This window comes from Pseudomonas sp. Emmai, from assembly GCF_055179735.1.
The window spans coordinates 2,956,657-3,409,114 of sequence record NZ_CM143685.1; the positions used below are offsets into that span (position 1 = coordinate 2,956,657).

420 protein-coding genes and 13 pseudogenes (2 of these 433 running past the window's edge) are annotated in these 452,458 nt (G+C 59.9%); 192 read left to right on the top strand and 241 right to left on the bottom strand.

Features of this window, described 5'->3' with window-relative positions:
• The 13 genes in view from ACY4LX_RS13570 to ACY4LX_RS13630 are tightly spaced (at most 22 nt apart) and all read right to left on the bottom strand, a layout consistent with a single transcriptional unit that may run on beyond the window.
• Positions 1-178, bottom strand: the 5' end (the start) of a protein-coding gene (locus ACY4LX_RS13570; RefSeq protein ID WP_463260195.1) for a hypothetical protein. 1,742 nt of this gene lie to the left of the window's left edge; 178 of the gene's 1,920 nt are visible here — the first part of the coding sequence; it begins with the start codon at positions 176-178; its stop codon lies beyond the left edge, outside the window.
• Positions 175-1,479, bottom strand: a complete 1,305-nt coding sequence (locus ACY4LX_RS13575; protein ID WP_463260196.1) for a lipopolysaccharide biosynthesis protein — start codon at positions 1,477-1,479, stop codon at positions 175-177. Before ACY4LX_RS13575 ends, ACY4LX_RS13570 begins: the two co-directional genes overlap by 4 nt.
• Complete coding sequence (locus ACY4LX_RS13580; RefSeq protein WP_463260197.1) at positions 1,476-2,477, bottom strand: polysaccharide deacetylase family protein; 1,002 nt, start codon at positions 2,475-2,477, stop codon at positions 1,476-1,478. The genes ACY4LX_RS13575 and ACY4LX_RS13580 overlap by 4 nt, the downstream gene beginning before the upstream one ends.
• Positions 2,478-2,489: 12 nt before the next feature.
• Positions 2,490-3,626 carry a glycosyltransferase gene (locus ACY4LX_RS13585; RefSeq protein ID WP_463260198.1) on the bottom strand — a complete coding sequence of 379 codons (1,137 nt, stop codon included), beginning with the start codon at positions 3,624-3,626 and terminating at the stop codon, positions 2,490-2,492.
• On the bottom strand, positions 3,619-4,587 hold the full coding sequence (locus ACY4LX_RS13590) for a glycosyltransferase family 2 protein (protein WP_463260199.1): 969 nt from the start codon (positions 4,585-4,587) through the stop codon (positions 3,619-3,621). The genes ACY4LX_RS13585 and ACY4LX_RS13590 overlap by 8 nt, the downstream gene beginning before the upstream one ends.
• On the bottom strand, positions 4,584-5,951 hold the full coding sequence (locus tag ACY4LX_RS13595; RefSeq protein ID WP_463260200.1) for an O-antigen ligase family protein: 1,368 nt from the start codon (positions 5,949-5,951) through the stop codon (positions 4,584-4,586). The genes ACY4LX_RS13590 and ACY4LX_RS13595 overlap by 4 nt, the downstream gene beginning before the upstream one ends.
• The gene (locus ACY4LX_RS13600) at positions 5,948-7,042 is read right to left on the bottom strand and encodes a glycosyltransferase family 4 protein (RefSeq protein ID WP_463260201.1); all 1,095 of its coding nucleotides are present in this window, start codon (positions 7,040-7,042) and stop codon (positions 5,948-5,950) included. The genes ACY4LX_RS13595 and ACY4LX_RS13600 overlap by 4 nt, the downstream gene beginning before the upstream one ends.
• Positions 7,039-8,631, bottom strand: a complete 1,593-nt coding sequence (locus ACY4LX_RS13605; RefSeq protein ID WP_463260202.1) for a GumC family protein — start codon at positions 8,629-8,631, stop codon at positions 7,039-7,041. Before ACY4LX_RS13605 ends, ACY4LX_RS13600 begins: the two co-directional genes overlap by 4 nt.
• 17 nt (positions 8,632-8,648) lie before the next feature.
• A complete protein-coding gene (locus ACY4LX_RS13610; protein ID WP_463260203.1) occupies positions 8,649-9,674 on the bottom strand; it encodes a polysaccharide biosynthesis/export family protein in 1,026 nt (341 codons plus the stop codon).
• Positions 9,675-9,696: 22 nt separating this feature from the next.
• Complete coding sequence (locus tag ACY4LX_RS13615; protein WP_149658673.1) at positions 9,697-10,344, bottom strand: CpsD/CapB family tyrosine-protein kinase; 648 nt, start codon at positions 10,342-10,344, stop codon at positions 9,697-9,699.
• Positions 10,345-11,091, bottom strand: a complete 747-nt coding sequence (locus tag ACY4LX_RS13620; protein WP_149658672.1) for a sugar transferase — start codon at positions 11,089-11,091, stop codon at positions 10,345-10,347.
• A 21-nt stretch (positions 11,092-11,112) separates the two neighbouring features.
• The gene (locus tag ACY4LX_RS13625; protein WP_463260204.1) at positions 11,113-12,159 is read right to left on the bottom strand and encodes an NAD-dependent epimerase; all 1,047 of its coding nucleotides are present in this window, start codon (positions 12,157-12,159) and stop codon (positions 11,113-11,115) included.
• Positions 12,156-13,508 carry a UDP-glucose dehydrogenase family protein gene (locus ACY4LX_RS13630; protein WP_463260205.1) on the bottom strand — a complete coding sequence of 451 codons (1,353 nt, stop codon included), beginning with the start codon at positions 13,506-13,508 and terminating at the stop codon, positions 12,156-12,158. The genes ACY4LX_RS13625 and ACY4LX_RS13630 overlap by 4 nt, the downstream gene beginning before the upstream one ends.
• Positions 13,509-13,897: 389 nt before the next feature.
• Here ACY4LX_RS13630 and ACY4LX_RS13635 point away from each other — a divergent pair, with 389 nt between their 5' ends.
• Entirely contained in the window at positions 13,898-15,595 is a 1,698-nt protein-coding gene (locus ACY4LX_RS13635) for a sulfatase-like hydrolase/transferase (RefSeq protein WP_463260206.1), read from the top strand.
• An 82-nt stretch (positions 15,596-15,677) separates the two neighbouring features.
• On the opposite strand, the gene ACY4LX_RS13640 is transcribed toward ACY4LX_RS13635, so the two are convergent.
• Positions 15,678-17,633, bottom strand: coding sequence for an acyltransferase family protein (locus tag ACY4LX_RS13640; protein WP_463260207.1), 1,956 nt, complete (start codon positions 17,631-17,633; stop codon positions 15,678-15,680).
• Positions 17,634-17,828: 195 nt separating this feature from the next.
• Here ACY4LX_RS13640 and ACY4LX_RS13645 point away from each other — a divergent pair, with 195 nt between their 5' ends.
• From ACY4LX_RS13645 to ACY4LX_RS13670, 6 genes are all read left to right on the top strand, one after another.
• Positions 17,829-18,497, top strand: coding sequence for an ABC transporter ATP-binding protein (locus tag ACY4LX_RS13645; RefSeq protein ID WP_463260208.1), 669 nt, complete (start codon positions 17,829-17,831; stop codon positions 18,495-18,497).
• A 1-nt stretch (position 18,498) separates the two neighbouring features.
• Positions 18,499-20,970: an ABC transporter permease gene (locus tag ACY4LX_RS13650; protein WP_463260591.1), complete on the top strand. Its 2,472-nt coding sequence runs from the start codon at positions 18,499-18,501 to the stop codon at positions 20,968-20,970.
• On the top strand, positions 20,960-22,015 hold the full coding sequence (locus ACY4LX_RS13655) for a lipocalin-like domain-containing protein (protein ID WP_463260209.1): 1,056 nt from the start codon (positions 20,960-20,962) through the stop codon (positions 22,013-22,015). The genes ACY4LX_RS13650 and ACY4LX_RS13655 overlap by 11 nt, the downstream gene beginning before the upstream one ends.
• A 62-nt stretch (positions 22,016-22,077) precedes the next feature.
• Positions 22,078-22,320 (top strand): hypothetical protein, encoded by a 243-nt coding sequence (locus tag ACY4LX_RS13660; protein ID WP_149658665.1) that lies wholly within the window; start codon positions 22,078-22,080, stop codon positions 22,318-22,320.
• 10 nt (positions 22,321-22,330) lie between these two features.
• Complete coding sequence (locus tag ACY4LX_RS13665; RefSeq protein WP_166655970.1) at positions 22,331-22,498, top strand: hypothetical protein; 168 nt, start codon at positions 22,331-22,333, stop codon at positions 22,496-22,498.
• Between the two features lie 418 nt (positions 22,499-22,916).
• Complete coding sequence (locus tag ACY4LX_RS13670; protein ID WP_149658664.1) at positions 22,917-23,741, top strand: VanW family protein; 825 nt, start codon at positions 22,917-22,919, stop codon at positions 23,739-23,741.
• Positions 23,742-23,792: 51 nt separating this feature from the next.
• On the opposite strand, the gene ACY4LX_RS13675 is transcribed toward ACY4LX_RS13670, so the two are convergent.
• The gene (locus ACY4LX_RS13675) at positions 23,793-24,818 is read right to left on the bottom strand and encodes a hypothetical protein (protein ID WP_463260210.1); all 1,026 of its coding nucleotides are present in this window, start codon (positions 24,816-24,818) and stop codon (positions 23,793-23,795) included.
• A gap of 44 nt (positions 24,819-24,862) precedes the next feature.
• On the opposite strand from ACY4LX_RS13675, the pseudogene ACY4LX_RS13680 reads away from it, so the two are divergent.
• Positions 24,863-25,066 (top strand): annotated as a pseudogene (locus tag ACY4LX_RS13680) (hypothetical protein); the annotation flags it as partial.
• 118 nt (positions 25,067-25,184) lie between these two features.
• Complete coding sequence (locus ACY4LX_RS13685; protein ID WP_463260211.1) at positions 25,185-25,601, top strand: hypothetical protein; 417 nt, start codon at positions 25,185-25,187, stop codon at positions 25,599-25,601.
• Positions 25,602-25,647: 46 nt separating this feature from the next.
• Here the strand turns inward: ACY4LX_RS13685 and ACY4LX_RS13690 are convergent, their stop codons facing one another.
• The 22 genes and pseudogenes from ACY4LX_RS13690 to ACY4LX_RS13795 form a co-directional block, all read right to left on the bottom strand.
• A complete protein-coding gene (locus ACY4LX_RS13690) occupies positions 25,648-27,510 on the bottom strand; it encodes a hypothetical protein (RefSeq protein WP_463260212.1) in 1,863 nt (620 codons plus the stop codon).
• A 121-nt stretch (positions 27,511-27,631) separates the two neighbouring features.
• Positions 27,632-28,318, bottom strand: a complete 687-nt coding sequence (locus tag ACY4LX_RS13695) for a hypothetical protein (protein ID WP_463260213.1) — start codon at positions 28,316-28,318, stop codon at positions 27,632-27,634.
• A gap of 95 nt (positions 28,319-28,413) precedes the next feature.
• Positions 28,414-29,043: a hypothetical protein gene (locus ACY4LX_RS13700; protein WP_463260592.1), complete on the bottom strand. Its 630-nt coding sequence runs from the start codon at positions 29,041-29,043 to the stop codon at positions 28,414-28,416.
• Between the two features lie 1,068 nt (positions 29,044-30,111).
• Complete coding sequence (locus tag ACY4LX_RS13705; RefSeq protein ID WP_463260214.1) at positions 30,112-31,242, bottom strand: hypothetical protein; 1,131 nt, start codon at positions 31,240-31,242, stop codon at positions 30,112-30,114.
• Positions 31,243-31,374: 132 nt separating this feature from the next.
• Positions 31,375-32,170, bottom strand: a pseudogene (locus ACY4LX_RS13710) (hypothetical protein).
• Between the two features lie 419 nt (positions 32,171-32,589).
• Positions 32,590-33,312 carry a hypothetical protein gene (locus ACY4LX_RS13715; RefSeq protein ID WP_463260215.1) on the bottom strand — a complete coding sequence of 241 codons (723 nt, stop codon included), beginning with the start codon at positions 33,310-33,312 and terminating at the stop codon, positions 32,590-32,592.
• Positions 33,313-33,463: 151 nt separating this feature from the next.
• The gene (locus tag ACY4LX_RS13720; RefSeq protein ID WP_463260216.1) at positions 33,464-34,525 is read right to left on the bottom strand and encodes a hypothetical protein; all 1,062 of its coding nucleotides are present in this window, start codon (positions 34,523-34,525) and stop codon (positions 33,464-33,466) included.
• A gap of 216 nt (positions 34,526-34,741) precedes the next feature.
• Entirely contained in the window at positions 34,742-35,623 is an 882-nt protein-coding gene (locus tag ACY4LX_RS13725; RefSeq protein ID WP_463260593.1) for a hypothetical protein, read from the bottom strand.
• 505 nt (positions 35,624-36,128) lie between these two features.
• A complete protein-coding gene (locus ACY4LX_RS13730; protein WP_463260217.1) occupies positions 36,129-36,830 on the bottom strand; it encodes a hypothetical protein in 702 nt (233 codons plus the stop codon).
• Between the two features lie 116 nt (positions 36,831-36,946).
• Entirely contained in the window at positions 36,947-37,678 is a 732-nt protein-coding gene (locus ACY4LX_RS13735; protein WP_463260218.1) for a permease, read from the bottom strand.
• A gap of 169 nt (positions 37,679-37,847) precedes the next feature.
• Complete coding sequence (locus ACY4LX_RS13740; RefSeq protein WP_463260219.1) at positions 37,848-38,594, bottom strand: hypothetical protein; 747 nt, start codon at positions 38,592-38,594, stop codon at positions 37,848-37,850.
• A 248-nt stretch (positions 38,595-38,842) separates the two neighbouring features.
• On the bottom strand, positions 38,843-39,472 hold the full coding sequence (locus ACY4LX_RS13745) for a hypothetical protein (protein WP_463260594.1): 630 nt from the start codon (positions 39,470-39,472) through the stop codon (positions 38,843-38,845).
• A gap of 596 nt (positions 39,473-40,068) precedes the next feature.
• Positions 40,069-43,341 carry a hypothetical protein gene (locus tag ACY4LX_RS13750; RefSeq protein WP_463260220.1) on the bottom strand — a complete coding sequence of 1,091 codons (3,273 nt, stop codon included), beginning with the start codon at positions 43,339-43,341 and terminating at the stop codon, positions 40,069-40,071.
• Positions 43,338-44,033 (bottom strand): annotated as a pseudogene (locus ACY4LX_RS13755) (bacteriophage T4 gp5 trimerisation domain-containing protein); the annotation flags it as partial. The gene ACY4LX_RS13750 and the pseudogene ACY4LX_RS13755, both read right to left, overlap by 4 nt.
• On the bottom strand, positions 44,020-44,958 hold the full coding sequence (locus ACY4LX_RS13760; protein ID WP_463260221.1) for a DUF6708 domain-containing protein: 939 nt from the start codon (positions 44,956-44,958) through the stop codon (positions 44,020-44,022). The pseudogene ACY4LX_RS13755 and the gene ACY4LX_RS13760, both read right to left, overlap by 14 nt.
• A gap of 43 nt (positions 44,959-45,001) precedes the next feature.
• Positions 45,002-45,919 carry a DUF6708 domain-containing protein gene (locus tag ACY4LX_RS13765; protein ID WP_463260222.1) on the bottom strand — a complete coding sequence of 306 codons (918 nt, stop codon included), beginning with the start codon at positions 45,917-45,919 and terminating at the stop codon, positions 45,002-45,004.
• The gene (locus ACY4LX_RS13770) at positions 45,916-49,179 is read right to left on the bottom strand and encodes a toxin VasX (RefSeq protein ID WP_463260223.1); all 3,264 of its coding nucleotides are present in this window, start codon (positions 49,177-49,179) and stop codon (positions 45,916-45,918) included. Before ACY4LX_RS13770 ends, ACY4LX_RS13765 begins: the two co-directional genes overlap by 4 nt.
• Complete coding sequence (locus ACY4LX_RS13775; protein WP_463260224.1) at positions 49,176-50,039, bottom strand: DUF4123 domain-containing protein; 864 nt, start codon at positions 50,037-50,039, stop codon at positions 49,176-49,178. Before ACY4LX_RS13775 ends, ACY4LX_RS13770 begins: the two co-directional genes overlap by 4 nt.
• Before the next feature lie 59 nt (positions 50,040-50,098).
• A pseudogene (locus ACY4LX_RS13780) lies at positions 50,099-51,892 on the bottom strand (type VI secretion system Vgr family protein); the annotation flags it as partial.
• 131 nt (positions 51,893-52,023) lie between these two features.
• A complete protein-coding gene (locus ACY4LX_RS13785) occupies positions 52,024-52,539 on the bottom strand; it encodes an Hcp family type VI secretion system effector (protein ID WP_054051032.1) in 516 nt (171 codons plus the stop codon).
• A gap of 313 nt (positions 52,540-52,852) precedes the next feature.
• A complete protein-coding gene (locus tag ACY4LX_RS13790) occupies positions 52,853-53,158 on the bottom strand; it encodes an ArsR/SmtB family transcription factor (protein WP_463260225.1) in 306 nt (101 codons plus the stop codon).
• A gap of 97 nt (positions 53,159-53,255) precedes the next feature.
• Positions 53,256-54,386: an alkene reductase gene (locus tag ACY4LX_RS13795; protein ID WP_463260226.1), complete on the bottom strand. Its 1,131-nt coding sequence runs from the start codon at positions 54,384-54,386 to the stop codon at positions 53,256-53,258.
• A gap of 240 nt (positions 54,387-54,626) precedes the next feature.
• On the opposite strand from ACY4LX_RS13795, the gene ACY4LX_RS13800 reads away from it, so the two are divergent.
• Positions 54,627-55,304, top strand: a complete 678-nt coding sequence (locus ACY4LX_RS13800) for a type 1 glutamine amidotransferase domain-containing protein (protein WP_463260227.1) — start codon at positions 54,627-54,629, stop codon at positions 55,302-55,304.
• Positions 55,305-55,442: 138 nt separating this feature from the next.
• Here ACY4LX_RS13800 and hglS read toward each other — a convergent pair whose 3' ends face one another.
• The 6 genes from hglS to ACY4LX_RS13830 form a co-directional block, all read right to left on the bottom strand.
• Complete coding sequence (gene hglS / locus ACY4LX_RS13805; RefSeq protein WP_463260228.1) at positions 55,443-56,834, bottom strand: 2-oxoadipate dioxygenase/decarboxylase HglS; 1,392 nt, start codon at positions 56,832-56,834, stop codon at positions 55,443-55,445.
• An 88-nt stretch (positions 56,835-56,922) separates the two neighbouring features.
• Positions 56,923-58,143, bottom strand: a complete 1,221-nt coding sequence (gene glcF, locus ACY4LX_RS13810; RefSeq protein ID WP_463260229.1) for a glycolate oxidase subunit GlcF — start codon at positions 58,141-58,143, stop codon at positions 56,923-56,925.
• A 1-nt stretch (position 58,144) separates the two neighbouring features.
• Complete coding sequence (gene glcE, locus ACY4LX_RS13815) at positions 58,145-59,194, bottom strand: glycolate oxidase subunit GlcE (RefSeq protein ID WP_463260230.1); 1,050 nt, start codon at positions 59,192-59,194, stop codon at positions 58,145-58,147.
• Entirely contained in the window at positions 59,194-60,693 is a 1,500-nt protein-coding gene (gene glcD / locus ACY4LX_RS13820; RefSeq protein ID WP_463260231.1) for a glycolate oxidase subunit GlcD, read from the bottom strand. Before glcD ends, glcE begins: the two co-directional genes overlap by 1 nt.
• A gap of 85 nt (positions 60,694-60,778) precedes the next feature.
• A complete protein-coding gene (locus ACY4LX_RS13825; protein ID WP_149658640.1) occupies positions 60,779-61,705 on the bottom strand; it encodes an alpha/beta fold hydrolase in 927 nt (308 codons plus the stop codon).
• A 23-nt stretch (positions 61,706-61,728) separates the two neighbouring features.
• Complete coding sequence (locus ACY4LX_RS13830) at positions 61,729-63,183, bottom strand: flavin-containing monooxygenase (protein ID WP_463260232.1); 1,455 nt, start codon at positions 63,181-63,183, stop codon at positions 61,729-61,731.
• 353 nt (positions 63,184-63,536) lie between these two features.
• Between ACY4LX_RS13830 and ACY4LX_RS13835 the strand changes: the two genes are divergently transcribed.
• Both ACY4LX_RS13835 and ACY4LX_RS13840 read left to right on the top strand, forming a co-directional pair.
• Entirely contained in the window at positions 63,537-64,610 is a 1,074-nt protein-coding gene (locus ACY4LX_RS13835; RefSeq protein WP_463260233.1) for a diguanylate cyclase, read from the top strand.
• Positions 64,611-64,618: 8 nt separating this feature from the next.
• Positions 64,619-65,247, top strand: a pseudogene (locus ACY4LX_RS13840) (M20/M25/M40 family metallo-hydrolase); the annotation flags it as partial.
• Positions 65,248-65,677: 430 nt separating this feature from the next.
• Here the strand turns inward: ACY4LX_RS13840 and ACY4LX_RS13845 are convergent.
• The 8 genes from ACY4LX_RS13845 to ACY4LX_RS13880 all read right to left on the bottom strand — a co-directional run bounded on the left by ACY4LX_RS13845 (position 65,678) and on the right by ACY4LX_RS13880 (position 74,125).
• Positions 65,678-66,547 carry an isocitrate lyase/PEP mutase family protein gene (locus ACY4LX_RS13845; protein ID WP_123513478.1) on the bottom strand — a complete coding sequence of 290 codons (870 nt, stop codon included), beginning with the start codon at positions 66,545-66,547 and terminating at the stop codon, positions 65,678-65,680.
• Positions 66,548-66,899: 352 nt separating this feature from the next.
• Positions 66,900-67,934 (bottom strand): arginine N-succinyltransferase, encoded by a 1,035-nt coding sequence (gene astA, locus ACY4LX_RS13850; protein WP_463260234.1) that lies wholly within the window; start codon positions 67,932-67,934, stop codon positions 66,900-66,902.
• A 61-nt stretch (positions 67,935-67,995) separates the two neighbouring features.
• Entirely contained in the window at positions 67,996-69,012 is a 1,017-nt protein-coding gene (locus ACY4LX_RS13855; RefSeq protein WP_463260235.1) for an arginine N-succinyltransferase, read from the bottom strand.
• A gap of 121 nt (positions 69,013-69,133) precedes the next feature.
• Positions 69,134-70,483 carry an APC family permease gene (locus tag ACY4LX_RS13860; RefSeq protein ID WP_463260236.1) on the bottom strand — a complete coding sequence of 450 codons (1,350 nt, stop codon included), beginning with the start codon at positions 70,481-70,483 and terminating at the stop codon, positions 69,134-69,136.
• Positions 70,484-70,559: 76 nt separating this feature from the next.
• The gene (locus ACY4LX_RS13865; protein WP_463260237.1) at positions 70,560-71,312 is read right to left on the bottom strand and encodes an N-formylglutamate amidohydrolase; all 753 of its coding nucleotides are present in this window, start codon (positions 71,310-71,312) and stop codon (positions 70,560-70,562) included.
• A complete protein-coding gene (locus tag ACY4LX_RS13870) occupies positions 71,296-72,627 on the bottom strand; it encodes a type I glutamate--ammonia ligase (RefSeq protein WP_463260238.1) in 1,332 nt (443 codons plus the stop codon). Before ACY4LX_RS13870 ends, ACY4LX_RS13865 begins: the two co-directional genes overlap by 17 nt.
• The gene (locus tag ACY4LX_RS13875; protein ID WP_463260239.1) at positions 72,624-73,268 is read right to left on the bottom strand and encodes a cysteine hydrolase family protein; all 645 of its coding nucleotides are present in this window, start codon (positions 73,266-73,268) and stop codon (positions 72,624-72,626) included. The genes ACY4LX_RS13870 and ACY4LX_RS13875 overlap by 4 nt, the downstream gene beginning before the upstream one ends.
• A 2-nt stretch (positions 73,269-73,270) precedes the next feature.
• Positions 73,271-74,125: a MurR/RpiR family transcriptional regulator gene (locus ACY4LX_RS13880; RefSeq protein WP_463260240.1), complete on the bottom strand. Its 855-nt coding sequence runs from the start codon at positions 74,123-74,125 to the stop codon at positions 73,271-73,273.
• A gap of 464 nt (positions 74,126-74,589) precedes the next feature.
• Between ACY4LX_RS13880 and ACY4LX_RS13885 the strand changes: the two genes are divergently transcribed.
• A complete protein-coding gene (locus ACY4LX_RS13885) occupies positions 74,590-75,162 on the top strand; it encodes a histidine phosphatase family protein (RefSeq protein ID WP_463260241.1) in 573 nt (190 codons plus the stop codon).
• Positions 75,162-75,926, top strand: a complete 765-nt coding sequence (cobF, locus tag ACY4LX_RS13890; protein WP_463260242.1) for a precorrin-6A synthase (deacetylating) — start codon at positions 75,162-75,164, stop codon at positions 75,924-75,926. The genes ACY4LX_RS13885 and cobF overlap by 1 nt, the downstream gene beginning before the upstream one ends.
• Before the next feature lie 132 nt (positions 75,927-76,058).
• Here the strand turns inward: cobF and ftrA are convergent, their stop codons facing one another.
• Positions 76,059-77,027, bottom strand: a complete 969-nt coding sequence (gene ftrA / locus ACY4LX_RS13895; RefSeq protein WP_463260243.1) for a transcriptional regulator FtrA — start codon at positions 77,025-77,027, stop codon at positions 76,059-76,061.
• Positions 77,028-77,128: 101 nt separating this feature from the next.
• Here ftrA and ACY4LX_RS13900 point away from each other — a divergent pair, with 101 nt between their 5' ends.
• Complete coding sequence (locus ACY4LX_RS13900) at positions 77,129-77,554, top strand: rhodanese-like domain-containing protein (protein WP_149658627.1); 426 nt, start codon at positions 77,129-77,131, stop codon at positions 77,552-77,554.
• Between the two features lie 84 nt (positions 77,555-77,638).
• Here the strand turns inward: ACY4LX_RS13900 and ACY4LX_RS13905 are convergent, their stop codons facing one another.
• Positions 77,639-78,277: a type 1 glutamine amidotransferase gene (locus ACY4LX_RS13905; protein WP_463260244.1), complete on the bottom strand. Its 639-nt coding sequence runs from the start codon at positions 78,275-78,277 to the stop codon at positions 77,639-77,641.
• A 342-nt stretch (positions 78,278-78,619) separates the two neighbouring features.
• On the opposite strand from ACY4LX_RS13905, the gene ACY4LX_RS13910 reads away from it, so the two are divergent.
• From ACY4LX_RS13910 to ACY4LX_RS13920, 3 genes are all read left to right on the top strand, one after another.
• Positions 78,620-79,399 carry an ABC transporter substrate-binding protein gene (locus ACY4LX_RS13910; protein ID WP_149658625.1) on the top strand — a complete coding sequence of 260 codons (780 nt, stop codon included), beginning with the start codon at positions 78,620-78,622 and terminating at the stop codon, positions 79,397-79,399.
• A gap of 112 nt (positions 79,400-79,511) precedes the next feature.
• Positions 79,512-80,624, top strand: a complete 1,113-nt coding sequence (locus tag ACY4LX_RS13915) for a M14 family metallopeptidase (protein WP_463260245.1) — start codon at positions 79,512-79,514, stop codon at positions 80,622-80,624.
• A 172-nt stretch (positions 80,625-80,796) separates the two neighbouring features.
• Entirely contained in the window at positions 80,797-81,513 is a 717-nt protein-coding gene (locus tag ACY4LX_RS13920) for an alpha/beta hydrolase (protein ID WP_463260246.1), read from the top strand.
• Between the two features lie 11 nt (positions 81,514-81,524).
• Here the strand turns inward: ACY4LX_RS13920 and ACY4LX_RS13925 are convergent, their stop codons facing one another.
• Complete coding sequence (locus tag ACY4LX_RS13925) at positions 81,525-82,091, bottom strand: DcrB/PsbP domain-containing protein (RefSeq protein WP_463260247.1); 567 nt, start codon at positions 82,089-82,091, stop codon at positions 81,525-81,527.
• A gap of 105 nt (positions 82,092-82,196) precedes the next feature.
• Complete coding sequence (locus ACY4LX_RS13930) at positions 82,197-82,982, bottom strand: hypothetical protein (protein ID WP_463260248.1); 786 nt, start codon at positions 82,980-82,982, stop codon at positions 82,197-82,199.
• Between the two features lie 165 nt (positions 82,983-83,147).
• Between ACY4LX_RS13930 and ACY4LX_RS13935 the strand changes: the two genes are divergently transcribed.
• The 3 genes from ACY4LX_RS13935 to ACY4LX_RS13945 all read left to right on the top strand — a co-directional run bounded on the left by ACY4LX_RS13935 (position 83,148) and on the right by ACY4LX_RS13945 (position 85,617).
• Entirely contained in the window at positions 83,148-83,681 is a 534-nt protein-coding gene (locus ACY4LX_RS13935) for a chalcone isomerase family protein (protein WP_463260249.1), read from the top strand.
• 10 nt (positions 83,682-83,691) lie between these two features.
• Positions 83,692-84,222, top strand: a complete 531-nt coding sequence (locus ACY4LX_RS13940) for a DUF3833 domain-containing protein (protein ID WP_463260250.1) — start codon at positions 83,692-83,694, stop codon at positions 84,220-84,222.
• A gap of 72 nt (positions 84,223-84,294) precedes the next feature.
• On the top strand, positions 84,295-85,617 hold the full coding sequence (locus ACY4LX_RS13945) for an Nramp family divalent metal transporter (protein ID WP_463260251.1): 1,323 nt from the start codon (positions 84,295-84,297) through the stop codon (positions 85,615-85,617).
• 37 nt (positions 85,618-85,654) lie between these two features.
• Here the strand turns inward: ACY4LX_RS13945 and ACY4LX_RS13950 are convergent, their stop codons facing one another.
• Entirely contained in the window at positions 85,655-86,548 is an 894-nt protein-coding gene (locus ACY4LX_RS13950; RefSeq protein ID WP_463260252.1) for a LysR family transcriptional regulator, read from the bottom strand.
• Between the two features lie 113 nt (positions 86,549-86,661).
• On the opposite strand from ACY4LX_RS13950, the gene ACY4LX_RS13955 reads away from it, so the two are divergent.
• Positions 86,662-87,264, top strand: coding sequence for an NADPH-dependent F420 reductase (locus tag ACY4LX_RS13955; protein ID WP_463260253.1), 603 nt, complete (start codon positions 86,662-86,664; stop codon positions 87,262-87,264).
• 127 nt (positions 87,265-87,391) lie between these two features.
• On the opposite strand, the gene ACY4LX_RS13960 is transcribed toward ACY4LX_RS13955, so the two are convergent.
• Genes ACY4LX_RS13960 through ACY4LX_RS13970 form a run of 3 tightly spaced genes read right to left on the bottom strand, consistent with a single transcriptional unit; the run spans position 87,392 to position 89,986 of the window.
• The gene (locus ACY4LX_RS13960; RefSeq protein ID WP_463260254.1) at positions 87,392-88,573 is read right to left on the bottom strand and encodes an acetyl-CoA C-acetyltransferase; all 1,182 of its coding nucleotides are present in this window, start codon (positions 88,571-88,573) and stop codon (positions 87,392-87,394) included.
• Between the two features lie 11 nt (positions 88,574-88,584).
• Positions 88,585-89,250 carry a CoA transferase subunit B gene (locus ACY4LX_RS13965; RefSeq protein WP_149658614.1) on the bottom strand — a complete coding sequence of 222 codons (666 nt, stop codon included), beginning with the start codon at positions 89,248-89,250 and terminating at the stop codon, positions 88,585-88,587.
• Between the two features lie 37 nt (positions 89,251-89,287).
• Positions 89,288-89,986: a CoA transferase subunit A gene (locus ACY4LX_RS13970; RefSeq protein ID WP_149658613.1), complete on the bottom strand. Its 699-nt coding sequence runs from the start codon at positions 89,984-89,986 to the stop codon at positions 89,288-89,290.
• Positions 89,987-90,228: 242 nt separating this feature from the next.
• Between ACY4LX_RS13970 and ACY4LX_RS13975 the strand changes: the two genes are divergently transcribed.
• Complete coding sequence (locus ACY4LX_RS13975) at positions 90,229-91,128, top strand: LysR family transcriptional regulator (protein ID WP_149658612.1); 900 nt, start codon at positions 90,229-90,231, stop codon at positions 91,126-91,128.
• A 132-nt stretch (positions 91,129-91,260) separates the two neighbouring features.
• Here the strand turns inward: ACY4LX_RS13975 and ACY4LX_RS13980 are convergent, their stop codons facing one another.
• Both ACY4LX_RS13980 and ACY4LX_RS13985 read right to left on the bottom strand, forming a co-directional pair.
• Entirely contained in the window at positions 91,261-92,103 is an 843-nt protein-coding gene (locus tag ACY4LX_RS13980; RefSeq protein WP_463260255.1) for an NAD-dependent protein deacetylase, read from the bottom strand.
• Positions 92,104-92,228: 125 nt separating this feature from the next.
• Positions 92,229-93,275: a class I SAM-dependent methyltransferase gene (locus ACY4LX_RS13985; RefSeq protein WP_133835896.1), complete on the bottom strand. Its 1,047-nt coding sequence runs from the start codon at positions 93,273-93,275 to the stop codon at positions 92,229-92,231.
• 420 nt (positions 93,276-93,695) lie between these two features.
• On the opposite strand from ACY4LX_RS13985, the gene ACY4LX_RS13990 reads away from it, so the two are divergent.
• Entirely contained in the window at positions 93,696-94,535 is an 840-nt protein-coding gene (locus tag ACY4LX_RS13990; RefSeq protein ID WP_463260256.1) for an HvfB family MNIO-type RiPP peptide maturase, read from the top strand.
• Complete coding sequence (locus ACY4LX_RS13995; RefSeq protein ID WP_463260257.1) at positions 94,528-95,277, top strand: HvfC family RiPP maturation protein; 750 nt, start codon at positions 94,528-94,530, stop codon at positions 95,275-95,277. The genes ACY4LX_RS13990 and ACY4LX_RS13995 overlap by 8 nt, the downstream gene beginning before the upstream one ends.
• Positions 95,278-95,522: 245 nt before the next feature.
• Here the strand turns inward: ACY4LX_RS13995 and ACY4LX_RS14000 are convergent, their stop codons facing one another.
• Complete coding sequence (locus ACY4LX_RS14000) at positions 95,523-96,821, bottom strand: ATP-binding protein (protein WP_463260258.1); 1,299 nt, start codon at positions 96,819-96,821, stop codon at positions 95,523-95,525.
• Positions 96,818-97,558, bottom strand: a complete 741-nt coding sequence (locus ACY4LX_RS14005; RefSeq protein WP_463260259.1) for a response regulator — start codon at positions 97,556-97,558, stop codon at positions 96,818-96,820. Before ACY4LX_RS14005 ends, ACY4LX_RS14000 begins: the two co-directional genes overlap by 4 nt.
• A 296-nt stretch (positions 97,559-97,854) precedes the next feature.
• Here ACY4LX_RS14005 and ACY4LX_RS14010 point away from each other — a divergent pair, with 296 nt between their 5' ends.
• From ACY4LX_RS14010 to ACY4LX_RS14020, 3 genes are all read left to right on the top strand, one after another.
• Entirely contained in the window at positions 97,855-98,118 is a 264-nt protein-coding gene (locus ACY4LX_RS14010; RefSeq protein ID WP_463260260.1) for a DUF2790 domain-containing protein, read from the top strand.
• A 39-nt stretch (positions 98,119-98,157) separates the two neighbouring features.
• A complete protein-coding gene (locus tag ACY4LX_RS14015) occupies positions 98,158-98,364 on the top strand; it encodes a hypothetical protein (protein WP_463260261.1) in 207 nt (68 codons plus the stop codon).
• Positions 98,365-98,528: 164 nt separating this feature from the next.
• Complete coding sequence (locus ACY4LX_RS14020) at positions 98,529-99,740, top strand: cytochrome c biogenesis protein DipZ (RefSeq protein ID WP_463260262.1); 1,212 nt, start codon at positions 98,529-98,531, stop codon at positions 99,738-99,740.
• A 17-nt stretch (positions 99,741-99,757) separates the two neighbouring features.
• Here ACY4LX_RS14020 and ACY4LX_RS14025 read toward each other — a convergent pair whose 3' ends face one another.
• Complete coding sequence (locus ACY4LX_RS14025) at positions 99,758-100,216, bottom strand: GNAT family N-acetyltransferase (RefSeq protein ID WP_463260263.1); 459 nt, start codon at positions 100,214-100,216, stop codon at positions 99,758-99,760.
• Positions 100,217-100,257: 41 nt separating this feature from the next.
• The gene (locus tag ACY4LX_RS14030; protein WP_463260264.1) at positions 100,258-101,247 is read right to left on the bottom strand and encodes an AraC family transcriptional regulator; all 990 of its coding nucleotides are present in this window, start codon (positions 101,245-101,247) and stop codon (positions 100,258-100,260) included.
• A gap of 182 nt (positions 101,248-101,429) precedes the next feature.
• On the opposite strand from ACY4LX_RS14030, the gene ACY4LX_RS14035 reads away from it, so the two are divergent.
• Together ACY4LX_RS14035 and ACY4LX_RS14040 are read left to right on the top strand one after the other, a co-directional pair.
• A complete protein-coding gene (locus tag ACY4LX_RS14035; protein ID WP_149662162.1) occupies positions 101,430-101,699 on the top strand; it encodes a DUF4242 domain-containing protein in 270 nt (89 codons plus the stop codon).
• A gap of 51 nt (positions 101,700-101,750) precedes the next feature.
• Entirely contained in the window at positions 101,751-102,563 is an 813-nt protein-coding gene (locus ACY4LX_RS14040; RefSeq protein WP_463260265.1) for a class I SAM-dependent methyltransferase, read from the top strand.
• A gap of 102 nt (positions 102,564-102,665) precedes the next feature.
• Here the strand turns inward: ACY4LX_RS14040 and ACY4LX_RS14045 are convergent, their stop codons facing one another.
• The 5 genes from ACY4LX_RS14045 to ACY4LX_RS14065 form a co-directional block, all read right to left on the bottom strand.
• The gene (locus ACY4LX_RS14045) at positions 102,666-103,118 is read right to left on the bottom strand and encodes a GNAT family acetyltransferase (RefSeq protein ID WP_463260266.1); all 453 of its coding nucleotides are present in this window, start codon (positions 103,116-103,118) and stop codon (positions 102,666-102,668) included.
• A gap of 167 nt (positions 103,119-103,285) precedes the next feature.
• On the bottom strand, positions 103,286-103,672 hold the full coding sequence (locus tag ACY4LX_RS14050) for a DUF488 domain-containing protein (RefSeq protein ID WP_149662165.1): 387 nt from the start codon (positions 103,670-103,672) through the stop codon (positions 103,286-103,288).
• A 6-nt stretch (positions 103,673-103,678) separates the two neighbouring features.
• The gene (pcsA, locus tag ACY4LX_RS14055; RefSeq protein WP_133835912.1) at positions 103,679-104,401 is read right to left on the bottom strand and encodes a phosphatidylcholine synthase; all 723 of its coding nucleotides are present in this window, start codon (positions 104,399-104,401) and stop codon (positions 103,679-103,681) included.
• A 308-nt stretch (positions 104,402-104,709) separates the two neighbouring features.
• Positions 104,710-105,135, bottom strand: coding sequence for a GNAT family N-acetyltransferase (locus ACY4LX_RS14060; protein ID WP_149662166.1), 426 nt, complete (start codon positions 105,133-105,135; stop codon positions 104,710-104,712).
• A 27-nt stretch (positions 105,136-105,162) separates the two neighbouring features.
• Entirely contained in the window at positions 105,163-105,528 is a 366-nt protein-coding gene (locus tag ACY4LX_RS14065) for a VOC family protein (RefSeq protein WP_463260267.1), read from the bottom strand.
• A 175-nt stretch (positions 105,529-105,703) separates the two neighbouring features.
• Between ACY4LX_RS14065 and ACY4LX_RS14070 the strand changes: the two genes are divergently transcribed.
• From ACY4LX_RS14070 to ACY4LX_RS14080, 3 genes are all read left to right on the top strand, one after another.
• Positions 105,704-106,438, top strand: a complete 735-nt coding sequence (locus tag ACY4LX_RS14070; RefSeq protein ID WP_463260268.1) for a tellurite resistance TerB family protein — start codon at positions 105,704-105,706, stop codon at positions 106,436-106,438.
• Positions 106,439-106,660: 222 nt separating this feature from the next.
• Positions 106,661-107,788 carry a saccharopine dehydrogenase family protein gene (locus tag ACY4LX_RS14075; RefSeq protein WP_463260269.1) on the top strand — a complete coding sequence of 376 codons (1,128 nt, stop codon included), beginning with the start codon at positions 106,661-106,663 and terminating at the stop codon, positions 107,786-107,788.
• 2 nt (positions 107,789-107,790) lie between these two features.
• Positions 107,791-108,282: a DUF2269 family protein gene (locus ACY4LX_RS14080; RefSeq protein ID WP_463260270.1), complete on the top strand. Its 492-nt coding sequence runs from the start codon at positions 107,791-107,793 to the stop codon at positions 108,280-108,282.
• 61 nt (positions 108,283-108,343) lie between these two features.
• On the opposite strand, the gene ACY4LX_RS14085 is transcribed toward ACY4LX_RS14080, so the two are convergent.
• From ACY4LX_RS14085 to ACY4LX_RS14100, 4 genes are all read right to left on the bottom strand, one after another.
• Positions 108,344-108,475 carry a hypothetical protein gene (locus tag ACY4LX_RS14085; protein ID WP_463260674.1) on the bottom strand — a complete coding sequence of 44 codons (132 nt, stop codon included), beginning with the start codon at positions 108,473-108,475 and terminating at the stop codon, positions 108,344-108,346.
• A gap of 135 nt (positions 108,476-108,610) precedes the next feature.
• On the bottom strand, positions 108,611-109,285 hold the full coding sequence (locus ACY4LX_RS14090) for a DUF3313 domain-containing protein (RefSeq protein WP_149662172.1): 675 nt from the start codon (positions 109,283-109,285) through the stop codon (positions 108,611-108,613).
• Positions 109,286-109,382: 97 nt separating this feature from the next.
• Positions 109,383-109,784, bottom strand: coding sequence for a hypothetical protein (locus ACY4LX_RS14095; protein WP_149662173.1), 402 nt, complete (start codon positions 109,782-109,784; stop codon positions 109,383-109,385).
• Between the two features lie 112 nt (positions 109,785-109,896).
• Entirely contained in the window at positions 109,897-110,211 is a 315-nt protein-coding gene (locus ACY4LX_RS14100; RefSeq protein ID WP_149662174.1) for a DUF2388 domain-containing protein, read from the bottom strand.
• Between the two features lie 225 nt (positions 110,212-110,436).
• Between ACY4LX_RS14100 and ACY4LX_RS14105 the strand changes: the two are divergent.
• From ACY4LX_RS14105 to ACY4LX_RS14115, 3 genes and pseudogenes are all read left to right on the top strand, one after another.
• Positions 110,437-111,192 (top strand): annotated as a pseudogene (locus ACY4LX_RS14105) (HAMP domain-containing protein); the annotation flags it as partial.
• A gap of 132 nt (positions 111,193-111,324) precedes the next feature.
• The gene (locus ACY4LX_RS14110) at positions 111,325-112,050 is read left to right on the top strand and encodes a methyl-accepting chemotaxis protein (RefSeq protein ID WP_463260595.1); all 726 of its coding nucleotides are present in this window, start codon (positions 111,325-111,327) and stop codon (positions 112,048-112,050) included.
• A gap of 65 nt (positions 112,051-112,115) precedes the next feature.
• Complete coding sequence (locus ACY4LX_RS14115; protein WP_463260271.1) at positions 112,116-112,781, top strand: polysaccharide lyase family 7 protein; 666 nt, start codon at positions 112,116-112,118, stop codon at positions 112,779-112,781.
• A gap of 60 nt (positions 112,782-112,841) precedes the next feature.
• Here ACY4LX_RS14115 and ACY4LX_RS14120 read toward each other — a convergent pair whose 3' ends face one another.
• On the bottom strand, positions 112,842-113,273 hold the full coding sequence (locus ACY4LX_RS14120; protein ID WP_463260272.1) for a nuclear transport factor 2 family protein: 432 nt from the start codon (positions 113,271-113,273) through the stop codon (positions 112,842-112,844).
• Between the two features lie 182 nt (positions 113,274-113,455).
• Between ACY4LX_RS14120 and ACY4LX_RS14125 the strand changes: the two genes are divergently transcribed.
• The 3 genes from ACY4LX_RS14125 to ACY4LX_RS14135 are packed head-to-tail and all read left to right on the top strand — an operon-like array spanning position 113,456 to position 114,827.
• On the top strand, positions 113,456-113,677 hold the full coding sequence (locus tag ACY4LX_RS14125; RefSeq protein WP_463260273.1) for a hypothetical protein: 222 nt from the start codon (positions 113,456-113,458) through the stop codon (positions 113,675-113,677).
• Positions 113,677-114,108, top strand: coding sequence for a DNA methylase (locus ACY4LX_RS14130; RefSeq protein ID WP_463260274.1), 432 nt, complete (start codon positions 113,677-113,679; stop codon positions 114,106-114,108). Before ACY4LX_RS14125 ends, ACY4LX_RS14130 begins: the two co-directional genes overlap by 1 nt.
• On the top strand, positions 114,105-114,827 hold the full coding sequence (locus ACY4LX_RS14135) for a DUF72 domain-containing protein (protein ID WP_463260275.1): 723 nt from the start codon (positions 114,105-114,107) through the stop codon (positions 114,825-114,827). Before ACY4LX_RS14130 ends, ACY4LX_RS14135 begins: the two co-directional genes overlap by 4 nt.
• Before the next feature lie 32 nt (positions 114,828-114,859).
• On the opposite strand, the gene ACY4LX_RS14140 is transcribed toward ACY4LX_RS14135, so the two are convergent.
• Complete coding sequence (locus tag ACY4LX_RS14140; RefSeq protein ID WP_463260276.1) at positions 114,860-115,291, bottom strand: lysozyme inhibitor LprI family protein; 432 nt, start codon at positions 115,289-115,291, stop codon at positions 114,860-114,862.
• 464 nt (positions 115,292-115,755) lie between these two features.
• Between ACY4LX_RS14140 and mqo the strand changes: the two genes are divergently transcribed.
• The 3 genes from mqo to ACY4LX_RS14155 all read left to right on the top strand — a co-directional run bounded on the left by mqo (position 115,756) and on the right by ACY4LX_RS14155 (position 119,314).
• Positions 115,756-117,402 carry a malate dehydrogenase (quinone) gene (mqo, locus tag ACY4LX_RS14145; RefSeq protein WP_463260277.1) on the top strand — a complete coding sequence of 549 codons (1,647 nt, stop codon included), beginning with the start codon at positions 115,756-115,758 and terminating at the stop codon, positions 117,400-117,402.
• A 42-nt stretch (positions 117,403-117,444) separates the two neighbouring features.
• Positions 117,445-118,590: a hypothetical protein gene (locus tag ACY4LX_RS14150; RefSeq protein WP_463260278.1), complete on the top strand. Its 1,146-nt coding sequence runs from the start codon at positions 117,445-117,447 to the stop codon at positions 118,588-118,590.
• A gap of 127 nt (positions 118,591-118,717) precedes the next feature.
• Positions 118,718-119,314, top strand: a complete 597-nt coding sequence (locus ACY4LX_RS14155; protein WP_463260279.1) for a hypothetical protein — start codon at positions 118,718-118,720, stop codon at positions 119,312-119,314.
• Between the two features lie 318 nt (positions 119,315-119,632).
• On the opposite strand, the gene ACY4LX_RS14160 is transcribed toward ACY4LX_RS14155, so the two are convergent.
• Together ACY4LX_RS14160 and ACY4LX_RS14165 are read right to left on the bottom strand one after the other, a co-directional pair.
• A complete protein-coding gene (locus ACY4LX_RS14160) occupies positions 119,633-120,019 on the bottom strand; it encodes a hypothetical protein (protein WP_463260280.1) in 387 nt (128 codons plus the stop codon).
• Between the two features lie 96 nt (positions 120,020-120,115).
• On the bottom strand, positions 120,116-121,147 hold the full coding sequence (locus ACY4LX_RS14165) for a hypothetical protein (protein WP_463260281.1): 1,032 nt from the start codon (positions 121,145-121,147) through the stop codon (positions 120,116-120,118).
• Between the two features lie 430 nt (positions 121,148-121,577).
• On the opposite strand from ACY4LX_RS14165, the gene ACY4LX_RS14170 reads away from it, so the two are divergent.
• Entirely contained in the window at positions 121,578-121,889 is a 312-nt protein-coding gene (locus tag ACY4LX_RS14170; RefSeq protein ID WP_463260282.1) for a DUF6124 family protein, read from the top strand.
• Between the two features lie 116 nt (positions 121,890-122,005).
• On the opposite strand, the gene exaC is transcribed toward ACY4LX_RS14170, so the two are convergent.
• The 8 genes from exaC to phnD all read right to left on the bottom strand — a co-directional run bounded on the left by exaC (position 122,006) and on the right by phnD (position 130,575).
• A complete protein-coding gene (exaC, locus tag ACY4LX_RS14175; RefSeq protein ID WP_463260283.1) occupies positions 122,006-123,526 on the bottom strand; it encodes an acetaldehyde dehydrogenase ExaC in 1,521 nt (506 codons plus the stop codon).
• 74 nt (positions 123,527-123,600) lie between these two features.
• The gene (gene phnX, locus ACY4LX_RS14180; protein ID WP_169370325.1) at positions 123,601-124,428 is read right to left on the bottom strand and encodes a phosphonoacetaldehyde hydrolase; all 828 of its coding nucleotides are present in this window, start codon (positions 124,426-124,428) and stop codon (positions 123,601-123,603) included.
• An 86-nt stretch (positions 124,429-124,514) separates the two neighbouring features.
• The gene (locus ACY4LX_RS14185) at positions 124,515-125,387 is read right to left on the bottom strand and encodes a LysR substrate-binding domain-containing protein (protein WP_463260284.1); all 873 of its coding nucleotides are present in this window, start codon (positions 125,385-125,387) and stop codon (positions 124,515-124,517) included.
• Positions 125,388-125,441: 54 nt separating this feature from the next.
• Positions 125,442-126,737, bottom strand: coding sequence for an MFS transporter (locus ACY4LX_RS14190; RefSeq protein WP_169370323.1), 1,296 nt, complete (start codon positions 126,735-126,737; stop codon positions 125,442-125,444).
• Between the two features lie 125 nt (positions 126,738-126,862).
• Positions 126,863-127,954, bottom strand: a complete 1,092-nt coding sequence (gene psrA, locus ACY4LX_RS14195; protein ID WP_169370322.1) for an iron-containing alcohol dehydrogenase PsrA — start codon at positions 127,952-127,954, stop codon at positions 126,863-126,865.
• A gap of 136 nt (positions 127,955-128,090) precedes the next feature.
• Positions 128,091-128,909 (bottom strand): phosphonate ABC transporter, permease protein PhnE, encoded by an 819-nt coding sequence (gene phnE, locus ACY4LX_RS14200; protein ID WP_169370321.1) that lies wholly within the window; start codon positions 128,907-128,909, stop codon positions 128,091-128,093.
• A gap of 2 nt (positions 128,910-128,911) precedes the next feature.
• Positions 128,912-129,709: a phosphonate ABC transporter ATP-binding protein gene (phnC, locus tag ACY4LX_RS14205; protein ID WP_463260285.1), complete on the bottom strand. Its 798-nt coding sequence runs from the start codon at positions 129,707-129,709 to the stop codon at positions 128,912-128,914.
• On the bottom strand, positions 129,706-130,575 hold the full coding sequence (phnD, locus tag ACY4LX_RS14210; RefSeq protein WP_169370319.1) for a phosphonate ABC transporter substrate-binding protein: 870 nt from the start codon (positions 130,573-130,575) through the stop codon (positions 129,706-129,708). Before phnD ends, phnC begins: the two co-directional genes overlap by 4 nt.
• Before the next feature lie 109 nt (positions 130,576-130,684).
• On the opposite strand from phnD, the gene ACY4LX_RS14215 reads away from it, so the two are divergent.
• Positions 130,685-131,563 carry a LysR substrate-binding domain-containing protein gene (locus ACY4LX_RS14215; protein ID WP_463260286.1) on the top strand — a complete coding sequence of 293 codons (879 nt, stop codon included), beginning with the start codon at positions 130,685-130,687 and terminating at the stop codon, positions 131,561-131,563.
• Positions 131,564-131,601: 38 nt separating this feature from the next.
• Here ACY4LX_RS14215 and ACY4LX_RS14220 read toward each other — a convergent pair whose 3' ends face one another.
• Genes ACY4LX_RS14220 through ACY4LX_RS14230 form a run of 3 tightly spaced genes read right to left on the bottom strand, consistent with a single transcriptional unit; the run spans position 131,602 to position 133,190 of the window.
• Positions 131,602-131,979, bottom strand: coding sequence for a hypothetical protein (locus ACY4LX_RS14220; protein ID WP_237150732.1), 378 nt, complete (start codon positions 131,977-131,979; stop codon positions 131,602-131,604).
• Between the two features lie 42 nt (positions 131,980-132,021).
• Positions 132,022-132,444 carry a DUF4952 domain-containing protein gene (locus ACY4LX_RS14225; RefSeq protein ID WP_463260287.1) on the bottom strand — a complete coding sequence of 141 codons (423 nt, stop codon included), beginning with the start codon at positions 132,442-132,444 and terminating at the stop codon, positions 132,022-132,024.
• Positions 132,441-133,190, bottom strand: coding sequence for a hypothetical protein (locus tag ACY4LX_RS14230; RefSeq protein ID WP_463260288.1), 750 nt, complete (start codon positions 133,188-133,190; stop codon positions 132,441-132,443). Before ACY4LX_RS14230 ends, ACY4LX_RS14225 begins: the two co-directional genes overlap by 4 nt.
• Positions 133,191-133,480: 290 nt before the next feature.
• On the opposite strand from ACY4LX_RS14230, the gene ACY4LX_RS14235 reads away from it, so the two are divergent.
• Together ACY4LX_RS14235 and katG are read left to right on the top strand one after the other, a co-directional pair.
• Positions 133,481-134,548 carry an NAD(P)-dependent alcohol dehydrogenase gene (locus ACY4LX_RS14235; RefSeq protein WP_463260289.1) on the top strand — a complete coding sequence of 356 codons (1,068 nt, stop codon included), beginning with the start codon at positions 133,481-133,483 and terminating at the stop codon, positions 134,546-134,548.
• Between the two features lie 357 nt (positions 134,549-134,905).
• Positions 134,906-137,161, top strand: coding sequence for a catalase/peroxidase HPI (katG, locus tag ACY4LX_RS14240; RefSeq protein ID WP_463260290.1), 2,256 nt, complete (start codon positions 134,906-134,908; stop codon positions 137,159-137,161).
• Positions 137,162-137,623: 462 nt separating this feature from the next.
• Here katG and ACY4LX_RS14245 read toward each other — a convergent pair whose 3' ends face one another.
• The 4 genes from ACY4LX_RS14245 to ACY4LX_RS14260 form a co-directional block, all read right to left on the bottom strand.
• A complete protein-coding gene (locus ACY4LX_RS14245; RefSeq protein ID WP_463260291.1) occupies positions 137,624-138,238 on the bottom strand; it encodes a hypothetical protein in 615 nt (204 codons plus the stop codon).
• 92 nt (positions 138,239-138,330) lie between these two features.
• On the bottom strand, positions 138,331-138,537 hold the full coding sequence (locus ACY4LX_RS14250) for a hypothetical protein (RefSeq protein WP_463260292.1): 207 nt from the start codon (positions 138,535-138,537) through the stop codon (positions 138,331-138,333).
• A gap of 60 nt (positions 138,538-138,597) precedes the next feature.
• A complete protein-coding gene (locus ACY4LX_RS14255; protein ID WP_463260293.1) occupies positions 138,598-139,620 on the bottom strand; it encodes an AbrB family transcriptional regulator in 1,023 nt (340 codons plus the stop codon).
• Positions 139,621-139,901: 281 nt separating this feature from the next.
• Positions 139,902-140,660, bottom strand: a complete 759-nt coding sequence (locus ACY4LX_RS14260; protein WP_463260596.1) for a DUF899 domain-containing protein — start codon at positions 140,658-140,660, stop codon at positions 139,902-139,904.
• A 90-nt stretch (positions 140,661-140,750) separates the two neighbouring features.
• Between ACY4LX_RS14260 and ACY4LX_RS14265 the strand changes: the two genes are divergently transcribed.
• The 3 genes from ACY4LX_RS14265 (at position 140,751) to ACY4LX_RS14275 (ending at position 143,144) form a co-directional block, all read left to right on the top strand.
• Positions 140,751-141,962: a helix-turn-helix domain-containing protein gene (locus tag ACY4LX_RS14265; RefSeq protein WP_463260294.1), complete on the top strand. Its 1,212-nt coding sequence runs from the start codon at positions 140,751-140,753 to the stop codon at positions 141,960-141,962.
• Positions 141,963-141,997: 35 nt separating this feature from the next.
• Positions 141,998-142,627, top strand: coding sequence for a Vgb family protein (locus ACY4LX_RS14270; protein ID WP_463260295.1), 630 nt, complete (start codon positions 141,998-142,000; stop codon positions 142,625-142,627).
• A gap of 154 nt (positions 142,628-142,781) precedes the next feature.
• Positions 142,782-143,144 carry a hypothetical protein gene (locus tag ACY4LX_RS14275; RefSeq protein ID WP_463260296.1) on the top strand — a complete coding sequence of 121 codons (363 nt, stop codon included), beginning with the start codon at positions 142,782-142,784 and terminating at the stop codon, positions 143,142-143,144.
• Here ACY4LX_RS14275 and ACY4LX_RS14280 read toward each other — a convergent pair.
• Genes ACY4LX_RS14280 through ACY4LX_RS14290 form a run of 3 tightly spaced genes read right to left on the bottom strand, consistent with a single transcriptional unit; the run spans position 143,139 to position 145,406 of the window.
• Entirely contained in the window at positions 143,139-143,927 is a 789-nt protein-coding gene (locus ACY4LX_RS14280; RefSeq protein WP_463260297.1) for an alpha/beta hydrolase, read from the bottom strand. The genes ACY4LX_RS14275 and ACY4LX_RS14280 overlap by 6 nt on opposite strands.
• Positions 143,928-143,987: 60 nt before the next feature.
• Complete coding sequence (yghX, locus tag ACY4LX_RS14285; RefSeq protein WP_463260298.1) at positions 143,988-144,881, bottom strand: YghX family hydrolase; 894 nt, start codon at positions 144,879-144,881, stop codon at positions 143,988-143,990.
• Between the two features lie 24 nt (positions 144,882-144,905).
• Positions 144,906-145,406 carry a transporter suffix domain-containing protein gene (locus tag ACY4LX_RS14290; protein ID WP_463260299.1) on the bottom strand — a complete coding sequence of 167 codons (501 nt, stop codon included), beginning with the start codon at positions 145,404-145,406 and terminating at the stop codon, positions 144,906-144,908.
• A 179-nt stretch (positions 145,407-145,585) separates the two neighbouring features.
• On the opposite strand from ACY4LX_RS14290, the gene ACY4LX_RS14295 reads away from it, so the two are divergent.
• From ACY4LX_RS14295 to ACY4LX_RS14305, 3 genes are read left to right on the top strand one after another with little or no spacing between them, the layout of a single operon-like run.
• Positions 145,586-147,103, top strand: a complete 1,518-nt coding sequence (locus tag ACY4LX_RS14295; RefSeq protein WP_463260597.1) for an efflux transporter outer membrane subunit — start codon at positions 145,586-145,588, stop codon at positions 147,101-147,103.
• Positions 147,096-148,235 carry an HlyD family secretion protein gene (locus tag ACY4LX_RS14300; protein ID WP_463260300.1) on the top strand — a complete coding sequence of 380 codons (1,140 nt, stop codon included), beginning with the start codon at positions 147,096-147,098 and terminating at the stop codon, positions 148,233-148,235. The genes ACY4LX_RS14295 and ACY4LX_RS14300 overlap by 8 nt, the downstream gene beginning before the upstream one ends.
• Complete coding sequence (locus tag ACY4LX_RS14305) at positions 148,225-149,238, top strand: DUF2955 domain-containing protein (protein ID WP_463260301.1); 1,014 nt, start codon at positions 148,225-148,227, stop codon at positions 149,236-149,238. Before ACY4LX_RS14300 ends, ACY4LX_RS14305 begins: the two co-directional genes overlap by 11 nt.
• A gap of 182 nt (positions 149,239-149,420) precedes the next feature.
• Here ACY4LX_RS14305 and ACY4LX_RS14310 read toward each other — a convergent pair whose 3' ends face one another.
• Complete coding sequence (locus tag ACY4LX_RS14310; RefSeq protein WP_463260302.1) at positions 149,421-153,557, bottom strand: CheR family methyltransferase; 4,137 nt, start codon at positions 153,555-153,557, stop codon at positions 149,421-149,423.
• 511 nt (positions 153,558-154,068) lie between these two features.
• A complete protein-coding gene (locus tag ACY4LX_RS14315) occupies positions 154,069-155,832 on the bottom strand; it encodes an L-lactate permease (protein WP_463260303.1) in 1,764 nt (587 codons plus the stop codon).
• A gap of 156 nt (positions 155,833-155,988) precedes the next feature.
• Here ACY4LX_RS14315 and ACY4LX_RS14320 point away from each other — a divergent pair, with 156 nt between their 5' ends.
• Positions 155,989-156,225, top strand: a complete 237-nt coding sequence (locus ACY4LX_RS14320; RefSeq protein WP_463260304.1) for a hypothetical protein — start codon at positions 155,989-155,991, stop codon at positions 156,223-156,225.
• A gap of 20 nt (positions 156,226-156,245) precedes the next feature.
• On the opposite strand, the gene ACY4LX_RS14325 is transcribed toward ACY4LX_RS14320, so the two are convergent.
• Entirely contained in the window at positions 156,246-157,232 is a 987-nt protein-coding gene (locus tag ACY4LX_RS14325) for a hypothetical protein (RefSeq protein ID WP_463260305.1), read from the bottom strand.
• A gap of 272 nt (positions 157,233-157,504) precedes the next feature.
• Here ACY4LX_RS14325 and ACY4LX_RS14330 point away from each other — a divergent pair, with 272 nt between their 5' ends.
• Both ACY4LX_RS14330 and ACY4LX_RS14335 read left to right on the top strand, forming a co-directional pair.
• On the top strand, positions 157,505-157,759 hold the full coding sequence (locus ACY4LX_RS14330; protein ID WP_429514412.1) for a hypothetical protein: 255 nt from the start codon (positions 157,505-157,507) through the stop codon (positions 157,757-157,759).
• A 75-nt stretch (positions 157,760-157,834) separates the two neighbouring features.
• Positions 157,835-158,836 carry a hypothetical protein gene (locus tag ACY4LX_RS14335; RefSeq protein ID WP_463260306.1) on the top strand — a complete coding sequence of 334 codons (1,002 nt, stop codon included), beginning with the start codon at positions 157,835-157,837 and terminating at the stop codon, positions 158,834-158,836.
• Here ACY4LX_RS14335 and ACY4LX_RS14340 read toward each other — a convergent pair.
• A complete protein-coding gene (locus tag ACY4LX_RS14340) occupies positions 158,833-159,102 on the bottom strand; it encodes a hypothetical protein (RefSeq protein ID WP_463260307.1) in 270 nt (89 codons plus the stop codon). The genes ACY4LX_RS14335 and ACY4LX_RS14340 overlap by 4 nt on opposite strands.
• Positions 159,099-159,413, bottom strand: a complete 315-nt coding sequence (locus ACY4LX_RS14345; protein ID WP_463260308.1) for a hypothetical protein — start codon at positions 159,411-159,413, stop codon at positions 159,099-159,101. Before ACY4LX_RS14345 ends, ACY4LX_RS14340 begins: the two co-directional genes overlap by 4 nt.
• 80 nt (positions 159,414-159,493) lie before the next feature.
• Here ACY4LX_RS14345 and ACY4LX_RS14350 point away from each other — a divergent pair, with 80 nt between their 5' ends.
• Together ACY4LX_RS14350 and ACY4LX_RS14355 are read left to right on the top strand one after the other, a co-directional pair.
• The gene (locus ACY4LX_RS14350) at positions 159,494-160,561 is read left to right on the top strand and encodes a hypothetical protein (RefSeq protein ID WP_463260309.1); all 1,068 of its coding nucleotides are present in this window, start codon (positions 159,494-159,496) and stop codon (positions 160,559-160,561) included.
• A 222-nt stretch (positions 160,562-160,783) separates the two neighbouring features.
• The gene (locus ACY4LX_RS14355; RefSeq protein ID WP_149658489.1) at positions 160,784-161,137 is read left to right on the top strand and encodes a DUF1428 domain-containing protein; all 354 of its coding nucleotides are present in this window, start codon (positions 160,784-160,786) and stop codon (positions 161,135-161,137) included.
• Positions 161,138-161,151: 14 nt separating this feature from the next.
• Here the strand turns inward: ACY4LX_RS14355 and ACY4LX_RS14360 are convergent, their stop codons facing one another.
• A complete protein-coding gene (locus ACY4LX_RS14360; RefSeq protein WP_123409727.1) occupies positions 161,152-161,346 on the bottom strand; it encodes a hypothetical protein in 195 nt (64 codons plus the stop codon).
• A 60-nt stretch (positions 161,347-161,406) separates the two neighbouring features.
• On the opposite strand from ACY4LX_RS14360, the gene thpR reads away from it, so the two are divergent.
• Positions 161,407-161,973, top strand: a complete 567-nt coding sequence (thpR, locus tag ACY4LX_RS14365; protein ID WP_463260310.1) for an RNA 2',3'-cyclic phosphodiesterase — start codon at positions 161,407-161,409, stop codon at positions 161,971-161,973.
• Between the two features lie 226 nt (positions 161,974-162,199).
• Here the strand turns inward: thpR and ACY4LX_RS14370 are convergent, their stop codons facing one another.
• The 5 genes from ACY4LX_RS14370 to ACY4LX_RS14390 form a co-directional block, all read right to left on the bottom strand.
• On the bottom strand, positions 162,200-163,297 hold the full coding sequence (locus ACY4LX_RS14370; protein ID WP_463260311.1) for a polyamine ABC transporter substrate-binding protein: 1,098 nt from the start codon (positions 163,295-163,297) through the stop codon (positions 162,200-162,202).
• 226 nt (positions 163,298-163,523) lie between these two features.
• Positions 163,524-164,414, bottom strand: coding sequence for an ABC transporter permease subunit (locus ACY4LX_RS14375; RefSeq protein WP_149658485.1), 891 nt, complete (start codon positions 164,412-164,414; stop codon positions 163,524-163,526).
• Positions 164,411-165,325 carry an ABC transporter permease subunit gene (locus ACY4LX_RS14380; RefSeq protein ID WP_123409723.1) on the bottom strand — a complete coding sequence of 305 codons (915 nt, stop codon included), beginning with the start codon at positions 165,323-165,325 and terminating at the stop codon, positions 164,411-164,413. The genes ACY4LX_RS14375 and ACY4LX_RS14380 overlap by 4 nt, the downstream gene beginning before the upstream one ends.
• Positions 165,322-166,464 carry a polyamine ABC transporter ATP-binding protein gene (potA, locus tag ACY4LX_RS14385; protein WP_133835963.1) on the bottom strand — a complete coding sequence of 381 codons (1,143 nt, stop codon included), beginning with the start codon at positions 166,462-166,464 and terminating at the stop codon, positions 165,322-165,324. Before potA ends, ACY4LX_RS14380 begins: the two co-directional genes overlap by 4 nt.
• A gap of 376 nt (positions 166,465-166,840) precedes the next feature.
• Complete coding sequence (locus ACY4LX_RS14390; RefSeq protein ID WP_463260312.1) at positions 166,841-167,602, bottom strand: gamma-glutamyl-gamma-aminobutyrate hydrolase family protein; 762 nt, start codon at positions 167,600-167,602, stop codon at positions 166,841-166,843.
• Between the two features lie 280 nt (positions 167,603-167,882).
• Between ACY4LX_RS14390 and ACY4LX_RS14395 the strand changes: the two genes are divergently transcribed.
• From ACY4LX_RS14395 to ACY4LX_RS14420, 6 genes are all read left to right on the top strand, one after another.
• Positions 167,883-169,259: a glutamine synthetase family protein gene (locus ACY4LX_RS14395; RefSeq protein ID WP_133835965.1), complete on the top strand. Its 1,377-nt coding sequence runs from the start codon at positions 167,883-167,885 to the stop codon at positions 169,257-169,259.
• A 214-nt stretch (positions 169,260-169,473) separates the two neighbouring features.
• A complete protein-coding gene (locus ACY4LX_RS14400) occupies positions 169,474-170,964 on the top strand; it encodes an aldehyde dehydrogenase (RefSeq protein ID WP_463260313.1) in 1,491 nt (496 codons plus the stop codon).
• 51 nt (positions 170,965-171,015) lie between these two features.
• Positions 171,016-172,302 carry an NAD(P)/FAD-dependent oxidoreductase gene (locus ACY4LX_RS14405; protein ID WP_463260314.1) on the top strand — a complete coding sequence of 429 codons (1,287 nt, stop codon included), beginning with the start codon at positions 171,016-171,018 and terminating at the stop codon, positions 172,300-172,302.
• A 393-nt stretch (positions 172,303-172,695) separates the two neighbouring features.
• Positions 172,696-173,244: a cupin domain-containing protein gene (locus ACY4LX_RS14410; RefSeq protein WP_007895886.1), complete on the top strand. Its 549-nt coding sequence runs from the start codon at positions 172,696-172,698 to the stop codon at positions 173,242-173,244.
• Between the two features lie 78 nt (positions 173,245-173,322).
• The gene (locus tag ACY4LX_RS14415) at positions 173,323-173,769 is read left to right on the top strand and encodes an NUDIX hydrolase (RefSeq protein WP_149658480.1); all 447 of its coding nucleotides are present in this window, start codon (positions 173,323-173,325) and stop codon (positions 173,767-173,769) included.
• Between the two features lie 230 nt (positions 173,770-173,999).
• Positions 174,000-174,638, top strand: a complete 639-nt coding sequence (locus ACY4LX_RS14420; protein ID WP_463260315.1) for a hypothetical protein — start codon at positions 174,000-174,002, stop codon at positions 174,636-174,638.
• A gap of 121 nt (positions 174,639-174,759) precedes the next feature.
• Here the strand turns inward: ACY4LX_RS14420 and ACY4LX_RS14425 are convergent, their stop codons facing one another.
• From ACY4LX_RS14425 to ACY4LX_RS14465, 9 genes are all read right to left on the bottom strand, one after another.
• Positions 174,760-175,185, bottom strand: a complete 426-nt coding sequence (locus ACY4LX_RS14425) for a hypothetical protein (protein WP_463260316.1) — start codon at positions 175,183-175,185, stop codon at positions 174,760-174,762.
• 154 nt (positions 175,186-175,339) lie between these two features.
• A complete protein-coding gene (locus ACY4LX_RS14430; protein ID WP_463260317.1) occupies positions 175,340-175,867 on the bottom strand; it encodes a hypothetical protein in 528 nt (175 codons plus the stop codon).
• Between the two features lie 224 nt (positions 175,868-176,091).
• Complete coding sequence (locus ACY4LX_RS14435; protein WP_463260318.1) at positions 176,092-176,385, bottom strand: fructose-bisphosphate aldolase; 294 nt, start codon at positions 176,383-176,385, stop codon at positions 176,092-176,094.
• A 675-nt stretch (positions 176,386-177,060) separates the two neighbouring features.
• Positions 177,061-177,261 carry a PLDc N-terminal domain-containing protein gene (locus ACY4LX_RS14440; protein WP_149658475.1) on the bottom strand — a complete coding sequence of 67 codons (201 nt, stop codon included), beginning with the start codon at positions 177,259-177,261 and terminating at the stop codon, positions 177,061-177,063.
• Between the two features lie 244 nt (positions 177,262-177,505).
• Complete coding sequence (locus tag ACY4LX_RS14445) at positions 177,506-179,212, bottom strand: amidase (protein ID WP_463260319.1); 1,707 nt, start codon at positions 179,210-179,212, stop codon at positions 177,506-177,508.
• Positions 179,213-179,318: 106 nt separating this feature from the next.
• Positions 179,319-179,777: a metallophosphoesterase family protein gene (locus ACY4LX_RS14450; RefSeq protein WP_149658473.1), complete on the bottom strand. Its 459-nt coding sequence runs from the start codon at positions 179,775-179,777 to the stop codon at positions 179,319-179,321.
• Positions 179,774-180,268, bottom strand: coding sequence for a PaaI family thioesterase (locus ACY4LX_RS14455; protein ID WP_463260320.1), 495 nt, complete (start codon positions 180,266-180,268; stop codon positions 179,774-179,776). The genes ACY4LX_RS14450 and ACY4LX_RS14455 overlap by 4 nt, the downstream gene beginning before the upstream one ends.
• A 43-nt stretch (positions 180,269-180,311) precedes the next feature.
• A complete protein-coding gene (locus ACY4LX_RS14460; protein ID WP_463260321.1) occupies positions 180,312-181,499 on the bottom strand; it encodes a GGDEF domain-containing protein in 1,188 nt (395 codons plus the stop codon).
• Between the two features lie 78 nt (positions 181,500-181,577).
• A complete protein-coding gene (locus tag ACY4LX_RS14465) occupies positions 181,578-181,811 on the bottom strand; it encodes a hypothetical protein (RefSeq protein WP_149658470.1) in 234 nt (77 codons plus the stop codon).
• Positions 181,812-182,031: 220 nt separating this feature from the next.
• On the opposite strand from ACY4LX_RS14465, the gene ACY4LX_RS14470 reads away from it, so the two are divergent.
• Entirely contained in the window at positions 182,032-182,652 is a 621-nt protein-coding gene (locus tag ACY4LX_RS14470) for a fimbrial protein (RefSeq protein ID WP_463260322.1), read from the top strand.
• A 132-nt stretch (positions 182,653-182,784) separates the two neighbouring features.
• On the opposite strand, the gene ACY4LX_RS14475 is transcribed toward ACY4LX_RS14470, so the two are convergent.
• On the bottom strand, positions 182,785-183,033 hold the full coding sequence (locus tag ACY4LX_RS14475; RefSeq protein ID WP_463260323.1) for a hypothetical protein: 249 nt from the start codon (positions 183,031-183,033) through the stop codon (positions 182,785-182,787).
• A gap of 218 nt (positions 183,034-183,251) precedes the next feature.
• On the opposite strand from ACY4LX_RS14475, the gene ACY4LX_RS14480 reads away from it, so the two are divergent.
• The gene (locus ACY4LX_RS14480) at positions 183,252-185,171 is read left to right on the top strand and encodes a tyrosine-protein phosphatase (protein WP_463260324.1); all 1,920 of its coding nucleotides are present in this window, start codon (positions 183,252-183,254) and stop codon (positions 185,169-185,171) included.
• A gap of 134 nt (positions 185,172-185,305) precedes the next feature.
• Here ACY4LX_RS14480 and ACY4LX_RS14485 read toward each other — a convergent pair whose 3' ends face one another.
• The gene (locus ACY4LX_RS14485; protein WP_463260325.1) at positions 185,306-186,241 is read right to left on the bottom strand and encodes a helix-turn-helix transcriptional regulator; all 936 of its coding nucleotides are present in this window, start codon (positions 186,239-186,241) and stop codon (positions 185,306-185,308) included.
• Between the two features lie 181 nt (positions 186,242-186,422).
• Between ACY4LX_RS14485 and ACY4LX_RS14490 the strand changes: the two genes are divergently transcribed.
• Positions 186,423-186,815 carry a GFA family protein gene (locus tag ACY4LX_RS14490; RefSeq protein ID WP_463260326.1) on the top strand — a complete coding sequence of 131 codons (393 nt, stop codon included), beginning with the start codon at positions 186,423-186,425 and terminating at the stop codon, positions 186,813-186,815.
• A 14-nt stretch (positions 186,816-186,829) separates the two neighbouring features.
• Here ACY4LX_RS14490 and ACY4LX_RS14495 read toward each other — a convergent pair whose 3' ends face one another.
• From ACY4LX_RS14495 to ACY4LX_RS14510, 4 genes and pseudogenes are all read right to left on the bottom strand, one after another.
• Positions 186,830-187,513 (bottom strand): hypothetical protein, encoded by a 684-nt coding sequence (locus tag ACY4LX_RS14495; RefSeq protein ID WP_463260327.1) that lies wholly within the window; start codon positions 187,511-187,513, stop codon positions 186,830-186,832.
• A gap of 14 nt (positions 187,514-187,527) precedes the next feature.
• The gene (locus ACY4LX_RS14500) at positions 187,528-188,352 is read right to left on the bottom strand and encodes a suppressor of fused domain protein (protein ID WP_463260328.1); all 825 of its coding nucleotides are present in this window, start codon (positions 188,350-188,352) and stop codon (positions 187,528-187,530) included.
• Between the two features lie 176 nt (positions 188,353-188,528).
• Positions 188,529-190,207: pseudogene (locus ACY4LX_RS14505) on the bottom strand (thiamine pyrophosphate-binding protein).
• Between the two features lie 188 nt (positions 190,208-190,395).
• Positions 190,396-191,238 carry an NAD(P)H-binding protein gene (locus tag ACY4LX_RS14510; RefSeq protein ID WP_463260329.1) on the bottom strand — a complete coding sequence of 281 codons (843 nt, stop codon included), beginning with the start codon at positions 191,236-191,238 and terminating at the stop codon, positions 190,396-190,398.
• Between the two features lie 158 nt (positions 191,239-191,396).
• Between ACY4LX_RS14510 and ACY4LX_RS14515 the strand changes: the two genes are divergently transcribed.
• Positions 191,397-192,110, top strand: coding sequence for a TetR/AcrR family transcriptional regulator (locus ACY4LX_RS14515; protein WP_463260330.1), 714 nt, complete (start codon positions 191,397-191,399; stop codon positions 192,108-192,110).
• Here ACY4LX_RS14515 and yghU read toward each other — a convergent pair.
• From yghU to ACY4LX_RS14530, 3 genes are all read right to left on the bottom strand, one after another.
• Positions 192,107-192,946, bottom strand: a complete 840-nt coding sequence (yghU, locus tag ACY4LX_RS14520) for a glutathione-dependent disulfide-bond oxidoreductase (protein WP_463260331.1) — start codon at positions 192,944-192,946, stop codon at positions 192,107-192,109. The genes ACY4LX_RS14515 and yghU overlap by 4 nt on opposite strands.
• A gap of 69 nt (positions 192,947-193,015) precedes the next feature.
• A complete protein-coding gene (locus tag ACY4LX_RS14525; RefSeq protein WP_463260332.1) occupies positions 193,016-193,687 on the bottom strand; it encodes a class I SAM-dependent methyltransferase in 672 nt (223 codons plus the stop codon).
• A 95-nt stretch (positions 193,688-193,782) separates the two neighbouring features.
• Positions 193,783-195,198 (bottom strand): purine-cytosine permease family protein, encoded by a 1,416-nt coding sequence (locus tag ACY4LX_RS14530; protein WP_463260333.1) that lies wholly within the window; start codon positions 195,196-195,198, stop codon positions 193,783-193,785.
• 322 nt (positions 195,199-195,520) lie between these two features.
• Between ACY4LX_RS14530 and ACY4LX_RS14535 the strand changes: the two genes are divergently transcribed.
• The gene (locus tag ACY4LX_RS14535; protein WP_149658456.1) at positions 195,521-196,432 is read left to right on the top strand and encodes a LysR family transcriptional regulator; all 912 of its coding nucleotides are present in this window, start codon (positions 195,521-195,523) and stop codon (positions 196,430-196,432) included.
• A gap of 16 nt (positions 196,433-196,448) precedes the next feature.
• Here ACY4LX_RS14535 and argE read toward each other — a convergent pair whose 3' ends face one another.
• The 4 genes from argE to ACY4LX_RS14555 form a co-directional block, all read right to left on the bottom strand.
• A complete protein-coding gene (gene argE, locus ACY4LX_RS14540) occupies positions 196,449-197,597 on the bottom strand; it encodes an acetylornithine deacetylase (protein ID WP_463260334.1) in 1,149 nt (382 codons plus the stop codon).
• The gene (locus ACY4LX_RS14545; protein ID WP_149658454.1) at positions 197,594-198,271 is read right to left on the bottom strand and encodes a DUF1028 domain-containing protein; all 678 of its coding nucleotides are present in this window, start codon (positions 198,269-198,271) and stop codon (positions 197,594-197,596) included. Before ACY4LX_RS14545 ends, argE begins: the two co-directional genes overlap by 4 nt.
• Positions 198,272-198,413: 142 nt before the next feature.
• Entirely contained in the window at positions 198,414-198,830 is a 417-nt protein-coding gene (locus tag ACY4LX_RS14550) for a RidA family protein (protein WP_140667693.1), read from the bottom strand.
• Positions 198,831-198,850: 20 nt separating this feature from the next.
• Positions 198,851-200,197 carry a flavin-containing monooxygenase gene (locus ACY4LX_RS14555; protein WP_463260598.1) on the bottom strand — a complete coding sequence of 449 codons (1,347 nt, stop codon included), beginning with the start codon at positions 200,195-200,197 and terminating at the stop codon, positions 198,851-198,853.
• A 138-nt stretch (positions 200,198-200,335) separates the two neighbouring features.
• Here ACY4LX_RS14555 and ACY4LX_RS14560 point away from each other — a divergent pair, with 138 nt between their 5' ends.
• Positions 200,336-200,725 (top strand): ester cyclase, encoded by a 390-nt coding sequence (locus ACY4LX_RS14560; RefSeq protein ID WP_149658452.1) that lies wholly within the window; start codon positions 200,336-200,338, stop codon positions 200,723-200,725.
• Between the two features lie 135 nt (positions 200,726-200,860).
• On the opposite strand, the gene ACY4LX_RS14565 is transcribed toward ACY4LX_RS14560, so the two are convergent.
• Together ACY4LX_RS14565 and ACY4LX_RS14570 are read right to left on the bottom strand one after the other, a co-directional pair.
• Positions 200,861-201,289, bottom strand: a complete 429-nt coding sequence (locus ACY4LX_RS14565) for a nuclear transport factor 2 family protein (RefSeq protein ID WP_149658451.1) — start codon at positions 201,287-201,289, stop codon at positions 200,861-200,863.
• Positions 201,290-201,299: 10 nt separating this feature from the next.
• On the bottom strand, positions 201,300-201,479 hold the full coding sequence (locus ACY4LX_RS14570; protein ID WP_463260335.1) for a hypothetical protein: 180 nt from the start codon (positions 201,477-201,479) through the stop codon (positions 201,300-201,302).
• Positions 201,480-201,646: 167 nt separating this feature from the next.
• On the opposite strand from ACY4LX_RS14570, the gene ACY4LX_RS14575 reads away from it, so the two are divergent.
• The 3 genes from ACY4LX_RS14575 to ACY4LX_RS14585 are packed head-to-tail and all read left to right on the top strand — an operon-like array spanning position 201,647 to position 204,139.
• Positions 201,647-203,272 (top strand): sensor domain-containing diguanylate cyclase, encoded by a 1,626-nt coding sequence (locus ACY4LX_RS14575; protein ID WP_463260336.1) that lies wholly within the window; start codon positions 201,647-201,649, stop codon positions 203,270-203,272.
• A 48-nt stretch (positions 203,273-203,320) separates the two neighbouring features.
• The gene (locus tag ACY4LX_RS14580; RefSeq protein WP_463260337.1) at positions 203,321-203,701 is read left to right on the top strand and encodes a hypothetical protein; all 381 of its coding nucleotides are present in this window, start codon (positions 203,321-203,323) and stop codon (positions 203,699-203,701) included.
• 15 nt (positions 203,702-203,716) lie between these two features.
• Positions 203,717-204,139 carry an HD domain-containing protein gene (locus ACY4LX_RS14585; RefSeq protein ID WP_463260338.1) on the top strand — a complete coding sequence of 141 codons (423 nt, stop codon included), beginning with the start codon at positions 203,717-203,719 and terminating at the stop codon, positions 204,137-204,139.
• A gap of 32 nt (positions 204,140-204,171) precedes the next feature.
• On the opposite strand, the gene ACY4LX_RS14590 is transcribed toward ACY4LX_RS14585, so the two are convergent.
• On the bottom strand, positions 204,172-204,510 hold the full coding sequence (locus ACY4LX_RS14590) for a TetR family transcriptional regulator C-terminal domain-containing protein (RefSeq protein ID WP_463260339.1): 339 nt from the start codon (positions 204,508-204,510) through the stop codon (positions 204,172-204,174).
• On the opposite strand from ACY4LX_RS14590, the pseudogene ACY4LX_RS14595 reads away from it, so the two are divergent.
• Positions 204,440-205,030: pseudogene (locus ACY4LX_RS14595) on the top strand (MFS transporter); the annotation flags it as partial. The gene ACY4LX_RS14590 and the pseudogene ACY4LX_RS14595 overlap by 71 nt on opposite strands.
• 27 nt (positions 205,031-205,057) lie before the next feature.
• Here ACY4LX_RS14595 and arsH read toward each other — a convergent pair.
• The 3 genes from arsH to ACY4LX_RS14610 are packed head-to-tail and all read right to left on the bottom strand — an operon-like array spanning position 205,058 to position 206,598.
• On the bottom strand, positions 205,058-205,747 hold the full coding sequence (gene arsH, locus ACY4LX_RS14600; RefSeq protein ID WP_149658447.1) for an arsenical resistance protein ArsH: 690 nt from the start codon (positions 205,745-205,747) through the stop codon (positions 205,058-205,060).
• Positions 205,748-205,759: 12 nt separating this feature from the next.
• On the bottom strand, positions 205,760-206,230 hold the full coding sequence (locus ACY4LX_RS14605) for an arsenate reductase ArsC (RefSeq protein WP_463260340.1): 471 nt from the start codon (positions 206,228-206,230) through the stop codon (positions 205,760-205,762).
• 20 nt (positions 206,231-206,250) lie between these two features.
• Positions 206,251-206,598 carry a metalloregulator ArsR/SmtB family transcription factor gene (locus tag ACY4LX_RS14610; protein ID WP_133836008.1) on the bottom strand — a complete coding sequence of 116 codons (348 nt, stop codon included), beginning with the start codon at positions 206,596-206,598 and terminating at the stop codon, positions 206,251-206,253.
• Positions 206,599-206,779: 181 nt separating this feature from the next.
• Between ACY4LX_RS14610 and ACY4LX_RS14615 the strand changes: the two genes are divergently transcribed.
• From ACY4LX_RS14615 to ACY4LX_RS14640, 6 genes are all read left to right on the top strand, one after another.
• Complete coding sequence (locus ACY4LX_RS14615; RefSeq protein ID WP_463260341.1) at positions 206,780-207,901, top strand: AAA family ATPase; 1,122 nt, start codon at positions 206,780-206,782, stop codon at positions 207,899-207,901.
• 11 nt (positions 207,902-207,912) lie between these two features.
• Complete coding sequence (locus ACY4LX_RS14620) at positions 207,913-208,332, top strand: bpX5 domain-containing protein (RefSeq protein WP_463260342.1); 420 nt, start codon at positions 207,913-207,915, stop codon at positions 208,330-208,332.
• Positions 208,332-210,167, top strand: a complete 1,836-nt coding sequence (locus ACY4LX_RS14625; RefSeq protein ID WP_463260343.1) for a hypothetical protein — start codon at positions 208,332-208,334, stop codon at positions 210,165-210,167. The genes ACY4LX_RS14620 and ACY4LX_RS14625 overlap by 1 nt, the downstream gene beginning before the upstream one ends.
• Positions 210,160-213,072: a bpX6 domain-containing protein gene (locus tag ACY4LX_RS14630; RefSeq protein WP_463260344.1), complete on the top strand. Its 2,913-nt coding sequence runs from the start codon at positions 210,160-210,162 to the stop codon at positions 213,070-213,072. The genes ACY4LX_RS14625 and ACY4LX_RS14630 overlap by 8 nt, the downstream gene beginning before the upstream one ends.
• 105 nt (positions 213,073-213,177) lie before the next feature.
• Positions 213,178-213,846, top strand: coding sequence for an ATPase (locus ACY4LX_RS14635; RefSeq protein WP_463260345.1), 669 nt, complete (start codon positions 213,178-213,180; stop codon positions 213,844-213,846).
• A 327-nt stretch (positions 213,847-214,173) separates the two neighbouring features.
• Positions 214,174-214,959 carry a DeoR/GlpR family DNA-binding transcription regulator gene (locus ACY4LX_RS14640; protein WP_463260346.1) on the top strand — a complete coding sequence of 262 codons (786 nt, stop codon included), beginning with the start codon at positions 214,174-214,176 and terminating at the stop codon, positions 214,957-214,959.
• Positions 214,960-214,962: 3 nt separating this feature from the next.
• Here the strand turns inward: ACY4LX_RS14640 and chrA are convergent, their stop codons facing one another.
• Together chrA and ACY4LX_RS14650 are read right to left on the bottom strand one after the other, a co-directional pair.
• Entirely contained in the window at positions 214,963-216,297 is a 1,335-nt protein-coding gene (gene chrA, locus ACY4LX_RS14645) for a chromate efflux transporter (RefSeq protein WP_463260347.1), read from the bottom strand.
• A 218-nt stretch (positions 216,298-216,515) separates the two neighbouring features.
• The gene (locus ACY4LX_RS14650; protein WP_149658442.1) at positions 216,516-217,367 is read right to left on the bottom strand and encodes a CAP domain-containing protein; all 852 of its coding nucleotides are present in this window, start codon (positions 217,365-217,367) and stop codon (positions 216,516-216,518) included.
• Between the two features lie 131 nt (positions 217,368-217,498).
• Between ACY4LX_RS14650 and ACY4LX_RS14655 the strand changes: the two genes are divergently transcribed.
• The gene (locus ACY4LX_RS14655) at positions 217,499-218,122 is read left to right on the top strand and encodes a cell wall hydrolase (protein WP_463260348.1); all 624 of its coding nucleotides are present in this window, start codon (positions 217,499-217,501) and stop codon (positions 218,120-218,122) included.
• Positions 218,123-218,467: 345 nt separating this feature from the next.
• Here the strand turns inward: ACY4LX_RS14655 and ACY4LX_RS14660 are convergent, their stop codons facing one another.
• The 6 genes from ACY4LX_RS14660 to ACY4LX_RS14685 all read right to left on the bottom strand — a co-directional run bounded on the left by ACY4LX_RS14660 (position 218,468) and on the right by ACY4LX_RS14685 (position 222,277).
• On the bottom strand, positions 218,468-218,680 hold the full coding sequence (locus ACY4LX_RS14660; RefSeq protein ID WP_149658440.1) for a YXWGXW repeat-containing protein: 213 nt from the start codon (positions 218,678-218,680) through the stop codon (positions 218,468-218,470).
• Between the two features lie 67 nt (positions 218,681-218,747).
• Complete coding sequence (locus tag ACY4LX_RS14665) at positions 218,748-219,068, bottom strand: YXWGXW repeat-containing protein (RefSeq protein ID WP_149658439.1); 321 nt, start codon at positions 219,066-219,068, stop codon at positions 218,748-218,750.
• Positions 219,069-219,528: 460 nt separating this feature from the next.
• Positions 219,529-220,227: a dienelactone hydrolase family protein gene (locus ACY4LX_RS14670; protein WP_149658438.1), complete on the bottom strand. Its 699-nt coding sequence runs from the start codon at positions 220,225-220,227 to the stop codon at positions 219,529-219,531.
• A gap of 33 nt (positions 220,228-220,260) precedes the next feature.
• Positions 220,261-220,884 carry a glutathione S-transferase family protein gene (locus tag ACY4LX_RS14675; protein ID WP_463260349.1) on the bottom strand — a complete coding sequence of 208 codons (624 nt, stop codon included), beginning with the start codon at positions 220,882-220,884 and terminating at the stop codon, positions 220,261-220,263.
• 51 nt (positions 220,885-220,935) lie between these two features.
• Positions 220,936-221,451, bottom strand: coding sequence for an HvfX family Cu-binding RiPP maturation protein (locus ACY4LX_RS14680; RefSeq protein ID WP_463260350.1), 516 nt, complete (start codon positions 221,449-221,451; stop codon positions 220,936-220,938).
• Positions 221,452-221,653: 202 nt separating this feature from the next.
• Positions 221,654-222,277, bottom strand: a complete 624-nt coding sequence (locus ACY4LX_RS14685; RefSeq protein ID WP_463260351.1) for a ferric reductase-like transmembrane domain-containing protein — start codon at positions 222,275-222,277, stop codon at positions 221,654-221,656.
• A 209-nt stretch (positions 222,278-222,486) separates the two neighbouring features.
• Between ACY4LX_RS14685 and glsB the strand changes: the two genes are divergently transcribed.
• The 3 genes from glsB to ACY4LX_RS14700 all read left to right on the top strand — a co-directional run bounded on the left by glsB (position 222,487) and on the right by ACY4LX_RS14700 (position 225,370).
• Positions 222,487-223,395 carry a glutaminase B gene (gene glsB / locus ACY4LX_RS14690; RefSeq protein WP_149658434.1) on the top strand — a complete coding sequence of 303 codons (909 nt, stop codon included), beginning with the start codon at positions 222,487-222,489 and terminating at the stop codon, positions 223,393-223,395.
• Positions 223,396-223,472: 77 nt separating this feature from the next.
• On the top strand, positions 223,473-224,975 hold the full coding sequence (locus ACY4LX_RS14695) for an aldehyde dehydrogenase family protein (RefSeq protein WP_463260352.1): 1,503 nt from the start codon (positions 223,473-223,475) through the stop codon (positions 224,973-224,975).
• 62 nt (positions 224,976-225,037) lie between these two features.
• A complete protein-coding gene (locus ACY4LX_RS14700) occupies positions 225,038-225,370 on the top strand; it encodes a BON domain-containing protein (RefSeq protein ID WP_463260353.1) in 333 nt (110 codons plus the stop codon).
• A 60-nt stretch (positions 225,371-225,430) separates the two neighbouring features.
• On the opposite strand, the gene ACY4LX_RS14705 is transcribed toward ACY4LX_RS14700, so the two are convergent.
• The 3 genes from ACY4LX_RS14705 to cynS all read right to left on the bottom strand — a co-directional run bounded on the left by ACY4LX_RS14705 (position 225,431) and on the right by cynS (position 226,912).
• Entirely contained in the window at positions 225,431-226,093 is a 663-nt protein-coding gene (locus ACY4LX_RS14705) for a carbonic anhydrase (protein WP_149658432.1), read from the bottom strand.
• A 34-nt stretch (positions 226,094-226,127) separates the two neighbouring features.
• A complete protein-coding gene (locus tag ACY4LX_RS14710; protein ID WP_463260354.1) occupies positions 226,128-226,364 on the bottom strand; it encodes a DUF2790 domain-containing protein in 237 nt (78 codons plus the stop codon).
• 80 nt (positions 226,365-226,444) lie between these two features.
• Positions 226,445-226,912, bottom strand: coding sequence for a cyanase (gene cynS, locus ACY4LX_RS14715; protein ID WP_133836027.1), 468 nt, complete (start codon positions 226,910-226,912; stop codon positions 226,445-226,447).
• A 125-nt stretch (positions 226,913-227,037) separates the two neighbouring features.
• Between cynS and cynR the strand changes: the two genes are divergently transcribed.
• Complete coding sequence (gene cynR, locus ACY4LX_RS14720; RefSeq protein WP_463260355.1) at positions 227,038-227,919, top strand: transcriptional regulator CynR; 882 nt, start codon at positions 227,038-227,040, stop codon at positions 227,917-227,919.
• A gap of 68 nt (positions 227,920-227,987) precedes the next feature.
• On the opposite strand, the gene ACY4LX_RS14725 is transcribed toward cynR, so the two are convergent.
• Positions 227,988-228,317: a hypothetical protein gene (locus ACY4LX_RS14725; protein WP_133836029.1), complete on the bottom strand. Its 330-nt coding sequence runs from the start codon at positions 228,315-228,317 to the stop codon at positions 227,988-227,990.
• A gap of 243 nt (positions 228,318-228,560) precedes the next feature.
• Here ACY4LX_RS14725 and ACY4LX_RS14730 point away from each other — a divergent pair, with 243 nt between their 5' ends.
• Complete coding sequence (locus ACY4LX_RS14730; RefSeq protein WP_149658429.1) at positions 228,561-228,830, top strand: hypothetical protein; 270 nt, start codon at positions 228,561-228,563, stop codon at positions 228,828-228,830.
• Here the strand turns inward: ACY4LX_RS14730 and ACY4LX_RS14735 are convergent.
• Both ACY4LX_RS14735 and ACY4LX_RS14740 read right to left on the bottom strand, forming a co-directional pair.
• The gene (locus tag ACY4LX_RS14735; RefSeq protein ID WP_463260356.1) at positions 228,813-229,331 is read right to left on the bottom strand and encodes a GNAT family N-acetyltransferase; all 519 of its coding nucleotides are present in this window, start codon (positions 229,329-229,331) and stop codon (positions 228,813-228,815) included. The genes ACY4LX_RS14730 and ACY4LX_RS14735 overlap by 18 nt on opposite strands.
• Positions 229,332-229,347: 16 nt before the next feature.
• Positions 229,348-229,977 carry a glutathione S-transferase family protein gene (locus ACY4LX_RS14740; protein WP_149658427.1) on the bottom strand — a complete coding sequence of 210 codons (630 nt, stop codon included), beginning with the start codon at positions 229,975-229,977 and terminating at the stop codon, positions 229,348-229,350.
• A gap of 349 nt (positions 229,978-230,326) precedes the next feature.
• Between ACY4LX_RS14740 and ACY4LX_RS14745 the strand changes: the two genes are divergently transcribed.
• The 4 genes from ACY4LX_RS14745 (at position 230,327) to ACY4LX_RS14760 (ending at position 238,804) form a co-directional block, all read left to right on the top strand.
• The gene (locus ACY4LX_RS14745; RefSeq protein WP_463260357.1) at positions 230,327-231,451 is read left to right on the top strand and encodes an HDOD domain-containing protein; all 1,125 of its coding nucleotides are present in this window, start codon (positions 230,327-230,329) and stop codon (positions 231,449-231,451) included.
• An 87-nt stretch (positions 231,452-231,538) separates the two neighbouring features.
• Complete coding sequence (locus tag ACY4LX_RS14750) at positions 231,539-233,248, top strand: two-component system response regulator (protein WP_463260358.1); 1,710 nt, start codon at positions 231,539-231,541, stop codon at positions 233,246-233,248.
• A 70-nt stretch (positions 233,249-233,318) separates the two neighbouring features.
• Positions 233,319-237,857, top strand: a complete 4,539-nt coding sequence (locus tag ACY4LX_RS14755; RefSeq protein ID WP_463260599.1) for a PAS domain-containing hybrid sensor histidine kinase/response regulator — start codon at positions 233,319-233,321, stop codon at positions 237,855-237,857.
• Positions 237,857-238,804 (top strand): diguanylate cyclase, encoded by a 948-nt coding sequence (locus ACY4LX_RS14760; RefSeq protein WP_463260359.1) that lies wholly within the window; start codon positions 237,857-237,859, stop codon positions 238,802-238,804. The genes ACY4LX_RS14755 and ACY4LX_RS14760 overlap by 1 nt, the downstream gene beginning before the upstream one ends.
• Before the next feature lie 90 nt (positions 238,805-238,894).
• On the opposite strand, the gene ACY4LX_RS14765 is transcribed toward ACY4LX_RS14760, so the two are convergent.
• Positions 238,895-240,844 (bottom strand): DNA topoisomerase III, encoded by a 1,950-nt coding sequence (locus ACY4LX_RS14765; protein ID WP_463260360.1) that lies wholly within the window; start codon positions 240,842-240,844, stop codon positions 238,895-238,897.
• Between the two features lie 173 nt (positions 240,845-241,017).
• Between ACY4LX_RS14765 and ACY4LX_RS14770 the strand changes: the two genes are divergently transcribed.
• The 4 genes from ACY4LX_RS14770 to ACY4LX_RS14785 all read left to right on the top strand — a co-directional run bounded on the left by ACY4LX_RS14770 (position 241,018) and on the right by ACY4LX_RS14785 (position 246,472).
• Positions 241,018-241,686, top strand: a complete 669-nt coding sequence (locus ACY4LX_RS14770; RefSeq protein WP_463260361.1) for a LysR substrate-binding domain-containing protein — start codon at positions 241,018-241,020, stop codon at positions 241,684-241,686.
• Positions 241,687-241,787: 101 nt separating this feature from the next.
• Positions 241,788-244,352, top strand: coding sequence for an S-type pyocin domain-containing protein (locus ACY4LX_RS14775; RefSeq protein ID WP_463260362.1), 2,565 nt, complete (start codon positions 241,788-241,790; stop codon positions 244,350-244,352).
• Positions 244,352-244,831: a DUF6392 family protein gene (locus tag ACY4LX_RS14780; RefSeq protein WP_463260363.1), complete on the top strand. Its 480-nt coding sequence runs from the start codon at positions 244,352-244,354 to the stop codon at positions 244,829-244,831. Before ACY4LX_RS14775 ends, ACY4LX_RS14780 begins: the two co-directional genes overlap by 1 nt.
• A gap of 102 nt (positions 244,832-244,933) precedes the next feature.
• Positions 244,934-246,472, top strand: a complete 1,539-nt coding sequence (locus ACY4LX_RS14785; protein ID WP_463260364.1) for a bacteriocin immunity protein — start codon at positions 244,934-244,936, stop codon at positions 246,470-246,472.
• Positions 246,473-246,544: 72 nt separating this feature from the next.
• Here the strand turns inward: ACY4LX_RS14785 and ACY4LX_RS14790 are convergent, their stop codons facing one another.
• Entirely contained in the window at positions 246,545-246,874 is a 330-nt protein-coding gene (locus ACY4LX_RS14790; RefSeq protein ID WP_149658420.1) for a DHCW motif cupin fold protein, read from the bottom strand.
• A gap of 54 nt (positions 246,875-246,928) precedes the next feature.
• Positions 246,929-247,870, bottom strand: a complete 942-nt coding sequence (locus ACY4LX_RS14795) for an AraC family transcriptional regulator (protein ID WP_463260365.1) — start codon at positions 247,868-247,870, stop codon at positions 246,929-246,931.
• Between the two features lie 158 nt (positions 247,871-248,028).
• Between ACY4LX_RS14795 and ACY4LX_RS14800 the strand changes: the two genes are divergently transcribed.
• The 3 genes from ACY4LX_RS14800 to ACY4LX_RS14810 all read left to right on the top strand — a co-directional run bounded on the left by ACY4LX_RS14800 (position 248,029) and on the right by ACY4LX_RS14810 (position 251,082).
• Positions 248,029-248,862 (top strand): oxidoreductase, encoded by an 834-nt coding sequence (locus ACY4LX_RS14800; RefSeq protein WP_463260366.1) that lies wholly within the window; start codon positions 248,029-248,031, stop codon positions 248,860-248,862.
• 148 nt (positions 248,863-249,010) lie between these two features.
• Positions 249,011-250,420, top strand: a complete 1,410-nt coding sequence (locus tag ACY4LX_RS14805) for a serralysin family metalloprotease (protein ID WP_463260367.1) — start codon at positions 249,011-249,013, stop codon at positions 250,418-250,420.
• 293 nt (positions 250,421-250,713) lie between these two features.
• Positions 250,714-251,082 (top strand): DUF427 domain-containing protein, encoded by a 369-nt coding sequence (locus ACY4LX_RS14810; protein ID WP_149658416.1) that lies wholly within the window; start codon positions 250,714-250,716, stop codon positions 251,080-251,082.
• 8 nt (positions 251,083-251,090) lie between these two features.
• On the opposite strand, the gene ACY4LX_RS14815 is transcribed toward ACY4LX_RS14810, so the two are convergent.
• From ACY4LX_RS14815 to ACY4LX_RS14835, 5 genes are all read right to left on the bottom strand, one after another.
• Entirely contained in the window at positions 251,091-252,350 is a 1,260-nt protein-coding gene (locus tag ACY4LX_RS14815) for an NAD(P)/FAD-dependent oxidoreductase (protein ID WP_463260368.1), read from the bottom strand.
• A complete protein-coding gene (locus tag ACY4LX_RS14820) occupies positions 252,343-253,920 on the bottom strand; it encodes an aldehyde dehydrogenase (NADP(+)) (protein WP_463260369.1) in 1,578 nt (525 codons plus the stop codon). Before ACY4LX_RS14820 ends, ACY4LX_RS14815 begins: the two co-directional genes overlap by 8 nt.
• Positions 253,921-253,998: 78 nt before the next feature.
• Complete coding sequence (locus ACY4LX_RS14825) at positions 253,999-254,946, bottom strand: dihydrodipicolinate synthase family protein (protein ID WP_463260370.1); 948 nt, start codon at positions 254,944-254,946, stop codon at positions 253,999-254,001.
• A gap of 51 nt (positions 254,947-254,997) precedes the next feature.
• A complete protein-coding gene (locus ACY4LX_RS14830; RefSeq protein WP_463260371.1) occupies positions 254,998-255,924 on the bottom strand; it encodes a 4-hydroxyproline epimerase in 927 nt (308 codons plus the stop codon).
• An 11-nt stretch (positions 255,925-255,935) separates the two neighbouring features.
• Positions 255,936-257,567 carry an APC family permease gene (locus ACY4LX_RS14835; RefSeq protein ID WP_149658411.1) on the bottom strand — a complete coding sequence of 544 codons (1,632 nt, stop codon included), beginning with the start codon at positions 257,565-257,567 and terminating at the stop codon, positions 255,936-255,938.
• A 199-nt stretch (positions 257,568-257,766) separates the two neighbouring features.
• On the opposite strand from ACY4LX_RS14835, the gene ACY4LX_RS14840 reads away from it, so the two are divergent.
• On the top strand, positions 257,767-258,531 hold the full coding sequence (locus ACY4LX_RS14840; RefSeq protein ID WP_149658410.1) for an AraC family transcriptional regulator: 765 nt from the start codon (positions 257,767-257,769) through the stop codon (positions 258,529-258,531).
• A 102-nt stretch (positions 258,532-258,633) separates the two neighbouring features.
• Here ACY4LX_RS14840 and lldD read toward each other — a convergent pair whose 3' ends face one another.
• The 7 genes from lldD to ACY4LX_RS14875 all read right to left on the bottom strand — a co-directional run bounded on the left by lldD (position 258,634) and on the right by ACY4LX_RS14875 (position 270,661).
• Positions 258,634-259,779, bottom strand: coding sequence for an FMN-dependent L-lactate dehydrogenase LldD (gene lldD / locus ACY4LX_RS14845; protein WP_463260372.1), 1,146 nt, complete (start codon positions 259,777-259,779; stop codon positions 258,634-258,636).
• Positions 259,780-260,915: 1,136 nt separating this feature from the next.
• On the bottom strand, positions 260,916-263,159 hold the full coding sequence (locus ACY4LX_RS14850; RefSeq protein ID WP_463260373.1) for a lipase family protein: 2,244 nt from the start codon (positions 263,157-263,159) through the stop codon (positions 260,916-260,918).
• Positions 263,156-263,956 carry a hypothetical protein gene (locus ACY4LX_RS14855; RefSeq protein ID WP_463260374.1) on the bottom strand — a complete coding sequence of 267 codons (801 nt, stop codon included), beginning with the start codon at positions 263,954-263,956 and terminating at the stop codon, positions 263,156-263,158. The genes ACY4LX_RS14850 and ACY4LX_RS14855 overlap by 4 nt, the downstream gene beginning before the upstream one ends.
• The gene (locus tag ACY4LX_RS14860; protein ID WP_463260375.1) at positions 263,953-264,801 is read right to left on the bottom strand and encodes a DUF4123 domain-containing protein; all 849 of its coding nucleotides are present in this window, start codon (positions 264,799-264,801) and stop codon (positions 263,953-263,955) included. Before ACY4LX_RS14860 ends, ACY4LX_RS14855 begins: the two co-directional genes overlap by 4 nt.
• On the bottom strand, positions 264,798-266,837 hold the full coding sequence (locus ACY4LX_RS14865; RefSeq protein ID WP_463260376.1) for a type VI secretion system Vgr family protein: 2,040 nt from the start codon (positions 266,835-266,837) through the stop codon (positions 264,798-264,800). The genes ACY4LX_RS14860 and ACY4LX_RS14865 overlap by 4 nt, the downstream gene beginning before the upstream one ends.
• A 352-nt stretch (positions 266,838-267,189) precedes the next feature.
• Positions 267,190-268,812 carry an MFS transporter gene (locus ACY4LX_RS14870; protein WP_463260377.1) on the bottom strand — a complete coding sequence of 541 codons (1,623 nt, stop codon included), beginning with the start codon at positions 268,810-268,812 and terminating at the stop codon, positions 267,190-267,192.
• A gap of 202 nt (positions 268,813-269,014) precedes the next feature.
• Entirely contained in the window at positions 269,015-270,661 is a 1,647-nt protein-coding gene (locus ACY4LX_RS14875) for a GMC family oxidoreductase (RefSeq protein ID WP_463260378.1), read from the bottom strand.
• A gap of 121 nt (positions 270,662-270,782) precedes the next feature.
• Here ACY4LX_RS14875 and ACY4LX_RS14880 point away from each other — a divergent pair, with 121 nt between their 5' ends.
• From ACY4LX_RS14880 to ACY4LX_RS14895, 4 genes are all read left to right on the top strand, one after another.
• Positions 270,783-271,679 carry a LysR family transcriptional regulator gene (locus ACY4LX_RS14880; RefSeq protein ID WP_463260379.1) on the top strand — a complete coding sequence of 299 codons (897 nt, stop codon included), beginning with the start codon at positions 270,783-270,785 and terminating at the stop codon, positions 271,677-271,679.
• A gap of 148 nt (positions 271,680-271,827) precedes the next feature.
• Positions 271,828-272,043: a DUF4287 domain-containing protein gene (locus tag ACY4LX_RS14885; RefSeq protein ID WP_463260380.1), complete on the top strand. Its 216-nt coding sequence runs from the start codon at positions 271,828-271,830 to the stop codon at positions 272,041-272,043.
• Positions 272,044-272,223: 180 nt separating this feature from the next.
• Positions 272,224-272,622 carry a hypothetical protein gene (locus ACY4LX_RS14890; RefSeq protein WP_463260381.1) on the top strand — a complete coding sequence of 133 codons (399 nt, stop codon included), beginning with the start codon at positions 272,224-272,226 and terminating at the stop codon, positions 272,620-272,622.
• 34 nt (positions 272,623-272,656) lie between these two features.
• A complete protein-coding gene (locus ACY4LX_RS14895) occupies positions 272,657-273,052 on the top strand; it encodes a hypothetical protein (protein ID WP_463260382.1) in 396 nt (131 codons plus the stop codon).
• A 230-nt stretch (positions 273,053-273,282) separates the two neighbouring features.
• Here ACY4LX_RS14895 and ACY4LX_RS14900 read toward each other — a convergent pair whose 3' ends face one another.
• Genes ACY4LX_RS14900 through ACY4LX_RS14930 form a run of 7 tightly spaced genes read right to left on the bottom strand, consistent with a single transcriptional unit; the run spans position 273,283 to position 279,625 of the window.
• Positions 273,283-274,698, bottom strand: coding sequence for a sensor histidine kinase (locus ACY4LX_RS14900; protein WP_463260383.1), 1,416 nt, complete (start codon positions 274,696-274,698; stop codon positions 273,283-273,285).
• Positions 274,695-275,357 (bottom strand): response regulator, encoded by a 663-nt coding sequence (locus ACY4LX_RS14905; protein WP_149658401.1) that lies wholly within the window; start codon positions 275,355-275,357, stop codon positions 274,695-274,697. The genes ACY4LX_RS14900 and ACY4LX_RS14905 overlap by 4 nt, the downstream gene beginning before the upstream one ends.
• An 11-nt stretch (positions 275,358-275,368) precedes the next feature.
• The gene (locus ACY4LX_RS14910; RefSeq protein WP_149658400.1) at positions 275,369-276,013 is read right to left on the bottom strand and encodes a tetratricopeptide repeat protein; all 645 of its coding nucleotides are present in this window, start codon (positions 276,011-276,013) and stop codon (positions 275,369-275,371) included.
• Positions 276,010-276,819 carry an SDR family oxidoreductase gene (locus ACY4LX_RS14915; protein WP_149658399.1) on the bottom strand — a complete coding sequence of 270 codons (810 nt, stop codon included), beginning with the start codon at positions 276,817-276,819 and terminating at the stop codon, positions 276,010-276,012. The genes ACY4LX_RS14910 and ACY4LX_RS14915 overlap by 4 nt, the downstream gene beginning before the upstream one ends.
• The gene (locus tag ACY4LX_RS14920; protein ID WP_149658398.1) at positions 276,806-277,480 is read right to left on the bottom strand and encodes a TenA family transcriptional regulator; all 675 of its coding nucleotides are present in this window, start codon (positions 277,478-277,480) and stop codon (positions 276,806-276,808) included. Before ACY4LX_RS14920 ends, ACY4LX_RS14915 begins: the two co-directional genes overlap by 14 nt.
• Positions 277,477-278,958 carry an AMP-binding protein gene (locus tag ACY4LX_RS14925; RefSeq protein WP_463260384.1) on the bottom strand — a complete coding sequence of 494 codons (1,482 nt, stop codon included), beginning with the start codon at positions 278,956-278,958 and terminating at the stop codon, positions 277,477-277,479. The genes ACY4LX_RS14920 and ACY4LX_RS14925 overlap by 4 nt, the downstream gene beginning before the upstream one ends.
• Entirely contained in the window at positions 278,948-279,625 is a 678-nt protein-coding gene (locus ACY4LX_RS14930; RefSeq protein WP_149658396.1) for a thermostable hemolysin, read from the bottom strand. The genes ACY4LX_RS14925 and ACY4LX_RS14930 overlap by 11 nt, the downstream gene beginning before the upstream one ends.
• Positions 279,626-279,812: 187 nt before the next feature.
• Between ACY4LX_RS14930 and ACY4LX_RS14935 the strand changes: the two genes are divergently transcribed.
• Positions 279,813-280,373, top strand: a complete 561-nt coding sequence (locus ACY4LX_RS14935) for a cytochrome b (RefSeq protein WP_463260385.1) — start codon at positions 279,813-279,815, stop codon at positions 280,371-280,373.
• Between the two features lie 321 nt (positions 280,374-280,694).
• Here ACY4LX_RS14935 and ACY4LX_RS14940 read toward each other — a convergent pair whose 3' ends face one another.
• The 3 genes from ACY4LX_RS14940 to ACY4LX_RS14950 form a co-directional block, all read right to left on the bottom strand.
• The gene (locus ACY4LX_RS14940; protein WP_463260386.1) at positions 280,695-281,798 is read right to left on the bottom strand and encodes a DNA alkylation repair protein; all 1,104 of its coding nucleotides are present in this window, start codon (positions 281,796-281,798) and stop codon (positions 280,695-280,697) included.
• 25 nt (positions 281,799-281,823) lie between these two features.
• A complete protein-coding gene (locus ACY4LX_RS14945) occupies positions 281,824-282,435 on the bottom strand; it encodes a glutathione S-transferase (RefSeq protein WP_463260387.1) in 612 nt (203 codons plus the stop codon).
• 83 nt (positions 282,436-282,518) lie between these two features.
• Complete coding sequence (locus tag ACY4LX_RS14950; RefSeq protein WP_463260388.1) at positions 282,519-283,439, bottom strand: MurR/RpiR family transcriptional regulator; 921 nt, start codon at positions 283,437-283,439, stop codon at positions 282,519-282,521.
• Between the two features lie 311 nt (positions 283,440-283,750).
• Between ACY4LX_RS14950 and ACY4LX_RS14955 the strand changes: the two genes are divergently transcribed.
• The 14 genes and pseudogenes from ACY4LX_RS14955 to ACY4LX_RS15020 all read left to right on the top strand — a co-directional run bounded on the left by ACY4LX_RS14955 (position 283,751) and on the right by ACY4LX_RS15020 (position 300,688).
• Positions 283,751-285,688 carry a bifunctional 5-dehydro-2-deoxygluconokinase/5-dehydro-2-deoxyphosphogluconate aldolase gene (locus ACY4LX_RS14955; RefSeq protein ID WP_463260389.1) on the top strand — a complete coding sequence of 646 codons (1,938 nt, stop codon included), beginning with the start codon at positions 283,751-283,753 and terminating at the stop codon, positions 285,686-285,688.
• Between the two features lie 183 nt (positions 285,689-285,871).
• Positions 285,872-286,765, top strand: coding sequence for a myo-inosose-2 dehydratase (gene iolE, locus ACY4LX_RS14960; protein WP_463260390.1), 894 nt, complete (start codon positions 285,872-285,874; stop codon positions 286,763-286,765).
• Positions 286,762-287,571: a 5-deoxy-glucuronate isomerase gene (iolB, locus tag ACY4LX_RS14965; RefSeq protein ID WP_463260391.1), complete on the top strand. Its 810-nt coding sequence runs from the start codon at positions 286,762-286,764 to the stop codon at positions 287,569-287,571. Before iolE ends, iolB begins: the two co-directional genes overlap by 4 nt.
• A gap of 29 nt (positions 287,572-287,600) precedes the next feature.
• Positions 287,601-289,103 carry a CoA-acylating methylmalonate-semialdehyde dehydrogenase gene (locus tag ACY4LX_RS14970; protein WP_463260392.1) on the top strand — a complete coding sequence of 501 codons (1,503 nt, stop codon included), beginning with the start codon at positions 287,601-287,603 and terminating at the stop codon, positions 289,101-289,103.
• A gap of 23 nt (positions 289,104-289,126) precedes the next feature.
• Positions 289,127-289,948, top strand: coding sequence for a TIM barrel protein (locus tag ACY4LX_RS14975; RefSeq protein ID WP_463260393.1), 822 nt, complete (start codon positions 289,127-289,129; stop codon positions 289,946-289,948).
• A gap of 11 nt (positions 289,949-289,959) precedes the next feature.
• On the top strand, positions 289,960-291,891 hold the full coding sequence (iolD, locus tag ACY4LX_RS14980) for a 3D-(3,5/4)-trihydroxycyclohexane-1,2-dione acylhydrolase (decyclizing) (protein WP_463260394.1): 1,932 nt from the start codon (positions 289,960-289,962) through the stop codon (positions 291,889-291,891).
• Positions 291,892-291,932: 41 nt separating this feature from the next.
• Complete coding sequence (gene iolG / locus ACY4LX_RS14985) at positions 291,933-292,943, top strand: bifunctional inositol 2-dehydrogenase/D-chiro-inositol 1-dehydrogenase (RefSeq protein ID WP_463260395.1); 1,011 nt, start codon at positions 291,933-291,935, stop codon at positions 292,941-292,943.
• Between the two features lie 138 nt (positions 292,944-293,081).
• Positions 293,082-293,150: pseudogene (locus ACY4LX_RS14990) on the top strand (AP endonuclease); the annotation flags it as partial.
• Positions 293,151-293,310: 160 nt separating this feature from the next.
• Positions 293,311-294,363 (top strand): Gfo/Idh/MocA family protein, encoded by a 1,053-nt coding sequence (locus ACY4LX_RS14995; RefSeq protein ID WP_463260396.1) that lies wholly within the window; start codon positions 293,311-293,313, stop codon positions 294,361-294,363.
• A 146-nt stretch (positions 294,364-294,509) separates the two neighbouring features.
• A complete protein-coding gene (locus ACY4LX_RS15000; RefSeq protein WP_149658384.1) occupies positions 294,510-295,436 on the top strand; it encodes a sugar ABC transporter substrate-binding protein in 927 nt (308 codons plus the stop codon).
• A gap of 70 nt (positions 295,437-295,506) precedes the next feature.
• Positions 295,507-297,075 carry a sugar ABC transporter ATP-binding protein gene (locus tag ACY4LX_RS15005; protein ID WP_463260397.1) on the top strand — a complete coding sequence of 523 codons (1,569 nt, stop codon included), beginning with the start codon at positions 295,507-295,509 and terminating at the stop codon, positions 297,073-297,075.
• 57 nt (positions 297,076-297,132) lie between these two features.
• Positions 297,133-298,155: an ABC transporter permease gene (locus tag ACY4LX_RS15010; RefSeq protein ID WP_054052830.1), complete on the top strand. Its 1,023-nt coding sequence runs from the start codon at positions 297,133-297,135 to the stop codon at positions 298,153-298,155.
• 327 nt (positions 298,156-298,482) lie between these two features.
• Positions 298,483-298,887 carry a TraR/DksA family transcriptional regulator gene (locus ACY4LX_RS15015; protein WP_007907888.1) on the top strand — a complete coding sequence of 135 codons (405 nt, stop codon included), beginning with the start codon at positions 298,483-298,485 and terminating at the stop codon, positions 298,885-298,887.
• Positions 298,888-299,464: 577 nt separating this feature from the next.
• Complete coding sequence (locus ACY4LX_RS15020; RefSeq protein WP_463260600.1) at positions 299,465-300,688, top strand: methyl-accepting chemotaxis protein; 1,224 nt, start codon at positions 299,465-299,467, stop codon at positions 300,686-300,688.
• 205 nt (positions 300,689-300,893) lie between these two features.
• Here the strand turns inward: ACY4LX_RS15020 and ACY4LX_RS15025 are convergent, their stop codons facing one another.
• From ACY4LX_RS15025 to ACY4LX_RS15035, 3 genes are all read right to left on the bottom strand, one after another.
• Positions 300,894-301,133, bottom strand: coding sequence for a DUF2789 domain-containing protein (locus ACY4LX_RS15025; RefSeq protein WP_054052826.1), 240 nt, complete (start codon positions 301,131-301,133; stop codon positions 300,894-300,896).
• A 130-nt stretch (positions 301,134-301,263) separates the two neighbouring features.
• Positions 301,264-301,494 (bottom strand): hypothetical protein, encoded by a 231-nt coding sequence (locus ACY4LX_RS15030; RefSeq protein ID WP_149658380.1) that lies wholly within the window; start codon positions 301,492-301,494, stop codon positions 301,264-301,266.
• A gap of 159 nt (positions 301,495-301,653) precedes the next feature.
• Positions 301,654-301,902 (bottom strand): hypothetical protein, encoded by a 249-nt coding sequence (locus ACY4LX_RS15035; protein WP_463260398.1) that lies wholly within the window; start codon positions 301,900-301,902, stop codon positions 301,654-301,656.
• Between the two features lie 407 nt (positions 301,903-302,309).
• Between ACY4LX_RS15035 and ACY4LX_RS15040 the strand changes: the two genes are divergently transcribed.
• The 3 genes from ACY4LX_RS15040 to ACY4LX_RS15050 all read left to right on the top strand — a co-directional run bounded on the left by ACY4LX_RS15040 (position 302,310) and on the right by ACY4LX_RS15050 (position 304,128).
• Positions 302,310-302,780 (top strand): hypothetical protein, encoded by a 471-nt coding sequence (locus ACY4LX_RS15040; protein WP_149658378.1) that lies wholly within the window; start codon positions 302,310-302,312, stop codon positions 302,778-302,780.
• A complete protein-coding gene (locus ACY4LX_RS15045) occupies positions 302,780-302,983 on the top strand; it encodes a hypothetical protein (protein ID WP_149658377.1) in 204 nt (67 codons plus the stop codon). The genes ACY4LX_RS15040 and ACY4LX_RS15045 overlap by 1 nt, the downstream gene beginning before the upstream one ends.
• A gap of 128 nt (positions 302,984-303,111) precedes the next feature.
• Positions 303,112-304,128 (top strand): ABC transporter substrate-binding protein, encoded by a 1,017-nt coding sequence (locus ACY4LX_RS15050; protein WP_463260399.1) that lies wholly within the window; start codon positions 303,112-303,114, stop codon positions 304,126-304,128.
• Between the two features lie 88 nt (positions 304,129-304,216).
• On the opposite strand, the gene ACY4LX_RS15055 is transcribed toward ACY4LX_RS15050, so the two are convergent.
• Positions 304,217-306,349 (bottom strand): TonB-dependent receptor, encoded by a 2,133-nt coding sequence (locus tag ACY4LX_RS15055; protein WP_463260400.1) that lies wholly within the window; start codon positions 306,347-306,349, stop codon positions 304,217-304,219.
• Between the two features lie 88 nt (positions 306,350-306,437).
• A complete protein-coding gene (locus tag ACY4LX_RS15060) occupies positions 306,438-306,824 on the bottom strand; it encodes a DUF2946 domain-containing protein (protein ID WP_463260401.1) in 387 nt (128 codons plus the stop codon).
• Between the two features lie 95 nt (positions 306,825-306,919).
• Between ACY4LX_RS15060 and ACY4LX_RS15065 the strand changes: the two genes are divergently transcribed.
• Complete coding sequence (locus ACY4LX_RS15065) at positions 306,920-307,357, top strand: DUF3995 domain-containing protein (RefSeq protein ID WP_149658373.1); 438 nt, start codon at positions 306,920-306,922, stop codon at positions 307,355-307,357.
• A 114-nt stretch (positions 307,358-307,471) separates the two neighbouring features.
• Here the strand turns inward: ACY4LX_RS15065 and ACY4LX_RS15070 are convergent, their stop codons facing one another.
• Genes ACY4LX_RS15070 through ACY4LX_RS15095 form a run of 6 tightly spaced genes read right to left on the bottom strand, consistent with a single transcriptional unit; the run spans position 307,472 to position 313,553 of the window.
• Positions 307,472-307,834 (bottom strand): Na+/H+ antiporter subunit G, encoded by a 363-nt coding sequence (locus tag ACY4LX_RS15070; RefSeq protein ID WP_463260402.1) that lies wholly within the window; start codon positions 307,832-307,834, stop codon positions 307,472-307,474.
• Positions 307,831-308,109 (bottom strand): K+/H+ antiporter subunit F, encoded by a 279-nt coding sequence (locus tag ACY4LX_RS15075; RefSeq protein WP_133836076.1) that lies wholly within the window; start codon positions 308,107-308,109, stop codon positions 307,831-307,833. The genes ACY4LX_RS15070 and ACY4LX_RS15075 overlap by 4 nt, the downstream gene beginning before the upstream one ends.
• Positions 308,106-308,594 carry a Na+/H+ antiporter subunit E gene (locus tag ACY4LX_RS15080; RefSeq protein ID WP_463260403.1) on the bottom strand — a complete coding sequence of 163 codons (489 nt, stop codon included), beginning with the start codon at positions 308,592-308,594 and terminating at the stop codon, positions 308,106-308,108. The genes ACY4LX_RS15075 and ACY4LX_RS15080 overlap by 4 nt, the downstream gene beginning before the upstream one ends.
• Complete coding sequence (locus ACY4LX_RS15085) at positions 308,591-310,276, bottom strand: monovalent cation/H+ antiporter subunit D (protein ID WP_149658370.1); 1,686 nt, start codon at positions 310,274-310,276, stop codon at positions 308,591-308,593. The genes ACY4LX_RS15080 and ACY4LX_RS15085 overlap by 4 nt, the downstream gene beginning before the upstream one ends.
• Positions 310,273-310,617 (bottom strand): Na+/H+ antiporter subunit C, encoded by a 345-nt coding sequence (locus ACY4LX_RS15090; RefSeq protein ID WP_007986256.1) that lies wholly within the window; start codon positions 310,615-310,617, stop codon positions 310,273-310,275. Before ACY4LX_RS15090 ends, ACY4LX_RS15085 begins: the two co-directional genes overlap by 4 nt.
• On the bottom strand, positions 310,617-313,553 hold the full coding sequence (locus ACY4LX_RS15095) for a monovalent cation/H+ antiporter subunit A (RefSeq protein WP_463260404.1): 2,937 nt from the start codon (positions 313,551-313,553) through the stop codon (positions 310,617-310,619). Before ACY4LX_RS15095 ends, ACY4LX_RS15090 begins: the two co-directional genes overlap by 1 nt.
• Positions 313,554-313,834: 281 nt before the next feature.
• On the opposite strand from ACY4LX_RS15095, the gene ACY4LX_RS15100 reads away from it, so the two are divergent.
• Positions 313,835-314,242, top strand: coding sequence for a hypothetical protein (locus ACY4LX_RS15100; RefSeq protein ID WP_463260405.1), 408 nt, complete (start codon positions 313,835-313,837; stop codon positions 314,240-314,242).
• A 31-nt stretch (positions 314,243-314,273) separates the two neighbouring features.
• On the opposite strand, the pseudogene ACY4LX_RS15105 reads toward ACY4LX_RS15100, so the two are convergent.
• Positions 314,274-315,297: pseudogene (locus ACY4LX_RS15105) on the bottom strand (DMT family transporter).
• Between ACY4LX_RS15105 and ACY4LX_RS15110 the strand changes: the two are divergent.
• The 12 genes from ACY4LX_RS15110 to ACY4LX_RS15165 all read left to right on the top strand — a co-directional run bounded on the left by ACY4LX_RS15110 (position 315,292) and on the right by ACY4LX_RS15165 (position 327,024).
• Positions 315,292-315,855 (top strand): helix-turn-helix domain-containing protein, encoded by a 564-nt coding sequence (locus tag ACY4LX_RS15110; RefSeq protein WP_463260406.1) that lies wholly within the window; start codon positions 315,292-315,294, stop codon positions 315,853-315,855. The pseudogene ACY4LX_RS15105 and the gene ACY4LX_RS15110 sit on opposite strands and share 6 nt — an antisense overlap.
• Positions 315,856-316,025: 170 nt before the next feature.
• Positions 316,026-316,352: a hypothetical protein gene (locus ACY4LX_RS15115; protein ID WP_463260407.1), complete on the top strand. Its 327-nt coding sequence runs from the start codon at positions 316,026-316,028 to the stop codon at positions 316,350-316,352.
• A gap of 259 nt (positions 316,353-316,611) precedes the next feature.
• Entirely contained in the window at positions 316,612-317,805 is a 1,194-nt protein-coding gene (locus tag ACY4LX_RS15120; RefSeq protein ID WP_463260408.1) for an SfnB family sulfur acquisition oxidoreductase, read from the top strand.
• Positions 317,806-317,815: 10 nt separating this feature from the next.
• A complete protein-coding gene (locus ACY4LX_RS15125) occupies positions 317,816-318,253 on the top strand; it encodes an acyl-CoA dehydrogenase (protein ID WP_463260409.1) in 438 nt (145 codons plus the stop codon).
• A complete protein-coding gene (locus ACY4LX_RS15130; RefSeq protein WP_463260410.1) occupies positions 318,253-319,656 on the top strand; it encodes an LLM class flavin-dependent oxidoreductase in 1,404 nt (467 codons plus the stop codon). The genes ACY4LX_RS15125 and ACY4LX_RS15130 overlap by 1 nt, the downstream gene beginning before the upstream one ends.
• Positions 319,657-319,832: 176 nt before the next feature.
• Positions 319,833-320,738, top strand: coding sequence for an AMP-binding protein (locus ACY4LX_RS15135; RefSeq protein ID WP_149658363.1), 906 nt, complete (start codon positions 319,833-319,835; stop codon positions 320,736-320,738).
• Positions 320,735-321,511: an ABC transporter ATP-binding protein gene (locus tag ACY4LX_RS15140; RefSeq protein WP_463260411.1), complete on the top strand. Its 777-nt coding sequence runs from the start codon at positions 320,735-320,737 to the stop codon at positions 321,509-321,511. The genes ACY4LX_RS15135 and ACY4LX_RS15140 overlap by 4 nt, the downstream gene beginning before the upstream one ends.
• Positions 321,511-322,392, top strand: coding sequence for a branched-chain amino acid ABC transporter permease (locus tag ACY4LX_RS15145; RefSeq protein ID WP_463260412.1), 882 nt, complete (start codon positions 321,511-321,513; stop codon positions 322,390-322,392). The genes ACY4LX_RS15140 and ACY4LX_RS15145 overlap by 1 nt, the downstream gene beginning before the upstream one ends.
• A 4-nt stretch (positions 322,393-322,396) precedes the next feature.
• Positions 322,397-323,446, top strand: a complete 1,050-nt coding sequence (locus ACY4LX_RS15150) for a branched-chain amino acid ABC transporter permease (RefSeq protein ID WP_149658361.1) — start codon at positions 322,397-322,399, stop codon at positions 323,444-323,446.
• Positions 323,447-323,471: 25 nt separating this feature from the next.
• On the top strand, positions 323,472-324,812 hold the full coding sequence (locus ACY4LX_RS15155; RefSeq protein ID WP_463260413.1) for an ABC transporter substrate-binding protein: 1,341 nt from the start codon (positions 323,472-323,474) through the stop codon (positions 324,810-324,812).
• Positions 324,813-324,815: 3 nt separating this feature from the next.
• Positions 324,816-325,583 (top strand): ABC transporter ATP-binding protein, encoded by a 768-nt coding sequence (locus ACY4LX_RS15160; RefSeq protein WP_463260414.1) that lies wholly within the window; start codon positions 324,816-324,818, stop codon positions 325,581-325,583.
• Positions 325,584-325,596: 13 nt separating this feature from the next.
• The gene (locus ACY4LX_RS15165) at positions 325,597-327,024 is read left to right on the top strand and encodes an FAD/NAD(P)-binding protein (protein WP_463260415.1); all 1,428 of its coding nucleotides are present in this window, start codon (positions 325,597-325,599) and stop codon (positions 327,022-327,024) included.
• A gap of 163 nt (positions 327,025-327,187) precedes the next feature.
• On the opposite strand, the gene ACY4LX_RS15170 is transcribed toward ACY4LX_RS15165, so the two are convergent.
• From ACY4LX_RS15170 to ACY4LX_RS15180, 3 genes are all read right to left on the bottom strand, one after another.
• Entirely contained in the window at positions 327,188-327,433 is a 246-nt protein-coding gene (locus ACY4LX_RS15170) for a hypothetical protein (RefSeq protein ID WP_149658357.1), read from the bottom strand.
• Between the two features lie 147 nt (positions 327,434-327,580).
• Entirely contained in the window at positions 327,581-327,880 is a 300-nt protein-coding gene (locus tag ACY4LX_RS15175) for a phage infection protein (RefSeq protein ID WP_463260416.1), read from the bottom strand.
• 173 nt (positions 327,881-328,053) lie between these two features.
• Positions 328,054-328,794, bottom strand: coding sequence for a response regulator (locus tag ACY4LX_RS15180; protein ID WP_463260417.1), 741 nt, complete (start codon positions 328,792-328,794; stop codon positions 328,054-328,056).
• Between the two features lie 226 nt (positions 328,795-329,020).
• On the opposite strand from ACY4LX_RS15180, the gene ACY4LX_RS15185 reads away from it, so the two are divergent.
• Entirely contained in the window at positions 329,021-330,043 is a 1,023-nt protein-coding gene (locus tag ACY4LX_RS15185) for an alpha/beta fold hydrolase (RefSeq protein WP_463260418.1), read from the top strand.
• A 138-nt stretch (positions 330,044-330,181) separates the two neighbouring features.
• On the opposite strand, the gene ppnN is transcribed toward ACY4LX_RS15185, so the two are convergent.
• Positions 330,182-331,555, bottom strand: coding sequence for a nucleotide 5'-monophosphate nucleosidase PpnN (ppnN, locus tag ACY4LX_RS15190; protein WP_123409584.1), 1,374 nt, complete (start codon positions 331,553-331,555; stop codon positions 330,182-330,184).
• Between the two features lie 217 nt (positions 331,556-331,772).
• Between ppnN and ACY4LX_RS15195 the strand changes: the two genes are divergently transcribed.
• Together ACY4LX_RS15195 and ACY4LX_RS15200 are read left to right on the top strand one after the other, a co-directional pair.
• The gene (locus tag ACY4LX_RS15195; protein ID WP_149658352.1) at positions 331,773-332,300 is read left to right on the top strand and encodes a DUF3087 domain-containing protein; all 528 of its coding nucleotides are present in this window, start codon (positions 331,773-331,775) and stop codon (positions 332,298-332,300) included.
• A gap of 61 nt (positions 332,301-332,361) precedes the next feature.
• Positions 332,362-333,939 carry a sensor domain-containing diguanylate cyclase gene (locus tag ACY4LX_RS15200; protein WP_463260419.1) on the top strand — a complete coding sequence of 526 codons (1,578 nt, stop codon included), beginning with the start codon at positions 332,362-332,364 and terminating at the stop codon, positions 333,937-333,939.
• 133 nt (positions 333,940-334,072) lie between these two features.
• Here ACY4LX_RS15200 and ACY4LX_RS15205 read toward each other — a convergent pair whose 3' ends face one another.
• A complete protein-coding gene (locus ACY4LX_RS15205) occupies positions 334,073-334,447 on the bottom strand; it encodes a DUF2784 domain-containing protein (protein ID WP_149658350.1) in 375 nt (124 codons plus the stop codon).
• Positions 334,448-334,608: 161 nt separating this feature from the next.
• On the opposite strand from ACY4LX_RS15205, the gene ACY4LX_RS15210 reads away from it, so the two are divergent.
• The 3 genes from ACY4LX_RS15210 (at position 334,609) to ACY4LX_RS15220 (ending at position 335,838) form a co-directional block, all read left to right on the top strand.
• Positions 334,609-335,307, top strand: coding sequence for an AzlC family ABC transporter permease (locus ACY4LX_RS15210; RefSeq protein ID WP_133836102.1), 699 nt, complete (start codon positions 334,609-334,611; stop codon positions 335,305-335,307).
• The gene (locus ACY4LX_RS15215) at positions 335,307-335,618 is read left to right on the top strand and encodes an AzlD domain-containing protein (RefSeq protein ID WP_463260601.1); all 312 of its coding nucleotides are present in this window, start codon (positions 335,307-335,309) and stop codon (positions 335,616-335,618) included. Before ACY4LX_RS15210 ends, ACY4LX_RS15215 begins: the two co-directional genes overlap by 1 nt.
• Positions 335,619-335,679: 61 nt before the next feature.
• Positions 335,680-335,838: a hypothetical protein gene (locus ACY4LX_RS15220; RefSeq protein WP_178129064.1), complete on the top strand. Its 159-nt coding sequence runs from the start codon at positions 335,680-335,682 to the stop codon at positions 335,836-335,838.
• An 85-nt stretch (positions 335,839-335,923) separates the two neighbouring features.
• On the opposite strand, the gene ACY4LX_RS15225 is transcribed toward ACY4LX_RS15220, so the two are convergent.
• From ACY4LX_RS15225 to ACY4LX_RS15250, 6 genes are all read right to left on the bottom strand, one after another.
• Positions 335,924-336,151, bottom strand: coding sequence for a DUF6555 family protein (locus ACY4LX_RS15225; RefSeq protein ID WP_149658347.1), 228 nt, complete (start codon positions 336,149-336,151; stop codon positions 335,924-335,926).
• Between the two features lie 190 nt (positions 336,152-336,341).
• On the bottom strand, positions 336,342-336,614 hold the full coding sequence (locus ACY4LX_RS15230) for a hypothetical protein (RefSeq protein WP_149658346.1): 273 nt from the start codon (positions 336,612-336,614) through the stop codon (positions 336,342-336,344).
• 274 nt (positions 336,615-336,888) lie between these two features.
• Positions 336,889-337,569 carry an SOS response-associated peptidase family protein gene (locus ACY4LX_RS15235; protein WP_463260420.1) on the bottom strand — a complete coding sequence of 227 codons (681 nt, stop codon included), beginning with the start codon at positions 337,567-337,569 and terminating at the stop codon, positions 336,889-336,891.
• Positions 337,570-337,598: 29 nt separating this feature from the next.
• On the bottom strand, positions 337,599-338,312 hold the full coding sequence (locus ACY4LX_RS15240) for an ABC transporter ATP-binding protein (RefSeq protein WP_463260421.1): 714 nt from the start codon (positions 338,310-338,312) through the stop codon (positions 337,599-337,601).
• A 3-nt stretch (positions 338,313-338,315) separates the two neighbouring features.
• Positions 338,316-339,152, bottom strand: coding sequence for an ABC transporter permease (locus ACY4LX_RS15245; RefSeq protein WP_463260422.1), 837 nt, complete (start codon positions 339,150-339,152; stop codon positions 338,316-338,318).
• A gap of 116 nt (positions 339,153-339,268) precedes the next feature.
• Positions 339,269-340,249 (bottom strand): aliphatic sulfonate ABC transporter substrate-binding protein, encoded by a 981-nt coding sequence (locus tag ACY4LX_RS15250; protein ID WP_463260423.1) that lies wholly within the window; start codon positions 340,247-340,249, stop codon positions 339,269-339,271.
• A gap of 214 nt (positions 340,250-340,463) precedes the next feature.
• Here ACY4LX_RS15250 and ACY4LX_RS15255 point away from each other — a divergent pair.
• From ACY4LX_RS15255 to ACY4LX_RS15265, 3 genes and pseudogenes are all read left to right on the top strand, one after another.
• A pseudogene (locus ACY4LX_RS15255) lies at positions 340,464-340,633 on the top strand (ABC transporter substrate-binding protein); the annotation flags it as partial.
• Between the two features lie 140 nt (positions 340,634-340,773).
• Positions 340,774-341,673, top strand: coding sequence for a polysaccharide deacetylase family protein (locus ACY4LX_RS15260; protein WP_463260424.1), 900 nt, complete (start codon positions 340,774-340,776; stop codon positions 341,671-341,673).
• Between the two features lie 119 nt (positions 341,674-341,792).
• Entirely contained in the window at positions 341,793-342,035 is a 243-nt protein-coding gene (locus ACY4LX_RS15265) for a DUF1652 domain-containing protein (protein WP_149658340.1), read from the top strand.
• A gap of 65 nt (positions 342,036-342,100) precedes the next feature.
• Here ACY4LX_RS15265 and ACY4LX_RS15270 read toward each other — a convergent pair whose 3' ends face one another.
• Complete coding sequence (locus ACY4LX_RS15270) at positions 342,101-342,985, bottom strand: LysR family transcriptional regulator (RefSeq protein WP_149658339.1); 885 nt, start codon at positions 342,983-342,985, stop codon at positions 342,101-342,103.
• A gap of 127 nt (positions 342,986-343,112) precedes the next feature.
• Between ACY4LX_RS15270 and ACY4LX_RS15275 the strand changes: the two genes are divergently transcribed.
• The 8 genes from ACY4LX_RS15275 to ACY4LX_RS15310 all read left to right on the top strand — a co-directional run bounded on the left by ACY4LX_RS15275 (position 343,113) and on the right by ACY4LX_RS15310 (position 350,639).
• A complete protein-coding gene (locus ACY4LX_RS15275; protein ID WP_149658338.1) occupies positions 343,113-344,261 on the top strand; it encodes a muconate cycloisomerase family protein in 1,149 nt (382 codons plus the stop codon).
• A gap of 10 nt (positions 344,262-344,271) precedes the next feature.
• Positions 344,272-344,562, top strand: a complete 291-nt coding sequence (gene catC, locus ACY4LX_RS15280) for a muconolactone Delta-isomerase (RefSeq protein ID WP_463260425.1) — start codon at positions 344,272-344,274, stop codon at positions 344,560-344,562.
• 51 nt (positions 344,563-344,613) lie between these two features.
• Positions 344,614-345,543: a catechol 1,2-dioxygenase gene (catA, locus tag ACY4LX_RS15285; RefSeq protein WP_463260426.1), complete on the top strand. Its 930-nt coding sequence runs from the start codon at positions 344,614-344,616 to the stop codon at positions 345,541-345,543.
• A 121-nt stretch (positions 345,544-345,664) separates the two neighbouring features.
• Complete coding sequence (locus ACY4LX_RS15290; RefSeq protein ID WP_463260427.1) at positions 345,665-346,624, top strand: AraC family transcriptional regulator; 960 nt, start codon at positions 345,665-345,667, stop codon at positions 346,622-346,624.
• 234 nt (positions 346,625-346,858) lie between these two features.
• Positions 346,859-348,223, top strand: a complete 1,365-nt coding sequence (benA, locus tag ACY4LX_RS15295; protein ID WP_149658334.1) for a benzoate 1,2-dioxygenase large subunit — start codon at positions 346,859-346,861, stop codon at positions 348,221-348,223.
• Positions 348,220-348,708, top strand: coding sequence for a benzoate 1,2-dioxygenase small subunit (gene benB / locus ACY4LX_RS15300; protein ID WP_149658333.1), 489 nt, complete (start codon positions 348,220-348,222; stop codon positions 348,706-348,708). The genes benA and benB overlap by 4 nt, the downstream gene beginning before the upstream one ends.
• Positions 348,709-348,718: 10 nt before the next feature.
• Positions 348,719-349,732, top strand: a complete 1,014-nt coding sequence (gene benC, locus ACY4LX_RS15305) for a benzoate 1,2-dioxygenase electron transfer component BenC (protein WP_463260428.1) — start codon at positions 348,719-348,721, stop codon at positions 349,730-349,732.
• Between the two features lie 133 nt (positions 349,733-349,865).
• A complete protein-coding gene (locus ACY4LX_RS15310; protein WP_463260429.1) occupies positions 349,866-350,639 on the top strand; it encodes a 1,6-dihydroxycyclohexa-2,4-diene-1-carboxylate dehydrogenase in 774 nt (257 codons plus the stop codon).
• An 8-nt stretch (positions 350,640-350,647) separates the two neighbouring features.
• On the opposite strand, the gene ACY4LX_RS15315 is transcribed toward ACY4LX_RS15310, so the two are convergent.
• A complete protein-coding gene (locus ACY4LX_RS15315; protein WP_463260430.1) occupies positions 350,648-351,010 on the bottom strand; it encodes an NUDIX hydrolase in 363 nt (120 codons plus the stop codon).
• Between the two features lie 212 nt (positions 351,011-351,222).
• Here ACY4LX_RS15315 and ACY4LX_RS15320 point away from each other — a divergent pair, with 212 nt between their 5' ends.
• Positions 351,223-351,414: a DUF2188 domain-containing protein gene (locus ACY4LX_RS15320; protein ID WP_149658329.1), complete on the top strand. Its 192-nt coding sequence runs from the start codon at positions 351,223-351,225 to the stop codon at positions 351,412-351,414.
• Between the two features lie 52 nt (positions 351,415-351,466).
• Here ACY4LX_RS15320 and osmE read toward each other — a convergent pair whose 3' ends face one another.
• Positions 351,467-351,838, bottom strand: coding sequence for an osmotically-inducible lipoprotein OsmE (gene osmE, locus ACY4LX_RS15325; RefSeq protein ID WP_149658328.1), 372 nt, complete (start codon positions 351,836-351,838; stop codon positions 351,467-351,469).
• Between the two features lie 22 nt (positions 351,839-351,860).
• Positions 351,861-352,091 carry a hypothetical protein gene (locus ACY4LX_RS15330; RefSeq protein WP_149658599.1) on the bottom strand — a complete coding sequence of 77 codons (231 nt, stop codon included), beginning with the start codon at positions 352,089-352,091 and terminating at the stop codon, positions 351,861-351,863.
• A 164-nt stretch (positions 352,092-352,255) separates the two neighbouring features.
• On the opposite strand from ACY4LX_RS15330, the gene ACY4LX_RS15335 reads away from it, so the two are divergent.
• Entirely contained in the window at positions 352,256-352,591 is a 336-nt protein-coding gene (locus tag ACY4LX_RS15335) for a hypothetical protein (protein WP_149658327.1), read from the top strand.
• 68 nt (positions 352,592-352,659) lie between these two features.
• Here ACY4LX_RS15335 and ACY4LX_RS15340 read toward each other — a convergent pair whose 3' ends face one another.
• Positions 352,660-353,217 (bottom strand): RrF2 family transcriptional regulator, encoded by a 558-nt coding sequence (locus tag ACY4LX_RS15340; RefSeq protein ID WP_149658326.1) that lies wholly within the window; start codon positions 353,215-353,217, stop codon positions 352,660-352,662.
• A 277-nt stretch (positions 353,218-353,494) separates the two neighbouring features.
• On the opposite strand from ACY4LX_RS15340, the gene ACY4LX_RS15345 reads away from it, so the two are divergent.
• A complete protein-coding gene (locus tag ACY4LX_RS15345) occupies positions 353,495-354,697 on the top strand; it encodes an NAD(P)/FAD-dependent oxidoreductase (protein WP_463260431.1) in 1,203 nt (400 codons plus the stop codon).
• Between the two features lie 196 nt (positions 354,698-354,893).
• On the opposite strand, the gene ACY4LX_RS15350 is transcribed toward ACY4LX_RS15345, so the two are convergent.
• The 4 genes and pseudogenes from ACY4LX_RS15350 to ACY4LX_RS15365 form a co-directional block, all read right to left on the bottom strand.
• Positions 354,894-357,371 (bottom strand): TonB-dependent receptor plug domain-containing protein, encoded by a 2,478-nt coding sequence (locus ACY4LX_RS15350; RefSeq protein WP_463260432.1) that lies wholly within the window; start codon positions 357,369-357,371, stop codon positions 354,894-354,896.
• Between the two features lie 36 nt (positions 357,372-357,407).
• Positions 357,408-357,905 carry a RidA family protein gene (locus ACY4LX_RS15355; RefSeq protein WP_463260433.1) on the bottom strand — a complete coding sequence of 166 codons (498 nt, stop codon included), beginning with the start codon at positions 357,903-357,905 and terminating at the stop codon, positions 357,408-357,410.
• Positions 357,906-357,930: 25 nt separating this feature from the next.
• Positions 357,931-359,505, bottom strand: coding sequence for a flavin monoamine oxidase family protein (locus tag ACY4LX_RS15360; protein ID WP_463260434.1), 1,575 nt, complete (start codon positions 359,503-359,505; stop codon positions 357,931-357,933).
• A gap of 72 nt (positions 359,506-359,577) precedes the next feature.
• A pseudogene (locus ACY4LX_RS15365) lies at positions 359,578-360,529 on the bottom strand (TonB-dependent receptor domain-containing protein).
• Positions 360,530-360,912: 383 nt separating this feature from the next.
• On the opposite strand from ACY4LX_RS15365, the gene ACY4LX_RS15370 reads away from it, so the two are divergent.
• The 3 genes from ACY4LX_RS15370 to ACY4LX_RS15380 all read left to right on the top strand — a co-directional run bounded on the left by ACY4LX_RS15370 (position 360,913) and on the right by ACY4LX_RS15380 (position 364,107).
• On the top strand, positions 360,913-361,797 hold the full coding sequence (locus tag ACY4LX_RS15370) for a LysR substrate-binding domain-containing protein (RefSeq protein ID WP_463260435.1): 885 nt from the start codon (positions 360,913-360,915) through the stop codon (positions 361,795-361,797).
• A gap of 100 nt (positions 361,798-361,897) precedes the next feature.
• A complete protein-coding gene (aguA, locus tag ACY4LX_RS15375) occupies positions 361,898-363,007 on the top strand; it encodes an agmatine deiminase (protein ID WP_463260436.1) in 1,110 nt (369 codons plus the stop codon).
• Positions 363,008-363,009: 2 nt separating this feature from the next.
• Positions 363,010-364,107, top strand: coding sequence for an extracellular solute-binding protein (locus ACY4LX_RS15380; protein ID WP_463260437.1), 1,098 nt, complete (start codon positions 363,010-363,012; stop codon positions 364,105-364,107).
• An 80-nt stretch (positions 364,108-364,187) separates the two neighbouring features.
• Here ACY4LX_RS15380 and ACY4LX_RS15385 read toward each other — a convergent pair whose 3' ends face one another.
• The 4 genes from ACY4LX_RS15385 to ACY4LX_RS15400 all read right to left on the bottom strand — a co-directional run bounded on the left by ACY4LX_RS15385 (position 364,188) and on the right by ACY4LX_RS15400 (position 367,680).
• A complete protein-coding gene (locus ACY4LX_RS15385) occupies positions 364,188-364,805 on the bottom strand; it encodes a DNA-3-methyladenine glycosylase family protein (protein WP_463260438.1) in 618 nt (205 codons plus the stop codon).
• Between the two features lie 5 nt (positions 364,806-364,810).
• Positions 364,811-365,614 (bottom strand): isocitrate lyase/PEP mutase family protein, encoded by an 804-nt coding sequence (locus ACY4LX_RS15390; RefSeq protein ID WP_463260439.1) that lies wholly within the window; start codon positions 365,612-365,614, stop codon positions 364,811-364,813.
• Between the two features lie 24 nt (positions 365,615-365,638).
• Complete coding sequence (locus tag ACY4LX_RS15395) at positions 365,639-366,721, bottom strand: bifunctional transcriptional activator/DNA repair enzyme AdaA (RefSeq protein ID WP_463260440.1); 1,083 nt, start codon at positions 366,719-366,721, stop codon at positions 365,639-365,641.
• A 338-nt stretch (positions 366,722-367,059) separates the two neighbouring features.
• A complete protein-coding gene (locus tag ACY4LX_RS15400) occupies positions 367,060-367,680 on the bottom strand; it encodes a LysE family translocator (RefSeq protein ID WP_463260441.1) in 621 nt (206 codons plus the stop codon).
• Positions 367,681-367,968: 288 nt separating this feature from the next.
• Between ACY4LX_RS15400 and ACY4LX_RS15405 the strand changes: the two genes are divergently transcribed.
• Entirely contained in the window at positions 367,969-368,556 is a 588-nt protein-coding gene (locus tag ACY4LX_RS15405; protein ID WP_463260442.1) for a LysE family translocator, read from the top strand.
• Positions 368,557-368,612: 56 nt separating this feature from the next.
• Here the strand turns inward: ACY4LX_RS15405 and ACY4LX_RS15410 are convergent, their stop codons facing one another.
• A complete protein-coding gene (locus ACY4LX_RS15410) occupies positions 368,613-372,245 on the bottom strand; it encodes a hypothetical protein (RefSeq protein WP_463260443.1) in 3,633 nt (1,210 codons plus the stop codon).
• A 234-nt stretch (positions 372,246-372,479) separates the two neighbouring features.
• Entirely contained in the window at positions 372,480-373,313 is an 834-nt protein-coding gene (locus tag ACY4LX_RS15415; protein ID WP_149658311.1) for a helix-turn-helix transcriptional regulator, read from the bottom strand.
• A gap of 156 nt (positions 373,314-373,469) precedes the next feature.
• Between ACY4LX_RS15415 and ACY4LX_RS15420 the strand changes: the two genes are divergently transcribed.
• From ACY4LX_RS15420 to ACY4LX_RS15455, 8 genes and pseudogenes are all read left to right on the top strand, one after another.
• Complete coding sequence (locus ACY4LX_RS15420) at positions 373,470-374,828, top strand: XAC2610-related protein (RefSeq protein ID WP_463260444.1); 1,359 nt, start codon at positions 373,470-373,472, stop codon at positions 374,826-374,828.
• 334 nt (positions 374,829-375,162) lie between these two features.
• On the top strand, positions 375,163-375,411 hold the full coding sequence (locus ACY4LX_RS15425; protein ID WP_149658309.1) for a transmembrane sensor/regulator PpyR: 249 nt from the start codon (positions 375,163-375,165) through the stop codon (positions 375,409-375,411).
• On the top strand, positions 375,411-376,586 hold the full coding sequence (locus ACY4LX_RS15430; protein WP_463260445.1) for an NnrS family protein: 1,176 nt from the start codon (positions 375,411-375,413) through the stop codon (positions 376,584-376,586). Before ACY4LX_RS15425 ends, ACY4LX_RS15430 begins: the two co-directional genes overlap by 1 nt.
• 11 nt (positions 376,587-376,597) lie before the next feature.
• A pseudogene (locus tag ACY4LX_RS15435) lies at positions 376,598-376,768 on the top strand (SDR family NAD(P)-dependent oxidoreductase); the annotation flags it as partial.
• Between the two features lie 295 nt (positions 376,769-377,063).
• Complete coding sequence (locus ACY4LX_RS15440) at positions 377,064-377,519, top strand: (2Fe-2S)-binding protein (protein WP_133836151.1); 456 nt, start codon at positions 377,064-377,066, stop codon at positions 377,517-377,519.
• Between the two features lie 25 nt (positions 377,520-377,544).
• Entirely contained in the window at positions 377,545-379,713 is a 2,169-nt protein-coding gene (locus ACY4LX_RS15445) for a xanthine dehydrogenase family protein molybdopterin-binding subunit (RefSeq protein ID WP_463260446.1), read from the top strand.
• Position 379,714: 1 nt separating this feature from the next.
• Positions 379,715-380,296, top strand: coding sequence for a hypothetical protein (locus ACY4LX_RS15450; protein ID WP_149658305.1), 582 nt, complete (start codon positions 379,715-379,717; stop codon positions 380,294-380,296).
• 73 nt (positions 380,297-380,369) lie between these two features.
• Positions 380,370-380,978, top strand: coding sequence for a GGDEF domain-containing protein (locus tag ACY4LX_RS15455; RefSeq protein ID WP_149658304.1), 609 nt, complete (start codon positions 380,370-380,372; stop codon positions 380,976-380,978).
• Here ACY4LX_RS15455 and ACY4LX_RS15460 read toward each other — a convergent pair.
• Positions 380,925-382,211, bottom strand: coding sequence for an amidase (locus ACY4LX_RS15460; protein ID WP_463260447.1), 1,287 nt, complete (start codon positions 382,209-382,211; stop codon positions 380,925-380,927). The genes ACY4LX_RS15455 and ACY4LX_RS15460 overlap by 54 nt on opposite strands.
• Entirely contained in the window at positions 382,208-382,633 is a 426-nt protein-coding gene (locus ACY4LX_RS15465; protein ID WP_149658302.1) for a VOC family protein, read from the bottom strand. Before ACY4LX_RS15465 ends, ACY4LX_RS15460 begins: the two co-directional genes overlap by 4 nt.
• Positions 382,634-382,746: 113 nt before the next feature.
• Here ACY4LX_RS15465 and ACY4LX_RS15470 point away from each other — a divergent pair, with 113 nt between their 5' ends.
• Positions 382,747-383,601 carry a LysR family transcriptional regulator gene (locus tag ACY4LX_RS15470; protein ID WP_463260448.1) on the top strand — a complete coding sequence of 285 codons (855 nt, stop codon included), beginning with the start codon at positions 382,747-382,749 and terminating at the stop codon, positions 383,599-383,601.
• A 56-nt stretch (positions 383,602-383,657) separates the two neighbouring features.
• Here ACY4LX_RS15470 and fabI read toward each other — a convergent pair whose 3' ends face one another.
• From fabI to gloB, 8 genes are all read right to left on the bottom strand, one after another.
• A complete protein-coding gene (gene fabI / locus ACY4LX_RS15475; RefSeq protein ID WP_133836158.1) occupies positions 383,658-384,452 on the bottom strand; it encodes an enoyl-ACP reductase FabI in 795 nt (264 codons plus the stop codon).
• 21 nt (positions 384,453-384,473) lie between these two features.
• Positions 384,474-386,084, bottom strand: a complete 1,611-nt coding sequence (locus tag ACY4LX_RS15480; RefSeq protein WP_463260449.1) for an ABC transporter ATP-binding protein — start codon at positions 386,082-386,084, stop codon at positions 384,474-384,476.
• A gap of 1 nt (position 386,085) precedes the next feature.
• Positions 386,086-387,105, bottom strand: a complete 1,020-nt coding sequence (locus ACY4LX_RS15485) for an ABC transporter permease (protein WP_463260450.1) — start codon at positions 387,103-387,105, stop codon at positions 386,086-386,088.
• A 1-nt stretch (position 387,106) separates the two neighbouring features.
• Positions 387,107-388,180 carry a microcin C ABC transporter permease YejB gene (locus tag ACY4LX_RS15490; RefSeq protein WP_149658298.1) on the bottom strand — a complete coding sequence of 358 codons (1,074 nt, stop codon included), beginning with the start codon at positions 388,178-388,180 and terminating at the stop codon, positions 387,107-387,109.
• 4 nt (positions 388,181-388,184) lie between these two features.
• Positions 388,185-390,026: an extracellular solute-binding protein gene (locus tag ACY4LX_RS15495; RefSeq protein WP_463260451.1), complete on the bottom strand. Its 1,842-nt coding sequence runs from the start codon at positions 390,024-390,026 to the stop codon at positions 388,185-388,187.
• Complete coding sequence (locus ACY4LX_RS15500; protein WP_149658296.1) at positions 390,023-391,855, bottom strand: extracellular solute-binding protein; 1,833 nt, start codon at positions 391,853-391,855, stop codon at positions 390,023-390,025. The genes ACY4LX_RS15495 and ACY4LX_RS15500 overlap by 4 nt, the downstream gene beginning before the upstream one ends.
• Before the next feature lie 313 nt (positions 391,856-392,168).
• Positions 392,169-393,623, bottom strand: a complete 1,455-nt coding sequence (locus tag ACY4LX_RS15505; protein ID WP_463260452.1) for a transglycosylase SLT domain-containing protein — start codon at positions 393,621-393,623, stop codon at positions 392,169-392,171.
• Positions 393,624-393,722: 99 nt separating this feature from the next.
• A complete protein-coding gene (gene gloB, locus ACY4LX_RS15510; RefSeq protein WP_463260453.1) occupies positions 393,723-394,490 on the bottom strand; it encodes a hydroxyacylglutathione hydrolase in 768 nt (255 codons plus the stop codon).
• Positions 394,491-394,555: 65 nt separating this feature from the next.
• On the opposite strand from gloB, the gene ACY4LX_RS15515 reads away from it, so the two are divergent.
• From ACY4LX_RS15515 to ACY4LX_RS15535, 5 genes are all read left to right on the top strand, one after another.
• Positions 394,556-395,314 carry a methyltransferase domain-containing protein gene (locus tag ACY4LX_RS15515; protein ID WP_149658294.1) on the top strand — a complete coding sequence of 253 codons (759 nt, stop codon included), beginning with the start codon at positions 394,556-394,558 and terminating at the stop codon, positions 395,312-395,314.
• A gap of 91 nt (positions 395,315-395,405) precedes the next feature.
• A complete protein-coding gene (rnhA, locus tag ACY4LX_RS15520; protein WP_054047533.1) occupies positions 395,406-395,858 on the top strand; it encodes a ribonuclease HI in 453 nt (150 codons plus the stop codon).
• Between the two features lie 210 nt (positions 395,859-396,068).
• Positions 396,069-396,827, top strand: a complete 759-nt coding sequence (gene dnaQ / locus ACY4LX_RS15525) for a DNA polymerase III subunit epsilon (protein ID WP_429515138.1) — start codon at positions 396,069-396,071, stop codon at positions 396,825-396,827.
• A gap of 340 nt (positions 396,828-397,167) precedes the next feature.
• The gene (locus ACY4LX_RS15530; protein WP_463260454.1) at positions 397,168-399,423 is read left to right on the top strand and encodes an Orn/Lys/Arg family decarboxylase; all 2,256 of its coding nucleotides are present in this window, start codon (positions 397,168-397,170) and stop codon (positions 399,421-399,423) included.
• A 14-nt stretch (positions 399,424-399,437) separates the two neighbouring features.
• On the top strand, positions 399,438-400,052 hold the full coding sequence (locus ACY4LX_RS15535) for a GNAT family N-acetyltransferase (protein WP_149658290.1): 615 nt from the start codon (positions 399,438-399,440) through the stop codon (positions 400,050-400,052).
• Here ACY4LX_RS15535 and ACY4LX_RS15540 read toward each other — a convergent pair.
• Both ACY4LX_RS15540 and ACY4LX_RS15545 read right to left on the bottom strand, forming a co-directional pair.
• Entirely contained in the window at positions 400,018-400,911 is an 894-nt protein-coding gene (locus tag ACY4LX_RS15540; RefSeq protein WP_463260455.1) for a LysR substrate-binding domain-containing protein, read from the bottom strand. The two genes, ACY4LX_RS15535 and ACY4LX_RS15540, sit on opposite strands and share 35 nt — an antisense overlap.
• 88 nt (positions 400,912-400,999) lie before the next feature.
• Complete coding sequence (locus tag ACY4LX_RS15545; protein ID WP_149658288.1) at positions 401,000-401,260, bottom strand: hypothetical protein; 261 nt, start codon at positions 401,258-401,260, stop codon at positions 401,000-401,002.
• A 175-nt stretch (positions 401,261-401,435) separates the two neighbouring features.
• Here ACY4LX_RS15545 and ACY4LX_RS15550 point away from each other — a divergent pair, with 175 nt between their 5' ends.
• Together ACY4LX_RS15550 and ACY4LX_RS15555 are read left to right on the top strand one after the other, a co-directional pair.
• On the top strand, positions 401,436-401,996 hold the full coding sequence (locus ACY4LX_RS15550) for an NADPH-dependent FMN reductase (protein WP_149658287.1): 561 nt from the start codon (positions 401,436-401,438) through the stop codon (positions 401,994-401,996).
• 209 nt (positions 401,997-402,205) lie between these two features.
• The gene (locus ACY4LX_RS15555; RefSeq protein ID WP_149658286.1) at positions 402,206-403,489 is read left to right on the top strand and encodes an arsenic transporter; all 1,284 of its coding nucleotides are present in this window, start codon (positions 402,206-402,208) and stop codon (positions 403,487-403,489) included.
• A 106-nt stretch (positions 403,490-403,595) separates the two neighbouring features.
• Here the strand turns inward: ACY4LX_RS15555 and ACY4LX_RS15560 are convergent, their stop codons facing one another.
• Complete coding sequence (locus ACY4LX_RS15560; RefSeq protein ID WP_463260456.1) at positions 403,596-404,546, bottom strand: DUF1853 family protein; 951 nt, start codon at positions 404,544-404,546, stop codon at positions 403,596-403,598.
• A 105-nt stretch (positions 404,547-404,651) separates the two neighbouring features.
• On the opposite strand from ACY4LX_RS15560, the gene ACY4LX_RS15565 reads away from it, so the two are divergent.
• From ACY4LX_RS15565 to ACY4LX_RS15610, 10 genes are all read left to right on the top strand, one after another.
• On the top strand, positions 404,652-405,542 hold the full coding sequence (locus ACY4LX_RS15565) for an NAD(+) kinase (protein ID WP_010459816.1): 891 nt from the start codon (positions 404,652-404,654) through the stop codon (positions 405,540-405,542).
• Positions 405,539-406,513: a metallophosphoesterase gene (locus ACY4LX_RS15570; protein WP_463260602.1), complete on the top strand. Its 975-nt coding sequence runs from the start codon at positions 405,539-405,541 to the stop codon at positions 406,511-406,513. The genes ACY4LX_RS15565 and ACY4LX_RS15570 overlap by 4 nt, the downstream gene beginning before the upstream one ends.
• A 57-nt stretch (positions 406,514-406,570) precedes the next feature.
• Positions 406,571-407,920 (top strand): ATP-binding protein, encoded by a 1,350-nt coding sequence (locus ACY4LX_RS15575; protein ID WP_463260457.1) that lies wholly within the window; start codon positions 406,571-406,573, stop codon positions 407,918-407,920.
• Positions 407,920-408,405 carry a hypothetical protein gene (locus ACY4LX_RS15580; protein WP_463260458.1) on the top strand — a complete coding sequence of 162 codons (486 nt, stop codon included), beginning with the start codon at positions 407,920-407,922 and terminating at the stop codon, positions 408,403-408,405. The genes ACY4LX_RS15575 and ACY4LX_RS15580 overlap by 1 nt, the downstream gene beginning before the upstream one ends.
• Positions 408,405-409,328, top strand: a complete 924-nt coding sequence (locus tag ACY4LX_RS15585; RefSeq protein ID WP_463260459.1) for a tetratricopeptide repeat protein — start codon at positions 408,405-408,407, stop codon at positions 409,326-409,328. Before ACY4LX_RS15580 ends, ACY4LX_RS15585 begins: the two co-directional genes overlap by 1 nt.
• A 106-nt stretch (positions 409,329-409,434) precedes the next feature.
• Positions 409,435-409,695: a YeaC family protein gene (locus ACY4LX_RS15590; RefSeq protein ID WP_463260460.1), complete on the top strand. Its 261-nt coding sequence runs from the start codon at positions 409,435-409,437 to the stop codon at positions 409,693-409,695.
• Complete coding sequence (locus ACY4LX_RS15595) at positions 409,692-410,522, top strand: DUF2797 domain-containing protein (protein WP_149658282.1); 831 nt, start codon at positions 409,692-409,694, stop codon at positions 410,520-410,522. The genes ACY4LX_RS15590 and ACY4LX_RS15595 overlap by 4 nt, the downstream gene beginning before the upstream one ends.
• Positions 410,523-410,532: 10 nt before the next feature.
• On the top strand, positions 410,533-413,190 hold the full coding sequence (gene pepN / locus ACY4LX_RS15600; protein ID WP_463260461.1) for an aminopeptidase N: 2,658 nt from the start codon (positions 410,533-410,535) through the stop codon (positions 413,188-413,190).
• A gap of 1,873 nt (positions 413,191-415,063) precedes the next feature.
• Positions 415,064-416,116, top strand: coding sequence for a WD40/YVTN/BNR-like repeat-containing protein (locus tag ACY4LX_RS15605; RefSeq protein ID WP_149658279.1), 1,053 nt, complete (start codon positions 415,064-415,066; stop codon positions 416,114-416,116).
• A 39-nt stretch (positions 416,117-416,155) separates the two neighbouring features.
• The gene (locus ACY4LX_RS15610) at positions 416,156-418,531 is read left to right on the top strand and encodes an efflux RND transporter permease subunit (RefSeq protein ID WP_149658278.1); all 2,376 of its coding nucleotides are present in this window, start codon (positions 416,156-416,158) and stop codon (positions 418,529-418,531) included.
• Between the two features lie 66 nt (positions 418,532-418,597).
• On the opposite strand, the gene ACY4LX_RS15615 is transcribed toward ACY4LX_RS15610, so the two are convergent.
• The 3 genes from ACY4LX_RS15615 to ACY4LX_RS15625 all read right to left on the bottom strand — a co-directional run bounded on the left by ACY4LX_RS15615 (position 418,598) and on the right by ACY4LX_RS15625 (position 426,044).
• On the bottom strand, positions 418,598-423,307 hold the full coding sequence (locus tag ACY4LX_RS15615) for a dermonecrotic toxin domain-containing protein (RefSeq protein WP_463260462.1): 4,710 nt from the start codon (positions 423,305-423,307) through the stop codon (positions 418,598-418,600).
• Positions 423,308-423,404: 97 nt separating this feature from the next.
• Positions 423,405-424,133, bottom strand: coding sequence for a FadR/GntR family transcriptional regulator (locus tag ACY4LX_RS15620; protein WP_149658276.1), 729 nt, complete (start codon positions 424,131-424,133; stop codon positions 423,405-423,407).
• A 174-nt stretch (positions 424,134-424,307) separates the two neighbouring features.
• Entirely contained in the window at positions 424,308-426,044 is a 1,737-nt protein-coding gene (locus tag ACY4LX_RS15625; protein WP_463260463.1) for an IlvD/Edd family dehydratase, read from the bottom strand.
• A gap of 194 nt (positions 426,045-426,238) precedes the next feature.
• Here ACY4LX_RS15625 and ACY4LX_RS15630 point away from each other — a divergent pair, with 194 nt between their 5' ends.
• The 8 genes from ACY4LX_RS15630 to ACY4LX_RS15665 all read left to right on the top strand — a co-directional run bounded on the left by ACY4LX_RS15630 (position 426,239) and on the right by ACY4LX_RS15665 (position 432,991).
• Positions 426,239-427,549 (top strand): MFS transporter, encoded by a 1,311-nt coding sequence (locus ACY4LX_RS15630; protein ID WP_149658274.1) that lies wholly within the window; start codon positions 426,239-426,241, stop codon positions 427,547-427,549.
• Positions 427,550-427,679: 130 nt separating this feature from the next.
• Entirely contained in the window at positions 427,680-428,672 is a 993-nt protein-coding gene (gene araD1 / locus ACY4LX_RS15635; protein WP_463260464.1) for an AraD1 family protein, read from the top strand.
• A gap of 10 nt (positions 428,673-428,682) precedes the next feature.
• The gene (locus ACY4LX_RS15640) at positions 428,683-430,263 is read left to right on the top strand and encodes an aldehyde dehydrogenase (NADP(+)) (protein WP_463260465.1); all 1,581 of its coding nucleotides are present in this window, start codon (positions 428,683-428,685) and stop codon (positions 430,261-430,263) included.
• A 209-nt stretch (positions 430,264-430,472) separates the two neighbouring features.
• Positions 430,473-430,772 (top strand): DUF5629 family protein, encoded by a 300-nt coding sequence (locus tag ACY4LX_RS15645; RefSeq protein ID WP_463260466.1) that lies wholly within the window; start codon positions 430,473-430,475, stop codon positions 430,770-430,772.
• Positions 430,759-431,934, top strand: coding sequence for a lactonase family protein (locus ACY4LX_RS15650; protein WP_463260467.1), 1,176 nt, complete (start codon positions 430,759-430,761; stop codon positions 431,932-431,934). The genes ACY4LX_RS15645 and ACY4LX_RS15650 overlap by 14 nt, the downstream gene beginning before the upstream one ends.
• A gap of 156 nt (positions 431,935-432,090) precedes the next feature.
• Positions 432,091-432,270 (top strand): hypothetical protein, encoded by a 180-nt coding sequence (locus ACY4LX_RS15655; RefSeq protein ID WP_054047590.1) that lies wholly within the window; start codon positions 432,091-432,093, stop codon positions 432,268-432,270.
• A 254-nt stretch (positions 432,271-432,524) separates the two neighbouring features.
• Positions 432,525-432,737, top strand: coding sequence for a hypothetical protein (locus tag ACY4LX_RS15660; protein WP_463260468.1), 213 nt, complete (start codon positions 432,525-432,527; stop codon positions 432,735-432,737).
• Positions 432,734-432,991: a hypothetical protein gene (locus ACY4LX_RS15665; RefSeq protein ID WP_463260469.1), complete on the top strand. Its 258-nt coding sequence runs from the start codon at positions 432,734-432,736 to the stop codon at positions 432,989-432,991. The genes ACY4LX_RS15660 and ACY4LX_RS15665 overlap by 4 nt, the downstream gene beginning before the upstream one ends.
• A 127-nt stretch (positions 432,992-433,118) precedes the next feature.
• Here ACY4LX_RS15665 and ACY4LX_RS15670 read toward each other — a convergent pair whose 3' ends face one another.
• From ACY4LX_RS15670 to ACY4LX_RS15730, 13 genes are all read right to left on the bottom strand, one after another.
• Positions 433,119-433,715, bottom strand: coding sequence for a glutathione S-transferase (locus ACY4LX_RS15670; protein WP_463260470.1), 597 nt, complete (start codon positions 433,713-433,715; stop codon positions 433,119-433,121).
• Positions 433,712-437,353 carry an AAA family ATPase gene (locus tag ACY4LX_RS15675; RefSeq protein WP_463260471.1) on the bottom strand — a complete coding sequence of 1,214 codons (3,642 nt, stop codon included), beginning with the start codon at positions 437,351-437,353 and terminating at the stop codon, positions 433,712-433,714. The genes ACY4LX_RS15670 and ACY4LX_RS15675 overlap by 4 nt, the downstream gene beginning before the upstream one ends.
• A complete protein-coding gene (locus ACY4LX_RS15680; protein ID WP_463260472.1) occupies positions 437,350-438,594 on the bottom strand; it encodes an exonuclease SbcCD subunit D C-terminal domain-containing protein in 1,245 nt (414 codons plus the stop codon). The genes ACY4LX_RS15675 and ACY4LX_RS15680 overlap by 4 nt, the downstream gene beginning before the upstream one ends.
• A 124-nt stretch (positions 438,595-438,718) precedes the next feature.
• On the bottom strand, positions 438,719-439,849 hold the full coding sequence (locus tag ACY4LX_RS15685) for a hypothetical protein (protein WP_463260473.1): 1,131 nt from the start codon (positions 439,847-439,849) through the stop codon (positions 438,719-438,721).
• A complete protein-coding gene (locus ACY4LX_RS15690) occupies positions 439,833-443,465 on the bottom strand; it encodes a toxin VasX (RefSeq protein WP_463260474.1) in 3,633 nt (1,210 codons plus the stop codon). Before ACY4LX_RS15690 ends, ACY4LX_RS15685 begins: the two co-directional genes overlap by 17 nt.
• Positions 443,462-444,328 carry a DUF4123 domain-containing protein gene (locus ACY4LX_RS15695; RefSeq protein ID WP_463260475.1) on the bottom strand — a complete coding sequence of 289 codons (867 nt, stop codon included), beginning with the start codon at positions 444,326-444,328 and terminating at the stop codon, positions 443,462-443,464. Before ACY4LX_RS15695 ends, ACY4LX_RS15690 begins: the two co-directional genes overlap by 4 nt.
• On the bottom strand, positions 444,325-446,328 hold the full coding sequence (locus ACY4LX_RS15700) for a type VI secretion system Vgr family protein (RefSeq protein WP_463260476.1): 2,004 nt from the start codon (positions 446,326-446,328) through the stop codon (positions 444,325-444,327). The genes ACY4LX_RS15695 and ACY4LX_RS15700 overlap by 4 nt, the downstream gene beginning before the upstream one ends.
• Positions 446,329-446,465: 137 nt before the next feature.
• On the bottom strand, positions 446,466-448,100 hold the full coding sequence (locus ACY4LX_RS15705) for a BatD family protein (protein WP_149658260.1): 1,635 nt from the start codon (positions 448,098-448,100) through the stop codon (positions 446,466-446,468).
• Positions 448,097-449,836 (bottom strand): vWA domain-containing protein, encoded by a 1,740-nt coding sequence (locus ACY4LX_RS15710; protein ID WP_463260477.1) that lies wholly within the window; start codon positions 449,834-449,836, stop codon positions 448,097-448,099. The genes ACY4LX_RS15705 and ACY4LX_RS15710 overlap by 4 nt, the downstream gene beginning before the upstream one ends.
• A complete protein-coding gene (locus ACY4LX_RS15715) occupies positions 449,833-450,912 on the bottom strand; it encodes a vWA domain-containing protein (RefSeq protein ID WP_463260478.1) in 1,080 nt (359 codons plus the stop codon). Before ACY4LX_RS15715 ends, ACY4LX_RS15710 begins: the two co-directional genes overlap by 4 nt.
• Entirely contained in the window at positions 450,905-451,399 is a 495-nt protein-coding gene (locus ACY4LX_RS15720) for a DUF4381 domain-containing protein (RefSeq protein ID WP_463260479.1), read from the bottom strand. The genes ACY4LX_RS15715 and ACY4LX_RS15720 overlap by 8 nt, the downstream gene beginning before the upstream one ends.
• Positions 451,396-452,340 carry a DUF58 domain-containing protein gene (locus ACY4LX_RS15725; protein WP_149658256.1) on the bottom strand — a complete coding sequence of 315 codons (945 nt, stop codon included), beginning with the start codon at positions 452,338-452,340 and terminating at the stop codon, positions 451,396-451,398. The genes ACY4LX_RS15720 and ACY4LX_RS15725 overlap by 4 nt, the downstream gene beginning before the upstream one ends.
• Before the next feature lie 5 nt (positions 452,341-452,345).
• On the bottom strand, positions 452,346-452,458 hold the 3' portion of the coding sequence (locus ACY4LX_RS15730; RefSeq protein WP_003218556.1) for an AAA family ATPase. Its footprint extends 847 nt past the window's final position; only the last 113 of its 960 coding nucleotides appear in the window; the start codon falls outside the window, past its right edge; its stop codon occupies positions 452,346-452,348.

The window sequence follows — 452,458 nt, forward strand, 5'->3', positions numbered from 1 at the left end:
GATAGATCTGTTCTTCATTGGCATCCGCCTGCCACGCCGGGGTCCAGCGCACGGTCACGGTGTCGGGACGATCCGTTTGCAGGTACAGGCTGCCGTCGCGAATGTCGGCCCAACGCATCGGCGCCGCCTGAGCTTCGTGCACAAGGCCCAATCCCAACAGCAGCGCCAGGCGTTTCATGCCGACTTCCTCTGCAGCATCAGTAGCATCGGCGCGATGTCGCTGGGCAGGATGATCAGGGTTTGCCACACCGGTACGCCGCTCAACCGGCAATACAACACCAGCAGCGCGAGGGTCACCGCGAGGTAGGCGATGGACGAGGCCGCCGCCGCGCCGACGATGCCGTAAGTCGGGATCAGCAACAGGTTCAGCGCCAGGTTGAGCAAGGCACTCATGCCCATCAGCAGTGAAATCGTGCCGGGGCGATTTTTGCCCAGCAGGTCTAGACGCAGGATGCTTGCGTAGCACAGGCCAAACAGCCCGGGCAGCAACGCGAGCAAGGCTGGATAAGCCGGCTGATAGGCTGCGCCAAACAGCGTAACGATCAACCATTCGCCGATCACCGCCATGGTCAGGCACGCGCCGAGCATCACCGTGGCGGTCAGGCGCAGGGCCAGCGGCGTGAGTTTTTCGATGCCTTCTTCCTGTTGCAGCAGGCGTTTCATCAGGGGCGTGGTCACCGCCTCCGGGACGATCAGCAACAACTCGGCGGCCGCACTGGCCATGGCGTAATGTCCCAGCGCGGTGCTGCCGAGCAGGGCGCCGATAAACAGGTAATCGGAACGCAGGATCACTTGCTGGAACAACAAATCAGGATGGCTGCGGGCGCTGTAGCGCAGCAGTTCATTTTGACTGGCGCGGTCCCATTGCAGGGTCAGCGGCTGATTGCGCTTGAGCCAGACCCAACCCGCCAATACCACCAGGCTGATGCCCGCCAGCCAACTGATCAGCGCCGCTTCGAGGGCGGCGGTTTTCCACATCCAGAACAGCGCGAGAAACAGCAACAGCGGCGCCAGGGATTCCACCAGCCGCAAGGCATTGAACGCCACCACGCCGCCCGAGGCGTTGTGCAAGGTCAGCAAGCCACTTTTGAGTACGGTCAGCGGCACCGCCAGCAACAGCAGCCAGGCGAGCAAACCGAGTTGCGTGGTGATGTCCAGTTCGCTGCCGAATTCCCGGGTCAGCGTCACCACCACCAAGGTCAGTAGCAGCGCCAGCAAACAGCCGAACACCAACACCTGACTGAGCAGCAAACCCATCGGCCGTTGCTTGGCCGCCTGATAACCCACCGCCGAATTCAAGCCGCCGCTGGTGGCGGCACTGATCAAGTCGGGGAGGGTGCTGAGCAGCGCAAACAAGCCGCGTTCGCTCGGCCCGAGAATCCGCGCGAGCAACACGTTGCGCAGCAAACGCAAGCCGATCATCGCCAGTTTGGTGCCCATGCTCAGGGCCAGGTGCTTGAGGTAATGGCTGCGGCTCATGGCCGTGCTCCGCGGTAGATGCGCCAGGACAGCAACTCCGGATTACGCGCGGTGCGCTGGCTGACGCCGAAGCGTGGCAAGGCCAAGGGCTCACCACCGCCGCGATAAATCCCGGTGCCGGTGCCGAGGGCGAACGGGAAGTCGTGCTCGGCCACCTGTTGCCGAACCCGTGCATCGTGGTCGCCGTTGGGGTAGCAGTAGACCGGTAGCGGTCGGTTGCAGCCGTTCAACAGCGCATCGCGGCTACGGCTGAGTTCTTCGTGCAAGCGTTGATCGTCGAGGCTGGTGAGGATCGCGTGGCTGGCGCCATGGGGGCCGAAGCGCACCAGCCCGCAGGCTTCCAGCGAGCGCACTTGCTGCCAGTCCAGGGCCTGGGGTTGCGACTCTTCGGGGCATTCATCGGTCAGCCGGCTCAAGTCATCCGGCGCCAGGGTTTTCAGGCTTTGCAGGTAGTGCAGCAAACTCAGGCTGCGGCGCTGCACGTCCACGTCGTCCATCAGCACCGGCAGCGGGCGACCGACTTGTTGCAGGCATTCGATCAAGTGCATCCGTGGTTGCTCGCCGTGGCTGCCCCACAGGGTTTCGCCGAGGCTTTCCCACCAGAAGCGCTGGCGGCTGCCGATGAAATCGGTGGAGAGAAAAATGCTCGCCGGCACTTGGTACTTTTGCAGCAGCGGGAAGGCATTCACTGCGTTGTCTCGCCAGCCGTCGTCGAAGGTGAGGGTGACTTTCGGCCGTTCCGAGCGCTGAGTGCCGGGGTGCAGGATGTCCATCAGCGGCACGCAGTCGAAGTGTTTTTTCAGCCAGACCAGCAAGTGCTCGAACGCCTTGGGTCCGACGCACAGTTCATTGCGATGGGGCAGCTCGGCGGCGCGGTCATTGGCCAGCACCCGGTGCAACATCAGGATCACCCCGGCGCCGTGCAGCTGATTGCGCCCCACGGGGGAGTTGAGGTAGAGCCAGCCACTGGTGCGTTTTAATAATTGTTTGATCGCCATGGCACGCGCCTCTCATCGATTTTGCTCGGGGTTCCACTGGCTGTACCGCTGGCCACGCAGGAACTGCCACAGACCGATACTCATCCCGGCAAGGGTCACCAGAAGGAACGCGGCGAGGCGAAAGGGTTTGGGCAAGCGGTGTTGCACATCCAGCAGACCGGCTATGGCCACCGCGTAACCGAGCAGTTGCGCCACCAGGCACATTTGATAGAAGCCGTGGTCGTTCCACAGCCAGAAATTGCTCAGGAATAACGGCACCAACAGGATCGGTGCCAGACGCCGGATCAGCTTGTGACTGATCAGCGCCAGCGAATACAACCCATACTTCAGCGGATTGAGCAGCACGCTGCGCTGGGCCAGGCTTTGCAGGCCACCGACGGTGACGCGCTGGCGACGACGGAACTGTTTGTCGGCTTCATCGACGCCGTGGTCGATCACCTGGGCCTCGGGCACATAGACGATGCGTTTGAACGCCACCGGCGCGCAGGTGCTGATAAAGAAATCATCGTTGACCTCCGCCGGCACGTTCTCGAACAACTCGCGGCGCAGGGCGAGCAGGGCGCCATCGGCGGAAACCATACACCCGGTGCGATTTTCCACCCGGCGCAACCAGCCTTCGTAGTGTCGATAGAGGCTGTCGCCAACGCTCAGGCCACCACCGGTGACCGGGATCACCATGTGCCCGGCGCAGGCCCCGACCTTTGGATCGGCCAGGGGCGCGAGCAAGTGGCCGAGGGTGTTGCGGGACCATTGGTTGTCGGCATCGGTGAACACCAGAATGTCGCCGGTGCTCAGCGCCACGCCGGCATTCAAGGTTGCAGCCTTGCCCTGGCGAGGCAGGTCGAGCACGGTAATGCGCGGATCGATGACCTTGTGTGCACAGGCCACGGTGTCATCAGTCGAACCGTCGCTGACCAGGATGATTTCCAGCATCGCCGGCTGATAATCCTGGGCGAGCAAGGTGCGCAACTTGTGTTCGATGTGTCGCGCCTCGTTGTGTGCAGCGATCACAATGCTGACGTTCAGCGGTGGCGCCGTATCGTGGCGCCGCGCCGCAAACAACGGCGCCAGCAGCGTCAGCAACAGCGGATAGCCAACGTAGGCGTAAACCGGCAGCAACAGGCACAACCAGAAAATGAATTCAGCCACGGGCGGGTCTCCTGGCATTCCAATGACACAGGCTGAGGATGAACGCGGCGCCGGCCAGGTGCAGGCGCACCCAATGCAGGCCCCAGAGTTGCAGGGTGAGGCGGATGTCACGGTGCTTGAAGCTTTGGCGCAGGCTCAGGACCAGACCGGGCAGCGAGGTGATTGCCACCATGATCGCCGCATGGTGCGGGAAGCCATTGAACAGTGCGGAGATCGCCATGAAATCCAGCAGCCACACCGCCAGCGACAGCAGCGGAAAGCGCAGCAGACGCAGGCTGAACCCGTGGGTGCGCAGCAGTTGCAAATGACTGCCCTGGCGCCACATTTCCTTGCCCATCCACTCGCGCCAACGGGTCTCGTAGCCCCAATGCAACGCGACACTTTGATTGACCGCCAGCAAACGCGCGCCGGCCTCCTTGAGGCGCATGGTCAGGTCTTTGTCTTCGCCGGTGCGCAGGTTTTCGTCGAAGCCGCCGACCTGATCGAACCAGGTGCGCCGCATCAGCAGATTGGCCGTGGGCAGCCACTGCATCGAGTGCAGGGTCTGGCTGGTGGGGCGCAGGGTGCGACGCTGCCAGGCATCGGCGTACCACGGCGCTTGGGCCGGGGTGTGCAAGTCCAGGCCGAAGACATCGGCCTGGGCGCCGGATTCGAGTTCGAACAGCAGATTCAACCAGTCTTCGGGCATCTCGATGTCAGCATCGATAAAGGCCAGCCATTTCCCGGTAGCCACCGCCGCACCGCGATTGCGCAGGGCTCCGATCAGCAAGCCAGGAAGGACCAGCACCTGGGCGCCGAACTGTCGGGCTATCTGCGGGCCGTGATCTTCAGAGCCGTTATCGACCACGATCAACTCGCATTCCACACCGGCGGCATCCGCCGCTTTTTGCACGCTGAGCAGCGTTCGGCCGATATGCCGGGCCTCGTTGAACATCGGGACCACAATGCTGATTCGGTTCATGCCTTGGCCTCCGTCAATGGCGCTTGTTCGGCTTTGAGGCGTAGCACGCTGGTCAGCGCGAGCATGATCCACACGTACTTTTGGTTGGGTGCGCTGAGGAACATCAGGAACAGCGTCAGCGACAGGAAACTCATGCCCAGGTGGGTCATGAAATCGGCCTCCGGCCAGTTGCGCCGCAGCATCCAGGCGCGGCGGGCGCGAATCAGGTTGTATACGCCCAGCGCCATCATGCCGACGAACAACAGGCCGGCGGGAATCCCCAGTTCGCTGAAGATTTCCAGGTAGGTGTTGTGGGCGCGGCGATAGAGGTCGCCGACTTTGCGGTTGGCCGAAAAGGCCTTGGCGTAACCGGTGGTGGCGTAGTGCAGCGGAAAGGTCCCGGGGCCGCTGCCCAGCAGCGGGTTCTCGCGGATCATCTGGCCGCCGACGACGATGTAGGAGGCGCGACGGCCGAGGGATTCGTCCTGGCTCTTGGCGCCCGCGCTCAGAATGCTCAAGGACTGAATCCGGGCGACATAACCAGGGGGCATCGCGTAGAGCGCCAGCGGAATCGCGATCGCCAGGCCGAGCATGGCAAACCCTAAATGCCGTGGCCGGATGCGCGTCAATTCTGCGCGATAGTGCCAGGCACCGATCATCAGGCTGAGGAACAGCACCACCAGCCCGGAACGGGATTCGGTCTTGGTCATGCCGCCCAACAACGCCAGGCAGCACACGCCCCAGAACATGCGGTGCAACAGGTTCGGGCTGCGGATCACCAGCAACAGGCCCATGGGGACCGCGAAGGCGATCAACATGGCAAAGGCGTTCGCGTCTTCCAGCAGGCCGGAGGCGCGGCCCTGGTCTTGATACTTGGTGGAAAACATCGTCAACAGACACGTGATCGTGACGCTGAGGGTGATCAGTTTGGTGAACATGTCCAGATTCAGTTCGCGACCGACCAGCAAGGTGATCACAAACAGAATCAGGCCGACGCTCAGTTCCCGCAGGTGACCCATCGACATGCCCATGTCATCGGTATTGAGCGTGCTCAGCAGGTACAACACCATGAACCAGATCAGGAAACGCCAGATGTTGCTGCGCAGGCGTTCGGACGGAATCTGGTGCAGGGCCAGTTGCAACATCAGGATCAACGCCAGCGAGGCGCCGACGAATTTGGTCCCCGACAGCGCGCTGTCCTTGAAGAAGCCCTCGAACGGCACCAGCGCGACGATGCCCAGCAAACCCCAGCCGGGCTTGCGATAGAGCACCGCCACACCCACCAGGCCGAGCACGGCGCCGGGGGCCAGGAACGGATAAGGGCTGGCCAGCAAACCGAGGCAGACCAGGCCGAGCAGACTGATGATCGAGAGCGGAAAGATCACGCGCGTGCCTCCCGTGCAGTACGGATATAAAGCTGCGACCAGCGTTCGGCGAGGGCCTTGAGGTCGTAGCGATCCAGTTGTGTACGTTTTGCGTTGCTACTCAATTCGCCGGCCAGTTTCGGTTCCGCCAGCAAGGTGCCGATCTGCCGGGCGAGGGCGGCGCTGTCGGTCGGCGTGGCGAGCAAGCCGTTGTGCCGGTCTTCCAGGACATCGGGAATACCGCCGACGCCAAAGGCCGCCACCGGCACACCGGCCTGCATGGCTTCGAGCAAAATCATCGGCGTGCCTTCGGTGCGCGAGCTGATCACCAGCGCATCGAGGCGGCGCCACCACACCGACATGTCGGTCTGATAACCCGGCAGGGTGATGCGGTCCTGCAAACCCGCATCGCTGATCCGTGCCAGCAGGGTGTCCCGTTCCGGGCCGTCGCCGAGCATCACGGCGTCCAGTCGCGGGTGCTGCTGACACAGCGGAATCAGCGCATCGAGAAACAGGTCCGGGCCTTTTTCACTGCTCAGCCGCCCGACGTAACCGGCCAGCCAGCGCTGGCGATTGACGCGGTGCGGCAACAAGCCCTTGGTGGCCGGCAAGCCATTGGGGATCACTTGCAATTTCTCCGCCCGGACACTGGCCTGACGGCACAGGGTCGCGATGCTTTCGGCGACGCAGACCACGCGATTGACCGAGGCAGTGCGGCACAGTTGCAGGCTCAGCCAGGTGTAGAACTTCTGCTTGCGACTGCGCGGCGTGAAGCCGTGCTGGGTAATCACCAGCGGCAAACGCAACAGCGTCGCGCCGACCCAGCCGAACAGCAGACCCTTGAAGTTGTGCGTATTGATCAGCGGCTGTTCCGCCCGACGCTGACGCAAATGCCCAAGCAACGCCCCCAGCCCCGTGCAGCCCTGGCAATCCACCCCGGCTTCGCGGAAGCGTTCGATCAGGTCTGGCGGCGCATCGAGAAACAGCACCTGGTGCTGTCCCGGCGTCGCCAGGCAGTGATCCAACAGCATCCGCTCAGCTCCATAGAAGCCGCCGCTGCTGAGCAAATGAATGATCGGCAGGGCGCTGGAGGGAGTGAGCGGCGCGTTCAATTGCGCACCCAATGCACGAAGCTCGGCACGGTCCAGTTCTTGTGCGGATTGTTTGGCAGCGTGTTCTGGTCGTTGATCACCAGCAGTACCGGCAGGCCCAGTTCGTGGGTGATTTGCGCCGGATGCTTGAAGCGGTGATCGAAGAACTCACGCACGTAGACCAGGGCAATCGCCAGCAACAGACCGGTAAACAAGCCGAACGGAATGATCAGGAACGGCTTGGGAAACGCAGCTGTCGTCGGTTCATACGGTGGGCTGAGCACCCGGGCGTTGGACAGGTCGTTGTCCAGCGAACGGACCGAGCTGCTTTCGGCAAAGCGTTGGGCGTAGGTGCCGAACGCCGCATGCAGGGCGTTGATCTCGGTGTCCAGCTGCCGCAGCTTGCTCTGGGTTTCCTGCAACTGATGGATGCGGTTCTTGAACTCGGCGATGCGCGCGGTTTTCTGGTCGATCACCGAGCCGACAATCGCCAAGTCACTGGTGCGCTCCTGAATCCGGTTGCTCACCACTTTCAGGAACTGCTGGCGGGTGCGGGCAATTTGCTCGCGGGTCAGCAACATCGGTTCGCTGCTCGGCTGGAAAATCGCCAGGTCGTTCATATAGCGGCTGACTTGCGTGGTCAGTGCCTCGCCCATCTGTTTGATCTCGCGATCTTCAAAGGCGACGTTGTCCACGGTGGTGGTGAAGGTGTAGGGGAACGTGTAGTCGTTGAGCTTCGACGCACTGGCCGCGGCCAGGCTGGTTTTCAAGTATTCGAGCCAGCGTTGGCTTTGCAGACGGCGGTCCTGGTACAGATTGAGTGCTTGCTCCTCGGTGTTGATGGCGTTGAGGCGGAAGGTGATTTCCTCCTTGGGATCAGACGAGCCGATGGCTTCGAGCAACTTCAGGCGGTTGCCTTCCAGACCGTCGAGACGCACTTCGTATTGCTGCTTCTTGGTTTCATAGAAGCTTTGCGGCAGGTCGATGGATTGCAATTCCTGACGGCTGATCAGGTAGTTTTGCAGCAACGCCGCGACAAACTGGGTGCCCTGGTGCGGATCGCCAAAGCTGTAGGTGATGGAGATCACGTTGGAGCCTGGCAGGGTCTCGACCTTGAGCTTGTCGATGGCCTCCTGGGTCAGCCCGTCCAGTACCGTGTCGCGCACCGGATCGGTCTCCATCCCGAGGGCGGCTTTCGCCGGGTTGATCACGTACTCGCGCAGAGGTGTGGTGACATAGCGTTTGAGCGGCTCGGACACCAGTTTGCTGAGCATGCCGGGGGCGGGGTTGTACTCGCCCTTGTCCCGCAGTTCGCTGATGGTCTGGCGAATCAGGGCCGGCGAACGCAGGATGTTGCTTTCAGTTTCCATGTCCGCCAGTGACGGCGGAATGAAACTGGCGTTTTCCTGATTCAGCGACGTGGTCGCGTCGCCCTGGGAGAGTTTTTTCGACTGGACGATCACTTGCGCGGTGATGTCGAAGCTTTGCTTGAGCACCAGGGGCAAGATCAACGCGATGACTGCAAAGACCAGGAAGACGCGCTTCACCAACTGCTTATTGGCGAAGAAGATCCTGAAGAACTCGTGCAGGTAGTTTTCCTTTGGATTCATGTCTGGTCACCTGGGAGTCAGTTGTTGTTATTGCTGCCTTTGTTGTCGACGCGGTAGCCGAAGCTGAAGCCCACGCCCTGGAACAGCACCACATCCGCCAATTGCCGCGCGAGCTCACCGGCGCTGGCCAGTTTGGTCTTGGGCACGTAAAGCATGTCGTCCGGTTGCAGGTAGGCAATCTGCGACGCATCACCGGACAAGGCTTTTTCCACGTCATAGCGCACGGCCTTAACCTGATTGCCGTTGCGGCGCATGATCACCACCGAATCGAGCCGCGCCTTGACGTTGGCGCCACGGGCGAGGGTCAGTGCTTCGAGCACCGAGACCGGCCGGCGAATGGGGTAGGAACCCGGTTGGCCGACTTCACCCAGTACGTAGATTTCGTTGCCCGCCGTGGATTTGAGCAGCACGTCGACGGTCATCCGCCCCGGCAGGGTGGCGTAACGTTTGTTGAGGAAGGTTTCCAGTTGGTTGACGGTCATGCCTTGCAGCGGCACCGAGCCGATTTCCGGGAAACTCGCATAACCGTCCGTGCCCACAGTGATCTCCCGGCTCATGCCGGTGCCGGGGTGGTTCAGCGAGCTCTTGAGGTTGGACTCATTGCTCAGCGGGCTGACGATTTGTACGGTCAACTGATTGCGGTTGGGCTGGAACAGCTGTTTACGCTGGTAGGCGCGCTGGATTTCGGTCTTGGCTTCCTCGGCCGTGAGCCCTTCGATTTTCACCGCGGTGTTGGCCCCCGGCAGTTCGATGGTGCCATCAGGCAGCACCAGTTGATTGCCGTTGAGCTGGCTGGCGGCGGTGAAGTTCAGGCCAATCGTGTCACCGGACTGCACGCGATAGGCGTCCGAGCCGCTGGTGCTGATGTGGAAGATCACGTCCAGCACATCCTGGGGCCGCAGGGTCTGTTCGACCTTGGGCATGTCGGTGGCCTGGGCGTTGGCCGGCGAGGCCGTGAGGATCTGCACCGGTATGTTGGTTTCGGGCTGGCTGGAGCAACCTGCAAGCGGCAGCAACAGCAGGACAAGCATTCTGGCGTTCATGGCGTCATCCTTTTCTGATTGCTTACAGGTTTTTGTAAAGCCATTTGGGCATGTAGTACTTGCGTCGGTTGAACACGCTGCCGACCAGTTTCGCCCCGGCCTGCGTCAGGCGCTGGACCGCAGCCTGGGCCACTTCCCAACGGGTGTCCTCGGAACGTACGACCATGATCACGCCGTCCACCTGGGTGCTGATGACCAGGGTGTCGGCGGCCGAATACACCGCGTCGCCGTCGATCACCACAAAGCGGTAGCGGCTGCCGAGCTGGTCGAGCAACGGGCTCAGGCGTTCGGCGGTCAGGTGTTCGTTGCCGCGAAGGTGCCGGCCGTTGGGCAGCACATCGAACGGCAGGCTGGAGACCTGCAACAGGCAATCCTGCAGCAGCGGCGGGGCGCCGGTGCTGAACAGCAGGTCGCGGAAGCCGCGCTCCTTTTGCAGACTGAGCTGGGCCGTGAGGTTGGTCGCCGACTGGCTGGCGTCGACCAGCAGCACTTGACCGCTGCTCATCTGCGCCAGTTGGCTGGCCAGCACCAGGGCGCTGGTGGTGGTGCCTGCGCCGGGGTTGGCGGCGGTCAGGAATAGGATCCGCAGATCTTGATCGAGCACGGTCGAAGTCAGGTTGGACTCGCTCGGGTTGGCGATGCTTAGGGCTTTATTCGATGAACCGTCCATTTAACTCGCTCCGTGGCCGCTGAATACTTTGAAGGGGGTTTTCAACAGGATCTTCAGATCAAGCAAGAGGCTCTGCTCGGCGATATAGCTGAGGTCCAACTCAACGCGCTGGTCGAAGTCGATATTGCTGCGTCCGGAGATCTGCCACAGGCCGGTCATGCCGGGGTAGATGCTCAGGCGTGCAAGGTGGTTATCCTTGTAGCGGTAGGCGTTGAACGAGGTCGGCCGAGGGCCCACCAGGCGCATGTCGCCGGTAAAGACATTGATCAGGTTGGGCAGCTCGTCGAGGCTGCTGCGCCGCAGGAACCCACCGATGCGGGTGATGCGCGGGTCCTTGTCGATCTTGAAATCGATGGCGTCGGCCCCGTGCTTGTTCAGGTGGCGCAGGGACTCTTTAAGCTCTTCGGCGTTGGCCACCATGGTGCGAAATTTGTACATGCCGAACACGCGACCGCGATAGCCGGTGCGTTTTTGCACGAACATGATCGGGCCCGGGCTGCTGAACTTGATCGCCAGGGCCAGGCCCAGCAACAGCGGCGAAATCAGGATCAGGATCAGCAGGGCACCGAAGCAGGCGACAACCCGGTTGGTGCGCGACAAGGTCCAGGGCCGGCCACCGTCGCGACCGGTCATCCAGCCGCGACCCTGCATGTGGATCGCGGTGTCGAGGCGCATTCGGTGCTCGGGGTCCAGGCGCTTGTCACGGCGCATATTCTGAAGTGGCACACCTTTTTCATGTCCAGTCATAGACTCCTCCGCTTGGAGTTCTCAGCCCTGTAGCTCAGCCGCAAGCGGCGCGTGGGCGTGCAATGGGTAGTAATCGCGGAACCAGGCGACGAACCGGCGAAGGCCCTCGTCGAGTTCGATGCGCGGTTGAAAACCGGTGTCCCGTTCCAGATCGTGAACATCGGCACAGGTGTTGAGCACATCGCCCGGTTGCAGCGGCAACAGCTCGACATTGGCTTTACGGCCCAGGTGCTTTTCCATCAGGGCCAGGTAATCCTTGAGTTCCACCGGGCGTTCGCCACCAATGTTGTAGATCCGCCACGGCGCCATGCTGCTGGCGGCGTCCGGTTGTTCACGGTCCCAATCCGGCGCGGTGCTCGGTGGTTGATCGACCAGGCGGGCGATGCTTTCGACGATGTCGTCGATGTAGGTGAAGTCCCGTTGATGCTGACCGTAATTGAACAGCTTCAACGGGCTGCCCTTGACAATCGCCTGGGCGAAACGGATCGGCGACATGTCTGGCCGACCCCAGGGGCCGTAAACGGTGAAGAAGCGCAGCCCGGTGCTGGGAATGCCGAACAGGTGGCTGTAGCTGTGGGCCATCAGCTCATTGGCTTTCTTGGTGGCCGCGTACAACGACAGCGGGTGATTGACCCCGTCATGGGTCGAGTACGGCGTGTGTTGATTGGCGCCGTACACCGAACTGGACGAGGCGTAGATCAGGTGTTTCACCGGATGGTGCCGGCAGCTTTCGAGAATGTTCAGAAACCCGCTGAGGTTGCTGTCCAGATAAGCCTTGGGATTATCCAGCGAGTAGCGCACCCCGGCCTGGGCCGCCAGGTGAAGCACCACTTCCGGTTGCTCTTGCGCAAACAAGGCTTCGATGGCCGGGGCGTCGGCCAGGTCAATCTGCGCCAGGGGGAAATCGCCGACGTGCTCCTGCACCCAGCGCACGCGATCGTGCTTGAGTTGCGGGTCGTAGTAGTCGTTGAAATTATCCAGCCCGCAGACCCGATGCCCGTCGCGCATCAACCGCAACACACAATGGGCCCCGATGAATCCGGCCGCTCCCGTCACCAGAATATTCATGGGCGCGGACCCTCCGGCGCGATGTGCCGCAGGCCGATGCCGCTGTAATGCAAACCGGCGGCGGCGACCTGTTCCGGGTTGTAGAGGTTGCGTCCGTCAACGATGACCTTGGCGCGCAATTTGCTCGCCAGCAGGTCGAACTCCACCACCCGGAAATTCTTCCACTCGGTGCAGATCACCAATGCATCGGCGTCTTCCAGGGTGTCGTCGCGGGTGGCGCACAGGTGCAGGTCATTGCGGTAGCCGTAGAGGCGCCGGCATTCGGACATGGCTTCCGGGTCATAGGCCTGCACACTCGCGCCTTCGGCCCACAGTGCCTCCATCAGGTAACGGCTCGGGGCTTCGCGCATGTCATCGGTGTTGGGCTTGAACGCCAGGCCCCAGATGGCGATGGACTTGCCGGCCAGGCCCTGGGGGAACTGCGCTTTGAGTTTGCTGAACAGGATGTGCCGCTGCGTGTCGTTGACGTCGGTGACGCTGCGCAGCAGACGCAATGGCATACCGTTGTGTTCGGCGGTATGCAGCAGCGCACGCAGGTCCTTGGGAAAGCACGAGCCGCCAAAGCCGCAACCGGGGTAGATAAAGTGATAACCGATGCGTGGGTCCGAGCCGATGCCCTTGCGCACCGCTTCGATGTCGGCGCCCAGCAGTTCGGTGAGGTTGGCCAGCTCGTTCATGAAACTGATGCGGGTGGCGAGCATCGCGTTGGCCGCGTACTTGGTCAGCTCGGCGCTGCGGTTGTCCATGAACATGAGCTTTTCATGGTTGCGGCAGAACGGTGCGTAGAGTTCGCTCAACTGCTCGCGAGCGGTGTCATCGTTGGTGCCGACGATGATCCGGTCCGGGCGCATGCAGTCGGCGAGGGCACTGCCTTCCTTGAGAAATTCGGGGTTGGACACGACCCTTACGAGCAGCGCATCTTTGCCCCGGCGGTGCAGTTCTTCATTGGCGGCTTCGGCCACCTTGTCCGCAGTGCCCACCGGCACGGTGGATTTGATGATCAGGGTGCGATCCGCTTCCATGAAACTGGCAATCTGCCGGGCCACGTTCAGCACATGGCTGAGGTCGGCGGAACCGTCTTCGTCGGCTGGCGTACCGACCGCGATGAAGATCAATTCGGCATGTTCGACCGCATCACTGGCCTGGGTCGTGAACAGCAAACGACCGGCCTTGATGTTTTCTTCCAGCGTGCCGGAAAGTCCCGGTTCACTGATGGGTGGAACTGCCTGTTGCAACTGTTTGATCTTGTTCGGATCGATATCGACACACAGCACGCGATGTCCGACATCGGCCAGTGCGGCTGCTTGAATCAGGCCAACGTAGCCCGTACCAAATACGCTCACGTCCATATTGGCGTGCCTCGTAAGACGGTGGAAAGATCAGGAATTAGACTGTCAAAAGGGGTATAGCCCAGCCGCGGCAAAACGTGTCAGCAAAATGACATGTTGCTTTGCTAGAACAGCCCCATTTTTGGGGGCGATTGGCCATCAAGTGCTTGCTGTAGCTGGATTTGCCGCGGTTTTGACGGGTTTTTCACATGTCGAAGAAAACGATAAACGGTCGAAAGGCTTGAATTACAAGGGCTGTAGCGCCTTGAGTGTGTCAGATTTGAGTCAACGTTTTTTTGACGCTTTTCGAAAAAGTCGGGCATTTCTTGCGGTTTGATGGCCCGGTGCTAGTGTCAAAAAATGGCCGACAATCTATTGGCCAGATGCCTACGACGAGCAGCGTAAATACTATGATTCGATATTTAAAAGAACTGCTGTTAGTTCTCTATTTATTCAAGAGTTATGACTATTACCTTGAACGCCTGAACGCCATGGGCATCGGTATTGCGTTGTTGTTATTTTGCGCAATGTTTGTGGCGCTGACGGTGGCGCTGTTCATGACCGCGTACATCCGCCAGACGCTCATCAGGCATCTATTCGCTTTAACGCTGTTTGTGTCGGCCGTGTTCTTTGACGTTTATACGAAAGTGACCGCCGATTACCTGACTTACAGCAGTTTTGTGTCGTTGGTGTATTCCGGCGGTTTCATTCAGGAAGCGGCGTACCAGTACCGCGATCCGCTGATCAGCGGCGTGCTCAGTGGCCTGTTGCTGCTGTTCGGCATCGGCCTCAAGCCCCGTCGGCGGATGCCGCTGCCGGGGGCTTTGCTGGCGGCGGCGCCGGTGCTGGGGGTGTTGCTGCTCAGTGCGGTGCTGTTTGTGCGGGCCGGCGAGGGTGCCCGGGGCCTGCCGGTCATGTACACGCCGCTGGCCTACCTGAACCTGTTCACCTATGAAGCCCTGCACAACACCGTCGGCCCACGGGATCCGGTGAAACTGGCGCGCAACGATCAACCGGTAGGCCACGACATCGTATTGATCATCGACGAGAGCATTTCCGGCAACTACCTGGACATCAACGCGCCGTTCGGCGTGCACAGCAACCTTAAGGAAACCCGCCCCGGCGTCGACATCTTCAACTATGGCTATGCCGCCTCCATTGCCAATTGCAGCGCCGACACCAACGTCACCCTGCGCTACGGCGGCACCCGCGCCGACTACATGCGTATCAACACCACCCTGCCGTCGATCTGGCAGTACGCGAAAAAGGCCGGGCTGCGCACCGTCTACATTGACGCCCAGCGCACCGGCGGCAACCTGCAGAACCTGATGAACGACGCCGAGAAAAAAGACATCGACGCGTTCGTGCAATTCGACCAGACCAGCGTGCGCGACCGCGACATGGCGGCGGCGGCGAAGCTGATCGAGCTGCTCAATGACGACCAGCCGCAACTGGTGGTGATCAACAAGGTCGGCGCGCATTTCCCGGTGCACGACAAATACCCCGACGCCTTCATGGCCTACCGCCCGACCTTGCCCCGCGGGCAGTTTGTCGAAGTGGCGGACACCGGCAAGCGCGATGGCTTCAATGGCCAGCCGGACGACTGGGTGCTGTACCGCAACGCCTACAAGAACACGCTGCTGTGGAACGTCGGGGAGTTTTTCTCACGGGTGTTCGCCCAGGCGGATTTGAGCCATGCCACGCTGATCTACACCTCGGACCATGGCCAGGATCTGCATGAACGCGGCAACCCGGGGCTCAATACCCACTGCGGCGGCGACCCGGTAGAGGAGGAGGGGCTGGTGCCGTTGGTGGTGATTCAGGGCAGCGGGTTGAAGACTCTGGACTGGTCGGCGCAATTGGCCGGCAACAAGGATCGGTCGAGTCACTACAACATCTTCCCGACGCTGTTGCAGTTGATGGGGTATGACCTGGCGGGGGTTGAAGCGGTGTATGGCAAGCCGCTGAGCGTGGCGACGGCGGACGAGTTCACCTTCAACTACCGGTTCAACGCGCGGTTGGGGGCCAAGCCGGAATGGAAACATATCGATCTGAAGACGATTGTCACGCCGGCGCAGGCGGCGACGAGTGTGGCGGTGGGGCAGTGAGGTTCTGGGTGGTCAAAAATCCTCGGCCCGGTAGCCGCGATATTCATCCAGCAACTCTGAAAAGCTCCAGCGGCGGGCTCGGTTATTCGTGATGGGGGGTGGGCAACAGCGTCGAGAGCCCACCGGCAGTCTGCGTCGCGGACGGGATGGTGTGATCACTCAAGAGCGATTCACCTCGGCTGAGTAACGCATGGCCAACGAAACGCGAGCCCCCTTCATTCAGGTGCGCGTCGTCGAGGTACAGCAAAGTACCCTGGATGATCGGGCTGCAAACCCCGGCCGGGCAAATCACCTGATTGGGATCAATGAAGCGCACCTGGGGAAACGCCTGCCGCACTTCGGCCCAATAGGCGGGTTCAGTACTTTGCTTGACCGAGCAGTCGCGATCGATGCTGAACATCAAACGGCGGATGGGACAGCTGGCGGCTTTATCAATCGGCTGGTTTTTCAGGATGACGATGACCTGGCCGCTGCTTTCAACCACGCGACGGATGCTCGCCTTGATCATGTCTGTTGCGGCGGGATCCCGTGGCCAGCTCCCGGCCAGCACGACGTACGGGTATCTGTTTTGCTGGATCAACCCGAACACCCGCTCGTTGCGTAGCGCGCAATGGGCGGCATACACCGCGGGCATGCCACCGGCGTAGCCGATAATCGGCGGACAGGAGTCCATGGTGTAGTCCATCAGAGAAATACCGTCGGCGCGGGCCAGAAGGTCGACCATCCCGGTGAAGTGATTGGCGATCGAGTCACCGACCATGATGCCGTCGAGCCCGGGCTTGTCAGCGCCCAGACGGCATTGCGCGTTGGGTTCGGTGCGGTACAGCGCGTTGGGTACGTGGCAGCCGCTGCGAATCTCGCTCGGCTTGTTCAGCGTCATGGCTTCCAATGCCGACACGTCGGGGCTGAAACGCTGTGCAAAGCCATGCCAATGCACACTCACCCCGGCCAATATCGCCAGCGCCAGGGCCGGAAGCGCAAATCGACGGGCAACGACCTGTGAAAAATGCAGCGTTGCACCACTGCGTCGAAACGGGATTTCAACGTAGCGCCAGGACAGCCATGAGAGCAGGATCGAGCCCGCGACCAGCAACGCCGCCACGGGAAGGTTGAGCTCAAAGCCGAGGTAATTGAGATAGGCAATCAACGGCCAATGCCACAGGTAAAGCGAATAAGAGATCAAGCCGATAAATACCATCGGCCGGCTGGTGAGAAAGGGGGAACGGACGTCACCGCTACCGGCCAGAATCAGCAGGGCAGCGCCCAGGCACGGAATCAGGGCGTCAAAGCCGGGGAAGTTGGAGTCCGAATTCAAGGTTATCAGCGAAAAACCGATCAACACGTAACCGGCCAGCGTATAGCCGCGGGCCGCGAGCCGGCCGATGGCTCGAGGTTGATACAGATAAATCGCCAGCAGCCCGCCCAGCATCAGTTCGAAAAAACGCGTGGGCAGCAGGTAGTAGGAGGCCGTGGCGAAGAGACGGGTGCCGTACTCCGAAACCCCCACTGCGGCCAGCACGCCTATGCCCAGGATCGGCAGGACAAAACGCGGTGCAAAGCGTACGAGGGCGACGAGAAACAGCGGCCAGATCACATAAAACTGTTCTTCGATGCCCAGCGACCAGGTATGCAGCAAAGGCGCTTCCGTGGCGTCGGCGGCGAAATAGTTGCCGTACTTCACCCAGATGTAGATGTTCGACATGCCCGTCAAGGACAGCAGTGCGCTGATGTTGAGGCGGGTCAGGTCGGTCGGTGACAGGATGAACGCTGCGACGATCACGCAGGCCAGCAGCACCGTTATCAGCGCGGGCGCGATGCGGTTGATGCGGCGCTGGTAAAAGCTTTTCAGGGAGAACGTTTTGCGGGTGATCTCGGAATAAACCTGAGAGGTAATCAGGAAACCCGAGATGACAAAGAAAATATCAACACCAATGAATCCTCCCGGTAGCAGGTTCGGATAGAGGTGATGGAAGAACACCGCGAGGACTGCCACGGCGCGCAGCCCGTCAATGTCACGTCGATAGGTGTTTTGAGCCATGCACCAGACCTTCCATGTTCGCAGTCGTTTGAGGTGACCGCTCGATGGTACGTGCCCCGGATTCGCCGAACAACTGACATAAATGACAGTTTTAATAACCTTTCGCGATAGGGTTTATGCAGGCTCGAGCAAACGGCTACGTGTTGAATCGGGCGTCCGCTATCCTTGCCTCACGCTCATCAATCAGGTTCTCCCATGCTTCAGGTCCAGGGCGTCTTCAAAAGCTACGCCACCCCGCAAGGTCCATTGCCGGTGCTGCAAGGTATCGACCTCACCTTGAAACCCGGCAGCAGCCTGGCGCTGATGGGCGAGTCGGGCAGTGGCAAAAGCACCTTGCTGCACCTGATCGCCGGGCTGGACAAGGTCGACAGCGGCAGCATCCGCAGCGGCGAGCACCGGTTGGAGCAGATGAACGAAGGGCAGTTGGCAAACTGGCGGCGCACGGAAATCGGCCTGGTGTTCCAGCAGTTCAACCTGATCGGCAGCTTGCGGGTGGAGGACAACCTGGCGTTCCAGGCGCGCCTCGCCGGGCGCCACGATGCGCGTTGGCAGGCGCATCTGGTGCGGCGCCTGGGCTTGAGTGATTTGCTCAAGCGTTACCCGGAGCAGTTGTCCGGCGGCCAGCAGCAGCGGGTTGCTCTCGGCCGGGCGCTGGCTTCGCAACCGAAACTGCTGCTGGCGGATGAACCCACCGGCAGCCTCGACGAAGCCACCAGCGATGAGGTGTTGAACTTGTTGCTGGAGCTGCTCGACGACACGCCCACGACGTTATTGATGGTCACTCACAGTCCACGGGTGGCGGCGCGGCTGGCGGAGAAAGTGGTGCTGCATCATGGTCGTCTGGCTGAAGCGGACGTGCGCTGAGGTGCGGGTCTTTCGCGAAACCTTGCGCGCGCTGTTGAGCCATTGGCGTCAGCATCCGGTGCAGTTTTTCAGTGTGCTGACCGGGTTGTGGCTGGCCACCAGTTTGCTGACGGGGGTGCAGGCGCTGAACAGTCAGGCGCGGGAAAGTTATGCCAAGGCCAGTCAGTTGATCGGCGGCGAACCCCAGGCCAGCCTCAGTGCGCCCAGTGGCGGCGTGTTCTCTCAGCAACTGTTTGTCGACTTGCGGCGGGCGGGCTGGCCGGTATCGCCGGTGCTGCAAGGCCGGCTGACGCTCAAGGGCCACGATGATCAACGCTTGCAACTGATGGGTATCGAACCGGTGTCGTTGCCCGCCGGTTCGGCGGTGGCAGGGCAGGCGCTGGCGATGGAACGCATTGTCGAGTTTTTCAGCCCGCCGGGCCGTACCTGGATTGCCCCGCAGACCTTGCAGGCTTTGGGGTTGCATGAAGGTGAATCACCGGTTGCCGAAAGCGGGCAGACCTTGCCGCCGCTGCATGCCCAGCCGGACATGGCACCGGGTGTGTTGCTGGTCGACATTGGCTTCGCCCAGCGAATCCTCGGCCAGCCGGATCAACTGTCGCGCCTGTTGTTGCCCAAGGATTTTTCCGCGACCTTACCCGATCAATTCAAAGGCCAGCTCCAGCTCAAGACCAGCGGCGAAGAAAACAACCTCGCGCGCCTGACCGAAAGCTTTCACCTGAACCTCGATGCCCTGGGTTTTCTGTCCTTCGTGGTCGGCCTGTTTATCGTGCATGCGGCGATCGGCCTGGCACTGGAACAACGCCGGGGGTTGCTCCGGACCCTGCGCGCCTGCGGGGTCAGTGCGCGGATGTTGATCGGCTGCCTCGCTGTCGAGTTGGGTGGGTTGGCGCTGATCGGTGGCATCGTCGGCGTCGCCAGCGGTTATCTACTGGCGAGTGTGCTGTTACCGGACGTCGCCGCCAGCCTGCGCGGGTTGTACGGCGCCGAGGTGGCGGGGCAGTTGAGCTTGAGTCCGTGGTGGTGGCTCAGCGGCGTCGGCCTGAGTTTGCTCGGCGCGTTACTGGCGGGCGCCAACAGCCTGTTGCGCGCGGCGCGTTTGCCGTTGCTGGCGCTGGCCAATCCGCAAGCCTGGCATCAGGCTCATGCGCGATGGTTGCGGCGCCAGGGTTGGGTCGCCGCATTGGCGGCGGTGATCGCACTGCTGGCGTTGATCTGGGGCGACAGCCTGGCCAGCGGTTTTGTGCTGATGGCCGCGTTGCTGCTTGGCGCAGCACTGGCATTGCCGGTGTTGCTCAACGCCGTGCTCAACCTGGTGCTGCATCGCAGTCGTACGGTGCTCGGCCAATGGTTTCTCGCCGATTGCCGCCAGCAACTGCCGGCCCTGAGCCTGGCGCTGATGGCGCTGCTGTTGGCGCTGGCGGCGAACATCGGTGCCGGCAGCATGACCGCCGGCTTCCGCCAGACCTTCAGTGACTGGCTCGAACAACGCCTGACCGCCGAGCTCTATCTCAACCCGCAAAACCCGGCCCAGGCCCGGGAGCTGCACACCTGGCTCAAACAACAACCACAAGTCACTGCCGTGTTGCCGAGCTGGCAAGTGTCGATCCAGTTGCAAGGTTGGCCGGCGGACGTCTACGGCGTGATCGACCACCCGAACTACCGCCAGCACTGGCCGCTGCTGGAAGCGGTGGGCGACAACCCGTGGGAGCGCCTGACCAAAGACGACACGGTGATGCTCAGCGAACAACTGGCACGGCGCTTGAAGGTGCAGTTGGGCGATCACCTGACGATCCCGACGCCGAATGGTTCGTGGGCGCCGCGGGTGGTCGGGATCTACGCCGACTATGGCAATCCCAAGGGCCACGTGCTGGTCAACGTCAATCACCTGCTGCGCGGCTGGCCGCAACTCACGCCGAACCGTTTTAACCTGCGCATCGACCCGGCGGCGACTCCGGCGTTCCTTGTTGCACTGCAAAACCGCTTCGCGTTGGACGACAATCGCATCGTCGATCAGGCGCGGCTCAAGGGTTGGTCGACCCAAGTGTTCGAACGCACCTTCGCCGCCACCGCCGCGCTCAACAGCTTGACCCTCGGCGTGGCCGGCGTCGCGCTGTTCATCAGTCTGCTGACCCAGAGCCAGAGCCGCCTCGGCCAACTCGCGCCGCTGTGGGCGCTGGGCGTCACACGACGGCAACTGATGCTGCTCAACCTCGGGCAAACCTGGCTGCTGGCGCTGTTGACGCTGGTCATGGCGCTGCCGTTGGGCATCGCGCTGGCCTGGTGCCTGGACACGGTAATCAACGTCCAGGCCTTCGGTTGGCGCCTGCCGTTGCGGGTATTCCCGCTGCAACTGTTGCAGTTGATGGGGCTGGCGTTGCTCGCCACGCTGCTGGCGTCGGCGTGGCCGTTGTACACCTTGTACCGCACCCGGCCGGCGGACTTGCTGAGGACGTTTGCCCATGAGGATTAAGGCCGCGCTGTGGTTGGTTTTGGCACTATTGAGCGGTTGCGATAACTCGGCACCCGATGAAAAAGGCTTCGCCGGGATGGGCGGCGAGGCGTCCGCGTTTACGCCGGTGGTGCCGGGTCGAGTGTTCAGTTTTCCGGCAGATCATGGGCCGCATGATGGGTTTCGTATCGAGTGGTGGTACGTCACCGCCAATCTCAAGGACGCGCAAGGCAACGAGTTTGGCGTGCAATGGACGTTGTTTCGCAGCGCCTTGAACGCTACGCCCGAAGTGGCGGGCTGGAGCAACCCGACGATCTGGCTCGGGCACGCGGCGGTCACTTCGGCGACGGTGCATCACGCTGCCGAACGCTATGCGCGGGGCGGCGTGGGCCAGGCGGGTGTGAACGCGGCGCCGTTCAAGGCCTGGATCGATGATTGGCAGTTCAGCGGTCCTATGACCGATCTGCAACTCAGCGCACGGGACAAGGGGTTCAGCTATCAATTGCGGCTGACGTCAACCGGTCCGCTGGTGCTTCAAGGGGATCAGGGTTTCAGTCAAAAGTCCGAGCAAGGCCAGGCCTCGTATTACTACAGCCAGCCGTTTTTCCAGGCCAATGGTTCACTGGAGGTAGATGGCAAAACCTACACCGTCAGCGGCCCCGCCTGGCTCGACCGCGAATGGAGCAGCCAACCCCTCACGGCCAATCAAACTGGCTGGGACTGGTTTTCCCTGCACCTGGACAGCGGCGAACAGGTAATGCTCTACCGCATGCGGCAAAAGGACGGCGCGCCTTTTTTGACGGGCACCTGGATTGATGCCCAAGGGAAAACGCAGTTGTTGCAGGGCGACGACATCAGCCTCACACCCGGGGACACCGCCAAGGTTGCCGGCCGATCAATGCCTGTGCGTTGGTCGATAAAAATCCCCGGCAAACACCTCGATATCAGCATCAGCGCATTGAACCCGAATGCGTGGATGGATTTGCGCATTCCGTATTGGGAAGGGCCGGTGCGCTTGAGCGGCAGTCATGCGGGGCAGGGGTATCTGGAAATGACCGGTTATTGAATCGGAACTCTCGCCGCAACGACGTCCTCCTACGTTATGAAGCCCGTTCACTGGAGTCCGCCATGAGCGACGACCTCAAGCCCCCGGATCTTGCCACTTGGCAACGTCTGTTCGACGACAAGGCCTACTGGCAGCAATCCCCCGACGCCCACTACAGCGACCTGCTGCGGGTGGCCGACGACTTGCTCGGGCAGGGCGCCATCGACCTCGAGCAATGGCAAACCCTGAAAGCCAAGGCCGAGCAATCCCACAAGGATTCGCCCGCCGTCAACGTCGCCCGGGAAGTCGACGACCCTGAAGCCTGAGGAGCCCCCCATGAAACCCATTACCGAATCCGAACACCCCGACGAACCCCGGCCACCCGGTGAAACCGAGCGCGACAACGACGCCCTGCGCCCCACCGACCCGAACAAGCGCAAGGAAAACAGCAAGGGCACCGACAGCGGCGAATCCACTGCGCAAGAAACGGCGAACACGCCCTGATCCGCAGCAATGGTCGTCGTTGTCGTCACTTACATCGATACCACTGAAAGTGACCCGCCAGCACGAGAGTTGAGTATTAGCTCTACATAAACTGAATATTCTTGTATGACTCTTGTATAAGAATAATCAGCTTAACGTTCCAGTTGGTGAGTTTGGTGTTTGTAAGTTTGATATCCGATAAATATCCACCCAAGTTGTATACATAAAATTTCATGTATGTGTGTGCGGACATCTTCATCAACTTCTATTAATATGCCTTTCGTTCGCCCAGTGTCAGGGCTCTTTACCGGTGCATGGATTGCCAGGCCATTACACTGGGCGAACACCTTCTTTTAGTGCGACACGCACTTGCAGCAATACGTTAAGATGCGCGGCTTTTTACTCAAGGAAGAAAACGGCAGCCGCCGATCTGACACGGATGAAACCACTCTCCCTCTACCACCCGGCCCTCTATTGGCTGCGCGTGTGGCAAAAACGACTGTTCCGCCAATTGGCCTGGCGCTTCTCCCGCAAGACATACACCGTGTCGCTGGACAGCACCCGCTTGCCATATCGCTACCTCAAACACACCTCAAAACTGATTCGTAAACTGGGCAACTCCGATATTGCACTGCAACATAACAAAGTCATTAACCTGAAACTCGCCGTGGCTTCGGTCAATGGCGTTGTCATTGCCCCTGGTGAGTATTTTTCTTTTTGCCGGTTGGTGGGTCGACCGACTCGCCAGCGCGGGTATGTCGAAGGCATGGAATTATCCTTCGGAGAGGCACGCACGGGCGTCGGTGGCGGGATCTGCCAATTGAGCAACCTGATTCACTGGATGGCGATTCACTCGCCGCTGGTGGTGGTTGAGCGCTCAAATCACAGCTTTGATCCTTTTCCCGATGAAGGGCGGGTACTGCCCTTCGGCTCCGGGGCGGCGATTTTTTATAACTATGTTGATTTGGTGTTGTACAACCCGACGGATCGGCATTTTCAGTTGAAACTGAATGTCGGCGAACAACAATTGGAAGGGGAGTTGTTGTGTGACCAGATTCGGGAGTACCGGTATCACGTTTATCAACGGGAACATCGGTTTGTGCGCGACGGTGGCCGGGTGTTTCGAGAGAACGAAATATGGCGGGATGTACGCACCAAAGGGCAAGACAGTCAGTTGGTGAAGAGTGAATGTCTTTATCGAAATAGGGTGGTGGTCAAGTACGCGGTGGATGACGCGTTAGTTGATATACCGGTTGTAATATAAAAAACGGGCGATCTCAGGAGCGCCCGTTTTTTTATCTTTATCAGTTAAAGATCAGACCTCTTTTCTCCAGGCAGTGAAAGTGATGGCGGTGCCTTCATCCTCTTTATCCCGGATGTCGATTTTGTAGGTGCCGCCGCCCGCAACGCCGTCAACCCGTGCCTTTTCATCATTGGCCTGTAACTCGGCACCCTTGGCGCGCTGTTTGTAAAACCTCAGCACGTCGGCGAACGGCATATAGGTGTGCAACATGACCTCGAACTCATGCATGGGACGGCCGTCAATCTGGTCGAACTCACCCTCCATCGGGGAGCCTTTGATACCGGGCGAAATGTAAAACCCATCGGCGCCGACGCCCGAGAGAAAGGAGTTCGTCGGCAGCAGTGGGAGCATCGCCTTCGGAAGGTCGGACGGCAATTGCGAGGTCGTCCAGGACGGTTTTTTCGGGTCCGTGGTGATGTACTCGACCGAGCCGATCTTCTGCGCCTTGGCGCGTGTTTCCGGATCTTCGCTTTCAGCCCAATACGCGACCAGCGGCGGCAACTGTTTGCTCCAGACAATCATCGGGTCCGCGTCGCTCTTTTTCGCGCCTTTGGCCTGGAAAATCGTCAATACGGTTTCGGGACCCGGGTTGCAGGACAACGTCTCCGTACGGGATTTGACGGTGCAATGCCCATTGACCAACCCCACTGCGATCAACTGCCCGTTTTCATCCAACAACAACGCGGCGCGCTCGTCGCCGTGGTTACCGTCATCCATGGCGGTCAGCATCGTACGCCCGGCCGGCACGCCTTCCTCAAATATCGTGAACTCCGAATCGAGGGCATCGAGTATCTGCGACACGATCAAACTGCCGTCGAGGGTGTAGCTGCCGGTGGCGTAACCGATGAAATCAACCAATGCCGCGCGTACGGCCGGATCTTCATTGAGCTGAGGCGGCCGCGCAGCGGCAGGCGCGTTGGAGAGCTGCAGCACGGTGGTGCCGTCGGCACGCTTTTCTGAATGAAGTGACAATGCCGCGGCATCAAGAGAAACGGACAACGCCAAAAACAGGGCGAGGGGGCGTGCGATGGTAAACAAGGGTCATTCCTTTGCTGGGTGGTGATCCGGTTTTACTGGTCCATTGGTTTGTCCGCTGGGAAATTCCGGCTTTTTTTCGCCTGTATGATCATCGTACGGGCCAACTGATTGGGCAAAGCGAGATCTATGACCTGGTCAATGCTGGCGGGCCTCTGAGTTGGGGGTGGCGCGACTTCCCCACGGTGACCGCGGCCATGATCGAGATCGGCCCCAATCTGCCTGATTGCATCGGTGATCAGCCGGGCTAGGAACCGCGATGCAGGCGACAGATTGCCCTGTTGGTCTTGCTCAAACATGCAACAATCCGCCGCCGCGCACCGTACAGGTATCGGCGGCAATGGTTTCCCCCCAATCTTAAGGATCAAGATGAGCGCCTCTCGCACAAACATCATTGGCATGAAAGTCCACTGCAACGCCTGCGAAAAAGAATTCCCCATCGGCAACAAACAGCAGAAGTTGTTGCGTGAAGACCAGCCCATTGCGTGCAAGGGCTGCAAGGCCGAACTGATGATCTCGGCCTCGGAAAAACAACGCTTCCTGGGTTTCGGCAACCCGGCCAAACCCCTGATGTTGGCCCTGATGATCAGCGGCTTGCTGGCGGTGTGTGTGTTCGGCGGTACGTTCCTCGGTGTTCTGCAGTCCGATGGCCTGGTGCTGGTGGCCGTGGTGGTGATGGTCGGCAGCAACCTGGTGTTGGGGCCGATGATTAGAAATGCGACCAAGTCGCTGATGGTCAATCTAGACCCCAAGGAATCCCCGGTTGTGGCACCAGCAGCGTCTTGAGACCTGGGCTTGCCAGCCTGCCATTGGGGCAGGTTGGTCTCCAACCCTACCAGGACAACGCCTGCGCAATCTGATTCGCCTCTTTCCCGGATTGCCCACCCTCCATGATTGGCGCCCGTAGCAGCGACCGTACCCCCTCACGGTCCACAATCCAGAACGCCATCTTCGTGGGCGTCTTGCGCTGAATGCCTGCCACGAAGTCTTCAGGCACAGCATCTTGTTCGCCAGGCAGCTTCGTCACATCGAACTCCCATATTTGCCCGGTTGCTTGCGACTTTCCGGGTTCGGCCGATTTGGGTGAAAACTTCGTCTTGCGCATATCTGCGGCTTGTAGCCCCAGCTTTTTCACCATGAAGGCGCGCAGCAACGACTCAAGTTGTTCGTCCGATGTCTGAGCCGAATCCACGGTGAGGCCAAGCTGTGCCCCTGTTTGCAAGTTTTCGTAGTAGAAACGATTTTCCGTGTCCGTTCTCAAACGGTAGTCGCCCACGCGCAAGGGCAGGTGAATGCCTTTCCAGCTGTTCACCAGCGCATTTTCATCCTTCGGTGTTCCCCAGCCGAGCGTCGCATCACTTTGCTGCCATTCGATGAGCTTCCGGTTCAGGGCGATGGCCTCCTGAGTTCTGCCCTGGCGGTAGGCGATGTCCGCTGCGTAATCCAGCGCAGTGCGATAGAGGGGTAGATAGGAAGAGCCATTCTCCCAGGCAGGTAGGGCCAAACCCAGCGAGTGGCGAGCGGCGTCGAAGTCGCCGTGCCGGTACTGCGACACGCCGATAAGTGTCTGCACTCGCGCAACTTCATCCGGGAAAAAGGCGTCGGGCAGCGCCTTTTTCGCGAGCTCAGCAGCCTTCGACCAGCCACCCGGAAGCTCCCAGGTTGAATCCATGTCTTGGGTCTGTTCGGCCATCGTGCGTTCGCGGAACAGCGTTGGTGCGCTTTGCCATTTCAGTGCCGCGAACAACTTGTGCATTTGCTCAACGGCTTGGGCTTCGTCGCCTGATCTGAACATCACATCAATGTCCATACGCCACTCGCCGCGTAGCGCCGTCCAGCGAATATTGATGCATTGCTCGCCGTCACACTGTTCTGGGCTTCCCATTTTTGCGGCGGTCAGGTCGGCGAAGGGGAGGTCGGGCATCGCCGATGCAAATGCTCGACGCTTAGGCTGCTCCTGATAGGGTTTGAGCCAATCCTGGCGTTGCGATGCCGTGTACTTGCGTTGTGCTTCGTCGTAAACCAGCGAAATCTCCGCGCTCAGGCGGCCGTTCGCCAACGTCTGCGTGTAGAGGAGTTGGGTGGCGTCATCGCGTTTTTCTGCGGGCTCAAACTTCGCCAGCTTCCACTGCTCCACCAGGAGTGGCGTCGAGAAGTCAGCCAGTTCGTAATGCAAGCGCGGCTCGTCCGGCGACAAGCGCCATAGACCAGGCCCGGGGTTCACCACAGCGAAAAGCTTTTCCTCCAGGCGCGTAACTTCTGCTCGTTCACCCGCCATCATGCTTGCCTCGATCGCCACGCCCAGCATGCTCGTGATGCGGGTGTCGTGCCTGCTTGTCGACCCGACAGCGGCTGCTTGCCGCTCCCAATACGCGATCTGCTCTTCGGCGGCTTTCCGGGCTTCGTCGTATCGCCCTTGCTGATGCAGCAGATCGACGAGCAAGGCGCCCGCCTCGAGATCCGTGTAATCCATGGCGCTGCCCTTGCGGCCTGCCTCCATCGCCGCGCGGGCGGCGACCGTAGCCTCTGCCAGTGATTTCTCGTTGCTCAGGCGTTGTGCCTCGTGCATCAATTGAGCTGGACTGGGTGGCCGAGCTTTTGCCTGATCCGCCGGCACCGCCCAGGCGGCGGAGCAGGTTGACAGCAGGATCGCGCTAAAGAGGGCGCAGTGTCGGCGTCGTATCGAATGCTTCATGGTTGTCTCCCTGACACATGTCTAATGGGCTTACCGCACAGACATATAAAAATGCACAGCTCGGCGCGAAGGCGCTTTGCCATTTGAATGAAATTGACGCTCAAGACGACGAGCTCCGAACTCACAGTGGCCGCTTGACCACCCAATTTTTTATCGCGGGATCAATAGGCTTGTCCGCTTCAACCTCCGCCGGCGTTTGATTGAACTTCATGCCATTGCCACAGAACGCAGTGAACACATCCCCGTTGAAACTGTAGAGCTCGACACTCGTGACGGTTTCACAGGCATCACTCGCTACAACCTTTCGGGCGAACTTGACCCGAGACGACTGATAAGTGTCGTACCAGTCTTTGAAATAGGCTTTGGATCGGGCTGCGGATGCGCCGGGACTCAGGATATTGTTGGCAATCCGGGTATCGAGCGGGCTCGCCGCGAAACTTGAATAAGGCTGGATATCTTCGGGGCTGACTGGGTAGACACGTGCGTACCCTTTTGGGATGTCGAGTTTGACCACCTGCAACTGGGCTTCTTCTGGATAAACTTTGTAGACGACATCCAGAACTCCCAGGAATGGGGTGGATGGTTCTTTGCCCGTGTAGATGAACTTCTCTTCAATTTTTAGATTGAAGCGTTGGACTATTGCTTCGATTTGGTCGAGCCGTTTCCGTTCTTCCAAGCTGCTTTCCGCGATGGCAACTGGCTTCAGGTTTTTCAGTTGTTCGGGGATTGGGGAGATCTGGACCTGGATATCTGCCTGGGCGTTGAAGGCGGTGGCTGCCAGGATCAAGGGGATTATGGGTTTCAACATGCTTACTGGTCCTTGTAGGGGAAGCTTCCTGGTTTTGCTTTGTGTGTTTTACGTCGAAAGGGTGCGCATTGTGCAACCTCTCTCAAGCTTTACGTTCAACCACGATGAACATCATCAAAGTCATCGGCCTTCGGTGTCGAGTGAATACCTTTAGCTTCCTGAGCGCGGTAGTAAGCTTCGATGCTCAGAGAAGGATCAATCCGAGCCTTGATGATGCAGGGGTGTTGTTGCCAAGGGTATTGCTGCAACTGTTGAGTCAACTGCTTGAGACCCGTGGCCAGCCAGCCCTTTTCCGACTGGTCGCGCCAGCGTCTCGGATTACGGCCCGTTTTAGCATCGTTGGCCGCAGTTACCGGATCGAGGTGGCGACTTTGCTCCAGCACTGGCAGGTCCGGCAGTGGTTGGGTGACGTCCATGTAACGTTGCAGGCAATCCCAGAAGGCCAGTGCATTCGGTTGGTCGAGGCCCAAGGCGTGGACTTTGTTGGCCAGGCAAATCTTGGTGTCGGTGTAGCGGTGATGCAGCCATAGGGCATAGTCGTGGGAGCCATAACCGCTGGGAAGCAGTTGTAGCAATGGGTCGAATTCTTCGAACGGCGCAACGAAGAGGCGGCGGAAACGGCGTTTGAAGCGGAGCATGCCGTCGATGCGGTTGAATTCGCTTCCGTCGTGGGTGGTGATTTTGCTGTGGAGCCAGAGTAGGCAATCAAAACCGATGGCACCCATGAAGTAGAGAAAGGCACCGACCCATAGCGCTACTTGCAGTTTATTATGGCCCCATAATGAACCTGTCATTCCAAGCACGATTCCGGCGCAAACAATAAAACCAATAATCTGTACGTGGTGAACTATTTTTTTTCCTGTCATATAAAGAGTTAATGAGCCTAATGATAAAAGAAGAAATACCACTACCAAGAGTAGTAGCGACGAATCTCGCAGATACTTCGCTACCTCCAATCCGGGTAGAAGCGAGCTCAAAATCCAAGTTCCCCAAACGACCCAGATGAAAGGAAAACTCATCAGTTTTAGTAAGAATAATAGATGTGGGACCTTGCTTGAGTTTTGAAAGCGCCAACTTTTAGCATCGCAGTAAATTTCTTCTTTTTTTCCGAGTTTCTGCTGCTGTAGATAGCGCGTGTGCTCTTCACCTTGAAACTGGGTAGTAGTCTCCATCGCCGGCTCCAAATTGGCGTAATGACCAAAGGCGAGATGGGTGTCAAAGCTCCCTGAGCGATTGGCATCTTCTGCCCATTTTGGCGGTGGCAAAGGTTCATGACTGTTGCTGCGATAGGCACTGGCAGCGTATGGGGTATCCATTTGTACGGACATAGAGGGAACTCAGTGTTTTAGTGTGCCAATCCCTTGCGGTTACCGGCGTGATTGAGGTCGTGGCTGATTCTTGGCGGTTATCGGCTTTCAACTCGGCCTGTCGCTGGCGGATAGCCTGTTCCAGCTCTGGAGAGCGCTGGGACCATTGTTCGGGCGACAGGGGTTTGGACCACTGGCGGCACCAACGTTTCTCTGGGGCAGTTTACTGCCAGGGCGGTGCATGCAACACCTTTACCGCTTGATCCACATGGGTGTCAGGCAGGACTCGACCGTAGCCATCGACGAGAAAACGGGTACGACGGGTTCAACCGGGCAGGTTGAGAGAGAGGGCAACCCTGCAGTTAAAAACTGCAGGGAGAGTTGGCTTTTTTGCCTTGAATGGAGACCGGCTAATGGGGTTCCCGTTCACCTTGTTTTAATGCAAGCAGATTAGGTCTGAAAAAGCACCTTTGTTTGTGTAAAACATCACGCCTTTTTCTTTCCGCCGTTTTCTGCCTGATAAACCTCTGCAAAAATTTCAGTGATTGAGCGCAGGGGTTTTTGCTTTTTTAGTTCTTTGACCCGTTTACTCAGTCTTACCAATACTTCACTTGGCTTTGTCCATTGCTCTTCGGGTAGTGGCTCGGACCAATCACGCATGGTTTGCGGCAGTGCCTTACGTCCGACTTTCGCTATGCGGCGAATCTCCCATTCGACGATTCGATTGGGTAACGTCCAGAACGTCATGACGTGGTAAAGGTACCAAAAGAATGCATAGACCCAACCAACTTCCTTTTCGCGAATCCTGCGGTGCAGACGTGCTCGCGCATTTTGGAACGTGTGCATTCCCTCATGGAGCGGATCATTGGGACCTTGCAGGTCCATGGGATCTTGAATGCTTTTGAGGTTATGGACTTCGTACTCCATGTAGGCACGCACAGCTTCCCAATGGGCAACCGCAAGCGGCAGGCCTCCACAAACGAATTCAACGCTGACCATTTGGCCCTCATGTTGATATCCCATGCCCATCCCGTACTGTCGCCGGACACCATATTGCGTGGCGCCTTGCGCCTGAACTACCCAGGCGGAGAGCGATTCCCAAGGCACGAAAACTGGTGCATCAGCGTCTTTAGGCATAAAGCAGACTTCACGGCGCTGACGGTTAAACCGGGTGGGAATGACATGTAGATATTTGTTATGGTTACGAACCCATATACCTAAACCGATCGCTAATGTAAAAATGCCGAGCCATAATGCTGACTCCCAAGCTGCCAAGAAAACTCCTGTGACAGCATTCCAAATATCATCACTTTGATAACCAAATCCAGCCGCTATCGCACCAATAATTAGTGGAATAATAAATGTAATAAAACAAACGCCAGTGAAAGGTCCCCCCAGCGTCAGCTGCCATGTGAAAACTTGTGGCACACCACCACCAAAATCCATATACGAGTCATTAAGAGCACTGACATAGGGGCAGTGGCCTGATGTTTCGGTGGGAAGTGGCAAAGGTGCCAAATAGGTCGCCGTACCGGTACCAAAAAGTTCGACATCGCCAGCTTGTCGCGAAGTTAATAGCTGAGATGGCGGTGTCAGTATTTCAGGAGGCTTCGGCATGTTGAGTATGTTCCAGTGTCATTAGGTCGACCGTAAGTAGAGAGGGTGATTTGGTTGGGCGCGTGGAAACTGCCGGGAAATCACCATCCGACCTTGGATTGAGGCGTATGTAATGCGTTTCACCTACATCATTTAGGGGAAAAAACGGGACGGATTTGTTGACGAGTCAGTGCTCATGGGGACATTAACCTTGGCTTTGATAAAAGGTACACCTGGAGATAAATAAGGCTTGATGAATTCTGCAATTTTTATTTTTTGTTTTCGTTTGCAAAAAATATTAAGATTCTAGTTTGTTTTGTAATTGTTTCCATCTAGTATAACGCTGTATTTTAAATCGACTACTTCTCTATTAGTGGCGATGGCAAGCTGGGTGAGTTCCTTCCATTTAAATGCATGATGATGATATTCGGTTTGCAAGTTCTGGTAGCTTTTTGAGTTTGCCATCGATAGGTGCATCAACCCGATTCCCCCAGGTCCTATCAGTGCGCCGATCAGGAATATTGGATCAATGATCGCAAGTAAGATGAAACCAATCGCTGTAAAGCCGGAAAACCATTTCAAAAACGTCAGAGCCCCTTTGGGGAAATCTTTCCATTTGCAATACTCCACTCCGGATTGGGTGAAGCGATAGGCGAAATTCATTTGCTGGTGGGTCATGCAGGAAGTTACAAATAACATAAGCATATAAAAAAACACACAAGACAAGATTCGCCAAGGTTGCCCCATGCCCTCGTATACCGAGTACATGATGAATGCCCCCCCCGAGTATGAACACAGCTATAAACGCAAACATGAAATTTGCTAAAAAGGTATTGTAATTCCGAGCGCGAATGGTCCATCCAAACAGTTCTGGTTCATCGCCGTACTTCCATTGGAGTTGCGACGGTAAGTCAAGTGACTTATTGAAGTTGAACGTCGTAGGGCTCATTGATACATTCCGTTAGACCGCCAGTTTCAAAAGTTGGGTATTTTTTTGAATCAGTACAATATCGTCCTTTAGTTCACCGCTAAAGGCATTGTTGGCTCGGTCGGCTTCACTCGGAGCCCATTCTAGAGCCAATCGAAACATGTAGCCACGATTATCTTTGCGCTGAAGTACACCGGGTGGATATTTGACCTCCAAACTAAGCATGGGACTATCGTAGAGGTGTCGATCTTCACTTGCCATAGACGACGTTGGTCTGGGTGGATGTAAGTTAAATTACCCGAGTTGGGTTTGCTTCCGGAAAAATAAACTGTTCCATTCCTTCTTATCCTTTTTTCCGGGTACTCGATTCAACTAAAGCTCCAGTTCCAGGTCGCTCGCAGAGAAATAGCACTTTAGTGTATCTGTCCTTTTATCTTTTGTTACCATTTCATGTCGGTCTCTGTAAATATTGCATTTTCTGGTAGTAGTGAGCGTAGGGTTTCTAGATAACTATCAAATAGTTCGTTGGGATGTTTTGCTTCGAATCCCACCATAAATTCCGTTTCTTGCGCTAGAATGATTTTTCTTTTTCTGTCTACCGTTACATATTTATAGTTTTTCCAGTAAGCAGAAGTCTCTATTTTTGATCTGTTTTCCCAGCTTAGGAAAAATTTTGCGGCGACCACCGCCATGCCTGCAGGCCCAGCCAGCATTAAAATTAATGATTTTTCATATATGGCTAGTCCAATGATAAAAATTAGAAATGTAAAAGAGATAATTTTAAATATCATTCCAGCTGCTTTCGGAAAGTGTAGTCTTGACTCTTGAATTCCAAGTGAGTTCGTTATTGTATAACTATAAACAGTCTTTTGGTGTACCACGAGTACCCACATATAAATGGACATCAGAGTCCACACAACTCCTGCATGTAGGCTGAGGAAGGTAGATTGATCTCTTTCGGGCAGATTTAGAAAATAAACTTCATGGGCACCGTTGGCGATTGCTACTAACCCTAATAGAGTTAGCAGCGCCATGCCGATATCCATATGTAAAGTACCTTGCGGCAATGCCTTTATCGTCCATTTCAGCAGTATTTCGGGGTTTATTATATGTGTTGCTTCATCTCGATTATCGAGTGAAATAGTGTCGCTGTCGGTTTCCATGTCTGCCATTTTCTTCAACCGTGTATGAGAAATACAACTGCGTTATCCCGGCCTCAAAGTTTCTGTACGACTAATGTTACGCTACCCAACGCACTAATACGCGAAGAAAATAAATCTGTCCCGTTTATCTAGTCCCGTTTACCTAAACTCATCAATCTGCGTATTTTACATACTTTTCCATGAGGTTTGGCCGATTGAAAGTGTCGAGGCTATCTATCCTTCTCAGCATTTCTTTTACCTTGCCTTCAAACGTATCGTTGTCCATATCTATCCAGTAACGCGGTTTGCGATTTGTTTTTTCATCGTGTAAGGCTGTAACTGGATCTAGATGTCGATAGGGTTCGTACATTGGGATGTCGGGAAGTGCATGCCGGACATCCATGTAGTTCTGCAGGAAGTCCCACAGAGCGCAGGGTTTCTGGGTGGTGTTGTCTGGGGTGAACAGCGCATTAAGATTTATGTGTGCGCCGCAATATCGATGAATAAGTTGTAGGCCGTTCATTGGCAACCCTTGTCGATCCGGCGTCGTTACGATGTAGGCGTCAAACTCATAGAAAGGAGCAGCGGTATTAACGTCAGATTTTGTTTTTTTCCTATGTTCGTAGTTAAATATAGTGATTTGCCCAGTAGTGCGATTTAATTCCCATAACGGCCCCGTTGGTGGACGAAACCAAAGTTTTGGAGAATACTTGATAATGATACTGTTTATCAGCCATAGCGGTAATAAAATGGCTGATAATAATACAGTAATTGAGTTGCTCAAGACCTTACTCGGGTCAAAGGTGTCAGAGTCAAATTCGAATGCGATATCTGTTAGCAAGGCCAGTGGGGCTAAAATAATTAAAGACCATTTGCAGAAAGTTCGAAGCGATAGCCAAAACCGCGAACGATAAGGCAACTGAGAAAATCGAAAACGTTCATGATCATATTTACAATGTAATTCGACGTCTTCAAATGGACGTGGCTGATATTTCCCATTTTCCTTCAACTCTTTTTTTTCTTTTTCCCATTGCTCCCAGAAACGCATGCTCTCTGGTGTCGGGTCCTGCATGATGTTGTCCGGAATCACATCCTGAGTATTTCCCCAAGGCAAGCGAATTCCCGTAGCTTTATGTAATGAGCTACGCTCAGTTGAGGCTGCCTGCTGGGGTATGCGGTCTGAGCGGTATGCTTTGCTAGAGTAAGAGGATTTTTGCTCAATGAGTCTGGACATTACTAGGCCTTATGAGTCTGTTCATGGGTCCAGAAAATGGCCGGTTGGTCATGTTAAAGTCTGCTTTGGCAAATTAAGGGTCGTAACGTGTAGGGGCTTTGACGCCAGGTGCTGGAAAGTAAAGTTTTTTTCCGACTGGCTTTTCAGGGCGAACTGCGCTCATAAGAAAAACATCTGTCCCGTTTACCTGTTTTTTCTACTGGCAAAAACTCACAATTAATCAACATACTTAACATGTTTTGCCATCAGGTTAGGGCGGTTGAACGTATCTATTGCGTCGATGCAACCAAGCATTTTTTTGACCTTTGCATCAAACGTATCATTGTCCATATCAATCCAGTAACGCGAATCACGGTTACTTCGTTGATCGAATGAAGAAGTGACGGGGTCCAGATGACGATAAGCTTCGTGTGCTGGAATGTCGGGTAGCGAGCGACTAACGTCCATAAAATTTTGTAAAAAATCCCATAATGCGCAGGGCTGCTGTGTCGTATTGTCAGGGGTTATCAAGTCATTGAAATTAATACTAAGGTCACGATAACGATGAGCGATAGATAACCCGTGCATAGGCAAGCCTTGGCGATCAGGGCTGGTAATGATGTATGCATCAAATTCATAGAAAGGGGCTACAGTTTCTTCGATTTCTCCCTCTTTTTTAAAATTTTTGTAATTGAAAATTTTGACCTGCCCAGTACGCCGGTTGAGTTCCCATAGAGGACCTATTGGAGGGCGGAACCAAAATTTCGGGAGGTTTTTAATGACAATATCGCCTATTGTCCAACACACGAGTGGTATACCTATGGCCCAAGCATAAAAATTTACGATCAAGTCAATTGTGAATTCCCACGCTGTTTTTTCTGATGCCGACATTACTGTAAGGTGAGCCAGTATCATAATGGGTGTCAGTATAATAGCTGTCCACTTTCCTACGGTTCTTAGAAGTAACCAGAATTGAGAGCGAAAAGGTAACTGTGCATGACGGAATACTTCATGATCATGTTTATTATGTAGCTCTATATCCTCCAGCGGGCGTGGAACATAAGTGCCATTCGCCTTCATTTCATTCTTTTCCTTTTCCCATTTTTCCCAAAAACGCATGCTTTCTGGTTTTGGGTCTTGGAGTATTTTTCTGGGAGTAACTTCTTGTGTGTTGCCCCAAGGTAATCGGGATCCGGTCATTTTATGCAGCAGACCACGGGTTGCGGCGTCGGCCTGGTCAGGAATTCGATTTGGGTCGTAGGCTTCGTTCGAGTAGTAAGAATGTGATTCGATGAGGCTAGACATTACGTGGCCTTATGAGTCTGTTCATCGGCCCAGAACGGCCGGTTAATCTTGTTGAAGTCCGCTTTGGCATATTCCGGGCCATAACGTGTAGGATCTTTGACGCCAGGCGCCGGAAAATAACGTGTTTCCGACTGGCCTTTAAGGACAAACGGTGCACGAACTGCCCACTCGAAACCTATGTGTCTATTAGGTTTAGTCGTCCCTTCAGGGGGGGCGAGATAAAACTCTAAGGTATCATTGAAAACGCATTGCGCCTTGAACAGGAAAAGGAGGACATATTTATTTTCGCTCCTGTCCCGATTATCACTTGCAAGGTTGACTAGTTTTTGTCGCGCCCCTCCTCAAAATCGGTAGAAGGTGGAGCAAATTTTTTTGCAATAGCCACGAATTTGTCAATATCTGCTCTAGGCAGATGTATCGGTATATAAAGATAGTTATCTTCAATACGCATATCTGGGTTGTAACGGCGCTGAACGGCAACTAAGCTGCGTTTTCTGTCGATAAGCACCGAGTTTGGGCGATCCCAAGTGAATCTCAAGTTTTTTGTGGGGTTTTTCCAGTTTAAAAGGTGTATCGCACTGACGAGGGATATTCCTGCTGGACCTGCTAGCAACCATGCTGCTGATGGGTTATCGGCGATAAAAATAAACATTGCAATAATGAATGTTCCCGCTAGCCATTTAAATATAGTTCCGGCAAGCTCAGGGAAGTGAGTCTTATACTCGACATCTAGTTCTTTATCGGTGATGACATAGTGGTAGATGTTTTTTTGTCGTATGACTAATATCCAAAAATATAAAGTCATGCATAGGCAAACAATTCCAAGGTGAGAACTTAGAAAAGTTGAGCGTTGTTGCAGAGGTAGGTCCAAGTAAAATATTTCATGTATTCCATTTAATAGCGCGGTCAGTCCAATCAAAGTCAATACAATCATGCCTATATCCATGATTGAAGTGTTGTGAGGCAAAGCTTTTATAGTCCAGGACATTTGGACTCTACCTGTAATTGGCTCATCTTCCATGACGTATCCATTAGGTGTTGAACTGTTCATTATTTCCTAAAGCGGAATCGGTACAACAGCACCCTGCATTCAAGAAAATAAATCTCTCCCCTTTTTTCGCCACTTTTCCCCATTGGTTACCAGGGCCAAGGCTCTTCGCGGAACTCGATTTCGTTTGGTAATGTTTTGCGTAAAGTTTCTAAACAGTAATCAAACAGTCTCTTGTTTGGAAGGCGCATATTGAACCCTACCGATGTTTCATCTTGATATGAAGCTACGATCATCAATCTGGCGCGATCAACAATCAATAAATTGTACAGTGGCCATTCGGTTGACCTGGTCTTTATTTCATTTTTCCAATTCAATAAGAAGCGAGCTGACCCTAACGCCATAGCGACTGGACCAATCATGAAAATAAAGGATTCAGTGATAATTGCTGTGAGAATAAATAATAGTACTATCCCTATGGCTGAACATTTGAATAGCGGGCTCGCAAAGTTTGGAAAATACAAGTAATACTCAACAGTCGCTCCGGTTTTCGTGATTTTATAATTAAATACGGTCTTTTGTCGCGTCATTGTGAGAAACATAAAGAACATACCATACGCTATGCAGCAGATAGCTATCCATGATTCGAGGTTGTCATAAATACTACCCCACATCCTCCAAGTGACGCCTAGGCAAATTAATGTGGGTATCAAGATCATAATGATGGGTCCAAGTATGATCTCCCGCAAAGGTTGATTTAAGGAGCGGGTAGTCCATTCCATCAGCACATTATCATCCGGATTGTTGCTATCCACGTCGCCTTTGATGTCGCAAGATGTTCTTGTGCAATCGGCGGGTAGTGATGCATCAGTTGTTTTCATGTACACCTTGCCAGCACTAATGCATTTAAGCGATCGGATGATTTAACTTGTAAGTTTGTTTTGCTAAGTCCATAAACTTCTGTGTTTTCATCAGTATTTAATTCAACTTGGTAAAGGTATCTCCGATCATCTTAGTGGAAAAAACGTGGAAAAAACGGGACGGATTTATTTACGAGTCAGTGCTCATAGGGACATTAACCTTGGCTTTGATAAAAGGTACACCAGGAGATAAATAAGGCTTGATGAATTCTGCAATGTTTATTTTTTGTTTGCGTTTGCAAAATATATTTTGATACCAGTTTACAATGCCGTTGTCGTACATGGTGTACTTCAAATCTACTATTTCTCTATTGGTCGCAATGGCCAGCTGCGTGAAGTCCTTCCATTCGTATGTCAGATGATGGTATTGAGTCTGCATTTTTTGGTAACTCTTGGAATTCGCCATCGAAAGATACATTAAGCCCATACTTCCTGGACCTATCAGCGCACCGATAAGAAAGGCCGGATCAATGGTCGCCAAGCAGATAAAAACAATCGCGGTAATTCCGGAAAACCATTTTAAAAACGTCAATGCCCACTTAGGAAAGTCCTTCCACTCACAGCACTCAACTCCAGATCGAGTGAAACGATAAGCGAAATTCATTCGTTGGTGGGTCATGCAGGCGGTTACAAATAACATGAGCATATAAAAAAATACACAAGACAATACTCGCCAGGGTTGACTCATTCCCTCATACACCGAGTACATGATAAGTGAGGCGCCAAGTATGAATAAAGCCATAAACGCAAACATGCAGTTGGCCACAAAAGTATTGTAATTTCGTGCGCGAATAGTCCATCCCAATAGTTCTGGATCATCGCCATACTTCCATTGGAGCTGCGGCGGCAAGTCAAGTACCTTGTTGAAGTTGAACATCGTAGGGCTCATTGATTCATTCCGTTAGAGACCGCTAGTTTCAAAAGCTGGGTGTTTTTTTGACTCAGCACAATGTCGTCCTTTAGCTCACCGCTAAAGGCATTGTTGGCGCGGTCGGCTTCATTCGGAGCCCATCCGAGTACCAATCGAAAATGTAATCACATTCATCTTTGCGCTGATGCACGCCGGGTGGCTACTTGATCCTCAACTCAACAAGAAAGTAAATCTGTTCCTGTTGAGCTTTACGTTCAACCGCGATGAACATCATCAAAGTCATCGGCCTTCGGCGTTGCCTGGATGCCTTTAGCTTCTTGAGCGCGGTAGTAAGCTTCGATGCTAAGAGACGGATCAAAGCGCGCCTTGATGATGCAGGGCTGTTTTTGCCAAGGGTATTGCTGCAACTGTTGAGTCAACTGCTTGAGACCTGTTGCCAGCCAGCCTTTTTCCGACTGGTCGCGCCAGCGTCTCGGGTTACGGCCCGTTTTGGCGTCGTAGGCAACAGTTATCGGGTCGAGGTGGCGACTTTGCTCCAGTACTGGCAGGTCCGGCAGCGGTTGAGTGACGTCCATGTAACGTTGCAGGCAATCCCAGAAGGCCAGTGCATTCGGCTGGTCGAGGCCCAAGGCGTGGACTTTGTTGGCCAGGCAAATCTTGGTGTCGGTGTAGCGGTGATGCAGCCATAGGGCATAGTCGTGGGAGCCATAACCGCTGGGCAGCAATTGCAGTACTGGATCAAATTCTTCAAAAGGCGCTACGAAGCGGCGGCGGAAACGTCGCTTGAAACGAAGCATGCCGTCGATGCGGTTGAACTCGCTGCCGTCATAGGTGCTTATTTTGCTGTGGAGCCAGAGCAGGCAATCAAAACCGATGGCACCCATGAAGTAAATGAGGGCACCGATCCATAGGGAGATTTGTATTCCATCATTCCCCCAAAGAGAGCCTTTTTGCCAATACACGATACCTGCACAAATGAAAAAACCTACGATGTGAATATGATGGACTATTTTTTTCCCCATCATGTAAAGCGTTAGTGAGCCAACTATGAGTACGGCGGAAATAACGAGAAAAAAAAGTAATGATAAGTCCTGTAAGTACTTAGCTGCGTCATGGCCTGGAATAAATGATCCCAGTATTCCTGCCCATGCGATCCAGCCAAAAGGAAAGCTGATTAGTTTTAGTATAAAAAGTAAGTGTGGAATTTTGCTGGAATTCTGAAAACACCAACGTCTAGCGTCGCAATATACTTCTATCTTTTTTTTATGGTATTTCTGCTGTTGGTAAACTAAATGCTCCTCACCTTGCAACTGGGTAGTAATTTCCATTGCCGGGTCTAGATTGGCGTAATGTCCAAAGGCGAGATGAGTATCAAAGTTTCCTGAACGATTGGCATCTTCTAACCATTTTGGAGGAGGTAGGGGAGTGCGGCTGTTGCTGCGGTAAGCACCGGTAGCGTACGGGTTATCTATTTGAGCAGTCATACAGAGAACTCGGTAGTTTCTATTTGCCAATAGGGCGGGGCGGCATCCGGCAGTAAGTTATCTGGCGGCAATCGACGGTTGGCCTGGGTGTAGGCTGACCAACTTTTGGGGCTTGGTTTAGGCAACATCAATCGCTCATTCTCTTGATCTGCACTCAGTTCAAACTGAGCACTGACTTTCAAGTCCTGAGTCATAGTCACATTATGGCGATCTAGAAAGCTGCGTTGAGGAACGGGAAGGCTGGAAGGAAGAACATAAAGCACGCTATTGGCATCTAGCGAAAGCGCTGCTAGCTTGGGGGGCGCAACAGGGATCCGTTCATAACGTTTGATATCGAAGGAAACATCTTTACGCAGCCTGCTTTCAAACTCCTGGACGACCAATTGAAATCGCTGGTCATTCTCGAACATTGACAACAGTGGGGAGCTGAGAACGATTGCCCAATCTTGATCGACTAGAGGCTGTTTTCCGGGCATGACACATTGCAGCTCAGAATTTGGCAATGGAGCACGACCGCTATCAGCTTGTTGCAATACCTTGAGATGAGCCGCAGGCGCTTTTTTTCGCCAGTCGGCCAACCGCTGTACGAATATTTGCGGTTTTCCGATGATGCCGATCAGTTGTTGGTAGGCGATTTGCGGATCCTTCAAGTGAACGAAACGCTGGCCATTGCCAAAAGCCTGATCTAGCACGCCAGTTTCGGCAAACTGGACGCCGAATGGACCTTTTTTTACTACGATTTCCATGTCGCTATCGGTCAATAAGTTGGCCGCGATGGTACCACCGATAGTCAGTGTTACGCCGACTATAAGAACATATGGATTGATAACCCAGCCTAGAGCGTATGCTCCCCACAAGCCACCACCCACAGCAGCCACACCATATGCTGCTGCTGCGTCAGTATCACCTTGGCCGAGTGCTCGATAGCTATCCCATCCGCTTATGACCGAACCGAGTAACGTAGCTGTTCCGCCTAAAGCACGTAGAAGAGGTAACTTAGGGCTGCCAGTTTGCTTTTTTAGATTGTTTGCCCAGCTTGGTGAAAGCTTCTTCACATTGATCCGTGGAGCCGTTATGTGATTTGTTACCGACGAACCAAATAGCAATTTGCTGTGACTACCTAGGGCGGCCATTAGATCCAGAGTACCGCCAACGCCGCCCCAAAAGCCTCGCAGTGGTTCTCCGCCCGACTCGAAATCACTATAAGCCTTTATCTGCACCCACAGGTTATAAACCGCAAACGCCACCATCAACGTCGGCACAACCTTGTTCTTCTCCATCGTCTCGGTAACAGCTCCGAAACGAACGCGGAATTCGCTGTATTTTGCTAAGTCAGCATTCCCTTTTGGGATGGCAATGACTGTGACATCGCGCAACGTAGGACGCCTTGCGCCCGAGTCACGTGGGCTGGTGCTGCCCACGGTTGCGCCGGACTGATCATGCAGCGTGGCGTAACGGTAGCTTTTCCGAGTCAAGGCTTGGCGTTCAACGTCGGTGAGTCCGCCACGCAGTCCTGCACCCTGTACACCAATAACCACGTAGTTTTGCGCGAGCGCCTGGCCTTGGGGCATTAACTTGATCTCGGCCATTTTCGGCGAGAGTGCAGCCAGGGTCACAAATGTGGGGGAGAACAATCGATCAAGCTGGATTTTCGACGCGTCCTGAGACAAACGGCCGATCTGGGCCACGACACTGGCGCCGAAGTTATCGAGTAAATCGGCGAGAAAATACGCGAAGCCTTTGCCGGCACTGGGATGATCCACTTCGCCAGTCAGTGATGCTGTCAGCATCAACGTGCTTAATCCCATGGCCTCCGGTTTTGGCTCTTGACCGCTGTCGCGCAGGATTTTCAAACGTTTAACAAGGTCTGGCAACTGGTCAGCGGTTTTTGCCAGCATCAGGGCGCCCAGTGGGTGCTGACCCTCGAGTAGGTCTTGTACGAGACGATTGATAGGGGCGGTCAGTTCCGGGTAGCCCTTGCCGGTATACATGGCGTCACTGCGGTTGGGTACCTGGTTCAGCGCATCGAGTGCTTCGGTCAGCAGGCAATAAGGTTCCAGCAGCGCTTCGGTGTGACTGTAGCTCCAGTCGAGCAGCACCGGATGCAATTTTTTGTCTAGCAGTTCTACAAGGGTTGATAACAGTTTCGCCAGTTTTTCACGACTCTTCTCACGAGCTTCTTCGAAGACAGCTTTCTGCAGTTTAGGCAGGTCGACCCCGTCGCTAAGTTTGGCGAGTGGACCGGCGAGGGTGCTGTAAAGCACTTGTGCATAGCGCCCGTGAGGTTCATGGGGTACTAGTGCATTTAGGGTCTGCAGGTAATCAACACAATCACGTATTTGAGAAGTTGTGTGGCGCAAGGCGAACAATGGGTCATCGAGAATCATGCCTACCAAATGCGGGTAATCTCGCAATTTGTTTTGGGTCAGCACGTCTGTCCCGGCTTCTGCATTGGGAAGCGCAGCCGGAGGAGTGCGCTTGAGTTTTGCCGCCAGCTCCTGTTTGCGCTGTTGCAGTTTCAAAATCAACGCATCTGTTTTGAATGCAGCAAACTCTGGAGTAAAGTCCGCAGGATCTTCCAAGGCGCTTTCGATATTGAAGTCGCGCGCCCGCAACCCTTTGACTAGACCCTTTACCGGGGTCGCCGGATAAATCAACGAAGCCTTCCAGATCTGCGTTTCACCCGCAGTCGCCGCCCAGGCAGGCGCCATGTTTTGGCTGCGCGCCTTGATCCGTCCGGAGTCCTTTTCAAGCCATTCGATGTATTCCCATGTCCATGGCAATTCGCTGTAGGCCATGCTGAGTTGGTCGCCAACGAATCGACCCTGTAGAAACATCGGAACTAGAATCAAAAATTGTTTAACGCACACTGGTTCGCGTTTGTCGGCATCGCCTTTTTTCTCGGCAATCTTGCGCCAGTGGGCCACGTCGACTTCGAACAGCTGACCTTTACCGTCGGTTTCCAGTTCTCGCCACAGTTTGTTTTTCAGGAACACATAGATGCGGCCAGGGCGCGGTAACGCGCCTTGTAACGTTTCATTGAGTTTGTCATGCCCCGGCAGCCGCGCCAGCGGGGTGACCGCCAACAACGTGTTGTGCTGGTACTTTTCTTCTTCTTGAGTGGTCTTGGCATCGACCATGATCGGAATCTGCAGTTTGCCGCCATCGGTACGTTCTACGTTCAGCGCTAATCGCGACTTTTGCTCATTCTCGTATTCGGTTTTCTTGCGAGTCCCTTCGCTGATGGGCTTGTCGTTAAAACTGCTCATGCCTTGCCCTCCGGGCCCAGTAGTTGCAATTGGCTGCCCAATTCAGGGTCACCCCAGACATCGACGATTAGAGCCTCCGGGCCTTTTTCGCCTGGGGTTTTTCTCGGTGCGGCATTGTTGACCGGTGCATTGCCCAACGTCTGCCCGACTTGCGCGGTGTCTGCGGGTTTAGGTGGTGTCGGAAGAATCGGCGCAGCCCCCGTGCCATTACCGGCGCTGCCGCCAGAGTTCATGTTGATCACTGGCCCGCTTAGCGTGACGCCGCTGCCGTCGATCTTGATGAAGCTTCCCCCGCCAATCAGGGTTAATTCAGTGCCCGCTTCCATTACCACTTTCAGGCCACTGTCGAGATGGATTTCCTGACCGGCCTCAATAAACTGCCCAGTCCCAATCTTGACATGCTGGTTAACCCCCACCGTCAAATGATCATTCGCCTGCGTCTCCACCTTCCGGTCTGCATAAACCGTGTGGTGTTCTTCAGCCTTGAACTCCGTATAGCTGTTCTTCTCAACCGTATCGTGGCGTTCATTGCCGACGCGGATCTTCTGGTCGTGCTCGATGTTTTCATCCCAGTCGCGCTGGGCGTGGAGGAAGATTTGTTCCTGGCCTTTTTTGTCTTCGATGCGCAGTTCGTTGTAGCCGCCGCCACCGGGGGAGGTTTGGTTCCCAAGTTGGGGGTCACGCGACTTGTGCTTCGATCTCCAGCTCTGTCTCCCGCTGAGCTATGGCCGACTCCAACTCTGGTGAGCGTTTGGCCCATTGCTCGGGGGGAAGCGGTTGGGACCATTCTTTTATTTCCGAGTCGGTCAAGTCAGGCGGCGGAACCAGCTTGCGTTCTTGCAAATAAAAACCTAAGGGAGCACCTAAAAAGACGGTGAAAAAAACATCTTTAATTGCAGATTTAAAGTCGCCCTTGACAGCGGACTTCAATGCGTCGAACAAAATACTAATGGTCCAGCCGATCAAGCCTTTTTGGCTATTCTCGCCCTCAAAATTGCACTTCGGAACGGCTTCAGGCCCAACCTCCATGTAGCTGCGCATGCACTCCCAGAGACACATGGCCGTTTCGCCGCCGCCGCAACTGAATCCCAAGCTGAAGTCTCGTTCCTTCTCCGGTGCATCTGGGTCAGGATTGCGAAAGCCTACGACCAATAGGCCTTGAGTAGTTTTACCGTGCTGACCGACGGAGTGCATTGCTACCGCTTGAGCAGTAACCTGCTCCCAAGGGACGATCCAGTAACGGCCGTCATTGAATGGCACACAGACCTCGCGGCGCTGGCGGTTGAAGCGTACAGGTAGCGGCACGGGCTTAGTCAGCCCATGTAAAAGGATCAATATCGGAATACCAACTAGCACCAACGACAAGAGGGCTGTTCCCACCAGCCTCTCGCCATTTCGCTCTATGTAGATCATGAGTAAACAGAGCATTACCACCGGCCACAGCACCATTACAGCAGAGCCTATGCTGTAGGAGCCAATGTCAAGACATACCTCGTTCTTGCGCCAGATAGTATTGAGTACATCCTTGGGCGTTTGTCCTGTCGGAACGGCCAGTGGTGCCAGGTAGTCCTCTCGTGAGAGCGGTCCGTTGCGGCTACCGGGTTTGGCTGAGTTCATGCCTTATCCTTGGCTTCTAATAGTTTGGTTCCCAAGTTGGGGGTCACGCGACTTGTGCTTCGATCTCCAGCTCTGTCTCCCGCTGAGCTATGGCCGACTCCAACTCTGGTGAGCGTTTGGCCCATTGCTCGGGGGGAAGCGGTTGGGACCATTCGACGACGGCGGGATCGGTCAGCTCAGGTGGTGGGGCGAGCTTCCAGTTTTGCAATTTTTCGGCCCAGTATGTTCCTAGGAAAATAACGAAAAATAACCCGTGCAATACGTCTAGAAAGTCGCCTTTGAAAAAGCTGGTTACGATGGAGCCGATCTGTGTCTCGGCGTATGGCTTTCGTCCCAATCGGCTATCCGGGATCGCATGTGGCCCCTTCTCCATGTAGCTGCGCATGCACTCCCAAAGGCTCATAGCCGTTTCGCCACCGCCGCAGTTGAATCCTAGACTGAAGTCGCGCTCCTTCTCCGGCGCATCAGGATCGGGATTGCGGAAGCCCACTACCAATAGACCTTGAGTGGTTTTGCCGTGCTGCCCCACCGAGTCCATCGCTACTGCTTGGGCAGTAACCTGCTCCCAAGGCACGATCCAGTATCGGCCATCTTTGAATGGCACACATACTTCGCGGCGTTGACGGTTGAAGCGGATTGGAGGCGGTACGGGACTCATTAAACCTTTCAGTACTAGGAGAATGGGAATGCCAACTATGAAAAGCGAAAGGGCCAATGTTTCCCAGAAAATTACGGAATTGCGCTCGTGATGAATAAGCCAGATACAGAAAAGCAGTACCGGCCAAATGACCATCACTGCCGAGCCAATACTGTAAGAACCGATGTCAAGGCAAACGTCGTTCTTGCGCCAGATGGTGTTTAGGACATCCTTTGGCGTTTGCCCTGTAGGAACGGCCAGTGGTGCCAAGTAGTCCTCTCGCGAGAGCGGTCCTTTGCGGCTGCCGGATGTGGCTGAGGTCATGCCTTGTCCTTGGGTTTCAAATAGCTGGGGTTCTGTTGCGGACCTAGGCGGTGAATGCTGGCCCGATCAAGCTCTGGGGTTGGTTCGCCGGAGCGCAAGGTGACGATTTCACCATCCGGGCTCAATAATCCGCCATTGGGTGACAGGGTGTAGGCCAAGCCTTTTGCGCCGCCAATAGTAGCACCGACTCCGGCCAGCAACGCCACCGGGCTGAGGTAAGACAGGCGTAAAGTCAGGCGGGTGAGCGGTTGGGGAAAACTACCGCTCAAACGAAGGCCTTGACCCTCATCGACCGGGATCCAGGTGCATTGGCTGGCATTCAACCAAGTAGATCCGAGGTCAGTTGGCGTGCCGCGGGTACCGGTGCCGAAGCCGGCGGAAGCGGGAGTTAAGTTGCCACTCATGGCTAAATCAATTTGTGCGGCACCCGGCGCCGCTCCAGGCAAGTCAATCGTAAGTTGGTTGATGCCGTCCTGAGTAATCGTGTCACCCATTGAACCACTGATGCGTACTTCCCGCGTTTCCATAGCCAGACGAGGCTGGTAGAGGAGCATCATCAGTTCGTTGATTTCGTCCAGCTGTGCCTGAGGTGCGATGAAGTTGTGAGTGTCGGCTCGGCGACGGGACCAACAGCAGTTAGCCAGGTAGCTTTGCAGAGGGTTGGCCTGGCGGAACCATGCAAACAGGTACAAACCTCCCAGACCCAGAAGCAAAAGATTGAGCGGGCCCATGCCAAGTCGAAAGCGCTTTATTGCGAGAGGAGTCGAGATTTTGTTCGACAAGCGCATCCCAGTGAGGCTAAGACCTAGTAGTGCCTGCGCTCCGTATACTGCGATCTGTCCGGTAACGGCCAATTGCTTGATTTTCAGCCACGGATCGATTGAGCTTTGAGCGCTATCTATTTGAATTTTTAACGATGCGAACTCTTGGAGGGCTGCTGCTGCTGACACTACCCCTACTATTCCTCCAAACAGGGTCAGTGTAGGAGCTACTACAGCCCCACGACCTAGCTCTTGAACTCCCTTCCCCAAAATCAACCAATTCTGAATCACCGCCCCCAACGCAGCCCCGGCATACAAATACGCTGACATGCTATCCGCCTGCCGTTGCGCATCGCTGCCCTCCAGCGCGGATGCCTGTCCGGCATAGGTGCCGGCGTTGAGAATGTTGACCACCAGTGCCGCCAGCGGCAGCAGGCCACCTGAGGCCTTGACCGAGGGGGCGTTGACGATGCCGTTGACGCGACCGAGGCTGATGGCTTGAGCGGTGCTGCGGGTCCATTGGCTGAGGGCTTCAGCGTTCTGGCTGACCAAGCGCCAGACCTTGATACCGTTCTCTACGCCCTGCACTAGGCGGGTGTTATCGCCGAAGCGGATGACCAGGAATAATCCCATTGCCATCGTCGTGCCTTTGCTTGCATGAATCAAAGAGGCGCCGAGGCGGGTCATGGTTGCCGTCCAGGCACCCTCCAGATTGCTCGCTAACCTCTCGATATTGCGCAGGGTGTCCGCGTCCAGAATCTTGAGTGCGGCTGCGCGGGAGTCGGCAAGGTTTTCCAGACTGAGCGCCGTGACCAGTTCGTTGAGGCGTGAAGTGTTGTTCACCGCCGCTTCCAGGCTCGGACTCCACGCCTGGAACACCAGTCGCAGCAAGCCGGGGTCATCGCTGCTCACGTAATCGGCAAACTGTTTGGCGCCTTCGCTACGGCTGCACTGAGCGCTGAGGCAGGCGACCGTCAAACTTTCAAGCCAAGTGAGGTGTTCTTCGCTGCTCTGGTCGACAAACCAAGTACCACTGTCGTTGCGTGGCAGGTAGGTTTTACGATCGGCGTACAGCAATTGATGGCGCTTTTCGACTTGTTTGAAGTGCTGCGGCGCTTCCTGATCCAGCCAATGGTCCATGCTCGCCAAGTCGATGTATTCACCAACCTTGGTTCCGCCGCCACCTTCCAGATTGCTGACTTTTTCCTGGCGATAATCCCGCACGACCTGTTGCGCTTCCTGATGCAATTCGCTTGGGATGAAGCTGCGCACCTTGTTCAGTACGGCCTCTTCGCGAATACGCACCTGGGCCAACAGTGTATCCGCCTGGGCATGCCCATACTGTCGACCGCGTTGTTGGTTGATGCGTGTTTCTTCCAGCATCAGGGTGTTCAACTGCTTCTGACTATCGATCAGCGTGTCGCCCTGTTCCGGTGTCAGTTGCAGATTGTGTTCGCGATACCGGTAGTTGAGCAGGTTGGCAACTTCGCCACCGTCTTCGGTAACCATGCTGCGGATAAAACTGCCGATGGTCTGGCGCAAGCTATTGTCAGCAACCCAGTCTTCATGCTCCGCCTCGATCTTGTTCTGTTCGTGGTCGATATCCCGCAACACCCCCAAATCATCATCAAGCGCAGCAAACACCGCATACAAAGGTGGCGACTCGCTCTTGGCTTTGTCTATCCAGGCTTGCGTAGGCGCCAGTTCCCATGGGCTGGCGCTCCAGCTTCCGGGTTCTTCAACGGGTTCGCCCGGTGGCTGGGCTGCAGCGGCCTGTTCGCGTTCGTGTAGAGATTGCGAGCTGGTCGAGTAGGCTTTGATGTTGTCTTGGGTCGGTGCGGCTTGCGCGGTTTTGCGTTGTTCTTTCACGCCTTCGCGGTCAGTTGCGCCATTCTTCTGATGGTCATGTGCGAGGGCTTTTTCGCGCACTTTCGGCATGAGTTCGGCCACCAGTGTCGGGGCTTTTTCGAGCGGTGGGCAGTGTTTGGCCGACAGGCGCTTGGCGACGTCGGTGAGGGCTATCTGACGCATGCGCTTGCGTCGTTCGCCGCTCTTTTTCAGGCGCTCGCAGGCTTCTTTGCCCAGAGGCACTTCGCTGTAGAGCATCCACGTGTCGGTGCTTTTGTTCAGAGCGATCCCAGCCTTTTCGCCAGTCGCGAGAGCAGCATGGGGTTGCGTCAGCGGTTGTTCTACCAGCAAGCCATCTGCCGCCACAGCGTAACGTTTGAGTGGTCCATCGGCATGCCACAGATAGACATAACCCGCGCGTAAGCGGCGCAAAGCCATCGGGTGGCTTTTAGTCAGGCTGGAGGGCGCGAAATCGGCGTGTTCGGCGGCCTGCTCGGCCATTGCGTAGCGGCTGGGCACCACAAATATTTCGGGTTGTTGCGCAGGGCAAGTGGTGGCCGGGCTGGACAAGTCTTCGTCGTCGAACTGGCATTGCGCGGCGTGGTCGGCAGCTGCCAGGTTGCGGTTTTTATCGAGTGGTGCGGTGGTCATGCAATGGACTCCTTGTCAGTCAGCAACCAATAGCGGTGCAGTTCTACCAACAAGGCATCCAGGCGTTGTGTGGCGTTGAGCGTTGGCTGTTGCAAAATCTCGCGGTACGCCTGATGTTCAGGCGCCTGGGGGAACGTGGTGCCGTGTTCGGCAACCAGCGCCGACCAGCGGACCACTTCCTTGGGCGCGGAGTAGCCGTGGCGGGCAGCACCTTCGCGACACAGCACGGCCCATTCCTGCTGTTCGGCGGTCGAGCGTTGGCTCAGGCAATCAGGGAAGTAGAGGCGAACGTGCTCCAGCAGTTGCTGGTCGAACATCTCCAGTTTGCCTTGGTTGAGCTGTTGCAACTGCTGCTCATCCAGATGCAGCCAAGGACGCTCGGCATATTGCTGGGCGTTTTGCCGATGTTCGCGAACGATCCACTGTTCTTCCTGGCCCTCTCTTGCTGGGAGGCGCACGCGACTGATCGGACCCATCATGCGGTCTTTTTCATCGGGATCGAGAGCCGGCAGCCAGTGACGCATGACACGCGGGTCGTAATAACGAAAAAGTAACGAAACGTTGCCAGGCACCCGCGCGTGAATCAGGCTGCGCAGGTGTTCGGCCAGTTGTTGCATGGGCGCGTCGCTTTCAATCATCACCCCGGCATCGTGTTGCCAGTGCTCTTTGAACGCTTGTTCCAGAGGCGTATTAGTTTTCAAGACGACCAGTGCAGGGCCGACATCGAATACCGCTTGATAGGGGGTTGCGTGGTAGAGCCATTCGAGTGTCGGATTGTCATCCAGGCTATACAGGCGGCTTGGCAGGTTTTCGATCTTCGCCCCATCCAGAAGCAAATAACGTGAGGCACTCTGGATCATTTTGCAGCTCCCAGTTTCTGGCAAATCTCGCAGACCGGCTGAGCCGTTGTAGCGGCTCGTTGCAGGGTCTGACGCATGGCGGGAACGAGCACGACTTTCATGCCGCTGCTCAGGTGGATTTCCTGTCCTGCCTCAATAAACTGCCCAGTCCCAATCTTGACGTGCTGGTTAACCCCCACCGTCAAATGATCATTCGCCTGCGTCTCCACCTTCCGGTCTGCATAAACCGTGTGGTGTTCTTCGGCCTTGAATTCTGTGTAGCTGTTTTGCTCGACGGTGTCGTGGCGTTCGTTGCCGACGCGGATTTTCTGATCGTGCTCGATGTTTTCGTCCCAGTCGCGCTGGGCGTGCAGGTAGATCTGCTCCTGACCTTTCTTGTCTTCGATGCGCAGTTCGTTGTAACCGCCGCCCCCCATCGAGCTCAGGGTCTTGAAGGTGCTGCGGGTCTTGTTCGCCGGCAGCGCGTAGGGGACGGTGTTTTCCTTGTGGTACAGGCAGCCGCTGATCAGCGGTTGATCGGGGTCGCCTTCAAGGAACGTGACCAGCACTTCCATGCCGATGCGCGGGATGGCGATGCCGCCGTACTGGGCGCCGGCCCAGGCGGAGGAGACGCGTAGCCAGCAGCTGGTTTTGTCGTCGGCCTGGCCTTCGCGATCCCAGTGGAATTGCACTTTGACGCGGCCGTATGGGTCGCAGTGGATTTCTTCACCTTTGGGGCCGGTGACCACGGCGCTCTGGCTGCCGAGGATTCGCGGTTTTGGGTGGTTCAGCGGTGGCCGGTTCGGCACGTCCCACGGGGTGGCCTGGAAGTGGTTGCGATAGCCCTGGTGGAAGTCGTCTTTAAGGTTAGTGGTGCTGCTGGTGACCGACTCTTCCAGCACTTGCGGCTGTTTGCCTTCGTGGAGGACTTCGGTGAGTAGCCACAGGTCGTTCCACTTGGCTTTCGGGTGTTGGGTCAGGGCCAGGAAGTGGCCGCTGACCAGCAGCGGTTGATCGCTGCGGCCTTCGGCGAGCTGGAAGTCGCTGCGGTGGCGTTCGAGGGCGCGTTTGGCCAGGTGCTTGCCGCGTTCGCGGTCGATGAAGCGACCGGGGTAGTCGTAGTCTTCGAGGTCGGGCAGGGCATCACCACGGTTTTCGCTTTCGAGGGTCAGGCGTGGTTTTTCGAAGTCGTAGTCGCGGCGGGTGGTGCGGCTGGTGCGGGTTTCCAGGCGCAGGTCGAAGCGCTTGATCACCGGGTCGTTGGCGACCATGCCGGAGTCTTGCTGATAGGCCACGGGCGCGAGTTTCGGGAACACCGTCTGGTCATCGCCGAACACCAGTTTGTGGGCCGTGGCGCTGTGCTGGAAGTGGTAGTGGATACCTTCTTCCTCGCACAGGCGCTGGATGAAGTGCAGGTCCGATTCATCGTACTGAACGCAGTAAATACGCTCGGGATAGATCGACCCGACTTTGAATTCGTAGGCGTTGCTTTGGATACCGTGCTCTTCGAGGACCATGCCGACGATTTTCGGCACGCTGAGGTTCTGGAAGATGCGCTGGTTGATGCGGTGCGCCAGGTAGGACAGTTGCGGGCGCAGGGTCACCGCGTAGCGGGTCAGGCGTTTGCCGGAATCACCCTGGGCGGCGCGATAGATCTGGCCATGGATGCCGCTGCCATCGGGCGAGAGCTGCAAAAAGGCCGGTTTGTGCAGCAGCGTTTCGAGGTCCAGGGACGGCTGTTCACTGACCAGCTCCACCTCAAACACAAAGGGCTGGCTGATGGCTTCCCGGCCTTGCAGGGCAAGGACCTGCAGGTCGTTGGAAAGGCCTTCGATAGTCAGGGCAAAGTGAGTCTGATTGGCCGGCGCGAACATCCCTTGTTCCTCGTGCTGTGCTGCGGCGTAAACCAATACCCGATCAAAGGATCAGCAGACGCGAAATTCTGGAAAGGCGTAAACAACATCGACCAGCAGAGCTGGCCGATGCGTAAAGCGGTCAGCCGCGATTAAGCGACTGGTTGACGCCAGTCATCGGAACCCGAAGTACCGGATACTTCGTGGGTCCAGGTGATTTTACGGTAGGTGAACTGCACTTCTTCCAGGTGCGTGAAGTGGGAGTTCGACGGATCCTGGCAGTTGTGCATTTTGTTGTTGATGGCGACGATGATCGCGTCTTCCAGTTTGGTGGTGTAGTAGTGCTCTTGGGTCCCTTGGGCCGAAGTGCGGTACCACTGGATAACGATTTCGCTCATGCGCTCGCCGGAAGTCAGTGCGGCTTGCAGCAGTGGCGAAGCTTTGTCGTAGACCTTGGTGATCACAACTGGCTTGTGAACGCGCTGACCGGTTGGTTGGCCGGACTGTGGGTCACGCGGGATGATCACGTCGTGGCTGAACGCCTGAACCATGACCTGGTCTTCGTGACCTTCTTGATAAGTGTTGCCAACGGAGTCAGCGGTGAATGCGCCAGCCGTGATCAGGCCTTGTTTTTCGCCAGTGACGGACATGTAGGCAGGTGTTGCCATGGGATGCTCTCCTTGCTTGATAAATAGAGGTGCCCGGAGGCGAAATCGCCCGGTGGGTGCCTAACTGTTATCAAGGTCCGTGCCAGAAAAGGTGAGGGCTATATAAACCGGGGGGATGATCGAGGTTTTTCAAGCGCTTGGGTGAGTTTGGAGGGAAATCACCTCATAAAGTGCGCAAGAAGTTGCGCAGTACTGCGCAACTTCTTGCGCACTCGGCTACAGGCCACAGCGGGGGTGGCGCTTAGCGATTTTTGAAGGCGTTTTCGCAAAATAAGTGCGCAACTTCTTGCGCATCAAGGCCATGCGCCATCATTCAGAGGCTGACACCGATTTGCTCGACAAACTGAGCGATGGTTGTGTCGTTGCGCCGGTAATAAGTCCACGGCCCGATCCGCTGCGAGGTGACCAGATTGGCTCGTTGCAGGGCGGTGAGATACAGCGATACCGTGGACTGCGAAAGACCGACCTTTTCCTGAATGATGCTGACGCACACACCGAAGGCCTCCGGGTCGCGTTCCTGGGTCGGGAAGTGCACGCGCGGGTCCTTCAGCCACAGCATGATTTGCAAGCGTGTGGGGTTGGAAAGGGCTTTGATGATGTCGTTCAGATCAAGGGGCATGGTCGAGCCTGGGAGCCTGTGTGCTGCGTCGAAATAAGCCGAAACCCTGAGGCCGGCAGATCGTCCCGCGTATCAAGGAACCGATCGGCCGCGCAGTTTACAGGCTCGGCTGGTAGCGCGGGTAATCGCTGTACCCGACGGCGGTTCCACCGTAGAGGCTGGAGGCGTCCAGTTCATTGAGCGGCCATTGATTCAGCAGGCGCGCGGGCAGGTCCGGGTTGGCGATAAACCAGCGGCCGAAGCCGATCAAATCCCCCCAATCGGCGTTCAGCACGTTGTCGGCGCGTTCGCCCGAGTACTTGCCGGCGTACATCAGCAACCCGCTAAACGACTCGCGGACGGCTTGGCGGAAGGTGATTGGCAGTTCCGGGGCGTTATCCCAATCGGCTTCGGCCAGTGACACGTAGGCAATGCCGATCTGTTCCATCAATCTGACGGCCTCCAGGTAAGTTTCGTGCGGGTTCTCTTCTACCAGTCCGAGGTAGACCCGTGCTTCATCAGTGCTGGCGAACAGTGGTGCAAACCGCACACCGACCCGATCCTTGCCCAACACCGCCGCCACGGCTTCGGTGATTTCCCGCAGGAAACGCAGGCGATTGCTCAGCGAGCCGCCGTATTCGTCAGTGCGCTGGTTGCTGTGTTCAGAGATGAACTGATTGACCAGGTAACCATTGGCGCAGTGCAACTCGACGCCATCGAAACCGGCTTCCACGGCATTGCGCGCCGCTTGAGCGTAAAGCTGGACGAGTTCTTTGACCTGTTCGGTGCTCAACGCTTGCGGCACCGATGGTTCGGCCAACGCACCCGTGCCCGGGCCGGTTTCGATAAACACGCTGACCGCCGTCGCCGGGATGGCTGAAGGTGCGATCGGTGCGGCGCCACCCGGTTGCAGTGAGGTGTGTGAGACCCGGCCGACATGCCATAACTGGGCAAAGATCGGCTTGCCTTCAAGGTGCACCGCTGCAGTGACCTGTTTCCAGCCGTCGATCTGCGCCTGGCTGTGAATCCCCGGTGTCCAGGCGTAACCCTGACCGCGCGGTTCAATCTGAATACCCTCGGTGATCAGCAAACCGGCGCTGCTGCGCTGACGGTAATACTCGGCCATCAGGGCGTTGGGAATGTTGCCCGGCTGAGTGCTGCGCGAACGGGTCAGCGGCGGCAGCACCACGCGGTTTTGCAGGGTGAACGGGCCGAGTCGGATGGGCGTGAAGAGGGTGGAACCGGTCATCGATAAGTCCTGTAAAGCGGAATGAGTGCGTTCGTACGCCGTCAGCCGAGGCTGAGCAGGGTGCGCTGTGAACGCCTTTATAGGAGTATCACGATATTGCGATATATCAATATCTAAATTTGAAAAGCTTCCGTATGATCCGGCCACTCGGTGAAACGAACCGCCCAACCGGGTGGTCAATGACTCAGTACCCAAGCGCCAATGAGCGTCCGACTATTCCTGCACTCAAGTGAGAACGATATGAATATCCTGATGGTTCTAACGTCCCACGATCAGTTGGGCAACACCGGTAAGAAAACCGGCTTCTGGCTGGAAGAATTCGCCGCGCCGTATTACACGTTCAAGGACGCCGGCGCTCAGTTGACCCTGGCCTCGCCCAAGGGCGGCCAGCCACCGCTGGACCCGAAAAGCGACGAGCCGGACGCGCAAACCGCCGCCACCGATCGTTTTCGCAAGGATTCGGCTGCGCAATCCGCGCTGGCATCTACCGTGGTGTTGAGCAGCGTGAAGGCTGAGGATTTCGATGCCGTGTTCTATCCGGGCGGCCATGGCCCGCTGTGGGACTTGGCAGAGGACAAGGATTCCATCGCACTGATCGAGGCGATCTACAAGGCTGGTAAACCGGTCGCGACGGTCTGCCATGCACCGGGTGTGTTGCGCCATGTGAAGGATGCGGACGGTCAGCCGTTGGTCAAAGGCAAGCGGGTGACCGGGTTCAGCAACACAGAAGAAGAGGCCGTGCAGTTGACCGACGTGGTGCCGTTTTTGGTCGAGGATGAGTTGAAGGCCAAAGGCGGGATTTATTCGAAGGGCGCTGATTGGGCGAGCTACATCACCACCGATGGGTTGTTGTTGAGCGGGCAGAATCCGGCGTCTTCGGAAGCGACGGCCAAAGCGTTGTTGGCGAAGCTGACCTAAGCACTTTCCTGTGGCGAGGGAGCTTGCTCCCGCTTGAGTGCGCAGCACTCACAAAAATCTCTGTCGTTCGAAGAGTTTTGGGGCCGCTGCGCAGCCCAGCGGGAGCAAGCTCCCTCGCCACAAAGGTGTTCCACAAACTCAGCTCAGGCCCGGCAATCCCAGCGCGGCGTAACACGCCTCAATCGAGCGCCGCTGCGTTTGCGCATACAACCCCAACTCATCAATGGTCGACCGCCCCAGCGCGTGTTCAAAAGCCTGCTGATTTGACTGCACGTCATAGCGGGTCTGCGCGGCTTCCCCCAGGTTCGACTGGAAAATCCCCGCCGCACTCACCGGCAAAAAGTCCTCATACACCATGGGTTCAACCCGCACATACCCGGCGCTGAGCAACTCGTCCAGCGAAACACCGTCCAGCCCATCCGCCACCAACCCCTTTTCCGTCACGAAGTAGCGAAAGTACGCCAGTTCCTGTCGGCGCATGCCCTCCAGCGTGTCAGGGAATTCGCCAAAGTGTTGAGTCATCAATTCGTTGTAGCGGGCGGCGTTGGCTTCATTCGGGAAGTCCTTCAGCTCATCACGCGCGGCATTAAGCAGACGATCGTAAAGCGCCCGGCCTTTAGGCGTGAGCGCCGCGCCACGTTGCTCGATTTCACCGAAACGGGCGCTGTGGCTGCCACGTGTCTGGTCCTGATCGGTAAAGGCAATCGGTTCGTCCAGCGCTTTGAAGCTGGTCTGGCGCAGCAGGATCGGGCACTGCCGGCGTGGCGGGCCTTCGATCACGGCTTTGGGGGTGATGCCGTGGGCGGGCATTTGCGCCTGGACGATGTCGATGTCCAGGGTGCGCGGGGTCAGGTGATTGATGTGTGGGCCTTTGAACGCCACCACGTCGGCGATCAGTCGATGCTGGGCGCTGAGTTGCTGGTATTGCGCGGCGGTGACGGTGGCGCTGTGGTGCCAGCGGAAGGTTTCCAGAGTTTGTTCGACGAAATCCCAGGATTGCTTCTCGGTGAGCCCGCCGTGGGTTTCGGCCTGTTCGATCAGCGCCAACGCCTTCGCGGTGAAGATCTGGCGTTTATCCAGCACCGATTGGGCAAAGGCGCGCAGTTCCAGGTTTTCGATCAGCTCCAGGCGCAGCAATGAGGTAAACACCCGGAACGGGCTGACCTGCAGCGCCGCTTCATGCACCGCGCGGAACGCCGTGGAATGCACCGGCACCCCGGCCGGGGTCAAATCGTAATAGCCCACCGGTTGCATGCCCATCACGGCGAACAACCGGGCGAGGGTGGCCAGTTCAGCGGCGGTGCCGACGCGGATGGCGCCGTGGCGTTCCAGGTCCAGGCGCTGAATTTCGCCAGTGCTTTCGAGCTGCCGGGCGATCTGCGGATCGCTATCGAGCACCTGGCGGTTGGTTTGCTCCACCAGTTCCATCAGCGCGCCGTACAGCGGCACCTCTTCTCGGTACATGTCGGACATCGCTTTGGAGAAGCGCTGGCGGATCAGGTCGGGGCTGACGAAGCTGGGGTGGTTCATGAAAAAAATTCCTGGCGCGGTAACAGAGAGGATGCGAGAAAAGATCGCAGCCTTCTGCCACGCCGACAAACGAAGATTCCTACGAACTTCATTCTCCCAGCGACTGGTCCACCAATTCGATCCAGTGCCGGACCGGCGTGCGTCTTGCGCTGGCGAGGTGGCTTTGGCAGCCGACGTTAGCGGTGACAATCAGTGCCGGATGGCCACTTTCCAGGGCATTGAGCTTGTTGTCCCGCAGTTGCCGGGCCAGTTCCGGTTGGGTCAGGGAATAAGTCCCGGCCGAGCCGCAACATAAATGACTGTCCGGCACGGCGGTGAGGTTGAAGCCCAATCGGCTCAGCACGGCCTCGACCGCGCCGCCAAGTTTCTGCGCGTGCTGCAAGGTGCAGGGGCAATGGAAGGCAATTCGCTGATCCGTCGCGGCGCAGACCCGTTCCAAGGGTTCATCGGCCAGCACTTGCACCAGATCCAGCGCCAGCGCACTGACCCGCAAAGCCTTGGCGGCATACGCCGGATCACGTTCCAGCAGATGGCCATAATCCTTGATGAACGCACCGCAACCACTTGCCGTCTGCACAATCGCTTCGGCGCCGTTTTCGATGTGCGGCCACCAGGTGTCGATGTTGCGTCGGGCGCGGTCCAGCCCTTTGGCCTGGGCGTCGAGGTGATAGTCCAGCGCACCGCAACAACCGGCCTCCGGCGCCGGGATCACGCTGATCCCCAACCGATCCAGCACCCGCGCCGCCGCGGCATTGGTGTTGGGCGACAGACCGGGTTGCACGCAGCCTTCGAGCATCAACACCCGCCGGGCATGCCGCGGGGCAGGGCGCTCGCCGGTGGCGGGCAGGTCGTGGGGCAACTTGGCTGCAAAACCCCGAGGCAATAACGGCCTGAACGTCGCGCCGATCCGCAGCAGCGACTTGAACAGGTTCGGGTTCGGCGCCAGTGCCCGCAACCCTTCGCGCAGCAACCGCTGACCCACGGGGCGCGGCACCGCTTGATCGACCACGGCCCGGCCAATGTCGAAGAGGTTGTGATAATCCACGCCGGACGGGCAGGTGGTTTCGCAGTTGCGGCACGACAGGCAACGGTCCAGGTGCAATTGGGTTTTCGCCGTGGCGGGGGCGCCTTCGAGCACTTGCTTGATCAGGTAGATGCGCCCGCGCGGGCCGTCCAGTTCATCGCCCAGCAATTGATAGGTCGGGCAGGTGGCGTTGCAGAACCCGCAATGCACGCACGTGCGCAGGATCTTTTCCGCTTCGGCGGCCCGTGGCAGCTTGCGCGACTGCTCGCTGAGGGTGGTTTGCATGCTAGAACTCCGCGTACATCCGGCCAGGATTGAACAGCCCTTGCGGGTCCAGTTGCGCCTTGAGTTGCCGGTGGTAGCGCAACAGCGCCGGGGCCAGTGGTTGGAAGGGCGTGTCGCTGGCGCCGTGACTGAAACAGGTAGCATGGCCGCCCAGTTCATGGGCCAGTGACTGGATGTTGTCGGCCTCGGATTTTAGCCAGCGTTGCGCGCCGGCCCAGTCGATCAGTTGCTCGCCGGGCAGCGACAACGGCCCAAGGTTGTTGGGCAAAGACAGCCGCCACAACGGCAGGCCTTCATCGAAAAAATCCAGTCGTTGCTCGTTCAGTTCAGTCCAATACACCGAATCCAACGGCTCACCGCCCAGTCGTTGATGCGCCGCCGTCACCGAGCCTTCGCCACCCTCCAGCCGCAGAAACAGGCGCTGGCCATCATGGCTCGCCGCGCTGATCGGCAAAGGTTGTTGGCCCCATTCGGCGAGCTTGCTCAATGCCCGAGCACTGTCGAGTTCCAGGCTGATGCTCAAGCATTGCCGGGGTTTGGGCAGCACTTTGAGCGAGACCTCGGTCAGCACGCCGAGGCAACCGTAACTGCCCACCAGTAGGCGCGACAGGTCATAGCCGGCGACGTTTTTCATCACTTCGCCGCCAAAGCGCAGGTGTTTGCCGAGGCCGGTGATGACGCGGGTGCCGAGGACAAAGTCGCGCACCGAACCCGACCATGGCCGTCGTGGCCCGGACAACCCCGCAGCGATCATTCCGCCGACGGTGGCGCCTTCACCGAATGACGGTGGTTCGCAGGGCAGCATTTGCCCCTTGGCGTCGAGCGCCGCCAGCAGTTCGGTCAAAGGCGTACCGGCGCGAACACTGACCACCAGTTCCGTCGGGTCATAGCTGACAATGCCGCGATGGACACGGGTGTCGAGCACTTCCCCGGCCACCTCGCGGCCGAGAAACGCCTTGCTGTTGCTGCCCTGAATCCGCAGCGGCGTGGCGTTCGCCCGCGCCTGGTTGACCTGTTCCAGCAGCGCCTCGCTGGCATCGAAATCCGCCATCAGAAACGCTCCAGCTCAGGAAACGGCAGTTGCCCGGCGTGAATGTGCATCGCACCGAATTCCGCGCAGCGGTGCAGGGTTGGGATGTTCTTGCCGGGGTTGAGCAGGCCCTGCGGGTCGAACGCGGCTTTTACCGCGTGAAACAGGGTCAATTCGTCGCTGTTGAACTGCGCGCACATCTGATTGATTTTCTCCCGACCTACGCCGTGTTCGCCGGTGATGCTGCCGCCGACCTTCACGCACAACTCCAGAATCTGCCCGCCCAACGCTTCGGCCCGGGCCAGTTCGCCGGGCTGATTGGCGTCGAACAGAATCAACGGGTGCATATTGCCGTCGCCAGCATGGAACACGTTGGCCACGCGCAAGCCATGTTCGGCGCCGAGGCGGGCGATGCCTTCGAGCACGCCAGGCAATTCGCGGCGGGGGATGGTGCCGTCCATGCAGTAGTAGTCCGGCGACAGGCGACCAATCGCCGGGAAGGCATTTTTGCGTCCGGCCCAGAAGCGCACGCGTTCGGCTTCATCTTTAGCTTGGCGCACTTCACTGGCGCCGGCCTGTTGCATGACCTCGCGCACGCGCTGGCAATCGTCGTGGACATCGGCTTCGACGCCGTCCAGTTCGCAGAGCAGGATTGCCTCGGCGTCCACCGGGTAGCCGGCGTGGATAAAGTCCTCGGCGGCGCGAATCGCCAGGTTGTCCATCATTTCCAGGCCTCCGGGGATGATCCCGGCGCCGATGATATCGGCCACGGCGCGACCGGCCTTTTCCACCGAATCGAAACTGGCCAGCAAGACCTTGGCGACCTGGGGTTTGGGCAGCAACTTGACCGTGACTTCGGTGATGATCCCCAGCAAGCCTTCGGAACCGGTGAACAGCGCCAACAGGTCAAAACCCGGCGCATCCAGCGCGTCGGAGCCCAGGGTCAGGCGTTCGCCTTCAACGGTGAGCACTTCCAGTTTCAGCAGGTTGTGCACGGTCAGGCCGTATTTGAGGCAATGCACGCCGCCGGCATTTTCCGCGACGTTGCCACCGATGGAACAGGCGATTTGCGAGGAAGGGTCCGGCGCGTAATACAGGCCGAACGGCGCCGCAGCCTGGGAAATCGCCAGGTTGCGCACGCCGGGCTGGACCCGCGCGGTGCGGGCTTCAGGGTCGATGTGCAGAATTTGGTTGAACCGCGCCATCACCAGCAGCACGCCTTTTTCCAGGGGCAAGGCGCCGCCAGACAAACCGGTGCCAGCGCCGCGAGCGACTACCGGCACTTGTTGGGCGTGGCAGATTTCGAGGAGTTTTTGCACGTGCTCCAGACGCCGGGGCAGGGCCACCAGCATCGGCGTGGTGCGATAGGCGGAGAGGCCGTCGCATTCGTAGGGCTTGAGTTCTTCCTCGCGCCAGAGCACGTCCAGGTCGGGGATTTGCTGGTGCAGGCGGTTGAGCAGGGCGGCTTTGTCGACATCCGGCAACGCGCCGTCGATGCGTTCGTCGTACAGAATATTCATTTCACAGGTCCCTGTGGCGAGGGAGCAAGCTCCCTCGCCACAAAAGCGGTGCTCACTTCATTAGGTTTTATCACCACAGAAATATTCATCGCTGCGGTCCCAGAAACTCCCGATACAACCGCGCCGTCCTCATCGGTTGCTCGACCATCGGCATGTGGCCAATCCCTTCCCAGATGTCCACCCGCAAGTTATCAATGCCTTTGCTCCACACTGCGACGCTGCTGACGTCGATCAACCGGTCCTTGCGCCCCCAGAGCAGCAGCGCCGGGCATTTGATGTCGGGGAGTTTTGGCTCCATCGGCGGGCTGGCGCGCAAGTCCTGGAAGATTTCCGCCAGTTCGTCGCGGCTTTGTTCGTAGCGCTGGGCGACGGCGTCCAGCACCACACCCGGGACCCACGGCGGGTTGGCCATGGTCATGGCGTAGAAGTACTGGAATTCTTCCTTGGAATTGATCAGGAACGGGTTGTGCCCCTTGGCCAGGTGGCGTTCCAGGTCACTGATTTCGGGAGCGGTGACGCCGGCCGGGTCGATCAGCGCCACCGAGGCAATCCGCTCGGGGTAAGTGGCCGCCAGCCAGGCCGCGATGTAGCCGCCCATGGAGTTGCCGATCACATGCACTTTCTCGACGCCGCACACATCCAGCAGCTGGATCATGCGCTTGGCCTGAACCCCGATGTCGTAGCCGCCACCGGCCTTGAAGCCGGTTTCGCCATGGCCGGCGAGGTCGGGGATGATCACCCGGTAGTCGCCGACAAAGTGCCGGGCAAAGCGCAGCCAAAGGTTCTTGTCGGCGCTGTAGCCGTGCAGCATCAACACCGCGCTGGAGGCTTCATACGGCCCGCCCTGCCAGGTCGAGACGGTCATTTCGCTGATCGGCACCACGATCTTGTGCAGCCGATACAGCTTGGCCTCCAGGGCCATGCTCAGGTCATACAGCCAATGGCCGATGGCCGGGTAGCTCAACCAGCTCCAGGCCACGAACACCGCGATTGCGACAACCAACAAAAGCATCAGGCGTCTTCCTTTTTACGTGATCAGGACAGTATGTGATCGGCGAGTTTCAGGGCCTTGGTCAAACGGTAATAGCTGAAACTGAACCCCGGAAACATGGCGATCACATGACCGCTCTTGCTTTGATACCAACTGTGGCAGCCACCGGACTTCCACACTGTGCGTTCCATTTCCCGGTGGATCATTTCAGTGTAGGTACGTTCCGCCTCGGGGCGTACTTCAATGCTGCGCAGGCCCTGTTCTTTTAGTGTGCGGATGCAGCCAAGGATGTAATTCATCTGGGATTCGATGATGAACAGCGCCGAGGTGTGACCGATGCCGGTGTTGGGGCCGGTGACGATAAACAGATTGGGGAAGTCCGGCAGGCTGGTGCCCAGATACGCCCGTGGATATTGCGCCCAGACGTCTTTCAGGCGCTTGCCGTTCTTGCCGGTGACCGGGTAGGAAATCACCCCGTCGGTGGCGTCGTAGCCGGTGGACCAGACGATCAGGTCGACGTCGATGTGCTGGCCGTCCAGGGTGTTGATCCCGGTTTCGTCGAGGGAGGCGATGCCTTGTTCGCGGGTGTGCAACGTGACGTTGGGCCGTGCGAGCGCCGGGTACAAGGTGCTGGAGATCAGCACCCGCTTGCAGCCGATGGTGAAATCCGGGGTCAATTTGCGCCGCAACTCGGGGTCGGGCACCTGGCGTTTGAGGAAACGCAGGGCTTGTCGCTGAACCAGATGAATCGCCGGTTTGGAGTATTTGAACGCGATCACCCGGGTTTCGAATAACCAGTAGATCGTCCAGCGCAGCAGTTTGTAGGCCGGTTTCAGCCCCAGCAGCCAGCGCTGGAAGCGGCCGAAGGTGCGATCGGCGCGGGGTAGCACCCAGTGGGCGGTGCGTTGGAAGACGTGCAGGTGTTCGACGTCCGGGGCAATCGCCGGAATGACCTGTGCCGCACTTGCGCCGCTGCCAACAATAGCCACGCGTTTACCCGTGTAATCGTAGGAATGATCCCAATGGTTGGTGTGAAAGGTCTTGCCCTGGAAGCGTTCCATGCCTTCGAAGTGTGGGACCACGGGTTGGCTCAGCGGCCCGGTGGCGTTGATCAGGAACTGCGCGTAGAACGTGCCTTTGCTGCCGGTGCGGACCGCCCAGCGTTTACCGGCGTCATCCCATTCGATGCCTTCGACGTTGGCCTCAAGCTCGACTTTTTCGCGCAAGCCGAAACGCTCCACCACGTACTGGGTGTAGCGATGCAATTCGGCCTGTTCGGCGAACATTTGCGTCCACTGATAAGGCGCGAAGGACAGCGAATACAAGGGCGAGGGCACGTCGACGGCCGCGCCGGGGTAGGTGTTCTGGCACCAGGTGCCGCCGAAAAAGTCCCGCCGTTCCAGCAAGCGAAAATCGCTGATTCCCGCCTTGAGCAAATTGATCGCCGCACACTGCCCGCCAAATCCGCTGCCGATGATCAATACCTGAAAGGTTGGCATGGGCCTCCTCTTTGTCGTTGTTTATTAAACCCTTCCTTCATGTATAGCCAATCTGTAGGTCGATGCTTCCGCTTTTGTAGGAGCGAGGCTTGCCCGCGAAGAACGATAACGCGGTGCATCTGATACACCGCGTTATCCGCATTCGCCTGTAGGAGCAAAGCTTGCTCGCGAAGAACGATGACACGGTACACCTGATACACCGCGTTATCGTTCTTCGCGGGCAAGCCTCGCTCCTACAGATAGCAGGGTATTCACCGCCAGCCGGTGATGGCTATTCGCCGTTGCCCTGATAGACTCCGTTCACACCCGCAACCCCCGGTGTGATCAGATTCCGTTCAGTGGTAGAGGCCTCTATGGCAAAAACGGGAGGAAAGGGACTTTCACTGGCCAGGAGGCTCTACACGTCGCGAACCCTGGGTTTGGCCTTGGGCTTGTTGTGCGTGAGTGCGGCGATGTACCCGCTCAATCCTGCGCCCTGGGTCTGGGGGCTGATGCTGTTCAACGGCATTGTCTGGCCGCACCTGGCTTACCAATGGGCGCGCCGCGCCACACTCCCTTACCACGCCGAACACCGCAACCTGCTGGTGGACGCCTTCCTCGGCGGCTTCTGGGTCGTGGCCATGCAGTTCAATCCATTGCCCAGCGCCACCACCATCTCGATGATGGCGATGAACAACGTCGCCATCGGCGGCATGCGTTTTCTGTTGGCCGGGACCGTGGCGCAGATCCTCGGGGTCGGCGTCGGACTCGTGCTTTTCACCCCGTTGTTTATCCCGCAAACCAGTCCGTTGCAGCTGTACGCCTGCTTGCCGTTGTTGTGCCTGTACCCGCTGGCGCTGGGCTGGATCTGCTTTCGCCAGGCCATTACCCTCGGCCGGCAAAAACGCGAGTTACTCGCCCTGAGCCGCACCGACAGCCTCACCGGCCTGCTGAACCACGGCGCCTGGAAGGATCAACTGGAAGTCGAATTCCAGCGCTGCCGGCGACAGAACCAGGGTGGGGCGATTGCGCTGATCGACATCGACCACTTTAAAACCATCAACGACACCTACGGCCACGTCGCCGGGGACATCGTCTTGCGCCAGCTGAGCAAAATGCTCAAGCAGAACCTGCGTGCGGCGGACGTCGCCGGGCGCTATGGCGGGGACGAGTTCTGCGTGATCCTCCCGGACCTGCCCCTGAACAGCGCGGCCGCCGCGATGGACGCTTTGCGCGATCGCTTCGCCACCCTCGGCTATGAGCAAAGTCCGGCGCTGAAAGTCAGCCTGAGCATCGGTCTGGCTGCGTTCAACCCGGCGCACACCGATGCCACGTTGTGGCTCAACGATGCGGATCAGGCGCTGTATGAGGCAAAGACTACCGGACGTAATCGGGTGATCTGCTGCGGGGATGGCAAGCCTCGGCATGAGTTGCTGGATTCGGTGTGAACCGTTTCGCAGGTGTCGCATCCGGTATAGAGCCCGGGCGTAACGCCGCGATGGAAGCGGCGCACCAGATTCTGCAACTGGGCAAACTCGGCGACGACGCGAAGAAAACCACCATCAACTTCACCGTGCTCAAGGCCGGCGACCGCACCAACGTGATCCCGGACCAGGCCACCGCCAAGGCCGACGTGCGCGCGGCGGTGCCGGAAGAGTTCGACCGGATCGAGAAGGATCTGGCGCGGGTCTCTCAGGACAAACTGATCCCGGACACCCAAGTCACCACCACTCTGCAACGGGGCCTGCCGCCGATGCCGCAGACACCGGAATCGGATCGCCTGATGGCCATGGCCCAAGGCATTTACGGCGAAATTGGCCGCAAGTTGACCGAAGAAGGCGATCGGATCGCCTGATGGCCATGGCCCAAGGCATTTACGGCGAAATTGGCCGCAAGTTGACCGAAGAAGGCAGCGGCGGGGCGGCGGATGCGAGCCTGGCGGCCGGTGTCGGCACGCCGACGCTGGATGGGTTCGGGATAGTCGGCGGCAACATCCATACGCCGGAGGAATACGCGGAAGTGGAAAGCGTGGCGCCGCGGATTTACCTGTTGTCGCGGATGATTATGGAATTGGCCAAGCGGTAAGCCACGCCGCCACTGATCGTTCCCACGCTCCGCGTGGGAATGCCTCAACGGACGCTCCGCGTTCGGCTTTGGATGGGACGCAGAGCGTCCCGGGCTGCATTCCCACGCAGAGCGTGGGAACGATCACTCAGCGGCGCACAACTTTCCAAGATGTTTCCTACAACGTACCCTATTGCCGCGTTTTGGCATCGACCTCTATAGTTTCGGCTCGCGGAAAAACACCGCGAACGACCTTGGCCGCGAACCGATTGCGACCTGAGCCGCATTACCCGGGCGGTGCATTTGCTGACACGTGAAGGCTGCGCTGTGCTGAATGTGATCCAGAAGCGGGCGTTGCAGCGGGAGGAGGGGTATAAGGCCACGGTTTAGCGCAGTTGCGGCTGGCGCTATCGCGAGCTGGCTCGCGATAGCATCCTGCCTGCTCACACGGTCACTCCTTAACGCGCATAAACTCTTCCGCCCAACGAATGTAGTCCTCGGGCTGCGTATAGGTATGCGTCAGTTCGGTCGCGCTCAAGTCCGAGGCCTGGGTAAAGATCTGCCGTTGTTCGCGCAGGCTGTCGTAGGTCGCCTTGATCGCGGCAAAGTACGCGCCGTGGCCGTCGATGGTGACGCGCACACCCAGTTCCGCCAGGCGTTTGTCGTCGCGCAGGGCCGGGTTGCCGTAGGTGACGAGCATCAGCGGCACGCTCAGGTGTTCGGCGATTTTTTCCAGTTGGTCGAAGTCCTGCACGCCGACCATGCAGATGCCGTCGGCCCCGGCGTTCTGGTATTGCTGGGTGCGGCTGATGATTTCCTGGATCGGCAGGATCCCCGCATTGGTGCGGGCGATGATCGCCATTTCCTTGTCGACCCGGGCTTCCAGTGCCGCGCGAATCTTGCCGACGCCTTCGGCAACCCCGATCAAATCCGTGGATTTACGGCCGAATTGCGCCGGCAGCAGGGTGTCTTCGATGGTCAGCGCGGCGATGCCGGCGCGCTCCAGTTCGACGATGGTGCGCATCACGTTCAGCGCGTTGCCGTAGCCGTGGTCGGCGTCGGCAATGACCGGCAGCTGGGCCACACGGCCAATACGGGTGGCCTGCTCGGCGAATTCGCTGAGGGTGATCAAGGCGAAATCCGGGGCGCCCAGTACCTGCAACGAGGCGACGGAGCCACCGAGAATCCCGACTTCAAAACCCAGGTCCGCCGCGATCCGCGCCGACATCGGGTCAAAGACGGAAGCGGTGTGATAGCACGTGTCGGAAGCCAGCAATTGGCGAAAGTTACGGCGTAAATCTTGATGGGAAAGCCTGGACATATAGTTCCACCACTGCATTGGAATGGAAGGGCTTGAGCAAAAGTGTCAACGCCGAAGGAACAAAAGGCTATCACGCGGGCGGGGTAAGGATGATGACGAATTTACAGGCGGGTGAAACGATACCGCAGCCAATGGCAGTGGGCTGATGCAGTCAATCAAGAAATAAATGAATAACCTGTGGCGAGGGAACTTGCTTGTGGCGAGGGGGCTTGCCCCCGTTCGGCTGCGAAGCAGTCGCCAAGCGGTGAATGCGATATGACTGAAGTACGAGGTGTCAGGTTTTGGGGCCGCTACGCAGCCCAACGGGGGCGAGCCCCCTCGCCACAGGGTGTGGGGAGGTCTCAAGATCCGCTCAAGCCGCCACCGCCTGCTGTGCCTGATCCAGCAACCGCACCGCCCGCACCGAGTTCCCCGGTTGCAGTTGCAGGCGTTTGGCGGTGAGGCGGTCGACGATCAGGCTGTTGCCCACCAGCCGCGCCTTGGCGGCGGTGATGCGGCAGTTTTCCATGCGCCGGTTGTGGATCAGCCACACCGGCGCCTGTTCGTCCGGGGTGCCGATGCCCAGCACGAGCGGCTGACTGTCGCGCACCGTACGTATTTTCGCGACCTGGGCTTCGATCACCGGCCCGCCATCGAAAATGTCGATGTAGTCCCGGTGGGCAAAGCCTTCGGCATTGAGGATTTTCAGCGCCGGCTCGGTGTTCGGGTGCGCCTTGCCGATCACGGCCTGGGCCTGCTCGGTGAGCAGGCAGGTGTACAGGGGTTGGCGCGGCATCAGTTCGGCGATGAACGATTTGTTGCCCAGCCCCGACAAGTGATCGGCGTGGCGGAAATCGGTTTTGAAAAAGTGCCGGCCGAGGCTGTCCCAAAACGGCGAGCGGCCTTGTTCATCGGCAGTGCCGCGCAGTTCGGCAATCAGTTTGTCGCCGAACAACTGCTGGAACTCGGCCACGAACAAAAGCCGCCCCAGGGACAACAACCGCCCGTTGTTGCCCTGGCGTTGATCGGGATGCAGGAACAGCGAACAGAGTTCCGATTGGCCGGTCATTTCGTTGTTCAGGAACAAGGTCGGGATCTGTTTCTGGATGCCCAGGTCCGGCGATGAACTGACGGTCAACCCGACCCGGTAGTTGTACCAGGGCTCGCGCATGCCGACGGCGCCGGTCAGGGCACTGACCCCGACCACGCGCTGATCGTCGTCTTCGAGCACGAACAGGTAATCGGCGTCGGCGCGCTCGACCTGTTCGGCGAAGGTCCGTTGCGCCCAGCGCACACGGTGGCCCAGGCGTTCCTCGCTGGCTGGCAGGGTGGTAAACCCGGGGCCGGCCTGTTGCACCAGCGCCATCAGGGCGGGCAGGTCGGTGACTTGAACCGGACGAACAATCATGATGCAGCTCCTATTGCGCGCGTGCTCGGGCGCTGTCGTTGGGCACGGGGCCGGGTGATGCTCACAGGGCGATCAGCCGGATCGGGCTGCCGTCGGTCACGTTCAGGGTCGCGCACATCTCGGCGCTCAGGCCCACCGGTTGTCCGGCGGTGTAATCCAGTTCGGCAACGATGGCCCGGTAATTCTTGAGCGAATCGTTACTGACCAAATAGCTGCCACGGGCGTCGATGACCTCGACTGGCTGCGCGGTAGCGACGTGGCTATTGGCGATGGAGCGAATACCCGGCGTACGTGCGTACAGCGTCGGGCCGCCGTCGAACAGGTCGATGTAGCTGTTGGTTTCGAAGCCTTCGCGTTCCAGGATGTCGAACGCTTCCTGGCCGTCGGGGTGGATGCGGCCGATACACGCCTGGGCCGACTGGGGCAGCATCGGCACGTAGATCGGGTATTGCGGCATCAGTTCGGCGAGAAAGGTCCGGCTCTCCAGGCCACACAGTCGTTCTGCCTCGGCATAAGGCAAATCGAAAAAGTGTTTGCCCAGGGCATCCCAGAACGGCGACTGACCTTGCTCATCGCTGTAGCCGACGATTTCGGTGATCACCGCGTCGGCGAAGCGCCCGGCATGCGCTGCGATAAACAACAGCCGCGCCCGTGACAGCAGTTCGGAAAACGGCGTGCACACCCGATCGGCATCGATGTGAAAGCCGCGCAGCAAGGTGTGGCCGCTGAGGTCGTGACACAACGACAGCGCCGGCACGCCATGCTCGATATTCAGCTCCCGGGAGACGCTGGTGAAGTGGCGGTTGCGCAAGCTGTAGAACGGCTCGTTGAAGCCGGCGGTGGCGAGGATTTCCGAGCAGCCTGCCAGACGCTGGTTGACCAGGTCCTCGAGGACAAAAAAGTAGTTTTCCGGGCCATTGCCTTCAACGTCTTTGTTGAACGAGGCGCAGGAGTCGAGAATTTTCTCGCGCAGGCGCTCGCTGTCATCCGGCAGGGACGTGACGCCCACCAGGCTGTCACGAGCCAGTTGTTGCAACTGGGGCAGGTCGGTTAACTCGACTGGGCGAAAGACCAGCATGGATGTACTCCTGTATCAAAGGGTTCGGCGGTGGTGCCGTCGAACCTGACTATCACTGTCGGTGTCCACGCGTTAAATCGGCGGTCGCCTGATCTGTTGTCAGACGCCGCCCTTTTTCTTGTCAGACGTTGCTCGGGTCGGGCAGCGTCGTGCTGGCGCCCAGCTTGTTTAGAAAGAACAGATAGACCAGACCCAGGGCAATCCAGATCAGCCCGAGTTTCTGTGCATCGACGCCCATGTTGTACATGATGGCCGCGACGATGATGAAGCCGATCACCGGGCACAGCAGGTGACGGATCACCTGGCCGGATTTCTGCCGGCGCCAGTAGTAATTGATCACGGTCAGGTGCAGCAGCATGAACCCGCTCAAGGCGCCGAAGTTGACCAGGGAGGTCAGGGTGTCGACCGAGTTGATGAACAGGTAGCAGATCACCAGCGACAGCACCGCCACCAGGTAAATACTGATGTAGGGCGTGTTGTGTTTCGGGTGGACCTTGGCCAGCACTTTCGGCAGTTTGCCGTCCCGCGCCATGCCGAACAGCAGCCGCGATACCGCCGCTTGCGAGGTAATCGCCACCGCCACGCCCCAGGCCAGGGCCGTGGCCACGCCGGTGAGGGTCGCGAGCCAGCTGCCAGCCGCGATTTCAGCGATTTCATAAAATGCGGTATCGGCGGACTTGAAGCCCATGCCCGCTGCGAGGTCGGTGGCAATCCAGGTCTGCACGACGAAGATCACGCCCATCACCACCAATGTGATCAGCGCTGCCTTGCCGACGCTGCGGCCGGGGTCGCCCTTGATCTCTTCGGCGAGGGTGGAAATCGCGTCGAAGCCCAGGAACGACAGCACCGCAATTGACACTGCTTGCATCAGCAGGGCGAAGTTGAAGGTTTCGGGGTTGTACAGCGGCGCCAGGGTCAGCTCACCGTGACCGCCGCCGCTGTGCAGGGCATTCCAGGCGTAGAACAGGAAAATCCCCAGTACCACCAGTTGCGCCAACAGAAAGACGATGTTCATCCGCGCGGTAAAGGTGATGCCGCGCAGGTTGACGAAGGTCGCGCTGACCAGGAACGCCAGGATGAAACCGACTTTCGGGATGTCCGGGTACAGGTGATTCAGCGCCATCGCCGCGTAGACGTACAGCAGCGGCGGAATCAGCAGGTAATCAAGCAGCATCAACCAACCGGCGATAAACCCGACGTGTTGATTCAGGCCCCGTTGGGCGTAGGAATATACCGAGCCGGCAATCGGAAACGCCCGGGCCATGCTGCCGTAGCTGAGGGCGGTGAACAGCATCGCCACCATGCCGATGATGTACGCCAGGGGGACCATGCCCGGCGCTTCGGCGTTGACGTAGCCATACACGCCGAACGGAGCGATGGGGATCATGAAAATCATCCCGTACACCACCAGGTCCGTCAGCGTCAGGCTGCGTTTCAACTCCTGCTTGTAGCCGAATTCTTCTATTTCCATGAAGCGTTTCTCCTTGTCAGTCATTCAGGCATTTTTTTAGTTTTTATACCGGTACCACACAGCGTTCAGCGTGTTCCTACAGCAGCGGGCCGAGGTAGCCGGCCCAACGATCAATCGCCTCGGGGGTCCGCAGCAGGTCGTTGCGCACCTCGATCAGCACCGATTCCAGCCCGCGGGCATCGCCGTGCACCGGCACGGTCATGTCCCCCTGCGGGTCGATCTTGTACGGCTGATTGCCGGCCACTTTAAGCGGATGCCGGCTCAATCCGTCAATAATCCGTTGGGCGTATTGCCGGGCTTCGCCGAACAGTACGCCGGCCTCCAGCACTCGGGGCTGACCGTAATAAACCGGGGTGAAACTGTGAATCCCCACCACACGCACCGCTCGCCCTTGCGCCAGGCGCTCGTCGATCAGGCTTTGCAGCCGGGAGTGAAACGGCGAGAACAGCGCCTGCCGACGATAGTCCCGGGCCGCTTCATCCAGTTGCTGGTTGCCCGGCACCTGATAGATCTCGCTCTGCCCCGGAATGCTGTCCGGGGCATGGCGTGGGCGGTTGAGGTCGATCAACAGCCGCGAATAATTGGCCGCCAGCAAGGTCACGCCGAGGGTGTCGGACAAGCGCTTGGCCAGGGCCAGGGCGCCGATGTCCCAGGCAATGTGTTCGCGGGCGGCCTCATGGCTCAAGCCCAGGTCATTCAACGCCGACGGGATAAAACGGCTGGCGTGTTCGCACACCAGAATCAACGGGTGCTCGCTGGCTTCCCGGCTCAGGGTGTACGGGGGCTCGGTGTAGAGCCCCGCTTCAACGGATTCAGTACAGACGGGCATAGTGCTCACAAAGGTCGGCGGGCGAGAGCTGTTCCGTCAGCGTCAATTCCTCGGTTTTCAGGGCGAAATAGGTGTCGAGCAAGGCCTGGGGCAAAGCTTCGATCAGCGCCGCGCTGTTGCGCAGGCAGTCCAGGGCCTGGGCCAGCGAGGCGGGCAGGGCGACGATGCCCCGGGCCTGGCGTTGTTCTTCGTTCAAGGCATCGGGGATTTCATCGGTGATGGCGTTCAGGGCCAGGCGTTGCTCGATGCCCAGACGCCCGGCAATCAGCAGTGCGGCCATGGCCAAATGCGGTGAGGCAGTGGCGTCCATGGCGCGGAATTCGAGGTTGTATTGCGCCGCCACGGATTTGCCGCCCAGGCTCACCGTCGGGCAAATCCGCAGCGCCGCTTCGCGGTTGCGCTGGCCGAGGCAGGCGTAGGAGGCGCTCCAGTGATGGGGCTGCAAACGCTCGTAGGACACCGGCGTCGGCGCGGTAAAGGCGCACAGGGCCGGCAAATAATGCAGCACGCCGGCGGCCCAGTGCTGGCCGAGGGTCGACAGGCCATTGGTGGTGCCGGCGTCGTACAGCAGCGGTTGCCCGGCCAGGTCTTGCAGGCTGACGTGCAGATGCACGCCGTTGCACACCGCGTGCTCGGCGGTCTTTGGTGCGAAGCTCAGGCCCAGGCCCATTTGCCGGGCGATTTCCCGGGTGATCTCGCGCACGTTGACCGCACGATCCGCCGCCGCGACACCCAGGGCCGGACGGCAGGTGATTTCGTATTGGTGCTTGCCGTACTCCGGCAGAAACATTTCCGGCTCGACGCCACCGGCACGCAAGGCACTGAGCAGCCAGCCGCCAAACTCGGCACCCTGGCGCTGGGCTTCAAGGGTGAACGCCAGGTGTTCGGCGGCCCCGCAATCCAGATTGAATTCATGTTCGAACGCCGCGTTGACCTGCACACCCAATTCGGCCCGATAGCGTTCCACTTCGTTGCGCAGCAATGTGCGCGGGCAAGCGCTCCAGGGACGGCCATCGGTTTCGCGGATGTCACCGTGGATGAAATCCAGCGCCGGGGCGTTGGCGTCCGGGCCGTTGTTGACCGTGACCCGGCTGCTCAGCTCGGGAATCAAGCGCAAGTCACCGTAGGCGCCCCACGGATTGGTCGAGGCAATCACGTCTTGCGGCGTCAGCGCGCTATTGGCCGGCACCCAGCCACAACCGGCAGCCTGATAATGCTCCAGCTCATCCGTCGGAAAGGAACGGCCACGGGTCACGCCGATCAGGTCGGTGGTCACGATCGTGGTCATCGGCACCGGCAACAGGCGTGCGCTCATGGCTGCATCTCCTGCAAGCGGGCGAGCACCGTCTGGGTATCGGTAATCCAGCAGTAACCCTTGATCGCGTTAAGGCAGGCCTGATGGCGTTCCGGGGTGTAGGTGGCGCAGGCGTCTTCCACCATCGTCACCAGATAGCCACGGTCGGCGGCGTCGCGCACGGCCATGTCCACGCACTGGTCGGTGACGATGCCAGCGATGATCAGATGCCGCGTGCCAAGGTTGCGCAGCACATAGTCGATGTTGGTGGAGTTGAAGACCCCGGAGGAGGTCTTGGGCAGCACGACTTCGTTTTCCGTCGGTGTCAGGTCGTCGATGATCCGCGCCTGCGGGCTGCCCTTGGGCAGGTGCATGTCCGAGAGTTTGTGGTCCAGGGAGCGGTCGCGGCCATCGGCGGTGAGGCTTTCGATCAGGGTGTGCAGCACGTTCTGTCGGGCGCTGCGAAAGGCGCTGAGCAACCGCCGCTGGTTAGGCACCACCTGCATGTGGGTGCGGGTCAGGAAATACTCGGCGTCCGGCCCGTTGAGGTGCGGGTCGAACTGCGGTTCGAGCCAGGCACGTTGCATGTCGACCAGCAACAGCGCGGTGTGGTCGGTGACAAACGGCAGGTCGCGGGGCGAGCGGTGGGGGAGCGTAAACATCCTTATTTTTCCTCCAGCAGGTGGGTGTCGAAGTCGGAGCGCAGGTTGTCGATGCCTTCCAGGCGATCGGCCAGATCGGGGCTGCGCAGGGTCAGGCAGGCGATCAGTGCTTCAATCTGCGCCAGTGCCGGGACCATGCTGTCGAATGCCGACACCGATTCCACCGGCGCACTGATGATCAAATCGGCCATTTCCCGCAGCGGCGAAGCATAGATGTCGGTGAACAGCACCACCCGCGCATAGCGGTTTTTCGCCGCACTGGCGACCCGTCGGGCCTGGCACTGGTAACGCCGATAATCGAACACCAGCACCACGTCCTGGCGCTGCACGTCGAACAAGCGGTCCGGCAGTTGGGCGTTGTCCTCCAGGGCAAAGCAGCCGGGACGCAGCAAGCGCAAATGGTTGAGCAAATAGTTGGCGAGGAAACTGCTGAAGCGTCCGCCGAAGCAGTGCACTTGATGGCGCACGTCGAGCAGCCATTCCACCAGGATCCGTATGTCTTCGGGTTGGGTCAGGGCCTGGGTTTCCACCAGCGAGCGATGGGTTTCAGCCAGGTAATGACTCCACGGATCGTCTTTTTGCAGGTGGGCGCGGGGTTGCAACAGGGCACTGGGGGAACGCAGGCGGTGGTCCATGTCACTGAGCAGGGCGTCCTGGAATTCGGCGTAACCGCCGAAGCCAAGTTTTTTCACCAGCCGCACAATGGTCGGATCGCTGACACCGGCATGCTCGGCCAAACGCGACATCGGGCCCAGTCCGTTACGCGGGTACTGGTCCAGCAAGGCGCGGATGACTTTACGTTCCGACGGCGTGAGGTCCAGGCCGGGATCGGTGATCAGGTCTCTAAGGGGGGGCATCCGGGCTCCTGCTGGATGGGTGTGTCGGTTTTGCTTCACATTTCGCTAAAACAGTATTTATGTAACGCACGCTACATGTCTAGTGAATTTTTGAGCGTGCGTGCCAGGCGCTGAAATGGGGCGAAACGCCCGTGTCATAAGGCCTACGCGGATGTCGACTGAGGGTGTAGGACATTGTCCATGGCGGTGTCGGAAATCGCCGTTTTCCATGGGTAAGTTGTTCGCGACAGGCTGGGAATAACGGGCGGCAAGGCTGCTTTTTGTGGTGAGGAGTTTGCTCCCGCTGGGCTGCGCAGCGGCCTCCGACGGCGGTTGCTGTGCAACCGGGCGCGAGCAAGCTCCCTCGCCACAGGTTCGGGCACCTTTGACTGATCGCTTTACCCCAAAGCTCTGTCTTGCGGCACAATCAGGCAATTGTTTGCGGCATGTTGCCGTTTCGCGTTTCCAATAAAAGAGTGATGCCCGTGCAGGCGACCCGTTTGACCCTGATTTGCCACGCCCGAACCGTCGCACAAAAACTGGCGCGTTTTCCTGCGGATGAGTCGGTGGAAATGGTCTGGCAATCGGCGAAGTGTTCGCGCCGTGGATCTTCCAAGGTCGCGCCGCGCCTGCTGTGTGGTCCCGAAGCTCGCACACGCGAAACCGCCGAACTGTTCGGCAGTGATGCACACATTGTCGAAGCGTTGAGGGATTGCGATTTTGGTCGCTGGCAAGGTCAGCGAATCAGTGAGCTGCAAAAAACCGAGCCCGAGGCGCTCCAGACCTGGCTCGACGACCCGCACTCCGCGCCCCACGGCGGGGAGTCCGTGGTGCAACTCGGTGAGCGCGCCGCCGCCTGGCTGGCGACGCTGGAGACGACGCCGGGCGACATCATCGCCATTACCCATCCCTATGTGGTTCGCGCCGTACTGACCCATGTCCTGCAAAGCACGGCGTTCAACCTGATCGACGTCGAACCGTTGTCGGCCATCGAACTGCGGTTCACCGGACGCTGGCGGTTACGCTTGATGAGCACTGATGTTGACGGAGGCTTTTGATGAAAACGTTGTTGGTCATCGGTATCGGTGCCGGTAACCCGGACTACATCACGATGCAGGCGGTGAAGGCGCTGAATCAGGCGGACGTGTTTTTCCTCATGGACAAGGGCCAGAGCAAAGACAAGTTGATCGACCTGCGCCGCGAGATCTGCGAGCGCTACATCACCGATCACCCTTACCGGTTCGTCGAAGCCCACAGCCCGGAACGGGAACGTGGCGATGTGGACTACAAGGCCAGTGTCGATGAGCTGAACCTGGCCAAGCAGCGCACCTTCGAACGCCTGATCAACGAGGAAATGTCCGACGGCCAGTGCGGCGGATTCCTGGTGTGGGGCGACCCGGCGCTGTACGACAGCACCGTGCGCATCTTGCAGGCGATCCTGGCTTCGGATCGCTGTGAGTTTGAGTTCGAGGTGATCCCCGGCATCACCAGCGTCCAGGCCTTGGCAGCACAACATAAGGTGCCGCTGAACCGCATCGGCCGCTCGATAGAAATCACCACGGGCCGGCGGCTGGCGGCGGGGCAGGTGAGTGACGCCGACAGTCTGGTGGTGATGCTCGACGCCGAAGATTCCTACCAGCAGGTGGCCGATCAGGAGACAGAGATTTACTGGGGGGCCTACCTGGGCACGCCGGATGAAATCCTGATCAGCGGCAAGCTCAGGGATGTGGCGGATGAGATTGAGCGGGTGCGCAAGGCGGCACGGCTGGCGAATGGGTGGATTATGGATACCTATTTGTTGCGTAAGCCTTTAGATAAATAGTGACTGGGCGGGCCTCTTCGCGGGCAAGCCTCGCTCCTGCAGGTTCGCGGTGTTTGGGTTGACGCATTCGTACGGAGTGGCGGTGATCCTGTAGGAGCGAGGCTTGCCCGCGAAGGCGTCCTCAAGAACACCTCAAAAAATCGCCTCCCGCCCAAACCGCTCCCGATACACCGACGGCGGCACCCCGACCACGCTGCGAAACGCCACCCGGAAGCTCTCCACCGAACGATAGCCACAGCGCTCGGCGATCTGCTCGGTGTTATCGACCGTGCTCTCCAGCAACTCCCGGGCCCGGGCCAGGCGTTGATGCTGCAGCCAGGTCTTGGGTGACTGACCACTGGCCTCGGTGAAGCGACGCAGGAAGGTGCGTTCACTCATCGCCGCCTCGCTGGCCAGGTCACGCACTTCCAGCGGTTCGTGCAAACGCTCCCGCGCCCATTGCATGACCCGTGACAAATCGCTGCGAGGCGTTGGGCTGACCGGCGTAGGAATAAACTGCGCCTGACCGCCCGTGCGTTGCGGCGACATCACCAGCCGCCGCGCCACCGAGTTGGCCACCTGCGTGCCAAAGTCCCGCGCCACCAGGTGCAGACAGGCGTCAATGCCGGCCGCGCTGCCGGCTGAGGTGATCAGCTGACCCGAATCGACATACAGCACGTCCGGGTCCACCTGGATATTCGGGAAACGCTCGGCCAGCTCCGTGGCATAGCGCCAATGGGTGGTGGCGCGATGACCATCCAGCAAACCGGTGGCCGCCAGCACAAACACCCCGGAACAGATCGACAGCAATCGCGCGCCCCGGGCATGGGCCTGGCGCAACGCGCTGAGCAAGGCTTCGGGCACCGGCGCCTGGCGATCGCGCCAACCGGGGATGAGGATGGTCCGGGCCTGTTCCAGCAACGCCATGCCGCCATCCGCCAGTACCTGAATGCCACCCATGGCGCGCATCGGGCCTTCATCCACGGCGACAATCCGATGGGTGTACCACGGGAAATCGAACTCCGGCCGGGCCAGGCCGAAGATCTCCACGGCGATGCCGAACTCGAAGGTGCAGAGGCCGTCGTAGGCCAGAATCGCGACTAATCCAGGGTTGGGCTGCATTTGGCGGAAAGTTCCCGGTAGGTGTCTTGTGCGCCACTGTAGCGGCAAGCGGCGGGCAGATAAAGTCTGCCTACACCCACCAAGACTAAGGACTACACCCCATGACCAGCCTGGTTCGTCAAATTCCCGCAGCGCCCTCCGCCATTGCCCTGATGCACTTCAGCAATCGCCTGACGTTCGAAACCGATTGTTCCGACGTGTATGGCAGCCAACAGGCCGGCGAAGTGGATTTCGTGCTGGTCGATACCCGCGGCCCGTTGGCGTTTGAGCGTGGGCATGTGCCGGGGGCGATCAACATGCCTGGACGACTGATGACCGCCGAGACCTTGTCGGCGTATCCCACCTCCAGTGTGTTCGTGGTCTATTGCGCCGGGCCGCACTGCAACGGCGCCAACAAGGCCGCGGTGAAACTGGCGGCGCTGGGTTACCCGGTCAAGGAGATGATTGGCGGGGTGACGGGGTGGCTGGATGAGGGGTTTGAATTGAGTGTTAAAGCAGTGCTCGGCCCCATCGGTTGCGAATGCTGACGATCAAACACTGTTGATCCCTGTGGCGAGGGGGCTTGCTGTGGCGAGGGGGCAAGCCCCCTCGCCACAAAAGCGCCCCGAGCATCAGTTCAACGAATCGGCCCACCACTGATCCAGCATCTGCTGCAACCACTCAAACACCGCCCCATGCGCCACGCTGTCATCCTGCCCCCGTGGCAATGGCGACTCATCGCCAAAATGCTCGTTCAGCAGCATCACTGATTCAGCATCCCACTCCGGATGAAACTGCAGCCCCACCCGCGTCGCCCCGACCCGATACAGCTGCTGCTCACAGGCCTCGCTACTCGCCAGCAATTGCGCGCCTGGTGGCAGATCGATCGCGTCTTCGTGCCATTCCAGCACGGTCAACGTCTGGCCATCGGCAAAGCTCAACGCCGTCCAGCCCGTTTCAGGCCGGGTCATGCGCCGCACCTTCCCGCCCAGGCTCAACGCCAATAACTGCGCCCCCAAACAAATGGCGAACACCGCCGCGCCTTGATCGAGATTGGCCGTCAGCCACTGACGCTCATCTTCCAGCCAGGCCGGCCCGGCGTTGGACTCATAAGGCCCACCCAACAGGATTACCGGCCCCGCACCCACCGGCGGCAATTGCCCGAGGTCGGCGCGAAAGACGTTCAGCGTGATCCCGCGCAACCGGGCCCATTCGGCAATGGCACCGGGGCCTTCGGCGGGGTGGTGCTGGATCAAATTCAACTCGGGCATCGGGTTTCTCTGGTGGGAGGCGGGTGGCGCCAATGTGCCGCAAAAAAGCCTTCGTCGCCAGTCAGGTGCCGCGCCTGTTTCGATGGCGACTATTCAGTCGGATAAGTACCTGAACTCCGTAGGTTTTATCCGAAAGCAGGACGTGTCCTACAGTTTTTGCACTGTCGTGGCGCACGCGTCTAAACCGCCGATTGGGTCGGCCACTTTTCTATAAGTATTTGTCGCATCCACACAATTGGCTGGCCGAAAGCCACTCTAGACTGCCGGCCACTTCGGCTTTCACCTGCCGAAACTGCCAATCGAAAGCTGCCAATAAAAGCCTCCGCACACATGGAGTTATAAATGAAGAAGCTAGTGATGTTCGGTGCCCTGGCACTGTCGATGTTGTCCCTGACCGCCGTGGCCGATGACGCCAAGCCGATCCGCATCGGTATCGAAGCCGGTTACCCGCCATTCTCGATGAAAACCCCTGACGGCAAACTCACCGGTTTCGACGTGGACATCGGCGACGCGCTGTGCGAGCAGATGAAAGTGAAGTGCACGTGGGTCGAGCAAGAGTTCGACGGCCTGATCCCGGCGCTGAAAGTGAAGAAAATCGACGCGATCCTGTCGTCCATGACCATCACCGACGACCGCAAGAAAAACGTCGATTTCACCATCAAGTACTACCACACCCCGGCGCGCTTCGTGATGAAGGAAGGCTCCGGCGTCAAAGACCCGCTGACCGAACTCAAGGGCAAAAAAGTCGGCGTGCTGCGTGCCAGTACCCACGACCGCTATGCCACTGAAGTGCTGGTCCCGGCCGGCATCAACCTGGTGCGTTACGGTTCGCAGCAGGAAGCCAACCTGGACATGGTCTCCGGTCGTATCGACGCAATGCTGGCTGACTCGGTCAACCTGAGCGACGGTTTCCTGAAAACCGACGCCGGCAAAGGCTTCGAATTCGTTGGCCCGACCTATGAAGACGCCAAGTACTTCGGCGGCGGCGCCGGCATCGCCGTGCGCAAGGGTGACAAAGCGCTGGCGGACCAATTCAACACCGCCATCACCGAGATCCGCGCCAACGGCAAGTACAAGCAAGTGCAGGACAAGTACTTCGCCTTTGACGTTTACGGCGAATAATCCAGCCGTTCAAAAAAGTGGCCACCGTTAACGCGGTGGCCATTTTTTTTGTGTCTCATGATCTACTCTGCGAACACATTTCCCTACGCATCGGCATCGACAGGACCCTTATATGCAACGCATCGACCACCCTCTGCCGTGGAGCCATTTGGGCACCGAACGCAGCCTCAGCGTGTTTCGTTTTGGCGACGGCGCGCGCAAGGTGTACATCCAGGCCAGCCTGCACGCCGATGAACTGCCGGGCATGCGCACCGCCTGGGAACTGAAAAAACGCCTGACCGAACTCGAAGCCCAAGGCCAGTTGCAAGGTGTTATCGAATTGGTGCCGGTGGCCAACCCGATCGGCCTCGACCAGCACCTGCAAGGCGCGCACATGGGCCGTTTCGAACTCGGCAGCGGCAAGAACTTCAATCGCTCGTTCGTCGAACTGAGCGCGCCGGTCGCCGCGTTGGTCGGTGCTCAATTGGGCGACGATGCCGAGGCCAACATCACGCTGATTCGCCAGGCGATGGGCCAGGTATTCGACGCTCTGCCGGCGCCGGCATCGCAACTGGAAGCCATGCACCGCGTGCTGTTGCGCCATGCCTGTGATGCCGATGTCACCCTGGATTTGCATTGCGACTTCGACGCGGCGATTCACATTTATGCCTTGCCGCAACAGTGGCCACAGTGGCAATCCCTGGCCGCACGCTTGAAGGCAGGCGTGGGATTGTTGAGTGAAGACTCCGGGGGCAGTTCGTTCGACGAGTCCTGCTCGACGCCGTGGTTGCGTCTGGCGCAGGCCTTCCCTGAGGCGGCGATTCCGCTGGCGAACCTGGCCACCACCGTGGAACTGGGCAGCATGGGCGACACCTGGGTCGATCAGGCCCAGGCCAATTGCGAGGCGATTCTGGGCTTTCTCGCCGAACAGGGTTTCATCAACGGTGACTGGCCAGCGGCACCGAGCGAATGCTGCGAAGGCATGCCGTTCGCCGGCACCGAATACCTGTTCGCCCCGCACCATGGCGTGGTCAGCTTTCTGCGCGAGGCGGGCGAATGGGTGGAGCAGGGCGATGCGCTGTTTGAAGTGGTCGATCCGTTGAGTGACCGTGTCACGACCGTGCGCGCCGGCACCAGCGGCGTGTTATTTGCGATTGATCGTGGACGCTACACCCAGCCGGGGACGTGGCAGGCGAAAGTCGCGGGGCGCGAGGCGTTTCGGGTTGGGAAGTTGACGAACGATTGATCCGGATTATTCGTTGCCTGTGACGGCCTCTTCGCGGGCAAGCCTCGCTCCTCCAAAAGCACCACCGTACCTGTAGGAGCGAGGCTTGCCCGCGAAGGCGGCCTCAACCACACCAAAAACCTCGGCAATGTTAGGGTACCCCCCGAATCCTGCGCCCTGTAAAGGAAGAAATATGCTGAAGTTTTTCGCTCTGCTCATGTGCCTGGCATCCGCCACGGTCCACGCTCAAACCGCGCTGCACACCGACCTGCCGCTCAAGTATCTGGAACAGGCCAACCCTGAGTCCCGCGATCAACCGCTGGTGATTTTTCTCCACGGCTACGGCAGTAACGAGCGAGATCTGTTCGGGATCAAGGACGAATTGCCGGCGCAGTACAGCTACCTGTCGGTGCAGGCGCCGGTGGCTCTGGATGCCGACAGTTATCAGTGGTTTCGCAAGAAAGGCGAAGGCGCCTACAACGGTGAGACCGATGATCTGAAGACCAGCGGCAAGGTGTTGCTGGATTTCATCGCCCAGGCAGCGAAGAAATATCACACCGACGCCAACAAGGTGTTCCTGGTGGGGTTCAGCCAGGGCGCGATCATGTCCTATGAGGTGGCGTTGCGTCATCCCGAGGCGGTGGGCGGGATTGCGGCGTTGAGCGGGCGGATATTGCCGGTGCTCAAGGCTGAGCTGAAACCGGATGAAAAACGCCAGTCACTGGCGATTTTCATCGGTCATGGCACCGAGGACAAACGCTTGCCGTTGGTTGACGGCACGGCGGCCAACAGCCTGTTGCAGAAGCTGTCACTCAAGCCTGAATTTCATACCTACGCAGGTCTGGGCCACAGCATCAGCGCTGCCGAGATCCAGGACTTGAACGCCTGGTTGCTGCGCCTCAACCCCTGAATCCCGCGGATTTACTTGCCGGTGATCTGCTTGACCAACGTGTCGTGACCCGCCTTGTCGGTTGGGCGCGAGATGATCTGAATCACCGTCATCCGGTTGCCGGAGCCGGCCATCAGTGTGGTGTTGAGGGTCTTGCCGCCACCCTGGGTGGCGGTGCTGTCGATCTGCCGCATGCCCAACCCGGTGCCTTTCATCGTCAGGCTTTTTTCGTTGAGCTTGGTGAAGTCCGGCAGGGCCTTGTGTTCAGCGGCGTCGAAATCGGCGGCGGTGCTGTCGAGGAACTCGCTGTCGTTGTCCTTAACGTTGACGCCCGGTGCCAGGTTGTTTTCAGCCGCGATCACCACGGTCTTGGTGGTTTCGTTGGCGTACATGGTGCCGGTTGCACCGGTCGCGCCGGGCGGCAGCGGGTTGGCGACGAAGCCCTTGGGCAGGGTGAATTTGAATTTGCCGCTGAGCAACGAGACTTTGATGGGCGCGGCGTCGCTGGCGGTGGCCTTGGCGGCATACACATTCATGGCCCCCAGGCTGGCAGCCGCCGTCAGCAACAGGACAACGGCTTTTTTACGGAACAATGACATAGAAACTCTCCAGGGATGGTCGCGCTAGGGGGCGATCATCCCATGGCGGTCGGGTCGCATCCAGCCCGGTGTACGTCCTGCGCTGTCGGGTAGGCAGTTTCTGGCCTACTCGTTCGCCACCCGCGAACGGCTTGTCACTGCCGGTTTCGCCAGCAAACGCCGAGTCACCCCGAGCATCCCCACGGACACCCCCACACCCAGGGCAAACGCCGGCAGGCCCAGGCTTGGCAACGTCAGCGCCAGCACCAGGCAGAACGCAGCGAACGAGTACATCCCGGTGGCGGTGGCACGCAGCAACGCGGCGGTAAACGCCGGGCCACGGGTTTGCTGGGAGAACACCGCCATCACGCTGCCCAATACCGGGAACACCGCCAGCAAGCCGCTCCAGCGCTCGCCCACCGTACTGGCCAGCAGCGTGACGGCCAGGGTCAGCAGCGCGCCGGCCACCATGCGCAGCAGCAGCTTGTCGGACTTGGGCTTGGGGCCTGAAACAATCGGCTGCACCGACGGAAACAGGTAAGGCGCGGCCAGCAGCGCGGTGGCGGCGGCGATCACCGAGAGGATCAGGGACGGCGGGATCAGCGAGAGCACGACGGCCACCGTTGCCCATACCAACATGGAAATCGCCAGCGCCCACGGCCACGCGGCCCGTTGCGCCACTTGGGCATAGGTCACGCAGAAGGCGATCATGGCAAACATCGCGGACAACGCAGCGGTCGCGGCTTGAGCAGCGAATACCTGGCCCTGCTCGATGGCGAGGAAAAACAGAATCGGCCCGACCACCACCGGCAGCCCCGACAACCACCCGGCCACGCTCGGCCCCCAACGTTTGCCCGCTAGGGAAATCAGCAGCAGAAACCCGGGAATCACCAGCAACTTGAGCAGCAGCACGCACGCACCTCCGACCTGTGTGAGGCGGCCACGTTAGCATTGCAGACGACGGATTGCTCTAGGGATGTCCGGATTTTGTATACAAAACCATCGCCTTTAAAAATTGTACAGAAAAGACTTTTGCGTATAAGTTTTAAGGAAGTCTTCAGCGCTTACCGAGCCGCCATGAACAGATCACGATCACGCTTTCGTCACTGCCTCTGGCTACTCGTTGTGCTCGGCAGCCACGCGGTGGCCAATTGGCAAGATGCGCTGCCCGGCGCGCAGATCGTAGGCGCCGGGGAGTTTCGGGTGTTCGGTTTTGATGTCTACAACGCTCGACTCTGGAGTGCCGTGCGGCCCATGGCGACGGATCAGCCGTTTGCCCTGGAGCTGATCTACCAGCGCAGCATTTCCCGAGACGATCTGGTGAAGGCCAGCGTCGATGAGATCAAGCGCTTGTCCGGCGCCTCGGTCAGCGCCGAGCAACTGGCCGGCTGGCAGACTCAGATGCAACAGTCGTTTGTCGACGTCCAGGCCGGCACCCGCATCACCGGGGTGTATTTGCCGGGGCAGGGCGCGCGGTTTTTTGTCGGCCAGCACCTGCAGCACGAAGTGAAAGACCCGCAATTCGCCCGCGCTTTCTTCGACATCTGGCTCGACCCGCGCACCCGTAATCCCGAGTTGCGCGAGCAATTATTGGGTACCGCCAAGCCCTGAGGACGTCGTCATGCTGAAGAAGTTGTTGCTGGTGTTGTTCGTGTGTCTGGCCGGTTGCGGCGGCGTCGATGTGCAGCGCTACAGCGAGCAAAACCCCAAGCTCGATTTGCCGGGGTTCTTTGTCGGTCGGGTAGACGGTTGGGGGATGTTCCAGAAGCGTTCGGGGGAGGTGGTCAAGCGCTTTCATGTGCTGATCGACAGCCGCATGGATGGGCCCAATCTGATCATGCACGAGGCCTTCACCTACAGCGACGGTACGAAACAGACGCGGGTCTGGACCCTGCACCCGGACGGTCCTGGCCATTGGCGCGGTACGGCGGGCGATGTGGTTGGCGAATCCAGCGGTGAAGTGGCCGGCAACGCGCTGCACTGGCGCTACATACTCAGTCTGCCGGTGGACGAAAAGGTCTATCAGGTGCACTTCGATGACTGGATGTACCTGCTCGACGAAAACACCATGGCTAACCGTTCGGCGATGACCAAATTCGGCTTTGAACTGGGTCAGGTGACGCTATTCTTCCGCCGCCACGGCGCCGAGTAGGCGCTGCGTGTATAGCCTGTGAAGGTGCGAACCGTCTAAGCTGCGCCTTTCCAATTGTTTCTGGATGTTTGCGTGAACTTCAGTTTTTTGCCCAAACTCGCCACGGCGCCGTTTTGTCCGCCGGAAGTGGCTGGCAGTGTTGCGGTCGATCCGGGCGCTTCGTTCTTCAAGCGCCTGCTGCGTTTTGCCGGCCCCGGTTTGCTGGTGTCGATCGGCTACATGGACCCCGGCAACTGGGCCACCGCCATCGAGGCCGGGTCGCGGTTTGGCTACAGCTTGCTGTTTGTCGTGCTGCTGGCGAGCCTGGCCGGGATGGTGGTGCAGTGTCTGTGTTCGCGGCTGGGCATCGCCACCGGGCGTGACCTGGCGCAATTGTCCCGGGAGCGCTACAGCACCCGCACCGCGCGCACCCAATGGGTGCTGGCGGAAATCTCGATCATCGCCACCGATCTGGCCGAAGTGCTCGGCTGCGCCCTGGCGTTCCATTTGCTGCTGGGCTGCTCGCTGACCTTCGGCATCGCCCTGACTGCCTTCGACACGCTGTTGGTGCTGGCCTTGCAGAACCGTGGGTTCCGCCGCCTGGAAGCGATCATGCTGGTGCTGGTCGGCACCATCGGCGCGTGTTTTTTTGTCGAACTGCTGCTGATCAAACCCTACTGGCCGGACGTCGCCCGTGGTTTCACCCCATCGCTGGCGGCCATTGGCGACGCCGCGCCGCTGTACATCGCCATCGGCATTCTCGGGGCCACGGTGATGCCACATAACTTGTACCTGCACACCTCGATTGTACAAACCCGGCTGATCGGCAAGGACCTGGCCAGCAAGCAGGACGCGGTCAAACTGGCGCGCATCGACACCATTGGCTCCCTGGCCCTGGCGCTGCTGGTCAACGCGGCGATCCTGATCCTGGCGGCGGCCGCGTTCCACAGCACCGGGCACAGCGATGTGGTGGACATCCAGGACGCCTATCACCTGCTTGATCCGCTGGTGGGCGGGGCCTTGGCCAGCGTGTTGTTCGGCGTCGCGCTGCTGGCCTCGGGGCAGAGTTCGACCTTTACCGGCACCATCGCCGGCCAGGTGATCATGGAGGGTTACCTGAACCTGCGGATTCCTTGCTATCAACGGCGCTTGATCACCCGTGGGCTGGCGCTGATCCCGGCGTTCATCGGCGTATGGCTGATGGGCGACAATGCGATTGGCAAGTTGTTGGTGATGAGTCAGGTGGTGCTGAGCCTGCAATTGCCGTTTGCGCTGTACCCGTTGATCAGCATGACCAATGACCGGAAGTTGATGGGGCCGTTTGTGAACCGGTTGCCGACGCGGGTATTGGCGTGGGGGTTGTTTACGGTGATCAGTGCGGCGAATGCGTGGTTGATTTTGCAGTTGGTGGTTTGACCCAGATCATTCCCACGCGGAGCGTGGGAATGATCGGTCAGCCACCGAACGCGTCCATCACAAAATCAATAAACACTCGGGTCTTGGCCGGCATCAACGTGCGGCTCGGGTAGTACAGCGAGATCGGCCCCGCATCCGCTTTCCAGTCCGGCAGCAGGCGCACCAGCTCACCGCGCTGGAGCTGCGTGACCACATCGGGCAGCACCAGCAGCGTCACGCCCAGGCCGAGCAGGGCCGCCTCGCGCATGGCCGCCGGGTCATTGAGCACGATGTTTTCGTGCAACGTGGCGCTCGCCTCATGGCCCGCACTATCGCGCATGACCCACTGACGAACCCGCCCGGTACGCATGCCGCGCATCACGATGCCGGTGTGCTCCAGCAAGTCCGCCGGGCTGGCGGGCAGGGCGCGTCCGGCCAGATAAGCCGGCGACGCGACGGCGACGATATCGGCCGCCGCCAACGTCCGGGCGATGATCCCCGGCGTCAATTCGAAACCACCACCGATGGCCGCGTCATACCCTTCTGCAATTAAATCCACCTGGCGATTTTCGAAGTGCCACTCCGGCCGGATCAACGGATAACGCGCCAGGAACGCCGGCAGCAACGGCAGCACATGACCGATGCCAAACGTCGGCGCCAGGCTGACCTTGAGCACACCCGCCGGCTCGCCGCGATCACTGCTCACCGCACTGATCGCCGCCTGCAAGCCCTGCAAATTGCTGCTGATACTCGCCAGAAATCCTTCCCCTGCCTCGGTCAGGGACAGCTTGCGCGTCGAGCGCTGGAACAGCCGCACCCCGAGATTGCGCTCCAGCATTGCCACGTTGCGACTGACCGCAGCCGGCGTCAGCGCCAGTAATCGCGCGGCGGCGGAAAAGCTGCCGGTTTCGGCGCTGCGGACAAAGGATTCGAGATTGGCGAGGGTTTCCATGGCGGGTACCTGATAGCAATGCTTGAAGATCATTCAAATCATTACCGGCTAATCAGGACCTAATGGCAAGCGCAGTATTCACTCCAACCACAACCCACTTGGAGTGAATAACCATGAGCACTATCGGAATCATCGGCGCCGGCGCCATCGGCTCAGCCTTCGCCCGGGCCCTGTCCCGTCAAGGGATTGAATTGGTCATCGCCAACAGCCGTGGGCCGCAAACCCTGACGGCGCTGGTGGACGAACTCGGGCCGACCGCCCGTGCCGGCACCCGTGAAGAAGCGGCGGCGCAGGACATTGTGCTGGTGGCGGTCAACTGGTCGAAATTGCCCACGGCGTTGGCGGGTCTGCCGGATTTCGCCGGGCGGATCGTTCTTGATGCCAACAATTCGATTGAGGCGCCCGCGTTCAAAGCGGTGGATTTGCAGGGCCGTACCTCCAGCGAAGTCTTCGCCGAATGGGTGCCGGGCGCGCGGGTGGTGAAGGCGTTCAATCACCTGGCGGCGCGGTTGCTGGAGAGTGATCCGGCGGCGGAGGGGGGCAAGCGCGTGCTGTTTTTCTCGGGTGATGATGCCGAGGCGAAAGGGCAGGTCAGCGCGCTGATCGAACAGTTGGGATTTTTTGCCGTTGATCTTGGCGCGTTGAGTGTTGGCGCGCGGTTGGCGCAGTTCCCGGGCGGGCCGTTGCCGACGTTGAACCTGGTGAAGTTTGGCTAACGGACCACGCAATGATCGTTCCCACGCTCTGCGTGGGAATGCCTCAACGGACGCTCTGCGTCCGCTTTGGGACGCGGAGCGTCCCGGGCTGCATTCCTTTGCTGCGCGTGGGAACGATCGTGTGGGGTTAAGCCCGTTCGATCGCCAGTGCCACGCCTTGACCACCACCGATGCACAGGGTGGCGAGGCCTTTCTTGGCGTCGCGCTTGATCATTTCATGCAGCAAGGTCACCAGCACCCGGCAACCCGAGGCACCGATCGGATGGCCCAGGGCAATGGCGCCGCCGTTGACGTTGACCTTGTCCAGGTCCCATTCCAGGTCCTTGGCCACGGCCAGGGATTGCGCGGCGAAGGCTTCGTTGGCTTCGATCAGGTCCAGTTGGTCGATGGACCAGCCGGCCTTGTTCAGGCAGCGGCGAGTGGCGGATACCGGGCCGATGCCCATGATCGCCGGGTCGACGCCCGCGTTGGCGTACGCAGCGATGGTCGCCAAAACCGGCAGGCCCAGGGCCTTGGCTTTTTCGGCGCTCATCAGGATCACCGCAGCCGCGCCGTCGTTCAGCGACGAAGCGTTACCGGCAGTCACCGAACCGTCCTTCATGAAGGCCGGTTTCAGTTTGCCCAAGGACTCGGCGGTGGTGCCGGCCCGTGGTTGTTCGTCGGTGGCGAAGGACAGTGGATCGCCTTTGCGCTGGGGGATCAGGATCGGCGTGATCTCATCGACAAAACGCCCGGCTTCGATGGCGGCGGTGGCTTTCTGCTGCGAGGCGGCGGCGAACGCATCTTGCTGCTCGCGCGTCAGGCTGTACTTCTCGGCCAGGTTCTCGGCGGTGATGCCCATGTGGTAATCGTTGAACGCATCCCACAGGCCATCGCTGATCATGGTGTCGACGATTTGTGCGTGCCCCATGCGCAAACCGGTGCGCGCGCCGGGCATCACGTAGTTGGACAGGCTCATGTTTTCCTGGCCGCCGGCGATGATCACGTCGGCATCGCCGCAGCGAATCGCCTGGGTCGCCAGGTGCAGGGCCTTGAGGCCCGAACCGCAGACTTTGTTCAGGGTCATGGCCGGCACGGTGAACGGCAGGCCAGCCTTGATCGCCGACTGGCGCGCAGGGTTCTGCCCGGCGCCGGCGGTCAGTACCTGGCCCATGATCACTTCATCGACCTGCGCCGGGTCGAGCCCGGTTTGTGCCAGCAACTGACGGATCACCGCAGCGCCCAGGTCAACGGCGGACACACCGGCCAACGCACCCTGGAAACTGCCAATGGCGGTACGGGTGGCGGCAACAATAACGACGTCTTGCATGGAATGATTCCTCACTGGGCAGCGAACTGCATTTCCGGCACATGGTCCGGCACGATCAGCTTGCCGGCGGTCTTGGCGACAATTTCTTCGACGCTCACTCCCGGCGCGCGTTCTTTGAGAATGAACGCGCCGTCCTTAATTTCGAGGTAGGCGAGGTCGGTCAGCACACGCTTGATGCACCCGGCGCCGGTCAGCGGCAGGCTGCATTTGGACAGGAGCTTGGACTCACCGTCCTTGGACGCGTGGGTCATGATCACGATGATGTTGTCTGCGCCTGCCACGAGGTCCATGGCGCCGCCCATGCCCTTGACCAGTTTGCCGGGGATCATCCACGAGGCGATGTTGCCCTCGACGTCCACTTCAAAGGCGCCGAGCACGGTCAGGTCGACGTGACCGCCACGGATCATCGCGAAGGATTCGGCCGAGGAAAAAATCGACGCGCCGATCCGCGCGGTCACGGTTTGCTTGCCGGCGTTGATCATGTCGGCATCGATGGTGTCTTCCGTAGGAAACGGTCCCATGCCCAGCAGGCCGTTTTCCGACTGCAGCATGACTTCCATGCCTTCGGGGATGTAGTTGGCAACCAGGGTCGGGATGCCGATGCCCAGGTTCACGTAGTAGCCGTCCTGCATTTCGCGGGCGACGCGTTGAGCCATTTGTTCGCGGGAAAGTGCCATTGTTGTTATTCCTTCATTCGGTCCGGGGGGCAGGGGATCACTTACGCACGGTGCGCTGTTCGATGCGCTTCTCGAACGTGCCGCAAATGATCCGGTCGACGTAGATGCCAGGGGTGTGGATCTGCGACGGGTCCAGCTCGCCGGGTTCAACGATTTCTTCGACTTCGACCACGGTGATCTTGCCGGCGGTGGCGGCCAGCGGATTGAAGTTCTGGGCGGTGTGGCGATAGATGACGTTGCCGAAGTGGTCGGCTTTCCAGCCTTTGACGATGGCGAAGTCACCGGTGATGGACTCTTCCATCAGGTACTTGCGACCGTGGAATTCGCGCACTTCCTTGCCTTCGGCGACCGGGGTGCCGACGCCAGTGGCGGTGAAGAAGGCCGGGATGCCGGCACCGCCTGCGCGCATTTTTTCGGCGAGGGTGCCTTGTGGGGTCAGGTCGACTTCGATGGCGCCGCTGAGCAGTTGCTCTTCGAACATCTTGTTCTCGCCCACATACGAAGCGACAACCTTGCGAATCTGCCGGTCTTCCAGCAGCACGCCGAGGCCGAAACCGTCGACGCCGCAGTTGTTGGAAACCACGGTGAGCTCGCGGGTGCCTTTGCGCTTGATCTCGGCGATAAGGTTTTCCGGGATGCCGCACAGGCCGAAGCCGCCGGCGATCACGGTCATGCCGTCTTCAAGACCTGCAAGGGCTTCCTCGTAGGAACTCACACGCTTGTCGAAACCTGCCATATGCACCTCTTTTATTCTTTATGGGCGGCTGGCTAGCCGTAGTGGGAATGAGTGTCGCGCCGGGCGATTCATTTGTTAAGTTGATTTTTAAGGTTGATTGATAGATAAAACTCACCAATCACACTTGTAGGAGCAAAGCGTGCTCGCGATGACATTCTTGAGGACGCCATCGCGGGCAAGCCATGCTCCTACAGCCTTCTTGCAGCTTAAAGCCTGCAGCTTACAACTGGAGCGAAGCGAGCATGACCGTCAAGCAAATCCGCGCCTTCCTGGCCGTGGCCCAGAGCCTGAGCTTTGCCGTGGCCTGCGAGCGCTTGCACCTGTCGCAATCGGCACTGAGCCTGACCATCAAGGCCCTGGAAGAAGGCCTGGGCGGGCGTCTGTTCAGCCGCAACACGCGCAACGTTGCGCTGACCCCGGAGGGCGAATCCCTGGTGCCACTGGCCCGCCGGTTGATCGCCGATTGGGATAACGCCGAAGACGAACTGCGCCAGCGTTTTACCCTGCAACGCGGGCGCGTGACCGTGGCGGCGATGCCATCGTTTGCCGGCAACCTGCTGCCGCCGATCCTCAAGACCTTCCGCGCGCGTTACCCGAAAGTCAACGTCACGGTGAACGACGTGATCAACGAGCAGGTGCTGGAAATGGTCCGGGATCGGCAAGTCGAGCTTGGGGTTTCGTTTGAGCCGGCGCATAGCACGTCGCTGGAGTTCACGCCGTTGTACATCGACCGCTTTGTCGCGGTGGTGCCCCATGACTCGGCGCTGGCGAAACGGGATGAGATCGACTGGCAGACCTTGTTGCAGGAACCGTTTATCACCTTGCAACGACCGTCCACGGTGCGGGTGATGCTCGAAGAACACTTGCAGGCCCGGGGCATGAAGTTACCGGTAGAGTTTGAAAGCCATCAACTGGCGACGGTCGGGCGGATGGTCGCCAGTGGCTTGGGCGTGAGCGCGGTGCCAGCGTTGTGCAAGCAGCAAATGCAGGAGTCGGGTGCGCACTGCATCACCTTGCGCGACCCGATAGTGGAACGGGCGATTGGTGTGCTGACCAAACCGGGGCATGAACTGTCGGCGGCGGCACAGGCGTTGTTTGATATTTTCAAAGAAGCCAACCTCGCACAGCGCCTCATGCCCTGAGCGCGGAACACGCCCTCCACGTGATCGTTCCCACGCTCCGCGTGGGAATGCATCCCGTGACGCTCTGCGTCACATCCGGAAGCGGAACGCGGAGCGTCCCCGTCGGCATTCCCACGCGGAGCGTGGGAACGATCATTGGGTTAGGCGTTGTGTCAGCAGGGGTAATAGTTGTTCGCAGGACCCCTCAATCTTCATATCCAGAATGTCATCCGCCCGGGTCTTGCCCAGATTGATCGCAATCAACGGTTTCCCCTGATCCACCACCGCCCGACACAACCTGAACGCCGAATACGCCATCAGCGACGACCCCACCACCAACAACCCCGCCGCTTGCTCAACCGCCGCCATGGCCTTGGCCGCCGTCACCTGCGCGACGTTCTCGCCAAAAAACACCACGTCCGGTTTCATCCGCTGCTCGCCACAATGCGGGCAATGCGGCACCTGAAACCGCGCTTCAAATGCCGGGTCCAGCAGGGTATCGCCATCCGGCGCCTGGACCGCATCGACGCCCGCGAGGTAGGGGTTTTGTGCTTCCATCAGCTGTTGAATGGCATCGCGTTCACTGCGCCGGCCACAATCCAGGCACAGCACCCGGTGCAGGCTGCCGTGGAGTTCGATCACGTCGTGGCTGCCGGCCTGGTCGTGCAGGGTGTCGACGTTCTGCGTGATCAGCCCGCCGATCTGCCGCGAGCTCTGCAAACTGGCCAACGCTTCATGGGCCGCGTTCGGACTGGCCAGACGCACCCGCGGCCAACCGAGCATCGCCCGGGCCCAGTAGCGACGGCGGGATTCGGGGGCAGCGAGGAATTCCTGATACATCATCGGTTGCCGGCCACGGCGCACGCCCTGGTTGTCGCGGTAGTCCGGAATGCCTGACGGGGTGCTGATGCCCGCGCCCGTCAGGACCGCGAACGGCTGGTCGGCCATTAACTGCTGAAGACGGTCGAGTTGTTCGCGGATGGGGCTGTCGAGCATGTTCAACACTCCGGGTGGGCCTTGAGTGTTTGCAGGGTAGCATTTGCCGATCACCCTGTAGGAGCAAGGCTTGCCCGCGATGGCGATATCAAGAACGCCATCGCGGGCAAGCCTTGCTCCTACAATTATTTCCGCGCTTCAAGAATCAGGTTGAACGGCGTTTCCGTCGCCCGGCGGAAATGCTTGAACCCCGCTTCGGTAAACACCTTGCGCAGCCGCGCTTCACCGGCCTGGGCCCCGAGCCCGAGGCCGACTTCCTGGGAAAGGGAGTTGGGCGTGCAGATGAACGTCGACGCGGCATAGAACAGGCGTCCCACCGGGGTGACATTGTCGTCGAGGGAATCGTTGGCGTAAGGCTCCACCAGCAGCACCGTGCCGTCCGGTTTCAGCGAATCGTAGGCATGCCGTGCCGCCCCCACCGGGTCGCCCATGTCGTGCAGGCAGTCGAAATAGCACACCAGGTCATAGTCGGTGCCGGGGTAGCTTTTCGCCGTGCCCTGGAAGAACCGCGCCCGCCCGGACACCCCGCCGGCCTCGGCGCGCTGGGTGGCCACGGTGACGGAGGGCGCGTGGTAGTCGAAGCCCACAAAGCGCGAATCCGGGAATGCCTGGGCCATGATCACCGTGGAGGCGCCATGGCCGCAGCCGATGTCCGCCACTTTGGCGCCGCTCTCCAGTTTGGCCACCACGCCTTCCAGCGCCGGCAACCATTCGGCCACCAGATGCGCCTTGTAGCCGGGGCGAAAGAAGCGTTCGGTGCCGCTGAACATGCACGGGTGGTGATCGCCCCAAGGCAGGGCGCCATTGCCGCGAAAAGCGCTGATCAGCTTGTCCTTGTCATGGAAAAACGACGCGACCACGCCGATGCCGCCGGCGATGTACACCGGCGAGTCTTCAATGGCCAAGGCCAGGGCTTGCTCTTCGGGCAGGCGGAACTGGCCGTCCTGGTGCTCCATGTACCCGGAGGCGGCGTGGGCGCTGAGCCATTCGCGCAGCAGGCGAGGGTGGCAACCGGTCTTTTCGGCGAGGGTGTCGGGGCTGATCGGCTGGCTGTCGGCCATGGCCCGGTACAAGCCAAGCTCTTCGCCGAGAATGACATTGGCCAGCATCGCCGCGCCGCCCATGTCGTTGACCAGTTGGCCCATGAATTCGTTAAGTCTGGCCTCGTCCATCACGTGTGCTCCTGTGGCAGGATCACGGTCCAGAGGCAATGTGGGTCGAGGCGTGCGCCGCTGGGCGGTGGTCGTGGGAATGAACAGGACGCTGACCACGTCCTGCGTGGGTTAAGTTTAGTCCCGCCCCCGGGCACTGAGGTTTGGGGCGACGAAAGCCACATGGCCAACCTATGTAGGAGCGAGGCTTGCCCGCGAAGGCGGTGTGTCAGCCGACAAGGATATTGCCTGGTACACCGTCTTCGCGGGCAAGCCTCGCTCCTACACGGGTTTTGTGTGGGTGGGCGTTGTGTATCGCAGTGTGTACGGTGCGGCGGCTGATACATACACTGTCGATTTCTGCAAAAACCGAACACAGCCCCGATACACCGCTTCGATTAACTCGACTCTCATTTATCCACACAGAATGGGATCGACATCATGCGAACCTCTGATTTACCAACGAAGGCCAGCGTCGGCCTCGGCCTGCGTCGCGGTCTGATGAAAGACCTCCAGGCTGCCCCGGCCGGCAATTTCGACTTTCTGGAAGTCGCTCCGGAAAACTGGATCGGCATCGGCGGTGCCCATGGCGCGGCGTTGCGGGCGTTGGCCGAGCGTTATCCGTTGTCCTGTCACGGTTTGTCCCTGTCGTTGGGTGGGTCGGCGCCGCTGGATGTCGGGTTTTTGCAGGAAGTGCGGGTTTTTCTCGATCACTACAAGGTGCCGCTGTACAGCGAACACCTGAGTTATTGCAGCGATGACGGGCATCTTTATGACCTGCTTCCACTGCCGTTTACCGAAGAAGCGGTGAAGCACGTCGCCACGCGTATCCGTCAGTCCCAGGACATTCTTGGTCGGCGGCTGGCGGTGGAAAACGTCTCCTATTACGCCGCGCCCCGGCAGGACATGGACGAACTGACCTTCACCAACGCCGTGTTGCGCGAGGCGGATTGCGACTTGTTGCTGGACGTCAACAATGTGTATGTGAACTCGATCAACCACGGCGTTGATCCGCAGGTGTTTCTGGCCGGGATCGATGCCGGGCGCGTGGTGGCGATGCACGTCGCCGGGCATTTCGATGAGTCCGATACCTTGAAAATCGACACCCACGGTGCCTCGGTGAAACCGGTGGTCTGGTCGTTGCTGGCCGAGGCTTACGCCCGCTTCGGCGCGCAACCGACGCTGCTGGAACGGGACTTCAACTTCCCGGTGTTTTCGGAACTGGTGGCCGAGTTGCAGACCATTCGCCGCTTGCAAGGTGTGGAGGTGAAGCGTGGATAAATCTTCGCTGCATCAGCAACAGGATGCCTTGACCCGATACCTGCGCGATCCCGAGCACTGCGCGTTGCCGGCCGGGATGGACGCTGCGCGAGTGCAGGTTTATCGGGATCTGGTGTTCAACAATCTGTCGTTGTTGCTCAGCGGGACTTTCCCGGTGCTGGTAAAGATTCTGGGGAATGAAGAGTGGCGCGCGCTGGTGCGGATCTTCCTGCGGGACTACCGCGCACAGACGCCTAAATTTGGCGAGATCGCCCAGGAGTTTGTCGCGTTTCTGGCGTCTGAGCCGCCAGGGTTGAGCGACGGGGATTGGCCGCCGTTCATGGTCGAACTCGCGCATTACGAGTGGGTCGAGATGGCGCTGCAACAGTCTGACGACGCGCCGTTGCCGATGAGCGACGCGGGGTTGTTGCTGGAGCGGCCATTGCAGGTTTCGCCACTGGCCTGGCCGTTGGCGTATGCCTGGCCGGTGCAGCTGCTGGGGCCGGATTATCGGCCTGGTGCGGCGCCGGATCAGCCGACGTTGCTGCTGGTTCGGCGGACAGAAGACTGGAGCATCAAGTTCTCTGAGTTGAGTCCTCTGGCGTGGCGGTTGTTGCAGCGGATCGGCGAGTTTCCCGAGCTGGACGGGCGTGCGCAGCTGGAAGGACTGGCGGTGGAGGCGGGGGCTGCGGGGTCGAGCGAGTTCATGGACAACGGTTTGGCGTTGTTGCGGCAGATGCAGGTTGAAGGTGTATTAGCCTGATCGTTCCCACGCGCAGCAAAGGAATGCCTCAACGGACGCTCCGCGTTCGGCTCGGGAAGGGACGCGGAGCGTCCCGGGCTGCATTCCCACGCGGAGCGTGGGAACGATCATCAATAGCCCTTGTAGGAGCGAGGCTTGCCCGCGAAGGCGGTGTGTCAGTCGACGAAGATGTTGCCTGACACGCCGCCTTCGCGGGCAAGCCTCGCTCCTACAGGGGGCGGTGTCGGTGGCAGATTCTGGGAGGGTTACGCTGGCAACTTGAGCTCTGCGCACAGGCCACCGCCTTCACGGTTGCTCAAGGTCAACGATCCCCCGATCGCCAATGCCAGCTGCTGCGCAATCGCCAGTCCTAACCCGGTGCCGCCGGTACTGCGGTTACGCGAGTTTTCCACGCGATAAAACGGCTCCATCACCTGGGCCAATTCCTCTTCGGCAATCCCCGGCCCACGGTCCATGACCTTCACCGACAAACCGCCATCGGTTTTTGCTTCGACCTGCAACTCCGCAGCCCCGGCGAATTTCAGGGCGTTGTCGGTCAGGTTCACCAGCACCCGGCGCAGGGCGTGGGGGCGGGTGTCGATCACGGCGGCGCTTTTGCCGCTCAGTTGCACGTCCTTGCCCATGTCCTGGTAGTCGAACACCAGGCTGTCGAGGAACGAATCCAGGTCGGTGCGTCGGCTCTCTTCGGTGGCGCCGTGGATGCTGCGGGCATAGGCCACGCCTTCGCGCACCAGGTGCTCCATCTCGCTCAAATCGTTCCAGAGTTTGTCCTTCTCACTGGAATCGTCCATGAATTCGGCCCGCAGTTTCATGCGAGTGATCGGGGTCTGCAGGTCGTGGGAAATCGCCGCCAGCAGCTGCATGCGTTCTTTCAAATAAGCGGCAATCCGCGCCTGCATGGCATTGAACGCCATGGCGGCGTGGGCGACTTCAGTCGGGCCTTTTTCGTCCAGGTGCACGGCGTGGGTGTTGGGGTCCAGGGTTTCCACCGCCGTGGCGAGGCGGGTGAGGGGGCGGATCGCAATCCGCACAGCCAGCCAGGTGCAGGCGAGCATCAGCGCCAGTTGCCCCAGCAGCACGATCGGCAGCCACGGCGACAATGGCACCATGGCCGGCCGCACATCGATGGTCACCGGGCTGCCGTCCGCCAGTTTCAGGTGCACCTGGAAGTGTTTCTGCGGGCCGGGGATGTCGGTCACCGTCATCGGGTAATCCTTGCCGATGGCGTTTTTGATCGAGGTCACCGCGATGGGCGTATCGCGCATGGCCGTACCGGGTGAACCCTCGTCCAGCAGATAACGGTAATTGCGCCGCTCCAGTTGCTTCAACCAGCCCGCCCGTTCTTCGGCCGGCAAGCGGTCGAGGATGGCGATGGAGGTCGAGACGTCAGTCTCCAAGTTACCGAGCATGGTGTTTTTCGCGCTTTCGTAACGCTCGTAATACTGCGCGCCGAAGGACAGCGCCTGCGCGAGGATCAGGCCGATCAGAAAGATCAGCGACAGCCGTGAGGCGAGGGTGCGCGGCCAGCGCAAGGCGAGATTCATGCGGGCGCTCCCTGGACTTCGACCGGCAGGGAAAACACATAACCCTCGCTGCGCACGGTCTTGATATAGGCCGGCTCCCGGGCATCGTCGAGCAGGCGCTGACGCAAACGGCTCACCAGCAAATCAATGGAGCGGTCGAACAGATCGGCGTCGCGGCCCTGGGTCAGGTTCAGCAACTGATCGCGATTGAGCACCCGTTGCGGATGATCGAGAAACACCCGCAGCAAGCGGTATTCCGCACCGCTGAGGGCGACCAGGGTGCCGTCGCTGTCGAGCAGGTGGCGAGCCGAAGTGTCCAGGCGCCAGTGCCCGAAGGCCAGCAGACGCCCGCTTTCCGTGACCACCAGATTCGGCGGCAGCATCCGCGTGCGGCGCAGGACGGCGTTGATCCGCGCCAGCAATTCGCGGGCGGCGAACGGCTTGACCAGGTAATCGTCGGCGCCCATCTCCAGGCCGATGATGCGGTCGGTTTCGTCGTTGCGGGCGGTGAGCATCAGCACCGGCGTGGCCTTGTGTTTGCCGGCGCGCAACTCGCGGCAGAGCATCAGCCCATCGTCGCCGGGCATCATGATGTCGAGCACGATCAGGTCCACCGGCGTGGATTCCAGAAACGATCGCATCTGCCGGCCATCCGCGACGACGGTGGTGCGCAGGCCATTCTTCTTCAGGTAATTGCCGACCAACTCCCGAATCTCGCGGTCGTCGTCGACGATGAGAATGTGATCGACATGTTCCATGGGGCCAAACCTCTAACAGTGGGGGATGTCGCGCAGTCTATCGAGCCTTGGCCCGTTCGCCCGCTGCCCTTTGTATTGCAGTGTATCTGGCCTGTCGACGGATACACGCAGACGCAAAAACGTGATTTTTTCGGGGTTTTGTATCGCTGTGTATCCGGCGGCGGCTTTGATACGTAACGAGTGACTCAGGGGTTTTCCCGACACAGACGGGATACCTCGCAGGCTTCTAATAGGTTCCATCGAGGCACACCAACCCGCCTCGAACCACCCAACATTGAAGCCTTGAGGACACCGCCATGAACACCAAAGCCATTTACGCCGCCTGCCTGTTTGCCGCCCTGAACATCTGCACCTTTTCGGCCCGCGCCGAAGCCGATGTGACCCCGAAAACCTACACCTACGGCACCCATCTGGACATCCAGAAAGTCGTGTCGCTGACACAGGACGCCGCACCTTCCTGCGGGATTGTGAATGCCCGGCTGACCTACCTCGATTCCCAGGGCAAGACCCAGGCGCTGGACTACAGCAAGTTTTCCGATGACTGCCACGACGGTAACTGAGCCGCTCGCTCAATCCCACTTTGAAACAGGAAGACCTTCATGAACAACGTGACTCGTTACTTGACCGCTGTTGCCTTCTCCGTCGCCGGCGCCGCAGCCCATGCCAATGCGGCGGTTGAGAAGAACGCCTGTGGCAGTGCCACTTGTTTTCAGCTGACACCCCTGGAGAAGAGCGCTGCGGCGCTGGCGGAGAACGGCGCCAGCCGCACGCCCCAGGGGCAGTGGCTGGAGCGCCAGACGGTTTGACTGCGGATCCCCGTGCGCCCCAACCCCCTGTAGGAGCGAAGCTTGCTCGCGAAGAGGCCGGCACATCCAACATCAATGTCGCCTGACACACCGCTTTCGCGAGCAAGCTTCGCTCCTACAGGGATCGTGTGGTTTTCGTTTATCACCTTTTCAGGAATTCCCCCATGTTTCTCATCGCATTCCTGGGCGGCATTTTGACCGTCCTCAGCCCCTGCATCCTGCCGGTCGTGCCGTTCCTGTTTGCCGGCGTCGAGCGCAGCCGCTCTTCAATCCTGCTGACCCTCGGCGGCATGGTCCTGACCTTCGCCCTGATCTCCAGCCTGGCCGTGGTCAGCAGCGAATGGGTGGTGCAGGCCAACAACACCGGTCGCCATGTGGCGCTGTTCGTGATGGTGCTGTTTGCCCTGTCGCTGATTTCCGCCCGCATCGGCGGCTGGCTGGCGCGGCCGTTCGTGTTGCTGGGCAATCGCCTCGACCCGAATACCCGCAAAATGTCCGGCCCGCTCAGCTCGCTGATGATCGGCGTGGCCACCGGTTTGCTCTGGGCGCCGTGCGCCGGGCCGATCCTCGGCGTGATCCTCACTGGCGCCATGCTGCAAGGTGCCAATGCGCAAACCAGCCTGTTGCTGGTGGCGTACGGCCTGGGCAGCGCTTTGTCCCTGGGCACGTTGATCTTCGCCGGTCGCGGCTTGGTCAATCGCTTGAAAGCGTCGATCCCGGTCACTGGTTGGTTGCGCCGTGGCGCAGGTGTTGCCGTGCTGGCGGCGGCCGCTGTGATCTCCACTGGCGCCGACAAAACCCTGCTGGCCGGCACCTCGTCCGAAGGCGTGAGTAGTCTTGAGAAAGGCGTGCTGGAAACCGTGCCAAAGGTGGTCGACTACTTCGTGAGCAAGGTCAAGGCCGACACCTCCATGGACAACGCCAAAGGCGCCATGTCCTCGCTCAACGGCGCGGTGGAGTGGCTGAACTCGCCGGCCCTGACCAGCGAATCGCTGAAAGGCAAAGTGGTGCTGATCGACTTCTGGACCTACGACTGCATCAACTGCCAGCACACCTTGCCGTACGTGAAGGACTGGGCGAAGAAATACGAGAAGGACGGCCTGGTGGTGATCGGCGTGCACACCCCGGAATACGGCTTTGAACGCATCATCGATAACGTCAAGGATCAGGTGAAGAAACTCGGCATCACCTACCCGGTGGCCATCGACAACAACTACGCGATTTGGCGCAACTTCGACAACCAGTACTGGCCCGCCCACTACCTGATCGACGCCAAGGGCCAGGTGCGTTACACCCACTTTGGCGAGGGTCGCTATGACACTCAGGAACAGATGATCCAGCAGTTGCTGCAAGAGGCCAAGGCGCCCGCGGCGTAACCCTTCAAATCAATGGCTCACAGGTCTCGCACCATGAGCCATTGTTGTTGGTCCCAGGCCTGGAAATTCTCCAGCAGCGTCCAGCCACGTTTGGCGTAGTAGTCGTGCTTGTCCTGGGTGTGCAGGTACATGCGCGCCACCCCCTTGGCTTTCGCCTCAGCGCAAATCCCTTCGATCAAGCGTTCCGCCAGGCCTTGGCCCCGGGCGTCCGGGTCGACGAAGACACACGCCAGCCATGGCCCCAGATCCGGTCGATGGGCCAGATCGGCCCTGGCCAGCGCCGCACCGCCCAACAGTTGATCCCCCTCCAGGGCAATCAGGCATTGCCAGTCGCCATTGCCTTGACCGTCAGCAAACTCCCGCTGCCAATCGGCCAGGGGCTGCGAGGCGTATTCGTAATGGAATTTGCGATGAATCCACCCGGCGAAGGTGTCGCTGTGGTGCGGGTGATGGGCGAGCCAGTCCAGGCGGGGCATGAGTGAATCCTTTCGTAGAGGGTGCGCCATAAGAGCCGATTTCAGGGCGGACAGGCAATCCCGGGTTTTGCATCCACCTCGGCCTGATGTCGTCGCCATGCCGCTGGCGGTGCCCCGAACTCGCGGCGAAAGGCGCGGCTGAACGCGGTGTCGGTCTGATAACCGACTTCCTCGGCAATCCGCGCCAATGAGGTGTTGCTGCGGCGTAACAGGTTGGCGGCCAGCAACATCCGCCATTGGGTCAGGTACTGCATCGGCGAGCTGCCCACCAATTGCTGGAAACGCTCGGCGAGGACCGATCTTGAGGTGCAGGCGGTGCGCGCCAGTTCTTCCAGGGTCCAGCAATGACCGGGGTTCTTGTGCAGGGCGTTGAGGGCGCCGCCGACAATCCGATCGCCGACGCCCGCCAGCCAACCGGTGCGACCTTCGGCGTGTTCGTTCATGTACAGGCGCAACACCTCGATAAACAGCACCTCGGCCAGTTTCGCCAGCACGCCTTCGCCGCCAGGCCTTGGCGATCGCGCTTCGGCCAGGGCGTAGCGCACCGATGATTCGAGCCACATCCCGGCATTCGAACCGCGCACATTGACCCGGATCACCGCCGGCAACCCCGTCAGCAGCATGCCCGCCAGCCGCGTATCGCACGCCAGGTAACCGCAGACCAGACGCGTGACCGCGCCGCCACCGCCATAGCTCAATTGCCGCGGACGCCGCGCCAGCACCACGTCCAGCCGCGCACCGCTGGCCGGTCGAATGCCCGGCGTCGAGCACATGCGATGGGCATCGCCCTGGGGGAACACCACCACGTCGCCGGCGTTCAGCAGCAGCGGCGGATCATTGCCCAACTCGACGTAACACTCGCCTTCGGTAATCAGATGGAAGATCACCACCCGCTCGGCGCCGGGCTCCAGAAACGGGGCGGCGGTATCGGCACTCGGCGACTGATAGCACCAGGGCGCGGTGAACCGGGCATTGATGAAAATCGCGCCAACCAGGTGGACCACACGCAGGGTTTGCGAGAGGGCGTCCATGGTGATTTCTCGTGGGGACGGATGCCGTTAAGTGTGAGCCCGTCGCCGCGCGGCGTGAAACCTCCGGACGATCGGGCAAGGTTGGCCGACGATCGGGCAGGACGCCGGCCCGCGTCAGCGCGATATTGGATGCACGGGGTCACTGCCGGCCCTGTACCGATAACAAGAAAAGAGAGGTTGCCATGCCGAAGTACGTCATCGAACGGGAAATTCCGGGTGCCGGAGCACTGTCGGATCGGGATCTGAAAGCCATCTCGCAAAAGTCCTGCCGGGTCTTGCGCGATATACCTGAGGTGCAATGGCTGCAGAGTTACGTCACCGGCGACAAGATCTATTGCGTGTACATCGCGCCGAACGAAGAACTCATCCGGGAACATGCCAGGCAGGGCGGTTTTCCGGCCAACAGCGTTTCACAGGTCATGAACATCATTGATCCCACCACGGCGGAGTAGTTTTCCGTCAGCGCCTGGACTGTGTTTCAACCCGCGAGGGAGCCACACTTCATGAGTACACCCATTGATCTTACTGCCCTGAAAAACCGTCAGATGGCCGCCTGGGCCAGTGGCGATTACGCCGTGATCGGCACCACTTTGCAGATTGTCGGCGAGCAACTGGCCGAAGCCTGCGACCTGCTGTGCGACGAACAGGTGCTGGACGTCGCCGCCGGCAACGGCAATGTCACGCTGGCGGCGGCCCGTCGCGGCTGTAACGTCACCTCCACCGACTATGTCGCGGCGCTGCTCGAACGCGGTGAAGACCGCGCCAGGGCCGAAAGGCTGGAGGTGATTTTCCAGGTGGCGGACGCCGAAGCGCTGCCGTTCGAGGATGCGAGTTACGACGCCGTACTCTCGACGTTCGGCGTGATGTTCGCGCCGGACCAGGCCAAGGCCGCCGCCGAACTGGCGCGGGTCGTTCGCCCCGGTGGGCGCATCGGCCTGGCCAACTGGACGCCGGAAGGCTTTGTCGGCCAGATGTTCAAGACCCTTGGCCGCCACCTGCCACCACCGCCCGGCGCCCAACCGCCATTGAACTGGGGCAATGAAGCCTGGTTGCACACCCACTTCGATGACCACGACTTTCTTACCCAGGTGACACGCCGGACCTTCAACTTCCGCTACCGCTCGGCCGCGCACTTCATCGACACCTTCCGCAGCTGGTATGGACCGGTGCACAAGGCGTTCGCGGCGCTGCCGGTCGACGGCGCCATGGCGCTGGAAAGGGACTTCACCGAGTTGCTGAACCGGATGAATCGGGCGGGCGAGGGGACGCTGGTGGTGCCGAGTGAATACCTGGAGGTGGTGATCACCCGGCGTTAACGTCAACGTAGGAGCTGGCGAAGGCTGCGATCTTTTGATCTTTTTTGGATGCGTTGAAGATCAAGAGCAAAAGATCGTAGCGTTCGCCAGCTCCGGGGGCAGTCAGTTTCTGAGAGGTGTGGCCACCGGGATGTTCGCTTCCACCTGCTTGCCCATGCTGATGCGCGGCTCCACCGCGTAGCCCAGCGACTCATAGAAACTCCTCACGCTTTCATTGGCGCTGACGATCTGCAGATTGATCTTCATGCAGCCGCGAGCCGTCAGCGCCTGTTCGGCGTGACGCACCAACCGGGCGCCCAGCCCTTGCCTGCGCTGTGCCGGATGCACCGCCACCGAATACAGCCAGCCCCGATGACCGTCGTATCCCGCCAGCACTGTGCCGACGACCCTGTCGTTCGCCAGCGCCACAAAAAACAACCCGTCAGCGATGGCTAGTTTCTTGTCGATCACCAGGCTTGGGGTGTTGTGCGCGGTTTCGTAGCCGAACGCGGTTTCCCAGAGTTCGATGACCGAGGTGCGGTGGTGTTCGTTGGTGTAAGCGACAATCTGCGTCATGGTCAGTCCTTTGAATGAGAGGGCAGACGCTATCGTCATGGGCGATGTTCTGTCCACTTCCCTGTAGGAGCAAAGCTTGCTCGCGATGGCGTCCTCGCAGTCACTTTGATGTAACTGTGCCGACGCTATCGCGAGCAAGCTTTGCTCCTACGGGGAAGGGGGGTGAATCAGGTGATTTGGGCGCCCCGGGCTTGCAGCAACTCGCGCAGGACCGAGCGGTGGCAATGCGCCTCATCCTCGCAGTAGCACCCCACCGCCAGTGCCGTTTGATGGGACAGCGCCGCCAGCAAATCCAGCAGGTGACTGGGCGCGGGCTGGTTCATTTCGGTCTTGAACTTGCGCTTGAAGGTGTCCCAGGCCTTGGCGTCTTGCGCCGCCTGGGCTTGGGCAACCAGTTCCGGACTGGGGGACAGCAAGGGCTGCCAGACATCATAAAAATCACGACTGGCAAACTCGGCTTTCGGCACACCGCGAGGCGGGCGGCGTACCGTGCCGATGCGCAGGCCTTCATCGGGCATGCGCGGTGAGCCGAGCCTGACGATGCTAATGGCCATGGACGGTTACTTGTGCCGTGAGCTGTCGAACCACTCCATTGCCGTGCGCCAGATGCAGATGCCCAGGAAGTACGCCGACATCAGCAGCCACAGCCCCATCACCATCGGGTTGATCACCGGGTGATTGACCACCAGCGACAGACTGCACAGCAGCCAGATGGCCGTGACGGCGATGTTGATTGGCATGAACTTGCGCACGCGGAACGGGTGCAGGAACTTCATGCGGGTCACGGTCAGCAGCGCCAGGCCGATGACGGTGAGCAGCGTCACCCATGGCGACGGGCCGATGATGTACAGGCACAACGCGACCACGTTCCACGCGGCAGGGAAGCCTTGGAAGTAGTTGTCCTTGCTTTTCATGTTGACGTTGCAAAAGCAGAACAGCGACGAGACCAGGATCAGCGACACGGTCAGTAGCAGCGTGTAGTCCGGCAACGGAATGTAGCGATAGATGAACAGCGCTGGGATGAACACGTAGGTCAGGTAGTCGATGACCAGGTCGAGGATCGAGCCGTCGAAACTCGGCAGCACCGATTGCACGTTGACCTTGCGTGCCAGTGCACCGTCGAGGCCGTCGACGATCAGCGCCACGCCCAGCCACAGCAGGCAATGGGTGGCCTGGTTTTCCAGCAGGGCGAGGGTGGCCAGGAAGGCCGTGACCACGCCAGTCGCGGTAAAGCCGTGGGCGCCCCATGCTTTGAGCCTGGCAATGTGTAAGGTCGATATCACGGGGGCGTTCTCCAAAAAGTGAAGCAAGCCAGTCAGCACCCTTCTATTGGGGGCGTCGGCAAACCGGGTCGGGTTGCAGGTATCGACCGGGAATCCGGGGATAAGGTTCACCACCTATGAATCTTAGCTGTGCTGTGGGAAAAAAACCCCGGTTAAATCTGCATGGCTGAAGACTTGATGAAGACGCGGCTGACACCTCACACCTGTGGCGAGGGGGCTTGCCCCCGTTCGGCGGCGAAGCCGTCGTGAATCCAGGCAATGTGGTGGCGCTGAAGGAATACGGGGGCAAGCCCCCTCGCCACAGAGGTTTACAACACTTTGCTCATGAACACCCGGCTGGTGCCCTCCGGCAGGCATGGCACCTCGCCAAATCGCTGCCAGCCCTGCTTCTCGTAAAACGCCGGGGCTTGAAAACTCAAGGTGTAGAGCACCGCCGAGCGACAGCCGCGCCGGCGGCCTTCGTCTTCATAGGCGTTGAGCAGTCGAGCGCCCAGCCCGGAGCCGCGTAGCGCCTCGGGCAAGTAGAACAAATCGAGAAACAGCAGGCCCAGCGACGTGCGCCCGGTAATCCCGCCCAGCACCTGTTGGGTGCCAGGGTCGCGAACGGTCACCGTCAGGGCCTGCCAGTCGCTGATCCCGGTGGCCTGATCATTGAAGGCGCTGAGTCCGGCGCTGAGCAGTTGCTCGACGTCAGGGTCGATCACGTCGCTGACGACAATTTGATGTTGATCCATGCGGGGGAGAATTCTCTGGGTGACGGGTTAACGGGAGTAGAACACTCGCAGCCGATGATCATCGGGGTCAAGCGCGACGAAGGTGCGGCCGAAATCCAGTTCGGTCGGTGGTTGCAGGATGCTCAGGCCCAGGCTCGACCATTGGCCGAACAGCGCGTCGACCTCTTCAGCAGACTCCACCGGGAAGGCCAGCTCCATGCCACCACCGGTCATTCCTGCCACCGGTTCGGCGGTGTGCCGCGACCAGAGCCCCAGTTTGTAGCCGTCTTCCAGTACAAACAGGGCGAAGGTCGGGGATTCTTCCACGGGTTTGCGGCCCAGCAGGAATTCATAGAACCGTGCACTGACGGCAGGGTTTTCGACGAAAAGTAGCCAATAACGCGGCGTGATCATGGGACTGCTCCAAAGGACGTGGCACGCAGCATAAAAGGCAGCACTGTCAGTTTCTGTCAGGAGCGTGAGCCCTGGGGTGTTGCGCCTGTCCACGTCGGCCTGACAGGGTTGGCGCAATGGCCGGCGAGGGCTATCGTTGCCTGACTGAGCCACACCCATAAGAGAGGTCGTCGTCATGAACACCAGCGATTTGCTCGAACAACTTTTGCGGGCCGGCCAAGGCTCGATGTCGCAGCAGGGCGGCGGTGCCGCGCCATCCCAGGCAGGCCTGGGCGGTCTTGGCGGTCTTGGCGGATTACTCGGCGGCCTGTTGGGCGGTGGCGCCGCTTCTGGTGCCGGCGGTGGCGGGTTGGGTGGCTTGCTCGGTGGTTTGCTGGGCGGTGGCTCGGCCTTGGGCGGCTCGACCCGGCCCCGTTCTTCGGGCGGCACCAACTACGCGGCGCTGGCGTCCCTCGGGATGATGGCGTTCCAGGCCTATCAAGCCTGGCAGCGCAGCCAGGCCTCGGCGCCGCAACAGGCGCCGCGCACCGTGGACCTGCTCGCCGGCCCGGAAGTCGAAGACCACAGCCACGCGGTGCTGCGCGCCTTAATCGCCGCCGCCAAGGCCGATGGCCGGATCGATGACAACGAGAAACAGATGATCAGCAGCGAAATCGGGCGCCACACCGATGATCCGCAGTTGCAGCAATGGCTCGACGATGAAGTCGCCCGCCCCTTGGACGCCGCCGATGTGGCGCGGTCAGCCACAGACCCGGCCATCGCCGCGGAAATGTACCTGGCCAGCGTGATGGTGGTGGACGATCAGCAAGACGCCGAGCGCAGTTATCTGGATGAGCTGGCCGCGGCGCTGAAGATTGAGCCCGAGTTGCAGGTGCATCTGGAGCAGCAGGCCAAGGGCGGGGCGGTGTAGCGTCTTTCGTAAATCCTGTGATGAGAGAGCTTTCTGTGGCGAGGGAGCTTGCTCCCGCTGGGTTGCGAAGCGACCCCGCTTATCCCTAAAAAGCAGGGGACTGCTGCGCAGTCCAGCGGGAGCAAACTCCCTCGCCACAGGTTATGAACAAATCGTTCCTCGTGGGTCATTCGATCCCTTAGAATCGCGCCTCGGTCGAGAAACGGTTCAGGGAAGCAGTAAATGACACTCAAGGTATTGGTGATCGGTGGTTACGGAAACTTCGGCAGCATCGTGTGCCGGCATTTGGCGGTGATGCCGGGCATCGATCTGGTGATTTCCGGGCGTGACCCGCGCAAGTTGTCGGCCAAGGTCGACGCGTTGCAAGCCCAGTCCGGCAAAACCTGCGAAGGCTGGTGCGGTGATGCCATGGGCGCCGGTTTCAAATCCGCCCTGGCGTCGCTGGGCATTCAACTGGTCATCCACACCGGCGGCCCGTTCCAGGGCCAATCCTATGCCGTGGCTGAAGCGTGCATCGACGCTGGGGTCAATTACTGCGATCTCTCGGACTGCCGCACCTTCGTCAACGCCATCGGCGTGCTGGATGCCCGCGCAAAAAATGCCGGCGTGGCGGTCCTTAGTGGCTGCAGCTCGGTGCCGACGCTGTCGTCAGCCATCATCGATCAGCACCGCTCGCGTTTTAAGCGCATTGATCTGATCGAGCACGGTATTTCCTCTTCGGCCAAGATGCCCGGACTGTCCACGATCACCGGGGTACTGGCCTACGCCGGCAAACCGATCAAACAGCTCAAGAGCGGCCAGGTGCACGAAGTGTTCGGCTGGCAGGACCTGACCCTGCGCAAGATGCCGCAAATGGGCACGCGGGTATTGGCCAATGTCGACGTGCCGGACATGGACATCTTCGCCAGCCGCTACGGCGCGCAGACCTTGCGGTTCAAGGCCGGCGCGGGGCTCAAGCTCGGCAATGTGGCGACCTTCCTGCTGGCCCAGGCCCTGCGTACCGGGCTGGTTCGCGACCACGAGCGCTGGGCCGCGCGTCTGCATCGCTGGGGCGGCGGGTTCGAGCGGTTTGGCGATGGCAAGAGCGCGATGTACATCGACGTCGTGGGCCTCGGCATGGACGACAAGCCGTTGTCCCTGACCGTGCAACTCACGGCGTTCAACGACAAGGGGCCGGAAATTCCGAGCTGCGCCGCCGTCGCCCTGGCCGCGAAAATGCTCCAGGGCTACGTGCCCGAACCCGGCGCGCGGCCGTGTGTTGGTGAAATCAGCGTCGATGAGTACATGGCCGCCATCAACGACCCGGACAACCTGCACATGTCCGTGGTGTTTTCCGACGGGCAGGGCTGAACATGCTCTACCTCGGCCTCAAATACGCCCACATCATCGCCGCGATTTTTCTGTTCGGCTTCGGCATGGGCTCCTACCTCTATTTGATCGCCGCCAGCCGCACGGCCAACCCGTTGGTCATCGCTCATGTGGCGCGGATGGTGGTGTGGTTCGACACCTGGATCACCACGCCGGCCGGTTTCCTGCAAATCATCACCGGGTACGGTTTGGTGAAACTCAGCGGTTTACCGCTGACTACGGAGTGGGTCCTGACGGCACTGGTGATCTTCCTGTGCACGGGCGCGCTGTGGCTGCCGGTGCTGGTGCTGCAAAAGCGTTTGCAGGTGCTGGCGATGAGCGCGGTCGAGACCGGGGAGGGGTTGGCGGTCGAGTACGACGCGGTCTACCGCAAGTGGTTCTGGATGGGGGTGTTGGGCTTTCTCGGGATGTTCGTGATCGTGCTGATCATGGTGACGCGCATGACGCCGGGGCAGTGGCTTGAAATGTTGAGTTAAGAACACCGCCAACCCCCGTAGATACCGTCTTAAATCTCACCGAGCAAGCGCAAATTCCGGGTCATAAGGCTGGCCCGACTTGAGCATCCTTGATTTTCTGCAGATTGACCGTGCACAGGTCGTCCGCAGCAAATACCGAAGGTGCCAGCAGTGCAGCGGCGACGAACAATCCAGCAAGTGCAGAACGCTTCATGTAAATCTCCTTAATCGAAAGTTCGGTGCCGTTGCTGATGAGCTGTAGCACCGAGGCAATCAGGCCCTGAAAACAGGGCCTGGAAAATGACTATAGCTAAGCGTGGCAAAAAGGCCGGTGACGCTTACCCGCGTGTCAACGAATGAACGCCTGCAAGTCAGCCGTCAGCTTGTTGATCGCCGCTTTGAAGTCATTGGTGGTGATTTTCTGGCTTGAGTTCTTCAACTGCTCACCGAACACTTTGCGCACCACTTTGGCCATGATTTGGTTGTTGCTGGCGTCTACCAACTCGGCTTCCAGAAACAGTGTGGTGTCCTGGCTGCGATGGCCGGAAGCCGCGCTCACTCCGCCAACCACGGCGGCGACCGGGACCACTTCGTACCATTGCATGCCTTCATTGGAGGCCGTGACCCCCGTGATCGCCGCCCGCAGGACCAGGGTTTTCGACCCTGCCGGGGCTTTTTTGGCGCTGGATACGACGCGGTACTTCTGGCCCAGCACACCCTTGGCGCTATTGGTCATGTAGGTCTGCAATTCTTCCAGGGTGCGCTGGTCGACCCGTTCGTTGGGTTTTGGCTTCGGATAGAGTTCCAGCTTCATGAACGCCACGGTGTCATAGGCGTTGGGATTCCATGACGGGCTGACCCAGCGCATGGCTTTCTCGCCGCTGGTGGTGGTCACTTCCTGGAGGTTGTTGTAGTTGGGCAGGAAGCCCGAGTACTGCTCCTTATCGGTGACTTTGGAGGTACAACCGCCCAGCAACAGGCTGGCCAGCGCGGCGCCGATAAACACGTTTCGGGACAGGTTCATGGTGGTGGGTGCTCCGTGGGGGAACGCGTTATGTGTCGATAACGGTAGTTCAAAAAACACGGGAGCATGGGGCAGGTGATTGCGTCAGGCCGGATACTCAGGCATCACGCAGCAAGTCGTTGGCGTTGAGCAGCTCGTAGGCAATCTCCGGGCGTTTTTCCAGGCTGCGGCGAATGGCGGCGGGGATCGCGGCGCGGGTCTTGCGGCACAGGCCCGGCAGTTCTTCGATCTGAATGCCGATGCCGCGCATGGTCCGCACCTCGTTGAAGCTGGGGATCAATTCCACGCGAATGCCCAAGCGCTCGTGCATCAGCTGTTGCAGGTGTGCAAGGTCGGCGAGGTCTTTGAGGTTTTCCAGGCGTTCGAGCAGGCGTTTCTCTTCCTGGCGGGTCAGGAACAGGATGCGCACATCCGCGCCGGGGGTTTCCAGCAACGGGTCACGCCCGCAGATGCAGGCGCCGGGAGGGCAGGGTGAGCGGATCGGGGCCGGGGTCGTCATGGCCTCAATCATAGAGGCCCGCGAACGGTTTTGCCCAGCGTGTTCAAGCGAGGTTCAAGGGCAGGCGTTCATGCAAGCCTGCCCTTGTTACTCACGCGGGTGAACATCGATATCAGTGAGCGGCTGGCCCCTCGTACTGCACGAGGATCGCGTTGGCCAGGTCTTCGTCGGTGGCGTTGAGGCCTGGGTTGTCCTGGCGGATCTGCTGCAACACCGCCTCCATGTAGACCCCGCGGATCGCGCCGTTACTGGCGACAAACGCAGAGACGTCATCCCGGGCCGGAATCACCATTTTGTGGTCTTTGAACGTCGAATACAGCGAAGCGGAAACCCCTGCCGAAGTCGCGACATCCTTGCCGCTTACGGCCAGGGCAGACCCGATGGGCAGGCACAACATCAGTGAAGTAATGAGTAACATGCGGCGCATGGCGTCGTCCTCCAACAGCGTAAAGCGAAAAGGAAGTAACACATTACTTAGGAGGTGCGGCGAGGCTCAGGAGTTCCGTGCCCCCCGGCAAATGGCCACATGCTTCGGACTCTGCCACCGGTCTTAAACCGACGGGCCCACGGAAATAGGCTTAAATAACCACAGGATGGGGTCGATAACCTCTTCAGAGTCGTCTTTCGCAGCGTCCAACAGGGGAACAACAAAGTGTCCATAAAACTCCGGTTACTTCTGTTGATGGGGACGGGCCTGCTCACGGCATTGATCATGAGCCTGGTCAGTTACCTGGGGAACGCCCAGATGGCCCAGGCCGTGAACGACAGCGAAGTCAGCATGGCGGCGCTGCGCAATCACCTCGAAGCCGACATGATGCATGACGCCCTGCGCGCCGACGTACTCTCGGCGATGCTGGTGGGCTTGGGCAAAAGCACCAGCAGCAAGGACGAGGTGCGCAGTTCCATCGAGGAGCACGCGACGCGTTTTCGGGAGGTGCTGGGTGAAAACCTAAAACTACCGGTCAACGCCACCATCATGGCCGGCCTGAATAAGGTCAAGCCGAGCCTCGATACCTACATCAGTGCCGCCGAACGCATTGTCGCGGTCGCACTGGAAAATCCTGAGGCCGCGCAACAGCAAATCGGTTCGTTCAACGCAGTGTTCACCCAGCTCGAAGGTGACATGTCGGCGCTGAGCGAGCTGATTGAAACCAACACCCAACAGGCCAGCCAAGGCACTCAACAAGCCATCAGCCACGCCAACATCGCCCTCGGCAGTGTCCTCGCGGCCAGCCTGTTGTTGCTGTTGGCCCAGGGTCGTTGGGTGATCCTGAGCATCATGGCGCCGTTGCGCTCGGCCATTCGCATCGCCGACAGCATCGCCCATGGCAACCTCAGCGAACCGATCATCGAACCTACCGGCAACGACGAAGCCAGCAGCCTGATCCGCACCCTGGCGACCATGCAACGCGACCTGCGCGGCATGATCGAAGTGGTGCGCAGCAACGCCCACGGCGTCAGCGGCATGAGCCAGCAATTGAGCAACGGCTGCCACGAAGTCGCCGGCAGCAGCCAGCAGCAAAGCGTCGCCGCCAGCACCATGGCCGCCGCCGCCAGCGAAATGACCGCCAGCATCGAAGAAATCACCCGCCACGCCAACCGCGCGCTGGACATGGCCAACCAGGCCGAGGAGCTGGCCAAGGACGGCGGCAAGGTGATCCATCAGGTGGTCAGCGACATGGACGGCATCGCCCGTTCGGCGCAGCAGTCGGCCCAAGTGATTCGCACGCTGGACAAGGAGTCCGAGGGGATTTTCAGCATCATCCAGGTGATCAAGGGCATCGCCGACCAGACCAACCTGTTGGCGCTGAACGCCGCGATCGAGGCGGCGCGGGCCGGTGAACAGGGCCGTGGTTTCGCCGTGGTCGCCGATGAAGTCCGCAGCCTGGCGGGCCGCACCAGCGCGTCCACCCAGGAAATCGCCGCCATGGTCGCGCGCATCCAGCAAAGCACCCGTGAAGCCGTCACCAGCATGGAGGCCGGCGTGGCCCAGGTCGACAAAGGCATGGCCGTGACCGCCGACGTCGAACGCGCCATCCGCGAAATCCTTGAAGCCACGCTGAACACCACGCAACTGGTCAACGACATCAGCCGCACCATCGGCGAACAAAGCCTGGCCAGTAACGAAATCGCGCATCAGGTGGAGATGATTGCCGGCATGTCCGAAGACAACAGCAAGGTCATTGGTCGTACGGCGTCGACCACGGATGAGTTGTCGTCGCTGGCGGGGCAGTTGTCGCAGTCGGTGGATCGCTTCAGGCTTTAAACCTTTCCTTGCGGGGCAACAGACCTGAGTGCTGTAGGGTACTGGCGCCCCCAAGGAGAGTTGAAATGATTGATTTGGCCACCTGGAACCTGACAATCCCTGTATGGACGCCCGCTAAAGTCATCGATACGCCGCGACTGGTGGATGGCTATACCGACAACTATTTTCGCTCCGGCGACTCGCTTTTTTTCTGGGCGCCGGTCACCGGGTCCAGCACGTCGAAATCCGAATTCCCTCGCAGCGAATTGCGCGAAACCCTGAGCGACGGGACCTTGCGCAACTGGACCTATCCCGAAGCCGATCACCGCCTCAAGGCCGTGTTGAAGGTCAATCAAGTGCCTTCAACCGGTCGGATCGTGATCGGGCAAATCCATATCTACCAAGACAAAGGCCCGCTGCTGAAAGTGGAGTATCAGTACGATGCGGCCACCAAGAAGGGCAATGTGATTGCCAACTATCGGCTGAAGCCGGGCAGGGAAGACATCACCGTCGTGATTGCCAGGGACATTGCCCTGGGCAAGCCATTTTCGTATGAGGTGCGCTTCAGTTCTGCCGGTTATTTGAATGTCAGTTCGCAAGGGTACAGCTGGGGCAAACAAATCAGCTCTAGCTGGAAGAACAAGCTGCTGTATTTCAAAGCCGGGGTTTATGCGTTGGATAACACCGGCTATAAAAATGAAGGGGGGCAGGTGACGTTCAGCCAACTGGACGTGGCGCATACCAAGCCCTGAGCTGCGGAAATAATGCTGTGGCGAGGAAGCCAGCTCCCCTCGCCACACGTGACTCGGCGTTTAGATACGAAACGCCTGACGCCCCACCAACAGCCACTTCCCATGCTGCTTCTGCCAAATCTGCAGGTTCTCGATCTCGGTCGGCACCACTTCCGTGCCATTGAGCGCCTGCGCCGAGAAGTGATTACGCACCAGCGCCGTATCGCCCGACAAGGTGATGGTCTGCTTCTGCATCTCCAGGGTCTTGAAGGCACTTTTGCCGGTTTCGATATCAGCGATAAACGCTGCCTTGTCCTGAACCTTGCCGCTGGAATGGCCGTAGCTCAGGTTGGTCGCCGTCAGCTTTTGCAGCTCGGGAATGTCCTTGTGCAGCATGGCTTGGGTCAGATGGTCGACGGCTTGCGCCACGTCTTTCTCGGCGGTGGCCGGGGCGGCGGCGACGTAGCCGCTGAAGAGGCAGAGAAAACCGATCAGCAATTTGGCTTTTTGCATGGGTATTTCCTTGTTGTTGTAGGGGATCGAGACTGAGTTATTTGTCAGTCATCGTACAACCTAGCAGAAATTTTGCCGGGCAAACAGACAGCGCTTTTGGCCGACCTGCCATTGGTCGGGCGCGAGGAACGGCCCCCAGCGCGGTCCTTCCAAGGGAAAACGACCCTTGGGAACCCAGCCATATGAACGATGACCCTAAGCAAGAAGCCTTGGCCGCCTGGTACAAGCTGCTCAGGCAACCCGAAATCCGCATGGACAGTGAAGAGCACTACGACGAACTGCTGAAAGCCGCCGATGAGATGGAGCGCATTGGGCTGATCAATGGCTCGGAGTGGCGCGTACTGGTGCGCGAGGCGGGCGTCGCCTTTGCCAATTCGATTCAAGGCGTCGGCGGTGGAACCTGATGAGCAAAGCGATCAGCGCTAGCGACCTGGGCATCCACCTGAAGAAAGGCGATGAAGGCGCCTTGTTCAAATGGTTTGTCGCCAGCTTCCTGATGGGCAAACGCATCCAGGCAGACATCGCCGCCCAGGCGTATCGCGTGATTGTTGAAAAACACAGCCGCGACACTGCACGCAAACTGGCCGCGTGTACCCATCGGGAGCTGGTGGCCATGCTCGGCGAAGCTCATTACGTGCGCTACGACGAAACCACCGCCGAGCGCCTGCGCCACTTGGGCAAAAAACTCAGCGATGAATACGCCGGTAAAATCGGCGCCATTCAGGGCGCCAGCGAAGACCGCCAGGCCTTCGAAAAGCGCCTCGACGCCTTCGAAGGGGTAGGGCCGAAAACCATCGAAATCTTTATGCGTGACGCGGCGGCGGTGCTCTATTGAGTCCGCTCTACATCGGCTGCGCGGGTTGGACGCTGCCCCGGGAATACTGGCCGCTGTTTCCCGACACCGGCACCCATCTGCAACGCTACGCGACGCAACTGCCGGCCGTGGAAATCAACAGCTCGTTCTATCGCCCGCATCAACCTCAAACCTATTTGCGCTGGGCGCAATCGGTGCCCTCGGCGTTTCGATTTTCGGTCAAGCTGCCCAAGCTCATTACCCATGTGCAGCGCTTGCAACACTGCGAGGGCTTGCTCGACGAGTTTCTTGCCCAGTGCCTGAAACTGGGCGAAAAGCTGGGTTGTCTGTTGATCCAGTTGCCGCCGTCGCTGGCCTATGACGCGACGGTAGCCAGCGAATTTTTCCGCATCCTGCGGCAACGTTATGCAGGCACCGTGGTGCTCGAACCCCGCCATGAAACCTGGCGCGCGGCCAGCGGTTTACTGATCGAACACCGCATCGGGCGGGTCGCCGCCGATCCCTCACCGATCACCGGCGGCACCACGCCGGGTGGCTGGTCCGGGGTGCGTTATTGGCGCCTGCATGGTTCGCCACGGATTTACTACAGCGACTATGACGTGGGCCGATTGCAGGTGTTGGCCCAGCGGATGCGCAGTTCGATGGAAGAGGGGGCCGAGACCTGGTGCGTTTTTGATAACACGGCGAGCGGGTTTGCGTTGGGGAATGCGTTGAGTTTGCGGGCGCTTCTGGAACCGTGAGTTTGATGGTACGAGCCCAGTCTGCGATTGACTCAAGGCGCGCCCACCAATCCATTCAAATACTCAACTCGCTTTTGCGTCTGCTCCAGCAGGCAGAAGGTATGGATAGTGCCAAAACCACTGCCTTCCCTTGATTCGTAAGTCTCGAAGTCGCAACTGGCGTCGCGCAAAGCAATCCAGGCCAACTGAGCCTTTTTCAGCATCTGATCCTGAGTGGGGGGCTTCCCGGAAATACCATTGTCTTTGTACCGCGCGATCAAGGTTTTGTAAGCCGCGTTCAGCGCCTGATCGGATGCTTTGAGTTGCTGCTGCAGGCAATCGTACATCCCACCTTCATCGTTGGCGGCAGGGCAGATGTTGCTGGCTTGCGCGGTGGGGCATAGCGCGAAAAGCAGGGCTGGGACAAGCAATGAGCGGAGGCGGGGAATCGTTTTCGGCTCAATGCCGGGGTGCAGGCCATCCATGGTTCATCGTTCTCAGGTGTGTGGGGGGCGTCACTTTAACGGTCTGGTGCTGTTTGTAGCGAATTCGTTGGTGCGCGCGGTATTGCCAGCCTCAGGGATGCCACGTTTTTGCCCATCTCCGCCGATACATCCAGACACAGACCCGGACCACCAAGTCGCGAACAGACGCGCGGGTTTGCTATGTCGTGATATTCTTCGCGCCAACTTGCTTTGACCCATTCCGTTCGCGCGCCCTTGAGGCGCGCAAACAGGATCAATGTCGCTCAAGTAGCTGAAGCCAATAATGATAAGAAGTCAGTTCAGTAGGGACATATAAACTGAGGTCGATGGACACGTCGGCCTTGTGTGCCCACCCTCCAATCCTGATGTGCGGGAACCCGCGACATGCTGCCTGCATGGCGTGAACCAGGGCCCTTCGCGGTTGGGATGGAAGGGCGGATGGCGTTTTATCATAGGTGCTACAGATGCTTAAGAAACTCAACACGGCCCTGCTGGGGCTGGCTTTGTCGATGGGGATCACGTCCGTTCACGCGGAAGAGGCAAAGAAAGTCGATGTGCTGCTGATTGGCGGCGGCATCATGAGCGCGACCTTGGGCGTGTGGCTCAACGAGCTGCAACCGGACTTGTCGATGGAAATGGTCGAGCGCCTCGACGGCGTCGCCCTGGAAAGCTCCAACGGCTGGAACAACGCCGGTACCGGTCACTCCGCACTTGCTGAGCTGAACTACACCCCGGAAGACGAAAACGGCAAAGTGTCGATCCCGAAAGCCGTTGAAATCAACGAAGCGTTCCAGATCTCCCGCCAGTTCTGGTCGTGGCAGGTTCAGCAAGGCGTCCTGAAGAACCCGCGTTCGTTCATCAACTCCACTCCGCACATGAGCTTCGTGTGGGGCGATGACAACATCAAGTTCCTGAAAAAACGCTACGAAGCCCTGCAAGCGAGCCCGCTGTTCGCCGGCATGCAGTACTCCGAAGACCCGGCTGTGATCAAGAAGTGGGTTCCGCTGATGATGGAAGGGCGTGACCCGAACCAGAAAGTCGCGGCCACCTGGACCCCGATCGGCACCGACGTCAACTTTGGCGAGATCACCCGCCAGTTCGTTGCGCACCTGCAAACCACACCAAAGTTCGACTTGAAACTGTCCAGCGAAGTGCAGGACATCACCAAGAACGAAGACGGCACCTGGCGCGTCAGCTACAAAAACCTGAAAGACGGCACCAAATCCGAAACCGACGCCAAGTTCGTCTTCATCGGCGCGGGCGGCGGTGCACTGCACTTGCTGCAGAAGTCCGGCATTCCTGAAGCCAAGGAATACGCAGGCTTCCCGGTAGGCGGCTCGTTCCTCGTGACCGAAAACCCGACCATTGCCGAGCAACACCTGGCCAAGGCCTACGGCAAAGCTTCCGTCGGCGCACCGCCGATGTCCGTTCCGCACCTGGACACCCGTGTCCTGGACGGCAAGCGCGTGATCCTGTTTGGCCCATTCGCGACCTTCAGCACCAAGTTCCTGAAAGAAGGCTCGTACCTGGACCTGCTGACCAGCACCACCACCCACAACATCTGGCCGATGACCAAAGTCGGCATCAAGGAATACCCCCTGGTCGAGTACCTTGCCGGCCAACTCATGCTGTCCGACGAAGACCGCCTGAACGCCCTGAAAGAATACTTCCCGAACGCCAAAGCCGAAGACTGGCGCCTGTGGCAAGCCGGCCAACGCGTACAAATCATCAAGCGTGATGAAGCCGCCGGTGGCGTGCTGAAGCTGGGTACCGAAATCGTTGCTTCCGAAGACGGCACCATCGCCGGCCTGCTGGGCGCATCGCCAGGCGCATCGACCGCTGCACCGATCATGCTGACCGTGCTGCAAAAGGTCTTCAAGGATCAGGTTGCATCCCCGGCCTGGCAAGAAAAGCTGCACCAGATCGTGCCGAGCTATGGCACTCAGTTGAACGGTAGCCCTGAGAAAGTGGCTGAAGAGTGGGCTTACACGGCGAAGGTGTTGCAACTGACTCCGCCGCCGGTGATTCCTCAGGCTGCGGCTCCGGTTGCTGCGCCGGCTGAACCTGCGAAGGCTGTTAAGCCTAATGCTGCTAGTGATATGGCTTTGTAAGTAGAAGCTGAATCGAAAAGCCCACTGGACTGGTGACGGTTAGTGGGCTTTTTTTTGTGGAGGTATTTAAAAACTCCAACACCACCAGCAGCATGTTTTGGTTATGCTGCTGATTTGGACAAGGACGTAATCATGCCACGCGCGCTTCATTACCCGTCTATCGAATTTAGCGATCTCGATGCGCTTAAGCGCTCAATGTTGATTTGGGATGGAATTCACAGGATTGTTCCTGAGGGATATGCACCGCACGACCACGCTGAGGTCAGGGACGCAGTAACAGCGGGAGTCGTAGTCGATTTGCATGTCGACGCACTAGAGAAACATAGAGCCGCGCATCGGTTTCTCGACTTTTATAATGTCAGACATAAATTTACAAATAATCTCGTTTGGCCGGCGGGATGTTCATCGCAAAGTTTTGTGAGAATTAACCCTGACAAAATTGAAGCGCAGTTACTCCCTCTTTTTGAAAGAATGGCTCAGCAAATTTCCGACGAAGGATTCTTAGAAGTTCCGCAAGATCTTGCGGGTGGATATATGTTTTATCTGGCGACCTCGGTGGCGGAGCAGCGTTCTCTAGAACTAATAACAGACTCCTCTGATTACTGGGCGGTTGGGACATATTTCGCTAATAAAGGTTGTTTTACTGAAAAGGTTTACGATAATCAAGCGAACTCATATTTGGCTAATCTCGCTATAGATGATCTTCTTCCAGGAAACATGGACGGTATCGATATGGAGCGACTATTGAGATTTCGCGAAGATAACTGTGAGGTAAGAAGGTTGTTCCAAAAAGAGTTGGGTTTATTGAAGGATCAAATTTCGCGTTGTAATAATAAATCCCATGCTAAATACATTGTTGGTGACTTTGTCCAGAAATTTGAAAGAGCCAAGAAAGACTATAAGGACTCTTTTCGGTTTTTTGGTAGGGCTGATGTCTGCAGTATTTTTTCGGTAGGAATTCCGGTGTCTGCGACTATAGTTGCATTACCCACCCTGATAGGCGGCGATCCTTATTCACCCCTGCGTATTGGTATGGGGATACTGATAGGTGCAGTCGCCGCATTAGCCACAAGAGAGTTTGGTCGTAAACCTAGAAGTATTGCATCATACTTGGTCGGTAGTGAGAAAATATCAAGTTTTCCAGGTCATACGTTACATAGAAAATTCGAGGAATTTATTAACGATTAAGAAAGTAGTGAGTTGGTGGTGAACTTATTTTATATTTGGCTGATTTGAAGTTTGTAAAATAGCTCAGTCAATTTTATAGAGTGGCTGTTTTGTTAGTTTGTTTGATTGTTTAATAGGGTATCGAAAATTGAAATACACTTATTCTTCTCTTAAAGAACTGGCTTATAAAGATGGGTATGAGTTGGAAAAGCTCGTCGAATTAACTGATGTTGAGGCTAAAGAGATAATTGGTGCATTAGTTGCAAGTGGGCAGATAGCCGATGAACATTGGTGCATGCATATACTTAAATATCTTCGGCCTCAAATGTTTTGTTTTCTATCTAAATGGACAAGTGGGTGGTTCGGGGAAATTCGAGAGATACAGGAAGAGGGAGGTGGTTGTCAGCAGTTGACAGATCTTATTGAGGACTTTGTGAAGGATTTTTGGTTGCTCCCTCAAACAAATAAACCATTTATTCATTATTCAAAGGATAGCACTTGGTCACTTAGGTTGTTGGAAGGTCAAGTGTTTGAAACTCGCAGTTTTATGTCATGTGCAATCATGGGTAGTGATTTTGTTTATGCCAGTATACCTCGTCTTAGGTTTGCGCCATCAAAACAGGTCAGGTATCTTGGTGTATTAACAACAGAATGTTGTGAGCGAGAGGTGATTATTCCAGCAGGCGCAAGATTTAAAGTGTTGAATGTAGACGGTGGGTTGGTAGATCTTGCTGATATTGACTGAAAATGTTGGAAGGTTATAGCATTTAGGTGGTTTTAAAATTTCAAATGCGGCTAAATAAATCTATCACCTGTTTTAGAGTATTTTAAAGTATGGAATTGGTGCATCCATGTTCCGCCAAGATAGGCCTTTATCGAAACCCATCACGATGATTAGCGAGGTGCTACGTGCAATCGAGGAGCTAAATACGCATTCCAGAGCCTATTCCCGCTTTCACCAGACTTATGGTTACACGGCGGTCCCCCCCCGGGTTTCAGGAAAAGGGCAAAAACCCTCTAGATGTGCCAAAAAACATTTTGCCCTGAGAGCTAACCCGGATCTTTACTTGGCTTTTTCCATTCTTAACAGTTCGTCAAAATTCAAATGAAAGCGGCATTCCAAGTTTTCTAATACCTTCCTAATGCCACGAAGTATATGTAGTTGATTGGCGCCGAAAGCATAGTGCGCTGAGGAATAGCGCTCTTCACCCAATATGCAGTATATTAGTTCACCGATAGCGTTTTGTGTGTAAGGAAAACGTCCTTTGTATTTTTCAATTTCACCGTTTTTGTTTGTAAATCGCATTGGATACCGAAATTCCCTACCTTTGCCCTCCCATTCACCTCCAGGTCCATAGTTTTGTATGTTTCCATTATAGCACTCGTTACCAATTTCGAACTCCAGATCGTGGAGTAATGCGTAAAATGTGACTGATCGTTCCTTGTTCATAAATACAATCCTCTAGCTTTGAAATTAGTTGGGAGAGTAAGTGGAAAATGAATTATAGTGCGTCTAAAAATTCTAGAGACTTTCTAGTCTAATTTATTAAGAGGTAGCAGGTTTTTTGAAATCTCTAGACAACATCTGCGATGCGGCGGACGCGGTATACATTCCGACACCTTTTATTTCTTTAGCAACTTCATAGCCTTCGTCGCGGAATGTAGTAAGCATTTCACTTAGTTTTTTAAGTTTGTTTGTATTAAGAACCAATCGTACTGCTGTGCCTTTAAAATAATGTCCAAGATCAATGTGCTGCTTCCCATGCTCGTTTAAAGCTATTCCGTGGTCGCCACTGCATATCAAAAAACTGCCGCCTAAGCGACAGATGCGACTTATCATATATAGTCCGAAACCTGAGTTATGCCATGGGTTGTCTTTATTAATCTTAGCTCCTTTGAAGTTTTTGCTAGAAATTGCTGGCATAAGGGCTTGCTGGATGGCGTCTGAATGGCACTGAATTTGTATAAATGGGTTTGCTGATAAAGATTGCTTAAGGCCGATACCACTATCAACTATAGCTATCTCGACTGTGCTGTATGTGGGCCAATATTGAGCGCAATATTCAATGCTACGAGAATTGCTATGCTCCAAGACGTTCCGCATAATTTCTCTTATGGAAAATGTGAGAGCGTCTACGAGATTTCCCCCCGATTCTCTAGAAAGTATTTTGGCAAGGTTTTCAGCGCGACTTTCTATGATGTCTTGCGCTAGTTCACGCGCCTTGACTGCTTCGTCAATAATGGTTTGAACTCGTAGTATAGTGAACGGTACAAATCTTTCACTTCCTTCAGTGCAGTTTGGTTCTCGTCCATGTTTTAATCCAAATGCTCTAAAAAAAGCCATATTGGCTGCATATTCTTTGCTTTGATGACCGCTGCAGCTGACCATTGTGCCTTTATTGTTCTTGACGAAGTCTTTGATTTGTTTGGCAACATAAACCATCGTAAAGGGTTCTATCCTGCCCATGGAAGTAAAGTCGATTAATAGTTTGTCTGTGCCGGCGTGACTTTCAACCTCGGAGCAGAAGTTAAAAATATCGCGCTTGTCGCAATTGCTGGGGAATTTTACGGTGGCCAAGGTTTTTTCCTTATTGTTATTAAAAATATTAGATCAAAGTACTTGTCACTTGAATAAACGAAATATCGATCATGCTGAAATTACTATTTTGCCATCACGCTGTCCATCGTCCGTCTTTGAGATAGATGCCTTGTACTCAGAAAAAGCCGAAATCACCAACCTTTAAAAAACTGCTGGGGTTGCACTTCAGAACCCACCCCGCTAACCTCCCACCCGTCGCTGCCAATTCAGCGAACGGGTGTGGTAGCCCGGATACTTCATAGACCCAGAACGCCGTAGGGCGTTTTTTTGTGCTGGCTGCTTTGTGGCGGCTGTGCATGGGAGGCTTCGGCCTGCCGGGTTCCTATGACCGGTCTACCACCCTGTGTACAGCCGTCTCCCAGTTTGCGTGGTAGCAAAAGGGAGAGGCTCATTTCATAGGAGCTTCACAATGATAAAAGACACTCCAAATCCCCCTGGTTCAGACGGCCAAACTGAAGCCGATCCCATATCCGAATCCCGCAACCCAGCCATGGCCGAGCGCCGTCCCAATCCTATCTTCGCCATCGTCCCCAACGTAAACAACGAAACCCTCCTGGTTCACGCCTGTGAAACCCTTGCCTCGGCAAGTGTCATGGCCAGCGAGTTGGCGTTCATTCTCGAAGGGCCTAAGTTCAATTTGGCGTTGGGGATACAGCAGATGATTGCATTGGCAGAGTTGTCGGTGAATCGGGTGCTGGATGAAGTTGATCCGCAGGGGTAGGTGAGGGCGTCGCCTTACCTGTTACGTAGTAAAAAGCCCACTGAACCGGTGACGGGGCAGTGGGCTTTGTGGGCGGAATTTGAGAGAGGCGTAGCTAGCCTGTCGCATCTTCTGTTCTAGAAGAAGCCCAACGGATTGATGTCGTAGCTCACCAGCAGGTTTTTGGTCTGCTGATAGTGATCGAGCATCATCTTGTGGGTTTCACGCCCGACGCCGGACTTTTTGTAACCACCGAACGCGGCATGCGCCGGGTACAGGTGGTAGCAGTTGGTCCACACACGACCGGCCTTGATGGCGCGGCCCATGCGATAGGCGCGGTTGATGTCGCGGGTCCAGAGGCCGGCACCCAGGCCGAACTCGGTGTCGTTGGCGATGGCCAGGGCTTCGGCTTCGTCCTTGAACGTGGTGATGCTCACCACCGGGCCAAAGATTTCTTCCTGGAACACGCGCATTTTGTTGGTGCCCTTGAGCAGGGTCGGCTGGATGTAATACCCGGTCGCCAGGTTGCCCTCGAGTTTTTCCACCTTGCCGCCGGTCAGCAGCTCGGCGCCTTCGCCCTTGGCGATTTCCAGGTACGAAAGGATTTTGTCGAATTGCTGTTCGGACGCCTGGGCGCCGACCATGGTGTCGGTGTCCAGCGGGTCGCCACGTTTGATCGACAGGACTTTCTTCATCACCACTTTCATGAAGTCGTCGTAGATCGATTCTTGCACCAGTGCGCGGGACGGGCAGGTGCAGACTTCGCCCTGGTTGAAGAAGGCGAGCACCAGGCCTTCAGCAGCTTTCTCGATGAAGGTTTCTTCGGCTTGCATGATGTCGGCGAAGAAGATGTTCGGCGACTTGCCACCCAGCTCCACGGTGGACGGAATAATGTTTTCGGCGGCGGCGTGCATGATGTGCGAGCCGACCGGGGTCGAGCCTGTAAACGCGATCTTGGCGATGCGTTTGCTGGTGGCCAGGGCTTCGCCGGCTTCTTTGCCGAACCCTTGCACCACGTTCAGCACGCCGGGTGGCAGCAGGTCGCCGATCAGTTCCATCAGCACGGTGATGCCCAGCGGGGTTTGCTCGGCAGGCTTGAGCACCACGCAGTTACCGGCGGCCAGGGCCGGGGCGAGTTTCCAGGCGGCCATCAGGATCGGGAAGTTCCACGGGATGATCTGCCCGACCACGCCCAGGGGTTCATGGATGTGGTACGCCACGGTGTTGCCGTCGATCTCGGCGGCGCTGCCTTCCTGGGCGCGGATGCAACCGGCGAAGTAGCGGAAGTGATCCGCCGCCAGCGGGATGTCGGCGTTGAGGGTTTCGCGAACGGCTTTGCCGTTGTCCCAGGATTCGGTGATCGCCAGCAGTTCCAGGTTCTGCTCGATGCGGTCGGCGATTTTCAGCAGCACCAGCGAGCGCGCCTGGGCGGACGTGGCGCCCCAGGCATCGGCCGCCGCGTGGGCAGCGTCCAGGGCTTTGTCGATGTCTTCGGCCGTGGAGCGTGGGAATTGGGCAATCGGTTGGCCATTCACGGGCGAGGTATTGGTGAAGTACTGACCTTTGACAGGCGCGACGAACTCGCCGCCGATGTAGTTACCGTAGCGGTGCTTGAAGGTCACGAGGGCGCCGGGGGCGCCAGGATGGGCGTAGATCATGACGAGTCTCTCTTGTTGTTTTTGGTGGTGGCCGTCCGGGTGACGGCCACTGTCACTTCAGTGGCCGAGTGGGTTCAGGAACCTTGAGGGGTTTCACCGCGCGCCAGGCGGGCATTGATGTCTTCGATGACTGCCGGCAATTCGACGATGGTGTCGATCAGGTAGTGCGGACGAGAGCCTTCGAACATCTTGATGATGCGGGCGCGCTCTTCGGCCAGTTTGTCGGAGGGCAGCGCCTGGTACTGTTCGTAGGTCAAACCCAGCGCGTTGCCGGAGCACGTCAGCGCGACTGTCCACATGCCGGCACTGCGGCCTTCGAGGATGCCGGGCCAGGTGTCGTCGACCTTGACGCAAGCGGCGACGTCGCTGATGCCCAAGGCGATCACGTTAGCCAGAGCCTGGGCCGGGTGTGGGCGGCCATTGGGCACTTCGTCGGTTGCTACCACGTGGTCGGCGACGTAGCCATTGTGGCGCGCCAGTTCCACCACTTTTTCCATAACGACAGCCGGATAACCCGAACAGGACCCGATTTTCAAACCCTGGTCGCGCAGAGCATCGATGGCGTTCAAGGCGCCAGGAATCAGCGCCGAGTGCAGGGCAATCTTCTCGATTTGCAGCGGCATGAAACGCTCATAAAGCGCTGTGACGTCTTCATCGGTCGGTAAGCGATCAAACACCGCACGGTACCGTTCGGCAATCTGTGGCTGGTTGCATAACGTGCGGATGTGGTCCCACTTACCCATACCCATGGGGCCGCGCGCTTCCTCCAGAGAAACCGCTACGCCAAACTCGGCAAAGGCCTCGACAAAAATTTGCGTAGGGGCGAATGAACCGAAATCTACGACGGTGCCTGCCCAGTCCAGGACCACGGCTTGCAGTTGAGCAGGTTGTTTGTAATGCATGGTGAATCTCCACTTTTGGGTAGGGGAAGACCGTCCCTCTCACCAGTGAGAAGTAGGGTTATCGATTGTTAAAGTGCGCTACAGAATCAGATGACAGGTGTTGAACTAGCGTCGAACAACTCCGCGATCATCGGCCGGTTTCTGCGAATACCGAGGCAGCACAAGTGGTATTCGATGGAAAACGGGTGATTTACAAACGTGATCGGTTTTGTACCTGGGGTTTCGGCGTATTCGACGGCAGCGACAAAACCTATGCCGATGCCCTTGGCGATGGCATGAACAATGGCTTCCCGGCTGTTCAACTGCATCACACAGTTCAGCGAGACGTCGAGGCGCTTGCAGCTTTCCTCCACCAACTGGCGAGTGCGTGAACTTTTTTCCCGAAGCACCCACCTCTCGTTGCTGATCTGCTCGACGTGTACCTCTTTTTGACTTGCCCAGGGATGGTCTTCGCGCACAACGGCAATGATCGGATAGCGCCGGTAAAGTTGCGTATCAAAACGCTGGTCAAATTCGGACAGCGCCAGAATCGCCACATCAATGTCGAAATTGAAGAGCCTGTCCAGCGTCTCCTTTTCAGGGGAAAACGAGGTCTCGAGTTCGATGTCCGGGTGCCGCTGCATCAATTCGTACGTCAGGTTCATCGCAATGGGCGGGGAAACCGCCCCCAAGCGCAACATACCTATCTTGCGCTGCTTGAAGCTTTTCAAAAGTTGCACGGCTTCATCCTCTTGGCCGAACAGGCCCTGGGTGATCGCATAAAGCTTGTGTCCTGCCGAACTCATTTCGATAAAGCGGCCGCGACGATGGAACAGTTCTACGGAAAACTTCTTTTCCAGCGCGTTGACCTGCTCACTGACCGTCGGTTGGCCGACGCTCAGGTACTCGGCAGCGAGGGTGAAACTGCCGGTCTTCGCTACCGCATGAAAAGATCGAAGCCACTTGTGGTACTGGTACATAGAAGATCCTGTTCCTGAGCCGCAACCTATGATTCAAGCCTCTAAACCTTGTACTCAGCGCCTGATGAACAGCGCAACCACCGCGCTGCAAAGGCACGCGGTAGTGACCACAAGGAAGATCAACGACGTATTGCCGGTACTGTCGAGCATACTGCCGATCAGCGGTTCCGCCAGGCCCGCAAACAGATAGGACGAAAAGTTCATGACGCCGGTTGCCGTGCCAGCACGTTTTGCTCCGACCAGGTCAGGGCAGAGCGCCCAGAAACTCGACGCAGGGCCGTAAACAAAGAACCCGCAGAGGAATAACGCGATAAGACCAGTGGCGCTGTGTGGCGCAAGCGTCCACATCCACAGGCTGGTGGCGGCACCGAGCACCATGTAGAGCATGATTGCCAGGTAGCGTTTGGAACCGAACAGTTTGTCCGAAATCCAGCCATTACTCAGCGCGCCGATAGCCATGCCTACCGGCAGGGCAACAGTGATCCACTTTGGATCGATCATGCTGTCGCCGCTCTTCCAGTTGGCACCCAGAAAGTGAACAGGTACCCAGACGATCAGGCCATAGCGAGCGGCGTTCTGGAAACCCAGGGACACGGCGGCAATGATCAAACGAAAGTTTTTCAGGACGGCTTTATAGCGTTGCGCAGAGGTCTCGACTTCGCCATGGGCCACTTCGTGATTTTTGTCATCGGCGTTCGCTACACCGGTGTCTGCGAGCGGCTCGAAGCCCATATCCTGTGGGCGTTCCCGCGCCACCAGGTAGAAGATTATCCCGCCCGCCAGCATCAGCAGCACGGGCAACCGAAAGATCCAGCGCCACTCCAGATGCATCACCTCAAGCACCACGATCGAAGTCACGTAAGAGAGGACCGAGGCGCAACCGGCGGCGAACACGTATAAGCCATAGACCTTGCCGCGCTCGCCGGCACTCCACCAGTTGGAGATCAGCCGACTGCCCGGCGCCCACCCCAACGCCTGGAAATAACCGTTGATGCCCCAGGGCAGGATCAGTGCGGCAAAATTGCCGGCGAAGCTGGTCACCCAGTTGGCGGCGCAGGACAACACCGCACCGGCGGTCATAATGCGGCGACCGCCGTATTTATCGGCAAGGTTACCGTTGATGGCCTGGCCGATGGCATAAGCCCAAAGCATGGCGGCCGATGCCCATCCGAGGTGTTCCTTGGTAAAACCGAATTCGGCCTGGATGCCCGGAATGGCGAAACCGAAGGTTTGCCGACCGGTGTAGAAAAACAAATAACAGAACATCGCTGCCAGCAACATGCGCCATTGAGCGACTCGGAATGAGGCGGTGTGTACGGCCAGAGCAGGCATGGTTTGGGCACGATTCATGATCTTTTCCTTATTATTGTTCGCTCTCACCAGTTGGCGCCGGCGGATGCACTCTTTTGTGAGGGCAGTAGGAAATCGTCGCGGCTCGTCATGCCGCTGACAGTGCTTGTCGGGTGTTGGCAGGGCTACGCAGCTTGAGAGCCGATAAAGTTTTTGCCCCTTGCGCCCTGCATGGCGAAAAGAATCATTTGCTCGGCTTGCTCCGCCGTTACGCCATAGTCGGAAAATTCCGTTTTCACGCCCAGGCTATGCAGGAATTCACGCAACTGATCCTGAGCTTTGTCCAGGTCGTTGCCGAAAATTCGTTGAAGGGTACGGTCGCGCACTGCGTCGTGACCCCAGGCCAGTCCCAGCACCCGCGGCAATGTAAAGGAGCAGGCGATGCCATGCGGCAGGCCGTAGTGCAGTGTCATCTCGTAAGATATGGAATGGGCAAGGGCGGTTTTGGTGTTGGAAAACGCCAATCCGGCCTTGAGGGCGGCCAATGCCATGCGCGAACGCAGTTCCTTGTTGGAGAGATCACGATGCAGCAGCGGCAGGCACTCCAGGATGTCCGCAATGGCGGAGATGGCGAAGGTGTCCGAAACCGGATTGGCGTTGATGTTCCAGACCGACTCCAGCGCATGAGACAAGGCATCCAGTCCTGTAGAGACGGTGACGCCGCCAGGAACGGTCAGCATCAGCTCCGGGTCCACAATGGCGACTTTGGGCCAGGTGCATTCAAGGTGCAGCGAGTATTTTTTGTGGTTGGCCGAATCCCAGATCGTCGCCCAAGGCGTCACCTCGCTGCCGGTACCTGCCGTGGTGGGCGCCGCGATCAGTATTTTGCTGCGCGCCGGGACGAAGGGTTTGCCGGTTGCCAGCAACGCGAGCAATTCATCAAAATGCCCCGATTCAGTCCCCACGATCAACGCCTTGGCGGTATCGATGGCACTGCCGCCACCCACTGCGATGACCGCCTGGCATTCGCCGGCTTGCTGCCAGAATCGTTCATAGGTCTCACGTAGCTGGGCCACGTCAGGATTAGGCTGGACATCTTCAATCACATACACCAGACGGTCGCCCAGCAGGTCTTGAATGCGATCAACCAAACCCAGCCCACGCGCCTCGGGAAAGGTCACAAGGGCGACTTTTTGGTTTTCAGTGATGTTGGCAAGCTCAAGCAGGCTGCCCCAGCCGAATCGTGTATCAACGGGATTGTGGAATCGGGCAATCATGGCGGGTCCTTTGTTTTTGTTGTTGGAAGTGGCCCCATACTCGGGGCGCTTCAACAACAGCTCAAATCGATAGTTCGCAGGCATTAATCGGCTGAACCGATACTTGATTCAATCTGAGTGCTTGCTAGTGGCGTGTTTAGTTGTGAACGCCACGCTGGATCGCGTTGCGCAATCGACCCGACACCGCGTCAGCGACGATCACCATGAGCGTGATGACGATGATGCAGGTGGCAGTCTCCTGATACTTGAATAGTTTCAGGCTGCTCACCAGCTCAAAACCAAGCCCACCGGCACCCACCATGCCGAGTACGGTCGCCGAGCGTAAATTGACTTCGAAGCGGTAGAGGACCACTGCAATCCAGGCAGTGATGACCTGCGGCAGTACCCCAAAAACGATGACCTGCAAGGGCCGTGCGCCGGTAGCCTGGAGCGCTTCAATCGGGCCTTGGTCGATCTCCTCGATACTCTCGGCAAAGAATTTCCCAAGCATGCCCAGGCCATGCAACGCCAGCGCCAGCACGCCGGGGAAGGGCCCAAGGCCTACCGCCGAGACAAATATCAGGGCCAGAATCAGTTCATTTATGCTGCGAGTGAAATTAAGAAATTGCCGGGTCGCGTGGAAGACCAACCGGTTTTGGCTCAGGTTGCGGGCCGCGAGAAATGACAGCGGAATGGCCATCAACACGCCGAGCAATGTGCCCCAAATGGCAATTTGCAGAGTCTCCACGGCGGGCGCCAGCAGTCGAGGAAGAATGCTCAGGTCGGGTGGGACGGTGCGTGCAAGGAAATCACCAATTTGTGGCAACCCTGCCGCGAGTTCGCCCACGCTTAATTGCGCTCCCGTGGCACTCCAGTGCAGAGTCAGAATGACCGCCAGCACGATTGCGCCAGTGGACAGCCAACCACGCGGTCCGCGAGGCAGGCCCACCGTCCACAGATAACGTTGCTGTTTCATGCTCAAACCCTCAGTTGCGCGCAAGGGGTCACCCGCTCGCCCGCGCTCGCAGTGGTACCTTGGGCGTCCGTTGTCTGGCCGGGGTATATGCGCTGCAAGTCGTCTTCGGTCATGCTGGAAGCGGTACCGTCATACACAAGTTTTCCGTGGGCCAGGCCTACGATCCGGTCTCCAAACTCTCGGGCGTAATCAACCTGATGCAGGTTGCACAACACCGTGATACCCAGCTCCCGCGTGGCGTCGCGCAAATATTGCAGCACCAGGCGCGCAGTCTTTGGGTCGAGACTGGCCACCGGTTCGTCCGCCAGAATCACTTTTGGGCGTTGCGCCAGGGCACGTGCGATGCCCACGCGTTGCATCTGCCCCCCGGAGAGCGAATCGGTCCGTTCGCGGGCTTTATGCGCCAGCTCGACGCGCTCCAGGCACTGCAAGGCCAACGCCACGTCCTCGCGCCGAAACAACTGCATGATCGAGGTGAGCGTTGATACAGCGCCCAAGCATCCGGTGAGTACATTCTTCAGTACGCTGAGACGTGGCACGACGTTGTGGTGCTGAAAGATCATCGCCGCCTGACGTCGCAGAACGCTGGTGTCGCGGCAGGCCAGTGCGTCAATACCTGCCACTGAGAGCGTCCCTGAATCGGCTTGGACAAGTCGGTTGATACAACGCAGCAAAGTAGATTTACCCGCACCGGACTGGCCCAGCACCACCACGAATTCTCCCGCTGCCACCTCCAGGTCGATCCCACGTAAAACCGGGTTTGATCCGTAGTGCTTGGTCAGTTGGCGGATGCTGATCATTTGAGCCTCCGCAAATCGAGATCGAGCACCTTGGCGGTTTCGCGCACGACGTCGTAAGCAGCATCGGTAGTGGGCTGAAAGCCATCCAGTTGGCCCTGGTCACCCCAAGGCACATCCTTGATCGAAGCCAGGGCAGCAGCGACTTTTTGCTTGAGTGCCGGGTCGAGGTTTTGCCGCCAGACCATCGGAGACTCCGGGATCGGACGAGAACTCCACACCACTTGGAATTCATCCTGCTTGACCAGTCCTCTGGCGACGGCGTTGGTCAGAATGCGGTCGGCGACTGCGGCTGCATCCACCTTCCGGTTGGCTACCGCGAGGATGCTTGCGTCATGGGAACCGGAGAAAATTACCCGCGAAAACAATGTTGCGGGATCAAAACCAGCCTGCTCCAGTCCAGCTTTGGGGAACAGATGACCAGAAGCAGAGCTGGGGTCGACAAACGCGAAGGTGTGATTCTTGAGATCTGACAATTCGTGAATGCCGCTGTCCTTGCGAGCAAGGATCAAGCTCTTGTAGGCGCTCTGCCCCGTTTTTTTGGTGACGGCTACCGCGAACGCTTCAACGTCTGCGACCGACGTTGCCAGAACATAGGAGAAAGGGCCGAGGTAGGCCACGTCCAGTTTGCCTGCACGCAGTGCTTCGATGATGCCGTTGTAGTCCGTGGCGACAAAGGGTTCGACTGGCATGCCCAGTTTGGCCTCAAGGCTGCTGAGCACTTGCTTGCTCGATTCGATCATCGCTTGGGAGTCTTCCGACGGGATCAGGCCAATTCTCAATTTTTCGTTCGCTCCCGCTTGGCAGACCGCGCTTATCGAGAGGCAGGCAATAGCGGCGATACGCAAGAATCTGGAGAAATTATTCATGGCATTCCAGGCAGTTGGTGGGAGTGGCCTCAGGCTAGAAATGTCACGTGACAGTCATACGATCAATTCAATATAGGTTTTCGCAGCTAAGTATTGATGGAGTCTATGGATGTCGACCGCCAAGATGCGTGCCTTCCTCGCCGTGGCACGTCACGGTAGTTTCAGTGCCGGCGCGCGGGCACTTGGGCTCAGCCAACCTACGCTCACCACACAAGTCCAGAGCATGGAGCGGCAATACAATCTAGAGCTGTTCCACCGTCGCGGGCGGCGCATTGAGTTGTCCGATGTCGGCCGGCAATTACTGCCAATTGCTCAGGCAATGGCTGCGCTGGATCTGGACGCGCACAACCTGCTGCGAGACTCCGGCCGGCTTGACAGTGGTCAGCTCAAGCTAGGGGCGGTGGGGCCTTTCCATGTAATCGAGATGGTCGACAACTACCTTCAGCAGCATCCTCGCATCGATGTTTCGATACGGGTTGGCAATTCGGCGCAGGTGCTGGCTGATCTTGAGAATTACGTGACGGATATCGCGGTACTTGCCGGACGGCACGATGATCCAGGACTCTGCGCCGTGCATTACGCACGTCACGCCATCATCCTGTTTGCCCACCATGAGCATCCTTTCGCAGAACGCGATTCAGTACGACTTGAGGAGTTGGAGGGGCAGCGGCTGTTGCAACGAGAGCCCGGTTCCACAACTCGTCTGGTCCTGGAACAGGCCTTGATGGCGGCGCAAGTTGTGCCGCGCATCGCCATGGAAATCGGCAGTCGCGAGGCACTGCGTGAAGCCGTCGTGCGTGGGATCGGGCTGGGGGTGGTATCTGAAGCGGAGTTCATCGCCGATCCGCGTATTCGCACGATCCGCATCGAAGGGGATCCGCTCTACACCGAAACCTTTCTTTATTGCTTGGCTGAGCGTCGCTCCAGTCGACTGATCACATCATTTTTTGATGTGGTTCTTTCGGCGGAGGTGAACAGCTCACATTAGTTTGCCGAGTATTGAACGTCCGCTTTTCGCCGACTCCTTTATTGACCCCCTATCGGATAATGCTCAATCCGACACGCATAACTATTCCCATCGCCCTTACACACCCCATCCAGATACCGATAGTCAACCCGCACCGACTGACCCTTTTTAGGCCACTGTCGCCGTGGCAGCGGGTTTTGATAATCAGGTTTTTCCGGGATAAAGGTGACAGTCGCCCCAACTTCAGGGCATTCCACGGTGTTTGATACCGGGCTGACTTTCAGGATTCGGGCCTGTAGCTGGGGAGAGGGTTGTTTCAATACATCGGTAACCAGCAACTCCAGACCGCAAATTTGCCATGCGGCGGCGTGTACGGAGTCGCACATTACTAAGAGCGTTAAGGCAAACAGCACCGAGGGCGTGACACGGTTTTTCATGATTACGTTTGCCTGCCTTGGACGCATCGAATCATAGAGCGATCAAATCTCTTCGGTGTCGAGCGACACGTTGATGTAGAAGAACTTTATATCGAGCCACAATTCGCGTTGGTTGATGGGCGTTTCTTCAGAAGCCATGACGAAGCCATACCGGACATCTGTTTTTTTGTCGTGATAAGAGTAGGGCGTGGAGTCCCAGACGCAGCAGTAAAACTTGAGTGGGGGCAGGCCAAAGCGTTGGTTCATGTACCGCTCGGCCTTGAGCGCGTCAGCACCGGTTACGCGGTACTCGGCAACGAAGGGTTTTCCTTGTCGGTCCGTGGCTTGAGTGCACTTTAGAAACTCCACAAAGGCAGGTTTGTCACTCATCTTCGCCAGAAAATCCTCGCAGCCGGTTGCCGCGCTTGCCCAGCTCGACAGCGTGCACAGGACGAGTAAAAGCAGTCCGCGAATAAATCTGTTCACGTCTTCTCCGTCTTCACTTTCTGCGCCAAATCCCCTGTCACCCCCGCCGTGATCACCCCTGCGCCCGGAGCCAGGTGAGTGACGGTGCTCGTCACGCTGGTGGTGATGTTGCGCGTATACGCATCAATCGCCACGCCCCCACGCATATGCGCCGAGACCATTTGCGGCGAGATGACGCTGCGGGTGATGGTGGAGCTGACGGTGCGGAACAGGTTACCCAGGGCCGATACGATGGAGATGATGGTGAGGGCGGCGAAGGGGATGGACAGCCACATGACGCTCATCTTGAACAGCGCATGTTCGGTGGAGTAGCCGTTGAGGCTGCGGCAGTAGAGCACCGAAGCGGTCAGGTAGGCGCCGGCCAGCGCCGTGATGGCCATGGGGTCGCGGATGTCGAAGGCCAGGCGTGCGCACAGCAGGCCGTAGATCACCAGGCTGGCAAGCACATCCGGGAGCAGGCTTTTCAGACCTTCCAGGGCTTTGGAGATGTTGTAGATCACGAAGCCGATGATCACGATCCAGCCGAGCACGGGAATGATGCCGATGGCCATGACGAGTATTGAGAGCAGCAGGCTTTTGATGATGCCGTGGTGCAGGTTGTGCCTGATCAGGTAGAAGACGAAGTAGCCGAAGGAAAACAGCGCGATTAACGCGAGGGAGCCCAACGCGGCTTCACGCGGGAGAAAAAAACTCAGGCCGCCCACCACCATCATGAAGGCCAGGCAAAGGTAAGCACTTTTGTTCATCGATGTTCGTCCGTGATCGGGAAGCAACCCGGGTGTTGTTCCGTTGGACGTGCATGCTACTAATTTGCCATTACTTTTGTCGAGTTCGGCGGGATTAGGCAATAAATCAGCAGGATGGGGTCATCGGTCATGACGGCTCCGGTCTTATCCTGTGGGCAACGCGGTGCAACGCAACCGCCAGGATTGCTGAACGGTCGGCGATCAATGGATTGCCACTGTCATCCACTTGAACGATTCAGCACCTACGCTACTCCTCTGATATTCAACATCCGACTCAAAAGGCGATCGCAATGACCAAGACTTACAGCTACGCCGCGAAAGACCCCAAGGATTCGCTCAAACCTTTCACCTTCGAACGTCGCGCCCCGGGCGCCGATGATGTGCAGATCGATATCCTCTATTGCGGCGTGTGCCATTCGGACCTTCACACCGTGAAGAACGAGTGGCACAACACGTTGTATCCCTCCGTACCGGGCCATGAAATTGTCGGTCGGGTGACCGCCGTTGGCGCGAATGTCAGCAAGTTCAAGGTGGGCGATCTGGCGGGCGTCGGCTGCATGGTCGACAGCTGCCAGCACTGTGCGTCGTGCGCCGAAGGCGAAGAGCAATACTGCGAGAGCGGCTTCACTGGCACGTACAACGGCCCGGTGTTTGGCGGCGAAAACACTTTCGGCGGCTACTCGGACAATATCGTGGTCCAGGAGAAGTTCGTCCTGCGCATTTCCCATGACGACACCAACCTGGCCGCCGTCGCGCCGCTGCTGTGTGCCGGCATCACCACCTATTCGCCTCTGCACCACTGGAAGGTCGGGCCAGGCCAGAAAGTCGGCGTGGTCGGCCTCGGTGGCCTCGGGCACATGGCGGTGAAGATCGCCCATGCCATGGGCGCGCATGTGGTGCTGTTCACCACGTCGCCGAACAAGCGTGAAGACGGTCTGCGCCTGGGCGCCGATGAAGTGGTGGTGTCGAAGAACCCGGATGAAATGGCCAAGTTCGCCAACACTCTGGACTTCATCCTCAACACCGTCGCTGCACCCCATGATCTGGACGCGTTCCTCAATCTGCTCAAACGCGATGGCACGATGACGCTGGTCGGCGCGCCGGACAGTCCGCATCCGTCGCCGTCGGTGTTCAACCTGATCTTCAAGCGCCGCAGCCTGGCCGGTTCGTTGATCGGCGGGATTCAGGAAACCCAGGACATGCTGGATTTCTGTGCCAAACACGGGATTGTCTCGGACATCGAGATGATCAACATCCAGGACATCAACCAAGCCTATGAGCGCATGCTCAAGGGCGATGTGAAATATCGCTTTGTGATTGATATGGACAGCCTGAAGAAAGAAGCCAACGCTGCTTGATGGATCGCCCCTCGGGTTTGACCCGAGGGGCCTTTCAGCCTCCCCGCAAAAGATTCTCCCTATCACGCCCTAACACTGCCGCTATTAGCAGTCCTCCCCAGACGGTCTAGTCTTACCGTTGCGCTGGCGTACGCTGGCCGATTAATACCTGATAACGAGATAAGAAAGAGTCACAGGCTTGCCGTGGGCCCGTGTGCTGGCGGATCGTTCGCCAAACCCCTGAGTTCCCGTGTGGCCACACAGAGCAGTTGATCGAACTGCCAGGCCCAGCAGCCTATGTCTTTGATTTCGCTCATTGCTATTGCAGGCCTAGCCGGGCCGGGTAGCTGGATGAACACGACCAAAGGTAGCTATTACATGGCAACTGAATCGAAATGCCCGTTCAATCACGCCGCTGGCGGTGGCACGACGAACCGCGACTGGTGGCCGAACCAACTGAACCTGAAGATCCTGCACCAGCACTCGACCCTGTCTGATCCCCTGGATGAGGGCTTCAATTACGCCGATGCCTTTAAAAAACTCGATTTTGCCGCAGTGAAGGCGGACCTGAATGCGCTGATGACCGACTCGCAAGACTGGTGGCCGGCGGACTTCGGTCACTATGGGCCGTTTTTTATCCGCATGGCCTGGCATGCCGCCGGCACCTATCGCACCGGTGACGGGCGGGGCGGAGCCGGGTCCGGGCAGCAACGTTTCGCGCCGCTCAACAGTTGGCCGGACAACGTCAGCCTCGACAAGGCGCGCCGGCTGCTGTGGCCGATTAAGCAAAAATATGGGCAAAACATTTCCTGGGCCGACCTGATTGTCCTCACCGGCAACGTCGCACTCGAATCCATGGGCTTCAAGACTTTTGGTTATTCCGGTGGACGCGCTGATGTCTGGGAGCCGGACGAAGACGTGTACTGGGGCTCCGAAAACAAGTGGCTGGGCGGCGACACCCGCTATGACAAAGGGCAGAAACCGGTGCAAGCGCCCGGCGATGTGCCACTCGTGGCCGAGCCCGGAAGAAACGAGGACAGCCGTACCGATCACGGACGCAACCTGGAAAACCCGTTGGCCGCTGTGCAAATGGGCCTGATCTACGTCAACCCTGAAGGCCCGGAAGGCGAGCCAGACCCGGTCAGATCCGCCATCGACATCCGCGAAACCTTTGGCCGCATGGCCATGAATGACGAAGAAACCGTGGCGCTGATCGCCGGTGGCCATGCCTTCGGTAAAACCCACGGCGCCGGGCCTGCCGACAACGTCGGGGCCGAGCCGGAAGCGGCGGGCCTCGAACAACAAGGCCTGGGCTGGAAGAACAGCTTCGGCACCGGTAAAGGCCCCGACACCATCACCAGCGGCCTGGAAGTGACCTGGACCACCACACCGACCCGGTGGAGCAACAACTACCTGGAAAACCTGTTCGGCTTCGAGTGGGAACTGACCAAAAGCCCGGCTGGCGCGCATCAGTGGACGCCGAAAAACGGGGCGGGCGCGGGGATTATTCCGGACGCGTTCGATCCGGCGAAACGCCGCAATCCAACCATGCTGACTTCGGACCTGGCGCTGCGTTTCGACCCGATCTATGAACCGATTTCCCGGCGCTTCCTGGCCAATCCCGACCAACTCGCCGACGCGTTCGCCCGTGCCTGGTACAAATTGATCCACCGTGACATGGGGCCGCTCTCGCGCTACCTCGGCCCGGAAATGCCCGCCGAAGAATTGCTGTGGCAAGACCCGATCCCGGCGCTGGACCATGAAGTGGTCAACGACAGCGACATCGCGGCACTCAAAGGCAAGCTCCAGGCCTCGGGGCTGAGCGTCTCGCAACTGGTGTCGACGGCGTGGGCGGCGGCTTCGACCTTCCGTGGCTCCGACAAACGCGGCGGCGCCAACGGTGGACGCCTGCGCCTGGAACCACAGAAGTCCTGGCAAGCCAACCAGCCTGGGCAGTTGGCGAGCGTGCTGGCGAAACTCGAAAGCATCCAGCGCGAGTTCAACAGCGGCGGCAAGAAAATCTCCCTGGCCGACCTGATCGTGCTGGCCGGCAGTGTGGGTGTCGAACAAGCCGCGAAAAATGCCGGCCACAGCGTGACGGTGCCATTCACGCCGGGGCGGATGGACGCCTCGCAAGAGCAGACGGATGTGGAATCGTTCGGCTTCCTCGAACCCATCGCCGACGGTTTCCGCAACTACCTCAAAACCCGCTACAGCGTACCGGCCGAGGCGTTGCTGATCGACAAGGCGCAACTGCTGACCCTCACCGCGCCCGAAATGACCGCGCTGATCGGCGGCCTGCGGGTGCTCAACACCAACGTCGGCCAGACCAAACACGGCGTCTTCACCCAGCGGCCAGAAGCGTTGACCAACGACTTCTTCACCAACCTGCTGGACATGGGCGTGGAGTGGAAGCCGACGTCGGAGGCTCAGGAAGAGTTCGAAGGACGCGACCGCAAGACCGGAGCAGTGAAATGGACCGCGACCCGGGTTGATCTGGTCTTCGGCTCGAATGCGCAGCTGCGGGCGCTGGCGGAGGTGTATGCCAGCAGTGATGCGAAGGAGCGGTTTGTGAAGGACTTTGTGGCCGCGTGGGTCAAGGTGATGAACCTGGATCGGTTCGACGTGAAGTGATGTAAACGGCGAGAGAGCCCGCTGAATCAGCGATGGTCAGCGGGTTTTCTTTGCCCGGGATTTACCCCAACCTGTAGGAGCAAAGCTTGCTCGCGAAAGCGGCGGCACATCCGACATCGATTTCGACGGACACACCGCTTTCGCGAGCAAGCTTCGCTCCTACACAGAGCGCAGTGATCTGATCCGTATTTTCTCGCGCCATCTGCCTCTGTAACGAGATCAGCCACAGTCCCACAATGCCTCACCGGCCCGGCCGCCTGGGATCAACACATCTCACTGCGCCTGTTGCGCCGCAAACTCAAGTAGTAGGAGGCCTTATGGCTAAGATGGCGTTTTTCCTGGGTGGGTTTCTGGTGCTGACCGTCTTGATTGGTGCCTTGGCCACGATCTCTCCAGTGTGAGAACAAAAAAGCCCGCTGAACCGGTGACGGTGAGCGGGCATTTTTGTGGGTGGATTTCGGGTTACTCGTCGCCGTACATCAACGCCAGTTGGCTGATCCACTCGTCAGTCGCCGCGTACCGCACGAAATAGGCGTTCTTTTCTGCTGCGTTCAATCCGCTGAAAAACGGCAGGAAGTAGCCGTCGTTGTAGTACCCGTTCGCCCCTTGCATCGCGCCGCCCCACCACGCAGGGTTGTACCCCTCGAACGCAACCCATGGCGCAGGCACGGCGAAACGTTCACGACGAATGCTGTCGAGGAAGTCGACGCTATTTGTCACCAGCCGCACGTGGGTGGCATTGAAGGCTTCGTCGGATAGGAGACAGAGCAGGCGATGGGTTTTTTCGGTGTTTGCGTATTGCTTGACGAGGCTATCGTTGAACGGCTTTTGCGTCTCGTAGCTGAAGGCTGATTCCACAAGCGCCCAAAAATGATGGGCGTCTTCCTTGTCGATTAAAAACGAACAGTAATAGGCCGGGACAGCGATGTTCTCCAGGGATACCGCTGGCGGATAGTCAGCCGGAAGGCGTGCCAGAGGCTCGGTAAAAACAACCTTCAATTCGTCCGGGGAATACCCGACGACCTGTTCTTTTGGGGCGGGCCTTGCGAGGGCTTTGAAACGACTGAAAAGACTCACTGCTTACCTTCGATCCTTCTAATTTCCGCTGTGGCGGCTGAGTAAACCTGTGGCGAGGGAGCTTGCTCCCCCGCCACAGGCGGGCGTTCTATCTAGTTGCCGTCCGCCACGTTGCGCTCAATCTCATCAATTTTGCGCTGCAGCTCTTCGGCATCCTGCTCTTTAACCCGGGTTGAGGACGGCGTGATGGTTTCATCCACGCCTCGGGTATCGCTGTCCTCGTCCTCAAGATCCCGCTCAACCACATTGACGGGTTTGCCAGATGTATCGGCGGGCATTGCTTTCGATTCATTGTTCATTTCGCATACCTCCATGGGCCTAATCATTGGAGGCGCTGATATCGCCGGAGTTCGAGATTTCTACAGTTCACTCTCGCGCCAGCGTCGCGCCTGGACGATCAGCGCTGGTGCAAAGTGCAGCATTACCATGCGCACCAGATGATGGGTCAGGATAAACACCACATTCAGCCCGCCACTGAACGCGACGATGGCGATGGTTTCGATGGCGCCGGGCATGTAGGCCATCCACAGCGACAGCGGATCGCTGCCCAGCACCCGCGAGGCCGCCACGGCGAAGGCGGCGGCGATGAGGATCATCAGGGCGACGGACATCACCCCGGAGCGGCCATGGCGTACCAGGTCCGGCAGGGAAATGTCCTTGAATTTCGAGCCGATCAGCACGCCGAGGATGACCGTGGCGAAATTGACGCTCCATGACGGCATCTGGAACTCAGCCAGCCAGCCCAGCTTGAGGTAGGTGCCCGTGGCGACAATGGCGGTCAGCATGAACGGTGCCGGGACGCCTATGCGCAGCAGCAGGCGACCGACGCCGATGCACACGGCGATCAGCGACAGAACGGTCAGCAGGGTGCCCGCGACCAGCGGGGTGTCTTCGGCGAGGACCAGGCTGGTTTGCGCCGGGATAAGAAAACTGACCAGCACGGTGATCGACAGCAGGCGTACCAGGTGCACGACGATCACTTTGCTGGACGCGCGCTCGGACTCCAGCAAGTCGAACACCGCAGCGAGGGCACCGGGGTAGACGGCCAGCAGTGAGTCCTTGAGGTTCCAGCCCGACACCTTGAGCAGCCAGAAACCGGCCACGCTGATTTGCACGGCCAGGCACAGAAACAGAAAGCCCAGGCTCGGCAACAGGGCGGCGGCGGTGTGGCTGTCCCAGGCTTTGAACATCAGGCCGGTGGCGATCCCCAGCACTACTTGCACGTAACCGAGGCCCAGGGGCAGGGTGGGCGCAACGTTCAGGTTGCTGACGATCAGCGCTGTCGCGAGTATCGAGCCGAGCAACAGGCCATGGGGAACGCCGGCAGATTGCAGCGCCGCGCCGACGCCCGTGGCGATCAGCAAACACAGGAGGGTTTTCATGAGTCGTCCTTGAGTCTAGTTGTTACCCAATATTTCAAACCATGCACGTTCTCCCATTTACTGCGTGCAGCGTCAAGCAGAAGGCGCTGCCTCCGGCCGATCTGTATGTTCAATCGGTTTCGATGAGGGCGTCAAAAATGCGCTGGTTTTAAGGGCCTCTTCGCGGGCAAGCCTCGCTCCTACAGGTTTTGTGGTGGCCGCGGGATTTTCGAACACCGCGAAACCCTGTAGGAGCGAGGCTTGCCCGCGAAGACGTCAGCCCAGACACCCAAAATCCCTGATCAACTGTACTCATCATGCCGCCGCCACCAAGGCCCTTGTTCATGCCTGCCCAACGGCGCCCGATCCAGCCACTGATACATCCCCCACAACCCGTCCAGCCCACGGGCATAGGTGGAATAGGTGTGATAAATCACGCCGTCCTCACGCACAAACGCACTCAACCCCGGCCGGTCCCGCGAATAGGTGGGCGCGTCGGTGCCACAGGTCGCCGCGAACTGCTCGACTGGCTCGGGGACCTGCGATTCATCCATCGCATGGCCACCGCGTTGATAGTTGTATTCGATCGTTCCTTCACGCTGCTGCGCCTCGGTGAACGACACATTGAAGTCGGCCGTGAAATCGCTGTCCGGCGCCGACGCCCAGGGAAACGTCCAGCCCATCCGCTGCCGGTACGCCAGCAGTTTCGCCAACGGTGCGCGGGACACGGCCATCAGCGTCACGTCGTGGTGCGCCAGGTGCGTGACGATGCCGTCAAACCCATCGGCAATCGCCGAGCAGGACGGGCAGCCCGCCGTGTAATCGGGGCCGAACATGAAGTGATAGACCAATAGTTGCGAGCGCCCCTCGAACAGCGTGTCCAGCGTCGCCGGACCGTGCTCGGTGTCGAAACGGTACGCCTTGTCGACCCGCACCCAGGGCAGCGCCTGACGTTGTCGGGCGAGTTCATCGCTGCGGCGGGTCAGGTCCTTCTCGGCTTTGAGCAACTCCAGGCGCGCAGCCAGCCATTGTTCTCGTGTAGCGATCGTGTGCTTGTTCATCATGCTTGCCTCCCATCGGGGTCAGTCATCGTGAGATAGACTAAATTCGGGACTTCGGACGGTGGGAGTGACAAATGTGGCGCGATTCAGATGGATGCGCTGATCACGGCGGCGGCGCGAGCGCTGGCGGCGGGTGATCCTCTCGGTGCGCTGAACCGGGTGGCCTTGCGCGACGATGCGGCAGCGCTGGCACTGCGCGGCATTGCGATGGCGCAGCTCGGTGAGCTGGTGTTGGCCAGGACGCTGGTGCAACGGGCGGCGCGGGCCTTCGGGCCGAAGGAAAGCCTGGCACGGGCGCGCTGTGTGGTCGCCGAGGCCGAGATCGCGCTGGCCTCGCGGGACCTCGGTTGGCCGGTCAAGCAACTCGACATGGCGCGGGTCACGCTTGAGGCACACGGCGATGGCGTCAACGCCGCCCATGCGCGCTATCTGGCAATCCGGCGCTTGTTGCTGATCGGGCAACTGGATGACGCCCAGCAACAACTCAGCGCACTCGACCTCGCGCCACTGCCGCCGGCCTTGCGTGCGGTACATGAACTGGTGGTGGCCGGGATCGCCATGCGCCGCGTGCAATCACAGTCGGCGCGGGCGGCGCTGACCCGGGCGCAAGAGGCCGCACGGCAGGCCGCGATCCCCGCGTTATCCGCCGAAGTCGAACACGCGATCAACCTGTTGAACACCCCGGTCGCCCGGTTGATTGCCCATGGCCAGGAGCGCCCCTTGTTACTGGACGAGGTTGAAGCCTTGCTCGCTTCAACCGTGCTGGTGGTGGACGCGTGCCGTTACAGCGTGCGCGGCACCGGCATGTCGGTGGCGCTGGGCACGCGCCCGGTGTTGTTCGCCATCGCCCGGGCCCTGGCCGAAGCCTGGCCTGCCGACGTGTCGAGAGAAGCCCTGATCGCCTGGGCCTTTCGCCTGAAACTCAGTGACGAGTCCCATCGCGCCCGGCTGCGCGTTGAAGTCGGGCGATTACGCGCGGCCCTTGAACCGTTGGCCAGCGTGACCGCGACCCCGCGCGGCTACGCGCTGGTGGCGAGTGACGTTGTGCTGCTGGCACCACCGGTCGAAGAAAAATACGCCACGGTGTTTGCCGTCCTCGCCGACGGTGAATCCTGGTCCAGCTCGGCCCTGGCGCTGGCCCTCGGCACCAGCCAACGCACGGTGCAACGGACCCTCGACACCCTGGCGGCGGACGGCAAGGTGCAGTCGTTCGGGCGCGGACGGGCGCGGCGCTGGATGACACCGCCAGTGCCGGGTTTCGCGACGACTTTGTTACTCACGGCGCCGTTGCCCAGTGCTTAGGATCACCTCACCAACCCCGTGACGAGGAACACCTCATGAAACACTCAGCAGCCGAAATCATCCGTGAATATGGACCCTTTGCCGGTGTCGACGCCGTGCATGGCGTGAGCTGGGACGGCCAGCATGTGTGGTTCGCCAGCGGCGAAAAACTCAACGCCCTCGACCCGGCCAGCGGCCAGACCGTGCGCTCGATCGATGTCACCGCCGATGCCGGTACCGCATTCGATGGTGAGCATCTGTTCCAGATCGCCGCCGACCGCATCCAGAAAATCGACCCCAAGACCGGCCGCGTGCTCCACACCATCCCCGCCCCCGGCAACAGCGACTCCGGCCTGACCTGGGCGGAGGGCACGCTGTGGGTTGGGGAATACCGCGACCGCAAGATCCATCAGATCGACCCCGAGACCGGCAAGATTCTGCGCACCCTCGAATCCAACCGGTTTGTCACCGGGGTGACCTGGGTCGAAGGCGCGCTGTGGCATGGCACCTGGGAGGGCGACGAGAGCGAGTTGCGCCAGGTCGACCCGGCCACCGGGGATGTGCTGGAAAGCGTGAAGATGCCGGCGGGCGTCGGTGTTTCCGGGCTTGAGTCCGATGGCGCCGATCAGTTTTTCTGCGGCGGCGGAGGCAGCGGCAAGGTGCGGGCGGTGCGTCGGCCGAAATGAGTCGTGCGTTTTTTTCAAGATCAAAAGATCGCAGCCTTCGGCAGCGCCTACAGGGGAAATGCATTCCAGCCGAAGGCTGCGATCTTTGACGATTTCATGTGGGTGAAATTTCGTATGATTGGCGCTTCCTCTCGCCAGTCACAAGGATCCACCCATGGCTTTAAGCAAACGCGACCAAACCCACATCGAGCGTCGCCTGGTCGCCACTTTGACTGACGCGTGCGAGACGGCCAAAGCAGAAATCGTCGGTTTCTGCTGGCTGACCCATGAGGTCGATTACAGCGTGTTCCCTTCCAGTTTGCGGGTGATCTGGGTGTTCGATACCGAGGCGCAGAAGGACCAGGCGCTGGCCAGCGGGCAGGGCGAGCGCATGGTCGTGCTGACGGCCACCGCACTCGATGAAGCGCAGGTGCTCGTCAGCCCTGTAGCGGCTCATGTGCAGTTCGACTCAGAAGAACAATGTCAGCGCGTCAACGGCGGAAATTGGCAGCAACGCCTGGCGCGACGCCGTTCATAACCCGGCGCCAATCAACTTGAGGTACTCGGGGCTTTCAGAAATGGAATTGTGCCCCACCCCCGCAATCACCTTCATCGACGCCACACCCTGGATGAACTGGCCATAGAGCCGCACCGTGCTTGAACGGGGGATCACTTCGTCATGTTCCGCCGCGATCAACAGGGTCGGCACGCTGATGTGCGCCGCGTATTTCGCCGAATCAAACGTGTCCTTCAACAACCACTTCACCGGAAACATCGGGTACTGGCGGATGCCGAGTTCCAGCAGGCTGTTATAGGGCGTAACCAGGATCAGCCGCGCCGCCGGGCGTTGGCTGGCCAGGCGGATCGCCACGCCCGTGCCGAGGCTGCGACCGACCACGGCCACCTGCGGGTGTTCGGCGTAAACCCGGTCAAACAAATCCAGGGCATCACGGGCAATGGCCTCCTCGGAGGGCGACCCGGAACTGCCGCCGAAGCCCCGGTAGTGCAACAGGTAGATCGCTTGATCCGGGAAGGCTGCGGAAAACGAAGGCAGGTTTTGCGAGACATCCTCGGCATTGCCGCCGAAGTAGATCAACGCCTTGGGGCCGTCGTGGGGGCGGACCGACACCTGTAAGTTTGCGTCTGCCACCGCCAACGTGAGCACGCTGTCGGGTGGGGCATAGGTGCTGGGTTGCGGGAAATAGATGAGCGCGCGCTGAAACACGAACAACGCCACGCAGAGCAGCAGGTAGAGGGCTGCAATCGATACGAGGACGTACACCAGGATTCGTGACATGAGGCTGACTTTTCTGGGAGACAACCGCAGTCTAGTCCAACGCCAGATCAAAAGATCGCAGCTTTCGGCGGCTCCTACGTGGGTCTATGTCCCCTGTAAATACCGCTTGAACCACTCCAGCGTCCGGCCCCACGCAAGCTTGGCGGCGGCCTCATCGTAACGAGGCGTGGAGTCGTTATGAAATCCATGATTCACCCCAGGGTAAATGTAAGCCTCATAGGTCTTGCCCGCGGCTTTCAGCGCTTGCTCGAACGCCGGCCAGCCTTCGTTGATGCGGTTATCCAGTTCGCCGTAGTGCAGCATCAGTGGTGCCTTGATTCGTGGCACGTCTTTGGACTCGGGCTGACGACCATAAAAAGACACCGCCGCGCCCAACTCCGGATAGGCCACGGCCGCCGCATTGACGACACCGCCGCCGTAACAGAACCCGGTGATGCCGACTTTGCCGGTGCCCGCCGCGTGATTCATCAGCCACTCGATGGCGGCGAAGAAATCGTTCATGAGTTTTTCCGGGTCGACGGTCTGTTGCAGCTCCCGGCCCTTGTCGTCGTTGCCGGGGTAGCCACCGACCGAGGTCAGGCCATCCGGGGCGAGGGCGATGAACCCGGCCTTGGCCACGCGTCGGGCGACGTCCTCGATGTACGGGTTGAGCCCACGGTTCTCGTGCACAACCACCACCGCCGGCACCTTGCCCGTGGCTTTCGCCGGGCGCACCAGGTAACCACGAACCTGGCCGTGGCCCTTGGGTGACGGGTAGGTGATGTACTCGGCGAGGATGTCCGGGTCGGTGAATTCCACTTGCTCGGCCAGGGCGTAATTTGGGCTCAGGGCGGCGAGCAGGGCGGACGCGGTCAAGCCGCCCAGGGCGAACAACGCCGCGCGGTCGAGGAACTCGCGGCGGTTGATCTGACCATGCACGTAGTAGTCGTAGAGTTCCAGTAACTCGGGGGCGAAGTCTTTGGCGGTCAGACGGCTCATTGGCGTGCTTCCTGTCGATGCTTGCTAGGCATTGGCCACTTTGGCAGTGCGGATGAACAGCGCGCGTACCTTGTCCCAGAAGTTGCCCCCCAATACAAAAAAACTGCCGATCAACATCAGGTCGCCCAGTAATTGAAGTTGCCACAGGTTCGGCCGCAACCCCGGCCAAATGCTGTCGACGTAGGGTTCGAGAAACGCCGAAATCAGCGGCAGGCAGAACATCACCAGGCCGATACGATGCCGAACCGGGCCCACTTCGGTTTCCGCGCTGGGCGCCAGCGACGTCACGTAGCCGAACACGCTGCGCTTCAATTGCTGGAACCCGGCCTTGCCCATGACCGCGATCACCAGGATCAGCAAGACCTTGTTACTGATAAACAGCACGCCAGTCAGTGCCGCGACCCTGGAGCCCGGCACTCCGACGGCCGCCGCGAGCGGCACCATCAGCCATGACCCCAGCATCAAACACAAAATCACGATGCCCAGTTTGAAGCGCCAGCCGGCGGAGTGGGGTTGGGTGGTCATGAGCGTTGCACCTTTTTGACAGATCGCCGTGGTTTTAGGGGCCCTTGGAAAGCGTAGCAGCTGACTCGCAGACGTGAGCAAGTCGGCAGCGTGTTTGCGGCCGCTCGATTTTCTTTCGGGCGACTATGCTCCAGTCATCTTCCTTGGCCGGGAAACCATCCATGCCTTTACGTGCCGCCATGCTGATCCGGTCGGGACCGCTCCTGCTGCTGCTCGGCCTCGGCGGCTGCGCGCGCGTGGGGCCCGACTTTCAGCCGCCCGGCGAGGAATGGGTCAAGCACTGGAGCACACCGGCACTGGAGCAATCCAGCGAGCGGGGCGCGAGCCCGGACCTGCGCCAGTGGTGGCAAGTGTTCAATGACCCGGTGCTCGACCAGTTGATCACCGACGCGGATGCACACAATTCCAGCCTGAAAATCGCCGGCCTGCGGGTCATGGAAGCCCGGGCACAATTGGGCATTGCCCAGGCCGGGCGTTACCCGCAATTCCAGCAAGCCAGTGTCGATCTGCTTTACGCGCAGCGCCGGCAGTACAGCGGCAGCAACCCGAAGAACAGCCGGTTCTGGCAATTCAGTGAAGGCTTCGATGTCGGTTGGGAGCTGGACTTCTGGGGCCGTTTCAGTCGGGCCATCGAGTCCTCGGATGCCAGCTACTTCGCCGCCCAGGCCAACTACGAAGACGTGCTGGTGCTGCTGCGCGCCCAGGTGGCCGACACCTACTTTTCGCTGCGCACCACCGAAGCACGACTGCGGGTCGCCCGGGACAACACCCACCAGCAAAAGCGCAGCCTGGAGATTACGCGCAAGCTGTTCGCCAGCGGCCAGACCGCCGAACTCGACCTGCAACAGGCCAAGACCCAATACCTTGGCACCCTGGCCAGCATCCCCAGCCTCGAAGACCAACTGCATCGCACCCGCAATGCCCTGTCGGTGCTGACCGGGCAGGCGCCGGGTGAGCTGCCGCAAGTGACGGCCAATGAAGAACTGATCCCGCTGCTCGACCGCGCCGTGCTGCAGGACGTGCCGGCCAATTTGCTGCTGCGTCGCCCGGATGTGCGCGCCGCTGAGCTGAACGTCGCCGCGCAATCGGCGCTGATCGGCGTGGCCGTGAGTGATTTTTATCCGTCGCTGACCTTGCTCGGCAGCATCGTCTGGACCGCCAGTTCCGTGGGCGGCACGCCGAACAACCTGGATGTTGTCGGCGGCCCGAGCCTGCGCTGGAACCTGTTCGATCACGGCCAGATCAGCAACAACGTGCGGGTCCAGGACGCGCGTTTGCAGCAGTTGATCGAGTCCTATCGCGACACCGTGCGCCAGGCCGCCCGTGAAGCCGACGATGCCGCCAGCGGCTTGAGCCAATCCCTGGAGCGCGAACGCATCCTGCGCCAGGCCGAGGTGGCGGCCCAGCGCTCGCTGGTGCTGGCCCGCGCGCAATACAGCGAAGGTTTTTCAGACTTCCAGCGAGTGCTGGATGCGCAACGGGCGCTGCTCGAACAACAGGACAATTACCTGGTCAGCCGCAGCAATGCCGTCAGTAATCTGATCGCCCTGTACAAGGCTCTCGGCGGTGGCTGGTACGCCGCCCAGCCCATCCTCGATCGCGCCACGCAAAAGCAAATGGAAAAACGCACGGACTGGGGCGACCTGCTCGACGAATCCAGTCTTACCCCGTCCGACAAGGTGAACAACCATGAGTGAAGTCGCGCCGCCCTCTACTGAAGCGCCTGTTGCAAAGGCGCCAGCGCCGGCCGCCGATCCGGCCAGGAAAGGCATCAAGTGGGTGTTGCTGCTGATCCTGCTCAGCCTCGCCTGGTACGTGCTGGCGGACCGCTTCACGCCTTACACGCAGCAGGCGCGGGTCGGGGCGTTTGTCATTCCGGTGGCCTCGGAAGTGGCGGGGCGGGTGGTCCGGGTGAATGTGCGCAACAACCAGGACGTGCGGGCCGGGGACATTCTGTTCGAGGTCGATCCGCAGCCGTACCAGATCGCCGTTGACCGCGCCCGCGCCGACCTCGAATCGACCCGGCGCCAAATCGGCGCCAGCACCGCCGGCATCGCTGCGGCGCAAGCCTCGTTGCGCGCAGCCCAGGCCAACGAACTCAAGACGCGCCAGGATAATCAGCGGCTCGAAGGCTTGTACCGCGCCGATAAAGGCACAGTGTCGGTGCGCCTGCTGGAAGTGTCGCGGGCCAATCTCGAACAGGCCTCCAGCCAGGTCGCTGCCGCCGAAGCCGAAGTGCAGCGGGCCAAAGAGCAGGAGGGCGGCAGCGAGGCGGATAACGCCGTGCTGCGTAGCGCCGCGACCGCGTTGTCGAAAGCAGAACTGGATTTGGCCAACACCCGCATCGGCGCGCGATCGGCCGGGCTGATCACCGACCTGCGCACCGATGTCGGCCAGTTCGCCGCCGCCGGCAGCCCGGTGATGACCCTGATCGCGATCCACGACGTGTGGATCAGTGCCGACATGACCGAGAACAACCTCGGCCTGGTCAAACCCGATACGCGGGTGGCCATTGTGCTGGATGCCTTGCCCGGCGAAGTGTTCGGCGGCCGGGTGCGCAGTGTCGGGTACGGTGTCAGTGTCGGCCCGGGGACCACGCCCGGCACTTTGCCGAGCGTGCAGAACAGCCGCGACTGGCTGCGTCCGGCCCAGCGCTTTCCGGTGGTGATCGAGTTCGATGAGGACGCCTTGAACGCCCTGCGCGACAGCCGTTCGATCCGCGCGGGCGGGCAGGCCGAAGTCATGGCGTTCCCGGCATCGGGCAATCCGTTGAACCCGCTCGGCCGAGTGTTCTTGAGTGTGATGAGTTGGCTGTCGTATGCCTACTAAGCGCACGGTTCGCGATCAGCGTGCTCTGCGTCTGGCCACGGGCACGGCACTGTGCCTCGCAGCCAGTTTCGGCTTGGCCTTGCCGATTCCGTTTCTCGCGCCCGTGCTGGCGCTGCTGTTCCTGGCCACGCTCAATCAGCCGCTGCCGCTCAAGGCCGGGGTGGTGCTGGCACTGGTGGCGATGCTGACCACCGGCGTCGGCTTGTTGTTGCTGCCGTTGCTGCGCTATTACCCGGCCAGTGGATTGCTGCTGATTGGTGTCGGGTTGTTTGGGGTGTTTCGCTTTGGCCTGCGCGGTGGCAATAACCTGATCGTGACCTTTCTGGTGATCGGCCTGACCATGATTTCCGCGGCCGGCACCGCCAGTTTTGAACTGGCGGCGATGGTGATCGGCGCGTTGGTCAAGGGCTTGCTACTAGCGGTGCTGGTGGTGACGTTGAGTCATGGTCTGTTTCCCGAGCCAGCCAATGCGCCGCCGTCGCCCGCCGCGCCGATGCTCGCCACCGAAGACATCGACCGGGTGGCGTTGCGCGCCACGCTGATCGTATTGCCGGCGTTCCTGCTGGCGCTGATCGACCCGGCCAGCTACCTGCCGATCATCCTCAAAGCGGTCAGCCTCGGTCAGCAAAGCTCCACCACCACCGCGCGCAACGCCGGGCGTGAGTTGCTTGGTTCGACGCTACTGGGCGGTGTGCTGGCGATCCTGTTCTGGTGCGCCCTGAGCCTGTTCGTGCACCTGTGGATGTTCTTCCTGTGGATGCTGCTGTTCGGCCTGGTGCTGGCGCGCAAACTCTACGCCCTGAGCCCGACCCGGTTCAGCCCGGGGTTCTGGCTCAATACGCTGATCACGCTGATCATTTTGCTGGGCCAGTCGGTGCAGGACAGCGCGGCCGGCAAGGACGTCTACACCGCGTTTGCGGTGCGCATGGGGTTGTTTATCGGGGTGACGGTGTATGCGTGCTGGATGGTTCATGTGCTTGAGCCGCGCCGTCTAGAGGCCTAAGCGATTCTGTGGCGAGGGAGCTTGCTCCCGCTCGGCTGCGAAGCAGTCGTAAAACCGGTGAACGCGGTGTACCTGGTACATAGCGGTGACTGGTTTTGGGGCCGCTTCGCGACCCAGCGGGAGCAAGCGCCCTCGCCACAGGTTTGGGGGGCGTCTTCAAAAAGGGGACTGATCTATTTAAATCAATCCAATCGCGTCTGCCTCAGCTCTTCAATCGTCTCGATCAGCGCGTCATAGGACACCGGTTTGCCCAAGTGCCGGTCGAAACCGGATTTGCGGGTTTTTTCGACGTCGCTTTGCGCGCCATAACCGGTCAAGGCAATCGCTGGCACCGGCTTGATATGCGGCAGTTCACGCAGGGCGCGCATCAGCTCATAGCCGTTCATGCCAGGCATGCCCACGTCGGAGACCACCAGGTCATATTGCCCGGTCTGGGCGGCTTCCAGTGCCCGGTGTGGTTCAGCGAAGGCGATGACTTGGGCATCTTCCATTTCCAGCAGCATCTTCATCGTGTCCAGCACGTCCCGCGAGTCGTCCACCAGCAACACGGTGAGGCCGGCCAGACGTCCGGACTGTTCGCCGGGCTTGGTCGATGGCGTCACTTTGTCATGGGGCTGGCTCAAGGGCAGGCGGACGGTAAAGGTGCAACCCAGGCCCAGCCCTGGAGAGGAGACCTCGACACTGCCACCATGGGCCTCGGTCAATTGCCGCACCAGCGACAGGCCGATCCCCAACCCGTTACGGTGATGGGTCGCGTGCTGATTGGCCGCTTGACCGAACAGGTCGAATACTTCATCCAGACTTTCGGTGCTCAAACCTACTCCGCTGTCCTGCACATCGAGCCGGGCCATGCCCGCTTCGCGGGTGGCGATCAAGCGAATCTGGCCACTTCCCGGGGTGAATTTCAGGGCGTTGTTCACCAGGTTCCAGATGATTTGTTCGACCCGGGTCGGGTCAGCATCGATGACCAACGCTTCAGGCAGTTGCAGCGTCACGTCGACGCCAGGATGGGCATTGGTCACCACCTGATACACATCGCGCAGCATCCGGTTCAAATCCACGACACTGCGCTTGAGCCGCAGCTTGCCGGTGCGTACCCGGGCCACATCGAGCAGATCATCGATGATCCGGGCCTGGCTGCTCACCGCGTCGCAAATGGTGTTGACCGCTTTTTCCGCCGGCGCCGTCGACTTGATCAGCGGCAGGCGCCGCAGCAGTTCGGCGTTGAGCTGAATCAGGTTCAGCGGGTGCTTGAGTTCGTGGGACATCACCGCAAAGAACTCATCCTTCAAATGGCTGCTGCTCTGGGTTTCCGCCAGTTGCTGGTTCTGTTCTTCATGCAGGCGCTTGTGCCCGGTCAGGTCCCGGGCAATTTTTACGTAGCCCTGGAGGTTGTCGCCGCGCAGCAGGGTGACTTCGCCGCTGCAGAAGAAGCGGCTGCCGTCCTTGCGCAGGTGCCAGCGTTCGTCTTCGTTGCGGCCATTGATGCGCACCGTCGACAGCTCGGTTTCAGGTACGCCGGCAGCACGATCTTCTTCGGAGAAAATGAAGTCGTAATAGGCGCCTTCGGCCTCGAATTTTTTGTAGCCGAAGATCAATTCCGCGCCTTTGTTCCAAGTGGTGATGATGCCCAGTTCATCGAGGGTGATGATCGCGTAGTCGCGGGTGCTTTCGGCGACCAGGCGCATGCGTTCTTCACCCAGGCGCAGCTCTTCTTCGGCGGCATGGCGCTTGGTGATGTCGATGAACGTCAGCACGGTGCCGTCGATGTGGTCGGCGCTGGAGCGGTAAGGCAGGAGGCGGGCGATGTACCAGCGATTGTCGGTGCTGCTGACTTCGCGCTCGATCATGTTCAAGGATTCGAACACCAGCGCCGCGTCGCCCGCCAGGTCTTCGTAGTCCAGGCGATGGGTGATGTCGAGCAGCGAGCGCCCGGTGTCCACGGGCAACATGCTGAAGATATCGGTGGCCCGTGGCGTGAACCATTTGATGCGCATGCTGCTGTCGACAAACACCGTGGCAATGTCGGTGGAGGCGATCAGGTTGGTCAGGTAGTCATTGATCTTGTCGGTTTCTTCGACTTTGGTTTTCAGCTCGAAGTTGACCGTCAGCAGCTCTTCGTTGATCGACTGCAACTCTTCCTTGCTGGTTTCCAGCTCTTCGGTGGCCGAGCGCAGTTCTTCGTTGATCGCCTGCATTTCTTCGTTGGAGGCCTTGAGCTCTTCGCTGGAGACTTCCGATTGTTCGATGGTGTCCTGCAACTGCAATTTGGTGCGTTGCAGTTCCCGTTCAAGGTTGGACAGCACCTGGTTTTCGGTTTGCAGCACTGTGGAATTCGAGACTTCCGACGGGTCGACTTCGACCTCTTCGAACATCAGCAGCACGCACTCGCTCTCCGACTCTTCGTCACGGTAGGGGTGGGCCGCGAGGTCGACGCGGTAGCTGCGATCCTCACGCTTGATCGCCACCGTGCGCGACTTGACCATCTGGCTGCCTTGCTGCGCCTGGAACAGTGTGGTGCGCACTTCCAGGCGCAATTCCGGAAGGATCAGCGTCAACAGGTTGCGCGACAACTCGCCGCCGACATGCCGCAGGAAACGCCCCGCGCTGTCGCTCATGTGCAGGATGTCGGCATTGGCGTCGACGATCATGCTCGGCGGCGCCGAGTTTTCCAGGGCGCGTTGGTGAATGTCGGCAAACGACAGTTTGCGCGGCTTCTGGCTGGTTGGGGGCTGGCGGGTAATGTCGGTTCGCACATAGCCTCCACGGGGCATGGTCGGGGGGCGTCGGCTACTGCCGGTGCCGGTCTTGGCCCGGAAGATCCGGTTGCGTTTGTCGACCGGGGCAAACAGGTCGTGGCAGGCATCCGCGCTCTCGGACGTGCCCAGGAACAGGAAGCCACCCGGGCGCAGGGCAAAGTGGAACATCTGCAGGATTTCCCGTTGGACCTCGCGGTCCAGGTAGATTAGCAGATTGCGACAGACGATCAGGTCCATGTGCGAAAACGGTGGATCGGACAACAGGCTGTGCTTGGCAAACAGGACCTTTTCGCGCAGCTCTTTACGAATCCGGTAGTGCTGGTTTTCTTTGGCGAAATAGTGACGCAATCGCGTGGGCGGTACATCGGTGATGATCGCTTGCGGGTACAGCCCGCTGCGCCCGATGCTGATGGCACGCTCGTCGATATCAGTGGCAAACAACTGCAACGATGCCTGGCTTGAGTCCAGTTGCATCTGATCGTTGACCAGCATCGCCAGGCTGTAAACCTCTTCGCCGGTGGAGCAGCCCGCCGACCAGATGCGGATTTCTTCTTTTTCCGGGTGGGCCGAGATGGCCGCGCTGACCAGTTGCGGCACCACGTCGCGTTCCAGCGCTTCGAAGGCCTCGCGGTCGCGGAAGAAATTGGTCACGCCGATCAGCATGTCGGCCAGCAACGCCTTGGTTTCTTCGGGGCTGCTCACCAGATAGCGATAGTAGGCGGCCAGGTCCGGTTGCGCGGTGACCTGCATCCGCCGCTCGATGCGCCGTAACACGGTGGCGCGCTTGTAGTGCTTGAAATCGTGGCCGGTGCCGGCGCGCAACTGGATCAGCACGTCACGCAACAACTGTTCGGCCGCCACCGCGTCGCGCTCGGCGACCGAAGCGATGGTTTGCAGATCGGGGTCGTTGGCCGTGGGCAGGGAAATCGCCTTGGCGTTGCGCCACAACTCCAGCAACTTTTGCGGCATTTCCACGACGGGTAGTACCAGGTCGACCATCTGGGTGTCGATGGCCGCCTGGGGCATGCCGTCGAACTCGGCGTCTTCCGGCGCCTGGGCCAGGGTCACGCCGCCTTGTTCCTTGATCCGCGACAAACCGACCGCGCCATCCGAACCGGTGCCGGACAACACCAGGCAAAACGCTCGTTCACGGTGCACATCGGCGAGGTCGCGGAAAAACAGATCGATGGCGCAAGTCCGCCCCAGGCGCGGGTCGGAGGGGCTGACCTCAAGGTAACCGTCGTTCATCGACAGTCGATGGGCGGGAGAAATCACGTACACGTGGTTACGTTCGATAGCCACCTTTTCGGTGACCTGCAGGACCGGCATCTGGGTCGATTCCTGGATGATCTTGTCGGCACTGCTTTCGTGATCCGGCGACAGGTGCAGGATGATCACGAACGCCATGCCGTTGTCCTGGGGCATGTTTTCGAAAAACAATTTGATCGCTTGCAGGCCCCCGGCGGACGCACCAATGCCGACGACACCAAAATCGAGTGGGTGCAGCGGGTGTTGCTCGGACTGGGCAACTTGGGTTGTCGAGTCGGGTGAATTCGTCATGGATAGGTGCCTTGAAAAGGCGACGTCCAGGCGCCGCGGCAAAATGGTGAGGCGGCTCCTGCCTTGGGAATCATCGGCAGGGCTATTTATATTCAGCAGTCGGGATTAGTGACATGCAGGCCAATAACGCAAATCGGGCGGCCGGGAAATTTAGCATTCTATTCGCAATTGGGGTGGACGTTTTGTGGAGGATTGAGTCGGCCAATCAATACCCTCCGGGCGCGCGAGCTCAGCCTTTTAAGCTTAGCCGATTATCAAGGGATAAGCTGCGAGTGAGAAGGTTCCCTGTCGCTTGGAACCAAGGTGCTCAATGGCAAGCCGTACACACAACCTGTGGCGAGGGAGCTTGCTCCCGCTGGGTCGCGAAGCGGCCCCAAAAGCAGTCGCCGCGGTGTATCAGGTACACCGCGTTCACCGGTTTTACGACTGCTTCGCAGCCGAGCGGGAGCAAGCTCCCTCGCCACAACAAAGATCCACCGCAAGCTCCCTCACCACAGGGGATCGGGTTGTCTCAGTGCCCGCCCACCACCATATGGCTGAACGGCGCCACATACGCCTGCAACGTCACCAGCCCGCCAACCAGGATCGCCAGCACGATGGAGTGGAAGAATACGTAACGCAGAATCTCCCCTTCATGCCCATACCAGCGGGTTGCCGTGGAGGCGACCACGATGGACTGGGCATCGACCATCTTGCCCATGACCCCACCGGAACTGTTCGCCGCGGCCATCAACACCGGACTGATCCCCAGTTGCTCGGAAGTCACCCGTTGCAAGCCGCCGAACAGCACGTTGGAAGCCGTATCGGAACCGGTCAGCGCCACGCCGAGCCAGCCGAGCAGGGTGCCGAACATCGGGTAGAAAATCCCCGTGGCGGCGAAGGCCAGGCCCATGGTGGCGTCCAGTCCCGAGTAGCGCGTGAGGTAGCCGAGGGCAAGCATCGCCGCAATGGTGATCAACGAATACCGTACCACCCACAAGGTGCGCAGGTACTGGCGCGCCAATTGCGGAATCGAATAACCCATCAGCAACCCACCGAGGATCGCCGCGAAGAAAATGCCGCTGCCGGTGGCGGTGAACCAGGTGAACTTGTAGATCGCGTCCTCGGTTTTCGGCGTCGATACGACCGGCGGTACTTTCTCGACTTGCTGGTGCAGGGTGGTGAAGGTCAGGGCCGGGGAGAAGATCGGATTGGCCTCACGCAACGGTTTGCCCTGCGGATCGAGGGTGGCGGAGTGGGTTTGTGGATCGATCACGGCGCGGGTGTCGAACATGTTTTTGAAGCCCTGGGTGCCCCAGGCGAACACGAACACTGTGAGGATGATCCACGGCATCCACGCGCGCATGACCGCCGGTTTGGCATCCCCGGAAAACGTCGCACTGGCTTCGGGTTTTTGCTCATGCTCCGGGTCGATTTTCGAGTTGTCGACGCTCCCCGACAGCGCCGCCGAAGTGTGCACGGTGGCCGGTTTCCACACCTTGAGGAATCCGGTCAGGCACGCCATGGAAATCAGCGCGGCGATCACATCCACCAGCATCGGCCCGTGGTAATTGGAGACGAGGAACTGCGGCACGGCAAAACTGACCCCAGCCACCAGAATCGGCGGCCAGATTTCCAGCATCTTGCGCCAACCGGCGAAGGCCCAGATCAACCAGAACGGCACCAGCACCGAGAAGAACGGCAACTGCCGCCCGACCATCATCGACAGCTCCATCTCATCCAGCCCGGTGACCTTGGCCAGGGTGATGATCGGGGTGCCGAGGGCGCCGAAGGCTACCGGCGCAGTGTTCGCGATCAGCGCCAGGCCAGAGGCGGCCAGCGGCGAGAAACCCAGGCCGATCAGAATCGCCCCGGTCACCGCCACCGGCGTGCCGAACCCGGCCGCGCCTTCGAAGAATGCGCCGAAGCAGAAGGCGATCAGCAGCAATTGCAGACGCCGGTCGTCGGTGATGCGTGCGAGGGAATCCTGCAGCACTTTGAACGAGCCGTTCTCGGTGGTCAGTCGGTGCAGGAAGATGATGTTGAGCACGATCCAGCCAATCGGCAGCAGCCCGTTGGCCGCGCCGAACAGCGCCGCCGTACCGGCCATGTTCGCCGGCATGCCGAAGGCGAAAATGGCGATCAGCAAGGCTGAGGCCAGGGCCAGCAGCGCCGCCAGGTGCGCCTTGACATGGAAAAACGCCAGGGAGGCCAGCATCACCACCACCGGCACTGCGGCCATGATGGTTGATAACACCGGGTTGCCGAACGGGTCGTAGATTTGCTGCCAGACCATGTTCCACCTCTGCTTTTTATTGTTGGAGGCGCAGATCCTTTGCGGGTTGGTTGCGTGGAGTATAGGTGGCATTTGGCCGCTGTCTTGGCGACCGTTTTCGCTGAGCTAACATCACTCAAGCGTGATTCGTTCATCCATAAGAAGAGGAATGCAGTAATGACCGAGCGCCATATGGTCCACACGGAAACCCTGTCCAATAGCTGCAAGATCGAGGTCAAGGCCAGGATATTGAGGGATGGTTCGCTGGAGATGTTTATCGGCGTCTACCAGCCGAACGGCGCGGTGATTGTGGAAGACCATGCGCCGAAGCCGCATCTGTTGGATATGGAAGCTGCGTTTGATTGGGCCATCGAAAAGGCCCGGACCATCGGCAACAGTCAGAAAACGTTGTAATGCGCAGTGTTGATCGGGGATTACACCGCCACAACTTGTCGCTTGAATTTCAGATACAGAGTCATCCCATGGTTGACGTAGGTCGTCGTCTTCTCAGGGTCTTGCTTCTTCGGGGCCTTGTTGCGGGTAACATTCGCTGTCTTCCAAACGCCGAAGGCGATGACTTCGGTATTCGCGGGATATTGCTGTAGCCAGGTTGCATCGCTATGGCCGATGCTGACAGGGTAGGTCATTACTTCACCCGTAGTGCTTTCGAAGTAGTTCACTTGATGCAAGTTGAGAAAGTTGTTCTTCGCCCCGGGTTTGACGGCAGAAAAGTCCTCGACCGTGCCTACTAATGCGAAAGGGTGACACTGGTCGCCGCGTGATTTGAGCATTGCCCATGCTTGCGCATAGCGGTTGCGCTCGAATAAAAACTCACTCCAACTGATCTCTTTGTTACCAAACTTCAGCCTCAGGTTGTCGCGCAGAACCTCATCGGTCTCACAGCGCTCACGAAGTTTGAGTATGTCAGTCGTTGTGCGCAGGTAGCTGTCCATCTGGATGTCAGTGGCCTGGTAAACGGTAGGCTGGCGAGATTGTCCGGAGCCTTGGGCTGCACCGCTTGAGTTTGCTGCTCCCGACAACTTTTTCCCGCCTAGACGATTGTGCAGCACCAGCACACGCAAGTCGGTTTTTCCCTTATTGAGGGCGCTGGTGAAATTGCGGTCTGATTGATTTGCAATGATTGAATTAAGAATTCCCTGCGCATCATTTAGGCAACCTGGTTGGTGGCCGGAGGTGGCACCGGCAGTCAACCCAATATATGCGGCGATGTCCGATGGCTGGTTGCTGCTGGCGTTGCGCAAACCCCTCGGGACAAACCTGACTGGCGTCAGGCAGTTGCCACCATTGCAGAACAACGCAGGGATCGTTTGCGAATTGTCGTGGCGGATTTGCAGTGACTCAAGCGTGTGAAGTTGATTCTGACTGTCGACGGCGGACAGCATTTTGATGCCTCTGCTCATGCGCAGATACTCCCTGTAAGGCGGAAAAATGGTGTCGCATCTTAGCGTCTAAGCCTCGCAGGCGAACAATGAATTCGTTTTTGCAAAGGGGCGTACAAATGGAGCATTGCGGTTTGTTAGCGTGGCAATGGATCTGTGAAATGAGCCGTAAGTGGATCTAGTGGTAGGGCCATTGAGGTCATAGGATGCTCACACATCCTGATCAATCGGCCGGTTGTCAGATCCCGATCAAAAATTCCAAGAGCGTTTTCCTTAACCGAAAACGGATCCTCATGAAGTTAATCCTGAGTTATTCGGCTGCCTGGAAATCGGTTGCCGTCATGCTGTCGGCTGCACTGTTATCCGCCTGCGAACCGCCCACCCGCGTGGACTTTATCAAGTACCCGTCGTTGCGGCAGAAGTGGTCGATGATCTGCGATGCCCGCAGTAACGCCGCTGAACTCAACGCCAAGGGTTGCGACAACTTGCGTCAGTGGCAGAGCGCCAATCAACAGCCCGGTTTGATGAATCAGAACTTGGGCAAATGAGGGCCGGATGGACGCATTAGTAGCCCTTTAGTAGCATCGGCCATTCTCAGCGTTCAGGCGCATCAAGGATGATCCATGTCAGCTTTCCCACCGCGCATGTGGCCAATGATCGCCCTATGCGCATTGCTCAGCGGTTGCAGCCTCAACGGCTCCTATCCCGAGGTCGTTGACCCCAATCCCGCCAAACTGCGTTTTGTCGCCAACGTCGACAATGCCAGCCTCATGCTGTTCACCGCTGAACGCTGCCAGGGCTACACCACGGGTGTGCTCAATAATGTGTTTGCCCGCGACACTTCGCGGCGGGTGGGCATGAGCTTTGCGCCGCCGGCCGATGCTCGGGGCTACCTGGAAATCAAGCTCAAGCCCGAACAACCGGCCTTTCTGATGGTGTGCGGTTCGCCGGCGTTCAACCTCACGCCTGCGCCCGGCGCTGAATATGAGCTGAAGGTCGATTCCGTGAAATCCCGATGCGTGGCGTCCTTGCAGCAGGTCGAGCGGGTGGACGGCAAGACGCTGCGCACCTCGCTGCCGCTGGAGCACAAGGGCCTGGCCGCTTGCACGGGGACATCGCCGATCTTCCCGGTGGTGCCATTACCCGATACGCCGCAGCGCGTGGTGATGATTGATCGCATCATCAATGCCAGCGTGACGGCGGACATGAAAGTCGACTCCGCCGAGGTGACGCGTCTGCGTAGGCCGCCCGATAAACTGGAGCAGCAGATCAGCACGCGCAAGGCGCAGTTGTGGTTCACTTTTCCGGAGGAATACTGGGCTCAATACCGACGCAACTTCAGGACCTTCGATCATGAGATGAGCCAGGTCAACGCGCAGGCATTGGCGCGTTATCGGGAGGAGTTTGGGTTGCGCTTGCGACAGTACGATGATCAGACGCTCGACACGTGGCAGGGGCCAGTCGCTGAGCAACTGACCCAGGCGATGCGCGAGTTTTACCTCAGCACTGACACCCGGCTGGCGCATCAGGCGTTCCGTCGTTTGGTTACGCCCATGGCGGAGCTGGACGACCAATACGGTGTTTGCCTGCGTTCAATGTCGTGCTGGAAATGGAATGTGCACTAAAACGTGAAGCTGCGAGACGAGCGGGGTGCGTGCTGCGCCAACTCGACGTCAAGCAGATGCTCGACCAGCACATCATTCAAGAAGCGGAACTGATCATTCAGCCCGACCACTTCGTTACTGAAGTGGTTGGCGGCGGCCGGCATCAGCAAGTCTTCGAACTGTGGGTCGAACACCAGCGCGATCTCTTTGCGAGACACCACCTGTTGAGAATAGTAGTTGCTGCCGAACACCGGGAAACTCACGGCCAGGGTAACGATGCGGATCATGACGGGTGCTCCTCAGTGGTGCCGATGTCCAGGAAAAAGCGCGAAAACAGGGTCAGCGTGACGGCGGTCAGGGCCAGGCAGGTCAGCAGATGGATCAACATGATGTGCCCCTCCGATGCGGGGTTTGCGTTGGGTATGGGCTGATCCTGCGCCGGACGGTTTTTTTGCGGAAGGCGTTCGTTACGATGGTGGATATCGACGGTAATGATGGTGAAGGTTTTTTCATAGACGACGGTGCCAAATCTGTAGGAGCGAGGCTTGCCCGCGAAGAGGCCCGCAACAACACCAACGATCTCCAGACGAACGGCCAAAACCCTCAATCTATACTCAACTCAATAGTCTTATAAGCACCGGACATTTCGTTCGGGAGCGCCTTTAGGACACCGCGATCTTGAACCTGCGTTCGCTGATCGTCGCCGTGATGCTGGTGTTGGCGGGGTGCGCCACGTCGACGCGAGCCCCGGAGGTGGCGCCGGTCGTGGTGGTGTCGCCCAGCACCTGGCAGCAGGTGGACCGGGAGATCGTCGCGGCGTCGCAATCGGCCACCGAGCAGACCAAGATCTACGCGCGTGGCGCCATGGATTATTGGCGCACGCGGGTCTATCAACTGACCGAAGAAAACTTCATTCCCTGGTTCAGCAGTTACTGGACCCAGGAATGGCTGTCGATGAAGGTCAGTTGGTACACGCTCAGCGCCGCGGGCGAGCAGGACGCCTCAGCCAAGCGTTTGGCGGACTACCTGCTGGAGCAATACCAGCAGCGCGTGCTGGCGCCGGTTGCCGTGGAAATCGATCCCGACGCGATTCTCGGCCTGGCTACGGCCTTCTACGTCGACATACTCCAGGAAGAATTGCAGAAGATTTCCCAACGTCACGGCATACCGATGGCGCAGCTCAACGGTCGCCTGCAGAAAATCCCCGCCATCGCCCTCGGCCCCCCTTCGGCCCGGGACGCCTCGCTCTATCAGGTCGTGCACACCCAGCCGCTGAACACGTTGCCAGCCTATGCGGCGCTGATCGACAAGATCCACAAGGCGGGCGGGGACAAGGGCGTGGATTCGACCGACACCGCCATGGCGCCGGTGGCCAAGCGCGCCAGCCAGCGGATGGAGGCCGAGCTGCCCTCGCGGGGGGCCGCCAGTGCGGTGGCTGCGGCGGCGGGCAAACTGGCCGGCGGGTTGATCACCATTGGGGTCGCCGGGATTCGCGCGATTATCCGGGCCAATGACCGGCCAGACAGCGAGGCGCTGATTCGCAGCAGTTTGGGCAACACCTTCGACAAGGCCTGGGCCAAGCTGGTGCAGAACCCGACGACCGGCGTCATGGCGGGCACGCTGTACCTGGCCGCGCAGATCGAGGGCAACCTGGCGGGGAGCGCTGAAGTACCGTCGGTCAGCTCGAGCGGTGGTGCTGTCGATTGGAGCCCGACAGAATCGACTACTCAGCAGGTCAACCCCTGACCAGTGCCGCAAGGGCTGAACACAGTCCCTGAGGTGGCCATATAACCTGTGGCGAGGGGGCTTGCCCCCGTTGGGTCGCGAAGCGTCCCAAAAATCAGTCGTCGCAGTTCTTCAGGTACACCGCGTTGGCTGGTTTTACAACTGCTTCGCAGCCGAACGGGGGCGAGCGCCCTCGCCACAGAGGCAGTGTTCACAACGCCCTAACCCAGCAGGAGAACGACCATGTCCTACATCGACGGCCTGATCGCCGCAGTCCCCACCGCCAACCGCGAAAAATTCATCAAGCACGCCGAGGTCGCCGCCAAGATCTTCAAAGAGGCCGGCGCCCTGAGCATTACTGAATGCTGGGGCGATGACGTGCCCGACGGCAAGGTGACCTCGTTTCCGATGGCGGTGAAACTCAAGGAAGACGAAACCGTGATCTTTTCCTGGATCGTCTGGCCCGACAAGGCCACCCGCGATGCCGGGATGCAGAAAGTCATGGTCGATCCGCGCATGCAACAGGACGTCAACCCGATGCCGTTCGACGGCCAGCGCATGGTCTTTGGCGGCTTCAACGTTGTGCTGCAAGCGTAACCACCACCGCGGGATCACTCGTGCGCCGGGGTGATCCTGCAACTCTTGCGGTTGCGGATCTCGTTGTCCGTCGGTCGCTCCCGCACGAACTCGAAACGCGGCTCACCTTCGCTATAGTGAACCAGCCAGCCCCATTCCAGCTCGGCCTCGTCCTGACCGGGTTGCGGCGGCATCGCCCACCATGGCTCTTTGCTGATGATCTCTCGCATGGCGCCCTCCGGTTGATTCGGTTGGTTCAACTATAACGTGCATGTCAGGAGGTGCCAGGCGTGAGCGACGAATCCCATGAGCCGCTCAAGCGGCTGTTCTTCGCCTTGAGCTGCGCCCCCGAGCCGCGCCGGAAGATTGCCCAGTGGCGCAGCGCGCTGCAACTGCGCAGCGGACGGCCGGTGCCGGCGGAAAACTTTCACCTGACCTTGATGTTTCTGGGCGCGGTGGGCGTGGCGCAGATTGCCGAGCTCTGCACGGCGGCGGCGAATGTGCGGGTGCCGGGCGCGCCGTTGCGGGTGTTACTGGATCGAGTGGATGTCTGGCGCAAGCATGGGGTTCTGGTGCTTGTGCCGCAGCAGGCGCCAGCGGAGTTGTTGCGGCTGGTTTACGCGTTGGAACAGGCGATGTTGCCGTTCGGGTTTGAGGATTCGCCGAAGGAATTCAGGCCGCATCTGACCTTGATGCGCGACTATCGATTGCCAGTGCCTGAGTCCTCGACGCCACCAGAATTTGTGTTGCGGGCCGAGCATTTCACACTGTTCGAATCCCACAAGGGTCATTACCGAGCGCTGGCCGAATGGCCTCTGGTGTCTCAGGACCAAAAAAAGGCGCCCGAGGGCGCCTGAAATTCACCTTAACCGAGGAGCCAGGTGAGGCCGTTCGCAGGAGGTGCAGCGGTGGTAAGGCGCTGCGTGAACGGAAGAAGGGAAAACAGCTATCACATGATCGTTCCCACGCTCCGCGTGGGAATGCCTCCACGGACGCTCCGCGTTCGGCTCTGGATGGGACGCGGAGCGTCCCGGGCTGCATTCCCACGCAGAGCGTGGGAACGATCGGCGATCGGGGTGTCAGTTATTTACCGAGTTTCACGCGGGTCCAGCCCCGGGTCATCACGCGTTGAACGCCAATCGGCATGTCCGGAATCGCATACAACGTCGCCATAACGGCCAGGGACGGATACGACCCCGGATCATTGCGAATCGCTTCATCCACCAACGGCGTCGCCGCCGCGTTGGCATTGCTGTAGCCGATGTTATTGGTGATCTCGGCGATGATGTCCGGGCGCATCAGGAAGTTCATGAACAGGTAGGCATTCTCGACGTTGGCCGCGTCCCGGGGGATGGCGACCATGTCGTAGAAACTGCCGGCGCCTTCTTTCGGGATGCTGTAGTCGATCTTCACCAGGTCGCCGGCCTCTTTGGCCCGGGCCTTGGCTTGCAACACGTCGCCGGAGTAACCGACGGCCACGCAGATGTTGCCGTTGGCCAGATCGGAGATGTATTTCGAGGAATGGAAGTACGCCACCGACGGCCGAATCTTCATGAACAGCGCTTCGGCTTCAGCAATCTGCGCCTTGTCCTGGGAGTTCACCGGGTAGCCCAGGTAGTGCAGGGCGGCCGGGAGCATCTCGGTCGGCGAATCGAGGAAACTGATGCCGCAGGCTTTGAGTTTTTCCGCGTTTTCCGGTTTGAACAGCAGGTCCCAGGAGTTGGTCGGCGCATTGTCCCCGAGCACTTCCTTGACCTTGGCCGGGTTGAAACCGATGCCGATCGAGCCCCACATATACGGGAAGGCGTGACCGTTGTCCGGGTCGCTGGCCGAAGCGTTTTTCAGCAGCACCGGGTTGAGGTTTTTCCAGTTCGGCAGCTTCGATTTGTCCAGCGTCTGATAGACGCCGGCCTTGATCTGCTTGGCCAGGAAACTGTTGGACGGCACCACGATGTCGTAGCCGGATTTACCCGCGAGCAGGCGTGCCTCAAGGGTTTCGTTGCTGTCGAACACATCGTAGGTCACGCGGATGCCGGTCTCGTCTTCGAACTTCTTGACCGTGTCCGCGGCGATGTAATCCGACCAGTTATAGACGCGCAGCACCTTGTCGTTGGCCTGGGCGCCGGTGGTGATCGCGCCCACTAAGGACAGTGTCAGCAGAGTCCTGCCAAACATTTTCATCGGTACAACTCCATTCTTCTTATTCAAAAACACAAAACGTTTGGCGAGTGAGCTTTTGTGGCGAAGGGGCTTGCCCCCGTTGGGTCGCGAAGCGGCCCCAAAACCTGCAACCGAGGTGTATCAGGTACACCGCGTTCACTGGTTTTACGACTGCTTCGCAGCCGAACGGGGGCAAGAAGCCCCCTCGCCACAGGGAAAGTGTTCACCTGACAGGGCATGTGTCCACTTAACTGAGAGCCGTCGCTTCGACTCGTTGATTGTTCTGCGGCTGCCACGACTCGCTGGCCGTCTGGTCCATCGCTTCCTGAATCGCTCGTTTGCGGGTGGCTTCGGCGCGGCGGCTGAAGTACCAGACCATGAACGTCACAATCGAAACCGCCAACAGAATCAAACTGGCCACAGCGTTGATCTCAGGTTTAACCCCCAAACGCACCGCCGAGAACACTTCCATCGGCAAGGTCGTCGACCCCGGACCCGACACGAAACTCGCCAACACCAAGTCATCCAGCGACAAGGCAAACGACATCATCCCGCCCGCCGCCAACGAGGGCGCGATCATCGGAATGGTGATCAGGAAGAACACCTTCAACGGCCGCGCACCCAGGTCCATCGCCGCTTCTTCAATCGACAGATCCAGCTCACGTAAACGTGCCGAAACTACCACCGCCACATACGCGGCGCAGAACGTCGTGTGCGCAATCCAGATCGTCACCAGGCCGCGTTCCTTCGGCCAACCGAGCAACTGCGCCATGGCCACGAACAGCAGCAACAGCGACAGACCGGTGATCACTTCCGGCATCACCAACGGCGCCGTCACCAGCCCACCAAACAGCGTGCGACCTTTGAAGCGAGTCACGCGCGTCAGCACAAACGCCGCCAAGGTCCCCAGCGCCACCGCTGCAATCGCCGTGTAGCAGGCAATCTCCAGCGAACGCACCACCGAGCCCATCAGTTGCGTGTTGTCGAGCAAGCCGACGTACCACTTCACCGACCAGCCGCCCCACACCGTCACCAGTTTCGAGGCGTTGAACGAGTAGATCACCAGGATCAGCATCGGCAGGTAGATGAACGACAGGCCGAAAATCAGCATGAACTTTGAAAATCCGAAGCGTTTCATCCCCGTGCCTCCATCTCTTTGGCCTGGCTGCGGTTGAACAGCAGAATCGGCACAATCAGGATCAACAGCATCACCACCGCCAGGGCAGACGCCACCGGCCAGTCGCGGTTATTGAAGAACTCTTGCCACAGCACACGCCCGATCATCAGGGTCTCCGGGCCACCCAACAGCTCCGGAATCACGAACTCACCGACCACCGGAATGAACACCAGCATGCAGCCGGCGATGATGCCGTTCTTGGCCAGCGGCACGGTGATTTTCCAGAAGTTGTTGAAGTTGCTCGAACCCAGGTCCGACGCGGCTTCCAACAGGCTTTCATCGTGCTTGACCAGGTTGGCGTACAGCGGCAACACCATAAACGGCAGGTAGGCGTAAACCACCCCGATGTAGACCGCCGTGTTGGTGTTGAGGATCTCGATCGGCGCCGAGGTCAGCCCGGTCCACATCAGGAACGCGTTGAGCAAACCGTTGTTGCTGAGGATGCCCATCCACGCATAGACGCGGATCAGGATCGCGGTCCAGGTCGGCATCATGATCAGCAGCATCAGGACGTTTTGCGTTTCCTTTTTCGCCTTGGTAATCGCGTAGGCCATCGGGAAGCCGATCACCAGGCACATCACAGTGCTGAGCAGCGCCACTTTCAGCGAGCCGAGGTACGCCGAGATGTACAACTCATCCTGGGTCAGCAGGCTGTAGTTGCCGAGGTTGAGCAGCAGCTGGAATTTCTGCTCGGCGAAGGTGTAGATCTCGGAGTAGGGCGGAATCGCCAGCGCCGCTTCGGAGAAGCTGATCTTCATCACCAGAAAGAACGGCAACATGAAGAACAGGAACAGCCAGATGAACGGAATGCCGATCACCACTTTGCGCCCGCTGGGGACCAGTCTCAGGAATTGCTGATTGAAGGTTTTCATGAGCGCAGTACCACGCCGCTGTCGTCTTCCCACCACACGTAGACCTGATCGTCCCAGGTCGGACGCGCGCCCCGGCGTTCGGCGTTGGCCATGAACGACTGCACGACTTTGCCGCCCGGCAGTTCGACGTAGAACACCGAGTGGCCGCCGAGGTAGGCGATGTCATGCACCTTGCCTTTGGACCAGTTGTAGCGCTGCTCCGGCTTGAGGGTGCTGACGAGCATTTTTTCCGGGCGGATGGCGTAAGTGATCGTCTTGTCCTGCACCGAGGTGCTGACGCCGTGACCGACGTAAATCTTCTGCTCCAGGTCCGGGCTGTGGATGATCGCGTGACCTTCCAGGTCCTCGACCACGGTGCCGTCGAACGCGTTCACGTTGCCGATGAACTCGCAGACCATGCGGCTGACCGGTGCTTCGTAGATGTCCACCGGGCTGCCGATCTGGGCGATCCAGCCCAGGTGCATGATCGCGATACGTTCGGCCATGGTCATGGCTTCTTCCTGGTCATGGGTCACCATCACGCAGGTCACGCCGACCCGCTCGATGATCTGCACCAGTTCCAGTTGCATCTGCGAGCGCAGCTTTTTATCCAGCGCGCCCATGGGTTCGTCGAGCAGCAACAGCTTCGGACGTTTGGCCAGGGAGCGGGCGAGGGCGACGCGCTGACGCTGGCCGCCGGACAACTGATGGGGTTTGCGTTTGGCGTATTGGGTCATGTGCACCAGGCGCAGCATCTCCTCCACACGGGCGTCGATTTCGCTGGCGGACAACCGATCCTGCTTCAGGCCGAAGGCGATGTTCTGCGCCACCGTCATGTGCGGGAACAGCGCGTAGGACTGGAACATCATGTTGATCGGCCGCTCGTAGGGCGGCATGTCGGTGATGTCGACACCGTCGAGCAAGATCCGTCCTTCGGTCGGGCGCTCGAAACCGGCGAGCATGCGCAGCAGGGTCGATTTGCCCGAGCCGGAACCACCCAGCAGGGCGAAGATTTCGCCTTGATGGATCTCCAGGGACACATCGTCCACGGCGGTGGTTTCGTCGAACTTCTTGGTGACCCGGTCGATTTTCACCAACACCTTTTTCGGTGCCTGGTGACCTTCAAGAGCCTTCCTGTAAGTGCTGGAGGCATTTGCCATGTGAAACTCCCAACAGGTTTCAGTCGTCGGGCCAACGCGGCCTGACTTAATAGTTGATTGCAAGCCCGTGTCGTACGGTGCCAATCCATTCAAACGCGGTCCCTTGTAGGAGCGAGGCTTGCCCGCGAAGACGGCGTGTCAGTCGCCATCATCGTTGCCTGATACACCGCTTTCGCGGGCAAGCCTCGCTCCTACAGGGGTATTGCGTTTGGTTCGCTGGCCCATACCGCTCGGGCTTATTCGGCGCCGCCGTCCTGGCTGCCTGGTGGTGCTTGTTGTTGTCTTGTTTCGTTTTTTACGCGTGAAGAGGCAGCGCGCGTCGGCGCACCCGCCCGTTCACGAGGGCAGCTAAATCGTTGGGTGAGGGTTTAAGTCGTCAGCGTTTTTTACGTAGCGCCGCCCGTTGCCGGCACGCGTCGCCAAACGCCTGGAAAATACTTAAATACTGAGGATTGGAAAGCACCTGCCATTCCGGGTGCCATTGCACGCCGACGGCGAAGGTCGGGCTGTGTTCCACCGAGATCGCCTCGATCAAACCGTCCGGCGCAATCGCTTCTGCGCGCAGGCCCGGTGCCAGTCGATCAACGCCCTGGCTGTGAATCGAATTGACCCTGAACTCGGTCGGCAACTCCAACGCTTCGAACACGCCACCCGGCTGCACCGCCACGGCATGAGCCGGCGCGTATTGCACCGCCAACTCGGGACTGTCCGCTTCACGGTGATCGAGCATGCCCGGCAGTTCATGCACCTTTTGATGCAGGCTGCCGCCGAACGCGACGTTCATTTCCTGAAAACCGCGACAGATGCCCAGCACCGGAACACCGGCGGCAATCGCTGCACGCAATAAAGGAAGGGTCGTGGCGTCCCGGGCCGGATCGTGATCCGTGCCGGGAGCGCTGGCGGGGCCTTGATAGTGGAAGGGTTCCACGTTTGAGGGCGAGCCGGTGAGCAACAGACCGTCGAGCTGCGCGAGCAGGTCCTCGATTTCAGTCAGTTCACCCAGGGAAGGAATGACCACGGGCAACCCCAGAGCCGCGACGCTGACAGCACGCAAGTACTTGTCGCCACTGACGTGGTAGGGGTGCAGGCCAATCTGTTTGACGCACGCTGTAACGCCGATCAATGGCTTGAATGCCATTTTTATCACCTCGAAGTTTCACACTTGAACGAGCTTTTCCGGAGCTTAGCCTTGTTGATTTTAATTAACAACTCTCATGTAAAAAATTCTAAACGCCGGTCGTCCGATGCTGAGGATCTGCGCGGCTCTGGCGGCTTATCTGGCACTCTCGTCCCCATAAAAGGCCCGAAAATAAAGGTTGAAAGGCTAAGTGTTCGCTATTGACTTCACTTTGCCGTTCGGGTTGACTGGGCTCGTAACACCGTAGTGAACATAATAATTAACAGCCAATAGGTGCATCATGTCGGTCCCTCTGCGTACCGTTCAACTCAACGAAGCAAACGCATTCCTTAAGAAATATCCTGAGGTTTTGTACGTCGACCTTCTGATTGCGGATATGAACGGTGTGGTGCGCGGCAAGCGCATCGAACGCACCAGTCTTCATAAGGTTTACGAAAAAGGCATCAACCTCCCGGCGTCACTCTTTGCCCTGGACATCAACGGCTCTACGGTGGAAAGCACCGGCCTGGGTCTGGACATCGGCGACTCCGACCGAATCTGCTACCCCATCCCGGGCACCCTGAGCATTGAGCCGTGGCAGAAACGCCCAACCGCGCAACTGCTGATGACCATGCACGAACTCGAAGGCCAGCCGTTCTTCGCTGACCCACGGGAAGTGCTGGCGAATGTGGTGCGTAAATTCGACGACATGGGCCTGACCATCTGCGCGGCGTTTGAACTCGAGTTCTACCTGATCGATCAGGACAACGTGAACGGTCGTCCGCAATCGCCGCGTTCGCCGGTATCGGGCAAGCGTCCGGTGTCGACCCAGGTGTATTTGATCGACGACCTCGACGAATACGTCGATTGCCTGCAAGACATCCTTGAAGGCGCGAAAGAGCAGGGCATCCCGGCCGACGCCATCGTCAAGGAAAGCGCCCCGGCGCAGTTCGAAGTCAACCTGCATCACGTCAACGACCCGATCAAAGCCTGCGACTACGCGGTGTTGCTCAAGCGTCTGGTGAAGAACATCGCCTATGACCACGAGATGGACACCACCTTCATGGCCAAGCCGTATCCGGGCCAGGCAGGCAATGGTCTGCACGTACACATTTCGATTCTCGACAAAGAAGGCAACAACATCTTTGCCAGCGAGGATCCCGAGCAGAACGCCGCACTGCGTCACGCGATCGGCGGTGTGCTCGAGACCCTGCCGGCGCAGATGGCCTTCCTGTGCCCGAACGTCAACTCGTACCGCCGCTTCGGCGCGCAGTTCTACGTACCGAACTCGCCGAGCTGGGGCATCGACAACCGTACCGTTGCGGTACGTGTGCCGACCGGTTCTGCCGATTCGGTGCGTATCGAACACCGCGTAGCCGGTGCAGACGCCAACCCGTACCTGCTGATGGCCTCGGTCCTGGCCGGTATTCACCACGGTTTGACCAACAAAATCGAGCCGGGCGCGCCCGTGGAAGGCAACAGCTACGAGCAGAACGAACAGAGCCTGCCGAACAACCTGCGCGATGCATTGCGTGAGCTGGACGACAGCGAAGTCATGGCCAAATACATCGACCCGCTCTACATCGACGTGTTCGTGGCGTGCAAGGAAAGCGAGTTGGCCGAGTTCGAAAACTCCATCTCGGACCTTGAGTACAACTGGTATCTGCACACGGTCTGATGGGTTTGGGCTGTTGGGGTTGATGTTGAATGTGAGGGCCTCTTCGCGGGCAAGCCTCGCTCCTACAGGGTTTGCGGTGTGCACATTATTTGTGCCCGACACATACCCCTTGTAGGAGCGAGGCTTGCCCGCAAAGACGGCCGCCCAATCACCCCTGCAATCCCCTGATACGCTGCCACAACAATCACTTATTCCTCTGCGTCGAGTCACAACAATGACAAACACTCGCAGCGACTGGGAACAACGCTTCCAGTCCTTATCCATCGAAGGCCGGGCCTTTATCGACGGTCAATACCGCGCAGCACTGAACGGTGACACCTTCGAATGCATCAGCCCGGTCGACGGCCGTTTCCTGGCCAACGTCGCCAGCACCGACGAAGCCGATGCCAACGCAGCCGTCGCCGTCGCACGGCAGACGTTCGAGTCCGGCATCTGGGCGCGTCTTGCACCTGCCGAACGTAAAAAAATCCTGATCCGCTTCGCCGATCTCATCCTGGCGAACCAGGAAGAACTGGCCCTGCTCGAAACCCTCGACATGGGCAAACCAATCAGCGATTCGATGAACATCGACATTCCAGCGACCGCCAACGCGATCCGCTGGAGCGCCGAAGCCATCGACAAGATCTACGACGAAGTCGCCGCCACACCGCACGACCAGTTGGGCCTCATCACCCGTGAGCCCACCGGTGTGGTCGCCGCCATCGTGCCGTGGAACTTCCCGTTGATCATGGCCAGCTGGAAGTTCGCCCCGGCGCTTGCAGCGGGTAACTCGTTCATCCTCAAGCCTTCGGAAAAATCGCCACTGACCGCGATCCGCATTGCGCAATTAGCGCTGGATGCCGGGATCCCGAAAGGCGTGTTCAACGTCCTGCCAGGCTACGGTCACACCGTCGGCAAGGCGCTGGCGTTGCACATGGACGTCGACGTGCTGGCGTTCACCGGCTCCACCGCGATTGCCAAGCAACTGCTGATCTACGCCGGGCAAAGCAACATGAAACGCGTTTGGCTCGAAGCAGGGGGGAAGAGCCCGAACGTGGTGTTCGCCGACGCGCCGGATTTGCGCGCGGCAGCACAAGCGGCGGCGGGGGCGATTGCCTTCAACCAGGGCGAAGTCTGCACCGCCGGTTCGCGCTTGCTGGTGGAGCGCTCGATTCGCGAGCAGTTCATTCCGTTGCTGGTGGAAGCGCTGCAAGCCTGGAAACCGGGGCACGCCCTCGATCCGGAAACCACCGTTGGCGCAGTCGTCGATCAACGGCAACTGGACAACGTGCTGCGCTACATCCAGGTCGGCAAAGACCAGGGTGCGCAACTGATCGCGGGTGGCAGCCGCACCCTCGAAAGCACCGGTGGCCTGTACGTGGAACCGGCGATTTTCGATGGCGTGACCAACGCCATGACCATCGCCCAGGAAGAAATTTTCGGCCCGGTACTGTCGCTGATCACCTTCGACACCTTCGATGAAGCGCTGGCCATCGCCAACGACAGCATCTTCGGCCTGGCCGCCGGCGTCTGGACCAGCAACCTGAGCAAGGCCCACACCTTCGCCCGTGGTTTGCGCGCCGGCAGCGTCTGGGTCAACCAGTACGACGGCGGCGACATGACCGCACCGTTCGGCGGGTTCAAGCAGTCGGGTAACGGTCGGGACAAATCGCTGCATGCGTTCGACAAATACACCGAACTCAAAGCGACCTGGATCAAGCTCTAACACCTTACAGCGGCGGTCGCCAGCGCGTGCTGGCGGCCATCGGAGAAACGTATGAAACCAACAACACATGTCAACAGCTACTACGCCGCCACCCGTAACTTCACCGGCGAATTCCCGGTGCTTGAAGAACTGGTGGAATGCGACGTCTGCGTGATCGGCGCCGGCTACACCGGTCTGTCCTCGGCGCTGTTCCTCGCCGAAGCGGGCTACAGCGTGACCGTGCTCGAAGCCGCCAAAGTCGGCTTCGGCGCCAGCGGTCGCAATGGCGGCCAACTGGTCAACTCCTACAGCCGCGACGTCGATGTCATCGAAGACCGCTATGGCGACAAAACCGCCGAAATCCTCGGCAGCATGATCTTCGAAGGCGCCGACATCATCCGTCAGCGCATCCAGCACTACGACATCCAGTGCGACTACAAGCCCGGCGGCATCTTCGCCGCGCTGAACAAAAAGCAACTCAAAGGCCTGGCCGAGCAAAAGAGCAGCTGGGAACGCTACGGCAACAAGAACCTGGAAATGCTCGACGCCGCCGACATCAAGCGCGAAGTCGGTTGCGACAACTACGTCGGCGGCCTGCTGGACATGCAGGGCGGACATATCCATCCGCTGAACCTGGCCCTCGGCGAAGCCTCGGCGATCATCGGCCTGGGCGGCAAAATCTACGAACAATCGGCGGCGGTGGAAATCACCTACGGCGAACCGATCACCGTGCGCACCGCCAAAGGCGTGGTCCGCGCCAAGTACCTGCTGATCGCCGGCAACGCCTACCTGCCACAAGGCCTCGACAATCGCGTGACCAGCAAAAGCATGCCCTGCGGCTCGCAAATCGTCGTCACCGAACCGTTGTCCGAACAGGTCGCACGCAGCCTGATCAAAAACAACTACTGCGTCGAAGACTGCAACTACCTGCTCGACTACTACCGCCTCACCGCCGACAACCGCCTGCTGTACGGCGGCGGCGTGGTCTACGGCGCCCGGGAACCGGACGACATCGAACAACTGATCAAGCCAAAAATCCTCAAGACCTTCCCGCAGTTGAAGGACGTGAAAATCGACTACCGCTGGACCGGCAACTTCCTGCTGACCATGTCGCGCATGCCGCAATTCGGCCGCATCGAGAAAAACGCCTACTACATGCAAGGCTACAGCGGCCACGGCGTTACCTGCTCACACCTGGCCGGCAAACTGATCAGCGAAATGATCCGCGGCGACGCCGAACGTTTCGATGCCTTTGCCTCCTTGCCGCACATGCCGATGCTTGGTGGCCGCACCTTCCAGGCGCCCCTCACCGCCATGGGCGCCGCGTACTACGCACTGCGCGACCGGTTCGGTATCTAAAGTCCCTGTGTGAACGGGCCCCTGTGGCGAGGGGGCTTGCCCCCGTTGGGCCGCGAAGCGACCCCAAACCCGGCCACCGCGGTGTAACGGTTACACCGGGCGCAATGGTTTTACGACCGCTTCGCAGCCGAACGGGGGCAAGCCCCCTCGCCACAACGTCCAAACCAACACCATCTTTGTGGCGAGGGAGCTTGCTCCCGCTGAGTCGCGAAGCGTCCCCGTTTTGGGCTTTTCACCCACCACCCATCGAACCTGCTGAGCAACACGAACAAACGTGATTTAATACCCGCCTTTCACGTTTCTGGGACAGGGAAGCGGTGCTCCTCGCGGCCAAAAGTCGCCCGCCATCCACCCCCATAACCCCCTTAAGTAGTGCACACACATAAGGCTGTCATGGACACGGGCTCACGACTCAAATTAGTACGCGAAAGCTACAAACTGTCCCAGCGCGAGCTGGCCCGCCGTAGCGGCGTCACCAATGCCACCATCTCCCTGATCGAACAAAATCGCGTCAGCCCCTCCGTCAGCTCCCTCAAGAAACTGCTCGAAGGCATCCCCATGTCCCTGGCGGACTTCTTCACCTTCGACCAGCCACCGCGTGAGCATCAATACGTGTTTCGGGCGAATGAACAGCCGGATCTTGGGCGGCACGGGCTGCGGTTGCTGTTGATTGGCGCTTCGGTGCCGAGCCGGCAGATGCGCTTGTTGCGCGAGCAGTACGCGCCTGGGGCTAGTTCGGGGGAAGAGCCTATCGTCCACTCGGAAGGCGAGGAGTGTGGGCTGGTGACGCGGGGGACGGTTGAACTCACCGTTGATGGGCAGATTAGTGTGCTGAATGCCGGGGATGGGTATTACTTTCCGACGACGTTGCCGCATCGGTTTCGCAATATTGGGGCGGATGAGGCAGAAATCATAAGTGCCAACACCCCGGCTAACTTCTGATATCGCAAATGGACACTGACCTGTAGCAACCTTCGTCCGTTGCTACAGGCATTCTTCAAAGTAAATGGACTTACCTGCATGACTACCCAACGCATCCGTGCACTTGCACTGTGTGTCTTCCATCACGATGGAAAGATACTGGTTAATGAATTTTGCGATCCCATCACCAAACAGACCTTCTTCCGCCCGCTCGGCGGAGGTATCGACTTTGGCGAAACCAGCGCCGAAGCCATTGAACGAGAGATCCAGGAAGAACTCGGTTTGCCGATCACCGATGTCCGATTGATCGGTACGCTTGAAAGCCTCTTTACGTATGCCGGTAAGCCAGGACACGAAATCGTGCAGGTTTACGATGCGAAGTTTGTGGATTCAGCTGTTTACGAATTGCCGTACTTGAACGCCCAAGAGAGCGATGGGGCTGCGTTCACAGCGAAGTGGCATTCATGCGCAAGCTTTACTGACGATTCGCCGTTGGTGCCTGATGGGCTTTACGATTTGCTTGGAAAAGTCGAATTGATAGGTTGACGCTCGCGACTCAATGACTGTGTAGCAATTAGCGTCAGGCTGTTTCTGACAAGTCACCGCTAAAAAATCTGTTGTCGTCGATTAATCATTCATTGGCTTGTTCGTTCGTCGGAGTAGTTATGGCAGGTAGTGTTTCGTGGAATATAGATTTGGGGAAAGTGCTGGATCGTGTCCTGAATTTTATATTCGGGACTGTGTCTAGCCGTTTGATGCTAGTCGGAATAGGGCTCATGTCCTACAATTTAAAAGATGTTTTGGTTTATGCTATTCAGACGGTAATACTCAAAAAAAATGATGCCCAGCCGCCCGGAAACAGCATCGGTTGGATGGAAGGTTTAGGGTTGTTGGTATTTGCTATTGGTCTTTTAATACCGCTTTATCATTGGCTTATTAGTTCTAGGAAAAACCTACAAGCAGATAGGTTGCTTTTCAAGCAAACTTATTTGCAAATGAGTGTTCCGCAACTGCAAGACGAATGTGAGAGGCTGTACGGAATAAAAAACGCTGACGCGCAAGCCATTCGAACGATTCTTGGACATCCAACCAACGTCAATGGCGCTATCGCTCTTTTTCAGTTTGGTTATATGAATGTTATCTATCAAGCGCCTTGGTTTCGTCTGCTCCATAAATGGTTCAAGATTCGCTATAACATCGGATTTTTAATTTGGATGTTGTTTCCGGTTCATATTGCTCTTTGTTTGCTCTTAGGTGCGCTGGAGCTTTATAATCCGGGGTTGTTAAATTCTGGTCCGTATGCAGGCCAAATATTTATTGCTCTCGCAATTTTGGAGTCCATGGGGGCATATTTAATTTTTGGTGACTTGAAGAGAATGGGTAGAGCGATAACATTGGTTGAGTTTAATAGATAGTAGTTGTCGCAGTTTAAAGAGGTGGCAGATCTATTTGAATAAGATCAGCCACCTTTTTCAGCATTGCAGTAACCGTAGCGACTCGAAGCCTCGCCAACAATGTACGGGGGCTTTTCAGTTGTCAGCGTTTCATGGCTTCGCACTGGTTCCGCAGATCGCTATTGGAAATCTGCCCGCAACTGCCATTGCCTTTCTTGGCATAGCAAAGATTGCGCTGGTCACTGTCCGAGATCTGGCCACAGCTGCCATTATTGGTTTCCGCATAGCAGGAATTGCGCATATCCGAGTTGTTGATCTGCCCGCAGCCACTGCCGCTCTGTTTTGCATAGCAATAGTTGCGCATATCGCTGTCGCTGATCTGTCCGCAGCCGGAGCCTCCTTTCTCTGCGTTGCACGCATTGCGCAAATTCGAATCATTGATCTGCCCACAGCTGCCGCCACTCTCCTTGGCGTAACAATAGTTGCGCTGATCACTGTTGGATATCTGCCCACAACTGGCATGGGCGTACCCGCTAAGCATCAACAACACAGCAATGATTACTCTCATTACGCACTTCCCTGATTTACCAGGAATCAGCCTGGCGCTGCTTGATCCCAAAAATGGTGACAGTTCTATTTAAACAAAGATCTATCACCTTATTTCCAGCGTCATTTCACCCAATTACACATTTAACGACCCCGTGCTCAATCAGCCCGCGCGCTCAACGCATCGGCAACGACAGCCGATCCAGAGCACAGCCGTTGGCCGCTGACTGCTCGGCCTGAAACAGTCGAACCCCGGAATCCAGATCGACGATGTTGATCTGGCAGCCGCTCATGACATGAGGGCCGTCGGTGATGCCGCCCTTGATCACATAGCGAGCGCCCGGCATGAACTCGGTGACAAAATCGACCGTGCATCTGCGGTTGCCGCTGGCCCCGCCCTCCAGCAACAGATGGATCGGCTTGCCCGCTTCAATGGCTCGAAAACCTTCGGGTCTTGAGGGTGTCGATGGGTAGCCACCCCAGACCGAGAACAGTTGCCGAGCGGGTGTCACGGGCACCGATCGGCCGTATTTGCAGGCCATGGTCGGCGCTGCGCTAAGGGTCAGGTAGTTGCGACGATTGATCATTGCGTCCATTTCGCTGCGGATCTGCGCTTGTGGGGCGTTGGCGGGGGCTTCGTATTGCGGGATCGGCGAGCAACCTGCGATTAGCAGCAGTAGCGAACTTAAGTACAGCGGTTTCATGGGCGTTTCTGTCCGTAGCGGTTTGAGAAATGGGCGGGATTACTGGTTCGAGCAAAATGAATCCCGCAGAGATAGGCCAAATAGGCGGCAGAGTGCCACTAAGTTGATATTGGTGGAAGGGGCGCGGGTTGCATGGCTGGATTGGCAGGGTGGGTTGTTGGACCAGCTTCAGGACGACGTAAAAAAACCGCAGACATGCGGTTTTTTTTGCGACTTGATTCGGGTTACTGATTCGGTGGCGTATCAAACCCACGCCGCTCAATCACCCGAAACACATCATGCACATCCCGGATCAGGATCCAGGCGATGTGGGTGACGGTGTTGATGTCGTTTTCGGCGTAGTCGGGGAGGGTGGTGCAGCCCATGAGGTTGAGGTATTTGAGGACGGCGTTGAGGCGTTCGCTGACGCAGTTGTGGAGTTCGCGGATTGGGGCGTCGTTGTCGATGAGGAGGACGGGGTAGTCGGTGGCGAATTGGGACATGGGGGTGAAGCGGCGTGGCGGATTATTCGTAGTCATAGGATCAGCTCTTCAATTGATTAGAAGTGCCACCTTTCTGCTGCGAAACAAATGGGTGGCAGCTATGTGCGGGTTCGCAGACCGGAGAAGAGACTAAAACCGGCAGACCCGAAGGTCTCCCACACACAGCCGCCATAAAACGTAACGGTGGCGAATTTTGCCACAGTTGTCATTTGACGGTGTGTATCCACTTCTACAGGGCTGCGAAACCCTATCGCCAATTTCTGTTAGCGATGGCTCGAATATAGGTGGGCACTTTATGGCCCGCAACCGGGGGGTAGGACGCCTTTTAGGCTGTTTTGGTGAAGGGGATTTGCTGCGATTGGCCACGAAACCCTTGCGGGCTGGGCGTTCGGAAATGTCTTAGGAAATCGGGGGCAAGGGATTGGGGCTGCTTCGCAGCCCAGCGGGAGCAAGCTCCCTCGCCACAAAGGGTGTTTTCCTACGTGGTTTTCGGACGTGAAGATCAAAAGATCGCAGCCTTCGGCAGCTCCTTGTGGGTTAGGGGATGGCGAATTAGTTCGGTGTGTCAGTCGGGAATGAAAAAGCCCCAAGTTTTCGGGCTTTTGGGAAGGGCTGGTTTTTCTTGGGGCTGCTTCGCAGCCCAGCGGGAGCAAGCTCCCTCGCCACAGGAAGCCCCTCGCTACAGAAATCAAGTTCGCTTTGGCCCGTTGGTTATTGCGCGCTGTGGGTGCTGTGTTTCGGGCCAGCCAGTGCCCAGGCGATGAGGCCGATCAGGGGCACGAAGACGATGACGACGATCCACACGCCTTTGTTGTCGACCTTGCTGCCGCTTTTGATCACTTTGTTGATCGCCCACAGTTCAATCACCACCAGTATTGCCGCGAGTGCGATCCAGACGTATTCGATTTGCATTAGCCACCTCCTGAAAGTCATTTCTTTAGGTGGGTGGTGGCGGGCAGGGTTCATTAAAATTTGTAGTTGGGCAGAACACTAATCTGTGGCGAGGGGGCTTGCCCCCGTTGGGTCGCGCAGCGGCCCCAAAACCTATCACCACGGTGCATCAGGCACACAGCGTGCAATGGTTTTGCGACTGCTTCGCAGCCGAACGGGGGCAAGCCCCCTCGCCACAAGGTGTTTGTGTTGCTTCAGATCTATGTCAGTCAGACAGCGCCGGGGTGCGCGGCGGAATCATCCGCTTGCTGCCCGTTGCTTCAAACGCCGCCGCCAACCGCAGCAACGTCGAATCATCATAGGCACGCCCGGCAAACGTCAGCCCGACCGGCATCCCAATGTCCGCCATCACACCCATCGGCACGGTGACGGTGGGAACGCCCAAATGGCGGATGGCGAGGTTGCCATTGGCTACCCAAACCCCATTACTCCAGGCAATGTCCGCCGACGCAGGATTCACATCCGCATCCGCCGGCCCGACATCAGCAACGGTCGGGAACAGCACCGCATCCAGCCCAAGCCGATCCATCCAGTGTTCAAGATCCAGTCGGCGGGTTTGTTCCAGCCCTCGAAGTCCGTCGGGCACGGTGCTGATCTGGTCCCACGGCGTAATCCCGCGCTCAGCCATGCGCACATATTCATCCATGCCCGCCGCCAGATCGCCCTCGCGATTAGGCAACGTCCCCGGGTCATGGGGGAAGATCAGCGGCCCATCCACATCCGCCAGGCGATTCAATTTCGGATCGCCATTGGCCCGCAGGAAATCATCAAACGCCCACGCCGTCAGGTCCCACAACTCATGGTGCAGGAACTCCTTGGACACGATGCCGCGATTGAACACCGTCGGGGCGCCTGGGCGATCGCCTTCGCAATTGGACACCAGCGGGAAATCAACTTCTATCACTTCAGCGCCCGCCGCTTCAAGTGCCTGGCGCGCCTGTTTCCAAAGCTCGATCACCGAGTCGCGGGTGTTGATGCGCTGCCCGGTCGGGCCACCAATCCCCGGCGCTTCTGACGTACCCGCTTCAGGATCGGCATTGATGTACATGCGAGGAATACCAAGACGCTTACCAGCAAGTGCCTCGGGGTTGGCGGCCAGCTCGGCATAGGACGCAGGGCGCACCGAAGCAACGCTCGGAATCGGCACCCACGGTTGCAGCCGCCACAGGTCGCCGCGTGTATCGGGATCTTCCGCGACCACGACGTCGAGCACTTCAAGCAAGTCAGCCATGGTCCGGGCGAAGGGCACGACCACGTCCATGGTCGGGGTCAGCGGCCAGTTGCCGCGCACCGAGATGATCCCGCGCGACGGCGTGTAGGCGCACAAACCATTGTTCGACGCCGGGCCGCGACCGCTCGACCAGGTTTCTTCCGCCAAACCGAATGCCGCGAAACTGGCGGCGGTGGCCGTGCCGGCGCCGTTCGACGAGCCGGAAGCAAAAGGCGCCGTGAGGTAATCCGCGTTGTACGGACTCTCGGCCCGGCCATAGACCCCGCGCTGCATCCCGCCGTTGGCCATCGGCGGCATGTTGGTCTTGCCCAGGCAAATCGCCCCGGCGCCGCGCAGCCGTTCGATGGTGAACGCATCGCGATGCGCGACGAGGTTGGCGAAGGCCGGACTGCCGGACGCAGCGGTCAAACCCTTCACCAGGTAACTGTCCTTGGCCGTGTAGGGGATGCCATCGAGCGGGCCCAGCGTCTGGCCTTTGGCCCGGCGGGCGTCGGAGGCTTGGGCTTCGTTCAGCGCCTCGGGGTTGCGCACCACCACGGCGTTGAGGGCGGTGGCGGTGTCGGGGCCGTCATAGGCGTCGATGCGGGCGAGATAAGCCTGGACCAACTCAACTGACGTGGTCTGGCCCGATTCGAGCGCCGCACGCAGCTCGGCAATGGAAACCTCGGTGACCTCGATCATGCTGTTCTCTCAAAATGGCTGTTCATGGTTGTTCTCGTTGTACGGCAGTGCGCGCAGTGTCTGGGCTTTCAATGGGCGCTATTTAAGCACGGCGCAGGGCGACCCATCATTCAAGCAGCGGCACCAGGCGCGGTTCGATGGAATCGGCGAGCACCTCCAGCAGCGCCAGCGTCACCGGCAGTTTGAAGCGCCGACGCCCGGCGCTGCCCGGGTTCAGGTAAAGCACCTGGCCGCGCCATTCGATGCTCGGTTTGTGCGAATGGCCGGTGATCACCAATTGGATACTGTCATCCAGATTGGCCGCCACGTCGGCGATGTCGTGTACCAGCAGCACCTGCCAGCCGTTGAGGTCAAAACGCAGACAATCGGCCAATTCGCGCGCCCAGGGCGCGTCCAGGTCATTGTTGCCGCGCACCACCTGCACCGGCGCAATCGCCGCCAACTGCGCGAGGACCTCCGGGCTGCCGATATCCCCCGCGTGAATGATGTGCTCACAGCCTTGCAGGGCCGCGATGGCTTCGGGGCGGAGCAGGCCGTGGGTGTCGGAAATGACCCCGGTTTTCATCGGCCGTGCGCCGCGTTCGCCAATTGCCCGGTGTCCACCCGCACGAAGATCGAGTCGCCGATCGCGGTAAGCACATCGCCGGCGTAGACCTCGCAGATGACGCGGGTTTTGCGCCCGACATCGCCCTCGACTTTCGCTCGCAGGGTCAGCGGCACGCCCATGGGCGTCGGCTTGATGAACTTGATCCCAAGGTTGCCGGTGACGCAATCGATGCGCGGCAGGCTTCCCGGTTCACGCTGCTCCACGCGGTAGTGATAGGCCATCGCCGTCCAGTTGGAGTGGCAGTCGACCAGCATCGCGATCAAGCCGCCGTAGACCAGATCCGGCCAGCCGCTGTATTTGGCCTCTGGGATGTGCTCGGCGATCACGTGCACGCCGTCTTCATCCCAGACGCTCTTGATGTGCAGCCCATGCGGGTTGCTGCCGCCGCAGCCGTAGCAGACGCCTTCGGGCGCGGCGATGTCTTGCAGGGACGTTTCGAAATGAGGCATGGCGCGGTCCTTCTGAACGATTAGAGCCAGACGTTGGCGGAGTTTAACGCTGAACGCGGTCGGGCATGGATTCGCTACCGGCGACTGTCCGATCAACCAGACGAATGCTGTCGCGTCCGCCACGCTTGGACGCGTAGAGCGCGGCGTCGCCTTGCTCGATCAATGCTGCCAGGCTGACGGGCGGTTGATCGAAGAGGGTGGCGCCGATGCTCAGCGTCACCGTTTCGGGCGTGGTGAATGTTTGTGCGGCGGTTTGCTGAAATTGTTCGCGCAGAGCGTTGCCCAGGCTGATGACCCGCTCGGTCGAGGTGTTATTGAGCAAGATGATGAACTCGTCACCGCCAAGTCGCGCCGCCAGTGCCGCTTCGGGCAGGTGCGCGCGAATCAGCTCGCTCAGGGCCACGAGCAAGCGGTCGCCGGCGGTGTGGCCGTGCAGGTCGTTGACCGGTTTGAAGTGGTCGATATCGATCAGCAGCAAGGCGCCAGGGCGAGTTGCGCAGACGTCCTCGAACAGGCGCGGTGCCCGTACTTCGAGGGCGCGGCGGTTGTACAGGGCGGTCAACGGATCGCGTGCCGCCAGCCGGGCGATCTGTTTCTCCCGCCGGTAGCGTTCGGTGCCGGTCATCGACAACGCGATCAGCATGATGGCCATCGCGCCTTCGACCAGGGAAATCTGGATGATCTCGCCCCGCAACGCGGCCAGATCGATCAGCGTGCCCGGAATCACGGCGGTCAGTGCCTTGGCCACATAGAAGCTGCCGTGGATCAGCAGCACATAACGCAACTGCACCGCGCCCACGCTCAACGACTTGCCGTGCGGGCGCAAGAGGAAACTGGCCCGCAACGTCGATAGCGCGACCAGCAGCGAGTTGGCCAGCAGCATGACTTTCGACCAGATGGGTCCGTCCGGTAACAACAGCAAGGCCAGCCAAACGATGAAGATCAGCCACCAGCCGCGGGACAGGCGCGTTTGCGTGAAGCGCGCAACGCCGAGCAGGAACAGGAAGTGGGCGGTCACCAGCAGGCCGTTGGCGAACCAGATACCGATCAGCAGAAAACCGCTGCTGCGTAGCAGGGCGAGGGTGGAGCCCACGCTGATCGTGGCAAACCCGGCGCTCCAGAACAGCAGCGAAGGCTCACGAATACTGCGCCATTCGATCGCCAGGTACAGCGCGGCGGCCGCGGCAAGCGCGACCGAGAGTGTCAACATCGTGAGCGGGTCGAGCGGCATTTCCTGACGGGCCTGGCTGGTTGTTGGAGAGAGACGGCGATTGTATGCGTTTGGCCCTGTTTTTCGCAGAGGCCGGCGCTACAACCACGACTCCACAATCCGCCGATCCAGCTCTTCCCAGTCGGCCATGCCCAGCACTCGCGTGGTGTTGAGGCCGCGCAAATACCCGCGCAACTGGTTGGCGACCGCGCGCACCGACTCCGAATCGGGCGCCTGCTCGCGCAGCACGATTTCGTACTCGACCAGGTATTCGGACACCCGGTCGCGGAACTCAGGCAAAACGGCATCGCGGATCAGATCAAATGTTCGCACTGCGGGCCTCATGATTTTTTCGATTGGGATTGAGTGTGGATCAGTTTACGTGCCACGCCAGCAGAATCGAGACACCTTTTTTGTAGTCCCCATCATTCATGATCGATCGTTGTGGTCCTACATTTTCATCGGAGTGCTCCTACAACGATCTTCCACGCCAATCTCTAGTCTGGACAGCTTCGGGCATTGTTCACAATCGTTCGGTGATTAAAGAAACAGATTGAGCAGTGCCAATTGCGGGGTGATCAAGTCAATGAAGAACGTTTCAAGTTCAATAAGCGCTTTTGTAGTCTCCGTCCTGCTCCCGAGCATGACGTTTGCAGCGACAGGCACCGTCCGTTTTACCGGTACTTATGTGGATAAAAGCTGCAGTGTCGAGACCGGTGACCTCAAACAGAAGATCAACATGGGGGATGTGGCCTTTACCAATATGCCGAGTGTCAGCGGTGCGTCTTTCGTGACCCAGGGCGTCAGGAAAATCACACTGGAAGTCTTTTGCGCCTCAAGAGGTTCCTTCCGGACCATTGTGATGACCTTTAAAGCGACGACGGGCGGCACGGGCGTCGATCCCAATGATCGTCGGTTACTCAAGGTCACCGGGACCGGGGGCGGCAACGCAGCCAAGGGTGGCGCCATTGCGATCGTTGCGGTGAATGAAGGCAATCGGATTATCAACCTGGGGAGCACCTTCGATAACACCATCGTCGGTAACTTGAAATCCGTCGGCGGCGGTGCGGGTTATGGAACGGTCGAAGTCGGTGCGGCGTATGTGCTCAATGGCCAAGCGATCAAGGCCGGGGTGGCGAATTCGAGCTTGCCGTTTGAAATCTCATATGAATAAAAGATAAGGGGGGCAGCGACTGTAATAGAGGGTTTTATTTTGTGCCCTGACGCTCAACGCAAACCCGGTGCCGGGAATCACGCATGTGCCGGGACGCATTACGGATGTCGCGCACAACTTGGGGCAACACCGTCACTGTTTCGGCGGTTGTGGTTTGTCCGTCATTTCGGTCGAGGAGTCGGCTTCTTTTTCCATGGATTGGGAGTCGGCGCCGGAGCTTGAACCTGACGCTTCCTCGCCCTTTTTGTTGGCCTTTTCGTCGTTGGATTCAGCGGTGGCCGGGGTGGCGGATTCTGCGGCGGTCTTCTCGGCGGCCAACGCGACAAGGCTGCAGGGCATCAGCAGGCTCGCGAAGGTGAGCGCGGCGATTGTTCTGTTCATCGTTTTATCCTCCAGCGAAGGGTACAAAACGTTGGAAGAACAGGACGGGAAAAGGTGCTAAGCCACTGACGAGCGGCACAAGTCGCACGAACATGGACAGAAAACGCACACCACGGCCCCATCGCGCCGGCATTTTCAACCCTCGGCCATTTGTCACATTCAGTCTCACTTCATTGCAGATAGTGGCCAGCCCAACGCGTTTCCAATGAGGCTGCCCCGTGTTTCAACGTCTTCTGTGTTCGCTGTCCGTTTTGAGCCTGTCCATTGCCGCCGCCCAGGCTGCCGAGAGCACTGCCCTCGATACTCCGCACCTGCGCAGCATCGACAATTTCCGCGATATCGCCGGCATTACCACCGCCTACTCCACGGCCCACGATGGCACGATGCGCAGCGGCGTGTTCTATCGCTCCAACGCGCTGACGCCGTCGGCGGCGGATCTGGCCACGTTGAATGGCCTCGGCATGAAGGCGATCTACGACCTGCGCACGCCGAGTGAGATCGCCGCCACGCCCGACACACTACTCACCGGGGCGACCTACGAGAACATCGACATCATCGGCAGCACCACGTCCGGCGCGAACATCACCACGGTCTCGTTCAAAAGCGCCGCCGATGCCATCGCCATGATGCAGCAGACCAACCGCGCGTTCGTCAGTGATGCGGGGATGCGCAGCCAGTTCACCCGGTTGTTCAATGAACTGGCGAGTGTCGACGGCGCCGCGCTGTTCCACTGCACCGCCGGCAAGGACCGCACCGGTTGGACCGCGGCTGTGTTGCAGAGCATCGCAGGCGTCGACAGCGCCACGATCATGAGCAACTACCTGGCGACCAACGACTACACCGCCGCGCGGGTGGCCGCGACCCTGAAGGCGATGCCGGCGGGCATGGCAGCGGTCTATGCGCCGCTGCTCGGGGTCGAGGCCAGCTACTTGCAGGCAGGTCTGGATCAGGTGATCGCGCAATACGGCAGCATGGACAATTACCTCAAGCAAGGCCTGGGTCTGTCCCAGGAAACCCTCTATGTGTTGCGCGGCAAAATGGTCGAATACAACAGCCTGCCGGGCCAGGCCGGCCTGATCGGCAACGCCGCTGCCGGCGCGCAGTTGTTGCAACAGTTGCAGAACAGCCACCTCTCCGGTACCTACAGCGCCTACAACAACTACCTGCAATCGGCCATCGATGCCGGCAGCCTCGGTGGGGTCGAATCCACCGTCGGCGGCCAGGTGCATGCGGACGCTGCCAGTTATCTGCTGCGTCAAGGCGCGATGATCGAACAGGCGTCGGCGCCGTTCAGCAGCGGCACGGACCTCAAGGTCGGCCAATACCGGTTATGGAGCACCGCGCTGACGGGCTATCTGGGCACTGACGGCTCGGCCCACACCGCCAGCAGCAACGAGCACAGCCAAGGGTTGATGGTCGGCCTGACGCAACGCTTATCCGAACAACTTAGCGCCCATGCCGGCTTCGGCTACAGTCGCGGCAATGTCGGCGGGGCGGGCGGCGAGGCGGATACCGACCTGACCTTTTTCAGCGTGGGTGCGCGTTATGCGCCGGGCGGTCTGGAACGCGGACTATTTGTCGACGCCGACGTCAATGCCGGTTGGCTCGACTACGACAGCAAGCGCGACCTCGGCGGTGGGCTCGGTTCGGCCAAGGGCGACAGCCATGGCAACCTCAGCGGGGCGAGCCTGGCGCTGGGCTACCGTTTGCCGGTGAGCGGCATGATCCTCGAACCGAGTCTCGGTGTGCGCGTCAGTCATCTGGACGTGTCGGGCTTTCAGGAGAAGGGCAGCGAACTGGCCCTCGATGTCGATGGCCTCCAGGCCACCCGCCGCAGCGCCGTGGCCAGCCTCAAGGCCTCGTTCGCACCGATGGGCATGGGCGCGTGGAACCTGGTGCCGGGTGTTGAAGTGGGTTACGAGCATGTGCTGGGCGATCACACCGTCGACAGCGAAGGCCACTTGCTGGGCCTGGACATCGAACAGCGTGCTGCCTTCGACAACCGCGATCAGTTCAGCGGCGGCGTCAATCTCATGGCCAACCTTGGCGCATTGAGCCTGGGTGCCGAAGTCGGCGCCAGCGGTGGAGGTGACAGCCACGGCTTCAGCGGCGGTCTCAAGGCCAGCTATCTGTTCTGATCAACACCCAAACTGTGGCGAGGGAGCTTGCTCCCGCTGGACTGCGCAGCAGTCCCCTGCTTTTCAGATAGAGCAGGGGGCCGCTTCGCGACCCAGCGGGAGCAAGCTCCCTCGCCACAGGTTGCTCGTCGTGTTCAGCGTCGGGTTTTCAAGCCGTTTTTCGCCTCCGCCGGGCTGATACCGTAGGCGTTCTGGAAGTACTGGAAAAACCTGCCGACATTGCTGAACCCGTATCGCACGGCCACCTCGGTCACGGACGTGAACGCACCGTCCGCCAGTGCAGCGTAGGCGCGCTCCAGACGCACCTGCCGCTGATAGGCCACGATCGACATCCCCACAAACCGCCGAAACCCCTCCTGCAAAGCACGCTGGCTGACGTTGCTCAGCCGCGCCAGCTCCGTGCCGCTGACCAGGTTGTCGGGATGTGCCTGAATGTACTCGACCGCCCGCTTCACATGCCGTGGCGCAATCAGCGGCTCAGGGCGGCGAAGGGCTTGGCTGAAGTTGTGCGGCCAGGCCTCCAGCACCGCGTCCACCAGCATTTCCCGAAGGCGCGAGGGCATCAGCGTACCGGCGTTGATCAGCAGGTCGAACTCGGTGCCCGTGGCCAGATCGATCAAAGCCTTGATGCCCTGGAACGCCGGGGAATCCAGATCCACCTGCGGCTCGAAAATCAGCGGGTTCAAGATCGGCTTGCCCAGCAGCATCGACAGACGTTCGGTGATCAGCCCGCGCCGGATCGAAATCCCGTGCTGCGCATGGTTGTCGATAAACCGCATCGAGCGAATATCCGCCTTGTCGATCGCCAGCCCAACGTGGGCAACGCCTACCGACTCGGTGCCGTGGTTGAAGACAATCGTGCCAGCGGTGGGAATGACGAAGGTGATTTCATCCACGGGATCGGGAAAGGCCACCGTGAAGTCGCCTCGATAGTGCATGCGGCGAAAACTCACGCCTTCGTGCCGGCCGTAGACCCCGCCGATGATGATGTGCCCCGGCGGGGGCGGCGTGTCGGCGTAGCGGTTGCCGAACAGCTTCGAGAACAGCGCGCCGAAGTCGTCGCAGCGCATGTCGTTGGACCTGAGGATGATTGACTGGCGTGTCGAGGTTGAGAACACCTTGAGGGGCACCTTGGGCAGGGCAATGGGGGCAGGGCGGGGAAGATAGCAGGCGGGGCGTGACAGGTTTGTTACGGGGGTTGCTTGGACTATTTTTAACAGGCCCATCGCATGATTTCAGAGGAGACACAGCATGGACCGATTCACTGGCGGCTGCCTGTGCGGCAATGTCCGGATCGAGGCCTCGGGCCGACCCTATCGCGTCGGCCTGTGTCACTGCCTCGACTGCCGCAAATATCACGGAGCGTTATTTCACGCTTCGGCGATTTTCCCCCAGGAGGCGGTGGCGATCGAAGGCGAAACCCGCGACTACGCCGGGCGGTGTTTCTGTCCCCGCTGCGGCTCGTCGGTGTTCAACCGCAGCGCCGACGAAATCGAAGTCAACCTCGGCTGCCTGGACGCACCCGACCAACTGACGCCCACCTATGAAAGCTGGACCGTGCGTCGCGAGGCCTGGTTGCCGGCGTTTCCGCTGACGCGACGGTACGCGGGTGATCGTGAAGGCACGGGGCGGTTTGAAGAGTGACGGATGCCGACGCGTCACTGCACCAAGTAGAGCGCCTGTGAATCTTGCAGCGGGTGCGCCAGCTTAATGGCCCGTTCGACGACTCGTCGTTCCTCGCCCGTGAGCTGCTTCCTGCCCATCTCATGAAAGGTGCCACCGGGATCGATGTGCACTGAAAAAAGCCCGATCAGCTCGTCGCCGGATTCCTCGAGGATCAATTCCAGGTGCGCCTCGTTTGAGGTATTCGCCGTTAAATAGGTAAATCCTTCAACGATCGCGCGACCACACCAGTGCAGCTCATCCCATGCCAGAAAATTCCCTTGCTCGCTGCCAATGCCTTGCAGATTCCAGGATGTCGACTCCTCTGGAAGTGCTTGCAGGGCTGGCAGTAACCGTTCGCAAGAGAGGATCTCAAGTTCGTACTTGCGCTCGCCCTGGGGATCTGGATGCGCGCACGCTTGGGCCACGCCGATGACGTGTGCTTTCAAGAGATGGCTTTGCGCAATTTCGGAAGGTTGTTCACTCCAGCCATTCAAGTCGGACACGGGGGGGCACAAGATCAGCAGAATGGTTGCGCCGGCTTCCAGGCGGTCGTCGCGATCAAAGAACGCGAATGTCTTTTTACCCACGGCCGGCACGATATCGTTGAGGTGGATGACCGGGGCGCTGTAATCAATGCCCGAATCCAGCGACCAGAACCTTGGACGGTAAATTTTCATTTTGAACCGCCCGGTCACACAACGCTGGCACGCTGCAGGCTGCTCATATGCCCGACGCCCGCAGCTTTCAGACGGATCACCAGATCCTCGCGCGCCGCGCGTCCACCGGCACGGACGTATTCAAGCTCCGACGCCGTGATCAATACCACCGGAACCAGGCTGACCGGCGATAAGGGCATGTCGTCCAGGCGGGTCGGGAAATCCGCTTCCGGGGCGCCCAGCAGGACGCCGGTCGAGTCGTCAGCGGTGATGAAATGTTGGGGAAGTTGATCTTTCATGTGGTGCGACTGGCTGACCCCGGGACATTCGAGGGAGAGCGCGCCGTATTGTTCAAGCTGATGGGTGATTCCTCCCGCGTCGGCCACGGTCTTGGCCACGTGTTCCAGCAGCTCGAAGGCCCAACTGCGCTGGAAAGGATTGACCTCACCCACAGGGCCGCGGGCGTGCACGGGGATATCGGCGGTTTCGATGAATAACTCCATTTCGAAACCATTGCCCATCCCTTCAGCATCATCGAACGGGTCGGACAGGCCTTCGGTGGCCAGGATGATCGAATCGCCACGGCGGACCACCCGGTAGGCCTGGCGGGTCGAGGGCCAGTAAGGTCCACCTGACAGGCTCGGACTGATGAAGTAGGCAAGGACATCCTGCTCGACGGTGCCGACCGCGCGCCAATGACGATCCAGGCACGCCTCGCTGGCTTGTCGAGCGGCCTCATTGGCCACTTCGAATGCTGTCGGGTTGTCGGCAGCTACCGGCTCGGAAAGTGCGTGAGGTGGCTGGGCGTCCCGGGTTGCTGGACCTTTCAGTGAACCGAGAAGCTTCTTGAAAAAATTCATGTGCGTTCCGTGCTGGATGTTGGTTAGGCCCTGCAAACGTCAGCAGCCACCGAGCCGATGGCAGGCATTATGTGCATTGTCTTAGCGTTTATTAACCACCGCCGTTCACTGGCCTTCAAGGGGCGGCAAGCGGTGGTGCAATCGACTGTTTGACGACCGACCCTGGAAATGGTCGCTTACTTTTTGCTTGATTGCTCTCTGATCTGCGTCAGGCTGAGACGAGGGGTCAAGGCTTCCGGGTCGACTCTGACCTCAATCAACGATGGCCGGGACATGGTCAGGCAGCGCTCGAAGGCGGGCGCAAAGTCGCAGGTCTCGGCGACCACCTCGCCATGCAGTCCATAGGCTTGGGCCAGTGCGCGAAATCCGGGTTGTGCAATTGCGTACCGGACACGCGCCCAGGGTAATTGCGCTCCTGGTGCATTCTGATGGTTCCGTACATGCCGTTGTTGACCACCACGAAAATCACATTGGCCCCGTATTGCGCGGCGGTGGCGAGCTCCTGACCATTCATCAAGAAGCAGCCATCCCCGGAGAACGAAACCACCACGCGATCCGGACAGGTCAGTTTGGCGGCCACGGCAGCCGGCACGCCGTAACCCATGGAGCCGTTGGTGGGGCCTAACTGGGTGCGGTAATGGCGGAACTGATAGAAGCGTTGAAGCCAGACGGCATAGTTGCCGGCGCCATTGGTCAGGATCGCGTCATCTGGAAGCCTGTGATTCAACCACTCAATGATGTCGGCCATTTGCACTGGGCCGGGGGAGGGTGCGTGTTCCAGGTTTTGCAGATAATGCTGATTCAGCGTGCGCGTCCACTCATGGTTTTTTTGCGGGTTTGCGGGCGGCAGTCCTGCGGCTGCTTTCGCGAAACTCGACATACTGCTGTTGATCGCCAACGCGGGTTGATAGACCCGTCCCAGCTCCTCGATACCTTGGTGAATGTGAATCAGGGTTTGCTTGGGGACGGGAATATCCAGGGCCACGTATCCGCCTGTCGACACTTCCCCCATTCGCGAGCCGACGACCAGCAGCAGGTCAGCCTCTTTCACGGCTAACGACAACTGTGCGGAGGCCGCGAACCCAAGATCGCCGACATAGTTGGGGTGCCGATTGTCGAACAGGTCCTGACAACGAAAGGAGGCGGCCACCGGGAGATGCTGCTGTTCTGCAAAAAGGCGAATGTCCTGCACGGACTCGGGATCCCAACCGCTGCCGCCCAACACCATCAATGGCCGTTCCGATTGCTCAAGCAGTTGCTGCATGGCCGCCATTTGCTCGACTGCCGGCGTCATCAACACCCGTTTGAACGCGCCGGCATCACTGACCTCGGCCATTTCGGTCAGCACGTCTTCTGGCAGGGCGACCACGACCGGCCCCGGCCTGCCATTGACTGCTCGGTGAAACGCCTGGCTCACCAGTTCGGGAATTCTTCGGGTGTCGTCGATTTGTACGACCCACTTCGCCAAGGGGCCAAACATCTGGCGGAAGTCGACCTCCTGAAATGCTTCGCGATACTGCTGATCGCGAGCGACCTGGCCAATGAAGAGGATCATCGGCGTCGAGTCCTGGAAGGCGGTGTGGACGCCAACCGCGGCGTTGGTTGCACCTGGGCCGCGAGTCACGAAGCAGATGCCCGGCGCTCCAGTGAGCTTGCCGTAGGCTTCTGCCATATAGGCGGCACCGCCTTCCTGACGGCAAACAATCAGATCGATGTCTTCTTGCACGTCATGCAATGCGTCGAGAACCGCCAGGTAGCTTTCTCCCGGCACACAAAAAGCCCTTTTGACGCCATGGATGCGCAAGGCATCCACCAATATCTGACCTCCGCTACGACGAGAAATGGTTTTATTCATTGTGATCTCCTGAGGCGAATGGTGAAGAAGGAAAAGGGCTCACTTTCTGGCGGTTCTGACGCGTTCAGAGGGAAAAACAGCGGGTAACGTCTGCGCCCGATTCTGAGCATCATCGCGTAGGGGGACAAACGATGATTGCTCAGCACTTCATTCCCTCAGCTATTGAAGTCGGACTGAATAATGGGACGTTATCCTTCGCTGGCCCACACCCCGGTCGCCGCCGTGCGCCGGACATAATCGCTAAAGTCCCGCGCCGGCCGCCCTAACGCACGCTGCACGCCATCGGCTACCGACGTATTGCGGCCATCGAGCACGGTGGTGAAGAGATACAGCACCAGGTCGATCACTTCGGCTGGAAGTTCTGCCTGTTCCAATGCTTGGCGATAATCGTCCGCCGGGACTGAGGCGAACTGGATATTGCGCTTTGTCTCACGGGCGATTGCCTTGACCGCTTCGGCAAAGGTCAGCGCGCGTGGGCCGGTCAGTTCATAGAGTTGGCGTGAGTGTCCAGGTTGGGTCAGCGCCGCGACGGCGATTTCGGCAATGTCTTCGGCATCGATGAAAGGCTCGGCGATAGTGCCCACGGGCAGGACAAGTTCCCCTTGCTGGATGGGCTCGAGGAAGTGCGCTTCGCTGAAATTCTGGAAAAACCAACTGGCGCGCAGGATCGTCCAGTCGACGCCGCTGTTCTGTACGACCTGTTCGGCCTGTTCGGCTTCGGCTTCGACCTCACCGCGCCCGGACAGCAACACCAGTTTGCGGACGCCGCTGTTGACCGCTTGATCGGTGAACGCTTTAACCGTTTCGAGCGCGCCCGGGACGGCGAGGTCGGGTTGAAAGGAAAGGTACACCGCGTAAATGCCCTCCAGCGCAGCCGCCCATGTGCTTCGATCTTCCCAGTCGAAGGCGGGGCTCGCCGCGCGAGAACCCAGGCGAACGGGTCGGCCGGCCGCTTGCAGGCGTTGGGCAATTCGCCGTCCGGTTTTGCCGGTGGCGCCGAGAATCAGGATGGTTTCTTGTTCGGTTTTCATCGTTTCATCTCCTTCGGGTTAATGTGAGTGATGCTCACGTTTAAAAGATGATAGTCCCTCATGTTTTACTGTCAACGGACAGAATTGCCGAGCCCGACGTACGGCAAAAACCCCCGTGGTGGCCCGGTATCGGTCCGATGCTAAAGTGAGCCTATGTCATGTTCTCGTCCGGGAGATTTACGCCAGTGCCCAAGAAAACCCTCGATACCGTCGAACCGTCTGTTGCAGAGCCGACGCGGCGCAATCCCACGCAGCAACGCAGCCGCGACCGCCAGGAGCGGATTCTCGCCGTCGCCACTGATTTGATCGCGAGCAAGGGCAGTGACCAGGTCAAGATGAGTGAGATTGCCGAGCGTTCAGAGATCTCGATCGGCTCGCTGTATCAGTACTTTCCGGACAAAAGCTCGGTGATTCGCACGCTGGCCGAGCGCTATAACGCTGAAAGCCGTCGTTGTATCGAAGAGGCGCTGGGCGCCGTTGAGGACGCGCAAGGACTGAGAACGGCGTATTCCGAGCTGCTCGATCTGTATTACGAAATCGTTCTGGCGACACCGGCCATGCGGGATATCTGGTCCGGGATGCAGGCGGACAAACAGCTGATGGCGCTGGAGTTGCAGGAGAGTCGTGTGGCAGGCGGGTTGCTGAGCGATGCGATGCTGCGGGTGTTTCCCGATAGCGATGCGCGACAGGTTCGGGAGTCTGCGTTCCTGATCTGGCATCTCGGAGAGGCGACCATGCGCTTGGCCGTTTCCTGTACCCCGGAGGAGGGGCGCGGCCTGGTCGGGGCCTTCAAATCCATGTCGTTGCGCGAAATCATGGCGCCGGCGGCCGGATCGAGTGAGCCCGATCCAGCCGCCGACGTGATCAGCTAAGCCAGATCATCGGCCTGGTGCCGTTCAGGCACCTGGCTCGCCTCGTCGCCCCATGTGCGGTTGACGCGTTGCCCACGGATGACCGCCGGCCGCTTGGCAATCTCCTCGGCCCAGCGCTGCACATGGGTGTATTCCTGGGCCGAGAGAAACTCGGCCGCCGAGTACACGTTATTGCGCACCAGTTGGCCGTACCAGGGCCAGACCGCAATGTCGGCGATGGTGTAGCTGTCACCGGCCAGGTAAGGGCTTTCACCAAGACGACGATCGAGGACATCCAGCTGCCGCTTGGCTTCCATGGTGAAGCGATTGATCGGGTACTCAAGCTTCTCCGGCGCGTAGGCGTAGAAATGCCCGAAGCCGCCGCCCAGGTACGGTGCCGCGCCCATTTGCCAGAACAGCCAGTTCAGGGTTTCGGTGCGTCCAGCCGGATCAGTCGGCAGGAAGGCGCCGAACTTTTCCGCCAGGTACAGCAGGATCGAACCGGACTCGAACACGCGAATCGCAGGTTCAACGCTGCGGTCCAGCAACGCCGGGATCTTCGAGTTCGGGTTGATCTCGACAAAGCCGCTGGAGAACTGGTCACCTTCGCCGATGCGGATCAGCCAGGCGTCGTACTCGGCGCCGGTGTGCCCCAGCGCCAGCAGTTCCTCGAGCAGGATGGTCACCTTCACGCCATTGGGCGTGGCCAGCGAATACAGCTGCAACGGATGCTTGCCCAGGGGTAACGCCTTGTCATGGGTCGGCCCGGCAATCGGGCGATTGATGCTGGCGAATTGGCCCCCGGACGGTGCGTTATTTTTCCAGACCTTGGGCGGAACGTAGGACGCTTTGCTCATGAGACGGACCTTATCTAGTGTGCTTGCCGTGATCACATGGACCGCGGATGGACAGTTCGTAGGGACAGATCACCCCCGTTGTTCGGCCACCAACAGCAACGACTGCGGCACAGGGCTTTGCGGGTGCTGCGGCTCCTGCAGGCCGGCCAGCCGAAACCCGGCCATGTCCAGCGCATTGAGCCAACTGGACAAGGTGCGAAAGTACCACGGCATGGGTTGCCATTGGCCCTTGAACCCGGCAAAGGTCTCTTCCCGCCAGCCATCCTGATAATCGCCCGCCGCCACGGTCCAGGGGTGCAACGTCTGGATCACCAGCGCGCCGCCGGGGGCGAGCAGGGCGTTCATGGCGGCGAGCAGCGGAATGATGTCCTGATGCAATAAAGCGAAGTTGGCACAGATCAAATCAAAGCCACTGCCAATATCCACCTGCGCCTCGACCAACTGTTCATAGCTCGCCACATGCACCGACGAAGACCCCGCCGCCCGCGCCGCCTCGACCAGCGTCCCGTCGCCATCCACCCCGACCGCCTCAATGCCCCGTTTAGCCAGCGCCCGCAACAGCCAGCCTTCGCCGCAGCCCAGATCGAGCACGCGCTCGGGCTGCCGGCCCAATATCGCCAACAGGATGGCCTGGTCGGTAACCTGGACACGGCTTTCGAGCGTGCCGTTGCGGATGGCTTCGATCCAGGATTGGGCGTTGTGGTGCCAGCTCTGGAGCAGGGTGGATTCGGGGCTGGGCATTTCGGTGTCCGCAGTGAGTGTCTGGCTGCAAGAATAGAAAAAACCCGCAACTCAGTGCGGGTTTTTTTTTACGCTTGAAAAATCTGCATTAGCGCTTACCCGGCGCTCGCCAGTTTCCCCGTCGACAACCGACGCTTATAAGCACTGTCCCGACTCGCCAACCAGAAATACAGCGGCGACGTAATCAGTAGCCCCACCACCCAGGACAGATCCGCGCCGTTGATGTGCTCGGAAATCGGCCCGACGTACAGCGGCGTGTTCATGAATGGAATCTGCACGATGATCCCGATCGCATAGGCCAACAGCGCCTGTGGGTTGTAGCGGCCATAGATCCCGCCATCGACGTGGAAGATCGAGTCGATGTCGTACTGACCTTTGTGGATCGCGTAGAAGTCGATCAGGTTGATCGCGGTCCATGGCACCAGCACGACGAGCAGTACCAGCACCATGTCGACGAAGTGGCCGATGAAGTCGGCCGAGGCGCCGACAGCGGCGAAGCAGCAGGCACCGAGGACGATGATCGAGAGCACGGCGCGGCTCTTGGCGGTGGGGATCCAGCGGTAGGCGAAGGTTTGGATCAGGGTGATCAGCGACAGCACGGCGCCGTAGAGGTTGAGGGCGTTGTGGCTGATGACGCTGAGCAGGAACAGCACCAGCATCAAGGGGCCGATGGAGCCGGTGGCGAGTTTGACCGAGTCCATGGTGTCCATGCCGACCGGTGTGGCGAGGACGGCGACGGCGCCGAAGATGAACGAGAGGCTGGAGCCGAGCACGGTGCCCAGGTAGGTGGTCCAGAAGGTCGAGGCCACGGGTATGTCGGCCGGCAGGTAGCGCGAGTAGTCGGAGACGTACGGCGCGAACGCGATCTGCCACAGCGCCGCCAACGACACGGTGGCGAGCCAGCCGGAGATGTTGAAGCTGCCACGGGTGAGAAAGTCGGCGGTCTGCACGTGGGTGAAGATGTAGCCGAAGCCGAGCACGATGCCGGCGCCGAGCACCCAGGTGCCGATGCGGTTGAGCACGTGGATGAAGCGGTAGCCGATGATGCCGATGATGCCCGAACCGAGGGCGCCGATAACGATGCCCACCGGCACCGGCACGCTGTCGACCACGCCATGCAAGGACTTGCCGGCGAGGACGATGTTGGAGGCGAAGAAGCCGATGTACATGACTCCGGCGATCAGCACCACCAGCAGCGCACCGAGGGAGCCGAACTGGGCGCGGCTCTGGATCATCTGCGGGATGCCCATCTGCGGGCCTTGCGCCGAGTGCAGCGCCATCAGCACGCCGCCGACCAGATGCCCGACCAGAATGGCGACGATGCCCCACACCAGGTTCAGGTGGAACAGTTGCACACCGAGGGCGCCGGTGACGATGGGCAGCGGCGCGATGTTGCCGCCAAACCAGAGGGTGAACAGGTCCCGGACCTTTCCATGGCGATCTTCCGGGGGAACGTAGCCGATCGTGTGTTTCTCGATCAGCGGGGCGGAGGTTGTTGCAGAGGTGACCATGACGAACTCCAAGGCAAAGTGAGTACGTGGACGTACTTCGGTGAGCGCCGCATGGGCGACGCTTTTCTTGTTGGAGTGATGATGTGCAATGCACCGGGATAGATAAATTAGTAAGTTTGTTGCCTTAAACCTTAAAAAATATATGCCCGGGGTTTGGGTGGGTCCGGTATGTTCTGGGTGCGGTGTTCGCGCGGTTGACCAGCCAACACCGCCCTCTGTAGGAGCAAGGCTTGCCCGCGATGGCGTCCGCGAGATCGCTATCGCGGGCAAGCCTTGCTCCTACAGGATATGGGTGTGGTGTGTGTTTTTCTGGAGAGTCCGCATGGCCGCTTACAACCTGCGACAGCTGCGCTATTTCGTCACCACCGCCGAATGCGGCAGCGTGGCGCAAGCTTCGCGCAAGCTGTATATCGCCCAGCCGTCGGTGTCGACGGCGATCAAACACCTGGAAGAAAGCTTCGGCGTGCAGCTGTTTATCCGCCATCACGCCCAGGGTGTTTCGCTGACGCCCAGCGGCTCGCGGTTTTACCGCAAGGCGCTGGAGCTGTTGCGGGTCGCCCACGAGTTTGAGCAGAACGCCCTGGCGGACAACGACGTGGTGGCCGGGCAGATCGATATCGGCTGCTTTGAGACCGTCGCGCCGCTGTACCTGCCACGCTTGATCGCCGGGTTCAAGGAGCGCTGGCCGGGGGTGGAAATCCGCATTCGCGACGGCGAACAGCAGGAACTGGTGCAGGCCCTGACCGCCGGCAGCATCGACCTGGCGATGCTGTTCGAACACGACCTGGACAGCACGATCGAGACCGTTCCCCTGATGCCGCCGCAGCAGCCCTATGCTCTGCTGCCAGCGGACCATCGCTTCGCACAACAAGCAAAAGTGTCGCTGGACGACCTGGTGCTGGAGCCGATGATTTTGCTCGACGTGGTGCCAAGCCGAACTTACTTCGTGAGCATCTTCGAAGAGCGCGGGCTGACCCCGCACATCGTCTTCAGCTCGCCGTCGATCGAGATGGTGCGCGGCATGGTCGGGCGCGGTTTCGGTTTTTCGATTCTGGTGACCAAACCGTTCTCGCCGTACACCTATGACGGGCAACAACTGGTGTGCATCCCGCTCGCCGAAACGGTGACCGGTTCGGGATTGTCGGCGGCGTGGCTCAGACGGTCGCAACTGACCAAACCGGTGCAGTTGTTCGTGGATTACTGCCAGGAAGAATTGGCCCGACTCTATACCTGAGCGTCGGGCCTGACCCTTAACTGATCGATGCCAACATCCGTTGCAGCAGGGCATCGCAGCCGTTCAACTGCTCGACGCTGACGAACTCGTCCGGCTTGTGGCCCTGATCCATGCTGCCTGGCCCGCACACCACGGTCGGAATCCCCACCGCGTCAAACAACCCGCCCTCGGTGCCGAACGCCACTGTCCCGAACTCCCGGGAACCCGAGAAGGCTGCGATCAATTCAGCCGCTTCGCTGCGCTCATCAGTCACCAGACCGGGATACGCCGACAACTCGCTGAAGCGGATATCGCTGTGCTCACTCACGGCGCGCATGCGTGGCAGGACCTGCTGCTCGGCGTAAGTCTTCAGCTCCTGCGCCACATCGTTTGGATCAAACGAGGGCAGGGCGCGGACTTCAAAATCAAAACGGCAATCAGCGGGCACGATGTTCAACGCCTTGCCACCGGAGATCACCCCGGTTTGCACCGTGCTGAACGGCGGATCAAAACGCCCGTCGTGATGCTCCGGCGCCTTGAGCCGCTGGCCAATTCGCCCCAGTTCAACGATCAGTTCGGCGGCGTATTCAATCGCATTGACCCCCAGCGGCGCGTACGCCGAATGGCAGGCTTGGCCATGAATGTCGCAGCGCATCGCCAGTTTGCCCTTATGACCCAACACCGGTTTGAGCTCGGTCGGCTCGCCAATGATGCACAGCATCGGTTTGACCGGGCGCTGTTCCAGCACTTTGAGCAGCGAGCGCACGCCCAGGCAGCCGACTTCTTCATCGTAGGACAGCGCGATGTGCACCGGCCGCCGCAGCGTGGCCTTCACCAGCGCCGGCACCAGGGCGAGTACGCAAGCGATATAGCCTTTCATGTCCGCCGTGCCGCGCCCGTACAGCTTGCCGTCGCGCTCGCTGAGTGCGAAAGGCGTCACGGTCCACGGCTGGCCGTCGACGGGCACCACATCGGTGTGCCCCGACAGCACGATGCCCGGCACATCCGCCGGGCCGATGGTCGCGAAGAGGTTGGCCTTGCTGCGTTCGTCGTTGTAGACCAGTTCGCACGGCACTTCGAAGCGGGCGAGGTAGTCGCGGACAAACTCGATCAGGTGCAGGTTGGATTCGCGGCTGGTGGTGTCGAACGCCACCAGCGTTTCCAGCAAATCGCGGCTGGCGCTCATCGGTCGTCTCCGGCGACGCCATAGCCTGGGGACCTGTCGGGCGCCAGGGCGCGGTCGATGTAGTCCTGAAGCTGCGGGCGATAGGCGTCCCACAATTGTCCCAACTGGCCAATCGGGTCTTCATCCGCCCAATCCACCCGCAGGTTGATGATCGGCCAAGTCAGTTCGCCGACCACGACCATGGCCGCCGAATGCACCGGCCCGGCTTCACCACCGGCCGCGATGGCCGCTTGCATCGCCGCCAGCAAGCGATCGGCCAACTGACCTTCGCCTTGCTCGAAGGCGCGGACCATGGCCTCGATCACCGACCGGTCCGCCAGCATGTTGCCGGCCGCCACGCATTGCTCGCCCGACACCGCGTTGTGGGTACCGAGGGTTTCCGAGCCGCTGAAGTGGGCGGTGCGACCGAGGTGGTCAATCGCGGTGACCTGACGATATTGGCTGTAGCCGTTGCGGGTCAGGACCTTGTCCAGTGCATCGGCGGGCGCGAGGCCTTGCTCCATGAGGGCGAGGGTTTCCGGGCCGAGGGACGGCAACGTGATGTTTTGCGTCGAGACCGCGCCGACACCGGGCAGCAGCCACGGGCAGCGGGCGCCGACGGCGATGCTGGAAGAACTGATGGCGATACCGAGCTGGCCGGTGTCGGGGCAGCGGGCGGTGATGGAGAAGGTCATGGGTTTTGCTCCTTGTTCAGCCTTGGCTGATGGGGTGTCTGGGCGGGCCTCTTCGCGGGCAAGCCTCGCTCCTACATTTGGAATGCGTTCCCCTGTAGGAGCGAGGCTTGCCCGCGAACGCCGCGCCTCGGTCTACCGGTACTTACTCCGGAATCACCGCAATCACATCAATCTCCATCAACCACTGCGGTTGCCCCAGCGCCGACACCACCAACCCGGTCGAAATCGGAAACACACCTTTGAGCCACTTGCCGACTTCCTGATACACCGGCTCGCGGTAGCGCGGGTCGATCAGATAAGTGGTGGTTTTCACAATGTGGCTCAGGTCGCTGCCGGCTTCTTCCAGCAGCTGTTTGACGTTGCGCATGGCTTGCTCGGCTTGCGCACGCGGGTCGCCGAGGCCCACCAGGTTGCCCTCGAAATCGGTCCCGACCTGGCCGCGAACATACACGGTGTTGCCAGCGCGGACGGCTTGGCACAGGTCATTGTCCAGGCTCTGGTTCGGGTAGGTTTCCTTGGTGTTGAACATGCGGATGCGAGTGTGGGTTGGCGTGGCCATGTGAAGCTCCTGCAAAAGAATTAAGCGCTGACGATGGTTTTGTGGGCGAGCGGGGCGGTGTCGGCGGCACGCTGGTCGGCATCGCGGTAGTCGAGGTATGAACGCTGGATGGCGATGTGGTCGGCCACGTACTTGGCGTCATGCCAGACGCCCCAGATAAACGACGAACCACGCCGTGACTGCCACGGCAGGCCGAGGAAATACACGCCAGGCTCGCTCGACACGCCACGCTGATGCTGCGGCTTGCCGTTGTCGTCGAACGCGTTGACCTTCAGCCAGCTGTAATCCGTGGCAAAACCGGTGGCCCAGATGATCGACGTGACGCCAGCCTTGACCAGGTCGAGTTCAAGAATCGGGTTCGTCACGCAGTCCGGGTCCGGGAAGGTGTGCCGGGCTTCCGGTTCTTCCGGCAGGTCCAGGCCATTACGCTCGATGTAGGCGTCGGCGGCATCGAGCAGCGCCTTGTAGTTGTCATCGCCACGGGCCAGGTTTTCCGCCAGGTTGGGCTGGAAAGTCGCCACGGCGCCATTGAACGATTGGGTCAGGCCGACCAGGGTCATGCCGCGATGGGCCAGGCCACGGAAGTCTACGGTGCGACCGCCATGGGCGCCGCTGACGGCGATGGTCACGTGCTCGCGCCCCGGCTTCATCGCCGCTTGATCCCACTCACCGAGCACACCCAGCCACCAGCAGAAATCACGGTTGCGGTAGGCGCGAGGCGGGCGGTCGTGAGCGCCGACCGAGAGGTACACTTTCTTGCCGGCACCCTGCAATTCATCGGCGATCTGCACCCCCGACGACCCTGCACCCACCACCAGCACCGCGCCTTCGGGCAGTTGCTGCGGGTTGCGGTATTCAGCGGAATGGATTTGGGTGAACGGCGCGTCTTTCGGTGCAATCGGCGGGATCACCGGGCGCTGGAAAGGCCCGGTGGCGGCCACCACACGGTTGGCTTCGATCACGCCTTCGGAGGTTTCAACGGTGAAACCCGGGCGACCGACATTGCGCTCGACCTTCAACACGTCCACGCCAGTGCGGACCGGTGCGTTGAATTTCTTGGCGTAGGCTTCGAAATAATCGGCCACTCGCTCTTTCGGGGCAAAGCCGTCGGGGCTCAGATCGTCGAACTCCATGCCCGGAAAGCGATCGTGCCAGGCCGGACCATTGGCCACCAACGAATCCCAGCGCCCGGTGCGCCAGCGTTCGGCAATACGATTGCGCTCCAGCACCAGGTGCGGCACACCGAGTTTGCTCAAGTGTTCACTCATGGCCACGCCAGCTTGACCGGCGCCAACGATCAGCGTGTCTATTTTTATTGTTTCAGTGGTCATCTCTTTACCCTTCGAAGTGGGAGTCAGGTCGGTTATGGCCTGCCATCTCTTGGGCTCAAGACTAGGGTTCACCCCGGTATCGGTAAAATATTATTAAGTTGGGAACTGAGCATAAATAACGGATGCAGAGCGTTCAGCCCTGGCTTGCACAGGTTAAAAGGGAGAGATTGAGCCATGAACAGACAAACACTCAGCGACACCTACCGCGCTTACATCGACTGCCTCAACCGCCAGGACTGGCCCGCCCTGGGCCAATTGGTGGATGAAGACGCGCATTACAATGGCCAGCGCATCGGGTTATCCGGCTACCGGGCGATGCTGGAGCGCGATTTCCGTTCGATCCCGGATCTGCGCTTCGTCATCGAACGCCTCATCGCCGACCCGCCACACATCGCCGCCAGGCTGTGTTTCGATTGCACGCCAGTGGGAGAACTGTTCGGTTTGCCGGTGAACGGGCGGCGGGTGGTGTTTAGCGAGAATGTGTTTTATGAGTTCAAACACGGGAAGATCTGGAACGTCTGGTCGGTCATCGACAAGGCCGCGGTCGCGGCGCAGATCCTTTAAAAGGGGACCAATACCTGTGGTGAGGGGGCAAGCCCTCGTTGGGCTGCGCAGCAGCCCTGAAAACTGGGGGCGCTTCGCACCCCAACGGGGGCAAGCCCCCTCGCCACAGGGACGATGTTCAGTCAAAAGCACCGATCAGGCTTTGCTGGCCGCCAGGTAAGCGCCCAGTCGGCTGCCCATTTCGGCGCCCAAGGCTTGCAAGCCACTCAATGGCCGGACCATCACTTCAAATTCAACGATTTTGCCTTCCTCATTGAACCGGATCATGTCGATCCCTTTTAGCTCCTTGCCGCCGACCTGCGCGCTGAACTCGAGTACGACATTCAACCCGTCCGCTGTCGCCAATTCGCGGTGATATTCAAAGTTTTCAAAAACGTCGACCACGGTGTTCAGAATCATCGCCACCACGGCGGCTCCCGGGTATGGCGTGTGCGCCATGGGCGAGCGGAACACGGCTTTTGGGTCCAGCAACTCGGGCAAGGCCTGCAAGTCGCCCTGGCGGATCATCGCGTGCCATTGCTTCAAGGACTCGGCGGCTTTGGGGTGCAGGTTCAGTTCAGGCATTTTCAACTCCTTATTGTTGTTTTTTGGTCTGTAGAAACGCGGCCATCGCGGCGAAGCGCTGACGTGTTTCATGCTCGAAAATACGATTGACCAGCGGGTCCAGCAACCCGCCGAGCCAGCGCGGTCGAAGACGGACGCTGAAGGTGTAGATCAACTCCGATCGGTTGTCACCCAGATCACGATGACGCATCGACGCGGCCCACCACGCAAACACGCCCTCAGGCTCGACCAACAAGGCTGCGGCGACCTGTCCCGGCTGGAAGTTGACTGGGTCACACGTTGTCCTCGACGATTTTCGCCATCTTGCACCGGGTTTGGAGTATTGCAAAAAGCGCAATCATATTCAGATACACTTCGATGATGCCAAAACATCATCACGCGCCGTTGCGTTTCACCCGTATCGCTCACAGCATCGTCACCCGATTGCTGTTGCTAGCGCTGTGCATGGTCATTTTTGGTGCCGTGGTGCGTTATTACGTCTTGACCAATTTCCTGCGTGAAGACCTGAGCAGCGTGGTTGAAGGCCAGCAATTGACCCTCGCCACCTATGTTGCCAAGGACATCGACTACAAACTCGTCCAGCGTCAATTGATGCTGGATCGCCTGGCCGATTCGGTTCCGACCGATCTCCTGACGCAGCCGCAGCAGCTGCAAACGTGGCTGAAAGCGCATTACGAGTTCCAAACACTGTTCACCGCAGATTTGTTCATCGTCAGCGGCAAAGGGCGTTTACTGGCGAATTTCCCGGAACCGGTGGATACCGACTTCGCCGAGCGTGATTACATCCGGGCAGGGCTGGCGGGGCGCTCGTTGATCGGTCAACCGGCGCTCGACAAGGCGACCCAGACGCCGATTCTGCCCATGTCCGCGCCCATCAAGAATGCCGCCGGTGAAGTCCAGGCGGTTTTGGTCGGCGTCAGCGTACTGGGCGCCACGGGGCTCCTGGATTCGTTGCTGCAGAGTCGCGTCGGCGATGCCACCGGGGATTTCCTGCTGGTGTTCCCCGAAAGCCGCTTGTATATCGAGTCTTCCAGCCGTGATATGCGACTCAATCCAACGTCGGCCCCCGGCGTCAATGCCTTGCATGACCGGGCGATGGCGGGGTTCCGCGGCACTGGGCTGACCCTCAATTCAAAAGGGGTCGAGGAAGTCGCCGCCATCGCCGCCGTACCGAGCGCCAATTGGTTCATCGTCGCCCGTTTGCCCGCCAGCGAGGCGTTTGCCACCGTGACGCGCACCCAGCATTTCCTGATGAAGGGCGCGGTGTTCTCGATTCTGTTTTTCGCCACGTTCGCCTCCATTGGTCTGTATTTTGTGTTCCGCCACCTGTTCCGTGCTGCCGAGCAGGCGGATCGCATGACCCGCGATGAACTGCCCCACGCGCCGTTGGCGGTGGTGCGTCATGATGAAGTCGGGCACCTGATTTCGGCGTTCAATCGGCTGTTGCTCAAGTTGAATGACAAACAGGATGAACTGAAGAAAATCGCCCATCACGACACCCTGACGGGCCTGTGCAACCGCCATCACCTCTCCGGTCGCCTTCGGCAGGTGTTGTCCCTGGCGCGACGCACCAGTACCCAGGTTGGCCTGTTGTTCATGGACCTCGATGGTTTCAAACACATCAACGACACGTTGGGCCACGAGGCGGGCGATGAGGTGTTGCGCCAGGTGGCGCGGCGCTTTTCGTCCGTGGTGCGCGAGAGCGACACCCTCGCGCGCATTGGCGGCGATGAGTTTGTCGTGCTGCTGAGCGACCTGGGCGTCGATGCCGAACAGACCCTCAGCCGCGTGGCGACCCAATGCATCGAGGCCTTGAGCGCACCGTTTTTTATTTCCGGCACGGTATGCATTGTCGGTGTGTCGATCGGCATCGCCTTGGGCGACGGGCAAAGTTCCGCCGACACGCTGCTGCTGGCCGCTGACCGCGTGATGTACCAAGCGAAGAAAACCGGGCGTGGGCGGTATGTGACTTATAAGCTTTAGGCCTTTAAGCTGGCGGCTTTCCCCGATGACCAAGGATGGAAAGTGGCCATGATCACAATCGGTAGTCAGAACAACGCCCCGACGCCGCAACATCAGCATCACGATGTTTATGTTTTTCACATCGACCCGTCCCGGCCCGACAAACCGTTGTGTTTCGAACAGTCGATTGGCGGCGGGCATTGCGAGCAGGGCGGGGCGATATGGCTAGCGGTTGCGCAGCTTGAGGCCTGGCCCGGTGACTGGCGCCAGCACCTGGAAAAATCCGGCTGTGGCTGGGTGGCCGCACTGGTGGATGCCCATCACGCTGCTGATCAGTCGACTATCGTCGCCATGATCCTCAAACAGCACGCCAAGCCACCGAGCCTGTGGGGTTCAACCGCCGGCTGGTTCAAACGCAACTTTTCCATCACCGGCCGCTACGGCGTTTAATTGAGGAGCAACCCGATGAGCCAGAGCCTGGAACGGGCGATTGCAATCGCCGCAGCCGCCCACGAAGGACAGGTCGACAAGGGTGGATCGCCTTACATCCTGCATCCACTGAAAGTCATGTTGCGGGTGACGACCCTGGAAGAGCGGATCGTCGCCGTGCTGCATGACGTGGTCGAAGACACCGGCATCAGCCTCGAAGCGCTGCGCCAGGAAGGTTTCAGCGAAGCGGTGTTAGAGGCGATCGCATCGGTCACCAAAGTCGAGGGTGAATCCTATGAGGCGTTCGTCGAACGCGCAGCGCTGAACCCGATAGGCCGAGTGGTCAAACTCGCGGACCTGGAAGAAAACAGCGACTTGTCGCGGATTGCGCAGCCGTCATGGGACGATCTGGAGCGGGTTGAGAAGTATCGGCGGGCGATTGGCGTGTTGCGGTCGTAACACGCCAGATCAATGTGTGCAGAGAGGGTTTATCACCGCGCCGTGGTCGCACTCAAGGCATCCCACACCGCCATGACCTGAGTCACCGACGCATCCATCACCGCATGGGGAATCTCGTCTCTGGCCAGCGCCGTCAAGCCCAACAGAAAACTGTCAAACATGGCGGCCAGGGCTTTGGTGTCGGTAGTGACCGGCAGTTCGCCCTGAGCAATCGCGCGTTCGATGCAGGCGATAATGCCCGCCCGGTTGCGAGCCCGGACCTCGGCCAGTGGCGCAGAAACGGCGGTGGGCTGTGCCGAGCAGGTGTTTTTCACCCCAGGCGTGCGCCCGGTCCTCGGGGTGGTGATGACCTGGATGCTGGCGCACAACATTCTTTATACCTATGTCGCGCCCTTCGTGACCCCGGCCGGGCTGGCCAGCGATATCGATCTGGTGCTGCTGGTGTTCGGCATCGCCGCGTTGCTCAGTATCTGGATCACTGGGCGGTTGGTGGACCGGTATCTGCGCAACGCCGTGTTGCTCAGCCTCGCCACGTTCGCCGCGACAGCCTGCGTTTTCGGATTCTTTTCCCAATCCGTGATCGTCATCTATGTCGGCACCTTTGTCTGGGGTCTGACCTTCGGCGGCGCCGCGACACTGCTGCAGACCGCACTGGCTGATACGGCGGGCGAGGGCGCGGACGTTGCCTTGTCCATGAACGTCGTGGCCTGGAACGGCGCGATCGCCATCGCCGGTCTGTTCGGTGGTGTGCTGCTCGATCAGGTCGGTGTCGTGTCGTTTCCGTGGGTATTGCTGGTGCTGCTGGCGGGGTTATGGATTGCCGTTGGCGCGCGGGTGCATGGTTTTCCGCAGGGGCAACGGCAGGGCGGTGCGGCGGTGGTCGGTCATTGATGGGGGCGCGGGTTTACGACGCCTGGTTCAAATCGAGCGCTGATTCACCCGCCGGGTCAATTCTTCGGCGGACTCCTTGCGCTCCGAATAGCGATCAACCAGGTCGGGGCGATCGCGCAGCAGCAACGTGAACTTGACCAGTTCCTCCATTACATCCACCACCCGGTCGTAGAGCGCCGAGGGTTTCATGCGGTTGCCCTCGTCAAACTCCAGATAGGCTTTGGGCACCGAGGATTGATTGGGGATGGTGAACATGCGCATCCAGCGCCCCAACACGCGCAGTTGATTGACCACGTTGAAGGATTGCGAGCCGCCACACACCTGCATCACCGCCAGGGTCTTGCCCTGGGTCGGGCGAATCGCGCCGATGGCCAGCGGCACCCAGTCTATTTGGGCCTTGAACACCGCCGACATCGAGCCGTGACGCTCCGGCGAACACCAGACCTGGCCTTCGGACCATTGCATCAGCTCAAGCAGTTCCTGGACTTTCGGGTGATCGTTCGGCGCATCGTCCGGCAGTGGCAAACCGGAGGGGTTGAAGATCCGCGTCTCGGCGCCGAAGTGTTCGAGCAAACGCGCGGCTTCTTCGACCATCAGGCGACTGAAGGAGCGGGCGCGGGTCGAGCCGTACAGCAGCAAAATCCGTGGTTTGTGCGGACCGGTTTGATCAGGAGTTTGAATCAGTGAGGTGTCGAGATTGGGCAGCGGGTGAGTCATGAAAGGCTCCAGTTACAAGGTGCTGATGCGGTCGAGTTCCCGCTTCAAGGCATCGCGATCAAGTTCGGCGAAGGGCAGGGCAAGGAAGGCTCTGCAGCGGGTTTCGATACGTGCCAGGGTTGATTGGAAGGCGGCGGATACCGCGGCTTCGTCGCCCGTCACCTCCGATGGATCTTCCAGTCCCCAATGGGCTTTCAGCGCCGGGCCGAAGTAGACGGGGCAAGCCTCACCGGCCGCCTTGTCGCAGACCGTGATGACGATGTCCGGCGGGTTGGCTTCGAAGGCGTCGTTGCCTTTGCTGCTCAAGCCTTCGATGGCAATCCCGGCTTCTTGCAAGGTGATCAGGCTGCGCGGCAGGACCTGGCCCTTGGGAAAGCTGCCGGCGCTGACCGCTTCGAAGCCCTGCGGCGCCAGATGATTGAACATCGCTTCGCTAAGGATGCTGCGGCAGCTGTTGGCGGTACACATGAATAGAACGCGCATGGAAACTCCGATGGGTCAGGTCAGCAGCACGCTGCGGTATTGAGTGGGCGGTCGCTCATCTGATTGAGGCGGGCGGTGTTTTCCTCAAGCCAGTCGGCGTTGGCGTGCAATGTGGTTTCAAGCACCGCGCGAACCCAGGCGGGCAGTTCGGGATTGAGCCGGTAATACACCCATTGCCCCTGGCGTCGATCAAGCAGCAGGCCGCATGCCCGCAGCTGCGCCAGATGGCGCGAGATCTTCGGCTGGCTGTCGTCCAGCGCACAGACCAACTCGCAGACGCACAACTCGCCCTCACGGGTAATCAGCAGGGTGGCCCGGGCGCGGGTTTCGTCGGACAGGCATTTGTAGAGGGCGGGAGGGCTGAGCATGGGGGCGTCTTAGAGGTGTGGAAGTCCGAATATACGGATGTCCATATGTAATGCGCAAGTCGCGAATTCGAATGCACCGGAAGGACACTTGCGAAAAATCGCATCAAAAGGCCATCACTTAACTTGTTACAGAACCTTGCAGTCAGGCAGAATCCGCAGCTTCAGTTTCAGGGAAGACCCCATGATCGCTTCATTGCAGAGCGCTGCCGCGCAAATACGCCAGGCTGTTCGCGTGGCTACCGAAGGTTTGGTAGGGCGCGAGCAGTTGGCTGAGCTGATTGTGCTGGCCGCCGTCGCTCAGGAACATATCCTGGTGATCGGCCCGCCGGGCACTGCCAAAAGCGCCGTGGTGCGGCGGGTGGCGCAATCCATGGGGGGACGCTATTTCGAATACCTGTTGGGTCGGTTCACCGAACCGTCGGAACTGTTCGGCGCGGTAGACCTGAAAAAACTGCGCGAAGGCACCGTCGAAACCGACGTCAGCGGCATGCTGCCGGAAGCCGATATCGTCTTTCTCGACGAAGTCTTCCTCGGGTCTACGGCCATCCTCAACACCCTGCTGGGCGTGCTCAACGAGCGACGTTTCCGCCGCGGCCACACCCAAATCCAGTGCCCATTGCGCGTCTGTGTCGGGGCCGCCAACGGCCTGCCCGACGACGAAGCCCTGGCAGCATTCGGTGACCGCTTTCTGTTGCACCTGTTTGTCGAATCGGTGCCGGATAACCAACTGGAAGCGATGCTGGCGGGCGGTTGGCAGTCCGAGCAACGGCCGGTTCAGCAGTTGCTGGGCTTGAGTCAACTGGACACCCTTGGCCAGGCGCTGAAACAGGTCGACCTGACCCAGGTGCGTCCCGCGCTGGCCCAGGCCATTCGCCGACTGCGTGAGGCCGGTATCCAGTTGTCGGATCGGCGCATTGTCAAATCGCAACGGCTGATCGCCGCGGCGGCGTTGCTCGGTGGGCGCCTTGAGGCCACCGACGCGGACCTGTGGCCGCTGCTGTATGTGTTACCGACCAAAGAAACCCAGCAGCATGGCCGCGAGGTGCTTCGCGAGATCTTCGCGCCGTCCAGCAACAGCCATTTGTTCAGTGCCGTGGAAGAGGCGACCTTGCAGCCGATGTCGCGGCTCAATCGTCTGCTGGAAACGGCCGAGGACTACCTGGCGCGCAGCGAACCGCCAGCCAGTCCGTTGCTCGAAGGCCTGCTGCGGGAGATCGATGCCAACTTCAATAGCCAGACCATGCCGGCGCGGTTGCAGGAAGTGCGAGGGCAAATGGCCCGTCTGTTGACGCCCTCGGTATGAGTGTCCCGGCAATGGGTTGGACCTGGCGGCCACGGCAGACGTCCGCCGAACCACAGGCCGCCGTGGCCTGGGGCGAGGCTGCGCGACGCCTGCTTGCGCGGTTGTCGATGATCCCCGCCGAGCAGGCCGCGCGCCTGCAAGCCACGGCCAATCGTGATGTGTTGGTGGTGGTGGGTGTGGCCAGCGATCTGCCTTGGGTCGATGGGGTTGAATACGCGGCGGCGGATCAGTGTGCGCCAGGGTTGTGGCTACCGACCAGTTGGGAGCCTGAGATGCCGACGGATCTGGTGGGCCAGGCGTTGTCGAGCCGCTTTGCTCGCTCACCGCTGTTGCTGTGGCGTGATCCGCCCGTGGTGATTCCCCTGGATCGACAACTGCCGGTAACCCCGCAGCATCTGCAACGAATCGATGCTTATTGGGCGGGGCGCTGATGCAGTTACCTGAAGCCCTGCGCCCGTGGCGTGAATGGCTGGAATGGTTTGCCCCGCAGCATTTGCCGTTGTTCGCCGACCTGTTGGGGCGGATCAACCCGGTGCTGGGTCCATTACGCGGCCGGCAGCAAGGTGGCATTCCCGAACCCGATGGCTTGGGTGACCTGCAACGCCGTGGCCCCTATGAACGGTTGCTGTCCAGTGAATGGCTGCTGGCCGACGAGGTGCCCGACGAATTCCTGCGCAGGGCGGCGGTGGGCGAGCATATGTTCCTGGCGCCGCAGTACCGCGCCCGCGAAGCCAACCGCTTGATTGTCGTATTGCTGGATGCCGGCCCTCTGCAATTGGGCGCAGCACGGCTGGTGCATCTCGCGTTGATGATGTTGCTCGCACGTCGTGCCCGTGAGGCCGGGGCCGAGGTGCGCTGGGGCATTTTGCAAAGTGCACCGCAGTTGCATGAATTCGACAGCGCAGCACAACTCAAGCGCCTGTTGCAGGCCCGGACCTGGCAGACAGTGACCGATGACCACTGGCAGGCCTGGCGCGCCTGGCTGGCTGAACAGCAACCGGATGCCGGTGAATGCTGGATGGTGGGGCAACGCTTGCCCAAAACCGACAGCCAGTTGTGCACCCACCGGGTTCAGATACACCGCAGCCTGGACGGGCGCAACTTGTCGTTTGAATTGCAGGCCGCGACCACCCGACGGGTGTCGCTTCCGATACCTGACGAGCGTTTGGCCTTGCAGTTGCTCAAAGGCCAGTTTGACGGTGAGGTGGCCGTGACTGCGCCGGCGGTCAAAGGCGACGTGGCGCGTGTCGTCCTCACGTTACCGCCGGTCATTTCCAGCGCGGGCACCCATGTCGCGATGAAAATGCTCGACGAGGCGGGCATGGTGGTGATCAGGCTGCCGGCAGAAAACCAGAAAAAAGCCCTGGAAGTGCGCCGCCATCACTGGACTTTCGGGCAGGTGCCGCTGGCCGCTGCCTTTATGAATGGCACGCTCGGCGCGGTGATGAGCGCTCAATTTCATTTGGTGTTCTGGAACATGCCCGGTCTGAACATGGTTGAAAAACCTGATCGTGACGAAATGCAACTGCCGCCCGGCACTGCGACGTTGTTACCTGCCGCCTGGTTGCGCAACAAATCGGCCGGCCGCCTGTTCCTGCTGGATAGCCAAGGCCATCTGGCCTTTTGGGTGATAGCCGGCGCAAAAACCCCGGCTTCGCCAAAGATCCGTAAAACCCATCGCTTGGCGGCAGGCGTACTGGGCCTGGCCAGGGTCGATCGAGAGGTGGTGGCCTATGTGCGCAAGGACGGCAATCGGTTGCACGCTCATTCGGTAGACGCCGAAGGCAACGTGTCTTCCGGTCACGTGGTTGGCATAGCCGATGGCGTGACTCAGGTGCTGTTCGCCGCCACGACAGTCTGGCGCGGCGCGTTCGGCGGCTGTGCGCTGTTGACGGAGGAAAACGGCTGCGAGCGCTGGATGGTGATCGGTGCAGGCAGTAGTCCGGTGCCGATGGAACGTATCGAGCTGGTCAGTGGCTGGAAAGCGCTGGGGTTGTTGCGACTAGAGCGCGAAGATCATTACTCCCTGCTAGTGATCAGCCCCAACCAGCAAACCATTGCCCTGCACAGCGCCGGGCAGCAGCGGGTGTTGTTCACCACAGTCGATGCGATTGCCCGGGTTAGCTTTTGTCCCATGAGCGGGCTGGTCGCCGCCTTGACCGGTACCCGCGAACTGCTGGTGTACTCGGTTCCTCAGGGCACGATGCGCCTGCAAGTGTTCTGTAACAAGATGCCGGAAAAAACCGAGGAAGGCGCCAATGCTTGAGCATGACGCAGCATTGATTCGCCGCCCGGTGCTGACCGGGCATCAGCAGATAGAAGGCCTATGGTTTTCCTGCGAGCGTTTTGACGAGAGTGAGCGTGCGCGCCTGATCCTCGATCAATGGCAGACCGGCGCCAGCGTCTACCGCTTCGCCGACGGTGACTTGCTGCGGTTTTGCCATCCGGTTTCGGTGCAGTGTGAAGCGATGCTCGGCTGGCCGTTGATCCGCCAGGGCCGGGCCTTGTGCTCTGCACCGTTGGCCCCGCAGGAAATACGCGGCTTGCCCGCCGCCGATGTCTGGCTGGTACGTGGCAGCCACGTCACGGCCTTGCATCTACGGGACGCTACGGCGCTTGCGCCAAGCCAGTGGCTTGATGTCAGCCGCTACACCTTGCTCGACACGTACGACTGCCGCAGCACGCTGCCGGAACCGGAAGTCGAACCGCTGGCCGTCCAAACCGATGTGCGGGAAATCCTCGGCGGCGCACTCGGGCCGGTCAGCCCGGAACGCGAAGCGGTGATGCAAGCCCTGCTGGAACGCCAGCGCAATGCGCCGAAAAACCAGCCCCAGCCAGCCCGCACGCCTGGGACCAATCGCGGGAACAATGCCCAAAGGGCCTCTTGGCCCTGGCTGAAACTCGGTGCGACGGCGGTGATATTGGTGGCTGTGTTCTGGATGGGTTCGCAAGGCAAAAGCAACGGCTTGCCGCCGTTACCGGCGAGTCCGACGACGCCCGCATCGTTTCAAATAAGCGGTGTACTGGTGGGGACGCTGATCGGTTCAGTGTTGTTCACGCTGTTATTGATTAGCTTGCGCAGTGTCCTGCGTCGCGATACGCCGATGCAGAGTGGGGCGCCGCGAGCACCGGCGCAGCCGTCACTGGCCCCGCGTGCCACGCCGACGCCACCCAAGCCCGTTGCCTGGCGCCGCTGGTTGACCCGTCTGACCCTGAATTCGCGGCTGTCCGGGCTGTACGGCAAGCGTCAGGCCGCCTACATGCGCCGCATGCTCGACATGTTCGAGAACGGCGACCTGGAAGAAGCCTTGCGCCATGCCATTCCTTTGGGCGGGGGGCAGAGCAGCGTGGATCAGTCGTTTGGCACGCCACAACGGCGTCAGGAACTGGCGATCAATCAACAACGTGCGTCCGGGCGCGCGATGCTGTTCGAGCAGGGGATGGAGTCCCATCTGAGGGAGATTTACCGGCAAACGTTTGAGCGCCTGGACCGTGAAGGGCGTATCGAAGAGGCGGTGTTTGTCCTCGCAGAACTGCTCAAGGTGCGCCAGGAATCCCTCGATTACCTGGAAAAACACGGCCGTCATCAGCAGGCGGCGGACCTGGCCCTGGCGTGGGACATGCCGGCGGCGGTCATCGTGCGTTTGCTGTGCCTGGCCGACAACTGGCAACGCGCCTTGCAGGTGGCACGGCGTGACGATGCCTTCGCGGACGCGGTCGTGCTGCTGCACAAGAAATGGCCCGAAACCGCCGATCGCCTGCGCCTGGAGTGGGCGCAATCCCTGACCGGCAAAGGTCTTTGGCTGCAAGCGGTGGACGTGGTCTGGAGCTTGCCGGCCGAGCGCGCACAGGCCGCGCAATGGCTGCTCAACGCCGAAGCCGCAGGTGGACGGCTGGCCATTGGCGCACTGGTCAAACGCGCGATTTTACTGCCCGATACCCTGGAGGCCTACGGGACGTGGGTCGAGCAGCTGCGAGACGATCCGCAGCGCTTCGTCGAGCGAGCGGTCCTCGCCGAAACGTTGCTGCTGCACAAGACTCAGACCGGCGCGTTGGCCTGGCTCACCCGGGCCACGGTGCATGCGATCATCGCCGACCAGGCCAGTGGTCATGGCCGGCTGACCCTGACCCAGCTGCAAACGCTGGTCAAGATGAGCAAGGACAAACTGCTGCATGCCGACCTGCCGGGCAAGCTGCCGGCGCCGCCTGCCAGCCAACCCTTGCGCAACGTCGACTCACCCCTGCAATGGACCGCCCCGGCGATGGGCAATCGGGCCATTCTCGATGCGGTGCCGCTGGAGGATTCACGTTATTTGTTGGCGCTGGGGGAGGCCGGCGCCGTGGTGATCGATGCCGCTGGCAAGACACTCTTTCATTTTCCGGTACCGGCGCAGGCCATCGTCCTGGGCCACAGCCGCCAGATGGCGCTGGTCCTGGCCCGCCGCGACGACGTGTGGCGCATCAGCAAGCTGGACCTGGTCAACCGCACCGCGACGGATCTGGGTGTACAGAGACTGGATGTGTTCGCCAAATCCTTCGACGGCACGGCATGGACCATCGGCCGTGGGCACCAGTTACGGGTGGTGGACGTCGATCGCGGGTTTACCACGCTGTGGCATGTCAGTGATTTACCCGGCCGCATTTTGAGCCTGCAGGACGACGAACAGGGCGAATACCTGTGGCTGTCCGATCCGCAGCAGGGCAGCCAGCTCTGGCACTATCGTTTGCCGGATCGGCGGCTGATCAGCCGTGAACCCACGCCGGCGAGGATTTATGAGGACGGTTATCAGCTGTTCCATGCGTCTAGCGAAGTTCCTGAATACCGCATCCTGTCCGAGGGAGAGGGCGACCCGCTGCTTTTACTGGAGCAGCGCGGCGAACGTAAGGGCTTTCGGTTGCCCGACTGCGAGGATGTGGGCATCCATGAAGCCCCGGTGCGCCTGTTTCTGTCCGGGCACTGGGCGTTGATCGGCTATGTCGTCAACGACCAGGACACCCGCTGGCAATTGATCTACCTCAGCAGAGATCGACTCTGCGTCCAACTGCAATGGCCGCAGCATCATGTGCAAGCACGCTGCGTGGGCGCTGACTGGTTGCTGTTCGACCACCAGGGCAGGCTGAGTCATATCAATGTCGACGAGGCGAGCCAGCGCAACCTGTCGCTTTCCTGACCATTCGTTCAATCGATAGTCATCATCAGAAAATGCGAGTTCTGTTTTTTCAGCATCGGAGGAGGATAGCGTCATACCGATCTCGCTTCTGAAGGAACCTGCGCGATGAGACTCTCAACTGCTTTCGCCCTTATCGCCGTACTGACCGGCGCTTTCGCCGCCGCCCCGGCCTACGCCGCTGACCCGCAGGCTTGTCATTTCGTGCCGATGGGGGATAGCAGCGCCAACCTGCAACATTCTCAATCGGTGGGCGTGCTCTACAGCGAAAACACCGTCAACACCCTCCAATACCTTGAGAACTACCATTCGGTCGCGGTCAACGGCAGTAAGAACGCCGCCCTCGATTCGCGCATCAGCAATGCCTTCATCAAAAGTTCCGATCCGACGCTGGCGATCGACTGGCTGATGGGTTCGCTGCAGAAACAATTCGCCTCGGTCACCGTCTACGACAACCTCGATGCGCTGGTGGCTGCTCGCCCGGATGTGGTGGTGATGCTGGACACTTACAGTCGCTTGGTTTCGAAGCGCAACAACCAGGTCGAAGCGCGATTCCTCGCCAAGTTCTACGACACGAACCTGCAATACATCGGCAAGGCTGAAGGCTCCCGTGAACAGCAAATGCCCTCGGTCTGGGTCCATGGCAAAGCGGCACCCGAGATTGCCGCGCAAATCGACCAGCAAACCGAGTTGCAGGTGAATGCGTTGAAACAGTTCGATGCATCGCTGAAGGCGCTGGTGACTTCGGGCAATGTGGCGCGGGTGGCGACTAACTGAGGCGATTGCTGCCTCAGTCTTTTGGCTTGTTTCCCAGGACCGCTGATAACTGATCCGCGACCCGCGCTTTGACAGTGCCTTCGTCGCCGCCGGCACAGAAGACCGCGCATGGCGCCGTGTGCCCGTTCGCGGTGCTGTCGGGCGGTTTGGGCGCGACTGGGGATCCGTTCGACACGAGGGGAAAAAGCATGGCTGATGGCTCAGGGGAAAGGGTCACGACGCTACGGCGTCCCGCAGGTTGCCGGAAAACAAATCCACCACCGCTTCGATTGTTTTTATGCGGCGCTTTGGCTAGCCTCGCACAAACCCGCAAGATCAGGCATAAACATGCATCCCGTCATCGAACTTCCTTCCCTGCGCCGACAAAAAATCCTCTTGATTCTGGAACGTGACGGCAAGGTCATGGCCTCCGAGCTCAGCCAGCATTTCGCCGTGTCCGAAGACACCATCCGCCGCGACCTGGCGGAACTGGACAGCGCGGGCCTGGTGCAGCGGGTGCACGGCGGGGCGTTGCCGCGGCCCAAGGACAGCGGCAAGGACTACTTCACCCGTGTCAGCGAAACCGATGAAGTGAAAACCCACCTGGCGCAACTGGCCGCGCGGTACGTGCAGGCTGGCCAGATCGTGATTTTCGATTCCGGCTCGACCACGCTGCAGATTGCCCGGTCGTTGCCGGCGGATATCACCATTACTGCCGTTACGGCCTCGCCGATGATCGCGATCACCCTGGCGGAATTTAAAGGCATCAAGGTGATTCTGGCCGGCGGTCAGCTCAATCCGGCGACGATGTCGGCGAGCGGGCATGACACGTTGCGGCTGTTTCAAGGGATCAAGGCGGATTTGCTGTTCACCGGGGTGTGCGCGATTCATCCCGAGGTCGGCATCAGCTCGCTGCACTTCGATGAAGTACCGGTGAAGCAGGCGATGCTCGACAGCGCGGCCCATGTGGTGGCGGTGACCACGGCGGACAAACTGGGCGCGGTGGAGCCCTTTGTGGTTGCGCCTTGCCGACGTATCCAGACGCTGATCACCGAGCGTCATCTGGCGTCGGGCAATGTCGAGGACTATCAGCGGCTGGGCATCGAAGTGGTGCAAGCCGATACGGCGGTTTAAGCGCTAGTGCAACAAATGCACGGCCAGGCCGATCAACCCACAGCCGATCAACACCTCGATCACTCCGCGCTTGAAGCGAAACAACGCGACCGCCGCTGCCATCGCGATCAGCGCCGAAGGCCAGTCGAGGTGGCCGCTGAAGCCGTTGGGCCAGAGCACGTGGTAGCCGAAGAAACCTGCCAGGTTGAGAATTACCCCGACCACGGCGGCGGTAATGGCCGTCAGCGGCGCGGTGAATTTCAGTTCGTTGTGCGTCGACTCCACCAGCGGCCCGCCGGCGAGGATGAACAGGAATGACGGCAGGAAGGTGAACCAGGTGACCAGCGTGGCGGCGAGGGCGCCAGCGAGGAACAGGTGCTCGGCGCCGAACACCTGCTGCACATAGCCACCGACAAAAGCGACGAAAGCCACCACCATGATCAGCGGCCCGGGCGTGGTTTCGCCCAGCGCCAGACCATCGATCATCTGGGTCGGCGTCAACCAGCCATAGTGACCGACCGCGCCCTGATACACATACGGCAGCACCGCGTAGGCACCACCGAAGGTCAGCAACGCCGCTTTGGTGAAGAACCAGCCCATCTGGGTCAAGGTGCCGTCCCACCCGAACAACGCGGTGAGCACGCCCATCGGCAATGCCCATAGCACGGCGCCGATCAGTGCCAGGCGCAGCAGTTTCATCGCACTGAAACGGGCATGTTCAGGTGTCGGGGTGTCGTCATCGATCAGTGCCGGGCCGTAGGAGGCGTTCGCTGCTCGGTGGCCGCCGTTGCTGAATTTCTCAGGGACCCACCGTCCGCCGAAATAACCGATCACGGCCGCTCCCAGCACAATCAGCGGGAACGGCACATTGAACGCAAAAATGGCCACGAATGAGGCTGCTGCGATCCCCCATAACCACCCGTTCTTCAATGCCCGCGAGCCGATTCGATGGGCCGCCTGCAGCACAATCGCGGTCACCGCCGGCTTGATCCCATAAAACAATCCGGCCACCACCGGCACATCCCCGAAGGCGATGTACACCCAGGACAAGCCAATCAGGATAAACAGCGACGGCAACACAAACAGCACGCCGGCCATCACGCCGCCCAGGGTCCGGTGCATCAGCCAGCCGATGTACGTCGCCAACTGTTGCGCCTCCGGGCCGGGCAACAACATGCAGTAGTTGAGCGCATGTAGAAAACGCCGCTCCGACATCCAGCGCCGACGCTCGACCAATTCCTGATGCATGATCGAAATCTGCCCGGCCGGGCCACCGAAACTGATGAAGCCGAGCTTGAGCCAGAAGAGGAAGGCTTCGCGTAGGGGTACGGCTTGGGGTTTTGCGAATGTATCGCTCAAGAGGTGAGCCTTTTTCATAGACCGGCGGTTTGCTTACAGTAGCGGGGAATAGGTGCGCGCGTTTGATCGTTCCCACCCTCTGCGTGGGAACGATCAAGCACCGCTTCCGTAGGAGCAAAGCTTGCTCGCGAAGACGGCATCACATCCGGCAATGATGTGACTGACAGACCGCTTTCGCGAGCAAGCTTTGCTCCTACGGGGACGGGTGTGCTTGAGACTTACTGCGTCCCGAACATCGCCGTCCAGTAGATCCCGCCATCACTTTTCGGGTCCACCGCATACGCCGCGCCGAGTTCGTGGAACTGCGGGTTCATCAGGTTGGCGCAGTGCCCCGGGCTGCCGAGCCAGCCATCGACGACTTTGCGGGTAGTGTCTTGGCCGGCGGCGATGTTTTCGCCGATCTGCTGCGCGATGTAGCCGCCCAGTTCCGCGCGGTCACCTGGGGTACTGCCGTCGCGACCCTTGTGATCGAAGTAGTTATTGTTGGCCATGTCACGGCTGTGGACTTCGGCGACCGCCCCCAGGGTGGCGTTCCAGGCCAGCGGCGTGGTGGCGGCGAACGGCTGGCCGCCGCACTGACGCGGCTGGGCGCGCGCGGCGTTAAGCAATTCCAGCAGCTTCTGACCTTCAGCGGAAGCATCGCCCAGGCGCCCGCTCAACAGCGGACGCGCAAGGACGATGCGCCACTGGCTGCCTTCGCGGCTGACGCCAACATCGATAAATTGCGGGTTCAACACCACCTGACAGAAGCTTTCCTGCACGGCCTTCATGGCCGACGTCGCATCGCGCGGGCCGGACAGGGTGATCGCCTGCACGTTGACCATCGGATACTTCGCTTGCGCCATCGCCTGTTGCAGGTCGATGTTCTGCGTGGCGGACAGCACCAGCCGTGGATCGGCCGCCAGCGGCGGCAACTCCGGCGATGCCTGACCGCCACAACGCTGCACTTGGCTGCGATAGGTATTGATCGACTGAACCAGTTGCGTCTCGTCAGTGGCCAAGGCACTGGTAGCGAACACCAGGCCTGACGACAACGCCGCAACACACAAAACGGATGATAGGACGCGCATGAAAATCCCCCTTGAACGGACTGCGCCCATGATGCGCGATTTCACCCCGTTCAGGGCACTGCCTTTTCCAATGATTTGCCGACTACAATGAAGCGAAGTCGCCCGCCGACGCCCTGAAGAGCCTGCCCATCATGCGCCTCCCGTGGATAGCCACCTGCCTTGCCATCACCCTGCTTGCAGGCCAGGTTTTCGCTGATGATCAGGAGCAAAAAAAAGAAGTGGCCGTGGACAAGGCCCAGGTACTGGAAGAGAAGGCCGCCGACAAAGGCAGCACGGCACCGGCGCCGAAAAAGGCCGAGACCATCACCCAATCCGAAGTCCAGGCTGTCGACCCGGCAGGCACTGCGCCGCTGGACGAAGCCATCACCTGCATGGCCCGCAGTATTTACTGGGAAGCCAAGGGCAAGGACTCCGCCGACATGGAAGCGGTCGCTAACGTGGTGATGAACCGGCTCGGTCATGCGGGCTTTCCGGACACGGTGTGCGGGATCGTCAAGCAAGGCTCGGAAAAGCACGCCTGCCAGTTTTCCTGGTGGTGCGACGGCAAGCCGGACACGGCCCAGGAAGACGTGCCCTATGCGATGGCCAAGGAAATCGCGCGCAAGGCGCTGAACAAGCAACTACCGGATCGCACCCATGGCGCGATGTATTTTCATGACCGGACCGTGAAGCCGGATTGGGCGCATGAGTACATCAAGACGGCCCAGATCGGGTTGTTCACGTTTTACAAACCTCATGATGGCGACGCGAAATAGCGTAGTTAGGCGTGGCCCAGCGCAATGGCAAAGGACACCACGATCAGGCAGGCAAGCGCTGTGTTGATATTCATGAGAGGTTCATCCGAGCTGTTTTAGGTGGTGCCATCGTGAACAGGTCGGGGGGAAATGAAAAATTCGCTTTCGTGATGTGAATGATCGAAAGAAATGATGGGATCAAAAGTCACAGCTTTATATGGCTGACGAACACCTTGTGGCGAGGGAGCTTGCTCCCGCTGGACTGCGAAGCAGTCCCTTCTTTTTAGGTAAAGAGAGGGCCGCTTCGCGACGCGGCGGGAGCAAGCTCCCTCGCCACAGGTTCAGTGTCAGCAGACTAGGCCCGCTTCAATACCCCTTCCAATGCCCCGGCACCCAAACCCACTCGTTGTGAGCCCATCGATAGTGCCCAGCCACCCAGTGATACCCCGGCGCGGGCATCACCGGGACCATTTCCACCCGTGGCGGCGGTCGGTGCGGGCGGGCCGGTTCGATGACGCAGCCGGACAGGGTGATCGCCATGAGGCCGGCGATAACGGTGGTCTTGAATAGTCGGGACATAGCCAGATTCCTTGATTCAGTCGAACCGGCGCCCGGATGGCGAACCGGCAGGTCTTGCGTTCACGACTCAACGGACCCAGCGCCCTTCGATCCAGTACCAGTTCGGTCCGCGCGCCTCCCAATGACCGGGCATCCAGCGCCCTGCGTGGTGCATCCGTTGCCAATGCCCCGGCGCCCACACATAACCCCGACCGTCCCAGCGCCAGTGGCCGTTGTCCCAGGCATAACCGGGGCGGGCCATGGGCGCCTGCTCCATGCGCGGTGGCGGTGGCGCCTGGCGAATGATGATCTCGGGCTGGGCAAATACCGGCGTGCTCGCCAGCGCCGCGAGCGCCAGGGGAACGAGCAAGACATGCCGCAACTTGATCAAGGGGTGCACAGCTTTCATGACAACTCCTCAGGGCTTGCATCCGAAAGTGGATGTTGCTGATGAATTGGACGTCGTATCGGCAAAAGATTGGGTGCGCAGAAAATGAAATTTTTGTCACGTAGGCGGGCAGGGCCAGCACGCACCTGCGGCGAGCAAGCGCCCTCGCCACAAATCTGTAGGAGCGAGGCTTGCCCGCGAAGGCGTCATTCCAAGCGACAAACAATGGTTGTCTGAAATGACGCTTTCGCGGGCAGCCTCGCTCCTACAGGGGGTTTGCGTTGGTTTTTTGAGGCGTCATTCCAGGCGACAGAAATGGTTTTCTGGAATGACGCTTTCGCGGGCAAGCCTCGCTCCTACAGGGGGTTTGCGTTGGGGGTTTGCGTTGGTTTTTTGAGGCGTCATTCCAGGCGACAGAAATGGTTTTCTGGAATGACGCTTTCGCGGGCAAGCCTCGCTCCTACAGGGGGCGGGTTGAGTCTTAGAGTTCCATACCCAGGAAGATCAGGGTATTGCCATGGGCCTCGACCGCTGCGCGCTGGTTGTAGCTGTCGCGGTGTGAGCAGTTGAAACCATGCTCGGCCTCCGGGTACACCACAATCTCCACGTTGTCGTTGGTGTCGAAACGCTCAGCGATTTTCTCCACGGCTTCCAGTGGAATGTGGCTGTCCGCTTCGCCGAAGTGCATCAGGATCGGCACCTGGATTTCATCGGCACGGTCCAATTGGTTCTGGATGCCGCCGCCGTAATAGGCGATGGCCACGTCGACGAAGCCGTTGGCGGCAGTGTGGTACGACAGCAAGCCGCCGAAGCAGTAACCGATGGAGGCGATACCGCCATCCAGGCCCGGTTGGGCTTGCAGGGCATCGATGGCCAGTTTGATGTCAGCCTGTGCCGCGTTCACATCGGTGGCATTCATCAGCTCGACCGCGCGTTTCCAGCCGGCCTCGTCGTAGCCCAGCTCAATGCGCGGGCCGCTGCGCCAGAACAGGTCCGGTGCAATCACCAGATAGCCGTCGGCGGCGTACTGCTCGGCAACCGAGCGGATGTGTTCGTTGACGCCGAAGATCTCCTGAATCAACACAATCCCTGGCCCTTTCTGGGTGTGGGGAATCGCCAGGTAAGCACCGAATTTGCCTTCGGGGCTGTCGATTTCGATCCATTGGGTGGTCACGCTCATGGTGGCTCCTGTCTTCGTCAGTGAAAGTTGGATTTATTGCGGTAGGGTCGCCTGGAAACTCGGCAAGGCCTGTAGACGTTTCCACCACTCGGCGAAACCGTCCACGGCAAACACTTGCGCTGCATCGGGTGTCATCGCGATGTAGGCGCAGGCCGGGGCCAGGTAGAAGTCGCTGAAACTGGGGGCAAGCCCGGCGATGAACGGATCATCACCCTTGATCTTCATTAATTCGCGGATCACACGCTTGGAATTTTCGATGCCTTTGCGCCGCGACGCTTCATTCTGCCCACCGATGAAATCCGGAAACAAGTGAAAACCGAACACCGAGACCAGCGCGCCGTAGCCGTAAGAATCGTAGAGCCCCATGGCCATGTGATTACGCGCGCGGTCATGGGCGTTGTCCGGGGTCAGCGACGGGCCGGGCAGCACTTCGTCCAGATAGGCCATGATCGCCGCGGTTTCGAGTACCCGGAAACCGTCGTGATCAATCACTGGCACCTTGCCGAAAGGGTGGCGCGCCAGGTGTTCCGGCAGGTGCGGTTCGCCTTTTAAGACGTTGACCTGCACCTGAGTGAAATCCGCGCCTTTCTCGACCAGCAACATCTTCACCGTGCGCACGTAGGTGCTGCCGTCGAAACCGTAAAGTGTGAGGCTCATGACCATGGCTCCATTTTTTTGAGTATGGGACGTTATCGAGACACTGACGTTTCAGCGGTTAGCGCGACGCCAGAAGAATCGAGCCAGCAGGGCATCCAGACTGAGCTTGCCGGCGCCGGACAGCAACAGCGGCATCAGGGCGACGAGGTAGATCAGCGGCAGCTTGAAGTTACCGTGACCCTTATTAGTGATGGCGTAGCCCTGGGCAAGTTCACTCAATGTAGACCAATCGGCCGGCCAGTGAACGGCTGCGGTCGCCACCACCGTGACCACGATCAGGATCATCGCCGACACCCGCGTACCCAGGCCCACCAGCAGGGCGAGGGCGCAGATCAGCTCGGCCCACATCGACAGTTCCCAGTTCAGCGTGGCGGGTACGTGGTTGAACGGAAAGGGGAAGGCGTCCTGGATGTCGGCGAACCAGTTCTCGCCGTTCCATTTCTCCAGGCCCGACTCGAAAAACTCCCAGGCAAGGAAAATGCGCAGGGTCAGCGGCGCAATCCAGCTGCCGGCGCGGTCGAGGTTCAGGTGCAGGCCTTTGACGGCCGAAGACAGTGAAGTGTTCATGGGCTTGATCTCCGTTGAGGGCTTTGATCGGCTTGGCCAATCGACCCGCACATTTCATCAAGCGGGTGTATCTGCGGTGTGTCGTCGGGATGGGGTTTTAGGCGAGGGGTGTATCGAAAGGGCAGCTGTACACACTCGGATACACGGCCGGATGCAGCATCCAATAACAACGAAATCCCCCCGCAGGAGCGGCGTATTTCAATCAGGGGTAGGCGTGGCGCTGGCTGCGCTTGTTTTTCAACGCGAGTTTGCCCACCCACCGCACGGCAATCGCGGCGCACATGATGCCGAACGGCAATACATACCAGGCGCTCATCGGAATCCGTTTGAAATTGGAATAGGTAAACACCGCCGCAATCACCCACATCCCCGTCACATGCAGGGCTTTCCAGGCTTTGGGACCGATCATTTTTGTGGTGGTTTTGAATGAAGTGATCGCCATCAACACAATGAACAGATAGCCGACCGAGCCGGGGATATTGCCCACCGTGGTACGCCCCGGCCAGAACTCCGGATTCAACTGCCCATAGCTATAGATCAACACCGCATGTACCAGGTGCGAAAAGGCAAACGCCAAACCGATAAAGCGCCGCTCGCGCACCAGGGATTTAGTAAAGGGCGAGGGCACCAGCACGGCAAAAGCGGACGCCAGGAACGCCGCCAGAAACAACGCAAACGAGGTCCGGGCCGTGGCGCGAATCGCGCTGCGGGTGGCTTCCACCAGATCCGGGTTGAGGACCAGGATCAGGCCGGTCATCAGCAGTACCAGCAAGGACAGCAGGCCGAACAGCGACCAGCCGTGATAACGCGGGATTGAGGTATTCATGACAGCTACTCCGGAGCAAGGGCCGACCGAGGTCAGCAGACAACCGGAGTGTTCCAGTGCGGTGTGTGGGCGATATGTCCTGAAAGCCTCTTCATGTATCAGCACGTGCGCCAGATACATTCCCCTACAAAACTGTGATCCGTCCCGCGCCAGTGGCGTCTAGCGACTGTGTCCCCGCAAACCCATGGGGCGAGACTTCGGAACCCGGCATGCAAGCGCTGTTGAACGAGATCCTTGACGCAGTTCGTCCCCTGATCGGCCAGGGCAAGGTGGCTGACTACATTCCCGCCCTCGGCACGGTGCCGGCCAACCAATTGGGCATTGCCGTGTACGGTAACGACGGCGAACTGTACTGCGCCGGGGACGCCGAGACGCTGTTCTCGGTGCAGAGTATTTCCAAGGTGTTCAGCCTGGTGCAGGCCATCGATCATTCCGGCGAAGCGATCTGGGAACGCCTGGGCCACGAGCCGTCTGGCCAGCCGTTCAACTCCCTGGTGCAGCTGGAATTCGAGCGCGGCCGCCCGCGCAATCCGTTCATCAACGCCGGGGCGCTGGTGATCTGCGACATCAACCAGTCGCGCTTCGCCGCACCGGCCCTGTCGATGCGTGATTTCGTGCGGCGCTTGTCCGGCAACCCGCAAGTGATGGTGGACGGCAAGGTCGCCGAATCCGAATACCAGCACCGCGCGCGCAACGCGGCGATGGCTTACCTGATGCAATCCTTCGGCAATTTCCACAACGATGTCGAAGCCGTACTGCGCAGCTACTTCAGCCACTGCGCGCTGCGCATGAGTTGCGTCGATTTGGCGCGAGCGTTCTGCTTCCTGGCCAATGACGGCTTCTGCAAACACAGCGGCGAACAGATCCTCACCGCCCGGCAGACCCAGCAAGTCAACTCGATCATGGCCACCAGCGGCCTTTACGACGAAGCGGGCAACTTTGCCTACCGCGTCGGCCTGCCCGGCAAGAGCGGCGTCGGTGGCGGGATTGTCGCGGTGGTGCCGGGGCAGTTCACCGTGTGCGTGTGGTCGCCGGAGCTGAACGCGGCGGGCAATTCGCTGGCGGGGATGGCGGCGCTGGAGTTGTTGAGTCAGCGGATTGGCTGGTCGGTGTTCTAAGGTCCGGCGCCGGTAATGACGCCTCGGCGAATTTCCTATACATTTTCCGGCCGCCCCCTGCATGGTGAAACCGCTTCATGTCCCTGATGCTCGAACGTCTCGTCGCTGGCACGCCAATCCCTTTTGCCGGTAATCGTGTCTCCGTGGTCAGCCCCGAACTCGCGGCACGTTTTCAGCCCGGTGACCATTTGCTGGTGGAACAGGTCAGCGGCGAATTGTTGTTGATCCCGGTAGTGGACCAGCAAGCAGCGACAGTGGCGATCGAGCGCGCGCAAGCGGCGTTCACGGCGATGTCGGCGGTGTCGGACGCGGCCATCAGCAAGTTCTTTGACCTGTTCGCCCAACGCCTGGAAACCGCCGAACCCTGGGCCTTGATCGAAGCCGCGAACCTGGCTGACATCGAGCGCGCCAAGGCTCGCGGGCGTTCCACCACGCGGTTGCTGGCCGATGAGCGCATGCGCCGCGACATGATCGCCGGCCTGCGGGCCTGGCGCGATGCGTCGGCCACGCGCGGCAAAGTCATCAGTTGTGTTGAGCATGACGGCTGGAAAGTCGAGCAAGTGGTGTCGCCGCTGGGCATCGTCGCCTTCGTCTTCGAAGGGCGGCCGAATGTGTTTGCCGACGCCGCTGGCGTACTGCGCACCGGCAACACCGCCGTGCTGCGCATTGGCAGCGACGCGTTGGGCACCGCGCAAGCCATCGTCGCGCACGCGTTGAATCCGGCGCTGGCCGATGCCGGGTTGCCGGCCGGCGCGGTGTCGCTGGTGGAGAGCGTCAATCACGCGGCCGGTTGGGCGATGTTTGCAGATCGGCGTCTGTCGCTGGCCGTGGCCCGTGGGTCGGGTCGAGCGGTCAGTCAACTGGGCAGCATCGCCCAACAGGCCGGCACCGCCGTCAGCCTGCATGGCACCGGCGGTGCCTGGCTGATCGCCGATCAAGGCGCGGATGCCACGCGATTTGCCGCCGTGGTGCGCAACTCCCTGGACCGCAAAGTCTGCAACACCCTCAACGTCTGCCTGATCCAGCGCGACCGCGCCGCTGAACTGGTGCCGCTGTTTCTCGACGCCTTGCAACAGGCCGGCACGGCTCGCGGCCAGGGCTGCAAATTGCACATCGTCGAGGGCAGCGAATCATTCCTGCCGAGCGATTGGCAAACCGCTAGCGTCGAGGTCTACCGCGCCGAAGGCTATGTCACCGAAGCGATGGTCGAGCCGCTGGCGGAAGATCAATTGGGTCGCGAGTGGGAGTGGGAAGAAACCCCGGAAGTCAGCCTGAAAATCGTCGACGACCTCGATCAGGCCATCACCTTGTTCAACCGCTACAGCCCGCAATTCACCGTGTCGCTGATCAGTGAAGCCGCCGAGGCCCACGAGCGTTTCTACAACGCCGTGAATGCCCCGTTTGTCGGCAACGGCATCACTCGCTGGGTCGACGGCCAATACGCGCTGAACAAGCCGGAACTGGGCCTTTCGAACTGGGAAAGCGGTCGGCTGTTCGCTCGTAGCGCGATTCTGTCCGGCGATGGGGTGTTCACCATTCGCAGCCGCATGACCCAGACCGATTTGTCGGTCAAACGCTGAGCCCTGTAACGGCCGAACTATACTCAAAGGGTGTCTGTGTTTGCGTCATGGAGGTTTTCACCATGAAACTTCATTCCTTTGATCAGTACTCCCATGGCCTGGCGACGGTCGCTCGCGATGCGTGGATTACCGCCAGGGTCAAATCGGCCCTGACCAAGGCCGATTCCGGTCTTGGCCTGCATATCCACGTCAAGACTCACGCCGGTACGGTGGCGTTGAGCGGCCTCGTCGACACCCATAGACAGTGCGAACAGGCGATGGACCTGGCCCGCACGATCAATGGCGTGGTCGATGTCGAGGCCAGTGGCTTGCGCACGCATGTGTTCAAGCCAGGCAGCACCTCAACGCCGCCCAATGCGGAAGAAACCAGTGAGCGTCGGCGTGACGACAGGTAAAGCCTGAAAGCAGCGCTCCCGTTTACCGGGGGCGCTGCGTCGGGTATCGATGTTCATCTCTCAAGCGGCGGCGTCTACGGAGCGCGCTTGAATCGCGCACGTCACCGGATGCTCGGCCAAGGACACAAAGCGGCGGCTGTCAGCGTCCAGCGCGTCAATCGAACCGGTCTCGATGTCGTACACCCAACCGTGCAGGTTCAACAGGCCTTTTTCCTGGGCCAGGCGCACGCTCGGGTGGGTCTGGATATTTGCCAGTTGCGCGATGACGTTCTCGCGCACCATCGAACTGACCTTGGCCGCTTCATTGGCGTGGGTGCGGGATTCATTGATGACCTTGGCCGACTCGGCGTGTTGCAACCAGCCGCTGACGGCGGGCAGGTGATCCATGCATTTGCACTTGGCCACGGCGGTCATGGCGCCGCAGTCGGAATGGCCGCAGATCACGATGTCCGTCACGCCGAGCACGGCGACCGCGTATTCGACCGTCGCCGAGACACCACCGGGGTGGGGGCTGTAGGACGGCACGATGTTGCCGGCGTTGCGGATCACAAACAGCTCACCGGGTTCTTGCTGGGTCAGCAGTTCCGGGACCACGCGACTGTCGGAACAGGTGATGAACAACGTGCCGGGGTGCTGGGTGGTGGCCAGGTGTTTGAACAGGTCGGTGCGTTGTGGAAAGGCTTCGTTCTGGAACTTCAAAAAACCGTCGATGAGCGCTTTCATGTGTGCTTCCTCATAAGTGCTGAACGGGGGCGGCTCAGTTCGAGCAGCCGGTGCCGAATTCGCTGTATTGCAGAATGTGGGTCACGCCTTTGGAATCGAGATACGTCATCTCCACCGGTGCCGGGCCGCAGACATCGGCGACCGGGGTGATGCTGACGACTTGGGCGATATCCAGGTCCATGCCGTACTGGTAGGCGACGGCGCTGTCCTGGGCCTGAGCCTGGGTTGCCAGGCCGGCGATCAGCGAGAGTGCGAGCAGAAATTTGTGCATGGGGCAGCCTCCAGATGAACGTGGTGAGTGGAAGAGGTTGGGGTGGTTGGCCCGCACGTTAAGCGCGGGCCGGTACTGAGTTAGAAAGGACGCAGTGGCAGGAACTTGCCGTCCAGGGTGATCACGGCGCGGGAGCCGCCTTCCGGGTCTTCGACTTTCTTCATGTCGAGCTTGAAGTTGATGGCGCTGATGATGCCGTCGCCGAATTGCTCATGCACCAGGGCTTTCAAGGTGGTGCCGTAGATCTGGATCATTTCGTGGAAGCGGTAGATGGTCGGGTCGGTCGGCACACCCGAAAGGCTGCCGCGCAGCGGGATGATCTGCAGACGGGCAATGCTGTCAGCGTCCAGGTCCAGCTTCTCGCCAACCACTTTGGCAGCGGCTTCCGGCAGTGGGTGCTGGCCGAGCAAGGCGGCGGTGACGTAGGCCAGGCCCAGGCCGGTGCCGTCGGTCAGGTCCTGCCAGGACAGGTTTTTGCGCGCCTTGGCGTCGAGGATCGAAGTGGTCAGGGCCAGACTCTGGTCGTTGTAAGCGTGGGACTGTTGCATGGTGTGACTCCTTTATCGGATGGGGTTGTTGCTGTGTGTGGAGCAATCTTCTGCCGATTGACCCATAGCGTCCAAGACCGATATACAATGCGCAGCATAAGCACAGCCTATAGATGGATTTGCCCATGCTGCTCCGACATCTGCGTTACCTGATCGCCGTCGCCGACCACGGCGGCTTCACCCGCGCCGCCGAAGCGCTGCACGTCTCTCAGCCGACCCTGTCGCAACAGATCCGGCAATTGGAAGAAACCCTGGGCGTCAGTCTGTTCGACCGCACTTCGCGCACGGTCAAACCCACCGACGCCGGCGTGGCCTACATCGAATGCGCCCGGCGGGTGCTGGTGGAGCTGGAGGCGGGAAAGCGCGCGTTGCATGACGTGAAGGATTTGTCCCGTGGCACCTTGCGCCTGGCGATGACGCCGACCTTCATGGCGTATTTGGTGGGGCCGCTGGTGCGCGATTACTCGGCACGCTTCCCGAACATCCATCTGGAGATTTTCGAACTGTCCATGGACGACATCGAGGCCGGGCTGGCGGACGACTCACTGGACATCGCCATTGCCTTTACGCCGGTGCGTAATCCCGAGATCGAATGCATCCCGGCGTTTGTCGAGACGCTGGGACTGATGGTCGGGCGTGATCATCCGTTGTTTGAAAGCCAAGGGACGCTGGCGCCGAGCGAGGTGGCGCAGCTGGAGTTTGCGTTGCTGGCGCCGGAGTTCATCACTCGATCATCCATCGATGACTACTTTCGCCAACAGGCCATCACCCCCAAAGTGGTGATCGAGGTGAATTCGGTGAGTACGTTGCTGGAGGTGATTCGGCATACGGCGGTCGCGACCATTTTGCCGGAGGCGATTGCGACCGAGGATCGGGCGTTGCGCAAGATTGCGTTGCAGGGTGAAGCGCCGCAGCGGGGCGCGGCGTTGTTACGCAGGAAGAACAATTACCACAGTGCGGCGGCGTTGGCGTTTGTGGAGTTGGTGTTGGAAATGAAGCCTGTTTAGGGGCGGTAAACGTCGCGCATAAAAAAGGGCCTGCTCCTGGAGGGGAGCAGGCCCTTTTTCAATCTTGATTAATAGAACCGATCAATCACCCGAACTTCGTTCTGGTTCTGCATCGATGCCCACGCCTGTTTCAGAGTTTGCAGAACATTACCGATGAAGTCCTTATCGGCCGCGGCTTTCTTGCCGACATAACCCTGGCCGCGACGGTACATCTTCAATCGGGCCAGCAAGTTCTGGTTGTTCTGGTCGAACTCTGCTTCGTGAGCATGGGGCGACAGGCAGTCCATGTGCACCTGGCCCGACTTGCTGATCCACAGGATATGGCTGTCGTGGCTGTCTTTTTGCGCAGCGAACATACGAGCCAGTTCATCGATAGTCGGTTGATTGTTCAGATTCATCATTAAGCCCCTTGACCATTTGGTGATCTTTCAAAGTTGATTCGCTAATACCGGTAGCCCATCGGTTAGTTGATCCCTGGCACCGAAACCAGGACGTCAGCGATCAGCCGCCAAATTGACGGGGTCTCGCGTCTGTTGCATGTAGTCGTGTTGAATAACTGCTACGCAATAGCGTCACAACGAAGAGAAGCGGCGAAAACCTTAAGGCCACTGCCGACGTTTTCAGGGTCGGCCACAAGCTTCATGAGTACGTTTCGCCAGCGCTTCTCGTCCTTGTACTGGACGTTCGGGCCAGGTCAGCTTCTTCAATCTGCCTTGTGGGCAGCGTGTATCCGGGAAAAACAGCTCGGCGGTCAGACGAGCTTGCTCAAACGTGTTGCCTGTACTCCCGATCGGGGAGTTGCCTGCATCATGCAAGGGCAAATCGACGGCGTCAACGATTATGTAGTGATTATTTTTAGTCACTACATATTGTCGGACAAAGTGGTTTTGGAATTAGGAAAGGGCGGCTGAAGGGCTGTGGGGCGCGGTTTCAAAGCGGTAGAGCGTGCAGGGATAACCGTCCACTGCCAGTTGATGCGTTGTGAATTCTCCCGAGGTGAGGCCAGGCATCTCTCGGGCCCAAAACCGCCGTGCAGGCGGGTTCGCGTCGATGTGGAAAATTTGCCATTGACCGGGCAATCGGCTCAAGAGGGCAGAGACGACAAACTTCGCGACGCCTTGGCCACGAAAGCGTCGACAGACAAAAAAGTAGCCGATGTTGAATTCGGCCCCGGCCACGTGTGTGTCGTCATCGACGGTCACGAACCCGGCCAGTTCGCCGTCAACCCTGATCAGGAATGGCTGCGTCGCCGGATTGCGCCAGTAACCCGGCTTGGGCTGGATATTGAATAAACCATGCTCGCCAAGCTTCAGCGGCAGCCACTCGCTGAAGTCATACACGTAGAACTGCATCAGGTTTTCAATCGTCTGCAGCTCATCGCGCTGGGCGGCGTGAAGTTCTATTCGAGACATGGCGAGTCTTTAAGGCTCAGTTGGGCGCGAAGTCATATTTTCCGCCTGTTTTCAACGCCGCGGCATAGGCCGGGCGTGCCTGGAAACGTTCAACCCACGCAGCGATGTGCGGATAGTCACGCAACTTGCCCTGGGCCCGGGCGATCTCGCCGATAAAGCTCATCTGGATATCCGCAGCGCTGAACTCATCGCCGAGCAGGTAATCGGAACCGCTCAGTGCGGTGTCGAGGTAGCTCAGGTAGTTGGCCACTTCCGAATTGATCCGTGGATGCAGCGGCGCACCGGCTTCACCCAACTTGCCGACATACAGATTGAGCATCAGTGGCAGCATGGCCGAGCCTTCGGCGAAGTGCAGCCATTGCACGTATTGATCGTAGGCGGCGGTGGACGGATCAGGTTGCAAACGACCCTGGCCATGACGGCGGATCAGGTAGTCGATGATCGCGGCGGACTCGATCAGCTTCTGCGCGCCATCCTCGATTACCGGGGACTTGCCCAGGGCATCGATGGCTTTTAGCTCCGGTGGCGCGAGGTTGGTCTTCGGATCGCGCTGATAGAGCTTCAGTTCGTAGGGGATGGCCAGTTCTTCGAGCAGCCAGAGAATGCGCTGGGAACGGGAGTTGTTCAGGTGGTGAACGATGATCATGGTCGGTGCCTTTTCAGAAAGTGGGGCTAACGCCTGGCTTGAGCAACACTAGACCATTCGGGGCTTGCCGAAGTGCCCTCAGGCGTTGCGGTCATCTTCAACTTCCGCCAAATGCCTCGCGAGCCTGTGCCTTGTTGAGCGCTTGTATAGTTTGCTGGTGAGGAATAGATTCGAGCCTCAAGGATGCCATCTTGCCATCAGCCAAAGGGAAATTGCCGTGACTGACTCAAATTCGCTTGGTTACAACCTCATCCATTGATCTCAACGACATCAATTTTTTGCAGGTGGCCGATAATCCTGGTTCCTAAGGCGTTGTGAAGTTGCGTGTCAATCCAGTGAGGATTACCGAATGCGAGTGATGATTCTGGATGATGACCCCTGGATATCAGATCTTTTAAAACAGCTCGTGTTGAGCATCCGCCCGGTTGCGCAAATCGATTGCTTTATCGATGTCGCCAGTGCGTTAGACGCTTGGCAGCCGAACACTTACCAGTTGGTTATGGCCGACTGGAATCTGCCGGATGCTCCCGGCGTCAACCTGCTGCAGAAAATTCGCGAAAAAGACCAGGATACGCCGCTGATCATGATCACCGGTCGCGCTGATCGAGACAGCGTGCTGGCGGTGAAATCGCTGCGGATCAGCGCTTTTTTCACCAAGCCATTCCAGGTTTCGCGCGTCGTACAGTTTCTCGACGCACTCCTTCCGCTTGATGAGCCCCCCCAGACCGTCACGCTCAATACTGAAGACCTGATCAGCTATCTCAGTGGTTTGTCTGCCGATGAGTTGGACTTGCCTTTGCTGGCCTCGGTAAAGGACAAGCTTCAACTAGGCTATGGCGGGGCGTCGATGGATTTGCGCGAACTCGCCAATGACTGGCAGCACGACCCGGCGCTGTGCGCCCATTTGATCGCGGCAGCCAACGGTGCCGCGTATCTCGGGCTCGGCCAGCGCTGCACGAATTTGAACGGTGCCCTGACACGGTTAGGAGGGCTTACCAGCGTGAACCTGGCGATTAGCCAGGCCCTGCGACAGACCAATACTCAACTTGACGGCATGTTGATGACGCTCGTCCAGGCTCATTTGGATGATGCTGAGCAGTTGGCTGAGAAGGTTGTTCTATTGGCTCAACAATGCGGTTTGGACCCTGCACCCTTGCAGTGTGCAGCCCTGTTGCACCGCATGGGCGAGCTCTGTGTGCTTTACCAGACCCGGAAATGGGAGAACCAGGGCAATAGCGTGGACGAAGAAACGCTCTCGCACGCTGTCCGCGATTTTGCAGCGCCTTTTGCCGTTCGCTTGAAAGCACGCTGGGGACTGCCTATGGTTCTACGTGAGTTGATAGGCGCTATTTATGCGCTGCCTCCCATGCAAGTTCGGCGCGAACAAGTGGTTATGCGCCTTGCCGCCGCCATGAACAACGGTGAATCCGAAGCTGACGTCGAAAGACTGCAACGATTGGCCGGCCTGGCCTGAGCCAGGCCGGCTGGATGTTCCGGTGCAGATAGAAGCTGTTCAGGATGGCTTGTCACTCAATGAAAGGGATTTGGCAGGAGTAACGGAATGCACGACAAGACGTTCAGTCTCAAACCCATCCTCCTGATCGTCGATGACCAAGTCACCGATCTAAGAGTCCTGAGCACGGCAGTGAAAGATTTAGCTGAAGTCTATATCGCCCAAAATGGTCAGCAGGCGCTTGAGATTGCGCGCCAATTCAGGCCCGATGTGGTTTTGCTCGACATAGAAATGCCAGGCATGAGCGGCTTCGAAGTGTGTCGGGCGCTAAAGTCTGATCCCGAACTGTTGGATGCAGCGGTCATTTTTGTCAGCGCTCATACGCAGACAGCCGATGAGCTGCTCGCTCTGGAGTGCGGCGGCGTGGACTTCATTCAAAAGCCGCTGAATGTCCCGGTTGCCAGAGCCCGCATCAAAGCTCATATCGCCTTGCGCAAGGAGGCGAAGAGGCTTGCCAATCACGATGCATTGACCGGGCTGCCCAACAGAATACTGTTGCAGGATCGTACCGAGCAGGCGCTACAAAAGGCTCGTCGCAACCATGGCCGTGTGGCGATGCTGCTGCTGGATCTGGATAACTTCAAAGTCATCAACGATTCGATGGGCCACTCGGTCGGCGATTTGGTGTTGCAAGAGGTTGCGTCGCGATTGTCGCGATCCCTGCGCTTGGAGGATACCGTCAGCAGACAAGGAGGGGACGAGTTCATCCTCCTCCTGCCAGAGGTAGTCAGTTTCGATGCCGTTGGCGACTTCGCTGAAAGGGTGCTCGCCACAATCTCCAGTCCTTTTTCAATCCAGGCAAACCGATACGACCTTTGCGCGAGCATCGGCATCAGTGTGTTCCCTGAAGACAGCTGCGATGTGGAATCGCTTTACCGGCACGCCGATGCCGCCATGTACCAGGCGAAGCTTTCAGGCCGTAATCGCTATTGTTTTTTCTCTTCACATATCGAGAGCAGCCTGCGTGCCAGGCACCTGCTTGAGCGCCATATGCGTAGCGCCCTGGAAGAAGGTGTTTTCGAGGTTTTTTACCAGGCGAAAATTGATGCCCGGTATCACCGGATCATCGGGATGGAGGCGCTGATCCGCTGGCGCAATCATGACGGTGTCTTGATTTCACCAGCCGATTTCATTCCTCTGGCAGAGGAAACCGGGCTGATCATTCCCATTGGAAAATACGTTCTGCTCCAGGCCTGCAAGGACACGAGGGTGCTTCGTGAGCAGGGTCATGACATTTCTATTAGCGTGAACATCTCTGCCGTGCAGTTTCGCGAAGCCTCCTTTCTGGACATGGTGAAAAGCATCCTGGTCGAATCCGGACTGGAAGCAAGATTCCTGGAACTGGAGATTACCGAAGGGGTGCTGGCCAGGGAAATTGATAACGCTCGAGAGACCCTCTTTCTTCTCAAGAACCTCGGGGTTCGCATTTCGATCGACGATTTCGGCACCGGTTATTCGAGCCTGGCTTATCTCAAGCGATTTCCCATTGATGTGCTGAAAATAGACCAGAGCTTTGTGCGAGATATGCTCACCGACAAAAGCGATTCGGCAATCATTGAAGCGATCATCAAGCTGGGCCAGGCGCTAGGACTTGAATTGGTGGCCGAAGGTGTAGAAACCCAGGAACAGGCCGATACGCTTCTGAGGCAGGGCTGCCAGATCATGCAAGGTTATTTGTATTGCCGTCCGATTCCTTTTTCCCAGATATCTTCATTTTTATCGTCCGGGCTTAACGTTGATGTTGCGCATACGAACTAAGCTGCTGACGCCCCCCAACTGGGTTAGAACCTTAAAAATTAAAGGCTTGCAGGTCTTCTGCAACGGGGCAATGCGGGTGAGAAAGCATAAGTTTTTTGCATTGAGCTGGGGAGTGGTCATCACTCTGGCGGTGGGGGCGGGGGCAAGCATTCTAGGCGGCTGGATCCTTGACCGCGTTAACCAACAGCAGGCTCAAGAAGCGATCGTAGCGGCCACCGACGAAGCCGCAGATTTGGTTTTAACTCGCCTTAATCTTTACCAATACGGATTGCGGGGCGCTCGTGGAGCGGTGCTGACGGCGGGTGAGCATGGCGTCAGTCGTGAGATTTTTGATCAATATAATCAAACGCGCGACCTCGCTGTCGAGTTCCCCGGCGCAAGTGCCTTGGGCTTTATCAGGCGTGTCCTGGAGCAGGATGAAAGCGACTTTCTCAAGCATGCCCGGGCCGACGGAAAAGCTGATTTCTCCATTCGCCAATTCTCGCCCCATTCAGGCGAGCGTTACGTTGTCCAGTATGTCGACCCGGTTGAGGGTAACCAGCCTGCAATTGGCTTGGACATCGCTTCGGAAACATCGCGGCGAGAGGCTGCACAATCCTCGATACAAAGCGGTGCGGCACGGATCACTGGGCCCATAACGCTTATACAGGCCCAGGGGAAACCGCAGCAGTCCTTCCTGGTGTTGTTACCCATCTTTCGTGGCGCAGTGACTCCGGCAACTGCTGCTGAACGCGAGGCCGCCGCTTTTGGCTGGAGCTATGTCGTGTTGCGCACGGAGGAGGTACTCAGAGGCCTGCGCATAGAAAATGAGACGGTACATCTACGATTAAGGGATATCACCGTCCCAGGACAAGAGACGCTGTTTTATGAAAGCACCGACGACTCGGCTCGCCGTGAAACACTGATGACCCATCAGATGGAGTTCGAGGTCTACGGGAAACGGTGGAAAATCGAACTCGACGCAAACGCGCTGTTCATTCAGCGCCTACACCAGGTCTCACCAAAAATTGTGCTGTTTTTCGGTGGTTTGCTCACGCTGCTTCTGGCGACCCTGGCGAGTGTCGTGAGCGTCAGCCGTCAACGTCGGCGGCAGATATTTGCCGAGCAGGCAAGGCTGGCTTCCATCGTTGAAAGCTCGGCAGATGGCATTATCGGAAAGTCACTCGATGGCGTCGTCACCAACTGGAACAAAGGTGCCGAGTACCTATTTGGGTACACCGCCGAGGAAGCGGTGGGGCAGACGCTCGCCGATTTGATTGTTCCGGCAGCACTTGTCACCGAGGAAGCTCATATCCTTGCGCGCATCAGGGCGGGAGAGCGTATCGGTAGCTTTGACACCCAACGCCATCACAAAGACCAGCGACTGATCGATGTCTCCGCCAGCATTTCACCCATTTATGGCGAGGGTGGTCGCGTCGTTGGGGCCTCCAAGACCTTAAGGGATATCTCGGAGAAAAAAGCAGCTGAGGCCCGGATTCTCGAACTCAATTCCAACCTTGAGGAGCAGGTTGCGCAGCGAACTTCCGAGTTGCGGCATCTCAATCTGCTGTTGGGCACGGTGCTACGCTCGGCTACCGAGGTTTCGATCATTGCGACGGATCTCGATGGCGTTATCAGAGTGTTCAACAAAGGTGCCGAGCATTTGTTGGGTTATGACGCCGAGGAGTTAGTAGGCAAAGACACCCCCGCGCTCTTCCATGTACCCGAAGACGTGGCTGCCCGTGGTGTAGAGCTGAGCGAGGAGTACGCTCAGCCCATCAACGGTTTTCGTGTGCTTACCCATAAACCTGAGCTTGAAGGCGCAGAAACCCGAGAGTGGACTTACATACGCAAGGATGGCTTGCGGGTTCCTGTCACGCTGGTGGTCACTTCCATGCGCGACGCCGAGGGGGTGTTGAGCGGTTACCTGGGTATCGCCGTAGACATTACCGAACGTAAAGCGGCAGAAAAGGAACTGGCTGCGAGCCTGAAGACAACACTGGAACAACGCAGCGAACTGATGGCGGTGCACGATCAGCTGCTGATGGCGGCTGAAGTCGCCGAACTGGGCGTCTGGTCCTGGACCTTGACTGACAATGCCTTGAAGTGGAATGACCGCATGTTTGAGTTCTACGGGCAGCCTTTGTCGTTGCGCAATACCGGCCTGGGTTATGAGCACTGGTACTCGCGTGTTCACCCAGATGATGTTGTGGCCGCGGCTGCAAAGTTGAAGGGTGCTGTCGAGGGCACGGATGTGTATGACACCATTTTCCGTGTCGTTCGCCCCGACGGCCAGATCCGTTTCATACAGGCCGGCGCGCAGATAGAACGCGGTCCGGGCGGTGAAGCTTTGCGCGTGACCGGTATCAATCGGGACATCACTGCCCAGCGCGAACTCGAGTCCCATCTGCTTCACGCCAAGGAACAGGCCGATGCAGGAAGTGCGGCCAAGTCTGCCTTCCTGGCCAACATGAGTCATGAGATACGCACACCGATGAACGCCGTGCTGGGTATGTTGCAGTTGGTGCAGAACACCGACCTGGATGGTCGCCAACTCGATTATGTGAGCAAAGCGCAGTCCGCAGCGAGATCACTGTTGGGTTTGCTCAATGACATCCTCGATTACTCCAAGATTGAGGCGGGCAAACTGCAACTCGATGTGCATCCCTTCGAGCTCGAAACGCTCATGCGTGACCTCGCCGTCGTGCTGGCAGGCAACCAGGGCCAGAAAGAAGTCGAGGTCATGTTCGACCTGGACTCCAATTTACCCAACGATCTGATTGGCGATAGCCTGCGATTGCAACAGGTGCTGATCAACCTGGCGGGTAATGCCCTCAAGTTCACTTTGGAAGGCCAGATCGTGGTCAGCGTTGAACAACGGCTGCGCACGGAAAACACTGTGAGCTTGCGCATCGCCGTTTCTGATACGGGTGTCGGTATCAGCCCGGAACAACTTCAGCGTATTTTTGAAGGCTTCACTCAGGCCGAGGCTTCAACTTCCCGGCGCTTTGGTGGTACAGGCCTGGGCCTGGTGATCTGCAAGCGGTTGGTCGCGTTAATGGGCGGTGAACTTCAGGTGCAAAGCCAGCAAGGTGTGGGGAGTCGTTTCTGGTTCGATATCACTCTGGATGTAGCGCCAGCGTCTCTGCCGAAATCCACCCACCCTGAAGCCGATGCGTCCATACGGATTCTGGTCGTCGACGACAACGCCATGGCGGGTGAATTGCTGTTGCGAACCGTTCATGCATTGGGATGGAAAGCTGACGGCGTGAGTGGTGGCACGCAAGCGGTGGAATGGGTGAAGAACGCCCAGGCGTCAGGTAATGCCTACGACGTGGTGCTGATGGACTGGCGGATGTCCGATATGGATGGGCTGAGCGCTGCGCAATTGATCCATCAGCAGGGTAACGGTGTGCCACCGCCGGTGGTCATTATGATCACTGCTTACGGCCGCGAAGTATTGGCCGACGCCCACCAGGCGGGAGAAGCTCCCTTTGTGGGTTTTCTCACTAAACCTGTCACTCCCAAGCAGCTGGCCGATGCTGTTCAGCGAGCACTCAACGGCAAAGACCTGCTGCATTCCCCTCTTTCCCGGTCAACGGTTGACCGGCCCAAGCGCCTGGCCGGGCTGCGGCTGTTGGTGGTGGAGGACAATATGCTCAATCGCCAGGTTGCCGATGAGTTACTGACAAGGGAAGGCGCGGAGGTGAGGCTGGCGGAAGGCGGACTGGAGGGTGTCAGCAAGGTGATGAGTGAGCGCTTCGACGTTGTATTGATGGACATCCAGATGCCGGATATTGATGGCTTGGAGGCGACCCGTCGCATTCGATCAAACCCGCGTTTTGCAACGCTTCCGATCGTGGCGATGACCGCCAATGCCTCTAGTAGCGACCGTGAGGCGTGTTTTGCCGCCGGGATGAATGAGCATGTTGGCAAGCCCATCGACCTGGAACAACTTGTCGCAACGCTGCTCTTGCAGGTGGGCCGTGAGGGCATCCAGGCAGTTTCAGGCCTGGGGCAAACCATGATGGGCGAAGGCATTATGGATTCCCGGGCGTCAATCGTTGATCGTTTTGGTGGCGACCTCGATTTGATCCGCATCGTGCTGAAAAACTTCGGCCCGGAGCTGGAAAAACAGCTGATCCGGTTGCACGAACAGATCCAGCAACAAGACGCAGCGGGGGCCGCTTTCGTGCTCCATACCATTAAAGGCAGCAGCGGCACCATGGGGGCCAAGGCGCTGTCAATGCTGGCTGGTAATCTGGAGCACAGATTAAAAGATCCAGCGTCTGCGGCGGACATCTTTGCTGACGTCGCCTGGTTTGACGAATTAAGCAGGTTACTGCAACTCAGTCTTGAGCAGATGACTGTCGACTTTGGTCAGAGCCCGCCAGCAAAGATCAGTACTGGCAACGAAATCATGAAACCGACACAGTGGAAGCAATCCCTTGAAGAGATTTTGCTATTGCTGGAGGCGGGTAATCTTCACGCCCTGGAATTGACCGACGCATTGGTGGCAAAAACCCCGCCATCCCTGCGACCCCGGTTCGACGAATTGGTGGCCAGGGTCCAGTCGCTGGACTTTTCGGCCGCGATGCCGATCGGTCGTGACCTGCTGAGATCTGCCTGATGAAACAATCGATGGAAACCTGGTTGCCGCATCCCCACAGCCGTCCAAAATTGCTCATTGTCGATGATCAGCCGACGAATATCCGGGTACTGCATGAGCTGTTTCGTGAGGACTCTGATGTCTTTATGGCCACCAGTGGTGAACAGGCGATCACCGTATGCCAGGCTCAACAGCCTGATTTGATACTGCTGGATGTGGTCATGGAGGGCATGGACGGGTATGAAGTATGCCGTCGACTCAAGGCTGACCCGGCTACCCAAGGCATTCCCATCATCTTCATTACCGCACAGCAACAGGAGTCAGAGGAGCTGCTGGGCCTGGAGCTGGGTGCGGTGGATTTCATCAGCAAACCCATCAATCCAGTTATTGTTAAAGCTCGGGTGCGAACACATCTGACCCTGAAGTTACAGAGCGATCTGCTACGGACCATGGCGCTGATGGATGGCCTTACCGGGGTGGCCAATCGGCGCAAATTCGATGAGGACCTTTCCGCCGATTGGCGCCAGTGCTTTCGAGAGCAAAAGCCGCTGTCGCTGATCTTGGCGGATGTCGATTTTTTTAAACGCTACAACGATCGATATGGGCACCAGGCTGGAGACGGCTGTCTGAGAGCCGTTGCCCAGGCATTAGCTGAAACGGTTAGACGCCCCTACGATCTGCTGGCTCGTTATGGCGGCGAAGAGTTTGCCTGCGTTTTGCCCAATACTGATCTTTCTGGAGCGGTCGAGATTGCGACACGAATGCAAGCGGGTGTCAGGGCATTGGATATCGAGCATTCTGCGTCTGATGTTGATCGTGTGGTGACTATTTCACTAGGCGTCGCCACCTTGACACCCTCGGGTGATCTTGAATGCCAGGCCTTGATAGAAGCAGCAGACAAGCAACTCTACGAAGCGAAGAGCGCTGGCCGGGGCAGGGTATGCTCATCTTCAATGGCGCCCGGTTAAGGCGCCCTTTTGCTGAGTCTTAAAGGCAAGTGTTGAATCAAGAGCTTGCGTCAATCTAAAACGCCCCGTTGTTGCCTGGCTGCCCACCCATTACGCTTTGCTCGCTGGTTTGGCGGCGCGCTTGGCGCCGGTCGCCGGTTTGCGCGCCGTGGCCTTGCGTTTTTTCTTCCACGGCGTGGCGCCGCGACCGGCCGGGCTCGCCGGGCCGCTGATGGTCATGCTCAGGCCGGCGCAACGGGCGACTTGCTTGCTCATCCACGCCGCCTGTTTGGTGACGAATTCTTCCAGGCTCATTTCACCGCTTTGCACCATGTCCAGGGCCTGTTCCCAGATCGCCGTGGTGCCCGGATCGGCGATGGCCCGCGGTACGGCGTCGATCAGGCTGAACGCTGCCGGCGTTGCGGCCAGGGCCTTGCCATTCTTCACCAGGTAGCCCCGGTCGAGCAGGCCCTGAATGATCGAGGCGCGGGTCGCTTCGGTGCCGATCCCGGTGGTGTCCTTGAGTTTCTGCTTGAGCAGCGGGTCTTCCACCAGTTTGGCGACGTTCTTCATCGCCTTGATCAGGTCGCCCTCGGTGAATGGCTTGGGTGGTTGAGTCCAGAGGTCCTTGAGTTTGACCTCGTCCACCGCGCAATCCCGTCCTTCGGCCAAGGCCGGCAGGGTTTGCGGCGCTGGCGCCTCACGGCCCTTGGCCGGGGCGAGGGCTTCGGGCAGGGCACGTTTCCAGCCCGGTTCGACGATCTGCTTGCCCACGGCGCGCAAGGCTTCACCGGCACAGTCGAAGTCGGCCTGGGTGCGGTCATATTCATGGTTGGGCAGGAACTGCGCCAGATAACGTGCGCGGATCAAGGTGTAGACCGCCCGCTGCTTGCCAACCAGCCGTTCGAGGTTTTTCGCGGCGGCGGTGGGGATGATGCCGTGGTGCGCGCTGACCTTGGCATCGTTCCAGGCCCGTGAGCGGCGTTGAGGCTGCAGATGCTCGTTCAACGCGTTCAGGCTCGGATCGGCCTGGCGCAGCGCCGCGAGAATACCGGGAGCTTCGCTGTGCTGGCTGACGGGCAGGAACCCGCAATCGCTGCGCGGGTAAGTGATGACTTTGTGGGTTTCGTAGAGCGCCTGGGCGATATCGAGGGTTTCCTGGGCACCGAGGCCAAGTTTCTTCGAGCAGACTTCCTGCAAGGTGCCCAGATCGAACGGCAACGGCGCGATTTCTCGCATGCGCTCGGTGCGCAGCTTGATCACCCGGGCGCTCGCCGCGCCGCTCATCGCCGCTGCCGCTTGCTGCGCCAGGGCCTGATTCAGACAGCGATCCTGATCGTCACACACATCGGAAGCTGCACGCCACTGGGCGGTGAACGCGGTGCCATCGTGCAGCAGTTGCACGTCGATGGCCCAATAGGCGACGGGGACGAAATCGGCAATGCTGCGATCCCGATCCACCACCAGGCGCAAGGTCGGCGTTTGCACGCGACCCACCGGCAGCACCCCTTGATAACCGGACTGCCGGCCCAGCAGGGTGAACAGCCGACTCATGTTCATGCCGATCAGCCAGTCGGCCCGGGAACGGCCCAGCGCCGAATGATAGAGACTGAAGGTTTCGGCCCCCGGCTTGAGCGCCGCCAAGGCCTTGCGGATCGACGCATCGTCCAACGCCGACAGCCACAACCGCTGGATCGGCCCGCGATAACGGCAATGCTCCACCAGTTCCCGGGCGATCATCTCGCCCTCGCGGTCGGCGTCGGTGGCGATTACCAGCTCTGTGGCTTCGCCGAGCAAGCGTTTGACCGCTTTGAACTGGCTGGCGGTGCGCGGTTTGACGGTCATCTTCCACTTGTCGGGGATGATTGGCAGGTCCGCCAGCACCCAGCGCTTGTAGCGCGCGTCGTAGGCATCCGGCGGAGCGGTTTCCAGCAGATGGCCGATGCACCAGGTCACCGTGACGTTCGTTCCCAGCCAGCAACCGTCGCCCCGGCGCTTGGCGCCGAGCACTGCCGCAATGTCTTTGGCCTGGGAAGGTTTTTCACAGAGGTACAGCTGCATAACCACCATCGTTCAAGTCGGTTTGAAGAAGGCGTACAGAATGCGCAGGGATTTTGATTGGGGCAACCTTTATCTGTATGGATATACAGATAAAAGGTTGCTGACGATGACGAAGCCTAGGCCGAAGCTTCAGTGCTGGCGACGGCTTTCCAACCGGCCAATGGTGTCAGGAAGTGCAACTCGAACCGGCGTTCGGTGAAAGCCCAGCGACCGTCTCGCCGCTGCGCGTCAGCCTGCCGATGATCGCCAAACCCTTTGTGTCGATTGTCGGCGAGTTTCAATCGCGCTATCCGCAGATTCAGCTCGACCTTGAATTCACGGATCGCCTGACCGATGTCATCACCGAAGGCTTCGACGCGGTCATCCGCAGCGGCGTGCCCAGGGACTCCGGGCTATCCGCGCGGCCGTTGGGCACTTATCGGATGCTCACGGTCGGATCGCCCGCCTACCTGGCTCGCCACGGTGTGCCGCAGCAGCCGGAAGATCTGCACCAGCATGCCTGCATCCATTTCCGCTTTCCCAAGTCCGGCAAGTTGCAGGCGTGGCTGTTCAATCGGGACGATCAGCCCGTTGAGCTGGAACTGCCGCGCTCCATGATTTGCAATTCGGTGGAAGGACGCATGGACCTCGCCATTCAAGGCCTCGGCCTGACGTATGCCGCCGACTTTGTGGTGCGCGAGGCCCTGGCCGATGGCCGGTTGGTGGAGGTGCTGGAGGACTTCACCTGGGAGAAGGGCCAGTTCAATCTGCTCTGGCCGTCCGGGCGGCAGGTGCCGCCGAAGTTGCGGGTGTTTATTGAGTTTTTAGTGAGTCATACACCCTTTACTCGCTCCGACGGATGACTGCACGTCCGCTCAAAAAATAAACCTCCTGCAATAACTATGTACCGCACCCACCCAACGCTCCATCGACATGCTGCGCCATACAGACAAGGAGTGACTGTATGGCACAAACATTTAAGGATGGATCAACAGGGGACGTCGTCATCAGGTCGGGGCCCTCATCTTCGGGTGGTGGTTTCAGCGGAGGTTTTGGTGGTGGCGGTGGTGTTTCAGGTGGTTTCGGCAGGACCAGCAAGAGAAAGCAGAAGGCTCGCAGACGAGCTATAGAAGCTGATCGTCAGGCAAAGGAAAAAGCCCAGGCGCAAGCAGCGGCGGCGGCTCAGGCCGAGGCGGCACGGGCTCAGGCCGCTGCCGCGCAGGCTCAAGAACAGGCGCGCGTTCAGGCCCTTCATCAGTTTCTGGGTTCGTTGGCGCAACGTCATGACGCCATACGAGCTGAGGCAGACCGAAGTTTTGCAGCCAAGGCCGCGCAACTCGCGCCGTCCCTCGCACAGGAAATATCCGCAGCGCGACGGCCGCCCATCTTTGGCTCCAGTGAACGCTGGCAGCTGTATGTCATTACCAAGGAAAAGAATGAAGTCGACGGGCTGATCGCCCGCAAAACCGCAGAGCTGCATGCGAAGAATGCGGTTGCCCGATCGTTCGATGGGCATGATCCGTTTACCCGTACATCGAACGACTACCTGACGCGCCTGGGGGCGTTCGGCCAAGCGCTGAATGACGGGCATCAGATTTGGGAAAACGCTTACAACGCAGCCCATGAAGCCCGACTGCTTTCGGCGCAAATCAACGCACTCACAGACAAGTCCACTGCGCTAGCCAGGCATCACGCCGAGCAGACAGTTGTGTGGCGTGAAAGAGAGGCTGTCTGGGAGCGCTACCGGCAGTACGCCGAACAGCGTGAGGCGCGAATTCGCTTCAAGCAGCAGGCCGATGAAGATGCTCGCTTAGGGCGAATCAAACAGGCCAATACGCTGACTGCGCCTGCGTCCTCTCTTGCCGCTGGCGGGATGATATGGACCCGAGAGGGTGTGCTCATCGCGCAAGAAGTCGCTGCTGTGCTTGAGAAAGCTGTCGAGGCTGCTGGCGAAACCCTCAAGGATTTCGGACGCATCGCGGCAAGGACCGGGCCGGTTTTCGTCACGGCAATGGTGTATTCGCCGACGTTGGGTGATGGCGAGTTGAGTGCCGAGCAACGTCAGCGCGAGTTCCAGTCAGTCTCCATTCCTGCAAAGGCGTTGGGCCTGGAGAACCCTCAAGCGCTGCAAGCGATTGCCGATGCGGGTGGTTCGGTAGAGATCGCGTACCGACTCAGAGCTGAAACCGTGCCGCAAGGTGCGGCAATCGTCGCCATCAGCACCGGTCATGGTGTCGATCAGCGTGTACCCGTCATCAACGCCGTACTCGACTCGCTCACCGGGTTCTATAGCGCAGAGGTTCCCGGGTCTCTGACTCGCCAACTGCAATTCACGCCAGATACTTCTGCGCCGGTAACCCGTACGAGTCCAGCGCGGTTGGGAGTTCTGGCGGCTCCAGTCCAGGATGTGCCGGCAGGTGTCGACTTGCGCATTCACGACTGCATTATTTGCGTGCCTGGCCTGCCGCCGACTTACGTGTCTTTCAACCTGCCTCCCCAGGGCTCAGGCATCGTCATTGGAAGTGGCCAGCCGGCCAACGCTGACTGGTGGAAAACAGTCGGTCAGGGTGCGCAAATACCGGCGCAGATTGGCGATCAGTTGCGTGGCCGGGAAATCAACTCGCTCGCGGCTTTCGACGCAACATTCTGGCGAACCCTCGGCGAGCAGCAGGCGCTCGCCGCTCAACTCGATGAGGTGAACCAAAAACGCCTCGAACAAGGTTTCGCGCCCTATGCCCCCAAAAGCACTTGGGTCGGGGAGCGACGTGAATTTGAACTGCGTTATCGGGAACTTGGCGAAAACCCCTTCAACCTCGACAAGATCACCATCACCACGCCGAAAAGTACCCAGGGACAGCTGGGGATATTGCCGGCAGTCGTGCCGTGGCCGATCCGCCCTGTTGGCTCGGGCACCTGGACGCCCCTGGTGCCACCGGGCATCGACCAACTCGGTCCTACACGTTTGCCCATCACACCGACAGCGCCTGGGGTTTACGCCGGCGGACCTATCGTCCCCGTCCTACCGCAGAACGAGACGTTTCCGGCTGTTGATCAAGGGCAGGTCGGTGCCAATATTCCGGGGTTCCCGGGGGATATGGAGTTGCCGTCGCCGGGGTTGGTGTTTGTCGGCCCTCCGGTGGAGCCGTTGGAGGTTGGCCCTTATAACGAACTCAGTGGCCGGAGCAGGGGGGATGGATTGGATATTGATCACATTCCTTCGCGCAAGGCTTTGGAGATTCATTTGATATACGCGTTTCCGGATATTAGTTATATGGAAAGGAGGGATTTCGTAAGGCGAGCCCCTAGCGTCGCGATACCTTCTGAAGTCCATAGAAAATTCAGCGAAACTTATGGCGGACGGAATAATCTGGAAAAACAAATGCAGGATGCGGACGATCTCAAACGCGCGGTTGATGCTAATTTTAATGCATTAAAAGAAGGGTTGTTACAGCACGGATTTGACGAGGCCTCAATCGAGGCGGTTCGCTTGAAACTCCATGAACTTCATATAGAGCAGGGGTGGTATTGATGGACATCGCAACGGTAAACCAATGGACAAGAAACTTAGGGGAAAGTTATGAAGAACTCGTGGGCAGAGGACTGATAACACCGGAGCAACCGTTAGAAACGTTGTATCCTGATTGTGACCTGCGGGACATGAATCTGGAGGCTGGCCTGAGCCTTACGTTTTGGGCAGAAACCAAACGACTTGAAACCCTGTTCGTTACGTTAATAAAGTCGACGCCATCAACTGTTGAGTATAAAGGCGATCTGCCTGCGCCCTATAAGTCGGTTATGACTCAGTCCGAAGTTCACGCAATATTTGGACAGCCAATGGAATCAAGAGGTCCCATTAGAATGCCGGATCCTATGGGGCAAACGGGTGGCTGGGAATCCTATCTTTTAGACCGCTCCTTATACCCTGGGAAAAAAGTCGTCTTTCAATACACTGCCGATATGAAAGTTAAAACGCTGGTTTTTACTTTAGTTGACAAGGGCCGTGGCTAGAATCAAGTATTTAATTGTTATTTTTGTGTATCTGCTCAGAAAAAATGAGCAGATACCTTTGAGTGACGAAGTTATGTGTTTGACATAAAGGAAAACCAAAAGATGGAACTTAAGGCAACACTTCAAAACTACACAGAGCCCGAATTCCAGGCATTGGTCGACAGAATCTGGGCCGTCGATCTGCCGAAACAGGATCACGACCGTTTAATCAATCATTTCGACCGAATCGTCGGCCACCCTCAAGGCGCTGATCTTCTGTTTTACCCCGCAGATGATATCAACCCGAACTCCTCGGGCTCTGTCGTGTACTACGTCAAAGACTGGCACCACAACCAGGGGCGTGCGGCGTTCAAAGGAGAGGGTGTTCCGACACCAATACCTGCGAGACCTTCTGCACCGTTAACTCCCGCGCAAATGACGCAGAAGCGTATAGCCCAGAGTTTGGCTGAAGTACAACAAATCATCGCTGACCTGACGACTTCCGAGCACGCTGTCCACGCGGCATTTCATGTTTTTGACCTGCGTATAAAACACGTTCATAGCCGGCAAAACACCCAAGTGGACATCCGAGAACAAGAAGCAGATATACGTGCGCTGGAAACCGCCGAGTTGGATGCACGGTTAGCGAGCCGCAAGTATGACTTCTGGAAAATGAGGGTCGAATTCAAAAAAGACGCCGCCCAGCGTGATCTCACTTACGTCCGCTCTGACCAGGCTCAATGGCAGAGCATCGCGCATCAAATCAGCGCTGCTCACGCAGGTTATCTGTCGACGTTGAACGCCACCGCCCAGACACTCCATCGCTTGCAAGTCGAGGCCGAAGCGCTGCTGGTCATGGCCCAGGCGCAACTGGTTCGTCAACGCAATACGCAAGGGGTTGGCCCGACACAAGCTCCCGGCATATTGGTCGCGCCACTTTCCTGCGGCGATGCGCGCCCCAGCATTTTGCTCAGCGGTGAGCTTTCGCAGCCGTTGGAGGCTCATCGGATCCCTTTGCTAAAAGCCCTGCGTTCGGCGGTAGCAGAATTCACTTGGCAAAATATTTCCGGAACAAAACCGCCTCAGGTCGAGCACGCCGCCGTCGTGCAGTTCGACTTTTCCAGTCGTGCCGAAACCGAGATGTTCGGGCTCAGCGTGCCTTTATCCGAGTTGCTGCCAACAGAAGGTGCGGATTGGCAGGGGTTGGCGGCGACTCGAGCCGAAGTCGATATCCCTTTCCGAATGCACAGTGGCAAGTTTTCCGTGCCACCGGGCACGATGTCTCGCGGGGTGCGAGAAACGAAGACGCTGTCTCAGGTATCCATTACCCCGACCACTGGCGATGGTTTGTCATCAAAAATCCGCGTACGAGCTGCCGTTTGGGATGAGCGTCTGAACGCATTCAGTTTCACTGCCGATGGTGTGGCGGCTGTTACGGTCAACTGGGTGGCGCCGGCCCGTCTTGAAGACACTCCGGGTATTGCGCCAGCGCCTGAGTATCGACTGGGATCCCTTCGCTCTGCTCTCGTGCCATTGCTGGAATCCTCCAAAGCCGAGGAGGTCCGGTTTGATGACTATGTCGTTGTCTTCCCGGCAGATTCGGGTCTGGCTCCGATTTATTTGATGTTCAGGGACCGAGGTGAGTACCCAGAAGTGGATTGAGAAACAGCGCCTGAAGTATTGATGTTGGATGTGTCGCCGCCTTCGCGAACAGGCTCGCTCCCACGGGAGATTTCAGTCGACGATAAACAATCTGGCACCAACGGCCGTCGAGGATCGATGGGCCTCGGCGTTGTCCGCCACCTGATAACTCATGCCAGGTGTAAGGACGAATTGGCGACCATCCTCCAGCTCGGTATGCAGTTCGCCTTCAAGACAAAACAGCACATGACCCTTGGAGCACCAGTGATCGGCCAGGTAGCCCGGCGTGTACTCGACGATGCGCACCCGAATCGCCCCGAACTGCTGGGTGCGCCATAACGCACTGCCGGTTTCTCCCGGGTGTTCGGTAGGTGGGATCTGCGACCAGTCGGTGGTGCCGAAGGGGATGTTTGCAATGTCCATTTTGCGCTCCAGAGGTTGGGGTATTTCGCCGTGATGGCCCGGCACTTTAACCGCTCAATGCGACGACACAAACACCGAATTTTCTACCGGCGGCGGCAGCGCAAACGCACCTTTCATCCGCGCCACTTCCTCGGTAGGCGTGCGGCCAAACAGCCTTTTGAACTCGCGACTGAACTGCGAGCCGCTTTCATACCCGACGTCCGCCGCCGCCCGCGCCACGCTGTAGCCGTTGCGCACCATCAACAGCCGCGCCTGGTGCAGGCGTGTGGATTTCAGGTACTGCATGGGCGAGGTGTGGGTGACGGCTTTGAAGTGCGCGTGGAAGGTCGGCACGCTCATGTTCGCTTGCGCGGCCAGGTGTTCGACGTCGAGCCGTTCGCCGAGGCTGCCGTGGATTTTGCGCAGGGCCCGGGAGATGCGTCCGAATTGCCCGCGAGCGGCGAGGGCGGCGCGCATTGACCCGCCTTGGGCGCCGGTGAGGATTCGATAGTAGATTTCCCGCACCAGCGCCGGCCCAAGCAGGCGACCGTCCAGTGGCGAGTCGAGGGCTTCCAGCAGGCGCAGCACCGATTGGCTCAGGCGCGGTTCCATCGGCGAGGCATACATGCCTTTGGGTTCGGCGACGGGTTGGTCGTCGAGTTGCAGCATCAGGTCGGCGGCGAGGTTGAAATCCAGATGAAAATAGATCGCCAGCAGCGGCTCCTCGGCACTGGCGTCGGTTTCCATGGTGAACGGCACGGGCACGGCAACGGCCAGATAGTGTTGGGCATCGTAGAGGTACGTCGCGTCGCCCCAGTACCCGCGTTTGCGGCCCTGACAGACGATGACGATGCCCGGATCATAGAGCACCGGTGTGCGTTCCAGCGCCCGGTTGGAGCGCAGCAAACGCACATCGGCCAGGGCCGTGAGGTTGTAACCCTCATCCGGGGCGAGTTTCGCCAGCAGCGCAATCGTCTGTATCTGGCAATCGTTTTGATCTACGCCTGAATCGCTCAAAAGACCTCTCCGCCCGATAACACAAGGCTCGAATGTGAACCGCTGCGAGCCGCAAATCAATCGCCTCATAGGATTAGGCAAAAGCCCCACAGTAATCGGCGTTCAGCCGTCGCCGTGGCCGCCCTATCATGGCCAACACATCACAGGAGAACGCGACCATGACGACCACCAAAACCCTCTTCATCACCGGTGTCAGCAGTGGCTTTGGCCAGGCGCTGGCTAACGAAGCCCTGGCCGCAGGCCACCGGGTGATCGGCACCGTGCGCAGCGAAACGGCGCGCATCGAGTTTGAACAGCACCCGTCGAAAAACGCTTTCGGCCGCTGCCTGGATGTCACCGACTTCAGCGCCATCGACGCGGTCGTCGCTGAAGTCGAAAACACCCTCGGTCCGGTGGACGTGCTGGTCAACAACGCCGGTTACGGCCATGAAGGGATTTTCGAGGAATCGGCGCTGGAAGAGATGCGCCAACAGTTCGATGTCAACGTGTTCGGCGCCGTGGCCGTGACCAAGGCGTTCGTGCCGTTCTTCCGTCAGCGTCGGGCCGGGCACATCATCAACATCACTTCCATGGGCGGCTTTATCACCATGCCCGGCATTGCCTATTACTGCGGCAGCAAGTTTGCCCTGGAAGGGGTATCAGACACCTTGAGCAAAGAACTCAAACCGTTCGGCATCGCGGTCACGGCGGTGGCGCCGGGCTCGTTTCGCACCGATTGGGCCGGACGCTCGATGCGCCGCTCCGAGCGCAGCATCGCCGACTATGACGCGACCTTCGACCCGATCCGCATGGCGCGCCAGGCCAAGAGCGGCAAGCAGTTGGGCGACCCGGTCAAAGCCGCCCAGGCCATGTTGACCTTGATTGCCAGCGACGCACCGCCAGCGCATTTGTTGCTCGGCAGCGATGCGCTGCAACGGGTGCGCGAACGCCTGGCAAGCATGACCCGGGAGATTGACGCGTGGGAGGCGTTGACTCGCTCCACGGACGGTTGAACCCCAGGGCTATCGAGAAATTGATTAGCGTCACGTTTCAAGCTGTGTCAGTTTCACCGCGCCTGCAATGGGGCGAGTGACAGGACGATCTCGCCAAGGGATCGCCGTGGTCTGTCGAAACTGACTACTTTGAACAAGGACGTAAACCATGTCTCAAGCAAAAGCCCGGACCAGTGACGCCTACTCGACCGTCGATACGTTCAGCCACTTGTACGACCGTGGCGGCAGTGCGCTGATCAACGGCAAGCCGTCGTTCACTGCCGACCAGGCGGCGGACCAGATCCTGCGCAAAGGCGCGTCCTGGCACGATCAGAATGCCGACGGCAAGATCGACCTCAGCTACACCTTCCTGACCTCGAAACCGGGCAACTACAACCCGGCCCTCGGCACGTTCGGCGAATTCAGCGCCCAGCAAAAGGCCCAGGCGGTGCTGGCGATGCAATCCTGGTCGGACGTGGCCAATGTCACTTTCCGCGAAGGCGCCGGTGGCGATGGTCACATGACCTTCGGCAACTACAGCAACAACACCGGCGGCGCGGCGTTCGCCTATCTGCCACAGGGCAGCCAGTACGATGGCCAGTCCTGGTACATGATCAACGACCAATACCAGGTCAACAAAACCCCGGACACCAACAACTACGGGCGCCAGACCCTGACCCACGAAATCGGCCACACCCTTGGCCTGTCGCACCCGGGCGTCTACAACGCCGGCAACGGCAACCCGACCTACAACGACGTGACCTACGCCCAGGACACCCGTGGCTACAGCCTCATGAGCTACTGGAGTGAAAGCAACACCCACCAGAACTTCAGCAAGGACGGCAGCGGCGCCTATGCCTCGGCCCCGTTGCTCGACGACATCGTGGCGGTGCAGAAACTCTACGGCGCCAACCTTGAAACCCGCGCCAGCGACACGGTCTACGGCTTCAACTCCAACGCCGAACGCGACTTCTACAGCGCCACCTCGGCCGCCTCGAAAGTGGTGTTTTCGGTGTGGGATGGCGGCGGTAACGACACCCTGGACTTCTCCGGTTTCAGCCAGAACCAGAAGATCAACCTCAACGAAGGCGCGTTCTCTGACGTGGGCGGTCTGGTCGGCAACGTTTCCATCGCGCATGGCGTGACCCTGGAAAATGCCATCGGTGGTTCGGGCAATGACCTGCTGATCGGCAACGCCGCAGCGAACGGTCTGGAAGGTGGTGCCGGCAACGACATCCTTTACGGTGCCGGTGGCGGTGATTCGTTGTGGGGCGGCGCCGGGGCGGACACCTTTGTGTTCGGCGCCTCCAGCGATTCGACCATGACCGCGCCGGACTGGATCATGGATTTCACCAGCGGCCAGGACAAGATCGACCTGTCGGGCATCGCCGAATTTGCCTCGGGTAATGCGACGTTGAATTTCGTCAGCGGTTTCACCGGGCACGCGGGCGACGCGATCCTGACCTGGTTTGCCGAGACTAATCAGACCAGTTTGATGGTCGATTTGACCGGCCATGGCGCAGTGGATTTCGCGGTGGGGATGGTGGGGCAGGCAGTGGCGAACGATATCGTCGCTTGATGTGAGGCAAGATCAAGAGATCGCAGCCTTCGGCAGCGCCTACGCGCCTGTGGGCGCTGCTGCAGGCTGCGATCTTTTGATTTTGTGATCCCGTTCGGCTGCGAAGCCGTCGCGATGGCGAAACATGGGTTATACCTGACAGTCGTGGTCCAAGGTTTTGGGTCTGCTTCCCCGCCCAGCCCGTAGGAGCAAAGCTTGCTCGCGATGGCGTTACGTCGGGTACACCGCGTTTTCGTTCATCGCGAGCAAGCTTTGCTCCTACAGGTTCATCACCGTCATGAGGAACGTATTCCATGAAAAGCTCCGGTCCCAGTCCTGTCATCACCATCGCCGAGCAACCCGGCTGTCTGTTGGTGAAGTTCCACGGTATTCAGGTGGCCGCATCCGCCCGGGCGCTGGTGCTGCTGGAGGCCAATTACCCTCCGGTGTATTACGTCCCGCGCGAAGACATCGACGAAAAATATTACGCCCGCACTGACCACACCAGCTATTGCCCCTACAAAGGCGATGCCAGTTACTTCAGCTTGCAGATTCCGGGGCATGAAGGCGCCAACGCGGTGTGGACCTATGAGAACCCCAAGGTGTCGGTCGAGCAGATTCGCAACTACGTGGCGTTCTATCCTGATCAGGTGAAATTCGAGATCCTCAATGAAGTTGAATGACTTTTTTATCAGAAGCGATCGAGCTGGTACGGTTCGATGGCCGGTAGTCCATGAGACGCAGTGGCCGCCGCCATGTGGGCGATCAGCTCGGCCGTGACGGCTGCCTGAGTCAACCCCAAATGCTGGTGGCCAAAGGCGAGTAATACCTTGCCATCGCACACCCGGTCGATGATCGGCAGCGAATCCGGCAAGGACGGGCGAAACCCCATCCACGGCGTGGCATCGTCAGCGTTCAAATCCCGGCGGAACAGGCCTTTGCTCAGCCGGTGCAACTGCCACGCACGCTCCATGCTCGGCGGGCGGTCGAGGCCGGCGAACTCGACGGTGCCGGCCAGCCTCAGCCCGCCGGCCATGGGCGTCATGATGAATTTGCGCTCCAGCGAGGTGACGGCGAACGGCAACCGATCCTGCTCGTGGGGCAACATCAGGTGATAACCGCGTTCGGTATCCAGCGGGACCTTTTTGCCGGTCAGCGCTGCGGTGAGCTTCGCCGAGTGGGCACCGCACGCGATCAGGACTTGGCGGGCGTTGAGACTGCCCTGGTCGGTGATCAGCGCGACGCCGTTCTCCCGCAAGTGTCCGCCCCGAACCTGCTGTTTCAGGAACTGCACGCCGCTGGCCTTGGCCGCGTCGACCAGTTCGCAGACAACCCGGTACGGATCAAGAAAGTGCCCGGTGCGCGGAAAGAACAAGCCGCCCTGAATCCGTTCACTAAGCTGCGGAGCAACCTCGCGTATCGCCTCGGCCTGCCAGAAATCCACCGGCACCTGCTGCTGACGCATCCGCGCCTGCAACGCTTCAATCGCCTGACGCGACTCGGCCCGCTCAAACACCAGCAACGAGCCGTCTTCCCTGAGCAAATCCGGGCGTGCAATGTCCGCCAGCAGCCGCTGCCACGCGCCCAGGCTGCTTTCATTGAGCGCGCGGATGCCGGCCACGGTGCGTTGGAACGGCGCCGGGCGCAGGTTCAACAACAGCCGCAGAAACCAGGGCAGGGCGCGCGGCAGGTATTTCCAGTCCAGGCGCAGCGGGCCCATCGGGTCCATGAGCATGGCGGGCAGGCGCTTGAGGATCGACAGGTCGGCAATCGGAAATACTTGCTCGGTGGCCAGGTGCCCGGCATTGCCGAACGAGGCGCCATGACCGGGCTCCTGCTGGTCGATCACCACCACCCGCAAACCCAGGCGGGCAAGGCGCAGGGCACAAGCGACGCCGATGATGCCGGCGCCGACCACGGCAATATCGTTCGAAGCGGACTGATTAGACATGGGCCTGGGCTTCTCTCTGGCCATCGAGCAGGCGGCGCAGTTGCAGCGGATTGCCGTGCTTGAGCGCGGCCGGCAACAAGCTGTCCGGGAAGTCCTGGTAGCAGACCGGGCGCAGGAACCGCAGGATGGAGGCGGTGCCGACCGAGGTCGAGCGCGGGTCGGACGTGGCCGGGAAAGGTCCGCCATGGACCATGGCGTCGCACACCTCGACCCCGGTCGGCCAGCCGTTGACCAGCAGGCGGCCGGCCTTACGTTCCAACAGGGGCAGCAACGCCCTGGCGCTCTCCAGATCGGCGTCATCCAGGTGCAGGGTGGCGGTCAGTTGACCTTCCAGGTGCTCGATAACCTGACGAATTTCGTTGTCGTCGGCACATTGCACGACCAGCGACGCGGCACCGAACATCTCGGCCTGCAACGTTGGGTCGCGCAGAAAATCCTGCGCCCGGGTCACGAACAAATGCGCCTGGCATTGGTTCGGTGTTTCACCCTTCAGGCCCGTGGCGGCGGTTTCTGCATGCATCAAACCCACGCCAGTCTTATAGGCCGTGGAGATGCCGGGCGTGAGCATGGTCTGCGCCGGGCTGCGTTGAACGAGATCAGCCGCTGCGCGGACGAAACGGTCCAACGCAGCGCCTTGATGGGCAATCACCAATCCAGGGTTGGTGCAGAACTGGCCAGCCCCCTGAGTGAGTGACGCGACGAAACCTTGTGCCAGCGTTTCACCGCGCGCTTGCAGGGCTGCCGGGAACAGCAGAACCGGATTGATCGAACTCATTTCCGCATACACCGGAATCGGCTCGGGCCGCGCCTGGGCCGCTTTGCACAACGCCATGCCGCCACTGCGCGAACCGGTGAAACCCACGGCTTTGATCCGCGGATCGCTCACTAGCGCGATGCCCACTTCGCGGCCCGAGCCGAACAACAGCGAAAACACGCCTTCAGGCAGGCCGCATGATTTCACCGCCCGAGCCACCGCTCGGCCCACCAGTTCGCTGGTGCCGGGATGCGCGCCATGGGCCTTGACGATCACCGGGCAGCCGGCGGCCAATGCCGAAGCGGTATCGCCGCCAGCGACCGAAAAGGCCAGCGGAAAATTGCTCGCACCAAACACCGCCACCGGCCCCAACGGCACCTGACGCTGACGCAAGTCCGGACGTGGCAGGGGCTGACGTTCCGGCAGCGCGTTATCGACCCGTACATCCAGCCATTCCCCAGCGCGCACGGTGCGGGCAAAGGTGCGCAGTTGCTGGCAGGTGCGGCCACGTTCACCCTGGATACGCGGGCGCGGCAGACCGGTTTCGGCGATCGCGCGCTCGATCAACTCATCGCCTAAGGCTTCGATCTCATCGGCTATGGCCTCGAGGAATTGGGCGCGTGCCGCCAGTGGTGTTTCGCGATAGCTGTCGAAGGCTGCCGACGCCAACGCGCACGCCTGTTCGACATGTGCCTCGGTGCCACCGGGATAAGCCGGTTCAAGGGGTTTGTCGGTGGCCGGATCGATCGCCCGGATCGCTTCGCGGCTACCGGTGATGGCGTGCCGACCGATCAGCATTTGGCCTGTCAGAGTCATGGCGCTTTCCTGGAAAAGAGGAGGGGGCCCGACTGCGAAACACGGCTGTCTCGCAACGGGCACGAACACGGGGTGGGATCAGGCGACGTTCTGCTCGGCCGACCAGTTTTTGTACCACTGGCGGAACAACGTGTACTGGTTCTCGGCGTAATGCCGTTGGGCATCGCTGAGCACATCGGTATCGTTGAAATGCAGGGTGTATTCCGTGTCGCCGTTGAGCACCATCAAGTGCTTGTAATAGAGCACCAGGTCGCAGCCCTCATCGAACGACGACAACACCGCCAGCGCTGATTCCAGCTCCCGGGCCAGGCGTCGGGCCTTGGCATCGCCCTTGGCCGCTTGCTTGCTCAGGGCCACCAGTTGCAGCACTTCCCGGGGCAGTGCGTTGCCGATGCCGGTAATCGCGCCGGTGGCGTTGCAGTTGACGAAGCCATGCACCACTTGGGTATCGACCCCGACCATCAGGGTGACGTCATCGTCCTTGGACGTGATGTTTTCGGCGGCGTAGCGCAGGTCGGCAGCCCCGCCGAATTCCTTGAAACCGATCAGGTTCGGGTGCTCACGGCGCAGTTCGAAGAACAGGTCGGCGCGGGTGGCGAAGCCGTAGTAAGGGCTGTTGTAGATCACCGACGGCAGGTTTGGCGCCGCTTTGAGAATGGCGGCGAAGTGGGCTTTTTGTGCGACGGGAGAGGCTCCACGGGACAGGACGCGCGGGATCACCATCAAGCCATGGGCGCCGACTTTGGCTGCATGGGCCGCGTGGGAGATCGCTTCGCGGCTGTTCACCGCGCCAGTGCCGACGATGGTCGGAACGCCGGCGGCGACCAGACGCGCCACGCCTTCCTGGCGTTCGGCTTCGGTCAGCAACGGCCAGTCACCCATGGAGCCGCAATACACGACGGCGCTCATGCCGATATCGATCAGCTCGCGACCCTTGGCCACCAATTTCTCAAAGTCCGGCTTGCGCTCAGGGGTGCACGGGGTCATCAGCGCAGGGATGCAGCCAGTGAAAATGTTCTCGCTCATGGTTCTAACTCCTCGAAACGTTTAATTGAAGGTGAAGGGGCACGGGGCAGCTCAAATGCCCCACGCGAAGGGATCCTGTTCGTCGATCAGTAGCGTGGCGTCGGCGGTCATGAAGGCCTGGCCGGTAATGAACGGGCGCACGCGTTCGCCTTCCCATTCGAAGCTGCCGATGAACTGGCTGCCGGTGATGCTCGCCTGGACCCAGGGCTCACCGGCGGCCAGTTTTCCATCGGCCGCCAGGCACGCCAGTTTGGCGCTGGTGCCGGTGCCGCAGGGCGAGCGGTCGTAGGCTTTGCCGGGGCACATGACGAAGTTGCGGCTGTCGGCGTGAGCGTCGTCGGCAAACAGTTCGACATGGTCGATCAGCGCGCCGTCTTCGCCGTGGATGCCCTGGTCTTCCAGGGCCTTGAGCATCGCCCAGGTGTAATCGGTGAGGGCTTCGACGTTGTCCATTTGCAACGCGTGGCCGTGATCGGACACCAGGAAAAACCAATTGCCGCCCCAGGCGATATCGCCATGCACGGTGCCATGCCCCGGCACTTCGACCGGCACTTGTTTGCGATAACGGTAGGCGGGCACGTTGCCCAGGGTCACCGTGCCGTCGTCGTGCAGCGTGGCGCTGACCGGGCCGACGGGGGTGTCGATCTTGTGCACGCCGGGGGCGATGTGCCCCAGGTAATGCAGCGAATTGACCAGGCCGATGGTGCCGTGGCCGCACATGCCGAGGTAGCCGGCGTTGTTGAAGAAGATCACGCCGCACGTGGCATCCGGCGACACCGGTTCGCAATACAGGGCGCCGACCAGCACATCGTTGCCCCGGGGCTCCAGCAGGCAGGCGCGGCGCCAGTGGTCATGTTGATCGCGCAGGGTATCGCGCTGCTCGGCCATGGTCTGGCCGGCCAATTGCGGGAAGCCTTTCATCACCAGGCGCGTCGGTTCGCCGCCGGTATGGGAGTCAATCACGTGAACCCGTTTCATAAACTTATCCTTTAGAAGTGTGCAGGCGCAGGGCGGCCTGTCGCAGTGCCGGCGAGGGTCGAATCGGCTTCGCTTTCATCGTCCTCGGATTCCAGACGGACCAAGTGCGCCGGTACGCCAGTCGCCGCGCCCCAGCAATAGATGCCCATGGCGCAGACCGCCACGACCACGGTGTCGAAGGGATGGCTGAGCACGCCCAGGCCACCAAAACTGCCGAGCTTGGACAGGACGATGGTCACGGCGTAGAAGCCGATCAGCCACGCCGATGAGCGCACTTGCTGGGCCAGGCTCAGGTGATTGGTCGGAACAAAACGACCGCACAACAGGTACACGACGAACATCAGGATTTGCAGGCCGAGCAGCCAGGACACGGTGGCCCAACCCGACCAGTAGACGATCAGCGCGGCGATGATGAACGACAGCGGACCGAGCACGCCCATCCACTTGACCCGGAACGGGCGCGGCATGTCTGGCGCGTTGCGGCGCAGGGCGGCGACGGAGACCGGCGCCACGGCGTAGCTCAACACCAGCGCGGCGGAGACCACGTTGATCAGCGCTTCCCAGGACGGAAACGGCAGGGTCCAGAACACCGACAGGGCAAAGGTCAGCCACAGCGCCGGGCGCGGGATGCCGGACTTTTCATCGATGCGGGTGAAGACCTTGAAGAACGTACCGGTTTGCGCCCAGCCGTAGATCACTCGCGGCGTGGCGTTCATGTAGATGTTGCCGCAACCGCTGGGGGAGATCACCGCGTCGGCGACCACCAGATAAGCCAGCCAACCCACGCCGAGGGCCAGGGCGATATCGCGATAAGGCAGCGCCAGTTCCTTGGCCACGCCGGCCCAGCCGTTGACCAGCATCTCGGTGGGCACGCCGCCGAGGAAAGCGACCTGCAACAGCACATAAATCAAGGTGGAAAGCAGCACGGACAGGATCAGCGCAATCGGAATGGTCCGTTGCGGATTCTTCACTTCGCTGGCCACCGAAATGATCGGCGTCAACCCCAGGTAAGCGAAGATCACACCGCCCGCGGACACCGCCATCTCAACCCCGGATAGACCGAATGGGGCAAAGCCCTGAGCCTGGAAGTTGGCCGGTTTGAAGAAGGTGAACAGCACGCCGATGACCAGCAGCGGCACGATGAACTTGAATACGCTGACCAGGTTATTCGCCATGGCAAACGTCTTCACGCTGCGGTAGTTGAGCACGAAGAACAGGCAGAGCAGGGCGAATTGCATCAGCCAGCCAATCATCGTCGGATCGCTGGAACCGGCCTTGGTCAACTCGGGAAACCACGCCGCCGCATATTGCCGGGAGGCGACCACTTCGATCGCCACCAGGCTGGTGAAAGCGATCAAGGTGATGAAGCCCATCAAGTAACCGAGCAGCGGGCCGTGGGAGTACACCGGGTAGCGAACCACACCACCGGCCCGGGGCAGCGCCGCGCCCAATTCACAGTAAACAATGCCCAGTAGCAACACGGCAAAACCGCCTAGCAACCAGGAAAAAATCCCCGCTGGACCTGCGATTGCCGACACGTGACTGGCGGCGAATAACCAGCCGGAGCCGAAGATGGCGCCCAGCCCGATGAACGTAAGGTCCATCAACGAAAGTTGCCTTTTGAACTTGCCTTTGCCTGACATAGCGTCGCGCCTTTTTGTGAGTTATTGGATAGGCAGGGGTGCATGCAATGGCCATAGAGTGAACGCGACGGCGCACGGGCGATTGATGTTTTGCGTGGGTATGGATGACGAAATCAGCACAATGCAGCGGTGCTCGACAGCGCACGCGGGACGGGGCAAGGTGAGCAAAAAATGCCTCAAGAGTGAGAGGGTGAGAGTGATGGCGCAGAGCGCGTTGGCGATGTTGTGCGGGGAGAACGACGCGGATCGTCCGGAAACCATCGAAGCATTATTGGCCGGCGTGGCACCGCTGTTGCCGATGCTGGATGTGATCCCGAATGCGGCGATCTTTATCAAGGACGTCCAGGCGCGCTACGTCATGGCCAACCTCGCCCTGGTCCAGCGCTGTGGCATGAAACCGCTGCTGGGCAAAACCAGCGCCGAGGTGTTTCCAGCGCAGTTGGGGCCGGGCTACACCGAGCAGGATCGACGGGTCCTGGAACAGGGTTTGGTGCTGGAAGATCAACTGGAATTGCACTTGTACGGCAGCCGGGAGCCCGGTTGGTGCCTGACGCACAAACGCCCGTTGTACAACCGCAACGGTGAAATCATCGGCCTGGCCGGAATCTCGGTTGATCTGCAATCGGCCAGCGACACGCATCCGGCTTACCAGCGTCTGGCGGCGGTCGATGAACACATTCGCGCGCATTTCAATCGCCGGGTCACCTTGGGCGAACTGACGCGCATCGCCGGTATTTCCGTGGCGCAACTGGAACGGTACTGCAAGCGCGTGTTCCACCTGACGCCTCGGCAGATGATCCAAAAGGTGCGCCTGGAACATGCGCATCGTCTGTTGCACACCGACATCCCCATCACCGAAGTCGCCCTGCAGTGCGGCTATACCGACCACAGCGCGTTCACGCGCCAGTTCAAGGCGCTGACCGGTTTCACTCCGCGTCAGTACCGGCAGGCCACCGCGCAATGAGCGGCAGAGGTCGTTGATCGTTCCCACGCTCCGCGTTCCAGCTCCGGGAAGGGACGCAGAGCGTCCCGGGCTGCATTCCCACGCGGAGCGTGGGAACGATCTTCACTGCCGGACAGCGCTCACCAGCGTCGATTCATCAATCTGCCCAATCGACGTCACCCCGGTCAACGTCATGGCCACGCGCATTTCCTTGGCAAAAATATCCAGCATGTTTTCCACCCCGCGCTGCCCATCCGCCGCCAGCGCATAAGCCATGGAACGCCCGAGCAACACGCCTTTGGCCCCCAGCGCCAACATCCGCACCACATCCAGCCCCGAGCGAATCCCCGAGTCGACCAGCACGGTCAAATCGTCGCCGACGGCTTGCATGATCGCCGGCAAGGCCTTGGTGGTGGACAGCACGCCATCCAGCTGCCGCCCACCGTGGTTCGACACCACGATGCCGTCCGCACCAAAGCTCACCGCGTCCTTGGCATCCTGCGGATCGAGAATGCCTTTGATAATCATCGGGCCTTCCCAGAAATCACGAATCCATTGCAGATCGGCCCAACTGATCGACGGGTCGAAATTCTTCGCCAGCCAGCCCATGTAGTCTTCGAGCGTGACGGCTTGGCCCAGATAGGCCGAAATATTGCCCAGGTCATGCGGCCGCCCCATCAGGCCAACATTGAACGCCCAATCGGGTCGGGTCATCGCCTGCAACATCCGCCGCGACGAAGCAAATGGACCGGACATCCCCGAGTGCGCATCCCGATATCGCGCGCCGGGCGTGGGCATATCCACGGTAAACACCAGGTTCTTCACCCCGGCCGCCTTCGCCCGCTCCAGGGCATTTTTCATGAAACCGCGGTCTTTCAACACATACAGCTGGAACCAAATGGACTGTTGACTCTGCGCCGAGACTTCCTCAATCGAACACACCGACACCGTGGACAGGCACAGCGGAATACCTTTGTTCTCCGCCGCACGCGCCGCCTGCACCTCACCACGCCGGGCAAACATGCCCGTCAGGCCCACCGGCGCGAGGATGATCGGCATGGCCAGGGGTTGGTTGAAGAGGGTGGTTTCCAGGCTCAGGGTTTCGACGTTCTTCAGAATGCGCTGACGCAGGCTGATGCCCGTCAGGTCGGCACTGTTGGCCCGCAACGTATGCTCGGCGTAAGCACCGCCATCGATGTAATCGAACAGGAATCGGGGAAGTTTACGGCGTGCTGCCTCGCGGTAGTCGGATGCGGATGAAATGATCATGGGGCCTCGGTCTGGGGAGTGGCGGGGCGGTGGGTGGCGTCGAATCGCTCATATCAAGAATGCCCTGGCTTGTGCATGTCCATGCGCAAACCAGTAGGCAGGCTCATTAAACAATAGATTCGATGTCCAGCGTATGAGGCATACCGCTGCGGGAGGCAAGCATTAGGTCGCCATCGTTCTGTTGCGGGATCATTGCAAACTTCGCCTTCAGGGTGTCAGATTTCAGTACTGAGTCCGCTAAATTTACGTTAACAGTTGCGCTTTCAGGGACTGGTATGGGTTCTCGTAATACCCTTCACTTACGACGAAAGCACACATGGCTGTCCTCTTCGGACAGCTTTAGGCACCCAGGCTCAATGGTCAGTTGCATATCGTGGAAGCTAGTTGCCAATCCCTCTGGAGGATAATCAGATATTTCTTTCCAGCTAAAATACAGCAATCTTCCTGAAGGCCCTATATCAAACCATTGAATGTCGACAGTTTCACTATAGTTGTAGGGGTGACGGTAAGGGGGTGTTGGATTATCCGGGCAGTTTTCCGCACAATGCATTCCCTCGATAGCCGTTAGATATAGGCCCTAGAAACATCAGAGGACCACAGGCATAGAAATCAGAGTTGAATTCCTGGTTTTTGTACATCTTGCATACAGGCAGCATTAATGGGATTGGTAAAAACACAGCCCATAGTGTAATTCCGCACCACTCATACGTGGTTTCATCTCTGGTGCCGGTGTTTGGGTCAGGTGTCATTAGAGTGACGCCAATGCAGCCTGTTAGAGAGGCTGATATAAATGTGGAAAACATTATGTTTGTGAGTATTTTAAATTTATGCATATCCATCGCTTTGAAAATTCTCAATAGTTGATTGTTGTTACATGTTTTTAAAAAAGTGCTGATGCTTTTATTCGTGATGTAGGCAGATACCTTGGGCGTTCAATGCCAAGTTCAAACTCGCCAATTCTTCCCTTCATTGTCACCGCCGAACAGTATGAAACCCTCGACGGCTCTTCCAAGCATCAACACGTCATGATTTCTCATTGTTCCATTATTGGTGCAAGGATCGCACGATCACTCCGGTTACTCTGCGTTGGCTATTAACCAGAGGATCGTGCGTTGCCGCCTATCTTTCTGGGAGGATCATGAGTATGAATCCATATCGAACGCAGGTGATGTGCCCGGCTCGCGCCCTTCCAGTATGGCGGCAATGGCCTCGTCATCGCGAAACACCGGAGGCGGGGCCATTGCCAGTTGTTCTTTTACGGTGTTTTCGGGGTGGGCTTTCCAACGCGGCAGATTTTCTGTCAAAAATTCAGGTTTGGTTGCAGCTTGGCCGTATACCTCACTCTCGCTGGCTTTTTTGCCATGCAACTTGACCAGACGATCATGCGTTACTTGCATCTTGCCGATTTCAGCTATGAGTGCGTTGGACTCACGTTCATTGGCGCGCAGATAGGCATCGGGATGTGTTTCACGGGAGGCTTTTTCCAACTGGCGTTTCATGCTCTGGAGGGCGTCGTCAACCCATTTAAACTCACGTGTGGTCACCAACTCGCGGCGTAACTCCAGCGACTCTTGCCAGCGGCGTAGCGTGGCCCAGCTATTAGGGACGTAGCCCCCAACCATCAAGTGGTTGAGTATGTAAAGGAATGGCTCAAAAGCTCGATGCGTAGGCAGTCCATTTTTTTGCTGGAGTATTTCATTGCAGGCTTTATTGGTAATGCTTTCGCAGCCAGGCTCCCAGAGGATCTGTGACTTGCGACCGTCCTCAAGAGTCATCGGCATAAAGTGATGCAACTTGCCGTGGTGTGCATAAGGTGCGCCACTGAGATTGGCGACTCCGGTAAAAAATATCGAGATACCCAATGGCGCATTGACGAAGCTCACCGCGAGACCAGTGCCATATACCTTGGGTTTAGTGTCCATGCCGGTTCCGGGAACACTTGGGATCGGGTCGTTGTGATTGACCATGCGATGATGTGTCAGTGCTGCGGCACCGTCTACAAAGGTCTGGTCAGCGGCCCGTGGGCTGCCATAGGTGTAGAGCAGTAGGTCGTAAGTAAAACCTTCCCGGCGCCGCAGCATTTCAGCCAATAGCAATGCAATGGCACCGCCCAGACTGTGGCCGGTGATAATAATTTTTTGTCCGCTGTAAAATTTATCCAGGTAGGTTGTAGCGAAGTCGTATACGACTTTTGCCGCGCCATAAAACCCTTGGTGCGCTTGGCCAACACCCAAGCCCTCTTCAATAGGCACCTGTTGTGCATCAGTGTCCGTTAACAGATCCCACGGGAGCTCACTCGTACCTCGCACCGCAATCAATACCATTTCATCGTTGTGCGTGATAAAGGCTTGGCTATCGGTATTATTTTTCCGCTTGCCGTCATCGAAAAAGTGAATCGTTGAAGGACTTTCCTGTTGTTCACCTAAACCGGGGTCATTTACCTCAGGGTACAACTGCGGATCAAACGGCACGATTTCCAATCGCTTGGAATACGGCACGTCTTCATAGAGTGGGTAGTACGGTTTCTCCGCTTTCTGGCCCGCGTCCACTCGCCAGATTTCGTCCGCTTTGGCCAAAGCGTCACCGAACCAGTTGCCGCTGCTGGGCTGCAACGGAAAGGTCACGGTGCTACCCATTACAGGCTGTTCGTCTGGGTTCTGACCAAACGGGGTGTAACTCAAGGTCGCCATCAACGCCAGTTGGTACAGGTTGAGCGCGCAGAACTCGTTGTTGGTTGAGAGCATCGGGCGCAATGCCCGCAACGGGCGCACTTCCAGTACATGGTGTTTGTTCGACATCAGCGGAATGCCGAAACGTTTGGCCAGCTCAGGCTTATAGCCAGCCTTGCCTTTAACAGGTAGCGGTCGAAACAGCTTAAATACATGGAAGTTGGGTGGGAAATGGCGTGCGGCCAACGGCGGCAGGTGCGCTCCGTGCTCTACCAGCTCACGCACCTCCACCTGATGAAACGCTCCCGCATCCGCCTTGCCTTGTGCAGGGTTGGACTGTGTACGCAGGCTGGATTTATTGAAGAAGCGAGTTTTCTCGGCACGCACTTGCAGTTCAGTGATGCGCAGCGGGTAGGCTTTTCGCTCTATCAAACGCTCGTAAGGCTTTTCTACACCTTGATACGCTTGATTCAGCCGAAGCTCCACAGGGCCACAGTAGTGGTTCTCCACTTTGCCGGAGCCCGTCGCATCCAGCGTGCCATTGTAGATAATGTCTTCGTGATCGATGATCTGATAGGCCAGTCCCGCGTAGAGCTGGCCATCGCCAAACTCATCCACCAACTGAAAACTGGTCGAGTGTTCGCGCAATGGGCAAGCGAGGATTTTGCCATCCATGGATGGCCTATCACACTGAGGCAGTGTAAGACTCATGGGGTCACCTCCTTGTTTTCCGTACAACCGGGGTAAATGGTGCAGGTGTCACGACCATCCGGCATGCGGAAGGTGCTGAAATCCTTGTCGTTGCCATTGCAAAACGCATCTTGGTCTTCAAAGCTCTCGCCCATGCAACGCTTCCAGCCACCGGGCACCTTGATCCAGGTATCCCCCATAAAAGGCTCTTCCTCGGCTGCCTGCTTGATCTTCAAGCGCACGGTCTTACCTGGTAATTGATCCAAGGTGTAGGCTGCAAACGGATGACCTCGGGTCAATTTTCCTTGGGCATCGGTGTCTTTACAGTCCAGAATTTTTACGATGCGGCGCAAACTGCCCGATGTGCGAAACAACCACTGGCACTGGCCGTAAAACTCGCTTTCACCCGCAGCGTTAAAGATGTCCTTGTCACGTTCATCCAGCTGGGTGCGCACAGCTATTTTTCCGAAGTCACTCCCGAAGTCGCCTCGGTGTGTTCCATATTTCGCGTAGATATTTAGCTCAATGCTGTACAGCACTAATGGACAGCCGCTCACCGTTCTGTGCAGCTCGACTTCCGAGTCAGGCTTATATTCAGTTCGCCATTCCTCAACGTTGAAACCAATCTGAGTGTTTCTTCCGCCAGGAACAGTGCAGGTCTCACCCTTGGCCGGTACATAGTTGGCTCTTGCCGCATAAGCAAAGTTTGGCGGCAAATCGGCAGTAAAGATAAAGGTGTTGGACTTGCCCGTGGCTGAGCAGCCCACGGAGAGGGCCAGACAACTGCCAGCGATCAGGCTTTGAATGAGGCGTTTCATACGGGGGCATCTCCCTGCCAGTAGAGTTTTTCCTGGTACAAGCGATCAAAGTGCATCGACGACGTTTCATAGGGCTTGGGCAACCAGGCCTTGGGCAGAGCGTAACCCGACGCTTGTAAACTCTGCGTCAGTAAGAAATGAATCTGTTCGGGTTCCCGCCATTCCCAGGTGCGAGCAAGGTCAAGTTGACCATGCAGCCAGGTGTCCAGATCCTGCTGTTCGACAAGCTTGATCAAACTCTCCGAGTGCTCTCGCACCAGGTAGCGTCGGGCGTTATCGAACTGCTGGCCCGCGAAGGTGGCCTCAGGTATGGGGGTATTCAACCACGCCGGATCGGAAGGCCGCGGATGCACGCCTGGATCGAGGTTGTAGACGATCTTCCATTGGTCTGCTTGCCAGTAACACACGCTGGCTAACGGCCCGAGGTAATCCGGACGCTGCTCGGGTTGCAGGAAGTCCAGCGCTCGCCCAAGCACCCGATTATCGTGGAAACGATAGAGCGACTGGTTCGGTCGCTCTCCTACCACCAAACGATCCTGCCAATGGGTAGCCAGCGCATCGAGGTCGTTGTTTTCGGCGCTGGCCAGCCAGCCCCAGTTGCCCTCTGGCGCATTCAGTAGTGCCTGGAAGGTGGGATGTCCTGCCGACTCAAGTCTCAAAAGGTACGGGGCTATTTCCACCAATGAGTCCGCCGGCGTGCCGACGTACAGATTGCGGTACTGGTCGTTGCCCAGCCCGGCGATCAGTGAGTTGCGCTCTTCGAGTTGGCCATCAGAATCCAGCACCAGGTAGATCTGTCGTCCTTGCTCGGCTTGCGCTTGCAGCCATTTTTTTTGAGGGTTCATGCGTTCTCTCCCGTGCTGCATAGGCCATTGCGACATGCTTCGCAGAGCGGGCAATAGTCTGCAGCCTGTTGCTGGGCGGTAGTCACGATAGACAGTGGGCTGGCAATGCTCGCCAGCGGTGCGCTGAGTGGCGCGAGCGTCGTTGGTGTCGCCTGTAGCGCAGTTGCACCCGTCATTGGGGCACCACCAATCTGAATTTCGGTGCTGCTGAAGATGCCACCGGGGCCAATCACGATGTGCTGGCCACCCCCCTTCAAGGTGATGCTGACTCCAGCGTCGAGAATCAGGTTGGCCCCGGCCTTGAGGTGCACCTGCTGGCCAGCTTCGGCGACCAGTATTTGGCCTACATGGGTGTGACTGCTTCCAGCGACCTGCAAGTAGTCATTGGCTTTGAGGTCGACCTTACGATCAGCCGTGACAGTACGCTGCTCTTCCGCCTCCAGCACCGAAATACTGTTGCCTTTAATGGTTTCCCGGCGCTCATTTCCCACTTCCAATCGGCTGTCATGCTCGACCTTCTGCTCCATATCACGCTGAGCACGCAGATAGATCAGTTCCTGGCCGCTGCGGTCTTCAATCGACAGTTCGTTGTAGCCACCGCTGGCGGGCGAACTGTGGCTACGCAGGACCGTTTTGGTTTTGTTCGCGGGCAAGGGGTAGGGGACCGGCGTGACTTTGTTTGGCACGCAACCCGTTATCAGCGGATTGTCGGGATTGCCTTCCAGGTAGGTCACTACCACTTCCATGCCGATCCGCGGGATGGTTACCGAGCCGAAACTGTCTCCCGCCCAACTGGAGGATACCCGTAGCCAGCAACTGCTCTTGTCGCTGCCAAGTTCGGCGCGATCCCAGTGGTACTCGACCTTGACGCGACCGTACTCATCGCAAAATATTTCTTCCCCCGCTGGACCGGTGACACGGGCTGTCTGGCTGACCAGTACCGATTTACGCGTGACCAGTGGTGGGCGGTAGAACACGTCCCAGGGAATCGCGCGGAAGCTGTTGCGGTACCCCTGGGTAAACCCGTCTTCGGGCTTAACGTCGCTGGTGATTGATTCCTCCAGTGACTGAGGTTGCTTGCCCTCGTGCGTTACGCTGAGCAACAGCCACAACTCGTTGCACTGCGCTCGCGGGTGTTCGATCAGGTTAAAGAAGTGGCCGCTGCGCAGGAACGGCTGGTCGCTTTTACCCTCGGCCAACTGATAGTCGCTACGGTGTCGTTCCAAAGCTTGCCGGGCCAGCTGTTTGCCGAGCCTTTCATTTTCGATCAGCAACGGATAGCCATAATCCTCCAGCACCGGCGTGGCCTCGACCGCCAGTTGGCTTTCCAGCAACAGGCTTGGGCGTTGGAAGTCGTAGTCTCGGCGCGTGGCGGTGCTGGTGCGGGTGCTGAAGCGCATGGAGAACTGGCTGACGACCGGGTGATCCGCCGCCAGGCCAGCGCCTTGTTGATACGGTACGTCTCCCAGTTTGGGGAAGTAGGTCTGGTCGTCGGTGAACACCAGTTGGTGGCCATCCTGGCTGTGTTGGTGGTGCCACGAGATCCCATCCTCGCTGCACAAGCGCTGGATGAACTCGAAGTCGCTTTCACCATACTGGGTGCAGTATTCGCGCTCAGGGCTGGTGCTGACATGAAAGGTATATGCATCGGCCTGAATGCCGTGCCCATCGAGCACTTGGGCGACGATTTGCGGCACCGTCAGGTGCTGGAAAATCCGTTGGTTATGGCTGAACTGCAAATAGTGCAGCGCGGGCACCAACATCAGTTGATAACGGGTCAGGCGCTTACCGGCCTCACCCACAAAAACGTCTTCGATACGCCCATGAATACCTTCGCCATCCAGGCCGAATTGAAGGAAGGCGGGCTGACTGAGCAGGCTTTCCAGGTCGAAATCAGGGGACTCGCTGACGAGTTCTACCTGGATCGCGTACAGGGTGCTCATCGCTTCAGTGCCGTGAAAGGCCAGTACCTTGAAGTCGTTACGAACAGAGGGGATCAGTAACGTGAAGTGCGCAGCATTGGCTGGCGCGAACATACGCTTATCCTTAAGCGGAGAGGGGAGACAAAATGCGCAGCCCGAGCCATTCCTGGCCTGAACAAGCTTGAATTTCACCGCAGGCTAACAAAGCGGCGAAGGAATTGATGTGGGAACCGTCCTGAATAACCTTCCGAATTTTCAGCTATTCAGAATGTTTCTTTGGCGAACGAAAGGGACCGCGAAAATGAGGCTGCGTTCATCTCGAAAGGGCGCGCATCATACCTAACCCTTTGCCTATACACACAGGATGGTTTCTGAAGGGAGTTTTCTGAATAAAAAAACACCCCATCGAATGGGGTGTTTATTGGTCTGCACGGTTTCTTCTAGGCCCTTTTTTCGTCTGCGCCCGTCAGTTGGTATCCAGATCCACGTTCTTCGTCTCCCGCAAACAAATCAGCCCCACAATCAAACTCACTCCGGTAATCACCACCGGGTACCACAGCCCGTAGAAGATGTCCCCGGTGTACACCACCAACGCAAACGACACCGTCGGCAGGAATCCGCCAAACCAGCCATTGCCGATGTGGTAGGGCAGGGACATCGAGGTGTAGCGGATGCGTGTCGGGAACAGTTCGACCATCAGCGCGGCCAGCGGGCCGTAGCACATGGCGGAGATGATGATCAGCGCGACCATCAGCGCCACGATCATGGTTTTGTTGACCTGCTGGGTGTCGGCTTGCGACGGATAGCCCGCCAGGGTCACCGCGCCACGCAGGGCGGCTTCATCGTAGCCATCGATTTTCACGTCACCGACGCTGACTTGCACGCCGCTGCCGGCCGGGGCGGCGATGCTGGAGTAAGGCAGGCCTTGTTTGACCAGGAAGGTCTTGACCTTGTCGCACGGGCTGTCAAATTTCGCCTTGCCCACCGGGTCGAACTGGAAGGTGCAAGTAGCCGGGTCGGCCAGCACGGTAATCGGTGCCTGTTGGCGAGCCTGGTCGACCGCCGGGTTGGCGTAGTGGGCGATGGATTTGAAGATCGGAAAGTACAGCGCGGTCGCCAGCAGCAAGCCGATCATCAGCACCGGTTTGCGCCCGACCTTGTCCGACAGCCAGCCGAAAAAGATAAAGAACGGTGCGCCGATAATCACGCTGACAATCAGCAGACTGTTGGCCAGCGCCGGGTCCATTTTCAGGAACTGGGTGAGGAAGAACAGCACGTAGAACTGCGCGGCGTAGAAGGTCACCGCTTGCCCGGCGTTGATGCTGAACAGGGCGATCAACACGACTTTGAGGTTTTCCCATTTGCCGAAGGAGTCCCGCAGCGGCTGTTTGCAGAGCTTGCCTTCTTCTTTCATTTTCACGAAGGCCGGTGACTCGTGCAGGCTCAAGCGAATCCAGGTGGAGATGCCCAGCAGCACGATGGAAAACAGGAACGGAATGCGCCAGCCCCAGACTTCAAACTGATCGCCGGTGAAGTAGCGGCAACCGAGCACCACCAGCAACGACAGCAGCAGGCCGAGGGTGGCGGTGGACTGAATCCAGCTGGTGTGGAAGCCACGTTTGCCCATCGGCGCATGTTCCGCCACGTAGGTCGCGGCACCGCCGTACTCGCCGCCGAGGGCCAGGCCCTGGAGCATGCGCAACACCACAAGGATGATCGGCGCGGCAATGCCGATGCTGGCGTAGGTCGGCAGCAGCCCGACGCAGAACGTTGCCAGACCCATGAGGACGATGGTGGCGAGGAAGGTGTATTTACGTCCGATCATGTCCCCCAACCGACCGAACACCAGCGCCCCGAACGGCCGCACGATGAAGCCCGCGGCGAACGCCATCAGCGCGAAGATAAACGCCGTAGTGTCGTTGACCCCGGCAAAGAACTGCTTGCTGATCACCGCCGCGAGGGCGCCGTAGAGGAAAAAGTCATACCACTCGAACACCGTGCCGAGTGACGAAGCGAAGATGACTTTCTTGGTGCCGCTGCTGACGCCCGCGCTGCGCATGGCTTCCAGGGGCTGAACGTGTTCTGACATATCGGTATCCCTCACAGTGATTGTTTTTGTTGTTCCACTGTCGGCGCCGGCCTTGTGGGCGGGCGCCGCGTTTATCCATAAAGCGGGGTGTACGTACCGCAAATCTTCCTGTGTACCCATTCCCTGAAGGAGCAAGGCTTGCCCGCGAAGGCGTCCATGAAATCGCCATCGCGGGCAAGCCATGCTCCTACAGGTGTGTGATTCAGGCGTTACTTAACAGTTCCTTCTCCGGGGCGAAGCTCCTGGTGTCCGGGTTGAGGATCAACTGCGCCGCCTTCTCGGCAATCATCAGCGTAGGCGAACAGGTATTGCCTGAGGTAATACGCGGCATGATCGAGGCATCGGCAATGCGCAAACCGGGGATGCCATGAACATTCAGTTGCGCATCCACCACCGCCTCCGCATCGTTACCCATTCGGCAAGTGCCCACCGGATGGAAAATCGTCGTACCGATCCGCGCCGCCGCTTCGTGCAATTCTTCTTCACTCTGCAAGCTATCGCCCGGCAAATACTCGACCGGTTTGAACGCCGCCAGCGCCGGTGCCGCCACGATGCGCCGGGTCAGTCGAATCGCATCCGCCGCCACCCGCAAATCCTCGGGATGACTCAAATAGTTAGGCTGAATCAGCGGCGCTTCCTGCGGATCAGCACTGCGAATCTCGATCCGCCCACGGCTTTGCGGTCGCAGATCACACACCGACGCCGTAAACGCAGGAAACGCATGCAACGGCTCACCAAATCGCTCCAGCGACAATGGTTGAACATGGTATTCAAGATTCGCCGAAGCCTGCTCCGGCCCCGAGCGGGCAAACGCGCCCAACTGACTCGGCGCCATGGACAACGGCCCGCTGCGGTCATACAGATAACGCAGGCCCATCCCCATCTTGCCCCACACACTGCCGGCGATTTGATTGAGGGTGCGGGCGTTTTCCAGTTTGTAGATCAGCCGCAATTGCAGGTGATCCTGCAGATTGCCGCCCACCCCCGGCAGTTCATGCACCACGCCGATCCCCAAGCGTTGCAGCAATGGACGCGGGCCGATCCCGGAGCGTTGCAGAATGCTCGGCGAACCGACGGAGCCGGCGCACAGGACGATTTCCTTGCGCGCCTTGAAGGTTTTGGCCTGGCCTTGGTAGCGAGTGAGGACGGCAGAGGCGCGACCGTTTTCCAGCAACACGCGATCGACTTCAACGTCGGTTAGCACAGTGAGATTGGTGCGATTTCTAATCGGTTTGAGAAACGCCTTGGCCGCGTTCCAGCGAATCCCGGCCTTCTGGTTGACCTGAAAGTAACCGCAACCTTCGTTATCACCCTGGTTGAAGTCATCGATGCTGGCGATGCCGCTTTGCTCGGCGGCGCTGCGGAAAGCATCCAGAATCGGCCATGACAGCCGCTGACGCTCGACCCGCCATTGCCCGGCGGCGCCGTGAAATTCCGAGTCGCCGGCAAAATGGTTCTCGCTCTGCTTGAACAGCGGCAGCACGTCTTTCCACGCCCAACCGGGATTGCCGTCAGCCGCCCAACCGTCGTAGTCGCTGGCCTGGCCACGCATGTAGATCATGCCGTTGATCGAGGAACAGCCACCGAGCACTTTGCCCCGTGGATAGCTCAGCGTCCGGCCTTGCAGACCCGGTTGTGCTTCGGTTTTGAAGCACCAGTCAGTGCGTGGATTACCGATGCAGAACAGGTAACCCACGGGAATGTGAATCCACGGATAGTTATCGCGCCCGCCGGCTTCGAGTAGCAGCACCCGGTGTTGCGGGTTGGCGGACAATCGATTGGCCAGCAAACACCCGGCCGGCCCGGCGCCGACCACGATGTAATCGAATTCATCCTGAGAGGTCTGCATCCCTTACCTCGTATTGTTTTTGTTGTTGGACTTCATCCTAGTTGTTAGCTTTCGTATAAAGAATGTTAGTTTTTGCGCAGCCGCTGTGCGTTTTCAGACAGCGTAGCCCTAAGGAAGCCTGATGTTCGATTGGAACGACCTGCGGTTTTTTCTCGAATTACAGCGCAGCGGCCGCTTGCTCACCGCCGCCCGCCGCTTGAACACCACCCACGCCACCGTGGCCCGGCACATCGAGGCGATTGAAAAGAGCCTCGGCACCGCGCTGTTCGTCCAGCACGCCCAGGGCTACCAGTTGACCCCGGCCGGCGAAGCGCTGCTCAAGCACGCCGAAGCCATGGAAAACGTCGCGTTGCTGGCCCAGGAAGAAATCACCCAATCCACCGCGCCGCTCGGCAAAATCCGCGTCGGCGTCACCGAAGGCCTGGGCATCATGTTCCTCGCCAGCCGCATGAACGGCCTGTTCGAACGCTACCCCGGCCTGGAAGTGGAACTGGTCGCCGTGCCGCGCTTCGTCAGCATTCTCAACCGCGAGGCCGAAATCAGCATCCATCTCGAACGCCCGGCCGCCGACATGCTCGTCACGCGCAAACTCACCGACTATCGCCTGGCGCTCTACGCCAGCCAGGCCTACCTCGACCGGGCCCCGCCACTCAACAGCCGCGAAGACCTCGGCCGCCACGCCTGGATCGGCTACGTCGACGACCTGCTGTTCAGCCAGGAACTGATGTTCCTCAACAGCTTCTGCCGCAACCCCCAAGTCGTGTTCCACAGCACCAGCGTCATCGCCCAGCAACAGGCCGCACGCTCAGGGCTCGGGATTGCGGTGCTGCCTTGTTATATGGCGAGTGCCGATCCGGAACTGGTGCCGCTGTTGCCGGATGAGAGCATTCAGCGCAGCTACTGGATCAGTACCCGGCGGGAGTTGCACAAGTCGGTAAGGCTGCGGGTGTTGTGGGATTACGTGGTGGAGTTGTGTGAGCGCGAACAAAACCTGCTGCTAGGCCCCGATCCTCTGTAGGAGCGAAGCTTGCTCGCGATGGCGTCAGGTCTGGCTCACCGCGTTATTGTTATTCGCGGGCAAGTCGGAACGCCGCACCGCTCGTTCCTGCGGGGGATTGAATTTCAGGGAATAAAAAGAGAAGTTAAGCAAAAAAGGAGTTTGCACCATGACCGACGATACAAAAACCAAAGGCCCGGCGTCGTACTTCCCCTCCATTGAAAAAAAGTATGGCCAACCCATCGACCACTGGCTGAGCCTGCTCGAAACAGTGAGCGACAAGAAGCATATGGAAATGGTGGCGTGGCTTAAAACCGAGCATGGCATGGGGCATGGCCATGCGAATGCGTTGGTGGCGCATTATTTGGCGAGCGCTAAAAAGTGAGTGAGCAGGCGCCGAAGCGCGATCTCACTAATGTTTCGTAGAGTAAACGTTGTTTCAGAAATGATTCAACTTTGGTGGTTTCGCGCTATTAAATTTATCGTGAATTAATATATTCGCGGGTGTTCGTATGGCTACTATTAAAGCGTTGGATCCGTTGCGCTCATAACAAAGGGTCAGGTTATGAATAAGATAATTGTCTACTCGTTAGTTATGCTGTTCATGGCGGGCTGTTCATCTTCCGGTCATCAAGCTGCGGTTGATGCTCACGCCGATGCGCCCGCCAACGCAAAACAACTCAATGCGAGCGAGATTAACTCGACGGTGATAGGTCGCAAACATTCGAGTGTGACGTCTACCGGTTATCCCTTCTCTGAAACATTAAACCCTGACGGGACTGCGGTGATCCAGATCTCCAGCGAGTCGATGCAAAACGGTCGATGGGTTATCGTGGAGGACGTCATCTGCGTGACCTATCAGAAATATGGCAAGGAATGCAATAAGGTACTCAGTGACGGGACTACCCTCTGGTTTGTGGACAGTATGAGTAATAAAACCAATAACAAATTTACCCTTAAGTAAGTTCTATTGGCGTGGCGATCAGTAGAGGTGCGATATGAATATTAAACGCTGGAGTTGCATAGGCTTGACACTTGTCTTATATGGGTGCGCTCCGTCTGGTGGACATACGGTGAAGCCAGTTTCAGCTTCAGCCGTCGCGCTTGATGATGAACAAGTCCGCAGCACCTTGATTGGGAATAAACTCAAAAATATCGGTCCTTCAGGTTTGCCCTATTCTTTGAGTTTCAATGCCGACGGGACCGAAATATTCAAAATGTCTGGCAATGACCCCGAGACTGAACATTGGTCGGTCAAAGATGGGGTGATTTGTTTCACCTCGGTCAAGATTCCCCATGAATGTTATCGACTCAAGAAAGACAAGGATGACTACTGGCTGGTAGATCCGCAGACGGGAGCCGTTCACTACCATTACACACTGGCACCTCAGTGAGAGTGGTTTACCGGGGCGTCATTAAGAAGACGGATTAATCAACCCAGGAACTACCCCCTGCAGGAGCGAAGCTTGCTCGCGAAGGCGTCAAACCTGACACACCGCGTTATCGTTCTTCGCGAGCAAGCTTTGCTCCTACGGTGATGGCGTCAGGTCTGGTGCACCGCGTTATCGTTCTTCGCAAGCAAGCTTTGCTCCTACGGTGATGGCGTCAGGTCTGGTACGCCGCGTTATGGTTCTTCGAGAGCACGGGTGGTTCGCTGTAACGGGTCATGTGGCTGGCCGTCGGGAATTGACAGTGTCGCGCGCAGCCCGCCTTCCGGCCGGTTGACCAAGGTAATCCGCCCACCCAGGCGCGTCGCAATGGTGTTGACGATCGTCAGCCCCAGCCCGGCGCCTTGCGCATTTCCGCGACTGTAGAAGCGTTCGAACAAGCGTCCGCGATCCGCTTCATCGATGCCCGGTCCCTGGTCTTCGACACTCAGCGAATAGAACCCGTCAGCCTGACTTAACTGCACGGTGATCACGCCGTGTTCAGGGGAGAAGTTGGCCGCGTTGCTGATCAGGTTGTTCAGGGCAATGTCGATCACTGCGGCATCAGCGACGACTTTGAAAGGCTGATTGTCGACGTCGAACGCCAGCTCCAGATTCTTGCTCAGCAGCCACGGCGTCAGTTGAACCAGGCTGGCGCGTACGGTTTCGGCCAGGTCGATGCGATGCAGCACCGGCGCTACGGCTTTGGGTTCAAGGCGGGCCATGGTCAGCAGTTGATTGACCAGCCGAGTGGTGCGGTCCACCCCCGAAATCAGGAACTCCAGGGACTCGCGGCGCTCCTGTTCGGTGCCGGCCTCCAGCAGGTTTTGCGCATGCACCCGCAGCACCGCCAGGGGCGTGCGCATTTCATGGGCCGCGTCGGCGATAAAGCGGCGTTCCCGACCGAGTACTTCCTGAATCTGCGCGAGCATGCGGTTGAGCGCCGCTTGCATCGGTTCCAGCTCGCTGGGCAAGGGCGCCAGTTGCAGGGGTTCCAGCGAGCCACTGTGCCGCGCCCGCAAAGTCGCCGCCATATTCGCCAGCGGCTTGAGCCCCCAGCCAATCGCCAGCCAAACCATCGCCGCCAGAATCAGACTGCCCAGAATATTGGGCCACAAGGTATGGCGCACGATCCGGTCCACCAGGTCGGAACGCACGTCGTCCCGTTCGCCCACCCAGATGCGCAGGTTGTTCTGTTTGTCTTCGAGCATGAACGCGCGCCAGTGGCGGTTTTTCAGATCCACCACATCACTGAACCCCGGTGTGCCCGGTGGCGTGCTGAAGGTCGGCGCGCTCGCGGTATGCACCAGTACTTCGCCCTTGGGATTCCAGACCTGAAAGGCAATCTTGCTTTCATACGGATGGCCATCCACCCGTGGCATCGCTTCGCTCAGGGCCTGATTGAACGCCTGATACAGCTCGGCGTGTTCCTTGCCGGCCAGCGGCATGCGCATCACACCCTGCAGCAGTCGGGCGTTCTGGGCCAGTTGGGCGTCGTAGACCTCGGCGATTTCGTGGTTGCTGTCATGCAGGTTGAACACACTGATGATCGCCAGACCGGTCAGCAGCAAGCCAATGATCAGCGTCAGGGTACGACGCCGGATTGAGGTCATCGACGCTCCTCCACCAGGTAGCCGATACCGCGGATGGTGCGGATCAGATCACTGGAGAATTTCTTGCGCAGATGGTGGATATGCACTTCCAGGGTGTTGCTTTCGGCTTCTTCGTTCCAGCCGTAGAGCAACTGCATCAGGTGATCGCGGGTCATGACCCGGCCCGGCGGCGAGAGCAATTCATGGAGCAGTTGATATTCCTTGGGCGTCAGGGCCACCGGTTCACCCTGATAACTGACTTGCTGGGTGCCGGGGTTCAGACTGATGCCGGCATGCTCGATCAGCATCTGCGCGCGCCCGGCGCTGCGTCGCAGCAAGGCGCGCAGCCGGGCCTTCAACTCGGCCAGGTCGAAGGGCTTGATCAGGTAATCGTCGGCCCCGGCATCCAGCCCGGCGATGCGGTCTTCGGTGGCGTCCCGGGCGGTAAGGATCAGCACCGGCAGGTTGGAGCCACTGTCGCGCAGACGGCGCAGCACCTCCAGGCCGTCCATGCGCGGCAGGCCGAGATCGAGCACGGCCAGGTCGAAGGTTTCACTCAGCAGTGCATGCAAGGCGCTGCTGCCGTCCTGCAACCAGTCAACGGTGTAGCCCTCGCGCCCCAACGCCTGATGAATACCTTCGCCAAGGGCCACGTCATCCTCGATCAGTAATAAGCGCACACGGACTCCTGTCAGTCGAGTTTCTTGTTCACGTCCACCAGCAACGTTTCGATCTCTTTGCGCCGTCCCGCGTCAGCGACTTCCCGGCCCGGCCTCGGATCGGCTTGCAGGGCTTTTTGCAGGGCGACCCGAGCTTCGCTGTAGCGCTTTTGACGGTAGAGGTGATCGCCCCAGAAGTACAGACTATCGATGCCGTTCGGGTTCAGTTGCAAGGCTTGTTTTAGGAGTTGCTCGGCTTTGTCCGAATCGCCGAAACCGATGGGCCAGCCCGGCACGCGGTCATACAGCGCCGCGAGGCTGGTGTAGGCCGAGCCTTGCAGGGCCTTGGGGTCCAGGGTCAACGCTTTTTCCAGATCAGCCTTTGCCGCTTTTGCCTTGCTCAACGCGCCGAGACCACCCTGGGCGCCGGCCCAACTGCTGGTGACAATCCCGGACCAGATCCAGGCTTCGGCCGCCGTTGGTCGTTGCTGGGTGAACGCCGACGCTTGGGCCGCGAGTTGCTCGAAGGCCGCCGTGCGTTGCTCGGCGGCCACTTCGTACTGAATGTGCCCCCAGTTTTGCTGGATGCTGGCCAGGCGTTGCTGATCGGCAGCGTCCAGCGCCCAGACGGTGGGGCTCAAGGCTCCCAGTAAAAGGCACGCGATGAGTTTTTTCATGGTTTGAGGTTCTCGTTATCAGGCTTATGGCTCAGGCGACGGATCAGCGGCAATTGCTTGCGCAAACCTTTATCCACCAGGTTAGGCAGCAAGCTATTGAGGCGTACGAAAAAGCGTTCCGGCCAGCCCAGGTACAGGTCACGACGGTCACCGGCAATCGCGTGGATCACCGCCGATGCGACGGTTATCGGATCATCGACGTTAGCCTTCAGCGCATCGTTGAGGGCCTGGGCCGCCGGGCTGTTCATCGTCGTGCGGGTAGCGCGGGGCGCGACGTAGAGCACGCCGACCCGGGTGTCGGCCAGTTCCCGGCGCAGCGCTTCGGAAAAGCCGCGCAGGGCAAACTTGGTCGCGCAATAACTGGCATAACCGGCATAGCCGATGGAGCCATAGGTCGAACCGACATTCACCACCATCGCGCTGTCCGCTTGCTTGAGCAGCGGCAACATCAGTTTGGTCAGGCAGATCGGCGCGCTGACGTTCACCGCCAGCATCGCGTTGATCTCACTGTCGTCGAGCTGTTCGAGCATGGCGAAGTGATTGATCCCGGCGGCGTTGATCAACAGGTTGATGCCACCGATGGCCTCGGCGGCGGTCAGGACCTTGCGGCGGTCGGCGAGGAACGTCAGGTCGGCCGCGACCCAGGCCAGATGCTGCGGATAACGTTCCAGCAACGGCTCCAACACTTCCCGGTGCCGGGACACTGCCAATACCCGTGCACCGCTGGCGCACAGGGCGTCGGCGATGGCCAGGCCGATGCCGCCACTGGCACCGGTCAATACCACTCGAGCCTCAGACAGGCGCATGCAGGTTCTCCCCATCACGCGGCAAGCCGCGGAACATATCGGCGTAAAGCCGGTAGACCACTTTCGAGGCATGGATCACGGCAGCCTGGTCGGCCGGGTCATCGAGGGTGTTCATCAGCCGGCGATAGGTCTGCATGTGCTCCACATCCAGAGCACCGTGTGAGCTGAGGTAGCTGAAGGCGCTTTCCGGCAGGTCCAGACGCTGGCGAATGCTGCCCGCCGCGTGCGTGGCCAGGGCAATGCTGGTGCCTTCCAGCACGTTGACCATGCCGAACAGGCCCACGGGGTTGTCCCGGGCAATCAGGTCGTAGAGAAAACTCACCATCAGTTCAATTGGCAATGTCGGACGCCCGTCGCGCACCGCCTCCTTGTCACCGCCGCAGGCCGCGATGTCATCGAGCACCCACTGTTCGTGGCCGTATTCGTCTTCGATGTATTCGCAGACCGCTTTGCGCAGCCATTCCAGGCGCGACGGCAGACGGGCACCACAGGCCATCATCAACGGCACGGTATGGCGCACGTGGTAATAGGCTTGGGCGAGGAAGGCGCGGTAGCTCTCCAGGCTGACCTTGCCTTCAAGGGCATCACGAATGATCGGCAGGTTGAACAGTTCATGGCGTTCCTGCTGGGTGGCTTCTTGCAGCGTGTCGAAAAAGTTCATGACGCGGATTCCTTGGAAAGTGCCGATTCAGTCAGTGGCGCCCGGTAACGCTCAACGATGGCGTCCCGGCGCGGTCGGCCATTGGCGGTGAGCAAGCCGTTGGTGGGTGTGAAGGGTTGATCCAGGCGAGTCCAGTGATGGACCTGGGCGTAATCGGGCAAGGCTTCGTTGGCTTCGGCCACGGCAGCCGCCAGTTCGGCGTCGGTAGCGTCCGGGCGATGGGGCCAGAGCAGGGCGTGATTGGTTGGCATCGCTTCGCCGTAGACGAAGGCCTGGGCGATATGCCGTCGTTGCGTGAGTTCGGCCTCGACCCATTCGGGATTGACGTTGCGTCCGAAACTGGTGACGAACTGATGCTTCTTGCGCCCGTTGAGGTAGAGGAAACCCTCGGGGTCGAACTCACCGAGATCGCCGCTGGGCCACCATTCATCAACGTGTGGCGCCTCGCCCAGATAGCCGAGCAGGGGCGAGCCTTTAATCAGCACTTCGCCGTCGTCCGCCAGACGTATTTTCACGTGGGGCAGGGGCCGGCCGACACTGCCGGGGCGGCGTGCGCCTGGCCGGTTGAGGCACACCACCGACGCACACTCCGACAACCCGTAGCCTTCGTAGACCGGCAAACCTGCGCGTTGCGCGCGGTGCAACAGCTCTTCGGACACCCGCGCACCGCCGACCGCTGCAAAGCGCAGGGTGTGCGGGTTGAAGGCTTTTTGCTCGGCGGCGCTGACCAGCATCAGCAGCAGTTGCGGCACCAGAATCACGCTTTCGGGCGCACGGCTGGCCAGGCAACCGAGCAGCTTCGGCACCTCGACGCCGCTGGCGCCCTGGATGCCCAGGGTCTTTTGGCTCGGCACACTCAGCGTCGCACCGGCATACAACGCGGCGTAACAGCCGATGTTTTCCAGCAGGATCGCCAGGGGCAAGAGCGCCAGATGATGCTGCGGGTCGGTCGGTTTACTGGCCTGATCCAGTTCGCGGGCGACCTTAATGATGCTCTCGGCGCTGAGGCACACGCCTTTGGGGGTGCCGGTGGTGCCTGATGTGAAGGTCAGCTTGGCGGTGCCTGCGTGCATCGGGCTTGGGCGGCTGAAGGTCCGGCGCCAGAACTCCCCGTTTTGCTCATACCCGGCGGCCTGCAGTTCGGCTTCCAGTTCCGGTTCGGCAATCACCCGTTCGGCCTGGCTTTGCTCCAGGCAATGCTTGCGTTGCGCGGGGCTGAAAAACGGCGGCAGCGTCAGGCAGGTCAAGCCCTCGAACAACGCGGCCAGGTCCCAGAGCATCGCTTCGGTGCCATTGTCCAGCGCCAGCGCGACGACCTTGACGTGTTGGTCACGCAGGCGCTGCTGGCGGTAGACCACTTCAGCGTAGAGCGTGGCGTAGTCCACTTTCAGTTGATCGCCCCACAAGGCGATGGCGTGTCCCTTGCGTTCGGCATGGCTGCGCAAGGTTTGTTTGAAGCGCTCGACTTCAAGCGACATGGCTGGAATCCTCGATGGACGACGGCAAACCCAGGCGATTGAACATCCCGATGTTGCGCAAATGAATGAACCCGGCGCGGATGTTGCCGACATGGACCCAGGGTTTGCTTTCGTAGTAGCTGCCCCAGTTATTGCTGTCGTCACCCAGCCGCGCTGGGTCGGCGGCGCAGAGGGTGACCGGTTTCAGCCCGAGGCGATGAAAGCTGTTCACCAGGCCGATATTGCCGGTGAAGGCCACCCATTCCAGGCCACCCATGGCCAGCAGGTAGGTGATGGCGATGATGCTCAGGCGTGCGCTGCCGGTATCGCTGGCGGCCAGGTTGCCCACCTCGACGATGCCGGCGCGGTCCACCGGGCGGTCCGCAGCGGCGCTGATCAATGGATCGATGGACTCGTCCAGGTAACGCTCCAGAAACAGCGGCTCGTCATCTGCCCGTCGCACTCCGGCCACCGCGCAGAGCTCCCCGTCCGCTTTACTCATGCCAAACAGCTCCGGCATGAAATGGCGGATATCGGCCCCGTGGGCCTTGCGAAAACGCTGCTGGATATAGGCCTCGAAAACAGCGCGCTGAGGCTCATCCGGCAACGCTCTGGCCAGACTCATCGGCGGGGTTTCTGCTTGGCCGAAACGCAGTGGCAAAGGGATGTTCCAGTCGAAGTCAGGCATTGAATGGCGCCTCCCGGGATTAGTTTGGGAGGAGTATCAGAGGCATTTCTTAACGAAGTCTGAAGGTGGCGAAAGGATGTCACCCGGGCACCTTCAGATTGCCTTAAGGCTGGGCGGGCAGGGTGACGCCGGTCGAACCAGGCTGCGCGAATGAATCGCCGGCCATTCTGAATTCATGAGGCCCGTTATGACCCGCGATTCAATCGCTCATCGCTATGGAAAACTGTCGATCACCCTGCATTGGCTGATGCTGGCGCTGTTTGTCGGCGTTTACGCCTGCATCGAAATCAAAGGGCTGCTGCCCCGTGGGAGCTCGGCGAAAAGCCTGTTCCTGGGGTTGCATGGGCTGTTCGGCGTCAGCATTTTCGTGTTGGTCTGGGTTCGATTGCTCGGGCGCCTGACCCCGCGTCCACCGATTACCCCGGCGTTGCCCATCTGGCAGGCCGGCGTTTCGCACCTGATGCACCTTGCGCTCTATGTCTTGATGATTGTCACGCCAGTGTTGGGCTGGTTGACCCTGGCCGTCGCCGGCAAACCGATGCCGTATTTCGGTTTTGCGTTGTTCTCGCCGGTGGTGATTGATCCGGACCTGGCCAAGCAGATCAAGTATTGGCATGAACTGCTGGGCAGCACCGGGTACTGGTTGATCGGCTTGCACGCGGCGGCGGGGTTGTTTCATCACTATTGGGTGCGGGATAACACCTTGGTGCGCATGTTGCCGGGGCGCGGTACAGAGCGTCAGCGCTGATCGTCCGGCTCCGAGGGTTTCACCTGCCAGACCTGGATCTCTTGTAGGAGCGAAGCTTGCTCGCGAAGGCGTCGTGCCTGACACACCGCGTCATCGTTCTTCGCGAGCAAGCTTTGCTCCTACGGTGATGGCGTCAGGTCTGGTACACCGCGTCATCGTTCTTCGCGAGCAAGCTTTGCTACTGCGGTGATGGCGTCAGGTCTGGTACACCGCGTTATCGTTCATCGCGAGCAAGCTTTGCTCCTGCGGTGATGGCGTCAGGTCTGGTACACCGCGTTATCGTTCTTCGCGGGCAAGCCTCGCTCCTACGGGGGGCGTGTTTCAGGGGAGGATTTCGAACGAGGTGCTGGCCAGGCGTTCGCCGTTGACCATGATGTGCACGGCGTGTGCGCCCGCGTAGTGCCGGCGCGTGGTGAGTTCCTTGATTTGCTGCCCACGACTGACCAATTCGCTGGCGTGGCCGGGTAGCGTCAGGGCCTTGAGCTTGAACACCTTTGCCGAAGTGCTGCCGTTGGCTTTAACGTAATCGATCGCATAGTCGATCACCAATCGCTGACTGTCCGGGACTGTGGATTTCACCGTAAACGACAGGCTGATTTTCTCCCCCAGCCGAATAACCTTCGGTTCCACTTTCACATCGATCATCTCAACCTCAGGCTTCCCACCCGCCCCAATCACCGCCAACGCCCGCTGATTCCCCTGTTTGATCAAACTGCGCAACGCATGCTTGGCAATCCACGCGGTGTGCTTGTTCTCCAGCGACCAGCCCTCGATCAAGTCCAGCACCCAGTCGGGGTGGTCCTTGGTGATGTCATTGAGGTGGTTGGCCACGGATTTGCGCACGTACAGGCTTTCATCCGCCTTGAGATTATCGAGAATCGCCGCCGCCAACGTCGGGTCTGCCTGGATCGGTTCCAGGCGAAACGACCACGGCAATCGCGGCCGGCTGCCTTCACTGGCCAGCCTGCGCACATGTTCGTTTTCATCCCGCGACCACACCTGCATCAGCGCCAGCGAGCGCTCAAGATCACTGCGCAGAAAATGCCGGATCGCGAATTCAGAAGAGCCGAATGAGGTGAAAAACTTGAGCGCTTCCATCGACTGTTCAAAGTCATGCGCACCATACATCGCCACATAATTCGGCAACGAGATGCTGACAAACCCGCTGTTCAGTCGAGGGGCGACGGCGCGCAGTACGTCGAGGGATTCTTCATACCCCAGCGGCAACACTGCATGCAGGCACTCACTGACCCGCGCCATGCGCTGCATGATCGACAGTTCAGCGAGGCCCTCATTGGCCATCTTCAGGAAAGCTTTGGCGTTGAATGCCGGGTAGACCGCCGTCATTTCGGTCGCGATGTGCTTGAGGCGCTCGGCGTTGAAGATTTCCTTCAGCGCCGGGTTAGAGGTTTCAGCGGCGGTCATGGGTGAATCCGTGGCGGAGGGCGGCTCAGGTTATCGGGGTAGCGATGAACGCCTCAAGCTTTTCCGCCTGGGCGGTGAATTGAGCAATGTGCGGGAAGCGTGTGGCATCGACCTGATCTGGCACTACGAGGTTGGTGAAACTCCATGCGACGGCGACGGTAATGCCGTCCTGGGCAATCTCGGAACCACCCGGCAGCGGTTGCTTCGACAGCTCCCGCTCCAGCACCGAATAGGCCGCAGCGAGTTGCCCTTCAACCCGCTCAACCCACGGCTGATACTGAATATCCGCAGGCCGCAGATTACGTTCGTAGTAAAGCTGTACCGACTTCTCGCACGCCGCCAGTGCCAGCCCAATCACCCGCAACGAGCGCAAGCGCTGCTTCAGATCACTCGGCATCAAGCTTTTAGAAGTGCCGGCCAGCGCTTCGAGGTAGTCGATGATCAACGTCGAATCCATCAACACTTCGCCATCATCCAGCACCAGCGTCGGCGCCTTGACCACCGGGTTGATCTGCTGGAATTGCTCGAAATGCCGGAACACCGACACCGATTCATGTTCCAGGTCGATGCCCAACAACCGGGCGGAAATAGCCGCCCGACGCACGTAGGGCGAATCCAGCATGCCGATCAGTTTCATCTGCGTTCCCCTGTAGGAGCAAAGCTTGCTCGCGATGCGGACAACCTTAGTCAGAGGTTCAACGACCTGCAAACGCTCTTACGCTAATCCTCAAACCCCACCTGCTCATGAATCTCATCCACCTTCAATTCCAACCGATACGCCACCGCAATAAACAACGCCTGACACAAGCACAACGTCGCACTCAACGACCGGAACGCAAACGAACTCCCTTCATTCACCAGCAACACCGTGCTCGCTCGCTTGGCCAGCGGCGAAAGGTTGCTGTCCGTGATGATCAAGGTTTTCGCCTGATGATGCTGTGCGATGCGCAGGCAGTGCTGGGTTTCCTTGCCATACGGCGTGAAGCTGATAGCAATCACCAAATCATTAGCCCGCACGCTGCGCATCTGCTCGCGGTAGCTGCCGCCGAGTCCGGACACCAGGTGAATACGCTTATTGGTGTGTTGCAGGTTGTAGACCAGATAGTCGGCCACCGCGAACGAGCGGCGCACGCCGACCACGTAGATGTTGTCGGCATTCACCACCAGATCGACGGCCTTATCGAAGGCCACATCGTCGAGCTCCATGCCCAGGCGTTCGATGCCCGACAGCGTGGCGTCGATGCATTCCCGCGCGAGGTCGCCGCCGCTGGCCTTCTGCGATTTGTTGGCGATCATGCTGCGGATGCGCTGCTGGTAGTTCTGCACCGGCGTGGTTTTGTGCGTATACGCCTCGCGGAACAACGCCTGCATTTCGCTGAAACCGCTGAAACCAAAGCGCTGGGAAAACCGCACGATGGCCGACGGGTGCACTTCGCATTCCCGGGCGATGTCGCTGATGCGGTCGACCATGATCCGGTCGCTCTGCTGGCTCATGTAGCTGGCGATGCGTTTGAGCTGGCGCGGCAGGCTTTCGTATTCGTTGGTGATCAGCTGCAGCAAACGCTCGGCATTGATCGGTGGGCTCTCAAGGTCGCTCTCGGGCGGGCTCTCGGTCGTGGCCGGCTGATCGGTGCGGGACATAAAGGATCCTTCTGGCTTGTTCTTATAGGAATGACGAATCGGTCATCCCCTGACAATAGGTTGGCTGTGCGCAGTCTACAGGGTAGGCCGGAATAAAATCTTGAGCATGCCGTCGGCATACACGCTGCTGAAACGATGCACTGCGCTCTGGAACGCTTGTACCGGAGTTTATTGGAAAAAATATTCCACGTAAAAAATATATAGAATAAATATTGATTATTCGGTCCCGGTCGTTTTAGTCTGCATCCACCAAGAGTGTTCGGCACGGCCATCGTCCCGAACGCAGGCTGATAAAAATAACAGGAGCCAGCATGGGCCAGACTCGTTTTGCCAGTGGGCGTCAATTGGATCTGATTTGCCTGGGGCGCCTTGGCGTCGACCTCTATGCGCAGCAAGTCGGGGCGCGGTTGGAAGATGTTTCAAGCTTCGCCAAATACCTCGGTGGATCCTCCGCCAACATCGCGTTCGGCACCGCACGCCTGGGCCTCAAGTCGGCGATGCTGAGCCGGGTAGGGGACGACCATATGGGCCGTTTTCTGCTCGAATCCCTGGCCCGCGAAGGCTGTGATGTCAGCGGCATCAAGGTCGATGCGGAACGCCTGACCGCCATGGTCCTGCTGGGCCTCAAGGACCGCGAAACCTTTCCCCTGGTCTTCTACCGCGAGAACTGCGCCGACATGGCGCTGCGGGCCGAAGACATCAACGAAGCCTTTATCGCCTCCAGCAAAGCCTTGCTGATCACCGGCACCCATTTCTCCACCGACGGCGTCTACAGGGCGAGCATCCAGGCCCTGGACTATGCCGAGAAGCACAACGTCAAACGCATTCTGGACATCGACTACCGCCCGGTACTGTGGGGCCTGGCGGGTAAGGCGGACGGCGAAACCCGTTTCGTCGCCGATCAAAATGTCAGCCAGCACGTGCAGAAAATCCTCCCGCGTTTTGACCTGATCGTCGGCACCGAAGAAGAGTTTTTGATTGCCGGCGGTTCCGAGGATTTGCTCACTGCACTGCGTAACGTTCGACGTTTGAGTGACGCGACGTTAGTGGTCAAGCTCGGCCCGCAGGGTTGCACGGTGATTCACGGGGTGATTCCGGTACGCCTTGAAGACGGCGCGATTTACCCCGGCGTGCGGGTTGAAGTACTTAACGTCTTGGGCGCTGGCGATGCCTTTATGTCGGGTTTCCTCGCCGGTTGGCTGGAGGACGCCAGCGACGAGCGCTGCTGCCAGTTGGCCAATGCCTGCGGCGGTCTGGTGGTGTCGCGCCACGCCTGCGCCCCGGCGATGCCGACCCGCGCCGAACTCGACTATCTGTTCAACAGCCCGGTGCCGATCACCCGGCCGGACCAGGACGTCACGCTGCAACGCCTGCATCAAGTCAGCGTGCCGCGCAAACAGTGGAAGCAACTGTTCATCTTCGCCTTCGACCATCGCGGGCAACTGGTGGAACTTGCGCACAAGGGCGCGCGCGACCTGAGCGCGATCTGCGAACTCAAGCAACTCTTTATAAAGGCAGTGGAACGGGTCGAAGCGGATTTGCGCACTCAAGGCATTGAGGCGGATGTCGGGCTGCTGGCCGATCAACGCTTCGGCCAGGACTCGCTGAACGCCGCCACCGGTCGCGGCTGGTGGGTGGCGCGGCCAGTGGAAGTGCAGGGTTCGCGGCCCTTGGCCTTCGAACACGGACGCTCCATCGGCAGCAACCTGATTGCCTGGCCGCAAGAACAAATCATCAAGTGCCTGGTGCAATTTCACCCGGATGACGAACCGCTGTTGCGCCTGGAACAGGAAGCGCAGATCAAGGGTTTGTACCAGGCATCTCAGGTCAGCGGCCACGAATTGCTGCTGGAAATCATCCCGCCGAAGGATCACCCGTCGGCGCACCCGGACGTGCTGTATCGCGCGCTGAAACGCCTCTACAACCTGGGCATCTACCCGGCGTGGTGGAAGATCGAAGCGCAGAGTGCCGAGGAATGGAAACAGCTGGATGAGTTGATTCAGGCGCGTGATCCGTACTGCCGTGGCGTCGTTCTGTTGGGCCTGAATGCCCCGGCGGCGGCGTTGGCCGAAGGCTTTCAACAGGCCAGCCAGAGCCAGACCTGCCGCGGGTTTGCCGTGGGCCGCACGATCTTCCAGGAACCGAGCCGGGCGTGGATGGCCGGGGAGATTGACGATGAAACGCTGATCCGCCAGGTGCAGGGCACGTTTGTCGAGTTGATTGACGCCTGGCGCACGGCCCGGGCCTGAACACAATCATGAGGCCGGCCGGGCCCGTTGTGGCGAGGGGGCTTGCCCCCGTTGGAGCGCGAAGCGGTCCCAAAATAGCGAGTGCTCCGCACTCGAACGGGGGCAAGCCCCCTCGCCACAAAAGCTCAGCCAGTCACAAGTAATCGGTTGAACATTTTAGAAAAAACAATAAAAGGTGCAGCCATGCCCGCTATTCGAATTGGCATCAACCCGATCTCCTGGAGCAACGATGACCTGCCGTCCCTCGGTGGCGAGACGCCGCTGAGCACCGCGTTGAGCGAAGGCAAGGAAATCGGCTACGAAGGTTTCGAACTCAACGGTAAATTCCCCAAGGATGCCAAAGGCGTCGGTGACGTGCTGCGGCCTTACGACCTGGCGCTGGTCTCCGGCTGGTATTCCAGCCGTCTGGCCCGCCGCTGCGTGGCCGAGGAAATCGACGCCATCGGCAGCCATGTCGAGCTGCTGGCGAAGAACGGCGCCAAAGTCCTGGTGTACGGCGAAGTCGCGGACTCGATCCAGGGCCAGCGCATTCCACTGGTCGAACGCCCGCGTTTCCACACCGAGCAAGCGTGGCAGGAATACGCCGACAAACTCACCGAACTGGCGCGCTTTACCCTGTCCCAAGGCGTGCGCCTGGCGTATCACCACCACATGGGCGCCTACGTCGAATCCCCGGCGGACATCGATAAGTTGATGGCGCTGACCGGCAGCGAAGTCGGCCTGTTGTTCGATTCGGGCCACTGCTACATGGGTGGCGGCGAACCGTTGCAGGTGCTGCGCAAACACATCGAGCGCATCTGCCACGTACATTTCAAGGACGTGCGCAAACCGGTGGTGCAACTGGCGCGCAACAACCTGTGGAGCTTCCCGGACTGCATCATCAACGGCACCTTCACCGTGCCGGGGGATGGCGATATCGATTTTGGCGCCTTGCTCGACGTGCTGTTGGCCGCCGATTACCACGGCTGGTTGGTGGTTGAAGCCGAGCAGGATCCTGCGGTCGCACCGAGCTACATCTACGCCAAGAAAGGCTTCGACACCTTGCGTGCCTTGCTCGACGAGAGGATTGGATTATGAGCCTGCTGGTCAAAAGCAATGCCCGTGGCCGGACCATGGTCGAACTGGGCCAAGGGGAGTTGGAATACGTCGGTTTCGCCGCGTACCGCTTGAGCCTCGGCGAAACCTTGCCGGTGGCTGCGGGCGATAAGGAACTGTGCCTGGTGCTGCTCAGCGGTCGCGTCAGCCTCAAGGGCGAAGCGCCGGGGCAGGGGGCGTTCGATTGGGACAACATTGGCGAGCGCCAATCGGTGTTCGAAGACAAATCTCCGTTCGCCGCCTACCTGCCGCCCGGCAGCCAGGCCCAAGTCACCGCCCTCAGCGACGTGCAAATCGCCGTGTGCGCTGCGCCCGGTTCGGCCGCCAACAACCTCGGCCCACGCCTGATCAAACCCGAGTCAATGAAGCGCAGTGTGCGCGGCAAGGGCGCCAACACGCGCTACGTCTGCGACATCCTGCCAGACACCGAACCCGCCCATTCGCTATTGGTGGTGGAAGTGCGCACGCCGTCCGGGCATTCGTCGAGCTACCCGCCGCACAAGCACGACACCGACGACCTGCCGCACCAGAGCTTTCTCGAAGAAACCTATTACCACCAGATCAACCCGCCCCAGGGCTTCGTGTTCCAGCGGGTCTACACCGATGACCGCAGCATCGATCAGGCCATGGCCGTGGAAAACAGCGACTTGGTGGTGGTGCCCAAGGGGTACCACCCGGTCAGCGTGCCTTACGGCTACGAGTCGTATTACCTGAACGTGATGGCCGGGCCGAAACGCGTCTGGCAGTTCCACAACGATCCGCAGCATAGCTGGCTCCTGGATCTCTAATTCCAACACTTGCACGGAGAACAAGAACAATGAGCAACGCCCCGGTCATCGGCCATTACATCAGCGGCCAAGTGCAAGACAGCGGCAGCGAACGCTTCAGCAACGTGTTCAACCCAGCCACCGGTGCGGTGCAGGCGCGGGTCGGATTGGCCAGCGAGAAGACCGTCGACGAAGCCGTGGCCTCGGCCCTGAAAGCCTTCCCGGCGTGGTCCGAGCAATCCTCCCTGCGTCGCTCCCGGGTGATGTTCAAGTTCAAGGAACTGCTCGACCGCCACCACGATGAGCTGGCCGAAATCATCAGTTGCGAACACGGCAAAGTGTTCTCCGACGCCAAGGGTGAAGTGACTCGCGGCATCGAGATCGTCGAGTACGCCTGTGGCGCGCCGAACCTGCTAAAAACCGAATTCAGCGACAACATCGGCGGCGGCATCGACAACTGGAACCTGCGTCAGCCTCTGGGCGTGTGTGCCGGGGTCACGCCGTTCAACTTCCCGGTGATGGTGCCGCTGTGGATGATCCCGCTGGCACTGGTCACCGGTAACTGCTTCATCCTCAAACCGTCCGAGCGCGATCCGTCGGCCAGTTTGCTCATGGCCCGTTTGCTCACCGAAGCCGGGTTGCCGGACGGTGTGTTCAACGTGGTCCAGGGCGACAAAGTGGCGGTGGACGCGTTGCTGCAACACCCGGACATCGAGGCGATTTCCTTTGTCGGTTCGACGCCGATTGCCGAGTACATCCACCAGCAAGGCACCGCTCGCGGCAAGCGAGTGCAGGCGCTGGGCGGGGCGAAGAACCACATGATCGTCATGCCCGATGCCGATCTGGATCAAGCCGCCGACGCGCTGATCGGCGCCGCTTACGGCTCGGCCGGCGAGCGCTGCATGGCGATTTCGATTGCCGTGGCGGTGGGGGATGTCGGCGATCAGTTGATTGCCAAGTTGCTGCCGCGTATCGACCAACTGAAAGTCGGTAACGGCCTGCAGGGCGACAGCGACATGGGGCCGCTGGTCACTGCCGAGCACAAGGCCAAGGTCGAAGGCTTTATCGGCGAAGGCGTGGCCCAGGGCGCGCAACTGATCGTTGATGGCCGCAACTTCAAGGTGCCGGGGGCCGAGAACGGTTTCTTCGTCGGCGCGACGCTGTTCGATAACGTCACGACCGAGATGAGCATCTACCAGCAAGAAATCTTCGGGCCGGTGCTGGGCATCGTTCGCGTCCCGGATTTCGCCAGCGCCGTGGCCTTGATCAACGCCCACGAGTTCGGCAACGGCGTGTCGTGCTTCACCAGTGACGGCGGCATCGCCCGCGCATTTGCCCGCACCATCAAGGTCGGCATGGTCGGCATCAACGTGCCGATCCCGGTGCCGATGGCCTGGCACTCGTTCGGCGGCTGGAAGCGCTCGCTGTTTGGCGACCACCATGCCTACGGCGAAGAAGGCATTCGTTTCTACAGCCGCTACAAAAGCGTGATGCAGCGCTGGCCCGACAGCATCGCCAAGGGGCCTGAATTCAGCATGCCAACCGCCAAATAATTCACCTGCGGAGAACAACAATAATGAGCAAGCCCCTGCGTTTCGCCCTGAACCGTATGGTCGCCCCCCGTTTGTCCCTGCCGGCGTTCATCGACTTGGCGGTGACCCTCAAGGCCGACGCCATCGAGATCCGCAACGACCTCAAAGGCGTCGAAATCGAAGACGACACCGCGCCTGAAACGGTGCGTGAGTTGTGCGCGGCCAAAGGCATCACCGTGCTGTCGATCAACGCGTTGTATCCGTTTGATGTGTGGAATGACGAGCGCCGTGTGCAGGCCTTGAAGCTTGCCGCGTATGCCCGGGATTGCGGTGCCCAGGGACTGGTGATGTGCCCGTTGAATGATCGCGCCGATCCGCGCAATGAAGCCGAACGGGTTTCGGGTTTGCGTACGGCGTTGACTGAACTGGCGCCGATCCTGCGCGATCACGGCATTCTCGGGTTCATTGAACCGCTGGGGTTTGAAGAGTGCTCGCTGCGACGTAAACGTCCGGCGGTGGACGCGATCAAGGCCATCGGTGGGCTGGATGTGTTCCGGCTGGTGCACGACACCTTTCACCATCACCTCGCCAGCGAGCAGGCGTTTTTCCCTGAACTGACCGGGCTGGTGCATATCTCCGGGGTCGAGGATGCCGAAGCGCCGCTCAACAGCATCCGCGACGGCCATCGGGTGCTGGTGGGCGAGGGCGACATCCTCGGCAATGCGGCGCAGATCGAGACGTTGCTGAGCAGCGGTTACAGCGGCTACCTGTCGTTCGAACCCTTTGCTGACAGCGTGCATGGCCTGGCGGATATCGAACAGGCGATCGGCGCGAGCATGAGCCACCTGCAAAAATCTTTGGCCTGAAAGGGGCGCACATGACCACTACAAGACTGACCATGGCCCAGGCCCTGGTGAAATTCCTCGATAACCAGTACATCGAGGTCGATGGGGTCCAGAGCAAATTCGTCGCCGGGGTCTTCACCATTTTCGGCCACGGCAACGTGCTCGGCCTGGGCCAGGCTTTGGAGCAGGACAGCGGCGACCTGATCGTGCATCAGGGCCGCAACGAACAAGGCATGGCCCACGCCGCCATCGGGTTCGCCAAGCAACACCTGCGGCGCAAGATCTACGCCTGTTCCTCCTCGGTCGGCCCCGGCGCCGCGAACATGATCACCGCTGCGGCCACCGCTACCGCCAACCGCATTCCATTGCTCCTGCTGCCCGGCGATGTCTACGCCTGCCGCCAACCGGACCCGGTGTTGCAGCAGATCGAGCAGTTCCACGACCTGAGCATCAGCACCAACGATGCCTTCAAGGCCGTGAGCAAATACTGGGACCGCATCAACCGTCCCGAGCAACTGATGACCGCGGCGATCCACGCCATGCGCGTGCTCACCGACCCCGCCGAAACCGGCGCCGTGACCCTGGCCTTGCCGCAAGACGTGCAAGCCGAGGCCTACGACTACCCGGATTACTTCCTGCAAAAACGCGTGCACCGTATCGAGCGCCGTCCGGCTACCGAAGCCATGCTCGGCGATGCGCTGGCGCTGTTCAAAGGCAAGCGCAAACCGCTGATTATTTGCGGTGGCGGGGTGCGTTACTCCGGGGCCAATGCGGCGTTGCAGGCGTTTGCCGAGCGCTTCGACATTCCGTTCGCTGAAACCCAGGCCGGCAAGAGTGCGGTGGTGTCCAGCCATCCGCTGAACGTCGGCGGCATCGGCGAAACCGGTTGCCTGGCGGCGAATCTGCTGGCCAAGGACGCTGATTTGATCATTGGCATCGGCACGCGCTACAGCGACTTCACCACCGCGTCGAAATCCTTGTTCCAGCATCCGGACGTGCAATTTCTCAACCTCAATATCAGCCCCTGCGATGCCCTGAAACTCGACGGCGTGCAACTGCTGGCCGACGCCAAAACCGGTTTGCTGGCACTGGCCGATGCACTGGGCGATTACCGCTCGAGCTGGGGCGATCAACCGCGCCAGGCCAAGGCGCAGCTGGATGAGGAAGTTGATCGGATCTATCAGGTCGACTACCAGGCCAAGGATTTCGTCCCGGAAATCAACGACCACATGGACCCGGCCGTGCTGCGCGAATTCATCGAACTGACCGGTTCCTGCCTGACCCAGAGCCGCGTGCTCGGCGTGCTCAATGAAACCCTGGCCGACGACGCGGTGATCGTCGCCGCCGCCGGCAGCCTGCCCGGCGACTTGCAACGCAGTTGGCGCAGCAAGGGCGTGAACACTTACCACGTCGAGTACGGCTATTCCTGCATGGGTTACGAGGTCAACGCCGCGTTGGGCGTGAAACTCGCCGAGCCGGAGCGCGAGGTCTATGCGCTGGTCGGCGACGGCTCCTACATGATGCTCCACTCGGAACTGGCGACCTCGATTCAGGAGCGGCGCAAGATCAACGTGGTGCTGCTGGATAACATGACCTTCGGCTGCATCAACAACCTGCAAATGGAACACGGCATGGACAGCTTCGGCACCGAGTTCCGCTTCCGTAATCCGGAAACCGGCAAGCTCGATGGCGGCTTCGTCCCGGTGGATTTCGCCATGAGCGCGGCGGCTTATGGCTGCAAGACTTACAAAGTGAACACCGTTGCAGAACTGCAAGCAGCGTTGGCGGATGCGCGGTTGCAGACGGTCTCGACGCTGATCGATATCAAGGTTTTGCCCAAGACCATGATTCACAAATACCTGTCGTGGTGGCGGGTCGGCGTGGCGCAGGTTTCCACCAGTGCGCGTACCGATGCCGTGGCCAAGACCCTGAATGAACGACTGGCGAAGGCTCGTCAGTACTGATTGCCCCTGAAACCAACAACAATTTTTCGCAGGAGATTTTTATGTCTTTGAAGCTTGGAGTGATTGGCACCGGGGCCATCGGCCAGGACCATATCCGTCGTTGCAGCCAGACCTTGCTCAATAGCCAGGTGGTTGCCGTCACCGACATCAACTTGCAGCAAGCGGCGAAAATCGTGTCCGACCTGAAGCTGACCGCCGAGGTCTACCCCGATGGTCACGCGCTGATCAAAGCGCCGGAAGTCGAGGCCATCCTCGTCACCTCCTGGGGCCCGAGCCACGAAGAGTTCGTGCTGGCCGCCATTGCCGCGGGCAAACCGGTGTTCTGCGAGAAGCCCCTGGCGGTCACTGCTGAAGGCTGCCGCAAGATCGTCGAGGCCGAAGTGGCCCACGGCAAACGCCTGGTGCAGGTCGGTTTCATGCGCCCGTACGACGAAGGTTATCGCGCCCTCAAAGCAGTGATCGACAGCGGCCAGATCGGCGAACCGCTGATGCTGCACTGCGCCCACCGCAACCCGACCGTGGGCGAAAACTACAAGACCGACATGGCCATCACCGACACCCTGATCCATGAACTGGACGTGCTGCGCTGGTTGCTCGACGACGACTACGTTTCGGTGCAAGTGGTGTTTCCACGCAAATCCAGCAAAGCCCTCGCGCATTTGAAAGACCCGCAAATCGTGCTGCTGGAAACGGCCAAGGGCACGCGGATCGACGTGGAGGTTTTCGTCAATTGCCAGTACGGCTACGACATCCAGTGCGAAGTGGTGGGGGAGACCGGCATTGCCAAGTTGCCGGAGCCGCAACAGGTGCAATTGCGCAGTGGCGCGAAATTGTCGAATGCGATTCTGATGGACTGGAAGGATCGGTTTATTGCCGCGTATGACGTTGAACTTCAGGCCTTCATTGATGGTGTTCGCGCAGGCCAGGTGGGCGGTCCATCAGCATGGGACGGCTTCGCCGCCGCCGTCGCGGCAGACGCGTGCATCGAAGCCCAGAACAACGGCCAGATCGTCAAAGTCAGCCTGCCAGACCGCCCACACTTCTACGGCTAACCGCTGATCGTTCCCACGCTCCGCGTGGGAATGAATCCCGGGACGCTCCGCGTCCCAAGAGCGGACGCAGAGCGTCCATGGCGGCATTCCCACGCAGAGCGTGGGAACGATCAGCGTCAGGTGAAGGAGAACAAGCATATGCGCATTGCACTAGACCCCTACATGTACCGCACCCTGTCCCTGGGCAAGATGGTCGATAAGAAAGCGAACTCTGCCGCTAACGACCACCACATTACCCTGTAACCGATCGTTCCCACGCTCCGCGTGGGAATGCAGCCCGGGACGCTCCGCGTCCCAAAGCGGACGCAGGGCGTCCATTGATGCATTCCCACGCAGAGCGTGGGAACGATCAAGAAGGAGTTGAATCATGCGTATCGGACTTGTCGGTTACGGCCATGGCGGCCGGTTTTTCCATGCTCCGCTGCTCAGCAGCCTGCCGGGCGCCACGTTCGTGGGCGTGGTCACCCGTTCCCCGGAGCGCCGCCAGTTGCTGGCCACCGAACACCCCAGCGTGCCGGCCTTCGACAGCATCGGCCAACTGGTGGAAGCCGGGATCGACGTGCTGGTGGTGTCCACGCCGCTCAAGGGTCGCCCGGCGCTGGTGCTCGACGGCATCGAGCACGGCGTGGCGGTGGTCAGCGACAAACCGTTCGCCGCCGATGCGCAACAGGCACAAACCCTGATCACCATGGCCGAGCGTCAGGGCGTGCGGCTCAGCGTCTACCAGAACCGGCGTTGGGATTCGGACTTCCTCACGGTGCGCAAGCTCATCGAGTCCGGCGCGCTGGGGCAGGTCACTCGCTTCGAATCGCGGATCGAACGCTACTCGCCGCACGCGGTGAACAACGGCAGCGGCGGCGGTTTCCTGCGCGACCTCGGCAGCCACTTGGTGGATCAGGCGTTGTTGCTGTTCGGCCCGGTCACCAAGGTCTACGCCGAATTGGAATACCTGGAAAAAGGCCAGGCCTTCGACAACGGCTTCTTTATGTCCCTGACCCACGCCAGCGGTGTGATTTCACACTTGGGCGGCAGTTGCCTGCAAAACACCCCCGGCCCTCGCTTTCGAGTCACCGGCACCCAGGGCTGCTACAGCGTCGATGGGCTGGACGGGCAGGAGGCCCTGGCGCTGGCCGGGCTCTCACCAAAATCCGAAGGTGAACGCTGGGGCGTCGAGGAACACCGGAACTGGGGCTGGTTCGAACAAGGCGAGGTGCGCGAACGCGTTCCCTCCGAACGTGGCTGCTGGAACCAGTTCTATTTACAGCTACAAACCGCGTTACAGAGCGGTGGCCCACTGCCGGTCGAGGCCCGTGATGCACTGGCGACCACCCGTGTTCTGGACGCTGCACGCTTGAGTGCCGAGCGCCGGCAAGTGGTGGATTTGGGCCTGTTCGACCACCGTGGAATAAAATCAGAATAAAATTCTAAAATGAGTTGATATAGAAATTATATTCCAATAGAGTCATTTCCAGCGACCTGCCTCGCGCCACGTTTCACTGTTATCTGCTCACTGAAATCGTCACGCCATATCCATAAAACCAACAAGAATGTGGAGAAAGACTTTTCATGAAGACCCAGATCCGTTTCACCGCCCTTGCTCTCTCCCTGATGTTCACCAGCGGCGCTGCTTTGGCCGATATGAAGATCGGCGTGAGCATGTCTCAGTTCGACGACACCTGGCTGACCTACCTGCGCGAATCCATGGACAAGAAAGCCAAGTCCTACCCCGACGGCGTGCAGCTGCAATTCGAAGATGCCCGCAGCGACGTGGTCAAGCAGCTCAGCCAGGTCGAAAGCTTCATCAGCCAGAAAGTCGATGCCATCGTGGTCAACCCGGTGGACACCGCCGCCACCCGAAAAATCACCGAAGCCGCCGTCAAGGCTGGCATTCCGCTGGTCTACGTCAACCGCCGCCCGGATGACCTGAAACTGCCCAAAGGCGTGGTCACCGTGGCGTCCAATGACATGGAGGCCGGCGAGATGCAGATGCAATACCTGGCCGACAAAATGGGCGGCAAGGGTGACATCGTGATTCTGCTCGGCGACCTGGCCAACAATTCCACCACCAACCGCACCAAAGGCGTCAAAGAGGTGCTGGCCAAGTACCCGAACATCAAGGTCGAGCAAGAGCAAACCGGTATCTGGCTGCGTGACAAGGGCATGACCCTGGTTAACGACTGGCTGACCCAGGGCCGCAAGTTTGACGCGGTGGTGGCCAACAACGACGAAATGGCGATTGGCGCGGCGATGGCCCTGAATCAGGCCGGGGTCGACAAAGGCACGGTGCTGATCGCCGGGGTCGACGGTACGCCGGACGGCTTGAACGCGATCAAGAAAGGCAACATGACGGTCTCGGTGTTCCAGGACGCGAAAGGTCAGGCCGACGGTTCCATCGACACCGCCGTGAAAATGGCCAAGAACGAACCCGTGGAACAGAACGTCTGGGTGCCGTACCGCCTGATCACCCCGCAAAACGTCGACACCTTCAAATAGCTCGTCCGCTCAATAACAACAATAAGCACGCAAGGTGGCCACCGCGACCTTGCTGATGGAGTACCTGATCATGTTCGCTTCAGCGACTGCTTCGAGCGCCACCCCGTTGGCGGGGATCCAGCCAACCGCAACACCTGTCGATGAGCCGTACCTGCTGGAGATCATCAACGTCAGCAAGGGTTTTCCCGGTGTGATTGCCTTGTCCGATGTGCAACTGCGCGTGCGCCCCGGTTCCGTGCTGGCCCTGATGGGCGAGAACGGCGCGGGCAAATCGACCCTGATGAAAATCATCGCCGGCATCTACCAGCCGGACGCCGGCGAACTGCGCCTTCGCGGGCAGAAAGTGGTGTTCGAAACACCGCTGGCGGCGCTCCAGGCCGGGATCGCGATGATCCACCAGGAACTCAACCTGATGCCGCACATGAGCATCGCCGAGAACATCTGGATCGGCCGCGAGCAGCTCAATGGCCTGCACATGGTCGATCACCGGGAAATGCACCGCTGCACCGCCGCGCTGCTGGAACGTTTGCGCATCAACCTCGATCCGGAAGAGCAGGTCGGCAACCTGAGCATCGCCGAACGGCAGATGGTCGAGATCGCCAAAGCCGTGTCCTACGACTCCGACATCCTGATCATGGACGAACCGACCTCGGCCATCACCGACAAGGAAGTCGCGCACCTGTTCTCGATCATTGCCGACCTGAAAAGCCAGGGCAAAGGCATCATCTACATCACCCATAAAATGAACGAAGTGTTCGCCATCGCCGATGAAGTGGCGGTGTTCCGCGACGGCGCCTACATCGGCCTGCAACGGGCCGACAGCATGGATGGCGACAGCCTGATTTCGATGATGGTCGGGCGCGAGTTGAGCCAGTTGTTCCCGGTGCGCGAGAAGCCGATTGGCGATCTGCTGCTGTCGGTGCGCGACCTGAAACTGGACGGCATTTTCAAAGGCGTGTCCTTCGACCTGCATGCCGGGGAGATCCTCGGGCTCGCCGGGTTGATGGGCTCCGGGCGCACCAACGTTGCCGAAGCGATTTTCGGCATCACGCCCAGCGACGGCGGCGAGATTCGCCTCGATGGCCAGGTGGTGCGCATCACCGATCCGCACATGGCCATCGAGAAGGGCTTTGCGCTATTGACCGAGGATCGCAAGCTCAGCGGCCTGTTCCCGTGCCTGTCGGTGCTGGAAAACATGGAAATGGCCGTGCTGCCGCATTACGCCGGCCACGGTTTCATCCAGCAAAAAGCCCTGCGGGTGCTGTGCGAAGACATGTGCAAGAAGCTGCGGGTCAAGACCCCGTCGCTTGAGCAGTGCATCGACACCTTGTCCGGCGGCAACCAGCAGAAAGCCCTGCTCGCGCGCTGGCTGATGACCAATCCACGGATCCTGATTCTCGACGAGCCGACCCGTGGCATCGATGTCGGCGCCAAGGCCGAGATCTATCGGCTGATCTCCTACCTCGCCAGCGAAGGCATGGCGGTGATCATGATTTCCTCGGAGCTGCCGGAAGTGCTCGGCATGAGCGACCGGGTGATGGTCATGCACGAGGGCGACCTGATGGGCACCCTCGACCGCAGCGAAGCGACCCAGGAACGGGTGATGCAATTGGCCTCGGGTATGTCCGCGGTTCACTAATTGATGCCGGCGCTGGCTGCGGTCAGCGCGGGCGACGCGATAGAAGGGTGATGGGTTATGAACGCGATACTGGAAAACAAGCCAGCAACGGCACCGACCAAGAGTCGTCGGCGCTTTCCGACCGAGTTGAGCATCTTCCTGGTGCTGATCGGCATCGGCCTGGTGTTTGAGGTGTTTGGCTGGATCGTGCGCGACCAGAGCTTCCTGATGAACTCCCAGCGCCTGGTGCTGATGATCCTGCAAGTGTCGATCATTGGCCTGCTGGCCATCGGCGTGACCCAGGTGATCATCACCACCGGTATCGACCTGTCCTCGGGTTCAGTGCTGGCGCTGTCGGCGATGATTGCCGCCAGCCTGGCCCAGACCTCGGATTTCGCCCGGGCGGTGTTTCCATCCCTGACTGACTTGCCCGTGTGGATCCCGGTGATTGCCGGGCTCGGGGTCGGGCTGCTGGCGGGGGCGATCAACGGCAGCATCATTGCGGTTACCGGGATCCCGCCGTTCATTGCCACCCTCGGCATGATGGTCTCGGCCCGTGGTCTGGCGCGCTACTACACCGAAGGCCAACCGGTGAGCATGCTGTCCGATTCCTACACCGCCATCGGCCACGGCGCGATGCCGGTGATCATCTTCCTGGTGGTGGCGGTGATCTTCCACATCGCCCTGCGCTACACCAAGTACGGCAAATACACCTACGCCATCGGCGGCAACATGCAGGCGGCGCGCACCTCCGGGATCAACGTCAAACGGCATCTGGTGATCGTCTACAGCATCGCCGGGTTGCTCGCAGGCCTGGCCGGCGTGGTGGCCTCGGCCCGTGCCGCGACCGGGCAGGCCGGGATGGGCATGTCCTATGAACTGGATGCGATTGCCGCCGCCGTGATCGGCGGCACCAGCCTGGCCGGTGGCGTCGGGCGCATTACCGGCACTGTGATCGGCGCGCTGATCCTCGGCGTCATGGCCAGCGGCTTTACCTTTGTCGGGGTCGATGCGTATATCCAGGACATCATCAAGGGCTTGATTATTGTGGTGGCGGTGGTCATCGACCAGTACCGCAACAAGCGCAAACTCAAGCGCTGAAGTCGAAACAACTCGCAAAATGCGCCACGCCTGACCCGCGTGGCGCTGCCGTTTGTCTTCTATATACAGCCGCTGGACTGAATTTCTTGCTATAAACGCACTCCGATGACCACCACAACGACTGCCATAGAGCACTTTCCGGGTGTTGTCGGACAAATTCGCTGTCTTTTCAGTTGCTGAGGCCTCAAGTCGGCCTTAGACTGCCGCCCCTCGTAAATTGAGTGCCGGGTGGCGCTTGGAATAAATGGCGCCTTTGCGACGGACGAACGAGGTTCGGCGCAACGCTCCCTAATTCGCCTTAATGCACGTTTTTTTATAGAGATATCAATGACAAAGGACAAGTTGCTGGCCATGCCGGCGGATGACTACATGAATGCCGAGCAACATGCTTTTTTCTCCGAGCTGTTGCAGAACATGAAAGTCGAAACCCACGAGCGCATCGAACAGAACCGCATCGCCATCGAAAGCCTGGACACCCCGGCTGACCCGGCCGACGCGGCTTCCGTTGAAGAAGAGCGCACCTGGCTGGTCAATGCGATCGATCGCGACCAGCGCATGCTGCCTCAGTTGGAACAAGCTCTGGAACGCATCAAAGAAGACAGCTTCGGCTGGTGCGATGACAGCGGCGAGGCCATCGGCCTCAAACGCCTGCTGATCAGCCCGACCACCAAGTACTGCATCGAAGCTCAAGAGCGTCACGAACAGATCGACAAGCACCAGCGTCAGGCCTGATTCCGTAGCGCCCCCATCGCGGGCAAGCCTCGCTCCTGTAGGAGCAAGGCTTGCCCGCGATGCTTTTTGCCGTCCGCAAAACCCCTGCACTTCTATTGACCTGCTGCAAGATCCACGACTAACGGACCATAGATAATGGCTCATTAGTGGCGTTTAATGCAGTCACAACAAATAGAAGACGCATGGGGTGACGAAGATGACGAGAGACGGATCTCTGGTTGGGGCAATACCTGCGCCCGTGCCAGCGGTAAAAAACCTTTGGTTGACGCCGACCTTGCAAAGCATCGCCCTGGTGCTGTTGCTCTGCGGCATGTCCCTGGGCGGCGCCTCGCTTTATATCGGCCTGCCCGTGGCCGTGCTGATTGTCTGGTTGCCGCGCCTGCGCTCGCGCGCGATTCCCGACTCAACCCCTGCGGACAACGCCAGCGCCATCGCCGAGCTGACCCGCGACCTTTCCTACACCACCAGTCACAACGCGCTGTCTGCAGCGGGCGTGGCCTTTTCGGTCAAGCAACTGGCAGAGAAGGTGCAATCGCAACTCGACGCGGCCAAGCGGATCGTCAGCAACGCCGAAGTGATGATCAGCACCGAGCAGGCAACGTCGACCCTCAGCCGCGAAGCCTTGAGCGCGGCCAGCGAGGCCCATCAAAGCAGTGCCGCCGGGCGCACCGAACTGATCGAGTCGATTGCGCGCATGCACCAGCTCAGTCAGCGCGCCAGTAACAGCCGTGAGCTGATCGAAGCCTTGAGCTTGCGCAGTGACGATATTCAGCGGGTCACGATGGTGATTCAATCCATCGCCAGCCAGACCAACCTGTTGGCACTCAATGCCGCCATCGAAGCCGCCCGGGCCGGGGAACACGGTCGCGGGTTTGCGGTGGTGGCCGATGAAGTTCGTGGCCTGGCCGCGCGCACGGCGACGGCGACGGGCGAAGTCGGGGAGATGGTCGCCGACATCCACCAGCGCACCGCGCAAGTGGTGGAACAGATCCGCCAGCTTTCCAGTGATCTGGACATTGGCGTCGCACAGGTGGAACACACCGGCCAGCATCTGGAAAACATCGCCCGCCTGGCGGCCGGCGTGGAAAATCAGGTCGGAGAAATCGCCCGGGGCGCGGAAACCAACCGCGAGCAACTGGACAGTCTGTTCCATGCCATCGAGCAGATGCGCAGCGATCTGGCGATCAGTGACCAGCAAACCCAACGTCTGGCCCAGGCTGCCGTGCAGATGGAAGGCCAGGCTGAAACCATCAGCGAACGCCTGGCCGAAGTCGGGCTGGACGACTACCACCAACGGATATATGACCTGGCCCGTGAAGGGGCGAGCCAGATTGCTGCGCGCTTCGAAGCGGATATCGATCAGGGCCGCGTCAGCCTCGACGACCTGTTCGATCGCAATTACCAGGCGATTCCCAACACCAGCCCGGCCAAGTTCCAGACCCGTTTCGACCGTTACACCGATCAGGTGCTGCCGCCGATCCAGGAGCCGTTGCTACCGCGGCATGAGGGCTTGGTGTTTGCCATCGCCTGTACGCAGCAGGGCTATGTGCCGACTCATAACACCGTGTTCAGTCAGCCATTGACCGGCGATGCGCAGGTTGACGCCATGCAGAACCGCACCAAGCGCAAGTTTGCCGACCGCACGGGTATTCGTTGCGGTAGCCATCAGCAACCGGTGTTGTTGCAGACCTACACCCGCGACACCGGCGAGTTGATGCACGATTTGTCGGTGCCGATCACGGTCAAGGGCCGGCATTGGGGTGGATTGCGGTTGGGCTATAAACCGGAACAACCGCGCTAACTCATAGTGGTGGCCTGGAGGACTTTTGTGGCGAGGGGGCTTGTCGGAATGCCGCATTACCCCGTTCGGCTGCGAAGCAGTCGTTGATCCAGGTAACTCGGTTTACCTGACAGATTGCAGGGGGGCGCTTCGCGACCCAACGGGGGCGAGCCCCCTCGCCACAGGCAAGCCCCTCGCCACAGGAGAGCAACTCGAGACTTGCGGGCTAGTGAACCTGGTGCATGCGCAAGTTCAAATCATCCACCACCCGCGCCCAATCCGCGTCTTCACGCAGTTGTTCTTTCAGGAACCCGGCTTGTTGCGGGGTCCAGAACTCGGCGTCAATCAGTTTCTTGTCGTCGGGAAGCGGTGAGTGGCTGGCGATGAAGTCGTCGATGGCCTTTTCGCTGGAGTCCAGGCCGAGCTGGTCGAACAAACCTTTCAAGTCGTGGGTCGGTGAATCCATGTTCATCTCCTTGCGGGTCGCGTCGAGTGCGAGATCTGAGGGGCGGCTTCACTGCATCTGAGGGGGCCGCGCGTCAGGAGTTCGATTGCGATGGTTCAAAGCAGGGGAGAGCATAGACGGCAATGCGGGATCAGGCTTTCAGGGCGCCGTCATCGACCGCCAGCTTCAGGGCCTTGGCGGCGTCCTGGGCGGCGATGGCCGCGACATCGGAGGTTTTGAACCAGCGATCCTTCTCGACCTGGTGGTAGGTCACGGTGGTCAAGGGTGGTTTGGCGCGCATGACAATGACAGCCTGGAATTCGCCTTCGACCTCTCTGGCTTCGCCCCGGATAAAAAATTCGCCGATATCAAATTCCGTCACGTAGCTGCCTTCCCTTGGAAATGTTCTGGTGTATTGAACGCCGTCCGCCGAGGGGCCGGAATTCATGGGGCGTGCAGTATGGCAGTAGTTGTCGGCCGACGGCTGAGTTAAGTCGTCGGCGTGACGAAACGTCATTGGCGATAAATACAATGATCGACGTCAGGTGTGCGCCGCCAGTGCGCGGGCGAGGGCGCAGGCGTCGTTATGGTCAGTGCGGAAACCTCTTACACGACCGGTGGAAGTTTCCTTGATATGGAAGAAAGACTTGCCGGCCGGTACAACCTGAAAGCGCGGCAGGGCAAGCGCCTGATCGGGCAGGGCATAGGCTTGAAACACCGTCGAATGCAGGGAGGCAGGGCTGTTTGCGTGAAGTGTGGAGTGATTTGTAAAGTGGGTCATCGTGCACATAAGAAGTCCTTTTCGTGTGTTAACCGACGTGTGTCCGTTGTTTTGAGTAGTCTCGACGAGCATCGCTGCTCTAGAATCGCCATCACTGGTTGGCGATTGGCATCCATCTAAAGCAATTTTTTACCGGCGATATGTCGGAAAAGTGCTTTTCTTAGTGAGAATTTTCCCTAAAGTCAGTAGTCCGCTTTTTCTGGCCGCGAGAAGGGCTTTTTCCTTCAACGTTTGGCGAACGTCTGGGGGGACGGCGCGGGTGACAATCCAGTAATCTCACTTACCTCGCGATGGATGAGCGCTCAGCCCAGCTCAGGATCTCAACCCGGCTCATTCGGCAACCCTTCGCCATGGCCATTTTTCTGCTGTGCGTTTTTCCTGCGTACAGCATCATTTTCAGATGTGGGGATGTTTCCTTGGCAGTAAGTAATCTTGATATGCACGCATTGTTCGTTCTGGGTGATTTGCGGGCAAAGTTGGTTAAGCAGTTTCAGTCCCGTTTTGTCTATGTCACCGAACAGAATGCCGAAGGCATCTACATTGCCGAAATCGATACCGAAGCCTCGCTTGTTGTGGACGACAAGCCCGGCCTGAAACTCAAGGTCGGCGATCATTTCAGCGCGTCAGTATTGCCCAGTCGCGAAGGCGGCAAGCTGGACATCAAGTTCCGCGAAATCAAACTGACGGTCTACGGCCTGGGCGATTACGCGTTTGTCACCACCGCCGACGGCCACGGCATCGTGTTCAAGGAAGGGCATAGCGTGGTGATGGTGTTCGCCGCCCACCAGCAGTTGCAGGAAGGCCTGACCAAAACCCTCAAGGCAGTCACCGCCAAGGCCGCGAAGTGGCGCAAAGGTGAACTGATCACCTTCAAGGCCAGCGAGTAATGCCCCTGACCCGCGCCGATTTCCATGTGCAGAACCTCGCCAGTGCACAGGTCGAGGCCCAGCGCCTGTTCGACCAGAAGGCGATTCTGCAAGGCGGTTGGCTGACCTGGGTGGCGTCACAGATCTACACCTTGCGCCCGGCGGAGTACGCCAGCATGGTGCGAAGGGAGCTTGCGCGCTTGCAGCAACCTTCTGAAAAGTAATCCCTGTACCTTGCAGCCTCTAAAAAGCAGGAACCTCTACTACAGTCAGTGGACTGAGTATTCAGAGGCTTGCGGTCTTGTCTGTCAGGCCATCCTGCTATTGCTGTGAAAGCACGAGGTGCAAAAGCATGAAAGGACTTCGACGGTTGTTGGCCGCTACCCTGGCCACGTTTGGCTTGTTGGCCGGGCCGACCCCGGTATTCGCCGCCCAGGCGCCGATTCACTTTGCCGACCTGAACTGGGAAAGCGGCAGTCTGATCACCGATATCCTGCGGATCATTGTCGAGAAAGGCTATGGCCTGCCGACCGACACGTTGCCAGGGACTACCATCACCCTGGAGACCGCGCTGGCCAACAATGACATCCAGGTCATTGGCGAAGAGTGGGCCGGGCGCAGTCCGGTGTGGGTCAAGGCCGAGGCCGAAGGCAAGGTCGTGAGCCTGGGCGATACGGTCAAGGGCGCCACCGAAGGCTGGTGGGTGCCGGAATACGTGATCAAGGGCGACCCCGCCAAAGGCATCAAGCCCCTGGCGCCGGACTTGCGCAGTGTCAGCGACCTGCCGCGCTACAAGGACGTCTTCAGAGACCCGGAAAGTCCGGGTAAAGGCCGCTTCCTCAACAGCCCCATCGGCTGGACTTCGGAAGTGGTCAACAAGCAGAAACTCACGGCCTATGGCTTGAGCGACAGTTATGTGAACTTCCGTAGCGGCTCCGGCGCGGCGCTGGATGCGGAGATTGCTTCGTCGATCCGCCGTGGCAAACCGGTGCTGTTCTACTACTGGTCACCGACACCGTTGCTCGGGAAGTTCAAGCTGATCCAGCTGGAAGAGCCGCCGTTTGACGCCGAGGCCTGGAAAACCCTGACCGACGCCGACAACCCGAATCCGAAACCGACCCGCTCCCTGGCGTCCAAGCTGTCGATTGGCGTGTCCACGCCGTTCCAGAAGCAATATCCGCAGATCGCGGCGTTCTTCACCAAGGTCGATTTGCCGATCGAGCCGTTGAACAAAGCCCTGGCAGAGATGAGTGAGAAGCACACGGCACCGCGCCAGGCGGCCGAGGCTTTCATGAAGGCGCATCCGGACGTGTGGCAGGCGTGGGTGCCGAAGGATGTGGCGGACAAGGTCAGCGCCTCGCTGAATTGAGCGCATACCCTGTAGGCGCATGGCTTGCCCGCGATGGCGATCTCACGGACGTCATCGCGGGCAAGCCTTGCTCCTACAGCAGATGTGTTTAGAACCTTGTTTGTACGGCCAACTCAAAGGTACGCGGCGTGCCCAGGTAATACGCCGGCGAAACATGCGCAAACTCGGCATACACCTCGTTGGTCAGGTTGCGCACCCGGCCGGTGACGGTGGTGTGTTGGTCAACCTTGTAGCTCAAGAAACTGCCAAACAACGTGTATGACGGCACCGTCATGGTGTTGGCGTTGTCGGCAAACACCGACGCCACATACCGCGCATCGACGCCTCCCTGCCATTGCGGCGCAAAGTCATAGGTCAGCCACAGGTTGCCGACCCGGTCCGGCACGTTGGTCGGCGTGTTGCCCTTGCGCGAAACCACCACGCCCGCCGCATTCTTCTCGGTGAACTCGTCGTATTGTGCATCGACCCAGGCGAAGTTGCCTTCGGCCAGCAACTTGTCGGTGATCCTGAAAGACGTCGCCAGTTCGATGCCTTTCGACGTCTGTTGACCCACTGGAATGCTCAACGTCGGATCCAGCGGATCGGTCACCGCGAAATCCTTGCGCTCGATGGTGTACGCCGCCAGCGTCGCCGAGCCGCGACCGTCCAGGTAATCGAACTTGCTGCCGACTTCCCATTGCTTGCCGGTGGACACATCAAAGTCCTGGGTGCCATTGGGTTGCTCGGCGGCGGTGCTGTATTGCACGTAGACGTTGGCTGAAGGTATGAACTGGTAGGTCAGGCCAACCCGCCCGGTGACCGGCTCCCACCTTTGCTTGAGGTGCCGAGGATTGGCGGCGGTTACCGCCCGGTGGTTGGTCACGTCGAGGTCGATGTCGTCGTAACGCAGGCCGGTCAGCAGCGCCAGTTTGTCCGTCAGCGCCAAACGGTTCTCGACGAACAGCGCCTTGGTGGTGACCTCGTTGGTCTTATCGCTGATCAACTTCGGATTGGTGCCAGGGATGTCGTAGAAATGCCCCGGCTGGAAGTTGTTCGGATCGACGCTGCTGGGGCCTTTGACGTTCAGCGGCGAGTTGGTGGTCTGGTTGACCTTGTACTCGAAACCGCCAGACCAGGTGGTGTCCAGCCCCAGCAATGTGTTGTCGTGGCGCAACTCGAACTGGTTGCCGTTCTGCTCGCCCTGATGCCGCACCTGATAGGCCGTGGAGCGGTTCACCGCGCTGTTGTCGGCGTTGTACTGATAGGTTTCCAGGTTGCGGTAATCGCGCTGGCTGTCGAGGTGGTACAGGGTGTTGCGCAGGGTGGTGCTGTCGTTGATCCGGTAGTCGATGATTGAGCGCACCCAGATTGTGCGTTGCTCGTAGCGGCCATCCTCGACGTTGTAGTTATTGAAGCGGTTGTGTTTGTCGATCTTCAACTCGCCAGCCTTGGGGTTGAGCACCGGTGTGCCCCAGTAGGGGCTGTCCTCGTGTTCATCCTGGTACTCCAGAGCCAAGGTGTGGGACAGGTTGGGCGTCAAATCGCTGAGCAACGAGAACGCCACGCTCCAGGCATCGCGCTCCTGACGGTCGATGTAGCCGTTGCTGGTGTTGTGGCTGACGTCGAGTCGCGCATAGTGCTGCACGTCCGCCCCGGCCTCGCTGAGGGCGTGGTTGAGGCCGAATGCGGTCTCGGTGGTGTCGTAACTGCCGTAGCTGACCCGGCCTTCGACGGCTTGCTCCTCGCGAGTCGCCAGTTTGGTCACGTAGTTCAGCGAACCGCCCACGGAGCCGGCGCCATTGATCAATGACGATGGGCCGCCGATCAGTTCGACCCGATCATAAATCCACGCGTCCACCGGGCGCGCCAGGCCGCCCGATACGTTGATGCCATTGAACATCTGGGTGATCTGGCTGCTGGTGAAACCGCGATAGGACACGAATCCGCCGAACCCCGGCGGTGCGCTGGCGTTGACACCGGGCAAGGTGTTGGCGGCGTCCTGGAAGTTCTGCGCGCCGTGGCGCTCGATGTCATTGCGGTTGGCGATGGCCACCGAGGCCGGCGTGTCCCGCACACTCAAGCCCAGGCGGGAGGCCATGCCGCTGGATTGATCGAGGCTCAGGCCCGGTTCGTTGCCGGCTTCACCGTCAATGGTGATCGGCGCCAGGTCGATGGTGGATTGCGCCCAGGTGTTAGCGGACAGGCAGCCGAACAGGCTTGCCAAAAGAGGAAGATGTTTCATCGATGAATCCCGAATGCTTGACTAGGAAACAGCGCACAGGCAAACGCCACGCGTTAGCGCAGTGGGCTGATCGGTAAAGGCAAAAAACTCAGGCGAAAGGCGGGGCGCGGGGATTGGCCGAAGGCCAGGTGTAGCGGGTGGGCAGATCGATATGGGCGACGACGGCCAGCGGCGGACTGTGCTGTTGCGGCAGGATCGCCAGGGTCAGGCTGGAGTTGAGCGCCGGGCCCATGCCGCCGGTGGAACACAGAGGGCAGCCAAACGCCTTGGACAGGGTCGGCAGCTTGTCTTCGGAAGTGTTCGATGAGACCGGGGCCCGGGTGGCCGGATCGACGGCGCAGAACTGGCCACCGAGGCCATTGAGCTGCATCCCGACCATCTGCCCGTGACCGATACTGCAGGCGAACACGTTGAACAGGACGCAGCAATAAAGCATCCAGGCTATCAACGTGCGATCGGTTCGGGCGAATTTCATGGAGCGGCACTTTACCACCACCGATGAAATTTACCCTTACAAAAATGCTCGATGAAGTTCATCCTGCTGCGACATTTCACGCTGGATGTCTGAATATGAGCCTAATGGTCGCGCAATGGATTGCTGCAATCTTCCTGTTGATCAGTCTGATTCATCTGTACTGGGCGGCAGGTGGCAAGTTGGGAAGCGAGGCGGCGGTGCCGCGCGTGCCCGGGGAGGGCGGAGGGGAATCAACGCCCGCGTTCAAGCCTTCGGGCTTTACCACGTTGCTGGTGGCGGTGGGTTTGCTGCTGATTGCGATGCTGGTGTGTTTGCGGGTCGGCCTGTATTTGCCGACGGTGCAGCATTGGTCGCTGCAATGGGTGATCAGCGCGGTTGCGATGCTGATGTTTGCCCGGGCGATTGGTGATTCGAACCTGATGGGGTTCTTCAAGCAGGTCAAGGGTTCCACGTTTGCCCGGCTCGATACCTGGGCGTATTCGCCGTTGTGTGTGGTGTTGGGGGCGGGGTTGCTCGCCGTGGCCTGGATTTAAAGGCTTCGCGGGCAAGCCGAGCTCCTACAGGTTGGGGTTGGTAATTCAACACAAGACCTGTAGGAGCGAGGCTTGCCCGCGAAGAGGCCCGCCCAACCACCAAAAATAGTTGACCTAACCCTGACTTTCGGTCCGCCGACTACTCACCTCCGCCGGCACATCATCCCCGGCCATGCGCTTGCGAAACAACGCCGCCCGCGCCAGCAGCAGCGTGGTCACCGGCACTGTGATCGCCAACAGAACCGGTATCAGCCAGGCATGCAACACCGGCGCGGACTTGAGCGCCGAAAAGTAGATGATCGACGCCAACGCCACGCACCACGCGCCCAGCGTGGAGGCCAGGGCCGGCGGGTGCATGCGCTGGAAGTAATCCTTCATTCGCATCAACCCGACCGCACCGATCAGCGCAAACAGACTGCTGAGCAGCAACAGGATCGCCACCGGAATCTCGATCCACAATGACAGTTCGCCGGTCATTCGATCACCTCGCCACGCAGCAGGAATTTGGCCAGGGCAAACGAGCCGACGAAGCCGAACAGGGCGATCAGCAGCGCTGCCTCAAAGTAAGTGTCACTGGCATAGCGAATGCCCAGGGTCAGCATCATCAGCATGGCGATGATGTACAGATAATCCAGCGCGAGCACCCGATCCTGGGCCGATGGGCCTTTGAACAGGCGGATCAGGGTCAGCACCATCGCCAGGGAAAAGATGAACAGGCTCAGCAGGATCGCGTTCGACAGCAGGGCGCTCATTCGAAGATCTCCATCAAGGGTCGCTCGTAGGTCGTCTTGAAGTGCTCGATAAACGACGCTTCGTCGTCCAGATCGAACACGTGCAGCAACAAAATGCTGCGGTCCAACGCCAGTTCCGACCAGACCGTGCCCGGCACCACCGTGCAGATCATCGACAGCGCGGCCAGGCCATTGGCGTCGCGCAAGTCCATCGGCACCTTGATGAACGCCGAGCGCGGTGACCGACGACCAGCGTTGAGCACACCCCAGGCCACCGCGAGGTTGGACACCACCACATCGCGGCCGACCAGGAAGAACAGCCGCACAATCACCCCGGGACGCCGAATGCGAATCGGCAGCGGCCGCAATTTGCGCATCATCAACGGTGCACAGAACCCGAGCATTGCACCCAACAGCAGGTTGCCGGGGCTCAGCGACAGATTCAGCAGCAGCCACAACAGCCACAGTGCCAGGGACAACCACGGTGCCGGAAACAGACGTTTCATGGTTGGACCTCCGCCATCGCAGCCTTGGCTTCAGGGCTGGGGACCGCGCGGGTGGCGAGCACCGCCATCACGTACTGCTGCGGATTGTTCAAGGCGTCCGCCGCCGCCTGGGTGTAGCGCAGCAGCGGTTCGGCCTTGAAGGTCAGGGCAATGCTCAGCCCCAGCAGGGCGATGATCGGCACGCATTCAAAACGTCGCAGCAGCGGCGATGGCCGTTCTTCCGGGGTCCAGAAACGCTGGATGCCCAGGCGCGAGAAGGCAATCAGCGAGGCCAGCCCGGACAGGATCAGCAGCGCCAGCAAGCCCCACGCCGCGTTTGAGATCGGCACGTCGCCGCTGTGGCCGATGCCCAACGGATTGAGCAGCGCGCTGAGCAAGCCCAGCTTGCCGATAAACCCGGAGAGCGGCGGCATGCCGATGATCAGCAGCGAGCAGGCAATGAAACTCAAACCGAGGAAGGCCATGGTCCAGGGGATCACCTGGCCGACCACGGCTTTCTGTTCGTCGTCGAGGTTGATGCCTTTGGGTGGTTGCAGGGATTCCATTGGCCGTGGCAGCAGGTCGCCGTCGTCGTACAGCGGCATCTCATTGACCGAACGGGAACGCTCGATCAACTCGGCCAACAGGAACAGCGCACTCAGCGCCAACGTCGAGCTCACCAGATAGAACAACGCCGCACCAATCAGGTTTGGCTGGGCGAAACCGATGGCAGACAACAAAATCCCCGCCGACACCAGAATGCTCAGGCTGGCCATGCGCTCCAGGCGTTGCGCCGCCAGAATCGCCACGGCTGCGCAGACGATGGTCGCCATGCCGCCGTAGATCAGCCAGTCGCCGCCAAAGTACGCGGACGCCCCGGCCTGGCCGGAGAACAGCAGCGTCCATAGCCGCAGCAAGGTGTAGACGCCGACCTTGGTCATGATCGCGAACATCGCCGCCACCGGCGCACTGGCCGCGGAATAGGCCGGTACCAGCCAGAAGTTCAGCGGCCACATCCCGGCCTTCGCCAGGAACGCCACCGCCAGAATCGCCGCGCCGGCATGCAGCAGGCCGCGATCGGCTTCCGGTACCAGGGGGATTTTCAGCGCCAGGTCGGCCATGTTCAGGGTGCCAGTGACGCCATAAATCAGCGCCGCGCCAATCAGGAACAGCGACGAGGCCAGCAGGTTGATCGAGATGTAATGCAAACCCGAAGACACCCGCGCCCGACCCGAGCCGTGCAACATCAGGCCGTAAGACGCGGCCAGCAGCACTTCGAAGAACACGAACAGGTTGAACAGGTCTGCGGTGAGGAAGGCGCCGTAGAGGCCCATCATCTGAATCTGGAACAACGCGTGGAAGCTTGAACCGGCGCCGTCCCAACGGGCCATGGCAAACAGCAGAGCGCTGACACCGATGATGCCGGTCAACACCAGCATCATGGCCGACAGGCGATCCACCACCAGCACGATGCCGAACGGCGCCTGCCAGTTGCCCGGCAAGTACACGCCAATGGAACCGGGCACGCCGGTGCTTTGCGTCCATTGCAGCAGCATCACGGAAATGCCCAGGCCGATCAGGCTGGAGCACAGGTTGATCTTGGCTTTCAGCGGGCGGTGTTTCTCGCCAAGCATCAACATGATCGCGGCGGTCAGCAGCGGCAGCAGAATCGGCGCGGCGATCAGGTGCGTCATCGCATTCATTCTTTAGGCTCCCGGCCATCCACATGGTCGGTGCCGGTCAGGCCCCGGGAGGCCAGCAGCACCACCAGGAACAACGCGGTCATGGCGAAGCTGATGACGATGGCGGTCAACACCAGGGCTTGGGGCAGCGGGTCGGTGTAGTGCAGCAAATCCTGGGGCACGCCGTCCTTGATGATCGGCTCCTTGCCGATAAACAGGCTGCCCATGCTGAAGATGAACAGGTTGACGCCGTAGGACAGCAGGCACAGGCCCATGACCACCTGGAACGTCCGTGGCCGCAGGATCAGCCAGACGCCGGATGCCGCGAGGACGCCGATGGCGATTGCGATGACTTCTTCCATCAGACGGCTCCTTTGGCGGCAACGGATCTCGGCAGGCCAGCGGCTTTTGGCTGCGCTGCAGTCTTGTGGCCCCGTACCGATTGGTGGGCGATGGCGGTGAGCATCAACAGGGTCGAACCGACCACCACGGCGTAGACGCCGATGTCGAAGAACAGCGCACTGGCGATGTGAATGTCGCCCAGCACTGGCAGTTCAAAATGCCAGGTGTGCGTGGTCAGGAACGGATACCCGGCTGCCATCGCTCCCAGCCCGGTGACCGTGGCGAACAGCAGCCCGGTGCCCATCCAGCGCAGCGGTCGCAGGCTCATTTGCGCCTCGACCCACTGCGTGCCGGCGACCATGTATTGCAGGATGAACGCCACCGACATCACCAGCCCGGCGACAAACCCGCCGCCCGGCTGGTTGTGGCCGCGCATGAACAGGTAGAACGACACCACCACGGCAATCGGCAGCAACAGGCGCACCAGCACCGCCGGCACCATCATGAAACCGAGGGCGGTGTCGCTGGCCTGGCGCGGGTTGACCAGATCGGTGACCACGTCCGGCGCGAGCAAACGCTGCTGGGCCGGCAATTGCAGGCTTTCTTTCGGTGGACGGAAACGCCGGAGCAGGGCGAACACGGTCAGCGCCACCGCCACCAGCACGGTGATTTCACCGAGGGTGTCGAAGCCGCGGAAGTCCACGAGCATGACGTTGACCACGTTGCTGCCGCCGCCCTCGGGCAAGGCGCGGCTGAGGTAGAACGAGGAGATGTCGTTGGGCGTCTGGCGCGTGAGCATCGCGTAGGCCAGCAACGCCATGCCGCCGCCGACCACGCTCGACAGCAGCAAGTCACGGATACGCCGGATGCGTGCCTTGCGTAGCGTACTCGGCAACGGCGAGACCTCTTCGATCCGCCGTGGCAACCAGCGCAGGCCCAGCAGGATCAGGACCGTGGTCACCACTTCGACCACCAGTTGCGTCAGCGCCAGGTCCGGCGCGGAGAACCAGACGAAGGTCACGCAGGTCATCAGCCCGCACACGCTGACCATGGTCAGGGCGGCGAGACGGTGATACTTGGCCTGCCACGCGGCGCCGAGGGCACAGGCGATCGCCAGCAGCCAGAGAATCACGAACACGATCGACCCCGGAATCTTCGGCCGGTCGCCCCAGCTCAGGCTGCTGTGGAGCATCGGGATCAGCCCGGCCAGCACGGCGGCGAACACCATCAGGAACAACTGGGTTTGCAGGCGCTGGGTGCTGATCCGCCGTTCCAGGCGTCGGGCCAGGCGCATCATCACCACCAGGCAGCGCTCGAACAGGCGCTTGCCGTTGAAGCGTCCAATCAGCGGCGGGTATTTGAAGCGGCCGCGCTTGAGCTGATTGCGCAGCAGCAGGTAGAGCACGATGCCGCCGGACATGGCGATCAGGCTCATGATCATCGGTGCGTTCCAGCCGTGCCAGATCGCCAGACTGTATTCCGGCAGCGTGCCGCCGACCACCGGCAGGGCCGCCGCCGCGAGCAGCGGACCGACCACTTGTGCCGGGAAAATCCCGACGATCAGGCAGGTGAACACCAGCAGTTCCACTGGCGCGCGCATCCAGCGTGGCGGTTCGTGCGGGGTGTGCGGCAGGTCGGTGGCGGGCGGGCCGAAGAACACGTCGACGGTGAAACGCAGGGAATAGGCAACGCTGAACGTACCGGCGATGGTCGCCACGATCGGCAAGGCCATCTCGACCCAGGCCGTGGCGTTGATGAAGACGGTTTCGGCGAAGAACATCTCTTTGGAAAGGAAACCGTTGAGCAACGGCACACCGGCCATCGAGGCGCTGGCGACCATCGCCAGGGTGGCGGTGAACGGGATCAGCTTGATCAGGCCGCTGAGCTTGCGGATGTCTCGGGTGCCACTTTCGTGGTCGATGATCCCGGCGGCCATGAACAGCGAGGCCTTGAAGGTGGCGTGGTTGAGAATGTGGAACACCGCGGCCACGGCGGCCAGCGGACTGTTCAGGCCCAGCAGCAAGGTGATCAGGCCCAGATGGCTGATGGTCGAGTAGGCCAGCAGGCCCTTGAGGTCGTTCTGGAACATCGCGCAATACGCGCCAAGCAGCAAGGTGCAGGCCCCAGCCCCGCCGACGATGTAGAACCATTCTTCACTGCCGGACAGCGACGGCCACAGCCGTGCCAGCAGGAACACCCCGGCCTTGACCATGGTCGCCGAGTGCAAGTAAGCCGAAACCGGAGTCGGCGCCGCCATCGCGTGGGGCAGCCAGAAGTGGAAAGGGAATTGCGCGCTTTTGCTCAAGGCGCCGATCAGGATCAGGGGCAGCAGGATAGGGTAGAGGGCATGTGCGCGAATCAGATCGCCGGCGGCCAGGACCTTGTCCAGGTCATAGCTGCCGACCACATGGCCAAGCAGCATGACCCCCGCCAGCAGGCACAACCCCCCGGCACCGGTGACCATCAGCGCCATATAGGCGCCGCGTCGGGCATCGGCGCGGTGGTGCCAATAGCCAATCAACAGGAACGAAAAGAGGCTGGTCAGCTCCCAGAAAAATACGATCTGGATCAGGTTGCCGGAGATCACCAGCCCGAGCATGGCGCCCATGAACGCCAGGAAAAACGCGAAGAACCGCGGCACCGGATCGTCCGGCGACATGTAGTAGCGGGCGTACAGCGACACCAGCGTGCCGATGCCCAGCACCAGCAGCGAGAACAGCCAGGCAAACCCGTCCATGCGCAGGACGAAGTTCAAGCCCAGGCTCGGCAGCCAGAAAAACTCCTCGCGGATCACGCCGCCATGGGCGATTTGCGGGTAAAGGAGGGCGACCTGGATGGTGCCGACCAAGGCAACCAAACCAGCCAACAGCGATTCGGTGTTACGCGCGTTATGTGGCAGCAAAGCCGCGACACAGCTGCCGATAAAAGGCAGAAGCAGTAGAACTATCAGGGACATAGGCTTCTAATCTGCGGAAGTTTGTGATGCATCATACGTGCCGGAAATCGGATCACCAAACGGCAACCTGTGGCAGGATCCTACAAGGTAGGCCGGAACGGCCGGTTTTACAGCATTCAGGAACCAGGTTCGATTCCCCGCTCAGGTTTACTGCAAACCTTTTGGCTACGAATTTATGAGCCCTGACCTGTCAAGTCTGACAGTAGACAGGCTGTGGCTTGCGCTAGTTGAATGGGTTGACTGCCTGTGTATCCAGACGGGCTTATGACAGGAGAATCAACATGTCGAATGAGGAAAAATTCAGAGAATCGTCGGTAGAACCGGTAGAACCATTAGAGGTGATACCTATCGATGAAAAACTTATCCCTCCGTCTATTGATAAGAAATATCTTCTAGGGGGCAATCTCCCGATCAAGTACGTCAAAGAGGGTTATGTATATTCTATTGAGCCTTCAGAACGCGCCGTCAGGCAGGAAGTGCGCCCTTATGTCCACTATGTGACGCATGGTACTTTTTTTGGTTTAAGCGCAGTCATTACCGAGGGAAACCTGAAGGCTACACTGCAATTCAGACGGGGCGGTTTTCTGGCCCCAATCCCAAATGAAAGAGTCGAGCTTTACTTCGTGGTCAAACATCCGGATGGCTCGAAAACTCAGTCGAAAAGTCACGTCTACACCATTGTCGCCTGACAGTTGACAAGTTCCAGCGACGGGCAGGTTTTCAGCCCTGGCTTTCCCGTTGCAATACCTCCTCGGTGTCCGGTTTTCCCCGCGTCTTCAATTCACTGACGATCACCGCCGCCACAATCAACCCCGCCCCCAGCAACGCAATCGCCGGCAACCGCTCTCCGGCAATCCGCCCGACAATCCCGGCCCATACCGGCTCACCGGCATAGATCAACGTCGCCCGGGTCGGCGAAACGCTTTTCTGCGCCCAGTTCATCGCCACCTGGATCGCCGCACTGGCCGCGCCCAAGCCCAGGGCACTGCCCAACAGCAGCCAGGAGAAATGCGGAATCACTTCCTGCGTAGGCACCACCATCAAAAACGCCAGCATCGACGTGACCGCCAGTTGCACCACCGTGACCCGGCGCACATCGACCTGGCCGGCATAGGTGCTGATCAAGATGATTTCAGCCGCAATCGCCACGGTGCTGATCAGCGTGGCAATTTCGCCAGGACTGAAATCCAGCGAAGCTCCCGATGGCCCGGACAACATCATCAACCCGGTAAAGGCCAGCATGATGCCAATGCTGGGCATCAACCCCGGCCGCTTGCCGAAGACCATCCATTGCAGCAACGGCACAAAGGGCACGTACAACGCCGTAATAAACGCCGACTGGCTGCTGGGAATCGTCTGCAAACCCACGGTCTGCAAGCCGTAACCGAGCATGATCGCCACGCCGATAAAGGACCCGGCCTTGAGTTCCAGCAAGGTCAGCGCCCGCAGGCTGCGCCAGGAAAACAGCGAGACAATGCACGCCGCCGCGGCAAAACGCAGGCCGACGAAGAACATCGGTCCACTGACCGTCATCGCATGCTGCACCAGCAAAAAGGTGCCGCCCCAGACCATGGTAATCAGCACCAGCACGCACTCAGCCTTGCTGAATCGCGAGAAACGGGAGGAGGTGTGGGGAGTGTTCGCCGACGTCATGACCTTGCGCGCTACCTGAGGCGGACGCACAATGCGGCCGAATGTTGCGCAGTATACTGCCCAACCCCACCGAGTGAGCAATATAGTGCACAAAGATTCTCCCCCGCGGGCTTCGGTCCTCCAGCACGTCAGCCAGAACGTCAAACGCCTGCGCCACGCCGCCGACATGAGCCAGACCGCCCTGGCCGAAAAGTCCGGGGTCAGCCGGCGCATGCTGGTGGCCATTGAGGCCGGCGAGAAAAACGTCAGCCTGACCACCCTCGACCGCGTGGCCGAAGCGCTGGAGGTGGCGTTCAGCGACCTGATCCAGGCCCCGGACGCCCGCGACCCTAGTCGCATCAACGAAGTGGCTTGGGCCGGGACCATCCCCGGCAGCAAAGCCGTTCTACTCTCCAAAGCCACCGCTACCCGCGAGGTGGAACAATGGGAGTGGTGCCTGCAACCAGGAGAGATTTATCCATCGCAACCGGATGCCGACGGCTGGAGCGAGCAGCTCTACGTGTTCGAAGGCTGCCTGACCTTGATGTTGGGCGACACACCCCATGAAATTGCCCCTGGCGAGTTTTATATGTTTGCCAGCAACCAGCCCCATACCTATCGCAATGACGGGAAAGTGGCGGCGCGGTTTGTGCGTAATGTGGTGATTTGATCCTGAGGCCGCTGATCGGAAAAACGCGATACCTGTAATTTCTGACAGTAGACGTTTGATGTGCCTGAACTTTAAATGAAGTTCAGCATGCTGACTCTTGGACCGTTTATTCAATATGCTCAGTGGCTGACGAATGTTCTTTCAAATGTCGATTGAAAAGGAGTTGAATGATGCTAGAACCTCTTGCTATCAAAGAAGCTGTGGGTGGAGAAATCCATTGGGGAAGCATTGAGCACGGGGCCACCGCCCAGATTCCCGCGCCCCCTTTCTACAATCCTGGGGATGACCTTGAGGTATATGTCGAAGATGTGTTGGTCGCGACACTGAATCCAATTGGTGAGCCGGAGAATGATAAGTTTGAAGTGGTCGTGCCTCGTCGCAAATTGCTGGACTATTTAGGGAGTCGGAAGCCGGCAGTGTTCAGTTACGTGACATACAGCCAAGGCAGCGGAAACGCCAACCCTAGTCAATCCGTCGAGTATTTCATAAAGCATTAACGGACGTGTAAGTGCCCGATCCCTGGAGAAGTGATTGGGCACATCGCATGAGTAGTGACGTGAATCAGCCGCTGGCGGCCGCGTGCTTGAAATACGCTTGACTGTTTGCAGGGCAACACCCATTGAGCATTTTGCGTTTTTTTAATTAGTTGGTTTACTTTTAAAAAAATATAACCTACTGATATTTAATAATAAAAATAACTGGCACGACTTCTGTAAAGGTCTCTGAGTATTCACCCGGAACCACGGAGTCGGCCCCATGACAACTTCCCCCAGCACCGCCCACCTCATCCGCTCGGACGCCGAAGCCATCGCCGTCGCGCACAAACTCGCCGCACGCTTCGCGGTGGACGCCAGCGTCCGTGACCGCGAACGACGCCTGCCAGTGGCTGAGCTGGACGAATTCTCCGCCAGCGGCTTGTGGGGCATCACTGTTCCCAAGGCTTACGGTGGCGCCGGTGTGTCCTACGTGACCGTCGCCGAAGTGATCAAGATCATTTCCGCCGCCGACTCGTCCCTCGGCCAGATTCCGCAAAACCACCTCGGCGTGCTCGACATCCTGCTGCAAACCGCCACCGAGGAGCAGAAACGCTATTACTTCGGCAAAGTCCTGCAGGGCGTCCGTTTCGGCAACGCCTTCTCCGAATCCAAAAGCAAAAACGCCGGGGCCTTTGAGACCCGCATTCGCTTTGACGAGGACACTGCGCAGATCGACGGCGAGAAGTTCTACTGCACCGGCGCGTTGTTTGCGCACATCGTGCCGGCGGTGGCGGTGGATGAGGACAACAAGGCGTTCATCGCCTTCATCGAGCGCGACAACCCGGGCCTGACCGTGATCGACAGCTGGGACGGTTTCGGCCAGCGCACCACCGCCAGCGGTGGCGTCACCTTGAACGCGGTGGAAGTCCCGCGCAGCGCGGTCATCCCGGCGCACAAAGCCTTCGACGAACCCACCGCCGACGGCCCGATCTCGCAAATCATCCAGGCTGCCGTGGACACCGGCATCGCTGTCGGCGCGCTGGAAGAAACCAAGCGTTACGCCCGCGAATCCCGCCCGTGGATCGACAGCGGTCACGATTACGGCTGGCAAGACCCGTTCAGCATTGCCGCGATTGGCGATCTGGAATGGCGCGTCCACGGCACCGAAGCGATCCTGAAAAAGGCCGGCCAAGCCATCGACGCCGCATTGCTCAACCCCACCGAAGACACGGTCGCCCACGCCTCGGTGGTGGTGGCCCAGGCCAAAGTCCTGTCGGCGGAAATCGCCTTGCTCGCCAGCAGCAAGCTCTTCGAACTGGCCGGCACCCGTTCGGTGCTCGGCAAATACAACCTCGACCGCCACTGGCGCAACGCCCGGACTCACACCTTGCACGACCCGGCGCGATGGAAATACCACCTGATCGGCAACTACCTGCTCAACGGCGTGAAGCCCGCGCGCCACGCCTGGAACTGAGGAGCCTCCCATGAATGCCTTGACCCAACCGATTGCTGCCACCGAGCCCCTGGCCAAAAGTCAGCACGACTTGCACAACGCCCGCAACCTGCTTGATGCAACCCTGCGTTTCGTGCGCCAGCAGACCGAGGCCACGGATGATCCCTACGTCATCAGCCGCTTCGGCGATCTGCACATCCGCATCGAAGTCGCCGCCGCGCTGCTGGAACGCGCCGAAGACTTTTTGAGCAGCGCCGAGGACGACACGGAAATCAGCGTCGCCATCGCCGAGTCGCACCTGGCCAGCGCCGACGCTCTGAATGCCGTGAGCAACGCCGAATTCGAACTCACCGGCCAACGCACCGCGCTGCATGGATCGCTGCATGATCCGCTGCGCTGGAAACTCCATCTCATCGGCAATTTCCGCCTTAACGGCATCCATCCCCCAAGCTTCAGGAGCGTCGTTTGATGGCCCGTGAAATTCGTCTCAACGCTTTTGACATGAACTGCGTCGGCCATCAGTCGCCGGGATTGTGGGCGCATCCCCGGGATCGTTCCTGGCAGTACAAGGACCTCGAATACTGGACCGATCTGGCGAAGATCCTGGAGCGCGGCAAGTTCGACGGCTTGTTCATCGCCGATGTGCTCGGCATCTACGACGTCTATAACGGCAACGGTGACGCGGCGATCCGCCAGGCGGCGCAGGTGCCGGTCAATGATCCGCTGCAACTGATTCCGCCGATGGCGCTGGTCACCGAACATTTGGGCTTCGGACTCACCGCGTCGCTGTCCTTCGAGCATCCGTATCCATTCGCCCGCCGCCTCTCGACCCTCGATCACCTGACCAAGGGCCGCGCCGGCTGGAACATCGTCACCTCGTATCTGGAGAGTGGCGCGAAGAACCTCGGGCAGAAAAACCAGACCGAGCACGACGCCCGTTACGACTTCGCCGAGGAGTACCTGGAGGTTTGCTACAAGCTCTGGGAAGGCAGCTGGGAGGAGGGCACGATCCTGCGCGATCGTGAGCGGCGGATCTTCAGTGACCCGAGCAAGATTCATGAGATCCAGCACGTCGGCAAACACTTCCAGGTGCCGGGGATTCACCTGTGTGAGCCGTCGCCCCAGCGCACTCCGGTGCTGTATCAGGCCGGGGCGTCGAGTCGTGGCAAGCAGTTCGCGGCGGAGCATGCCGAGTGCGTGTTTGTTGCGGCACCGTCGAAAGTACTGCTGAAGAAAACCGTGGCCGATATCCGTCGGCGTGCGGCGCAGGCCGGGCGCGATCCGAAGAAGATCCTGATCTTCAACCTGCAAACGGTGATCCTCGGCGAGACCGATGCCAAGGCCAAAGCCAAGTTCGAGGAATACAAAACCTGGGTCAGCTACGAAGGCGCGATGGCGCTGATTTCCGGCTGGACCGGGATTGATTTCAGCCAGTTCAAACCGGACGAACCGCTCAAGCACGTGCACACCAATGCGATTCAGTCGGCGGTGGAAGCGTTCTCCACGGCGGACCCGAACAAGGTCTGGACCCCGAATGAATTGGCCGATTGGGTGGGAATCGGCGGGTTTGGCCCGTTGTTTGTCGGCAGCCCCGAGACGGTCGCCGATCTGTTGCAGGAGTGGGTCGAGGAAACCGACGTGGACGGCTTCAACCTGGCCTATGCGCTGACCCACGAAACCTTCATCGACGCCGTGGAATTACTGGTGCCGGAGTTGCAGAAACGCGGGGTGTACAAGACCGAATACGCGCCGGGGACTTTGCGCGAGAAGTTGTTTGGCGAAGGGCCGCGCTTGCCGGACATCCATCCGGGGGCGGGGTATCGGGATTTGGCGGGGTCGCGGCAGCAGGGGAAGAAAGTGGTGTCGGCGTGATGATCGTTCCCACGCGACCCGTGGGCATGCATCCCGGGACGCTCCGCGTCCCCAGCTCCAACAGAGGACGCAGAGCGTCCATGGCGGCATTCCCACGCAGAGCGTGGGAACGATCAAATGAAGAGCCAGCCCAGCGGACCACCGCACGCTTTTGCCCATGAACAGGAGGTCACCCCATGAGCGTGCACGAACTCAAGCGTCCGCCCACCGCGGACAGCGCCGAATGGCAGGTCAAGGCGCCCCAGGCCCTGGAGCAGTTGCGCCACTGGGGCCAGGTCAGTCCGTTGCAAACCGCGTTGCGCCACAAGCGCCACGGCCAGTGGTTTGTCTGGCGCTGGATCGATGCGTTGCGCGATGTCGAGCGCCTGGCCGATGGCTTGCGCCAGCAAGGCTTTACCGAGGACTCGCGACTGGCCCTGAGCGGTGCTTTCGAGCCGGATCTGTTGCTGCTGGCGCTGGCTGCCCGGCATGTCGGCGGCGAAGTGCTGACGCTGCCCGACACCCTCGACCCCGAGTCACTGCACAAAGCGCTGTGGCGCAGCCGTCCCACCCACGCCTTTATTCAAGGACGACAAACCCGACAACTGTGGCTCAACCACGGCCAATCCCTGTTGAATTTCGCCGAACTGCTCGGCCCGGTGGAACCGCCGCAACGCCTGCGCCTCAGCCTCTCCGGCGCCCAGCTCTGGAGTGAAGAGGGCACCGAATGGCAAGACGGCCTGACGGTGGTGCTGGATCAATGGCTGGCCAGCGGCCAAGCCCTGGCCTTCCCGGAAAGCCCCGGCAGCGCCAGCCGCGATCGACGGGAAGTGGCGCCGTCCGGGTTGCTGCTGTCCGCCGAACGCCTGCAACGCCTGGCCGATGAGATTGAAAGCCGTCTGGCCCCACCAAACACCTGGCGCCGACGCCTCTGCGACTGGGCCATCGCCCACCCGGAAAAACCGCTGCAACGCCTGATCAAAAACCGCGTTCGCCGGCTGCTGGGCTTTCACAACCTGCATTTCATCTGGCAAGCCACCCGCAGCCCCGACGCCCCATCCGCGCCGACCTGGCTCGCCGAATTCAAACGGGATATCGCATGAGCTCGACCGATTCCATCCTGCAAGTCAGCGGTATTTCCCTGTCGTTCAAAGGCGTGAAGGCGATCAACGAGTTGTCCTTCGACGTACGCCGGGGCGAGATCTGCGCGCTGATCGGCCCCAACGGCGCCGGCAAGAGCTCGTTGCTGAACGTATTGAACGGCGTGTACCCGTTCGATGCCGGTTCGATTGTTTTCGAGCAACAGCCCTTCAAACGCATCGACCCGCTGACCGCCGCCCGCCGGGGCATCGGGCGCACGTTCCAGAACAACGCGCTGTTCAAGAAAATGAGCGTGATCGACAACATCCTCACCGGCCTGTCCCGGCACCTGCGCAGCAGCTTCATCGAACAAGCCCTGAACTTGCCCCGCGCCCGGCGAGAGGCGCAGGACTTCCGCCAACAAGCCCAGGGCATTCTCGAATTTCTGGAACTGCAGGCCCACCGCGATGTGCCGGTGGGCAATCTGTCCTATGGCCTGCAAAAGCGTGTGGAACTGGGCCGCGCCTTGATCGCCGGCCCGCGCCTGTTGCTGCTCGACGAACCCATGGCCGGGATGAACGCCGAAGAGAAGCAGGAAATGTCCCGTTTCATCGCCGACATCAACCGCGACCTCGGCACCACGGTGGTGTTGATCGAGCACGACATGTGTGTGGTCATGGGCCTGTCCGACCATGTCGTGGTGCTGGATTACGGACGCAAGGTCGGCGACGGCACGCCCGCGCAAGTGCAGGCCGATCCCGACGTGATCGCGGCGTATCTGGGAGTGGTGCACTGATGACGTACTTCTTCGAAACCCTGCTCGGCGGCTTGCTCGCCGGCACCATGTATTCCCTGGTCGCCATTGGTTTTGTGCTGATCTACAAGGCCAGCGGCGTGTTCAATTTTGCCCAGGGCTCGATGCTGCTGTTCGCCGCGCTGACTTTTGTCAGCCTGCATGACCAAGGGGTGCCATTTGCGTTGGCGTTGTTGTTGACGGTGGTGGTGATGATCATCGGCGCGCTGCTGATCGAACGGCTGGTGCTGCGGCCCTTGGTCAACCGGTCGCAAATCACCCTGTTCATGGCCACTTTGGGCCTGTCGTTCATCATCGAAGGCCTGGCCCAGGGCTTGATGGGCTCGCAAGTGCGGGCGCTGGACCTGGGCATTGACGACGTACCGATTTTCATCGGCGGGATGATGGTCAGCCAGTTCGACCTGATCGCCGCCGCTGCGGCCATCGTGCTGGTGACGGTGCTGGCGCTGCTGTCCAACAAGACCCGGATCGGCGTGTCACTGCGCGCCGTGGCGGATGACACCACCGCCGCGTTGTCGATCGGCATCAACCTCAACCGCATCTGGCAGATCGTCTGGGCCGTGGCCGGGGTGGTCGGGCTCGTCGCCGGGCTGCTCTGGGGCGCGCGCCAAGGGGTGCAGTTTTCCCTGTCGCTGGTGGTGCTCAAGGCCTTGCCGGTGTTGATCATCGGTGGCTTCACCTCGATTGGCGGGGCGATTGTCGGCGGGTTGATCGTCGGTGCGGCAGAGAACCTCGCCGAGGTCTACATCGGCCCCTTGATCGGCGGCGGCATCACCCCGTGGTTCGCTTATGTCCTGGCCCTGGCCTTCCTCTACATCCTTCCCGCCGGCCTGTTCGGCGAGCGCGCCATCGAGCGAGTCTGAACCCATGTCGATATCCCTTGCCCGTGAAACCGCGCCGTCGGTGCTGGTTCAGCGTCGTGTGCCATTCGGCTTGCTCGGCCTGTTATTGATCGCGTTTGTCATCGTGCCACTGACCGGTAACGACTATTGGCTGAACGCAATCCTGATCCCTTTCCTGGTGCTGTCCCTGGCCGGGCTCGGCCTCAATCTGCTGACGGGTTACACCGGCCAGACATCGGTCGGCGCGGCGGGATTCATGGCGGTCGGGGCTTTTGCCACTTACGGCTTTCTGCTGCGACTGCCCGAGTTGGGTTTGCCGGTGGCGCTGCTCGGCGGCGGCTTGATCAGCGCTGTGGTGGGGTTTGTCTTTGGTTTGCCGAGTTCGCGGATCAAAGGTTTTTACCTGATGGTCACCACGTTGGCCGCGCAGTTCTTCCTCGAATGGCTGTTCGTCAAATTCCCCTGGTTCTACAACTACGGCTCATCCGGGACGATTTCCGCGCCGAAACTGGCGCTGTTCGGCCATGACCTGAACACGCCGGTCGGCCGTTACTGGCTGACCCTGACCACCGTGCTGCTGTTGACCTGGGTCGCGGTGAACCTGGTGAAAAGCCAGATCGGCCGCAACTGGATGGCGATCCGCGACATGGACACCGCCGCTGCGGTAATCGGCATCCCGGTGGTGCGCTACAAACACCTGGCGTTCGCCGTCAGCTCGTTCTACCTCGGCATCGCCGGGGCGCTGTGGGCCTTCGCGTATCTGGGCACCGCCAGCGCCAGCAGCTTCGATATCAATCGCTCGTTCCAAATCCTGTTCATCATCATTATCGGCGGCATGGGCAGCATCGCCGGCAACTTCGTCGGCGCGGCGTTTATCAGCCTGCTGCCGATCCTGCTCAGTCACGCCGGGCAAGCGTTGTTTGGTGGTTCGGTGGATGCCGGGCAACTGCAGAACCTGCAAAAAATCATCTTCGGCGTGCTGATCATTCTGTTCCTGATCAAGGAACCGGAGGGCTTGATCCGCCTGCTGGGCAACCTTCGTGAACGGCTGCGCCACTGGCCGCTGCGCTTCTGAATTCCTGACTGATTAGAGAGACAACATGCGTACATCCTTGAAACGTTCCTTGCTCGGCGCGGCCCTGACACTGGTGGTGTTCAGCAGTACGGTGCCGCTGGCCCAAGCCTCGCCGGACCAGCAATTCTTCCCGTTGGCCACCTACCGCGTCGGCGCCTACGCCTCCAGCGGCGTGCAGGTGTGGGCCGGGATGCTCGATTACCTGAACTACATCAACGAGGTGGAGGGCGGGATCAACGGCGTCAAACTGGTCTGGCAGGAATGCGAGACGGAGTGGACGGCGGAGAACGGCATCGAGTGCTACGAGCGCTTCAAGAACGGCCTGGATGGCGCCCCGGTGGCGATCTATTCCCCCAACGGCGCCCCGGCGGCGTATGCCCTGAGCGAGCGGGCCGAGGTCGACAAGATCCCGCTGATCACCCTCGGTTACGGTCGCACCGAAGCCACCGACGGCACGGTGTTCCCCTACAACTTCCCGGTGATGCTGACCTTCTACAGCGAGGCCTCCAGCCTGATCAACTACATCGCCCAGCGCGAGGGCGGCTTCGACAAACTCAAGGGCAAGAAGATTGCCACGGTCTACCACGACTCGGCTTACGGGCGCGAAACCCTGGGGCCGCTGAAACTGTTGGCCGAGAAGTACGGCTTCGAGAACATCCAGATTCCGGTCGCGGACCCGGGCAACGAACAGTCGTCGCAATGGCGGCAGATTCGCCAGGTCAACCCGGATTGGGTGTTCCTGCGCACCTGGGGCGTTTCCACGCCAGTGGCGGTCAAGACCGCTGCCCGTTTCGGCTTCCCGGTGGACCATATCGTCGGCGACATTTGGGCCAGTTCCAGCGAAGACGTATTGCCCGCAGGCGCCGCCGCCAAAGGTTATCTGGCGCTGACGCCATACCCGGCCGGCACCGATTTCGAGATCCACAAACGCCTCAAGCAATACATCCTCGACAAGGGCAAGAGCGACCTCAAGGACCTGAAGAATTTCGGCAGCGTCTACTACAACTCCGGGCTGGTGAACGCGGCGGTGATGGTCGAAGCGATCCGCACCGCCCAAGGCAAGTTCGGCAAGCGCCCGCTGAATGGCGAGGAAGGGCGCTGGGGCCTCGAGCACTTGAACATCGACGATGCGCGGCTCAAGGACATGGGCTACTTCGGGCTGATGCAGAACCTCAAGTTGTCCTGCAAGGATCACGAGGGCGGCGGTTCGGCGCGGGTGCAGCAGTGGGATGGCGCCAACTGGACGCTGATCAGCGACTGGATTGCGGCTGATCGCGCGTTGTTGCGGCCGTTGATCGATGAAAAATCCGCAGCGTTCGCCAAGGAAAAAGGCCTGACGCCACGCACCTGCACCGGGGATGAATAAGCCATGAGCCAAGCCGCCAGCGACATTGCTGCCAATGATCTGTTGCAGGTCAAAGACATCGAAGTGATCTACGACGGCGCGATCCTGGCGGTGGCCGGGGTCTCGCTGTCAGTGCCCAAGGGTGGCATCGTTGCGTTGCTCGGGGCTAACGGCGCCGGTAAAAGCACCACGCTCAAGGCTATTTCCGGGCTGGTGCGGGCCGAGCGGGCGCAAGTCAGTCGCGGCAGCATCGCGTTTTTCGGGCGCGATCTGGACGGGGTTGATCCGAGCGTCCGGGTGCGCCAGGGCATGGTCCATGTGTTGGAGGGCCGGCACGTGTTCGCGCAACTGACGGTGGAGGACAACCTGCGCAGCGGCGGGTTTGTCCGGCGCTTGAGTCGCCAGGACATGGCCCGGGACCTGGAGCGCATCTACGCCTGGTTTCCGCGCCTGAAAACCAAACGCAAGACCCAGGCCGGGTTGACCTCCGGTGGCGAGCAGCAGATGGTCGCCATCGGTCGGGCGCTGATGACGCGTCCTACTTTGGTACTGCTTGATGAACCTTCCATGGGTTTGGCGCCTATTATCGTCCAGGAGATTTTCGAGATCGTCGCCCAGCTCAATCGCGACGAGCAGGTGAGCTTCCTGATTGCCGAGCAAAACATTAATGTGGCGCTCAAGTACGCGTCCCAGGCTTATGTGCTCGACACGGGGCGGGTGGTGTTGTCCGGCAGCGCTGAAGAGCTGCTGGCTCGGGGCGATTTGCACGATTTCTATTTAGGCAAACACTGACCGTGAGAATGCGATGAACCAAACCCCCAGCGGACAGGCGACCGACGCCATCCGCCATGCAGACATCCTGATCATTGGCGGCGGGCTCAGCGGCGCGATGCTGGCGGCGCAGTTATTGCGTTTGCCCGGCCAGCGTTCGTTGCTGGTGATCGAACCCCGCGCCGAACTGGGCCGGGGCGAGGCGTACAGCGCGGTCGAATTGGGCCACACGCTGAACGGCAACGCGGCGCGGATGAGCGTCGACCCGGACAACGCCGATGACCTGACCCAATGGCTGACCGACTACATCGCCGCCGGTGGCTGGCCGGAGTCGGACCAGCAGCACGTGCCGATCAGCGAATTGTTCCCGCCGCGAGGGCTTTTCGGCTTGTACGTGCAGCAGCGGTTGGCGGAAGCACAAGCGGTGGGGGCGGTGAACGGTTCTTCGGTTGAGCATGTACGGGCGGAGGTGGTGGATCTGCAAACCATCGATGATTCCGTGCGACTGACCTTGAGCGACGGGCGACAGTTGCAGGGCGCGTTTGCGGTGCTGGCCACGGGGATGTTCCCTGCGGCACGCACGCCGCAGACCGAGTCCAGCGGTTTGAACGCGGCAGCGCTGGACCCATGGGATGTGGCGGCCATGCAGCAACTCGATCCGCAATCCACGGTGCTGATCATCGGCTCGGGCCTGACCATGGTCGATGCGGTGGTGTCCCTGGAACAGGCCGGGCATCGCGGGCCGATCGAAGTGTTTTCCCGGCATGGGCTGCTGCCGCATGTCCGGCGTCAGCCGCCGGCGTGGGTGGATTTTCTGGCCGAGGATCACAGCATTCGAACCCCGCGCCAGTTGGTGCGCGAGTTGCGCCGGCATTGCCGGGACGCTATCGCCCAAGGCATCGACTGGCAATCGCCGCTCGACACCGTGCGGGCGCATATCGGCCGGTTATGGAATCAGGCGACGGACGCGCAACGTCGGCAGTTTGTGCGGCATGTGCGGCCGTGGTGGGAAAGTCATCACCATCGCTCGCCGCCGTTGAGCGCGGAACTGGTGGAACGGCTGCACGGGGAAGGGCGGTTGCGGATTCAGGCGGCGTCGTTCAAGGGGCTGGAGCCTTCGCTGAACGCTGAAGTGAGGATTCGCATTCGGCGCCGTGGCGAAGCGGAAACCGTGGTGGTCAGCGGCGCGGCGCTGATCAACTCCAGTGGCATCGAATACGACTGGCGGCGAGTCGCGCGTCCGTTACCGCAGCAGTTGCTGGCGCGTTGGCTGATCAAACCGGGACCGTTGGCGCTGGGGATTGCGGCGGCGGTGGATGGTGCGGTGCTGGACGCCGACGGGCAAGTCGCCCAACGGCTGTTTGCCATGGGCCCGCCGTTGCGGGGCATGTGGTGGGAGAGCACGGCGGTGACGGATGTGGCGAGCCAGGCGAAGGCGTTGGCGGCGCGGCTAGCGGGTTAAAGCGCTTGATAGATTTTCAATCAAACAAAAAAACTGTGGCGAGGGAGCTTGCTCCCGCTGGGCTGCGAAGCGGCCCCCAAAGAAGGGGACTGCTGCGCAGTCCAACGGGAGCAAGCTCCCTCGCCACAGGTGCGGTGTCAGACTTGACTAAACCACACGACACTCAAGCATCAATCCGCTGATACTTCGAACCGAACTCAGGACGGTTTTCCGCGACGTAGAGTTTGGCTTGCTCGGCGTTCTGTTGCAGGTTGACGCTGCCTTTGCGTTCAGTGTCGATGCCGACGGTGTTGACGTTCTGGCTGGCTGGATGGCCGACTTTCACGGCGGCAACGGCTTGTGGTGCTGCGTAAGCCGACGTGGCGCCAAGGACGGTAAGGGCGAAGGTAAGACCGATGAGGCTTTTCATGATGTTGCTCCAGAGAGTGGGAAGAAGTTGTCGCCACTCTAGTGCTGGAGCGTGGCGATGAAAAAACACCATTAGGCATAGTCGATATCGAGAGCGTTGATCCCGCGTGTCACCCCCGTGGGAGCAGGCCTGATCTGGTCCCACCGATCAGTAGCGCTGATATTTCGAACCGAACTCCGGACGGTTTTGCGCCACCACCAAACCACCGCGCACTGCGTTGCTCGGGCTGATCAGCGCAACCCTTTCGCGCAGTTCCTGCAAACGATCGGCACCACCTTCGGCCACGCGATTCTGTTGCAGCCGATCCGAACCGCTTTCCACCCGCAGTGGCTGAGTCGGGGTTTGGGACACGGTTGGGGTGTTGGCCGAAGCCAGGTTCGACAGACCGAGGCCGCCAACCAGTGTCAGACCGAGTGCCAGGGACGAGACTTTCGAGAAATTGAGCATGGGTGATTCTCCGTGGGTTTAAGTTGAGTGAGTCAGTAGCGCCGAGTGGGTCAGTGCTATCGGGTGGTCACAGTTAAACGCCGGGGTGTATCGGTGATGTGTGCCGCAATGCCGCGAAATCGGTGGATTCGTATCTGGCGCGGGTGTTTATACAGACGGATACAAAACGCCCTTCATGACGGCTCGCCGAGCAATTCCACCGGATAGGAGAACACGTAGCCTTCGCTGCGCACGGTCTTGATGTAGGTCGGTTCCCGGGAGTCATCCAGCAGCCGCTGGCGCAGCCGGCTCACCAGCAAATCGATGGAGCGGTCGAACAGGTCGGCATCGCGGCCCTGGGTCAGGTTGAGCAACTGGTCACGGCTGAGCACCCGTTGCGGGTGGTCGAGGAACACCCGCAGCAGGCGGTATTCGGCGCCGCTGAGGGCGACCATGGTGTCGTCTTCGTCGAGCAAGTGGCGGGCGCTGGTGTCCAGGCGCCAGCGGCCAAAACCCAGGAGGCGGCCGGTTTCGGTGATCAGCAGGTTCGGTGGCAACATGCGGGTGCGGCGCAACACGGCGTTGATCCGCGCCAGCAGTTCGCGGGCAGCGAAGGGTTTGGTCAGGTAATCGTCGGCGCCCATTTCCAGGCCGAGGATGCGGTCGGTTTCATCGTTGCGGGCGGTGAGCATCAGGATCGGCGTGGCTTTGTGCTTGCCCGAGCGCAATTCGCGGCACAGCACCAGGCCGTCGTCGCCGGGCATCATGAGGTCGAGCACGATCAGGTCGACCTGATTGGTTTCCAGGAAATGCCGCATCTGCCGGCCGTCGGCGACCACGGTGGTGCGCAGGCCGTTTTTCTTCAGGTAATTGCCGACCAGTTCACGGATCTCGCGATCGTCGTCGACAATCAGGATGTGGTTCACATGTTCCATTGCCCAACCCTCTTGTTATTCGCACGTTGGCATTCTAGGGAGCGACGGTCGGCTTGCCCATGGGCTTTGTATCGCACTGTATCCAGAGCCCTGTTTGACACCTTGCGCCTTAATAAACGGGCTTTTACGACACATGGCAGATACCTCGGGGCGGTTCAATGGGATCCATCGAGCCAAGGCGACTGACCTCGCAACGCTCTTCACTGGCAACCCTGAGGAAATCACCATGACCTGGAACACACTCGCTACAGCCAGCCTCTTCGCGGTCCTGAACGTTGCAGCCTTTTCGGCCCATGCCGATGTTAAAACCACTGAGCCCGTGGCGGCCAGCGCCAGCACCCTCAAATCTGACCCGTTCGGCGCGTTGAAGCACGTCAATGCCGGGTTGCTGAACGTGGCGTACGCCGAGGTTGGCCCGGCCGACGGTCCGGTGGTGATTCTGCTGCACGGCTGGCCCTACGACATTCACAGCTACAGCGCCGTGGCGCCGTTGCTGGCGGCCAAGGGTTACCGGGTGTTGATCCCCTATGCGCGTGGCTACGGCGATACGCATTTCCTGTCGGACAAGACCCCGCGCAACGGCCAGCCCGCTGCGTTGGCCAGTGATGTCATCGACTTCATGGATGCGCTGAAGATCAAGAAAGCCGTGCTGGGTGGCTACGACTGGGGGGCGCGCTCGGCGGACATCGTCGCGGCGCTGTGGCCGGAGCGGGTCGAGGCGTTGGTGGCGGTGAGTGGCTACCTGATCGGTAACCAGGCCGCAGGCAAGAATCCATTGCCGCCCAAGGCCGAATTGCAATGGTGGTATCAGTTCTACTTCGCCACCGAGCGCGGCGAGGCCGGTTACGCGAAGAACCGCCACGACTTCGCCAAGCTGATCTGGCAAACCGCCTCGCCAAAATGGTCCTTCGACGACGCCACCTTCGACCGCAGCGCGTCGGCGCTGGACAACCCGGATCATGTGGCGATCACGGTATTCAACTACCGCTGGCGCCTGGGTATCGTCCAGGGCGAACCGCAATATGAAGCGCTGGAACAGCGACTGGCCAAGGGGCCCAGCATCACGGTGCCGACCATCACCCTGGAAGGTGACGCTAATGGCGCGCCGCACCCGGCAGCCGAAGATTACGCCAAGCGTTTTACCGGCAAGTATGAGTACCGGTTGATCAATGGCGGTATCGGCCACAATTTGCCGCAGGAAGATCCGCAGGCCTTTGCCAAAGCGGTGATTGATGCGGATCACCTGTGACGCATTAATCGTTCCCACGCTTTGCGTGGGAATGCTTCAACGGGCGCTCTGCGTCCGCCTCTGGGACGCGGAGCGTCCCGGGCTGCATTCCCACGCAGAGCGTGGGAACGATCAACGTTACGGCTTACATCAGGTTAATCACGCAACTACTTGATAACACGGCACATAGGCCGCGCCGCCCGGCAGTTTCATCCGGTGCTGGGCGACGAAGGCTTTGAGCAGTTGATCCAGCGGTTGCATCACCGCTGCGTCGCCACGGATCTGGTATGGCCCGTGTTCTTCGATCAGGCGGATGCCCTTGTCCTTGACGTTGCCGGCGACGATGCCGGAGAACGCGCGGCGCAGGTTGGCCGCCAGTTCGTGGGCCGGCAGGCTGCGGCTCAGTTGCAGGCTGGCCATGTTTTCGTGGGTCGGGTCGAATGGGCGCTGGAAGCCTTCGTCGATCTTCAACAGCCAGTTGAAGTGGAACGCGTCGTTGCGCTCGCGGCGGAACTGCTTGACCTCTTTGAGCCCGGCCGTCATATGCCGCGCCACTTCCGCCGGGTCGTCGATGATGATGGTGTAGTGCTGTTTCGCCGCGTCGCCCAGGGTGGCGCCGACGAAGGCGTCCAGTTGCTCCAGATACGGCGCCGCATGTTTCGGCCCGGTCAGGACCACCGGGAACGGCAGGCCGGCGTTGTCCGGGTGCATCAGAATGCCCAGCAGGTACAGGAACTCTTCGGCGGTACCGGCGCCGCCCGGGAAGATGATGATGCCGTGGCCGACGCGCACGAAGGCTTCCAGGCGTTTTTCGATGTCCGGCAGGATCACCAGTTCATTGACGATCGGGTTCGGCGCTTCGGCCGCGATGATCCCCGGCTCGGTCAGGCCCAGGTAACGGCCGCCGTGGATGCGCTGCTTGGCGTGGGCGATGGTCGCGCCTTTCATCGGGCCTTTCATCACGCCGGGGCCGCAACCGGTGCAGATGTCCAGGCTACGCAGGCCCAGTTCGTGGCCGACTTTCTTGGTGTATTTGTATTCTTCGGTGTTGATCGAGTGGCCACCCCAGCACACCACGATCTTCGGCTCGACGCCAGGGCGCAGGGTGCGGGCGTTGCGCAACAGGTGGAAGACGTAGTCGCTGATGCCTTGCGAGGTGCTCAGGTCGATGCGCTGGGCGTCGAGTTCGTTTTCGGTGTAGACGATGTCGCGCAGGGCGCTGAACAGCATTTCCCGGGTGCTGGCGATCATTTCGCCGTCGACGAAAGCGTCGGCCGGGGCGTTCAGCAGTTCCAGGCGTACGCCACGGTCCTGTTGGTGAATGCGGATTTCGAAGTCCTTGTAGGCTTCGAGGATGGTCTTGGCGTTATCAACGTGGGCGCCGGTGTTGAGGATGGCCAGGGCGCATTGGCGGAACAGGGTGTAGGTGCTGCCGGAACCGGCTTCGCTCAATTGCTGAACTTCACGTTGGGACAGGGTTTCCAGGCTGCCTTTTGGGCTGACCGAGGCATTGATTACTTGACGTTGGGACATTCAATGATCCTTAAAACGATGCCATTCATACAGGAGGAGCGATTGGCATCCGAATAATATGTATCCATGAAAGAAGATGGCACGAACTGCGCAGTCTCGCCATGTTCCCCGTTTGACGATGGAAAGATGAAAAGGAGCCCCAGCATAGCTAAATCCCCCGCAGAGGCGATAATGCCCCGCACTCTTTTCGCTCACTGATTCAAGGACGCTAGCCACTATGTTCGAAATCCAGCCGATGAATGCCGAAACTTTTCGTCGCCAGACCCGGCGCAGCACGGTGATCATCGCCCTGATTTTCCTGGCGCTGGCGATGGTGCTGTCGACGGCGGCGGTGGCGCTGTTTGGTGAGCCGGGCGGCGACAACCTGCGCTTTAACGTCGGCGGCGTGTTTGTCGCGGTGCTGCTGATGGCGGCGCTGATGCGTGGCCGGTTCTGGCACGAGGCGTGGATGGCGCCGGCCGTATACGGCTGGCGGCTCAAGCGCAGCCTGATGAGCGTGACCAATGTCATGCATCAGGTGACGGCGGCGGTTGAGAAGGATGATCCGGACGCCATGAAGCTGCTGCGTTTCTATCACCTGGGGCTGCACCAGATGCATGAGCTGGACGCCAACTCCAGCGACCACAGCCAGTTGGTTCGCGAGATGGACCGGCACAAGGAGCGAATGGAAGCCCTGGGCCTCGACACTGACCAGACCCGACTGGATCCGGCCTGGCTGGAGGCGCTGAAGCAGACCCGGCGGTAATGGCTATAGTGTCGTCAGCGATCAGGAAGCATCGCCTTTTTATAAGAATGCAAGGAACGTCATGGGACAACCGTCCGTAAAAGTTCGTATCGAAGCCCTTCAGCCCACGCCGTCGATATCGGCCGAGCAGGTCGAGGCGAAGCTCAAGGTGCGTTATGCCGTGGTGCTGCTGGTGGCGGTGTGCCTGTCCATGGCGGCGATTGCGATCTGGGAGGCCTGGAACTCACGGCAGTACCACTTGCATGACAAGGAAGTGGCGATGTCCAACCTGGCGCAGACCCTGGCGGCCGAGGCGCAGTCGACGGTCAAGCAGGCTGACACGTTGCTCTTTTCCCTGGTGGACCGTCTCGAAAATGACGGTGTGGGGCCGGCGCAACTGCCGCGACTGCAACGTTTGCTCAGTGCCCAGCGCCAGGAATTGACGCAACTGCATGGCTTGTTCATCTTCGATGAAAACGGCCACTGGCTGGCCAACTCCAATGGCGCCAATGTGCCGGACGCCAATAACTCGGACCGCGAATACTTCATCTTCCATCGCGACCATCCCGACCGTGGCCCGCATATCGGCCCGTCGATCAAGAGCCGCTCGACCGATGAATGGATCATGACCGTGTCGCGCAGGCTCAATCATCCCGACGGCCGTTTCGCCGGTGTGGCGGTAGCGACGATTTATCTCAGCCACTTTCTGTCGCTGTACGACAGCATCGACATGGGCCAAAACGGTGCCATCAACCTGATGGCCGACAACGGCACGATCATCGTGCGTCGCCCCTTCCGGGAAACTGACATCGGCACCAGTGTCGCCAGTGGGCCGTTGTTTACCCAACTGCTGCCCCATGCCAGTTTCGGCACGGCAACCATCAAGTCGGTGGTCGATGGCGTCGAACGGGTCTTGGGTTTCCGCCGGGTCAGCGGCTATCCGATGGTGGTGTCCGCCGCCCTGAACAAGCAAGAGGTGCTGGGCGCCTGGCGCCAGGAGTCGTTGAACACGGCGGCAATTGTCGCGTTGCTGCTGAGCTTTCTCGGCGCGCTCGGTTACCGGCTGATTCGCGTGATGCGCCAGCAGAATCACATTCAAAGCGAATTGCTCGGCACCCAGGAAAAACTCCTGGAGGTCAATCGCAGCCTGGAGCTGCTGGCCCTGGAAGATGCGCTGACCGGGCTGGCCAATCGACGTCAGTTCGATATTTTCATGGTGGCGGAGATGGGCCGCGCCCGGCGCAGCCAGAATGGGTTGGCGTTGCTGATGATCGATGTCGATCACTTCAAACTGTTCAATGACCACTACGGGCACGTGGCGGGCGATGTGTGCTTGCGCAAGATCAGCGCGATCATCACCGAAAACATCAACCGCCCCGGCGACCTCGCGGTGCGTTATGGCGGCGAAGAGTTTGCCGTGGTGTTGCCCGGCACTGACTATGTCGGTGCCTTCCTGGTGGCGGAAAAAATCCGCCGTGCGGTACAGCTGGCGGGCATCGAGCACAGTGAAAGTGCCGAAGGCATGGTGACGGTCAGCCTGGGTGTCTGCGCCTACGACCCGGCCTCGCAAGCCACGCCTGACGACCTGGTCGGTGCGGCGGACAAGGCGTTATACGTGGCCAAGGCCAGTGGTCGGAATATGAGCGTGATTGCCAACTGAGATCGGGCAAAGCAGTGACGGCAGAACCGTAGGAGCAAAGCTTGCTCGCGATGCGGCCACTGCGGTCTGCCTGGGGGGCCATGTTGACCGTGCCGGCGCTATCGCGGGCAAGCCTTGCTCCTACAAGGGGCGGTCAGGCCGTTCGACGCAATCTCCACAAGCGTATCAACCGCACGTACACCACCACGTTAATCGCCAGAACCACGCTGCCCAGCGCGAGTTGAATCGTCGGGGTCAACCCGGCCGGATAGATGACCGGCAACACGTAATGTTCGATGAAACCGCCACCATAAACCGTTTGCCCAGCCGCCTCGCGCATCAGGTTTTCCCAATAGGTCAGCGGGCAGGTCAGGTGAAAGACTTCCACGATCACGCCCCACGTAGCGGCGGGTACGTGCCACCAGATCAGCGGGCGCCATTTGAGCACCAACAGCCCGCCGAACAGCACGAACAGAATGAACAACAAGTGAAACAGCACCAGCCCGTCGGCGGCGATTCGGTAAAGCATGTCGACTCCCTGACTCTTCAAGTGAATGGCGCCATGTTACTCGGGGCGGTGGCCTGCGCTCCATCAATTCAGAGTGGGCGCCACAAGTGCGCAAGATTGTTCAAGCCTTCGGCCGCGTCTGCTGGCACAGTCGGCGGTCTTTCCCCAGGTTGTAGAGCGTTATGTCGAACTCACTCATGCCGCGCAGCGCCTTTTTGCGTGGCGCGGCGGCGATCATGCCGTTGTCCCTGGCCACCGCGCCGTGGGGGCTGTTGGCCGGCTCCATGGCCATCGAGGCCAACCTCACGCCGCTGCAAGGCCAGGGCTTGTCGAGCATCGTGTTTGCTGGTGCCGCGCAACTGGTGGCCATCGGCATGCTCAAGGGCGGGGCCGGGGTCTTTTCGATTCTGCTGACCACGTTGCTGCTGACCTCCCAGCACTTGCTGTACGGGATGAGCATGCGTTCGGTGATTTCACCGTTGCCGGGTCGCTGGCGGGTGGGCTTGGGCTTTCTGCTCACCGATGAGCTGTTCGCCCTGACCAGCCAGCACGACAAGCAACAGTTCAATCGCTGGTACGCCCTGGGCGTGGGGTTGACGTTCTACATCGCCTGGAACCTGTTCACCCTGGCCGGCATCGTCCTGGGCAGCAGCATTCCGGGGTTGGAGCATCTGGGCCTGGACTTCTCCATCGCCGCGACTTTCATCGCCCTGATCACCCCGGTGGTGCGCAATGTGCCGACGGTGGTGTGCGTGGCGGTGTCGCTGTTCTGTTCGGTGCTGTTCAGCTATTGGCAATGGGGCTCGGCCCTGGTGCTGTCGGGGCTGGCGGGCATGACCGCCGGGTTTATCTGCAACAAGCTGTATCGGGAGCGCACATGATCGTTTGGGCAGTGATTATCGGCATGGGCGTGTTGGTGTTTTTGAACCGCTATGTGTTCCTCGAACCGCGCTTGCCGGTGCGGTTGAGCAGCAATGCGCGGCAATTTCTCGGGTTCGCGGTGCCGGGCATGCTCACGGCGATCTGCGGGCCGATTGTGTTCATGCCCGACAAACAATTGAACCTGCAATGGGACAACCCGTACCTGCTCAGCTCGCTGGTGGCGGTGGGGCTGGTGATTTACACGCGCAATACGTTGCTCAGCATGCTGTTGAGCATGGGCTTCTTCTTTTTGCTGCGCTGGTGGCTGTGAGCCGGGCGGGCGGAAGTGTTCTACGCTTGAAGTTGATTTCCCTTCAGGAAGAGAGGTGGACATGACAACCGAACCCAAGCAGCCGGACATGGATGAAGACGCGGACGAACCGAGCGAAGAAGAGATCAAGCGGCAACGGCGTTCAACGCCGGACTGGAAGCATCCGGATGACGGCAAGGAATTGTCTGATCGGGATGTGGAGAGGCCGCTGAAACCTTAAGAAAACTCAAAAGATCGCAGCCTTCGGCAACTCCTACGCAATGGTGGGGGCCGACGAAGGCTGCGATCTTTTTTGCACCGATGCTTTAAATCGCCTCATTCCAGCGAATCTGCGTAATACCCAATTGCTGAGCTTTATCGCGCGCCGTTTCGAGGCTCGCGTGGGAGGCAATCTTGCGTTCTGATTCGGGATAAGCATGAGCAGAAGCCGAATGGATGGCTTCCACATCGGAAAACCCCACCGCCAATTTGAAAAAATGTTGTCGCACACCGTCAAGCAGGTAATGCACGGCATAAGGGACAAGTTCGCTCATGTATTCCTTTTTGGAGCCAGCCAGGCCATCGGCTTAGTCGTTGAGCGGGAATTCAGAGAGATCTGCGGTGCCAGCGTCATGCAGAAATAGGGGCGCCTGAAAAACAAGAGGCCAGGTCGGCCTCATTGTTCAGAGTGTTTGCAGGGCGGGTTCGTTCAGTTTTTCTGCCGTATGACCCGCCAGCGAGGCTTCAGGCGTCTTCCAAATGAGGGAAGTCGGGGTGGGCGGCGCGATAACCGAGGGTCTTGTCGATCCAGGCGTTGACTTCATTGACCATCACCGGCGGCTTGCCCGGATAGCTTTGCAGCGTGGCGCGCAGAATGCGTTCGATATTGACGACCGCGTGCAGGTTTCGAGTCTTTATGTAATTGCCGATAAAGCAGTTGAGTTGCAAGTGTTCTGTCATTGACAGATAGACACAGTCCAGCCCATCGACTTGTTTGATTGCAAAATCGTCGCGCAACTTATTTCTCTGCAAAGTGTGTAAAAGTTGTAGGGATTTCCTGAGGTTGTTGACTCTTCGGTCAACCGGGCATGCTTATGGAAATGCGGCGCGCATGCTATCTGTAGTCCTGTTAAATGTATGTATGACGGTTGAAATGTCAGACCGGCGGTTGTGCGTCAATTGGCCGCGAATATATAAGTGTCTCGCGCTTGAAACACTGAATGTAACGTTTGAGCGTCTGGGTTATATAGGCAACTTTTTAGTAAGGGAATTAAAAGACGCTGGATAACCCTCAAGGCACCTCGTCAATCAACGTGGCGCCCTGGTTTCGAACATTACCCACCGCTTTGCCGACCCTGTGCCATTGGAAACGGTCGCTGGTTTCACCTTGCCACAACACTATCTGCTCGGCGCGCTCCCTGGGCGTCGCCGGGTCGAGCCATTCCCGCGCCAGCTCCGCTGACAACACCACCGGTCGCCGGTCGTGGACGTCAAGCAGGCCGCCCTCAGCGTCGGCGGTAATGATCACAAAACCGTCGTCGCCCCGAGGCTCGGCACCGGCGGCCGGGAACTGGCCGATCGCCGCGCAGTAAATCGGCGTGTGGTCGCGGTGGCGAATCAGCCACGGCTGGCGCGTCGAATCCCCGGCATCGACCCATTCAAACCAGTTGTCGATCGGGCAAATGGCGCGGTGCGGCCAGATCGCCCGGAAGAACGGGCCGTGGGCGACTTTCTCGACCCGGGCGTTAATCGGCGCCGCGCGATCCTTCGCCCAGTGCGGCCGCCAACCCCAGCGCACGTTGTCGGCATGCAACCCGTCGTTTTGCAGGTGAAACAGCGCCAGTTGGGTGGTCGGCGCGGCGTTATAACGGGCCAGCGGTTCATCGCCGACGTGGTTGATCAACGCATCGGGGATGCTCAACACCGCCACGAAATCGTGAATGCCCCGGTACTGCGACAGACGTCCGCACATCGACTGAACCTCCCAGTGGAGATTTCAGCTTAGATGACATGGGCGCGCTGCAACTCGGTCAGCGACAAGGCTTTGAGCTGCGCCAGCAGCGGATCGCGCCGATCGCGGGGATGGGCCAGGTCCACGGCCAGTTCCTGACGAATGCTGCTGGGCCGATTGTCCATCACCAGCACCCGGTCGCTCAGGTACAACGCTTCGTCGACATCGTGGGTCACCAGCAGCAGGGCGATGGCGTGGCGCTCGGCCAGTTGCAACAGCAGGTCCTGGAGTTTCATCCGGGTGAAGGCGTCCACCGCGCTGAACGGTTCGTCCAGCAACAACACGTGCGGGCGCGAATACAGCCCGCGCGCGATGGCCACCCGTTGCGCCATGCCGCCAGACAAGGCCTTGGGCAGCGCCTGGGCGAAACCGCCGAGGCCGACTTCTTCGATCAGTTGCGCGACCCAGGCCTTGTCGTAATGGCTGTCGGCGCTGAAACCGATGTTCTGCTCCACCGTCAGCCTCGGCATCAGGCGCGGTTCCTGAAACACGAACGCCACTTCACCGGTGTTGTTTTGCAGGTCGCCCTGAAAGTCCTTTTCCAGCCCTGCGACGATCCGCAGCAAGGTGCTTTTGCCGCAACCGCTGGGGCCGAGCAGGCTCACGGTTTCCCGGGCTTTCAATTGCAGGTGGATGTTGTTGAGCACGGTGGTGCTGGCGAAGGTTTTACGCTCCACGCGGATGTCCAGCAGGTGTTCGGTCATGCCTCAATCCTCCGCGCTTTGGCCGTTGAAGGTGTCGCGCCAGGCCAGGAAACGTGTCTCCAGGCTGGCGAGGATGCCGTCGCTGAGTTTGCCCAGCACCGCCAACACGATGATCGCGGCGAGCACGATGTCCGGGCGCGAGGTTTCGCGGCCGTCGCTGAGCAAATAACCGAGGCCTTTGGTCGCGGCGATCAGTTCGGCGGCCACCAGGAACATCCAGGCCAGGCTCATGCCGCTGCGCAACCCGGTGAACAGGCCGGGCAGGGCGGCGGGCAGCAAAATCCGCCGTACCAGCCGCGCCCGGCTGAAGCCGTACATTTGCCCGACTTCCACCAGTTTGCGGTCGATGTCGCGGATCGCGGCGACGCCGTTGAGGTACACCGGGAAGAAGGCGCCGATGGCGATCAGGACAATCTTCGAGGTCTCGTCGATGCCCAGCCATAGCAGCAACAACGGCACCCAGGCCAGGCTCGGAATTGAACGCAGGCCGGCGAAGGTCGGCTCCAGATAAGCTTCGGCTTCGCGGCTCAAACCGACCCACGCGGCAAACACCAGGGCCAGGCTGGCACCGATGGCGAACCCCAGCAGCACCCGCAACAGACTGGCGCTAATGTGCTTCCACAGCGCGCCTTCGGCTAAGTCGCGCAGGGTCAGGGCGACTTCGCTGGGGGCGGGCATTTGGTAGGAGGGGAGCCAGCCGATGCGCACGACCAGTTCCAGGATGAGGATGATCGCAATCGGCAGGGCCAGGCCTTTGAGGCGCAGTTTCCAGGCGTTGTTCAGGCGTCGTGGTTCAGGTAGCGCCAAGTGCGCGGGGAGGTCTTTGCTTTTGCTGGTCATGGGGTTCTCCAGACAGATCACAGCCCCTTGTAGGAGCGAGGCTTGCCCGCGAAGGGGCCTTTGAAATCGCCAAAAGCTTCGCGGGCAAGCCTCGCTCCTACAGGGGGCAGCGTTCTTTATTGACGGGCCACGGTTTCCTTTGTGTCGATCAGTTGATCAATGACTTGATCGACGTTAACCCCTTTGCGCACCAACTCTTCCGACACCAGAATCGGCGCCGCAGCCTTGGACGCAATCACATCCTTGGCCGTCAATTGCGGACTGCTCAAATCAGTACGCGACAATTGCAGCTTCGCCACTTCCAGCGGCAAGCCCGATTCAGTGGCAAGCAACTTCGCCAGTTCTTCCGGGTTTTTAACCGCCCATTCCCGTGCCTGTTCATAGGCGTTGAGCACGCTTTCGATGGTTTTCGGGTGTTCCTTGGCGTAGCGGTCGGTGACGCTGACCACCCCGTAACTGTTGAAGTTGGTGTTGCGATAGAGCAACCGAGAACCGGCCTGCACCTGGCTCGCCGCCATGTGCGGATCGAGCCCGGCCCAAGCGTCGATATCACCTTTTTCCAACGCGGTGCGACCGTCCGGGTGCTGCAAATGCACCAGCTCCACATCGTCCTTGCTCAGCCCGGCCTGTTGCAGACTGCGCAGGGTGAACAGGTACGGGTCAGTGCCTTTGGTGGCGGCGATTTTCTTGCCTTTGAGGTCGGCCACGGTCTTGTAGGGCGAATCCTTGCGCACCACCAGCGCGGTCCATTCGGCGCGGCTGTAAACGTACACCGACTTGATCGGGCTGCCGTTGGCGCGACTCAACACCGCCGCGAGGCTGGCGGAGGAGGCGAAATCGACGCCGCCGCTGTTGAGGTATTCCAGCGAGCGGTTACTGCCCTGACTCAGCACCCAGCCGACCTTGGTCTGGGGCAGGGCTTTTTCCACGAAGCCGAAGTGCTTGAGCACCAGGCTGACCGGTGAGTAATAGGCGTAATCCAGATGAACTTCGGCCGGGGTGGTTTCGGCGGCCTGGGCCAGGGGTTGCAAACTCAGGGCGATGGCGACGGCGCTGATCAAGTGCCTGGCGTTGGGGAAACGGAAGAGAGAACTCATGGATGAAACTCCGGCAAGGCAACGGGATTCTTATGTCCTGATTAATGGTTTTTATGAATGCTTCCTGCATAAAAGGAATATTGCAGGCTCTGTGCCATGTGGCGGATTTCACCGGTTTCCGGGGCTTTGCGGGGCTTGGAGGGATCAATCGATGTACCCGGCGAAACACTCTGTTGCGCCACTGTTGCTGGGCAAACACTGCGCTGTACCGGGCACGCGCCATTGGTTGCGCCAGGCGCACATGACGGTCGGCCCGGGGGATCAGCAAGCTGCCGCGGATGTGCAGAGCACCGCGGACTTCCTGTTCAAGGTCAAGCATTGCCGACAGCCTTGGCCACGGCGCCGATCATCGATCACTCCTTTCAGCAGGCACTGACGCACTAATCCGTAAGCGCGTGAACCAAACAGTGTGTAACCTTATCCAACCTGAGCCCGCGGCCACCTGCGGGCCCATTGGAGGATCACCTGGCGAGGGGTTTTTGCCATTAACGTGATGACCGCAACGGTCTGGCCCAAGGCAAAACATGACGCAACTGTTCAAGGTTCTCTCGACGCTGGCCCTGGTTATCGGGTTGGCGGGCTGCATTGCGGCGCCTATCGAGATGACGCCGCAGACGCAACAACGCCTGCAAACCCAGGCACCGATCCGTTTCCTGCTGACCTTCGATGACGGCCCCAGCGCGTCGAGCTTCTGGAACCCGACCGACACCGTGCTCGACAGCCTCGCGCACAACGACATACAGCCGAATATCAAAGCGGTGTTCTTCGTCCAGACCGGCGCGCCACGGGCCGGCCACAGCGACATCGGGCGCGGGGTCATGCAGCGCGAGCACGCCGAAGGGCAGATCCTGGGCTTTCACACCGCCACCCACTCGCACACCAATCATCGTTCGCTGGACCCTGAAGAGTTGGAGCAGTCCCTGAGCAAAGGCAGTGCCGACATCGCCGCGATCACCGGCGCGCCGCCGACCCTGGTGCGTCCGCCGTTCTGGAATTACGACAAACGCACCTTCGCCGCCTATCAGCGCCACGGCATGCACGTGCTGCTGACCGACCTGAGCGCCAATGACGGCAAGATCTGGGGCTTCAACGCCAGCCCCCGACGCCGCGCGAACATGCTGCGCCAGTTGTCGGAAGTGCGCGAGCGCATCGCCAACGGTGAATTGCCTACGGTCGATGGGGTGATTCCGGTGGTGGTGACCTTCCACGACCTCAATCGCTACTCCGCCCGGCACGCCCGCGAATACCTGCAAATCCTGCTCGACAGCGCCCAGGCCACCGGGGTGAACACCGCGCCGAAGCCGTTTTACGACGATCAAGGGCAATTGCAGCGCGCGGCCATGGCCCGCACCGTCAGCGAAAGCGCGGAACCGGTGCAATTGCCGGGGATCTGGAATTGGCTCTGGGACGGAGATTCCCACTGAATGCTCGCCAGAATGCGAAGCTGATCGCATTAATTGTGGGGGTTTGCGGGCGCAGATTGGTGAAAGCAGATCTATGCTGATCGGGTTGAATCCGATCAATCGCCATGGAGGCCCCCGTCATGGTTTCGATTCTTGATATTTGCCGCATTGTCGAGTCAGGTTTTGATCCGCTCTCGTGCAACTGCACGGTGAACCCCGACGGCTCATTGCGGATCAAGGTCTTCGACCCCGCGACCGGTCGGATCGACCTGTTGTTGCCCTATGTCTCGCCATCGCGCCTGACCTCGATTCGCGATATTTCCAACTTGATTGGCGAACTTCGCACCGAAATGCTCGCGGGGCGGCGGGCGTTTGCTGGCTGAAACCTGTAAACGCGTACAACACGACATTTGCAGACGTACACAACCCCTACAGTTGTGTTGCGGCACTAATCTCTCGGCAACAATTCATCAATCATCTGCAAACAATGATTCAACCCCGGTGACACATCGCCCACCCGTCGGCTCAAGATGATCGGCGAAGTGGCGTTGTCTTCCAGCAGTGGGGTGAAGCCGATGTCGTCGCGGTGCAGCAACTGCACCGAGGCCGGTACCAGGGTGACGCCGATGCCAGCACCGACCAGTCCAATTGCCGTTTGCAACTCGTTGGTCCATTGCGCCACATGGATGCTCACGCCATAGGACTCGAACAGTGCGATCACGTGGTCGGCGTAGCTCGGCCGCGGGTTGCCGGGGTAGAGCACGAACGGTTCCTTCGCCAGATCGCGCAGGCTGATCGGACCGGCCAGCAGCGGGTGGCCGGCGGGCAGGGCGGCGACCAGGCGATCTTCGGTCAACACGGTCTGGATGATCGCCGGGTCGTCGATGCGAATACGGCCGAAGCCCACGTCAATGCGCCCGGCCTTGAGCGCCTGCACCTGTTGCAGGGTGGTCATCTCCGACAGCCCCAGTTCCAGTTCCAGACGCTCGTGGTTGCGCAAGCGACGAATCAGTTCCGGCAACACGCCATAGAGCGTCGACGGCGCAAACCCGATGCCCAGCCAGGTCTTTTCGCCGAGGCCGATCCGCCGTGTGTTGTCGCAGACCTTGCCCAGTTGCTCCAGTAACGCGCTCGAATGCTCATGGAAAAACCGTCCGGCGTCGGTGAGCTTCAGCGGCCGACCGCGTTCCAGCAGTTGCACGCCAAGTTCGTCTTCCAGTTGCTGGATCTGCCGGCTCAGGGGCGGCTGGGCGATGTGCAACTGCTCGGCAGCGCGGGTGAAGTTGAGCGTGCGAGCCACGACCTGAAAGTAACGCAGGTGACGCAGTTCCATGGAGCCTCCAGATGCGCATGGGTTGAATACCTTTAAGGTATCAAGCCAGACCAATTCTATATTGGCCGTCACTTTAAAGCCGTATGAGAATTCAGCCCAGAATTTAAAGAACCTGACGGGTATCGACATGCGTGCAACAGCCATTGAATCGATCGAGACGATCATCGTCGATCTGCCGACCATCCGCCCGCACAAGCTCGCCATGCACACCATGCAGAACCAGACGCTGGTGATCATCCGCGTGCGCTGCGCCGATGGCATCGAAGGTGTCGGCGAATCCACCACCATCGGTGGCCTGGCGTATGGCAATGAAAGCCCCGACAGCATCAAGACCAACATCGATCAACACTTCGCGCCGTTGCTGCTGGGCCAGGACAGCGCCAATGTGAATGCGGCGATGTTGCGCCTGGAGCGCAGTATTCGCGGCAATACGTTTGCCAAATCAGGTATCGAAACCGCGTTGCTTGACGCCCAGGGCAAACGCCTCGGCCTGCCGGTCAGCGAGTTGTTGGGCGGTCGGGTTCGCGATGCGCTGCCGGTGGCCTGGACGTTGGCCAGTGGTGACACCGAGCAAGACATCGCCGAAGCGCAGAAAATGCTCGACCTGCGCCGCCACCGGATCTTCAAACTGAAAATCGGTGCCGGTGAGGTCAACCGCGACCTGGCCCATGTCATCGCGATCAAGAAAGCCCTGGGCGATCGCGCCAGTGTGCGGGTCGATGTCAATCAGGCCTGGGATGAAGCGGTTGCGCTGCGCGCTTGCCGGATTCTCGGCAGCAACGGCATCGACCTGATCGAACAGCCGATCTCGCGCAACAACCGCGCCGGCATGGCACGTCTGAATGCGATAAGCCCGGCGCCGATCATGGCCGACGAATCCATCGAATGCGTGGAAGACGCCTTCAACCTGGCGCGGGAGGGCGCCGCTTCGGTGTTCGCCCTGAAGATCGCCAAGAACGGCGGCCCCCGCGCCGTGCTGAGAACCGCCGCGATTGCCGAAGCGGCCGGCATCGGCCTCTACGGCGGCACCATGCTCGAAGGCGCCATTGGCACGCTGGCTTCGGCCCATGCCTTTATCACCCTGAACAAACTGGCCTGGGACACCGAGTTGTTCGGCCCGCTGCTGCTGACCGAAGACATTCTCAGCGAACCGCTGGTCTATCGCGATTTTGAACTGCACGTGCCGAATACACCGGGCCTGGGCTTGTGCCTGGATGAAGAACGCCTGGCGTTCTTCCGTCGCGACAAGACGTCCACCGCCATTTATCAAGCCTGAGGAGCGCATCATGCTGTTCCACGTAAAAATGACCGTGAACCTGCCACTCGACATGAACCCCGAACTCGCCACTCGACTCAAGGCCGACGAAAAGGCCCTGGCCCAGCGCCTGCAAGAGCAGGGCAAATGGCGCCACCTGTGGCGAATCGCCGGGCACTACGCCAACTACAGCGTGTTCGATGTCGACAGCGTTCAGGAACTGCACGACCTGCTGATGCAACTGCCGCTGTTTCCCTACATGGCCATCGAGATAGACCCGATGTGCCGGCATCCTTCTTCGATTCGCGAGGATGACCGCTGAGCCCCGCCAGCTCAGTTCGCTACGCTAATAACTACAAGATGAGGAACCCCCATGAACGTCAAGATTTCCCACACGGCCAGCGCCCAGAAGTTTCTCGAAGAGGCCAGCGGTCTGCTCAACGAGGCTGGTGATCCGCGGGTCAAGGCGCTGGTGTATCGCATCCTGCGCGATTCGGTGAACATCATTGAAGACCTGTCCGTAACCCCGGAAGAGTTCTGGAAAGCGGTCAATTATCTGAACGTGCTGGGTGCGCGTCAGGAGGCGGGTTTGCTGGTGGCCGGGCTCGGTCTGGAGCATTACCTCGACCTGTTGATGGATGCCGAAGACGAGCAGGCCGGCAAGGCCGGTGGCACGCCACGGACCATCGAAGGGCCGCTGTATGTGGCCGGCGCGCCGCTGTCTGAAGGCGAGGCGCGACTTGATGACGGTGTCGATCCGGGCGTTGTGCTGTTCATGCAGGGCCAGGTGCGCAATACCGCTGGCGAACCGCTCGCCGGGGCCGTGGTGGATGTCTGGCACGCCAATACCGGCGGCACGTATTCGTATTTCGATACCACGCAATCGGAGTTCAACCTGCGTCGGCGCATCGTCACTGACGCCGAGGGTCGTTATCGTTTTCGCAGCATCGTGCCGTCGGGTTATGGCTGCCCGCCGGACGGTCCGACCCAGCACCTGCTCGATCAACTGGGCCGCCATGGCCAGCGCCCGGCGCATATCCACTTCTTCATCTCGGCGCCGGATCATCGTCACCTGACCACCCAGATCAACCTGGATGGCGATCAATACCTGCACGACGACTTCGCCTACGCCACTCGCGATGAATTGATCGCCCACATCACCTTCAGCGACGATCCAAATAAGGCGGCGGCCCACGGTGTCAGCGGCCGGTTTGCCGAAATCGACTTCGATTTCACCTTGCAGTCGTCCGCCCAGCCCGAGGAGCAACAGCGCCATGAGCGAGTTCGCGCACTTGAAGACTGAGTGCATCACTTAGCCGGCCCGGGCCACGAGATAACCGACCGTTTATCTCGTGGCCTTCTGCGTTGCGACCGGTGCCTTAGAATCGCCCGACGCAACCGATAACAACAATGAGAGTGACCCGATGATGCACGCGCAACTGTTGAGTCAGCGCAGCAGAATTTTCGACCACGCCGACCCTTACGCGGTGTCGGGCTACGTCAATCAGCACGTTGGCAACCATTGCATCTTGATGCCCGGTGTCGGCCGACCGCTGGCCAGCCTCGATCACCGCAAGTTCGCCAGCCTCGACCTGTGTCGCATCAGCTACGGCGCCAGCGTGCGGGTCACCTCCGGCGCGCTGGAAAGCATTTATCACCTGCAAGTGCTGCTGCGCGGCCACTGCCTGTGGCGCGGCCATGGCCAGGAACACGACTTCGAACCCGGCGAGTTGTTGCTGATCAATCCGGACGATCCGGTGGACCTGACCTATTCCGCCGATTGCGAAAAATTCATCCTCAAAGTCCCGACCCGTTTGCTGGAATCGGTGTGCGATGAGCAACGCTGGCGTTATCCGGGGCAGGGCGTGCGGTTTCTGGAGAACCGCTATCAGCTCGATCAACTGGAAGGTTTCGTCAACCTGCTGGCGATGATTTGCCAGGAGGCCGAAGCCACCGAGCAGATACCCAAGGTGCAGGAGCACTATGCGCAGATCATCGTCAGCAAGATGCTCAGCCTGATGAGCACCAACGTCAGTCGGGTCAGTCCTGGTTCGCCGTCGGCCACGTTCGAGGTGATCGCCGATTACATCGCGCGCAATCTCAAGCAGGAGATCGACAGCGAACAACTGGCGCGTCAGGCGCGGATGAGTGTGCGTTCGCTCTATGGTTTGTTCGAACGCAACGCCGGGGCCACGCCGAAAAACTACATCCGCCAGAAACGCCTGGAGCGCATCAACGCCTGCCTGAGCGACCCGACCTGCAACGTGCGCAACATCACCGAAGTGGCGATGGATTATGGCTTCCTGCACTTGGGACGGTTCTCCGACAGCTACCGCAAACAGTTCGGTGAACTGCCGTCCGACACCCTCAAGCGCCGGCACTAAACCGAGCGCCGAATGATCGTTCCCACGCTCTGCGTGGGAATGCAGCCCGGTACGCTCCGCGTCCCAAAAGGCCGAACGCGGAGCGTCCGTTGAGGCATTCCCACGCAGAGCGTGGGAACGATCAGGGTCAGGGGCTGCGCTAAACGGACAAAGGTCTGCACCCATCGGATAGTCCGCTTCAACCCCCCGTCCTAGCATGGCCCTGCCTGAATAAAAACAATGGAGGCGGCGGCCATGTCCCTGCGACCCGAATACCTTCACTCCCTGCTGGAAGACGACAAAGAACAGGGCATCTATCGCTGCAAGCGCGAGATGTTCACCGATCCGCGGTTGTTTGATCTGGAGATGAAACACATCTTCGAAGGCAACTGGCTGTATCTGGCCCACGAAAGCCAGATCCCCAACCTCAACGATTTCTACACCACCACCATGGGCCGCCAGTCGATCTTTATTGCGCGCAACAAGGCCGGTGAACTCAACGCCTTCATCAATGCCTGCAGCCATCGCGGCGCCATGCTCTGCCGGCACAAGACCGGCAACAAAAGCTCTTACACCTGTCCGTTCCACGGCTGGACCTTCAACAACTCCGGCAAGCTGCTCAAGGTCAAGGACCCGGCCGAAGCGGGTTATCCGGCGAGTTTCAACTGCGACGGCTCCCACGACCTGACCAAAGTCGCGCGGTTCGAGTCCTATCGCGGCTTCCTGTTCGGCAGCCTCAAGGCCGATGTGGTGCCACTGGTGGAACACCTGGGCGAGTCGGCAAAGATCATCGACATGATCGTCGACCAGTCCGCTGATGGCCTGCAAGTGCTGCGTGGTTCTTCCAGCTACATCTACGAAGGCAACTGGAAACTCACCGCCGAAAACGGTGCCGACGGCTACCACGTCAGTTCGGTGCACTGGAACTACGCGGCGACCCAGAACCAACGCAAACAGCGCGAGGCCGGTGACAGCAATCCGACCATGAGCGCGGGTACCTGGGCCAAGCAGGGCGGTGGTTTTTACTCGTTCGACAAGGGCCACATGCTGCTCTGGACCCGCTGGTCCAACCCCGAGGACCGTCCGCTGTACGAACGCCGCGACGAGTTGGCCCAGGACTTCGGCCAGGCCCGTGCAGACTGGATGATCGAGAACTCGCGCAACCTGTGCCTGTACCCGAACGTGTACCTGATGGATCAGTTCAGCTCGCAAATCCGCATCGCCCGGCCAATCTCGGTCAACCGCACAGAAATCACCATTTACTGCATCGCCCCCAAAGGTGAAAGCGATAGCGCGCGGTCGAGCCGGATTCGCCAATACGAGGATTTCTTCAACGTCAGCGGCATGGCGACACCGGACGATCTGGAGGAGTTTCGCTCCTGCCAGACCGGTTATCAGGGCAGTGTCACCACCTGGAACGACATGTCCCGCGGCGCCGAACACTGGATCGAAGGCGCCGATGACGCGGCTCGGGAAATCGATCTGCATCCGTTGCTCAGCGGCGTGCGCACCGAGGACGAAGGCCTGTTCGTGCTGCAACACAAGTACTGGCAGCAAACCATGCTCAAGGCCCTGGCCGCTGAACAGTCCGAATTGATTGCAGTGGAGTCCGTGCAATGACCATCACCTACGAAGCCGTGCGCGATTTTCTCTACCGCGAAGCCCGTTACCTCGATGACAAGCAATGGGACGACTGGCTGGAACTGTACGCCGCCGACGCTTCCTTCTGGATGCCATCCTGGGATGACAACGACGAACTGACCGAAGACCCGCAGCGGGAGATCTCGCTGATCTGGTACGGCAGCCGTACCGGCCTGGAGGACCGCATCTTCCGCATCAAGACCGAGCGCTCCAGCGCCAGCATTCCGGACACCCGCACCTCCCACAACCTCAGCAACATCGAGCTGCTGGAACACGCCGACGGCCTGTGCAAGGTGCGTTTCAACTGGCACACCCTGAGCTTTCGCTACAAGACCGTCGACAGCTATTTCGGCAGCAGTTTCTACACCTTGGACGTGCGCGGTGAAAACCCCCTGATCAAGGCCAAGAAAGTGATCCTGAAGAACGACTACGTTCGTCAGGTCATTGATATCTATCACTTGTGAGGCGACCGTCATGACGCACTCCATTGCATTCAATTTCGAAGACGGCGTCACCCGTTTCATCGACGCCAACCCCGGTGAAACCGTGGCCGATGCCGCGTACCGCCAGGGCATCAATATTCCGCTGGACTGCCGCGACGGCGCCTGCGGCACCTGCAAATGTTTTGCCGAGGCCGGGCGTTACGACCTGGGCGAGGAGTACATCGAAGACGCCCTCAGCGCGGACGAAGCCGCACAAGGTTTTGTCCTGACCTGCCAGATGCGCGCCCAGAGCGATTGCGTGGTGCGGGTCCCGGTTTCCTCGGACGTCTGCCGTACCCGCCAGGCCAGTTTTGAAGCGACCATCAGCGCTGTTCGGCAGTTGTCCGACAGCACCATTGCGCTGTCGATCAAAGGTGAGGCTCTCAGCAAACTCGCTTTCCTGCCAGGGCAATACGTGAACCTTGGGGTTCCCGGCAGCGAGCAGACCCGTGCGTATTCCTTCAGCTCGTTGCAGCGCGATGGCGAGGTCAGTTTCCTGATTCGCAACGTGCCCGGCGGCCTGATGAGCAGCTTCCTCACCGGCATGGCCAAGGCCGGCGACAGCATGACCCTGGCTGGACCGCTGGGCAGTTTCTACCTAAGGGATATCCGCCGTCCGCTGTTGTTGCTGGCCGGTGGCACCGGTTTGGCACCGTTCACCGCGATGCTGGAAAAAATCGCCGAGCAGGGTAGCGAGCAACCGCTGCATCTGATCTACGGCGTGACCAACGACTTCGACCTGGTGGAGCTCGATCGACTGGAAGCCTTCGCCGCGCGCATCCCGAATTTCAGCTTCAGCGCCTGCGTGGCCAACCCCGACAGCCAGCATCCGCTCAAGGGCTATGTGACCCAGCACATCGAGCCGCGGCATCTGAACGACGGCGATGTCGACGTTTACCTGTGCGGCCCGCCGCCGATGGTCGAGGCGGTCAGCCACTACATTCGCGAACGAGGGATCGCCCCGGCGAATTTCTACTACGAGAAGTTTGCTGCCAGCGCGGCATAAAATTTTCTGCGGCGCCGCCCCCCGTAGGCGCCGCCGAAGTCTGCGATCTTTTAATCCTGATCTTAAAAAGCAATGTCAAAAGATCGCAGCCTTCGGCAGCTCCTGCGGGAGAGGGGGTTGTCATGAGGTGTGTATGAACAGATTTCACGAAAAAATCGTGTTGATTACCGGGGCTGCCCAAGGCATTGGACGGCGTGTCGCTGAGCGTATGGCGGCGGAGGGCGCGCGGTTGATTCTGGTTGATCGCTCCGAGCTGGTTTTCGAGTTACAACTGCAACTGGGGCAAGGCAGCCAGGTACTTGCGCTGACCGCCGACCTTGAGGATTACAGCGAATGCAGCCGAGTGATGAAAACCGCCGTCGAGCGCTTTGGCCGTCTGGATGTGCTGGTCAATAACGTCGGCGGGACGATCTGGACCAAGCCCTTCGAGCATTACGAAGTGCAACAGATCGAAGCTGAAGTGCGTCGCTCGCTGTTCCCGACGCTGTGGTGTTGCCATGCCGCGCTGCCGTTCATGCTGGAGCAAGGCAGTGGGGCCATCGTCAATGTTTCGTCCATTGCTACCCGCAGCGTCAATCGAGTGCCGTATGGCGCAGCGAAAGGCGGGGTCAATGCGCTGACTGCGTGCCTGGCATTCGAAACCGCCGGTCGCGGGGTCCGGGTCAATGCCACGGCACCGGGCGGCACTGAGGCACCGCCACGGGTGATCCCGCGTAACAATGTCGGGCAAAGCGCGCAGGAAAAGGTCTGGTATCAGCAGATTGTCGAGCAAACCCTCGACAGCAGTTGGATGAAACGCTACGGCACGCTGGATGAGCAGGCCAGCGCTATCCTGTTCCTGGCCAGCGACGAGGCTTCCTATATCACCGGCATGATCATGCCGGTGGGCGGTGGCGATCAGGGCTGAGGCCGGCCTTATAAGCGCCGCTGAAACGCCTTGACGATCCGCAGCGTGGCGTCGCTGATTTTCAGGTTGTGGATGGCGTCCAGCGGATGCCACATGCAATCGATGATCTCGTTTTGTGGCCGGGCGTTGTCGAGGTTGACCACTGATGCTTCATAGACGTGGTGTCGGGTGCCGCCATCTTCCACCTCCATCAGGTACAGCATGCCGTCGACCCTCAGCCCGGTTTCTTCCGCCAGTTCGCGGATGGCCGCGTCGACTCTGGTTTCGCCCGGCTCGACCTTGCCGCCGGGCAAACTCCAGCGACACCGGGGCTTGCGCACCAGGAGGACGTGTCGGTCTTGTTCGCAAATTACGGTGGCGCGTACTTTCATGTGTTACCTGATTGCCCGTTTGTCATAAAACAGTCACAAAAATGCAATATTCGAGCCGAGGCCCGGTATTCCGGCGGCTTGAAGGGTTGGAGTGGTCATGCAAGGGGAAAGTGCCACCAAACGTCGCGACGTCTGGTCGGCACCTGGGCAGGGAGCGGGTGTAGGGTAGGCACGTCAATCGTGGATGTTCACTGCCCAATAAGGAGGTGACTATGAGCATTGAGATGCTGACCAAGATGCACATGAACGGTTACGACGTCCTCAGCGTCAATCATGGCCCATGGCGGGTCTGCACCAAAGGTGACCGTTTGGCCGCCTTCGCCAGCCGTGAAGAGGCACTGGCTTTCGCGGCGTCTCTGCCAACCTATAAGGCGCGGACGAGACGGCCGGCGCCTGACCAGTAGTCGACGTGTGTGTAGCCCCGGCCTGCCCCCGGGGCTTTTTATTGGCGCTCGGCTAGTAGCCGCTGCCGCCCATGCCCCCCATTCCGCTTGAGGAGTGAGAGGGTTCCCGGGCTCTGCGTTGGGCGTTACTCCATTCCGCGCAGCTCATGAAACTGGTGTGATCCACCTTGCCCGCGCCATTGAAACTGACGTTGTAGGGTTGCTGGCGGCCTTCCTGAACCAGCTTGTAGTCATAACAGCTGCCGGGCTCCACCGTGCGATCGGTGACGGCCAGGGGCTTGCCGCCGATCTGCTCGACTTGATCCTTGCTCATGCCGCTTTCGACTTTGGCCACCAGCGGCTGATTGCGATAGACGTGTGAATCGGTGCTGCAACCGCCCGATGCCGCCAGTACGGCGACCAAGGCGAACAGGGGCTTGTTCATGGCAGTGCTCCGGTGAGTGAGCTTACGGTCGGCGGATATGCCGCGCCTTCACTTCCTCGGCGTAGCTCTTCAGCCGTTCTTCATCCCCCTGGAGCACCTCCCGCAGCCTCAGGGCTACCTGGGCATCCACTTCATTGCCAGCCTGGCGAAACTGTTCAGCCAGGCGCAAAAGTTCGACCGCCGACCAGCGCAGATTCGACTCCACACTTTGCAAGTCGCGATGCAATGCTTTCTCGAGTTCGTTTAGCAAAATGATGACCTCCTGCAAAATCCCACTCCGAAAGATTAGTCGCGTTTACCCGGTGGGGCGTTCCGTTCGTAAGGGCGTACGTCGGTTCTGTCGCTTTCGCCAATCGTTCGCTGGAAGTCTGGGCGGCTACGCGCTACATTCGCCGTTTTTCGGGATGAGGAAGCGGTATGCGGATGTTGATGGCGGGGGTCGCGGTGGCGATGTTGGCGGGCTGTTCATTACCCGCATCCCTGGTGCCGGGCGAGCCCAATGTCAGCAAATACAGCGCCAAGCCGCCGAAAGACTACGTCGCGTGCGTGCTGCCGTTGTGGCAAGTGCAGATTCCCAAGACCAAACAAATGGCCATTTCCAACGGCTACCGCCTGACCGCGCCAAGCATCATCACGGCGGACGAGATTCTGGATATCGTGAAATCGAAGGATGGCAGCCGGGTGTCGCTGTACCAAGGGCCGCCGTGGGCGAAATCGGCGGCGATGCGCCAAGCGGTGCGTGACTGTCTGTAAGACTGGGTATCGATTTTGAAGAAAGCCGAAGCCGGATTATTCCGGCTTCGGCTTTTTTGTGGTGCTGGCTAGTCGGTGATGTCGGTCACCGCAATACTTTGCTCTGAGCCTGCACCGCTTTTCTTCTCGCGACGATCTGTCAGCCATTCATCCACCTGACCGGAAAACTCCGGCGGGGCCTTGCGTCCGACCTTTCTCGCCAAATCAATCAGGGCGGTCTGGGCGAGGGCGTCTTCCATGCGTTTCTGCGCGGTCATCATCGCCCCATGCACCGCACAGCCGCCGTCCAGCGCCCAGGCCGGCGGCGCGCCTTCGAACAAAGCGCAACGGCCACGAATCTCACGGCAATCGAAGATCAGCTTCTGGCCGTCGATGGCGTTGACGATGTCCAGCAGGGTGATTTCATCGGAAGGCCGGGCCAGTTTAAAACCACCGCGCACGCCTTCAGTGGCCACCACCAGTTTGGCCTTGGCCAGTTTGGTGAAGATTTTCGCCAGATAATCCAGCGGCACGCCTTGCAGCTCCGCGAGGTCGCGCACGCTCGCCTCGCGGGAGTCGCCGCCATTACCCACCAGAAAAAGCAGGCAATGAATGCCGTACTCAACGCCTGCGCTGTAAAGAGACATAGTGATCTCCGACTAATATTGTCGCAAATATTAGCAGCGGTTCAGGAGGGCGGCAACGCGCGTCGCGGCTTCTTTATTTATTGGGTTAGGGATGGGCTGATCAGTAAGGCCCGGCCCGGACGGGTTTTTAAAACCAATCTGATAAACCGATTGGAATGATCAGTAATGTTGACTTGTTTGGATTAAAGGCGACCAATAGAGTCGTAGTTATTCGGTCGGGCAGCCGTCATGACCCCTGAAAACATTCATCATCTGGTTTTCCACTCGGAGCTAAAAAATGAAACAACAGATTCTGGTTATCGGCGCAGGTTTTGGCGGCATGTGGACGGCATTGAGCGCCACGCGATTGTTCGATATCCATGGGCACGACCGCGTTGAAGTCACTGTCCTGGCGCCTCAGGCCGAGCTGCGGGTGCGTCCGCGCTTCTACGAACCGAATGCCCATCAACTGGCCGCGCCGATTGGCGAGCTGTTCGATGCGGTGGGTGTGAAGTTCGTCCAGGGCGCTGCTGACACCATCGATGTCGAGCAAAAACGTGTCGGTTATCTCGATGCGTCGGGTGCCAGACAGGTAATCAGCTACGACAAACTCGTTCTGGCCACTGGCAGCCGTCTCGCTTCGCCGAACACCCCCGGTGTGATCGAGTACGCGTTCGACGTGGACCAGATCGAACAAGCCGTACGCCTGGAAAACCACCTCAAATCCCTGGCCAATCAGCCAGAAAGCAATGCCCGCAACACCGTCGTTGTCGCCGGCGGCGGCTTCACCGGAATTGAAACTGCGACCGAAATGCCCGCTCGCCTGAGAGCCATCCTGGGCGATAACGCCGACATCAACGTGATCATCGTTGATCGCGGTGAGAAGGTCGGTGCGTCAATGGGCACAGAAATCAGCCAGTCCATCGCCGAGGCGAGCACTGAGTTGGGCGTTAAATGGCAGCTGAAGTCGTCGGTGGTATCAGTCGATCAAAACGGTGTGACCCTGGCCGACGGTCAACGCATCGAAGCCAACACCGTGATCTGGACCACCGGCGTGTGCGCCAGCTCCCTGACCGAGCAAATCCCGGCTGAACGCGATCACCTTGGCCGCCTGCACGTGGACGCCCACCTGCAAGTCATCGGTCAGGACGATATCTTCGCCACTGGCGACGTGGCCTACGCCGCAAGCGACGACATCGGCAACCACGCGCTGATGACCTGCCAGCACGCGATCGTCCTCGGCCGTCATGCCGGTAACAACGTGGCCGCGCAGATGTTGGGTGTGGACCCGACGCCGTACAGCCAGCCCAAGTACGTGACGTGCCTGGACCTGGGCGCCTGGGGCGCGGTCTACACCGAAGGTTGGGATCGCCAGGTCAAACTGGTGAAACAGGAAGGCAAGGCGCTCAAGACGCAGATCAATACCGTGTGGATTTACCCGCCAGCCGCCAATCGCGAGACCGCTTGGGCTGCCGCCGATCCGTTGATTCCAATTGCGTGAGGTCCGCAAGTCCGCACAAATAGTGTTGATATATAAGGGCTTACGACGTTAATTAACCGAACAGTGCGCAGAATTATATTGTTTCAAAGTATTTTAGTAGGTTAATATCGCCCCGCGTTCACCACCACGGTTTATGCATTTTTAAGTCCCAGGCGTCCATCAGCTGCCTGGGATTTTTTTTGCCCACGATTTGACATCAGAACGCGTACTGCAATCGGGTGTAGTAGTAACCCCCGGTGAAACCAAACGGTGAATAGCTGCCCCAGTTGTCGCCGAACGACGAGTTGGGCACACCGATATGGTCGGGGTATTTGTCGAACAGGTTCTGCGCGCCCACGGCCACGGTCAGTTGTTTGCTCAGCGCATAGGCCACATCCAGGTCGGTAATCCATTTGGCCGAGTACTCGCGATCCAGGCTCGGATCGCTCGAACTGTTGACCTCGGTGTACGTGCCATAACGGGTCAGCCGCAGGTTGACGTCGAAGTCGCTGATGCCCCAGTCGGCGGCGAAAATCATCTTGCTGCTCGGCGAGGTCTTGGTGATCAGCGCCCGGGACTGGCGACCCATCAGCTGGAAATTGCCGCCCAGTGCGGTCAGTTGTTCCGGGGTGTCGTTCACGCTGAGGATCTGGGTGTGGTTGTAGTTCAGCGCTGCGGTCCATTTCACCGTGCCGTAGCGATTGAGGTTCTGCCGGTAGTTGCCCACCACATCGACCCCGGACGTGCGGGTGCTGGCGCCGTTGGTGAAGTACTGCGCGCCCGCCGTGGCCGGTACGCCGATGCCGTCGAGCAGGGCGGCGATGCCCGGGCCCTGGAAGCGTTCGCTGAGCACCAGGCGATCACGCAGGTTGATCACGTAACCGTCGACCGTCAGGCTCAAATCCTCGCTTGGAGTCAGGGCGAAGCCGAGGCTGAAGTTGGTCGAGCGTTCAGGTTTCAACGCCTCGGCGCCGAGGGCCTGGGCGCCTGCCGAGTCCACCGGCAGGATCACGTAGTTGTAAGACTGGTAGACACCATTGATGGTGTCGAACCCGGTCGAGCGCGCGGTAAAAATCTGGTTGGCCAAAGAAGGCGCGCGAAAGCCATTGCTGACGCTGCCGCGCACCGAGAACACCGGGTTGAACTCATAGCGGGTGCTGAGCTTGCCGCTGCGGGTGCCGCCGATGCCTTCGTTGTAGTGTTCGTAACGGCCGGCGACGCCGACGTACCACTGTTCAACCGGGTAGAAGCCCAGATCGATGTAGCTGGCGACGCTGTTGCGGCTGACTTTCTGCGCATCATCCGGGGTAATCCCATTGGTGACTTGCGCCCCCGGATCCGGACGTTGCCCGGCCCGTGGATGGCCGACCGGGAACACGTAGCCGCCATCGATATACGAAGCTTCGGACCCGGCGCGCGTCTCGTAGCTTTCCCGCCGATGCTCGAAACCAAAGGCCACATCCATCGGCTTGGCCAGGCCGATTTCGTAGCTTTTTTTCAGGTCCAGGTTGCTGGTCAACTGGTCGGCGATGTAAATGCCGGAGGTGAATGTGTTCGGGGTGTTTTCGCCCAGGGACGGGTTCTGGTTGTCGTAGGTCCGCTGCTTGGCGTAGTTGCGCCCGTAGGTGCTGCTCAGGTCCCAGGCCCAGCCGCCGAGGTTGTCGCCCTTGGCACCGAAAGCCGACTGGAAATCGGTTTCGTTGACCAGCCAATAAGGGCTGTAGCCATCGGGATAGCCATTGGGTCCGGTGGTGATGGTGTTGCGCCCGCTGGGCAGGCGGAAGTTCTGGCCGTCGTTGTTCTCGCGGGTGGCCACGGTCGAGAACGAATACAACGTCAGCGCATCGTTGAGCGGCAAATCGAGGTTGTAGCCGGCATCAGCCAACTGACTGCGGGGCAAGCCGTAGCCTTTGTAGGTGTGATGGCTGGCATCGGCTTCGCGCGGATCGGGCGAGCCATCGGCCTGCGGGTAGTAATGAGCGCTGTAGCCGTTGCTGCCGGCCTTGTTGTCGCGCTCCTGATATCGGGTGTCGAGGGACACGTTAAGTACTCCGGCCTCACCGACCTGAAACCCATAATTGAGCGCTTCCTGCCCGGTGCCGCGCTTGCCGTCGTACCCCTGGCCCAGCGTCGTATCAGAACTGCCGCCCGTGGTCTGCTTGAGGATGATGTTGATCCCCCCGGAAATCGCATCCGAACCATATTGCGCCGCCGCCCCGTCGCGCAGCACTTCGATATGGTCGATGGACGCCACCGGGATCAGGTCCAGATCGCTCGGTGCCGCACCGCTGTTGATCCCATTGATGTTCAGCGTGGCGCTGGTGTGGCGGCGTTTGCCGTTGACCAGCACCAACACATGGGACGCGGTCAACCCGCGCAGGGTCGCCGAGCGCACCACGCCGCTGGCATCCCACCCGGCGCGGTCCGGCAGGTTGAACGAGGGAATGAATTTGCTCAGGGCTTCCAGCAGGCTCGGTTTGCCGACCGAGCGCAGTTGTTCGCCGGTCACCACATCAATCGGCGTCGGGCTGGTAGTGATGGTGCGTTGCTCGGCACCACGGTTGCCGGTGACCACCACGGTGTCGAGGGTTGGCGCGCCGGTTTCAGCGGCTTCAAGGCTGAACGAGGTCAGGCTGCACGCGAAGGACAGCGGCAATAACAAAGGACGATAAGCAGGGACTGGGCAGTTGCGCATAAGGGTGAAGCTCCTGAATTTCTAGTGTTATGCGTGTCATTTCTTGCGTGCGGCGACGGCTTCGATTTCCACCAGGCCACCGGGCAGCGGCAGCGCGACGACCTGAATCGCCGTGCGCGCCGGTTTGTTCGGCTGCGCGGTGCTGCCAAAGAACGGCGTGTAGCCTTCCTGCAACCCGGCGAAATCAAGCGTGTTGCCCTTGGCCGGATCGCCCACCAGGAACACCCGCAGCTGCACCACATCGCCGAGGTCCAGGCCATGGCTTTGCAGCACGCCTTTGAGCTTGTTCAGGATCGAGGTGGTCTGGGTTGCGGTATCGCCATACGCGGCGAAGGAATCCTTGGGCGCTTTCGGATCATGCAGATCGGCGAGCAATCCGCTGACAAACAGCAGATCGGTTTGCGCCGGCACCGACACCGCCAACGAGATCGGGAAAGTCGAGTTGGGCAGGGCGATGCGTTTGATGTCGTCGGCCTGGCTGGTGAGGGCGGTGGCGGTCATGAGCAATCCTGTGAGCAAGGTAATGGCTTTCATCGTTCAGTCCTTTAAGCGAAAAGAGTCAGGCGGCAACGCCCGATTGAGTGCGTTCGGCATGTCGGCCAATCAGCGCGACGATGCGTCGGGCCGAGTCGGCGGCGCTGTTCTGCCAGATGCCGACGCCGCCGTGGGCGAGGGCGTCGCTGGCCAGATAGGTGCGGCCCTGGGGCTGGTTGAGAATCTGATAGGCGCTCTCGCCGACCTCGTCGTTGACAATCCACGGCCCCTTGCTGAACGGCACCTTGGCCCAGTTGATCGCCGCCGGTTTTTGCAGCTTGGCGCTGTGGCCGGGGTGCAGCAGTTCGACGGCTTGCCGCGAGGAGGCGAACTGTTCGGCGAGGGATTTCTTGCTGAAGGCCTGGGCCGGTTCGCTGGTGTTGTAGGCGGCGACCAGAATCCCCTGGGCGCTGTTGAGCCGGTCGCTTGGATACCACAGGCCTTTGACTTCATGGTCCAGGTAAGAGAGGCCGCCATAGATGTTGAAGTCGGTTTCCCAGAAACGCGGCGACTGCCAGGCCACTTTGTTCGCTTGATCGCTTTGCGCGCTGAGGATCGCTTGCTTGAACGGCTGGCTGAAGTTGCTCGGCAGCTTCGCCAGCAATGGCAGCGGCACGGTGATCACCGCGTAATCGGCGTTCAGGGTCTGGGTCTTGCCAGTCTTGCGATCGCGATAGGTGATGCGGCTGCCGCTTTCGGACGTCTGGATATCGCTGACTTCGGCGTTGAAACGCACGGCGTCCTTGAGCTTGTCGTAGAACGCGTAGGGAATCCGGTCCATGCCGCCCACCGGTTGGAACATGGTCGAAGAAAACTCGGGGATTTCGTCAAACACCAACGCGCCCCAGAGCTTGGGATTGAGCAGGGTTTGCAGTTCCAGCGGGGCCCGGGTCAAGCCGGTTTGATCGCCGGCACCGGGCACGCGGGTGTAGCCGGAGCGCACCGAGCCTTTGTATTGGAAGTCGGCATTCAGGTCGCCATAGACCGTGAGGAAATTCAGCAAGGCCTTGCGGTCGTCGACGCTCAGATCCTGGTCCAGGGCTTGGCGGCTGACGGTGCGCGCCAGCAGTTCGGAGAGCTGGCCACGGGTGTCGTTGACCGCCTGGCGCAACTGGAACGCCGGTTTGCTCGGGTCCGGCAGAGCCAGGGCGTTGCGGCTGCTGTTGACCAGCACTTGCAGCTCGACGCCCAACTCGCGGCAGTAGCCGAGGATGGTCTGGTGATGGCTGGGAATTCGCGCCGGCCCGGCGTTGAAAAACTGCCCGTCATCGAAGTCGACGGTCTGGCTGACGCCGTCGTCGAAATCGACTTTGGTGCCACGACGCAGGGTCCAGTTGCGTCCGCCGACGCGCTCCCGAGCCTCCAGAATCGTCACGCTGAAACCGGCCTTGCGCAGCTCATAGGCACTGACCAGCCCGGAGATCCCGGCACCGACCACCACCACGTTTTTGCCTTTGCCACTGCTGCCCAGTTGCAGCGGGGTGAACGTCGCCGCCACGGCTTGTGGCGTCAGCCCCAAAGCGCCGAGGGCGCTCACGGCGGCACCATAGCCACCGACGGCGGCGATGCGGGTAATCATTTCTCTGCGGGTAAAAGCCATCGTGTTGCTCCTTGGCATTGAAGAGCGGCTGGATCCCCCTTCGGCAGCGCCTACAGGGGGATCACGTGAGGGTTAAAGGTCGTAACGCAGCGACAACAACAGGGTTCGCGGGTCGTTGATCGAGTAGTAGCGAGCGCCACTGGACGGCACGTAGCCGACCGATTGCGGGTAGGCGCGGTCGAGCAGGTTTTTCACCGCCAGGGTGGTGGTCCAGTGGCCGTCGCTGGAGAGGTAGCGGGTGTTGGCGTTCCAGAAGGTCTGCTGGGGGATTTCCTGCACGTCGTCGTTCAACGCGTTGGCGTAGGACTTGGTCTGGAACTGCGCATCGGTGCCCGCCAGCCAGGTGCCGGGCAGGCCCGCCGGGATCGTGTAATTCAGGCCAACGCTGGCGTTCCAGCGGGGCGAGAACACCAGTTGTTTGCCGTTGGCTGCCGAACAGCGCGTTGTCCACGAGCGGGCCGCTGATCAGGAAACGGCCGTTCTGCGCGTTGTAATTACCGGCGCCCAGCTCAAAGAAACCTCGGGTTTCCTGGGTCGGGTCGCGGGTGATCACGCGGATCGCACCGGCGCTGCTGTTGCGTCCGTACAGCGTGCCTTGCGGGCCGCGCAGCACTTCGACGCGCTCGACGTCGTTGAAGTCGAGCATCGACGAAATGGCCCGTGGGATGTACAGGTCATCGGCGTACACCGCCACGGCGGATTCCTGGATCGGGTCGGTCTCGCCGATGCCGCGAATGCCGTAGGTCTGGGCACTGTAGGAGATCGACTGACGGCTGAGGGTCAGGTTCGGCACTTGCCCGGAGAGGTCGCGGATGCTTTTGATCTGCTTGTCTTCGAGGGATTTTTCGTCGAACGCCGAGATCGCCAGCGGGGTTTTTTGCAGGTCTTCGCTGTGGTGCTCGGCGGTGACGGTGACAACGGGGAGGGCACCATCCTTGGTGTTTTCGTCGGCGTGGGCCGACAAGCCGAACAGGGCGAGCGACACGGCCAGCGTCAGTCGGTTTGCAGCGAAGGTGTTGTGCATGGTGAGCCCCAGGTGTGTCGTTGGCGTTGTCTGTTTTTTTTGGGCAAAGCGTTGCCGGGGCCATGGTTTGAAAGCCATGGCGGCGGGGGCTTTTGCCGGATTCAGGTTTTGGTGTGGCAGTTGACCGTGGAGTGGTGTCGGCCGGAAAAACATGCAGTTCCGAGAGCCTCCACCTGGTCAGGGGTCGGTGATGGTTGTAACAGTATTTGTATAATACGGCGCTGTAAAAGTCCGATTAGTTATAAGTTAATTATAAAAAACAGTCATTAAGTATGAGGTTGAAATGCGTATTGCTGATGTTGTGTGGCAGGCAGAACTCAGCCCCACTAGACGCCCGCGACCGACCGGGGCAGCATGAGCCCCTCGAAATCGGGGCTCTCCTCATGCGACGTCTACCTTCCCTGGCAGCACTCAAAACCTTCGAATGCGCCGCCCGCCACGCGCATTTCGGCCGGGCGGCGGCGGAGTTGTGCGTGACCGACAGCGCCGTCAGCCATCAAATCCGCCAGCTTGAAGAGCAACTGGGTGTGTCGCTGTTTATCCGCGAAGGTCGGCAGATTCGCCCGACCATGGCCGCCGGGCGCCTGATGCAAAGTTTGCAGCAAGCCTTCGAACTGATCGGCGAGGCCTGCGATGAACTGCGTGATCCGTCGTCGCTGGCCGTGCTGCGCCTGGCGGTCACCGCCGAGCTGGCGCAAAAGTGGTTGATGAGTCGCCTCACGGATTTTTACGCGCGCTACCCGCACATCACCTTGCACCTCTACGAACAACCGATCGACGCCACCGCGCCGGGGGAAGACATCGACCTGGCAATCACCTACGGCACCGGTCCGGTGGACAGCAGTGCGTTCTTCGTGCGGCCATTGCCGGCGTTGCAGTTTTTCCCGGTGTGCAGCCCCGGGCTGTTCAACCAGGGCCTGCTGAAAACCCCGAAGGATGTGGCGCGCCATTGCCTGTTGCACGACGATCAGGACGGCAAGACCTGGACCGCCTGGCTCACCAGCCATGCCGGCGACCAGCGCCCGGAACGACAGCTGTATTTCGCCCACGCCGGGTTGGCGCTGGAAGCCGCCGCCCAGGGGCAGGGCGTGGCCATGGGCGATAACCTGACGGCGCAGGAAGATTTGCAGAGCGGTCGGCTGGTACGGCCGTTCGCGGCCAACATCACCGCGTTGGGCCAATACGCGCTGGTGTGCGAGCGGGTGCGCCTGGAGCGTCCGGCCGTGGCGCAGATGCTCGAATGGTTCAACGATCAACTGGTTGATTGATGAGTTGAATTCAACTGTTCCGAAATAATCATCGTTGGCGAGGCGTCTGCCGGCGACCTTAGTCTGGGGTCATTCCAATCCCCGCTGATGAGGTTTGCCCATGGCACGTTTGCTCGATTCGACTCCAAAACAAGACGGCTTCCGCCTGCCCGGCGAGTTTGAAACCAAGTCCGGCTGCTGGCTCGGCTGGCCGGAGCGTACCGACGTGTGGCGCAACGGCGCCAAGCCCGCGCAGAAAGTCTGGGTGCAGATCGTCACCGCGATCTCCCGGAGCGAACCGGTGACCGTGTGTGCCTCTGCCACGCAGTTCGCCACCGCGCGCCGTCAGTTGCCGCCACAGGTGCGAGTCGTCGAGATGACCTGCAACGACACTTGGTTTCGCGACAGCGGCCCGTGCTTTGTGGTCAACGATGCCAGCGGCGAAGTGCGCGGCGTGGATTTCGAATTCAACGCCTATGGCGGCCTCGACGGCGGCTTGTACTACCCGTGGGACAAGGATGATCAGATCGCCAGCAAGATTCTCGAAATCGAACGCTTCGACCGCTACCGCGCGCCGCTGATTGCCGAACTGGGCGGCATCCAGAGCGACGGTCAGGGCAGCATTCTCACCACCGAGCAGTGCCTGCTCAACCGCAATCGCAACCAGCATTTGGGCAAGGATGAAGTCACCCGCCGACTGACCGATTACCTCGGCGCCGAGCAAGTCATCTGGCTGCCACGGGGCTGCAAGTTCGACGAAACCGATGGCCACGTCGATGACCTCGCGTGCTTCGTGCGCCCCGGCGAAGTGGTGCTGCAATGGACCGACAACCGCGAAGACCCGCAATGGGAAATCTACCAGGAGGCCTACGACATCCTGCGCAGCACCCGCGACAGTCGTGGCCGCGAGTTGATCGTGCACAAGTTGCCGCAACCGGATGTGCTGGAATGGACCGCTGAAGAAGCCGAAGGACTGGATCAGCAGGACAGCACCCATACCCGCCAGGCCGGGACGAAGATCTGTGCGTCGTACATCAACTATTACGCCGGCAACACCTCGATCGTGGTGCCGTTGTTCGGCGACCGTCAGGATCAAGTGGCGTTGGCGACCCTCGCCGAACTGTTCCCCCAGCACAGGATTGTCGGCATCGAAAACTCTCGGGAAATCCTTCTCGGTGGCGGCAACGTCGCCTGCATCACCATGCCGCAATACGCCGGCAAAGGAGTGTAATCGTGGGCCTGCACAAACTGACTCAAGCGTTATTGCTGGTGCTTGCACCCCTGTGTGTGCAGGCCGCCGATACCGCCCAACCGGTGGTCAACCTGTACATCTGGGGCGAGTACCTGGCGCCGGACACCCTGAGCAATTTCGAGAAACAGACCGGCATTCATGTGGTGGCCGATCACTTCGACTCCCTGGAAACCGTCGAGACCAAACTGCTCACCGGCCGCAGTGGCTACGACCTGGTGCTGACGGCGGGGCAGCACCTGTCCCGGGCGATCCAGAGCGGGGCGATCCAGACCGTGGACAAGCAGCAACTGCCGCACTTTGCCGGCGTCGGCGAGGAGTTTCGCCAGCACATGGCGGTGTTCGATCCGGGCAATCGCTACGCCGGAATCTATGCCTGGGGCACCACCGGCGTCGGCTATCAGGAGGAGGCGGTCAAGCAGCGTCTGCCCGACGCGCCACGGGACAGTTGGGCGATGCTGTTCGACCCGGCGGTGGTGGCGAAATTCGCCGATTGCGGGGTCAGCCTGCTCAACGATCCCAACGAAGTGTTTGCGGCGGTGATGAAGTACATGGGCCTGGACATCAACCGCCAGAACCTCGATGACCTGAAACTTGCCGAGCAGCAACTGGCGAAGATCCGGCCCTACATCCGCTACTTCGACAACGATCTGAACATCAGCGATCTGGCCAACGGCAACACCTGCGTGGCGATGTCCTGGAACGGCAACGTCGCCATCGCCGCCGGCCAGGCCGAGGCGGCAAACAAACCGTTCAAGTTGAGTTATCGGATACCCAAAGAGGGGACGTTGATCTGGTTCGACGCCATGGTCATCCCCAAGGACGCGCCGCATCCGCAAGCAGGGCTGGCGTTGATGGACTACCTGATGACGCCGCAGGTAATTGCGCCGATCACCGACACCATTCACTACGCCAATGCGATCACGGCGGCGGATGGGTTGATCGATCCGGCGATTCGTAATGATCCGGGGACCTATCCGTCGGAACAGGTGCGGGCTTCGCTGTACAGCAAGAATGACAATGGCAAGGCGTTCAACCGCGCGTTGATTCGGGCGTTCAGTCGGTTGAAGTCGGGGTTGTGATGGGCTTTTGAAGGTGTATCGAATGGGCGGGCGTCACGTCCTGTAGGAGCAAGGCTGCCCGCGAAGAACGATAACGCGGTCTACCTGCCCGGCACCCGCCACAAATACCACGCCGCCACCGTCCGAAACGGACTCCACGCACGGCCAATCTCAATCATCTGCCTGCGAGTGGGCTGCACCTCCAGCCCCTTCATCCGTCGATACCCTTCACGTACACCAAAGTCATCCGCCGGCAAAATATCCGGCCGCTCCAGGCTGTAGATCAGCAGCATTTCCACGGTCCAGCGGCCAACCCCGCGCAAGGTGATCAAGCGCTCGATCAACGCTTCATCGTCCATGGCCAGCGCCGTGGCGTAATCCGGCACCACACCGTCCAGCGTTGCCTGGGCGATGCCTTGAATAGTCGCGATCTTGCTCGCGGAAAACCCGCAACTGCGCATCTGCTCGAAGCTTGCCGCCAGAATCTGCTCCGGCCTGGGGAATGCCCCCGAACCGAACAAACCCAATAGCCGCCCGACAATCGCGTCCCCGGCCTTGGCATGCAGTTGCTGATAGGCAATCGCCCGCACCAGCGACTCATAGGGATCCCGCGCCGGATGCGGTTGATGCAGGCAGGGGCCGACAGCGGCGATATGGCGTTGCCAGTCTTCGTCGATGGACGCTAGAAAGGTACTGGCAGGCTGGTAGAGGTCAGGCATGCAAGTCAGGATTTTTTCAGCAATGCGTTGACTTCACCGTAGGTGAGCGCCTTCAAATCGTGGGTGTTGAGCTTGCCGGTTTCCAGGAAACTTTTCGCCAGCGAACCCATGGCGCCATAGAGGAATTCGGCAATCCCGGAACCGGCGCTCAACCGCCGCACCCCGAGGGTTTTCAGCTCCTCGGGCGACGGCAGGCTGGCATTGCCCAGCACGTTCACCGGCAGGGGCGTGCCTTGGCAGATCGCCGCAATTTCATACTCCGCCGTGACGCCAGCGGCGAACAACCCATCGGCCCCGGCCGCTTGATACAGCGCCGCGCGTTTGAGGGTTTCGGCGACGCGATCTTCGGCAGGCACCAGGCTCTTGAGGTACACATCGGTGCGGGCATTGATAAACAGCTTCACGCCCCGACGCTCGGCGACTTGCCGGGCGACTTCGATCTTGCGCGCCAGCAGTTCCGGTGGCGATGCGCCGTCCTCGATGTTGATCCCGACCGCACCGGCGGCGATCACTGCATCAATCACTTCAGCGACCCGTGCCAGGTCATCGGAATAACCGGCCTCGATGTCCACGGTCAGCGGCACATTGATCACCCGGATGATGGATTCGACCGTCGCCACCAAACGTTCGAGGGGCAGGGTGTTGCCGTCCGGATAACCGTGGGCCCAGGCCACCGCCGCGCTGCTGGTGGCCACGGCTTGGCTGCCCAGTTGTTCCACCAGTCGCGCGCCGGTGGCATCGGCGACGTTGGTGAGGATCAGCAGGCCGTCCTGATGCAGCCTGTGGAACTGTTGGTCGAGCGTTTCCATCGTATTTCCTTCCCTATGAAATGATCAGAATGCCAATTGTTGAGTGATCTGCACCGCTGCCTTTTCCAGCCGCAGCAGAAACGCCTTGCGCGGTTGCCCGCCACCATAGCCGGTCAGCGAGCCGTCCGCGCCGATCACCCGATGACACGGCAGCACAATCGCCAGGCGATTATGCCCATTGGCCAGGCCCACGGCGCGGCTGGCCCCGGGTTTGCCCAGCAGCGCGGCGATGGCGCCATAGGTGCTGGTGTGGCCGTAGGGAATCTGCGCCAGTTCAGCCCAGACTTGCCGGGCGAACTCGCTGCCCGGCAGGTGCAGTGGCACCGTGAACTCGGTCAGTTGCCCGGCGAAATACTGCGCCAGTTCGCTCTCGATTTGCTTCAGGTGCCCGTTGTGCCCCGGGGCCACGACGTAGCTGTAACGGTTTTGCAATGCTTCGACTTCCCTGGTCAGTGCCGGGCGATCCAGGAACTCCAGCAACACCAAGCCGCGGCGCTCGGCCATGGCAATCATCGGCCCCAGCGGCGTGGTCAGTCGGGTGAACAGCAGCGGTTCGCTATTGGCGGCGCGGCCCGGGGTGATGTGGAAGGATTTTTGAAAGGCATCGCGAAAACCGCTCAGGGATTCGTAGCCGGAATCGAATGCCACATTGTCGATGGACTCGCCCTGTTTGATCCCGCCCAACGCCATGCCCAGGCGCCGGGTACGCAGCCACGCATGGAAGGTCATGCCGAAATGCTGCTTGAACCAGCGCCGCAGTTTCAACGGCTCGATGCCCTCGGCTTGCAGCTGCGTGTCGGTCCAGCGCTGGTCCGGGTTGGCGTCCACCGATGTGAGCAAACGCTGCACCCAATCCGGCGCAATGGCCGCCGCATCCAGCGGTTTGCAGCGCAGGCAAGCGCGATAACCGGCGGACATGCATTCATCGGCGTGGGCGAAGAACTCGACATTCTCGGGTTTGGGTTTGCGCGCCGTGCAACTGGGGCGGCAGAAAATCCCGGTGGTCTTGACCGCAGTAAAGAACACCCCCTCGTAGGCGGTGTCTCGTTCGAGCATGGCGCGAACCATCTCGGCGTGGGGGGGCAGCACAGCGTTTTGTAGGTTCATGGGGTGAGCATAAGGCGGGCTGTGAGTGGCCTCCACCGGAAAATCGACAGGGAATTAAGCAGGCGCAGGCGCGCACTCCCGAGGGGCATCGCAGCACGCCTCGGGCGACCTGCCGGTAACGAGTTTTGGAGCTGCGTTTGCGGGCACCGGAACGCTATGCAAACCCGAGGAACGACAGGACAACCACGACAATCACAACGACCCCGACGATGTAGATGATGTTGTTCATGAATGTCACCTCTGAACCAGAACAGGATGGCGAAACGAAGGTGCTACACCTACAAAGTAGTGCACGTTGATTCGCAATTCCATTCATGACCCACATGCATCGCGGGGGTTCAGGCCCTGCGCGCCATCAACAACACCGAAGCCGCCGCCGACAACAACCCCGCGCAGCAACGATTGAAGATCCGCTTGCCCCGGGGTTCCGCGAACCAGCGGCGCATGTGCAGGCCCATGTAGGCGTAGGCGCTGATGGCGATCCATTCCAGCATCAGGAACAGCACGCCCAGTACCGCGAATTGCGGTGTGATCGCCCGGGTCGGGTCGACGAATTGCGGGAGAAACGCGGTGAAGATCAGGATCGCCTTCGGATTACCCGCCGCCACCAGAAACTCCTGGCGCGCCAACGCCAGCATCCCCACCGGCGCGCCGGCTACCGCGTTTTGCACGCCGGGATCGGCCCGCCACAATTGCCAGGCGAGGTAGAACAAATACGCCGCGCCCAGAATCTTGATCCCGTAGAACAACAGCTCCGACGTTTGCAGCACCACCGCCAGCCCGGCCGAGGCGAGAGCGATCATCCCGGCAAACGCCAGCAAACGCCCGACCCCCGCCACACAGGCGCGACGATAGCCATAGCGGGTGGCGTTGCTGACGGACAGCAGATTGTTCGGGCCGGGGGCCATGTTCAGGGCAAAACAGGCCGGGACAAACAGGGTGAGGGTGGCGAGGTCCATGGTGGGGGCTCCTGATCCGGGAGTCGCTTTTTTATCACGGATAACCGATGGTTTTGCCCATACAGTGACGCACGCAAGTCGCCGTACACTTGGCCACACGTCAAAATCCGATCCATGACCTACGTTTGCCGACGGCCCCAGCCGATCTCGGCCGCGTTCCTGGTCATGACCCTGCTGGTGCTGGTGGCATGAAATTGCACGAGGACGATTAGGCAGTTTTCTTCAATACGTGGGGCAGGGCGCTCTTTACCGTGAGCGCTGTTCCCACTGAATTGAAGAAGGTCTGTGATGAGTCTGATGATGTCCATGGCGGCGTTTGCGCTGGTCGCTTCGATCACGCCGGGGCCGGTGAATATTGTGGCGTTGGGTTCCGGGGCGCGGTACGGGTTTCGTGCCAGTCAACGGCATGTGGCCGGAGCGACCCTGGGGTTTGTGTTGCTGCTGGTGCTGATGGGCCTTGGGCTGCATGAACTGTTGCAGCAGTGGCCGTGGATGACGCGGGTCGTGCAACTGGCCGGAGTCGGGTTTCTGTTGTTCATGGCCTGGAAACTGGCCATGGACGACGGGTCGCTGCATATCGGCGAGTCGGGGCAGGCGCCGTCGATGCTCTATGGCGCGGTGATGCAGTGGCTCAATCCAAAAGCCTGGCTGGCCTGTGTCGCAGGGATGGGGGCGTTTGTCGCGGATGGCGAGGCGCGGCTGGTCTGGCAGTTTGCGGCGGTGTATCTGGTGATCTGTTACCTGTCCGTCGGCTGCTGGGTGTATGTCGGGACGTTCATGCGCGGCTATCTGAATAACCCGGCGGGGATGCGTCTGTTCAATCGGAGCATGGCGTTGCTGCTGGTGGGGAGTGCTGCGTATTTGTTGTACCCCTAGCGGCATACAACCCATCCGTGCCCCGTAAACGGGGCACGGATGATTGAATCAGGGGGTCAACGTATACCGCTCAGAGCGTCGACCGCCTGTCTTGTCAGTGGCGTAAATTGACCAGAGCGCAATTGGGTGATGGCGTACAACGCACTGGCGGTTCGACCGTTACCATCGGCAAAGCTCTGGAAACCGATGACGGACGCAAGCAGGTGTTTGTCAATGTGCTGGTGGGCGGTATCCAGCGTTTTCAAATGCTGTTCCAACAAGGCAAACCCGGTAATGCTGCCGCCATATTTCCCGTCTTGGCCAGCTTGACGTACTTGGCCAGCGGGGGAAGGGGCAAGACGGCTGTTCAACTCCGTGATAACGGTCGGGTCGGTCAGCAATTTGTTGTTGCCCGCATACTCGCGCAGTATCGCGGTGAATTGGTCGACGTCGTTGACTTGGAAAAAAGCCCCGTTCGCCATCCAGGCCGCGGCTCTTTGAGCAGGGTCGGTGAAACCGTTGGGATTGAAGACTGACTCCGGTAGTACCGCGTGATAAGGCGCTTGGCCCAAGTCCAGTTTCAGCAGGTTCTGTTGATGGGTCGTCAGGTAGACGACTTTTTTGGCTTCCAACTCAGCGACGATTGCCAGGGTTTCTGCAAGCCGTTGTGCGGTTTGACGTTCATCGGTGAACCTGATTGATTTATTGGCCGAGTACGAGGCGAGTACATCATGTACCGCTGTCTCGCCGATCAGTGCCCCTAGCATTTGTGCTTCTTTGCTTTGGAGTGCCGCGTCCTTGATGGAGTTATCGAACAGGTGCTGCAATTCTTCGGCGGATGCACCCTTAGGGATTTTCCTGTCATTCAGACGGGTCATTACCTGTTCGATGCTGGTAATGCTGTCATCCTTGAACAGCGCGCGAGCGTGAGACACGGTATCCAGCGACATGCGAATCCGGGTAGCCGAACCCGTATGGTCGACGGCCCGAAGCAGGTCATAGGAATTCGCGCCGGTCAGGTGCAACAGTTGAGATTTGGCGACGTGGGCTGCAGAGGCGGCTTGGGAACCCAGTTTCGTTGCACTTCTGCCAATCAGCTTCGCCCCGCCCTTGAGCAAGGTCGGCACACCATCCAGCGGGTTCAGAAACGAAATGGCGGAGCGACCGACGATTCGGGAGGCGGACAGCAGTTTTGTGCCGAGGGTCGCCGTCTTGGCTACCGAGGCTGCAATTTTTCCAGGTACTGCGACAAACGCCCCGGCAAACGCCAACGCATCCACGAGACAACCGGGTACCGCTCGGGCTTGTCTGCCTGCATCTCCAGAAGCGAGTGCTTCTACGCATTCCTTGAAGGGAATGATGATATTGAGAATGGTGTTGAAAATGGCGCTGGATTTTTCAATGGCCTTTTCCCGTTCTGTTTGTTGACGACCCACCGCCATTATTTCTTCCTGGGTGATCACCGGAATTTCTTTTGCGATCAGTGCGCTGATCGCTTCCTTGCGACTGGAGCGGAAGTAGCGGTTCGGTGTGCCGCTGTCGTCTGTCTGAAGCGACGATGGTTCGAAATCGCCGATTTTCTTGATGAAGAAACGGCCCGACTTGCCCTCTTCAGGCGCTTCGTTTGCCGAGTACGCTTTTAGATCGATAGGGGCATTCTGGGTGCTAGCCGTTTCGACATATCTCACGCCGTCAGGCAGTACCAAGGGACTAAGAATGGTCGTGAGTCTTTCGTTGAAACGACACTGCGCTCTTAGTGGAAACAGTTCGTAGCAACGAACCGTCGAGTTAAGACTTGCGCCTATCACCATGCCGAAACGATAGGTCTCTCCCGCATGGACGCCAATCGTGGAATTAACACCTGGATAACCGGATGGGCGTGTTGTTTCGCGGTTATAAACCTGGACAGCGTAAAGGGCCAGGTGACCGTTCTCGATAAATGCCCGATCCTTGATTGTTAGTTGTGACAGCGCAATATTGATATTGGAAGCCGTCGCCTCGACCATGCCGGTGTAATGATCGTGGGTCGCTTCGTCGAACAAGTTTGGCACCGGGTACAGGCGACGTAATTGCGGAATGGATTCGTGAATGCTGGCGCGGTGGGTTCGGCCCCAGTGCTCGGTATGAAGTTCGTCGCCCAAATAAAGATCTATGATCGAGACTTTAGTCGAGGGGGTAAAACGATTGACCAGCAATTCTTCCGGATTGCAATCCGGAGCTACTTTTTTCAGTTCCTTGAGCGCCAGCGTCCGGCGATCGGGGAATGGTTTTACAAGTTTGTTGGCCGCGTTGGTTATCTGGTCGACGTAGCGTTGGTATTCATCGATACCTCGGGTTATTACATCCTGGCTCAAACTGCCGTCGGAATCCTTGTTGATCAGTTTATTCATGAGTGCCCATGTGACCACCGGATCGAATGCATTTTGCGCGCGCAGGCGCTTTAGATCGGGGGTTAATTCGGCCACTTGGCTAAACCGGAGTACATGTTGGTAACTCATGTTTCGAGATGCACCGGGTGCGAGGGTCTCTACAAATTGCACCGCCTGGCAGAAGACCACCCAGCCCGGCGTGGCGAGCTTCAGATCGGCAGGCAGATCGCGAACCAGATACTCCGGTGCCATGCCGCCCAGTGCCATCTCTGCCACCAAAGGGGCAATGATGTCGCTGACGTTGGCGTTTTTCTGAAGATGTTTTTCAAAGTCCTGGCGTACATCGGCAGGTCGACGCAGCACATGATCTGCCGAATAGAGGTCAAAGCCCGCAAACTTCGTACCGTCGATGTCCACATCCGCGTCAAGGTCGATCAGCATCGCCGCAATCATCAACTGCGCCTGGAATGCCTTGGTGGGCGCGGGGTCTGTTTCTGCGCTGAACCAATCAAGCGCCTCAAGATACAAGCTGGTATCAATCGTGGCGCTGCTGATCAGTGTCTCTAACCGATAACCCGTGCTGGCGGGCAGTTTGTCCGCCGAGCCGCTTAAAAGACGAACGCCATTGCCAAAAAGTTCGACCAGCGGCATTTCATCGCCGGTAAATCGGTTCCTTGTAACCTCCCGAATGGTTTCACGGCGTTGCGGGGTGAGTTTGTAGGGGGAATCCTCAGGGGCGTCCAGCAGTTGCCAGAAGTTTCCAAACGGGAGGGGGACGGGCAGGAAGGCAGCGTTGATCAGGTCAATCAGCGCTTTGGTATCCTCTTCATTGGTCGGTGTCGGCAATTCGTGGAACCGCAACCATTGACCAGCCGCTATATTTTCACCGGAGGTCACAAGGCCGCCAGTCAGTTTGGCGATGTTTGCTATCAGGCGCAGATCATTATTGATGTCTGCAATGCCGGTGACATGAGAAGTGATGTCCTTGGGGGAGAAGTACTGATTGCTAATGGAGTCGCCTACACTGGAAATGTTGGTGTAGGTGTAATAGATACGGGCGTTTTCATCTACTTGAAACACCTGGTGCCTGGAGATGTTCCGGGAGGAAAGCATCTTCAAGAACTCGGGGCGGTTGATAAGTTGCGAAAGATAAGTGGCCGCCGAGCGGTGTGCCGTGTCGAAGCGCGTGCCTTTTTCATACTTGACTGCCAGTTTGTTCCAGTCCCAGTTGATGGACTCTCTGGCGAAGGTGTTGCGAATAAAATTCAGGAGTGCAGCCGCTACGGCTTCTCTTTGAAGTTTGTCAGGGGTGGTTTCAATGTGGCTGTTTTCTTGCTGCATAGTTAAAGATCCCTCTTTTATAACTAAATGCCAAGCAGGCGGCGTTATGCTGTTTGAAAGCGTTCGGCACTCAGTGTGCGAAGCGGAAAGAATATGAGGCAGAAAGGGATTTGTCAGTATGGATGTGGATTCAAAGTGTGTCGGTATTTGGTCGCTTGTGAGGCGCTTACTTGGAAGGTTGTAATTTTTAAGAGTAAGAAGAGTTAGTTGGGCTGGGTTTATGTCGTTGTTTATTTATCCGCGATACTGCCCCGGCGTCGCCGCCAGATGCTGTTTGAACACCCGTTGAAAGTGCGCCTGATCGGCAAATCCTGCCTCCAGCGCTACATCGGCAATCAACTGGCCACTGCGCAAGCGATCACGGGCAAACTGGATACGTCGGTTGAGTAAAAATGCATGGGGCGTCATACCGTAATGCTGCTTGAACGCGCGGATCAGGTAGGAAGGCGACAACTGCGCCGCTTCGCAGATATCTTCCAGCTTGAGCATCTGTGTGCAGTTGTCGCGGATGTAGTCGGCGGCCCGTTCCAGTTTGAAATTGGGTTCGCGCAACGGTTGATCAGCCGGATTGAGGCGTTGTTGTACGTCAGTGAAAAACTCCACCGCAGCGCTGTGTTTGTGCAATACGTCCTGCTGATCATCGACCAACACCTCATACAAACCCTTGAGCCCCGCAAACAGGCTGGCGTCGTGCAGGTGGGTGACGGTAAACCGCCGGAACGCCTGGTCCTGAGCAAACCCCAGTTGATGTTGCAAGTCGGTGAGCCACGGCGTTTCGACGTACAGCATCAGGTACGACCAGGGCTGGTCGTCGATGGGGTTGCAGGCGTGGACATCGCCGGGGTTCATCAGCACCACGGTGCCGGCACTGACCTCGAATGCCGATTGCTCATGCACATACGTACTGCGCCCGGCGGTGATCGCGCCGATGGAAAAATGTTCGTGGGAATGCCGGGCGTAGCAGACCTCGCGGCCATCGGCGATGGCCCGGGCCTCGATGAAGGGCAGGGCGTCGTCGCGCCAGAAGCGCGGGGACTTGTCGGCATCTTTGGCAACGGTGTGTTTCATCGTCGGCGTCCTCGGCAGGTCAGTGCTCGAGTGTATTAGCTCTCGTCATGAAAGGCCCGTTGCCGTTCGGCGATGTCGATCTTTTTAACAGATGTCTGTCCGTACCGTTTGTCGCTAGACTGGCCGCCCCGATTTGCCGCAAGGACGCTCAGCATCATGGTTGCCCCTCGTTTATTGGCCGTCGTCTGCCTGCTCGCCAGCGCTGGTGTGAGTGCCGCGCCGCTGACTTACCACCTCACCGATCCGGCGCAGAAATACGCCATTGACGTGCTGTTCCCGCAGCCTCCCGCCCAGAGCTACGAGGGCGCGCCGGCGCAGATCACCTTGCGCGACAAGTCCAGTGGCCAGGTGTTGCAGCGCATCGACTCACTGGCGGCGTTTGCCGTCTACAAACCTGACAGCCTGGAACTGGATCTCAACCAGGCCCCGGCCTATGGCGATCAGAGCCTGTTGTTTTTCGATGACTTCAATTTTGACGGGCAACAGGATCTGGCCGTACGCAATGGAAGCGAGGGCGGTTATGGCGGCCCGTCCTATGACATTTATCTGTCTGATCCAGCGAGCCCGACGCTGGTCTTCAGCCCGGCGTTCTCGTCCCTGACCCGCGATGAGCAATTGGGCATGTTCGGCGTTGATCCGGTGGCCAAGCGCTTGGACACCCGTTCGAAACAAGGCTGCTGCTGGCATCAAAGCGCGACGTGGCAGATCGAGAACAATGAGCCGGTGATGGTCAGCGAAAAGATCGAAGCGATGCAGATGCCGACGCCAGCAAAGCCCTACATGCCTATGGGCTACCTGGACGTGACTGAACGCGAACTCAAGGATGGCCAGTGGATCGAACACCGCTCAGTCGAGGGTCCTTACGCCGAGCCGCCACTGAAGTTTCGCGGCACCCTTAACGACAAGATCGCGTTCGAACTCTGGTGGCAAATCCAGGGCGAGGTATACATCGGTGAAGTGCGTTACGGCAAAACCGGCAGCGGCAAACCGATCCGGCTGGTTGGCGAATCCGTCGAGGGGCGCGGTGTGTTGCTGCATGAACTGGACGATGACGGGCAGAGCACCGGCGACTGGACCCTGAAAGACGAACCGGACGAACAGGGCAACTACACCGGCACCTGGCGCAGCCCCAAGCGCACATTCAACACCAACATGCGTCTTGCCGAATTCAAGATTGCGCCGCAGAAACTTGAAGGGGTGGTCAGCAATCAGCGTGAAGGTGACTACCGGATGACCCATTTCGTAGAGCGAATAATCAGCCAGCTGTCGGTGAAGATACTGCCGGGCATCGATGTTGGGCCGGAGACTGTCGATATCACTATCGACTACGCCCAGCTCAAGGATCAACCGAGCGAAATCCATTACCAGTCGGCGTTGCTGGCGGGCAATCTGGCCATCGTGCTGGACGCCCAGGGTGGGCCGGTCTTGCGCCTGCAGTTGCTCAATGGAGCAGCGGTCGTGACGGGTTACGGCGAGTTCCGGAAATACGGCGGCAGCTACGTAAAAAAACACTGAGGCGCGGCGCTAGAAATCCCATTTGGTCGGCAGTTGGAATCGGCGACCGTCATCGTAAGTGCATGTCCATGAGCGACGTGCGCCTTCGGTGCAAATAAGAAGTGGTCGCGAATAAGCTAAATAGTCCCGTGCTGCGCAACTGATATTGGATTGCTTCTAGGCGGGTGAGCGGACCATGTAGTCACTACGACTCGGTACTGAGTCAATAAGACCATTTCAGAGTTGAGTCATATTGACTGCGTTGTGGCCAACACATTGATTTACAAGCCTTTAGAACATGGCGCGCATCTTGGATTAATCCACGTACAACTGGTCTGTTTCAGGAGTACGAAAAATGTTCAATTTCTTCAGTAATCCTCACAACGTTCTGCACCTGTCGAGCAGAGTGTTGGGCCTGGGCCTGACACTGCTTTTGATCGGCATCTATGGCGCTTACCTTTACAACGGTCATCTGCCCATTGTGGCGCTGGTATCGATGCACGCCATGACCATCATTGGCCCGACGTTGCTCAAAATTGGCTATGTGATGCGTCTACTGGCCCAGCATCGGTTGGCGACCCATCACTTCTGCGCGGTGGCCTGATGCGCAAGCCTGCCCTCACAAAGTTTGCTATCGCTGCGGCACCGGTTTTCAGCCTCGGTTTTCGAGCGTTCTTCCTCGCCGGCGCCGGGTTTGCCGTGTTGGCCGTGGCGATCTGGGCATTGTGGTTATACGGCCGATTACCCGGCGCGCAGCCAATTGGCGGGATGCTGGCCTGGCATCGGCACGAAATGCCCTTCGGTTTCGCCATGGCGATCATCGCCGGATTTCTGCTGACGGCGGTGCCAAACTGGACCGGACGCCCTGGCCTCAGCGGCTGGCCGCTGATCGGCCTGGTGCTGGTGTGGCTGCTGGCTCGACTGGCGTGGTTGCTGCCGATTAATCCGACGCTGCTGATCGCTCTGCAACTCCCGTTTCTGCCCTTGCTGGCCTGGTGCCTGGGCCGGGATCTGGTGGGAGCGGGTAAACGCGACAACTATCCGATCCTGCTGATGATCACGCTGCTGGCCGGCTGCCAGATGATGACGCTGTGGGGCATCGCGACCGACGACACCGCATTGCAACGACATTGCGTATTGGCGGCGTTGTGGCTGGTGGCTGCGATGATGAGCATGATTGGCGGACGGGTGATTCCATTCTTCATTCAGCGCGGTCTGAATCGCCCCGCTGTTACACCGGCTAGCCCACTGCCCACCAAAGTGTTGCTGATGGGCGGCTTGCTCGCCGCGTTGTCTTTTACTGTCGGTTTGAATGACACGCCCAAACGGTGGCTGGCGCTGTTGTACCTGGTGCTCGGCGCGGTGCATCTGCTGCGGTTGTGGCGCTGGCACGACCGGGGTATCTGGCGAGTGCCGCTGTTGTGGTCGCTGTACCTGGCTTACGCCTGGCTGGTGGTTGCAACGCTGGCCATGGCGCTTTGGCATGCCGGGTGGATGCCGCAACAGAGCCTGGCCACCCATGCGCTGGCGGTCGGCGGGATTGGCGGACTGATCCTCGCGATGATTGCCCGGGTGAGCCTGGGGCATACCGGGCGATTGCTGCAGCCCTCGAAAGCGGTGGTGCTGGGTTTTGTCTTGATGGTGTTCGCCGGTCTGTGTCGGGTGTTGCTCGTCCCGTTCTCGGGAGCAGGGCTCGGGCTGTCGGCGCTACTCTGGTGTACGGCGTTCGGGCTGTTTTTGACGCGCTACACCGGCATCCTGCTCAAACCGAGGGTTTAGCGCCAAGGCTCATGCGTGCCGCCCGCAGCGGGCAGGTGATCAATCTCTCGTCGGTGGGCGGTTTTCAGTCGGCGCCGGGCCATGGCGTGTATTGCTCGACCAAATTTGCCGTCGAAGCCCTGAGCGAAGCCTTGCACGGCGAACTGACCCCGCTAGGCGTCAAGGTCACGGTGGTCGAGCCGGTAAAGCTTGCCTGCGGCAAGCTTCGCTCCTACAGGGTGCTTCAGCGGCCAGGGATATGTGACCGGCGGTCGCAGAAGCTGGCCCGCCGGTCAATCTGCGCTTAGCTGTATGGATAACCCGAGGCGCGCGTAGATCCGCCGCTCCGTAGGAGCAAAGCTTGCTCGCGATGGCGTCGTGTCAATCAGCACATCACTGCCTGATACGACGCCATCGCGAGCAAGCTGTGCTCCTACGGGTGTGTGGTCTCAGGAATGCGCCCCCTTCAGAACACCGTGAGTCTGAGGAAGATCCGCCATGCTGACCCTGAATATCAATGGCAAGGACCAGGCGCTGGATGTCCCCGCGGACATGCCGCTGCTGTGGGTCCTGCGCGATGTCGCGCACCTGACCGGGACCAAGTTCGGTTGCGGCATGGCGCAGTGCGGTGCTTGCACCGTGCACGTCGATGGCGCGCCGCTGCGTGCCTGCATCACCCCGGCCACCGCCGTGGCCCATGGGCAAAAAATCCTCACCATCGAAGGCCTGTCCACCGACGGCACACACCCGGTGCAACAAGCCTGGGCTGAACTCGACGTGGTGCAATGCGGTTATTGCCAGTCGGGGCAGATCATGTCCGCCGCCGCGCTGCTGGCGAAAATCCCCAAACCCACCGACGACGATATCGACCAGGCGCTGTCCGGCAATATCTGCCGCTGCGGCACCTACCCAAGGATTCGCGCGGCGGTCAAACGCGCCGCCGAAATCGGTTGATGCGCCATCGATGGGAGTCAGTTCAATGAACAGCCTCAATCCTGTGTCACGTCGCGGTTTTCTCAAGGGTAGCGCCATGCTCGGCGGTGGGCTGGTGGTGGCATTCGTCATCCCCGGCGGCCATCGCTTCGCCCTGGGCGCCGAGAACCAGGGCAATGCCTTCGCGCCCAACGCCTTCTTGCGCATCAGCAATGACAACAGCGTCACCATGCTGCTCGGCCATTCGGAAATGGGCCAGGGCATCTGGACCGGCCTGACCATGTTGATCGCCGAGGAGCTGGACGCCGACTGGTCGAAAATCCGCGTCGAACATTCCCCCGCGTCCGCCAAGGACTATGGCCTGGCCGGGTTTGGCGGCATGCAGATCACCGGCGGCTCGACCTCGACCTGGATGGAGTTCGACCGCTATCGCCAGGCCGGCGCCGCCGCGCGCCTGATGCTGATCGACGCCGCGGCCAAGCGCTTCAACGTCGCGCCGTCGTCGATTCGCACTGAGCCGGGCGTGGTCATCGCCGGCGACAAACGCGCCACCTACGGCGAACTGGCGGATGACGCCGGCAAGCTGCCGGTGCCGGACCCGGCCTCGATCAAATTCAAGGAAGCCAAGGACTGGAAGATCATCGGCAAACCGACCCCGCGCCTCGACACTCCGGAGAAAATCACCGGCCGCGCCAAGTTCGGCATGGACGTGCAGTTCGAGGGCCTGATGACCGCCATGGTCGCCCGGCCGCCGGTATTCGGCGGCAGCGTCAAATCCTTCGAAGGCGCCGAGGCGCTGGCGGTGCCGGGCGTACACAAAGTGGTGCAAGTGCCCACGGGCGTGGCGGTGATTGCCGATCATTACTGGGCGGCGAAGCTGGGGCGCGATGCGCTGAAAATCGACTGGGACCTGGGGCCGAACACCGGGCTCGACAGCGTCAAGTTGCTGGAGAGCTTCCGCCAACTCGCCGCCACCCCGGGCATGCCGGCCAGCCAGGCCGGGGACACCGCCGCCACGCTGAAGAAAGCCGCGAAAACCATCGACGTCGAATACAGCGTGCCGTACCTGGCCCATGCGCCGATGGAACCACTCAATTGCACGGTGAAAATCACCACGGACAAGTGCGAAATCTGGACCGGCACCCAGTTCCAGACCCTCGATCAAATGGTCGCGGGCAAGATCACCGGGCTCAAACCCGAACAGGTGGAGATCCACACCGAATTCCTCGGCGGCGGCTTCGGTCGGCGGGCCAACCCGACTTCAGACTTTGTCGCCGAAGCGGTGCAAGTGGCCAAGGCGGCGGGTATGCCGGTGAAAACCGTGTGGTCCCGGGAGGACGATATTCGTGGCGGTTACTACCGCTCGATGTTCCTGCATCAGGCGAATATTGGCCTGGACGCCGACGGTATGCCCCTGGCCTGGAAGCACGTGATGGTCGGCCAGTCGATCATGGATGGCACCGCGTTCGCCGCGACCATGGTCAAGGACGGTATCGACAAGACCTCGGTCGAAGGCGTGGCCGATAGTCCCTACATCGAGAAACTCGCCAATCATCAGGTCGAGCTGCATTCACCGAAGACCGGCATCAGTGTGCTGTGGCTGCGTTCGGTGGGGCACAGCCACAACGCGTTTGTCATGGAATCGTTGATCGACGAGATGGCCGAGGCGGCGGGCAAGGACCCGGTGGAATACCGACGAACCCTGCTCAAGGAGCATCCGCGACACTTGGGTGTGCTGAACCTGGCGGTGGAAAAAGCCAACTGGACCGCGCCGCTGCCGGATGGCCACGCCTTGGGTGTGGCGGTGCATGAGTCGTTCGGCAGTTACGTCGCGCATGTCGCCGAAGTGTCCCAGGACAACCTGAAGATTCGCGTGCACCGGGTGGTGTGCGCGGTGGACTGCGGCGTTGCGGTCAACCCGCAAAGCATCGCGGCGCAGATGGAGTCCTGCGTCACCTTCGGCCTCGGTTTTGCCCTGCGCAGCAAACTGACGTTCAAGGACGGCCAGGTGGTGCAGTCCAACTATCACGACTATCAGGTGCTGCGGCTCAACGAAATGCCGGTGGTGGAAGTGCACATCGTGCCCAGCACCGACAAACCCGGCGGGATCGGCGAGGCCGGTGTGCCGCCCGTGGCGCCGGCGGTGGCCAACGCGGTGTTCGCCCTGACTGGGCAACGCCTGCGCGAACTGCCGCTGCAACTGTCGGGGGTGTGAGATGAGACGACATTTGATATTGGGCGCGGTGGTGTTGGTCGGTCTGACCGGCTACGCCTCGGACCTGTTCGCGGCGGACAATCAGGCTGCACTGGAAGCCTTCGGCACCGTGCAGAAGGTGTTCCAGAGCCCGCGCTGCCAGAACTGCCATATCCCCGGCGATTCGCCGTTGCAGTTCGACGCCGGTACGCCGCACATGATGAACGTAGTGCGCGGCATGGACGGCAAGGGCGCCGCCGGTTTGCCCTGCGCCACCTGCCATGGGGAAAGCAACCCGCCGGCCAGCTACGGCCCCCACGCACCACCGGGCGCGCCCCATTGGAGCCTGCCACCGGCGGCGCACAAAATGGCCTGGATCGGCCTGCCGCCGGACAAACTCTGCGCGTTGATCAAGGACCGCTCCAGCAACGGCGATCGGGATTTCGCCGCGCTGATCAAGCATGTCAGCGACGACAAACTGGTGCTCTGGGGCTGGAATCCGGGCGGCAATCGGGCGCCGGTGCCGGTGCCCCACGACATCTTTGTCACGCAATTCAAGCTCTGGGCCGATGCCGGAGGACCGTGCCCGGTGGCGGGCATCTGACCAACGGCGAGTTAATTAGGAGTCAAACCGGGTAAGTGCGGCTCTAACGGACATACCCCCACAGGAGTGAACCATGCTGGTTCCAGGCAAACCGATCAAACCGGGCACTTGCGCAGACACCTTGCACGGCCCGGACACTGCACTGCAGGAGCGCGAATTGTTGCGTGACCTGGCGCGTCAGGCCGAGCAGGAACTGACGGCCGTGCAGGTGGCGAGCATGGACGAACTGACGCTGCTACCCAATCGCCACGGCTTTGAAGCCTTGGCCCAAAGGGGCCTGGATGCCTGTTTGCAGATGGGCAAACCAGCGACCTTGCTGTTTTTCGACCTTGATAACTTCAAACACATCAACTACCTGTACGGCCGCGCCGAAGGCGACGATGCCTTGAAGACCTTTGCCGATGTGCTGCGGATCGCTTTTCGCGAAAGCGACGTGATCGGGCGCATGGGCAGCGATGAATTCGCCGCGTTGCTGACCGGCGCCAATGGCGTGGAAATCCCGGCGATCCGGGCGCGGCTCGAAGAAATGCTCGACGAGCGCAACGCCACGGTGCATCGCGGGTATGACATTCGTTTCAGTGTCACCCAACTCGAATTTCACCCCGCGCAGCACCAAACCGCTGAGGGCTTATTGGCCGCGATCGGCGAGCAGTTCGGCGGCCACCCGTTCGGCCACTCGTAGCAGCGAGCCGTCATTGCGGAACCGGCCGACCAACTGCAAACCAATCGGCAACAATCCTTCGGCCCGTGGCAGCGGGATATTCACCTGCGGCCAGCCAAACGCACTCCAGAACTTGATGAAGTCCGATGGCCCGGTGTTTTCCGCGCTGTCCACGGCCAGAGGCGCGAGCATGCCGCAGTTGGGTGAGAGGAGGGCGTCGAAGGGTTGGCACAGCTCGTTCAGGCGCGGTGCGAGTGCTGCCAATCGGGCCTTGGCGGCGGTTTCCTGATCCCAGGTGGTGGCGGCGGCGCGGGCGAACATCGCCAGTATCGAAGGGCTCAACAGCTTGCGGTGTTGCTCAAACTCCTTCGCCAGCGAGCGGGCGCCTTCGCAATCGTTGATGGTCAGGTGATCGTCGAACACCCCGGCGAATTCATCCGGCAGTTTGAGTTCACTGACCTGATGCCCGGCGCGGCGCAGGTGCTGGACGGCCTGTTCCAGTATTTCGGTCACCTCGGGTTGTACCTGATCCCCGCGCGGCGTACGGCAGAAGCCCAGGTGCAGTGGGCGTTGTGGTGCTTCAGGCAATTCGAAACCCGGAATCAACACCCGCGCCACGAGGGTCAAATCCCGTACCGAGCGGCCATACCAACCCACGGTGTCGAAACTCGGCGCCAGCGGCTTCACGCCTTCCAGCGACACCAGTCCGAACGATGGCTTGAACGCCAACAAGCCGCAGTAAGCCGCGGGTTTGAGCAGCGAGCCAGCGGTTTGTGTGCCCAACGCCACCGCAAAGAAATCCGCCGCCATGCCCGCCGCTGAACCGGCGCTGGAACTGCCCGGCGTGCGTGTCAGGTCATGGGGGTTGCGGGTAGGACCGGTGCGCATGTAGGCAAATTCGGTGGTGTGGGTCTTGCCCATGATCAGCGCGCCGGCCTGGCGCAGCAGGGTTACCACGTGGGCATCCCGGGATGGCTGATGGTCGGCGTAGATCGGCGAAAAGAACTCGGTGGGATGGTCGGCGGAATCGAACATGTCCTTGATGCCCACCGGCACGCCGGCCAACAGGCCCCGACCCTCGTTCAGCGCGGCGTGCAGGCGCACTTGCAGCGGTTTGAACGAGGCGAAGGCGTGGACTTTCGGCTCCAGCGCTTCAATGCGCTCAAGAAAACCTTCGGCGATCTCCGCGACCGTTGTCTCGCCGTTGCGCACCGCCTCGCTGAGGGCGGTGGCGTCCAGAACAGCGCGGCTCACTTGGCGAACAACTGGCTGATGTCCTTGAACGCCTTGAACTCCAGGGCATTGCCGCACGGGTCGAAGAGAAACATCGTCGCTTGTTCGCCCACCAACCCCTGGAAGCGAATCCCCGGTTCAATCACGAATTGCGTACCAAGGCTTTGCAGACGCTCGGCCAAGGCTTCCCATTCCTTCATCCCCAGCACCACACCGAAATGCGGCACCGGCACGTTGTGGCCGTCCACGGCGTTGGTGTGGGCGGCTTCCTGGGAAGCATTTTTCGGTGCCAGGTGAATCACCAATTGATGGCCGAAAAAATTGAAATCCACCCAATGCTCGCTGGAGCGACCTTCTTCCAGACCGAACACTTCGCCATAGAAGCTGCGCGCAGCGGCCAGGTCGTACACCGGAATCGCCAGGTGGAAAGGGGAGAGCTGCATGGGGTTAATCCTCAACGGTTGGAAGTTGAGGCTGAGTTTAGTCCTGTGCTTTTTGATTAAAAGACGATAATTTTTGCGTCGAGCACAAATTATTTCGATCAATGGTGACGCTGATGCTGCGGGAACTGAAAACCTTTATCGCGGTGACTCGCTACGGCACTTTCGCGGCAGCGGGCATGCACATTGGCCTCACGCAGTCGGCAGTCAGTGCGCAGATGCGTAACCTGGAACAGGCCTTGGGCATTCGCCTGTTCGACCGCACCGGACGCCAGGCGCTGCTCAACGCGGCGGGGCAACGGGCATTGCCGATGGCCCGGGAGATGCTCGAAACCTTTGCGCGGATGGCGGTCAGTGATGACGTCAGCGAGTATCGCGGCGAACTGAAGATTGGCGCCGTGGCCACAGTGCAAACCGGTTTGTTGCCCCAGGCGTTGTTGCGGCTCAGGCAACAAGCGCCCTTGCTGGAGCCGAAACTGGTGCCGGGTGTGTCGCTGAACCTGTTGAGTCAGGTGGACACCGGCGAAGTGGATTTGGCGATCCTGATCAAGCCGCCCTTCGAACTGCCCAAGGAATTGTCGGCACAGGTCATCCGCAAGGAGCCGTTTGTGCTGATCGTGCCGGCGCAGCTTGAGGGGGATGATCCGTTGCAGTTGCTCGCCGAGCATCCCCATGTGCGCTACGACCGTAATTCGTTCGGCGGGCGTTTGGTGACGCGGTTTTTGCGGGAGCAGCAGATTGAGGTCAAGGTCGGGTTGGAGCTGGATGAGCTGGAAGCCATTGTGAAAATGGTGGAGTGCGGGTTGGGGGTTTCGCTGCTGCCGGAGGCGGGGTTGTGGGTGGAGCATGGGGCGAAGGTGCGGGTGATTCGGTTGGGTGAATTGACGTTTTATCGCGAGATCGTCTTGCTACAGCGTTATAGCCAGCGGATGCAGCCGATTCAGCAGTTGTTTGCGCGGTGTTTGGTTTGAAGAAACCCATAAAAAACCCGCCATAACCGGCGGGTTTTTTATGCGCTAACCGAAAATCACTCTTCGATATTGCCCATGGCGGTAGTGTTGAAACCACCGTCTACGTACATGATTTCGCCGCTGATGCCGGACGCCAGGTCCGAGCACAGGAAGGCGCCGGCGTTGCCGACTTCGTCGATGGTGACGTTACGACGCAGCGGGGTTTGCGCTTCGTTGGCGGCCAGCATTTTGCGGAAGTTCTTGATGCCGGAAGCGGCGAGGGTGCGGATCGGGCCAGCCGATACGGCGTTGACGCGGGTGCCTTCCGGGCCCAGGGAGCCGGCCAGGTAACGAACGCCAGCTTCCAGCGAAGCCTTGGCCATGCCCATCACGTTGTAGTTCGGCATGGTGCGCTCGGCGCCCAGGTACGACAGGGTCAGCAGGCTGCCATTGCGGCCTTTCATCATTTCGCGGCCAGCCTTGGCCAGGGCCACGAAGCTGTAGGCGCTGATGTCGTGAGCAATGCGGAAGCCTTCACGGGTGGTGGCTTCGGTGAAGTCGCCGTCCAGTTGGTCGCCCGGGGCGAAGCCGACGGAGTGAACGATCACGTCCAGGCCATCCCACTTCTTGCTCAGCGCTTCGAAGACCTTGGCGATTTCTTCATCGCTGGCCACGTCGCACGGGAAGCACAGCTCAGGGCTCGAGCCCCAGCCTTGTGCGAATTCTTCAACACGACCTTTCAGTTTGTCGTTCTGATAAGTGAAGGCAAGCTCAGCGCCCTCGCGATGCATGGCGGCAGCGATGCCGGATGCGATGGACAGCTTGCTGGCGACACCGACGATCAGTACGCGCTTACCGGCGAGAAAACCCATGTGTTGCTCCTCTCTTTCAGGTTATTGCGCAGTGGCTGGTGCCAGGAAAGCGGCTTCCAGCAACTGCTGTGTATACGGATGTTGGGGGGCGGCAAAGATACTTTGCGCGTCTCCCTGTTCGACCACTTGGCCATGCTTGACCACCATCAACTGGTGGCTCAGCGCTTTGACGACAGCCAGGTCATGGCTGATAAACAGATACGTCAGGTTGTACTTGGTTTGCAGTGACCGCAAAAGCTCCACCACTTGGCGCTGCACTGTCCGGTCGAGGGCCGAAGTCGGCTCGTCCAGCAGGATCAGCGCCGGTTTTAGCACTAATGCCCGGGCAATGGCGATTCTCTGCCGTTGCCCGCCGGAAAATTCGTGGGGGTAGCGGTTCCGGGTTTCCGGGTCCAGGCCTACCTCCTTCAATGCCGCAATAATCGCTTGTTCCTGTTCCGCTTCGGTGCCCATCTTGTGGATCCGCAGGCCTTCGCCGACGATCTGGCTCACGCACATCCGCGGGCTCAGGCTGCCGAACGGGTCCTGGAACACCACCTGCATCTCCCGGCGCAACGGTCGAACCTCGCCCTGCGTCAGGCAGTCTAGCTGCTTGCCTTCAAAACGGATGCCGCCTTTGCTGCCGATCAGCCGCAAAATCGCCAAGCCCAGTGTCGACTTGCCGGAACCGCTTTCTCCCACAATCCCCAAAGTCTGGCCCTGGGGCAGGCTGAAATTGATGCCGTCCACCGCTTTGATGTGGTCAACGGTCTTTTTCAGAAAGCCTTTCTTGATCGGGAACCAGACTTTCAGGTCCTCGACTTGCAGCAATGGCGGGCCAATAACGTTGGTCGCCGGCGTCCCGCTGGGCTCCGCTGCCAGCAGTTCCCGAGTGTACGGATGCTGCGGCGCGCGGAACAACTCTTCGCACGATGCCTGTTCGACGATGCAACCGCGCTGCATGACACATACGCGATGCGCAATTCTTCGAACAAGGTTCAAATCGTGACTGATCAGTAACAACGCCATGCCCAGTCGGGCCTGTAATTCCTTGAGCAATTCGAGGATTTTCAGCTGAACGGTCACGTCCAGCGCGGTGGTCGGTTCATCGGCAATCAACAGCTCCGGCTCGTTGGCCAGGGCCATGGCGATCATTACCCGCTGGCGCTGGCCGCCGGACAGTTCATGAGGCAGGGCTTTGAGGCGTTTGTGCGGCTCGGGAATGCCGACCATCTCCAGCAGCTCCAGGGTGCGCTTGGTCGCCACTTTGCCGGTCAGGCCCTTGTGGATGCCCAGCACCTCGTTGATCTGCTTCTCGATCGAGTGCAGCGGATTGAGCGAGGTCATCGGCTCCTGGAAGATCATCGCGATCCGGTTGCCCCGAATGTGGCGGATGGTTTTCTCTTTCAGGCTCAGCAGGTCTTGCCCGGAATATTCGATGGTGCCGGACGGGTGTCGGGCCAGCGGGTAGGGCAGCAGGCGCAGGATCGAGTGGGCGGTCACCGATTTACCGGAGCCACTTTCACCCACCAGGGCCAGGGTTTCGCCGCGTTTGATATCGAAGCTCACGCCTTCGACTACCCTCTGCACGCGCTCGCCGACGACAAATTCGACGGCGAGGTCGCGCACTTCGATCAGATTGTCCTGATTCATTTCACTTCCTCGGGTCGAAGGCATCGCGAGCGGACTCGCCGATAAACACCAGCAAACTCAACATCAACGCCAGCACCGCAAACGCGCTCATGCCCAGCCACGGTGCCTGCAAGTTGGACTTGCCCTGGGCCACCAGCTCTCCCAGGGACGGACTGCCCGCCGGCAGGCCAAACCCCAGGAAATCCAGCGCCGTCAGCGTACCGATGGCGCCAGTGAGGATGAACGGCATAAACGTCATGGTCGAGACCATGGCGTTGGGCAAAATGTGGCGGAACATAATCGCGCCATTCTGCATCCCCAGCGCCCGCGCCGCGCGTACATATTCAAGGTTACGCCCACGCAGGAACTCGGCGCGTACCACGTCCACAAGACTCATCCACGAAAACAGCAGCATGATCCCCAGCAGCCACCAGAAGTTCGGCTGCACGAAACTGGCGAGGATGATCAGCAGGTACAACACCGGCAGCCCGGACCAGATTTCTAGGAAACGCTGCCCGGCCAGGTCGACCCAGCCGCCATAAAACCCCTGCAACGCCCCGGCGATCACGCCGATGATCGAGCTCAGAATGGTCAGGGTCAGGGCGAACAATACCGAAATCCTGAAACCGTAGATCACCCGGGCCAACACGTCGCGGCCCTGATCATCGGTGCCCAGCAGGTTGTCTGCCGAGGGCGGCGCGGGGGCCGGGACTTTCAGGTCGTAGTTGATGCTCTGGTAGCTGTAGGGGATGGGCGCCCACAAAACCCAGGCATCCTTGGCCTTGAGCAGTTCGCGGATGTACGGGCTCTTGTAGTTGGCTTCCAGCGGGAATTCGCCGCCGAAGGTGGTTTCCGGGTAGCGTTTGAGCGCCGGGAAATACCAGCCATCGTCGTAATGCACGGCCAGCGGTTTGTCGTTGGCGATCAGCTCGGCGCCGAGGCTCAGGCCGAACAGGATCAAAAACAGCCACAGCGACCACCAGCCACGCTTGTTGGCCTTGAAGAGTTCGAATCGTCGGCGATTGAGGGGGGACAGGCTCATCTCAATGCTCCCGGTGTTCGAAGTCGATGCGCGGATCGACCAGGGTGTAGGTGAGGTCGCCGATCAGTTTCACCACCAACCCCAATAACGTGAAGATAAACAGCGTGCCGAACACCACCGGGTAATCGCGGTTGATCGCCGCCTCGAAACTCATCAGGCCCAGGCCGTCGAGGGAAAAAATCACTTCCACCAGCAACGAGCCGGTAAAGAAGATCCCGATAAACGCCGACGGGAACCCGGCAATCACCAGCAGCATCGCGTTACGGAACACATGGCCGTAGAGCACTTTGTGGTTGGTCAGGCCTTTGGCTTTGGCGGTGACCACGTACTGCTTGTTGATTTCATCGAGGAAGCTGTTTTTGGTCAGCAGGGTCATGGTCGCGAAGTTGCCGATCACCAGCGCCGTGACGGGCAAGGCCAGGTGCCAGAAGTAATCGAGAACCTTGCCGCCCATGCTCAGCTCGGCGAAGTTGTTCGAGGTCAGCCCCCGTAGCGGGAACCAGTCGAAATAGCTACCGCCGGCAAACAGCACGATCAGCAAAATGGCGAACAGGAACGCCGGGATCGCGTAGCCGACGATGATCAGCGAACTGGTCCAGACGTCGAAATGGCTGCCGTGGCGCGTGGCCTTGGCGATCCCCAGCGGGATCGACACCAGGTACATGATCAGCGTGCTCCACAGCCCGAGGGAGATCGACACCGGCATCTTTTCCTTGATCAGGTCGATGACCTTGGCGTCGCGGAAGAAGCTGTCGCCGAAATCCAGGGTCGCGTAGTTCTTGACCATGATCCACAAGCGTTCCGGCGCCGATTTGTCGAAGCCGTACATGTGCTCGATTTCCTTGACCAGCGCCGGGTCCAGGCCCTGGGCGCCGCGATAGGCCGAGCCGGCCACCGAGACCTCGGCACCGCCACCGGCGATGCGGCTGGTGGCGCCTTCGAAGCCTTCGAGCTTGGCGATCATCTGTTCCACCGGGCCACCGGGGGCGGCCTGGATGATCACGAAGTTGATCAGCAAAATGCCGAACAAGGTCGGGATGATCAGCAGCAGTCGCCGAAAAATATACGCCAGCATCTGATTACTCCGTGCCCGCAGGGTCGGCTTGCAGTTTGGTTTCGACTTCTATCGCCGGTTTCGCATCGGCCTTGACCCACCAGGTATTGATGCCGATGTCGTACTTGGGTGAAACCTTCGGATGGCCGATGTGGTTCCAGTACGCCACGCGCCAGGTCTTGATGTGCCAGTTGGGGATCACGTAATAACCCCATTGCAGCACGCGGTCCAGCGCACGGGCGTGGGCCACCAGGCTTTTGCGCGAATCGGCGTTGATCAGGCCTTCGACCAATTGGTCCACCACCGGGTCTTTCAAGCCCATGGAATTGCGGCTACCGGGCTTGTCGGCGGCGGCGGACATCCAGAACTCGCGCTGTTCGTTGCCCGGCGAATTGGACTGCGGGAAGCTGCCGACAATCATGTCGAAGTCCCGGGAGCGCACGCGGTTGATGTATTGCGAGACGTCGACCCGGCGAATCACCAGGTCGATACCCAGGTCGCTGAGGTTGCGCTTGAACGGCAACAGCACCCGCTCGAATTCGGTCTGGGCCAGCAGGAACTCGATGGTCACCGGTTTGCCGTTGGCGTCGACCATTTTGTCGTCGACGATCTTCCAGCCGGCCTCTTGCAGCAGTTGATAGGCCTGGCGTTGCTGGGTGCGGATCATGCCGCTGGCGTCGGTCACCGGGTTCTGGAATGCTTCGCTGAAGACCTGGGCCGGGAGCTGGCTGCGGAACGGGTCGAGGATCGCCAGTTGATCGGCGTCCGGCAGGCCGGTGGCGGCCATTTCCGAGTTTTCGAAGTAACTGCGGGTACGGGCGTAGGCGCCGTTGAACAGTTGCTTGTTGGTCCATTCGAAATCCAGCAGCAGCGTCAGGGCCTGACGCACGCGGATGTCCTGGAACGCCGCGCGTCGCAGGTTGAACACGAAACCCTGCATACCGGTCGGGTTGCCGTTGGGAATCTGTTCCTTGATCAACCGCCCCTCGGTCACTGCCGGGATGTTGTAGGCGTTGGCCCAGTTCTTCGCGGTCATTTCCAGCCAGTAATCGAACTGCCCGGCCTTGAGTGCTTCGAGGGCCACGGTGTTGTCGCGGTAATAATCAGTGGTCATCACGTCGAAGTTGTAGAACCCGCGGTTCACCGGCAGGTCCTTGCCCCAGTAATCCTTGACCCGCTCATAACGCACCGAGCGCCCGGCTTTGACTTCGCTGACCTTGTAGGGGCCACTGCCGAGCGGTATTTCCAGGTTGCCTTTGTTGAAGTCGCGGGTGGCCCACCAGTGTTTCGGCAGCACCGGCAACTGGCCGAGGATCAGAGGCAGTTCGCGGTTGTTGCTGTGCTTGAACTTGAACAGCACCGTCAGCGGGTCTTCGGCGACCACGTCCGCGACATCGCTGTAGTAACCGCGATACATCGGTGCGCCGTCCTTGGTCAGGGTCTGGAAGCTGAACACCACGTCTTCGGCGCGCACCGGGTGGCCGTCGTGGAAGCGTGCTTCGGGACGCAGGTAGAAACGCACCCAGCTGTTATCCGGAGCCTTCTCGATCTTGCCGGCGATCAGGCCGTATTCGCTGAACGGTTCATCCAGGCCCTGTTTGGCCAGGGTGTCGTAGATCATGTCGATGTTGTCCGCCGCCACCCCTTTGCTGATGAACGGGTTGAGGCTGTCGAAGCCGCCGAAACCGGCCTGGCGGAAGATCCCGCCCTTGGGGGCGTCCGGGTTGACGTAATCGAAGTGCTTGAAGTCGGCCGGGTATTTCGGCGGCTCGTTGTACAAAGTCAGGGCGTGTTGCGGGGCGGCGCAGGCCAGCCCGGCGAACAACAGACCGCTGGCCTGCAGGAGCAGGGCGCGTACGGGTTTCATTGATCTTTCTCCGAAGACTTCAGCCACCACGCGCTCAAGCCCAGGGTGTAGGGCGGCGTGGTGACGAAGGCCAACCGGTTGCGGTAGGCCAGGCGATGATAATTGAGGTACCAGTTGGGAATGCTGTAGTGCTGCCACAGCAGCACCCGGTCGAGGGCCTTGCCGGCGGCGACCTGTTCGTCGCGGGTCTGGGCGCCGAGCAGTTGTTCCAGCAGATGATCGACCACCGGGTTGGCGATGCCGGCGTAGTTTTTACTGCCCTTGACCCCGACCTGGCTGGAATGGAAGTACTGCCATTGCTCCAGGCCCGGACTGAGGGTCTGGTTGAGCGTCATCAGGATCATGTCGAAATCGAACTGATCCAGTCGTTGTTTGTACTGGGCGCGATCCACCGTGCGCAGCCGCGCGTCAATGCCGATGCTGGCGAGGTTCTCGACGTAGGGCTGGAGGATGCGCTCCAGGTTCGGGTTGACCAGCAGGATCTCGAACCTGAGCGGCTGGCCGGCGGCGTTCTGCACGCGCTGGCCATTGAGCTTCCAGCCAGCCTCGCCCAGCAGTCCCAGGGCCTTGCGCAGGGTTTCCCGGGGAATGCCGCGCCCTTCGGTCTGCGACAGGCTGAAGGGCTCGGTGAGGAGCTTGGCGGGCAACTGATCGCGGTAGGGCTTGAGCATCAGCCATTCGTGACCGACCGGCAGCCCCGTGGCGGAGAACTCGCTGTTGGGGTAGTAACTCACGGCGCGTTTGTACGCACCGCTGAACAGCGTGCGGTTGGTCCACTCGAAATCGAACATCAGCCCCAGCGCTTCACGCACCTTGACCTCGGCAAAGGTCGGGCGCCGGGTGTTCATGAACAGGCCCTGGCTCTGGGTCGGGATCTGGTGCGGGATCTGCGCCTTGATTACATCGCCACGGCGCACGGCGGGGAAGTTGTAGCCGTTGTCCCAATTCTTGGCCTGGTGCTCGATGTAGATGTCGAACTCACCAGCCTTGAACGCTTCGAAGGCCACGTCGCTGTCGCGGTAGAACTCGACTTCCATGCGATCGAAGTTGTACTTGCCGCGATTGACCGCCAGGTCCTTGCCCCAGTAATCCTTGACCCGCTCAAACACAATCTGTCGTCCCGGTTGCACCGAGGTGATGCGATACGGCCCGCTGCCCAGCGGCGGTTCGAACGTGGTGGCCTTGAAGTCGCGACCTTTCCAGTAGTGCTGGGGCAGAACCGGCAATTCGCCGAGGCGCAGGATCAGCAACGGATTGCCGGCGCGCTTGAACACGAAACGAATGCGTTGTGGGTTGAGGATGTCGACCCGCAGCACTTCCTGGAGGTTGGTGCGGTACTGCGGATGGCCTTCCTTGAGCAGCAAGCGGTAGGAAAACGCCACGTCATAGGCGGTGATCGGTGTGCCATCGTGGAACCGCGCTTCGGGGCGCAGGTTGAACACCACCCAACTGCGGTCCTCGCTGTATTCCACCGATTGGGCGATCAGGCCATAGCTGGAGGTCGGCTCGTCGCCGGACGGCGCGTACTGGCCGGTGCCGACCATCAGCGGTTCGTTCAGCTCGTTGATGCCGTATTGCAGGAAATTCGGCGTGGAAACCGGGCTTGAACCCTTGAAGGTGTAGGGGTTGAGCGTATCGAAGGTGCCAAACGCCATCACCCGCAACGTACCGCCCTTGGGCGCTTGCGGGTTGACCCAGTCGAAGTGGGTAAATCTGGCCGGGTACTTGAGCGTGCCGAACTGCGCATAACCATGGCTTTCGCTGATCGTCGCGCTTGCGGGGGAGCTCAAGGCCAGGCTGATCAGGAGAAGGAGGAGGGTACGCTTCAAGTCAGGGATCCGATCCAGGCGGCTTGGGCTTTGTGGGCCGTACAGTAACAGCTTGTATCGACAGGAAAAAGACAGGGGGTTAATGCGCCGTTAATTGCTGGCACGATCGTACGCAAAGATGCATAACTTGTGGCGAGGGAGCTTGCTCCCGCTGGGGCGCGAAGCGGCCCCCTGCATTCCTTCAGTTGTACCAAGTTGGCAAGATTGACGACTGCTGCGCAGCCGAGCGGGAGCAAGCTCCCTCGCCACAAAAGCTACGATGGTCCTCAAACCGCAGGCAAAAAAGAGCCCCTGGATTTCAGGGGCTCTTTGCTTAGCGTGGCGAAGACACCGTCAGCATCTGACCCGGCTTCAGCGCCTGGCCAACCCGCGGGTTCCAGCGCTTGAGGTGTTGCATTTCAACGTTGAAACGTTTGGCAACCATATACAGCGAGTCGCCTTGCTTGACCTTGTACTGGGTCTGTTGCGTCTTGCCGGTGTCCTTGCCCTTCGACTTGCCGCTGGCGGCCACGACCGTGTTGATCCGGCGACCGCTGCGCTTGGTGTTGTCCTGCATGACCAGGGTCTGGCCGACCTTGAGGTCCTTGCCGGTCAATTTGTTCCAGCGTTGCAGGTCTTTCACGTCAACCTTGTTCGCTTTGGCGATGGTGCCCAGGTTATCGCCACGTTTGACGCGATAGGCACGCTTGAGTCGGGCAATTTCGTTGTCGTCGGCGCCTTCGAACACAGGCTTGAGCTGGCGTGTGCTGATCAACTCCTCGGGGCGCATGGTCGACAGGCTGGCGGTCAGCAACTGCGCCTTGGACGTCGGCACCAGCAAATGCTGGGGACCGTCGATGGTGGTGCGCTGCTTGAAGGCCGGATTGAGCTGGAACAGTTCGTCTTCGTCGATGTTGGCCACCGCGGCAACCTTGGACAGGTCCATGCGCTGGTTGATTTCGACGACCTGGAAATACGGTTCGTTGGCGATCGGGTTGAGGTTCACGCCGTAGGCTTCCGGCGCCAGCACCACTTGCGACAGGGCCAGCAACTTCGGCACGTAGGCCTGGGTTTCGGCCGGCAGCGGCAGGTTCCAGTAGTCGGTCGGCAGACCGAGCTTCTCGTTACGCTCGATGGCCCGGCTGACCGTGCCTTCACCGGCGTTATACGCCGCCAGTGCCAGCAACCAGTCACCGTTGAACATGTCGTGTAGACGTGTCAGGTAGTCCATGGCAGCGGTGGTCGAGGCGGTGATGTCGCGACGGCCATCGTAGAAACGGGTCTGGCGCAGGTTGAAGTAACGCCCGGTGGAAGGAATGAATTGCCAGAGACCCACCGCGTCGGCCCGGGAATAGGCCATCGGGTTGTAGGCGCTTTCAATCACTGGCAGCAGCGCCAGTTCCAGCGGCATGTTGCGTTCTTCAAGGCGTTCGACGATGTAGTGAATGTACAGGCTGCCGCGTTCGCCGGCGTTTTCGAGGAAGGACGGGTTGCTGGCGAACCACAGTCGTTGTTGCTCGATACGCGGGTTGACGCCCAGGCCGTCCTGCAACTGGAAGCCCTGGCGCATACGCTCCCAGACGTCCTGTGGGACTTGCGGCGTTGGTTTCTCGCTGAGCCAGATCGGTTTCTGCTTGGCTCGCGCGGCAATATTCGGAGTATGTGTGGCTTCGGTTTGCGGGACATGGCTTGAACAGCCCGCCAATGTGGCGGACACAGCCACCGCGATGGCTTGAGCCAGGCGGGTCAATGCGTCTGAATTGATGGCTTTACGAATAGATGACGACATTGGCTGGAAGTGAGTTCCGGGCAAAAATGTCGGGCGATTCTAGAAAGCGTACCCCTTGCGGTCAACCATTCAGAATTTTTGTACCAACAGGCAGCCAGCTTAGAACTTATCTTTCCAAGCCCGCAAGGCAGCAAAGACCGCACTCGGACCCCGGTTTTGGGTTCCGCTCCGTTCGTCCACTTTTTCTTTAACGGATGTTTCGTCAACCCTCAAAAACGGGTTGGTCTGCTTTTCAAGCGCCAGCGTAGAGGGCAGCGTCATGATTCCGGCTGCCCGCTGCGCGGTGACTTTTTCCAGACGCGCGGCCGTGTCCGGATTGCCCGGTTCCACCGCAATGGCGAACTTCAGATTGCTCAAAGTGTACTCGTGGGTGCAGTACACCAGCGTGTCCTCAGGCAACGAAGCCAGGCGCGACAGCGAGGTGTGCATCTGCTCCGGGGTGCCTTCGAACAAGCGGCCGCAACCGGCGGCGAACAGGGTGTCGCCGCAAAACAGCAGGCCGTGGTGGTAAAAGGCGATATGGCCCAGGGTGTGACCGGGCACGGCGTACACCTCGAAGTCCCAGCCGAGCACGCTGATGCGGTCGTTGTCCTTGAGCGCGACGTCCCGTGCGGGGATGGTTTCACTGGCCGGGCCATAGACTTTCGCGTCTGTCGCATTTTTCAGCTGCTCGACGCCGCCGACGTGGTCATGATGATGGTGAGTGATCAGAATATCGCTGAGCACCCAGCCCGGATGCGCCGCCAGCCAGCCCTGGACGGGCGCGGCGTCCCCCGGGTCGACCACGGCGCAGCGCTGGGTTCGGTGATCCTGTAACAACCAGATGTAGTTGTCGGTGAAGGCGGGCAGGGCACTGATCTGTATCATCGTCGAATTCGCCAAGCGGAAAACAATGGCGCATCTTAGAACTTCCTGGCGCTTTGGAGAATGCAATGACCGATAAAGCGTTCGCTCAGGCCGATCCTGAGTGGCTGACATTGATCAGCGCCGCCCGAGAATGGTTGTCCGGCCCGATCGGGCAATTCCTGCTGGACGAAGAACGGCGCATGCTCGAAGACGAGTTGGGCCGGTTCTTCGGCGGCTACCTGGTGCACTACGGTCCATCGGCCGAAACTCCGCCGTCGGCGCCGCAAGTGCAGCGCAACGTGCGGCTCGGCGCGCCCTTGCCCGGCGTCGAGATCGTCTGCGAAGAGCAGGCCTGGCCCCTGAGCGAGCACGCTGCCGACGTGGTGGTGTTGCAGCATGGGCTGGATTTCTGCCTGTCGCCCCACGGTTTGCTGCGCGAAGCGGCGAGCAGCGTGCGGCCCGGCGGGCATCTGCTGATCATCGGCATCAACCCCTGGAGCACGTGGGGCCTGCGCCATGTGTTCGCCCACGACGCCTTGCGCAAGGCCCGCTGCATTTCGCCGTCACGGGTCGGTGACTGGCTGAATTTGCTGGGTTTCGCGCTGGAGAAACGCCGCTTCGGGTGCTATCGTCCGCCGCTTGCGTCGCCCAAATGGCAGGCCCGTCTGGCCGGTTGGGAGCGCAAGGCCGGTGACTGGCAACTGTCGGGCGGTGGCTTCTATTTATTGGTCGCGCGCAAGATCGTGGTGGGCCTGCGTCCCGTGCGTCAGGAGCGACGCGAGCCGATGGGCAAGCTGATTCCGCTGCCGATGGCCAAGGTCAATCGTCGCCATATCGAGCCGTAAACACTCTTTATTTTCCCGGCCGGGTCACCCCGGCCTCGGGCATCGTCGATCCCGGATCGGCGAGCCACCGCATTTTTCTGGATAGATTGGCATGAGCGATAGCGTAGAACTGTTCACTGATGGCGCCTGCAAAGGCAACCCCGGCCCCGGCGGCTGGGGCGCACTGCTGGTGTGCAAGGGCGTCGAGAAGGAACTGTGGGGCGGCGAAGCCAACACCACCAACAACCGCATGGAGCTGATGGGCGCAATCAAGGGCCTGGAAGAACTCAAGCGCTCCTGCGACGTGCTGCTGGTGACTGACTCCCAGTACGTGATGAAAGGCATCAATGAGTGGATGGCCAACTGGAAGAAGCGCGGCTGGAAAACTGCGGCGAAAGAACCGGTTAAAAATGCCGACCTGTGGAAGTTGCTGGACGAACAGGTCAACCGCCACACCGTGACCTGGAAATGGGTACGTGGGCACATTGGCCATCATGGCAACGAACGGGCTGACCAGTTGGCCAATCGTGGCGTCGATGAAGTGCGCGGCTACAAACAGGATTGATGGGCGGCGCGGCCCTGATCGTTCCCACGCTCCCGCGTGGGAATGCATCCCGTGACGCTCCGCGTCACATCAGGAGCCGGACGCGGAGCGTCCGTGGCGGCATTCCCACGCAGAGCGTGGGAACGATCAACTTCGGGGTGGGCGAGTCGACGTGCGAGCATGTTAAGATTGCCGCTTTTGCACGATTGACCCGTTGAGAGCTGAGCACTGATGGCCACCAGATCCGTTGTACTCGATACCGAAACCACCGGCATGCCGGTGACCGACGGCCACCGGATTATCGAAATCGGTTGTGTCGAGTTGATTGGTCGGCGCCTCACCGGCCGGCATTTCCACGTTTACCTGCAACCGGACCGCGAGAGTGATGAAGGCGCCATCGGCGTCCACGGTATCACCAACGAATTCCTGGTGGGCAAGCCGCGCTTCACCGAAGTAGCCGATGAGTTTTTCGAGTTCATCAAGGGCGCGCAGCTGATCATCCATAACGCGGCGTTCGACGTTGGCTTCATCAACAACGAATTCGCGCTGATGGGCCAGCACGATCGGGCTGACATCACGCAGCATTGCTCGATCCTCGACACCCTGATGATGGCCCGGGAACGTCACCCGGGGCAGCGCAACAGCCTCGATGCCTTGTGCAAACGCTACGGCGTCGACAACTCTGGCCGTGAATTGCACGGCGCCTTGCTCGACTCCGAGATTCTCGCCGACGTTTACCTGACCATGACTGGCGGGCAGACCAGCCTGTCCCTGGCGGGTAACGCGTCTGACGGCAACGGTTCGGGCGAGGGCGCGGACAACTCGGCCACCGAGATTCGCCGCCTGCCGGCCGATCGCCAGCCGACCCGGATCATCCGCGCCAGTGAAGACGACCTGGCTCAGCACATCGCGCGCCTGGAAGCGGTGGCCAAATCCGCCGGGGCGCCGTCGTTGTGGCAGCAGTTGGTCGAAGCAAAAGCCCAAGCCTGAGGCTTGCGGGGCTTTTGTGGCGAGGGAGCTTGCTCCCGCTCGGCTGCGCAGCAGTCGTCAGACCAGCGAACGCGGTGTATCTGGAAGAGATACAGGGGGCCGCTTCGCGCCCCAGCGGGAGCAAGCTCCCTCGCCACAGGTCATCATCAAGCCACAGGTCATCATCAAGCCACAGGTCATCATCAAGCCACAACTCATCATTTCAGACTGAGATTGCTGGCCACATGATGGTGCGCCCACTGACCCGCTTCAGGGCATCGGCACTCGCCACATCCGCCTCAACCCTCTACCCTGAGGGAATTGGCAGGCCACGGTCTGCCGCCTCAGGACACTGAGCCCCATGTATAAAGATTTGAAATTCCCGGTCCTGATCGTCCATCGCGACATCAAGGCCGACACGGTTGCCGGTGACCGCGTGCGTGGCATCGCCCGGGAGCTGGAGCAGGAAGGCTTCAGCATTCTCAGTGCGGTGGATTACTCCGAAGGGCGCTTGGTGGCCTCGACTCATCACGGCCTGTCGTGCATGTTGATCGCCGCCGAAGACGCCAACACGAACGCTCATTTGTTACACAATATGGCCGAACTGATCGGCCTGGCCCGGGTGCGTGCGCCGGACTTGCCGATTTTCGCCCTGGGCGAGCAGGTTACCCTGGAGAACGCCCCGGCCGACGCCATGGCCGAGCTCAATCAATTGCGCGGCATTCTGTACCTGTTCGAAGACACCGTGCCATTCCTCGCCCGTCAGGTGGCCCGGGCGGCGCGCAAGTACCTGGACGGTCTGTTGCCGCCATTCTTCAAGGCCCTGGTGCAGCACACCGCCGATTCCAACTATTCCTGGCACACCCCCGGTCATGGCGGTGGCGTGGCCTATCACAAGAGCCCGGTGGGGCAGGCGTTCCACCAGTTTTTCGGGGAAAACACCCTGCGTTCGGATTTATCGGTATCGGTGCCGGAACTCGGTTCGCTGCTTGATCACACCGGCCCTCTGGCCGCAGCCGAAGCCAGGGCTGCGCGCAATTTTGGCGCGGATCACACCTTTTTCGTGATCAATGGCACCTCCACGGCGAACAAGATTGTCTGGCATTCCATGGTCGCCCGGGATGACCTGGTGCTGGTGGATCGCAACTGCCACAAGTCGGTGTTGCACTCGATCATCATGACCGGCGCCATCCCGCTGTACCTGTGCCCGGAGCGCAATGAATTGGGAATCATCGGCCCCATCCCGCTCAGCGAATTCAGCCGCGAGTCGATCCAGGCCAAGATTGATGCGAGCCCGTTGACCAAGGGCCGCGCGCCGAAGGTCAAGCTGGCGGTGGTGACCAATTCGACCTACGACGGCCTCTGCTACAACGCCGAACTGATCAAGCAGCAACTGGGCAACAGCGTCGAGGTCTTGCACTTTGATGAGGCCTGGTACGCCTACGCGGCGTTTCACGAGTTCTTCGCCGGGCGTTACGGCATGGGCACCTCGCGCAGCGAAGACAGCCCGCTGGTGTTCACCACCCACTCCACGCACAAATTGCTCGCGGCGTTCAGCCAGGCGTCGATGATCCACGTACAGGACGGCGGGGCGCGGCAACTGGACCGCGACCGTTTCAACGAAGCGTTCATGATGCACATCTCCACCTCGCCGCAGTACAGCATCATCGCCTCGCTGGACGTGGCCTCGGCGATGATGGAAGGCCCGGCCGGGCGTTCGCTGTTGCAGGAGATGTTCGACGAAGCCCTGAGCTTCCGCCGGGCCCTGGCCAATCTGCGGCAGCACATCGCGGCGGATGACTGGTGGTTTTCCATCTGGCAACCGCCGTCGGTGGAAGGCATTACGCAAGTCATCACTGAAGACTGGCTGCTGCAGCCTGACGCCGACTGGCACGGCTTTGGTGGCGTGACCGATGACTACGTGCTGCTCGATCCGATCAAGGTCACCCTGGTGATGCCGGGCCTGACCGCTGGCGGCGCCTTGAGCGAGCGCGGGATTCCGGCCGCGGTGGTCAGCAAGTTCCTCTGGGAGCGCGGGCTGGTGGTCGAGAAGACCGGACTGTATTCGTTCCTGGTGCTGTTTTCCATGGGTATCACCAAGGGTAAATGGAGCACGTTGCTCACCGAGTTGCTGGAGTTCAAGCGCAGTTACGACGCCAATGTCAGCCTGAACACCTGCCTGCCGTGTGTCGCCCAGGAAAATCCGGCGCGTTATCAGGGCATGGGCCTGCGCGATTTGTGTGATCAACTGCACGCCTGCTACCGCAGCAATGCCACGGCCAAGCACCTCAAACGCATGTACACCGTACTGCCGGAAATCGCCATGAAGCCTGCCGACGCCTATGATCATCTGGTGCGCGGTGAGGTGGAGGCGGTATCGATCGATGCCCTGGATGGGCGCATCGCCGCCGTGATGCTGGTGCCGTACCCGCCGGGGATTCCCTTGATCATGCCCGGTGAGCGCTTCACCGAGTCGACCCGATCGATCATCGACTACCTGGCATTCGCCCGTACCTTCGACAGCAGCTTCCCGGGATTTGTCGCCGATGTGCACGGATTGCAACACGAAGACGAGGGCAATGGGCGGCATTACACCGTCGATTGCATCAAGGAATGAGGACCTTCCCCAGTATGCAACCGGTCATGAATCCGAAATACCCAGGGCTGTCGGTGCGCGTTGCCGACGATGGTTTTGCGGCCTACATCTGGGGCAGCGATTTCAGTTTTGAAGTCGTCGCCTACGGTGCCGCACACATTGGCAAGCCGGTGGCGCAGTGGCCGGTGACGCCGATCACGCCGTATCGAAAGTGCTATGGCATCGATCCGGAAGAGTTCAGCAGTTTCCGCGATGCCGCCGACAGTGCGATTTTCATGGCGTACCTGGATGACGAACCGGTGGGCCATCTGGTGATCAGCACCAACTGGAACGGCTTCGCGCATATCGACGAACTGGCGGTGCATGCCCCGGCGCGACGCCATGGTGTGGCCAAGTCGTTGCTGGATGTCGCACAGTTCTGGAGTCGCAAGAAGAAACTGCCGGGCATCATGCTCGAAACCCAGAACAACAACCTCGGCGCCTGCCGGCTCTATGAGCGCTGTGGTTATGTGATTGGCGGGATCGATCATCTGCGCTATCGCGGCATCGACCCGAACACCGCCGAAGTCGCATTGTTCTGGTATCGCTTGTTCGATAATCCGCTGGAAAACCCGGTCAGCTCGCCAGCATCGCCACGGCTTGTTCCGTAATGATCGCCAGCAACGCGTCGACGGCGGGCGAGGGCTCGGCGTTCTTCAAGGTCAGGGCGTAGAGGCTGATCGGCACGGCCGGTGCCAGTGGGCAGGCGTCGAGGCCGGACGACTTGGCGCCGAGGGCGGTGAAGGGGTCGACGATGGCCAGGCCTTCACCGGCCTCGACCATGCTGCGCATCATTTGATGAGTCTGGACGCGGGTCTGGATCACCAGCGCAGGGCGCAGCGCCTGCAATTTGGTTTCCAGCGCCGGGCTCAGCGGGTCGTGACCTTCGAGGCCGACCATCGACTGGCCCGCCAGATCCTGCACCGACACATATTTCTGCTTGGGTTGCAGCCAGCCGTGGGGCGCGAGTAGCTGGAGCTTGCCCTGGGCGATCACCTGGCAATCGATGTCGGCATGGTCGGGATCATGCAGGCTCAGGCCCAGGTCGCTTTCGCGCAGCAACAGGCTGCGGACGATCTCGCGGGTGGGTTGGCTGAGGAGGGTGCACGGTGCATCGGGGAAACGTCGGCGCAGGGCCGCGATGCTGTGGGGCAATAATAGTTGGGCGAGCGGCGGGGTGCCGATGACGCGCAACGGTGGAGCGAGGTATTGCTTGAGACTGTTGGCCAGGCGCTGCACCGGTTCGAGGGCTTCATAGACGTGAGCGATCTCGACCTGCAACTCCCGCGCCTCGCGCGTGGCCTGCAAGCGGCCGCGCACGCTGGAAAACAGCATGAAGCCCAACTGACCCTCGGCGTCGCGCAAAATCCCTTCGACCTCGGCCACCGGCAACTGCAGCCATTCGGCGGCGGTGCCCAGGTGACCGGTCTGCAAGAGCGCCTGGATCACTTCGATATGACGTAAACGCATGCGTGAAGTCCATGTTCAGCAGGTGAGGGAGTCAGTGGCTGAATCCTAACTCAAGTGCGTGCATATGACTTCTGCTCATAACACAGGGTTATGAAGCGACGGTGGTTTCCGGCAGGCTACCGATGTAAGTGTCCGGTTCGCGCGTCAGGGTGATATCCGACTGGATCAACTGGAACTGGTTGTCATTGAGCTTTTTCATGCGATCGCCGATGGCCAGTTTGTAGCTGGTGACAGGCTCCGAGCCTTCGACGCCGTCTGCCGACGGGGTGGATTCCTGGAACTCATGTACGGAATAAACACGGCCTTCCGCGTCTCTTGCATGGAACTGACCGACGAGTACTGCTGCCATCTGCTTAAACCTCTGGAGATAAATCACTCAATTTGCGGCTCAATAGACCGTGGTTGGGCGAAGTAAGTTTTCCTACAAGAAAAAAATAGTCAGGGGCAGCGATTTTCGCTCGCCCGCTGATTGAATCGTCATCTATAACTACAGGCTCTTTCCATCGGACAGTCGAGAATCTTCCATGAGCAACGTCTATACGATCGCCGTTGTGGTCGGCAGCTTGAGAAAAGAGTCGATCAACCGCAAGGTCGCATTGGCCCTGGCTGATCTGGCGCCTGCCAATCTGAAATTGAACATCGTCGAAATTGGCGACTTGCCACTCTACAACGAAGACATCGATGGCGCTTCACCGCCGGCAGCCTACAGCACTTTCCGACAACAAGTGAGTTCATCCGACGCAGTGCTGTTCGTGACCCCGGAATACAATCGTTCAGTGCCGGCACCGTTGAAGAACGCGATTGACGTCGGTTCGCGTCCTTATGGCAAGAGTGCCTGGAGCGGCAAGCCGGGGGGTGTGATCAGCGTTTCACCGGGTGCGATTGGCGGTTTTGGTGCCAACCATCACCTGCGCCAGTCCATGGTGTTTCTCAATGTGCCCTGCATGCAGCAGCCGGAAGCCTATCTTGGCGGGGCCGGGACGGCGTTTGATGAGGCGGGCAAGTTGTCCGAATCAGTGAAGCCATTTTTACAAAGCTTCATCAATGCCTACGGGCAATGGGTGGAACAACACAAAAAAGTCTGACCAATGACCTGTAGGAGCGAAGCTTGCTCGCGAAAGCGGTGTGTCAGTCAACATTGATGTTGAACGTGACGACGCCTTCGCGAGCAAGCTTTGCTCCTACAGGGATTTAGGTGTGCTGGTTTTTTTGTCCCTTCACGGAATTATCACTCCGGTCATTTACTCTGTTGCACGTCCCACCATCCCGATTGTCTGTTCAAGGCTGCTTTCGCATGCTCATCGCTTCATTGATATTCCTGCTGACCATTACCCTGGTGATCTGGCAACCCAAAGGCCTCGGCGTCGGCTGGAGTGCGGTGTTCGGCGCGGTGTTGGCGCTGCTTTTCGGGGTGGTGCACCTCAGTGACATCCCGCTGGTGTGGCAGATCATCTGGAACGCCACTGGCACCTTTGTCGCACTGATTATCATCAGCCTGCTGCTGGACGAAGCCGGGTTTTTTGCCTGGGCGGCGTTGCACGTGGCGCGTTGGGGCAAGGGCAGCGGGCGCAAGTTGTTTGCCTTTATGGTGCTGCTCGGCGCGCTGGTGTCGGCGTTGTTTGCCAATGACGGCGCGGCGCTGATTCTTACGCCGATTGTCATTTCGATGTTGCTGGCCCTGCGCTTTTCACCTGCCGCGACCCTGGCGTTCGTGATGGGCGCCGGGTTTATCGCCGACACCGCGAGCCTGCCGCTGGTGGTGTCGAACCTGGTGAACATCGTCTCCGCCGACTTCTTCCACATCGGCTTCAACCGCTATGCGGCGGTGATGATTCCGGTCAACTTCGTCAGCGTCGCCGCGACGTTGGGCATGTTGATGTGGTTCTTTCGCAAGGACATTCCCAAGGCCTACGACCCCGAACAGCTGGAGGACCCGACCACGGCGATTCACGACAAAGCCACGTTCTACGCCGGTTGGGCGGTGTTGGTGATTCTGTTGGTGGGCTGCTTCGCCCTGGAACCGCTGGGCATTCCAATCAGCGCGATTTCAGCGGTGTGCGCGGCCTTGCTGTTGGCCATCGCCGCCCGCGGGCACAAGATTTCCACGCGCAAGGTGATGAAAGAAGCGCCATGGCAGATCGTGATTTTCTCCCTCGGCATGTACCTGGTGGTCTACGGCCTGCGCAACGCCGGGCTTACCGATTACCTGGCCGGTTGGCTGAACGGCTTTGCCGGTTACGGCGTCTGGGGCGCGGCGATGGGCACCGGGGTGCTGACGGCGCTGTTGTCATCGATCATGAACAATTTGCCGACGGTGCTGATCGGCCTGCTCTCGATTGACGCGAGCCAGGCCACGGGCGTGGTCAAGGAAGCGATGATCTACGCCAACGTCATCGGCAGCGATCTGGGGCCGAAAATCACCCCGATCGGCAGCCTGGCGACGTTGTTGTGGCTGCATGTGCTGGAGCGCAAGAGCATCAAGATTGGCTGGGGCTATTACTTCAAGGTCGGGATTGTGCTGACGGTGCCGGTGTTGTTGGTGACGTTGGCGGCGCTGGCTTTGCGGTTGTCCCTTTAAACCGAGGTGGCCTCATCGCGGGCAAGCCTTGCTCCTACAGATTGTCCGCGCGTCCTTGTAGGAGCGAGGCTTGCCCGCGATGAGGCCCGCCCAGGCACCACAAATCTCAACCACTGCCCGGCACATTCGGCCAAAGATCCGCCACCAGAAACAACCGCTCGGCTTCTTCCCAATCCCCGTTGGCATTCTCGGTCAACCGCACCATCAACTGCGCCGGTGCCAACGGCTCCAGCTCACTGATCCACGCATCCAGTTGTTCGGTGGTCCAGGTCTGCTCCGCCGGATAATGCGCCGGCGCCAGCCAGGCATGGCGGGGCAGGGGTTGCCAGCGCCCGAACGGCCGCTGCACGACAAAATCCGCCCAGTCCTTCTGATGCAGCCAGCTGCCGCGCAAATGTTGCGGATGCGCGCCGCTCGGCGACGCCGACTGCCCCGGCCACGGGTACAGCAGATAGCCGCCCAGCCACAAATGCGCACTGAACTGCTGGATATCCAGGGCTGCCAGCACTTCGCGACTTTCCGGTCGGGCGGAAATCGGCAATTGATGCTGGCTCAAATGCGCCAGTTTTCGGTCCAGCCGATCGTGACAACCGGGGCCCAGCCACTGGGCGGTGTCGTGGCCATCGCCATTTTGCGGGCCGAGGTAGAGCTTGATTGCCAGTTCCAAATGATGCACGCCGTCGCGATCGCGCAGCAGCATGTCCAGCTCGCCGAGGGTGTGACCTTCGCGGCGGATCGGCAGGTTGGCGGCAATCAGCTCGATACCCGGTGCATGCCGCACGGCGTATTGCCACAAGCGTTCGTAATACAGGCCCAGGCGCCGGGTCCGCGACTGCGCGAGCCAGTGCAGCAAGTCATAACTGTCGTGATCCAGTTGCCGCAACCAGCGTTCCAGGCCTTCCGGCGCCTGTACCCAGTCGCTCCCGGCCAGGGGATGACGCTGCGGCCACGGCGGCTCGCCGAGCATCGGCGGCGCAAGGATGACCCACGCCAGGTCGCGCACTTCCGGGTGGCGCAACTGGTGGGGTAGCTGGAGCAAATCCGGGAATAAGATCATTCTGCGAGCATAGCCTCTTACGTCATGGCTTAAAGGATTTTGTCTATCCCGCGCTTTCGCCCATAATCGTCGCTTTAGCCCGACGCAGAACCTCGCAGGAGCCCCATGGAGCAATTTCGTAATATCGGCATCATCGGTCGCCTGGGCAGTTCGCAGGTGCTGGATACCGTCCGCCGACTGAAACGGTTTCTGCTCGATCGTCACCTGCACGTGATCCTCGAAGACACCATCGCCGAAGTCCTGCCGGGGCATGGCCTGCAAACCTCGTCGCGCAAGATGCTCGGCGAAGTCTGTGACATGGTGATTGTGGTCGGCGGTGACGGCAGCCTGCTCGGCGCTGCCCGCGCGCTGGCCCGGCACAATATCCCGGTGCTCGGCATCAACCGGGGCAGCCTGGGGTTCCTGACCGATATCCGCCCCGATGAGCTGGAAGTCAAAGTCGCCGAAGTGCTCGACGGCCACTACCTGGTGGAAAACCGCTTCCTGCTGCAAGCCGAAGTCCGCCGCCACGCCGAGGCCATCGGCCAGGGCGATGCGCTGAACGACGTGGTGCTGCACCCCGGCAAATCCACACGAATGATCGAATTCGAGCTGTACATCGACGGCCAGTTCGTCTGCAGCCAGAAGGCCGACGGCCTGATCGTCGCCACGCCGACCGGTTCGACTGCGTATGCGCTCTCTGCCGGCGGCCCGATCATGCATCCCAAGCTCGACGCTATTGTGATTGTGCCGATGTACCCCCATACCTTGTCAGGCCGGCCAATTGTGGTCGATGGCAACAGTGAGCTGAAAATCGTCGTGTCCAAGGATATGCAGATCTACCCGCAAGTCTCCTGTGATGGGCAGAACCATTTCACCTGCGCGCCCGGCGACACCATCACCATCAGCAAAAAAGCCCAGAAGTTGCGGCTGATCCACCCCCTCGACCACAACTACTACGAAGTGTGCCGGACCAAGCTCGGCTGGGGCAGTCGGTTGGGTGGTGGAGGCGACTGATGCTCGATCCCGCGCGTAGCTACGACCTGATCGGTGACGTGCACGGTTGCGCTCTGACCCTTGAGCACTTGCTCGACCGGCTCGGTTACCACAAACACGCTGGCGTCTGGCGGCATCCGTCGCGTATGGCGGTGTTCGTCGGTGACATCATCGACCGCGGCCCGCGGATTCGCGAGGCGCTGCACATCGTTCACGACATGGTCGAGGCCGGCCAGGCCCTGTGCATCATGGGCAACCACGAATTCAACGCCCTCGGCTGGAGCACCCCGGCACCGCCCGGCAGCGGCAAGCAGTTCGTGCGCGAACACACGCCGCGTCACGCCCGGCTGCTGGGGGAAACCCTGACCCAGTTTGAAGATCATCCGGGCGACTGGCATGACTTCCAGCAATGGTTCTACGAGCTGCCATTGTTCGTCGATGCCGGACGTTTCCGCGTGGTGCACGCCTGCTGGGATTCGGGCCTGATCGAGCCGTTGCGTGCGCTGTTCCCCGACGGTTGCGTCGATGAACACTTTCTCCAGGCCTCGGCCGTGCCCGGCAGCTTTGCTTGCACCGTGTTCGATCGCCTGCTGCGCGGCACCGACATGCGCCTGCCCGATGGCCAGACCATGACCAGCGGCGATGGCCTGACCCGTTCGTTTTTCCGCACCAAATTCTGGGAAGACGACCCGCAAACCTACGGCGACATTGTGTTCCAGCCCGACGCCTTGCCCGAGCCAGTGGCGCGCACGCCGCTGTCGTCCACCGAGAAAAATACCTTGCTGCGCTATGGCGTCGATGAACCGTTGTTGTTCGTTGGCCACTACTGGCGCAGCGGCAAGCCGACACCGATCCGGCCGAACCTGGCCTGCCTCGATTACAGCGCGGTGCTGTACGGCAAACTGGTGGCCTATCGCCTGGATCAGGAAACCCGTCTCGACCCGCATAAATTTGTCTGGGTGGATGTGGAACGGCCGGAAGCGTTGACATGAGCCTTAGCCGCACCCTTTGTTTTTTCAATCTGCAACTGGCTGTCACAAGGATTCACCATGGATGACACGACGCTGGACCAACTGGAAGCCGCGTTGCTGGCTTCGCCCGGGAACGTCGCGCTGATCACCTTGCTGCTCAAGGCTTGCCTTGAGCGCGGTGATTACGCCCGCGGGCTGAAATTGCTCCCCGATGATCTGGAACAACTGACGGACGCCGAGGCGCTCAAGCCGCTCGCCGCGCAACTGTGCCTGGCGGCCGGTCAGGCGCAGAAAGCCCTGGACCTGAGCACCGGCGATGACCCGCATGCGCAACTGCTGCGGGCCAGGGCGCTGGCGGATCTGGATCGACTCAAGGACGCGCAGGTGGAATACCGCGCGGCCATCAGTGCCAACCCGTCCCTGGAAGACATGGCGCTGTGGCGTCGACTCAACGTTTCGGTGGTGGATTTCCCGGCGGCGGAAGGGCGTCCACGGTTGCGGGTCATCTCCAACGATGACACCGATCAGACCGAAGTGCGCCGCCTGCTGGTGCCTGAAGAAGAGACCGTGACCTTCAATGACATTGGCGGTCTGGACGAACTGAAGAAAACCATCCACAAAAAGATCATCCTGCCGTATCAGAAGCCGGGCCTGTTCGAGCGCTTTCGCAAGCGCGTCGGCGGTGGCGTCCTGCTTTACGGGCCACCCGGCTGTGGCAAGACCTTGCTGGCCAGGGCAACGGCCGGCGAGTGCAAGGCCAAGTTTTTCAACGTGGCGATTTCCGATGTCCTGGACATGTACATCGGAGAGTCCGAGCGCAAGCTGCACGCCTTGTTCGAACAGGCTCGCGCCCAGGCGCCAGCGGTGATGTTTTTTGATGAAGTGGAAGCACTGGGCGGCAAACGCTCCAACACCCGCGAGTCGACTTCGTCAAAACTGGTCAGCCAGTTCCTGTCGGAAATGGATGGCTTCACCCACGACAACCACGGCGTCTTGATCCTCGCGGCCACCAACGTGCCCTGGTCGGTGGATTCGGCGTTTCGTCGTCCGGGTCGGTTTGACCGGGTCCTGTTTGTACCGCCACCGGACCGTGTCGCCCGGGAAAACATGCTGCAGTTGATGGTAAAGGGACGCCCGCTGGCCGATGACATCGACTTCGGCTTCCTGGCCAGGAACACCTCGGGATTCTCCGGCGCGGACCTCAGTGAACTGGTGGAAACCGCCGCCGATGAGGCCATTGAAGAATCGATCAACAACGGTGCCGAACAGCCGATCTGCGACCGGCACTTCAAGCAGGCCTTGAAAGAAGTGCGGGCCACCACCCTGGAATGGCTGACCACGGCGCGCAACTACGCGCGGTACGCCAATGAAGGCAATCAGTACGACGAAGTGCTGGCCTTTCTCGACAAACACGGCAAGGGGCGTTGATGGCTACGCAAAGTGTTTACCGGATTGAAGATGAGCCGCGCCCCGGCGCCCTGGCCAAATTTGCCGTGGCGCCATTCTGGCCGTTGCTGGGACTGATGATGGGCGGGCTGTGGCTGGGTTTGCCGTGGTTCGTGCTGAACTCGATTGCCGTGGGCAGTCCCAATCGCGTGAAAGAATGGATCTGGGTGGCCGTCGGTGCGGTGGGCAGCCTGGTCATCGGCCTGATCCTGATCAATCTGGTGGAAGCGGGTTATCTCGGTAACCAGAGTCGGGTCCAGTACGCCTTGCTGGTGCTGGTGGTGTGGAAGTTGTCGATCGGCTATGTGCTGTTCAACCTGCAGAACGCCACCATTGAGCTGTATCAATACTACGGCGGGGTGCTCAACCGGTTCGCGCCATTGGTAGCCCTGGGCGGTGCCTTCGTCCTGAAGAGCTTTGTGATCAAACTGGTGCCTGCCACCCTTTGGTATCTGGTGGTGAGCTGATGAATACGTCCTATCTGATCGAAGTGGCGTACCAGCGGTTGAACGCCGGACACAACGAAGGGGCTATCGACAGCTTGCGTCAATTGCTCGCCGAAGACCCGGAATGCGCCGAGGCCCATGGCCTGCTGGCCTTGTGTCTGTTGAACATGCGCCGGCTTCACGCCGCCCGCCACGAAGCGCACCTGGCGCTGGCCGCGGATCCGTTGCTGCCGTTGGCGCATTACGCGGCGGCGCTGGTCGACATGGCTTCCCGGCAATTCAAGAGCGCCGAAAGGCATCTGCTGCAGTTGCTCGACATGGAACCCATGGAGCCGCGCTATTACCGCAGCCTGGCCGATCTTTATCGTTTGACCGACCGTCCGAACCAGGCTTTGCCGCTGCTGGAAAAAGCCCTGGAATTGCAGCCGGATGACGCGGCTAACCTGGTCGCCATGGCCGAGTATCACCGGGCGTGCGGTCATTGGGACCAGGCGCAGGTGTTTGCCCGCCAGGCCTTGCAGGCCGATCCGGGTTACGCCGCCGCCGTCGTGGTGCTGGGCCATCTGTTATTGCGTCAGGGCGATATCAACGGCGCGCGGGAACATGCGATCTGGGCCTTGCAGGAAAACGCCAACGATGTCGCGGCGCTGGGGCTGCTGACAGCGGTCAAGGCGCGCAGCAATGTGTTCATGGGTGCCTGGTGGCGATTGAACAGTTGGCTGACCGAGCGTGGTACCACCCGTGGCATCGTCCTGTTGCTGGCGATGTTCGTGGTCTACCGGGTCACCGTGATCACCGTCAGCAGCTGGGGTTATCCGGGGGCCGCCGAAGTAATTGACTGGCTGTGGCTGGGTTTTGCGCTCTACACCTTCACCGCGCCACAGATTTTCAGACGCTTGATGGAAAAAGAACTGACCCAGGTAAAACTGTCCAGGGAGTTCTAGACCGGCAGGCCTTGCGCCTGTCGATCCACCCGTTGACCTGATGCCCGGCTGTGCGCCGGGCGATCACCGCCGTTAAACTAGCGACATTCATTGGAGAGTGTTCAGCATGTCGTCTTTCGCCGAAATGATTCAAAACATCACCCCGGACATCTACCAGAGCCTGAAACTGGCGGTGGAAATCGGCAAATGGTCCGACGGTGGCAAACTCACCGCCGAGCAGCGCGAGCTGTCCCTGCAGGCGATGATCGCCTGGGAAATCCAGAACCTGCCCGAAGAACAGCGGACCGGCTACATGGGCCCGCAGGAGTGCAGCTCCAAGTCGGTCAGCGTGCCGAATATCCTGTTCAAGTCGGATGCCATCCATTGATCGAGATTGGCCGCGGTGCAATCAGCAAAATGTCGGCGCGCCTGGACGGGCCGAACGTGCAGTACGCTTTTCGTCTGGGTGACACCGAGGTGCCGGTCAATCCCTTGATCGGCAGCACGGTGCGCCTGGAATACCTGGGGGCGATTTTCTGCTCCCATTGCGGACGCAAGACCAAAACCAGTTTCAGCCAGGGTTATTGCTACCCGTGCATGACCAAACTGGCCCAGTGCGACATCTGCATCATGAGCCCGGAGCGCTGCCACTTCGACGCCGGCACCTGCCGTGAACCGGAGTGGGGCCAGACGTTCTGCATGACCGATCACATCGTCTACCTGTCCAACTCGTCGGGGGTGAAAGTCGGGATTACCCGCGCCAACCAGATGCCGACCCGCTGGATCGACCAGGGCGCTCGTCAGGCGCTGCCGATCATGCGTGTCTCAACCCGTCAGCAGTCGGGTTTCGTCGAAGACCTGTTGCGCAGCCAAGTGGCAGACAAGACCAATTGGCGTGCTTTACTCAAGGGCGACGCGGTGTCGGTGGACCTGGCCGCGGTTCGCGATCAACTGTTCGATAGCTGCGCGGAAGGTTTGCAAGGTTTGCAGGAACGATTCGGCCTACAGGCGATCCAGACTATTGCCGATGTCGACGTCCTCGAAATCCGCTATCCGATCGAGCAATACCCGGACAAAATCGTCAGCTTCAACCTGGACAAGAACCCGATTGCCGAAGGCACGCTGCTGGGGATCAAGGGCCAATACCTGATTTTCGACACCGGCGTGATCAATATTCGTAAATACACGGCTTATCAGCTCGCCGTGCATAGTTAAGGACTCCAGCATGCGCACCGAACAACCGAAGATGATCTACCTGAAGGACTATCAGGCGCCTGAATACCTGATCGACGAGACGCACCTGACCTTCGAGTTGTTCGAGGACCACAGCCTGGTCCATGCGCAACTGGTGGTGCGCCGCAATCCCGAGCGTGGCCCGGGCCTGCCGCCGCTGGTGCTCGATGGCCAGCAACTGGAGTTGTTGTCGGTGAACCTGGCCGACATCGAACTGACCGCTGCCGACTACGTGTTGACCGAGAACCACCTGACCCTGCACCCCAAGAGCGAACGCTTCACGGTCGACACCAGCGTGCGCATCCACCCGGAAACCAACACCGCCCTGGAAGGCTTGTACAAATCCAGCGGCATGTTCTGCACCCAGTGCGAGGCCGAAGGCTTTCGCAAGATCACCTATTACCTCGACCGCCCGGACGTGATGAGCAAGTTCACCACCACCGTGGTCGCCGAGCAGCACAGCTATCCGGTGCTGCTGTCCAACGGCAACCCGGTTGCCAGCGGCCCTGGCGAAGACGGCCGGCACTGGGCGACCTGGGAAGACCCGTTCATGAAGCCGGCGTACCTGTTCGCCTTGGTGGCCGGTGACTTGTGGTGCGTCGAAGACACGTTCATCACCATGACCGAGCGCTCCGTGGCGCTGCGCATCTACGTCGAACCGGAAAACATCGACAAGTGCCAGCACGCCATGAACAGCCTGAAGAAGTCGATGCGCTGGGACGAAGAGGTCTACGGTCGCGAGTACGATCTGGACATCTTCATGATCGTGGCGGTCAACGACTTCAACATGGGCGCCATGGAGAACAAGGGCCTCAACATCTTCAACTCCAGCGCTGTGCTGGCCCGGGCCGAAACCGCCACCGACGCCGCACACCAGCGCGTTGAAGCGATTGTCGCCCACGAATACTTCCACAACTGGTCGGGCAACCGCGTGACCTGCCGCGACTGGTTCCAGTTGTCGCTCAAGGAAGGCTTCACCGTGTTCCGCGATTCCGGCTTCTCCGCCGACATGAACTCGGCCACGGTCAAGCGCATCCAGGACGTCGCCTACTTGCGCACCCACCAGTTTGCCGAAGACGCGGGCCCGATGGCTCACGCCGTGCGCCCGGACAGCTTTATCGAGATTTCCAACTTCTACACCCTGACCGTGTATGAAAAGGGCTCGGAAGTGGTCGGCATGATCCACACCTTGCTCGGCGCCGAAGGCTTCCGTAAGGGCAGCGACCTGTACTTCGACCGCCACGACGGCCAGGCCGTGACCTGTGACGACTTCATCAAAGCCATGGAAGACGCCAATGACGTTGACCTGACCCAGTTCAAACGCTGGTACAGCCAGGCCGGCACCCCGCGCTTGGCGGTGAGCGAGTCTTACGATGCCGCGGCGAAAACCTACAGCCTGACCTTCCGCCAGAGCTGCCCGGCCACCCCGGACAAGGTTGAAAAACTGCCGTTCGTGATCCCGGTGGAATTGGGCCTGCTGGATTCCAAGGGCGCGGCAATTGCGCTGCGTTTGTCGGGCGAAGCGTCGGCGCAGGGGACTTCGCGGGTCATCTCGGTGACTGAGGCTGAGCAGACCTTCACCTTCCTCGACATCGCTGAACAACCGTTGCCTTCGCTGCTGCGCGGTTTTTCGGCACCCGTGAAATTGAGCTTCCCGTACAACCGCGATCAACTGATGTTCCTGATGCAGCACGACAGCGACGGCTTCAACCGCTGGGATGCCGGTCAGCAATTGTCGGTGCAGGTGCTGCAAGAGTTGATTGCCCAGCAGCAGAAGGGTGAAGCGCTGGTGTTGGATCAGCGTTTGATCTCGGCCCTGCGTACCGTGCTGTCCGACGAGACGCTGGATCAGGCCATGGTCGCGGAAATGCTGTCGCTGCCGGGTGAAGCGTACCTGACTGAAATCACTGAAGTGGCTGACGTTGACGCCATTCACATCGCCCGGGAATTTGCCCGCAATCAATTGGCGCAGGGTTTGTTCGAAGCGCTGTGGCTGCGTTACCAGGCCAACCGCGACCTGTCGAAGAAAACCCCGTACGTGGCCGAGGCCGAGCACTTCGCTCGTCGCGCCTTGCAGAACATCGCGCTGTCGTACCTGATGCTCAGCGGCAAGCCGGAAGTGTTGGCGGCGACGCTGGAACAGTTCGAAACCGCCGACAACATGACCGAGCGCTTGACCGCGTTGGCGGTGTTGGTCAATTCGTCGTTCGAAGACGAGAAAGCCACGGCCCTGGCCAGTTTTGCCGAGCACTTCAAGGACAATCCGCTGGTCATGGATCAGTGGTTCAGCGTCCAGGCCGGCAGCACCTTGCCGGGCGGTCTGGCGCGGGTGAAGGCGTTGATGGAGCATCCGGCGTTCAATATGAAGAACCCGAACAAGGTGCGGGCGTTGGTCGGCGCATTTGCCGGGCAGAACCTGATCAACTTCCATGCGGCGGATGGCAGCGGGTATCGCTTCCTGGCGGATCTAGTGATCGAGTTGAACGGGTTCAACCCGCAGATCGCTTCCCGGCAGTTGGCGCCTCTGACTCGGTGGCGCAAATATGACGATGCTCGTCAGGCGTTGATGAAAGGGGAACTGGAGCGGATTCGCGCTTCGGGGCAGCTGTCCAGCGATGTGTTTGAGGTGGTTAGCAAAAGCCTGGCCTGAGACTCGCGGTCCACCCGAATCCCTGTAGGTGCGAGGCTTGCCCGTGAAGGCGGCCTCATTCCCTACCGGGATTTTTTTATGGTGTACATATCCATTGCTGCGGTAACGGCCGCTTATGGTTCCGCTCTTACAGCGGGTTACTTTGGCGCTAAGTAACCAAACGCTTTCACCCCTGACGTACGGTGCCTCGCTGCGGCTCGGCACGCCCTCACTCCGGTCCTGCTCCGTGGGCCCGCCGCCATCCCTGCCGCGGTGCCCACTGCGCAGAACCTGCGTTCGGCCTTCCGACGGGGCAGATCAAGATCAAAAGCCAAAACAAGATCAAAAGCTTCGCGGGCAAGCCTCGCTCCTACAGGGATGTGTTTCTGTGATCGTTCCCATGCTCCGCGTGGGAATGCCGCCGGGGACGCTCTGCGTTCTGCTGTCGACGCATGGCTTGAGTCCTGCGCAGTGGTGACGCGGAGCGTCACGGGATGCATTCCCACGCGGAGCGTGGGAACGATCAGTAACTGGCGTACGCGCACAATCCCCGAACCAGGCCGGCCGGTAGGCCGCCTGTGATCTCTCCCACGCTCTGCGTGGGAATGCCGCCGGGGACGCTCTGCGTTCTGCTGTCGACGCATGGCTTGAGTCCTGCGCAGTGGTGACGCGGAGCGTCACGGGATGCATTCCCACGCGGAGCGTGGGAACGATCAGTAACTGGTGTACGCGCACAATCCCCGAGCCAGGCCGGCCGGTAGGCCGCCTGTGATCGTTCCCATGCTCCGCGTGGGAATGCCGCCGGGGACGCTCTGCGTTCCGCTGTCGACGCGAGGCTTGAGTCCTGCGCAGTGGTGACGCGGAGCGTCACGGGATGCATTCCCACGCGGAGCGTGGGAACGATCAGTAACTGGTGTACGCGCACAATCCCCGAGCCAGGCCGGCCGGTAGGCCGCCTGTGATCGTTCCCATGCTCCGCGTGGGAATGCCGCCGGGGACGCTCTGCGTTCCGCTGTCGACGCGAGGCTTGAGTCCTGCGCAGTGGTGACGCGGAGCGTCACGGGATGCATTCCCACGCGGAGCGTGGGAACGATCAGTAACTGGCGTACGCGCACAATCCCCGAGCCAGACCGGCCGGTAGGCCGCCTGTGATCGTTCCCATGCTCCGCGTGGGAATGCCGCCGGGGACGCTCTGCGTTCCGCTGTCGACGCGAGGCTTGAGTCCTGCGCAGTGGTGACGCGGAGCGTCACGGGATGCATTCCCACGCGGAGCGTGGGAACGATCAGTAACTGGCGTACGCGCACAATCCCCGAGCCAGGCCGGCCGGTAGGCCGCCTCGCAGAGCGATGCACGCCCCCTCGAGAGGCCGAGTGGAGGTTCTGCGTAGTGGGCAACCCGGCATGGATGCCGGGTTAGCCGCCCCCGGCCATGGATGGCCGATGGCGGCGGGCCCACGGAGCAGGACCGGAGCGAGGCACCGAACGAAAGGGGCAAAAGCGCTTTGGTTACTTTCGCGCTTTTCGAAAGTGACCCGCTGTAAGAGCGGAACCAATATCCGCCGCAACCGAAGAAACGGATATGTACACCAAACCCGAAACCCGAAACCCGAAACCCGAAACCCGAAACCCGAAACCCGAAAACCCAAAGCAGCAAACCCAAATCACCCCACCTAATACCCAACCATTCACCAACACCCCATACCCCCTCAGGTTAACAAAACATAACGTGGCGTCGATTGTCAGACCTTTCCAAAGCCCGATAGGATAAGCCAGCTTCCGAAGGGGCTCTAGATTGCAGGTTTCAGGACTATGCTCCAACCAGCCAATCACCCAGAGCACCCTTACGGCGCCCTGAAAGGTTGAACGGCCTAACAATAATAATGGGGGAAGGTCTATGAGTGAGCCTGTCATGGGTGTGGGTATCTGCCGCCCGCCGGCGTTACGCAAATTCGCGTTGCTGGCTACAGCGCTCTCGCTGTTGGGCTGTGCCGCGCTATCGGCACCGGTGCTGGCCGCCGACGCGCCGGCCGCCGATACGGCGTATTCCGTTGAATCCGCCAAAGCCGCGAAAAGCCTGATGCTCGATGTGGTCCACGCCGGCAAGCGCCTGGTGGCGGTCGGGGATCGTGGGCACATTCTGTATTCCGATGACCAGGGTTCGACCTGGACCCAAGCCAAGGTGCCGACCCGGCAACTGCTCACCGCCGTATTCTTTGTCGACGACAAACACGGCTGGGCCGTCGGGCATGACGCGCAGATCCTCGCCAGCGAAGACGGCGGCGTCACCTGGACCAAACAATTCGAAGACCTCAAACGCGAATCGCCGCTGCTCGACGTCTGGTTCAAGGACGTCAACAGCGGCTTTGCCGTGGGTGCGTATGGCGCCTTGCTGGAAACCACCGACGGCGGCAAAAACTGGGAAGACGCCAGCGACCGCCTCGACAACGAAGACCAGTTCCACCTCAACGCCATCGCGGCGGTCAAGGATGCCGGGCTGTTCATCGTCGGCGAGCAGGGCAGCATGTTCCGCTCCGCCGATTGGGGCCAGACCTGGGAAAAGCTCGAAGGCCCGTATGAAGGTTCGCTGTTCGGCGTGATCGGCACCGCCCAGCCCAACACGCTGCTGGCCTACGGGCTGCGCGGCAATCTCTACCGCTCCACGGATTTCGGCAGCACCTGGGAGCAGGTTGAGCTCCAAGCCGCGCGCGGCAGCCTGGAGTTCGGCCTGTCCGGCGCTACGCTGCTGGATGACGGCTCCATCGTCATTGTCGGCAACGGCGGTTCGGTGATCAGCAGCAGCGACAACGGCGAAACCTTCACCGTGTTCAACCGCCCGGACCGGATTTCCGTGTCAGCGGTGACGGCGGCAGGTAACGGCAATCTGATTCTGGCAGGACAGGGCGGCGTTCGCGCCACTTCGCCAACCGGCGCCGAGCTGGGCAAATAAGCCGGGCCACATAATAAGAAGGGCGGAGCTATGACATCCATGACAAGTCATCACCAAGACAAGGCGACGTTTCTCGAACGCCTGATTTTCAACAATCGCCCGGCAGTGATCGTCATCTGCCTGCTGGTGAGCATTTTCCTGTTCTGGCAAGCGACGCTGATCCGGCCGTCCACCAGTTTCGAAAAGATGATCCCGCTGGAACACCCCTTCATTCAAAAGATGATGGAGCACCGCAACGATCTGGCGAACCTGGGCAACACCGTGCGGATTTCGGTGGAAGCCACCGACGGCGACATCTTCTCCAAGGATTACATGGAGACCCTGCGCCAAATCAACGACGAGGTGTTTTACATCTCCGGCGTCGACCGCTCCGGTCTCAAGTCGCTGTGGAGCCCGAGCGTGCGCTGGACCGAGGTGACGGAGGAGGGCTTCGCCGGTGGTGAAGTGATTCCGCAGAGCTACAACGGCTCCCAGCAAAGCCTCGACCTGCTGCGCAACAACGTGCTCAAGTCCGGCCAGGTCGGGCGCCTGGTGTCCAACGATTTCAAGTCGAGCATCGTCGACATCCCGCTGCTGGAGTCCTACCCGGACCCGCAGGACCAGGGCAAGTTGCTGGCCCTGGACTACCGCAAGTTCTCCCACGAACTGGAAGACAAGATTCGCGACAAGTTTGAAAAACAGAACCCCAACGTGCAGATCCACATCGTCGGTTTCGCCAAGAAAGTCGGCGATCTGATCGATGGGCTGGTGATGGTGGTGATGTTCTTCGGCATCGCCTTTGTCATCACCCTGATCCTGCTGTACTGGTTCACCAACTGCATGCGCAGCACCGTGGCGGTGTTGAGTACGACGCTGGTGGCGGTGGTCTGGCAACTCGGTCTGATGCACTTCTTCGGCTTCGGGCTCGATCCGTATTCGATGCTGGTGCCGTTCCTGATCTTCGCCATCGGCATTTCCCACGGCGTGCAGAAAATCAACGGCATCGCCTTGCAGTCCAGCGAGGCGGACAACGCCCTGACCGCCGCCCGACGCACCTTCCGCCAACTGTTCCTGCCGGGGATGATCGCGATTCTCGCGGATGCGGTGGGCTTCATCACGCTGCTGATTATCGACATCGGCGTGATTCGCGAACTGGCCATCGGCGCGTCCATCGGCGTGGCGGTGATCGTGTTCACCAACCTGATCCTGCTGCCGGTGGCGATTTCCTACGTCGGCATCAGCAAGCGAGCGGTCGAGCGCAGCAAGAAAGACGCACACCGCGAACACCCGTTCTGGCGCCTGCTGTCGAACTTCGCCAGCCCGAAAGTTGCACCGATCTCCATCGCTCTGGCCCTGATCGCCTTTGGCGGCGGCCTCTGGTACAGCCAGAACCTGAAAATCGGCGACCTCGACCAGGGCGCGCCGGAATTGCGCCCGGACTCGCGCTACAACAAGGACAACAACTTCATCATCAGCAACTACTCCACCAGTTCCGACGTGTTGGTGGTGATGGTCAAGACCAAGCCCGAAGGCTGCTCGCGCTATGAAGCCATGGCGCCGATCGATGAGCTGATGTGGAAGATGCAGAACACCGAGGGCGTGCAGTCGGCGATCTCGTTGGTGACCGTGTCCAAGCAAATGATCAAGGGCATGAACGAGGGCAACCTGAAATGGGAAACCCTGTCGCGCAACCCGGACGTGCTGAACAACTCCATCGCCCGGGCTGATGGCCTGTACAACAACAGCTGTTCCCTGGCGCCGGTGCTGGTGTTCCTCAACGATCACAAGGCCGCGACTCTCGACCGTGCGGTGCATGCGGTGCAGGACTTTGCCAAGGACAACAACAAGGACGGCCTGGAATTCATCCTCGCCGCCGGTAACGCCGGGATCGAAGCGGCGACTAACGAAGTGATCAAGGAATCGGAGCTGACGATCCTGATCCTGGTGTACATCTGCGTCGCGACCATGTGCATGATCACCTTCCGTTCCTGGGCGGCGACCCTGTGCATCGTGCTGCCACTGGTGCTGACCTCAGTGCTTGGCAACGCGCTAATGGCGTTCATGGGCATCGGCGTGAAAGTCGCGACCCTGCCGGTGGTGGCGCTGGGCGTGGGGATTGGCGTGGACTACGGCATCTACATCTACAGCCGACTGGAAAGCTTCCTGCGTGCCGGTTTGCCGTTGCAAGAGGCGTATTACCAGACGCTGAAGTCTACCGGTAAAGCCGTGCTGTTCACCGGTCTGTGCCTGGCCATCGGGGTGTGCACCTGGATCTTCTCGGCGATCAAGTTCCAGGCCGACATGGGCCTGATGCTGACCTTCATGCTGCTGTGGAACATGTTCGGCGCACTGTGGCTGCTGCCAGCGCTGGCGCGGTTCCTGATCAAACCGGAGAAACTGGCGGGGCAGAAGGGCAATTCGCTGTTCGCTCACTGACGCCTGGCAGTACCACAAAAGCCGCAACCCCGGGTTGCGGCTTTTTTATGGGGGCTTGCCCGGCACTCAGCGGGGTTCCAACGGCAGGAAATACTGCTCGGCCAGCGCTTTGCTGATCGCGGCTCGGTAGATCTCGATCTGTTGTTTCGAGTCCTGCGCCTTGGCCTGGGCCGACTCGTAGGTCTCGAAGTGTTGCTCTCGGGTCTTGAGGTGCGCCGTTGTGTAGTCGGCTTTTGCATCCGCCATTTGCGCATAGTGGAAATGGGCGTACCACCAGGGCTCATTGTCAGCGTTGAGCAGCACGTAGTCCTGCATGAAGTCCCGGCGCCCGGTCTTCAATTGCACCCGACGGCCGACGGGGCTGACGGACAGTCGATTGTGTTGCAGCAGGTACTGCACGCCCTCATTGGTCGGCGCCTGTTCCAGGGTCATGCGGATGCGCAACTGGGTGGCGGTGTGTTCCAGCGCCACAGCCTTGTCCCGCAAACCGGTGATCAGGGCGTTGTCCCGTTCATTGGCCGGCGGGGGGCTGGGGTGTTGCTCCAGGTCGTCGGCGTAGCGGGTGAGCTTGCGTGCTTCACGCTGCAATTGTTCCTCGATTTCCTTGGGCGAACTGGCGCGTTGTACATAGCCCTCGATCTTCTGCACCTGCCCATCCACCTTGGCCAACGCTTTACGCGCTTCGCCCTTGAGCAATGGGTAAGGGGTTGTCGCGGCTTTGGGCGCGGGGGGCCTGGCTTCGACGATTTCCACCCAGACATCGGGTGCGTGTTCATGGAACGAGGCCAGGGGCTTGTCTTCCATCGGCCCGTTGATGTCGACGATGTCACCGCCCTGTTCGGCGATCCGTGGGCGAATGTCGCCGATAAACGTACCTTTGGAGGTCTTGATGACCTTCTTCCGGGCTCCGGTTGCGGGCGGGGACTTGGGGAGTTTCTTGCTCGCACCAGCCTGCTTCGAGGCCCCAGGCAATGGCGCCCAGGGTTGCACCTGTTCGCTGCGCTGAAGTTCTTGCGCCAGCCGCTGCTCGGCATCCGTCTGCAACTGATCAATGATTACCCGCAGGCGATTGAACACAGGCATTTGCAGCTCATCGGCGAAGAAAATCCCGATACTGCCCAACGCGTCCTGGGCCTTGTTGTACCGGGTGGCCAGGTTGTCCAGCATCACGAGGCGATCGTTGCTTTCGTAGACGTGGCCGGTCTGTAGCTCTGCATGGGTTCGGGACAACAGCAATAACGGATCGATGACTGATTCCAGGGTATGCAGGGCGTCTGTTCCCAGCGATTTGACGCTGAGGATCTTCAAGATCACCAATTGGTAGGACTTGAGCCGCAGGGTCGTCAGTTCGCGCTCGGGTCTGTCGCTGGTCAAGCGTTTGATGGCCCGGGGGCCCAGCAACGGGATTTCCCTGAGTTGTTGCAGGCGTGCGTCGATCTCCTCGAAACACTGGATCATGACCTCGTTGACGTCGCTGGTCTGGCGCAGGAACTCCATGTACCGATTGGTCACCGCCACATCGCCTTCGATTTGCATCGCATCAAAGAGATGCTCCATGCCACTTTGGTATTCGGCGTAACGAACCATGAGCGAGGAGCGTTCCACATCGGCGATGACGAGCCGTTTGCGAACATTATTAATGATGTTCTCCAGCAGGACAGCGAGCCGTTGGTGGTCCACCGGGGTATCGGTCAATGCGCTCTTTTCCTTCATCCCGGCAATCAACGTCACGTACGTCTCGGTCTGCTTGTCCAGTTCAACCACGAAACGCTGCCGGAACAGTGCGCGATCCGGTTCGGTGCTGGAACTGGCCTTGTCTTTGAGCACCATCACGTTTTCCGCAATGTCGACGCGTTTTTGAATGCGCTCCTGCTGCTCCTGGAATTCATCATCTTGCAGGTCCAGTTCCGCGATGCGTTGTTGCCGCTCTTCCCGAAGCGCGGCAATGCGCTTCTTCGGGCCGCCACCCACCAGTTTCAGGCCCTGATCCAGCGACCATTTGCCGTGTCCGTCGGTCTTGAGCTTGATGCCCGGGTGGTCGGGGTGTTCGGGATGCACGATAAACACTTCGCCGAGGCCGGGCACGATCTGCACCCGGAACAGCAGGCCGGCGAGGGTGGCGTGCCAGTGGCCGTCGATCCGGTACAGACCCTGAAAAGGGCCGATGGCGGCCGGTTGCGGCAGTGAGGCTGGCCAGGGCACTCGCACCGCGTGCAGTTTCGCGAACAGGCGTGCCGAGGTCGAGTCGCGGGCCGTCGACAGGTTGAAATCCAGCAGGGTATGGCCACTGCCCGGTGGTTCGGCAGGCAGCCCCGGCGGGGCCTGGGTCACGGCCATGTCGGCCGGGGTGTGGAGGTGCGGCCGGGGCCTGCGCAACGGTTCGAGGCTGAGCGTCGGCGCCTTGACCTGTTGCCCGTCAATGGCGCCCGGGATCTGCGCCACATGCAGCAGGACCAGGCCCAGGTTGAGCAGCACATCGACCCAGGCCTGTTCCCGGGCTGTGACGTCCTGACTGTCCAGGGCGGGCAGGTCCTGGAGCAGGCTGTGGGTCAATTGCAGCATCCAGCCCATCAGCATGGCGGGGCCGCGCAGCAGCGGCAGTACCAGATTGTTGAACACCAGCCAGCTGCCTTCGAGGATGATCGCCCAGCAACTTTCGAGGTTGGACACCGATTGGCGGTCCGCCAGTTCGACCAGCGTCCGGGCATTGCTGTCGAACAGCCGGGCCAGCAACTGGCCTTTTTCCAGCGCCGCGAGCCAGCCGGTCGCCGCTTCGTCGCTTGCCAGGAGCGCGGGGGCGGGCTGGCTCGGCGGGCTGTACTCGTCACCCAGATGCAGATGAACGATGTGCGGTTCGTGGAAGCCGTTGTTGGCGTAGATCGGTTGCGCGCGATCCGGCAACCAGGTGAGCACGCTGCTTTGCAACGGCCCCGGCTGGGCAATGGCGTTCAACAGGGCCTGGCGGTCGGGGTATTGCTGCAGCGCGGGCACGTACATCGGGCGGTAGAGAATGCGCGGGCCATCGGCCTGCACATCCCGGGGTTCGATGATGAACATATTGCTGGCCACATCGCAGTCAGCGCCGGTTTTGCGCTGGAACGCCAGTGGGCGGATGACCATCTCCTGTTCATCGACGAAGCGTTCTGCGCGTGTCGAGTGCATCAGCGCGGCGACACAACGATAGCCTTGGCGGGTGAAGCCGTGCTCGGCCTTGATCGCCTGTTCGAGCGCGAGCAGCGGCAACTGCACGGACAATTCCAGGCCAAACAGACGCCCACGCTCACGCGCCTGGGTGGTGTCGGCGAGCAGCTCTGTACGGATCAGTTCCGGATAGTGTTGACCGACGTTGACCCGGCTAACCAGGTCCAGCAAATAGGCGTCGGTGGTCCAGTCCTGGATCAATTGACCGGTGGTGTGGCGAAGGGTCATCCGGCCTTTGGGTTTGCTGGCCAGGTTCTTGATCGCCAGTTCGGTCAGGGTCATTTTGATCGGTTCAAGGTAGCCGCTGCCGAGGTCGCCGACGGGGACGTGGAAGGTCAGTTCCAGTTGGTCGGGGTCATAACCGGGGGCCAGTGGCTGGTCCGCGAGCATCTGCTTGCGCAGCGCCTTTTTGGCGAAGGCGTGCAGGTCGTCGATGCCATCGAGGAACGTGCGGCCAGCGGTCTGCTGCTTGATGCCCGACAGCGCCAGCACGTGCTTGTGGTAAGCCATGCGATCGGTCGCGTCGGCGCGTTGCAGCCAGTCGGGAAGGGTGCTTTTGAGGCGCGGCAGGGCCGCAAGATCGGCAGGCTGATGGCCGATGAACAACGCCGCCACATCGGTGATTGCCTCGTAGCGTTTTTCCAGTACGTCCAGGCGCTGGCCGGCAGGCAATTTGAGCGCGGCAAGGTTGTCCAGTTGCTGGTTCAGCAGCAGGGCGGCCTGGGTGTCGAAAATATTGCCGTGCGGCTCGAAGCGTTTCCAGGTGATCGAGTCGGCCATGTAGGCCTGCTCAAACCGCGCGCCCCACGCCTGGCCACAAGAGTCCAGTGAAGGGAAGGATTCGACGGTGCCGCTGACGCTACAGAGCAGCACCGTTTCGCCGCAGATCACCAGGATGTCCGGACTCTGCACGCTGAAGGATTGCGCGCCGATGGTCAGCGTCGTTTCCAGCACGCAGGCCTGGATAACGCCCTTTGCCCAGGGTGCTTCAAGGCGCTGCTGGTGATCGGGATGGCGCCCGAGTTCACTGAGAATCTCGGCGTGCAGCGGGTGGCTGGCGGACTGACGCACGGCCGAGGTTTTCAGCACGCCGCCCAGCAAATCCCCCAGCCACTGCCAGCGGCTGCCACCTGTGTCGGCCCCTTCATTCCAGTAGCGGGCCAGCGCTTCTTGAAACGCCACGGACACACTCCCCGGCAACCCACGGATGACGTCGGCGATGAGCTGCAGGTCAGGCTCGCGTGGCGTCGTGTTGTCGAATGTCAGGGGGACGGGGGCGTTATTGGTCAGGAAGCACCGGCGCCCAAACTGTTCCCGCAGCTGCGGCGGCGTGCCGCTGGCCAGGTAGGCGAGCACCTGATCAAGCAGCAAGGTGAAGCGCCAGCCACCTTCGGGCAACGCTTGGGCTATCTGGGTGCGGTACGGATCGAAGTCCAGCGCCGGGTAGTGTTCCAGCACGTCATCCTTGAGCCGGCTGGCGGTGACCGAACGCAGGGTGGGGCGGGTGTTGAACCGGGCGTTGATGGCGTGCGCAATGACGTCGGTGTACCCGGTCGGGGATGAAGCGGTTGGCATGATGCAGTCCTTTGCACAGTGGATGCCTGGACCATAACGCCTGGGAGAGTGGGCTGTGCGGTATCCCGTTACCGCACATTTTTTGATTCGCGCGGGGTTAGTGGTTGTTGGTTGAATCGCTGCCCAGCACCACATTCAACGCACTGCGCGCATCGTCGAGCTGCACGAGGGTGGCGTGCCGCGCGCCGAGGGCATCGCGATTCTCGATGGCGGTGAGGATCGCCTTGTGCCGTGGCAGCGCCAGTTCATGCAGGTTCGGCCGTTGGTTGGAATGCTTCAACGCCTCGGCAATCGCCACCGAGAGCATGTTGCACAGGTTGGCCAGCAGGTCGTTGTGGGTCGCATCTGCGATGCGGCTGTGGAAATCCAGGTCCGGTTGCAGCAGGGCTTCCGGGGTCGGTGCGGCTTCCATGCGTTGATAGGCTTCGCCGATGGAGGCGATGTCGGCGTCGGTGGCGTACTGCGCGGCGAGGGCGGCGGCGGCCGGTTCGATAATGCTGCGCACGCTGGTCAACAAGCCGAAGAACTCATTCTGCGGGCTGCTTTGCATCAGCCAGTGCAGCACGTCCGGGTCGAGCATGTGCCATTCCTTGCGCGCCTTGACCACCGTGCCGACTCGCGGGCGGGAATACACCAGGCCCTTGGCGACCAGCACCCGGGTGGCTTCGCGCAATACCGGCCGGCTGACCGCGTACTCTTCGCACAACAGGGCTTCGGCGGGCAGTTTGTCGTCGGGCTTGAAGCGTCCGGAGACGATCTGCATGCCCAGTTCCTGGACGATGCGCGAGTGCATGCTTTTGCGGTCGGAAGGTTTGCGGTAATCCATGGGGAACGGCGCGATCCTGGGCGGGTGGGGGTGTTGCGCATGATAGCAGGCGCGCAGAGATCGTTCCCACGCTCTGCGCGGGAATGCCTAAAGGGACGCTCCGCGTTCCAATGGGACGCGGAGCATCCCGGGCTGCATTCCCACGCAGAGCGTGGGAACGATCGGGCGAAGGGGTTAGTGGGAGTGACGAGGCACTTCGGAGCCTCGGCAACCAACGAGGAAGTCAAAATCGCAACCCTGATCCGCCTGTAGCACATGGTCGATGTACAGCTGACGATAACCGCCGACGATCAAATTCTCCGGCGGCCGCAAATCCGCCATCCGCGCCGCCAGTTCCGCATCCGGAATGTCCAGGTGCAACCGCCCGCTGGCGCAATCCAGCTCAATGAAGTCACCTTCCTGCACCACCGCCAACGGCCCGCCGGCCGCGGCTTCCGGCGCCACGTGCAACACGACGGTGCCATACGCCGTGCCGCTCATGCGTGCATCGGAAATCCGCACCATGTCGGTCACACCCTGGGCCAGCAGCTTGGCCGGCAAGCCCATGTTGCCGACTTCCGCCATGCCCGGATAACCCTTCGGTCCGCAGTTTTTCATGACCAGGATCGAGTTCGCATCCACGTCCAGTTCCGGATCGTTGATCCGCGCCTTGTACATGTCGAAGTTCTCGAACACCACGGCGCGGCCGCGATGCTGCATCAGTTCGGCGCTGGCAGCGGACGGTTTGAGCACCGCACCGAGTGGCGCGAGGTTGCCGCGCAGGACGCAGATGCCGCCGTCGGCGCGGATCGGGTTGTCGAGGGTGCGGATCACTTCGTCCTGACCGTAGATCGGCGCGTCCTTGGTGTTCTCGCCGAGGGTCTTGCCGTTGACGGTCAAGGCGTTCGGGTGCGGGATCAGGTTGGCTTCGCCCAGACGACGCAGCACGGCGGGCAACCCCCCGGCGTAGTAGAACTCTTCCATCAGGAAACGCCCGGACGGTTGCAGGTCGACGATGGTCGGCATGCCGCGCCCCATGCGGGTCCAGTCGTCGAGCTCCAGCTCAACGCCGATGCGCCCTGCGATGGCTTTCAAGTGGATCACCGCGTTGGTCGAACCACCGATGGCGGCGTTGACCCGAATCGCATTTTCGAAGGCTTCTTTAGTGAGGATTTTCGACAGTCGCAGATCTTCGCGAACCATCTCCACCGCGCGCATGCCGGACATATGCGCCAACACATAACGCCGCGCATCCACCGCCGGAATCGCCGCGTTGTGGGGCAGGGAAGTGCCCAGTGCTTCGGCCATGCAAGCCATGGTCGAGGCGGTGCCCATGGTGTTGCAGGTGCCGGCCGAGCGGGACATGCCGCCCTCGGCCGCGAGGAAATCGTCGAGGGTGATGGTGCCGGCTTTCACTTGTTCGCTGAGCTGCCAGACCACGGTGCCCGAACCAATGTCCTGGCCCTTGTGCTTGCCATTGAGCATCGGCCCGCCGGTGACAACGATGGCCGGCACGTCGCAACTGGCCGCGCCCATCAGCAGCGCCGGGGTGGTTTTGTCGCAACCGGTCAGCAGCACCACGCCATCGATCGGGTTGCCGCGAATCGCTTCTTCAACGTCCATGCTCGTCAGGTTGCGGGTGAACATGGCGGTGGGGCGCAGGTTCGATTCGCCGTTGGAGAACACCGGGAATTCCACCGGCCAGCCGCCCGCCTCGATCACTCCGCGTTTGACGTGCTCGGCAATCTGCCGGAAGTGCGCGTTGCACGGGGTCAGTTCCGACCAGGTGTTGCAGATGCCGATGATCGGCTTGCCGTGGAACTGATGGTCGGCGATGCCCTGATTCTTCATCCAGCTGCGGTACATGAAGCCGTTCTTGTCGGCGGTGCCAAACCATTGGGCGGAGCGCAGGGTGGGTTTCTTATCAGACATGATCGATTCTCTTATTGTATGACTATATTGTTCTATCTGATGAGTAACATAAGCGCAAAGTCGACGCTTTGGAAGCGTTGTTGGTTAATTAGTATTACTATATAGTCGTTTTCGATGGAGGGATTGGCCCTGGCGGTTTTCCGTGAGAGGCGTCCCCCGAGGTTCTATAACAACAACAATCGGAGACCGATTCTATGAGCCAGGAACTGCGGCTTATTCGTCGCATCACGCTGAAACTGATTCCCTTCCTGATCCTGCTGTACCTGATCGCCTATGTGGATCGCTCCGCCGTCGGCTTCGCCAAGCTGCACATGGGCGCCGATATCGGCATTGGTGATGCGGCCTACGGCCTCGGCGCCGGGCTGTTCTTCATCGGCTACTTCCTGCTGGAAATCCCCAGCAACCTGATGCTCGAACGCTTCGGCGCCCGGCGCTGGTTTGCGCGGATCATGATCACCTGGGGCGCGATCACCATCGGTATGGCGTTCGTCCAGGGCCCGCACAGCTTCTATGTGATGCGCTTCCTGCTCGGTGCTGCCGAAGCCGGGTTCTTTCCGGGCGTTCTGTACTACATCACCCAATGGTTCCCGGTGCGCCATCGCGGCAAGATCCTCGGGTTGTTCATCCTGTCCCAGCCCATTGCGATGATGATCACCGGCCCGGTGTCCGGCGGTTTGCTCGGCATGGACGGCACCCTCGGCCTGCATGGCTGGCAATGGTTGTTCATCGTCATCGGCACCCCGGCGATCCTGCTGACCTGGCCGGTGCTGCGCTGGTTGCCGGACGGTCCGCAACAAGTGAAATGGATGGACCAGGCCGAGAAGGACTGGCTGACCGGCGAGCTGAAGAAAGACCTTGAGGAATATGGCCAGACCCGCCACGGCAATCCGCTGCATGCGCTGAAAGACAAACGGGTCTTGCTGTTGGCGCTGTTCTATCTGCCAGTGACGTTGAGCATCTATGGCCTGGGCCTGTGGTTGCCGACGCTGATCAAACAGTTCGGCGGCACCGATCTGGTGACCGGTTTCGTGTCATCGGTGCCGTACATCTTCGGGATCATCGGTTTGCTGATCATCCCGCGCAGTTCCGACCGCTTGAATGATCGCTACGGCCACTTGGCGGTGCTCTACGTGTTGGGCGCCATCGGCCTGTTCCTTAGCGCCTGGCTGACGTTGCCGGTGGCGCAACTGGCCGCGTTGTGCCTGGTGGCGTTCGCGCTGTTTTCCTGCACGGCGGTGTTCTGGACCTTGCCGGGGCGGTTCTTTGCCGGGGCCAGTGCGGCGGCGGGGATTGCGTTGATCAACTCGGTGGGCAACCTCGGCGGCTATATCGGGCCGTTCGTGATTGGTGCGTTAAAGGAATACACCGGCAACCTCGCGTCCGGGCTGTATTTCCTGTCCGGGGTGATGGTGTTCGGGCTGGTGCTGACCGGTGTGGTCTATCGCTTGCTGGAGCGCAAACACGTGTTGCCCACGGATCAGTTCGCTGCCAGCGCCCGCACCTGACCCCAAACCTGTAGGAGCAAAGCTTGCTCGCGACGGCGGTGTGTCAGCCCACGCAGAGGTTGAATGTTAATCCGCCATCGCGAGCAAGCTTTGCGCCTACAACGATCGTTTTGTGTCACAGGAGAAAATCATGCGTTTAGTTCAGTTCGAATTGGTTAACGGCGAACGCCGCATCGGCGTGGTCGAGGACGACGTGGTCCGGGAAGTCCAGGAAGCGCGCTCGGTGCGAGACCTGGCACTGGCGGCAATCGAGGCGGGGATCGGCCTGCAACAGCAAGTCGAGGCCCTCGGCCTGGGCATCAGTCACGATTACGCGCAACTGCTGACCGACCTGCGCATCCTGCCACCCCTGGATCACCCGGACCCGGCGCACATGCTGGTCAGCGGCACCGGCCTGACCCACCTGGGCAGCGCCTCGGCCCGGGACAAAATGCATCAGCAGGTCGGCGACGAAGCGGCGATGACCGACACCATGCGCATCTTCAAGTGGGGCGTGGAGGGCGGTAAACCCGCCGTCGGTCAGGCGGGTGTGCAACCGGAATGGTTCTACAAGGGCGACGGCAGCATTGTCGTGCGACCGGGCCAGCCGTTCCCACTGCCGCCGTTCGCCGAAGACGCCGGGGAAGAGCCGGAACTCAGCGGCCTCTACGTCATAGGCAATGACGGCAAGCCCTATCGCCTCGGTTATGCGGTGGGTAACGAGTTCTCCGACCACGTAATGGAGCGCAAGAATTACCTTTACCTCGCGCACTCGAAATTGCGCAGTTGCAGCTATGGCCCGGAACTTCGTGTCGGTGAACTACCCCAACACTTGGCAGGTACCAGTCGCATCCTGCGTGACGGCGAAGTGTTATGGCAAAACGAGTTCCTCAGCGGCGAGGCCAACATGTGCCACAGCCTGGCGAACCTCGAATACCACCATTTCAAGTACAGCCAGTTCCTGCGCCCGGGGGATGTGCACATTCACTTCTTCGGCACCGCGACCCTGTCCTTCGCCGACGGCATCCGCACCCAACCGGGTGACGTGTTTGAAATCAGCCAGGCTGAATTCGGCGCGCCGTTGATTAACGGCATTGCACCGGCTGAATCGGCGTTCGAACCCGGCACTGTCGGCACCCTTTAAGGAGAATTGCATGACCCAGATTCTTGGTCACAACTACATCGGCGGCCAGCGCAGCGCGGCCGGCGCGGTCAAACTGCAGAGCGTCGACGCCAGCACTGGCGAGGCGCTGCCCCATGATTTTTATCAGGCCACTCCAGAAGAAGTCGACGCTGCCGCCCAGGCTGCTGCGTCCGCTTACCCGGCTTACCGCAGCCTGAGTGCCGAGCGCCGTGCGCAGTTTCTCGACACCATCGCTGATGAACTCGATGCCCTCGGCGATGACTTCGTCGCCGTGGTCTGCCGCGAAACCGCCTTACCGGCCGGCCGCATCCAGGGCGAGCGCGGTCGCACCAGCGGCCAGATGCGTTTGTTCGCCAAGGTCCTGCGTCGCGGCGATTTCTATGGCGCGCGCATCGATCAGGCTTTGCCTGAACGCCAACCGTTGCCACGCCCCGATTTGCGTCAATACCGCATCGGCCTCGGTCCGGTGGCGGTGTTCGGCGCGAGCAACTTTCCGCTGGCGTTCTCCACGGCGGGCGGCGATACCGCTTCGGCATTGGCCGCCGGTTGTCCGGTGGTGTTCAAGGCTCACAGCGGCCATATGGCGACCGCTGAACTTGTCGCCGACGCAATCCTGCGCGCCGCGGAAAAAACCAACATGCCCGCCGGCGTGTTCAACATGATCTTTGGCGGCGGGGTCGGCGAAGCGCTGGTCAAGCACCCGGCGATTCAGGCCGTGGGCTTTACCGGTTCGCTCAAGGGCGGTCGCGCGTTGTGCGACATGGCCGCTGCACGGCCGCAGCCGATCCCGGTGTTCGCCGAGATGTCGAGCATCAACCCGGTGATCGTCTTGCCGCAGGCCCTGGCGGCTCGTGCTGAAACCGTCGCCCGTGACCTGACGGCCTCGGTGGTGCAGGGCTGTGGTCAGTTCTGTACCAATCCGGGGTTGGTGATCGGTATTCGTTCGCCGCAGTTCAGTGCTTTCGTGCAGCAGGTCGCCGCGTTGATCGCTGATCAGCCAGCGCAAACCATGCTCAATGCCGGAACGTTGGCCAGCTATGGCAAGGGCCTGCAAAAACTGCTCGCGCATCCTGGCATCGAGCATTTGGCCGGCAGTGCGCAGCAAGGCAATCAAGCCCAGCCGCAGCTGTTCAAGGCCGATGTGAGTCTGCTGATCGAGGGCGATGAAGTGTTGCAGGAGGAAGTGTTCGGCCCGACCACGGTGTTCGTCGAAGTGGCGGATCAGGCACAGCTCAGCGCGGCGTTGAGTGGCCTGCATGGGCAACTGACGGCGACGATCATTGGCGAGTCGGCGGACTTCGAACAGTTCGGCGAGCTGACGGCGTTGCTGGAGCAGAAAGTCGGGCGGATCCTGCTCAACGGTTATCCGACTGGCGTGGAAGTCTGTGATTCGATGGTTCATGGCGGCCCGTATCCGGCAACGTCCGATGCCCGCGGCACTTCGGTGGGCACCCTGGCCATCGACCGTTTCCTGCGCCCGGTGTGCTTCCAGAACTACCCCGACAGCTTGCTGCCGGAGCCCTTGAAGAACGGCAACCCGCTGCGCATTCAGCGCCTGGTGGACGGCAAGCCGTCCCGCGACGCGCTCTAACTCCCCCTGCAACCGATCGTTCCCACGCTCCGCGTGGGAATGCAGCCCGGGACGCTCCGCGTTCCCACCAGAGCCGAACGCAGAGCGTCCGATGAGGCATTCCCACGCAGAGCGTGGGAACGATCGGATACTGTGCGTGGGAACGATCACAAGGTGAGGGCGGTGTGATGAGCTATCATTGCGCCTTTCCACTTGAATGATTGATTGCCATGACTGCCGTAACCGACACCTTGCTCAACGCCCTCGAAACCAGCGACATGCTGGAAATCGATGGCTTGCACGCCTCCGATTTTTACCTCGCTGAAGAAGACGACAGTCTGAACATCGAATGCATGGACGGTCGAGCACTGAAACATTGGGAGTTCAGCAAGGCCCAAATCGAGGCAGCGACTTTCGATCCAACCCTGCAAAGCTGGCTCATCACCGGGGATTCAGGCGAGCACCGGCTGGTGTGCATGGCCGCGATTGGCGGGCATGACGACGAGGAAGAAGAGCATGAAGATGCGTAATTTCTGGCCTCTGTTGATGGCCGGCAGCGTCGGCGCCATGGGCGTGCAGGCGGCCACCGTCGATGATTATCAACTGCTGGTCGGTTCCTACACGGCTGGCCAGAGCCAGGGCATTTATCGCCTGAACTTCGACAGCGCCACCGGGCAGATTGCCGCCAAGCCGCTGCAAGTGGTCAAGAGCGAAAACCCGTCCTGGCTGACGATTTCCAAAGATCAGCAGCACCTGTTCGTGGTCAACGAAAACGGTCCGGGCCAGGCTGATCCGGTCGGCAAGGTCAGCAGCTATGCGATCAACCCCAAGACCTTTGAGCTGAAGCTGATCAATCAGGTCCAGAGCCTGGGCAACGAGCCGACCCATTCGAGCCTCAGCGGCGATGCCAGCCACTTGTTCGTCAGCAATTACTCGGTCGTCGAAGACCCGGGCGGCACCCTGGCGGTGTTGCCAGTGGGCGCTGACGGCAAGCTCAAGTCAGTGGTGCAACTGAGCAGCCACCCGTCGAGCCGGGTCAATCCCGAGCGGCAGGCGTCGGCGCATGTGCATTCGACGATCTCCTCGCCGGACGGCAAGTACGTGTTCTCCAATGACCTGGGGGCGGACAAGATTTTTGTCTACCGCTTCAATCCCAAGGCCAATCCCGAACTGCCATTGACCCCCGCGACCCCGGCGTCTGTGTCGTTGCCGCCGGGCAGCGGACCGCGTCATCTGTTGTTCAGCGCCGATGGCAAACATGCCTGGCTGGGCATGGAAATGAGTGCGCAAGTCGCGGTGTTCGATTACCAGGACGGCACGCTCAAGCAAACCCAGATGGTCGATCTGGCAGCGGGGCAACCGACGTCCGACAAGGCCGGCGCGGCGCTGCACGCCTCACAGGATGGCAAGTTCCTCTACGTCAGCAACCGTGGCACGGCCAATCAGGTGCTGGTGTTCGCCATCGAGCCGGCCACCGGTCAGCTTAAGGAACTGCAACGCCGTTCCGTCGAAGGCGATCACCCGCGCGAATTCAGCCTCGACCCGAGTGGCAAGTTCCTGTTGATCGCCAACCAGAAAAGCAACGAGATTGTCGTCGTCGAGCGTGACGCCAAGACCGGCCTGCTGGGCAAAACCGTGCAGAAATTGCCGATGGATGCCCCGAGCGACCTCAAGTTCCTGGTGCGTCAATAGGCCGCAGGCCCCGGTTGATGGGGCCTGCAACCTTCTATTAATGAGACTGATATCGGCTAATGCTACAAAGCATTTCAAGGCGCGGACCCTCGGAGGGTAAGTTTGCTTCACGGCCTAACCAGGCAAGCAAGCCAACTGACTTCGAGGAACACCGCCATGAACTTCAATATCTTCTCCATCATCGCCGCATCCGCTATCTCCGCCACCGTTGCCCTGCCAGCCAGTGCCAACGTTGAAATCAACAGCAAAAAATCCCACACCCAGAGCTACACCCAGAAATACCTGCAACAAAGCGCCAACTTCTACGCCGCCCTGGACCACAAAACCCAAGCCTGAAATCCACGAACTCCGCTGCTCCCCGTAGGCGCTGCCGAAGGCGGCGATCTTTTGACTTTCAAAATCAAAAGATCGCCGCCTTCGGCAGCGCCTACGCGCGCGTGTGTTTCTCCGGGTCATAGGTTTTTTTCAGCGCTGACATAGACGGCTTTAATGATCAACCAGGCTGATGGTCACTATGGAAAACCCTGAGTGGTTGCACCGGTTTTTTTGATCGATCCTGTGGGCACTGAAACATGCCCACGGAGAACACCATGGCCAGCGCAATCCTCACTTCTGTCAAACGCGGTGCCTACCTGGCCATCGGTCTTTACGTGGCCATCGTGCTCGTGGTGAGCGTTACGGCTCAGTCGCAACATGGCCGGCAAGCACCGATCGAGGTCGCCTATCCCGGTATCCAGTTCGAACACCGCACGCAAAATGCGCTGGTTGATCATGAAGCTATCGTGGAGGCTATCGGCGCATGAAAGGCAGCAGACTCGGGGTCATCGCCTTCCTGGCCGTCATGACCAATGGCTCTTCTTTGTTGGGGATCGGGCAGGGCTCGGCAGGGTCCGTGGCGCGGTCTATCGAATGCAACCACAGCATTGCGCACAACATTCAGACGGCCAAGGCGTTGGGCTTGTTGGTGGGGAATCCACCGTTGAAGGAACGGGCCGGATTTCTTGGGCCGTTTCAGGTGGATTGCTCGGCGTTGGGGATGTGTTCCGTTCTGACCTGACACCAAACCCGGCCTGACACCAATCCTGTAGGAGCGAAGCTTGCTCGCGAAAGCGTCGGCACATTCAACATTGATGCTGACTGCCAGGCCGCTTTCGCGAGCAAGCTTCGCTCCTACAGGTTCCGGGCTATTTCTTCATGATAGAGGTGAACAGGTCTGAATCGAGGAAGCGCTGCAGCCAGGCCTGCAACCGAACATACGGCGTCTGCCCGAACCATTCCCGATCCACATGGGCAAACTGCCGCACGAAAGGCATCAACGCCACGTCCGCCAGACACGGATGGTCGGCCAGCAAATACTCGTTACGCCCCAACATTTCATCGAGTTTGCCCAGGAATTTCTCGCCCTCGGCGCGGTAAACCTCCATGGGTTGCTCGGGGTAGCGCTCGGCGTACTTGTAGCGATTGAGTGAGGCCTTGAAAAACCCATCGCAGCCCACGATCAGTTTTTCCATCCATAACGAACCGAATGAATCATCCTTGAGCAACCAATCCTCAGGATCATTCTGCGCCAACGCCCAGCGCATGATGTCCAGGCTTTCATCAATCACCCGACCATCCACCTCCAGCACCGGCACCGTGCCTTTGCTCGACAGCGCGAGCATTTCGGCGGGTTTGGCTTTCAGGCTGACTTCGACAATCCGCACCTCAATCCCTGAATAACGCAGAGCCATCCGTGCGCGCATGGCGTAGGGGCAGCGGCGGAAGGAATACAGCGTGGTCATTTCACCTCCAGAGTGCTCAGGCCATTGCCCTGGCGGCGGACCTGGATCTGCACCGGAATCCGTTCATGCATTTCCTGCACGTGGGAAATCACCGCGACCTTGCGCCCCTGCGCCTGCAAGCCGTCGAGGGCGTCCATGGCCAGTTGCAGGGATTCCGGGTCGAGGCTGCCGAAACCTTCGTCGATAAACAGCGATTCGATCTTCAACGTGCTCGACGCCATCGACGCCAGGCCAAGTGCCAACGCCAGCGATACCAGGAACGTCTCGCCGCCGGACAGCGAATGCACCGAACGCAGTTCGTCGCCCATCTCCGTGTCCATCACCAGCAAGCCAAGCATGCTGCCGCCGCGTTTCAGGCGATAGCGCCGCACCAGTTGGCGCAACTGCACGTTGGCGTGATGCACCAACAGGTCGAGGTTGTAGGCCTGGGCGATCTTGCGGAAGGTGTCGCCGGTGGCCGAGCCGATCAACGCATTCAAGCGCGCCCAGCGCTGATACTCGGTGTAGGCGTCGGCGATCTGCTGGGCCAGGGCCTGATTGGCGTTCTGCCGCCGCTGATCTTCGGCCTGTTCGGCGCGCAATTCAGCGCAGCGGTGTTCGCTGGCGGCAAACAGGTTTTGCAGTTCGGTCAGCGCGCTGGCCAGTTGCTCGGCGTCGAGGTTGCCATTGTGTTGGGCTTGATGCGCGAGCAGGCGCTTGTCCCGCTCCTGCACCAACACCTTGGCTTGTTCGATGGCTTTTTCGCTGTGCTGCAATTGCTGGCGCAGTTCGCTGACCTGCTGATCATCGACGCTCAACAGCGCTTCCAGACCGCCGTCATCCAGTTCCGGATGCTGCGCGCGCCAGTCGGCAATCTTGGCGCTCAACTCGCGATCTTCGGCTTCCAGCGCCTGTGAACGTTCCTGTTGCGCCTTGAGTTCAGCGGCCAGTTGCACCAGCCGCGTGCGCACGGTTTGCAGTTCCTGATTGGCGACGGCCTCGGCATGGCGCGCCTGCTCGACGGCATGGTCGAGTTGCTGCTGCCATTGCTCGGCGCTGCTGTGTTGGCCAAGCAATTGCGCGAGTTTTTGCTGACAGGCCTGTTGCTGCTCGGCCAGTACCGTGAACTGCTGTTGCGCGGCTTCCAGTTGCTGGGCGCGGGTCAGCTGGCGATCCTGTTCTTTCTCCAGCGTCTGCTGGCGTTGTTGCTGTTCGCCGAGTTCATCGCGCTGCTGCTCGAGTTGCTCCAGACGCTGGGCGATCTGCCGGTCGAGCTGCAAGAAGGTCGCGGCCGGTTCGTTGCGCAAGGCTTGCAAGGTATCGGCCGGGAGCAGGCTGCTGAACGCCGTCAGCTCTTCGTCCAGACGCTGGCGATCATTGCTCAAGGCCTGTTGCTGATTGCTCAGGTGCTGGGTCGCTTGCTGGCTCGCGGTTTCGGCGCTACGCAGCTGTTGCGCCAGTCGTGCGGCGTCCTGTTGCAGGGTGAGCAGGGCGGTCTGGCGTTGTTCGTCCTGGGTGATGCTCTGGTTCAACTGGCTGTTTTGTTGGGTCAGCCAGGCGTCACGTTTGGCGGCGTCCTGATTCAGCAATGTCGCGGACAGCGGATGCGCTTCGAGGCTTGGGGTCAGGCTTTGTTGCTGAGTGGCAAGCTGTTCCTGTTGTTGCAGCAGTTCCTTTTGCTGCGCAATCAAACCACCGACTTCGGTGCGCAGGTCGGTGAGTTTTTCCTTCAGCAGATCCACGGCTTTCTGCGCGTTGGTCAGTTCGCTTTCATCATGGCGACCGAGGCTTTGCAGCAGCGCTTCGGGCTGATGATAAGGATGTTCCGGGCTGCCACACACTGGGCAGGGCTGGTCGTCCTGCAACTGCCCGCGCAGTTCCTCGACGCTTTCGCTACGGGCCAGGCGCTGGCGTTCCAGCAGCTCACGGGTAACGGTCAGGGTCTGCTCGGCGACGGTCAGTTCAGCCTTGGTTTTCACCCCATCCTGCGTCAGGCGCTCGCGTTCCTGTTGGGCCGCGAGCTGGCGTTGCTGAAGTTCGGCGCCGCGCTTGTCCAGTTCCTGCTGACTGGCCCACAGCCGCGACAGTTCTTCGAACGCGCGCAGTTGCTTGCGGTTGTCCTGCAACAGCGTGCTCAGCAACTGGATCTGCTCGGCCACCGCTTCGGGTTCGGCGCCGGCCTCTTTATAGAGCACTTCCAGGTTCTGCTTTTGCGCGGCCAGTTCTTCAGCGGCGCGGGTGGCGCTTTGTTCCAAAGCCGCCAGTTCGTCCTGGCCCTTGTTCAGGCGATTGCCGATCAGCATCAGTTGTTGCAGGCGATCACGGTAGGCGTTCCAGGCATCGCTCAACGGCGCCAGATGGGTGCTTTGCTCAAGCTCTGCGGCGATGCGCTCCAGACGTGCAGCGACTTGTTTCTGCTGATCAAGCAAACCCTGGATCGTGCTTTGGCCCTGGGTGCAGGCCTGTTCCGCGTGCTGCTTGGCGTCGGCACTCAGGCTTGCATCCTTGGCCAGACGGGCGAGGGTGCTTTGCTCTTCAAATGCCTGACGCAGCAACGGCGCGCTGGCGCTGTGCTGGTTTTGCGCCTCGGTCAACGCGGTGTGGGCGCTGGTCAGGCTCTGTTCCAGTTGCGTCTGGCGCTCGGTCAGTTCGAGTTGCTGCTGCGTGTGTTGTTGAATCTGCGCGGTCAGCGGCGTGAGCTGGTGGGTGAGTTCAGTCTTGCGCGCAAACTGATGCCGCTGCGGCGCCAGTTGCTCCAGGCGCGTGAGCTTCAGCCGCTCACCGGCCAGGCTTTCCCAATGTTGTTGGGCGGATTGCAATTGCTCGGTGGCGCTCTGCTGCTCGTCCTGCAATTGGCGCAGTTGTTTGAGCCAAGTGTGTTGCTCTTCAAGCTGCTTGAGTTGTGCCTGTTGCAGCTTGAGTTGCTGCTGAGCTTCGTTGAAGCGCTCATCCAGCTCGGCGCGCGCTTCGGGCGATAGCGGCGTGACGCCAGTGGCCTGGTCCTGCAGCAGTTTGTGGGCCTCGCGGGCCTCTTTGGTCTTGTCGTACGCCCGCCGTCCCAAACGCGTGTAGAGCGCGGTGTCGGTGAGTTTTTCCAGCAGTTCGCTGCGGTCGTTGTCGTCGGCCTTGAGGAACGCACTGAACTCACTCTGGGCCAGCAACACGGCGCGGGTGAACTGTTCGAAGTTCAGGCCCAGCGCGGCTTCGAGCTGGGTCTTGTACTCGCCTTTCTGACTGGCCAGCAATTGATCCTGATCGATATCGCGCAGGCTCTGGCGGCTGGCTTGCAGCTTGCCACCAGCCTTTTCCCGGGCGCGATTGGCTTCCCAGCGCGCACGGTAGCGGCGGCCGTCGATGCCGACAAAATCCACTTCGGCATAGCCTTCGCCGGTGCCGCGACGCAGCAAGGTGCGCGGGTCGCCAGTGCCGATTTCGCCGTCGGCGTCCGGGACTTTGGCGTCGCGCCCGGTGTTGTTCAGGCGCGGCACGGCGCCGAACAAGGCCAGGCACAACGCATCGAGCAAGGTGCTTTTACCGGCGCCGGTGGGGCCGGTGATGGCGAACAAGCCCGCGCTGGCCAGGGGCTCAGCGGTGAAGTCGATCTCAAATGGTCCGGCCAGGGAGGCGAGGTTTTTCAGGCGGATCGCGAGGATCTTCATGGCTGTTCGCTCTCCATCTGCACGTCTTGCAGCAGCTCGGCAAAGTCCTTGAGGGTTTGCTCATCGACCTCGCTGCCGTAGTTGTCCTGCCAGGCGCGGCTGAACAGTTCCTGGGGCGAGAGTTGATCCAGTTCGATCAGGGTGGCGCCGTCATCGGCCCCGTCCTTGCCGCCGCTGCCAGCGTACTCGGCGGCGATTCGCACCAGTCGCACGGCTTTGCCTTGCAGGGCGGTTTCTACTTGAAAACGCAGGTCCGGTTGCGGCTCGTCGAGGCGCACCCGCACTTCCAGCCAGGGTTGGCGCTGCAGGTCTTCGAGCAAGTCGGTATTCGGCAGATCGGCCAGTTGCAGCAGGATCTCGGCCAGCGGCGCAGGCCCGATGCGTTGCAGGTTGACGGCGCGAGGGATCAGTTTTGGTTCGACGCTGACCAGGGTTTCGCCATCGAGGGTGACATCGAGAATCTGATGCTGATAGTTGATCTCGGAGAACGACAACGGAATCGGCGAGCCGCTGTAGCGGATGCGCTCTTCACCGTTGACCTTCTGCGGCTTGTGCAAGTGACCGAGGGCCACGTAGCTGATGCTCGGCCCGAACAGACTGGCGGGCAGGGCTTCGGCGTTGCCGATGATCAGGCTGCGCTCGGAATCTTCCGACACCGAACCGCCGGCCATGTGCGCGTGGCTGATGGCGATCAGCGCCTGGCCTGGTTTGCGCTTGGCATTCGCGGCTTCGATCAGCCATTCGTGGACCTGACCGATGCCGCGCAAGTAGTTGTCGCCCAGATGTGCACCCGTGACTTCGGCAGGACGCAGGAACGGCAACGCCAGGCACCACCCGGCAATCTCGCCTTTGGCGTCGGGCAGCGGCAACAGCAGGCGTTCGGCGTCCAGTTGACCGTCATCGAGCCACAGCACCCGGCCCAACGCGTGAGTGCGCAGGCGCCGCATCAAAGGCGCGGGCAATTCGATCCGCGAGCCGGAGTCATGGTTGCCGGCGATCATCACGATGGTCAGCAACGGCTGCTGCTCGTGGGCGCTGACGATGAAATCGTAGAGGCGTTCCTGGGCTTTGACCGGCGGGTTGACCGTGTCAAAGATATCGCCGGCGATCAGCAGCACGTCGGGCTGGTCCAGCTTCAACTGGCGCAACAGCCACTCAAGAAAACAACCGTGCTCGAAATCGCGGTCCTGGCCGTGCAGGTTCTGCCCAAGGTGCCAGTCGGAGGTGTGGAACAGACGCAAGGCGTACTCCGTAGGAAATAAGGTAGTGGCCGCGTGGGAAATGATGGCGGCTAAAGGGGAGGGAGTTTACTGGTAAACCAGAGGCATGGCGCGGGAGCAAGCGCCCTCGCCACAAAAAACCTCGCTATCCGCTTAGCTTGCAGCCGGAATTCAATCGCCGCACCTCAGCAAAAATCTCGGTAATGGCTCGCCTCGGCTGTCGCTTGTGCAGCGCTCGTACTTGTTCGCTCAGGCGCAGCAGCTCCGGGCTGGGCTTGGCCCATTGCGCCTTCGGCAACGGCTCTGACCATTGCTGCATCACCTCGGGCATGGCCTGCGGACCCAACCTTTGGAGGCGGCGGACTTCCCATTCGGTCAGGTAGTTGGGAATCGTCCATAGGGTCATCACGTGGTACAGGTACCAGAAAAACCCCGAGAGCCGGTTGCGGTAGCCATCGCGAATCTCCTGATGCATGCGCGCCCGGGCGTTGTGGAAGGTGTGCAGGCCTTCGTGGGGCGGGTCGTTGGGGAGTTGCAGGTCTTCAAGGTCCTGAATGGCCTTGAGGTCGTGGATTTCGTATTCCATGTAGCCGCGAATCGCTTCCCAGTGGCTGATGGCGATGGGCAGGCCGAAGCAGGGGAATTCGACGCTGGTCAGGGTTTCGCCATGCTGGAAACCAATGCCCATGCCGTATTGGCGCTGGATACCGTACTGGGTGGCGCTTTGGGACTCGATGACCCAGGCGGAGAGGGACTCCCAGGGGACGAAGACCGGTGCGGTGGCGTCTTCGGGCATGAAACAGACTTCGCGGCGTTGGCGGTTGAAGCGGGTGGGGATGATTTGGAGGCGTTTTTTGTGGTTGTGGTGCCAGGTGAAGAGGCCGATGAGCAGCGTTAAAAAGCCCGCTTGCGAGCCTATTCCATAGGACGCATGAAAGATTCCTTCAATTGAGTCCTTAATATCTTCCCAGCTATATCCAAGTACCAGTCCTAGGAAGCCCCCAATTAATGGAAACAAAAACACAACCGAGAAGGCAACACTGAATGGGCCGCCTAATATCACCTGCCATGAAAATATCTGAGGCCATCCCAGTCCGAAGTCCATGTACACATCATTTAATTCCCCAATGTGAGGGCCGTGCGGCGGCATGGGTGTTGGCAATGGCAAAGGCGCCAGATAAGTGATCCTCCCACTTGGGAATGGCTCGATGTCTCCAGCTTTTCGAGATTGCTCAATGTGCGGGCCCGGCGTGAGGCTATCACTCTTGGTGGGCATGATCGGCCAGCTCCAGCAAATGGGTTTCAACCAGCAACATGGTTGGACGCTCAGTAACAGTTTGAGAGGGCGACACAGGGAAATGGCCCTTGCCACGGGGGTTGAGGCAAATGATGCGATTGCGAGAAACCCACTCACCATTGGGGTTCAAGGTCTGTAGGCAGACAGTCAATTCTAGTGTTTCGGAAGCGGGAGTAAATTCAGCATCAATATCCAGTGGATATTGCAGGCACAGAACCAACCGATCGGGTCCCGTTTCTACAATTCGCAGGCTATTTGCCACTTCCTCGCTGATGACGTCCCTGCGTTCTCGCGGCGTGCCGCGGCTGTGGAGGGGGACAGAAATACGGTGGGCGCCGATCCCCAGGCGACGGGCAGGTTGACCATTCAAGGGCGGCTGAAAATCATTGAGCTTGAGCCCTGGCAGGACCAGATGGATATCCTTGGGTTTGGCCTTTAACAGAAGTTTTTTCAGCCACGAGTCATGCTCGTTCGGACCCAGTTGGGCATAAGGCGCATGAAGCAAAAAGACCAGATAACTTTTGTATTCGTCCAGCGTGTGGTCGCCGCGCGCCTCCGTATCCAGGCTCCACGGCGTGGTCTTTAGCCATTTGTCGTGGGCGTTGATGTTGTAGCGGTTGTAAAGCCAAGTACCGCCCAGTTCCAGCACGGTGAACAAGGCTCCGGCCAGATTGAATCGAAAAAATACAGTTGAGAGTCGTGTGCCTGCGGCTGCCCAAGCGGCTATTCGTGCTTCAGCGCTTCGCGCCGTCAATACATTGAAAGTGGCGCGGACGGTGTGACTAAGCCCATAGGCATTAACAGTTGCCATACCACTCGCCCCAAGAGCGGCGAGAGCCGCACTATTCCGTGCAGAGCCGTTACCACTTCGGGTGGCTTGCTGCCAATTTTGATGTTGCGCATTAAGGCTGAGCAATGAAGCAACAAAACCGAAACCGTAGGTAAAAAACCCCAACCCAATATGCATTTTCCCCATCTGCACATGAACACTCTGCAAGGCGTGTCGCTGAAGACCTGCGACAAGCGCGACACTTCGTGCTTTCAGGGCCGTATCAGTGAGACTCTGAGCCGCAGCGAATCCGGCAGCCCCTGTTGCCGCCGCCGCACTCGCAAATGGCATCCAAACTCGCCTGTTACCAGTCTGACTCTGCATCTCTCGATAAACCGAAACCAAATTCACCCCCTGCACCAAAAACACCAACAACCCCATCCCCTCGCTTCTAATCAACCCCGCATTCGGCACCGCCGCCACGCCCAACCGAATATTCCTCAACAACCCTCGTACCTCCTGCTGCTGCGCCGGTGGAAACACCACCGTCACCCCCGCTCGAGCCGGCGTTGCACCGTAGAGCCGCGCCGACTGATCCGGCAACTCCGCAATCGGACTCAGCGCCGCCGCCAACCGTCCTTCAAGCTGCGTCAACTGCCCACGCACCCGGGCAATCTCGCCCTGCAATTCCACCGCCCGTGGTGTCTTGTGCCCCTGGCGGTTTTTGTTGTGGGTGATCTGGTTGCGTTCACGGGTCAAGGTCTTGAGGTAGTCGCGCTCCCGGATTATTTCCTTGAGGTTGGATTGCAGCGCCGCGTGTTCCGCCGGGCTGGCGACGGTGAAGGTCACGCCAGTGGTTTTCGCCGCATCGAGTAGCCGCATGTGCAGCGCTTTGGGCAGGCGCCGGAACAGTTCGTCGAGGTCGGGGATTTTTTCTGCCGTCAGGTCGAAGCCTTCCAGCGCCCGGCTCAGGCCCAGGTTCAGCGCCGGGCTGAGACTATGCTGGGCCGCGTCGGCCACGGCGCGGGTGTGCTCGGGTAAGTCGTCGAGGGCCGGCAGGTGCGGTTGTTCGATGTTCTTCAGCTCGCCGAGCCAGCGTGGCAAGTTGTTGAACACGCCCATGCCGGCATTGAAGAACAGGGTGTATTGCACGGCCTGTTCCGGCTGCAGGCGCAGCGGCAAGGTGTAGAACAAGGGCCGCGTCAGTTCCGGATGTTCTTCCAGAAAACCGAGGATTTTTTCGCTGGCGTGGTCGCTGCGGCAGATGTCTTTGAGGCAGGCGTATTCGGCGCTGAACACTTGGCCCAGTTGCGCCGGTTCGTGCGCGTCGTAGTACCAGGCCGAACGGTGGTAGCGACCGGCGCACACCAGCATCGTGCGGTCGGCAGTGATGCGCTCAAGCAAGCGATTCCAGCGGCCGAGGTCGACCCGGTGCTGAAACAGTTCATCGTCCATGGCCGGGCGGTCGATGAAGTCGTTGATCCCGCGTTTGCCGCTGAAACGGGAGCCTTCAACCACCTCCTGGATGCGTTTGTTTTGCTCTCTGCCGAGCATGACCAGTGTGTCGAGGTGGCGTTCGACGAAGTCCGCCGGGGCCACCGCAAAGTGCCGACGGGCGTAGTAACGGCGATCGGCATCATCACTGGCGCGGCTGTGCCCGGTGAAATCGGGGCTGGCGCCCTGGTACTTGGCCATTTCGAACGCTTCGGCGTGGGCCTGCTTGCGCAACTGCGCCAGCTCCGGTGTCACCGGGGCATCCGGCGGTTCGACGTTGCCGCCCTTGTTCAGGTAGTCGAGCAAGGCTTTGCGTGTCTGCTCCCGATCCGGTTCGGGTAACTGTTCCAGATCGCCCAGCAGGGCCTTGACCCTGGGGTCGCTGCTGGCCTCGGCCAATGTGTCGACATCTGCCGGACTGAGCAGGCTCAAGGACTCGATGTAGCAGGCCAGCAGGTAATTGCGCTCGTTGTGGCCGGCATTGCTCCAATCATCGACCCAGCCGACCACGTTGTCTTGATAGTCAGCGAGGTCGCGCAGCACGCCGAGGTCGTCCTGCACCACGAGAAACAGCGTGTCGTCCTGATAAGCCGGGCGCACCCGCCCGAGAAACTCGCCGATGTGCGCCTCGCGAAAGCGCCGGGGTTGTTCCCACAAATAGGGTTCGCGCTCGTGGGCGGGAACGTCGCTGACCTGCACAGTAGGCAGTAGAACGGCGTCCGGTGGCGATGCTTCCCCATGCTCGGCGCGGTCTTTTTCGGCTTGCGCCTGCTGGGTCGGCACCGTCGCAATTTCTGCCAGCCACTGACGGGTTTGCTCGACCGTCAACAGGTGCTCGCCACCGGTTTCGCAATTCACCGGGCCGAGGTCGACGGCTTGCATGAAGTGGTCGCGCTCCTCGCGGCTGTCAGTCACTTGCGCGCATTTGGCAGCGGTCCACTGCACCTCGGCGAAGCACATGTGCAAAAGGCTACGCCGTGAAAACACCAGCGCCGGCCGCTCTTCGATAGGCATACGCTGATCGCCATTGACCTTGGCGCCCTTGTGCAGCAAGGCGCTGATCATCCCATCGAGTACGCGGTACTCGTGCAAGTGGCCGGTGACGCTGTCGATCACGTACAGCCAGCCATCGCGCAGCAGACGGATGCCCAGTGGCCGGGTTTGCAGAGCGTAGGGCCGTTTCAAGTCGGGGCCCGGATCGAGGGGTTTTTCCACCAGGCCATAACGTACAGGCAGAAGCTGCACGTGGGTTTGGCGCAACGGGCAGGCCCCGGGTGAGCCGATGGCGGTCTTGGGCGCCGCAGCCGCGGCGAGGTTGGCGGGTGAAGTCATGGGCGGCCCCGTTGGATGGCCCACTGATGGGCGAGGTCAGCGGCCAGCGCAACGCGCTCGCCGGGCGATTGCAGCGACGGCGTGTGCAGCAAGCGGTTGATGTGCGGGTGCTGATCGAGCGGTGAGCCGTCCAGCCAGGTCATGACGTTGGCGTAATAGAACAATTCGGACTGGCTGCTCAAGCCGAGGGCGTGGGCCTCTTCGAATAGCTGCTCGAGCGTTGGCCAACGCAGGGCCACGGTGTCGCCGCGATGTTGTTCGGGAAAGTACGTGAGCAGGTGTGCATCGAGTTCGAGCAGCGCGCGGCGCTGATCGGCGTGGTCCAGCGCGGTGTTCTGTTCCGGACTCAGACGATAGGGCGTCGGCAGGTCAGGGCGCTCGGCCTGCCGTGGTTGATGGCGCTGCCAATCCGCCTCGACGCTGTCGGCTGTCACCACGCACGACAGAGGCCCATACAATCGCTGATCGCCGCTGCCGAACAGTGTTCGTACCACGCCGGCATCGGCCAGACGCAGAATAACCGGCAGCCCCTCTGGCAATTCAACCGTCAGCAATTTGCGCAGGTGTTCAGCGACCTCATGCGCAGACGCCAGACTGAACAACAGCACACCCCATTCCTCGTGTGCGTGCTCCCGATAGAACTGAACAAGCGGCTCGTCGGGCTGTTGAACGGTCACTAACAGCGGTGAAATATCCCGCAGCGCGATGAAGGACGGACAGTCATACAGCGCGACGACGTTTGCGCCGGGACTCAGTCGTTTCAGACGCTGCGGCAAATCACTCAGGGTCGCGCCGTCGAGCAACACAAAAGCCTGGTGCTCGTTCCAGGGCAGGTCGGCAGGTAAAGCGGTCGAGAGCTTCATGCCTGGGCTGCCTCGCAAATCAGGCAGCGAGAGCTGCGCGTGGAGATCAGGGCCTGTCGCTGCTGGGCGACGTCGAAAGTGACCTGCAGCAGCGGCAATGCGCCCGGCATCAACGGCTCTGCCGGCAAGCCAGCGGCCGGGGCGCCACCCTGCGCAATCGGTACGCTGCTGAAAATGCCGTCCGGCCCCAGCGTCAGCCATTGCCCGCCGGCCTTGAGCGTGAGGTGCAATCCACCTTCAACGACGACTTGCTGCCCGGCACTGAGGTGAATGTGCTGCGAGGCATTGAGTCGCTGACTGGTGACGCGGATGTGTTGCTCACCCAGCACCAGCAAATGATCGTCCTGCTTGAGTTCGGTGAGGCGATTGCCGTGGGTGAGGTGGTGTTCTTCGCCGCGCAGGTCGTGGCTGGCGGTGCCGCCGACCACGACCGTGCGCTGGTGATCGACTTGAATGCGCTCGTCGTTGAGCACGAGCTGGACGAAATCGCGCTGGGCACGCAGGGCGATTTCCTCCGCTCCGGCCCGGTCCTCGATGCGCAACTCGTTGTAACCGCCACCGCCGGGACTGCTGTGGCTGCGCAAAATGCTTTTCGTCTGCTCGGCGGGCAAGTCCAGCGGCACCGGTGTCGCCGCATTGGGCAAACAGCCGAGTACGAAGGGTTTATCGGGATCGCCGTCGCTGAAGCCCACCAGCACTTCCATGCCGACGCGCGGGATCAGCACGCTGCCATGGCGATCATTGGCCCAGCCCGTGGCGACGCGCAGCCAGCAACTTGAGTGCTCGCTGTTCTCGCCGTCGCGGTCCCAGAGCAGTCGGACTTTTACCCGGCCGTACTCATCGCAATAGATTTCTTCACCGGGCGGTCCGGTGACGACGGCGTGTTGGTTGCCGTTTATCCGGGGTTTTGGGTGTTCAAGGGGAGGGCGGAAGATCACGTCCCATGGCGTTGCGACGAACTGATTGCGGTAGCCCTGGCTGAAGCCATCCTCGGGATCAGCGTCTGTCACTGATTCTTCCAGGACCTGGGGTTGTTTCCCGGCGTGCTGGACCTCAGTCAATAACCACAAACCATTCCAGTCATCGCGTGAGTGTTCGGCCATGTCAACGAAATGTCCGCTGCGCAGGGCGTGTTGATCACTGCGCCCCCGGGCTTGCCGGTAATCGGCGCGATGGCGTTCCAGTGCGCGCCTGGCCAACTGCTTGCCCCGTTCACGCTCGGTGAATTGCCCTGGGAAGGCGTAGTCCTCCAGGTGCGGCAACAGTGGGCTCTTGCTCTCGCTTTCGAGGGGGGCGCGGGGCTTTTCGAAGTTGTAATCACGCCGACTGACGTGGGTGGTGCGGGTTTCCAGGCTGATCTGGAAGCGATCGATGACAGGGGTGTCGGCGACCATGCCGCTGCCCGGGACATAAGCGGTCGGGCCCGAGGGTTTCGGGAATACCGTCTGGTCGTCGCCAAACACCAGCACATGCCCGGTGGCGCTGTGCTGGAAATGAAAGTGCAGGCCTTCTTCCTCACACAGTCGTTGAATGAAATACAGGTCTGACTCGTTGTATTGCACGCAGTAGAGCCGTGGCCGGTACGTGGCGCCGAGCTGGAAGCGCCATGTGTCAGCGTGCAGGCCATGGTCAATCAGCACGCGTTCGATGATTTTCGGCACGCTCAGGTGCTGGAAAATCCGTTGGTTGTGGCGGTGCGCGAGATAGGCGAGGCGGGGAACCAGGGTGATCTGGTAGTGGGTCAGGCGTTTGCCCGAGTCGCCTTGCGCGACTCGATAGACCTGGCCATGAAGGCCGCTATTGTCGGGGCCAAACGCCAGAAACGCCGGGCGATGCAGCAGCGACTCCAGGTCCAGCGCGGGGCGCTCGCTGATCAGGTCGAGCTTGACCTCGTAAGGCTGGTTCAGCGCTTCCCTGGCCCGGAATTCGAGCACCTGAAGGTCGTCGGAAAAACCTGCAATGTCGAGCCTGAACTCGACGTCGTTGGCCGTACTAAACATCCGCAAATCCCTGTGTCTGTTTAAGGCACGGGACTTTGCGTGAAGCTACGTGTTGGCGAAGTCAGTCGATTCGATATCTGCTGTAGGACTTGTCCGTGAATCGAAATCGGAGCGGGTAGAGTGAACTTTTCTGACAGCTATTTCGGATAAAGCGGCGGCAACCCGCTATCACTCACCGGATCCTGAACCCGCTCCGCCAGCGGGATCGCCCGGGTCGCGCGCCACAGGTCTTCGCCTTGCCAGTGCTGGCCGGTTTCGCTGTACAGCGCGCCGTTCAAGCCGTCCAGGGCATCCGATAGCGGCACAAACCGCGCCGCCATGTCCGCCAGGGTTTCCGGTTGTTGCCGGGCCCAGGCGTCGAGGGCCTGGCGGGTGGCGTGGGGGTCGTTGGCCTGGCAGGCGCGCTTGAGTTCGTCGAGCACGGTGCGTGGGCTCGGGCCCGATTGCGCGGCCCGCAGGATCGCCGGTTGCCAGCGGGCGCGCCACCACAGGCCAAAGCCCAGCAGCGTGGTGCAGGCCAGGATCAGCGTGCTGAGTTTCCACCACCACAGCGCTTCGCTGTCGGCGGCGTAATTCACCGGGGCGGTGCCCGCCGGGGTGTCGACCATCAGGTTTGGATTGTTGCTCACTTGCAGGGTCCGGGCCGGCAGGCTGCTGTGTTCGAGGTGATCTTCGAAGGTGTTCCACCAGACCACGTCCACCGTCGGCAAGTCGATGGCGCCGCTGTGGGACGGCACCAGCGCTTCGCGGTCTTCACGACTGCCGACCAGGCCACGTTCGTTGTGCTGATTGCCCAGCACCGGTTGGTCCGGGTAGCGGCGCAAGCCGTTGATGTCGGTGGCGGGCAACGGTGGCAGTTGCGAGCTGGCCAGGCCTTCGGCCTTCAAGGTCAGGCTGCGGGTCAGGGAATCGCCGACCTGGGCGTGATCCGGTTCCGGGCTCCAGCTTTCGCTCAGGCTCAGGCTGCGTGCGGGTAGCCACGGTGCATCGGCCGGGTAGGTGGCGGGTTTGGCCTTGACCGTCAGCGGAATCTCGGCGGAGCTGACGCGCATCAGCTTGCCCGGTTTCGGCCCTTGGGACGTAGCGTCCTGAGCCGGTTGCACCAGGGTGGCGCTGAACACTTGCGTCGGAATGCTCAGCACGCCGCTGTGCTGGGGAAAGATCGCGTAGCGCATTTCGATCACGCCATGGCGCAGGCCATTGATGACCTTCTCATAGGTGCGTGAATCCCCCAATTGCTCGATGCGCGCATCGGGAATCTGCAACGGGGTCAGGCTGCTGTCGTCGTACAGCGACACCGAATGGTAGATGCGCAAGGTCAGGATCGCCTGGGCCTGTACGTACACGCTGCTCTGGTCGAGGCTGGCTTCGATGAAGACCGGCGCCAGGGTGTTCTCGGTGTCCTGGGTTTCGCTCTCGACCACTTGGATAGAGATCGGCTGGCTGCGCACCTCACCGAGTTGCAGCGACGGGATTTCCACGCTGCCGTTCTGCTTGGGCAGCAGGGTGATGATCCAGCGCGTGGTGGCGCGGTTGTCGCCGTTGATCGTGGTCAACTGGTTGACCTGGCGCGTGCCGCGCACTTCGAAGGCCGGCTCCAGCGGCGTCAGGTCGGGCTTGCCGAACAGCGTCACGTCATTGGATTCCAGGGTCAGTTCGACCGTCTCGCCGGAGTTCAGGCGACTGCGATCGACACTGGCGACCAGCCCCTCAGCCTGGGCCTGAAACGTCCAGAAGAGCAGGGCGAGCAAAAAAGCGGTGAAGCGGGTCATCGAGTTTTTCCCTGATCCTGATGTTGTTGCTGTTCGTACCAGAATTTGCGCCGCAGCAGTTCGCCCGGGTCATCCGGGATCTTGCGCAGCCATTGCTCCAGCGCCTGGGCCTGTTCGCCTTCAAGGCTGTCATTGGCCGGGCGGCGCGGTGGCGTGGTGCTTTGCTCGTCCTCCAGCTCGCTGCCCGGCACCTCATTGGCCCCGGGTTGCGGCGGCGTCTTGGGCGGCTGTTCGGTGTCCGGCGTGTTGGGCTGGGCATCGGTTTGCGGTTCGCCGCTGCTGGACGGCTGGTTGGTGCCGCCGGGCGCCGGGCTGTCGCTGGCGGTGCCAGGCTCTTCGCCTTCGGACTTGTCCGGTTCAACCGCCGGTGGTGTGGCTTTCTGTTTGATCAGGCTTTCCACCAGCGCCTTGTTGGTCAGCGCCGGACGCAAATCCGGCTGGCGTTCCAGGGCTTGTTCGTAGGCATCCAGCGCCGCTTCCAGTTCACCGCCCTTGGCCAGGGCGTTCCCCCGATTGTAGTGCGCCCGCGCATCGTTGCCTTGGGCGAAGCGCTGGGCGGCGCCGGCATAGTCGCCGGCCTCGTACAGCGCCACGCCTTGCCACTGCGGGTCTGCGAAATGTTGCGCGGCTTCGGCCGGATGGTCCTGCCTGAGCAAATGCAGACCCCGTTGATCGGGGCGCAGCCACAAGTCTTCAAAGTCGAAGGCGTAGCTCGGTTGCGGCAGCAGAAACAGCAGCGGCAGGCAGAACAACCAACCCCGGCGCCCGGCAAAGGAGGCGAGCAGCAGCAGGGGCAGCAACAACCAATAACCCTGATCGGCCCACGTGTCCAGGCGCAGGGTCTGGCCGTCGTTGCGCAGGTTGCGCGGGCCATCGAGCAGGCCGAGGGCGCCGAGGTCCGCATCGTCCAGCCGCGCCGCGTGGTAGCGCCCGCCCAAATCACTGGTGAAGGCTTTCAGCCCCGGGTTGTCCAGGTGCGGAACCAGAATCGCGCCCTGTTCATCCTTGAGGAAGCTGCCGTCCTCTTGCGCGACTGGCGCGCCTTCGGGCGTGCCGACGCCGAGCATCAGAAACTCCGTGGACTTGCCGTTCAGCGCCCGCTCAATGCCGAAGCGTTCCTGTTCGGTCAGGGACGAACCGATCAGCAGGATCCGGCCCTGGCCGAGGGCGCCCTGATCCAGCAGGGCCAAGGCTTTGATCACTGCCAGATCGGCGCGATGACCGGCCTCGGGCATCAACGACGGCTTGAGTGCGTCCAGCAGATTGCGGCTGGTGGACAGGTCATCCGACAGCGGCACCAGCGTGTGGGCGCTGCCGGCGTAGACGACGATCGCAGTCTGCGCATCGCTGCGGCTTTGCAGCAGGTCGAACAGCTTGCGCCGGGCCTGTTCCAGGCGGGTCGGCGGGCTGTCGGTGGCGAGCATTTCCGGGGTCAATTCCAGCAGCACCACCAGCGGATCGGCGGGCTTCTGGCTGGTTTGTTCGACCCGCTGCCAACTCGGCCCGAGCAACGCACCAATGGTCAGCACCCAGGCCAGGCCCAGCACCACCCACGGCAACTTGCTGTCGTGACCTTTGCCACCGCTGAGCAGCGCGGCGTGGAAGGCTGGCGGCAGGATCATCTGCCAGCGCCCGGCGCGTTTCTGCCGGTGCCACAGTTGCCAGAGCAACCAGCCCAGCAACGGCAACAGCAGCAGCCACCAGGGCCGGAACCAGTAAGGCCAGAGCGCGCTCATCGACGCCTCCGCAGACGCAGGCGTTTAAGCCGTTGGCGCCAGTCCGGCAGTTGGCTTTGCAAAAACAGGTCCTTGGTCAGCAAGCGTTGCAGCGGGTTGTCCGGCCAGCGCTCGCGCATCACCAGCAACATGCTCAGCAGCAACGCCAAGGCCAAGGGCCAGTGATACAACGCCTGGGCGGGGCGGGCTTGAGTCGGTTGTTGGGTCACCGGTTCAAGTTTGTCGAGGGTGGCCTTGATCGCCTCCAACTCTTTGCCGTCCCGGGCACGGAAGTATTGGCCGCCAGTCGCTTGAGCGATGGCTTTGAGCGCCGGTTCGTCGAGGTCCAGGCTCGGGTTGACGCCGAGAAAACCCAAGGTGTCGCTTTGCTCCGGGTCGGCGCCGATGCCGATCGGGTAGATTTTCACCCCTTCGCTGGCGGCCAGGCGCGCGGCAGTCAACGGATCGATTTCGCCGCCATTATTGGCGCCGTCAGTCACCAGAATCAGCACGCGGCTTTGCGCCGGACGCAGGCGCAAACGTTTCAGCGCCAGACCGATCGCATCGCCGATGGCGGTGTTCTTGCCGGCGATGCCGATCCGCGCTTCATCCAGCCACACGCGCACGGTGCGGCGGTCGAAGGTCAGCGGCGCTTGCAGGTAAGCCTGGCTGCCGAACAGGATCAGGCCGACCCGGTCGCCTTCGCGGCTTTCCAGGAAATCACCGAGCAAATGCTGGACCAGCGACAGGCGGCTGACGTCTTCGTCCTGCCATTGCATGTCGGGGAAGTCCATGGAGCCGGAGACGTCCACCGCCACCAGCAAATCGCGACCGCTGGCAGCAATCGGCAGCGGCTCGCCGAGCCATTGCGGACGGGCGGCGGCGATCAGCAGCAACAGCCACAGCAGAATGAACGGTGCTTGTTGACGCCACGCCGGCAGGTTGGCCCGGGCACGGCGGCGGGTCAGGCCTTCGAGGTCACTCAAGAAACTGACCTTGAGCGCCGGTTCGCCGCTGTCGGCCACCGGCAGCAACACGCGCATCAGCCACGGCAGCGGCAGCAAGGCGAAAATCCACGGCCAGGCGAACTCAAACATGTTTGCGAATCCAGGTGTCGACGGCTTGGGTCAGGCCGGCGATGGCCTTGTCGTCGAGTTTGCATTCGGGTTTGTAGGCGCCTTCGACCAGCACCATCCAGCGCGTCAGGCCGGCGGCCGGGCAGCGGTTGTCGAGGAACGCCAGCCATTTGCGGCCGTTGAGGGTGTGGCTCTGGCTGTAGGGGTAGTGGTTGCGGCACAGGCGTTTGAGCAAGCCGTTGAGTTGCTGCAACCAGGCTCCGGCCGGCGCGCCGTCGTAGGGCTTGGGCATCAGCGCCAGTTCGGCGAGGGCGGCGACCCGCACCGGGTCCAGGGGTTGTTCAGCACGGACGATAGGGCGCTTGTTTGGAATGAAACGCCGCAACTGCCACAGACCGAAACCGAGCAGCGGCAGCAATAAAAGCAAGAGCCACCAGCCTGGTGCCGGCGGCCAGAAACCAATCGGTGGCGGGGTCATCAGCGGTTGCAATTGCTCAATACTGCTCATCGACCTTTCCCCGGTTTCTGTGGGTTCAGGTATTCGCGCAGTTGCTCGACCATCTCGCTCTGGGTGCTCAACGGCATCAACAACACCCGCAGCTTCTGCGCGAGCAATTCCCAGTGGGCGATGCGCGCTTCGGCCTGGGCGCGGTAGGTCTGGCGCAGGTCGAAATTCAGGGTGTCGAGTTCCAGTTGCGCGCCGCGTTCGGCAAAGCGCAAAAGCCCGGCGGCGGGCAGGGCGTGGTCCAGGGGGTCGGACAGCGGCAGCAGCAATAGGTCGCAATGACGCGACAACAGGCTCAGTTGTTGCTCGGAGCCTTCGGTCAGCGCACGTTCGTCGCAGATCACGATCACCAGGCTGCCGGGGCGCAGCACTTCCCGGGCACGGCGCAGGGCCAGGTTCAGGGAGTCGCGGTTCTGCTCGCTTTCGGTGTGCAGCGACTGGTTGACTCGCACCAGGCGGTTGAGCAATTGCAGCAGGCTTTGCTTGCTGCGCCGGGGTTTGATTTCGTAGTGCTCGTTGTCGCCGAACACCAGCCCGCCGACCCGGTCGTTATGCCCCAGCGCCGCCCAGCCGATCAGGCTCGCGGCTTGGGCGGCGAGCACCGATTTGAACATCAGCCCCGAGCCGAAGAACAGCCGACGGCTTTGCTCGACCATGATGAAAATCGGGCGCTCGCGTTCTTCGTGGAACAGTTTGGTGTGCGGCTCTTGCGTGCGGGCGGTGACGCGCCAGTCGATGGTGCGCACGTCGTCGCCGGCCTGATAGACCCGCACCTGATCGAAGTCGACGCCACGCCCGCGCAGCTTGGAATGGTGCAAGCCGATCAGCGGGCTGCGCTGGCTCGGCGTGGAGAACAACTGCACTTCGCGCACCCGATGGCGCATCTCGATCAGCTCGGCGAGGCTGACACGGATGCCCGGCTCGGGCGGCAGGATGGCGTTCATCGGGGTCAAGCGACGGCTACGACGTCGAGAATCCGCTGGACCACCCGGTCCTGGTCGATGCCAGCCGCCTCGGCTTCAAAGGACAGGATGATGCGGTGGCGCAACACATCGAACAGCA

Excerpts from the sequence above, each read along its gene's own strand:
- ACY4LX_RS14890 (WP_463260381.1), top strand. The coding sequence starts at position 272,224 with ATGAATAAGATAATTGTCTACTCGTTAGTTATGCTGTTCATGGCGGGC.
- ACY4LX_RS14590 (WP_463260339.1), bottom strand. The coding sequence starts at position 204,510 with ATGTTGTGCGCCAGCATCCAGGTCATCACCACCCCGAGGACCGGGCGC.
- ACY4LX_RS15705 (WP_149658260.1), bottom strand. The coding sequence starts at position 448,100 with ATGACCCGCTTCACCGCTTTTTTGCTCGCCCTGCTCTTCTGGACGTTT.
- ACY4LX_RS14950 (WP_463260388.1), bottom strand. The coding sequence starts at position 283,439 with ATGTCCCGCACCGATCAGCCGGCCACGACCGAGAGCCCGCCCGAGAGC.
- ACY4LX_RS15340 (WP_149658326.1), bottom strand. The coding sequence starts at position 353,217 with ATGTCTCTTTACAGCGCAGGCGTTGAGTACGGCATTCATTGCCTGCTT.
- ACY4LX_RS15720 (WP_463260479.1), bottom strand. The coding sequence starts at position 451,399 with ATGAGCAGTATTGAGCAATTGCAACCGCTGATGACCCCGCCACCGATT.
- ACY4LX_RS15170 (WP_149658357.1), bottom strand. The coding sequence starts at position 327,433 with ATGAAAAGCCTCATCGGTCTTACCTTCGCCCTTACCGTCCTTGGCGCC.
- ACY4LX_RS14475 (WP_463260323.1), bottom strand. The coding sequence starts at position 183,033 with ATGAACAGAACAATCGCCGCGCTCACCTTCGCGAGCCTGCTGATGCCC.
- ACY4LX_RS14740 (WP_149658427.1), bottom strand. The coding sequence starts at position 229,977 with ATGATCATCGTTCACCACCTGAACAACTCCCGTTCCCAGCGCATTCTC.
- ACY4LX_RS14625 (WP_463260343.1), top strand. The coding sequence starts at position 208,332 with ATGCAGTTACCTGAAGCCCTGCGCCCGTGGCGTGAATGGCTGGAATGG.
- ACY4LX_RS14825 (WP_463260370.1), bottom strand. The coding sequence starts at position 254,946 with ATGAGCGAGAACATTTTCACTGGCTGCATCCCTGCGCTGATGACCCCG.
- ACY4LX_RS14315 (WP_463260303.1), bottom strand. The coding sequence starts at position 155,832 with ATGGTCTGGCAGCAAATCTACGACCCGTTCGGCAACCCGGTGTTATCA.
- ACY4LX_RS14860 (WP_463260375.1), bottom strand. The coding sequence starts at position 264,801 with ATGAACCCTCAAAAAAAATGGCTGCAAGCGCAAGCCGAGCAAGGACGA.
- ACY4LX_RS14220 (WP_237150732.1), bottom strand. The coding sequence starts at position 131,979 with ATGAAAAACCGTGTCACGCCCTCGGTGCTGTTTGCCTTAACGCTCTTA.
- ACY4LX_RS14120 (WP_463260272.1), bottom strand. The coding sequence starts at position 113,273 with ATGCAAAAAGCCAAATTGCTGATCGGTTTTCTCTGCCTCTTCAGCGGC.
- ACY4LX_RS14025 (WP_463260263.1), bottom strand. The coding sequence starts at position 100,216 with ATGCCCCGCCTGGACTGGCTCGCCCATCACCCGCACCACAGCGACACC.
- ACY4LX_RS15240 (WP_463260421.1), bottom strand. The coding sequence starts at position 338,312 with ATGACCGAACACCTGCTGGACATCCGCGTGGAGCGTAAAACCTTCGCC.
- ACY4LX_RS13655 (WP_463260209.1), top strand. The coding sequence starts at position 20,960 with ATGAGGATTAAGGCCGCGCTGTGGTTGGTTTTGGCACTATTGAGCGGT.
- ACY4LX_RS15175 (WP_463260416.1), bottom strand. The coding sequence starts at position 327,880 with ATGCTCAATTTCTCGAAAGTCTCGTCCCTGGCACTCGGTCTGACACTG.
- ACY4LX_RS15355 (WP_463260433.1), bottom strand. The coding sequence starts at position 357,905 with ATGAAAGCCATTACCTTGCTCACAGGATTGCTCATGACCGCCACCGCC.
- ACY4LX_RS14875 (WP_463260378.1), bottom strand. The coding sequence starts at position 270,661 with ATGCAGACCTCTCAGGATGAATTCGATTACATCGTGGTCGGCGCCGGG.
- ACY4LX_RS15515 (WP_149658294.1), top strand. The coding sequence starts at position 394,556 with ATGACCGATAAAGCGTTCGCTCAGGCCGATCCTGAGTGGCTGACATTG.
- ACY4LX_RS14430 (WP_463260317.1), bottom strand. The coding sequence starts at position 175,867 with ATGAAACCGCTGTACTTAAGTTCGCTACTGCTGCTAATCGCAGGTTGC.
- ACY4LX_RS14190 (WP_169370323.1), bottom strand. The coding sequence starts at position 126,737 with ATGAATCGTGCCCAAACCATGCCTGCTCTGGCCGTACACACCGCCTCA.
- ACY4LX_RS14035 (WP_149662162.1), top strand. The coding sequence starts at position 101,430 with ATGCCGAAGTACGTCATCGAACGGGAAATTCCGGGTGCCGGAGCACTG.
- ACY4LX_RS14765 (WP_463260360.1), bottom strand. The coding sequence starts at position 240,844 with ATGCAGCTGTACCTCTGTGAAAAACCTTCCCAGGCCAAAGACATTGCG.
- ACY4LX_RS15585 (WP_463260459.1), top strand. The coding sequence starts at position 408,405 with ATGAATACGTCCTATCTGATCGAAGTGGCGTACCAGCGGTTGAACGCC.
- ACY4LX_RS15700 (WP_463260476.1), bottom strand. The coding sequence starts at position 446,328 with ATGTTTAGTACGGCCAACGACGTCGAGTTCAGGCTCGACATTGCAGGT.
- ACY4LX_RS14390 (WP_463260312.1), bottom strand. The coding sequence starts at position 167,602 with ATGGCATTCAAGCCATTGATCGGCGTTACAGCGTGCGTCAAACAGATT.
- ACY4LX_RS13605 (WP_463260202.1), bottom strand. The coding sequence starts at position 8,631 with ATGAATCCAAAGGAAAACTACCTGCACGAGTTCTTCAGGATCTTCTTC.
- ACY4LX_RS14755 (WP_463260599.1), top strand. The coding sequence starts at position 233,319 with ATGCGGGTGAGAAAGCATAAGTTTTTTGCATTGAGCTGGGGAGTGGTC.
- ACY4LX_RS15290 (WP_463260427.1), top strand. The coding sequence starts at position 345,665 with ATGATGCACGCGCAACTGTTGAGTCAGCGCAGCAGAATTTTCGACCAC.
- ACY4LX_RS13980 (WP_463260255.1), bottom strand. The coding sequence starts at position 92,103 with ATGCTCGACAGCCCCATCCGCGAACAACTCGACCGTCTTCAGCAGTTA.
- astA (WP_463260234.1), bottom strand. The coding sequence starts at position 67,934 with ATGATTGTTCGTCCGGTTCAAGTCACCGACCTGCCCGCCCTGATGGCG.
- ACY4LX_RS13745 (WP_463260594.1), bottom strand. The coding sequence starts at position 39,472 with ATGGGTGCCATCGGTTTTGATTGCCTGCTCTGGCTCCACAGCAAAATA.
- ACY4LX_RS15095 (WP_463260404.1), bottom strand. The coding sequence starts at position 313,553 with ATGTCCCTGATAGTTCTACTGCTTCTGCCTTTTATCGGCAGCTGTGTC.
- ACY4LX_RS14230 (WP_463260288.1), bottom strand. The coding sequence starts at position 133,190 with ATGAACAAAAGTGCTTACCTTTGCCTGGCCTTCATGATGGTGGTGGGC.
- ACY4LX_RS15560 (WP_463260456.1), bottom strand. The coding sequence starts at position 404,546 with ATGATCTTATTCCCGGATTTGCTCCAGCTACCCCACCAGTTGCGCCAC.
- ACY4LX_RS15385 (WP_463260438.1), bottom strand. The coding sequence starts at position 364,805 with ATGCCTGACCTCTACCAGCCTGCCAGTACCTTTCTAGCGTCCATCGAC.
- ACY4LX_RS14955 (WP_463260389.1), top strand. The coding sequence starts at position 283,751 with ATGGGCCAGACTCGTTTTGCCAGTGGGCGTCAATTGGATCTGATTTGC.
- benA (WP_149658334.1), top strand. The coding sequence starts at position 346,859 with ATGTCCCTGCGACCCGAATACCTTCACTCCCTGCTGGAAGACGACAAA.
- ACY4LX_RS15135 (WP_149658363.1), top strand. The coding sequence starts at position 319,833 with ATGAGCGTGCACGAACTCAAGCGTCCGCCCACCGCGGACAGCGCCGAA.
- ACY4LX_RS14300 (WP_463260300.1), top strand. The coding sequence starts at position 147,096 with ATGAGTGAAGTCGCGCCGCCCTCTACTGAAGCGCCTGTTGCAAAGGCG.
- ACY4LX_RS14325 (WP_463260305.1), bottom strand. The coding sequence starts at position 157,232 with ATGAGCAGAGGCATCAAAATGCTGTCCGCCGTCGACAGTCAGAATCAA.
- ACY4LX_RS15210 (WP_133836102.1), top strand. The coding sequence starts at position 334,609 with ATGTCGAACTCACTCATGCCGCGCAGCGCCTTTTTGCGTGGCGCGGCG.
- ACY4LX_RS14570 (WP_463260335.1), bottom strand. The coding sequence starts at position 201,479 with ATGCGTCATCGTGATCTGGGTGACAACCGATCGGAGTTGATCTACACC.
- ACY4LX_RS14495 (WP_463260327.1), bottom strand. The coding sequence starts at position 187,513 with ATGAAAATTTACCGTCCAAGGTTCTGGTCGCTGGATTCGGGCATTGAT.
- ACY4LX_RS15245 (WP_463260422.1), bottom strand. The coding sequence starts at position 339,152 with ATGACCAGCAAAAGCAAAGACCTCCCCGCGCACTTGGCGCTACCTGAA.
- ACY4LX_RS14620 (WP_463260342.1), top strand. The coding sequence starts at position 207,913 with ATGGGTTGGACCTGGCGGCCACGGCAGACGTCCGCCGAACCACAGGCC.
- ACY4LX_RS14395 (WP_133835965.1), top strand. The coding sequence starts at position 167,883 with ATGTCGGTCCCTCTGCGTACCGTTCAACTCAACGAAGCAAACGCATTC.
- benB (WP_149658333.1), top strand. The coding sequence starts at position 348,220 with ATGACCATCACCTACGAAGCCGTGCGCGATTTTCTCTACCGCGAAGCC.
- ACY4LX_RS14675 (WP_463260349.1), bottom strand. The coding sequence starts at position 220,884 with ATGAGCCTCACACTTTACGGTTTCGACGGCAGCACCTACGTGCGCACG.
- ACY4LX_RS14060 (WP_149662166.1), bottom strand. The coding sequence starts at position 105,135 with ATGGATCAACATCAAATTGTCGTCAGCGACGTGATCGACCCTGACGTC.
- ACY4LX_RS14835 (WP_149658411.1), bottom strand. The coding sequence starts at position 257,567 with ATGTCAGGCAAAGGCAAGTTCAAAAGGCAACTTTCGTTGATGGACCTT.
- ACY4LX_RS13610 (WP_463260203.1), bottom strand. The coding sequence starts at position 9,674 with ATGAACGCCAGAATGCTTGTCCTGCTGTTGCTGCCGCTTGCAGGTTGC.
- ACY4LX_RS13905 (WP_463260244.1), bottom strand. The coding sequence starts at position 78,277 with ATGCCCGAGTTGAATTTGATCCAGCACCACCCCGCCGAAGGCCCCGGT.
- ACY4LX_RS15390 (WP_463260439.1), bottom strand. The coding sequence starts at position 365,614 with ATGGAAACGCTCGACCAACAGTTCCACAGGCTGCATCAGGACGGCCTG.
- ACY4LX_RS15445 (WP_463260446.1), top strand. The coding sequence starts at position 377,545 with ATGAACAGCCTCAATCCTGTGTCACGTCGCGGTTTTCTCAAGGGTAGC.
- ACY4LX_RS13635 (WP_463260206.1), top strand. The coding sequence starts at position 13,898 with ATGATTCGATATTTAAAAGAACTGCTGTTAGTTCTCTATTTATTCAAG.
- ACY4LX_RS15085 (WP_149658370.1), bottom strand. The coding sequence starts at position 310,276 with ATGAATGCGATGACGCACCTGATCGCCGCGCCGATTCTGCTGCCGCTG.
- glcE (WP_463260230.1), bottom strand. The coding sequence starts at position 59,194 with ATGGCGGATTTCGATGCCAGCGAGGCGCTGCTGGAACAGGTCAACCAG.
- ACY4LX_RS15195 (WP_149658352.1), top strand. The coding sequence starts at position 331,773 with ATGTTCGAAATCCAGCCGATGAATGCCGAAACTTTTCGTCGCCAGACC.
- ACY4LX_RS15405 (WP_463260442.1), top strand. The coding sequence starts at position 367,969 with ATGAGTCTGATGATGTCCATGGCGGCGTTTGCGCTGGTCGCTTCGATC.
- ACY4LX_RS13875 (WP_463260239.1), bottom strand. The coding sequence starts at position 73,268 with ATGTTTACGCTCCCCCACCGCTCGCCCCGCGACCTGCCGTTTGTCACC.
- ACY4LX_RS14705 (WP_149658432.1), bottom strand. The coding sequence starts at position 226,093 with ATGAAAGCGCTCATCGACGGTTTTTTGAAGTTCCAGAACGAAGCCTTT.
- ACY4LX_RS15690 (WP_463260474.1), bottom strand. The coding sequence starts at position 443,465 with ATGACTTCACCCGCCAACCTCGCCGCGGCTGCGGCGCCCAAGACCGCC.
- gloB (WP_463260453.1), bottom strand. The coding sequence starts at position 394,490 with ATGATACAGATCAGTGCCCTGCCCGCCTTCACCGACAACTACATCTGG.
- ACY4LX_RS15185 (WP_463260418.1), top strand. The coding sequence starts at position 329,021 with ATGACCTGGAACACACTCGCTACAGCCAGCCTCTTCGCGGTCCTGAAC.
- ACY4LX_RS15685 (WP_463260473.1), bottom strand. The coding sequence starts at position 439,849 with ATGCCCACCAAGAGTGATAGCCTCACGCCGGGCCCGCACATTGAGCAA.
- ACY4LX_RS15550 (WP_149658287.1), top strand. The coding sequence starts at position 401,436 with ATGAGCAACGTCTATACGATCGCCGTTGTGGTCGGCAGCTTGAGAAAA.
- ACY4LX_RS13855 (WP_463260235.1), bottom strand. The coding sequence starts at position 69,012 with ATGCTGGTCTTTCGCCCAGTCGAGTTAACCGACCTGCCCCAGTTGCAA.
- ppnN (WP_123409584.1), bottom strand. The coding sequence starts at position 331,555 with ATGTCCCAACGTCAAGTAATCAATGCCTCGGTCAGCCCAAAAGGCAGC.
- ACY4LX_RS14275 (WP_463260296.1), top strand. The coding sequence starts at position 142,782 with ATGGCTTTAAGCAAACGCGACCAAACCCACATCGAGCGTCGCCTGGTC.
- ACY4LX_RS14405 (WP_463260314.1), top strand. The coding sequence starts at position 171,016 with ATGAAACCAACAACACATGTCAACAGCTACTACGCCGCCACCCGTAAC.
- psrA (WP_169370322.1), bottom strand. The coding sequence starts at position 127,954 with ATGATTGCCCGATTCCACAATCCCGTTGATACACGATTCGGCTGGGGC.
- ACY4LX_RS13735 (WP_463260218.1), bottom strand. The coding sequence starts at position 37,678 with ATGAAAACAACTGATGCATCACTACCCGCCGATTGCACAAGAACATCT.
- ACY4LX_RS14805 (WP_463260367.1), top strand. The coding sequence starts at position 249,011 with ATGTCTCAAGCAAAAGCCCGGACCAGTGACGCCTACTCGACCGTCGAT.
- ACY4LX_RS13795 (WP_463260226.1), bottom strand. The coding sequence starts at position 54,386 with ATGACCGGTTCCACCCTCTTCACGCCCATCCGACTCGGCCCGTTCACC.
- ACY4LX_RS14420 (WP_463260315.1), top strand. The coding sequence starts at position 174,000 with ATGTCCTACAATTTAAAAGATGTTTTGGTTTATGCTATTCAGACGGTA.
- ACY4LX_RS15005 (WP_463260397.1), top strand. The coding sequence starts at position 295,507 with ATGTTCGCTTCAGCGACTGCTTCGAGCGCCACCCCGTTGGCGGGGATC.
- ACY4LX_RS14915 (WP_149658399.1), bottom strand. The coding sequence starts at position 276,819 with ATGCGCCTGTCTGAGGCTCGAGTGGTATTGACCGGTGCCAGTGGCGGC.
- ACY4LX_RS14005 (WP_463260259.1), bottom strand. The coding sequence starts at position 97,558 with ATGGAACATGTCGATCACATTCTCATCGTCGACGACGACCGCGAGATT.
- ACY4LX_RS15115 (WP_463260407.1), top strand. The coding sequence starts at position 316,026 with ATGCTAGAACCTCTTGCTATCAAAGAAGCTGTGGGTGGAGAAATCCAT.
- ACY4LX_RS14855 (WP_463260374.1), bottom strand. The coding sequence starts at position 263,956 with ATGAAACGCCTCATTCAAAGCCTGATCGCTGGCAGTTGTCTGGCCCTC.
- ACY4LX_RS14725 (WP_133836029.1), bottom strand. The coding sequence starts at position 228,317 with ATGAATCTGAACAATCAACCGACTATCGATGAACTGGCTCGTATGTTC.
- ACY4LX_RS15080 (WP_463260403.1), bottom strand. The coding sequence starts at position 308,594 with ATGAAACGTCTGTTTCCGGCACCGTGGTTGTCCCTGGCACTGTGGCTG.
- ACY4LX_RS15205 (WP_149658350.1), bottom strand. The coding sequence starts at position 334,447 with ATGCTTTACCGAATCGCCGCCGACGGGCTGGTGCTGTTTCACTTGTTG.
- ACY4LX_RS13975 (WP_149658612.1), top strand. The coding sequence starts at position 90,229 with ATGACCGTCAAGCAAATCCGCGCCTTCCTGGCCGTGGCCCAGAGCCTG.
- ACY4LX_RS15440 (WP_133836151.1), top strand. The coding sequence starts at position 377,064 with ATGCTGACCCTGAATATCAATGGCAAGGACCAGGCGCTGGATGTCCCC.
- ACY4LX_RS14775 (WP_463260362.1), top strand. The coding sequence starts at position 241,788 with ATGGCACAAACATTTAAGGATGGATCAACAGGGGACGTCGTCATCAGG.
- ACY4LX_RS15345 (WP_463260431.1), top strand. The coding sequence starts at position 353,495 with ATGAAACAACAGATTCTGGTTATCGGCGCAGGTTTTGGCGGCATGTGG.
- ACY4LX_RS15165 (WP_463260415.1), top strand. The coding sequence starts at position 325,597 with ATGAACCAAACCCCCAGCGGACAGGCGACCGACGCCATCCGCCATGCA.
- ACY4LX_RS14400 (WP_463260313.1), top strand. The coding sequence starts at position 169,474 with ATGACAAACACTCGCAGCGACTGGGAACAACGCTTCCAGTCCTTATCC.
- ACY4LX_RS13880 (WP_463260240.1), bottom strand. The coding sequence starts at position 74,125 with ATGCCCCCCCTTAGAGACCTGATCACCGATCCCGGCCTGGACCTCACG.
- benC (WP_463260428.1), top strand. The coding sequence starts at position 348,719 with ATGACGCACTCCATTGCATTCAATTTCGAAGACGGCGTCACCCGTTTC.
- ACY4LX_RS14020 (WP_463260262.1), top strand. The coding sequence starts at position 98,529 with ATGTTTCTCATCGCATTCCTGGGCGGCATTTTGACCGTCCTCAGCCCC.
- ACY4LX_RS15695 (WP_463260475.1), bottom strand. The coding sequence starts at position 444,328 with ATGAAGCTCTCGACCGCTTTACCTGCCGACCTGCCCTGGAACGAGCAC.
- ACY4LX_RS14695 (WP_463260352.1), top strand. The coding sequence starts at position 223,473 with ATGTCCCTGATGCTCGAACGTCTCGTCGCTGGCACGCCAATCCCTTTT.
- ACY4LX_RS14095 (WP_149662173.1), bottom strand. The coding sequence starts at position 109,784 with ATGACGACCCCGGCCCCGATCCGCTCACCCTGCCCTCCCGGCGCCTGC.
- ACY4LX_RS14045 (WP_463260266.1), bottom strand. The coding sequence starts at position 103,118 with ATGACGCAGATTGTCGCTTACACCAACGAACACCACCGCACCTCGGTC.
- iolB (WP_463260391.1), top strand. The coding sequence starts at position 286,762 with ATGAGCCTGCTGGTCAAAAGCAATGCCCGTGGCCGGACCATGGTCGAA.
- ACY4LX_RS13730 (WP_463260217.1), bottom strand. The coding sequence starts at position 36,830 with ATGGAAGATGAGCCAATTACAGGTAGAGTCCAAATGTCCTGGACTATA.
- ACY4LX_RS15660 (WP_463260468.1), top strand. The coding sequence starts at position 432,525 with ATGGCCAGCGCAATCCTCACTTCTGTCAAACGCGGTGCCTACCTGGCC.
- ACY4LX_RS14010 (WP_463260260.1), top strand. The coding sequence starts at position 97,855 with ATGAACACCAAAGCCATTTACGCCGCCTGCCTGTTTGCCGCCCTGAAC.
- ACY4LX_RS13785 (WP_054051032.1), bottom strand. The coding sequence starts at position 52,539 with ATGGCAACACCTGCCTACATGTCCGTCACTGGCGAAAAACAAGGCCTG.
- ACY4LX_RS14330 (WP_429514412.1), top strand. The coding sequence starts at position 157,505 with ATGAAGTTAATCCTGAGTTATTCGGCTGCCTGGAAATCGGTTGCCGTC.
- ACY4LX_RS14680 (WP_463260350.1), bottom strand. The coding sequence starts at position 221,451 with ATGAACACTTCACTGTCTTCGGCCGTCAAAGGCCTGCACCTGAACCTC.
- ACY4LX_RS14090 (WP_149662172.1), bottom strand. The coding sequence starts at position 109,285 with ATGAACCTGTCCCGAAACGTGTTTATCGGCGCCGCGCTGGCCAGCCTG.
- ACY4LX_RS15615 (WP_463260462.1), bottom strand. The coding sequence starts at position 423,307 with ATGCCAACCGCTTCATCCCCGACCGGGTACACCGACGTCATTGCGCAC.
- ACY4LX_RS15490 (WP_149658298.1), bottom strand. The coding sequence starts at position 388,180 with ATGCTGGCGTATATTTTTCGGCGACTGCTGCTGATCATCCCGACCTTG.
- ACY4LX_RS13985 (WP_133835896.1), bottom strand. The coding sequence starts at position 93,275 with ATGGACGAGGCCAGACTTAACGAATTCATGGGCCAACTGGTCAACGAC.
- ACY4LX_RS13620 (WP_149658672.1), bottom strand. The coding sequence starts at position 11,091 with ATGACTGGACATGAAAAAGGTGTGCCACTTCAGAATATGCGCCGTGAC.
- osmE (WP_149658328.1), bottom strand. The coding sequence starts at position 351,838 with ATGAACAAGCCCCTGTTCGCCTTGGTCGCCGTACTGGCGGCATCGGGC.
- ACY4LX_RS14745 (WP_463260357.1), top strand. The coding sequence starts at position 230,327 with ATGCGAGTGATGATTCTGGATGATGACCCCTGGATATCAGATCTTTTA.
- ACY4LX_RS15425 (WP_149658309.1), top strand. The coding sequence starts at position 375,163 with ATGTTCAATTTCTTCAGTAATCCTCACAACGTTCTGCACCTGTCGAGC.
- ACY4LX_RS15630 (WP_149658274.1), top strand. The coding sequence starts at position 426,239 with ATGAGCCAGGAACTGCGGCTTATTCGTCGCATCACGCTGAAACTGATT.
- ACY4LX_RS13865 (WP_463260237.1), bottom strand. The coding sequence starts at position 71,312 with ATGCCCGTCTGTACTGAATCCGTTGAAGCGGGGCTCTACACCGAGCCC.
- ACY4LX_RS14655 (WP_463260348.1), top strand. The coding sequence starts at position 217,499 with ATGCGCCTCCCGTGGATAGCCACCTGCCTTGCCATCACCCTGCTTGCA.
- ACY4LX_RS15580 (WP_463260458.1), top strand. The coding sequence starts at position 407,920 with ATGGCTACGCAAAGTGTTTACCGGATTGAAGATGAGCCGCGCCCCGGC.
- ACY4LX_RS15450 (WP_149658305.1), top strand. The coding sequence starts at position 379,715 with ATGAGACGACATTTGATATTGGGCGCGGTGGTGTTGGTCGGTCTGACC.
- ACY4LX_RS15045 (WP_149658377.1), top strand. The coding sequence starts at position 302,780 with ATGCCCCTGACCCGCGCCGATTTCCATGTGCAGAACCTCGCCAGTGCA.
- ACY4LX_RS14215 (WP_463260286.1), top strand. The coding sequence starts at position 130,685 with ATGTCGACCGCCAAGATGCGTGCCTTCCTCGCCGTGGCACGTCACGGT.
- rnhA (WP_054047533.1), top strand. The coding sequence starts at position 395,406 with ATGAGCGATAGCGTAGAACTGTTCACTGATGGCGCCTGCAAAGGCAAC.
- ACY4LX_RS13860 (WP_463260236.1), bottom strand. The coding sequence starts at position 70,483 with ATGGAAATAGAAGAATTCGGCTACAAGCAGGAGTTGAAACGCAGCCTG.
- ACY4LX_RS15220 (WP_178129064.1), top strand. The coding sequence starts at position 335,680 with ATGACAACCGAACCCAAGCAGCCGGACATGGATGAAGACGCGGACGAA.
- ACY4LX_RS15415 (WP_149658311.1), bottom strand. The coding sequence starts at position 373,313 with ATGAAACACACCGTTGCCAAAGATGCCGACAAGTCCCCGCGCTTCTGG.
- ACY4LX_RS13915 (WP_463260245.1), top strand. The coding sequence starts at position 79,512 with ATGCAACGCATCGACCACCCTCTGCCGTGGAGCCATTTGGGCACCGAA.
- ACY4LX_RS14565 (WP_149658451.1), bottom strand. The coding sequence starts at position 201,289 with ATGCCTGAACTGAACCTGCACCCCAAAGCCGCCGAGTCCTTGAAGCAA.
- yghU (WP_463260331.1), bottom strand. The coding sequence starts at position 192,946 with ATGAGCAAAGCGTCCTACGTTCCGCCCAAGGTCTGGAAAAATAACGCA.
- ACY4LX_RS14605 (WP_463260340.1), bottom strand. The coding sequence starts at position 206,230 with ATGCGCGTTCTATTCATGTGTACCGCCAACAGCTGCCGCAGCATCCTT.
- ACY4LX_RS13760 (WP_463260221.1), bottom strand. The coding sequence starts at position 44,958 with ATGAACTCAGCCAAACCCGGTAGCCGCAACGGACCGCTCTCACGAGAG.
- ACY4LX_RS13725 (WP_463260593.1), bottom strand. The coding sequence starts at position 35,623 with ATGCGTTTTTGGGAAAAATGGGAAAAGGAAAAGAATGAAATGAAGGCG.
- ACY4LX_RS14455 (WP_463260320.1), bottom strand. The coding sequence starts at position 180,268 with ATGCCTCATTTCGAAACGTCCCTGCAAGACATCGCCGCGCCCGAAGGC.
- ACY4LX_RS14660 (WP_149658440.1), bottom strand. The coding sequence starts at position 218,680 with ATGTCCCGACTATTCAAGACCACCGTTATCGCCGGCCTCATGGCGATC.
- ACY4LX_RS14370 (WP_463260311.1), bottom strand. The coding sequence starts at position 163,297 with ATGAAAATGTTTGGCAGGACTCTGCTGACACTGTCCTTAGTGGGCGCG.
- ACY4LX_RS14380 (WP_123409723.1), bottom strand. The coding sequence starts at position 165,325 with ATGAAAACCTTCAATCAGCAATTCCTGAGACTGGTCCCCAGCGGGCGC.
- ACY4LX_RS15020 (WP_463260600.1), top strand. The coding sequence starts at position 299,465 with ATGATCAGCACCGAGCAGGCAACGTCGACCCTCAGCCGCGAAGCCTTG.
- ACY4LX_RS14850 (WP_463260373.1), bottom strand. The coding sequence starts at position 263,159 with ATGAGTCTTACACTGCCTCAGTGTGATAGGCCATCCATGGATGGCAAA.
- ACY4LX_RS13910 (WP_149658625.1), top strand. The coding sequence starts at position 78,620 with ATGAAGAAGCTAGTGATGTTCGGTGCCCTGGCACTGTCGATGTTGTCC.
- ACY4LX_RS13835 (WP_463260233.1), top strand. The coding sequence starts at position 63,537 with ATGGCAAAAACGGGAGGAAAGGGACTTTCACTGGCCAGGAGGCTCTAC.
- ACY4LX_RS14290 (WP_463260299.1), bottom strand. The coding sequence starts at position 145,406 with ATGACCACCCAACCCCACTCCGCCGGCTGGCGCTTCAAACTGGGCATC.
- ACY4LX_RS13630 (WP_463260205.1), bottom strand. The coding sequence starts at position 13,508 with ATGGACGTGAGCGTATTTGGTACGGGCTACGTTGGCCTGATTCAAGCA.
- ACY4LX_RS15505 (WP_463260452.1), bottom strand. The coding sequence starts at position 393,623 with ATGTCGTCATCTATTCGTAAAGCCATCAATTCAGACGCATTGACCCGC.
- ACY4LX_RS13740 (WP_463260219.1), bottom strand. The coding sequence starts at position 38,594 with ATGTTCAACTTCAACAAGGTACTTGACTTGCCGCCGCAGCTCCAATGG.
- ACY4LX_RS13920 (WP_463260246.1), top strand. The coding sequence starts at position 80,797 with ATGCTGAAGTTTTTCGCTCTGCTCATGTGCCTGGCATCCGCCACGGTC.
- fabI (WP_133836158.1), bottom strand. The coding sequence starts at position 384,452 with ATGGGTTTTCTCGCCGGTAAGCGCGTACTGATCGTCGGTGTCGCCAGC.
- ACY4LX_RS13705 (WP_463260214.1), bottom strand. The coding sequence starts at position 31,242 with ATGCCGAAGCCTCCTGAAATACTGACACCGCCATCTCAGCTATTAACT.
- glcD (WP_463260231.1), bottom strand. The coding sequence starts at position 60,693 with ATGAATATTCTGTACGACGAACGCATCGACGGCGCGTTGCCGGATGTC.
- ACY4LX_RS15625 (WP_463260463.1), bottom strand. The coding sequence starts at position 426,044 with ATGTCTGATAAGAAACCCACCCTGCGCTCCGCCCAATGGTTTGGCACC.
- ACY4LX_RS15155 (WP_463260413.1), top strand. The coding sequence starts at position 323,472 with ATGCGTACATCCTTGAAACGTTCCTTGCTCGGCGCGGCCCTGACACTG.
- ACY4LX_RS14310 (WP_463260302.1), bottom strand. The coding sequence starts at position 153,557 with ATGACGAATTCACCCGACTCGACAACCCAAGTTGCCCAGTCCGAGCAA.
- hglS (WP_463260228.1), bottom strand. The coding sequence starts at position 56,834 with ATGAACCACCCCAGCTTCGTCAGCCCCGACCTGATCCGCCAGCGCTTC.
- ACY4LX_RS13700 (WP_463260592.1), bottom strand. The coding sequence starts at position 29,043 with ATGGGTGCCATCGGTTTTGATTGCCTACTCTGGCTCCACAGCAAAATC.
- ACY4LX_RS15360 (WP_463260434.1), bottom strand. The coding sequence starts at position 359,505 with ATGGCTTTTACCCGCAGAGAAATGATTACCCGCATCGCCGCCGTCGGT.
- ACY4LX_RS14820 (WP_463260369.1), bottom strand. The coding sequence starts at position 253,920 with ATGACTCTGACAGGCCAAATGCTGATCGGTCGGCACGCCATCACCGGT.
- ACY4LX_RS14560 (WP_149658452.1), top strand. The coding sequence starts at position 200,336 with ATGAACAGACAAACACTCAGCGACACCTACCGCGCTTACATCGACTGC.
- ACY4LX_RS13935 (WP_463260249.1), top strand. The coding sequence starts at position 83,148 with ATGAACAGATCACGATCACGCTTTCGTCACTGCCTCTGGCTACTCGTT.
- ACY4LX_RS14935 (WP_463260385.1), top strand. The coding sequence starts at position 279,813 with ATGACCCGCGATTCAATCGCTCATCGCTATGGAAAACTGTCGATCACC.
- ACY4LX_RS14880 (WP_463260379.1), top strand. The coding sequence starts at position 270,783 with ATGTTCGATTGGAACGACCTGCGGTTTTTTCTCGAATTACAGCGCAGC.
- ACY4LX_RS14425 (WP_463260316.1), bottom strand. The coding sequence starts at position 175,185 with ATGAGAGTAATCATTGCTGTGTTGTTGATGCTTAGCGGGTACGCCCAT.
- ACY4LX_RS14530 (WP_463260333.1), bottom strand. The coding sequence starts at position 195,198 with ATGGTCACCTCTGCAACAACCTCCGCCCCGCTGATCGAGAAACACACG.
- ACY4LX_RS15400 (WP_463260441.1), bottom strand. The coding sequence starts at position 367,680 with ATGGACCTCGCCACCCTCACCCTGTTTGTCCCGGCCTGTTTTGCCCTG.
- ACY4LX_RS14295 (WP_463260597.1), top strand. The coding sequence starts at position 145,586 with ATGCTGATCCGGTCGGGACCGCTCCTGCTGCTGCTCGGCCTCGGCGGC.
- ACY4LX_RS13965 (WP_149658614.1), bottom strand. The coding sequence starts at position 89,250 with ATGGCACTTTCCCGCGAACAAATGGCTCAACGCGTCGCCCGCGAAATG.
- ACY4LX_RS13685 (WP_463260211.1), top strand. The coding sequence starts at position 25,185 with ATGAGCGCCTCTCGCACAAACATCATTGGCATGAAAGTCCACTGCAAC.
- ACY4LX_RS15710 (WP_463260477.1), bottom strand. The coding sequence starts at position 449,836 with ATGAGCGCGCTCTGGCCTTACTGGTTCCGGCCCTGGTGGCTGCTGCTG.
- ACY4LX_RS14650 (WP_149658442.1), bottom strand. The coding sequence starts at position 217,367 with ATGCGCGTCCTATCATCCGTTTTGTGTGTTGCGGCGTTGTCGTCAGGC.
- ACY4LX_RS15015 (WP_007907888.1), top strand. The coding sequence starts at position 298,483 with ATGACAAAGGACAAGTTGCTGGCCATGCCGGCGGATGACTACATGAAT.
- ACY4LX_RS15410 (WP_463260443.1), bottom strand. The coding sequence starts at position 372,245 with ATGCAGCAAGAAAACAGCCACATTGAAACCACCCCTGACAAACTTCAA.
- ACY4LX_RS14360 (WP_123409727.1), bottom strand. The coding sequence starts at position 161,346 with ATGCGAGAGATCATCAGCAAAGAGCCATGGTGGGCGATGCCGCCGCAA.
- pepN (WP_463260461.1), top strand. The coding sequence starts at position 410,533 with ATGCGCACCGAACAACCGAAGATGATCTACCTGAAGGACTATCAGGCG.
- ACY4LX_RS14115 (WP_463260271.1), top strand. The coding sequence starts at position 112,116 with ATGATTGATTTGGCCACCTGGAACCTGACAATCCCTGTATGGACGCCC.
- ACY4LX_RS14885 (WP_463260380.1), top strand. The coding sequence starts at position 271,828 with ATGACCGACGATACAAAAACCAAAGGCCCGGCGTCGTACTTCCCCTCC.
- ACY4LX_RS13955 (WP_463260253.1), top strand. The coding sequence starts at position 86,662 with ATGAGCACTATCGGAATCATCGGCGCCGGCGCCATCGGCTCAGCCTTC.
- ACY4LX_RS15545 (WP_149658288.1), bottom strand. The coding sequence starts at position 401,260 with ATGGCAGCAGTACTCGTCGGTCAGTTCCATGCAAGAGACGCGGAAGGC.
- ACY4LX_RS14945 (WP_463260387.1), bottom strand. The coding sequence starts at position 282,435 with ATGAAACTGATCGGCATGCTGGATTCGCCCTACGTGCGTCGGGCGGCT.
- ACY4LX_RS14710 (WP_463260354.1), bottom strand. The coding sequence starts at position 226,364 with ATGCACAAATTTCTGCTCGCACTCTCGCTGATCGCCGGCCTGGCAACC.
- ACY4LX_RS15120 (WP_463260408.1), top strand. The coding sequence starts at position 316,612 with ATGACAACTTCCCCCAGCACCGCCCACCTCATCCGCTCGGACGCCGAA.
- cobF (WP_463260242.1), top strand. The coding sequence starts at position 75,162 with ATGAAAACGTTGTTGGTCATCGGTATCGGTGCCGGTAACCCGGACTAC.
- ACY4LX_RS14735 (WP_463260356.1), bottom strand. The coding sequence starts at position 229,331 with ATGTCTCGAATAGAACTTCACGCCGCCCAGCGCGATGAGCTGCAGACG.
- ACY4LX_RS14685 (WP_463260351.1), bottom strand. The coding sequence starts at position 222,277 with ATGAATACCTCAATCCCGCGTTATCACGGCTGGTCGCTGTTCGGCCTG.
- ACY4LX_RS13925 (WP_463260247.1), bottom strand. The coding sequence starts at position 82,091 with ATGTCATTGTTCCGTAAAAAAGCCGTTGTCCTGTTGCTGACGGCGGCT.
- ACY4LX_RS15575 (WP_463260457.1), top strand. The coding sequence starts at position 406,571 with ATGGATGACACGACGCTGGACCAACTGGAAGCCGCGTTGCTGGCTTCG.
- ACY4LX_RS14525 (WP_463260332.1), bottom strand. The coding sequence starts at position 193,687 with ATGCCCAGCCCCGAATCCACCCTGCTCCAGAGCTGGCACCACAACGCC.
- ACY4LX_RS14250 (WP_463260292.1), bottom strand. The coding sequence starts at position 138,537 with ATGAACAATGAATCGAAAGCAATGCCCGCCGATACATCTGGCAAACCC.
- ACY4LX_RS15270 (WP_149658339.1), bottom strand. The coding sequence starts at position 342,985 with ATGGAACTGCGTCACCTGCGTTACTTTCAGGTCGTGGCTCGCACGCTC.
- ACY4LX_RS14785 (WP_463260364.1), top strand. The coding sequence starts at position 244,934 with ATGGAACTTAAGGCAACACTTCAAAACTACACAGAGCCCGAATTCCAG.
- ACY4LX_RS15000 (WP_149658384.1), top strand. The coding sequence starts at position 294,510 with ATGAAGACCCAGATCCGTTTCACCGCCCTTGCTCTCTCCCTGATGTTC.
- ACY4LX_RS14930 (WP_149658396.1), bottom strand. The coding sequence starts at position 279,625 with ATGCCTGACTTCGACTGGAACATCCCTTTGCCACTGCGTTTCGGCCAA.
- ACY4LX_RS14015 (WP_463260261.1), top strand. The coding sequence starts at position 98,158 with ATGAACAACGTGACTCGTTACTTGACCGCTGTTGCCTTCTCCGTCGCC.
- ACY4LX_RS14510 (WP_463260329.1), bottom strand. The coding sequence starts at position 191,238 with ATGAAAACCGAACAAGAAACCATCCTGATTCTCGGCGCCACCGGCAAA.
- katG (WP_463260290.1), top strand. The coding sequence starts at position 134,906 with ATGGCAACTGAATCGAAATGCCCGTTCAATCACGCCGCTGGCGGTGGC.
- ACY4LX_RS14305 (WP_463260301.1), top strand. The coding sequence starts at position 148,225 with ATGCCTACTAAGCGCACGGTTCGCGATCAGCGTGCTCTGCGTCTGGCC.
- iolG (WP_463260395.1), top strand. The coding sequence starts at position 291,933 with ATGTCTTTGAAGCTTGGAGTGATTGGCACCGGGGCCATCGGCCAGGAC.
- iolD (WP_463260394.1), top strand. The coding sequence starts at position 289,960 with ATGACCACTACAAGACTGACCATGGCCCAGGCCCTGGTGAAATTCCTC.
- ACY4LX_RS14670 (WP_149658438.1), bottom strand. The coding sequence starts at position 220,227 with ATGAGCGTGACCACCCAATGGATCGAAATCGACAGCCCCGAAGGCAAA.
- ACY4LX_RS15225 (WP_149658347.1), bottom strand. The coding sequence starts at position 336,151 with ATGAGCGAACTTGTCCCTTATGCCGTGCATTACCTGCTTGACGGTGTG.
- ACY4LX_RS15025 (WP_054052826.1), bottom strand. The coding sequence starts at position 301,133 with ATGGATTCACCGACCCACGACTTGAAAGGTTTGTTCGACCAGCTCGGC.
- ACY4LX_RS15265 (WP_149658340.1), top strand. The coding sequence starts at position 341,793 with ATGGTTTCGATTCTTGATATTTGCCGCATTGTCGAGTCAGGTTTTGAT.
- ACY4LX_RS15665 (WP_463260469.1), top strand. The coding sequence starts at position 432,734 with ATGAAAGGCAGCAGACTCGGGGTCATCGCCTTCCTGGCCGTCATGACC.
- ACY4LX_RS14000 (WP_463260258.1), bottom strand. The coding sequence starts at position 96,821 with ATGAATCTCGCCTTGCGCTGGCCGCGCACCCTCGCCTCACGGCTGTCG.
- ACY4LX_RS14870 (WP_463260377.1), bottom strand. The coding sequence starts at position 268,812 with ATGTCAGAACACGTTCAGCCCCTGGAAGCCATGCGCAGCGCGGGCGTC.
- araD1 (WP_463260464.1), top strand. The coding sequence starts at position 427,680 with ATGCGTTTAGTTCAGTTCGAATTGGTTAACGGCGAACGCCGCATCGGC.
- ACY4LX_RS15070 (WP_463260402.1), bottom strand. The coding sequence starts at position 307,834 with ATGACCGGCGAACTGTCATTGTGGATCGAGATTCCGGTGGCGATCCTG.
- ACY4LX_RS14840 (WP_149658410.1), top strand. The coding sequence starts at position 257,767 with ATGGCGCAGAGCGCGTTGGCGATGTTGTGCGGGGAGAACGACGCGGAT.
- ACY4LX_RS15495 (WP_463260451.1), bottom strand. The coding sequence starts at position 390,026 with ATGAAACCCGTACGCGCCCTGCTCCTGCAGGCCAGCGGTCTGTTGTTC.
- ACY4LX_RS14575 (WP_463260336.1), top strand. The coding sequence starts at position 201,647 with ATGATGCCAAAACATCATCACGCGCCGTTGCGTTTCACCCGTATCGCT.
- phnE (WP_169370321.1), bottom strand. The coding sequence starts at position 128,909 with ATGAAACAGCAACGTTATCTGTGGACGGTGGGCCTGCCTCGCGGACCG.
- ACY4LX_RS14895 (WP_463260382.1), top strand. The coding sequence starts at position 272,657 with ATGAATATTAAACGCTGGAGTTGCATAGGCTTGACACTTGTCTTATAT.
- ACY4LX_RS13870 (WP_463260238.1), bottom strand. The coding sequence starts at position 72,627 with ATGAGCGCACGCCTGTTGCCGGTGCCGATGACCACGATCGTGACCACC.
- ACY4LX_RS14910 (WP_149658400.1), bottom strand. The coding sequence starts at position 276,013 with ATGAAAAAACTCATCGCGTGCCTTTTACTGGGAGCCTTGAGCCCCACC.
- phnD (WP_169370319.1), bottom strand. The coding sequence starts at position 130,575 with ATGAATAATTTCTCCAGATTCTTGCGTATCGCCGCTATTGCCTGCCTC.
- ACY4LX_RS14900 (WP_463260383.1), bottom strand. The coding sequence starts at position 274,698 with ATGACCTCAATCCGGCGTCGTACCCTGACGCTGATCATTGGCTTGCTG.
- ACY4LX_RS14110 (WP_463260595.1), top strand. The coding sequence starts at position 111,325 with ATGGCCGCCGCCGCCAGCGAAATGACCGCCAGCATCGAAGAAATCACC.
- ACY4LX_RS15090 (WP_007986256.1), bottom strand. The coding sequence starts at position 310,617 with ATGGAAGAAGTCATCGCAATCGCCATCGGCGTCCTCGCGGCATCCGGC.
- ACY4LX_RS14375 (WP_149658485.1), bottom strand. The coding sequence starts at position 164,414 with ATGAAACGCTTCGGATTTTCAAAGTTCATGCTGATTTTCGGCCTGTCG.
- ACY4LX_RS14030 (WP_463260264.1), bottom strand. The coding sequence starts at position 101,247 with ATGGACGCCCTCTCGCAAACCCTGCGTGTGGTCCACCTGGTTGGCGCG.
- ACY4LX_RS15055 (WP_463260400.1), bottom strand. The coding sequence starts at position 306,349 with ATGAAACATCTTCCTCTTTTGGCAAGCCTGTTCGGCTGCCTGTCCGCT.
- ACY4LX_RS13790 (WP_463260225.1), bottom strand. The coding sequence starts at position 53,158 with ATGCCCCTTGATCTGAACGACATCATCAAAGCCCTTTCCAACCCCACA.
- ACY4LX_RS13825 (WP_149658640.1), bottom strand. The coding sequence starts at position 61,705 with ATGCTTTTGTTGGTTGTCGCAATCGCGGTGTTCGTGGCCTGGAGCTGG.
- ACY4LX_RS15590 (WP_463260460.1), top strand. The coding sequence starts at position 409,435 with ATGTCGTCTTTCGCCGAAATGATTCAAAACATCACCCCGGACATCTAC.
- ACY4LX_RS14185 (WP_463260284.1), bottom strand. The coding sequence starts at position 125,387 with ATGTACCAGTACCACAAGTGGCTTCGATCTTTTCATGCGGTAGCGAAG.
- ACY4LX_RS14730 (WP_149658429.1), top strand. The coding sequence starts at position 228,561 with ATGAGTACGTTTCGCCAGCGCTTCTCGTCCTTGTACTGGACGTTCGGG.
- ACY4LX_RS14460 (WP_463260321.1), bottom strand. The coding sequence starts at position 181,499 with ATGCCGCTCGACCCGCTCACGATGTTGACACTCTCGGTCGCGCTTGCC.
- ACY4LX_RS14630 (WP_463260344.1), top strand. The coding sequence starts at position 210,160 with ATGCTTGAGCATGACGCAGCATTGATTCGCCGCCCGGTGCTGACCGGG.
- ACY4LX_RS14085 (WP_463260674.1), bottom strand. The coding sequence starts at position 108,475 with ATGAAGCGTTCTGCACTTGCTGGATTGTTCGTCGCCGCTGCACTGCTG.
- ACY4LX_RS14355 (WP_149658489.1), top strand. The coding sequence starts at position 160,784 with ATGTCCTACATCGACGGCCTGATCGCCGCAGTCCCCACCGCCAACCGC.
- ACY4LX_RS13615 (WP_149658673.1), bottom strand. The coding sequence starts at position 10,344 with ATGGACGGTTCATCGAATAAAGCCCTAAGCATCGCCAACCCGAGCGAG.
- ACY4LX_RS15670 (WP_463260470.1), bottom strand. The coding sequence starts at position 433,715 with ATGACCACGCTGTATTCCTTCCGCCGCTGCCCCTACGCCATGCGCGCA.
- ACY4LX_RS13950 (WP_463260252.1), bottom strand. The coding sequence starts at position 86,548 with ATGGAAACCCTCGCCAATCTCGAATCCTTTGTCCGCAGCGCCGAAACC.
- ACY4LX_RS13695 (WP_463260213.1), bottom strand. The coding sequence starts at position 28,318 with ATGTTGAAACCCATAATCCCCTTGATCCTGGCAGCCACCGCCTTCAAC.
- ACY4LX_RS15640 (WP_463260465.1), top strand. The coding sequence starts at position 428,683 with ATGACCCAGATTCTTGGTCACAACTACATCGGCGGCCAGCGCAGCGCG.
- ACY4LX_RS13625 (WP_463260204.1), bottom strand. The coding sequence starts at position 12,159 with ATGAATATTCTGGTGACGGGAGCGGCCGGATTCATCGGGGCCCATTGT.
- ACY4LX_RS13990 (WP_463260256.1), top strand. The coding sequence starts at position 93,696 with ATGCGAACCTCTGATTTACCAACGAAGGCCAGCGTCGGCCTCGGCCTG.
- ACY4LX_RS13770 (WP_463260223.1), bottom strand. The coding sequence starts at position 49,179 with ATGACCACCGCACCACTCGATAAAAACCGCAACCTGGCAGCTGCCGAC.
- arsH (WP_149658447.1), bottom strand. The coding sequence starts at position 205,747 with ATGACTCACCCGCTGCCCAATCTCGACACCTCACTGATTCAAACTCCT.
- ACY4LX_RS13690 (WP_463260212.1), bottom strand. The coding sequence starts at position 27,510 with ATGAAGCATTCGATACGACGCCGACACTGCGCCCTCTTTAGCGCGATC.
- ACY4LX_RS14320 (WP_463260304.1), top strand. The coding sequence starts at position 155,989 with ATGACCGAGCGCCATATGGTCCACACGGAAACCCTGTCCAATAGCTGC.
- ACY4LX_RS14790 (WP_149658420.1), bottom strand. The coding sequence starts at position 246,874 with ATGGACATTGCAAACATCCCCTTCGGCACCACCGACTGGTCGCAGATC.
- ACY4LX_RS15370 (WP_463260435.1), top strand. The coding sequence starts at position 360,913 with ATGCGACGTCTACCTTCCCTGGCAGCACTCAAAACCTTCGAATGCGCC.
- yghX (WP_463260298.1), bottom strand. The coding sequence starts at position 144,881 with ATGAGCCGTCTGACCGCCAAAGACTTCGCCCCCGAGTTACTGGAACTC.
- ACY4LX_RS13660 (WP_149658665.1), top strand. The coding sequence starts at position 22,078 with ATGAGCGACGACCTCAAGCCCCCGGATCTTGCCACTTGGCAACGTCTG.
- ACY4LX_RS13640 (WP_463260207.1), bottom strand. The coding sequence starts at position 17,633 with ATGGCTCAAAACACCTATCGACGTGACATTGACGGGCTGCGCGCCGTG.
- ACY4LX_RS14265 (WP_463260294.1), top strand. The coding sequence starts at position 140,751 with ATGGATGCGCTGATCACGGCGGCGGCGCGAGCGCTGGCGGCGGGTGAT.
- ACY4LX_RS13750 (WP_463260220.1), bottom strand. The coding sequence starts at position 43,341 with ATGAGCAGTTTTAACGACAAGCCCATCAGCGAAGGGACTCGCAAGAAA.
- glsB (WP_149658434.1), top strand. The coding sequence starts at position 222,487 with ATGCAAGCGCTGTTGAACGAGATCCTTGACGCAGTTCGTCCCCTGATC.
- ACY4LX_RS13765 (WP_463260222.1), bottom strand. The coding sequence starts at position 45,919 with ATGACCTCAGCCACATCCGGCAGCCGCAAAGGACCGCTCTCGCGAGAG.
- ACY4LX_RS13800 (WP_463260227.1), top strand. The coding sequence starts at position 54,627 with ATGAATATCCTGATGGTTCTAACGTCCCACGATCAGTTGGGCAACACC.
- ACY4LX_RS15145 (WP_463260412.1), top strand. The coding sequence starts at position 321,511 with ATGACGTACTTCTTCGAAACCCTGCTCGGCGGCTTGCTCGCCGGCACC.
- ACY4LX_RS15420 (WP_463260444.1), top strand. The coding sequence starts at position 373,470 with ATGGTTGCCCCTCGTTTATTGGCCGTCGTCTGCCTGCTCGCCAGCGCT.
- ACY4LX_RS14830 (WP_463260371.1), bottom strand. The coding sequence starts at position 255,924 with ATGAAACGGGTTCACGTGATTGACTCCCATACCGGCGGCGAACCGACG.
- ACY4LX_RS15250 (WP_463260423.1), bottom strand. The coding sequence starts at position 340,249 with ATGAGTTCTCTCTTCCGTTTCCCCAACGCCAGGCACTTGATCAGCGCC.
- ACY4LX_RS14335 (WP_463260306.1), top strand. The coding sequence starts at position 157,835 with ATGTCAGCTTTCCCACCGCGCATGTGGCCAATGATCGCCCTATGCGCA.
- ACY4LX_RS15125 (WP_463260409.1), top strand. The coding sequence starts at position 317,816 with ATGAATGCCTTGACCCAACCGATTGCTGCCACCGAGCCCCTGGCCAAA.
- ACY4LX_RS15275 (WP_149658338.1), top strand. The coding sequence starts at position 343,113 with ATGCGTGCAACAGCCATTGAATCGATCGAGACGATCATCGTCGATCTG.
- ACY4LX_RS15430 (WP_463260445.1), top strand. The coding sequence starts at position 375,411 with ATGCGCAAGCCTGCCCTCACAAAGTTTGCTATCGCTGCGGCACCGGTT.
- ACY4LX_RS15060 (WP_463260401.1), bottom strand. The coding sequence starts at position 306,824 with ATGAAATTCGCCCGAACCGATCGCACGTTGATAGCCTGGATGCTTTAT.
- argE (WP_463260334.1), bottom strand. The coding sequence starts at position 197,597 with ATGAGCGCCAGCCGCGATTTGCTGGAAACGCTGGTGGCGTTCGACACC.
- ACY4LX_RS15610 (WP_149658278.1), top strand. The coding sequence starts at position 416,156 with ATGACAAGTCATCACCAAGACAAGGCGACGTTTCTCGAACGCCTGATT.
- ACY4LX_RS14490 (WP_463260326.1), top strand. The coding sequence starts at position 186,423 with ATGGACCGATTCACTGGCGGCTGCCTGTGCGGCAATGTCCGGATCGAG.
- catC (WP_463260425.1), top strand. The coding sequence starts at position 344,272 with ATGCTGTTCCACGTAAAAATGACCGTGAACCTGCCACTCGACATGAAC.
- ACY4LX_RS13775 (WP_463260224.1), bottom strand. The coding sequence starts at position 50,039 with ATGATCCAGAGTGCCTCACGTTATTTGCTTCTGGATGGGGCGAAGATC.
- ACY4LX_RS14700 (WP_463260353.1), top strand. The coding sequence starts at position 225,038 with ATGAAACTTCATTCCTTTGATCAGTACTCCCATGGCCTGGCGACGGTC.
- ACY4LX_RS14800 (WP_463260366.1), top strand. The coding sequence starts at position 248,029 with ATGACGACCACCAAAACCCTCTTCATCACCGGTGTCAGCAGTGGCTTT.
- ACY4LX_RS15565 (WP_010459816.1), top strand. The coding sequence starts at position 404,652 with ATGGAGCAATTTCGTAATATCGGCATCATCGGTCGCCTGGGCAGTTCG.
- ACY4LX_RS15065 (WP_149658373.1), top strand. The coding sequence starts at position 306,920 with ATGAGCCTAATGGTCGCGCAATGGATTGCTGCAATCTTCCTGTTGATC.
- exaC (WP_463260283.1), bottom strand. The coding sequence starts at position 123,526 with ATGATCTACGCCCATCCTGGCGCCCCCGGCGCCCTCGTGACCTTCAAG.
- ACY4LX_RS14410 (WP_007895886.1), top strand. The coding sequence starts at position 172,696 with ATGGACACGGGCTCACGACTCAAATTAGTACGCGAAAGCTACAAACTG.
- ACY4LX_RS14415 (WP_149658480.1), top strand. The coding sequence starts at position 173,323 with ATGACTACCCAACGCATCCGTGCACTTGCACTGTGTGTCTTCCATCAC.
- ACY4LX_RS15605 (WP_149658279.1), top strand. The coding sequence starts at position 415,064 with ATGAGTGAGCCTGTCATGGGTGTGGGTATCTGCCGCCCGCCGGCGTTA.
- ACY4LX_RS13940 (WP_463260250.1), top strand. The coding sequence starts at position 83,692 with ATGCTGAAGAAGTTGTTGCTGGTGTTGTTCGTGTGTCTGGCCGGTTGC.
- ACY4LX_RS14635 (WP_463260345.1), top strand. The coding sequence starts at position 213,178 with ATGAGACTCTCAACTGCTTTCGCCCTTATCGCCGTACTGACCGGCGCT.
- ACY4LX_RS15320 (WP_149658329.1), top strand. The coding sequence starts at position 351,223 with ATGAGCATTGAGATGCTGACCAAGATGCACATGAACGGTTACGACGTC.
- ACY4LX_RS15160 (WP_463260414.1), top strand. The coding sequence starts at position 324,816 with ATGAGCCAAGCCGCCAGCGACATTGCTGCCAATGATCTGTTGCAGGTC.
- ACY4LX_RS15180 (WP_463260417.1), bottom strand. The coding sequence starts at position 328,794 with ATGGAACATGTGAACCACATCCTGATTGTCGACGACGATCGCGAGATC.
- ACY4LX_RS13900 (WP_149658627.1), top strand. The coding sequence starts at position 77,129 with ATGACCAGCCTGGTTCGTCAAATTCCCGCAGCGCCCTCCGCCATTGCC.
- lldD (WP_463260372.1), bottom strand. The coding sequence starts at position 259,779 with ATGATCATTTCATCCGCATCCGACTACCGCGAGGCAGCACGCCGTAAA.
- ACY4LX_RS15130 (WP_463260410.1), top strand. The coding sequence starts at position 318,253 with ATGGCCCGTGAAATTCGTCTCAACGCTTTTGACATGAACTGCGTCGGC.
- ACY4LX_RS15315 (WP_463260430.1), bottom strand. The coding sequence starts at position 351,010 with ATGAAAGTACGCGCCACCGTAATTTGCGAACAAGACCGACACGTCCTC.
- ACY4LX_RS14975 (WP_463260393.1), top strand. The coding sequence starts at position 289,127 with ATGAGCAAGCCCCTGCGTTTCGCCCTGAACCGTATGGTCGCCCCCCGT.
- ACY4LX_RS14140 (WP_463260276.1), bottom strand. The coding sequence starts at position 115,291 with ATGGATGGCCTGCACCCCGGCATTGAGCCGAAAACGATTCCCCGCCTC.
- ACY4LX_RS13720 (WP_463260216.1), bottom strand. The coding sequence starts at position 34,525 with ATGTCCAGACTCATTGAGCAAAAATCCTCTTACTCTAGCAAAGCATAC.
- ACY4LX_RS14515 (WP_463260330.1), top strand. The coding sequence starts at position 191,397 with ATGTTCTCGTCCGGGAGATTTACGCCAGTGCCCAAGAAAACCCTCGAT.
- ACY4LX_RS15715 (WP_463260478.1), bottom strand. The coding sequence starts at position 450,912 with ATGTTTGAGTTCGCCTGGCCGTGGATTTTCGCCTTGCTGCCGCTGCCG.
- ACY4LX_RS14450 (WP_149658473.1), bottom strand. The coding sequence starts at position 179,777 with ATGAAAACCGGGGTCATTTCCGACACCCACGGCCTGCTCCGCCCCGAA.
- ACY4LX_RS15335 (WP_149658327.1), top strand. The coding sequence starts at position 352,256 with ATGCGGATGTTGATGGCGGGGGTCGCGGTGGCGATGTTGGCGGGCTGT.
- ACY4LX_RS14160 (WP_463260280.1), bottom strand. The coding sequence starts at position 120,019 with ATGAACAAGGAACGATCAGTCACATTTTACGCATTACTCCACGATCTG.
- ACY4LX_RS13590 (WP_463260199.1), bottom strand. The coding sequence starts at position 4,587 with ATGAACCGAATCAGCATTGTGGTCCCGATGTTCAACGAGGCCCGGCAT.
- ACY4LX_RS14500 (WP_463260328.1), bottom strand. The coding sequence starts at position 188,352 with ATGAATTTTTTCAAGAAGCTTCTCGGTTCACTGAAAGGTCCAGCAACC.
- ACY4LX_RS15465 (WP_149658302.1), bottom strand. The coding sequence starts at position 382,633 with ATGCAGCTCTCCCCTTTCCACCTGGCGATTCCGGTGTACGACCTGGCC.
- ACY4LX_RS14940 (WP_463260386.1), bottom strand. The coding sequence starts at position 281,798 with ATGACCGCCGCTGAAACCTCTAACCCGGCGCTGAAGGAAATCTTCAAC.
- phnC (WP_463260285.1), bottom strand. The coding sequence starts at position 129,709 with ATGATCAGCATCCGCCAACTGACCAAGCACTACGGATCAAACCCGGTT.
- cynR (WP_463260355.1), top strand. The coding sequence starts at position 227,038 with ATGCTGCTCCGACATCTGCGTTACCTGATCGCCGTCGCCGACCACGGC.
- ACY4LX_RS15555 (WP_149658286.1), top strand. The coding sequence starts at position 402,206 with ATGCTCATCGCTTCATTGATATTCCTGCTGACCATTACCCTGGTGATC.
- ACY4LX_RS15620 (WP_149658276.1), bottom strand. The coding sequence starts at position 424,133 with ATGGATTACCGCAAACCTTCCGACCGCAAAAGCATGCACTCGCGCATC.
- ACY4LX_RS14440 (WP_149658475.1), bottom strand. The coding sequence starts at position 177,261 with ATGCAAATCGAATACGTCTGGATCGCACTCGCGGCAATACTGGTGGTG.
- ACY4LX_RS15530 (WP_463260454.1), top strand. The coding sequence starts at position 397,168 with ATGTATAAAGATTTGAAATTCCCGGTCCTGATCGTCCATCGCGACATC.
- ACY4LX_RS15010 (WP_054052830.1), top strand. The coding sequence starts at position 297,133 with ATGAACGCGATACTGGAAAACAAGCCAGCAACGGCACCGACCAAGAGT.
- ACY4LX_RS15075 (WP_133836076.1), bottom strand. The coding sequence starts at position 308,109 with ATGAGCGCCCTGCTGTCGAACGCGATCCTGCTGAGCCTGTTCATCTTT.
- ACY4LX_RS13645 (WP_463260208.1), top strand. The coding sequence starts at position 17,829 with ATGCTTCAGGTCCAGGGCGTCTTCAAAAGCTACGCCACCCCGCAAGGT.
- potA (WP_133835963.1), bottom strand. The coding sequence starts at position 166,464 with ATGGCAAATGCCTCCAGCACTTACAGGAAGGCTCTTGAAGGTCACCAG.
- ACY4LX_RS14995 (WP_463260396.1), top strand. The coding sequence starts at position 293,311 with ATGCGTATCGGACTTGTCGGTTACGGCCATGGCGGCCGGTTTTTCCAT.
- cynS (WP_133836027.1), bottom strand. The coding sequence starts at position 226,912 with ATGCAACAGTCCCACGCTTACAACGACCAGAGTCTGGCCCTGACCACT.
- iolE (WP_463260390.1), top strand. The coding sequence starts at position 285,872 with ATGCCCGCTATTCGAATTGGCATCAACCCGATCTCCTGGAGCAACGAT.
- ACY4LX_RS13715 (WP_463260215.1), bottom strand. The coding sequence starts at position 33,312 with ATGGAAACCGACAGCGACACTATTTCACTCGATAATCGAGATGAAGCA.
- ACY4LX_RS13845 (WP_123513478.1), bottom strand. The coding sequence starts at position 66,547 with ATGTCCAGGCTTTCCCATCAAGATTTACGCCGTAACTTTCGCCAATTG.
- ACY4LX_RS14260 (WP_463260596.1), bottom strand. The coding sequence starts at position 140,660 with ATGAACAAGCACACGATCGCTACACGAGAACAATGGCTGGCTGCGCGC.
- ACY4LX_RS14065 (WP_463260267.1), bottom strand. The coding sequence starts at position 105,528 with ATGATCACGCCGCGTTATTGGCTACTTTTCGTCGAAAACCCTGCCGTC.
- ACY4LX_RS13580 (WP_463260197.1), bottom strand. The coding sequence starts at position 2,477 with ATGGCGATCAAACAATTATTAAAACGCACCAGTGGCTGGCTCTACCTC.
- ACY4LX_RS14040 (WP_463260265.1), top strand. The coding sequence starts at position 101,751 with ATGAGTACACCCATTGATCTTACTGCCCTGAAAAACCGTCAGATGGCC.
- ACY4LX_RS14550 (WP_140667693.1), bottom strand. The coding sequence starts at position 198,830 with ATGGCCACGCCAACCCACACTCGCATCCGCATGTTCAACACCAAGGAA.
- ACY4LX_RS14610 (WP_133836008.1), bottom strand. The coding sequence starts at position 206,598 with ATGCTCAGCCCTCCCGCCCTCTACAAATGCCTGTCCGACGAAACCCGC.
- ACY4LX_RS13670 (WP_149658664.1), top strand. The coding sequence starts at position 22,917 with ATGAAACCACTCTCCCTCTACCACCCGGCCCTCTATTGGCTGCGCGTG.
- ACY4LX_RS15035 (WP_463260398.1), bottom strand. The coding sequence starts at position 301,902 with ATGTGCACGATGACCCACTTTACAAATCACTCCACACTTCACGCAAAC.
- ACY4LX_RS15235 (WP_463260420.1), bottom strand. The coding sequence starts at position 337,569 with ATGTGCGGACGTCTGTCGCAGTACCGGGGCATTCACGATTTCGTGGCG.
- ACY4LX_RS14170 (WP_463260282.1), top strand. The coding sequence starts at position 121,578 with ATGATAAAAGACACTCCAAATCCCCCTGGTTCAGACGGCCAAACTGAA.
- ACY4LX_RS14815 (WP_463260368.1), bottom strand. The coding sequence starts at position 252,350 with ATGTCTAATCAGTCCGCTTCGAACGATATTGCCGTGGTCGGCGCCGGC.
- ACY4LX_RS15645 (WP_463260466.1), top strand. The coding sequence starts at position 430,473 with ATGACTGCCGTAACCGACACCTTGCTCAACGCCCTCGAAACCAGCGAC.
- ACY4LX_RS14435 (WP_463260318.1), bottom strand. The coding sequence starts at position 176,385 with ATGACTACGAATAATCCGCCACGCCGCTTCACCCCCATGTCCCAATTC.
- ACY4LX_RS14970 (WP_463260392.1), top strand. The coding sequence starts at position 287,601 with ATGAGCAACGCCCCGGTCATCGGCCATTACATCAGCGGCCAAGTGCAA.
- glcF (WP_463260229.1), bottom strand. The coding sequence starts at position 58,143 with ATGCAAACCACCCTCAGCGAGCAGTCGCGCAAGCTGCCACGGGCCGCC.
- ACY4LX_RS13960 (WP_463260254.1), bottom strand. The coding sequence starts at position 88,573 with ATGCAAGACGTCGTTATTGTTGCCGCCACCCGTACCGCCATTGGCAGT.
- ACY4LX_RS14865 (WP_463260376.1), bottom strand. The coding sequence starts at position 266,837 with ATGTTCGCGCCAGCCAATGCTGCGCACTTCACGTTACTGATCCCCTCT.
- ACY4LX_RS15650 (WP_463260467.1), top strand. The coding sequence starts at position 430,759 with ATGAAGATGCGTAATTTCTGGCCTCTGTTGATGGCCGGCAGCGTCGGC.
- ACY4LX_RS15350 (WP_463260432.1), bottom strand. The coding sequence starts at position 357,371 with ATGCGCAACTGCCCAGTCCCTGCTTATCGTCCTTTGTTATTGCCGCTG.
- ACY4LX_RS14640 (WP_463260346.1), top strand. The coding sequence starts at position 214,174 with ATGCATCCCGTCATCGAACTTCCTTCCCTGCGCCGACAAAAAATCCTC.
- ACY4LX_RS15480 (WP_463260449.1), bottom strand. The coding sequence starts at position 386,084 with ATGAATCAGGACAATCTGATCGAAGTGCGCGACCTCGCCGTCGAATTT.
- ACY4LX_RS13970 (WP_149658613.1), bottom strand. The coding sequence starts at position 89,986 with ATGGCAGGTTTCGACAAGCGTGTGAGTTCCTACGAGGAAGCCCTTGCA.
- ACY4LX_RS13665 (WP_166655970.1), top strand. The coding sequence starts at position 22,331 with ATGAAACCCATTACCGAATCCGAACACCCCGACGAACCCCGGCCACCC.
- ACY4LX_RS14125 (WP_463260273.1), top strand. The coding sequence starts at position 113,456 with ATGAACGATGACCCTAAGCAAGAAGCCTTGGCCGCCTGGTACAAGCTG.
- ACY4LX_RS13830 (WP_463260232.1), bottom strand. The coding sequence starts at position 63,183 with ATGCCAACCTTTCAGGTATTGATCATCGGCAGCGGATTTGGCGGGCAG.
- ACY4LX_RS14255 (WP_463260293.1), bottom strand. The coding sequence starts at position 139,620 with ATGAAAACCCTCCTGTGTTTGCTGATCGCCACGGGCGTCGGCGCGGCG.
- ACY4LX_RS15310 (WP_463260429.1), top strand. The coding sequence starts at position 349,866 with ATGAACAGATTTCACGAAAAAATCGTGTTGATTACCGGGGCTGCCCAA.
- ACY4LX_RS14080 (WP_463260270.1), top strand. The coding sequence starts at position 107,791 with ATGCTCTACCTCGGCCTCAAATACGCCCACATCATCGCCGCGATTTTT.
- ACY4LX_RS14580 (WP_463260337.1), top strand. The coding sequence starts at position 203,321 with ATGATCACAATCGGTAGTCAGAACAACGCCCCGACGCCGCAACATCAG.
- ACY4LX_RS15455 (WP_149658304.1), top strand. The coding sequence starts at position 380,370 with ATGCTGGTTCCAGGCAAACCGATCAAACCGGGCACTTGCGCAGACACC.
- ACY4LX_RS14925 (WP_463260384.1), bottom strand. The coding sequence starts at position 278,958 with ATGTCGCTTGAAGTCGAGCGCTTCAAACAAACCTTGCGCAGCCATGCC.
- ACY4LX_RS14810 (WP_149658416.1), top strand. The coding sequence starts at position 250,714 with ATGAAAAGCTCCGGTCCCAGTCCTGTCATCACCATCGCCGAGCAACCC.
- catA (WP_463260426.1), top strand. The coding sequence starts at position 344,614 with ATGAACGTCAAGATTTCCCACACGGCCAGCGCCCAGAAGTTTCTCGAA.
- ACY4LX_RS15655 (WP_054047590.1), top strand. The coding sequence starts at position 432,091 with ATGAACTTCAATATCTTCTCCATCATCGCCGCATCCGCTATCTCCGCC.
- mqo (WP_463260277.1), top strand. The coding sequence starts at position 115,756 with ATGCTTAAGAAACTCAACACGGCCCTGCTGGGGCTGGCTTTGTCGATG.
- ACY4LX_RS15050 (WP_463260399.1), top strand. The coding sequence starts at position 303,112 with ATGAAAGGACTTCGACGGTTGTTGGCCGCTACCCTGGCCACGTTTGGC.
- ACY4LX_RS15470 (WP_463260448.1), top strand. The coding sequence starts at position 382,747 with ATGCTGCGGGAACTGAAAACCTTTATCGCGGTGACTCGCTACGGCACT.
- ACY4LX_RS13575 (WP_463260196.1), bottom strand. The coding sequence starts at position 1,479 with ATGAGCCGCAGCCATTACCTCAAGCACCTGGCCCTGAGCATGGGCACC.
- ACY4LX_RS14615 (WP_463260341.1), top strand. The coding sequence starts at position 206,780 with ATGATCGCTTCATTGCAGAGCGCTGCCGCGCAAATACGCCAGGCTGTT.
- ACY4LX_RS14100 (WP_149662174.1), bottom strand. The coding sequence starts at position 110,211 with ATGCGCCGCATGTTACTCATTACTTCACTGATGTTGTGCCTGCCCATC.
- ACY4LX_RS15140 (WP_463260411.1), top strand. The coding sequence starts at position 320,735 with ATGAGCTCGACCGATTCCATCCTGCAAGTCAGCGGTATTTCCCTGTCG.
- ACY4LX_RS15485 (WP_463260450.1), bottom strand. The coding sequence starts at position 387,105 with ATGAGCCTGTCCCCCCTCAATCGCCGACGATTCGAACTCTTCAAGGCC.
- ACY4LX_RS14445 (WP_463260319.1), bottom strand. The coding sequence starts at position 179,212 with ATGATCGAGGTCACCGAGGTTTCCATTGCCGAGCTGCGTGCGGCGCTC.
- ACY4LX_RS15725 (WP_149658256.1), bottom strand. The coding sequence starts at position 452,340 with ATGAACGCCATCCTGCCGCCCGAGCCGGGCATCCGTGTCAGCCTCGCC.
- ACY4LX_RS14780 (WP_463260363.1), top strand. The coding sequence starts at position 244,352 with ATGGACATCGCAACGGTAAACCAATGGACAAGAAACTTAGGGGAAAGT.
- ACY4LX_RS15260 (WP_463260424.1), top strand. The coding sequence starts at position 340,774 with ATGACGCAACTGTTCAAGGTTCTCTCGACGCTGGCCCTGGTTATCGGG.
- ACY4LX_RS14750 (WP_463260358.1), top strand. The coding sequence starts at position 231,539 with ATGCACGACAAGACGTTCAGTCTCAAACCCATCCTCCTGATCGTCGAT.
- phnX (WP_169370325.1), bottom strand. The coding sequence starts at position 124,428 with ATGCATTACAAACAACCTGCTCAACTGCAAGCCGTGGTCCTGGACTGG.
- dnaQ (WP_429515138.1), top strand. The coding sequence starts at position 396,069 with ATGGCCACCAGATCCGTTGTACTCGATACCGAAACCACCGGCATGCCG.
- aguA (WP_463260436.1), top strand. The coding sequence starts at position 361,898 with ATGGCACGTTTGCTCGATTCGACTCCAAAACAAGACGGCTTCCGCCTG.
- ACY4LX_RS15200 (WP_463260419.1), top strand. The coding sequence starts at position 332,362 with ATGGGACAACCGTCCGTAAAAGTTCGTATCGAAGCCCTTCAGCCCACG.
- ftrA (WP_463260243.1), bottom strand. The coding sequence starts at position 77,027 with ATGCAGCCCAACCCTGGATTAGTCGCGATTCTGGCCTACGACGGCCTC.
- ACY4LX_RS15540 (WP_463260455.1), bottom strand. The coding sequence starts at position 400,911 with ATGCGTTTACGTCATATCGAAGTGATCCAGGCGCTCTTGCAGACCGGT.
- ACY4LX_RS14585 (WP_463260338.1), top strand. The coding sequence starts at position 203,717 with ATGAGCCAGAGCCTGGAACGGGCGATTGCAATCGCCGCAGCCGCCCAC.
- ACY4LX_RS14535 (WP_149658456.1), top strand. The coding sequence starts at position 195,521 with ATGGCCGCTTACAACCTGCGACAGCTGCGCTATTTCGTCACCACCGCC.
- ACY4LX_RS15535 (WP_149658290.1), top strand. The coding sequence starts at position 399,438 with ATGCAACCGGTCATGAATCCGAAATACCCAGGGCTGTCGGTGCGCGTT.
- ACY4LX_RS14070 (WP_463260268.1), top strand. The coding sequence starts at position 105,704 with ATGAACACCAGCGATTTGCTCGAACAACTTTTGCGGGCCGGCCAAGGC.
- ACY4LX_RS15150 (WP_149658361.1), top strand. The coding sequence starts at position 322,397 with ATGTCGATATCCCTTGCCCGTGAAACCGCGCCGTCGGTGCTGGTTCAG.
- ACY4LX_RS14485 (WP_463260325.1), bottom strand. The coding sequence starts at position 186,241 with ATGCGCTGCGACGACTTCGGCGCGCTGTTCTCGAAGCTGTTCGGCAAC.
- ACY4LX_RS14545 (WP_149658454.1), bottom strand. The coding sequence starts at position 198,271 with ATGACCTTCTCCATCACCGCCCGCTGCCCCGACACCGGCCAGCTCGGT.
- ACY4LX_RS15675 (WP_463260471.1), bottom strand. The coding sequence starts at position 437,353 with ATGAAGATCCTCGCGATCCGCCTGAAAAACCTCGCCTCCCTGGCCGGA.
- ACY4LX_RS14075 (WP_463260269.1), top strand. The coding sequence starts at position 106,661 with ATGACACTCAAGGTATTGGTGATCGGTGGTTACGGAAACTTCGGCAGC.
- ACY4LX_RS14235 (WP_463260289.1), top strand. The coding sequence starts at position 133,481 with ATGACCAAGACTTACAGCTACGCCGCGAAAGACCCCAAGGATTCGCTC.
- ACY4LX_RS14270 (WP_463260295.1), top strand. The coding sequence starts at position 141,998 with ATGAAACACTCAGCAGCCGAAATCATCCGTGAATATGGACCCTTTGCC.
- ACY4LX_RS14920 (WP_149658398.1), bottom strand. The coding sequence starts at position 277,480 with ATGAACTTTTTCGACACGCTGCAAGAAGCCACCCAGCAGGAACGCCAT.
- ACY4LX_RS14665 (WP_149658439.1), bottom strand. The coding sequence starts at position 219,068 with ATGAAAGCTGTGCACCCCTTGATCAAGTTGCGGCATGTCTTGCTCGTT.
- ACY4LX_RS14050 (WP_149662165.1), bottom strand. The coding sequence starts at position 103,672 with ATGGCCATTAGCATCGTCAGGCTCGGCTCACCGCGCATGCCCGATGAA.
- ACY4LX_RS14340 (WP_463260307.1), bottom strand. The coding sequence starts at position 159,102 with ATGATCCGCATCGTTACCCTGGCCGTGAGTTTCCCGGTGTTCGGCAGC.
- ACY4LX_RS15395 (WP_463260440.1), bottom strand. The coding sequence starts at position 366,721 with ATGAACCTACAAAACGCTGTGCTGCCCCCCCACGCCGAGATGGTTCGC.
- ACY4LX_RS14760 (WP_463260359.1), top strand. The coding sequence starts at position 237,857 with ATGAAACAATCGATGGAAACCTGGTTGCCGCATCCCCACAGCCGTCCA.
- ACY4LX_RS14130 (WP_463260274.1), top strand. The coding sequence starts at position 113,677 with ATGAGCAAAGCGATCAGCGCTAGCGACCTGGGCATCCACCTGAAGAAA.
- ACY4LX_RS15100 (WP_463260405.1), top strand. The coding sequence starts at position 313,835 with ATGTCGAATGAGGAAAAATTCAGAGAATCGTCGGTAGAACCGGTAGAA.